Source organism: Opitutia bacterium ISCC 52, assembly GCA_014529675.2.
Classification (GTDB): Bacteria; Verrucomicrobiota; Verrucomicrobiia; order Opitutales; family UBA2995; genus UBA2995.
In genome coordinates this window covers 4,367,501-4,815,747 of sequence record CP076040.1, presented here as the reverse complement: position 1 = coordinate 4,815,747, position 448,247 = coordinate 4,367,501, and the positions used below count along the sequence as shown (strand labels likewise).

The 448,247-nt window shown below is 48.3% G+C and carries 394 protein-coding genes, 4 tRNA genes and 2 pseudogenes (1 of these 400 cut by a window edge); 187 read left to right on the top strand and 213 right to left on the bottom strand.

Annotation, left to right across the window (positions count from 1 at the left end):
- The first annotated feature begins 199 nt into the window (after window positions 1-199).
- Window positions 200-553, top strand: coding sequence for a hypothetical protein (locus GA003_20820; protein QXD28406.1), 354 nt, complete (start codon window positions 200-202; stop codon window positions 551-553).
- Here GA003_20820 and hprK read toward each other — a convergent pair.
- The 6 genes from hprK to GA003_20790 are packed head-to-tail and all read right to left on the bottom strand — an operon-like array spanning window position 507 to window position 5,899.
- Window positions 507-1,475 (bottom strand): HPr(Ser) kinase/phosphatase, encoded by a 969-nt coding sequence (gene hprK / locus GA003_20815; protein QXD28405.1) that lies wholly within the window; start codon window positions 1,473-1,475, stop codon window positions 507-509. The two genes, GA003_20820 and hprK, sit on opposite strands and share 47 nt — an antisense overlap.
- Before the next feature lie 7 nt (window positions 1,476-1,482).
- On the bottom strand, window positions 1,483-2,214 hold the full coding sequence (gene lptB / locus GA003_20810; GenBank protein ID QXD28404.1) for an LPS export ABC transporter ATP-binding protein: 732 nt from the start codon (window positions 2,212-2,214) through the stop codon (window positions 1,483-1,485).
- A gap of 3 nt (window positions 2,215-2,217) precedes the next feature.
- Window positions 2,218-2,835 carry a hypothetical protein gene (locus GA003_20805; protein ID QXD28403.1) on the bottom strand — a complete coding sequence of 206 codons (618 nt, stop codon included), beginning with the start codon at window positions 2,833-2,835 and terminating at the stop codon, window positions 2,218-2,220.
- Complete coding sequence (gene lptC / locus GA003_20800) at window positions 2,832-3,293, bottom strand: LPS export ABC transporter periplasmic protein LptC (GenBank protein ID QXD28402.1); 462 nt, start codon at window positions 3,291-3,293, stop codon at window positions 2,832-2,834. The genes GA003_20805 and lptC overlap by 4 nt, the downstream gene beginning before the upstream one ends.
- Window positions 3,290-3,835, bottom strand: a complete 546-nt coding sequence (locus GA003_20795) for an HAD hydrolase family protein (protein ID QXD28401.1) — start codon at window positions 3,833-3,835, stop codon at window positions 3,290-3,292. The genes lptC and GA003_20795 overlap by 4 nt, the downstream gene beginning before the upstream one ends.
- Before the next feature lie 3 nt (window positions 3,836-3,838).
- Window positions 3,839-5,899: a transketolase gene (locus tag GA003_20790; GenBank protein QXD28400.1), complete on the bottom strand. Its 2,061-nt coding sequence runs from the start codon at window positions 5,897-5,899 to the stop codon at window positions 3,839-3,841.
- Window positions 5,900-6,086: 187 nt separating this feature from the next.
- Between GA003_20790 and GA003_20785 the strand changes: the two genes are divergently transcribed.
- Window positions 6,087-7,049 (top strand): ribokinase, encoded by a 963-nt coding sequence (locus GA003_20785; GenBank protein ID QXD28399.1) that lies wholly within the window; start codon window positions 6,087-6,089, stop codon window positions 7,047-7,049.
- 4 nt (window positions 7,050-7,053) lie between these two features.
- Here the strand turns inward: GA003_20785 and GA003_20780 are convergent, their stop codons facing one another.
- The 3 genes from GA003_20780 to deoC are packed head-to-tail and all read right to left on the bottom strand — an operon-like array spanning window position 7,054 to window position 10,399.
- Window positions 7,054-7,923: an aldehyde dehydrogenase family protein gene (locus tag GA003_20780; GenBank protein QXD28398.1), complete on the bottom strand. Its 870-nt coding sequence runs from the start codon at window positions 7,921-7,923 to the stop codon at window positions 7,054-7,056.
- Window positions 7,924-7,934: 11 nt separating this feature from the next.
- On the bottom strand, window positions 7,935-9,437 hold the full coding sequence (locus tag GA003_20775) for an aldehyde dehydrogenase family protein (GenBank protein QXD28397.1): 1,503 nt from the start codon (window positions 9,435-9,437) through the stop codon (window positions 7,935-7,937).
- 20 nt (window positions 9,438-9,457) lie between these two features.
- Window positions 9,458-10,399 (bottom strand): deoxyribose-phosphate aldolase, encoded by a 942-nt coding sequence (deoC, locus tag GA003_20770; GenBank protein QXD28396.1) that lies wholly within the window; start codon window positions 10,397-10,399, stop codon window positions 9,458-9,460.
- A gap of 189 nt (window positions 10,400-10,588) precedes the next feature.
- On the opposite strand from deoC, the gene htpG reads away from it, so the two are divergent.
- From htpG to GA003_20710, 12 genes are all read left to right on the top strand, one after another.
- Window positions 10,589-12,457, top strand: a complete 1,869-nt coding sequence (gene htpG, locus GA003_20765) for a molecular chaperone HtpG (protein ID QXD28395.1) — start codon at window positions 10,589-10,591, stop codon at window positions 12,455-12,457.
- A 139-nt stretch (window positions 12,458-12,596) separates the two neighbouring features.
- Window positions 12,597-14,687, top strand: a complete 2,091-nt coding sequence (ppk1, locus tag GA003_20760; GenBank protein ID QXD28394.1) for a polyphosphate kinase 1 — start codon at window positions 12,597-12,599, stop codon at window positions 14,685-14,687.
- Window positions 14,688-14,915: 228 nt separating this feature from the next.
- A complete protein-coding gene (locus GA003_20755) occupies window positions 14,916-15,773 on the top strand; it encodes a glycosyltransferase family 2 protein (GenBank protein QXD30494.1) in 858 nt (285 codons plus the stop codon).
- Window positions 15,774-15,797: 24 nt separating this feature from the next.
- Window positions 15,798-16,853 carry an NAD-dependent epimerase/dehydratase family protein gene (locus GA003_20750; GenBank protein ID QXD28393.1) on the top strand — a complete coding sequence of 352 codons (1,056 nt, stop codon included), beginning with the start codon at window positions 15,798-15,800 and terminating at the stop codon, window positions 16,851-16,853.
- Window positions 16,850-17,917, top strand: a complete 1,068-nt coding sequence (locus tag GA003_20745) for an NAD-dependent epimerase/dehydratase family protein (GenBank protein ID QXD28392.1) — start codon at window positions 16,850-16,852, stop codon at window positions 17,915-17,917. Before GA003_20750 ends, GA003_20745 begins: the two co-directional genes overlap by 4 nt.
- A 39-nt stretch (window positions 17,918-17,956) precedes the next feature.
- Window positions 17,957-18,100, top strand: a complete 144-nt coding sequence (locus GA003_20740) for a glycosyltransferase (GenBank protein QXD28391.1) — start codon at window positions 17,957-17,959, stop codon at window positions 18,098-18,100.
- Between the two features lie 114 nt (window positions 18,101-18,214).
- Complete coding sequence (locus tag GA003_20735; protein QXD28390.1) at window positions 18,215-19,141, top strand: glycosyltransferase; 927 nt, start codon at window positions 18,215-18,217, stop codon at window positions 19,139-19,141.
- Window positions 19,142-19,247: 106 nt separating this feature from the next.
- On the top strand, window positions 19,248-20,261 hold the full coding sequence (locus GA003_20730; GenBank protein ID QXD28389.1) for a PAS domain-containing protein: 1,014 nt from the start codon (window positions 19,248-19,250) through the stop codon (window positions 20,259-20,261).
- A 26-nt stretch (window positions 20,262-20,287) separates the two neighbouring features.
- Window positions 20,288-20,944, top strand: a complete 657-nt coding sequence (locus GA003_20725; GenBank protein ID QXD28388.1) for a response regulator transcription factor — start codon at window positions 20,288-20,290, stop codon at window positions 20,942-20,944.
- A gap of 338 nt (window positions 20,945-21,282) precedes the next feature.
- A complete protein-coding gene (locus tag GA003_20720) occupies window positions 21,283-21,897 on the top strand; it encodes a response regulator transcription factor (protein ID QXD28387.1) in 615 nt (204 codons plus the stop codon).
- Window positions 21,898-22,055: 158 nt separating this feature from the next.
- On the top strand, window positions 22,056-22,418 hold the full coding sequence (locus GA003_20715; GenBank protein QXD28386.1) for a response regulator: 363 nt from the start codon (window positions 22,056-22,058) through the stop codon (window positions 22,416-22,418).
- A gap of 114 nt (window positions 22,419-22,532) precedes the next feature.
- Window positions 22,533-24,227 carry an iron ABC transporter permease gene (locus GA003_20710; GenBank protein QXD28385.1) on the top strand — a complete coding sequence of 565 codons (1,695 nt, stop codon included), beginning with the start codon at window positions 22,533-22,535 and terminating at the stop codon, window positions 24,225-24,227.
- 2 nt (window positions 24,228-24,229) lie between these two features.
- On the opposite strand, the gene clpB is transcribed toward GA003_20710, so the two are convergent.
- Both clpB and GA003_20700 read right to left on the bottom strand, forming a co-directional pair.
- Complete coding sequence (gene clpB, locus GA003_20705) at window positions 24,230-26,833, bottom strand: ATP-dependent chaperone ClpB (protein QXD28384.1); 2,604 nt, start codon at window positions 26,831-26,833, stop codon at window positions 24,230-24,232.
- 227 nt (window positions 26,834-27,060) lie between these two features.
- Window positions 27,061-27,540 carry a hypothetical protein gene (locus tag GA003_20700; GenBank protein QXD28383.1) on the bottom strand — a complete coding sequence of 160 codons (480 nt, stop codon included), beginning with the start codon at window positions 27,538-27,540 and terminating at the stop codon, window positions 27,061-27,063.
- 327 nt (window positions 27,541-27,867) lie between these two features.
- Here GA003_20700 and GA003_20695 point away from each other — a divergent pair, with 327 nt between their 5' ends.
- Window positions 27,868-28,416 carry a thermonuclease family protein gene (locus GA003_20695; GenBank protein QXD28382.1) on the top strand — a complete coding sequence of 183 codons (549 nt, stop codon included), beginning with the start codon at window positions 27,868-27,870 and terminating at the stop codon, window positions 28,414-28,416.
- Between the two features lie 6 nt (window positions 28,417-28,422).
- On the opposite strand, the gene nth is transcribed toward GA003_20695, so the two are convergent.
- A complete protein-coding gene (gene nth / locus GA003_20690) occupies window positions 28,423-29,076 on the bottom strand; it encodes an endonuclease III (protein QXD28381.1) in 654 nt (217 codons plus the stop codon).
- A gap of 93 nt (window positions 29,077-29,169) precedes the next feature.
- On the opposite strand from nth, the gene gcvPB reads away from it, so the two are divergent.
- The 4 genes from gcvPB to GA003_20670 all read left to right on the top strand — a co-directional run bounded on the left by gcvPB (window position 29,170) and on the right by GA003_20670 (window position 35,343).
- Window positions 29,170-32,172, top strand: a complete 3,003-nt coding sequence (gcvPB, locus tag GA003_20685; GenBank protein QXD28380.1) for an aminomethyl-transferring glycine dehydrogenase subunit GcvPB — start codon at window positions 29,170-29,172, stop codon at window positions 32,170-32,172.
- Between the two features lie 21 nt (window positions 32,173-32,193).
- Window positions 32,194-33,351 (top strand): glycerate kinase, encoded by a 1,158-nt coding sequence (locus GA003_20680; protein ID QXD28379.1) that lies wholly within the window; start codon window positions 32,194-32,196, stop codon window positions 33,349-33,351.
- 157 nt (window positions 33,352-33,508) lie between these two features.
- On the top strand, window positions 33,509-34,033 hold the full coding sequence (locus GA003_20675; GenBank protein QXD28378.1) for a DUF2062 domain-containing protein: 525 nt from the start codon (window positions 33,509-33,511) through the stop codon (window positions 34,031-34,033).
- A 98-nt stretch (window positions 34,034-34,131) separates the two neighbouring features.
- The gene (locus tag GA003_20670) at window positions 34,132-35,343 is read left to right on the top strand and encodes a DUF1343 domain-containing protein (GenBank protein QXD28377.1); all 1,212 of its coding nucleotides are present in this window, start codon (window positions 34,132-34,134) and stop codon (window positions 35,341-35,343) included.
- A gap of 50 nt (window positions 35,344-35,393) precedes the next feature.
- Here GA003_20670 and GA003_20665 read toward each other — a convergent pair whose 3' ends face one another.
- A complete protein-coding gene (locus tag GA003_20665; GenBank protein QXD28376.1) occupies window positions 35,394-36,188 on the bottom strand; it encodes an Fpg/Nei family DNA glycosylase in 795 nt (264 codons plus the stop codon).
- Between the two features lie 3 nt (window positions 36,189-36,191).
- Window positions 36,192-36,857 (bottom strand): hypothetical protein, encoded by a 666-nt coding sequence (locus GA003_20660; GenBank protein ID QXD28375.1) that lies wholly within the window; start codon window positions 36,855-36,857, stop codon window positions 36,192-36,194.
- A 172-nt stretch (window positions 36,858-37,029) separates the two neighbouring features.
- Here GA003_20660 and GA003_20655 point away from each other — a divergent pair, with 172 nt between their 5' ends.
- The 3 genes from GA003_20655 (at window position 37,030) to GA003_20645 (ending at window position 40,395) form a co-directional block, all read left to right on the top strand.
- Entirely contained in the window at window positions 37,030-38,073 is a 1,044-nt protein-coding gene (locus tag GA003_20655) for a sugar phosphate isomerase/epimerase (GenBank protein ID QXD28374.1), read from the top strand.
- Between the two features lie 32 nt (window positions 38,074-38,105).
- Window positions 38,106-39,185 carry a Gfo/Idh/MocA family oxidoreductase gene (locus tag GA003_20650; protein ID QXD28373.1) on the top strand — a complete coding sequence of 360 codons (1,080 nt, stop codon included), beginning with the start codon at window positions 38,106-38,108 and terminating at the stop codon, window positions 39,183-39,185.
- A 67-nt stretch (window positions 39,186-39,252) separates the two neighbouring features.
- On the top strand, window positions 39,253-40,395 hold the full coding sequence (locus GA003_20645; protein QXD30493.1) for a Gfo/Idh/MocA family oxidoreductase: 1,143 nt from the start codon (window positions 39,253-39,255) through the stop codon (window positions 40,393-40,395).
- 110 nt (window positions 40,396-40,505) lie between these two features.
- Here GA003_20645 and xseA read toward each other — a convergent pair whose 3' ends face one another.
- The 7 genes from xseA to GA003_20610 all read right to left on the bottom strand — a co-directional run bounded on the left by xseA (window position 40,506) and on the right by GA003_20610 (window position 49,624).
- Window positions 40,506-41,858 carry an exodeoxyribonuclease VII large subunit gene (xseA, locus tag GA003_20640; GenBank protein QXD28372.1) on the bottom strand — a complete coding sequence of 451 codons (1,353 nt, stop codon included), beginning with the start codon at window positions 41,856-41,858 and terminating at the stop codon, window positions 40,506-40,508.
- Window positions 41,815-42,501 carry a VTT domain-containing protein gene (locus tag GA003_20635; GenBank protein QXD28371.1) on the bottom strand — a complete coding sequence of 229 codons (687 nt, stop codon included), beginning with the start codon at window positions 42,499-42,501 and terminating at the stop codon, window positions 41,815-41,817. Before GA003_20635 ends, xseA begins: the two co-directional genes overlap by 44 nt.
- A 55-nt stretch (window positions 42,502-42,556) precedes the next feature.
- The gene (locus GA003_20630; GenBank protein ID QXD28370.1) at window positions 42,557-44,401 is read right to left on the bottom strand and encodes a hypothetical protein; all 1,845 of its coding nucleotides are present in this window, start codon (window positions 44,399-44,401) and stop codon (window positions 42,557-42,559) included.
- 83 nt (window positions 44,402-44,484) lie between these two features.
- Window positions 44,485-45,930 (bottom strand): glycosyltransferase, encoded by a 1,446-nt coding sequence (locus GA003_20625; protein QXD28369.1) that lies wholly within the window; start codon window positions 45,928-45,930, stop codon window positions 44,485-44,487.
- 118 nt (window positions 45,931-46,048) lie between these two features.
- Window positions 46,049-46,786 (bottom strand): SDR family oxidoreductase, encoded by a 738-nt coding sequence (locus GA003_20620; GenBank protein QXD28368.1) that lies wholly within the window; start codon window positions 46,784-46,786, stop codon window positions 46,049-46,051.
- A 5-nt stretch (window positions 46,787-46,791) separates the two neighbouring features.
- Entirely contained in the window at window positions 46,792-48,102 is a 1,311-nt protein-coding gene (locus GA003_20615; GenBank protein ID QXD28367.1) for an FAD-binding oxidoreductase, read from the bottom strand.
- A gap of 88 nt (window positions 48,103-48,190) precedes the next feature.
- Entirely contained in the window at window positions 48,191-49,624 is a 1,434-nt protein-coding gene (locus GA003_20610) for a UbiA family prenyltransferase (protein QXD28366.1), read from the bottom strand.
- A gap of 222 nt (window positions 49,625-49,846) precedes the next feature.
- Between GA003_20610 and GA003_20605 the strand changes: the two genes are divergently transcribed.
- On the top strand, window positions 49,847-50,935 hold the full coding sequence (locus GA003_20605; protein QXD28365.1) for a hypothetical protein: 1,089 nt from the start codon (window positions 49,847-49,849) through the stop codon (window positions 50,933-50,935).
- On the opposite strand, the gene GA003_20600 is transcribed toward GA003_20605, so the two are convergent.
- Entirely contained in the window at window positions 50,872-51,417 is a 546-nt protein-coding gene (locus tag GA003_20600; GenBank protein ID QXD28364.1) for a hypothetical protein, read from the bottom strand. The genes GA003_20605 and GA003_20600 overlap by 64 nt on opposite strands.
- A 131-nt stretch (window positions 51,418-51,548) precedes the next feature.
- On the opposite strand from GA003_20600, the gene GA003_20595 reads away from it, so the two are divergent.
- The 4 genes from GA003_20595 (at window position 51,549) to GA003_20580 (ending at window position 57,146) form a co-directional block, all read left to right on the top strand.
- Window positions 51,549-52,427 carry a prephenate dehydrogenase/arogenate dehydrogenase family protein gene (locus GA003_20595; GenBank protein QXD28363.1) on the top strand — a complete coding sequence of 293 codons (879 nt, stop codon included), beginning with the start codon at window positions 51,549-51,551 and terminating at the stop codon, window positions 52,425-52,427.
- 9 nt (window positions 52,428-52,436) lie between these two features.
- Complete coding sequence (aroA, locus tag GA003_20590) at window positions 52,437-53,774, top strand: 3-phosphoshikimate 1-carboxyvinyltransferase (protein QXD28362.1); 1,338 nt, start codon at window positions 52,437-52,439, stop codon at window positions 53,772-53,774.
- Complete coding sequence (gene cmk / locus GA003_20585; GenBank protein ID QXD28361.1) at window positions 53,774-54,460, top strand: (d)CMP kinase; 687 nt, start codon at window positions 53,774-53,776, stop codon at window positions 54,458-54,460. Before aroA ends, cmk begins: the two co-directional genes overlap by 1 nt.
- A 190-nt stretch (window positions 54,461-54,650) precedes the next feature.
- The gene (locus GA003_20580; GenBank protein ID QXD28360.1) at window positions 54,651-57,146 is read left to right on the top strand and encodes a TonB-dependent receptor; all 2,496 of its coding nucleotides are present in this window, start codon (window positions 54,651-54,653) and stop codon (window positions 57,144-57,146) included.
- A gap of 424 nt (window positions 57,147-57,570) precedes the next feature.
- Here the strand turns inward: GA003_20580 and GA003_20575 are convergent, their stop codons facing one another.
- Entirely contained in the window at window positions 57,571-57,807 is a 237-nt protein-coding gene (locus GA003_20575; protein QXD28359.1) for a ferredoxin, read from the bottom strand.
- 170 nt (window positions 57,808-57,977) lie between these two features.
- Between GA003_20575 and GA003_20570 the strand changes: the two genes are divergently transcribed.
- On the top strand, window positions 57,978-58,886 hold the full coding sequence (locus GA003_20570; GenBank protein QXD28358.1) for a rhomboid family intramembrane serine protease: 909 nt from the start codon (window positions 57,978-57,980) through the stop codon (window positions 58,884-58,886).
- Between the two features lie 317 nt (window positions 58,887-59,203).
- Window positions 59,204-61,390, top strand: coding sequence for a carboxy terminal-processing peptidase (locus tag GA003_20565; GenBank protein ID QXD28357.1), 2,187 nt, complete (start codon window positions 59,204-59,206; stop codon window positions 61,388-61,390).
- Here GA003_20565 and prmC read toward each other — a convergent pair.
- The gene (gene prmC / locus GA003_20560) at window positions 61,344-62,186 is read right to left on the bottom strand and encodes a peptide chain release factor N(5)-glutamine methyltransferase (protein QXD28356.1); all 843 of its coding nucleotides are present in this window, start codon (window positions 62,184-62,186) and stop codon (window positions 61,344-61,346) included. The two genes, GA003_20565 and prmC, sit on opposite strands and share 47 nt — an antisense overlap.
- 22 nt (window positions 62,187-62,208) lie before the next feature.
- Window positions 62,209-63,300: a peptide chain release factor 1 gene (gene prfA / locus GA003_20555; GenBank protein QXD28355.1), complete on the bottom strand. Its 1,092-nt coding sequence runs from the start codon at window positions 63,298-63,300 to the stop codon at window positions 62,209-62,211.
- Window positions 63,301-63,376: 76 nt separating this feature from the next.
- Between prfA and GA003_20550 the strand changes: the two genes are divergently transcribed.
- The 5 genes from GA003_20550 to GA003_20530 all read left to right on the top strand — a co-directional run bounded on the left by GA003_20550 (window position 63,377) and on the right by GA003_20530 (window position 69,332).
- The gene (locus GA003_20550; GenBank protein ID QXD28354.1) at window positions 63,377-64,411 is read left to right on the top strand and encodes a haloacid dehalogenase-like hydrolase; all 1,035 of its coding nucleotides are present in this window, start codon (window positions 63,377-63,379) and stop codon (window positions 64,409-64,411) included.
- 95 nt (window positions 64,412-64,506) lie between these two features.
- Window positions 64,507-65,424 carry an ATP-binding cassette domain-containing protein gene (locus GA003_20545; GenBank protein QXD28353.1) on the top strand — a complete coding sequence of 306 codons (918 nt, stop codon included), beginning with the start codon at window positions 64,507-64,509 and terminating at the stop codon, window positions 65,422-65,424.
- 35 nt (window positions 65,425-65,459) lie between these two features.
- A complete protein-coding gene (locus tag GA003_20540) occupies window positions 65,460-66,179 on the top strand; it encodes an ABC transporter permease (GenBank protein QXD28352.1) in 720 nt (239 codons plus the stop codon).
- Between the two features lie 17 nt (window positions 66,180-66,196).
- The gene (locus GA003_20535) at window positions 66,197-68,065 is read left to right on the top strand and encodes a Gldg family protein (GenBank protein ID QXD28351.1); all 1,869 of its coding nucleotides are present in this window, start codon (window positions 66,197-66,199) and stop codon (window positions 68,063-68,065) included.
- Between the two features lie 13 nt (window positions 68,066-68,078).
- Window positions 68,079-69,332 (top strand): DUF4340 domain-containing protein, encoded by a 1,254-nt coding sequence (locus tag GA003_20530; GenBank protein QXD28350.1) that lies wholly within the window; start codon window positions 68,079-68,081, stop codon window positions 69,330-69,332.
- Window positions 69,333-69,347: 15 nt separating this feature from the next.
- Here the strand turns inward: GA003_20530 and recJ are convergent, their stop codons facing one another.
- From recJ to gcvT, 5 genes are all read right to left on the bottom strand, one after another.
- The gene (gene recJ, locus GA003_20525) at window positions 69,348-71,060 is read right to left on the bottom strand and encodes a single-stranded-DNA-specific exonuclease RecJ (GenBank protein ID QXD28349.1); all 1,713 of its coding nucleotides are present in this window, start codon (window positions 71,058-71,060) and stop codon (window positions 69,348-69,350) included.
- A gap of 5 nt (window positions 71,061-71,065) precedes the next feature.
- Window positions 71,066-73,621: a protein translocase subunit SecD gene (secD, locus tag GA003_20520; protein ID QXD28348.1), complete on the bottom strand. Its 2,556-nt coding sequence runs from the start codon at window positions 73,619-73,621 to the stop codon at window positions 71,066-71,068.
- 31 nt (window positions 73,622-73,652) lie between these two features.
- Window positions 73,653-73,979, bottom strand: coding sequence for a preprotein translocase subunit YajC (yajC, locus tag GA003_20515; protein QXD28347.1), 327 nt, complete (start codon window positions 73,977-73,979; stop codon window positions 73,653-73,655).
- Window positions 73,980-74,277: 298 nt separating this feature from the next.
- A complete protein-coding gene (gene gcvH, locus GA003_20510) occupies window positions 74,278-74,664 on the bottom strand; it encodes a glycine cleavage system protein GcvH (GenBank protein ID QXD28346.1) in 387 nt (128 codons plus the stop codon).
- A 20-nt stretch (window positions 74,665-74,684) separates the two neighbouring features.
- On the bottom strand, window positions 74,685-75,785 hold the full coding sequence (gene gcvT, locus GA003_20505) for a glycine cleavage system aminomethyltransferase GcvT (GenBank protein ID QXD28345.1): 1,101 nt from the start codon (window positions 75,783-75,785) through the stop codon (window positions 74,685-74,687).
- Window positions 75,786-76,157: 372 nt separating this feature from the next.
- On the opposite strand from gcvT, the gene GA003_20500 reads away from it, so the two are divergent.
- Together GA003_20500 and lgt are read left to right on the top strand one after the other, a co-directional pair.
- Entirely contained in the window at window positions 76,158-77,243 is a 1,086-nt protein-coding gene (locus GA003_20500) for a hemolysin family protein (GenBank protein QXD28344.1), read from the top strand.
- 9 nt (window positions 77,244-77,252) lie between these two features.
- Entirely contained in the window at window positions 77,253-78,080 is an 828-nt protein-coding gene (lgt, locus tag GA003_20495) for a prolipoprotein diacylglyceryl transferase (protein QXD28343.1), read from the top strand.
- On the opposite strand, the gene GA003_20490 is transcribed toward lgt, so the two are convergent.
- Genes GA003_20490 through GA003_20475 form a run of 4 tightly spaced genes read right to left on the bottom strand, consistent with a single transcriptional unit; the run spans window position 78,081 to window position 80,210 of the window.
- Window positions 78,081-78,287 carry a universal stress protein gene (locus tag GA003_20490; GenBank protein ID QXD28342.1) on the bottom strand — a complete coding sequence of 69 codons (207 nt, stop codon included), beginning with the start codon at window positions 78,285-78,287 and terminating at the stop codon, window positions 78,081-78,083.
- A gap of 3 nt (window positions 78,288-78,290) precedes the next feature.
- Window positions 78,291-78,728 (bottom strand): universal stress protein, encoded by a 438-nt coding sequence (locus GA003_20485; GenBank protein ID QXD28341.1) that lies wholly within the window; start codon window positions 78,726-78,728, stop codon window positions 78,291-78,293.
- Window positions 78,729-78,733: 5 nt separating this feature from the next.
- Window positions 78,734-78,928 carry a hypothetical protein gene (locus tag GA003_20480; GenBank protein QXD28340.1) on the bottom strand — a complete coding sequence of 65 codons (195 nt, stop codon included), beginning with the start codon at window positions 78,926-78,928 and terminating at the stop codon, window positions 78,734-78,736.
- A 1-nt stretch (window position 78,929) separates the two neighbouring features.
- Window positions 78,930-80,210 (bottom strand): glucose-1-phosphate adenylyltransferase, encoded by a 1,281-nt coding sequence (locus tag GA003_20475; GenBank protein ID QXD28339.1) that lies wholly within the window; start codon window positions 80,208-80,210, stop codon window positions 78,930-78,932.
- A 72-nt stretch (window positions 80,211-80,282) separates the two neighbouring features.
- Between GA003_20475 and glmS the strand changes: the two genes are divergently transcribed.
- The gene (glmS, locus tag GA003_20470; GenBank protein ID QXD28338.1) at window positions 80,283-82,133 is read left to right on the top strand and encodes a glutamine--fructose-6-phosphate transaminase (isomerizing); all 1,851 of its coding nucleotides are present in this window, start codon (window positions 80,283-80,285) and stop codon (window positions 82,131-82,133) included.
- Window positions 82,134-82,162: 29 nt separating this feature from the next.
- A complete protein-coding gene (locus GA003_20465) occupies window positions 82,163-83,212 on the top strand; it encodes an RNA polymerase sigma factor RpoD/SigA (protein QXD28337.1) in 1,050 nt (349 codons plus the stop codon).
- A gap of 83 nt (window positions 83,213-83,295) precedes the next feature.
- Here GA003_20465 and rpsA read toward each other — a convergent pair whose 3' ends face one another.
- The 5 genes from rpsA to GA003_20440 form a co-directional block, all read right to left on the bottom strand.
- Entirely contained in the window at window positions 83,296-84,960 is a 1,665-nt protein-coding gene (rpsA, locus tag GA003_20460; protein ID QXD30492.1) for a 30S ribosomal protein S1, read from the bottom strand.
- A gap of 225 nt (window positions 84,961-85,185) precedes the next feature.
- Window positions 85,186-87,153 (bottom strand): hypothetical protein, encoded by a 1,968-nt coding sequence (locus GA003_20455; protein ID QXD28336.1) that lies wholly within the window; start codon window positions 87,151-87,153, stop codon window positions 85,186-85,188.
- The gene (locus tag GA003_20450; GenBank protein QXD28335.1) at window positions 87,154-88,206 is read right to left on the bottom strand and encodes an agmatine deiminase family protein; all 1,053 of its coding nucleotides are present in this window, start codon (window positions 88,204-88,206) and stop codon (window positions 87,154-87,156) included.
- Window positions 88,207-88,309: 103 nt separating this feature from the next.
- On the bottom strand, window positions 88,310-89,170 hold the full coding sequence (locus GA003_20445) for an ATP phosphoribosyltransferase (protein QXD30491.1): 861 nt from the start codon (window positions 89,168-89,170) through the stop codon (window positions 88,310-88,312).
- 490 nt (window positions 89,171-89,660) lie between these two features.
- Window positions 89,661-90,110 (bottom strand): AAA family ATPase, encoded by a 450-nt coding sequence (locus GA003_20440; protein ID QXD28334.1) that lies wholly within the window; start codon window positions 90,108-90,110, stop codon window positions 89,661-89,663.
- 261 nt (window positions 90,111-90,371) lie between these two features.
- Between GA003_20440 and GA003_20435 the strand changes: the two genes are divergently transcribed.
- The 3 genes from GA003_20435 to GA003_20425 are packed head-to-tail and all read left to right on the top strand — an operon-like array spanning window position 90,372 to window position 94,082.
- Window positions 90,372-90,686 carry a septum formation initiator family protein gene (locus GA003_20435; protein QXD28333.1) on the top strand — a complete coding sequence of 105 codons (315 nt, stop codon included), beginning with the start codon at window positions 90,372-90,374 and terminating at the stop codon, window positions 90,684-90,686.
- Complete coding sequence (locus GA003_20430) at window positions 90,683-92,107, top strand: UDPGP type 1 family protein (GenBank protein ID QXD28332.1); 1,425 nt, start codon at window positions 90,683-90,685, stop codon at window positions 92,105-92,107. The genes GA003_20435 and GA003_20430 overlap by 4 nt, the downstream gene beginning before the upstream one ends.
- Window positions 92,108-92,117: 10 nt before the next feature.
- Window positions 92,118-94,082 (top strand): phospho-sugar mutase, encoded by a 1,965-nt coding sequence (locus GA003_20425; GenBank protein QXD28331.1) that lies wholly within the window; start codon window positions 92,118-92,120, stop codon window positions 94,080-94,082.
- A 195-nt stretch (window positions 94,083-94,277) separates the two neighbouring features.
- Here the strand turns inward: GA003_20425 and GA003_20420 are convergent, their stop codons facing one another.
- From GA003_20420 to GA003_20405, 4 genes are all read right to left on the bottom strand, one after another.
- Entirely contained in the window at window positions 94,278-95,570 is a 1,293-nt protein-coding gene (locus GA003_20420) for a 2-oxo acid dehydrogenase subunit E2 (GenBank protein QXD28330.1), read from the bottom strand.
- 82 nt (window positions 95,571-95,652) lie between these two features.
- Window positions 95,653-96,630, bottom strand: coding sequence for an alpha-ketoacid dehydrogenase subunit beta (locus GA003_20415; protein QXD28329.1), 978 nt, complete (start codon window positions 96,628-96,630; stop codon window positions 95,653-95,655).
- Window positions 96,631-96,708: 78 nt separating this feature from the next.
- The gene (gene pdhA / locus GA003_20410; protein QXD30490.1) at window positions 96,709-97,824 is read right to left on the bottom strand and encodes a pyruvate dehydrogenase (acetyl-transferring) E1 component subunit alpha; all 1,116 of its coding nucleotides are present in this window, start codon (window positions 97,822-97,824) and stop codon (window positions 96,709-96,711) included.
- Window positions 97,825-97,985: 161 nt separating this feature from the next.
- A complete protein-coding gene (locus GA003_20405; protein QXD28328.1) occupies window positions 97,986-98,483 on the bottom strand; it encodes an NUDIX hydrolase in 498 nt (165 codons plus the stop codon).
- Window positions 98,484-98,654: 171 nt separating this feature from the next.
- Here GA003_20405 and GA003_20400 point away from each other — a divergent pair, with 171 nt between their 5' ends.
- The gene (locus tag GA003_20400) at window positions 98,655-98,945 is read left to right on the top strand and encodes a hypothetical protein (GenBank protein ID QXD28327.1); all 291 of its coding nucleotides are present in this window, start codon (window positions 98,655-98,657) and stop codon (window positions 98,943-98,945) included.
- 31 nt (window positions 98,946-98,976) lie between these two features.
- Window positions 98,977-100,206, top strand: coding sequence for an O-antigen ligase family protein (locus GA003_20395; protein QXD28326.1), 1,230 nt, complete (start codon window positions 98,977-98,979; stop codon window positions 100,204-100,206).
- Window positions 100,207-100,412: 206 nt separating this feature from the next.
- Here GA003_20395 and rfbA read toward each other — a convergent pair whose 3' ends face one another.
- The 3 genes from rfbA to GA003_20380 all read right to left on the bottom strand — a co-directional run bounded on the left by rfbA (window position 100,413) and on the right by GA003_20380 (window position 102,032).
- Window positions 100,413-101,285, bottom strand: a complete 873-nt coding sequence (gene rfbA, locus GA003_20390) for a glucose-1-phosphate thymidylyltransferase RfbA (protein ID QXD28325.1) — start codon at window positions 101,283-101,285, stop codon at window positions 100,413-100,415.
- Between the two features lie 85 nt (window positions 101,286-101,370).
- Window positions 101,371-101,787, bottom strand: a complete 417-nt coding sequence (locus tag GA003_20385) for a PIN domain-containing protein (protein QXD28324.1) — start codon at window positions 101,785-101,787, stop codon at window positions 101,371-101,373.
- Window positions 101,784-102,032, bottom strand: coding sequence for a ribbon-helix-helix domain-containing protein (locus tag GA003_20380; GenBank protein ID QXD28323.1), 249 nt, complete (start codon window positions 102,030-102,032; stop codon window positions 101,784-101,786). The genes GA003_20385 and GA003_20380 overlap by 4 nt, the downstream gene beginning before the upstream one ends.
- A 410-nt stretch (window positions 102,033-102,442) precedes the next feature.
- Between GA003_20380 and GA003_20375 the strand changes: the two genes are divergently transcribed.
- On the top strand, window positions 102,443-103,297 hold the full coding sequence (locus GA003_20375; protein ID QXD28322.1) for a UTP--glucose-1-phosphate uridylyltransferase: 855 nt from the start codon (window positions 102,443-102,445) through the stop codon (window positions 103,295-103,297).
- 11 nt (window positions 103,298-103,308) lie between these two features.
- On the top strand, window positions 103,309-106,635 hold the full coding sequence (locus GA003_20370) for a UTP--glucose-1-phosphate uridylyltransferase (GenBank protein QXD28321.1): 3,327 nt from the start codon (window positions 103,309-103,311) through the stop codon (window positions 106,633-106,635).
- Between the two features lie 4 nt (window positions 106,636-106,639).
- Here GA003_20370 and polX read toward each other — a convergent pair whose 3' ends face one another.
- From polX to menC, 3 genes are read right to left on the bottom strand one after another with little or no spacing between them, the layout of a single operon-like run.
- Window positions 106,640-108,367, bottom strand: a complete 1,728-nt coding sequence (gene polX, locus GA003_20365; GenBank protein ID QXD28320.1) for a DNA polymerase/3'-5' exonuclease PolX — start codon at window positions 108,365-108,367, stop codon at window positions 106,640-106,642.
- 54 nt (window positions 108,368-108,421) lie between these two features.
- Entirely contained in the window at window positions 108,422-109,717 is a 1,296-nt protein-coding gene (locus tag GA003_20360; protein ID QXD28319.1) for an AMP-binding protein, read from the bottom strand.
- Window positions 109,701-110,672 (bottom strand): o-succinylbenzoate synthase, encoded by a 972-nt coding sequence (menC, locus tag GA003_20355; protein ID QXD28318.1) that lies wholly within the window; start codon window positions 110,670-110,672, stop codon window positions 109,701-109,703. The genes GA003_20360 and menC overlap by 17 nt, the downstream gene beginning before the upstream one ends.
- 73 nt (window positions 110,673-110,745) lie before the next feature.
- Here menC and GA003_20350 point away from each other — a divergent pair, with 73 nt between their 5' ends.
- Both GA003_20350 and GA003_20345 read left to right on the top strand, forming a co-directional pair.
- On the top strand, window positions 110,746-112,314 hold the full coding sequence (locus GA003_20350) for an IMP dehydrogenase (protein ID QXD28317.1): 1,569 nt from the start codon (window positions 110,746-110,748) through the stop codon (window positions 112,312-112,314).
- A 462-nt stretch (window positions 112,315-112,776) separates the two neighbouring features.
- The gene (locus GA003_20345) at window positions 112,777-114,339 is read left to right on the top strand and encodes an adenylosuccinate synthetase (GenBank protein QXD28316.1); all 1,563 of its coding nucleotides are present in this window, start codon (window positions 112,777-112,779) and stop codon (window positions 114,337-114,339) included.
- On the opposite strand, the gene GA003_20340 is transcribed toward GA003_20345, so the two are convergent.
- The 7 genes from GA003_20340 to GA003_20310 all read right to left on the bottom strand — a co-directional run bounded on the left by GA003_20340 (window position 114,336) and on the right by GA003_20310 (window position 120,641).
- The gene (locus GA003_20340; GenBank protein ID QXD30489.1) at window positions 114,336-115,556 is read right to left on the bottom strand and encodes a bifunctional folylpolyglutamate synthase/dihydrofolate synthase; all 1,221 of its coding nucleotides are present in this window, start codon (window positions 115,554-115,556) and stop codon (window positions 114,336-114,338) included. The genes GA003_20345 and GA003_20340 overlap by 4 nt on opposite strands.
- A 112-nt stretch (window positions 115,557-115,668) precedes the next feature.
- Window positions 115,669-116,523, bottom strand: coding sequence for an acetyl-CoA carboxylase, carboxyltransferase subunit beta (gene accD / locus GA003_20335; GenBank protein QXD28315.1), 855 nt, complete (start codon window positions 116,521-116,523; stop codon window positions 115,669-115,671).
- 9 nt (window positions 116,524-116,532) lie between these two features.
- Complete coding sequence (locus GA003_20330) at window positions 116,533-117,264, bottom strand: ComF family protein (GenBank protein ID QXD28314.1); 732 nt, start codon at window positions 117,262-117,264, stop codon at window positions 116,533-116,535.
- 6 nt (window positions 117,265-117,270) lie between these two features.
- A complete protein-coding gene (locus GA003_20325) occupies window positions 117,271-118,260 on the bottom strand; it encodes a CPBP family intramembrane metalloprotease (protein ID QXD28313.1) in 990 nt (329 codons plus the stop codon).
- A 100-nt stretch (window positions 118,261-118,360) separates the two neighbouring features.
- Complete coding sequence (gene truA / locus GA003_20320) at window positions 118,361-119,098, bottom strand: tRNA pseudouridine(38-40) synthase TruA (GenBank protein ID QXD28312.1); 738 nt, start codon at window positions 119,096-119,098, stop codon at window positions 118,361-118,363.
- On the bottom strand, window positions 119,098-119,541 hold the full coding sequence (gene ruvX / locus GA003_20315) for a Holliday junction resolvase RuvX (protein QXD28311.1): 444 nt from the start codon (window positions 119,539-119,541) through the stop codon (window positions 119,098-119,100). Before ruvX ends, truA begins: the two co-directional genes overlap by 1 nt.
- Window positions 119,542-119,552: 11 nt before the next feature.
- On the bottom strand, window positions 119,553-120,641 hold the full coding sequence (locus GA003_20310; GenBank protein ID QXD28310.1) for an NTP transferase domain-containing protein: 1,089 nt from the start codon (window positions 120,639-120,641) through the stop codon (window positions 119,553-119,555).
- A gap of 130 nt (window positions 120,642-120,771) precedes the next feature.
- Here GA003_20310 and GA003_20305 point away from each other — a divergent pair, with 130 nt between their 5' ends.
- The 3 genes from GA003_20305 to GA003_20295 all read left to right on the top strand — a co-directional run bounded on the left by GA003_20305 (window position 120,772) and on the right by GA003_20295 (window position 123,954).
- A complete protein-coding gene (locus GA003_20305) occupies window positions 120,772-121,101 on the top strand; it encodes a hypothetical protein (protein ID QXD30488.1) in 330 nt (109 codons plus the stop codon).
- Between the two features lie 105 nt (window positions 121,102-121,206).
- Window positions 121,207-122,112 carry an IPT/TIG domain-containing protein gene (locus GA003_20300; protein QXD28309.1) on the top strand — a complete coding sequence of 302 codons (906 nt, stop codon included), beginning with the start codon at window positions 121,207-121,209 and terminating at the stop codon, window positions 122,110-122,112.
- An 81-nt stretch (window positions 122,113-122,193) separates the two neighbouring features.
- Entirely contained in the window at window positions 122,194-123,954 is a 1,761-nt protein-coding gene (locus tag GA003_20295) for an ABC transporter ATP-binding protein/permease (GenBank protein QXD28308.1), read from the top strand.
- Window positions 123,955-124,023: 69 nt separating this feature from the next.
- Here the strand turns inward: GA003_20295 and GA003_20290 are convergent, their stop codons facing one another.
- A complete protein-coding gene (locus GA003_20290) occupies window positions 124,024-124,434 on the bottom strand; it encodes a transposase family protein (GenBank protein ID QXD28307.1) in 411 nt (136 codons plus the stop codon).
- Between the two features lie 480 nt (window positions 124,435-124,914).
- On the opposite strand from GA003_20290, the gene GA003_20285 reads away from it, so the two are divergent.
- Window positions 124,915-126,216 (top strand): hypothetical protein, encoded by a 1,302-nt coding sequence (locus tag GA003_20285; protein QXD28306.1) that lies wholly within the window; start codon window positions 124,915-124,917, stop codon window positions 126,214-126,216.
- A gap of 272 nt (window positions 126,217-126,488) precedes the next feature.
- Here the strand turns inward: GA003_20285 and GA003_20280 are convergent, their stop codons facing one another.
- From GA003_20280 to GA003_20265, 4 genes are all read right to left on the bottom strand, one after another.
- Window positions 126,489-126,788, bottom strand: coding sequence for a hypothetical protein (locus GA003_20280; protein ID QXD28305.1), 300 nt, complete (start codon window positions 126,786-126,788; stop codon window positions 126,489-126,491).
- A 155-nt stretch (window positions 126,789-126,943) separates the two neighbouring features.
- Entirely contained in the window at window positions 126,944-129,277 is a 2,334-nt protein-coding gene (locus tag GA003_20275) for an NAD(P)-binding domain-containing protein (GenBank protein ID QXD28304.1), read from the bottom strand.
- 78 nt (window positions 129,278-129,355) lie between these two features.
- Complete coding sequence (locus GA003_20270; protein QXD28303.1) at window positions 129,356-129,898, bottom strand: cytochrome C; 543 nt, start codon at window positions 129,896-129,898, stop codon at window positions 129,356-129,358.
- 59 nt (window positions 129,899-129,957) lie between these two features.
- Window positions 129,958-132,429: a DEAD/DEAH box helicase gene (locus GA003_20265; GenBank protein QXD28302.1), complete on the bottom strand. Its 2,472-nt coding sequence runs from the start codon at window positions 132,427-132,429 to the stop codon at window positions 129,958-129,960.
- A 169-nt stretch (window positions 132,430-132,598) separates the two neighbouring features.
- Between GA003_20265 and GA003_20260 the strand changes: the two genes are divergently transcribed.
- Window positions 132,599-132,889: an HPr family phosphocarrier protein gene (locus tag GA003_20260; protein ID QXD28301.1), complete on the top strand. Its 291-nt coding sequence runs from the start codon at window positions 132,599-132,601 to the stop codon at window positions 132,887-132,889.
- Between the two features lie 5 nt (window positions 132,890-132,894).
- On the opposite strand, the gene GA003_20255 is transcribed toward GA003_20260, so the two are convergent.
- The gene (locus tag GA003_20255; GenBank protein ID QXD28300.1) at window positions 132,895-133,710 is read right to left on the bottom strand and encodes a TatD family hydrolase; all 816 of its coding nucleotides are present in this window, start codon (window positions 133,708-133,710) and stop codon (window positions 132,895-132,897) included.
- Window positions 133,711-133,909: 199 nt separating this feature from the next.
- On the opposite strand from GA003_20255, the gene trxB reads away from it, so the two are divergent.
- From trxB to GA003_20215, 8 genes are all read left to right on the top strand, one after another.
- Window positions 133,910-134,839 carry a thioredoxin-disulfide reductase gene (gene trxB / locus GA003_20250; GenBank protein ID QXD28299.1) on the top strand — a complete coding sequence of 310 codons (930 nt, stop codon included), beginning with the start codon at window positions 133,910-133,912 and terminating at the stop codon, window positions 134,837-134,839.
- A gap of 115 nt (window positions 134,840-134,954) precedes the next feature.
- Complete coding sequence (locus tag GA003_20245) at window positions 134,955-135,398, top strand: transcriptional repressor (GenBank protein ID QXD28298.1); 444 nt, start codon at window positions 134,955-134,957, stop codon at window positions 135,396-135,398.
- Window positions 135,399-135,423: 25 nt separating this feature from the next.
- Window positions 135,424-136,176 carry a Fe-S cluster assembly ATPase SufC gene (gene sufC / locus GA003_20240; GenBank protein ID QXD28297.1) on the top strand — a complete coding sequence of 251 codons (753 nt, stop codon included), beginning with the start codon at window positions 135,424-135,426 and terminating at the stop codon, window positions 136,174-136,176.
- 22 nt (window positions 136,177-136,198) lie between these two features.
- Entirely contained in the window at window positions 136,199-137,605 is a 1,407-nt protein-coding gene (gene sufB / locus GA003_20235) for a Fe-S cluster assembly protein SufB (GenBank protein QXD28296.1), read from the top strand.
- Between the two features lie 33 nt (window positions 137,606-137,638).
- On the top strand, window positions 137,639-138,964 hold the full coding sequence (gene sufD / locus GA003_20230; GenBank protein QXD28295.1) for a Fe-S cluster assembly protein SufD: 1,326 nt from the start codon (window positions 137,639-137,641) through the stop codon (window positions 138,962-138,964).
- Between the two features lie 6 nt (window positions 138,965-138,970).
- Window positions 138,971-139,519 (top strand): putative Fe-S cluster assembly protein SufT, encoded by a 549-nt coding sequence (gene sufT / locus GA003_20225; protein ID QXD28294.1) that lies wholly within the window; start codon window positions 138,971-138,973, stop codon window positions 139,517-139,519.
- 104 nt (window positions 139,520-139,623) lie between these two features.
- Window positions 139,624-139,998, top strand: a complete 375-nt coding sequence (locus GA003_20220) for a hypothetical protein (GenBank protein QXD28293.1) — start codon at window positions 139,624-139,626, stop codon at window positions 139,996-139,998.
- 130 nt (window positions 139,999-140,128) lie between these two features.
- Complete coding sequence (locus GA003_20215) at window positions 140,129-140,707, top strand: ATP-dependent Clp protease proteolytic subunit (GenBank protein QXD28292.1); 579 nt, start codon at window positions 140,129-140,131, stop codon at window positions 140,705-140,707.
- 10 nt (window positions 140,708-140,717) lie between these two features.
- Here the strand turns inward: GA003_20215 and GA003_20210 are convergent, their stop codons facing one another.
- The 12 genes from GA003_20210 to ribB all read right to left on the bottom strand — a co-directional run bounded on the left by GA003_20210 (window position 140,718) and on the right by ribB (window position 150,729).
- On the bottom strand, window positions 140,718-142,319 hold the full coding sequence (locus tag GA003_20210) for a TIGR03790 family protein (protein ID QXD28291.1): 1,602 nt from the start codon (window positions 142,317-142,319) through the stop codon (window positions 140,718-140,720).
- A complete protein-coding gene (gene crcB / locus GA003_20205) occupies window positions 142,316-142,696 on the bottom strand; it encodes a fluoride efflux transporter CrcB (GenBank protein ID QXD28290.1) in 381 nt (126 codons plus the stop codon). The genes GA003_20210 and crcB overlap by 4 nt, the downstream gene beginning before the upstream one ends.
- A 2-nt stretch (window positions 142,697-142,698) precedes the next feature.
- Window positions 142,699-143,733 (bottom strand): N-acetylmuramoyl-L-alanine amidase, encoded by a 1,035-nt coding sequence (locus GA003_20200; protein QXD28289.1) that lies wholly within the window; start codon window positions 143,731-143,733, stop codon window positions 142,699-142,701.
- 22 nt (window positions 143,734-143,755) lie between these two features.
- Entirely contained in the window at window positions 143,756-144,367 is a 612-nt protein-coding gene (infC, locus tag GA003_20195) for a translation initiation factor IF-3 (protein ID QXD28288.1), read from the bottom strand.
- Window positions 144,368-144,583: 216 nt separating this feature from the next.
- Window positions 144,584-144,949, bottom strand: a complete 366-nt coding sequence (locus GA003_20190) for an iron-sulfur cluster assembly accessory protein (GenBank protein ID QXD28287.1) — start codon at window positions 144,947-144,949, stop codon at window positions 144,584-144,586.
- A gap of 44 nt (window positions 144,950-144,993) precedes the next feature.
- Window positions 144,994-145,953: a 4-hydroxythreonine-4-phosphate dehydrogenase PdxA gene (locus GA003_20185; protein ID QXD28286.1), complete on the bottom strand. Its 960-nt coding sequence runs from the start codon at window positions 145,951-145,953 to the stop codon at window positions 144,994-144,996.
- Window positions 145,954-145,963: 10 nt separating this feature from the next.
- A complete protein-coding gene (locus tag GA003_20180) occupies window positions 145,964-146,578 on the bottom strand; it encodes a hypothetical protein (protein ID QXD28285.1) in 615 nt (204 codons plus the stop codon).
- A 74-nt stretch (window positions 146,579-146,652) separates the two neighbouring features.
- The gene (aroB, locus tag GA003_20175) at window positions 146,653-147,753 is read right to left on the bottom strand and encodes a 3-dehydroquinate synthase (protein ID QXD28284.1); all 1,101 of its coding nucleotides are present in this window, start codon (window positions 147,751-147,753) and stop codon (window positions 146,653-146,655) included.
- On the bottom strand, window positions 147,750-148,682 hold the full coding sequence (gene ftsY, locus GA003_20170) for a signal recognition particle-docking protein FtsY (GenBank protein QXD28283.1): 933 nt from the start codon (window positions 148,680-148,682) through the stop codon (window positions 147,750-147,752). Before ftsY ends, aroB begins: the two co-directional genes overlap by 4 nt.
- Window positions 148,683-148,696: 14 nt before the next feature.
- Window positions 148,697-149,140: a transcription antitermination factor NusB gene (gene nusB / locus GA003_20165; protein QXD28282.1), complete on the bottom strand. Its 444-nt coding sequence runs from the start codon at window positions 149,138-149,140 to the stop codon at window positions 148,697-148,699.
- Complete coding sequence (gene ribH, locus GA003_20160; GenBank protein ID QXD28281.1) at window positions 149,124-149,615, bottom strand: 6,7-dimethyl-8-ribityllumazine synthase; 492 nt, start codon at window positions 149,613-149,615, stop codon at window positions 149,124-149,126. The genes nusB and ribH overlap by 17 nt, the downstream gene beginning before the upstream one ends.
- Window positions 149,616-149,637: 22 nt before the next feature.
- Complete coding sequence (gene ribB, locus GA003_20155; protein ID QXD28280.1) at window positions 149,638-150,729, bottom strand: 3,4-dihydroxy-2-butanone-4-phosphate synthase; 1,092 nt, start codon at window positions 150,727-150,729, stop codon at window positions 149,638-149,640.
- Between the two features lie 106 nt (window positions 150,730-150,835).
- On the opposite strand from ribB, the gene GA003_20150 reads away from it, so the two are divergent.
- Window positions 150,836-151,825: a metallophosphoesterase gene (locus tag GA003_20150; protein QXD28279.1), complete on the top strand. Its 990-nt coding sequence runs from the start codon at window positions 150,836-150,838 to the stop codon at window positions 151,823-151,825.
- Here GA003_20150 and GA003_20145 read toward each other — a convergent pair.
- The 6 genes from GA003_20145 to mutL all read right to left on the bottom strand — a co-directional run bounded on the left by GA003_20145 (window position 151,822) and on the right by mutL (window position 159,158).
- Entirely contained in the window at window positions 151,822-152,700 is an 879-nt protein-coding gene (locus tag GA003_20145; GenBank protein QXD28278.1) for a response regulator, read from the bottom strand. The two genes, GA003_20150 and GA003_20145, sit on opposite strands and share 4 nt — an antisense overlap.
- Window positions 152,701-152,766: 66 nt before the next feature.
- Complete coding sequence (locus tag GA003_20140; protein ID QXD28277.1) at window positions 152,767-153,048, bottom strand: hypothetical protein; 282 nt, start codon at window positions 153,046-153,048, stop codon at window positions 152,767-152,769.
- Window positions 153,049-153,072: 24 nt separating this feature from the next.
- Entirely contained in the window at window positions 153,073-153,567 is a 495-nt protein-coding gene (locus tag GA003_20135; GenBank protein QXD28276.1) for a hypothetical protein, read from the bottom strand.
- A 289-nt stretch (window positions 153,568-153,856) separates the two neighbouring features.
- The gene (locus tag GA003_20130) at window positions 153,857-154,666 is read right to left on the bottom strand and encodes a DUF3108 domain-containing protein (GenBank protein ID QXD28275.1); all 810 of its coding nucleotides are present in this window, start codon (window positions 154,664-154,666) and stop codon (window positions 153,857-153,859) included.
- A gap of 46 nt (window positions 154,667-154,712) precedes the next feature.
- Entirely contained in the window at window positions 154,713-157,211 is a 2,499-nt protein-coding gene (locus GA003_20125; GenBank protein QXD28274.1) for a glycogen/starch/alpha-glucan phosphorylase, read from the bottom strand.
- 174 nt (window positions 157,212-157,385) lie between these two features.
- The gene (gene mutL, locus GA003_20120; GenBank protein QXD28273.1) at window positions 157,386-159,158 is read right to left on the bottom strand and encodes a DNA mismatch repair endonuclease MutL; all 1,773 of its coding nucleotides are present in this window, start codon (window positions 159,156-159,158) and stop codon (window positions 157,386-157,388) included.
- A 199-nt stretch (window positions 159,159-159,357) separates the two neighbouring features.
- Between mutL and GA003_20115 the strand changes: the two genes are divergently transcribed.
- Window positions 159,358-159,732: a hypothetical protein gene (locus GA003_20115; protein ID QXD28272.1), complete on the top strand. Its 375-nt coding sequence runs from the start codon at window positions 159,358-159,360 to the stop codon at window positions 159,730-159,732.
- A gap of 64 nt (window positions 159,733-159,796) precedes the next feature.
- Window positions 159,797-161,803, top strand: a complete 2,007-nt coding sequence (locus GA003_20110; protein QXD28271.1) for a thioredoxin domain-containing protein — start codon at window positions 159,797-159,799, stop codon at window positions 161,801-161,803.
- On the opposite strand, the gene GA003_20105 is transcribed toward GA003_20110, so the two are convergent.
- The 18 genes and pseudogenes from GA003_20105 to GA003_20020 form a co-directional block, all read right to left on the bottom strand.
- Window positions 161,800-162,762 (bottom strand): hypothetical protein, encoded by a 963-nt coding sequence (locus tag GA003_20105; protein ID QXD28270.1) that lies wholly within the window; start codon window positions 162,760-162,762, stop codon window positions 161,800-161,802. The two genes, GA003_20110 and GA003_20105, sit on opposite strands and share 4 nt — an antisense overlap.
- A gap of 106 nt (window positions 162,763-162,868) precedes the next feature.
- Window positions 162,869-166,342, bottom strand: coding sequence for a hypothetical protein (locus GA003_20100; protein ID QXD28269.1), 3,474 nt, complete (start codon window positions 166,340-166,342; stop codon window positions 162,869-162,871).
- Window positions 166,343-166,501: 159 nt separating this feature from the next.
- Window positions 166,502-167,905 carry an argininosuccinate lyase gene (gene argH, locus GA003_20095; protein QXD28268.1) on the bottom strand — a complete coding sequence of 468 codons (1,404 nt, stop codon included), beginning with the start codon at window positions 167,903-167,905 and terminating at the stop codon, window positions 166,502-166,504.
- 53 nt (window positions 167,906-167,958) lie between these two features.
- Entirely contained in the window at window positions 167,959-168,402 is a 444-nt protein-coding gene (locus GA003_20090; GenBank protein ID QXD28267.1) for a biopolymer transporter ExbD, read from the bottom strand.
- Window position 168,403: 1 nt separating this feature from the next.
- Entirely contained in the window at window positions 168,404-168,823 is a 420-nt protein-coding gene (locus tag GA003_20085; GenBank protein ID QXD28266.1) for a biopolymer transporter ExbD, read from the bottom strand.
- A gap of 70 nt (window positions 168,824-168,893) precedes the next feature.
- On the bottom strand, window positions 168,894-169,475 hold the full coding sequence (locus GA003_20080) for a hypothetical protein (GenBank protein ID QXD28265.1): 582 nt from the start codon (window positions 169,473-169,475) through the stop codon (window positions 168,894-168,896).
- Window positions 169,465-169,983 (bottom strand): annotated as a pseudogene (locus GA003_20075) (sigma-70 family RNA polymerase sigma factor). Before GA003_20075 ends, GA003_20080 begins: the two are co-directional and overlap by 11 nt.
- Window positions 169,984-170,482: 499 nt before the next feature.
- Window positions 170,483-172,216 carry a redoxin domain-containing protein gene (locus GA003_20070; protein QXD28264.1) on the bottom strand — a complete coding sequence of 578 codons (1,734 nt, stop codon included), beginning with the start codon at window positions 172,214-172,216 and terminating at the stop codon, window positions 170,483-170,485.
- A gap of 50 nt (window positions 172,217-172,266) precedes the next feature.
- Window positions 172,267-173,280: a DUF4159 domain-containing protein gene (locus GA003_20065; protein ID QXD28263.1), complete on the bottom strand. Its 1,014-nt coding sequence runs from the start codon at window positions 173,278-173,280 to the stop codon at window positions 172,267-172,269.
- On the bottom strand, window positions 173,280-174,788 hold the full coding sequence (locus tag GA003_20060; GenBank protein QXD28262.1) for a HEAT repeat domain-containing protein: 1,509 nt from the start codon (window positions 174,786-174,788) through the stop codon (window positions 173,280-173,282). The genes GA003_20065 and GA003_20060 overlap by 1 nt, the downstream gene beginning before the upstream one ends.
- Window positions 174,785-176,959 (bottom strand): VWA domain-containing protein, encoded by a 2,175-nt coding sequence (locus tag GA003_20055; protein ID QXD28261.1) that lies wholly within the window; start codon window positions 176,957-176,959, stop codon window positions 174,785-174,787. The genes GA003_20060 and GA003_20055 overlap by 4 nt, the downstream gene beginning before the upstream one ends.
- A 5-nt stretch (window positions 176,960-176,964) precedes the next feature.
- Window positions 176,965-180,093, bottom strand: a complete 3,129-nt coding sequence (locus tag GA003_20050) for a hypothetical protein (protein QXD28260.1) — start codon at window positions 180,091-180,093, stop codon at window positions 176,965-176,967.
- Between the two features lies 1 nt (window position 180,094).
- Window positions 180,095-182,062, bottom strand: a complete 1,968-nt coding sequence (locus GA003_20045) for a BatA and WFA domain-containing protein (protein QXD28259.1) — start codon at window positions 182,060-182,062, stop codon at window positions 180,095-180,097.
- On the bottom strand, window positions 182,063-182,965 hold the full coding sequence (locus tag GA003_20040; protein ID QXD28258.1) for a DUF58 domain-containing protein: 903 nt from the start codon (window positions 182,963-182,965) through the stop codon (window positions 182,063-182,065).
- A gap of 9 nt (window positions 182,966-182,974) precedes the next feature.
- On the bottom strand, window positions 182,975-183,967 hold the full coding sequence (locus tag GA003_20035; GenBank protein QXD28257.1) for a MoxR family ATPase: 993 nt from the start codon (window positions 183,965-183,967) through the stop codon (window positions 182,975-182,977).
- A gap of 196 nt (window positions 183,968-184,163) precedes the next feature.
- Window positions 184,164-184,988 (bottom strand): class I SAM-dependent methyltransferase, encoded by an 825-nt coding sequence (locus tag GA003_20030; protein QXD28256.1) that lies wholly within the window; start codon window positions 184,986-184,988, stop codon window positions 184,164-184,166.
- Between the two features lie 13 nt (window positions 184,989-185,001).
- Window positions 185,002-185,529: a molybdopterin adenylyltransferase gene (gene mog, locus GA003_20025; protein ID QXD28255.1), complete on the bottom strand. Its 528-nt coding sequence runs from the start codon at window positions 185,527-185,529 to the stop codon at window positions 185,002-185,004.
- A 115-nt stretch (window positions 185,530-185,644) separates the two neighbouring features.
- Entirely contained in the window at window positions 185,645-186,169 is a 525-nt protein-coding gene (locus GA003_20020; GenBank protein ID QXD28254.1) for a DUF5069 domain-containing protein, read from the bottom strand.
- A gap of 137 nt (window positions 186,170-186,306) precedes the next feature.
- Between GA003_20020 and GA003_20015 the strand changes: the two genes are divergently transcribed.
- Entirely contained in the window at window positions 186,307-187,812 is a 1,506-nt protein-coding gene (locus GA003_20015) for an alkaline phosphatase family protein (protein ID QXD28253.1), read from the top strand.
- A 7-nt stretch (window positions 187,813-187,819) separates the two neighbouring features.
- Here the strand turns inward: GA003_20015 and GA003_20010 are convergent, their stop codons facing one another.
- From GA003_20010 to GA003_19965, 10 genes are all read right to left on the bottom strand, one after another.
- Window positions 187,820-188,692, bottom strand: a complete 873-nt coding sequence (locus GA003_20010; protein ID QXD28252.1) for an SMP-30/gluconolactonase/LRE family protein — start codon at window positions 188,690-188,692, stop codon at window positions 187,820-187,822.
- A gap of 6 nt (window positions 188,693-188,698) precedes the next feature.
- Window positions 188,699-189,838, bottom strand: a complete 1,140-nt coding sequence (locus GA003_20005) for a hybrid sensor histidine kinase/response regulator (GenBank protein QXD28251.1) — start codon at window positions 189,836-189,838, stop codon at window positions 188,699-188,701.
- 181 nt (window positions 189,839-190,019) lie between these two features.
- Window positions 190,020-190,781 (bottom strand): succinate dehydrogenase/fumarate reductase iron-sulfur subunit, encoded by a 762-nt coding sequence (locus GA003_20000; protein QXD28250.1) that lies wholly within the window; start codon window positions 190,779-190,781, stop codon window positions 190,020-190,022.
- Window positions 190,782-190,795: 14 nt separating this feature from the next.
- The gene (locus GA003_19995; protein QXD28249.1) at window positions 190,796-192,730 is read right to left on the bottom strand and encodes a fumarate reductase/succinate dehydrogenase flavoprotein subunit; all 1,935 of its coding nucleotides are present in this window, start codon (window positions 192,728-192,730) and stop codon (window positions 190,796-190,798) included.
- Between the two features lie 27 nt (window positions 192,731-192,757).
- Window positions 192,758-193,516 (bottom strand): succinate dehydrogenase cytochrome b subunit, encoded by a 759-nt coding sequence (locus GA003_19990; protein QXD28248.1) that lies wholly within the window; start codon window positions 193,514-193,516, stop codon window positions 192,758-192,760.
- Between the two features lie 158 nt (window positions 193,517-193,674).
- On the bottom strand, window positions 193,675-194,703 hold the full coding sequence (locus tag GA003_19985) for a hypothetical protein (GenBank protein ID QXD28247.1): 1,029 nt from the start codon (window positions 194,701-194,703) through the stop codon (window positions 193,675-193,677).
- A 109-nt stretch (window positions 194,704-194,812) separates the two neighbouring features.
- Entirely contained in the window at window positions 194,813-195,361 is a 549-nt protein-coding gene (locus tag GA003_19980) for an NUDIX hydrolase (protein QXD28246.1), read from the bottom strand.
- Window positions 195,362-195,377: 16 nt separating this feature from the next.
- A complete protein-coding gene (locus tag GA003_19975) occupies window positions 195,378-195,974 on the bottom strand; it encodes a LysM peptidoglycan-binding domain-containing protein (GenBank protein ID QXD28245.1) in 597 nt (198 codons plus the stop codon).
- Between the two features lie 176 nt (window positions 195,975-196,150).
- Window positions 196,151-196,228: transfer RNA gene (locus GA003_19970), tRNA-Pro, on the bottom strand.
- Window positions 196,229-196,319: 91 nt separating this feature from the next.
- A complete protein-coding gene (locus tag GA003_19965) occupies window positions 196,320-196,880 on the bottom strand; it encodes a pyridoxamine 5'-phosphate oxidase family protein (protein QXD28244.1) in 561 nt (186 codons plus the stop codon).
- A 134-nt stretch (window positions 196,881-197,014) separates the two neighbouring features.
- Here GA003_19965 and GA003_19960 point away from each other — a divergent pair, with 134 nt between their 5' ends.
- The 3 genes from GA003_19960 to GA003_19950 all read left to right on the top strand — a co-directional run bounded on the left by GA003_19960 (window position 197,015) and on the right by GA003_19950 (window position 199,337).
- Window positions 197,015-197,344: a hypothetical protein gene (locus GA003_19960; protein ID QXD28243.1), complete on the top strand. Its 330-nt coding sequence runs from the start codon at window positions 197,015-197,017 to the stop codon at window positions 197,342-197,344.
- A gap of 141 nt (window positions 197,345-197,485) precedes the next feature.
- Window positions 197,486-198,892 (top strand): tetratricopeptide repeat protein, encoded by a 1,407-nt coding sequence (locus tag GA003_19955; protein QXD28242.1) that lies wholly within the window; start codon window positions 197,486-197,488, stop codon window positions 198,890-198,892.
- Window positions 198,837-199,337 carry a MotA/TolQ/ExbB proton channel family protein gene (locus GA003_19950; GenBank protein QXD30487.1) on the top strand — a complete coding sequence of 167 codons (501 nt, stop codon included), beginning with the start codon at window positions 198,837-198,839 and terminating at the stop codon, window positions 199,335-199,337. The genes GA003_19955 and GA003_19950 overlap by 56 nt, the downstream gene beginning before the upstream one ends.
- On the opposite strand, the gene GA003_19945 is transcribed toward GA003_19950, so the two are convergent.
- The 5 genes from GA003_19945 to GA003_19925 all read right to left on the bottom strand — a co-directional run bounded on the left by GA003_19945 (window position 199,334) and on the right by GA003_19925 (window position 206,731).
- Window positions 199,334-200,059, bottom strand: a complete 726-nt coding sequence (locus tag GA003_19945; GenBank protein QXD28241.1) for a tetratricopeptide repeat protein — start codon at window positions 200,057-200,059, stop codon at window positions 199,334-199,336. The genes GA003_19950 and GA003_19945 overlap by 4 nt on opposite strands.
- An 81-nt stretch (window positions 200,060-200,140) precedes the next feature.
- Window positions 200,141-201,004: a formyltetrahydrofolate deformylase gene (purU, locus tag GA003_19940; GenBank protein QXD28240.1), complete on the bottom strand. Its 864-nt coding sequence runs from the start codon at window positions 201,002-201,004 to the stop codon at window positions 200,141-200,143.
- Window positions 201,005-201,011: 7 nt separating this feature from the next.
- Window positions 201,012-204,245, bottom strand: coding sequence for a carbamoyl-phosphate synthase large subunit (carB, locus tag GA003_19935; GenBank protein QXD28239.1), 3,234 nt, complete (start codon window positions 204,243-204,245; stop codon window positions 201,012-201,014).
- A 120-nt stretch (window positions 204,246-204,365) separates the two neighbouring features.
- Window positions 204,366-205,490, bottom strand: coding sequence for a response regulator (locus tag GA003_19930; GenBank protein QXD28238.1), 1,125 nt, complete (start codon window positions 205,488-205,490; stop codon window positions 204,366-204,368).
- A gap of 71 nt (window positions 205,491-205,561) precedes the next feature.
- Window positions 205,562-206,731 carry a type II secretion system F family protein gene (locus tag GA003_19925; protein QXD28237.1) on the bottom strand — a complete coding sequence of 390 codons (1,170 nt, stop codon included), beginning with the start codon at window positions 206,729-206,731 and terminating at the stop codon, window positions 205,562-205,564.
- Between the two features lie 148 nt (window positions 206,732-206,879).
- On the opposite strand from GA003_19925, the gene GA003_19920 reads away from it, so the two are divergent.
- The 4 genes from GA003_19920 (at window position 206,880) to GA003_19905 (ending at window position 209,353) form a co-directional block, all read left to right on the top strand.
- A tRNA-Gly gene (locus GA003_19920) sits at window positions 206,880-206,953 on the top strand.
- Between the two features lie 149 nt (window positions 206,954-207,102).
- Window positions 207,103-207,372, top strand: a complete 270-nt coding sequence (locus GA003_19915) for a metal-sensitive transcriptional regulator (GenBank protein ID QXD28236.1) — start codon at window positions 207,103-207,105, stop codon at window positions 207,370-207,372.
- A 7-nt stretch (window positions 207,373-207,379) separates the two neighbouring features.
- Window positions 207,380-208,627, top strand: coding sequence for an SO_0444 family Cu/Zn efflux transporter (locus GA003_19910; protein QXD28235.1), 1,248 nt, complete (start codon window positions 207,380-207,382; stop codon window positions 208,625-208,627).
- Window positions 208,628-208,639: 12 nt separating this feature from the next.
- On the top strand, window positions 208,640-209,353 hold the full coding sequence (locus tag GA003_19905) for an RNA methyltransferase (protein ID QXD28234.1): 714 nt from the start codon (window positions 208,640-208,642) through the stop codon (window positions 209,351-209,353).
- Here GA003_19905 and GA003_19900 read toward each other — a convergent pair.
- A complete protein-coding gene (locus GA003_19900) occupies window positions 209,350-209,910 on the bottom strand; it encodes an RsmD family RNA methyltransferase (GenBank protein QXD28233.1) in 561 nt (186 codons plus the stop codon). The two genes, GA003_19905 and GA003_19900, sit on opposite strands and share 4 nt — an antisense overlap.
- A 296-nt stretch (window positions 209,911-210,206) precedes the next feature.
- Between GA003_19900 and GA003_19895 the strand changes: the two genes are divergently transcribed.
- Window positions 210,207-210,932 (top strand): 16S rRNA (uracil(1498)-N(3))-methyltransferase, encoded by a 726-nt coding sequence (locus GA003_19895; GenBank protein ID QXD28232.1) that lies wholly within the window; start codon window positions 210,207-210,209, stop codon window positions 210,930-210,932.
- Here GA003_19895 and GA003_19890 read toward each other — a convergent pair.
- From GA003_19890 to GA003_19870, 5 genes are all read right to left on the bottom strand, one after another.
- Window positions 210,929-211,324 (bottom strand): hypothetical protein, encoded by a 396-nt coding sequence (locus GA003_19890; GenBank protein ID QXD28231.1) that lies wholly within the window; start codon window positions 211,322-211,324, stop codon window positions 210,929-210,931. The genes GA003_19895 and GA003_19890 overlap by 4 nt on opposite strands.
- Window positions 211,325-211,393: 69 nt before the next feature.
- On the bottom strand, window positions 211,394-211,993 hold the full coding sequence (locus GA003_19885) for a hypothetical protein (protein ID QXD28230.1): 600 nt from the start codon (window positions 211,991-211,993) through the stop codon (window positions 211,394-211,396).
- 116 nt (window positions 211,994-212,109) lie between these two features.
- Window positions 212,110-213,687, bottom strand: a complete 1,578-nt coding sequence (locus GA003_19880) for a beta-ketoacyl-ACP synthase 3 (GenBank protein QXD28229.1) — start codon at window positions 213,685-213,687, stop codon at window positions 212,110-212,112.
- Between the two features lie 22 nt (window positions 213,688-213,709).
- Window positions 213,710-214,516, bottom strand: a complete 807-nt coding sequence (kdsA, locus tag GA003_19875) for a 3-deoxy-8-phosphooctulonate synthase (protein ID QXD28228.1) — start codon at window positions 214,514-214,516, stop codon at window positions 213,710-213,712.
- Window positions 214,517-216,118, bottom strand: coding sequence for a CTP synthase (locus tag GA003_19870; protein QXD28227.1), 1,602 nt, complete (start codon window positions 216,116-216,118; stop codon window positions 214,517-214,519).
- Window positions 216,119-216,389: 271 nt separating this feature from the next.
- Between GA003_19870 and GA003_19865 the strand changes: the two genes are divergently transcribed.
- A complete protein-coding gene (locus GA003_19865; GenBank protein ID QXD28226.1) occupies window positions 216,390-217,388 on the top strand; it encodes an adenosine kinase in 999 nt (332 codons plus the stop codon).
- On the opposite strand, the gene GA003_19860 is transcribed toward GA003_19865, so the two are convergent.
- The 4 genes from GA003_19860 to GA003_19845 all read right to left on the bottom strand — a co-directional run bounded on the left by GA003_19860 (window position 217,375) and on the right by GA003_19845 (window position 220,948).
- Window positions 217,375-218,040, bottom strand: a complete 666-nt coding sequence (locus GA003_19860; GenBank protein QXD28225.1) for a hypothetical protein — start codon at window positions 218,038-218,040, stop codon at window positions 217,375-217,377. The genes GA003_19865 and GA003_19860 overlap by 14 nt on opposite strands.
- Entirely contained in the window at window positions 218,033-219,541 is a 1,509-nt protein-coding gene (locus GA003_19855) for a DUF2142 domain-containing protein (GenBank protein ID QXD28224.1), read from the bottom strand. Before GA003_19855 ends, GA003_19860 begins: the two co-directional genes overlap by 8 nt.
- Before the next feature lie 388 nt (window positions 219,542-219,929).
- Window positions 219,930-220,322 (bottom strand): prepilin-type N-terminal cleavage/methylation domain-containing protein, encoded by a 393-nt coding sequence (locus tag GA003_19850; GenBank protein QXD28223.1) that lies wholly within the window; start codon window positions 220,320-220,322, stop codon window positions 219,930-219,932.
- 155 nt (window positions 220,323-220,477) lie between these two features.
- Entirely contained in the window at window positions 220,478-220,948 is a 471-nt protein-coding gene (locus tag GA003_19845) for a type II secretion system GspH family protein (protein QXD28222.1), read from the bottom strand.
- Window positions 220,949-221,069: 121 nt separating this feature from the next.
- On the opposite strand from GA003_19845, the gene GA003_19840 reads away from it, so the two are divergent.
- From GA003_19840 to GA003_19820, 5 genes are all read left to right on the top strand, one after another.
- Window positions 221,070-221,537 (top strand): YhcH/YjgK/YiaL family protein, encoded by a 468-nt coding sequence (locus GA003_19840; protein QXD28221.1) that lies wholly within the window; start codon window positions 221,070-221,072, stop codon window positions 221,535-221,537.
- Between the two features lie 134 nt (window positions 221,538-221,671).
- Window positions 221,672-222,916, top strand: a complete 1,245-nt coding sequence (locus GA003_19835) for a glycosyltransferase (GenBank protein ID QXD28220.1) — start codon at window positions 221,672-221,674, stop codon at window positions 222,914-222,916.
- A complete protein-coding gene (locus GA003_19830) occupies window positions 222,882-223,562 on the top strand; it encodes a GNAT family acetyltransferase (GenBank protein QXD28219.1) in 681 nt (226 codons plus the stop codon). The genes GA003_19835 and GA003_19830 overlap by 35 nt, the downstream gene beginning before the upstream one ends.
- Window positions 223,559-224,332, top strand: a complete 774-nt coding sequence (locus GA003_19825; GenBank protein ID QXD28218.1) for a polysaccharide deacetylase family protein — start codon at window positions 223,559-223,561, stop codon at window positions 224,330-224,332. Before GA003_19830 ends, GA003_19825 begins: the two co-directional genes overlap by 4 nt.
- Window positions 224,333-224,338: 6 nt before the next feature.
- Window positions 224,339-225,439, top strand: a complete 1,101-nt coding sequence (locus tag GA003_19820) for a flippase-like domain-containing protein (protein QXD28217.1) — start codon at window positions 224,339-224,341, stop codon at window positions 225,437-225,439.
- Here GA003_19820 and GA003_19815 read toward each other — a convergent pair.
- Window positions 225,436-226,995, bottom strand: a complete 1,560-nt coding sequence (locus GA003_19815; GenBank protein ID QXD28216.1) for a SulP family inorganic anion transporter — start codon at window positions 226,993-226,995, stop codon at window positions 225,436-225,438. The two genes, GA003_19820 and GA003_19815, sit on opposite strands and share 4 nt — an antisense overlap.
- Window positions 226,996-227,204: 209 nt before the next feature.
- Here GA003_19815 and nadC point away from each other — a divergent pair, with 209 nt between their 5' ends.
- From nadC to amaP, 11 genes are all read left to right on the top strand, one after another.
- Window positions 227,205-228,128, top strand: coding sequence for a carboxylating nicotinate-nucleotide diphosphorylase (gene nadC / locus GA003_19810; GenBank protein ID QXD28215.1), 924 nt, complete (start codon window positions 227,205-227,207; stop codon window positions 228,126-228,128).
- A 9-nt stretch (window positions 228,129-228,137) separates the two neighbouring features.
- Window positions 228,138-229,133 (top strand): biotin--[acetyl-CoA-carboxylase] ligase, encoded by a 996-nt coding sequence (locus tag GA003_19805; GenBank protein QXD28214.1) that lies wholly within the window; start codon window positions 228,138-228,140, stop codon window positions 229,131-229,133.
- Between the two features lie 73 nt (window positions 229,134-229,206).
- Window positions 229,207-230,295 carry an ABC transporter ATP-binding protein gene (locus tag GA003_19800; GenBank protein ID QXD28213.1) on the top strand — a complete coding sequence of 363 codons (1,089 nt, stop codon included), beginning with the start codon at window positions 229,207-229,209 and terminating at the stop codon, window positions 230,293-230,295.
- Between the two features lie 3 nt (window positions 230,296-230,298).
- Window positions 230,299-231,054: an ABC transporter permease gene (locus GA003_19795; protein QXD28212.1), complete on the top strand. Its 756-nt coding sequence runs from the start codon at window positions 230,299-230,301 to the stop codon at window positions 231,052-231,054.
- A 6-nt stretch (window positions 231,055-231,060) separates the two neighbouring features.
- Complete coding sequence (locus GA003_19790; GenBank protein ID QXD28211.1) at window positions 231,061-232,545, top strand: GldG family protein; 1,485 nt, start codon at window positions 231,061-231,063, stop codon at window positions 232,543-232,545.
- Window positions 232,546-232,562: 17 nt separating this feature from the next.
- Window positions 232,563-234,467, top strand: coding sequence for a DUF4340 domain-containing protein (locus GA003_19785; GenBank protein QXD28210.1), 1,905 nt, complete (start codon window positions 232,563-232,565; stop codon window positions 234,465-234,467).
- A gap of 122 nt (window positions 234,468-234,589) precedes the next feature.
- Window positions 234,590-237,280 carry an AsmA-like C-terminal region-containing protein gene (locus GA003_19780; GenBank protein ID QXD28209.1) on the top strand — a complete coding sequence of 897 codons (2,691 nt, stop codon included), beginning with the start codon at window positions 234,590-234,592 and terminating at the stop codon, window positions 237,278-237,280.
- Window positions 237,281-237,476: 196 nt separating this feature from the next.
- Window positions 237,477-237,944 carry an acetyl-CoA carboxylase biotin carboxyl carrier protein gene (gene accB, locus GA003_19775; protein QXD28208.1) on the top strand — a complete coding sequence of 156 codons (468 nt, stop codon included), beginning with the start codon at window positions 237,477-237,479 and terminating at the stop codon, window positions 237,942-237,944.
- A gap of 12 nt (window positions 237,945-237,956) precedes the next feature.
- The gene (accC, locus tag GA003_19770) at window positions 237,957-239,342 is read left to right on the top strand and encodes an acetyl-CoA carboxylase biotin carboxylase subunit (GenBank protein ID QXD28207.1); all 1,386 of its coding nucleotides are present in this window, start codon (window positions 237,957-237,959) and stop codon (window positions 239,340-239,342) included.
- Window positions 239,343-239,344: 2 nt separating this feature from the next.
- Window positions 239,345-239,779 carry an Asp23/Gls24 family envelope stress response protein gene (locus tag GA003_19765; GenBank protein ID QXD28206.1) on the top strand — a complete coding sequence of 145 codons (435 nt, stop codon included), beginning with the start codon at window positions 239,345-239,347 and terminating at the stop codon, window positions 239,777-239,779.
- Between the two features lie 104 nt (window positions 239,780-239,883).
- Window positions 239,884-240,315 (top strand): alkaline shock response membrane anchor protein AmaP, encoded by a 432-nt coding sequence (gene amaP / locus GA003_19760; GenBank protein QXD28205.1) that lies wholly within the window; start codon window positions 239,884-239,886, stop codon window positions 240,313-240,315.
- A gap of 1 nt (window position 240,316) precedes the next feature.
- Here amaP and GA003_19755 read toward each other — a convergent pair whose 3' ends face one another.
- The 4 genes from GA003_19755 to GA003_19740 form a co-directional block, all read right to left on the bottom strand.
- On the bottom strand, window positions 240,317-241,219 hold the full coding sequence (locus GA003_19755) for a 50S ribosomal protein L11 methyltransferase (protein ID QXD28204.1): 903 nt from the start codon (window positions 241,217-241,219) through the stop codon (window positions 240,317-240,319).
- A gap of 31 nt (window positions 241,220-241,250) precedes the next feature.
- Window positions 241,251-242,411 (bottom strand): molecular chaperone DnaJ, encoded by a 1,161-nt coding sequence (gene dnaJ, locus GA003_19750; GenBank protein QXD30486.1) that lies wholly within the window; start codon window positions 242,409-242,411, stop codon window positions 241,251-241,253.
- Complete coding sequence (grpE, locus tag GA003_19745) at window positions 242,411-243,076, bottom strand: nucleotide exchange factor GrpE (GenBank protein ID QXD28203.1); 666 nt, start codon at window positions 243,074-243,076, stop codon at window positions 242,411-242,413. Before grpE ends, dnaJ begins: the two co-directional genes overlap by 1 nt.
- A gap of 107 nt (window positions 243,077-243,183) precedes the next feature.
- Window positions 243,184-244,137 carry a class I mannose-6-phosphate isomerase gene (locus tag GA003_19740; protein ID QXD28202.1) on the bottom strand — a complete coding sequence of 318 codons (954 nt, stop codon included), beginning with the start codon at window positions 244,135-244,137 and terminating at the stop codon, window positions 243,184-243,186.
- 292 nt (window positions 244,138-244,429) lie between these two features.
- Between GA003_19740 and GA003_19735 the strand changes: the two genes are divergently transcribed.
- Window positions 244,430-246,994, top strand: a complete 2,565-nt coding sequence (locus tag GA003_19735) for a DNA translocase FtsK (GenBank protein QXD28201.1) — start codon at window positions 244,430-244,432, stop codon at window positions 246,992-246,994.
- 135 nt (window positions 246,995-247,129) lie between these two features.
- Entirely contained in the window at window positions 247,130-247,966 is an 837-nt protein-coding gene (locus GA003_19730; GenBank protein QXD28200.1) for a helix-turn-helix domain-containing protein, read from the top strand.
- Between the two features lie 6 nt (window positions 247,967-247,972).
- Here the strand turns inward: GA003_19730 and GA003_19725 are convergent, their stop codons facing one another.
- The 4 genes from GA003_19725 to GA003_19710 are packed head-to-tail and all read right to left on the bottom strand — an operon-like array spanning window position 247,973 to window position 251,630.
- Window positions 247,973-248,563 carry a hypothetical protein gene (locus GA003_19725; GenBank protein ID QXD28199.1) on the bottom strand — a complete coding sequence of 197 codons (591 nt, stop codon included), beginning with the start codon at window positions 248,561-248,563 and terminating at the stop codon, window positions 247,973-247,975.
- A gap of 15 nt (window positions 248,564-248,578) precedes the next feature.
- Window positions 248,579-249,616: a flotillin-like protein FloA gene (gene floA, locus GA003_19720; protein ID QXD28198.1), complete on the bottom strand. Its 1,038-nt coding sequence runs from the start codon at window positions 249,614-249,616 to the stop codon at window positions 248,579-248,581.
- On the bottom strand, window positions 249,613-250,077 hold the full coding sequence (locus tag GA003_19715) for a hypothetical protein (GenBank protein QXD28197.1): 465 nt from the start codon (window positions 250,075-250,077) through the stop codon (window positions 249,613-249,615). Before GA003_19715 ends, floA begins: the two co-directional genes overlap by 4 nt.
- Before the next feature lie 5 nt (window positions 250,078-250,082).
- Window positions 250,083-251,630: a hypothetical protein gene (locus GA003_19710; GenBank protein QXD28196.1), complete on the bottom strand. Its 1,548-nt coding sequence runs from the start codon at window positions 251,628-251,630 to the stop codon at window positions 250,083-250,085.
- A gap of 102 nt (window positions 251,631-251,732) precedes the next feature.
- Here GA003_19710 and GA003_19705 point away from each other — a divergent pair, with 102 nt between their 5' ends.
- Entirely contained in the window at window positions 251,733-252,659 is a 927-nt protein-coding gene (locus GA003_19705; GenBank protein ID QXD28195.1) for an aldose epimerase, read from the top strand.
- Window positions 252,660-252,896: 237 nt separating this feature from the next.
- On the opposite strand, the gene GA003_19700 is transcribed toward GA003_19705, so the two are convergent.
- Window positions 252,897-255,497 carry an ABC transporter permease gene (locus GA003_19700; GenBank protein ID QXD28194.1) on the bottom strand — a complete coding sequence of 867 codons (2,601 nt, stop codon included), beginning with the start codon at window positions 255,495-255,497 and terminating at the stop codon, window positions 252,897-252,899.
- Window positions 255,494-256,171 (bottom strand): ABC transporter ATP-binding protein, encoded by a 678-nt coding sequence (locus GA003_19695; GenBank protein QXD28193.1) that lies wholly within the window; start codon window positions 256,169-256,171, stop codon window positions 255,494-255,496. The genes GA003_19700 and GA003_19695 overlap by 4 nt, the downstream gene beginning before the upstream one ends.
- Before the next feature lie 174 nt (window positions 256,172-256,345).
- On the opposite strand from GA003_19695, the gene GA003_19690 reads away from it, so the two are divergent.
- Both GA003_19690 and GA003_19685 read left to right on the top strand, forming a co-directional pair.
- On the top strand, window positions 256,346-256,882 hold the full coding sequence (locus GA003_19690; GenBank protein ID QXD28192.1) for an arylesterase: 537 nt from the start codon (window positions 256,346-256,348) through the stop codon (window positions 256,880-256,882).
- Between the two features lie 177 nt (window positions 256,883-257,059).
- A complete protein-coding gene (locus GA003_19685; protein ID QXD28191.1) occupies window positions 257,060-257,785 on the top strand; it encodes a hypothetical protein in 726 nt (241 codons plus the stop codon).
- A 15-nt stretch (window positions 257,786-257,800) separates the two neighbouring features.
- Here the strand turns inward: GA003_19685 and GA003_19680 are convergent, their stop codons facing one another.
- The gene (locus GA003_19680) at window positions 257,801-258,208 is read right to left on the bottom strand and encodes an OsmC family protein (protein ID QXD28190.1); all 408 of its coding nucleotides are present in this window, start codon (window positions 258,206-258,208) and stop codon (window positions 257,801-257,803) included.
- A 146-nt stretch (window positions 258,209-258,354) separates the two neighbouring features.
- Window positions 258,355-259,083: a helix-turn-helix domain-containing protein gene (locus GA003_19675; GenBank protein ID QXD28189.1), complete on the bottom strand. Its 729-nt coding sequence runs from the start codon at window positions 259,081-259,083 to the stop codon at window positions 258,355-258,357.
- Between the two features lie 497 nt (window positions 259,084-259,580).
- Here GA003_19675 and GA003_19670 point away from each other — a divergent pair, with 497 nt between their 5' ends.
- From GA003_19670 to GA003_19660, 3 genes are all read left to right on the top strand, one after another.
- Window positions 259,581-261,716, top strand: coding sequence for an anthranilate synthase component I (locus GA003_19670; protein ID QXD28188.1), 2,136 nt, complete (start codon window positions 259,581-259,583; stop codon window positions 261,714-261,716).
- 5 nt (window positions 261,717-261,721) lie between these two features.
- The gene (locus GA003_19665) at window positions 261,722-262,261 is read left to right on the top strand and encodes a DUF420 domain-containing protein (GenBank protein ID QXD28187.1); all 540 of its coding nucleotides are present in this window, start codon (window positions 261,722-261,724) and stop codon (window positions 262,259-262,261) included.
- Between the two features lie 247 nt (window positions 262,262-262,508).
- Window positions 262,509-262,916 (top strand): response regulator, encoded by a 408-nt coding sequence (locus GA003_19660; protein ID QXD28186.1) that lies wholly within the window; start codon window positions 262,509-262,511, stop codon window positions 262,914-262,916.
- 45 nt (window positions 262,917-262,961) lie between these two features.
- Here the strand turns inward: GA003_19660 and GA003_19655 are convergent.
- The 3 genes and pseudogenes from GA003_19655 to GA003_19645 form a co-directional block, all read right to left on the bottom strand.
- A pseudogene (locus tag GA003_19655) lies at window positions 262,962-263,736 on the bottom strand (TIGR00266 family protein).
- 70 nt (window positions 263,737-263,806) lie between these two features.
- Window positions 263,807-264,607: a septum formation inhibitor Maf gene (locus GA003_19650; protein ID QXD28185.1), complete on the bottom strand. Its 801-nt coding sequence runs from the start codon at window positions 264,605-264,607 to the stop codon at window positions 263,807-263,809.
- Window positions 264,608-264,820: 213 nt separating this feature from the next.
- Entirely contained in the window at window positions 264,821-265,237 is a 417-nt protein-coding gene (locus GA003_19645; protein ID QXD28184.1) for a response regulator, read from the bottom strand.
- A gap of 688 nt (window positions 265,238-265,925) precedes the next feature.
- Between GA003_19645 and GA003_19640 the strand changes: the two genes are divergently transcribed.
- From GA003_19640 to GA003_19625, 4 genes are all read left to right on the top strand, one after another.
- A complete protein-coding gene (locus GA003_19640; GenBank protein ID QXD28183.1) occupies window positions 265,926-266,276 on the top strand; it encodes a cytotoxic translational repressor of toxin-antitoxin stability system in 351 nt (116 codons plus the stop codon).
- Between the two features lie 8 nt (window positions 266,277-266,284).
- Window positions 266,285-267,130 (top strand): CDP-diacylglycerol--serine O-phosphatidyltransferase, encoded by an 846-nt coding sequence (gene pssA, locus GA003_19635; GenBank protein QXD28182.1) that lies wholly within the window; start codon window positions 266,285-266,287, stop codon window positions 267,128-267,130.
- Window positions 267,131-267,363: 233 nt separating this feature from the next.
- Entirely contained in the window at window positions 267,364-268,491 is a 1,128-nt protein-coding gene (gene dnaN / locus GA003_19630) for a DNA polymerase III subunit beta (GenBank protein ID QXD28181.1), read from the top strand.
- 78 nt (window positions 268,492-268,569) lie between these two features.
- Window positions 268,570-269,469, top strand: coding sequence for a hypothetical protein (locus GA003_19625; protein ID QXD28180.1), 900 nt, complete (start codon window positions 268,570-268,572; stop codon window positions 269,467-269,469).
- Here the strand turns inward: GA003_19625 and moaA are convergent.
- Window positions 269,466-270,482, bottom strand: coding sequence for a GTP 3',8-cyclase MoaA (moaA, locus tag GA003_19620; GenBank protein QXD28179.1), 1,017 nt, complete (start codon window positions 270,480-270,482; stop codon window positions 269,466-269,468). The genes GA003_19625 and moaA overlap by 4 nt on opposite strands.
- 130 nt (window positions 270,483-270,612) lie before the next feature.
- Between moaA and GA003_19615 the strand changes: the two genes are divergently transcribed.
- From GA003_19615 to GA003_19605, 3 genes are read left to right on the top strand one after another with little or no spacing between them, the layout of a single operon-like run.
- Window positions 270,613-271,815 (top strand): molybdopterin molybdotransferase MoeA, encoded by a 1,203-nt coding sequence (locus tag GA003_19615; protein ID QXD28178.1) that lies wholly within the window; start codon window positions 270,613-270,615, stop codon window positions 271,813-271,815.
- A 5-nt stretch (window positions 271,816-271,820) separates the two neighbouring features.
- A complete protein-coding gene (gene moaC / locus GA003_19610) occupies window positions 271,821-272,300 on the top strand; it encodes a cyclic pyranopterin monophosphate synthase MoaC (protein QXD28177.1) in 480 nt (159 codons plus the stop codon).
- Window positions 272,297-272,539 carry a MoaD/ThiS family protein gene (locus tag GA003_19605; protein QXD30485.1) on the top strand — a complete coding sequence of 81 codons (243 nt, stop codon included), beginning with the start codon at window positions 272,297-272,299 and terminating at the stop codon, window positions 272,537-272,539. Before moaC ends, GA003_19605 begins: the two co-directional genes overlap by 4 nt.
- On the opposite strand, the gene argJ is transcribed toward GA003_19605, so the two are convergent.
- From argJ to GA003_19585, 4 genes are read right to left on the bottom strand one after another with little or no spacing between them, the layout of a single operon-like run.
- Window positions 272,540-273,688, bottom strand: a complete 1,149-nt coding sequence (gene argJ / locus GA003_19600) for a bifunctional glutamate N-acetyltransferase/amino-acid acetyltransferase ArgJ (GenBank protein QXD28176.1) — start codon at window positions 273,686-273,688, stop codon at window positions 272,540-272,542.
- 6 nt (window positions 273,689-273,694) lie between these two features.
- Window positions 273,695-274,636, bottom strand: a complete 942-nt coding sequence (locus tag GA003_19595; GenBank protein ID QXD28175.1) for a UbiA family prenyltransferase — start codon at window positions 274,634-274,636, stop codon at window positions 273,695-273,697.
- Window positions 274,623-275,513 carry a class I SAM-dependent methyltransferase gene (locus GA003_19590; GenBank protein ID QXD28174.1) on the bottom strand — a complete coding sequence of 297 codons (891 nt, stop codon included), beginning with the start codon at window positions 275,511-275,513 and terminating at the stop codon, window positions 274,623-274,625. The genes GA003_19595 and GA003_19590 overlap by 14 nt, the downstream gene beginning before the upstream one ends.
- 11 nt (window positions 275,514-275,524) lie before the next feature.
- Complete coding sequence (locus GA003_19585; protein ID QXD28173.1) at window positions 275,525-277,510, bottom strand: hypothetical protein; 1,986 nt, start codon at window positions 277,508-277,510, stop codon at window positions 275,525-275,527.
- A gap of 111 nt (window positions 277,511-277,621) precedes the next feature.
- Between GA003_19585 and GA003_19580 the strand changes: the two genes are divergently transcribed.
- On the top strand, window positions 277,622-278,056 hold the full coding sequence (locus tag GA003_19580; GenBank protein QXD28172.1) for a molybdenum cofactor biosynthesis protein MoaE: 435 nt from the start codon (window positions 277,622-277,624) through the stop codon (window positions 278,054-278,056).
- Window positions 278,057-278,181: 125 nt separating this feature from the next.
- Complete coding sequence (gndA, locus tag GA003_19575) at window positions 278,182-279,684, top strand: NADP-dependent phosphogluconate dehydrogenase (GenBank protein ID QXD28171.1); 1,503 nt, start codon at window positions 278,182-278,184, stop codon at window positions 279,682-279,684.
- A 615-nt stretch (window positions 279,685-280,299) separates the two neighbouring features.
- Here the strand turns inward: gndA and GA003_19570 are convergent.
- Window positions 280,300-284,844: a choice-of-anchor I family protein gene (locus GA003_19570; GenBank protein ID QXD28170.1), complete on the bottom strand. Its 4,545-nt coding sequence runs from the start codon at window positions 284,842-284,844 to the stop codon at window positions 280,300-280,302.
- A gap of 310 nt (window positions 284,845-285,154) precedes the next feature.
- On the opposite strand from GA003_19570, the gene GA003_19565 reads away from it, so the two are divergent.
- Both GA003_19565 and GA003_19560 read left to right on the top strand, forming a co-directional pair.
- Window positions 285,155-285,997, top strand: a complete 843-nt coding sequence (locus GA003_19565) for a methylated-DNA--[protein]-cysteine S-methyltransferase (protein QXD30484.1) — start codon at window positions 285,155-285,157, stop codon at window positions 285,995-285,997.
- A 100-nt stretch (window positions 285,998-286,097) separates the two neighbouring features.
- On the top strand, window positions 286,098-287,177 hold the full coding sequence (locus GA003_19560) for a DUF1080 domain-containing protein (protein ID QXD28169.1): 1,080 nt from the start codon (window positions 286,098-286,100) through the stop codon (window positions 287,175-287,177).
- 125 nt (window positions 287,178-287,302) lie between these two features.
- On the opposite strand, the gene GA003_19555 is transcribed toward GA003_19560, so the two are convergent.
- Together GA003_19555 and GA003_19550 are read right to left on the bottom strand one after the other, a co-directional pair.
- Entirely contained in the window at window positions 287,303-288,745 is a 1,443-nt protein-coding gene (locus GA003_19555; GenBank protein QXD28168.1) for a sulfatase, read from the bottom strand.
- A gap of 82 nt (window positions 288,746-288,827) precedes the next feature.
- On the bottom strand, window positions 288,828-290,351 hold the full coding sequence (locus GA003_19550) for an ADP-ribosylglycohydrolase family protein (GenBank protein QXD28167.1): 1,524 nt from the start codon (window positions 290,349-290,351) through the stop codon (window positions 288,828-288,830).
- Between the two features lie 371 nt (window positions 290,352-290,722).
- Here GA003_19550 and GA003_19545 point away from each other — a divergent pair, with 371 nt between their 5' ends.
- The 5 genes from GA003_19545 to GA003_19525 all read left to right on the top strand — a co-directional run bounded on the left by GA003_19545 (window position 290,723) and on the right by GA003_19525 (window position 295,922).
- Window positions 290,723-291,268, top strand: coding sequence for an XRE family transcriptional regulator (locus GA003_19545; GenBank protein ID QXD28166.1), 546 nt, complete (start codon window positions 290,723-290,725; stop codon window positions 291,266-291,268).
- Window positions 291,269-291,552: 284 nt separating this feature from the next.
- On the top strand, window positions 291,553-292,926 hold the full coding sequence (locus GA003_19540) for a glycoside hydrolase family 88 protein (GenBank protein QXD28165.1): 1,374 nt from the start codon (window positions 291,553-291,555) through the stop codon (window positions 292,924-292,926).
- Complete coding sequence (locus GA003_19535) at window positions 292,917-293,741, top strand: sugar phosphate isomerase/epimerase (protein QXD28164.1); 825 nt, start codon at window positions 292,917-292,919, stop codon at window positions 293,739-293,741. The genes GA003_19540 and GA003_19535 overlap by 10 nt, the downstream gene beginning before the upstream one ends.
- A 240-nt stretch (window positions 293,742-293,981) precedes the next feature.
- On the top strand, window positions 293,982-295,139 hold the full coding sequence (locus tag GA003_19530; protein QXD28163.1) for a Gfo/Idh/MocA family oxidoreductase: 1,158 nt from the start codon (window positions 293,982-293,984) through the stop codon (window positions 295,137-295,139).
- Between the two features lie 12 nt (window positions 295,140-295,151).
- A complete protein-coding gene (locus tag GA003_19525; GenBank protein QXD28162.1) occupies window positions 295,152-295,922 on the top strand; it encodes a 3-ketoacyl-ACP reductase in 771 nt (256 codons plus the stop codon).
- Between the two features lie 157 nt (window positions 295,923-296,079).
- On the opposite strand, the gene GA003_19520 is transcribed toward GA003_19525, so the two are convergent.
- The gene (locus GA003_19520) at window positions 296,080-297,639 is read right to left on the bottom strand and encodes a sulfatase (protein ID QXD28161.1); all 1,560 of its coding nucleotides are present in this window, start codon (window positions 297,637-297,639) and stop codon (window positions 296,080-296,082) included.
- 114 nt (window positions 297,640-297,753) lie between these two features.
- On the opposite strand from GA003_19520, the gene GA003_19515 reads away from it, so the two are divergent.
- Both GA003_19515 and GA003_19510 read left to right on the top strand, forming a co-directional pair.
- Window positions 297,754-298,851, top strand: coding sequence for an IS110 family transposase (locus tag GA003_19515; protein QXD28160.1), 1,098 nt, complete (start codon window positions 297,754-297,756; stop codon window positions 298,849-298,851).
- 431 nt (window positions 298,852-299,282) lie between these two features.
- Window positions 299,283-301,046, top strand: coding sequence for a sulfatase-like hydrolase/transferase (locus GA003_19510; GenBank protein ID QXD28159.1), 1,764 nt, complete (start codon window positions 299,283-299,285; stop codon window positions 301,044-301,046).
- Here the strand turns inward: GA003_19510 and GA003_19505 are convergent.
- Window positions 301,041-302,033: a 6-bladed beta-propeller gene (locus tag GA003_19505; protein ID QXD28158.1), complete on the bottom strand. Its 993-nt coding sequence runs from the start codon at window positions 302,031-302,033 to the stop codon at window positions 301,041-301,043. The two genes, GA003_19510 and GA003_19505, sit on opposite strands and share 6 nt — an antisense overlap.
- A gap of 106 nt (window positions 302,034-302,139) precedes the next feature.
- On the opposite strand from GA003_19505, the gene GA003_19500 reads away from it, so the two are divergent.
- Window positions 302,140-303,735, top strand: coding sequence for an arylsulfatase (locus tag GA003_19500; protein QXD28157.1), 1,596 nt, complete (start codon window positions 302,140-302,142; stop codon window positions 303,733-303,735).
- 11 nt (window positions 303,736-303,746) lie between these two features.
- Here GA003_19500 and GA003_19495 read toward each other — a convergent pair whose 3' ends face one another.
- A complete protein-coding gene (locus tag GA003_19495) occupies window positions 303,747-304,301 on the bottom strand; it encodes an anion permease (protein QXD28156.1) in 555 nt (184 codons plus the stop codon).
- 99 nt (window positions 304,302-304,400) lie between these two features.
- Window positions 304,401-305,618 (bottom strand): SLC13 family permease, encoded by a 1,218-nt coding sequence (locus GA003_19490; GenBank protein ID QXD28155.1) that lies wholly within the window; start codon window positions 305,616-305,618, stop codon window positions 304,401-304,403.
- A 113-nt stretch (window positions 305,619-305,731) separates the two neighbouring features.
- Between GA003_19490 and GA003_19485 the strand changes: the two genes are divergently transcribed.
- Window positions 305,732-305,808, top strand: a tRNA-Ile gene (locus GA003_19485).
- A 29-nt stretch (window positions 305,809-305,837) separates the two neighbouring features.
- Here the strand turns inward: GA003_19485 and GA003_19480 are convergent.
- Window positions 305,838-306,836, bottom strand: coding sequence for a glycosyltransferase family 47 protein (locus GA003_19480; protein QXD28154.1), 999 nt, complete (start codon window positions 306,834-306,836; stop codon window positions 305,838-305,840).
- A gap of 276 nt (window positions 306,837-307,112) precedes the next feature.
- Between GA003_19480 and GA003_19475 the strand changes: the two genes are divergently transcribed.
- Entirely contained in the window at window positions 307,113-308,069 is a 957-nt protein-coding gene (locus tag GA003_19475) for a GTP cyclohydrolase I FolE2 (GenBank protein ID QXD28153.1), read from the top strand.
- 61 nt (window positions 308,070-308,130) lie between these two features.
- Here GA003_19475 and atpC read toward each other — a convergent pair whose 3' ends face one another.
- From atpC to GA003_19435, 8 genes are all read right to left on the bottom strand, one after another.
- Complete coding sequence (gene atpC / locus GA003_19470) at window positions 308,131-308,544, bottom strand: ATP synthase F1 subunit epsilon (GenBank protein QXD28152.1); 414 nt, start codon at window positions 308,542-308,544, stop codon at window positions 308,131-308,133.
- Window positions 308,545-308,546: 2 nt separating this feature from the next.
- Complete coding sequence (atpD, locus tag GA003_19465; GenBank protein QXD28151.1) at window positions 308,547-309,971, bottom strand: F0F1 ATP synthase subunit beta; 1,425 nt, start codon at window positions 309,969-309,971, stop codon at window positions 308,547-308,549.
- 21 nt (window positions 309,972-309,992) lie between these two features.
- On the bottom strand, window positions 309,993-310,856 hold the full coding sequence (gene atpG, locus GA003_19460; GenBank protein ID QXD28150.1) for an ATP synthase F1 subunit gamma: 864 nt from the start codon (window positions 310,854-310,856) through the stop codon (window positions 309,993-309,995).
- Window positions 310,857-310,864: 8 nt separating this feature from the next.
- A complete protein-coding gene (gene atpA, locus GA003_19455; GenBank protein QXD28149.1) occupies window positions 310,865-312,409 on the bottom strand; it encodes a F0F1 ATP synthase subunit alpha in 1,545 nt (514 codons plus the stop codon).
- A gap of 15 nt (window positions 312,410-312,424) precedes the next feature.
- Complete coding sequence (locus GA003_19450; protein QXD28148.1) at window positions 312,425-312,820, bottom strand: F0F1 ATP synthase subunit delta; 396 nt, start codon at window positions 312,818-312,820, stop codon at window positions 312,425-312,427.
- 1 nt (window position 312,821) lies between these two features.
- Window positions 312,822-313,391, bottom strand: a complete 570-nt coding sequence (gene atpF, locus GA003_19445; protein ID QXD28147.1) for a F0F1 ATP synthase subunit B — start codon at window positions 313,389-313,391, stop codon at window positions 312,822-312,824.
- 48 nt (window positions 313,392-313,439) lie between these two features.
- Entirely contained in the window at window positions 313,440-313,643 is a 204-nt protein-coding gene (atpE, locus tag GA003_19440; protein ID QXD28146.1) for an ATP synthase F0 subunit C, read from the bottom strand.
- A gap of 89 nt (window positions 313,644-313,732) precedes the next feature.
- A complete protein-coding gene (locus tag GA003_19435; GenBank protein QXD30483.1) occupies window positions 313,733-314,452 on the bottom strand; it encodes a F0F1 ATP synthase subunit A in 720 nt (239 codons plus the stop codon).
- A 327-nt stretch (window positions 314,453-314,779) separates the two neighbouring features.
- Here GA003_19435 and GA003_19430 point away from each other — a divergent pair, with 327 nt between their 5' ends.
- A complete protein-coding gene (locus GA003_19430; protein ID QXD28145.1) occupies window positions 314,780-315,001 on the top strand; it encodes a hypothetical protein in 222 nt (73 codons plus the stop codon).
- Here GA003_19430 and GA003_19425 read toward each other — a convergent pair.
- The 6 genes from GA003_19425 to recA all read right to left on the bottom strand — a co-directional run bounded on the left by GA003_19425 (window position 314,984) and on the right by recA (window position 321,977).
- Complete coding sequence (locus tag GA003_19425; GenBank protein QXD28144.1) at window positions 314,984-315,625, bottom strand: methyltransferase domain-containing protein; 642 nt, start codon at window positions 315,623-315,625, stop codon at window positions 314,984-314,986. The two genes, GA003_19430 and GA003_19425, sit on opposite strands and share 18 nt — an antisense overlap.
- Window positions 315,622-316,896: a hypothetical protein gene (locus tag GA003_19420; protein QXD28143.1), complete on the bottom strand. Its 1,275-nt coding sequence runs from the start codon at window positions 316,894-316,896 to the stop codon at window positions 315,622-315,624. Before GA003_19420 ends, GA003_19425 begins: the two co-directional genes overlap by 4 nt.
- A 9-nt stretch (window positions 316,897-316,905) precedes the next feature.
- The gene (locus GA003_19415) at window positions 316,906-317,604 is read right to left on the bottom strand and encodes a response regulator transcription factor (GenBank protein QXD28142.1); all 699 of its coding nucleotides are present in this window, start codon (window positions 317,602-317,604) and stop codon (window positions 316,906-316,908) included.
- A 69-nt stretch (window positions 317,605-317,673) separates the two neighbouring features.
- Entirely contained in the window at window positions 317,674-319,539 is a 1,866-nt protein-coding gene (mnmG, locus tag GA003_19410) for a tRNA uridine-5-carboxymethylaminomethyl(34) synthesis enzyme MnmG (GenBank protein ID QXD28141.1), read from the bottom strand.
- Window positions 319,540-320,895 carry a tRNA uridine-5-carboxymethylaminomethyl(34) synthesis GTPase MnmE gene (mnmE, locus tag GA003_19405; protein ID QXD28140.1) on the bottom strand — a complete coding sequence of 452 codons (1,356 nt, stop codon included), beginning with the start codon at window positions 320,893-320,895 and terminating at the stop codon, window positions 319,540-319,542.
- Window positions 320,896-320,909: 14 nt separating this feature from the next.
- Window positions 320,910-321,977: a recombinase RecA gene (recA, locus tag GA003_19400; GenBank protein ID QXD28139.1), complete on the bottom strand. Its 1,068-nt coding sequence runs from the start codon at window positions 321,975-321,977 to the stop codon at window positions 320,910-320,912.
- A gap of 145 nt (window positions 321,978-322,122) precedes the next feature.
- Here recA and GA003_19395 point away from each other — a divergent pair, with 145 nt between their 5' ends.
- On the top strand, window positions 322,123-322,497 hold the full coding sequence (locus tag GA003_19395) for a nucleotide pyrophosphohydrolase (GenBank protein QXD28138.1): 375 nt from the start codon (window positions 322,123-322,125) through the stop codon (window positions 322,495-322,497).
- A gap of 235 nt (window positions 322,498-322,732) precedes the next feature.
- Here GA003_19395 and GA003_19390 read toward each other — a convergent pair whose 3' ends face one another.
- Window positions 322,733-324,541 carry a SulP family inorganic anion transporter gene (locus tag GA003_19390; protein QXD28137.1) on the bottom strand — a complete coding sequence of 603 codons (1,809 nt, stop codon included), beginning with the start codon at window positions 324,539-324,541 and terminating at the stop codon, window positions 322,733-322,735.
- A gap of 126 nt (window positions 324,542-324,667) precedes the next feature.
- Entirely contained in the window at window positions 324,668-326,167 is a 1,500-nt protein-coding gene (locus tag GA003_19385; GenBank protein QXD28136.1) for an excinuclease ABC subunit UvrC, read from the bottom strand.
- Between the two features lie 64 nt (window positions 326,168-326,231).
- On the opposite strand from GA003_19385, the gene GA003_19380 reads away from it, so the two are divergent.
- The 7 genes from GA003_19380 to GA003_19350 all read left to right on the top strand — a co-directional run bounded on the left by GA003_19380 (window position 326,232) and on the right by GA003_19350 (window position 336,195).
- Complete coding sequence (locus GA003_19380; GenBank protein QXD28135.1) at window positions 326,232-327,488, top strand: competence/damage-inducible protein A; 1,257 nt, start codon at window positions 326,232-326,234, stop codon at window positions 327,486-327,488.
- A 25-nt stretch (window positions 327,489-327,513) separates the two neighbouring features.
- Entirely contained in the window at window positions 327,514-328,623 is a 1,110-nt protein-coding gene (locus GA003_19375; protein ID QXD28134.1) for a DNA polymerase III subunit delta, read from the top strand.
- A 160-nt stretch (window positions 328,624-328,783) separates the two neighbouring features.
- The gene (locus tag GA003_19370) at window positions 328,784-331,597 is read left to right on the top strand and encodes a TonB-dependent receptor (protein ID QXD28133.1); all 2,814 of its coding nucleotides are present in this window, start codon (window positions 328,784-328,786) and stop codon (window positions 331,595-331,597) included.
- Window positions 331,598-331,688: 91 nt separating this feature from the next.
- Window positions 331,689-332,735 carry a hypothetical protein gene (locus tag GA003_19365; GenBank protein QXD28132.1) on the top strand — a complete coding sequence of 349 codons (1,047 nt, stop codon included), beginning with the start codon at window positions 331,689-331,691 and terminating at the stop codon, window positions 332,733-332,735.
- 71 nt (window positions 332,736-332,806) lie between these two features.
- Window positions 332,807-333,313, top strand: coding sequence for a ferritin (locus GA003_19360; GenBank protein QXD28131.1), 507 nt, complete (start codon window positions 332,807-332,809; stop codon window positions 333,311-333,313).
- 92 nt (window positions 333,314-333,405) lie between these two features.
- Complete coding sequence (locus tag GA003_19355) at window positions 333,406-334,824, top strand: adenylosuccinate lyase (protein ID QXD28130.1); 1,419 nt, start codon at window positions 333,406-333,408, stop codon at window positions 334,822-334,824.
- Between the two features lie 111 nt (window positions 334,825-334,935).
- A complete protein-coding gene (locus GA003_19350; GenBank protein ID QXD28129.1) occupies window positions 334,936-336,195 on the top strand; it encodes a 6-phosphofructokinase in 1,260 nt (419 codons plus the stop codon).
- Window positions 336,196-336,259: 64 nt separating this feature from the next.
- On the opposite strand, the gene GA003_19345 is transcribed toward GA003_19350, so the two are convergent.
- From GA003_19345 to GA003_19335, 3 genes are read right to left on the bottom strand one after another with little or no spacing between them, the layout of a single operon-like run.
- Window positions 336,260-336,964 carry an SDR family NAD(P)-dependent oxidoreductase gene (locus GA003_19345; GenBank protein QXD28128.1) on the bottom strand — a complete coding sequence of 235 codons (705 nt, stop codon included), beginning with the start codon at window positions 336,962-336,964 and terminating at the stop codon, window positions 336,260-336,262.
- A gap of 11 nt (window positions 336,965-336,975) precedes the next feature.
- Complete coding sequence (locus GA003_19340) at window positions 336,976-338,358, bottom strand: Gfo/Idh/MocA family oxidoreductase (GenBank protein ID QXD28127.1); 1,383 nt, start codon at window positions 338,356-338,358, stop codon at window positions 336,976-336,978.
- 39 nt (window positions 338,359-338,397) lie between these two features.
- On the bottom strand, window positions 338,398-339,762 hold the full coding sequence (locus GA003_19335; protein QXD28126.1) for a DUF1080 domain-containing protein: 1,365 nt from the start codon (window positions 339,760-339,762) through the stop codon (window positions 338,398-338,400).
- 342 nt (window positions 339,763-340,104) lie between these two features.
- Here GA003_19335 and GA003_19330 point away from each other — a divergent pair, with 342 nt between their 5' ends.
- Window positions 340,105-340,911: a hypothetical protein gene (locus tag GA003_19330; protein ID QXD28125.1), complete on the top strand. Its 807-nt coding sequence runs from the start codon at window positions 340,105-340,107 to the stop codon at window positions 340,909-340,911.
- 7 nt (window positions 340,912-340,918) lie between these two features.
- Here GA003_19330 and GA003_19325 read toward each other — a convergent pair whose 3' ends face one another.
- Both GA003_19325 and GA003_19320 read right to left on the bottom strand, forming a co-directional pair.
- Window positions 340,919-342,115, bottom strand: coding sequence for a diadenylate cyclase (locus GA003_19325; GenBank protein ID QXD28124.1), 1,197 nt, complete (start codon window positions 342,113-342,115; stop codon window positions 340,919-340,921).
- A 39-nt stretch (window positions 342,116-342,154) separates the two neighbouring features.
- Entirely contained in the window at window positions 342,155-343,147 is a 993-nt protein-coding gene (locus GA003_19320) for a DHH family phosphoesterase (protein QXD28123.1), read from the bottom strand.
- A gap of 228 nt (window positions 343,148-343,375) precedes the next feature.
- Between GA003_19320 and GA003_19315 the strand changes: the two genes are divergently transcribed.
- Both GA003_19315 and corA read left to right on the top strand, forming a co-directional pair.
- Entirely contained in the window at window positions 343,376-344,308 is a 933-nt protein-coding gene (locus tag GA003_19315; GenBank protein QXD28122.1) for a mechanosensitive ion channel, read from the top strand.
- A gap of 16 nt (window positions 344,309-344,324) precedes the next feature.
- Window positions 344,325-345,413, top strand: a complete 1,089-nt coding sequence (corA, locus tag GA003_19310) for a magnesium/cobalt transporter CorA (GenBank protein ID QXD28121.1) — start codon at window positions 344,325-344,327, stop codon at window positions 345,411-345,413.
- A 13-nt stretch (window positions 345,414-345,426) separates the two neighbouring features.
- Here the strand turns inward: corA and GA003_19305 are convergent, their stop codons facing one another.
- Complete coding sequence (locus GA003_19305; GenBank protein ID QXD28120.1) at window positions 345,427-346,566, bottom strand: ATP-binding protein; 1,140 nt, start codon at window positions 346,564-346,566, stop codon at window positions 345,427-345,429.
- A 267-nt stretch (window positions 346,567-346,833) separates the two neighbouring features.
- Here GA003_19305 and GA003_19300 point away from each other — a divergent pair, with 267 nt between their 5' ends.
- The 11 genes from GA003_19300 to GA003_19250 all read left to right on the top strand — a co-directional run bounded on the left by GA003_19300 (window position 346,834) and on the right by GA003_19250 (window position 358,670).
- Window positions 346,834-348,108, top strand: a complete 1,275-nt coding sequence (locus GA003_19300; protein ID QXD28119.1) for a Gfo/Idh/MocA family oxidoreductase — start codon at window positions 346,834-346,836, stop codon at window positions 348,106-348,108.
- Window positions 348,109-348,130: 22 nt separating this feature from the next.
- Window positions 348,131-349,591 carry a HEAT repeat domain-containing protein gene (locus GA003_19295; GenBank protein ID QXD28118.1) on the top strand — a complete coding sequence of 487 codons (1,461 nt, stop codon included), beginning with the start codon at window positions 348,131-348,133 and terminating at the stop codon, window positions 349,589-349,591.
- 52 nt (window positions 349,592-349,643) lie between these two features.
- On the top strand, window positions 349,644-350,441 hold the full coding sequence (locus GA003_19290) for a sterol desaturase family protein (GenBank protein ID QXD28117.1): 798 nt from the start codon (window positions 349,644-349,646) through the stop codon (window positions 350,439-350,441).
- Window positions 350,442-350,543: 102 nt separating this feature from the next.
- Window positions 350,544-350,903 carry a hypothetical protein gene (locus GA003_19285; protein QXD28116.1) on the top strand — a complete coding sequence of 120 codons (360 nt, stop codon included), beginning with the start codon at window positions 350,544-350,546 and terminating at the stop codon, window positions 350,901-350,903.
- Between the two features lie 3 nt (window positions 350,904-350,906).
- Window positions 350,907-351,530, top strand: a complete 624-nt coding sequence (locus tag GA003_19280; GenBank protein QXD30482.1) for a fatty acid desaturase — start codon at window positions 350,907-350,909, stop codon at window positions 351,528-351,530.
- Between the two features lie 62 nt (window positions 351,531-351,592).
- Window positions 351,593-352,546, top strand: a complete 954-nt coding sequence (locus GA003_19275) for a sugar phosphate isomerase/epimerase (protein ID QXD28115.1) — start codon at window positions 351,593-351,595, stop codon at window positions 352,544-352,546.
- Window positions 352,547-352,872: 326 nt separating this feature from the next.
- The gene (locus GA003_19270) at window positions 352,873-355,437 is read left to right on the top strand and encodes a cytochrome c (protein QXD28114.1); all 2,565 of its coding nucleotides are present in this window, start codon (window positions 352,873-352,875) and stop codon (window positions 355,435-355,437) included.
- Between the two features lie 9 nt (window positions 355,438-355,446).
- Window positions 355,447-356,388, top strand: a complete 942-nt coding sequence (locus GA003_19265; protein ID QXD28113.1) for a PmoA family protein — start codon at window positions 355,447-355,449, stop codon at window positions 356,386-356,388.
- A 2-nt stretch (window positions 356,389-356,390) separates the two neighbouring features.
- Complete coding sequence (locus tag GA003_19260) at window positions 356,391-357,569, top strand: beta-lactamase family protein (protein ID QXD28112.1); 1,179 nt, start codon at window positions 356,391-356,393, stop codon at window positions 357,567-357,569.
- Window positions 357,570-357,653: 84 nt separating this feature from the next.
- Window positions 357,654-357,926, top strand: a complete 273-nt coding sequence (locus tag GA003_19255; protein ID QXD28111.1) for a hypothetical protein — start codon at window positions 357,654-357,656, stop codon at window positions 357,924-357,926.
- A 27-nt stretch (window positions 357,927-357,953) separates the two neighbouring features.
- Entirely contained in the window at window positions 357,954-358,670 is a 717-nt protein-coding gene (locus GA003_19250; GenBank protein ID QXD28110.1) for a transporter, read from the top strand.
- Here GA003_19250 and GA003_19245 read toward each other — a convergent pair.
- From GA003_19245 to GA003_19185, 13 genes are all read right to left on the bottom strand, one after another.
- Window positions 358,667-360,496, bottom strand: coding sequence for a sulfatase (locus tag GA003_19245; GenBank protein QXD28109.1), 1,830 nt, complete (start codon window positions 360,494-360,496; stop codon window positions 358,667-358,669). The genes GA003_19250 and GA003_19245 overlap by 4 nt on opposite strands.
- Before the next feature lie 25 nt (window positions 360,497-360,521).
- The gene (locus GA003_19240; protein ID QXD28108.1) at window positions 360,522-361,541 is read right to left on the bottom strand and encodes an aldo/keto reductase; all 1,020 of its coding nucleotides are present in this window, start codon (window positions 361,539-361,541) and stop codon (window positions 360,522-360,524) included.
- A gap of 109 nt (window positions 361,542-361,650) precedes the next feature.
- A complete protein-coding gene (locus tag GA003_19235; protein ID QXD28107.1) occupies window positions 361,651-364,422 on the bottom strand; it encodes a valine--tRNA ligase in 2,772 nt (923 codons plus the stop codon).
- A gap of 70 nt (window positions 364,423-364,492) precedes the next feature.
- Window positions 364,493-365,602 carry an FAD-binding protein gene (locus GA003_19230; GenBank protein QXD28106.1) on the bottom strand — a complete coding sequence of 370 codons (1,110 nt, stop codon included), beginning with the start codon at window positions 365,600-365,602 and terminating at the stop codon, window positions 364,493-364,495.
- A complete protein-coding gene (locus tag GA003_19225) occupies window positions 365,587-366,138 on the bottom strand; it encodes a HAMP domain-containing histidine kinase (GenBank protein ID QXD28105.1) in 552 nt (183 codons plus the stop codon). The genes GA003_19230 and GA003_19225 overlap by 16 nt, the downstream gene beginning before the upstream one ends.
- An 18-nt stretch (window positions 366,139-366,156) precedes the next feature.
- Window positions 366,157-366,741 carry a response regulator gene (locus tag GA003_19220; protein QXD28104.1) on the bottom strand — a complete coding sequence of 195 codons (585 nt, stop codon included), beginning with the start codon at window positions 366,739-366,741 and terminating at the stop codon, window positions 366,157-366,159.
- 596 nt (window positions 366,742-367,337) lie between these two features.
- Window positions 367,338-367,826: a phosphohistidine phosphatase SixA gene (gene sixA / locus GA003_19215; GenBank protein QXD28103.1), complete on the bottom strand. Its 489-nt coding sequence runs from the start codon at window positions 367,824-367,826 to the stop codon at window positions 367,338-367,340.
- A 48-nt stretch (window positions 367,827-367,874) separates the two neighbouring features.
- The gene (locus GA003_19210; protein ID QXD28102.1) at window positions 367,875-369,374 is read right to left on the bottom strand and encodes a TolC family protein; all 1,500 of its coding nucleotides are present in this window, start codon (window positions 369,372-369,374) and stop codon (window positions 367,875-367,877) included.
- Between the two features lie 113 nt (window positions 369,375-369,487).
- On the bottom strand, window positions 369,488-372,199 hold the full coding sequence (locus GA003_19205) for a response regulator (protein QXD28101.1): 2,712 nt from the start codon (window positions 372,197-372,199) through the stop codon (window positions 369,488-369,490).
- A gap of 212 nt (window positions 372,200-372,411) precedes the next feature.
- Window positions 372,412-374,115 carry a beta-N-acetylhexosaminidase gene (locus GA003_19200; protein QXD28100.1) on the bottom strand — a complete coding sequence of 568 codons (1,704 nt, stop codon included), beginning with the start codon at window positions 374,113-374,115 and terminating at the stop codon, window positions 372,412-372,414.
- Window positions 374,116-374,147: 32 nt separating this feature from the next.
- Entirely contained in the window at window positions 374,148-374,804 is a 657-nt protein-coding gene (locus tag GA003_19195) for a metal-dependent transcriptional regulator (protein ID QXD28099.1), read from the bottom strand.
- A 33-nt stretch (window positions 374,805-374,837) separates the two neighbouring features.
- Complete coding sequence (locus GA003_19190; GenBank protein ID QXD28098.1) at window positions 374,838-375,344, bottom strand: peroxiredoxin; 507 nt, start codon at window positions 375,342-375,344, stop codon at window positions 374,838-374,840.
- Window positions 375,345-376,518: 1,174 nt separating this feature from the next.
- Window positions 376,519-377,343, bottom strand: a complete 825-nt coding sequence (locus GA003_19185; protein ID QXD28097.1) for a tRNA glutamyl-Q synthetase — start codon at window positions 377,341-377,343, stop codon at window positions 376,519-376,521.
- A gap of 136 nt (window positions 377,344-377,479) precedes the next feature.
- On the opposite strand from GA003_19185, the gene GA003_19180 reads away from it, so the two are divergent.
- The 3 genes from GA003_19180 (at window position 377,480) to GA003_19170 (ending at window position 379,783) form a co-directional block, all read left to right on the top strand.
- On the top strand, window positions 377,480-377,929 hold the full coding sequence (locus GA003_19180) for a hypothetical protein (protein QXD28096.1): 450 nt from the start codon (window positions 377,480-377,482) through the stop codon (window positions 377,927-377,929).
- 94 nt (window positions 377,930-378,023) lie between these two features.
- Window positions 378,024-378,899 (top strand): DUF72 domain-containing protein, encoded by an 876-nt coding sequence (locus GA003_19175; GenBank protein ID QXD28095.1) that lies wholly within the window; start codon window positions 378,024-378,026, stop codon window positions 378,897-378,899.
- Window positions 378,896-379,783, top strand: a complete 888-nt coding sequence (locus tag GA003_19170) for a hypothetical protein (protein ID QXD28094.1) — start codon at window positions 378,896-378,898, stop codon at window positions 379,781-379,783. The genes GA003_19175 and GA003_19170 overlap by 4 nt, the downstream gene beginning before the upstream one ends.
- On the opposite strand, the gene GA003_19165 is transcribed toward GA003_19170, so the two are convergent.
- The gene (locus tag GA003_19165; protein QXD28093.1) at window positions 379,780-380,007 is read right to left on the bottom strand and encodes a GNAT family N-acetyltransferase; all 228 of its coding nucleotides are present in this window, start codon (window positions 380,005-380,007) and stop codon (window positions 379,780-379,782) included. The genes GA003_19170 and GA003_19165 overlap by 4 nt on opposite strands.
- A gap of 62 nt (window positions 380,008-380,069) precedes the next feature.
- Here GA003_19165 and GA003_19160 point away from each other — a divergent pair, with 62 nt between their 5' ends.
- Window positions 380,070-380,588 (top strand): hypothetical protein, encoded by a 519-nt coding sequence (locus GA003_19160; GenBank protein QXD28092.1) that lies wholly within the window; start codon window positions 380,070-380,072, stop codon window positions 380,586-380,588.
- Window positions 380,589-380,638: 50 nt separating this feature from the next.
- A complete protein-coding gene (locus tag GA003_19155) occupies window positions 380,639-381,436 on the top strand; it encodes an FKBP-type peptidyl-prolyl cis-trans isomerase (protein ID QXD28091.1) in 798 nt (265 codons plus the stop codon).
- 204 nt (window positions 381,437-381,640) lie between these two features.
- On the opposite strand, the gene GA003_19150 is transcribed toward GA003_19155, so the two are convergent.
- The gene (locus tag GA003_19150; GenBank protein ID QXD28090.1) at window positions 381,641-382,903 is read right to left on the bottom strand and encodes a hypothetical protein; all 1,263 of its coding nucleotides are present in this window, start codon (window positions 382,901-382,903) and stop codon (window positions 381,641-381,643) included.
- Between the two features lie 249 nt (window positions 382,904-383,152).
- Between GA003_19150 and rarD the strand changes: the two genes are divergently transcribed.
- From rarD to GA003_19125, 5 genes are all read left to right on the top strand, one after another.
- The gene (gene rarD / locus GA003_19145; GenBank protein ID QXD28089.1) at window positions 383,153-384,061 is read left to right on the top strand and encodes an EamA family transporter RarD; all 909 of its coding nucleotides are present in this window, start codon (window positions 383,153-383,155) and stop codon (window positions 384,059-384,061) included.
- A 126-nt stretch (window positions 384,062-384,187) separates the two neighbouring features.
- Window positions 384,188-386,626, top strand: coding sequence for a YdbH domain-containing protein (locus GA003_19140; GenBank protein ID QXD28088.1), 2,439 nt, complete (start codon window positions 384,188-384,190; stop codon window positions 386,624-386,626).
- Between the two features lie 181 nt (window positions 386,627-386,807).
- Window positions 386,808-387,230, top strand: coding sequence for an Hsp20/alpha crystallin family protein (locus tag GA003_19135; protein ID QXD28087.1), 423 nt, complete (start codon window positions 386,808-386,810; stop codon window positions 387,228-387,230).
- A 21-nt stretch (window positions 387,231-387,251) separates the two neighbouring features.
- On the top strand, window positions 387,252-387,632 hold the full coding sequence (locus GA003_19130; GenBank protein ID QXD28086.1) for an Hsp20/alpha crystallin family protein: 381 nt from the start codon (window positions 387,252-387,254) through the stop codon (window positions 387,630-387,632).
- Window positions 387,633-387,784: 152 nt separating this feature from the next.
- Window positions 387,785-389,953 carry a thioredoxin family protein gene (locus GA003_19125; protein ID QXD28085.1) on the top strand — a complete coding sequence of 723 codons (2,169 nt, stop codon included), beginning with the start codon at window positions 387,785-387,787 and terminating at the stop codon, window positions 389,951-389,953.
- A 31-nt stretch (window positions 389,954-389,984) separates the two neighbouring features.
- Here GA003_19125 and GA003_19120 read toward each other — a convergent pair whose 3' ends face one another.
- Together GA003_19120 and GA003_19115 are read right to left on the bottom strand one after the other, a co-directional pair.
- Window positions 389,985-390,722: a CBM9 family sugar-binding protein gene (locus tag GA003_19120; protein QXD28084.1), complete on the bottom strand. Its 738-nt coding sequence runs from the start codon at window positions 390,720-390,722 to the stop codon at window positions 389,985-389,987.
- 259 nt (window positions 390,723-390,981) lie between these two features.
- Window positions 390,982-392,391 (bottom strand): sulfatase-like hydrolase/transferase, encoded by a 1,410-nt coding sequence (locus tag GA003_19115; GenBank protein ID QXD28083.1) that lies wholly within the window; start codon window positions 392,389-392,391, stop codon window positions 390,982-390,984.
- Between the two features lie 114 nt (window positions 392,392-392,505).
- Here GA003_19115 and GA003_19110 point away from each other — a divergent pair, with 114 nt between their 5' ends.
- Complete coding sequence (locus tag GA003_19110; GenBank protein QXD28082.1) at window positions 392,506-392,997, top strand: hypothetical protein; 492 nt, start codon at window positions 392,506-392,508, stop codon at window positions 392,995-392,997.
- Window positions 392,998-393,029: 32 nt separating this feature from the next.
- Here GA003_19110 and hrpB read toward each other — a convergent pair whose 3' ends face one another.
- Window positions 393,030-395,555, bottom strand: a complete 2,526-nt coding sequence (hrpB, locus tag GA003_19105; GenBank protein ID QXD28081.1) for an ATP-dependent helicase HrpB — start codon at window positions 395,553-395,555, stop codon at window positions 393,030-393,032.
- On the bottom strand, window positions 395,552-395,734 hold the full coding sequence (locus tag GA003_19100) for a cupin domain-containing protein (GenBank protein QXD28080.1): 183 nt from the start codon (window positions 395,732-395,734) through the stop codon (window positions 395,552-395,554). The genes hrpB and GA003_19100 overlap by 4 nt, the downstream gene beginning before the upstream one ends.
- 133 nt (window positions 395,735-395,867) lie before the next feature.
- On the opposite strand from GA003_19100, the gene GA003_19095 reads away from it, so the two are divergent.
- The 9 genes from GA003_19095 to GA003_19055 all read left to right on the top strand — a co-directional run bounded on the left by GA003_19095 (window position 395,868) and on the right by GA003_19055 (window position 408,919).
- The gene (locus tag GA003_19095; protein QXD28079.1) at window positions 395,868-396,362 is read left to right on the top strand and encodes a dihydrofolate reductase; all 495 of its coding nucleotides are present in this window, start codon (window positions 395,868-395,870) and stop codon (window positions 396,360-396,362) included.
- 339 nt (window positions 396,363-396,701) lie between these two features.
- Complete coding sequence (locus GA003_19090) at window positions 396,702-397,250, top strand: DUF4252 domain-containing protein (protein QXD28078.1); 549 nt, start codon at window positions 396,702-396,704, stop codon at window positions 397,248-397,250.
- 9 nt (window positions 397,251-397,259) lie between these two features.
- Window positions 397,260-397,748: a hypothetical protein gene (locus GA003_19085; GenBank protein ID QXD28077.1), complete on the top strand. Its 489-nt coding sequence runs from the start codon at window positions 397,260-397,262 to the stop codon at window positions 397,746-397,748.
- Window positions 397,749-398,041: 293 nt separating this feature from the next.
- Window positions 398,042-399,298, top strand: a complete 1,257-nt coding sequence (locus tag GA003_19080; GenBank protein ID QXD28076.1) for a DUF1552 domain-containing protein — start codon at window positions 398,042-398,044, stop codon at window positions 399,296-399,298.
- A 276-nt stretch (window positions 399,299-399,574) separates the two neighbouring features.
- On the top strand, window positions 399,575-402,226 hold the full coding sequence (locus tag GA003_19075) for a DUF1592 domain-containing protein (GenBank protein QXD28075.1): 2,652 nt from the start codon (window positions 399,575-399,577) through the stop codon (window positions 402,224-402,226).
- 266 nt (window positions 402,227-402,492) lie between these two features.
- Complete coding sequence (locus GA003_19070) at window positions 402,493-405,759, top strand: hypothetical protein (GenBank protein ID QXD28074.1); 3,267 nt, start codon at window positions 402,493-402,495, stop codon at window positions 405,757-405,759.
- Between the two features lie 196 nt (window positions 405,760-405,955).
- The gene (locus GA003_19065; GenBank protein ID QXD28073.1) at window positions 405,956-406,810 is read left to right on the top strand and encodes a hypothetical protein; all 855 of its coding nucleotides are present in this window, start codon (window positions 405,956-405,958) and stop codon (window positions 406,808-406,810) included.
- A 163-nt stretch (window positions 406,811-406,973) separates the two neighbouring features.
- A complete protein-coding gene (locus tag GA003_19060) occupies window positions 406,974-407,834 on the top strand; it encodes a hypothetical protein (GenBank protein ID QXD28072.1) in 861 nt (286 codons plus the stop codon).
- A gap of 239 nt (window positions 407,835-408,073) precedes the next feature.
- Window positions 408,074-408,919, top strand: coding sequence for a hypothetical protein (locus tag GA003_19055; protein ID QXD28071.1), 846 nt, complete (start codon window positions 408,074-408,076; stop codon window positions 408,917-408,919).
- 19 nt (window positions 408,920-408,938) lie between these two features.
- Here the strand turns inward: GA003_19055 and GA003_19050 are convergent, their stop codons facing one another.
- Window positions 408,939-409,169: a hypothetical protein gene (locus tag GA003_19050; protein QXD28070.1), complete on the bottom strand. Its 231-nt coding sequence runs from the start codon at window positions 409,167-409,169 to the stop codon at window positions 408,939-408,941.
- 87 nt (window positions 409,170-409,256) lie between these two features.
- Complete coding sequence (locus tag GA003_19045; GenBank protein ID QXD28069.1) at window positions 409,257-409,472, bottom strand: DUF2892 domain-containing protein; 216 nt, start codon at window positions 409,470-409,472, stop codon at window positions 409,257-409,259.
- A 135-nt stretch (window positions 409,473-409,607) separates the two neighbouring features.
- On the opposite strand from GA003_19045, the gene GA003_19040 reads away from it, so the two are divergent.
- On the top strand, window positions 409,608-409,886 hold the full coding sequence (locus GA003_19040; protein QXD30481.1) for a metalloregulator ArsR/SmtB family transcription factor: 279 nt from the start codon (window positions 409,608-409,610) through the stop codon (window positions 409,884-409,886).
- On the opposite strand, the gene GA003_19035 is transcribed toward GA003_19040, so the two are convergent.
- Window positions 409,883-411,319, bottom strand: coding sequence for a sulfatase (locus tag GA003_19035; GenBank protein QXD28068.1), 1,437 nt, complete (start codon window positions 411,317-411,319; stop codon window positions 409,883-409,885). The genes GA003_19040 and GA003_19035 overlap by 4 nt on opposite strands.
- A 182-nt stretch (window positions 411,320-411,501) precedes the next feature.
- Here GA003_19035 and GA003_19030 point away from each other — a divergent pair, with 182 nt between their 5' ends.
- From GA003_19030 to larC, 4 genes are read left to right on the top strand one after another with little or no spacing between them, the layout of a single operon-like run.
- Window positions 411,502-411,693 (top strand): hypothetical protein, encoded by a 192-nt coding sequence (locus GA003_19030; protein ID QXD28067.1) that lies wholly within the window; start codon window positions 411,502-411,504, stop codon window positions 411,691-411,693.
- 6 nt (window positions 411,694-411,699) lie between these two features.
- Window positions 411,700-412,512: an ATP-dependent sacrificial sulfur transferase LarE gene (gene larE, locus GA003_19025; GenBank protein ID QXD28066.1), complete on the top strand. Its 813-nt coding sequence runs from the start codon at window positions 411,700-411,702 to the stop codon at window positions 412,510-412,512.
- The gene (larB, locus tag GA003_19020) at window positions 412,505-413,164 is read left to right on the top strand and encodes a nickel pincer cofactor biosynthesis protein LarB (protein QXD28065.1); all 660 of its coding nucleotides are present in this window, start codon (window positions 412,505-412,507) and stop codon (window positions 413,162-413,164) included. The genes larE and larB overlap by 8 nt, the downstream gene beginning before the upstream one ends.
- Window positions 413,161-414,363, top strand: a complete 1,203-nt coding sequence (larC, locus tag GA003_19015; protein QXD28064.1) for a nickel pincer cofactor biosynthesis protein LarC — start codon at window positions 413,161-413,163, stop codon at window positions 414,361-414,363. The genes larB and larC overlap by 4 nt, the downstream gene beginning before the upstream one ends.
- A 69-nt stretch (window positions 414,364-414,432) precedes the next feature.
- Here the strand turns inward: larC and GA003_19010 are convergent, their stop codons facing one another.
- Window positions 414,433-417,027, bottom strand: a complete 2,595-nt coding sequence (locus tag GA003_19010; protein ID QXD28063.1) for a DUF1592 domain-containing protein — start codon at window positions 417,025-417,027, stop codon at window positions 414,433-414,435.
- Window positions 417,028-417,037: 10 nt separating this feature from the next.
- Window positions 417,038-418,333, bottom strand: coding sequence for a DUF1552 domain-containing protein (locus tag GA003_19005; GenBank protein QXD28062.1), 1,296 nt, complete (start codon window positions 418,331-418,333; stop codon window positions 417,038-417,040).
- Window positions 418,334-418,447: 114 nt separating this feature from the next.
- On the opposite strand from GA003_19005, the gene GA003_19000 reads away from it, so the two are divergent.
- Together GA003_19000 and GA003_18995 are read left to right on the top strand one after the other, a co-directional pair.
- A complete protein-coding gene (locus GA003_19000; GenBank protein ID QXD28061.1) occupies window positions 418,448-419,821 on the top strand; it encodes a sulfatase-like hydrolase/transferase in 1,374 nt (457 codons plus the stop codon).
- A 64-nt stretch (window positions 419,822-419,885) separates the two neighbouring features.
- A complete protein-coding gene (locus GA003_18995) occupies window positions 419,886-420,341 on the top strand; it encodes a transposase (protein ID QXD28060.1) in 456 nt (151 codons plus the stop codon).
- A 222-nt stretch (window positions 420,342-420,563) separates the two neighbouring features.
- Here the strand turns inward: GA003_18995 and GA003_18990 are convergent.
- A tRNA-Glu gene (locus tag GA003_18990) sits at window positions 420,564-420,641 on the bottom strand.
- 145 nt (window positions 420,642-420,786) lie between these two features.
- On the opposite strand from GA003_18990, the gene rpmH reads away from it, so the two are divergent.
- From rpmH to GA003_18960, 6 genes are read left to right on the top strand one after another with little or no spacing between them, the layout of a single operon-like run.
- Complete coding sequence (gene rpmH, locus GA003_18985) at window positions 420,787-420,921, top strand: 50S ribosomal protein L34 (protein ID QXD28059.1); 135 nt, start codon at window positions 420,787-420,789, stop codon at window positions 420,919-420,921.
- A 21-nt stretch (window positions 420,922-420,942) separates the two neighbouring features.
- Entirely contained in the window at window positions 420,943-421,305 is a 363-nt protein-coding gene (rnpA, locus tag GA003_18980) for a ribonuclease P protein component (GenBank protein ID QXD28058.1), read from the top strand.
- A gap of 7 nt (window positions 421,306-421,312) precedes the next feature.
- Window positions 421,313-421,642 (top strand): membrane protein insertion efficiency factor YidD, encoded by a 330-nt coding sequence (gene yidD / locus GA003_18975; GenBank protein ID QXD28057.1) that lies wholly within the window; start codon window positions 421,313-421,315, stop codon window positions 421,640-421,642.
- A gap of 8 nt (window positions 421,643-421,650) precedes the next feature.
- Window positions 421,651-423,489 carry a membrane protein insertase YidC gene (yidC, locus tag GA003_18970; protein ID QXD28056.1) on the top strand — a complete coding sequence of 613 codons (1,839 nt, stop codon included), beginning with the start codon at window positions 421,651-421,653 and terminating at the stop codon, window positions 423,487-423,489.
- Window positions 423,490-423,497: 8 nt separating this feature from the next.
- On the top strand, window positions 423,498-424,250 hold the full coding sequence (locus GA003_18965) for a YebC/PmpR family DNA-binding transcriptional regulator (GenBank protein QXD28055.1): 753 nt from the start codon (window positions 423,498-423,500) through the stop codon (window positions 424,248-424,250).
- 41 nt (window positions 424,251-424,291) lie between these two features.
- Window positions 424,292-424,891 carry a hypothetical protein gene (locus GA003_18960; protein QXD28054.1) on the top strand — a complete coding sequence of 200 codons (600 nt, stop codon included), beginning with the start codon at window positions 424,292-424,294 and terminating at the stop codon, window positions 424,889-424,891.
- A gap of 6 nt (window positions 424,892-424,897) precedes the next feature.
- On the opposite strand, the gene GA003_18955 is transcribed toward GA003_18960, so the two are convergent.
- From GA003_18955 to GA003_18935, 5 genes are all read right to left on the bottom strand, one after another.
- Window positions 424,898-425,728, bottom strand: a complete 831-nt coding sequence (locus GA003_18955; GenBank protein QXD28053.1) for a hypothetical protein — start codon at window positions 425,726-425,728, stop codon at window positions 424,898-424,900.
- Window positions 425,729-425,891: 163 nt separating this feature from the next.
- On the bottom strand, window positions 425,892-426,191 hold the full coding sequence (locus GA003_18950) for a hypothetical protein (GenBank protein QXD28052.1): 300 nt from the start codon (window positions 426,189-426,191) through the stop codon (window positions 425,892-425,894).
- Between the two features lie 198 nt (window positions 426,192-426,389).
- Window positions 426,390-427,082 (bottom strand): SOS response-associated peptidase, encoded by a 693-nt coding sequence (locus GA003_18945; protein QXD28051.1) that lies wholly within the window; start codon window positions 427,080-427,082, stop codon window positions 426,390-426,392.
- Between the two features lie 93 nt (window positions 427,083-427,175).
- The gene (locus GA003_18940) at window positions 427,176-428,027 is read right to left on the bottom strand and encodes an FKBP-type peptidyl-prolyl cis-trans isomerase (protein ID QXD28050.1); all 852 of its coding nucleotides are present in this window, start codon (window positions 428,025-428,027) and stop codon (window positions 427,176-427,178) included.
- Between the two features lie 112 nt (window positions 428,028-428,139).
- Window positions 428,140-428,676: an NUDIX hydrolase gene (locus GA003_18935; GenBank protein QXD30480.1), complete on the bottom strand. Its 537-nt coding sequence runs from the start codon at window positions 428,674-428,676 to the stop codon at window positions 428,140-428,142.
- A 107-nt stretch (window positions 428,677-428,783) separates the two neighbouring features.
- Between GA003_18935 and GA003_18930 the strand changes: the two genes are divergently transcribed.
- Both GA003_18930 and GA003_18925 read left to right on the top strand, forming a co-directional pair.
- Window positions 428,784-429,089, top strand: a complete 306-nt coding sequence (locus tag GA003_18930) for a DUF4212 domain-containing protein (GenBank protein QXD28049.1) — start codon at window positions 428,784-428,786, stop codon at window positions 429,087-429,089.
- Window positions 429,090-429,101: 12 nt separating this feature from the next.
- Window positions 429,102-430,817 (top strand): cation acetate symporter, encoded by a 1,716-nt coding sequence (locus GA003_18925; GenBank protein ID QXD28048.1) that lies wholly within the window; start codon window positions 429,102-429,104, stop codon window positions 430,815-430,817.
- Window positions 430,818-430,908: 91 nt separating this feature from the next.
- Here the strand turns inward: GA003_18925 and GA003_18920 are convergent, their stop codons facing one another.
- Window positions 430,909-433,164 (bottom strand): hypothetical protein, encoded by a 2,256-nt coding sequence (locus tag GA003_18920; protein QXD28047.1) that lies wholly within the window; start codon window positions 433,162-433,164, stop codon window positions 430,909-430,911.
- An 89-nt stretch (window positions 433,165-433,253) separates the two neighbouring features.
- Here GA003_18920 and GA003_18915 point away from each other — a divergent pair, with 89 nt between their 5' ends.
- Window positions 433,254-433,826 (top strand): PEGA domain-containing protein, encoded by a 573-nt coding sequence (locus GA003_18915; GenBank protein ID QXD28046.1) that lies wholly within the window; start codon window positions 433,254-433,256, stop codon window positions 433,824-433,826.
- A gap of 44 nt (window positions 433,827-433,870) precedes the next feature.
- Here the strand turns inward: GA003_18915 and pdxH are convergent, their stop codons facing one another.
- Together pdxH and GA003_18905 are read right to left on the bottom strand one after the other, a co-directional pair.
- Window positions 433,871-434,509 carry a pyridoxamine 5'-phosphate oxidase gene (gene pdxH / locus GA003_18910; GenBank protein QXD28045.1) on the bottom strand — a complete coding sequence of 213 codons (639 nt, stop codon included), beginning with the start codon at window positions 434,507-434,509 and terminating at the stop codon, window positions 433,871-433,873.
- Entirely contained in the window at window positions 434,496-435,005 is a 510-nt protein-coding gene (locus GA003_18905; GenBank protein ID QXD28044.1) for a cupin domain-containing protein, read from the bottom strand. Before GA003_18905 ends, pdxH begins: the two co-directional genes overlap by 14 nt.
- Before the next feature lie 630 nt (window positions 435,006-435,635).
- On the opposite strand from GA003_18905, the gene GA003_18900 reads away from it, so the two are divergent.
- The 3 genes from GA003_18900 (at window position 435,636) to GA003_18890 (ending at window position 438,941) form a co-directional block, all read left to right on the top strand.
- Window positions 435,636-436,463, top strand: coding sequence for a hypothetical protein (locus GA003_18900; protein QXD28043.1), 828 nt, complete (start codon window positions 435,636-435,638; stop codon window positions 436,461-436,463).
- A 103-nt stretch (window positions 436,464-436,566) separates the two neighbouring features.
- Window positions 436,567-437,577: a DNA photolyase gene (locus GA003_18895; GenBank protein ID QXD28042.1), complete on the top strand. Its 1,011-nt coding sequence runs from the start codon at window positions 436,567-436,569 to the stop codon at window positions 437,575-437,577.
- A complete protein-coding gene (locus GA003_18890) occupies window positions 437,568-438,941 on the top strand; it encodes an SDR family NAD(P)-dependent oxidoreductase (GenBank protein ID QXD28041.1) in 1,374 nt (457 codons plus the stop codon). Before GA003_18895 ends, GA003_18890 begins: the two co-directional genes overlap by 10 nt.
- Window positions 438,942-438,947: 6 nt before the next feature.
- Here the strand turns inward: GA003_18890 and GA003_18885 are convergent, their stop codons facing one another.
- Entirely contained in the window at window positions 438,948-439,370 is a 423-nt protein-coding gene (locus GA003_18885) for a gamma-glutamylcyclotransferase (GenBank protein QXD28040.1), read from the bottom strand.
- A 159-nt stretch (window positions 439,371-439,529) separates the two neighbouring features.
- Between GA003_18885 and miaB the strand changes: the two genes are divergently transcribed.
- From miaB to gmk, 3 genes are read left to right on the top strand one after another with little or no spacing between them, the layout of a single operon-like run.
- Window positions 439,530-440,921: a tRNA (N6-isopentenyl adenosine(37)-C2)-methylthiotransferase MiaB gene (miaB, locus tag GA003_18880; protein QXD28039.1), complete on the top strand. Its 1,392-nt coding sequence runs from the start codon at window positions 439,530-439,532 to the stop codon at window positions 440,919-440,921.
- Complete coding sequence (locus GA003_18875) at window positions 440,921-441,466, top strand: hypothetical protein (GenBank protein QXD28038.1); 546 nt, start codon at window positions 440,921-440,923, stop codon at window positions 441,464-441,466. The genes miaB and GA003_18875 overlap by 1 nt, the downstream gene beginning before the upstream one ends.
- Window positions 441,467-441,486: 20 nt before the next feature.
- A complete protein-coding gene (gmk, locus tag GA003_18870) occupies window positions 441,487-442,110 on the top strand; it encodes a guanylate kinase (GenBank protein QXD28037.1) in 624 nt (207 codons plus the stop codon).
- Window positions 442,111-442,120: 10 nt separating this feature from the next.
- Here the strand turns inward: gmk and GA003_18865 are convergent, their stop codons facing one another.
- The gene (locus tag GA003_18865) at window positions 442,121-442,906 is read right to left on the bottom strand and encodes an SAM-dependent chlorinase/fluorinase (protein ID QXD28036.1); all 786 of its coding nucleotides are present in this window, start codon (window positions 442,904-442,906) and stop codon (window positions 442,121-442,123) included.
- 171 nt (window positions 442,907-443,077) lie between these two features.
- Here GA003_18865 and GA003_18860 point away from each other — a divergent pair, with 171 nt between their 5' ends.
- The 3 genes from GA003_18860 (at window position 443,078) to GA003_18850 (ending at window position 445,079) form a co-directional block, all read left to right on the top strand.
- Window positions 443,078-443,584: a hypothetical protein gene (locus GA003_18860; protein QXD28035.1), complete on the top strand. Its 507-nt coding sequence runs from the start codon at window positions 443,078-443,080 to the stop codon at window positions 443,582-443,584.
- Window positions 443,585-443,655: 71 nt separating this feature from the next.
- Window positions 443,656-444,234, top strand: coding sequence for an RNA polymerase sigma factor (locus GA003_18855; protein QXD28034.1), 579 nt, complete (start codon window positions 443,656-443,658; stop codon window positions 444,232-444,234).
- Window positions 444,231-445,079, top strand: coding sequence for a hypothetical protein (locus GA003_18850; protein ID QXD28033.1), 849 nt, complete (start codon window positions 444,231-444,233; stop codon window positions 445,077-445,079). The genes GA003_18855 and GA003_18850 overlap by 4 nt, the downstream gene beginning before the upstream one ends.
- Window positions 445,080-445,088: 9 nt before the next feature.
- Here GA003_18850 and GA003_18845 read toward each other — a convergent pair whose 3' ends face one another.
- Window positions 445,089-445,649, bottom strand: coding sequence for a rhomboid family intramembrane serine protease (locus tag GA003_18845; GenBank protein QXD28032.1), 561 nt, complete (start codon window positions 445,647-445,649; stop codon window positions 445,089-445,091).
- A gap of 56 nt (window positions 445,650-445,705) precedes the next feature.
- Here GA003_18845 and GA003_18840 point away from each other — a divergent pair, with 56 nt between their 5' ends.
- Window positions 445,706-446,311: a sigma-70 family RNA polymerase sigma factor gene (locus GA003_18840; GenBank protein QXD28031.1), complete on the top strand. Its 606-nt coding sequence runs from the start codon at window positions 445,706-445,708 to the stop codon at window positions 446,309-446,311.
- Here GA003_18840 and GA003_18835 read toward each other — a convergent pair.
- The 3 genes from GA003_18835 to gmd all read right to left on the bottom strand — a co-directional run.
- A complete protein-coding gene (locus tag GA003_18835) occupies window positions 446,308-446,613 on the bottom strand; it encodes a hypothetical protein (protein QXD28030.1) in 306 nt (101 codons plus the stop codon). The genes GA003_18840 and GA003_18835 overlap by 4 nt on opposite strands.
- 171 nt (window positions 446,614-446,784) lie before the next feature.
- Window positions 446,785-447,732: a GDP-L-fucose synthase gene (locus GA003_18830; protein QXD28029.1), complete on the bottom strand. Its 948-nt coding sequence runs from the start codon at window positions 447,730-447,732 to the stop codon at window positions 446,785-446,787.
- Between the two features lie 14 nt (window positions 447,733-447,746).
- A protein-coding gene (gene gmd, locus GA003_18825; GenBank protein ID QXD28028.1) for a GDP-mannose 4,6-dehydratase crosses the window boundary here: on the bottom strand, window positions 447,747-448,247 show its 3' portion. It continues 516 nt past the right edge of the window; only the last 501 of its 1,017 coding nucleotides appear in the window; its start codon lies beyond the right edge, outside the window; the stop codon is at window positions 447,747-447,749.

Below are 448,247 nucleotides of genomic sequence, written 5' to 3'. Positions count from 1 at the left end.
TTACTCCGAGGACCTATGATTTATTCACAAGAGTAATTCCCACTGCTGCAGCGGGCGTGATAAATAAGGTCTGTTGAAGTAAGTTATCGAGCATTTGAGTCATAGTTGTAGTCGAGAAAAGCGGTGAAAGAAATAGAAAGTGGGGCTAAATTAATTAAATAGCTAACAACCAACTATTTACAAAACCAAGCCTCTCAAAATGAGAAGAAAAGAAAGGGGCAACGATTCAGTCGTTGTGCAACCGAATCATTTGCCACCCGCAATAGAGAATAAGAATCGCGCTTTTTTTCCTATTTTCAAGATGAACTTTCACACAAGTTATTCACAGCGGAGTGCTGATAACTTTTTAAAAGAAAGTATTGAAATTGTTACCTTCATTCAACAACGCCAGAAGCTTATCTGTACAAGCCATTTAGGAAAGACACTTCGTGCGCCAGAGGAAGCAATCATCCTGTTAAAGAGGTCAAAAAGAACATGGGAAAAAGAAAAACTTTTGGTGAAAAAAATTATTCCTTGTTTCCTTTTGCCATGTGAGCAATCAGACGATCGTTAAAATCCTTCGCAGAGTCATGTCCCATGATCTTCGCCGCGCGAACCATCGCCGCTACTTCCACTAAGCGCGCAAGGTCTCTACCGGGTCGAATATAAATCTCAATTTGCGGAACATCGATACCGAGAATGTTGAAGAAGCTTTCTTCTAATCCCGTTCGATCTTCGTCGTGTTCAGCAGACCATTCATCAAACGTAACGACCAAATCAATCCGCTTTTCCAAACGCACATTTCGAATACCGAAGAGATCGCCAACATTGATAATACCAATACCACGACACTCCATATAACCTCGGTTTAATTCAGAGCTATGCGCCAAGAGTTCCTGCTCATTAATTAATCGAATGTAAGTAAGATCATCGGCAACCAAACTATGGCCTCGCTCGATTAAGGCTAAGGCACATTCGCTTTTTCCAATGCCGCTTTTTCCCCTTAGGAAGGTACCAATACCCTTAATATCCAGCATCGTTCCATGCTCGGTAACCATAGGGGCAAATTCATGCTCCAACAATACGGTCGCCGTTGTCACGATATCCTTAGAACTCATCGGCGTACGAAACAGAGCGATGTCATAACGGTTGGCTACTTCTATCATGATTCGGGTGGGTTCCAAGTCACGGGATACGACGATACAAGGGATTTCTCTCTCAGCAAACTTGAGGAGAATATCTTCCTGAGCTGCATGGGAGAGGGTCTTCATATAAGCCATCTCGCCCGCCCCAAATAGTTGTATTCGACGCGCAGCAAAGGACTCCAGGAATCCGGACAACGCAATACCGGGGCGATTGATACTCTTCTCCTTGATTACCTTCTTTAGCCCCTCGTCTCCGGCAACCAGTGAAAGCTTCAAATTGTCCTTAAACTTATCATAGAAGAGGTTTACTTCAATGCTCTCGACAATCTTGGGTTTGGCTCGGAGATCCATAGTTCGACTACATATTAAAATTTTCGCCGAGGTAAAATTCCCGGCTTACTTCATCATTGATCAAAAAGTCACTGGTACCTTCGCGAAGGACCTCACCGTTGTGAAGCAGGTAGGCTCGATCCACGATACCTAAGGTTTCACGCACACTGTGATCCGTTATAAGTATACCAATACCCTTTTCGCTCAGCTCCAGAACAATCTTCTGTACTTCTGCTACATTAATTGGATCCACACCACTAAAGGGTTCATCCATGAGCAGAAACTTTGGTTCTGTAACCAAAGCACGAGAAATTTCGAGTCGACGACGTTCGCCTCCACTTAAGGTATATGCCTTTTGTTTAGCTATCTGTGTAAGATGGAGTTCTTCGAGATGCTTTTCCACCCTCTCTTTCCTCGCCTTTCTGGGAATAGGCAATGTCTCCACAATGGCTTTTATATTGTCTATAACTGAAAGGTTGCGAAAGACAGAGGGCTCCTGTGGCAAATACCCGATTCCCAAGCGTGAGCGTTTATGCATTGAGAAATGTGTGATGTCCGAATCGCCAACCAGGACTCGCCCACCCGATGCGGGAATCAAGCCCACAATCATATAGAAGGTGGTGGTCTTTCCTGCTCCGTTGGGCCCAAGAAGGCCAACCACTTCGCCTGCCGTCACGTTGACATTTACTTTATTGACGACCCGTTTGCTTGAGTAACTCTTTTCGAGCTCATGAGTGGAAACTGTAACCGGAGATGCCATAAGCTATTGTGGATTTGTGGCGGATGCTTCTTCGGGAGCAACTTCCTCTTCGAGTGATGCTTCTGCTTCACTGCCTTCTTCATCCGGTGCATTGGGATCAAATCCAGTATCTGGAAGGGTGCCCAAAGTGACCTTCACGCGATGCTGGTCTCCACCTTCAACTTGAGCTCGGCGATCACCATGCGACCAGGTAATTCGTTCCCCCGATACGGTTCGACCGTCATCAGTCACGACAGGATCGATTGTTAAAACAACCGTCTTCTCCTCGGGCATAAACTCAGCATGACCCGCTTCAGCGGTTCTGCCCTCCGTGATAATCTTCACGTTCCCAGTTGCAGTGAACTTTGTGATTTTTCCCATCTCCGTAACAGTCGCGTCGGCATCCCCTTTTTTCAAGGCGACGATGTAAAGCTCATCACTGGTCAGCTCCAGATTTGTGGCGATTACATTCACATTTCCCGTCAGGTTAAACTCCGAAATCTCATCACCACTTTTCATCTCCAGGTAATCGCCATAGAGAATGGTATTTTTAAGATCGAGCGTTTCATCGCCCTCTTCCTGAGCGAAGGAAACTAGTACTCCCAACAATAGTAGAAGAGCTGTAAATATTTGATGCTTCATTTCAGGAATGCCTCCAATTCATAATCGATAACCACCTTCACATTGGAAGTCACTTGGACAATTCTTTCGTCCTGCGAGTATTTCCAATTGTCGCCTTCAATATCGTAAAAGTCTCCGTCGACAAACACACCACCTTCACCGGCAACGGTTTGATTTTCGGATTCATACAGCGCTTGCGCACCCACGATGTGCATATCTATTTCCTTTTCTTCCTGCCCTTGATAAATCTCAAGGTCCATCTCCTTAACCTCAACTCCTCCAGCTTCATTATAGGCAACGGAACTCCCTTGGAGATTCCAAAGCTTGTAACCTTCGTCACTAAATATAGTTACCGTGACACCTTCGATAGGAGCATCGGGAAGAATCTGAGAGTTTACGGGGAGGCCGAAGACAAAGGCCAACAGAGCCAAGGGGATACATCCACGGCGAAAAATTCGCTTTAAAAGCTGAGTGGTCATGACGATGTAGACAGATTAAGCACACTCTCGTTCCTACTTTCAAGGATTCGGTCACATACTTCTCTTACAGCACCTAACCCACCGGTTATTTTTGTAACGTAGTCCGCGGATTCCAAAGCCATAGGAACGCCATTGGGAGGAGACACGCCAATCCCTGCATACTCGATCGCTGGGACATCAATAACATCGTCGCCCATATAACAAATGGCCTGGCTATCCACACCTAATTGTTCAGCCAACTCTTCCAGAGCAGAACGCTTATCCTTTCGACCTTGGATGATATGATCGAAACTGAGTTCGTTCATGCGTGAAGTGGTAGCCGGTGATAAGCGACCGGAAATAACTGCAAGGCTCACACCTACTTTTCTGACGCAGATCAGACCCATGCCATCCAACACACAGAATTGCTTCAGTTCGTAGCCATCGGGCCCAACAAAAACAGTTCCATCCGTTAAAACACCGTCAACGTCGAGAACTAGTAGCTTAATCTTTTCCCAATCCAAAGAATGAGATGAAGTAGTTTCTTGGCTATCGTTGAACATACTCTAGCTAATTTTATCTAACCAGTTTATGATGTCCCGGATAATCGACTCTTTGGTGGGCATGTATTGTCGCTCTAAGGTAGCGGCAAATGGAACCGGTGCATCTAGCGATCCAATTCTCAGAGGCGAGGCTTCCATGTCGAAGAATAATTCTTCGCAAATCTGGCTTACCACCTCGGCCCCAAACCCAGTGTTTCGTCGTGCTTCGTGGACGACTATTAAACGTCCTGTCTTCCGGACCGACTCACGGATGGGATCCAGGTCAACAGGTTTCAAAGCGCGCAGATCAATCAGTTCAAAATCGTATTCGTACTCATCGGCCAAGTAGTCACAGACCTTCTCACAGAGACCGACCATAAAACCATAGCTTACAATCGTAGCGACATTGCCTTCTCTCACCATTCTTGGTTTCCAAACATGATGATAATCATTACTGATAGTCACGTTATCACGAAGGCCACGATAGAGCCCTTTATGCTCGAAAAGCAGCACTGGATCATTTGAATCGTAGGCCGCTAACATACAATCGAACGCATCTTGCACCGAGCTCGGATAGAGCACCTTGAGCCCAGGGAACTGAGTATACATGGCCTCCAGTTCTTGAGAGTGAAAGGAACCAAAGGTCAACCCGCCACCACCCGGGAAACGCATTACCATCGGGATAGATGCTCCGCAGCGGTAATAAAAGGTACCTGCATTGAGACAGATCTGAGTCGTTGCATCGGTAGCGAAGTCGGCAAACTGAAATTCGATGATTGGGCGATGACCATTGAAAGCCAGACCGATTCCATAACCCACCGTAGCCGATTCAGCGAGTGGCGTATTGATTACCTTCGACCGACCAAATAGCTCATAGAGTTCATCCGTTACTTTAAAAGCGCCACCGTAAGTTGCGATATCCTGCCCCATAACCAGCGCTTCATCAGACTCCTCAAGAATCATTTTGTGGGCATGGTTTAAAGCTTGGGCAAAGGTTAGGTTCTTTAACTCCTTGCCGGCTTGCTTCCATTGAAAGCCATGGACGGAGTTAGAGAATTGTTCGCCTTCCAAATCTTGTTCTTCGATCTGAGGCTGAGCGAGAGAGACTTTGATACACTCTTCTAGATAGGCATCGATAATGGCTTCGGAGTCCTTGATTGGTGACTCCCCATGAGCGTCAATCAGCTTCTGACGCAGGAGAGGATTGGCATCACGTTTTTTCCATCCTTCAATGATATCGTCCGTCAAATAGTGACATGTGTCATAGGCAGCATGTCCTTGTAGGCGTAACGTTTTAACCTCAACGACGATCGGAATCCCGGAATCGCGCGTTTGTTGGAATACACGATTCAGCTCACTCACGATGTCGGCAGTCTTTGAGATATCGAGAGTCACATACTCCATGCCATAGGCCGTCGCACGACTTCCTAACGAATCAATAATATACTGTTCGTTGGTAGGTGTTGAATAGGCGTACTCATTATTCTCGATGACGAAGATCATCGGTATCTTCAGTACCGCAGCAAAATTCATCGTCTCATGAATATCACCTGTACTCGAAGCACCGTCTCCAAAAAACCCAATACCGATCGCATCGCGCCCCATCCGCCTTTGAGAATCAATGCCACCCATGACACTAGATAGAATGGGACCAAGGTGGCTAATAATTGGCAGACTACGATTAAGAGGATCTCCGTGGTGCACGTTTCCCTCGCGACCCAGCGTTGGACTTCCCGAATTAGCCATATACTGGCAGAGATGATCACAGAGATGATCGCTCCAAATGAGATGGGAAGCCAAATTCCGGTGAGAAAAGCTGACCACGTCCTTTTCCCGATCAAGAAGGAGACCGATCGGAGCAGCCATGCCCTCGTTTCCCTGACCTCCAGCCAGTGTTCCATAGACCAAACCTTGGCGAAACAAATCCCTTAATCGATCATCTGTTCTTCGCGACAGATACATCCAGTTATAGACCTCAGGCAATACTGATTCCACGTCGTCCAGGTTCTGGCCAAGTAAACTTCGTTTCTGAAGTATTTCCGGGGTTTCAGGATAAGGAATATCAGGACGGTAGTTCGGATGCATATCTTAACTAATTTGGGAAAGCTGAGGACGTATTCTCCTCGAAGCAAAACATTTGTAAGAATGGTCCATGGGCCAAGTCAAAAACTCACTTGGTTGAAGAGAATCCCAATTTCGTTAAATTGACTGGCAAAAAAGCCTCTCCGCCAAAACGCTTCTGACTGACCACCCTACCTAATAAGAGAAAATCATGGCCTCATCTATCGTCGTTACCGGCAGCTACGTTCAAGACCTGACATTTAAACTTCCAGAGTTCCCTACCGCAGGGCAGACCCTAATCGGAGAATTCAATACAGGTCCAGGAGGCAAAGGATCCAACCAGGCAGTAGCAGCAGCCAGAACAGGCGTGCCTACAGCCTTTATTGGGGCGACGGGAAAAGACGCTTTTGCCCAGGTTGCAAAGGACTTCCACGAGGGAGAGGGCATCGACTCTCGGCTCGCAATCCAGACCGAGCAGGCAACAGGCACCGCAGCAATTCTTGTTAACGATCGAGGGGAGAACGAGATCGTAGTCGCTCTTGGAGCCAACAACTTCCTGAGCCCCGCAGACATTCCTGAAGCTTTAGTATCAGAAGCTCAGATATTAGTCTCACAGTTAGAGTTTAACTTAGAGGCTGCAGAACATGCGCTACGCTTGGCACGGGAAAACCAAGTAACCACCTTACTGAACCCAGCTCCCATGAGAGATGACTTTCCTCCAAGCATGCTGGATTATGTAGATATCCTGGTACCCAATGAAACAGAATTTGCTCATCTGATCCGGGCGCGATTTCCGGAAGAACACGCATCCTTTAACGAAGCCAGCATTCAATCGCTGTCCTCAGACCAATTGCATCATCTTTGCAGAGACTTTGGAGTTTCGACTTTCATCATCACCCTTGGCGGAAACGGTTGTTTTATATCAACGGAAGATCGCTACTATAAGATACCCTGTATCCAAGGAATAGAAGTGGTAGATACAACCGGTGCCGGGGATGCATTTGTGGGAGGGTTCTCATCCGGGCTCGTTCAATTCGATGGCGATATCGAAAAAGCAGTCAGTTATGCGTCCGTCGTTGCAGGACTTTCAGTCACCAAATTTGGCACCGCACCGGCAATGCCTACCAAAACTGAAATTGAGGCTGAGATCGAAAAACAAGGAATCAGCTTATAATAGATCAGACCCCTATGGGGTGCCAGGTCGTCTTGAATTCCAGGAAGCTGCGGATGGCGTAGACCGACTGGGCTTTCTCGGAGCTCCAATAACGGGTGTTTTCCTGCTCACGAATCTTCAGGCGCTTGATGCTTTCTGCGGCTAGGATCTCAGCTTCCTTTCTACCGTCAGCATCCAAAGACAAATCCAGCCCACGAATATGTTCGTGGCTGGCGAAAGTCTCCAGTAACTCATCCCGAAATCCGGTCAGAATGTTTAATACACCTCCAGGCAGATCTGAGGTGGCTAACATCTCGCCAAGCAGAACCGCAGGATAAGGATTCGTGGTCGAGGCCAAAGCCACGACTGAATTTCCAGAAGTAATGATGGGAAGGACTTGTGAAATCAATCCCAGCAAACTCGGTGAGTCAGAAGCGAATACACCAATGACTCCCACTGGCTCAGTAACTGAAAAGTTGAAGAAAGGTCCAGCTACCGGGTTCGTATTTCCGAGCACCTGTTCGTATTTATCCGTCCAGCCTGAGTAGTAGACAATGCGGTCGATCGTACTAGCCACTTCTCTTCTTGCAGCTGCCAGGGAGACCGTCCCTGTAATGGCGACCGCTTGCGCCAACTCTTCAGCACGTGCCTCCATCATCTCACCCAAACGATACAGGATCTGTCCACGATTGTAGGCAGTACGGGAAGCCCAGACTCCACCAGCTTTTCCAGCTACTTCAACAGCGTTGCGTGTATCTTTGCGTGTGCATTGCGGAATATTGCAAAGAAACTGCCCACGCTTGTTGTTGAGAGGAAAGACACGCCCACTCTCAGAGCGGATAAATTTTCCGCCGACATAAGCTTTAGGAGTTTTAGTTACGGGTATACGCGACATAAAATAAAAAATTAGGATTCAACTTTGAGGTAATCACAAATGCCTTGTTTGCCGCCCTCGCGACCAAAGCCACTTTCCTTGTATCCACCAAATGGGGACGTAGGATCGAATTTATTATAAGTGTTGGCCCAGACGACACCTGCCTTTAATGCTGTGCTCATCTTGAGGATCTTGGATCCTTTGTCTGTCCAAACTCCTGCCGACAAGCCGTAAGCGGTGTTGTTCGCTTTTTCAATAGCCTCACTCACAGTGCGGAAGGTAAGAATACTCAACACCGGGCCGAAAATTTCTTCACGAGCAATTCGATGACTTTGGGTTACCCCTTCAAACAACGAAGGCCGGAAGAACCATCCTTGCCTTGGCAGTGAGCAATTGCTTTGGAACAGTTCAGCTCCTTCTTTGACTCCACTGCTGACCATCTCGCTGATTTTATCCAACTGCTCCTTCGAATTGATGGCACCGATATCAGTATTCTTATCGAGTGGATTGCCCACTCGCAGAGAAGCGATGCGAGTCTTGAGTTTTTGCACAAAGGTCTTGGCGATCGATTCCTGGATCAGCAAGCGGCTGCCTGCACAACAAACATGACCCTGGTTAAAAAAGATACCGCTTATGACTCCTTCAACTGCCTGGTCGATAGGAGCATCCTCGAACACGATGTTGGCCGCCTTTCCACCTAGCTCCAGGGTTAGGCCTTTTCCAGTTCCAGCTGTGGCGCGCATGATGGCCTTTCCAACATCCGTCGAGCCTGTGAAAGCAATTTTCTTAGCGGCGGGATGATTAACGATAAGCTGGCCCGTCGCTCCCGCACCGGAAACAATGTTGACCACTCCAGGTGGTAGCTCCGCCTCCTGAAGAATCTCAGCAAACTTCAGCGCGGTAATGGAGGTCGTCTCGGCCGGCTTGATGACTACACAATTGCCAGTCGCTAAAGCCGGCGCTATCTTCCATGCCAGCATGAGCAAAGGGAAGTTCCATGGAATGATTTGCCCTACGACTCCATAGGGCTGGTAGGAGCCTCCAGGGAGTGCATATTCCAATTTATCGGCCCAGCCGGCGTAGTAAAAGAAGTGTGCCGCAGCCATCGGGATATCGAAGTCGCGCGATTCTTTTATCGGTTTTCCACCGTCCAAAGATTCGGCAACCGCAAACTCTCGAGCCCGGTCCTGTAGCAGCCGCGCAATACGATAAAGGTATTTGCCCCGATCTTTGCCCGATAATTTGGACCAGTATTTGTTTAATCCATTGGTGGCGGCGGAGAAGGCATTATTGACGTCCGCTTTCCCGGCGGCAGGAATTCTTGCGAGCGCTTTTTCCGTTCCCGGGTTTATCGATTCAAAATACTTACGGCTCTTGGGTGCCGATTGCTGCCCATCTATATATAGAGAGTAACTTTCTTTCAGCTTGGGGTCGGCTGATTCAGGGGCGGGATCGAATTCCCATAAATCTCCAAAAAGAAGCTCAGGGGTTTTACGTCGTCGGGTGTTGCGAGAATTTTTGCGCTGTGTGGGCATAGGTATTATAAAATGGGATATTAGTAACCGGAACTGGCATCACTGAATTTCCAAGGCGCTTGATAGACTCCTTGATCCTGCTTGCGAAGTTGCATCAACAAATCGTTCAGCAATGAGCTGGCGCCAAATCGGTAGCGTCGATTATTGAGCCACTCATCTCCAAGTGTTTCTTTTACCGCGACCAAATAATGAAGTGCTTTTTTGGCGGTTTTAATTCCTCCGGCAGGTTTCATGGCAATCGGAGTTCCGCTCTCTAAATAGAAGTCTCGGATAGCTTCGAGCATCACTTGGTTATTTGCCAATGTGGCATTGCCTGATGTCTTGCCCGTACTGGTCTTGATAAAATCGTTGGGACGTAAAACATTCATAGCCAAGAAGGATGCGGCACGAATGTTATCGTATGTCTCCAATTCGCTGACTTCGAGGATGACCTTCAGCGTGGCTTCTCCGCAGGCTTCCGCGACTGCGGCAATTTCATCCTGAACAGTTTGAACCTGTCCCGAGAGAAAAGCACCACGGTGGATAACCATATCTATTTCATCGCTCCCGTCCCGAACTGCCTGTTTGACCTCCTGTAATCGCGTACGCAACGGATATTGACCGGATGGAAACCCAGTTGCCACAGACGCAATCCTCACAGGCGATTCACCCAGAAATTTGCGCGCATGCTTCACCATGGCAGGATACACACAAACTGCAGCAACTTGAGGCGTATCGATTTCCGGGTCAGGAGCCTGAGCTTTTTGGCAGAGAGATTGAACCTTTCCGGGGGAGTCCTTTCCTTCGAGGGTGGTTAAATCGACCATGGAAACACCCAAATTTAGTCCCTGAATTTTACTCCCTTTCTTAATGCTTCGGGCGGTAAACTTAGCAACGCGCTCTTCAATGGTGATTTGATCTACGGGACCTACTTCGTCGATAAGACGTTTTAAAGGAGACTTGTTCACGACAATGGATGGCATAAGGTTTCATTTAGGTTTAGCTCCCTAGCGAAAACAACTCTATTCCTCTTTGGCCGGACTAGCATTTGCGCTTTAAGATCAGAAAAGGAATAGACCTGCTACAGTTCTTGATTTTTACAGAAAGACCCCTATAAATCCTCCGATTTCAATTTCTAAGATACAAATATACACTAATATTCACTTTTAAATATGAGCGCATCCGCCCCCGAAAAACATGAATTCCAAGCAGAAGTTAAGCAGCTGCTGGATATCGTCATTCACTCCCTTTATACAAACAAGGAAATCTTTGTTCGCGAACTGGTTTCCAATGCATCCGATGCCCTTGAAAAACTCAGGCATCTACAAATCACCGAGGACAAAATATTCGATGACGAGCAAGAGCTCGAAATCAATATAACAACCGATGAGGAAGCACAAACCCTGACCATCCAGGACTTTGGCATCGGGATGGCCCATGATGAGCTGGTTAAAAACCTCGGAACCATCGCCCACTCAGGATCAAAACAGTTCCTGAAGGCACTCAAGGAAGGCGGAGACCAAAATTCAAATCTCATTGGGCAATTTGGCGTTGGGTTCTACAGCGCATTCATGGTGGCCAAGGACGTAAAGGTCTACTCGCACAGTTGGCAAGAATCTGAAGAAGGTCATGTGTGGACGAGCGATGGCTCAGGTGCATATACCGTTGAGGAAGTTAAAGACCAAAACCGTGGGACCAAAATCGTCATTTCTCTGGAAGATGACCACAAGAGCTTCAGTAGTGAGGACGAGATCAAGCGCATCATCAAGGAATACAGCTCCTTCGTCCAATTTCCCATTAATGTAAATGGAGAACGCATCAACACGCAGGACGCCATCTGGTTGAAGAACAAGTCGGAGATCAAAGAAGAAGATTACACCGAATTCTACAAATTTGCGTGCAAGGCCTTTGATGAGCCCATGCTGCGCTTGCATTTCAACGCCGATGCTCCCCTGGCGATCAATGCCTTGCTGTTTACTCCGGCTACCAATGTTGAAGCCATGGGCTTCTCCAGATCCGAATCGGAAGTGGCTCTATATTGCCGAAAAGTACTGATCGATGCAGAGCCCAAAGGACTGTTTCCGGATTGGTTGCGCTTCCTAAAGGGAGTGGTGGATAGCGCCGACTTGCCGCTGAATATTTCTAGAGAGACGATGCAAGATAGCGCATTGGTCCAAAAGCTAAACTCAGTTCTGACGAAGCGATACTTGAAGCTTCTTCAAGAGGAAGCCAAAAAGCGCCCGGAGAACTATGAGAAGTTCTGGCAAACATTTGGCATCTATTTGAAGGAAGGGGTGACCAGTGATTTCACTCACAAAGACTCACTGACAAAGCTCCTAAGATTCGAATCATCGCTTACCGAAAATGGGAAACTCACCAGCCTCTCTGATTACGTTTCCCGAATGAAGGAGGATCAGAAAGAGATTTACTACCTCCAAGGCTCGTCACGCGAATCGATCGAAAACGGCCCTTACCTCGAAGCTTTCAAGGCAAGAAATATAGAAGTTCTGTACCTATTCCTGCCAATCGATGAATTTGTGATGAATCACGTTCGCGAGTTTGAAGAAAAGAACCTCGTCTCAGCAGATCAGGACGAAATCGAACTCGAAAACATCACTCCGGAAGATGCAGGCGAGCCACTCATGAAAGACGAAGCCGAAAAGCTAAGCACTTGGTTGAAAGAAACCATCGGAGAGAGCGTTGAGGAAGTAAAAATCAGCGACCGCCTGGTAGACAGCCCGGCCATGTCATCAAACAGCGACAAGTTCATGACAGCCTCGATGCGTCGAATGATGCAACAGATGAATCCGGATGCACCTGAAATAGAGGCCAAAGTGGTTCTACACATTAATCCAAGACATGGGTTGATTAAGAACCTAGCTTCTTTACGACATAGCAATCCGGACTTGGCCAAGAATATCGCTGACCAAATCTTTGATAATACCCTCGTCGAAGCAGGTATTCTGGAAGATCCGAAGAAGATGTTGGGCCGAGTTTACGAGTTGATGGAGAAGCTAGCCGGCAAATCCAAAGAAGACTAAGCACATCCTTCTGGGATTTATTCTAATTCATGTGAGGTGAAATAAAGAGCACTATTTCCGGCTTTATACCCTTCAACGAACATTCAACTCCAATAGAGCTTTATTCTGCATAGAAAATACCACATAGTATTGGGTTTGCATGAGTGAAGAAACCAAGCCAGTCAAAAAACGGGTCCCCTACTTTAATCGCGAGATAAGCTGGCTGGCATTTAATCGCCGAGTCTTAGAACAGGCGATGAGTGAAAAATACCCTATCCTGGAGAGGGTAAAGTTTCTCTCATTCGTCAGTAGCAATCTAGATGAGTTTTTTGAAATTCGGGTTGCGGGCCTTATGCAGCAGGCCGATTCGCATGTAAGCGAACTGAGTGCGGATGGTCTCAGCCCACGCCAACAACTGACAAGAGTCCAAGAACTTGTCCGCAAGCTGGTCGATGATCAATACCGTTGCTGGCATAAGCATCTAATCTCTGCAATGAAAGAGGAAGGGATCTTATTTCGCACTCCAGATACCTTGTCGAAAAAGGATATGGAGTGGGTCAGGCAGTATTTTGACAGCGAAGTGTATCCAGTCCTCACTCCGCTGGCGATTGATCCTACTCATCCCTTTCCCCAAATCGGAAATAAAACTCTCAATCTCATTGTCTGGGTTCATGGCAAAGGCAGTAATCCGGATTCAATCCACATGGCGATTATCCCGGTGCCGCGTATTTTAAGCCGCGTCGTTCAGATTGAGTCGGGTAACAACCTAAAATACATATTCCTGAGCGACATCCTTAAGATTTTCGCCCACACACTCTTTCCAGGATACAAAGTACGTGCGGTTTACGCCTTCCGGATTTCTCGCAACAGCGATCTGTATTTCGACGAAGAAGAAGTAGAGAACCTGGTAACAAAAATTGAAGAAGAGCTTTGGAATCTAAGAAAGAACGCGGCAGTCCGATTGGAAGTTGAGCATCGAATTGAAGACGAGCTTCTCGAAGAGTTACTCAAACAAATTAACCTCAAAGAAGAGCACGTCTATAGGATCAACGGACCACTCAACATGATGCGTCTCCGCGACTTTGAGGATATGGTCCCGCGACCTGACTTGAAATTTAAGAATTTCATCCCCTATGTGCGACCGCCGCTGAACAAACCGGACTCGATCTTCAAAATCCTCTCCAAGGAGGACGTCCTCTTGCACCACCCATATGATTCATTTACACCAGTGGTGGAATTTATCGAACAAGCGGCTCGCGACCCTCAAGTATTTGCAATCAAGCAAACCTTGTATCGGACAAGCGGAGATAGTCCGATCATCAAAGCGCTGAAGGAAGCTTCACTGAATGGAAAACAAGTTACGGCCCTCGTCGAGCTAAAGGCACGATTTGACGAAGCAAACAATATTCAATGGGCAAGAGAGCTGGAGGAGGCAGATGTCCATGTAGTTTATGGCCTTACGCATTTAAAAACACATTGCAAATGTTGCCTGGTAGTTAGGCGTGAGCCGGATGGATTAAAACGCTACTGCCACCTCGGGACAGGAAACTATAATCCTAAAACTGCGAAGCTCTATACAGATCTTAGCTTAATGACCTCCCATGAAGAAATGACCAAGGAGGTCGCAGATCTGTTCAACACTCTGACAGGCTTTGCACGATCCCCCAATTTCCAAATTCTAAAGGTCGCCCCATTCAATCTCCACAAAGAGATGAATAAACTGATAAGCCGAGAAGCGCAAAATGCACGCGATGGAAAGCCGGCTAAAATCATAGCAAAAGTGAACAGTTTGATTGATCAGGAAACCATCGACAATTTGTACACCGCATCCATCGCTGGCGTTGAAATCATTCTAATTATTCGCGGGATTTGTGGACTCGTTCCAGGCGTAGAGGAATTAAGCGAAAATATCCGCGTGATCAGCATACTGGGCAGATACCTGGAACATAGCCGGGTATATTATTTTGAAAACGGAGATAAGCCGCCTCTGGTATTCACTGGCAGCGCGGATTGGATGCCACGCAATTTCTTTCGTAGAATTGAATGCGTATTTCCAGTGAGTAATCCTTCGCTGAAAGCCCGTTTGATAGATGAGTTATTGAATCTCTATTTAAAAGACACCAAGTACGCCAAAAAGTTAGAATCAACTGGCGATTATGTCTCCATTGAAGCCACTACGGAAAAAAGCGAATTCTCGATTCAAGAGTATTTCATAGACCAGACAGAAAAGCTCAGAAAGAGTTTGCTGTAGGTATACCTCTCATTCAATTTTCAATTACCCTTGCATAGTGGTTCCCCTGACGCAAAATTGCTGAATTCCTTCAGGGAACAATTGCGGACAGACCCGATTGTATTTGGATACATATTCTGCTAAATTTTATAACATAAGACCGGAACAGCTCTAAATGGGCTGGTCAATTTAACTATCTAATCTCATGCTTAAAAACAGGCAACTCGGCTAAACAAATTTGGAGATGCGATTAAGGTCGTTTCCCAAAAAAACCAAGGCCCTGGGGCGGCTAGAAACAATGGACTCAAGCTCGCAAAAGGTAAGTACATTCAGTTCATGGATAATGACGATTTGGCGTCCAAAAACAAGATATCAAGCCAGATGGAATGCCTCCATCGCAACAAAGCGGACGCCGTTTACTCTCCTTGGGGAAAGTTCCAAATCCAGGAATCCACAATCACATTGGACGGTCTGGTTCTCCAATCTCAAGAGATCCCTTCCTCCGCTATGATCCCGGCATTGTTGGAAGGCTGGTCGACAGTACTCCAAACATATCTGTTTAAACGTGAATTTTTGGACAAAATAGGCCCTTTTAAAACAGATGTAAGTTATTTGGAGGATATAGACTATTTAGCGCGAATCGTTTTAAATAACGCGGTAATGGCCTTTGAAGATGCACCCATAGTCATTTACCGTAACAACTCAACGGACAAACTCTCGGCTACGGGCGCAGATTCCATTAAAAAGAGCAAAGCGGAAGCCGAGTTCTTTAACTCCCTGATCGCTCACCTACAACGCCACGTGCCACCCAAGTTCAAACATCTAAGAAACCGTCTCGTTTTTAAAACGGCTGATACTTTTTACACCATAAAGGAGCATCCCGATCTATTGGATTCTCTAGACCATATGATGTCTCTCAAACAAAGCTTTCCTAAGCCTTGGAGAGTCAGAGCTATAAAGAAAGTGCACCAATACAAAAATGGGTTAAAACACCGCATCTACGGCTCTAGATATAATAGACTATTTTACCCTCGACAACTTAGCGAATACTACCGGCAACTCATCTTAGAACTCGGCTTTACAGATATCATCTCAAACGAGATCTAATTCATCCTATCAATTAGCGACCATATGCAAAAGCTACTAGTAACTGGTTCTTCGGGCCTTATTGGCTCAGAAGTATGTACATTCTTCCATAGACAAGGATTTGAAGTTCATGGCGTGGACAACAACCAACGTGCAGTCTTTTTTGGACCTCAGGGCGACACTCGTTGGAATCAAGAACGACTGACTACTGATCTGACGAATTTCAAACACCACGAGGTCGATATTCGTGACAGAGATGGAATACTTAAATTGGTCGATGATGTCCGTCCGGACGTTGTTATCCATACTGCCGCACAACCGAGTCACGATAGAGCAGCAGCTATTCCCTTTGATGACTTTGATACGAACGCAGTGGGAACTCTCAATTTGCTGGAGGCAAATCGAAGAGTAAATACAGACGTTCCATTTATCCATATGTCTACCAATAAAGTCTATGGAGATGCTCCCAATAACATCAAACTCAAGGAGCTCGACACACGGTGGGATTATGATGACGAAAGCTATGCTGAAGGAATTCCTGAAACCTTTTCCATTGATCAATGTAAACATTCTTTGTTTGGCGCATCAAAAGTAGCGGCTGACATTATGGTCCAAGAGTACGGTCGATATTTCGATATGCCCTCTTGCTGCCTAAGAGGTGGATGTCTTACCGGCCCCAATCATACAGGCGTAGAATTGCATGGATTTTTATCGTACCTCGTTAAATGCAATCTCGAAGGCAGAGAGTATAAGATTTTCGGGTACAAAGGAAAGCAAGTGCGAGACAATATCCATTCGGAGGATGTCGTTCGATTCATGTATGAATTTTTCAAAGATCCTCGCTGCGGAGAAGTCTACAACATTGGAGGTGGAAAGAACAACTCATGTTCCATCCTCGAGGCCTTCGATATTGCTGCCACCTTCTCCGGGAAAAAGCAGGAGTACACCTATTTGGATGACAATCGGATTGGTGACCATATTTGTTACTACAGCGATTTAAGTAAGATGAGGGAGCACTATCCAAATTGGGATATTACCATCTCCCTCGAAGAAACTATCGGACAAATTGTAGATGCCTGGAAGGCTCGTGAAGCTCAATGAAAATCCTGATCACAGGTATTGCCGGATTTGTCGGAAGCACTATTGCGAAAGAGTTGCTGGCTCATAAGCCGGACATTTCGATTTACGGTCTCGACAATTTCATACGACCGGGCAGCGAAAATAATCGCCTAGAGCTAAAAGCTATGGGCGTTACGGTATTTCATGGAGACATACGCAACCGAAGCGATCTTGAAACACTCCCCAAAGTGGATTGGGTAATTGATGCTGCGGCTAACCCCAGTGTTCTGGCTGGAGTAGATGGTAAAACCAGCAGCCTTCAACTGATTGAGCATAACCTGGGTGGAACGGTCCAGCTACTGGAGTATTGCAAGAGCTGCAAAGCAGGATTCGTCCTACTTAGTACCAGTCGAGTTTACTCTATTCCAGGAATCAGCTCCATTGAAGTTGAGTCTGTGGACAACGCATTCCGGCCCATTGATGACCAAAAGTTTCCAGAAGGAATTTCCACTTATGGAGTTGGAGAAACATATAGTACTTTAGCTCCAGTTTCTCTATATGGAGCTTCAAAGGTTGCTTCCGAAGTCTTGGCGCTAGAATACGGCAGTACCTTCGATTTTCCAGTCTGGGTAAACCGCTGCGGAGTTCTTGCAGGCAAGGGACAATTTGGTCGCCCAGACCAAGGGATCTTTTCGTTCTGGATAAACGCTTACCTGAGAAAACAACCCATCAAGTATATTGGCTTTGGAGGAAAAGGCGACCAAGTCCGGGATTGCCTCCATCCCAAAGATCTTGTGCCTCTTCTCTTCAAGCAGTTTTCAGCAGATGCTAGCACAAGCGATCAAATCTGCAATTTTAGTGGGGGCGTTGAAAACAGCATGTCTCTGGCACAATTGTCGGATTGGTGTACAGAAAAATGCGACGACCACGAAGTAGGAGCTGAGCCCGCCATGCGGCCCTTTGATATCCCATGGATGGTCCTTGATAATCGGAAAGCGCGCTCAACTTGGGATTGGCAACCAAACACTCCAATCAACGATATATTGGAAGAGATTTTGGCTCATGCCAGAGAGAACCCTGACTGGCTGGAAATCTCTAAACCCTGACCTACCTATTGAAGGGCTTATAAGGCTTTAATCATTAGCATGAAAATTCTCTATTTCAACAACTCAGCATTTGGTGGACTTGCGCAATACGCGCATTTTCAGGCCAATGCTTTGGTCGATGCCGGTTGTGAAGTAGATTTTTTGTGCCCTCCTAATTTCCCCGACTACGACGATCGGCGTTAAAACGCCATCAAGGTTCTTTCCGCAAAAGCAAAAAGAACGGGCGCTTCTAAATTGGCTCGACTGTTTGGGTTCTTTAGAGAGATCACCTCAGATATAAAAAGCCTCGTTAACTTCTTGGAAAACAATTCCTGTCAACACGTCCTTTTCGGTTCGTACCTCGAGTATTTTTCACCCTTCTGGATTGGTTCACTCAAACGAGTAAAAAAGAGCGGCATCGTATTCGGCACCGTACTACACGATCCCATCAGAGATACTGCACTGGGGCCATCTTGGTGGCACAATTACTCGGTCGAGAAAGCTTATGACTTCGTAGACCTTATATTTATTCATCAAATCCTGAAAGATCCTTCGGCGAATGTGCCGACCGCCCTACCCCAATACGTAGTTCCCCATGGACCCTACCCAGTGGATGCTCGACCACTAAGTAGAGAAGACGCCTGCGCAAAATTAAAGCTACCTGAAGATCGCATGCTCCTTCTCTCTTTTGGGCATATCCGAGATAACAAGAATCTCGATCTCGCAATTAAAAGTTTAGCCGTACACCCGGAGATTCATCTTGTGGTAGCCGGTCAGAGTCTGAATGAAACTCAGAAACAGCCAGAAGATTACAAACTCCTGGCCAAGGAACATAATGTTGAAGATCAGATAAGCTTTTACACAGATTACATTCCTGACGAAGAGGTAAATGACTACTTCTGCGCCGCGGATGGAATTCTCCTTACCTACAGCAAGGGATTCCGCTCAGCGAGTGGCGTACTCAACCTGGCGGCTGCATTTGACAAGCCATGTATAGCAAGCTCAGGCCCTAGTCCCTTGGAAGACCTGGTAAAAGAATACTCCCTTGGAATCTGGGTAAACCCAGATGATGCAGAATCGTTAGTCGCGGGTATGAGCGAATTTAAAAAGCAAAGACTTCAGCCCGATTGGGAAGGTTATCGAAAAGATAACTCTTGGGAAAGAAATGCCCAGATCACCAAGGATGCTTTTCTGAAATTGGGAGGGGCAGCACTAAAAATGCGAGATTCCCCTCCAATTCTATAGGGAATTTCCATATGGACATTCGGGATTTTTGCTGCAATTTATATTCGGATTCTTTCCCTTTCTTCACGGAAAAACCCTACACATAAGTCATTTTACGAACTAAGCCATGCCCATCCAGGAAATTCCCTTGGAATTAGATCACCTCCTTAAAAAGGGAGGTATGGCTTATTGGCAGGCAAGTAACCATCGTAAGTCGATCACTTCACTATCCCCATGGGCCGCAGAAGTACTAGGTAAAAAGACTGGATCTATTAGCAAACAGGATGACTGGTTTAAATCCATTCACCCAAATGATCTTGAAGATACTAAAGAGACCATTCTCGCCAATCAGGGGAAGAATATCTATCAAGTTGATTACCGCTGGGCTGATTCAAACGACTCCTATATTTGGCTAAGGGAGATCGGGCATAGAAAAGCCCCAGAATCTCCAGAATACGAAGGTTTGATCTTTGCTATTAAGGAACAGAAAGAGCTGGAGCACAAAGCTCTCCACATTTCAGAGCGTGAGAAACGGAAGCTAGGACGCGAATTACACGATGATCTTTGCCAACAATTGGCTGGAATGCTGTTTTTCACAAACAATCTGGTGTACCAGATTAAGACGGGCAAAGAGACTGAAGTGCTTGTGGAAGCTACCAATGAGATCAAAAAGCAGCTCCAACTCAGTATTGAAAAAACTCGGTGCCTATCCCATGGCCTAAATCCTGTAAGTTTGGAAAGAAAAACGTTCCAGGAATGCCTCATAGAACTCATCCAGCAATCCCAGACCCTATACTCAGTCAATTGCCAGTTTCAAATGAGCTCTGATCTCACTATTGAGGATCAGGATATTGCCACTCACCTATTTAGGATAACCCAGGAGTCCATCAACAACTCCATCCGTCACGGAAACGCAGACACCATAAGTATTACTTTACAAAAGGAAGGCGACTTTGGTATTTTGACAATCCTCGACAATGGAGCGGGCTTTAAATCTGACCCTCTTAGTACAGATGGCATGGGCTTACATAATCTCAGAAGCAGAGCACGAATGATCAATGCTGTCATTGACATCGGAAACAACAAACAGGGAGGCGCCTCGGTTCACTGTAAATTCAGAATCCGCCCTACTCAACCATAACGGAGCCCAAACAATCCAAAGGTCGTATGATTAACATTTTTCTTGTCGATGATCACCCATTAATCCGCAAAGGGTTGTCCCAAATATTGGGGCAAGAGGATGATATGCAAATTTGCGGAGAGGCCGAAGACGTTCCTTCAGCCCTCAAAGGCTTACCACAAACAGGCCCCGACCTGGTTATTGCTGATATTTCTCTACGCGGTAATAATGGACTAGAGCTTATTAAGAATATCAAAGCACTGTATCCTCACCTGAGGGTGCTAGTTTTCTCCATGCACGATGAAGTTGTTTACGCACAACGTGCCCTTCGTGCTGGTGCTCGAGCTTATGTGATGAAGCAAGAGGATGCTGATAAGATCAAAGCTGCAATTCGCAGAATCATGGAAGGTGATATCTACGTAAGCCAGAAAGTATCGGACCAGCTGCTGCACCAAATAGTTAACGGAACAGCATCAAGCAGCCAATCTCCAGTCGATAGATTGAGTGACCGTGAACTGGAAGTCGTTCAGTCCATCGGAAATGGCCTTTCCACTCGAGAAATTGCAAGTTCGCTTAACGTCTCAGTGAAAACCATTGAATCTCACCGCGCACATATTAAGGAAAAGCTGCACTTGAAAAACGCTACCGAGTTAGTGCAGTTCTCCGTTCAATGGGTTGAGCACGAAAACAGCAAAATGCATTAAAGAGGGTAGATATTGGCTCAAGTTATTTGATACAGAAATCCTTCCAGTTTTCCTTAAATATTCTTAGCGAATCAATACACACACGCTGTGTCAGGGTTTACCCCTAGAGAGCTTGGGGACTTTCCATCAAAACCTGAACGGGGATGAGCCTGATTGTAAGGTGGGTAGGAAATATTATACAGTAGATGCAAGTTGAGAGAAGTCCTACTCACTCAACTTACTCCGAATCCATCCATTTTGAACATGAGCCCACTTAAGGTCTCCGTTCTCCGCTTGTGTGTTACGTGAATAACGAAGGTCCAAAAAAAATACTAATTGTAGAAGACCATCCGATACTGGTGTACGGTCTTCAATTAATGATTGAAAAGGAAGAAGGTTTCAACGTGTCCGGTGTGGTGAACACCAAAGATGAGGCTTTTGACCTCCTTGGCACGATGGGCCCAGACCTTGTTGTCATTGATATCTCACTTCAATATCAGGATGGCTTAACCCTGATAAAACAGGTCAAAGAATCTGAATATAATGTCCCCATCTTGTGCCTTTCGATGCACGAGGAGCTCTACTACGCAGAACAATGCCTGCGTGCAGGGGCCAACGGCTTCATTACTAAATCTGAGCCTTGCGAGGTCATCATCAGTGGAATTGAGAAAATTTTGAGTGGTAAGATTTACTTAAGTGAATCTATCCGCCGCCAAATGTTGAAACAAATTGGGCACGGGCCTTCCCCCTGGCTGAACGAAGCTGAAAGCATTCTCAGCAATAAGGAGATTCTCGTCTTTAAGTGCATCGGCCAAGGACTCAATAATAGAGCGATCGCCAAAAAACTGACTCTGAGCATTAAAACCGTGGAAGCACACCGCTACCGGATTAAGAAGAAACTCAATTTGAAGAACTCTATTGAGCTTATTCGATTTGCCATACGGACTACAAGCGGAGAAGCGGCTATACTTTAAGGTAAAAACTGCTCGGGTGCACAATCCCGAACGATCAAGTCATTTTGGTCACCTAGCCCTCCTTCAAGAATATCTTGATATTTCTGTAAATATTGCCGATTTAGGTATTTACACCTGAATCAATGCACGGTCACTATTAGCACTCGTCTAATTTACAAATGGCAAAGATACTTTTAGTCGAAGACCTATCCGCAAGCCGGGAGCTATACGCCACCATGTTAAGCAACCTCAATTATGAAGTTGTTGAAGCTGCCAGCGGGGAGGAAGGGCTCGAAATCGCTAAAAAAGAGGGATCTTCTTTCAATGTTTTAGTTACAGACTTGGTCCTACCAGGTATCGGAGGATTGGAACTCGCATCCGAAGTCTACAATCTTTGTCCGGACATCAAGATTCTGATTATTTCAGGCTACACGGAAGACATGGTTATTCTAGAGGATCATCTCAAAACGAATACTGTTTTCCTCGCAAAGCCATTTGAAGTCGAATCTTTGAATCTAAAGATTCAGGAACTTCTAGCTTAATAGCAAACAGCCATCAGGGCAGATGTGCTATGGTTTTCCAGTCATACTGTGAAAACCGTGATTTCCCCATTTCCATTTTGACCTGAATCACCCGATAGTCAGGGTAAGAGCCCGATGTCTCGGAATACTGCCTACTTCATCTTTGGCCTTACGCTTACCTTCTTCCTCGCCTTTTTTCTCTGGCCGATCTTCCAAATCCTGAAAGGCGGATTCAGGAATGCAAACGGCAGCTTCACCCTGATATACTTTTTTGAGGTATTCGCTAATCCAATTTATCTGGAAGGTTTTCGGAATGCATTCCTGATCGCATTTCTGACAACCTCATTTTCCTTTCTGATATCCGTACCCCTGGCCTTTGCCGCTGACCGGTATCAATTCCGGGGAAAAGGGATTCTTCAAAGCCTTTTGCTCATCCCGATCATTCTCCCCCCTTTTGTAGGAGCAATTGGCGTAAAACAAATTTTTGGGCAATACGGAGCCATCAACTCATTCCTTCAATCACTGGGAATCCTCTCAGAAAACCATACCATTGACTGGATAGGGATGAATCCATTCTGGGGAGTCGTCATCCTGAACACCCTCCACCTCTACCCCATAATATATCTTAACGCCGTTGCCGCACTCGCAAATATCGACCCGAATATGGAAGAGGCGGCCGAAAATTTGGGCTGCACTGGTTTCGAAAAATTCAGGAAAATCACATTACCTCTCATTCGGCCAGGTTTGTTCGCTGGAGGAACCATCGTGTTCATCTGGGCATTCACTGAGTTGGGGGTCCCACTCATCTTTGATTACTCCCGCGTCACATCAGTTCAGATTTATTATGGGATAAAAGATATTGGTGGTAGCCCATTTCCCTATGCCTTGGTTGCAGCGATGCTCTTGGGCTCGGTTCTGATTTACGCCGTAGGAAAAGGAATCTTCGGAAGAAGTAGCTACGCCATGATGGCGAAGGCGACACACGCCAGTAGTACTCGCAGTCTAGGTATCCAAGGAACGATACTTTGTTGGTTGGCATTTCTACTGGTGATCGGCCTGGCTACATTACCCCACCTGGGAGTTGTTATTCTGTCTTTCGCTCCTGATTGGTATGCTACCATCCTACCCTCTGAATGGACCCTTTCTAATTATCAATTGGCCCTCGGTCATGACCTCACTGTATCGTCCATAGCCAACAGCTTAAAGTACGCATCCGTTGCTACCGTCCTGGACATCATACTTGGGATCTGCATCGCATATGTTCTCGTTCGCACAAAAATTCCCGGAAGAGGAATCTTGGATGCGCTTGCCATGCTCCCCCTTGCTGTTCCGGGTCTTGTACTTGCATTTGGCTATCTTGCAATGAGTCAGGATGGTAAACTCTTCGCCTTCCTCAATCCAATCGAGAACCCGACTCTGCTACTCATCATAGCCTATGGCATCAGACGTCTGCCCTACATTGTGCGCAGTGCGGTCGCTGGCTTCGAACAGTCCAGTGAAACCTACGAGGAAGCAGCCCAAAACCTGGGATGCCATCCAGCGAAATCGATCATCAAGATCACGCTACCACTGATTATGGCGAACCTGTTAGCTGGAGCGCTCTTGAGTTTCTCGTTCGCCATGCTCGAAGTTTCCGACTCCTTGATCCTCGCACAAAAGCAGGCCTTTTACCCCATTACCAAAGCGATCTATGAACTCTTCCAGCTCCTGGGGGATGGTCGCTTTGTAGCATCGGCTCTGGGAGTTTGGGCTATGGTCTTTCTGGCAGTCTGCATAATGGGTGCCAGCCTCATCCTAGGGAGGAAGCTGGGCACCATTTTCAGAGTCTGACCTCAGGCAGCTTGGCTGTGAGTGCTCACCGCCAATCCGTCATCAGCCAATTCTACTTCTACCACCACGCCTTTAGAAATTTCTCCGGATATCAACTGCCGTGCAATTGCCGTTTCAAGGTGCTTCTGAATAAACCGCTTCAAAGGTCGAGCTCCATAAACAGGATCGAATCCTTTTTCGGCAATCCACTCAATCACTGAAGCCGGCACAATAAGCTCAATCTCACGGGCTTTCAATCGCTCAATCAGCTCCTTCAGCAGCAATCCGACAATCTTCTCAATTTCCTCAAGCTGCAAAGGTTTGAAAACAAGAGAGTCATCGATCCGATTAAGAAACTCGGGACGAAATGCTTTTCGAAGATCGGCCAGAATGGATTCTCTAACAGATTCAGAAATTTCACCGCTTTCCATGGAATCCATCAATCGATGACTCCCCAAATTTGAAGTCATAATGATAATAGTATTCTTAAAGTCGACGGTTCGACCATGCGAATCGGTAATCCTTCCGTCATCCAGTATCTGTAGCAACACATTGAATACATCCGGATGGGCTTTCTCTATCTCATCAAACAATACCACTGAATAAGGCTTACGCCTTACCGCTTCGGTCAATTGTCCGCCATCGTCAAAGCCTACATAACCAGGAGGTGCTCCAATCATTCTTGAGACCGAGTGCTTCACCATGTATTCGGACATATCCAAGCGAACGATGTTGTCTTCGCTGTCAAACAGAGATTCAGCGAGTGTTTTAGCGAGCTCCGTCTTTCCAACTCCTGTGGGGCCTAGAAATAGGAACGAGCCAATCGGACGTTTTGGATCTTTAATCCCTGAGCGAGCTCTCAAGATCGATTCACCAACTGCGGTCACAGCCTCATCTTGGCCAATCACACGTTCATGCAATACACGATCCAATTGCAGGAGCTTTTCCTTCTCCCCTTCCAATAACCGAGTCACCGGAATGCCCGTCCAGCGGGCTACTATGTCCGCAATCTCCTCAGAGGAAACTTCTTCCTTGAGCAACTTGGCCTCATCAACCGAGGCAGCCTCTAATCGCTCAAGCTCCTCCTCGAGTTCAGGAATCTTTCCATGTTTCAAGATCGCAACTTCATTCAATTCGTAGGAGCGCTCAGCACGCTCCATTGCTTGCTTCGCTTCTTCAAGCTCTTCCCTGATCTTTTGGACCTTAGTCAGCTCTTCCTTTTCTTTCTCCCATTGCCGACGTAGCGTTTCAGTCTGCTCCTTTAGATCCACAAGCTCCTTCCCGAGCTCGTCAAGCCTACGTTTACTCGCATCGTCCTTCTCCTGACGAAGAGCAGCATCTTCGATCTCAAGCTGCATGACTTTCCGCTGCAAGGTATCAAGCTCTGCTGGCAAACTATCGATATCAGTTCGAATGGTGGCACACGCCTCATCCATCAAATCGATCGCTTTATCAGGTAAAAATCGGTCAGAAATATACCGGTGGGACAACACTGCAGCATTGACCAGAGCGTTGTCTTGAATCCTCACACCATGGTGAAGCTCGAATCGTTCTTTCAATCCACGAAGAATCGAAATCGATTCTTCAACAGTCGGCTGATCCACTTGAACGGTTTGAAAACGTCGTTCCAATGCAGCATCCTTTTCGATGTGCTTTCGGTACTCATCCAAGGTCGTCGCACCAATACAGTGGAGCTCTCCGCGAGCGAGCATAGGCTTCAGCAAATTTCCTGCATCCATGGCACCATCTACTTTACCCGCACCAACCACCGTGTGTAGTTCATCAATGAATAGAAGGATCTTTCCTTCACTTTCCTTGATTTCTTTTAGTACCGCCTTCAAGCGTTCTTCGAATTCACCACGATACTTGGCACCAGCAATCAGAGCACCCATATCCAAGGAAAAGAGTGTGCGATCCTTTAGACCTTCTGGAACATCACCACGTACGATCCGCTGAGCGAGGCCTTCCACAATGGCAGTCTTTCCTACTCCGGGTTCTCCAATGAGCACTGGATTATTTTTGGTCTTTCTTGAAAGAATGTGGATGACTCTCCTTATCTCTTCATCGCGGCCAATAACCGGGTCAATTTTGTTTGAGCGAGCAAGTTCAACTAGATCCACTCCATACTTTTCTAAGACATTGTATGTATTCTCAGGATTGGGATTCGTTACCCGCTGGCTTCCACGAATTCCACTCAATGCTTCGAGCACGGCTTTTTTCTCAATCGCAAAGCTCCTGAAAAGAGAAGCCATGCCATCCGGTTGATTCACTTCAATCAAACCAAGGAACAAATGCTCTACACTGACAAACTCATCCTTTAAGTGATCAGCCGCCTTTTCCGCTTCTGCAAACACCTGATTCAAGGCCTGGGTCATATAAACTTTACTTGTATCAACACTTCCAGATGTTTTCGGAAGCTTCTCAAGCTCCCGATCCAGGGCCAAAGAAAGGGCCGAAGCAGACAGACTCATTTTGCTAAGCAGCTCAGGCACAATTCCATGCTCCTGCTCGACCAGGGCTTTTAAAAGATGATACGCATCCACTTCAGGATTCCCAGCTTGCAGGGCATATTGCTGAGCGTCCTGAATGGCACGTAAGGACATTTCGGTAAACTTTTGAGTATTCATAACTACTCAAATTGCATGAATCATACCGAATAGGCTGAAGAGCTTATTCCTTTTCCATTAGGCCCCTAGCCATTATTCCACAACGCCTTACGAGATTAATATTCCACGATGAGTGGATCCAACATTGAGTCAGAATCCGGGATAGGCATCACAATAGCGCCACTATGACCCTTCTTTTGGGAGGATATTTATCCTCGCCAAACAAGGGCCTTTATGTCCCTTTTTAATTAATTCGCCTCGATTTTGATGATCTCAATCGGATTTCCCCACATTTGAATTCCGAGGATTTGCTCCTGTGGCTTCGCCTGAACTCGGACGCCAAGACCATCTTGTTTGAAGCCCTGCTCCAAATACTCGGGAAAGTACTTGGTTCCATCTTCGGTCATAATTCCAAAAAATCCGCCTTCAAGCTCCACGTATTTTATGAAGCCTAGAATCGTAATCGTGTCTGGCTCGGAAACCTCTGGCTCGGGCGGAGCCACTATGACGGGAGTTTCCACAACGGGGGACGCTGGTTCGGGAGCAACCACTTCCTCAACTTCTGGCTCCGGCTCAGGAACTACCTCTGGTGTAGATTCCGGACCAGCAACCATCAGAGGAGCTGGATCTGGCTCGTTGGCTACCTGCTGCGAACTCGTAGAAGAGCAACCGGAATAGAGCAGAACTACGAAGGTATAAAGCAGACAATAGAATTTCGTTGGAGTCATGGAGTTGTTAAGAAGCGGTCTGGGTCTCGACGGTCACTTTTCCTTCGTAGACCCAGTGGTAGCAAAGTTCACTTTCTGAATTTTTGAACGCTTGTTTGCTAAATTTCAAGTCCTGCGTCACATGACTATTTGCAATGGGTATCACATAGCTGTCATCTGGCCATAAATCAGGAATTGGCAACTTGCTTGAAGCTTCCGAAATTTGTTTTAACGAAGGAATAAATGGGGTGCCCATAGTTAGTTGGAGATCTCTTTCATTAAAAAAGTTCCTTTACTGAAAACACAACACTTGAAATGAATCACACCCTTCGAATTCCAAATTAATATATGAAAGAACGCGTACTCATTTTTGCCGTCGGTTTTGCTATCAGCTGCTTAGGCATCATGTTCTTTCTTCATTTCCGAAGTGTAAAGTCCGGAGGAGAGGGCATCATCAAGCGATTGATAAACACAGCGGGTGAGCTTGGGACCGTTGAGGAATGGATCGAAGCCGACCAGTTTGTCGTTAAGCTTTCAGGAGAGACCGTAACGGTTCAGCTCAATGCGATCGACTCGCCTTCCCAAAATCTCCCAGGTGGTCGTGAGGCATTGGCTCATGTCCAAGAACTTATCAAGGACCAGCCCGTACGCCTTCTAGAATTTCGACGGAATGACGCAGGCCTCGTAATTGGTGAGGTTTATACGAAAGACAACCTCAGCGTGAATGAACAGTTGATGAAAGCTGGATGGGCTTGGTTTTACGAACCTGATTCAAATCACAATCCTTATTACAGGGAACTCAACGAATCAGCGATCGAAGAAAAGCGCGGCCTATGGTCACTTGAAACACCGACTCCACCCTGGGAAACAGTAGCTCGTAACACAGCACCCAACTAACAACTGTCAGGCCTTCTGAGCAACCACTGCGGACTTACGATTTGGGAATAGCTCTTTGCAGAGAGGGCAATCTCTCCCATCACAACCACGCGCGGAACAATACTCGCGACCATAAAAAATAATTTGTAGATGCAACTTGTTCCAAAGCTCCTTAGGAAACAGTCGCTTCAAATCCTTTTCTGTCTGCACCACATTCTTGCCTGAAGTAAGTTTCCACCTCTGGGCAAGCCGGTGGATGTGTGTGTCGACGGGAAAAGCCGCGACACCAAAGGCCTGCGACATCACCACGGAAGCCGTTTTGTGACCGACTCCTGGTAATGCTTCAAGAGCCTCCATATCTGCAGGCACCTCACTTCCATGTTCTCGATTAAGAATCTTGGACAACTCGGAGATAGCGGCGGACTTTCGAGGCGATAAGCCACAGGGCTTGATGATATTCCTGATCGTCTCCACCCGCTTCTTCGCCATGTCGACGGGATTGTCAGCCAACTTGAACAAGGCCGGTGTCACTTGATTGACGCGAACGTCCGTGCATTGGGCCGAGAGCAAGACGGCTACCAGCAACGTGTAAGCATCCTTGTGATCCAAAGGCACTGGGGTCTCAGGATAAAGATTCTCGAGGTATTGGACTACGTACTCTGAGCGTTCTTTTTTAGTCATAAGCGGTACAAAACCACATCATTCACAACCTTAACCTTAAACAAGGTTATTTCTATTTTGCATTTTCACCAAAGGTTCTTTCCCTTCACAACAATGGCACCTCAATCCGATTCCCGCCCTTCCTTGGGCTACAACCCTGAAGCCCTACCAAGAGAACTGAAGGAATATTACGTCTCAGCCTCTACAGAAGATCTTGAGGCCATGCTTAGGACCATCGGCGCTGAGTCGGTCGGAGATCTGTTCTCCCATATTGCTGACGACGTTAAATTCTCCAATCCTCTCGATCTTCCCGGACCTCAATCCTACGAGGAATTGCAAAACACCCTGTTTGATTGGTCTTGCGAGAATAAACTTCGCACCTCCTTCCTCGGTGATGGCCTACCTCAATTTGAAGTGCCGGATATCGTTCCCTACGTTTGCAACATCCGCAACCTGACCACCTCATATACTCCCTACCAGCCTGAGAGAAGCCAAGGAACACTCCTAACCCACTGGATTTACCAGTGCTGTATGACAGAGCTGACCGGGTTCGAAGCCGTAAACTCATCTCTATACGACCGGTCGACTGCTATATTTGAAGCTACCTGCGCTGCTCTTCGCATGGCTCGTAAATCCGATACCGTGATTATTTCAGATGGTATTTATCCTGGAGATCGAGAAGTCATAGAAACGCTCATTCAAGATACCGACATTCAGATCGAGTGGATACCCCTCGATAGTGAGACGGGCCTCACTTCACCGAATGTGATCTCTGAAAAAACAGAAGAGCTAGGATCACGGCTAGCCGGCGTGATTTTCCCACATGTAAATCACCATGGACTTATCGAAGATGTAGATACGCTTACAAACTGCATCAGGGAAATCGGTGTTAAAAGTATCGCAGTCATAGATCCAATGTTACTCGCCTATGGAGGCCTGAAACGACCGGTCGATTTTGGAGACAACGGTGTAGACATGATTGTTGGCGAAGGACAACACCTCGGCCTGGGAGCAAACTTCGGCGGACCTGGGTTAGGTCTGTTCGGTGTGCGATTAAACGACTCGGCCAAGAACGATATTCGCCAATCACCGGGACGCTATGTTGGGAAAGCGGTCGACATCAATGGTCAGGAATGCCGAGTGATGGTCTTGTCCACACGCGAGCAACATATCAGAAAAGAGAAAGCTACTTCAAACATCTGCTCCAACCAGGCCTATATTGCCACGATCGTTGGAGCCGCTGTTCTTCAGCGTGGTGACGCCGGAATGACTCAAGCCTGTTCCAAAGCACGATCCAATGCCGTCCAAGCTTTCCAGAAGCTAACCAGAATCAATGCCCTGTCATTTCCCTTCTCAAACCAAGCATTCTTCAACGAGTTCGTAGTGGAAATACCGGTACCGGTATCCGAATTGATTACCAAAGGCATCGCGTCAGACCTACATATCGGCGTAGATGTTTCCAACCGTGTGGGAGAAGAAAAACATCTCCTGAAACTATCCTTCAATGACCGGCAATCCACAGAAGATATCGAACAATTGGTTACGTTCTTCGAAGAACAATTTCCGGGTGAATCCGCAGAAGCAATTTCAGCCCCAGAACTTGCCCACGATCAAACACGATCAAGCCACCTCACTCTGCCGAAGGTTTCACTCGAAGAGTTAAAAGCTTATTACGACAAACTAGGTGAGTTGAATGTGAGCCCAGACGATACTTGCTACCCTCTTGGGTCTTGCACGATGAAGTACAACCCATACATCAATGATTGGGCAGCAGGACTACCCGGATTCGCAGACTCGCATCCGCAAGCACCATCCGAAGATGTCCAGGGCAACCTGCGGCTGCTTTTCGAAACACAGGAATGGTTCAAAGCAATCACCGGGCTTGCCGGAGTTACAACGCAGCCCGTTGCGGGGGCACAAGGAGAGCTGGTAGGCATCAAACTGTTTCAAGCTTACCATACAGACCGAGGAGATTCGGAGCGCGATGCGGTTATTATTCCGCGCAGTGCCCACGGCACCAACTTTGCCACGGCTACTACGGCTGGCTATCAGAACAAAGTCGTCAATGGACGGAAGACCGGTATCGTTTATCTGGAAGCGGATCCCACCGGTCAAATCGACATGGAAAGCTTGAAGGAGATTCTGGCGACTCAAGGCAAGCACGTTGCTGGAATCATGGTCACCAATCCTAACACAGGCGGCATCTTTGAGAGTAGATTCAAGGAGATGGCCGATCTCATTCACGAAGCCGGCGGCCTTGTTTATATGGACGGCGCCAACATGAATGCGATAGCCGGTTGGGTCGACCTAAATGCTCTGGGTGTAGACGCGGTTCACAACAACTTACACAAAACCTGGACCATTCCACATGGTGGAGGCGGCCCGGGAGATGCCATCGTAGCCGTTAGCGACAAGCTCGTAGACTTCCTGCCTGGGTTCCAAATTGAAAAACAGAGCGAACAATACCTGCCAGTTAAAGCAACCAAATCGATCGGTTCATTCCATCGCCATTGGGGTAACTTTGCCCACAAGATTCGATGCTTCACTTACCTGCTTCGGTTGGGTGGAACTGGGATCAAGCAAATGTCTGCCGTAGCGGTGTTGTCGTCCCAGTACTTATTCAAAACTCTGGGTGAGCACTTCCCTGCCCTGCCAAAAGACGCCCAAGATATTCCGCGCATGCATGAATTTATCCTGACCCTCGATGACGCAGATTTCGAGGCGTTGGAAGAAGCTGGCATTTCCAAAGCAGTTGCCATACCACGCATTGGGAAACTTTTCCTGGACTTTGGTTTCCATGCGCCAACGGTGGCCTTCCCTGAAGTATACGGTCTCATGTTCGAGCCCACAGAGAGTTATAGTAAAGCTGAGCTGGATCGTTTCACGGAAGCGGTGCTAGCTATTCGGAAAATCATTCGAGAGACACCTCAATTGTTAGCCAAGGTTCCCATCTTTACGCCCATCAATCGAGTCGATGAAGTAACTGCAAATCGACAACTCCAGCTCAACGAATCACTACAAGAGCTCCCTGAGCCGCCACAAAACCGTATCGCCGCCAAAGAACTTCAAGCAAGCACGGTGGATGAGATTTATCAAAAGCTCGTCGCTCACGCCTAATCTCAACTAGACTCTTACTCCATGAACGTCCTGATCTGCTTCGATAAATTTAAGGACTCCATGGAAGCTCATGAGGCCGGGCAAATCGTTGAATCTGCACTGTCGAAAACACATCCCAATTGGATCATTGATACAGTGGCCCTTGCAGATGGCGGTGAAGGGTTTTGTGAAATCCTGACTAACTCACTCAAGGGGGCACTAGAAAATCACACCGTACCAGGTTCGATCCTAAACCCTATCGAAGCTAATTTGGGTTGGGTAGCAGGAGAACAATTGAGCCAAGAGACCCGAACCGATTGGAAGCTCAACGACCAAAGTAAAGTCGCCATCATTGAAATGGCACAAGCAACTGGACTACAAGAGTTGCCAATCGATAAACGAGATTGTTGGAAAACAAGCTCCTTCGGAACCGGTCAACTCATCAAACTAGCAGTAGAGGCAGGCGCAGAAACGATCCTCCTTGGTGTTGGAGGCAGTTCAACCAACGACCTTGGGCTCGGAGTCCTCGAATCTCTCGGACTCGAATTCTATGACCTCAATGGCGAACGCCTGATCTCGGCTCGCCCCGAGCTCTGGCATAAAATCGATCATCTCGGTGGCTCACTGCCAAAAAACCTGCCCCCCTTCAAAATCGCCTGTGACGTGGAGAACCCAGTATTCGGTCCTAATGGAGCAGCAGCCATCTTCGGGCCACAAAAAGGGCTGAAGCAAGAGGATCACTCTCGCATCGAAGCCGAAGGACAACGCATCGCCCGGCTCCTTTGTGATTACTTAGACAAACCCTGGAGCCTCACCGAAGTACCCGGTAGCGGAGCTGCCGGCGGCATCACCTTCGGCCTCAGCACAGCTTGTGAAGTGGAACTTCTCCCAGGTTTCGACCTCGTAGCCCAATGGCTCAACCTACCAGATAAAATCTCAGCCTGCGACTGGCTTATTACCGGCGAGGGCAAATTCGATGCAAGCTCTCTCCAAGGCAAAGGGCCAGGGACACTTGCCCAAACTGCACTTACTGAAGGCAAACGAGTCACCATCATGGCCGGCCGTATTGAAGTAGATAAAAGCTTCTTTTCCAATCCCATCGATCTGATTGAAATTTCTCCTCGAAAGCTTCCGTTAGAGGAGGCCTTAATTATGGGACCCAAAAACCTTTCCCGCACAGTTAAAAATCTGGAGACATAATTTCTCAAGCTGAGAATTTTCCATTCATAGGAAATCCACAGGTAAAAGCTGAATTTTTTGATAACGAATTGTCAAAATACCTGGGCCGTTTGCGTAATGCGGAAGGGAAGTTCCATTCTAGAGGCAGATGATGGGCACCCCTCGGGAAACAGTTCAGATGGCACGTGAAAACAGACGCCTTCGCATACGAAAATTGCTACGTCTTCGTTGGTTGCTGCGCTGGATGCCGAGTAAGCGTTCCCTGGGGAAAATGCCTGTGTTGAAGCAGTTTGGAGCACACTTGCAAAGACGAAAGTACCTCTGGTCATTCAAGGAAAACCGAGTTGCTCCTGCCATTTTTCTGGGTTCGGTCATCGCCTTTCTTCCGATCTTTGGGGTGCAACTTCTAACCGTGGTCGCATTGGCCGTTTTGTTGAAGGTAAACCTTCCGGTCATCGCAGGCCTTCAATTTGTATCCAACCCATTGACCTTAGTTCCCATTTACTTGGCGAATTACAAAGTCGGATCCTGGATCCTACAGGGAATCGGGTTTGCTGAAAAGGGGGCTGAAAACCTTGTCCACGGTGTCAATTCTACCATGGTAGGCGGTGTCGTCCTGGGGACGGTTTTCGGCCTAGTGATGTATGGGTTCTATCTGATCAGGATCAAACGGGGTTTTCGCACTTCTGAGGTTGCCCTCTAAGCGCCCTTTGTTGCATATCTGGGGTTACCATCCCAACTATGCCCACTCATCCTAGATTCTCAGTACTTTCATCTCTTCTACTCCTTGTCAGCCTGACAATGACCGTCAGTTCCGTAGGAGCGGCGTCCAAGATCCTGATGGGAATCGATGTCCTGGAGAAGAATCGGTTTTCCATTCTACAAGGAAAGCGGGTGGGCCTGTTGACGCACAAGGCAGGAGTGAATCGGAATGGCGTGAGTAGCATCGATGTGCTCCACAAAGCTCCTCAAGTTCACCTACGCTCGCTCTATGGTCCCGAGCATGGAATCGATGGCGTCGCGGAGGCTGAGGTGAAAATCAAGAATGGCATTCATCGCCGAACGGGACTCCCGGTCTACTCACTTTATGGCGAATACCGGAAGCCCGCTCCGTCCATGCTTCAGGGGATCGATGTGATGGTGGTGGACCTACAGGATGTAGGGGTTCGTTCCTACACCTATGTTGCGTGCATGAAACTGACTATGGAAGCTTGTTTCGAAAATGGGAAAGAAGTCATAGTCCTCGATCGGCCCAACCCACTTGGCGGGATTAAGGTGGACGGACCCATGCTCGAAAAAGTGTGGGAAAGCTACGTCGGCCCCTTCCCTACTCCATATGTCCATGGCCTAACCATAGGCGAAATTGCACGAATGGCCAAAGCCACTCCTGGCTGGCTGGATTTAGTCGATTCCGTTCGTCAACGAGGACGACTAACGGTGATTCCCATGCAGGGATGGAAACGAAATATGCTATGGCCAAGCACCGGGCTCAAATGGATAGCCACTTCGCCAAACATCCCTGACTTGTCGGCGGTGCTGGGTTACCCCATGACGGGGCTCGGAGCTCAAGTTGGAGGCTTCCGTCACGGGATCGGTTCCAAGTATCCTTTTAGGATGCTCACCTTCCCAGGGGTTTCCCCCCAACGACTTCAACAGCGCCTTACTCAGATGCGAATTCCCGGACTACGGTTCCAGCAAAAGGAATTTATCAAATCCAATGGTCAACGAGAAGTGGGTGTCTATACCACCGTCACCGAGTTTGATAGCCTGCGCCCGACCGAACTCAGCTTCTATATGATGAAACTGACCGCCGAGTTTAATGGTTCGAATCCTTTTCAGAATGTCACTTTCTCCACCGAGCGCTTGTTCAACAAACATGTGGGTTCAACGGCTTGGTGGAAGGCCATCTCAACAGAAGGCTCTCGAGTCAATGTGGCGGGTTGGGTCGCCCTCTGGGAAAAGCAGGCTTTGGCCTATCGGGAAACAACCAGGCGGTATTGGTTGTATAAGTAGGTTTGGGTCGATGCCGGCGTCCTCAAAGCAATCGAGGCGTAAAGCCTCTCCTACAGCTGAAGAGCGGGTGACCAGCAGGTGGTACGACCGCCAATCGTATCGCGGCTTAGCGGCTGCTTACTCTTGGGACAGGTGCCGCCAGCCTTCCAGCGATGATTAAACAACCAGGAGTCGGGGAAATCTCCCCAATCATCGCCTAAGATCCGGAGCGAATGTTTGGCCACATAACGAACTCCCTTGAATAAGATGCGACGCTCGCTTTCGTTTAGACTTTTGACCCGACGGTTCGGGGCTAATCGTGCACGCCAAAGGATTTCGTCCGCCATCCAATTTCCGATCCCTGGAAAAAGATCCTGCATGAGCAGCAGCGGTTTTAGCTGACTGCCCTTTCTCCTTTCGAGCAAAGCGCTAAAATAGGCAAAGGTGAATTGATGGTCTAGAACCTGGGATGGCAAATCAGCCCACCAATCGGGTGGATCGATTCCCAATGCAAACCTAACTCGACCAAATTGCCTGGGGTCGTTGAAGACCAAAGCTCCCTCTTCCGTTTGCAACACCAGATGCGCATACCGATCATCAATAGGAGTCTCATGAGTGAACAACAGCTCTCCTGTCATGCCCAAATGGATACCTAGCCACCCATGGTTGTCTGTTCGGAATAGCATTTGCTTACCGTGTGTTTCGGATGATACAAAGCTTGCACCGGCCAATCCCTTAACTAACTCCAACGGCGACTCCCCACGATACAAGCGAGTCCATGGATGCGTAATGACCTGAACAACCTTTTGCCCCAGGCCAGGGTTCCACTGTTTTCGAAAGTAATCTACTTCGGCAAGTTCCGGCATTTACTATTCCTCAATCACAAGGCCCGATTCTTTACTGTAGAGGTTCTTGTTGCTCGCATTGAATTCCAACTTCAAGTTGCACTCGAGTCCGTAGAGGCCGAGTAGCTTGAATCCAGTAAGTGAATACAGACCATCCTCCACCTCTTCGGTCGAAAATGCGAGCAACAGATGGTAGGCGTCATGGGTGACCTTAAAGTCCTGAGATGGAGAAATATAAAAGGTGCGCTGACTGCTCTTCACGGTCTTCGGTGAGTAGGTCTTAATCTCGATATAGTAATAGTCATCGCCCGATTGTGCATAAATGTCCGGGTAGCCTGCAGTTTTTTTACGGCCCGATGGAGGCGTAGGCCGCCCGGAAGCGAGCCCTGCTTTTTCGAGTTCCGCCAACACATAGAGCTCAACAGCATTCCCGACTTCGTTGATGCGCTCCGTTTGGATCGGGTTCCGTCGTACTTCAGCGACCACGGATTCACCAATTCCCATCAAGGTCGGAGCTAGATCTTCATCCCAATCATAGACTTCGTGCCCAGTGATCAGGGAAATTAAATCGGGTAGACCAATTTTACTTTCTTGTAGAGTGCCCCAGTCCTTCAATGTCTCAGCTCTTGCGTAGCCGATGACCATTAGGCCGAGCAGGCAAAGCGGCAGAATACGGAGCTTTCTATTCATAGCTCAAAGTTATACATTCAATTAGCTGCGGACAACAATTCGTTTATTGAGGGAGTCTTCGATTTTTTGAATTGCCAACACGGCGGGCAAAACGGCTTACTTTTAACCTTTCACCTCAGCCCGAGCGATGCTTGGAGTTGTCCACTCAATTCAGAATTTTACCTATAGAATTATGCCTAGAACATGCACCCTATTCACTGGCCAATGGGCGGACCTGCCCTTGGAAGAGCTAGCACCCAAAGCGAAGGCGATGGGTTACGATGGTCTCGAACTCGCCTGCTGGGGAGATCACTTCGACATCCGTCAAGCCAACCGCAGTAAAAAGTACCTGAAAGAGAAATGGGAGCTACTCTCCGACAACGGTCTTACCTGCTACGCAATATCCAACCACCTCACGGGTCAGGCCATTTGTGATTTGGTTGATGAACGCCATCAGGCGATCCTCACCGAACAAGTCTGGGGCGACGGAAAACCAGAGGGTGTTCGCAAACGTGCTGCTCGCGATATGATTGCAGCCGGTAAAGCCTGCCGAAAATTTATGGACCTGAAACCAGGCCGCAAAAAGAAGGATGACTTCCCGGCCGTTGTGAATGGATTTACAGGATCCAGTATCTGGCACATGCTCTACGCATTTCCACCAACCACACAGGAAATGTATGAAAAGGGTTTCCAGGACTTTGCGAAACGCTTCACACCCATCCTGGATGCATTCGATGCTGTGAACGTAAACTTTGCACTCGAAGTTCACCCAACGGAAATTGCCTTCGACATTGCCTCTGCAGCACGTGCCATCGATGCAGTTAAAGGACACAAACGTTTTGGATTTAACTACGATCCATCTCACCTGGGTTATCAGGGAGTTGATTACGTGAAGTTTATCCGAGAATTCCCGGACAGAATTTACCACGCCCACATGAAGGATGTTTGGTGGAGTCATGGTGACGGAAGCGTAGGCGTGTTTGGCGGTCACACTGACTTTACTGATCCTCGCCGTTTCTGGGACTTCCGTTCACTCGGACATGGTGACATCAATTTCGAAGAAATCATTGTTGCACTAAACGACATAGGTTACGCAGGACCTCTTTCGGTTGAATGGGAAGACGGTCGCATGGATCGATTCCATGGCGCAGAGGAAGCAGCCGCTTTCGTAAAGTCGGTCGATTTCAAGCCCAACGAAATGGCGTTTGATGCGGCTTTCGACAAGTCGAACCAATAGATCTAGAACCCATTACAAACGAGCATTTTAATATGAGCACAAAAGTAGGAGTCATTGGAGCCGGAGGTATGGCTCAATATCATATTGCCGGTTTCCGCCAAGCGGGAGCAGAAGTCGTCGCTATTGCCGACATGCATGAACCAGCCGCACAAGCAGCAGCTGAAAAATACGGGATCCCCACAGCACTAGGAAGTGTTGAAGCGATCTTGGCGATGGAGGAGCTGGATGCTATTTCCGTAATTGTACCCAATAAGTTTCACGCACCCCTGGTGATCCAGGTGTTGGAATCCGGAAAGCACGCGTTCTGCGAAAAGCCACCAGCCATCAATGCAGATCAAGTAGCGGACATGAAAGCCGCTGCCGAGAAAGCAGGTAAAACGGTGATGTTTAACTTCAACAACCGGGCCCGCCCAGAATCCTACGCCATGAAGCAGTACATCGCAGATGGCGCGGTGGGTAAAATCAACTCGGCCCAAGCGAAGTGGATTCGCCGCACCGGCATTCCCGGTTTAGGAGGATGGTTTACCACAAAAGCACTCGCTGGTGGAGGCCCATTGATCGATCTACTTCACATGGTCGACCTGGCCATGTTCTTAATGGATTACCCAGAACCGGCATACGTTCTCGGAGCAACATTCGACGATTTCATCACAGACAAGAACTTCAAAGGCCCCTGGGGCATTCCTGACAACGCCGATGGAACCACAGATGTTGAAAGCGCCGCTCACGGATTTGTAAGTTTCAAGACCGGTCAAGTTTTGTCCATGCAAGTCTCCTGGGCAGAAATGGTGAAACGCGAGGAAGTATCGGTCGTATTCCAAGGCACTGGAGCCGGTGGAAAGATCGAGCGCCTCTTCGGTTCAGACGGCCTCGACGAAACTTGCATCGATAGCTGTGAGCTCTACGTGCAAGAAGGCGGAAACTCTGTAAATCGCGAAGTGATTGTGGAAGCCTGTGAAGACATGGGGCGTTCCCGTTCGGCTGCTAACTTTGTCGCTACTATTGAAGGCAAGGAAGAGCCACTCAACACCGTGGACCAGGCACACTCTTTGATGAAGGTCATCGATGCTCTTTACGAATCAGCAAACACCGGCAAGCCGGTTGAGTGCTAACCTCAAAGTTTCAACCTTTGGAGTAAACCCCTGAATACCTACTTAAAGCATGAATAGAAAATTAAGAATGGGAATGGTTGGCGGAGGCCGTGGAGCCTTCATCGGTGCTGTTCATCGCATGGCAGCAAACCTGGATGGTAAGATTGAACTCGTCGCAGGGTGCTTCTCATCTAAAGCCAGAACTTCAAAATTGTCCGGCAAGGATTTCTTTCTCGATCCGAAGCGCGTGTATACCTCCTACGAGGACATGGCGAAAAAGGAAGCAGCTCTACCAGCTGACCAAAGGATCGACTTCGTGAGTATTGTTGTTCGCAACAACCTTCATGTGCCTGTTGCCAAAGCGTTTCTGAATGCGGGGATCAATGTGATCTGCGACAAGCCACTCGGTATTAATCTGAAGGAAGCCAAGGCACTCAAGAAAGTCGTTGAGAAAACCGGGAAGGTATTTGCGCTCACGCATAACTACACCGGATATCCGATGGTGAAGGAAGCCAAGGAGTTTGTTAAGAAGGGTAAATTAGGCCGCATCCTCAAAGTCGTCGTCGAATACCCACAGGGTTATGCGGTTGGCGATGTGGATCGAAAGGGCCCAACCAAAATAAATTCTTGGCGAACCGACCCAAATGTATCGGGTGCATCCAATTGCATGGGAGACATCGGAACTCATGCAGAGAATTTGGTCCACTACATCACCGGCCTGGAAATTGACGAACTCTGTGCTGAGCTCACAGCCTTTATCCCTGGCCGTGAACTGGATGATGATGGCAATGTGCTCATCCGCTACAAGGGAGGTGCCAAGGGAATCCTTTATGCTTCTCAAATCTCCAATGGAGACGAAAACGCACTCACGATCCGCGCCTACGGTACTAAATCATCTCTTGAGTGGCATCAGGAAGATCCCAATGAGCTTATCATTAAGTATGCAGATAAACCGCGTCAGATTCTTCGCCGCGGAAACGACTACTTAGGAAAAGCCGCGCAAAACAATTCACGAACTCCCTTTGCTCACCCAGAAGGATTCATTGAAGCGTTTGCGAATGTGTATCTGGGAGCAGCCGAAGCCATTTGGGATGAAGTAAATGGAAAGAAGCCCAAGAAGTCCTATGACTTTCCAACCATTGATGATGGTATCTACGGAATGGCCTTTATTGAGTCCGTTGTGAAGTCCAGCAAATCTAAGACTAAGTGGACGAAGTTTCCTAAACTGTAGGACTCATTAAAACCAATTCTTTCAAAGTCCCGCAGAGTGCAACTCGCGGGACTTTTTTTCGGCACAATCGGGATGCAGTAACCCTACCTTTTCAACGCCTTTAATAATATCTATTCCCCAAGCAAGTTCGCTTCACCGTCTTTGAATTCTGCGGTGACTTTATCTCCGGATTGAATGGATTTCCTAGACGTAATTGGACGACCTACATCGTCGCGAATAATGGCAAAGCCCCGGTTTAAAATAGATTCCGGACTCAGAGAACGCAGCAACGATTCCGCCCGATAGAGGCGGCTTCTCTTTTCCATAAATTCCGAGCTCATAGCTGCGAGCAATCGATGCCCATCCGATTGAGCCTGCAGTCGGTATCGCTTGATCCTGGAACTGGGATCGGCAGTCTGGATGGTCAGCTTGGCCTCCGATAATCGGTTCCGATATTCCAAAAATGAGGAGCTCAAAACTGACGCAAGCCGACTGGAAAGATCGTCGACCCTTAACTGGGATTGCTCAATCCGGCTAACCGGGGACAGTAACTGCAGCCGACGTTGAAGCTGCTCGATCGAGTCCTTTCTCGTTTGCAGGCCATCGCTCGTCCAATAGGCCAAATTGTCGGCAGCCGTATCAAAGCGATCGATTAATTCCAGATAGTGACTGCTTATCACTTCTGCAGCCGCTGAAGGGGTTTCAGCCCTCATATCGGATGCGAAGTCTGATAGTGTAAAATCAATCTCATGACCCACAGCCGAAATGACAGGCAGGTCCGATCGATGAATAGCTCTAACAACGGCTTCCTCGTTGAACGCCCACAGGTCTTCCAAGCTTCCACCTCCACGCCCAACCACCAAGAGTTCCAAACCAGAGAGCTTTTGCGCAAAGTCGATCATGCTGGCGATCTCCTCGGCCGAACCTTCCCCCTGCACTTTTGCCGGTAGCACGAGGATGTGTCCAACCCACTCCCGACGTTTTAGGATCCGAATAAAATCCTGAACGGCGGCTCCTGTTGGAGAAGTGATGATTCCAACCGCTCTTGGAAAAGTCGGAATTGGCTTTTTTATGTCTTCGTCGAAAAGTCCTTCTTCAAGGAGCTGCGCTTTCAATCGTTCAAATTCACGTTGCAGCTTACCCAACCCATCTTGCACTACCAGGCGAACGATCAGTTGATAATTACCCCGAGGTTCGTAGACACTGATTTGCCCAAAGACGACCACTTGCATACCATCCTCCAAATCAACGCTTTGCTTGTAAGCATCATTGCGAAATAAAACAGAAGATACCTGACTCCCCTCATCTTTAAGCGAGAAGTAAACGTGGCCACTTGCTTGGCGCCTGAGGTTTGAAACCTCACCCCGTATCCAAGCACCACCGATTTCAGTTTCGAGCAGGTACTTTACCTTCTTGGTAAACTCAGTAACGGACTCAATTTCATCCGCCGGAGGTATCAACAGATCCTGATTTCGGTTGGGCATAGCGTTTCTTCAAAAAAGAAACAGCTACCAAGGCAATGACAAGCACTGCGAGGCCCAAAAGCGCTTTTCCCACATTTCCGGTCAGGAAAGATTCTCCAAAAATGATGATTCCAATCACCACCGGGGCCTGTGCCGCCAAGGATACCCACAGATATGGCCAAAATGGAACGTAGGATAATCCAAGAATATAGTTTTGAACCGCCAAAGGAGCTCCGCAGAGGCGAATTACCAAGACCCATTTTTTGGCATTCTCGTGTCCCACCTTGGGAATGTCGTAATCCCACTTTATGGCGATTTTTTGAATAGTGGAGTGGAGAAGTTTAGTGCTAATCCAATGTGCCAACGCCAGATTGACTGCTAATGCAGCCAGTGAAAACGGAATCGCCCAGGCTGCACCGAATCGAATCCCTGCAATTATGAACAATGGAGAAATGGGAAAACCAATTAAAGGTAACAAAGCTACCATCAAAAAGAAAAGTATGGCTGGCCAAGTTTGAATCTCATCCGTCCAGTACTGAATCCAATTCTTGATATCCGCGATTTCTAGATCGGTAAAATACAAAGCCAAAAAAACAATGCCGCCACCGCAAAGTGTGGCCGTGAGCAGAAGCTTAATTTTTTTTGCTGAAGATCCGTCGGACATAAAGAGAAACCTGGATTAGAGGGACATCTTCCTCCGGCGCAAGAACAAGCCGCAGTTATTCTTCGTCTTTAAAGGGTTCAAAAGCGCACAAGTAAAACCGGGATAGGTCTCGAATCGTCTCGGCCGTGTAAGGATCACTGCCCGGGGTTTCCTTAAAACCAATCTCTTTGTTCTTAATCGCTTTAGCTCTCAGTCGCGATGATTCAGGCAGTTGATCCAGCTCTTGATCGCCCAGCTCACAGTTCCAAATCAAGGCAAAGGCCGAATCCGCATCTCCAAAAGTGGCAGCTGCATGTTTCCAGAATCGGCAAGCCTCTTCGGCTCGACCAAGCTTCCACAGATACACTCCCCGAATGTAAGTTATCTCTTCGGTGTCTTTATTAAATTCTTCAATTTCACTGAGGTAATCTTCAGCCCAAGCAGTTATGACCCAGTTTTTCCCATATCCATACCAGGTATTGAAGAGGGAAATGATCTCAATTTCCTTCATATCCCTTCTTGCGGGGTCAATCTCCAGAGCAAGTTGTGACCAGTCGACAGCGTCATCATCAAAACCTCTGCGGTGAGCGGCGTTCGCCATCAATGCGTAATCTCCCAGATAGGTGTCTTTAGCGGCTATGCCGAAAAAAGGGATGAAGGTAATGGTGGCGACAACCCCGCCCACATAAATCATAATGACCTTCTGACGCTTTGAAACGCGATCGGAGCGAAAATATATTTTTGGAAGCCCCGCAGCCAGAATTGCTAGAATCGGTATCAGCGGAACACGATATCGGTTAGCTGTAAATGTGGACAGAACCATGATCGCGTAGAGGCCAAAGATTAACAATAGTCCCCAGAAAGTACTCTTTCGGTCTGAATACAAAATACAGGCTCCAGTTGCAGCAGCTAGAAATAATAATCCCCAACCGATCGGATTGAATCTCAGAAAGGGAGAATCGGACTTTTGCAGTGAGTAGGTCTTATTGTCGTACTGCTCATAATTGTGCACCAGACTGTGAGTCTTTCGAAACATCAATCCAATCCATTGCACTGGATCGTCTAGTATCTCATCAATGGCTTCCTTCATGAAAAAGTCATTCATCGCATCAATGTCATACGGAGGTTCCTCCCGCGTTTCATCGACGTAGTAGTAAATGGATTCTAAAATGCTGGGATTCTGATACTCTCCATCTTCAAAATCGACATCCACGGTCTGCTCATAATAACGACCGTTATTTAGCTCTCCGTTTCCAGCCCATAACAAGTAAGCACCTCCCCAGGGCATCATGCGGAATTCCCCCGCAGCAACTTTATTGCCCAATCCAACACCTATGAAGGAAGAGGCAGGACCAATGATGCCGATCGCAAAAGCCAATCCGATGTAAATAGGTTTCCGCGTACTCTTGTTTCGCAAGGCTACAAGACCGTGAATTACGGGCCACAATAAACCTATAAGTATAAGATGAGAGCGCAGCGCCATACCAGCTCCGATAGCCAAGCTGCCTATCAGGTATAGTCCCCACCGAAATCTTCTGGACCGATAACTTCGGTAAGCAGACCAACAAGCAATCATAAAACAGGATGTCGCAATCGTTATGTCCAACGGGTCCCCTGCAAAAAATAATATGACCGGATTACAGCCAACCGCTATACCGGCAAACCAAACTGCATACCTTCTCTTCCAAACGAGCCAAGCTAGTTGACAGGTGAAGAAGGTAGTCACTAATACAAAAAAGCTGTTCATCCCACGGGCAACCAATGCAACCGGCAAGTCCAGTACATTAATATGCCGTGCTAGAGAAATAAGATACGGATAGAGAGGCGCTCGGTGAAAGGGTTGGTCAAAGGACTCTCCCTCATACATCTTTTCCGCAATCAGAATGTTCTGCTTGCCGTCCAGAACTGGATCAAGACCCATAGGCTGGGCACTGTACCATAGTTGGTAAATAAACAAATATCCCGCAGTGACGAGGAGGACCCCACGAAGGGCAGATGTGAATTTTACTTCAGATTTCTCGGCTCTTTTCGATAGAATGAAGGGAAGAACTTAATTTTTCTTAATCCAAAGAAAGTCATTTTCAACAAAATCCAGCCATGTCTGAAACGAGAAATATTCGTATCTCCATATGCACGATCCTTGTAACGTACGAGCACATCGCGAATCTTCAGGTCTAACATGGCACTCCCGAACAACAAATTGAAATCCCCAAAGGGGTCAAAGTCACCCAATACCTCGATTCTTTTGAGCAGACGCTCGTAATCGCTTCGCAACATCATTTTTGTGCCACAGAGGCTGTCTTTAATGTCATGTCCCAAAACAAAACTTAAGGCGGTAGCAAAGAACTTGTTCCCAAGCAGGTTCAAGAACCGCATTGCTTCTGACTCCATGGGATAAACGAGTCGACAGCCATTGGCGAATTCTGCACGGCCTTCTTCGACAGCTTCAAAAAACTTAGGGAGGTCTTCCGGGGGAGCGGTTAAATCTGCATCCTGAATTACGAGAATGTCACCCTTAGCCACGGAAAATCCAGCAAACACAGCGTCCCACTTACCCTTTCCAGGTTGTTGAAGGATCTGTATATTGTGGGGCCCTTCATAGGCTTCCGTTTCTCTTTGGATGACTTCCCAAGTGTCGTCGGTACTGTGGCCTTCTACAAATATGATTTCCGTCTGTTTGCCCATAACGGGGATCCGTTCGAGCGCACCCAGGACATTACCAGATTCATTGCGGGCCGGGACTACCACCGAACAGGAGATATCTCCATCAAGAGGGGGTTTCGCAATTGGCCGCGCCACGATAAAGTTGGACATCCCAAAGTGGCGGAAAAATGGGAGCCTGACTAGAAAGCGATTGAAGAAACCACTCACCAAAGGGATCTGAAAAGGAAAGATTTGCTCGGTGGTTCGAGTGAGGACTTCAAATCCATTGAGCTCCAAAATATTGCAAAGGTCGGTTTTGCTAAGCCAATTGCTCTCTGGTTGCTTCACGACCTTTCCAAACAACTTCCCGATTGCTAGCAGGGGCTGCCAACCATGATTCAAAGACAATACATAGAGGCGCGTCCGTGCGTGGCAGGATTGCCTCACGTTGGATATGGCAGCGTGTATGTCCTGGAGGTGGCCAGGTAGGTAATCGAGCACCACGGCATCGAATTCCTCATCTACGCTTTCTTTCATCAAATCACCTTGTCGGAATTCGAGATTGGAACCTGAACGCTCAGACTTTGCCCGCTCCACCATTTTAGGACTTAGATCAACACCCAAGCCTCGAGAAGGATTTAAAGCTTCTAGCAGTTCTCCGGGACCTGTTCCCCATTCGAGAACTTTGGAGGCCTCTGGAATATGATAACGCAGTAAGCCTTGGATTTGCTGATGGTAGGATTGCTGAGCTTTGCGAGGGCCGGCGTCATTTTCAGCCACCCAGTCAAAGTGTTCTTGGAAGCTCATAAGATAGGATGTGATAGGATGAGTTGGTGAGAGAATATCGAGGCAGCTTAATGTCATACAAGGAGATTAAAGTGCACACCCTGGCGGGCTATACTTGGGCTCTCCTCGAATGAAGCGTTTAGAAATTCGTTTTCTTAAATATAAATTCAGGGATGGATCGGATGATAAACATGATGAGTCGCCAGTATCCTGGGAGGTAGACGGTGTGTTTCTTCTTTGAGATAGCTGAGACAATACCGGTGGCTATTGCTTTGGGTTGAGCAAATAAAGCCCCCTTCTCCAGGTGAGCTGTCATGGGCGTATCCACCGTTCCCGGTTTGATGTTTACAACATGGACTCCGAAAACGGCCATGCGGCCGCGAAGTCCGTCGATGAAAGTTGAAGCACCCGCCTTGGCAGCCCCATAGATGTAATTACTTTTTCGGCCTCTGTCCGCTGCAACGGAAGAAATGGCCGCTATGGTTCCGCGCTTCTGATTTTCAAAGCAGTTAGCCAAGACCGTCAGTATGGATGCATAGGTAAGAAAATTGGTGTAAATAACTTCTTCAATAGCGCTGAAGTCGGACTCAATCGCGCTTTGATCGGGTAACGTCCCATGGGCTACCAATGCCAGGTCGATGTTTCCGGCTTTCTGAATAGATTTCTCCAGCAGAGGAGCGTGATCGGCACAATGATTTAAATCGATTTCAAACCAGTGAACATCGTCCGCTCCCAATACCTTTAAGTTTTGTTGAACACTCTTCAGTCGATCTTCGCTACGCCCCCAAAGTATGAGACGATTTCCTTGAGCGGCATATACTTTCGCCGTTTCTTCGGCGATTGAGGCATAAGCCCCCACAATTAGGATCGTTTTCATAGTGTTTAGGCCTGAACGGTAACACGCCGCCAGAAAGAAGAGGAAAATTGGGGATCAATAAATTTAGAAAATGCTTCCCACTGTGGATACGCCTTCTGAAAGAAATCAGGACTCATCCGAGCATCTTTTGCAGGATACACCGAGCCTCCCGCCGAATCTACTATCTGGTCTAAATCATTAAATAATTGAGTAGTCGACTCCCCGCGATTTGGAAAATCAAGAGCCAGTGTTATCCCAGGTTTCGGGAAAGAGAGCATACCCGGTGATTTTTTATCTCCAAAGGCTTTAATAACCGCTAGGAATGATCCTTGTTTGGAGACAGTAATTTTCTCCAGGATCTTCTCCATGGTTTCAGAGCCTCCTTCAAAAGGGACGACAAACTGGTATTGAAAGAATCCTCGACGACCGTAGATGCGATTCCAGTCATTTACGGCATCCAATGGATAGAAGAAGGGATCGTAGTGAGTCCGAGATCTTACTTTCTTCGCGCGCTGCTTGCCATAATAGACGGTATTGAAAGCTTTGATACTAAGAGAATTTAGCATCATATTTGGGCAATTGAAAGGAGTGGTGAGCTTAGGTTCAGCATGCACTTTTCGAGACATGACAATCGCTGGGGCATGATTGCCTCGCATAAATATTCCTCGGGCAAATGCTTTCCCGCGAGCAACGCAGTCGATCCAAGAAACGGTATACTCCCAATCTTGGTCTGACTCCCTGGATAACTTCATAAACTCACCAATGCCTTCAAACTTGATCGATTCCATTTCGATCCAGGCATTATTGATTTTCTTCAGCCGGAACTCCGCCCAGGTAATTAGACCGGTGAGCCCCAAACCTCCAATCGTTGCTTTAAATAGCTCGGAGTTCGTTCTTGGAGTGCATCGCGTTCGCGATCCATCAGACCGCAATAGCTCAAATGCTTTTACATGACATCCGAAGGTTCCGGCGACATGATGGTTTTTCCCATGAATGTCATTGGCAATGGCTCCGCCGACGGTAATGAATTTGGTTCCTGGAGTAGTTGGAAGAAACCAGCCTTTAGGAACAATAAGTTTTAGAATCTCATCCAGTGATACGCCGGCTTCACAACAAAGGGTGCCTGCTTTTTCATCGAAGGCTATAAATCGGTTCAACCCGGACGTTTCGACAAGTGATTGCCCGTTATTCAAGCAACTATCGCCATAACTCCGTCCTAATCCGAACGGGAGTACGGATTTTTCGCCAGTATCAGGAAGCATACCATCTTTCCAGCGCATGGCATATATATCCTGTTCAGCTTTGGGGAAACGACCCCAGCTTTGGAAACGGTTCATAATTCTAGGGTGAGAAAGTACGAACACTAGGCCGCCTCTTTCCAAAGTTAAGCAGATAAGGAAGCCTTTTCCTTTTCTTGACGAATTTTTAAATGGGAGAAGCCAGGAAGGCCACAAACCCCATCAAGAGCACCGTTCCGTAGCTGAATCGATCCTTGATTGCGAATGAGATAGGATCCTCATCCATTTTGCCTCTATAGGTAACCAGCCAAAGCCGCGTAACCCAGGTCAACATGATGGGACAAATTAACCAGATCCACTCCGGTTGTCGATATAAGCCCGAAACCCGCTCGCTGCTTACATAAAGTGCCAGTGCCAGTACCAGTACAGATAAATAAGCACTGCTGGATCCTAGCATCGCCATGAGGTTGAGATCCGAAGCGAGATATCCACGCCTCATTGCTTTGTCGCGATTTTCTTCTTTGATGTTGAATAATTCGGAAAACCGTTTGGCCAGGGCGAGACTGAGGAAAAAGAACAGGGAAAAGGCGAGGAGCCATTCCGAAATCTCGACTTCGATAACCGCTCCACCCTGGATCAGCCGCAGGCTATACAAACCCGCCAGAAAGATGATGTCGACACCCGCCACTTGTTTGAGCCAAAACGAATATAAACACGTCGCCAAAAAGTAGATACCAAGCACCGGAAGACCCGATGTATAATTGGCAAATATCATGATCAGCAGGCTGAACATCAGTAAAAATGGCGACCCAATCAGTCCGTAGTATAGTGGTAAAACTCCCGATGCAAAAGGACGGTTTCGCTTTGAGCTGTGCAAGCGATCCGAAACCAAATCGGTTAAATCGTTGATCAGATATACGGCAGAGGCACAGAAAGAAAAAGAGACAAAAGCTAGAAGCGCAGAGATCCAGGCTGACGTTTCGTAATAAACATGAGCGGTCACCAAGGGGATAAAAATCAACAGATTCTTCATCCATTGATGAGGTCGAATGGCCTTTAGAAAAGCTCTAGGAACAGAGACTCGATCTTCTTCGATAATGACTCGATTCTGCTCTGGCACCTTCGCCGTCAATCTTGGCAAAGGGTGCACAAGAATAGCAGTCTGGCTATGTGCCCAAATTGCGAGGTCGGAAAAGTCATTCCCTGCATAATCGAAGCCTTTTTCGCCAAACCGATCGACCAAATACTTGGCTTTGTTCTTTCCCCTGAGATTTACACCTTCGCTGCTTCCTATGGCTTCATTAAAAAATCCAAACTTATCTGCAACGGAGGAGACCAAAGCCTGATCACTGGCAGAAACCAAATAGATCTTTCGATCCAGATTTACCTGGGAGGCCAACCAGTTAAGAAAACGAGGATTCTCAGGTAAGGTCTCTACATCCAGCTCCACTTTAGAAGCTAAACGACTCTTCAAGAACGCTTTCCCTTTCAATAACCAAAAGAGTACAAGAAATAATATAAGCGGATTTTGTTTAAGCCTCAGGACGAAGCTTTCCCACAAACAATCGGTGGCTAGAAGCGTGCCGTCCAAGTCGACACAAAGTGGCAGGGAAGGATTCATGTATTGATGACACGTTTCTTGAGAACGATCCCTCGGATTGCAAGTATCCATAGAGAATGGATCGGATTGTGTGTTGGATACTTTCATTTATCACCGGCCTCCAAGGTTGATGCTTATGAAAGATATGTTAAATCCGCACCATTTCAGAAAATAGACCTATCATCCCTGCTAAGCTAGGGCTTTCTTGGAGATGAAGTCCTCAACTTCTATCTCATACCTGAAATGACAACCAAAGTGCTTTTGTCCCGGCATGTACTGCTGGGTGTATTGATATTGCTGCTCGGAATAGCGTACGGAACCCAGAGCGGAGGCGAAACGATCTTCGACGATGATCACCAGATCATCCACGTATCGTCCTTTACCTCATTTGCTGACACTTTTTCGGTTGATTTCCTAGGCTTTTTTAGACCGGTAAAAAACCTTATTTTCTACACCTGGAGCAGCGTATTGCCTGACCAATACCAAGCATGGCGACTTAGCGCAGTAGTCCTCTTCCTCGGACTCATTCCGATCGTCTACCGTTTCTTTGGACTTTTCTGGAAAGACCAGCCTTACCTGCAACTGTTCAGCACTGCATTGTGGGCCTGTGCCCCAGCCCTCACCACGGTCGTCAGCTGGATTAGCAGCACCAACATCCTGATCGGAGGCTATGGCTTCTTCTTATACTTTCTTTTCTATGAAAAGAGCTACGCGCTCGATCAGTCAGGCGCACAGAACAAAGCTTACATTTGGAAGTTTTCTGCTCTCCTGATGTTTGCCATGGCTTGCTTTTCGTATGAGGCATCCATCACAGCTCCGGTGCTTCTTGGTCTCAAAGAGTTCGTCCTCAACCAGGAACGCTTAAAGGACAAACGCAATTGGGTCTTTTATGCCCTTTCAGTATTGGTGCTCGGACTCTATCTAATGCTTCGAAAAATCCATGGCGGGGTTGCAACATTCGATATCGCTACGACCATCCCATCGGACTCCGATTTCTGGGTGAGCCTTTGTTCTGGATGGATGTATCTCTACCATGCCATTCGCTGGCTTTGGCCATTCGGACAACAGGGTATTCTGATCATGTTCAACCCCGATAATCATAAGCTATTGGTAATCGCAGCCGCTGCACTGGTAGCAAGTATTGGAGTATTAAGTCTGGTGAATTATAAGAAGGCACCCAAACAGTTTTTAGGCATTACCTGGTTTGCTTTGGCACTCTTTCCCATGGCCAATGTCATCCCGCTCCGCAATGGGCCCATAGCAGATTATTATTTATTTCTACCCAGTGTTGGACTAGCAATATTTATGGGTTGGTTGTTTATCCATTGCTGATACTCCAAAGACTCTTCTAGTAAAGGCATGGCGGAAATCGCATCTCCTCGAGCCACTAGGTCTGCAGCCTGGTCCCCATTTCTTTTTATAATAGCATGGAGAGTATTCCCTTTTGTGTCCTCAAACAACTGAAGAAGCATTGCTAACCGAGTTACTGACCCAAAAGTATCCCCCAAATCCAAGGCTTTAAGTTTTCGCTGATACCCAATTGCTGACTCCAGGTTATCATACACCTGCGGATGATCGGGAGTTACGGCATAGTCTCGCCTGAATGCCTCCTCAGCCTCAGCACTTTTCGTCATCCATTCTATAACCAAGGCTTCATCCACCTCCCACGATTTCGCTCTGGAGATTTCACCCGGTCCTGAAAACGATACATAAACCAGCAATACTAAAAAACACCCTGCGATCAGAAATACCACACTCGCCAACCAAACAAGTCCCTGGGGCGAGGATGAATACCTGGAATTGCCAAATGCCATACCCTGTTTCTGCCTGATAATCCCATTGCGGAAAAGCAAAACCTTGCTTCCCGATTTCCCTCTTTTTTATTTGATCCGAGGCAAACGACCTTCCACCTTAATCCCCCTTTTTAATCCTACTCATAGGATCTATGGATTTTGAATCGGATAATGAGCCTTACCAGCCTTTCGAAAAGCTGTGCGTTCTTGCGCCCGGGTTGCTTGGAGCATCTGTCGCTATGGCATGCCGTCAAAACCGTACCGCTAAACACATCCATATTTGGTCCCGCCGAGCAAACTCGAGAGCCAAACTAGTTGGGCAATCTTGGTGCGATCAAGTGTGTGAGACTCCGGAAGCAGCAGCAGCAGGAGCCGACATGGTAGTAATATGCTCACCGGTTGATTTTATCGTCCCTCTCTATAATGACATACAGGGTGCGCTTTCTGAAGGTGCGATCGTCACCGATGTCGGGAGCACCAAAAGTCTTATTTGTCGTCAGGCAAATGCTTTAGAAAACAGAACATCCCATTTTGTAGGTTCCCACCCCATGGCAGGTTCCGAGAAATCAGGAATGGACTTCGCTGATGCCGATTTATTCGTCAATCGACCCTGTGTGGTTACTCCAACTGAGAAAGTAGGGGACCCACCTGTCCACAGGACGATCCAGTTCTGGAAATCGTTAGGAGCAGTTACCTTTGTAGAAACACCTGAAGCGCATGACGAGATCGTTGCTCATATAAGCCATCTGCCGCACCTGATCGCAGCAGCTCTGTGCAACTTTGTGGGTGATAAGCATAAGAACTGGGAACAATTGGCAGGTAGCGGCTTTAGAGATACTACTCGGATCGCCGCAGGAGACCCCAGTCTATGGAAAGCGATTATTGAGTCCAACCGAGAAGAGATTAATCGAGCACTTTCCGATTACCAGGAGGAACTCCACCGTATCCAATCAGCTCTGACAAACAACAATATGGTCCAAATTGTATCGCTTCTAGAACAGGGGAAGCAATTCCGCGACCGGCTTAGCTGATTAAAGAAGATGCCAGAAGCGTATTCAGATCCTTTGGCCGTTAAGCCGTACACACGACCTGTGTCGGGCGCGGTCGAAGTGCCTGGTTCAAAAAGTATCACCAATCGTATGCTTATTCTAGCGTGCATGGCTGACCATCCGGTTACTTTGACGGGAGCCTTATTTAGCGATGATTCGCACCATATGGTGGACTGTTTGAAAAAGCTGGGATTCGAGGTGCAAGCAGATGAAGACGCACGGAGTATCCGAGTTGAAGGTACAACGGGAGTCATTCCAGCAGAGCAGGCATCTCTATTTGTAGGAGTTGCAGGAACCGCAGCCAGATTTCTAACCGCATTCTGTGCTACTCGTAAGGGAGGCGAATTTACACTCGATGGCACTGAGCAGATGCGTAAACGGCCTATGAAGGGGTTGCTGGACGCACTCGAGAAACAGGGCACACAGATCGTATCCAATAACAGCTTCTTCCCAGCCACTCTTTCCCCTATCGGCCTGCAAGGTGGCAACGTTCAACTAGAAGCTTTAGCCAGTACCCAGTTATTATCAGCTCTTCTCATGGTGGCACCCCTCGCTAACGAAGACATGTCAATTGAAGTTTCAGGGGGAGCAGAAAAGAAGCCTTTCGTTCGACTGACTCAGGAGCTCATGTATCGATTCGGACAACCGAAACAAGAAGTCGAAGACCTAGGAGCCGGACGTGCATTATTAAAAGTGAAAGCAGGTATCCCCTACTCCATTCCTGAGACGGTCGCTATCGAACCTGATGCATCAGCTGCTTCCTACTTCTTGAGCCTTCCACTCGTCGTGGGAGGCACTGTCACCGTAAAAGGATTACACTCTAACTCTCTGCAAGGTGACTATACTTACACGGAAGTGCTGAAAGATCTCGGTGCAACGATTGAGGAAACGGCAGATGGAACAAGCTCTTCAATGTCTGTCAAAAATTTGCCTGGGAGTGGAATACATGACAATTTTTGGCCCATATCAGACACCTTCCTCACCCTCGCAGCGATAGCGCCTCTCTTAAAAGGACCCACGCGCATAGATGGGATAGGTCACACGCGGCATCAGGAAAGTGACCGGATAGCCGCCATGGCAAGCGAGCTAATCAAACTCGGACAGTGGGTTGAAGACGGAAAGGACCATCTCGAAATCCAGCCTAGCCTGATCGTTCCCTCTGAAGTGCTCACCTATGAGGACCATCGGGTAGCCATGAGCTTTGGCATTCTTGGCTGTTTCAATCTTTATGGTGATGGCTCACCCTGGCTCACGATTCGCGACCCAGGTTGCTGCGCCAAAACATTTCCTGATTTCTTTCATACACTCGAACAATTGAGAAACGCATAATGGGAAAATCATTTATTCTAGTCACCGTTGACGGAGGTGCAGCCTCCGGGAAGTCGTCCACTTCCAAAATACTGAGCGAGCGATTGAAGCTATTGTATGTAAATACGGGCTCACATTACCGCTCGCTAACGTGGGCCGTCTTGCAAGCTGGAATCCAGCCAGAAGATGACGCTTCGGTAAGTGCCTACCTCGAAACTATACCTATAGGTGCTATAATAGAGGGGAGAGAGGCCCGAATCACCCTAGAATCAAAGGTGCTCGGAGACGAAATTCGTTCAGAAGCAGTCAATAATGCGGTCTCAATTGTTGCGGCAATCCCTGAGGTTCGCCAATTTCTGCTTCGGCACCAACGCGGCTATGCCGACCTCGCGAAGGAAAGTGGCTTCGACGGGCTGATAATGGAGGGCCGCGACATTGGTTCCATCATCTTTCCCGATGCAGATTTTCGCTTTTTCATGTTTGCCGATGAAGCTGAGCGGGCACGTCGAAGGGCATTAGAGGGGCAAGTTGACAGTATTCAAAAGCGCGACCAGCTGGATAAACAGCGTAAAACCGCGCCTCTCACCTGCCCTGAAGGAGCCATTAAAATAGACACAACTCACCTGACTTTGGAGAAAGTAGCCCAAAAAATGCAGGATATAGTTCAAATTGGGAATAACATGACGAACGAGCCGCATAAAAGTTGAAGTAAAACCCCTAAATATCTTGCCAAGATCGCAATACTCTTTCCTCATCCCGCGATTTAGTTTTTCAAGAGAGTGGTTGCTGCAAAAAAGATTTTTTAATAAATCTGCAATTAACCAACGTCTCTGGCACGCATAATGCTTGGAAATACGAATCAATTAGAACTACTGGAAACTAGTATACACACATATTATGAATATAGAATCCTACTGGAAAAAATGCCTCGCCGTCTTCCTTGGCATGATCGTGCCCCTGGGGACGATCTTCGCTCAAGAAAACAACGATGAAAACTTAGATACCTACGATCTCGCAGAATTATCAATCAACGAGATTCCTATTGAAGAGAACATCATGCCGACTTCGCGGCCGTTCAATTCAGTATATGGAACCGATCGCAGCATTCTCGATACGCCTCGGAATGTTACGATTATTTCACGCGAGCAACTCGATGCGATCGCCATTAAAGATGTGCGCGACTTCTCAAAGTTGACCTCTAGTTCCTACACAAAGAGTAACTTCGGAGCTCCAACCACACCCAATCTTCGCGGACAAGAAGCAGATATGTTCGTTAACGGCATGCGTCGCGGTGGATCAGTAAATGGTAATGGTCTGCCAGTTAACTTTAATGCGGTTGAGTCGGTTAACATCGTTAAAGGTCCAGCTGGAGTTGTTTATGGAACAACAAACTACCTGGGTGGTTATGCTGACTTAATTACCAAGAAGCCTTATTTCGATGGCGCACACGGAGAGGTGCAATTCAGCATTGGTGACTACAACCAGTATACCTGGAGTGTTGATTACGGAGCACCCTTTAATGACGGCAAGACTGCCTGGCGCATGTCTTATGAAGGTAAAGATTGGGATGGATACTGGCAGTTCTGGAAACAAAATACCCACGCGATCTATTTTGCTCTCACACATAGACCAAACGACACTTACCGAATCGAAGCCAATATTGAATTCTTCTTTGCTGATTACACAGAAAACTGGGGTATCAATCGTGTTTCCCAGGATTTGGTCGATAACGGTCGGTATGTCCCAAATCGTCAAACAGATGAAGAATACGCCAATTACGTTTCCTTACTAGGAAATGGAGATAATGTGTTCGGCGGTGGTCTCCCTGGCATTGAATACGCCAGCCGCTTCGGTGGTGCTGGTTTCTCTACCATCGTCCCAGTAGCAAATAACACCATTCCAGTTAATCGCCGTTGGAAGCTTGCTGCACCAGGAGATGACTCTAGAGGTGTTTCGATCTTCGGTGGAGTCGACCAAATCTGGGAACTCGCCAACGACGTGGTTGTAGTGAACAAAAGCTCGTTCGGTTATAAAGACCGCGATACCTTCAGTTCTTACCACTACTCTGAATATTTGAAGGACAACACCTTGTTTGAAAACCGCACAGAAGTTCGCTTCGGCATGGACGTAGCAGAAGGAGGTCGGATTGACTTCAATATGGGTGCCCGCTTCCGCTATGATGACATTTGGTCAGCGAATCACTACTTCAATGAGCCAGTGAACTTCTGGGACATGACTCGTGATCCTAATACTCGTCGTGTTCCCGACCAGGGATTTGTTAATGACGGAAGCGCCTGGGTTCCAGGCAAAGAACCTCATGGTATTTTGAGCAGATGGTGGATCGGTGGTAACCCAAATTCTCCCACCGGTGGAGACTCGGAAATGTTCAACTTTGGCCCTTACGTTCAAGCGGATATTAAATTTGACGAAAAGTTCAGCGTGCTCGTTGGATACACCCGAGACATGCTTGACGCTGAAGTGGCTCACCCAGTGCTCGGCAAACGCGGCACTTTTGATTTCGATGGTGACGGAACTGATGAGAGAGGATTCTTTCTCTCAGATAATCTAGATCTCGATAACTACAATGTGAGCCCTGTTTATAAAGTGAACGAAGACACCACTCTATACGTCACTTATAACTACAGTGAAACGTACCCAGCTGATACCGGAGGACGCCCCGACGTCGGCGGCTTCGGAGAAGGGCAAGACAGCAAGCTTCTTGAATATGGAGCCAAGTTCTCATTCCTGGATGACACCTTCTTCATGGGGATGGCCTACGTGGATCGCGAATTCACCGAGCGTAATCAGGACATGTCAACCGACGATGTCTACATCAAGGCATTTGAAATCGAGTTCAACTACCAGCCAAACCGAAACTTCTTTATGACCTTCGGTTACAGCAACCTCGACGCGACCAGAACCGGTGGGTTCTATGCGAGCCCCTACACGATTGACCGTGCTTGGGCTGAAACTGGAGGATTATATATATCTCCAACTTTCCAAGGAGCTCCTGGGATCGTAGAATCACCTGGCGTCCCAGAACACTTGGTGAATGCCTTGGTTCAATATAAGTGGGAGAATGGGTTTGGTATTCACGCCGGATTCATGGGATACGGTGAAATGAACTCCGGTTATGCTGGATACCCAATCACCATTCCAAATCTGTATGGTGGAGACGACTATGAGTTGATTTCAAATACAGCTCGCCTGCCTTTCCAACATGAAATAGATGTAAGTCTCTTCTACGAAAGGGACGATTGGATGTATAAGCTCGCTCTCTTTAACGTCACAGACGAAGACAACTGGGACGTAAACAATTCTGGATATGGAAACGGCTCTCTTGTTACAAGAATGCCATTCCGTATGGAAGCCACAGTTCGCAAGCGCTTCTAAGAAAAAGTTAATTTCTAAACAAAAGGACGGTCCTTAACGGGACCGCCCTTTTTCTTTTTAAATTTGAAATGCAGTCGAATCAGTCTTCCGGGAACTCAGAAGCTGGAGCCTTCGCCACTTGATCCTTACGGAACTGGAAAAGTGCTTCTTACGCGCCAGCTTCTTCACATTCTTTGAGCCACCCCTCGAGCTCCTTCGGAGTTCGGTGCGCACTCATGACACTCTCTATCGTACGAAACACCCAGATCATCGAACACTTGGGCGGAGCATTCAAATACGGGCCAATCTGAAATACTGCTCATTACAATTCCAACTTGGGGAGCGTTTGATGGAGATATAAAATTTAAAAGCCCTATGAAGCTAGGTAAGAAAAAAGCCCTCTCTAACGAAAGGGCTTTTGAGAAAATTCTATAGATCGAGTAACTTACTCGTCGCCGTCATCGCCAATGGCTTCAACCGGACAGCCTTCCAAGGCTTCCATACACTGATCGATTCCTTCTTGCTCCGAAGGTTGTGCGTGGACGTAGGAGTAACCTCCATCTTCGTCGCGTGTGAAGAAATCCGGTGCTGTCTCGCGACAGAGGTCGCAGTCGATGCACTGGTCATCCACGTAAAATTTACCTGATGCGTTTTCGGGCCACTTTGCGTCTATGTCTGCCATAATGGGGAAAACACTTAATAATCTATTTACCCTGTCAAGATTAAGTGTGGCAGGATTCCATGCAAAAAATAGTCGAAAGGGTTGCACTTTCTTGAGGAGAAGGGAAAGGTGCTCTTTCTACCCAAGGGATGGGGAATCCTTCCTTCAAATACACCACTTTCAATAAATAGATGTCCCTTTATGACCGCCAATACATGCGAGAGCAACCAAACCAGCCCTCCGCACTAAAACCACTCTACTGGCTGCTGGGAAGTATCGTAGGTGTTTTTATTGTACAAATTTTGGTCAAAAATTTGGCAGGCCTAGAGGCCTATCATTCATTTCTCGCTCTATTTTCTTTGTCCTCTTATGGCGTCGAACATGGCTACATTTGGAACTTCCTAACCTATAGCTTTCTTCATTCTACCGATGGGGCCTTTTTCCTGCTTCATATATTGTTCAACGGGGTGATGATTTTCTGGCTGGGGCGGGTCCTTATTCAACTGCTTGGAAACACTCGTTTTTTTACCCTCTACGGACTTGCGGTACTCTTGGGCGGAATTGCCTGGTTTCTCATTATTTCGTGGAAAGTCCCTGGCGCGAACATGGTAGGTGCATCAGGGGGGGTGATGGGCTTGTTCCTGGTTTTCGCCAAACACCTGCCTAATCAGCCCATCCGAGTACTCCTCTTTTTAGTAATCCCGTTTAATACCACGCCAAGAGACCTCCTTAGGATAATCCTGATTTTCGAGCTCGTAGGATTTGTCATCAACGACTTGGCAATCTTCGGCAGCCCATTCCTGCCAATCGCCCACTCAGCTCACTTGGGTGGCATGCTCGGAGGGTGGGTATTCGTAAAATATATTCTCAACAAAGACTTTTCCTTTAGTGGACCCGACATTAAGCCGCCCAAATGGTTTACCAGTAAAAAGACGAGCAAGGCCCAGTCCGGGCGTTTCCGGATAAACTTTACTAATCGAGGCGAGCTTCAAAAAGAGGTCGACCGCATCCTGGACAAAATAAATAAAGAAGGGTTCGGTTCCTTGACAGAGAAGGAACGCGAAACACTGGACAAAGCAAAGGAGCTCTTGAACAAGTAACTAACTTCCCCTTTTCGCTTCGCCCGCCGAAACAAATGGCCTCTAAAGGGGTCCTTTACAAGGGCAGCTCAGATGCGAATACCAAGTAAATATAACATCGGAACTTTGCCTTCCCATTCTTAATACCCCAACACTATTAGAAACATATTTGGAACTAGATTCAATCGGTTCGGAAAATTGATGAGTGACAGACACGCACCTCAATCTCTACATTACAAATAATGCTAAAGCACATTGCCCGTTCTACCCTTGGAATCCTCCTGTTAATTGGAGGTTCTTCTTTCTTAGAGGCCCGTGATTTTGAATACACTCAGGCCATGAAAAAAGAGACCCAGACCGTGGTCTTTCTTATGGAGAATTTCCATTACTCGCAAAAGTTTATCAATCAATCCCAGGCAGAGGAACTTTTGGAAGGCTTCATGGAAGATCTCGACTACAATCACGTATTTCTGCTCAAGAGTGACCGGGATGAAATGATAGAAAAGCATGCCTCTCGTCTTGAAAGAAGTTTGAGACGCGGGGACCTCGATGCAGCTTATGATATTTACCAACGCTATGAAGAAAGAGTCCTCGCCCGCATTGATTGGGTGTTGGAGCGACTGCCACTGGAATTCGATTTTACCACGGACGCAGAGTATGTAGTAGATCGCGAAGAATTTCCTTGGATTGAAGGTATAGAAGCATCGGACCAACTTTGGGAAAACCGACTCAAATACGAACTTCTCTTCGATCTATTAAATGACGAAGAAGCAGAAAACGCAGTCGATACAGTTACAAAACGTTACGAACGACTTCAGAAAAACCTGAACGATCTCGAAGCGGCAGATGTGCAGGAAATATTCCTCACAACGATGACTCAAATGTTTGATCCTCACTCCACCTTCCTATCATCAGATACTCTGGAAGATTTCTCCATATCCATGAGCCTGTCCCTCGTGGGCATTGGAGCCATACTGGTTCAGGAGGAAGGCTATTGCACTATCCGCGAGTTGATTCCCGGTGGACCTGCAGAACTGGATGGACGCATGCGTGCCGGCGATAAGATTGTCTTTGTAGCCCAAGAAGGCGGTGAGCCCGTAGACGTTATCGACATGAAGCTGCGCAAGATTGTGAAGATGATCCGCGGTGAAAAATCAACCACCGTATATTTGACGGTGATTCCTTCCGATGCAGCAGACCCTTCCGTAAGGGAGGTCATAGACATTGTTCGTGACGAAGTAAAAATTACAGCCAGCCGCGCGAGTGCCAGCCTTGTTGAAGTACCACTCATGCCCGACACCACGCTTCCGGTGGGTGTGATCCAACTCCCCTCGTTCTATGGGGACTTGAGTATCAACGAAAATGATACGCCTACCAGTACAACTAAAGACGTAGAGGAGCTGGTTGAAAAACTACAAGCTGAGGGCATACATGGACTCATCCTTGACCTGCGCTACAACGGCGGTGGACTTCTCACAGAGGCGATTGATCTTACGGGCCTTTTTATTAAGACCGGCCCTGTCGTGCAGGTTAGAAACAACCGAGGTTTTATTAGAAGAGATTGGGACCGTAATGATAAAATCTCTTACAAAGGCCCGCTCATAGTTTTGGTTAACCGAAACAGTGCTTCCGCATCAGAGATCGTAGCGGGTGCACTTCAGTACTATGACCGAGCATTAATTGTCGGCGACAAATCCACTCACGGAAAAGGGACTGTTCAAGCCGTGTTCGAGATCGACCGGTTAGCCTCCCCTTCTTTCTTCAACGATCAACCCACTGGCGCAGCCAAGTTGACCATTCAGAAGTTTTACCTGCCTAACGGCCAATCCACACAGAACAGAGGCGTGATCTCGGATATTGCCCTGCCCTCCGTCAATGAGTTCTTACCCATCGGAGAAGCAGATCTTGATCACGCGATGCCTTGGGATGAAATTAAAGCCGTCAATTGGAACCAGAAAGGCAATGCCAGCAAATTGTTATTTGATCCGATCGATGAACCTTTGAAGCAACATCTCACCTCCTTAAGTGAAGCCCGCCAAAGCTCTTTGGAGGAGTTTTCATTCCTCAACGAGAGCATCGATTTCTTTAAAGAGAAACAGGAAATCAAATCCTACTCGTTGAATCTGGAAAAAAGAAAACAACAGAAGGAAGAAGATAAGGCTTTTAGGGATGAGCTGGAAGCCCGACAGGAAGAATTGGAAAAGCTGACCTTCGAAAGCCGTGAAATTACTTTAAACGTCGTGGAAGAAGGAACTCCCATGGAAGACCTCATGACCAACAACGAGGTCGAAGCCAGCCCAGACAATCCTAATGCTGAAAATGAAGACGTGGCAGATGATGATGAATCCAGACTCGACATTCATCTGCAGGAGAGTCTTCGAATATTGACCGACTGGATCATTACAAAGGACGCAAGTATCGCGGATACCGCCAGTGTGCAAACCACTCCTTCCGGATTCAGAAAGCTCACCGACCCCGCTATCGCAGGCCGATCAAATAGCGCGGCAACCGAGCCAAATCCTTAATCGATTCCATCGAAGTAAAACCTTGGCCCTTAGCTTGAGTAATCAAGTTATCGTGTTGAGCGATTCCGGTCTCTAAGGCCAATACACCGCCATCAACGAGGTAGCCCAAGCTTTCGTCAACAATCTGGCTTAAGTCGTTCAGCCCATCTTTTCCGGCATGGAGTGCTTGAGTTGGCTCATACTGAGAAACTTCCGGCTCTGCACTCTGCATTTCTTCATCCGTTAAATAAGGTGGGTTAGAAATGATCACCTCAAATTCTCCAGTCACATTTTCGAACCAATCTGACTGGCTCAAGCTCAGCCGATCAGACACTCCTACCGCTTCCGCATTTTCCGAAGCGAGCCGCAGCGCCTCTTCTGAACGATCAACCGCGACGGCCTCGGCATCTGGGAAGGTGTGCAGCATAGCAATTGCGATCGCTCCTGTTCCAGTACCCAGGTCAAGAATACGTGAGGGTTCTCGATTGAGATACTTTGTGTGGAGGAGCTCTATTAAATACTCTGTTTCCGGTCGCGGTATTAAAGCTCTGGCATCCGTTTTCAGGGTAACTCCATAAAATTCTACATTCCCCAAAATATACTGCAAAGGCTCCCGTTTTGACCTGCGGCGAATGCCTTCCCGAATGCCTCCGAGCTCCTCTTCTTTCAAGGGTCGCTCAAACTGAAGATACAGGTCTAATCGCTTAAGACCGAGTGACTCAGCCATAATCCACTCTGCGCTAAGCCGCGCATCTTGGACACCTTTCTGCTCAAGAAAATCCGTACTCTTTTCCAGGACTTCCAGCAGGGTAATCATTTAAAATCCAATTGTTTGAAAATCAACTAAGGTTACCCTCAAGGAGTGCATCCAATTTGTCTTTATACTCAGCTCGTTGCAATGCATCTACCACTGGCTCAAGCTCGCCTTCCATGGCCTGCGGCAAAGTATGGAGCGTAAGACCGATCCGGTGATCCGTTATACGGCCTTGCGGAAAATTGTATGTGCGGATCCGTTCACTACGATCACCCGTGCCCACTTGGCTTTTGCGCTGCGCGGCATACTTAGCCTGCTCCTCACGTTGTTTCTTCTCCAGCAAACGAGAATAGAGCACTTTCAATGCCTTATCCCGATTTTTGAGCTGCGAGCGTTCATCGGCACAATAGACCATTTCACCGGTAGGCACATGGACAATTCGCACAGCAGAATCGGTTGTATTCACATGCTGACCACCCGCACCAGAAGCACGCATGGTTGTAATTTCCAGGTCTTGCTGATCAATATCCAGATCAACGTCCTCAGCTTCAGGCATCATAGCGACTGTAACCGTCGACGTATGGATACGACCTCCGGATTCAGTGACCGGGATGCGTTGGACGCGGTGCACGCCGGATTCATAGCGGAGCTTTCGATAAACTTCCTCACCGGTTACGAGAAAGATGTTTTCCTTATAACCGCCCACTTCAGAGGGGCTGCTGCTCATCGGTTCAATCTTCCAGGAGTTTAATTCCGCAAAACGCTGGTACAAGCGACTCAAGTCACCGGCAAATAGACTTGCTTCATCTCCACCAGCACCCGCTCGAATTTCCACAATCGTGTTCCGAGAATCGGTCGGATCCGGTGGGATCATTGAAATTAGAATTTGTTGTTTCAGTGTTTGAAATTTCTCTTCCAACTCAGGAAGTTCAACTTCGGCTAATTCCTTAAGCTCCTCATCGATATCCTCACCACTCACTAATTCACGGGTATCGGTAATTTCTCCATCCAGACGAACCAGCTCGTCATATTGCTCAATCAATATACCTAACTTCTGATGTTCGCGGGACAAGGTAGCCGCTCGGCGTTGATCCTGGAAGAAGTCCGGATCCGAGATTTCGCCATCCAGCTCTTTATGCCGGGCGATGTATGGCTCGATATGTGGTATTCCTTCCATGAAGTCGGGTTATTTTCGTGCTGATTAAATAAGTGGAGTTTTGTTAGGCAACCCGTATAAATGGGTGCTCTTTTAAATGGAAACAAGCCTATACACTCAAAACGTTGTCGCATGCATCTGGGATTTCGACAAAACCCTTATCCCCGGCTACATGCAGCAGCCCCTCTTCAAAAAATTTGGCATTAACGAAAAACGCTTTTGGGAAGAGGTTAATGAACTTCCGAACGCCTATAAAAAGCGTGGGCTCACCGTTTCTCCCGACACCATTTATCTCAATCATCTGCTATCCTATGTGCGAAGTGGTGTTATTAAGGGCTTAACCAATAAAGTGCTGGAAGAGCTTGGGAAGGAGCTCGTATTTAACCCCGGCCTCCCTCAGTTCTTCAAATCGCTGCAAAACCTGGTCACCCTCAAGGAAGAGTATAAGAAGCACGACATACGTTTAGAGCATTACATAATCAGCACAGGCCTCGCATCCATGATTCGTGGAAGCATTATAGCTCCTTTTGTGGAAAACATTTACGGTTGTGAGTTTATCGAGGAGCCTTTCCTTCCGCACTACTTGGATCAACAGGACCTGAGCCTCCATCACGACCCCGATATTTCTCAAATCGGTGTGGTCATCGACAACACCATCAAAACGCGTTACATATTTGAGATCAACAAAGGCTGTAACAAAAACCCCGAAATCAACGTCAATTCTAACATTAAACACTCAGATCGGCGGGTACCATTCCGTAATATGATATATGTGGCTGATGGCCCAAGCGACATCCCTGTCTTTTCCGTGGTGAAAAACAATGGTGGCAAGGCCTTCGCCGTCTACGATCAAGGTTCACAGGAGGAATTCGCCCAAAATGATCGTCTGCTTCAGAACAACCGGATCCATGCCTATGGTCCTACCAATTTCGAAGAAACCAGTAATACAGGCATGTGGATGAAGATGCACGTATGTGCCATATGTGATCAAATCGTCGAAGATCGCGAGCATGCTCTGACTAAGAAAGTAGGAAAGCCTCCACGGCACATTCACAAAGACGAAGTCCCACATCCTGAGCCACAATTGGAACAGGATACCATGTTTGAAGAAAAGAACGAGAAGAGTCATTAATTCCTTCGCAGATAACTAAAATTTTTGCTTTTCTTCGCGGAAAATTTTTCTAGAACCTAATTTCTTAACTACCCTTGAGAAGCCCTTAGACAACTATGATTGAAGTTCAATCCCTTCACAAAAGTTACGGATCCATCAACGCAGTTAATGGCGTCAATTTTGACGTCAACCGAGGTGAAATACTCGGGTTTCTAGGTCCCAACGGGGCTGGAAAGTCCACCACGATGAAGATGATCACCGGCTTTGTCCGGCCGACTTCAGGCATTGTGCTTGTTAATGGGCTCAATGTGCAGGATCACCCAGTAGCAGTCAAAGAACGGATTGGCTACATGCCTGAGAATGGTCCGGTCTACGGTGAAATGACAGTTGAGGAGTTTCTTATATTTATTGCTGAAATTCGCGGCTACGATGACCCCACTATTCGGGAAGACAAAATAGACCATGCCTGCGACCTCTGCCGCCTGAACAAAGTAAGGCACCAATCCATTGAAACCTTGAGTAAGGGTTTCAAGCAGCGCGTCGGTTTTGCTCAGGCCATCCTTCACGATCCCCCAGTACTCATTCTGGATGAGCCGACAGACGGACTGGACCCGAATCAGAAAAAGGAAGTCCGCAAAATTATTCGGACCATGGCCAAAGATAAGGCCATCATCCTATCCACTCACATTCTAGAAGAAGTTCACGCCCTTTGCTCACGTGTAATCATTATTGCCAAAGGCGAAGTCATAGCAGATGAGACACCTGAGTCCCTTCTTAAGCGCAATCCAAAGTACAATGCGCTCAAGTTGGAAGTCGAAGATATCGATCTGGAAGTCGTTCGTGAAACCCTCAAAGAGCTGCCCGAAGTTTCCAGTGCGGAAATCAATGAAGGCGCCGTTGAAATTTATCCCAAAAGCAAACAGTCCATCGAATCACTTGTGCTGAAAGTCTGCCGGGACAAGGAATGGAACATCTCCCGTTTTGAGAAAACACCGGTTGGCCTGGACGAAGTCTTCTGGGAACTAACCAAATAGATTCTCCACAACTTTTTTAGTTCATAGAGCTGGATATGAAACAAATTCTACCTGTCTTCAAACGCGAGTTTTACGGCTACTTCCGATCTCCGGTGGCTTATGTATTTCTCATAGTCTTCCTGTTCGTCTCGTCAGGGCTTACCTTCTATCTGGGCCGCTTTTTCGATTCGCGCGTGGCATCGCTCGACGTCTTCTTCAGCATGCAACCCTGGATCTACACCTTCTTTATTTCAGCAGTAGGTATGCGCCTATGGGCAGAGGAAAAACGCTCCGGCACCTGGGAGCTTCTCTTTACACTCCCGGTTCTCATCCAGGAGGGCGTCATTGGCAAATACCTCGCAGGATGGGCATTTATTTCGGTTGGCATTTTTCTGACCTTCCCTCTGATGTTCACGGTAGGCTATCTGGGAGATCCCGATTGGGGGCCTATCTTTACAGGTTATCTGGGTTGCTTCCTCATGGCGGGTAGTTTTCTCGCGGTCTGCTCCTTCACTTCAGCTCTCACAAAGAACCAGGTCATAAGCTTCGTCATCAGTGTCGTTATCAACCTTTGCCTGGTATTTCTAGGATGGTCGGTCTTCACCAACTTCCTTTCGTTCCTACCTCTCTCGTGGGTGGATGCATTGAGTAATTTCAGCTACACTACTCACTTCAACGGTTTCACCCGTGGACTGATTGTCTTCAAGGACCTGGTTTTCTTTCTTTCACTTTCCTTCATCTCTCTACTCATGACCGTCGTGGTCTTGGAACGTTAATACTAAGCGATACACACATGAATACATCACAGAAGTTTATCGCTGGATTCCTCCTCATAATCATCCTCATTTTCACCAACATGTTTGCTGGATTGTTTAGCTGGAAGCTGGACTTTACTGACGGCAAACTTTTCACCCTTTCCAAAGGGAGCCAGGTGCTGGTTGAAAAGTTGGAAGAGCGGGTCGATTTCGATTTCTACTTCAGTCGCTCGGTAGACGGACTTCCAATATCCTTTAAGAATTACGGGACTCGAGTGGAAGAAATGCTGCGGCAGTTCGAGGCGGCATCCAATGGCATGATTCGCTTGAACATCATAAACCCTGAGCCCGATACCGAAGAAGAGGAGGCAGCCACCACAGCTGGCATTACTCCCAATCCAGTGGGCAATGGTCAGAATCTCTTTTTCGGTTTAGTTCTGACCCAAGCGGATAACCAGGAAACCGTACCGTTCTTCGCCTACCAAAAAGAAAACTCACTCGAGTACGACATCGCCAAAGCACTATACACCGTCCAGCAATGGGATAAACCAACAGTCGGCATCATTTCAGGACTACCTGTTGTGGGAACCCCTCAAATGTTTCCCGGGCAGCCGCCTGGAGGACAAGACTGGGTATTTGTGCAACAACTACGCCAGAATTTTGAGATCACCCAGATTAATACTCCAGCAGATTGGCCCTCGATCGTGGATGTGCTAATGGTCGTGCATCCACAAAATCTGGATGAGCAAATGCTGTTTGCCATCGACCAACATGTCCTGGCAGGGAAGCCCACCTTCATAGCGCTGGATCCATCCAGCTACTTCATGAAGGCTCAGCAAAACCAGCAGCAAATGATGATGGGGCAACCTCCACAAGGAGTGACCAGCAACCTTCGACAACTTTTCACAGCCTACGGCATCGATTTCAACGACATGGAAATTCTGGTCGACGCTGACAATGGGGCCCAAGTCAGTACACAAGCCGGTCCCATGCAAATGCCAACCTGGTTGAATCTAGACGAAGCTGCCTTGAACTCCAATGAGTTTATCCTCTCCCAGCTGGACTCCTTGCTCATGGTTGAGCCCGGTTCATTTGGAATAGCAGAAGGCGCTGATCTCGAAATCATCCCGCTTGTTCAATCCTCTGACCAGGCAGGAAAGCTTTTCGCCATGCTGGCCAACCAGATTCGCAATCCGGTTCAGCTCACTCAAAACATGACCGCGTCAGAAGGTCGGGAAACCATTGCAGGATTTGTTCGTGGTAATCTTAAATCTGCCTTTCCCGAAGGAAAACCTACTCCACCAACGCCAGAAGGTGCTGAGGCAGCACCCGCACCAGAAGCCAATTCAAACCACCTCACAGAATCCGTAGCTCCAAGTAGCCTCTTTGTCATAGCCGATTCGGATTGGTTGCAGGAGCAATTTTCAGTTCAGCGGATTTTCGGTTCCTTATTTCAACCGTTAAATGACAACCTCAACCTGCTCACCAACACCATTGAGTTCATGTCTGGAAGTCAGGACCTGATTTCCATCCGCCCTCGGGGAAATACCATTCGCCCGTTCAAGGTGGTTGAAGAAATTGAGCAAGAAGCACAGGTCGAGTACCAGCAAAAGCTCGATGAGCTCAACAATGAGGTCCAGGTATTCGAGAATCGGATCCGAGAGCTGCAGACCCAACAGGGAGGAGGCAATTCCTTGATTTTAACGCCCGAGCTACGCGCCGAAATTCAGGAGCTACAAGGCAACGCCGCTTCCAAGCGTGCAGAGCGAAGAGAGGTGCGAAAGAAACTACGCGAGAAAGTAGAGAGCCTGGGATTCAATTTAGCCTTAGCCAATTTAACTGTGATTCCGGGCATCGTCTTTGCCGCCGGCATCCTCTTCTTTATCCGTCGTCATAACCGAAAGTAAATTTGATTCACCTATGAAACTAAGAACATTAGTTATCGTTGCCGCCAGTCTGGCAGTTGCCACATCGGTGGGTTATTATATTCGTAATGCATCCCTCGTTACTCCTGAAGATGATCCACTCATAGGGACTAAAGTCTTCGATCAGGATATTCTCAAAGACGTCAACCGCGTAGAAATCGCCAAAGGCGGGGAACAAGTGGTAGTCGAGCTCGAGGGCTCAGGCAACTGGGTGGTCCGCACGCTTTACGATCTGCCCGCTGATTTTGCGAAGCTCAATACTTTGATTCGCGATCTTGTTGAATCAGACATTAGTAGAAAGATCACCGCTCGTGAAGACCGACTGGAACGGCTGGATCTAACCCAGGGAACGCTCAAGCTAATGTCGGGACCTGATGACAGCCTTTTTGAAATCACTTATGGAAAATCCATCAACAATGGAAAAGCGTTTGTTTTTCGTAATGAAAAGACGGCCTATCTTTCATCTGAGAGCCCTTATATCGATGCGAGCTCCTCCAATTGGGCCACCAAAACTCTCTATGAATTCCAAGCTGACGAGGTAGCAGGTATTCAATTCTCTTTAGAAGATGGAGACTGGGGCGTGCGTCGCGACGACAAGGATAAAGACTTTGTGAGTACCCTCCCGGTAGACGTGAGGGTTCCTAAGCAATCCGAGATCACTTCATTGATCGGACGCTTTACTAATCTGAGGTTTACAGAAGTTGCTGAACGAGCGGTTGAAGAAGAAACGCAAACTTGGAAGGATGCTCAAATGAATACCCGCTCTTTGAAGTTCACACTCTTTTCCGGGGAAACCATCACGGTAGAAATGAGTCAACCGCTCCCACCAGAACCTGCTGAAGGGGAAGAAGCACCCGCCAGTACTCCACCTTCAGTCACTTATCTCAATCTTTCCAGCAGCCAGGCAGATCATGCAATCAATGGCATGATGAGCCGACTGGCTTTTCAGGCTTCGTCCTACACATTCACAGGGATCCCTGTGGAAATTTCCGAAGTGGCTGATCTTCCAGCGGAGGAGGTTACAGCGGAAGCGGACAAGGCCGCACAGATAGCACCAGCTCCTGGAAACATTGATACGCAATCCATTGAAGAGGCCATCGAAACAGCCGTGGAAGCTGAAGCAAAGGATCCGAATCAACCCGAGATCAAACAGCACATCGATGGCAACTCAGTCATCTTTGAAGTGATACCTCCGAAGAAGGAAGGTGAAGAGGAGGAAGCGACTCCAAAGTCACCAGAAGAGAATTAAGCGAGTTCAATTCTGCTAACTATTAGGTTTCCAATCGAGCAGCTCCATTTGCAGAGAGCGGCGACCATTGTAGACATTCCAGCCTACCTTGATAGCCAGGTCCAGATGTCGATCCGAGGGAGGGAGATTGTCGGCCTTTTTCCAAGCCACACCGGATAGGTATGATCCTTGGCTTGATCGTAGACAAAATCGGTAATGCCCCGTACCAAATGGTTCAGGACATTGAGCAAGCTGAACTCTTCGCAAACCAAATACGGGCTCGGGGTTGCCTTCGCCAAAAGGGTGCATCATGGACAAGTTATCCATAAAATCGCGGCATATATCATCGGGCGAAATGAAGGCGGCAATTTCAATTTCAGGTTCAAAATAGTCCCCTTCCAATGCACGCTTAACTCCAGCATCGAACGCTGCTTGAAATGCCTCTACGTTTTCGAGGGGTAGCGAGACTCCAGTCGCCATCGGGTGCCCCCCCCAACTTTCCAGGAGCTCTGAACATTCACCAAGTACCTCGACAAGATTCACTCCAGGAACGCTTCTACCTGATCCTTTCGCAAGCGCCCCTTCTTTTCCCAGCACGATGGTAGGAACACTGTGGATACGTGAGATGCGACCTGCAACAATCCCCACAACACCTGGATGCCAATTTGGATTATGAAGCACAAAGCCATGCGCCCCTTGCAGGTGAGTTTCAATATACTTATCTGCCTCCTCAACGATAGCTCTCTCAATCCCTTGGCGCTCCTTGTTCATGCCGTCCAGTTGCTTGGCCATATCCAGACACTGGGGCAAATTTTGACTGAGCAGCATTTTGACCGTCATCTCGGCATTCGCCAATCGACCACTTGCGTTGATACGAGGGCCTAGCTTGAAGGAGATATCGGCAGACATGATCGTGCGCCCGATCTCCATTCCTGAAACATGAAACAACGCATGCAGTCCTTCTCGCCGTGTGGACTCCAACGCTTTTAGTCCTCGGCTAGCCAGTATCCGATTCTCTCCAACGAGAGGAACCAGATCGGCGATGGTTCCCATGGCCACCAGGTCGAGATATTCTTTGAGTTGGATTTTAAATGCCGTGGGATCTCCATCCTGGCGCAGGGATTTCACTATACCATGAACCAATTTAAAAACCAGCCCGACAGAACATAAGTTCTTCCAAGGCTCGTCGGCACCATCATTCACATGTGGGTTTACAAGAATAGCCGGATTAGGCTCTTCAGCGGTGCTGCGATGATGGTCGATAATGATCACATCCGCTCCTTGGGCTTTAGCATGGCGAACCTCTTCGATTGAATTCGTGCCGCAATCCACTGCGATCAGCAACCCAGCCGGTTTACCACCCAAAGCTCGATCGATAACGGCGCGGGAAAGCCCATACCCTTCCTCCTGTCGTTGAGGAACCGTATACTCGGGGAATACTCCAAAGCGATTAAGTGAATGTACGAGCAATGCTGTGCTAGTCACTCCGTCGACATCGTAATCACCAACGATAACGATCCGCTCGTTGGCAGCCATGGCTTTGCGCACTCGATCCACAGCCGCTTCTAAATGCGACAGCCTAAAAGGATCATCCAAGTGCTTTAGTCGTGGATGCAGAAAGGCATGTGCGTCCTCAGCCTCTTCGATATCCAACCGCGCCAGAAGCTGGGCGATTAACTTGGGTACACCGAGTGATTTAGCGAAATGGGCTACCTTCCGTTCTGGAACGGATGCATTTCGCCACTCCACTTTCCTTAACTCTTTTCCTTACTACCGGCCTCCCACTCATACTTGGGCAGGACGTCAAAATGAGATTCAACGTGACGACGGTCACCCTTGTGCCACCAATAGAAGACGGGGCTTGCAATGAAGATAGATGAAAAAGTTCCGGTCAAGATACCCACCACAAAAGTGAAGGCAAAATCACGGATAACTCCTGTTCCGAATACCAACAGAGACACCGTCACCAATAAGGTGGTCAAAGACGTAAGCACCGTTCGAGACAAGGTGCGATTGATCGCAAGATTTACGACCTGATTCAGTTTAAGGCCTGGATTCAGATCCAGCTCCTCACGAATACGGTCAAATACTACAATCGTATCATTCAAGGAGTAACCGACGATCATCAGCAGAGCAGCGACCATCGGTGCTGAGAACTGATTGTCGAACAGTACGAAAATACCAATCGTCATGAACAAGTCGTGCACCGTAGCGACCACAGCGCCCACGCCAAAACCAACTTCGAATCGGAGACCTACGTATAAAAGGATACACACGAGTGCGATTCCAATGGAGAGGAAGGCATTGAACTGAATCTCCTTACCCACGGTGGGACCGATTTGGTTGGTTCCCAAAAGATCCAGGCCACGGTCAGAAAATTTCGATTCAAGCGCCTTCCATAGGATATCACCCTGATCAAATGCAGTAGCGATTTTCAAGACCGGGTCCGTATTGGCACCCAGGGGTGTTTGGATAGTTACACCTACTTCAGTGATATCCAACTCGGCGGCTACCGTATTTACCTCAGCGACCGTTAGCTCTTGTTTAAAGTGCATGGAGATCTCGTCTCCTCCTGTGAAGTCGATACCATAGATATCGTTACCCTTATAAACAGCCATACCGATTCCAATCGCTACAATCAGCCAGGAACTAACAAACGCATACTTACGGTAATTAAGGAATGGGATCGTTGTCTTCTCTTTAAATAAGGAGACAGTGAGCATCCGCTTCACGATCTCGGTGTTGATCAGCAGATCCAGTAATACGCGACTGATGATCAGCGCGCCAAACATGGTTGCACCGATACCGACAGCGAGAGTAACACCAAATCCTTTTACCGGTCCGGTTCCAAACTGAATCAGGATGAAGGCCGTAATCAAGGTCGTGACGTTGGCATCCACAATGGTGGAGAAGGCTTTTTCAAATCCACCCAACAATGAGTTTTTCAGCGTCTTGCCGGCTCTAAGCTCCTCGCGTATCCGTTCGTAAATCAGGATATTGGCATCCACAGCCATACCGACGGTGAGGACCAAGGCCGCGACCCCTGGCAGGGTGACGGTCGCCCCCAGGCTCGAAAGAGTTCCCAGAACAATGATCAGGTTAAAGAGTACAGAAAGCAGAGCCGCAATACCTGCGACCATGTAGTATACCAACATGAAGAGCACCACGACGGCAGCACCGATGATGAAAGCCTGTTTACCTGACTTCACAGAATCTTCGGCCATAGTGGGCCCCACCTCATACATCTCTGCAATCCGTAGTTCCACATCGAGTGGATTATTCAATCCGTTAGCAATCTGCTCTGCTTCACGTTGAGTAAATTGACCTGTGATGCGTGCAGATCCTCCAGGAATGGCAGCTCGTACACTCGGTGCGGTAAGTAGCTCTCCATCAAGCGTGATGGCTAAAAGGCCTAAGGTGTTTGTCTGCTGGTTATCGTTGGCAATTTCACGAGTAAGTTGCTCAAACTGATTTCCCCCTTCGGACGTAAAGTCCATGAGAATTTCAAAACCACCGAATTCAGCAATCGCGGCACGAGCCGAATCTATGGCCTCTCCTTTGATATCGGGAATTCGTTTAACATAGAGGTAACTCGTTGTAATGGCACCCGTCGCATTGTCCTCTCGATCGAGGGCCTTCACTTCGTAACCAACGGGAGCATTCCGATCATTCGGACCGCTGGGAGTCTGAGAACGATGAACTTGGCGAAACTCGAGTCGAGCTGGCTTACTGATGAAGTCTGTAATCTCAGGATTCTCAGTGGTAGATACACCCGGCAGCTGGATTTCGATGCGATTATTACCTGTCGTACGGATGACAGGCTCAGTCATTCCCAAGGAGTTGATACGTTTGCTTAGGATATCAATCGCTTTCGAGATGTCACCCTCTTGCTGATATTGAGAAGCCTCGGGATCGATACTCAGCTCGTAGACAAATACCACCCCACCTTTCAAATCAAGGCCCGGTTGCAGTCTTGCCTTAGAGCGCTTGAGCAATTCATCAAGCAGAACCTGGTTGCGACGTTCCGTATTGCGCAAGCTGGTCTCCAAAATCAAATTGGGGAAATACTGCGACAGATCGATGTCCCGCTCCAGACCGATATTTTTCAGTCCTGCGTAAATGCTGTATGCCTCGTCGTTCTCGTAGGCTGTTTCAGATTCATTCACCAGATCGATGAACGCCTGGTCCTGGTTACATTCCTCAAGAATGTAATCCTTAAAAGGCGTGTCTTCATAAGGAATAAGATAAAGAACCGCAACGAATACTACGAGTGCGGAGAGAACAAGTTTCCAAAGGGTACTACCATTCATAGTTACCGAAAAAAAGTTTGGTTAAATAGGGCTACTTAGAAGTTTCAGAGTCGATTTTGCCCTGAATAAAACTTTTTTGGATCTCAACTTTGGTGCTTTCAGCGATCCGCACGACAAAACGATCATCCTTCACATTGGTGATAGTGCCGTAGATGCCAGAAGCAGTCACGATCTCATCTCCAGTCGTCAGTTCTTCGATCAATTTCGCATGTTGTTTCTGTTTTTTCCTCTGAGGAGCTACTAGGAAAAACCACATCGCCCCCAGAATGAGAAACCACATGAAAATCATTTCCATTCCTGGCCCACCCGATGCCTGGGCAAAATGTGTGAAGTAAAGATTGTTAAGCGCTGTATCCATAATTGATTCCGTAAAATTTAACGGGCTACTCAAGAAAAGTGTTTTTAGAAAGGCAAGTCATTAACCCGTTGATTTGACAACACCTACAAAACCCAAAATTGACCGCCTGGAGCGCAAAAAAGGCCTGAAAATGGTATGGTTTCGATCGTTCGGGAAACTGTAGCTTCTCAATTGAAGACATGTGCGGTGATTGGGTATCGCCAAAAACCTCAATTATCCGACCTATCTGGAGCTTGTGCAGATCCTCAACCCAAGGAATCAGGGACAAACAAGCCCTCTTCGGCCAGTAACACTTTCCCTACTCTGCCGTCAGCGGAGTGTAATCTTCAGCACTCAATAGCTCCGCCAGGCCCGACGCATCGGTCACCTTGAACTTTGCCAACCAGCCATCACCATATGGATCCTGGTTGATCAGCTCAGGAGAGTCCTCCAATGGAGAATTCACTTCCAGCACTTCGCCGTCCACGGGGAGGTAAATGTCAGAAGCGGCTTTTACCGACTCAACTACACTGAAACTTTCGCCTTTGGAAAAGCTGTCTCCCTCCTCGGGAAGTTCAACAAAGGTCACATCACCCAGGCTGGTTTGGGCATAGTCGGTGATGCCCACTAGAATTGCGTCATCGTCGAGAAGTTTTACCCATTCATGATCTTTGGAGTATTTCAGGTCAGCAGGGATATTGCTCATGGAGTGTGAAGGCGGATGTTTTAGATGTTTTTGTGGATAGGAGTTTTCACAGCAGTTAAGCCATAACGTGTTCCTCTTAAATCGACTTCCAAATTCTCTGACGAGACAAAATCGGATTTAATTAAGGCAGAACCAATTGGTTGATCGATAACGGGCGATTTGGTTCCTGAAACAACTTCACCCACCCATTCGTCTCCAGCATATACTTGGGCCCCAGCTCGAGCGATGCGCCGATCGTTCAATACAAAGAAAATGGTACGACGGGGAATGCCATCAGCATTCTGTTTTGCCAGTGCATCCTTACCGATAAAGTCAGAAGATTTCTTCAATTTTACAGTCCATCCAATTCCCCCTTCATACGGAGTGGCGGTGTCACTGATCTCGTGACCATAGAGAGGAAATCCAGCTTCTAACCTTAGACTATCCCTGGCACCCAATCCGACAGGCACCAGCCCCATAGACTCACCTGCATCGAGTATTGCTTGAGCAATAACTGAACCGTGATCCCACGCCGCATAGACTTCGAATCCAGCTTCACCGGTGTAACCGGTGCGGCTCAAAATAGCTGGCCCGCCACAAATAGACCCTTCTTCAAAATGGTAGTATTTGATTTCAGAGAGGTCCGTCTCAACCAGCGTCTGCAAAACAGCTTCAGCCTTAGGACCCTGGATAGCTAACTGGCAAAAGTCGGCAGAAACGTTCTTCACCTCACAATCGAAAGGTGCCGATTGTTCCAACATCCATGCGATGTCCTTCTCTGTATTTCCCGCGTTGATGCAGAGTAGGAAGTCTGTGTCTGACTTACAATAGATGAGGAGATCATCAACCACCGTGCCAGACTCATAGCACATGGGTGTATAGAGAACACGTCCCGGAGTCATCTTGCTAACATCGTTCGTGACCAAGTGATCCAGGTAGTCTCGAGCTTGAGGACCGTTGACCGTCGCTTCACCCATGTGACTGACATCAAAGAGTCCCGCTTCATTGCGCACCGCAAGGTGCTCGGCAAGAATACCACTGTATTGAACGGGCATGTCCCAGCCACCGAAGGGAACCATGCGAGCTCCTTGATCTACATGGAACGCGTGAAGGGAGGTCTTTTGTAAGGCTTCGTCGGTCATAAAAGGCGCACCTTAAGCAGCAAAACCAAAAGTCAAAAGGACGAAGTTGGCATGAGCTCAATAAATTTCGTACGAGCTCAACCATCCGACGCAAAGCTACTCTTGAAAATCACGATCACTTCCCTACTGTGGTTTAACTAATGAGAAAAGTTTTTGCCTACAACTGGCCAATCCTTCGCCTGATCACATCCAGAATCGGGAAATGAAACAAATGGACATTCCCGAAGCGAAGACCCTTCACATAGAATCTGATTCCGACGACCCTTTCCCGGGAAGCCTCCTCGGTAATAGGATCGAGCCACACAGAATGCATTCCCCAATGCGAGTTCCCAACTCAATTCCGACAAGCTCGAAGAATGGGTCTCCTCTGACATGACAGCTTTAGTTGTAGCAGTATTACTAACCATCGGGATCTCTGCATTCTGCTCTGTTCTCGAAGCCATGGTCCTCTGCACCACCTCGGCCGAGGTCGAGGCCATGCAGAAGAAGTCCAGTAAGAGAGGTAAGATTTTCAGGGCAATCATAGGGGAAATCGACGATACCCTTTCGGCTATCTTAACGCTGAACACCATCGCGAACACGGCAGGCGCATCCATGGTCGGAACGCTAGCTGCAGAGGTCCTTCAATCTATTTCCGCAGGAGCCGTTGCAGGAGTGATGACCTTCCTGATTCTGATATTCTCGGAAATCATTCCCAAGAATGTGGGTATGGCCTACCGGGTCTATATTCAGCCGGCTGCAGTTTACCCATTGTGGTTGATCCGCTGGACGATGAAACCGGTTACCTATTTTACCCGCGGCTTTGTCCGCCTGCTGGTTAAAGAACAGGAAACTTCCAGCGAAGAAGCTGAGGAAGAAATCAAATTACTGGCGGAGAAAGGAGCCAAGGAAGGTAAGCTGCGGAGTACTGAGGCGAGTTTTATCGCCAATGCGCTCACTTTAGATGACGTGGCCATCGACGATATCATGACCCCAAGGACTGTGGTCTTTGCACTCGAAGACAACCAAACCATTGGTGAGGTATTCAAAGAGACGAACAACATCCCCTTTGCTCGAATCCCCGTTTATAATGAGACTATCGATAACGTCGTGGGCTTTGTTCGGCGTCGAGATCTCCTCAAGATAATGGCCGATGACGGTCACGATACCAAGCTAACGGAGATCCTGGAAACCGCACTCTTTGTTCCGGAGACAGCGAACGGTGCCGACACACTTCAGAGCTTCCTCGCCAAACAACAACAGATGGCCATTGTGGTGGATGAATTTGGATCTGTGACCGGTGTTGTAACGATGGAGGACATCATCGAACACATACTCGGTCGGGAGATTTTTGAAAAAGACGATGTAGCGGTGGACATGCGTGAGCTCGCCAGAGCCAAGGAAGCTCAAAAGCGGATGAATGATCAAAACTGTTTAAAGACTAAACCTTCCTCCGACTCTACGGAGACGACCTCCTGATTATCCCGCATGACTGTTAGTTACGAAGGTAAGGATTATTGGCTTCACGATCTGAGCCCATTTATCATCCAGTTTTCAGAAAACACGGGTATCCGTTGGTACGGCTTCGCCTATGTTCTGGGGTTTGTGACAGCAGCATGGCTGCTGTCGATCTACTTCAAGAAACAGAAGTCCCCTTTCAATAAAGACCAACAGCAGAACGTTCTTTTGATCCTCATCTTAGGTGTTATGGCAGGTGGGCGATTGGGCTACATGCTTCTTTACGATCTCGAAACCTTGCTCCGTTCCCCCATCCAATTTTTCTACGTCTGGAAGGGAGGCATGGCCAGCCACGGAGGCATTGTTGGCCTGACAGCCGCGGTTGCTTACCTAGCATTTCATTACAAGCAGGCCTTTTGGAAGGTAGCAGACATCATCGTCACCTTAGGGCCAGCTGGAGTTTTATTTGGACGAATCGCGAACTTCATAAACGGCGAGCTCTGGGGAACTGAATCGCTCGTAAAGTGGGCAGTGGTTTTTCCGGAGGCAGTTCCTTACGGTATCCCTCGTCACCCAAGCCAATTATATGAAGCCCTATTGGAAGGGCTGGTTGTACTGGTTTTTCTTCAGTGGAGATTTTGGAAATCAAAAGTCACGACGCTTGCACCTGGGCAGCTTAGCGGTGAATTCTTTACTCTCTACGCCATCTTACGCATCTTCGGAGAGCAATTCCGTGAACCAGACGCAGATCTCATCCTCGGATTAAGTAGAGGCGTGTTTTACTCTGTGGTGATGCTGTTGGTTGGGATTGTATTTATCGTGCTCGCACGCAAACGTGCGGCAACCCACACGCCCTAATCACCGGAACAGCATCAAAGGAATGTGACACCTACGGTTCATTTCAGTAGTCGTACTACCAATGAGCAACTGCCTGATTCGGCTGTGTCCATAAGCTCCCATGAGTATCATAGAGATGTCACTCTCCACGACATAGCTGGAAATAGCGTCTTCGGTTAATCCGGGTAGCATCTGGCAAACCGGCTTTATCCCGACTTCCAAAAGCATATCCTAAGCTTCCCTTAAGTGCTTGAGGGCAAAATCTTCCCCTTTTTCATCGGGGACAGTAATGATGTGGACCTCCAAGTTCTTAGATAATCCAGAGCTCTTCACGTACTCTAGCGCCCTTGAGCAGCTCTCCCCTCCATCATAGGCCAGGGCTACTTTGGAGACGGGATGAAACTCCCGAGAAGTGACCAAACAAGGCTTGTGACTAGCTCGAACAACTCGCTCAACAGTCGAGCCGATGTGCTCCGGTGCGTACTCTGAATTGAGACCGCGCTTTCCAAGCAAGATTAAATCGTAGGGTCTCTCAAACTCGCGCAGGCTATCCACGAGCAAACCCGTTGTATGGTGAGTCTTAACTCGATCCTCTTGGCCAGCCTCAGTGAAGATCGTCATTGCCGCTCCAAGCAGGGCATTCGCTTTGGTCTCCTCGATTTCTTCCAATTGGGTTATGAGGCCTGATAAGGCTGCACACCCAAGCTTCCGCCCAAGTCCGCCATCAATGGAACTTCGTACTGCCTAAGGTCACTCACGTAGAGGATGTCGAGCTCAGCGTCCTCCAATTGGGTCGAAATCCATGATCCATATTGGCAGCAAATTTGACTGTGAGCTGAGCCATCGGAACAAAGAAGAATTTTTGTCATACTACACTATAGTCCCATCTGGAATAATTGCACCTTTTAGAACCGTTATTACTCCATCTCGCACATAATAACCATTTCCTGCTGTCTCATCCGCCTTCCCTTCAGGAGACAGAGACACATTGTTTCCAATGCGTGCGCTTTTATCAATAATGGCATTTTTGATAGTGCAATTGGAACCCACTCCAAGTGGAGGAATCCCTTTAGCTTTGTTTTCCTCTATCTCCTCTGGAGTTTCGAAATAGTCACCACCCATCATAACGACATTTTCCATTTCAGTTCCTTCAAGGATAATAGAACGCACCCCAATGGAGCAGTTTTTCAATTCTGCGTCATGGATGATACAACCGTCTGCAACAATGGCATGATCGATCGTGCAACGATTGACCTTGGACGCCGGTAAGTAACGAGCATGTGTGTAAACTGGGAAGTTAGCCTCAAAGAAATTGAAAGGAGGAAGGTCACTCGCCAACGATAGGTTTGATTCAAAGAACGCTCCCACAGTTCCGATATCTTCCCAGTATCCGTCAAAGATGTAACTCCTGAGTTTAGATTTCCCCAAAAGACCGGGGATGATCTCTTTGCCAAAATCATCCATATCGTTGTCGAGAGACTTATACAGCAGCTCGCGACTAAATAGGTAGATCCCCATGGATGCCAAACAGTGCTTTTCATCACCAGCACCGTCCACTTTGGACTGCAGGGATTCACTGATTGCCAATCCATCAATAACCTCAGGATCCGTTGGTTTTTCGACAAACTCCGTGATGGTTTGATCGTTCTCAACTCGCATCAGACCTAATCCCTCGACCTGGCTCGTAGGCATTGCTTTCGCAGCGATGGTCACTTCCGAACCCGATTCAATGTGCTCAGCGATTAATTTTTCAAACTCCATGCGGTAAAGTTGGTCACCGGAAAGAATTAAGAGGTAATCGAAATCAAAGTCGTCAAAGTGGACCAAGTTCTGGCGCACTGCATCCGCCGTACCCTGATACCAGTCATTGCCTGATTCGGTTTGTTGAGCAGCAAGAATATCCACAAAACCTCCACCAAAAGGATCGAATTTGTAAGACTCAGAAATATGACGATGCAAGGAAGCCGTATTAAACTGGGTCAAGACGTAGATCCTATTGAGACCGGAATTGAGGCAATTGCTGATTGGGATATCCACCAAGCGATATTTTCCAGCTAAGGGAACAGCCGGTTTACACCGTTCTTTTGTAAGTGGATAGAGTCGCGTTCCGCGTCCGCCACCCATGATTACTGCGAGTACTTTTGGGGTCATAATTTGGTTTGTTAAAGGCTAGTCCTTCTGACTCACTATCTTCCTCAGAGTCAAAATCAGGACAATTAAAAAATGTGCGGGATTGTGGGATATTTAGGTAATCAAAACGCAGCCGGCATCCTCCTCGAAGGATTAAAACGTCTCGAATACCGAGGCTATGACTCCTCAGGTCTAGCCGTTTTACAAGACGGTAACCTCGCTGTCACAAAACGCGTGGGTAGAGTGAAAGAGCTGATCGGTGCGATTAACCAATCACCGGTCGAATCCCCCCTGGGCATTTGCCATACTCGCTGGGCAACTCACGGCGAGGTGACAGAAGAAAATGCTCACCCCCACCTAAGCTCCGATGGCAAAATCACGCTCGTTCACAACGGGGTGATTGAGAACTACAATACCTTGAAGAATTTTCTCAGTTCGAAAGGGTTTAGTTTTTCATCCGAAACGGACACGGAGGTACTCTGTAACCTTATAGCTTACCACTACGCAAAAGAGGCCGAAACAGAAGAAGGAAGTCGTTTTGCCACGAGTGTCCGAAAAGCTCTGCTTCACGTAGAAGGTACTTATGGACTCGCCGCTCTTTGCGCCGACTGCCCCAATGAGATGGTTGGAGCACGTCATGGTTCACCACTCATTCTAGGAGTTGGTCGAGAAGAGATTCTACTCGCCAGTGACGTGGCTGCCCTCGTCAGTCGGACTCCCGATGTAGTATATATGAACGACGGAGAAATGGTGCACATCGAAGGTAACAAGTTTTCTATTACCACCCTGGATTCTGAAGATATTAAGCCCGTCATCAACACCGTCGATTGGGATGTATCGGAGGGTGACCTCGGAGATTTTGAGCACTACATGCTCAAGGAAATTTTTGAACAACCGACTGCGCTGGAGAATGCGATGCGTGGACGATTCTCTCAGGATGGTAGCACCGCCAAATTTGGTGGTTTGAACATCACGCCGCAAGATCTCCGACAAATCGACCGCATACTACTCTGTGCATGCGGAACGGCTTGGCATGCCTGCTTGACCCTCGAGTTCCTCATCGAAAAATACGCACGCATCCCCGTAGAGGTAGAATACGCTTCCGAGTTTCGTTATCGAAACGCACCTCTCGATAAAAATACCTTGGTCATGGTGGTCAGCCAGTCTGGTGAAACGATCGACACCCTGGCCGCTTTGCGTGAATCCAAGCGAAAGGGATATACCACCTTGGCAATCACCAACGGCGTTGGCTCTACTATCGCACGCGAGTCAGATGGAGGCATCTACCAACACGCCGGGCCAGAAGTAGGGGTCGCATCCACCAAAGCATTTACATCACAGTTGATGATCGGTTCCATGCTCGCCCTTTACCTCGGCCGACTACGCGACATGAGCTTCAACGACGGCGTCGAAATGGTCGAAGGATTGAAGCAAATCCCAAGCCTGGTAGAAAAGATTGTTCAGCTGAGCGAAGACATACATGACATTGCCAAAAAATATGTGCATAAACAGGATTTCCTCTTCCTCGGTCGCCTAAGCATGTTTCCCATCGCTCTGGAAGGAGCTCTTAAACTCAAGGAGATTTCTTACATCCACGCTGAAGGTTATCCAGCAGCCGAGATGAAGCATGGGCCCATCGCGCTGATCAGTGAAGATTGCCCCTCTTTGTTTATCGCAACTGAACCCGATACCCTGTCCAAAGTCATTTCCAACATGCAGGAGGTGAAAGCACGTAAGGGCCAGCTCATCGTCGTTCGTTCTGAGAGTTGCACCATGCCTGAAGGTCTGGCGGATGACGAAATGGTGATTCCCGATTGCCACCCTGTTGCGGCACCCATTTTAGCATCCATCCCTGTCCAATTATTGAGCTATCATATTGCCGTCGAACGTGGATGCGATGTGGACAAACCCAGGAATCTTGCAAAATCTGTAACGGTGGAATAACATCCTACTCATTATTTCTCCATCCACCTATGCCCCAGAATAAAGACAACGAAGAAGATTCTTTTGAAAATACACCCGCCCCGAACATTCAGGCGGTGAGTCCCACTAGAGAAGTGCCCGATTCTACTTCTAACACCGTTGAACCGACGACCGAAGAAAGATCCGGGATAAAGCTTTATCTACAGGAGATTGGTCAAATCGACCTGCTCACGCCAGAGCAGGAAGTGAAGTTGGCCAAACGTATCGCCAAAGGTGATAAGCAGGCGAGAGATATGATGATCCGGGCAAACCTTCGTCTGGTTGTGAAGATCGCCAATGATTATTCCAACTACGGGCTGCCTATTAACGATCTGATTAGCGAAGGAAATATCGGCCTGATAAAAGCGGTTGAACGCTTTGATCCAGATCGAGGCGCCAAACTAAGCACCTACGCTGCTTGGTGGATTAAGCAGTCAATCAAACGAGCACTCGCCAACCAGAGTAAGGCGATTCGCCTACCCGTTCATCTTGTAGACAAAATTGCCAAGATGCGGCGCGTAATTTCTCAATTGACCGATGAGCTTGAGCGCGAGCCAACCGACGAAGAGGTCAGCATTGTGCTGGGGATCCCCGTTAACAAAGTCGCACATTTGAAAAGCGTGAGTGTTCGCCCTGCATCACTAGATGCTCCCGTCGGTGAAGCTGATGGAACCTCGTTTGTTGATCTTATTGGTGATGAGAAGGCACTAAGCCCATTTGAAAATCTGAAAGAGAAATCATACACCAGTGACATTTCAGACATGCTCCATCAATTGGAGGAGCGTGAGGAGAAGATTATCCGCCTACGGTTTGGTCTCGATGGAGATGCACCCAAAACGTTGGAGGAAGTCGGCAGTATTTTCGATATTACCCGCGAGCGTGTGCGCCAGCTCCAGAATATGGCCATCAAGAAGATGAGGAATCTGATGACCGACAAAGAAACACAGCGAACTGCTGAAGAGGTGCGTGAAGAGAATCGGCAACGAACGCGCATGCGTATCCTGAAAGACTTTTTTGATGAGAAACGTAAAGAGCAGGAAGAGGCGCAATTGAACGCATAAGACTCTGCCTCAATACAAAACTTTAAAAACAAGAAAGGCACTCCGTTAATGGAGTGCCTTTCTTGGAAATAAAAAGCGGACGTTTAGTCGTCCTTGGTTGCTTCGTCGAGAATGTCGCCGAGTGACATAAGATCGCCTCCTTCTTTGAGGGACTCGTATGCCGCAGCTTCGGCTGCAAGATCTTCCGCATTGTAGTTGGCCGCCTTGATGCTGAGGCCGATACGGCGCTCATCACGGTCAATCTTGATAACACGGGCAGAAACTTCTTCGCCGGTTTGGATAACATCCTTGATCTTTTCAACGCGGTCTTCGCTGATCTGGCTGATGTGAACCAGGCCATCGATTCCGTCCTGCAGTTCCACAAAGGCACCGTAGGAAGTGATCTTGGTAACGTTGCCCTTAACCACATCACCGATGCGGTATAGAGTCTGAATACTTTCCCAAGGATCGGTAGCGAGTTGCTTCAGACCGAGAGAGATACGCTGTTGATCTGGATCTACATCCAGAACTTGCGCGTCGATCTCGTCACCCTTCTTAATCATCTCAGATGGGTGGTTGATCTTGCGAGTCCAAGACATGTCAGACACGTGAACCATACCGTCGATTCCTTCTTCAAGTTCGATGAAGGCACCGTAAGTGGTAATGTTGCGAACCTTACCGCGAACACGTGCACCAATTGGGTAGTTGTGACGAACCATATCCCATGGGTTGGTATCCAACTGACGAACACCCAGAGAAATCTTCTGGTCATCCTTTTGGATTCCAAGAACCACGGCGGCGATATTGTCACCTACGCGCAATACTTCGCTTGGTTTAGAAATGCGTTTGGTCCAAGAGAGTTCGGTAACGTGAACGAGACCTTCAACACCTTCTTCGAGTTCGATGAAGGCACCGTAAGGTACGAGGTTAACAACCTTACCTTCGATACGGCCACCAACTGGGTAGCGTTTCTCGATGTCATCCCAAGGATTAGATGTAGTTTGTTTGAGACCGAGAGATACGCGCTCTTTGTCGCGATCCACTTCGATGATCATCACGTCGATTTCCTCACTGATCTTCACCATTTCACTTGGGTGAGAAATACGACCCCAGCTCATGTCGGTGATGTGGAGGAGACCGTCGAGGCCATCCAGGTCGATAAACGCACCATAGTCGGTGATGTTCTTGACGGTTCCGCGGCGAACGTCGCCTGGCTTCACTTCAGCCAAGAGCTTCTGACGTTTTAAGTGGCGCTGCTCCTCAATCAGCTCGCGGCGAGAAACAACGATGTTCTTCCGATCGAGGTTGATCTTGAGCACTTTAAAGTCATAAGTCTGGCCCACATATTGGTCCAGATTCTTAGGAGGCTGCACATCGATCTGAGAAGCGGGCAGGAATGCATCGACGCCCATGGCAACGATGAGTCCACCTTTGACCTTAGCCTTAACGCGGCCAGAAACAACGGTGCCTTCTTCACAACGAGAAAGAATTTTCTCCCAGTTCTTCTTTTGCTCTGCTTTGTCAAAAGAGATGACTGGGTTGCCTTCTTTGTCCTCAATTTTTTCTAGAAAGACTTCAATCGCCTGACCGATTTCCAGATCTCCTAGATCTACAAATTCGTGGCCAACGATGTTGCCTTCGGATTTAGCGCCAATGTCTACAACGACTTCATTTTGGCGGATTTCAATGATAGTTCCTTCTATGATGGAACCCTCTTTTAGATTCTCGAAGCTAGCATCTTCGAGAAGTTCTTCCATTACGGAGCTCATAATAAGCGATCCTTGGGTCGTTTCCGAAAACTCAGGAAACGACATACTTGGTTGATTGTTAACGATTTATGGTTCAAGCCCAACGCACGCGAGAGGGCGGTTTGGGACGAAAAGAGCACCAGAATGGCACTCAAATCCTTGAATTCAAGGATTTTATTGGGATTTCTGGAGGGTGTAAAAACCACTCATTCGGCGCCTGATTCAAGTCTCTGGAGCTTTGACCTTTCAATGAATATTCGACCAGGAAACAGGTGTGAGAGTGATGGAAGCGTTTCCTTTGAAATAACGGCTTTCTCCAGACTCAGATTCAACTGTCAGACTCGTGATATGCGGAGGTCGCGCACCCGAACGAATCTTCCACAAGTGATCGGCACTCTTTAGGGAAGGAGCAAAAAGAAAATCACGCTTTACGGTCACTGGGTTGATCCTGTGCTGGAAGGAGCTTCCGTCACTCAATTCTGTCTTCAGGTGTAATATGGGTGGCTTATAGAAAAACGCACGCAGCCTACCGAGGATATTTAACGATATATCAAACCTGGCCAATTGAATGGGTGAAGCATTCGTCGAAAGCTGAAGGGATTTCCCAAGCTCCAGAGACACGACTTCCGAACTCCCAAATGTTACGGGCTCTGGGGAATCCCGCTTTGAAAGTAACACATAGATACCACTCGTCTCTTGGTGTTGATAATGAGATAACAGGTGAAGGAGTGTTTGGCTATCGGACTGTGTGGGCATAGTTCCGTCAATTCCTCCGAGGCTTTGGATGACTTGATCCGGAGTATTTCCAGCTTCCCAATAGCGCGCATTTAAATCCTGAAGGTAGGCATTGTTGGCCACATAGTTTTGAAAGACGGGTCGAGGCAGATATCGAAGTCCTGTTAGGATAGCCAAGCCCTGATAATCTCCCACCACATCCACAGATTGATCGTTGATTCTATTTAGCAAGCTATACTGGTTTCTTAGAGCGACCCCCTTCTGCTCCAAACCTTCCTTCAGCTCATTCATGGAACCGCTCGGATTGAGAAACCCCTTTAGCCCACTGGCCGTATGGGTCCACGCCCGTCCTGGAACTTCAAAAAGAAACCCGGGATAAAAAGCCGTCATCGCGGTAAGCATAAGAAGAAACTGAACGACCAACAACGCACCAAACATCACTTGAGAACTTTGCTTTTTTACCACAGGGAATAAAAACCAGGCAGCCAATGGGACATAACAGATAAATTGCCAGATATGTCCATCCGACCGAACGACCCCCTGCTTCCATACCATAAAAATGAATCCCCCATATAAAAGAACCAGAGGTGCCCAAGCCTGCTTGAAGCGGTTATGCTTTCTTTTCCCACGTAAGTGTTCTTTTAGTACAACGGCAACGATTGCAGCGGAACTGAGAAGAAGAAGTAAAAAGTACTTCAAAGCACCTTCTTCCATGGGGACCTGCATACTCATGGCATACCCTTTTGCTACTTGATAGGAACCATAGAGGTAAGCCAGGATATCTCCAAACCGTTGCCCCAGTAGCGACCACAAGGCCAGAATACCAAGCCCATAGCCGCCCAAGGCTCCGATGGCTTCCACCCGTCTGGCTTGAGCCCATAAGTAAGCAAACACTAGCGCGAGGCAAAATATACCCGCAACCAGCAAGGTAAATTTGATCAAAGAAGCAATGACCAGGTAGGCCACCCCCACCGATAATAAAGCTAATGGCTTCCGGTTCTTTCGGGGTCGCTCCAACATAAGCGCCGCAGCCCAGGAAAGCATCCCGAAAAAGAAATAGGTCTCATACACATCCGGCAGAAACTGAAGAATGAAGAGGTATAGGAATAGACATCCCAGTTTCACATACGGCCTCAAGTTAAACAAAAACCGGTATAGAAAAACGACCACGGCAAATCGCATGAAGATTTCGAATGCGAACTTACCCGCATGGTTGTACCCGGAGTATGAAAACGAAGACAGGTTTCCCAGAGGCCCGTAGGTAAAAATAATATCGGCCCCAAAATGGAGGCCTTGCTGTTGAGCGTATGTCAGAACGGCCTGCCAACTCCCGTCTAAGCCTTGGTCCACAGGTACAAAAGGCCAAGCCAGGAGGTTAAAAAAGAGACCCACAAGCAATCCAATCAACCCGATTTCAAATCCATACCTCCACCGATCATTCAAGGATGGTTTGGATTTTTTACTGCTGGCTCGAGACATCTATTGTTGAGTCTGAGGGACTTGCTGGGTCAGGCAATGCAAAGCTCCACCATCCTGAATGACTTCCTGGCAATCAATCGAGACGCCCTCCCGGTCAGGAAATGCATCCGACACAATATTATGTGCGTGGGCATCCGAAGCTACCTGCCCATAGGACGGCATGATCACCACTTGGTTTGCCACAAAGAAGTTTACGTAGCTCATCGGTAATCGGCGCTCACCCTGGAAACGTGATTCGGGGAGAGGAACCAGCCTTACTTCTACAGGATCTCCATTGGAAAACGTTAGCTCACGGCATTGTTGCTCCAATCTGACCAATGCGTCAAAATTGGGGTCGTCCCGACTAGAACCCGAAGCAACCAGCACCCCAATTGGCTTGAAGAATCTAACCAGATTATCGATGTGCCCATCTGTATCGTCACCTTCAATACATCCATCGAGCCAGTGAACTTTATCTACTCCCAGCCCAGACTTGAGCTGCGTTTCAATCTCATCGCGCGAACAGTCAGGATTCCGATTGGGATTCAGAAGGCAGTTGGTTGTGACGAGCAAGTCGCCCTGCCCGTTGGTTTCTATCGAGCCGCCTTCAAGAATCAGGCTCTGTTCAAAGCAGGGCAGATCCGTCTGTCTTGCGACTAATGCTGGAACCTGATTATCAAGCTCGAACGGATATTTCTCACCCCAACCATTGAAATTCCAATTCGTGAGTGCAACGGCTCCATCCTCTTCCCCTCTTAAATAGATAGGTCCGTAATCACGCACCCACACATGATTCACCGGATGATCAAAAAACTGAATGTCTCCTCTCGCCAAACCCAGGTCCGCCCCAACCTTTCCCAAAATGCTTTCAGCCTCACTCTGAAGTTCAGATACCAGGTTGATATAAACACTTTGGGACCTGGAAAGCACCAAGGCGATTTCTGCGAACTTAGGGTGAATCGCATCCCAGCAATGAGGCCAGCTCGCAGGATTAGAGGGCCAAGACAACCAAACGGCTTCCTGAGGCTCCAATTCAGCTGGTAGTCGATAGCCCAAGTTTTGCGAGGATTTCATTTAATCTCTCACTCGCTGAGGACCACATGGCAGTCGATACGACGGTTGCGAATGAATGGCCGGTTCTGCACTAGCACATCCGTCACCTTCATCTCCGAAACGCTTAGTAAACGACTTTGTTGAGTGGGTATTCGATGATGCCTTCCGCTCCCAGATCTTTCAAGGCGGGGATAATTTCGCGAACCACCGATTCTTCGATGATCGTTTCAACAGCGACCCAACGCTCGTCACCCAAATTGGATATAGTTGGATTACGCAAAGAAGGGAGCTTCTCCAAAATCTCATCAAGATTCGTCCGACGAATATTCAACTTCAGTCCCACTTTGTCATCTGCTTCAAGAGCGGCCTGGAGCAAGAGGCTGATCTGCTCGATCTTTTTGCGCTTCTCAGGGTTTTCCCAGCTGGCTTTGTTCGCGATAAGCTTGGTGTTAGTTTCCAGGAGGGTATCAACGATGCGTAGTTTATTAGCACGAAGAGAACTACCCGTTTCTGTCAGGTCGACAATGGCGTCTACCAGATCTGGCACTTTCACCTCAGTTGCACCCCAGGAAAACTCGACATTGGCTTTCACACCCTTTTCAGCGAAATACTTTTCGACAATGTTGACCACTTCCGTTGCGACATACTTGCCTTCCAGATCATCTGCCTTTTGCACTGGCGAATCTTCAGGAACTGCTAAGACCCAGCGAGACTTCTTGCGGGACGCTCGACTGTAAACCAGATCGCATACCTCCACCACATCCGCATTGTTTTCCACCACCCAGTCGTAACCGGTGAGCCCACAGTCAAAATAACCATGCTCGACATAGCGGCTGATCTCCTGAGCGCGGACGAAGCGACCGTCTAGCTCGTCGTCGTTGATCGCAGGACGATACGAACGAGAACTCTTGGTGATTTTAAATCCAGCTTTAGCAAACAGCTTCATGGTGGATTCTTCTAGGCTGCCCTTAGGCAAGCCGAGCATAAGCAATGGCGTTTTCATAAATCGATTCCCAGCACATTGGATTCCCCCTTCCCGGTCTCAACAAAAAAACGTCAATCCGGCCAGTAAGAGCCTCATCTCAGAGCTAAAAATAACTAAATACGGCTAAGAATGGGCGTAAAATCGAAGTAAAATCGAAGTAAAATCGTTTCATTTTAAACTGAAACTTACATTTACAATTGTAAAAAGGCCCCTTATTGACCCAGATTACCACAATCCTTATTATCTCAACTTGGTTCTCAAACTCGATTTTATCGATGCGAGGGCACTCAACTAAATCCTTTCAACTAATCCTATTATGGCTGACCGAAAACCACTGATTTTGGTCGTTGAAGACCAAAAAGACCTCGCTTCTCTCACAAGCACTCAACTGGAAACTGCTGGCATGGTTTGTCAGGTGGCTTACACCGCAGACGCTGCATTTCGCTTCTTGAAGCGTAATCATGTCAACCTGATGTTACTAGACATCAACCTACCCGACCGCTCCGGCACCGACTTGCTCGAGCACTTCAAAAGACAAATTCTGAGATTCATCGATGATCATCACAAAGTCTTTACCCGCTTGATGGCGTCGGAGAGTCAGGTCGTAAATGGCATCAATCAGCTCATTCTTACCACGAGGTGGATTTTCCACACCGAGTTCCGTGAGAATTGACCGGAGCAATTGGGTCTCGGTCACACGAGGGTTAAGAATCAGAGCCGTTTCATAATGCTCGGAGTCCAGCTCATTGAGCAGACGTCGGCACAAGGTCGTTTTCCCGCAACCTACTTCGCCAGTCAGCACGATGAAGCCCTTTTTCTCCTCGATGCCGTACTTGAGGTGTTGGAGGGCTTCGTTGTGGAACTGACTCAGATACAAAAATTTTGGGTCAGGGGTGATGTTAAAAGGCATTTCGTGAAAGCCAAAGTAGTCCTGATACATGAGTCGCTTTGTTGGGTTCTATATGACGATCCTCAGAGTTGAGTTAGTAAGGATGAATGAAAGTCACGCTCCCAGTGAGCCAGAGAACAGGTTGGCCCAGCACGGAAGAAAGGCGATTTAACCGCTTTTGACAGAAATTTGAACGCGTATCAGTAAAATCACCTAGAATCGGGAAATTGGCTAATTAGGTGAAAAGATCTCTCATATTCGACTTGAGTGGATTTCTAGACCCTCCCTAGTGTAGCCCATCCTTTTAATTGAATGAAACAGTTCGTTTTAACAACGCTACTGACCTGCCTATTAGTAATGTGCTCTCTGGTGCTGGTTATTATGGCTATTGAGCTGTACAAAACCCGCAATCAGCTGGCCTACCTAAAGACCAGAGACTCGGAGTACGCGGTTAAAATAAAGCAGATCGAACAGGATTTGACGGCCAAGGAGGAATACCTCGACAAATTGCTGACAGATCCGGTCTTTCTCGAACGTGTTGTTCGCGAACGCCTCGGCTACACCAGGCCGGAAGAATGGATTTACCGTTTCCCCAATGATCCGGAGGAAAACACACCTACACCATGAGACAATCTCCTCTCATCGAACAATTTACGAATGCTGGCCAAGGCCACGTATTTCAGTTTTTAGACACACTCTCTACGGAGGAGCAGGAATCGCTCCTAGCCGAAGCGGCAGAAATTGATCTACAGGAACTCGCGACCCTGCACCGCACACTGGTCGCTGGCGCGGCGGCCGAACACCAGGATTTCTCTGGATTGAAACCTGCGCCCTATATTGCACATCCCTCACAAGGGGGAGACGCATCGAGCTGGGATGAAGCACGCCAAGCCGGCGAAGCAGCCCTCCGCAAGGGATCCGTAGCCGCCTTTGTGGTGGCTGGAGGCCAGGGAACCCGATTGGGCTACGACAAACCGAAAGGGCTCTACCCCGTCACCCCGATCCATCAAAAGAGCCTGTTTCAGGTTTTTGCCGAAAAAATTCGTGGGGCCGAAAATACCTACGAAACCACCATTCCCTGGTTCATCATGACCAGCCACGTCAATCATCAGGATACCGTGGATTTCTTTGAATCGAATCAGCATTTCGGGCTGAAGGCTGAGCAGGTGCATTTTTTCCGCCAGGGTCGCATGCCGGCCATTGATACCAGTGGTAAGATTCTTCTTTCCAGTAAAAGCTCGATCGCCATGAGTCCAGATGGCCACGGCGGATCTCTACGGGCACTCGTGCGAAGTGGCGCGACCAAGGTGATGGAGGAAAACAACATCGAGGTGTTGAGCTACTTCCAAGTGGACAATCCCCTTGTCAAAGTCATTGACCCCGCCTTCATCGGATTCCATCTGCAACATCAGGCAGGCATGTCCAGTAAGATGATTCCCAAAGCCTATGCAGAGGAAAAAGTGGGCGTATTCTGCACCCAGGGCGACAAGACCTTGGTCATCGAATACTCAGACCTTCCGGAAGACCTGATGCACGCTACGGATGAATCCGGGCAATTGAAGTTCCTTTCGGGCAGCATCGCTATTCACGTGCTCTCCCGCGACTTCATCATTCAAATGAGTGGAGGTGACGCATCCGCACCGAGCCTCCCCTGCCACCGGGCCAATAAAAAGATTCCAACGATTGACTCTGATGCAAATACGGTGAGCCCGACCGAACCAAACGGTATCAAATTTGAAATGTTCGTATTTGATGCCCTCCCCTTTTCCGACCATACGGTTACCATCGAGACCCAGCGCGAGTCTGATTTCAGTCCCGTTAAAAATGCCGAGGGCCTCGACTCACCCAAGACCTGTCGCGATGACCAGATGAAAGAATTTGCATCTTGGTTGAAAAACGCAGGGGCAACCGTCGCAACCGATGATATGGGAGTTCCACTCAACCCCATCGAGGTGAGCCCACTTTTTGGATACGATGAAAACTCATTTGCAAACAGTTGGAGCCAATTGGCAAACAAACCAGATCTTACAGGATCAATAGACCTATAAACTTTACACCATGAGCCTTACAGAATCCATCCAAGCTGCAGCAGACGCTGGCAACGTCCTGCAATCGACCGCCGACAACGTCACCCTTTGGGTAGAAGGAAACTTCCTTCCCGATTGGGCACTTCAGAGCATTGAGGAATTGATCTCGAAAGAAGCGTGGGAAGAACTGAACGACCGTTTTTATAAAAACATAGAGTTCGGCACCGGTGGAATACGAGGTCGTACGATTGGCAAGGTGACAGCTGCTGGTGAAACGGGAACGCTTTCTTCGCAAGGGACACCCGAACACCCAGCCATTGGCTCAAATGTATTGAATGACTTCAACGTCATCCGGGCGACCATTGGCCTCTACAACTACAACAAGCATTACCTGGATAGTAATGAGATTTTCGATACCCCAAAATTGGTGATCGCTCACGACGTTCGACACTTTTCCCGATACTTCTGTGAGCTGGCTGCCTCTACCTGGACTCGCCTGGGCGGAATCGCCATGATTTTCGACGGTCCACGTTCAACACCACACCTTAGCTTCAGCGTTCGTAAACTGGGCGCTACTGCAGGCATCGTGATTACTGCCAGCCACAACCCACCGCATGACAATGGCTTCAAGGCCTACTTTACAGACGGTGCACAAGTCGTAGAGCCACACGCATCTGGAATCGTGGAGCAAGTCGGTCTGGTCAATCTGCCAGAAACCGCGCAGCACTTGGAGCTCGATATGGAAAAGGTAATCACCCTACCCGCTTCCATTGATGAGGCTTACTACGACTCCGTTATGGATGTAGCCCTCGACAAAGAGTTATTTGAAAAGAGCGACGTTAAGGTGGTATTCAGCCCTATTCATGGAACAGGAGGTATCGCTTCGATTCCTGTCCTGCAGCGACTCGGTATCGCAGTCGACGTTGTGGAAGCGCAAAACGACTTTGATCCTAATTTTGCCTCTGTTAAATCCCCCAATCCAGAAAACGCGGAGGCGCTTGCCATGTCTATTGAAAGGGCGGAAGCAACCGGGGCCGATGTAGTCATCGCCACCGATCCCGACTGTGACCGCATGGGCGTTGCCGTTCGTGATAGTGAAGGCAAAATGCAGCTACTCACGGGGAACCAGATAGGCTCCGTCATGGCGGAGTATCGCATAGTCCAAATGAAAGAACGCGGCATTCTTCCCCCGGGCGGAACAGACAGAGCGGCACTCGTTAAGACCTTTGTGACCACGCCCCTTCAGGATACCATCGGAGAAGCTCATGGGCTCAAGGTCATCAACACCTTAACCGGATTTAAATGGATCGGTGAAAAAATCGCCGACTACGAACAACAGCTTCAATCCCAACTCAAGGAGAAGCACGGTTACCAAATCGACTACGACAATACCGACTATCTGACGCGCGCCGACCTCCTTCAGCAACATTCGACCTTCTACGTGTTTGGCGGAGAAGAAAGCTATGGCTACCTGGGAAGTGACGCCGTTCGCGATAAGGATGGCAACGCCGCCGTGGTCATGTTTGTTGAGATTGCTTCTTACCTGAAAAGCGAAGGCAAGACGTTCCTCGAATACCTCAACACCCTGTATTCTAAGTATGGGTACTTCTTCGAAACACTGGGGAACGTCTACTATGAAGGCGCGGCCGGAGCTCAGAAGATCAAGAACATTCTCGAATCCTACCGCTCCGATACTCCCAAAGAAATTGGAGGTATTGCCGTCACCGAGATGAAGGACTTTGGAGTCGATGTGTTCACCGATGCGGATGGGAAAACCATCCCGAAGCAGGACTTCTACTTTCTTACCTTAGCGAATGGCTATAAATACGCCGTCCGTGGTTCAGGCACAGAACCAAAGATCAAGTTCTACCTCTTCGGTCACGAAGAAGTTACCGATCCTGCCGAACTCGAAGATAAGAAGGCCCTAACCATATCCACCATCGAATCGATGAAGGAAGCCATCCTTGCCGACGCAGCGGTGAGGGCGGAGGCGTAGTAGCAAAGAGCATAGAGCCTGGAGCGGAGAGAAATTCGCTCCTGCATCCTCCTATCGTCCCTGTATGGATGTAGCCCCGGTCGAGAGGCCGTGGAAAGAAGCCCGTAGATTGCGAACATCGACGGTGTAACCACCGTCGCTACATCTTTAAATAGCTACTCTAAGCTCTCTGCTCTTGGCTATCCTGCTTTGGAATCAAAGCAGAATCAAAGCGGGCGTCTCGAGGATTTCCTTGAGCGCTTTGAGGAACATCGCTCCTACAGCTCCGTCCACAACACGGTGATCAAAACTCGCTCCTATGGTCATGCGATGGCCGACCACAATGTTGTCATTGGCATCGACAACCGGCTGCTTCACTGCGGTACCCACGGATAGGATACCGGCGTTTGGCTGGTTGATGATTCCGAAGAAACCATTGATAGGGAACATCCCCAAAGAGGAGACCGTGAAGGTGCTTCCGCTCATTTCATTGGGAGAGAGTTTCTTCGACTTGGCTTTACCGGCCAGCTCTTTCAACTCAGCACTGATTTGGCGCACCCCTTTGGCATGAGAGTCTTTGATAACCGGAACAACCAGACCGTCATCAACGGCTACGGCTACGCCCATATGAACGGCACCATGTTGCTGAATATGGTCGCCTCCCCATGAAGCATTCACTTGTGGAACACGATGAAGTGCTTCGGAAGTCGCTTTCAGAATAAAGTCGGTTACGGTCAGTTTGATGCCTCCTTGCTCAGGTGGCAATTGACCCAGGTGCTCGTTCAAATCTTTCCGCAGCTGCATGAGTGGAGCGACATCGACCTCAGTCTCCAAATAGAAATGAGGCACCTGTGTTTTTGACTCCAGCAAGCGCTGAGCAATAATCGTACGGATGTTGTTGAGTGGAAGTTTTGCGTCTTCCGCAATGGCAGACCCCGTGCTAGAGACTGGGATGCTGATCGGTGCAATACTTGAAGTGGTTCCAGAAGAAGCAGTGGATGATCCAGTAGCGGACTCCACATCGGCTTTAACAATACGACCTCCGGGGCCAGTTCCTTGAATGGAGCCAAGATCGATGCCCATCTTCTCGGCTAATTTGCGAGCCAAGGGAGAGGCTTTGACACGGCCATTGCTAGAAATGGATGCCTTTACTTCTGGAGCAGCCTTCGCCTCAGGTTTGCTTTCAGCTGGCGCTGCCACTTCTTCGGCAGGAGCTTCTTCAACAGGAGCGGCCGCTCCGACACCCAGGGCATCCAAATCGACCGTTTCATCCTTCTCGCCAATCACGGCAACAGCACCCCCGATGGGAATCTGGTCACCGGCAGCGGCTACTTGCTTCAACAAGATACCTTCGTCAAACGCCTCCAATTCCATGGTGGCCTTGTCGGTTTCTACCTCGGCGATGAGATCTCCAGGTTCAATGAGATCTCCTTCATTTTTGAGCCAGTTCACGAGTGTTCCCACACTCATGGTGTCGCTCAACTTGGGCATATCAATTACGGTGGCCATAGGTATAAAATCTAAAGTTCTATTTCTGTTTAAAATGGTTAGCTGAAGTTCTCACAAAGTCGAGGTGTCGAGCTTCAGGTGGCTATTTTAATGCGTCGAGGGCAGCAGTCACAACGATCTCAGGATAAGGCAATTGTAGTTTTTCCAGCGGCGGCGAATAGATCGCAGGTGCATCGACAGCCGAGAGTCGCTTGATGGGACCGTCCAGATAATCAAAGGCCTTTTCCTGAATCATGTGGGAGATCTGAGCATCCACGCCACAGAAGGGCTTATTTTCTTCTACCAGCAACACGCGATTGGTCTTTCGAACGGATTCGAGGATCGTTTCCTCATCGAGCGGGCGTATGGAACGCAAGTCGACCACTTCAGCATGGATGTTGTGTTTCTCTTCCAAGATCTCGGCAGCCTTGAGACTTGTAATAACAGCGCGTCCGTGAGCGACGATCGTCAGGTCGGTGCCTTCATGCTTTACGTCGGCGGATCCAAGGGGGATCAGATACTCTTCTTCAGGCACTTCACCCTTATCATTGTAGAGGATAGTGTTTTCCATGAAGAACACCGGATCATTATCGCGAATAGCAGATTTCAGCAATCCCTTGGCGTCATAGGCGGTCGCTGGGCAAGCGACTTTGAGGCCAGGAGTGTTGGCTGCAAAATTTTCGGGCGTATGGGAGTGAGTGGCCCCCACATTAGTACCTCCATTGGCAGGGCCGCGAATAACGAGCGGAACATTGGCCAGGCCACCGGACATATAACGCACATTCGGCGCGTTATTAAACATCTGGTCGAACGCTACATAGGAAAAGCTCCAGAACATCAGCTCACAAATAGGACGCAGTCCCATCATAGCTGCGCCGATCGCCAAACCGGTAAATCCGGCTTCACTGATTGGAGTGTCGATGACTCGTTTCTCACCAAATTGTTCGAGGAGACCTTCTGTTACCTTATAGGAACCTTTGAACTGGGCTACTTCTTCACCCATGATCATGACCTTTTCGTCCCGTTCCATTTCCTCCGCCATAGCCTCCATGAGGGCTTTTCTGTATGTAATTTCAGGCATGTCTAAATTTGAAAATGTTTACCGCACTCGCGCGGTATATATATTATATGTGCTTCAGCGTTATGTTTTCGAAGGCCTTTAGCCTTCATCCGTGTGCGGGTCCTCAAAGAAGATCCGCCCTTGTGACACTTTGTGCTCAGGGTTGTCTACTTCCCAATACACGTCGCAGGTGATTTCCTCGACGGGCGGGTATGGGCTCTGGTCGGCGAATTTAGCGGCTTCTTCAGCCTCGGCTCGCGCAGCCTTATCAATCTCTTTGGCTTCCTCTTCAGAAAGAACACCTTCTTTGATTAATTGAGATTTGTAGAGGTTGATGGGGTCTTTCGTGCGCTGATACTCAGCGATCTCCTCTTTGGTCCGGTAGGTCTTGTCCGGATCAGCGACCGAGTGTCCACGGTAACGGTAGGTGTCGATCTCAAGAATGGTCGGTTTGCATTCATCATGCGCACGGGCGATTGCCTGCGCGGTCTTCTGACGAACTTCCTCCAGGTTGTGACCGTCGCAGATATCCCAGGCGATGTGGTAGCCCTCAGCCCGTTTGGCCAATAGCTCACCGGCTGAAGAGCGTTCCTGGCTGGTGCCCATAGAATAACCATTGTTTTCAATGATATACACCACCGGCAGATCCCAAAGGCCCGCAAGATTAAGGGCTTCGTGATAAGCGCCCTGGTTCACCGCACCATCTCCCATAAAGCAGAGGCAGGAACCCTTGAGGCCTTGGTATTTAAGTGCGTAGGCAATCCCTGCGCCGAGGGGGGTTTGGCCAGCCACAATTCCGTGGCCTCCCCAGAAATTCTTGTCAGGTGCGAAAAAGTGCATCGAGCCACCTTTTCCTTTGGAGCAACCGGTGTATCTACCTTGAAGCTCAGCAAAGCACTCGTTCATCCCCATTCCTACCGCGAGGGCGTGACCGTGGTCACGATAGGCAGTGATGACATGGTCATGTTCGCCCATCACAGATACGGTACCTACAGCAACCGCTTCCTGCCCAATGTAGAGGTGGAGGAAACCTCCGATTTTACCCTGCTGATAGGCTCGCAACGAGCGCTCTTCAAAGCGGCGGATACGAATCATCGTTTGTAGAAACTCGATTCTTTGCTCGTTGGTCAGCCCCTCATTCACGTCCACAGCTTTCGCCTTGGACGCCTTTTTAGCAGGCTTCTTTTTGGTGGTTTTCTTGGTTGTACTCACAATAGACCGTAATTAAAGGAGCGGGCACTCTAGGAACTACTTAGGAAAGTTCAACACATACCGCACAGAAAAAGTACTAGCCCTAAAACCCGCCGAAAAGCTTGAAGAACTGGCCATTCTGGCATCAAAACGCCCCGGCCTGTCCGCGATCCAGGCCTCTTTAACTAAACTTCCGCATCTCCCTGCTCAACCACCACGTCTTGGGGAACCCCATCAAAACAGTTGGCCCTTAGAGCGGTGAATCCGGAACGCCCCTGTTTATAGATATCCCAGAGGAGTTTCCGGTCCGTTTCTGGGATCGGGAGGTCATCAATCGCCGATTCCTTGAAAAAAGAGAACCGACCTTCATCAATGGCCGACGGAAGATCGTGGATAGGCTTGAGGCAGTCGAAGAGGAACATCAGCCAGTGAGTTTTTCCTTCATAACCCTTTTCAGAAATCATGCAAAAGAGGTGCAAATCGTGTTCAGTGAGTTGCAGTCCTATCTCTTCATCGGTCTCGCGGATCGCACATTCATAAGGCGATTCTCCTAACTGCATCTCCAGTTTCCCTCCAATAGGGCTCCAACAACCCTTATTCGGTTCCTTAGTTCGCTCGATGAGCAAGATTTCTCCAGCCTCATTTCGCACAAAGACAAGGACACTGATTTTAAATGGAAGCATGGAGGTGGGTTATTGGTTAATGAGGTGTAGTTAATTGGATACGACCGTTGTTTACCTATAAGAGAAAGGCTTGCGGGTTTCATCTAGGATATCAATGATAGACCCATAAAATGACTCTGTCTTTTCCTAAGCATTGCGCACAAACGTTGCAGCTTCTTCTCGTCTTAACTCTTGGCTCTCAGCTCTTTGCTCTTTGCTCAAAGCTCCGACATCCTGCGGGTGAACAATGTGCGCTTTTCCCAAGAACGCTCTCCCTATGGTGGAGATGCCTGGCTCGAAATGGAGATAGAAGTCGACTTACGTGGCAACCCGAGCCCATCGGCCCCCAATCGAGAATTCCTGGACGACCTGACCGTCGAAGTGGCCCTGGCTCTTGGGTGGTCAGTGGCTCCCTTTCCAGCTAGCGGCTATATCGATCGCAATTACGGCCTTTGTTTGCTCGCTGCAAAATGGAATATCTAGGGTAAAAGCTCCTTTGGTGCTCTTGGCCTGCTTGTCAGGATACGTCCTCATTCAATTGTTAAACCCTGCCTTCACTCAACAATGGCAAACTGGATTACGAGTATGGTCCCTCGTCCAGGAAGACTATATCCATTGGCTCCCCTCTTCCATTTCATCAGGATTCAGTGACGCTTCTCCTCTTAGGTTTCTTATCCATGTTCTTACCGCGGCTGCGATCGCGCTAGTCCTGATCAATTCAAATGACAGAAAGACCCAAACCACCACCCTCATCCTTGTTGCGATTAGCGGAACCCTCATTGCACTTATAGGAACCGTTCAAAGTAGTCTCGATAGTCAAACGATCCTTGGAATCTTTGATGCCAAAGGTCAGGGGCTTGGGTTATTCTTCGGCACACTCCTGTATAAGAACCAAGCCGCAGCATTCTTTAACCTTGCGATGGCAGTGAGCTTGGCCTGCTTCATTTACTTTGCCGGAGCCCCAAAGAAGCAGCGTTCCAATCCCAGTTTATTATTCATTCTATGTGCCATCGTTCTGTTAATCGGGGTAGTTACTTCCAGATCGCGATTCGGCTTTGTATGTAGTTTTCCCATACTATTGCCCTTCGGAGTGATGGTCATCAAACGGATGGCACAGTGGAGACTTTCAAGGAAATGGGTGCTGACGGCAGGAGTCACACTAACCACCATCATCATTGCCGGAGGTGTCTTCTTGTTTCGATCCCCGGCGGCTAAGCATCTGAAGACTCTCAACTCCGAGATCACCGAGGACTTCTCCTTCAAGCAAAGGAAATTCGCCTACCAAAGTGGATTTGACATGTTTGCCTCTAAACCCGCATACGGTTGGGGTGCGGGAAATTTTCGGCAAGGATTTCGCCAATTTCAAAATATGCAGGCAGAAAGCGCAGAAGTAAGAAACCCCTTCATGGAACGCCACGAGCTCAACTTCTTCTGGCAGCACATGCACAACGACTACCTCGAATGGCTAATTGAATTGGGTGTAGTGGGGACACTGATACTCTTTTCTATTCCAGGTTATTTTTTCTGGCGGATATTTAAGTCGAGTCGTTGGAAAGAGCCCGTTCCGTTGATGCTCTTAGCCGGACTGGCCAGTACGATGATGCATGCGTTGGTGGACTTCCCATTTCAGAACCCAGCCGTTCTTGTCACCTGGTTCGCTCTCCTGGCAATCACGGTGAACTATTGTGAGCGAGCGAAGAGCAAGGAGCATCTAGGAAAATCTGGCATTGCGAGGACGCAATAGCCCTACCCGCCTTGCCGTGGCAAAGCTCCTCGGAACCTACGTCGATTGCTTTAGAAAAGATCGCAGGTAGTCTCCATAACTGGATTTCCCCAGTTGTTCAACGACCTTGGCCAATTGTTGCTGGTCGATCCAGCCCTTTTCAAAAGCAATTGGTCCGATCTGCTTCGCAGTCGGTCATGTCGGCCAAAGGCCTCGGAACCACGAGATCACACAATCAATGTTTTTAGATAATCGCCGTAGGAGGACTTTCCAAGATTAGTTATGACTTTCTCAAGTTCTTCGCGATCTATCCACCCATTATTGAAACTGATCTCTTCAGGACAGGCAATTTTGTGGCCTTGGCGCTTTTCGATAATGGAAACAAAGTTTCCGGCATCGAGGAGAGAGTCCATCGTCCCAGTATCCAACCAAGCAGTACCACGTCCCAATCGTTCAACAAAGAGTTTGTCCTGTTCCAAATAGAGCCGATTGAGGTCAGTGATTTCGAGCTCGCCACGGGCTGAAGGCTTCAGGTCGCGCGCAAGATCGCACACATCCGCCGGATAGAAATAGATGCCAGGAACCGCGTAGGAGGATTTCGGATGCTCTGGCTTTTCTTCCAAAGAAATGGCCCTACCTACCGCATCAAACTCCACCACCCCATAGGCTGTAGGATTGGCAACATGGTAACCAAAAATGGTAGCCGCCTCCAGTCGATCTGTCGCCTGCTCCATCGTTTGCGCAAAATCATGCCCGTAAAACAGATTATCTCCCAAGACCAATGCTGCCGGCGCGCCATCCAAAAACTCTTCTCCAATATGAAAGGCTTGGGCCAAGCCATCCGGCGAAGGCTGTTCGGCATAGGAAAAAGAAAGCCCCCATTGGGAACCATCGCCAAGTAGTCTCTCAAAATTCGGCAGATCGTGCGGAGTAGAGATGATCAGAATTTCTCGGATCCCAGCGAACATAAGCACCGACAGTGGATAGTAGATCATCGGTTTATCGTATACCGGCATGAGCTGCTTGCTGACTGCAATTGTGAGGGGATATAGCCGCGTTCCACTTCCTCCAGCTAAAATAATACCTTTGCGTTGGGACATGGGTGAGATGCTTGCAGCTTCTTATTTCCAGAGGCAAGGAAGAAGAGGAACGGGGCGAGGGACGAGTGGCAAGGGGCGCGGAATCTTACCCTGGGTGGATTAGCGGGATCCTTGCTCGACCATTCCTTCGGTAGACTAGGAAATCAGAGTCCATCGTCCAAACAGAGCAATCGGACCGCAGCTCACTCATTCTCACTAGGCAAGCATCAGCAAAATCCATGGGTATATCCGCATACTTGGTCATCAGCTTTTTGATAGATGAGGCTTGTTCCTGAACTGAAAAATCTGAGCTCAAAATCTTTCGCTCCAAAAGTCCTGTCAGGAAGGATACCGACCTGGAATCGGAACGTAGCAAGAACATCGCTTCAGTCATTACAGCATCACAGGTATAGAGTGGTGGTCTAAGTGCCTTAAATACTTCAACAGCCCAACCATGATGATTATCTTGCGAATTAAAGAGAGCAACAAGCGGACCTGTATCAACCAGAACAGAAACGCTCATTCTCCAAAGCCTTTTAAATGATCCTTGTTCGTTGAAAGATCCGCTGGCAGTTCACTCGTTCCATAAGGGATAAGGTCCTCCGCTAACTCGAAACAGGATTCACGCTGAACGACATCGGGATCACTGAGAATCATCTCCAACGCCTCACGCATCAAATCCGATGGCGTTTTATTTCGAGCAGTCGCCGCTCGCTTTAGTCGAAGCTTCTCATTCTCCGTCACCTTTATGGATAAGGTGGTTTTCATAGCTTGACGGTAGACCATTTTTGCCAACTGTCAACTACCAAGCTACCGCAGGGTCCACGGTGTTTCCACCGTGGCTACATGAAAGACCATCGACCACCCCCTTCGTCGCTCCAGGAACGGGTCGAGTGACATGGGACGCGGGGCGATCCTTCGCCTGGTGGACTACGGCGTGATGTATGAGACACAACTGCTCTACACCCAAGCATTACGAAACCAGCACCCAGCATCTCCGGAATTCCCCTAAACTCTTGCTAACTTATAGACGAATCAAAGGGAAGGCCCTCGTCTCCCGACCTTCGCCCCTCGCCCTGTATCCGCTCGTAAACTCGCTGTTAAAGTTTTCAGTTTGAAATGAAATTTCAAAAAGAGGGATTGCTTCAACCACCAGCAGGGCACAAAAATTTGGCCCTATGAAGATCCAGAAAGCCGTGATTACCGCGGCGGGTAGAAATCAACGACACCTACCACTCCAGACCTTGGTCGACCGTGAAGGATTTCCCCGCTCAGCCCTCAACCTGCTTATTGAAGAGATTACCTCCGCCGGTATTCAGGACATTGGGATTGTCATTGCCCCCGGAGACCGTGATCTCTTTCAAGAGTGTGTGGATGTCAGCAATGCCAATTTGACGTTTATCGTGCAAGAAGAGCCCCGTGGCTATGGTCATGCGATTCACTGCGCCAAGGACTTTCTGGATGGCAGCGCCTTCCTCTTAATGGTCAGTGATCATCTCTATGTGAGCGACGCATCCGCAAGCTGCGCAAGTCAATTGGTTGAAACAGCAGAAAACCTCGATTGCAGCATTTCCGCGGTCCAACCAACACACGAAGGAAAACTGACAGACTTTGGAGCGGTTGGCGGCACGCTCTCCAATGAAGGCAAAAGCCTCTACGCGATCGAAAAGATCCTGGAGAAGCCGACACCGACCCAAGCGGAACAGGATCTTCACGTCCCTGGTCTACGCACCGGACACTATTTATGCTTTTTCGGCATGCATATTCTCACACCTCGCATCCTCAGTATTCTGGAAAAGTTGCTAGAGAATAAGAGGGCAACGCCTTCACTATCCGACGCCCTGCAGGAGCTGACCAACCAAGAGCAATACCTGGCATCCGTCATTCGCGGCCGTCGATACGACCTGGAACACCGCTACGGTATGTTGACTGCCCAGATGGCCTTGGCCCTGGATGGACGTCACCGCGAAGAAGTGCTGACCCAGTTGGTTGAGCTTCTGGCTGAATCTCGCCACGGTCAACAAGAAGGCTAAGCACAACAAGTATGAGCAGCCTGGTAAAACTGATAACCTCGACGGATAAAACCGAACGGGACACTCCACTCGAGGAGGCCATCCATGGTCTGTCTTTCCATGAGCTTGAGCTCGAATGCGCGGCTTTGGACGAGTTGCGCCGCCAAAGCGAAAACCTCTATGAGAAGGTTCGAGCGCTTTTCTTTCTATATGCCATTCATCGCTTTCACCTGCCAAAGCACTACACTCCCAAACAAACAGGTCTCCTTTCTTTTGATGCCAATGAGCTCATCCTCAATCGCCGATTTGAGGAGGGCATAGACCTTCTTCTGGAAGAGCAGGCATCCAATGATTTAAATGACACACTCTCGAGCGCGCTGGCCTATGCCTACTATCATTTGGCGCTACAATACTTGGCCAACCAGGTACGCCGCAGTGTTCGTTCGGTGAAAGGCAATCAATGGATGTTTCGCATGGGGCATCCGAGTAGCCACCCTCTGCGTGTGCGCAAAGAGTTACTGAATCGCGACGGCGAATCGGATCCCTACCCCATCATCCATGAGACCACCCCGGTAAGGATGGACCTGACCCACAGTGGTTGGAGCGATATCTTCTTTCTGGGAATGGATCTGCCGGAAGCAGCCCGGGTTCTAAATATTTCCGTTAACCTGGCCGTTTGGGGCCGAGACAAAGCCCCACTCCCACCGGTCGAGTGCTTTTTCCGCGTGATCGACAAACCGGTCATCAGTTTGATCAGCCTGGATCTCAAGACCTCAGCAGAAGTCACCAGCCTGGAGGATCTATTCAATTTCGGGATGGACTATTTGGGCCTGGTAAAAGCGGCGATCATTGCGGCTGGACTCGTTCCACCAGGGATTGAGGGTTCAGGGCAATCACTTGAGAGTGTGCTCGAATCACTCCTTGGACCTGGAAAAGGATTCGAGCTCGTAAGCCACGTGCGCGATATTCCCAAGGGATCGCGCTTGGCGGTCTCCACCAACTTGCTCGCCTGCCTGATCTCGGCCTGCATGCGTGCTACCGGACAAACCACCTCTATGGAAGGCTCACTGGAAGAGACCGAGCGACGTATCGTTGCAGCTCGGGCAATCCTAGGAGAATGGCTGGGCGGCTCGGGCGGAGGATGGCAAGACTCAGGCGGAGTATGGCCAGGTATTAAAACCATTTTCGGCGAACTGGCTTCGGAAGTTGATCCAGAGCATGGCATCAGCCGGGGGTGCCTACTACCACGTCACCATTTGTTGAATACAAAGATTAGTGACGATACTATTCAGAAGTTGCAGGACAGTTTGATTCTGGTCCATGGAGGCATGGCTCAGAACGTGGGGCCCATTCTGGAAATGGTAACAGAGAAGTACTTGCTTCGCTCCAATGACGAATGGGAAGGGCGCAAGCTCGCCATCGAACTCTTCGACAAAATCGTCGACTGCCTGAAGTCCGGAGACATCCAAGAGCTGGCTAAACTGACCACTCAAAATTTCTTTGAGCCCATCCAAACTATCATTCCCTGGGCAACGACCTTTTACACGGAGCAATTGATCCAGAAGATCAAAGCTGAGTTGGGCGACCAATTCTGGGGATTCGTAATGCTCGGTGGCATGTCTGGAGGCGGTATGGGTTTCTTCGTCGATCCGTCAGCCAAGCAAGAAGCACTTTCCAAGATCCACGAGATTATGCTCTCCACCAAAGGCGAGCTGGATAAGTCGCTCCCCTTTGCCATGGATCCCGTGGTTTATGAATTTACGATCAATCCCAACGGCACCTTTGGCGAAGTCCTGGAAGGAAAAAGCGCCCTTCTCCCTCCTGTCTATTACAAGCAGGTCATTCCAAACCTGGTAAAGGAAGACATTAAAGATATGGCGTCTGATCGTCTAGCCGAGTTGCAAGCCTTTACTCGCTATTGTGACGACAACCAGCAATTCCAGGAAGCCATTCCACAATTCTTCAAACAGTTGCTCCCCGACTCCGAATCGAAGGACGAAAACAAAGGCAACTTGGATCAATTGCTTAAGGAAAATGGTTTCGACACCATTCAACACGAAACCGTTCGACAACACTTACAGACGGGCAGGATAGGCCTGGCTCAAAATCGTTTTCCCACCACCACTACCATTGAGGATGTGGAACCGGAGGATCTTTACGATGGCACCGGTGCTGTTGATGGAGCGACCTACTACACAGGTGAGACTGCCATTCGAAATGGTGAGGTCGCCGTGGTTTCTCTGGCCGCTGGTGTCGGCAGTCGTTGGACAGAGGGCGCGGGAGTCGTAAAAGGCTTACACCCATTTTGTAAGTTTGACGGACAACACCGCTCCTTCATTGAAACGCACTTGGCAAAAAGCAGAAAGATCGGACAAGAATTTGGCGAATATCCTCTGCATGTCATCACGAGTAGTTACCTGACCCACCAACCCATTCAGAGCTATTTGGAAGGCGTAAACAACTATGACTACGAGGGTAATCTCTATGTATCCAAAGGTAAGTACATCGGCCTTCGCATGATTCCTATGGAGCGAGACCTGCGTTTTGCATGGGAGGAAGTGACGGAACAAGTGTTAGACGAACGCGCCCAGAAAATGAAAGAAAGCGTCCGCGATGCATTAGCCGGCTGGGCACGCTCATCGGGTGAAGGAAATGATTACCGCGACAACTTGCTGCTTCAATGTTTGCACCCCGTTGGTCATTGGTACGAAATTCCCACGCTTTTAAGAAACGGCACCCTCAGCGCCATGCTGAAAGAGCGCCCGCAGCTTAAATACCTCATGCTGCACAACATCGATACGTTGGGCGCTAATGTAGACCCGGCTTTCCTCGGCATCCATATTCAGTCAGGCAAAGACTTTTCGTTCGAAGTGATCACTCGTCGTTACGAAGACCGTGGTGGCGGCTTGGCGAGAATCAATGGAAAACCCCAACTCGTTGAAGGACTGAGTCTGCCATCGGAAGAGGAAGAGTATAAACTTTCCTACTACAACAGTATGACTACTTGGATCTCCATTCCACGACTGCTGGAGCTCTTCGATCTCAATCAGGAAGATCTGGACAACGAGGAAGTGGTCGCCGAAAAAATCCGCCGTGTGGCCAACCGCATGCCCACTTACATCACCATCAAGGAAGTGAAGAAACGGTGGGGCCATGCTAAGGAAGATATTTTCCCAGTGAGTCAGTTCGAAAAACTTTGGGGCGATATGACTGCCTTTCAAGGAGCCGAGTGTGGATTTATTTCCGTACCGCGAAATCGTGGACAGCAAATGAAAGCGCAGGCTCAACTCGACGGGTGGCTCCGTGATGGTTCAGCCAAATATCTGGAATCGATCTGTTCGTGGTCGGAAGCTAAATAAGCGATTACTTTTTCGACAAGTAGCCCTCTACCTTCTCCAAAGACCAGGTATTGAAAACCGACTCGGCGGTTAACCATCCCTTTCGACAGGCATTGATACCTGCTGCCACGTATTTAAACCCATCCATGTTGTGAGCATCGGGATTGACGCTGGTGAGTAAGCCCTTGTCCGCAGCTCTTCGCCAATGACGCCAGTCCATATCCAAACGCATGGGGTGAGCATTCATTTCAATAATCACCTCATTCGCAATGGCCGCATCGATCACCTTCTCGAAGTTTACTTCATAGGGTTCACGTCGCAGAAGCAGACGACCTGTCAGGTGACCCAGCATGGATGTGCAGGAATGTTCGATCGCACGAATGATCCGCTGAGTCATCTCATCCTCACTCAAGGTGAAACTTGAGTGAACCGAAACAACGACATAATCGAGTTTCTCCAAAGTGCTATCGGCCAAGTCGAGAGAACCGTCTTTCAGGATGTCGCACTCAATCCCCGTAAACACCTTGCAGCTAAATTGCCCGGACGTGTTCACCGCAAGAATTTTTTCAATCTGATTTTCTACCCGCTCCTCGTTGAGTCCGTTAGCTTGGAAGCTCGCTTTTGAGTGATCCGCCAATCCAAGGTAATCCCACCCACGGTCTTGAGCAGCTTGGGTCATTTCCTCAATCGAGTGTTCACCATCGGAGGCATGCGTGTGATTGTGAAATATGCCGCGAAGATCTTCCACTTCAACCAACTTGGGTAGCTCGCCGTCTTCGGCCGCTTCAATCTCTCCCAGCCCTTCCCGCAGTTCAGGAGTAATGTAGTTTAAATCGAGCAGCTTGAAGAGTTCGGATTCGTCTTCGATCGTAGACACTGCGATCTCCTCCTTATCATCGGTTCGGAGGCCCCATTCACTTAAGCTATAACCTTTCGAAAGCGCCCGACTCCGCATAGCGACATTGTGGTCTTTCGATCCTGTAAAATGGTGGAGGGCAAAAACAAACTGCTCTGGTGGCACCACTCGCAAATCGGCCTGCATACCACTTTCAAAGCGCAAGCTGGATTTGGTGCTTCCATGGCCAGTCACCTCTGCAACGTCTGGCAATGCAACGAACCAATCCATGATAGGCCCGGGATCATTGGAGGCTGCGATAAAATCCAGGTCGCCCACAGTCTCCATTTTTCGACGAAGGCTACCTGCCGATTCAGCACGCTCAACTTGAGGTAGTCCGCGAAGCCCTTCCAGGATGGGCCCAGCGGTCTCATTGGCCTTCCACCACAAGTGACGACGGGAATACGCTTCCCGGTTTTTGATACCCGACAAAATTTTCTCCACCGACTTGGCACCAAAGCCAGCCAGTTTGGCGACTTCGCCCGATTCACAAACCTTGGTCAGTCCTTCAATCGAATCCACGCCCAGCTCACTATGCAGCTTCTTGATTTTCTTGGCGCCCATTCCTGGGATATCGAGCATCTCGATCAACCCCGGTTCCACCGAAGCCTTCAGATCATCGTAGAACGGTAATGGCTCGTCCCGGTAAAGCGTGGCAATCTTTTCAGTGAGGGCCTTGCCAAATCCTTTGATATCTCCGAGGCGGTCCTCTTCAACTAAAGTCCCTAGATCCTCTTCCAAGGTATCTAATGCCCGCTGACCAGACTGGTAAGCCCGTATCTTAAACGGGTTTTCTCCCTTCAATTCCAGCAGAGTCGCGATCTCGCCCAACACATCCGATATTTCTCCCTTATCCATTACGAAACTATGTCACGGCGTTGCCGAAAAACGCACGGAAAAAGAGAGTCAGCGTTACAACAAAAACTGACGTAGCCTGCGACGATTCACCTTACCCATCCCTGAGCGTGGAATGGAAACACCGGTAATGACTTGCTTGGGCACCTTGTAAGAAGCCAGCTTACGCGACAGCTGGTTAATTAACTCCCTTACTTCTGCTTGGTTCAGGTCTTCTTCAACCACCGCGACCACGGCTTCACCCCATTCCATATCTGGCAATCCGGCTACTGCTGAGGCTCCAGTAATCAGGGAAGCCAGGACCGATTCCACTTCTTCCGGATTCACCTTTTTTCCGCCGGTATTGATGATAAAGTCTTTACGTCCCATAACCTCCAGCAAGCCTTCGGATACCCAGCGACCTACGTCCCCCGTATAATAATCTTCATGCGCTTGATCCTCGGGATAATAACCACGAAACAGGGATCCGGATCGAATAATAAGCTCTTCCTTATCGGAAAAACAAACGCTTACAGCAGGAAGCGCCTGGCCCCAGGTGGCCCCCGATTCATCGGTATCCCCGCGCGTTCCATAAAGGACCATGGCCGCCGTCTCCGTGGCTCCATATACAAATTCGACCGGCAACTTCTCTCCGCGAATGAACTGCACCCAACGGCGAGGAGTTTTAGCTCCGCCTATATAGATCTTGTCGAGACCGTGCAGGAATGAAAGCCCTGCGTCCGACCTGGCGAGCCGAGCCAGCTGAGTTGGTACCAGGGAAATCGAGCATGGAGAAGCGATAGGGACTGGAAATTGTCCGCCTTCCAATGCCTTCCAATCAACGAAACGGACCACACCTCCGGTCAGGAGAGCCCTCCAAACGGGCATTAAGCCACTGACATGATACACAGGCAAGGAAATGAAACCGTTCAAAGATCTCTGCAACTCATGCTTATAAAGGGATTCTACTGCAGCTTCAAGCGTATCCAAAGAATGGACACAAAACCGAATCACTCCTGACGATCCTCCGGAGGGTATCATGATGCGGGCATCCTCAAATGGTTTGGCCGATGCAGGATCGGCAGTCACCAGTGCTTTACCAAATACTTTGTGAAAACCGGCCTGATCCGTTACCCGCTGCCATTCATGCTGCCGCCAGGCTGGATTTCCCAGGAACACTCCTCCCCCTTTGAGCAGAGTGGCAAAAACCACGGCCACCGCATCTGTGGAGTCGACTTCCGCACATAAGACCGACTCTCCAGAATCAATCTCTTCGAAGCGCTTTTGGACCAGTGAGCTAAACCGCTCCCAATCAGGGCTCGTAAGAAAGGGCCGAGTCAACAATGCGTCCAATGATTCAGGAAAGGGTCTCATACTTGTCCTCCCAGAGTGATTGCAATTGAGCATTTATTACTGTGCCAGCCTTGAGAATCGGGCCGGATTCATGAATCGACCAATCGTCCGCTTCCAACAAAACATTGGTATCGAACCCAATCGCCGTATTCGTAATCTGGCGACGGGCCAAGAATTGTAGTGCCGCTTCAAATCCGAAGGCAGTTTCAAATACAGACGACCCTACCAGGTCAGGTAGAGCCTCATCCCCTATCCAGCCTAAAAGGCTGGGTTTGACGACCAAGATCCCGGGCCAGTCTTTCCAGTGAAGCAGTGAATCAAGTCCAGCAATCGATTCATCCAAGGCAATCGTGGTGGAAAACGGCTCCGCAATTTCCAGCATGCGATTTTCGAGCCCTATTCCCAGCGGCTGTTCCAAATACTCTATCGGTTGGCCTTCCAGATATTCCAGCCAGGCTTTGAAGTCACGCTCGGAAAGACCCCCATTCGCATCCAACCGTAATTGCTGCCCCTCTTCCAGCTCGGCAATCGCTGCTCCCACGCTTTTCAGATCCGTTTGCAGATCGCTGGCACCAATCTTAAGCTTAAAGGTTTGAAACCCTTGGGCCTGCTTTCCTGAAATAGAATCGGAGTCAGAAGCCAGGGCCGCGACGGGGAAAGAAGCTTGCCCAGGCTCGGATTGCAAGGCATCGACCGCAGAATGGATAGCCCAATTGAAACAGGGCATCTTTTCTCCGATCACATCCCTAGGGTCCTGGATGTGACGTTTCCCAATTTCGTCACACCACATCAAAGCGGTTTCATAGGTTTCAGAACCAAACCAGGGAACAGGCGCAACTTCGCCAAAGCCAAAGGCGCCATCATCCCTTTCAAGTCGAAGTACAATACCCTCGCGATGCTGCCACACTCCATGCGCAGTCGCCAAAGGTCGGCAGAAATTACGCCGGTATGGAAGGTATTGGAAATGGTAATTCATTCAGGATTTTCGGGCACTATAGGCATAAAAACGAAAAGTTTGACACACGGAATTTAAGTCTAAAGAAACGACCATGGAAAACATGAAACATCCGCTGGATGCGGAGTACTACCTTCCCGCAGAAAAGTTTTTCCAGCAAAACGCGCCCACCGGGCTGACCTACGACGATATTTCTCTGGCGACCCGGTACTCGGAAGTGCTGCCCAGCGAGGCAAACCTGGAAACTCGACTCTCAGATAATCTGACCCTTCAGATTCCCATCTTGTCGGCCGACATGGATACCGTGACCGAATCCGAAATGGCCGTCGCCATGTCACTCAACGGCGGGATTGGCATCGTCCATTACAACATGGAAAACAAGCGGCAAGTAAAGCAAGTCGCTCGGGTAAAGCACCACATTCATGGCCTGATTCAAGAACCCGTCACGATATCGCCCGATAAATATATCGGAGACGTGTTGGATATTATTGAGCGCAAGAACTTCAACTTCCGCACCTTCCCTGTCGTCGACGAAAGCGGTCGGCTCATGGGCCTGTTGTCAGGTTCGGTTGTTCGCGAACGCTATCGGAGTATTGAAGTCATGAAGGCGATGACACCCAGGAAAAATCTTTTTACCTTGAATGAGAAAAATATCGATGGGGATCCCATTGCCGCTGCTGATCGATTTTTCAATGAGTACATCGGTATACACAAGATCCTGGTTATTAACGACGATGACCAACTCAAGGGATTGTTCACCCTGAGTGACGTTGAGCAAATCACAGCAGAAAAAAGCTCTATTCTTAAACCCAGCCGTGACTCTAATTTCCGCCTCAGGTGTGGAGCCGCGGTCACTGGTATTCGCGATAAGGATGGAAAAATCAATCGCGACGCTACTTTGGAACACATCCAAAACCTGGTTGATGAGAACGTCGACGTCGTCGCTGTCTCCTCCGCTCACGCGCATACCTTGGGTATGGGACAGTTGGTCAAACTCATCCGCGGTGCCTTTCCGGATCTCACGATCATAGCCGGCAATGTAACCAGTGCTGCGGGTGTCGAATTTCTGGCTGGCTGCGGAGCCAACGCGATCAAAGTAGGGCAAGGCCCTGGATCCATTTGCACGACTCGGGTGGTCGCTGGAGTCGGTATCCCCCAATTAACTGCTATTCATGTCGCCAGCCGCGAGGCAGCCAAGCTTGGGGTCACCATCATCGCCGATGGCGGTATCACCAAATCAGGTGACATGGTAAAAGCACTCACCTTGGCCAATGCAGTTATGCTAGGTAGCCTACTTGCAGGTTGCCGAGAGAGCCCTGGCGAAATTATCGAGATCAACGGACAACTTTATAAGCAATATCGAGGCATGGGAAGTCATGCAGCGATGAAGGCAGGATCCGCCGCTCGCTACGGTCATAACAAGAAGCAAGTCGATCGCAAGGTGGCGGCTGAAGGGATCGAGGCCTTGAAAGAGCTATCGGGGCCATTAGATAAGGTGCTTTCTGAATATATCGGAGGCATCCAGTCCGGGATGGGTTACCTGGGAGCGCCCACCTTGCCCGACTTAAGAAATCGTGCCCGCTATATTCGTGTGTCGCCGGCCGGCCAAAGAGAGTCGACCACGCATGATGTCATAGAGATCAAGACCCCTAAAGAAAACTAAATCTGAAGGTCTGGGCGGAAGAGGCTAATTTGAATTGTTTATTCAATTTTAGATGGGACCTCTCTGAACAATTTCTAACTGGAGGCAAATGGAATTAGCCTCTTCCTCAGTGCCGACATGCCGAGTGTTCCTCTTTCTGTATTCGGTCACGCACGCAAGTGCGCTCTCTCATCCATCAATCGTCAAGCTCGACAGCCCGACACTGCCAGACCTTCAGATACCGTCGGAAGTCATGGATAGTTGTTCGAAATGAGAAGCTGGGAACACCAAGCACCCGTTTGGCAATGGATCTAAGCCTTATCGCACAGCCCGTTTTCCAAACGAGATGGACCTAGACCCGCCAAGCCAAACGTTAGGTCAAACCCCTATATTGATAGTAGTTCGGAGAATATTGTTTACTAGGGGGTAGTGGAAGGATATCCCAGATCGTTTTGTTTCATACGACCGAAGTATATACAGCCCATGGCAACGCCCCCATTTTCCTCTAGAATTATCGCCGACACCGGGATTAGTTACGGTGACGAAGGTAAGGGCAGACTCATTTACGAAGCGATTTCGGAACTACAGGAAACGACTGGACAAGACGATCCAGTGGCCGTCGTTCTGAAGGTTAACGGAGGTGCCAACTCGGGTCATACAGCAGGGGGATTAAAACTGAACCTGCTACCGGCCGGTGTGATCGCCAAGACCGTACCGCATCTGGCTGTAGGTGCAGGTGTTGTTGCTGATCCACGCAAATTTATCTGGGAAGCCAAGCCATTGGAAGCTCGTGGGTATGATGTGATAAACCGTCTCGCCATCGATGAGCGCAGCATGGTGTCAGATCTTACGCACCGCTTATTGGATCTAGCGATTGAGTATTACCGGGAAAACATTCTGGAGGAAACTCCTCGAGGTTCAACCGGCCGTGGCATTTCGCCTTCGTTCTCAGATGAGACCAGTCAGTGGCAGACCTACTACGCTTCCTTCCGAGACACCAAAGAAGCATTTCAGAAGAAGCTGGCTCAAAAATGTGATCGCGCTGTGCGAATCATCCAGCACGTTTGCCAACTTCCAGAAGATAAGTGGGACGATCTATTCGACACCCTGACAAAAGCAGAGGTACGAGCCAATCAAGAGAGCATTGAAAGCGGGGATTTCACGGAAGACGAATTTGATTTTGACCAGTTCAAGGGGGATGCTCCTTTCAGTATCAATGTTGAGCGTCTTACCGACGTTTATTGGGAAGCAGGCCAAGCACTGGTGGCCCAAGTAACCGACGTTCGCGAAGTGATCTTGCAGGCACTCGAGAACGAAAAATATATCATTGGCGAATTTGGACAGTCTTACTGGTTGGATAAGCGCCAGGGATTCTCTCCCAATGTGACCGCGTCCCACAGCTTCACTCCAGAGATCTTTAACTCGGCCGGCATCCCCGTTCAGCCGGTGCACACGATTGGAGTAGCCAAAGCCTACGATACTAAAGTGGGCACACATCTGTTCATCACCCAGTTCGAGGAGAACGACCATCTTGGCAACTTCTTGAAAAAGCTGGAGTTTGGAACTTCAACGGGTCGCCAGCGTATGGTCGGCTGGTATGATGCAGTAGAGAAAGGCGATGCCCTTCGTTACGGTGGCTTTCAGGACCTGATGATCAATAAGCTCGATGCGTTGAGTCATAACAATGAGTGGTCAGGATCTTTGAAAATCTGCGTAGCCTACGAGAATTCCAACGGGAAACGGGTGAATCACGTTCCTCGTGACGACAGCTACCGCACGGAATTGAAACCGATTTACGAAACCTACGAGGGTTGGCCAGAAGACATATCTGGTGTTCGCAACTTCGATGACTTACCTGCCAACGCGCAGCTGTATGTAGCAGGTATGGTAAAAGCGACCTGTGATGTTGCCTACGAGAATTCATCGACAGACGAGTTTGTTAATCTTCGCTATATCGGAGTTGGCCCAGACCCAGAGCAAATCATTCGCGATGTTCCGGAGACCAAAGAATTGCTGAAGCTGCTAAACCAATCTGCCGGCGTTTAAGGCAGATCTTGTAAGGCGGCACCCGATTCAGCTTCTTGACCGGTCAAGCGTTCAAGCACTTCTCCTAGCAGGTAAATAGAGCCGGTCACCACTATCGTGTCCCCGGGCTTCCCGATCGCACAGGATTGCTGGTCAGGAAACAGAGTTTCCTTGTCCGTATTCTTAACCGGAAAATCAGAGTGTTCAGGCACCCATTTTCTTAAATCGTCGAAGGTGGCTGTACGGGGCTGCTGAGTCTCCAAGAGATACAGACCTCGTGCATGGCGAGCAGCCACTGGCATGAGAAACTGTGCTCTAAACTCTCCAAGGGTACCAGCAACAATCCAGGGTTTTCGACCCAGCTCTTTTTCCAACGCTCCAAGGTTTTCATCCAGAAAGAAAGAACCTTCGGGATTGTGAGTCGCATCGAGGATTAGATTCCGGCCACAAGGAAGTCCCAGACGCTGCCAGCGGCCAGGCCAATCCACCGATTGTAGTGCAGTCTCTGATACATCTTCAATCCCCGGAAACTGTGTGTCCAAAAGTCTGCAACAGGTAATCGCTGTTGCGGCATTCCATCGCTGGAAAGTTCCAAATAAATTGCTCTCGGGATACGCCTCTAGTGCATCCCCGTAAGTTTCCTGAACAGAGATAACCGGAGAATCGTTTTCTTTTGCCACCTGAAGTATCACATCGGCTCCTTGATCAGGAACACGACCCATGACGACCGGTTTACGCGGCTTGATGATGCCGGCTTTTTCACCAGCGATTTGTTCGACGGTATCTCCCAGGATGTTGGTGTGATCCAAGCCAATCGATGTAATAATAGAGACCTCAGGATCGACGACATTGGTGGCATCAAGGCGGCCACCAAGGCCTGTTTCGAAAATGGCAATATCGACTTGTTCTCGTTTGAAGTGCACCATGCCCATGGCTGCCATGAACTCAAAAAAGGTGGGATGATTTTCCGGATTACTTCGAGCCACTGCTTTGGCGTGCACATCGAGTTCACCAATAAGCTCAGTGATCAACTCTGGGGTCAAAGGCTCGCGATTGACCTGTATACGCTCCCCTAGAAATACCAAGTGGGGGGAGGTAAACAATCCTGTCTTATAGCCGGCCGCTCGAAAGATTCGCTCAAGCATGGCCGCCGTAGATCCCTTCCCATTGGTCCCAGCGATATGGATGATAGGGTAAGCTTGATCTGGCCTGCCAAGCGCTTCAATAAAGTCGGCCATTCGGTCAATGCCGTAGGTCGAGCCTTTGTTGCGAAGACTAAATAGATACTCCCTGGTTTGCTCAAAATTCACGGGACGAAACTGAATCGAAGCAATCGATGCTCGGCGAGCTTTAAGCAGAGCGTTCCGCCGACCACATCGCTGAGAGAAATGACTTCAAGCGATCCTTCATTTCGTGGCGATGAACAATCTGATCAATCAAACCATGCTCCAACAGAAACTCTGCCGTTTGGAATCCTTTGGGTAATTCCTCTTTGGTCGTTTCTTTAATAACCCTGGCCCCCGCAAATCCAATGAGTGCTGCGGGCTCTGCGATGATAAGATCACCTAAAGATGCAAAGCTTGCCATGACCCCTGCGAAGGTTGGATTCGTCAAAATGGACACATAAGGCAACCGGGCTTTAGCTTGGCGGGCGAGGGCTGAGCTGGTCTTTGCCATTTGCATCAAACTGAGTATACCTTCTTGCATGCGTGCACCCCCTGAGGCACAGACGGTGATACAAGGAACTCCGCGCTCGGTGGCGCGCTCGATGCTTCGTGTGATCTTTTCGCCCACTACCGATCCCATACTCGCTCCGATAAATCGAAAATCCATAACCGACACCTCCACTGGGATATCGTGTAGCTTTCCTGAACCACTCACTACCGCGTCAGTCAGCTTGGTTTTCTTACGATAGGTTTCCAGACGATCCATGTAAGGCTTACTGTCGGTAAAGGAAAGCGGATCGACGGACGTCAGGTCAGCATCCCATTCTTCGAAGGTGCCTTCATCGAGTAGAGATTTCATCCGCGTCGGAGCATCCATCGGAAAATGATATCCACTTTTCGGAGCGACGAGTAGGTTTTGCTCGAGCTCTTTATTGTAGATCAAGTCGCCAGTAATTGGGTCTTTGGTCCACAAACCACGAGGAATATCTCTCTTTTTGACGGTTACCGTTGAGTACTTCGGCTTACTAAAAAGTGGCATAGTGGGGAATTATCCATGTCCCAATGTCAGAATGTCAATACGCTGAATGCCTCCCTTTCTGAGCGCTCGGGTGCATGCATTGACGGTTGAACCAGTCGTAACCACATCATCTACAATGAGATACCGTTTCGAGGCTTCAAAATTAGAATGAGGAGCGAGACGGAAGGCATTTTTCAGATTGCGCATTCTCTCCTTTCTGCTGAACAGAGTCTGACTGGGAGTATCGATGGTCCTTTCCAGTATTTTTGCCATCTTTGCGGAAGGTTGAAGAAGAATCAGGGCCTGGCAAAGAGCCTCACTCTGATTGAACCCTCGCTCACGGAATTTTCGTGGGTGGAGGGGTACCGGAACCAAATGAGCATCATCAAGATAGTGGTCCAACCCAACACAGTTTTCGAAAAATGAGAAAAAGTCCTGAATCAGAAACGTGGCTTCTTCGTATTTGAACTTGTGAATCAACTCCCGCCCAATGCCTTCCACGAGGATGGTGGTTTTGCCTTCGCCATAAAGCGGCTTTAGCTCCTTGCATTTTGGACAGGCCCGGTCGCTGGCCATTACAGCACCAAAGTATGGATAACCACAGGTACGACAATGGGTCGCCTGAACATGAAATAGTTTTTGCCCAACCGACTTAGAAATAGAGCGATAAGGACTATCCTCTTCTACCAGGTCTCCGGTGATCACACAGTTTCTCGGAAAAACCACGTCGAGAAACGAATCTGTGACATCCTTGAATTTCACCGCCAATCAAAGGATAAAACCACGTGGTTTTTTAGTCTTATAAAACTTGGAGAAATAAACCGCGATGAGCAGCAGACAGATAGTCGTAAAGTATCCATCAGCCAAACGGAAGGTTCCCCACCACAGGGAGTGTTTGTCTACATCGCGAACAGCTATGTCCATGAATAGAGAAATCGGAGTTACCCAACCGGCATGTAATCCCACCACCGCCCAAAGAGAACGGGTTTTCATAAAGACGACCGTCAATGTGTAGCCCACAAGAGTGAGATTGAGAAAGAGTACCAGATCGAAGTTCACTACGATTCCAAACAACACCCAGAAACCTGCGGTGAACCCATCCCACCAAGAGACATCAGTGGGTAGAGTATCATAGTCCCACAACCCCCTCGGCTGCTTAAAGTGCATGTAAGCAAAAAACATGGAAGAGAGGACTACACTGACCATGGGAGTAAGGGCCGTATAGAACATTCGGAAAAACAAGCTGCGAAAAATGAGCTCCTCTAAAAATCCAATGAGAAGTGCAGCCAGAAAAGCGGAGATGAGTCCCCATAGTAAGGTTCCAAACCCAAGAGAGCTCTTAATGGCCAAGGCATCGACTGAGATGAGGACACCGAGCACCACCACCGCCCATATTAATCCGACCATGTAAAACCACCCGAAATAAAAGTTCCAGGGACGATCAGCAGAAATGCCTAGCTTCCTCGCGGAGAGGAGTCGGGTTTGGAAGAACATCCAAGGAATCGATAGAACCAAGAGCAGTAGCCGCGCTCTATCGAAGTACTCGGGAAACGGTTTCCCAATCAGGTAGGTGTTCAGGTCGTTAGGGAAATGAGAATACCACCACAAGATGGACTTGTAGGCTGCGGGTGCTAGCACTGCGGCGATCAGGTGCAAAACCACGAACGCCAAAAACAGGATTTTTAGTCCTCGAAAACTGTACCGGTATTCATCGAGGTTGAATAGCACATGATGGCTGTCTCTCTGAAATCCTGACATGTTCGTGGGTCGGTATGGTAGTTAGGCAATCGGCCTAAGAGTGGGAAATTCCATTCCGCAACAAGGAAAGCCAATATTCAAGCCCCAAGCATGAAAGGTTCTAGTAATAGACTTTTTCAAGAAAGAGTCCCTGCGGGGCTGCGGTAACTACATCCTTAGTGCGAACCCGGGAATCCAAGATCTCTTTAAAGTCATTCGGGGTCAATACGCCACGGCCAACCCGTATCAATGCCCCCGAGAGAGATCGGACCATTTTATACATAAAGCCACTGGCTTCGAAAATGAATCTTATCTCCTGGCCCTCTTTAACCACCTCGAAAAGACGAAGGTCTTTCACCGGGTTCTCTCCATCATCGGAACCATTGTCGGCTGCAAAGGCGGTAAAGTCATGCTCTCCCAAGAGCGATTGCCCGGCCAAACGAATAGCCTCGAGGTCGAGCTCGCAAAACAGCGATGTCATATACCGTGCATCGAATGGATTCGCCTGACCCAGGTGTATCCGATAATGGTAGCGCTTACCGGTTGCAGAATAACGAGCGTGAAAGTCGTCATCCACTTCCTCCACTGACTCGATCCGGATGGTTTCAGGAACTCGAGAATGAATGGCGGCCTGCAGCTTCTCGACGGAGTGACGCCAAGTTGCATCAAAATGAAATACCTGACCCAGGGCATGGACCCCTGCATCCGTACGGCCACTCCCTTGAATACGGATCGTTTCTTTCAGAATATTTTTTAAGCCTTTCTCAAGTGTATCTTGAACCGCATCTTGAGTGGGCTGGGTTTGCCAGCCGGTGAAGCCAGTTCCATCATAGGAGCAGATACACTTCCATCGACTCATCAGAGCTCTTCGGGGTCGGGGATGTCTAGATTCAACCCCAAATCACGATCGAGGTAATCCTGGAGGATGAGCGTTGCGGCTCGAGAATCGATCTCACCTGAGCGCCGATCAAGCTTTCGCCCCTGTTTTTTGAGCTCCTCTTCCACTTGATGAGAAGTAAGCCGCTCGTCGATCGACTCTACTGGAAGGAAAAATTGTTTTTCGAGCTGACCCATAAATGCTTCGACCTCCTTCGCTTTGAAACCAGAGGATCCATCCATGTTGTAGGGCATGCCCACGACCAGCTTTTTTATCCTTCGATCCCGGATGACGGAGCCGATATGTTCGAAACGCTTTTCCACACTGGGCTCGACGGCAGCGGCAATTGGAACGGCAAGACCCAAAGAGTCGCCGAAGCTCAACCCAATGCGCTTCTCGCCGTAATCAATACCCAGAACATTCACGCAGACGGATCCTATACAAGGTGTTTGAAGTCGTCGCTTTTGCCAAGCTGGTTGACCACCGCTTTGATTTCCTGAGCTTTGTCTTTGTGACAAACCAAGGTGGCATCTTTGGTGTGAACGATGATGAAGTCTTCGGCTCCGATAACAGCCGTCAAATGACCTCCTTCGGAAACCACGATGTTGTTCGAGGCTTCGGAAAAGATGGTAGTCCCCTTACCTACGTTGCCGTCGGCGTCTTTCGGATAATGTCGCTCGATGGCAGGCCAGGCCCCTACATCGTCCCAATCAAAGGCTGATTCGACCATGGCCACGTTCGTCGCATTTTCCATGACAGCAAAGTCGATGGAGATCTTTTTCAAAGTAGGGTAAACCTCTTCCATCACTGACTCAGCGGACTGACCGGAGGCGAGTCCCAAGGCAATTTTCTGTAATCCTTCGCAAAGCTCTGGTGTTTGCTTCTTCAACTCGGCATCGATTGCGGAGGCTCTCCAGATGAACATACCCGCGTTCCAAAAATATTCTTTAGAATCGAGGTAATCCTGGGCTGTCGGAAGATCAGGTTTTTCCACAAATTGCTGAACTTTATATACCGGAGCTCCGTTGGCTTCTGCCAGGACTTCGCCAAAATGGATGTATCCATAGCCCGTTGCTGGTTCAGTTGGCTTGATGCCGATGGTGACAAGCGCCCCCGTATCCTCAGCCGCAACGAATGCCCGCTCGAGAACCATCCGGTAGGATTCACCATCGTGGATCACATGATCCGCAGGCAAAATCGCGTAAGAAGCATCGGGATCTTTGGCTTGTACTAAAACAGTGGCTAGACCCACGGCGGCGGCCGTATCGCGACCTACCGGCTCTCCAATCACTTGATCCGGGGACAGCTGCGGCAAATCTTCGAGAATGATGTCACGCTGCTCAGCGTTAGTGATAATGATCAAATTCTCCGCTGGGACGAGTTCGGAAACTCGTTCGACCGTTTGAGCCAACATCGTGGTTTCTCCTACGATGGGTTGAAGGTGTTTCGGGCGGGCTAGCCGACTTTTGGGCCAGAACCGCTCTCCGCGACCTCCGGCCATGATGATGATGTATCGATTGCTCATGTTTGGGTGGCATTGATGGAAACAAATGCAACGGGGGCAAAGCTTTTTGGGGTCAGGTTTAAGAAAGATTACACGCTTTTATCAGGCGATACGGGTTGCAAAGCCCATTCTGCTTTCGAAGCATGCAGAGATGGAAGAATCGACCTATCCCATAGAAGTTGATGTCGTAACTGCGGCGGAGGATTTGAAAAAGACCGGAAAGTTGCTCGACGTTCGAGAGCCGATGGAACTTGAGTTTTGCAGTATTCGTGGAGCGATCACCATACCTATGGGGCAGGTTCCACACCAATTGGAAGCACTTCCGAGGGATTGTCCCCTGTATATCCTGTGTCATCACGGCATGCGAAGCGGGCAAGTAACGGCTTTTCTGAGACAGCGCGGATTTGAGAACGCCATCAACATTGCCGGTGGAATAGATGCCTGGTCAACCCAGGTGGATTCTGAAATCCGAAGATACTAAAGATTTATAGAAGAAATAAGGAACCAAAGATTTCTTTCCTTATCCATGTAAGTTCTTGTAGTGTAGGGAAAATCACACTATCAGAACCAACCTTTAATTATGAAAATGAAATTTAACGCTTCCGTGTTGGCCGTATTGGCGGCCCTGCTGATTCTGTCTGGTTGTAGCAAATCGGTTAAAAATTTAACACCATCTGAATTTCCAGAAAACCCTTCAAACATCTACATCCTGAGTGTTGAGATCCGTGAGAAGAAGAATATTGGGGCAGTAAAAGATTCGATGAGACCCAAGGTCGTGATCGACGGAGAATCCCGTTTGATGAGCCGAAGTCCCATTGGAGACAATATTTGGGAGTATGAATATAAGATGCCATCCGGTCGCCGGAACGGTGTTTACTATTTCGACATCGAATACGAAGTCTACACGGCAAAATCCACCAAGGTGAAATCGATCACTCATCCTCGTGACGGATTGGCCAAGTTTACTCTGGTTAACCGCTATGTGGTTACGCTCGAATCCAACCGCGGGCCAGTAGGCTCAAAAATTGGATTGGTAGGACGTGGCTTCTCACCCTCCGATCAGGTGATCGTAGGCGGACAGCTGGCCAATTCTGAATACCACTCTCCAAACGCCCTTAGCTTTTTCGTTCCAAGTTTGCCAGCAGGCAGCGCGTATAACGTATCCGTTCGGGAAGAATCAGGCGAAATGATGGTGGGTTCATTCCGTGTGGATGCAGCCCAGATGCAAGTTCTTCCAAAATCTGTGAGCATAGCTTCCGGAGGCCGAGCAACTTTGATCTTCACCATTCCTAATGCAGCACCTGCTGGAGGACTACCGGTAGAAATCACGACTAACATCCCTGACAGTGTGATTCTGCCTGAAGTCATTATTCCTGCGGGAAACCGATCCATCAATGTCCCTCTTGAAGGAGGCACACCTGGAATTGGCGTTCTCTACGTTGAGACTCCTGGATACTCTTCACTCGAAGTACCCGTTCAGGTAAGCAACTAGAAGCGAATTCATTTTATTTCAGAAGCCGCCTTGTAAAAGGGCGGCTTTTGTTTTTCCTAAACTCCACGCACTTTCCAACGCATGGCAGAAAAAAGCAGCATTCTCCGCATAGCGGGTTACTTTACCCGTTACCGGTTCCTGTTCATTGTGAACATGCTGCTCGCCCTTGGCAGCACCGCATTTCTACTCTCCATCCCTTATCTGGTGGGCTATGTGATTGATGACGTAATCATTCCTAAAAAGGCTAATCTCATTTGGATAGGACTAGGAGCTATTACCGGAGCCTACCTGTTTCGAGATGTGCTCAACTATTTGCGTATTCGCCTCAACAATGTCATTGAGCAAAAAGTCCTGATCGACATTCGTGCTGCCTTGCACGTGAAACTCATGGAATTACCAGTGAGTTTCTTTGACAAAAGAAAGGCGGGAGAGATCTCATCGCGCGTCACAGAGGATGTAGTAAATGTAGAACGGGCCATTCTGGATGGAACGGAAGGAGGCCTAACAGCCTTGTTTACGCTGATCGGCATAACGACCTACCTTTTCATTTCGAATCCCTTCCTTGCTAGTTTCGTCGTTCTACCAATCCCATTACTTGTTCTCCTCGCAATGAATCACTTCAAGGTGAACCGGGAAAATTGGAAACGAGTTAGATCCAGCGCAGGAGTCATGAATGGTATTTTAGTTGAGGACATTGCAGGTCATCGATTGATCAGCTCCTTTGCCTTGCAAGGTAAGGAGCAAGAACGCTTCAACAACCAAGCGGAAGATCTTCGTACAAAAAGCCTAAAAGCCATGTACCGGTGGGCTTACTACAGCTCGAGCACTCGATTTGTGAGCAGTCTGAGCATGATAGCCGTTCTGGGGATTGGTGGCTCCCAATACATCAACGAAACGCTAAGCATCGGTGAGCTCACGACTTTCATTCTTTATAGTGGTTTGCTACTAGAACCTATTCAGCGACTAAATGGCCTGAACAATTTGCTCAGTGCAGCAAAGGCATCAGGAGATCGCGTATTCGAGATTCTGGATCACGAAGTGCCAATAACCAGTCCAGCAAACGCCAAAAAATTTCCAGGAGGTCCCGCATGTATTTCCTATCAGGAGGTTTCATTTTCATACGAATCGCGATCCAGTATAATTGATGATTTAAACTTGGAGCTACCCACAGGTAAAGTAACTGCGCTGGTAGGACATACAGGGGCAGGAAAGTCGACCATCGCGAACTTGCTTCTGCGCTACTACGATGTAACAGGAGGATCAGTAGCCATCAATGGCGTAGATGCAAGGGAGCTGGATCTTAACTCTCTTCGAGAATCCATCGGTATCGTGGCACAAGATCCATTTCTCTTTGATGGCACGATTCGAGAGAACCTGTTACTCGCAAAAGAAGACGCATCGGAAGAAGATCTATGGAAGGCCCTAGGCGGCGCTCATATCGAGGAGTTCGTTAAGCAATTGCCAGAGCAGATGGAAACCATGATCGGGGAACGGGGCATCCGGTTGAGCATGGGAGAGAAACAACGAATAACGATAGCTCGCGTCCTTTTAAAAAATCCACGTGTTGTCATTCTCGATGAAGCAACATCCAGCGTAGATACTGCCACTGAAAGAAAGATTCAGGAGGCATTGGATAATGTGATGCATAACCGTACGGTCCTGGTCATAGCGCACCGTTTATCGACCGTGCGAAAAGCAGACCAAATCGTAGTATTGAAAAAAGGGCAGATTGTCGAAAAAGGCACTCACGGTTCGCTCATACAAAGTGGAGGACAATACCACCACTTCTGGCGCATGCAGTATGACGTGGTGGATGAACAGCCTCCTCCCGCAGAAGGCTAAAGCCATTTACTGAAGACAAAAAAAGAGGCCGATCGATTCGGCCCCTTGTGTCATACGTTAAAGTGTATTTTATTTCTTCGCCCGCTTTCTGGCGGTCTTCTTTTTAGTAGTTTTCTTGGTCACTTTTTTCTGCCCACGTTTTTTCACGAGCCCAAGTTCATTCTTAATATTCTGTATCGACGGTATGGATATACCGAACTGGCGAGCTATCTCGGCCCCTTTAGTGCCAGCTTTAACTGCTTTTCCAACTTCAGCTTTGATGGCATCCGTGATCCGTGTTCGCTTTGCCCTTCCCTTGGTTACTTTGCGAGGCGCCTTTTTAAGGCCCTTTAAAGCAGCAATTAGAGCTTCCGTAGATTCCAGATCCACCTCTTTATGAAGATTCGCTAGTTTCTTGGTTTGTTCTGCTGCTATCTCTTTTTCCAAAGCGGCTATTTTTGCTTTATAAGCAGCAAGTTCCTTTAATTTTTTACTAGGCATAATTATATTTTAGTTAGCTAGATTTCAGAAGCAGGTTCAGTACGAGTATTAACCGTGCTTCTCAAATAATTTTACAAGTAATGCTGCGAAGAGAAGAAAGCGATTTCCTGATGGCAACTCCTTAATAATGAGCCTCAACCCCTGACCATCCGCGTGTTCCATACATCTTTTGGAACTAATATAGGTTTGAGAATAGATTACAGTAGAAGTGAATAACTAACATTTCAGTCTACAGATATAGTATCACATTCAAGTCACATACAGAGAGTTAGAGTAATTATCTCATATAAATGCAGTTTCGATCTCCCCCAATTAGGGAGTTCTTTTAATTATTTGTGAAAATCGAATGCCGGACCCTCAAGTCATGTCCAAAAATCCCATATATCGATTATTTTACATCAGTATTTCCCCGTTTTCTGTGTCTTATCCAATCCACTCTTCCATATTTCCATTTGTTGTCTGAACAAAGATATCCTCAAAATGTCTACGAAGCGAAGTAGCAAATCATACCGCATGTTTCCCTCCGGGATCGTGAAATGGTGTACCGTGGGATTGATACTGCTGGGCTCACTAACCTCAGAGGCAAACGCCCAAGCAATCGAGGCGTATGCTAAGCCTAAGGAGGACTACAACTATATCTATACTTTGGATCACGAGTATGAAACGACCCTGTTTCGATCTGAGAAATTTGAACCCATTGTAGAAACAGAAGAAGGTTTTGTAATTATGCTCCAATTGGGTGGAAAACCAAAACTGGTGCTACTTCCTTTTGATAGTGGAGACCGTAAGGTCGCTGAAACAAAGTATCGCGGAGTAGGAGTCACCTACACTGCCTATTTAAACTTTACAGAAGGTCACCTTCCATTCTTCGCCGATAAATACTATGAGGTAGTGAAGAGGGAGAAGGATCGTCTCTATATCGATTATCAATTCAAGGGATTTCGGAAAACCATCGAAGTTCCGGAATCTCAATTCATCGTACGGACAGCCTTTGAATATCATTTGGAAGAATCTCTGAAAGACGTTCGATCGAACTACCGTTCGTTTGGGGTTACTCAAGTTCCCCCAAGCAGCTGGAAAAAGGTAAAGGCAACAGCTGGTCCAGGGACGATGACTGAAAGCCCTACTCACATTGGCATTGTTCAAAATCGAATTCTTGCCGGAAACTACCAGTCTATCCGAACGGTTACCGCAAAGGATCTGGAAGGAGTACTAACTGACATTTGGGTCGATCAACATCGTCTAGTCGTGGTTCCGATCCTTTATACTCATGAGACTTCCGAAAATGTATTTTACTTTGTTAAAATCCGCGGCTACGAACGCCCAGTCTTGGTAAAAGAATTTCGGGCTCCTGAAGAATCAGACGGATATAGTAAAGTTGTTCGTGTATCCTCCAATACCGGGGAAGACAAACGTTTCCTTGAGATTACGGAAACCATGAATGTCGAATTCTATCCACAATTCCACTTCTTAGTTCCAGGACAATTGGCAGCTGTTAGAGAAGGCTTTGCTGGTCACTATTTAACCGCCGCTGACGGTGAATTTGAAATCGCTGGAGCAGACATGAAACTTGTCTACCCTCGTACCTTTATGCAATCTTGGGGCAATGCCACCAACTCAGGGCTCAATGATGTGGGCAAACGCACGTGGAATAAGGAGATAAAGCCAAAAGCGGAAGATACTGCAAAGCAGGATGACGAACCCAAGAAGTCAGTTCTGCAGAAGAAGACGACCGGAGGTCGCAAAGAACGAGCGAACAAGCTCAGTCTCCCGAATTCCTAATAGCCAATTGAATCAAGAGGCTACTTCTAGGAGCGGAGTAGCTCTATAGAAAGAACATCGAGCAGTACCAACTCTCCTCTAGGAAAAGGCATCCCCGTAAGGCCTTGGTATTAGCTATTCGTGCTCATTCATATTAGAATGATCCCCGAGTCATCTTCTACACGGTTATCCATCGTATAGGTAACCAATGGCACTCGATTCACCTCCAAGTGGACAAGCGCTAACATCTTGGACTGTGCCAAGCTAACTCTAAGGAGTTAATTCGAGGGACACTATTTAGGAGTATCTACCTCCCTAAGAAGGGCGTCCTTCTTGGGAAGGAAACCGGCCACAGCTTCTACAGATGGTGTCATGAAATCGGGTTCGTTGCGATTATGCACCCAGTAGAGAAACACCCCAATCCCCAACAATCCAAGAACGAAAAAGACCATCGATGTATGGAAGGACTTCAGTATTCTATATACCATGACCACCAAAATGATTCCCACTATGATAATTGCAAAAGTGGTGATGTTGTCGGACGTACCGTGTTTCATAAACCAGTACTGTATGGACTCTAGAGCTGACTTCATAGGTGTGAGGGTTAGACGGTAATCTAGCCTTTGTTATAAGCAGAGAAAGCAGCAGTCAAGAGAAGGCTCCTCTTTTAAGGTAAATTTCCAGGATTGGGCATAAAAGAATTCAAAATCCAAAGTCCCAATGCTCTTTCATACATCTTCACGATTTGCTAAACTCCGGGGTCCAAGCGCTTTATATCTTTGAGAAAGCCATTTAATGAGTTCTGCTCCTGAATCTGGACTTGAGAGGCCGCCACTGTATCAAAGACTACTTCTCCGCCCTGGGCAAAACGACCGAAATTTAGCACACCCGTTGGGCAACTCTGCACGCAGGCGGAACAACGCACGCACTCGGGATCTTCCATCGGAAGACCTTTGTTCGCAAAGTTCATGACATCGATCCCTTGGTGACACACTGACGTGCAAACGTTGCAGGAGATACATTTCTTCTTATCCGAGAAGATTCGAAATTGGGTAAACCTAGCGTAGATGTGCATGAGCGCCGCAAGGGGGCAGGCAAACCGACACCAGATTCGACCAGAAAAATGAAAATAGAAAGTGACTCCCAAAATCCCTGCGAACCACAAATCGACGATGTATTTGTAGTTAACAACCGGATACTTTGAAAGGAATCCCTCATACAAGGCTCCTGCAAAACTTCCTGGAAATATCCACCCAATGACTCTCAGAAAAAAGAGAATAAAGACCAAAGCCAGAACCACCTGCCCCACCATATTTAGCCGGTTCCAAAAAGGCCCATGAGGCATTTTGTGACGATGGGTATCTCCAAGAGTTTCGGCCAAAGCGCCGCAACTGCATACCCATCCGCAATACGCACCCTTTCCCCAACGGCGCACTATCCAAGGGATGATTACAAAGGTTTGTATCAATGAAAGTATCAGCCACCCCCATACAGGTTGATCCGTAAATACATTCCATATAAATAAAGGCCATGCCAGGATAAGTCCAAAGGCTCGCCAATAGCTTTCATCAGGGAAGAATGAGTCGCCAATCCACTGTCCAAATCCGACATCGAATATACCATTATGCCCCATCCATGGGAGAAAGATATAAGGCAGCAGAAACAACGGAATGACTTGGAAAGACATCAGAGAAAGCGTCTGCCGAGTCACGTAGGGGGTCTTCCTTCGCCGAATACGTTGAGCACCAAAGACAACAATACAGGTGGTATATACCAAAGAATAATAGAATCCCGGATCCCGAGAGGCGTTCATAATCGAACCGATCAACGACTTTGGATCTCCGCTAGGAAGGAAAAAAGGAAACCATCCCTTTCCAGAAAATAGACCACTCAACCAACCACCGCTTTTCCAATGATATACAAACAGACAAAAGGCGAAGAAACTGATGAAACCTATCCAGGTCTTTCGCCGCCATTCACCAAGGATAGGGAGTCCTGAACGTCTGAAAAAATCTAAAGGAGCCTCGCGGCCCGTCATAACAAAAACGGCGTCATTCTCAACGTGCTCTGACTGGCCGGAAGCGGTTTCCAATTCGACCTGCGCCTCGCTGATCGCTTTCACCTGGCTACCCATAAATAGACGAAGAGATCCCAAGTCATTCTCTCCTCGCATTTCCGAATTGGCGGCGGTTGTTACTCGCTCTGAAGTAGGAGTCTTTATGGCTGTCGGATGTGCGGCATCTTTTTCCAAAGCCTGCAGCTTTTCAACATTGTCTGGCTTGGGTCGGGAGAACTCTGATTTCCGATAACTCAAAGTTACATGAGAGCCGCAGCACACCAGTGCGATTGCAGTTTCCAAAGCGGAGTCCCCTCCCCCAACCACCAAGGCCTGCTTGTTAGCGAACTCTTTGGGGTCATGTAAACGATTACTCACCTTGCCAAGTTCTTCTCCTGGCACATTGAGCTTCCGAAAGTTTCCACTTTGCCCAATCGCTACAATAACCCGTAATGCAGGTATAGGGTCTTTATCGTTCGCATGTAACAAAAGTCGCCCATCTTTGCGTTCAATTCTCTCTACTCTGAGAAGTTGAGATTCAACGCCATGCTCTTTGCGTTGAGCTTCTAACTCAGCAAGAAGTCCCTCCTTAACATCCGCCTTAAACTGCAATACTCCGGCAGGGGTCATATCGGTCGGGTAAGTATATATGGGTTTCTTCTTGGGAAAATTCGCAACGGTCGAAAAGTCCTGGACTGCTTCATACAACCGGAAATTGAGTCCGGACTTTTTGGCTTCAATGGCTGCCGCGTATCCACTCACTCCACCCCCTATGATGGCTAAGTCCAGAACCCCTTCCTCTCCTCGTTGGCTGGGAAAGTCTGCTTCAGCCAATATGCCTTGAACAGCCTTTGCTCCCGAATCCGATGAAAACTTTAGGAGAGGGATACCTGTCAGGTCACCAACGATCCTCACCCCAGGCACAGCCGTTTTACCGTTCTCATCCGTCTCAGGTAGTTTCTCGACCAACCCGGAGGGCCATTTAGTGTGCAACCAATTTGTATATCGCTGAATCAAAGAAACCATAAGCTCGCTGTTCTGAGTTGGACTTTAAACAGCTACACAAATTCCCGCGGTGACGTCGACAAGAAGTTCCGAAATCTCTTACTCAAATTCGTAAAGCGTCTCATCCTTTCGAGGCGGTCCCCGAAAAGCTCCAAGGGTTCCCTCGTCCGATGCAGTGCCTTCGAGGTCACCCATACCTCCCATTGGATCACCCTCTTCATCATCCCCCAGTAAATCTCCAAACTGTTCTTCCAATCCCTCTGGATCAGCTCCTTCTTCAAGCTTCCGAACCATCTCTTCCAATTCGCCGGCGAGTGACTCACCTGTCATTTCGGCCATTTGCCGCATCAGCTTTCCCATCTGCCGGGGATCCGGATTGTCTTCATCCATCCCTGATACCGAGCGTTCCATTTCAGCCATTGCTGCCATCATTTTCGGATCATCGAGATCTGGACCCTCCTCGCCTCCCTCTGCGGACGATTTTTTCTCAGTCCCTGCGATGGCAAAACCAGAGATCTTTCTCACCATCCGAAAGTCGGGATTATCTGGGCAGGTAGGAATCGTATCCGCATAGGAAGAAGTGCGAGCAAAAAACTGATACACCTTGTGATTATCCGGACAATAGAACTCGTAAATAGGCATGGGAAAAATGTTCACTATTGGTTCAAGAAATCCCACTCATCAAGTCAACATTAGAGGCACTATTTCATGAGCCGAAGCCGATGTTCCATTTTCATTCGCTGAGCAGGCGTAAGAGGTGGCACTTCGACCAGGCTCTGTTTGGCTTCACGACTGAATAATAATTTTTGTGCTTCGGACTGAAGCTCACGCCATCGATCCCATGCATAATCAGGAGCCATGGTAATGTGCCGCAGTAAGCTTATCCACTCGAGTCGCACGCGCTCCACATCTCCCAGCGGAGCACCCTCCTTAGCCGACCACTCGCCATTCTGAGCTTCGTATTGAACCAAAACTTCAGCCGCCCCTTCTCCATAGTCCGATGGCATGCCTTTATCCAGATAGCCTTCAAACGTAGCGTTGCCATAGGTAGCGCGACAGATGCTCCCCAGGCGCGAACTGAAACTCTCAAAATCTCCAAAACGATGCCCGGCCCTGAGATTTGCCAAATCAAATACTAATTCCGATACTTCGTAGGCCATCTCTTCAAGCGCTGAAGCGATCGCAAGGCCTTCACCATAATTGAAAAAGCTGAAGATCCGGCCACGACGCGTCGGTTTCCCTTCCCAATTAATTAGGCCTAAGCGAAACCAGGCCTGAGTTGGGGAAAGGCCACCCATGTTGCCCGATTCTTGCTCTTGCACATGAGCCGCAAAGGAACCGATATCTTCGACTACTCGTTCCCGCTTGGGGGTTCCGAGTAAAAAGTTATCCTGTGCATCCTTGGTCACATAGACCAACGCTTCTGAGTAGTCGATGCGCCCATACAGGGTGCCATTGCGATCTGAAACCTCGACCAGTTTTCCGCCACCGGTCATTTCTGGAATACGAGCCAGGACAATGCGTTCAAATGGATCGTAATACCAAAAGCGTGAAACAGGTCGCTTTCTTCCCGCAGCCTTATCCAACTTGCGCATGCGCTTGAGTAACCACTTTGTCAGAACAACGTCCTTATTATCTTCGTCCTTCACCCAGGTCGCCAGTGGGATTTCTCGGCCGTAGATCTTGTCAGGATCTTTCTTGAGAACACACACTTGCCCCTCCCCTGGAACTCGAAGGGTTTTATCCACGGATAATGCAGCAATCCATTTACCCTCTTGATATAGCAAAGCCTTTCCTAACGGAGCTTTTACAGCTGCTTTCTTACGCTCCCATACACCTTCCACATTACGGAATTCTTCTACGGTTCGTTGTTTTCGCGAATCGTTTAGATGAGGTTGGAGCTGCCGGTTTTTTTCTTTGCGAGCGATGAAACGTTCCAGACCCAATGACACCATTTGTTCACTAAATAAGCGCTCGGTCAGTTTCCGGGCGGCAGCCAAGGGCTCCTTCCCCTGATCACAGGCCGCAGCCATAACCCCAACCAAGCTAGGCCAATCAACTTGATTTACCCTTCGCAGTTTCAGGGCACTTGCCATGTGGACGCGAGGCTTCTCAGGCACAACCAGCGTATAGCCCCGTGAATCACGCCCTCTCCGTCCTGCCCGACCAAACATCTGCAACAATTCGTCGGGTCGCACCCGATGAATGTGGTGACCAACCCGATATTCCGTATCCGCTACAGCCACCGAGCGCATCGAAAAGTTGATACCAGCGGCTAGCCCCATAGTAGCCACCACTACTCTTAATTGCCCCGCTTTCGCCAAAGGCTCAATGACACCAGCGCGCTGAAGATAACTCAGGCCACTATGATGATAAGCAACTCGGTTTTTAAGCAAACGGGCAAGCGATCGACCCGCAATCCGCTGCTGCTCTGGGCTCAATAATAAATATTCATCGACCGGAAGTTCGCGCGATAAAAGCTTAGCGAGGGCTTCCGCAGCACTTCGATGCGGTGCAAAAATGAGGAGTGGGCCCAAATTAGCCGCCAGCGCCTTCGTCACAATACGAGGCCAGTAGCCACGAATACGAGCAGGCACCTTGATCTTTAAATGCTCAATAAATACTTCTTCCTGAGGCACTGAGCGTTTTGTATGCTTCAGCAATACAGCATCCCTTCCAAGTCGCTGCATCCAGCTAACCAGATCCTGTGGATTCGCTACACTCCCACTCATTATCAGTATCTGTGTTCCTGCCGGAGCCATCGCCAACGCCAGCTCGTAGTTTACCCCACGAACCGGATCCGCCAGCATCTGATATTCGTCGATAACCAATAAACCCGGTCCCTTTCCGCGGAGAAATAATCCTTTCTGGGTTTCCAGGGTTGCTACTAAAACTCGTGAATCCGGATTCTCTACGACATCCCCCGTGCAAATTCCTACATCCCAGCCCCTCTCCCGCCACTCCATCAATTTGTCGTTGGCAAGCGCTCGCGTGGGTACGGTAAAGATCGCTTGTTTCCGCATTCCCTGAGAAACAAACATTTCGAAAATGTGAGTCTTCCCTGCGCCCGTAGGAGCGTGAACGACGACATCTTTTCCATCCACCATGTGGCGAACCGCCTCTTGTTGCCAGAGGTCGGGGATAAGAATGTCAGCTCGTAAGGGTGAATCCATAATGGTGTGTAAACGTTCCCATTCAAGGGAGAACCTACGAATTAGGGGTGCATCTTTCCCGGGCGAATTTGAAATCTCAAGATTATCCCTTGACCCATTAACCTTTCGATCTTTACTCAATTCGCTTTATAACCGGACTATAAATTTAGTTCGCTCACATCTCTTCCTCATGGAACAAACTACCGAAAACGAAGGCCAGGAACGCATGGTCGAAGTCATCAACAAGATGGGTATTCACGCCCGTCCTGCGGCCATGATTGTAAGGGTAGCCAACAAATACGACGCTGAGGTCTATGTTGAAAGAGACGGCGAATTGGTTAACGGCAAAAGTATTATGGGCCTCATGATGCTGGCTGCTGGACAAGGCTCCAAGCTGAAGTTCATTGCCAACGGTTCAGGTGCCGAGCAATTGCTCGACGAAATGGATGCGCTCTTCAAGAGCCAGTTTAACGAAGGCTAAGGCCGCTAAACTAATCCGAAAAATTCCTCCGTATTGCTACGAGAGCAATCGGCAATCTCTATTTCGCTAACCCCGAACATGTCCGCACAGTACTTTGCTGTGAACGCGGTGTAGGCAGGATAACAGGGTTTGCCTCGATGAGGCACGGGTGCCAGGTAAGGAGCATCTGTTTCCACCATGAGCCTATCCAGTCCTTGGGCTAACGCTGCTGCTCTCACGTCATCGGCATTTTTAAAAGTAATAATACCAGTGAAAGACCCTCGGCCTCCGCGCTCGTTCAACGTAGCCATTGCCTCGGCATTTTCAACGAAGCAATGGAATACCACTTTGCTCCAATTTATTGCAGCTGCATCCAACTCTTGGATACAATCTTCAAAAGCACCACGGGAATGAATAACCACCGGGCAATCGAATTCGCGCACCAACTCGAGTTGGAAACGTAAAGCCGAGACCTGCCACGCCTTCAATTGCTCCGCCTTCTCTTGGTCTTTCTTCGGTAAGTGAAAGTAATCCAATCCAATCTCTCCGAGAGCCACGGGGCGGTAGCTGTCTTTTTCAAAATAGGGACGTAGTTGCTCTACTTGCTTTTCCCAATCCTCTTCCACATGGCAGGGATGAAGACCCACAGTATAGTCGATTAAGCCACGGTGTTCTTGATTCAACTGGGCATACAAAGGCCAGTCTTCATCTGAGGTCCCAACCGTTATCATACGATTCACGCCAGCTTCCTGAGCCTGGTCGATAACTGCCGGAAGCTTCCCTTTATGGTAAAACCGGTCCAGGTGACAATGACTGTCGATGATTGAAAATTCCTTAGACATGAAGGCGAGGACGCTGGTCAAACGAACTGGAAAGATCAATGACGAAGCGAAGTGAAAGGCAAAGAAACGATGAACGACTAAGGGTCCACAATCACATTTCATAGCGCTCAACAAAGAAGCTTGAAAAAGGGTTGGCAAAATTCTTTGACCTCCCAGAACAAAGCCCTCTTATTAGCGCCTTTCGCTTTTTATCACCACTATGGAAAACGTCATCATTGTTGGAACCGGCTGCGCCGGATTAACCGCGGCTATTTACACTGGCAGAGCAAACCTGAACCCTTTGGTAATCGAAGGTAACCAGCCAGGTGGACAGCTTACCACAACCTCGGAAGTGGAAAACTTCCCCGGCTGGCCGGAAGGAATCGATGGTTACTCACTGATGGATAACCTAAGGAAACAAGCCACCCGTTTTGGAACCCGCTTCGAAAACAACCTGATCGATTCAGTCGATTTTTCCGGTGATGTTAAAATCCTGAAGGCAGGCGATAAAACCTATGAAGCGAAGACCGTGATCATTTCAACGGGTGCTTCCCCGCGTTTGCTAGGCCTCGATTCGGAAAAGAAACTTTTCGGAACGGGCGGAGTATCCACATGCGCCACCTGCGATGGAGCCTTCTACCGGGATATGGATGTAGTAGTAGTAGGTGGAGGAGACTCAGCCTGCGAAGAAGCTCTTTTCCTCACACGCTTTGCATCGAAAGTGACCTTAATTCATCGCAGAGACGAGTTAAGGGCCTCCAAGATAATGGCAGACCGAACTCTCGCCAACGAGAAGATCGAGATGTGCTGGGACTCTGGAGTAACTAAGATTGAAGGGGCTGATGACGGAGCTGTTTCCGGTGTTTCAGTAAAAAACCTTAAGACAGGTGAGGAAAAGACCATTCCTTGCAAAGGAGCATTTATCGCAATCGGACACATCCCTAACACTCAGGCATTTGCGGATGCCTTGAAGACGGATGAGAATGGCTACTTCTTAGCTGAACCAGGGAGCCAGATCCGAACCAACGTACCAGGTGTGTATGTGGCAGGGGATTGCGTTGACCATGTATTCCGACAGGCGATCACAGCCGCGGGCATGGGATGTCAGGCCGCGATTGAGGCAGAACGCTGGATGGCTGAACAGGGGTAGTTTCCTGCATGAATAATCCTTGAATAAGGATATTTTCTTTTTTGAGACTTTTTCTCAATTAGGGGTTGCTTTTTAGAATAATTCCAATTCGCTTTTGCTACTTAGTCTCATTATCATGCAAATACCTGAAGAAAATCAACAGACTTTAATCCAAGCATTGGACAAACTAGGCCTCCGCTCTACCCGGCAGCGAGAGGTCGTCTATTCTGTGGTAGGAACGGCAAAAGATCACCCCACGGCGGATGAAATTTTCGCCCGTAGTCGGCAGCAAATGCCCACTATTTCACTCGCTACGGTATATAATTGCCTGGAAACCCTTCTAGAGTGTGAATTGATCCGGCAGGTTAATTTCGAGCGAGAATCAACCCGCTATGAGCCTAACCTAAAGCCACACGCTCACTTTTACTGCGATAAGACGGGAAAAGTAATGGACGTGTATCTTCCAGACGAGTTTTTCAACCGACTCACTGAGCTACTCCCAGAATCCACCTCTGTATCCAGTGTTGAACTAAATTTCCGTGGAAAACTTCCGCAAACAACAGAAGCCCACCAAAACTAAGAGTTTACTATCCATTTTTTGAAACATGAGCGCATTAGAAATTGAAAACCTGAACGTTAGCATCCACGAGAAGCAGATCCTCAATGGATTAAGCCTCTCACTCCCTAAAGGCGAAGTACACGCCATTATGGGTCCTAACGGCACTGGAAAATCAACGCTCGCCAAGGCATTGGCCGGTCATAAGGACTACGAAATCACCGGAGGTTCAGCTACCATGAATGGTGAAGACATCCTGGAACTCGAGATTGACGAAGTGGCTCGTGCGGGGCTTTTCCTAGCCTTCCAATATCCTGTGGAAATTCCCGGTGTGTCTATCGCCAACTTTATTCGCGCTGCTTTAAACTCACGCCAGGAAGAAGATATTGATGCGGTTGCGTATTATAAATCCCTCTACGCGGAAATGGAAAACCTCGGAATTGATCGCAAGTTTACCAGCCGCTCGGTCAACGAAGGCTTCTCGGGTGGAGAAAAGAAGCGTTGCGAAATCTTGCAAATGGCGATGCTGAAGCCGGAGTTCTGTATTCTCGACGAAACCGATTCGGGTCTAGACGTGGATGCACTCAAAGTGGTTGCCGAGGGAGTTAACCAAATGCGAGGTGAAGACCGTGGCATTCTGGTAATCACTCACTACCAGCGCTTACTCAACTACATCGTACCCGACAAGGTCCACATCATGATGGACGGCCGCATCGTTAAGAGCGGCGATAAATCACTCGCACTCGAAGTGGAGGAACGCGGTTACGACTGGATCAAAGAAGAAATCGCAGCAGGCGTATAACACCCAATTAAGATATTTTACCATGAGCACAGAAGCAGCCATCGATATCGATAGAGAAAAAGGCAATTTCAGCTACGATACCAAATACGATTACGACGCGGGCATCGGCCTGACGGAGGATACCGTGAACTACATTACCGACGTCAAAGGGGAAGACGATTGGGTTCGCGCATTCCGGCTGAGGGCATTGGAAGCTTTTAAATCAAAGCCGCTGCCAACTCACTGGGCGACCAAAGACCTCGAGAACATCGACTTCGACAAATTCCGTTACTACCTTTCAAAAGGACAGCAACCGAGTCGCACTTGGGACGATGTGCCCGACGATGTAAAAGAAACCTTCGAACGCCTCGGAATTCCTGAGCAAGAACGCGCATTTCTCGCGGGTGTTGAAGCTCAGTTCGACAGTGAAGCCGCCTATTCACGGATGAAGGATGACCTCGCGAAAGAAGGTGTAATCTTTGTCGGATCCACAGAAGGACTGAAGGAGCACCCAGAGATTTTCCGGAAATTCTTCGGAAAAGTGATCCCCACCGGAGACAATAAATTCAGTGCGCTAAACAGTGCGGTGTTCTCAGGAGGTAGTTTCATCTACGTGCCACCAGGTGTTAAGGTAAAGCAACCTCTGCAGGCATACTTCCGCATCAACGCCGAAAACTTTGGCCAGTTCGAGCGCACACTGATTATTGCCGACGAAGGTGCTGAAGTGACTTACATGGAAGGCTGTACGGCCCCCAAGTTTGAAACCACCACCCTACACTCTGCGGTTGTGGAACTCGTAGCTCTCAAAGGTGCGAAGATCCAATACATCACGGTACAAAACTGGAGTGCTAATGTTTTCAACTTGGTAACCAAGCGCGGTCTGGCTGAAGAAGATGCCGAGATCAAATGGATCGATTGTAATATCGGTTCACGCCTGACCATGAAGTACCCTGGAGTGATCCTTAAAGGCCGAGGTGCACGGGGCGAGGTGCTATCAATCGCTTTAGCTGGCGACGGTCAGCACCAGGACACGGGAGCCAAAATGATCCATATGGCTGATGATACCACCAGTAACATTATCGCCAAAAGTATTTCGATTGGAGAAGGACAATCTACCTATCGTGGGCAGGTTCACATTCCCAAGCACCTCAAAGGCTGCCGCAACAATACGGAATGTGATGCGCTCCTGATCAACACCAACAGCCGAACGGATACCTATCCTGCGATTACTGTGCGAGGCGACGACAACTCCGTTCAACACGAAGCCAGTGTCTCGAAAGTGAATGCGGAGCAGATTTTTTATCTCATGCAACGTGGCCTGAACGAAGGTGAAGCTATGAGTTTAGCGGTCAATGGATTCGTCAACGACTTGGTGAAACAATTCCCCATGGAGTATAGCGTCGAACTCAAGCGGCTTATCGATATGGAGATGGAAGGATCCGTCGGGTAACCACCCCATTGAAACATAGAGACGATGCAATCCATGATCACAGCACAAAGTGACTCTGAATTTTTATCAGAAGCGGTATTTGACCATTTCCTGAATCGCCATTCTGAACTGCCCCAGTGGCTGGTTAAGCAAAAGCAAAATAGCTGGGCCGATTACCTGGCCTTGCCTGCTCCCAATCGAAAAATGGAGACATGGCGTTTTGCCAATGTGAAAGGACTCGGCGTTGAAGGCTTTCGCCTGGCACCGAGCTTGAGCGAAGAAGAGTGGCAATCGCTCATTGAGAACTCACAGAACGTAAAGGAAACTTCAGGTAAATTGATTTTCGGAAACGATGACCTGGTAGCGGAGGAAGCGTTATCGGAGGAACTCAGCGCCAAAGGTGTAATTTTTGAACCGCTGGAACGGGCGTTTTCCAAACACCCTGAGATTCTGGAAGAATTTTTCATGGCTCAGGAATCAGCCTTGGGATCCGAAAAGTTTGCCGCGCTTCACACTGCGTTAAACCGAAATGGAACCCTTCTGTTTGTGCCAGCCAACGTGGAAATCGAGCTCCCATTAGTCAGCTACCATTGGGCCCATGGCGGAGAATCAGCGGTATTCCCACACACACTCGTGATCGCTAAGGACAACAGTAAGGTCACTTTCGTTGATATCTACGGATCCAGTGATAAGGAATCTGCACAGCTGGCCTGCGGTGTAAGCACCCTTTACGCCGGTCCAGGAGCCAATGTGGAATATCACTACGTGCAAAATTGGGATGAAGCATCTCTTTCTTTCAACCGGCTTACCACGGTGGCGGAACGCGATTCCAACATCACTGCCTATGGGCTGAATCTGGGAAGTAAACATGCACGGAATGAAGGGCACACTGTAATCGAAGGAGCGGGAAGCAACGCCGAAATCCTTTCACTGACGGTAGCACACCAAGAGCAGGAGATCGATCAACGAACCCTCCAATCGCACAACGCACCCAACTCCCGTTCGAATCTGCTTTTCAAAAACGCACTGCAGGATACTTCGAAAACCATTTTCTCAGGACTCATCAAAGTGGCCGAAGAAGCCCAGTTAACGGATGCTTATCAAACCAATCGCAACTTGCTGCTAAGCCCAACTGCAGAAGCCAACTCGCTTCCAGGTTTGGAAATCTTGGCCAACGATGTGAAGTGCAGCCATGGAGCCACCACTGGCCAAATCGACGAGAATGAACTCTTCTATCTGCTAGCACGCGGCATCGATAAGCCTACTGCCCAAAAGCTCCTGGTATTCGGATTTTTTGAAGAAATCTTAGAAAAGATAACCAATGAAGAGCTGGCCAATTACCATCGCGAATTGGTTCACCAAAAGTTTGTAACTGCTTGATTCACCATGCCAGAACAAATCGTACTCAATCGCGACGTCGAAGCCCGAGTTATTCCAGAGGGTAACTTACTGACGCTTCCATCAGGAACGTCAGTGACCATCACGCAGCAACTGGGAGGCACCTTTACGGTAGTTTCTCAGTTTGGCATGAGTCGAATTGCCGGAGCCGATGCAGATTCGCTAGGATTGGAAGTTCCCGAAGAAGCACAGGAAAAGATAAAGGAAGCAGCCGAAGCAGGACCTCTGGAAGAAGATTCCATCTGGGAACAATTGAAAACGGTCTTTGATCCGGAAATCCCGGTGAACATTGTAGATCTTGGCCTCGTTTATTCCTGTGATTCAGATGAACAGGCCGATGGCACACATATGGTAGATGTGAAAATGACCCTCACCGCACCTGGCTGCGGGATGGGACCGGTCATTGCAGATGATGCACGCAGCAAGATTATGTCTCTGCCTGGTGTCTCTGAAGCCACTGTTGATATCGTGTGGGACCCGCCCTGGAATCAGGATATGATTTCCGAAGAGGGTAAGATGGTCCTCGGCCTGGTCTAAGAGAATCACATATTTGAAAACCGCGTCTGTCGATTGACTTTCTTATTACAGCTATTTCTGTTTATACAGAAATAGCTGTAATCCATAAGAAAAAGGAAATCAAAATGAATACAACAGCCATAATAACCTACATTCTGTATATTCTTATTAGCGTGGGCCTCACCTACTGGGTTGGTAAAACGCTGCACACCAATGGGAGGGTCTTCATAGTTGAATCTTTCAAAGGAAACGAACAAATGGCCGATTCAGTGAATCATCTGCTCTTGGTAGGGTTTTATTTGATCAACTTTGGATTTGTGAGCCTTTTCCTGCGGTTCGGGGCAAAACCCACAGGCACGGTGGACGGCATAGAATACGTAGCTACAAAAGTGGGAGTCGTTCTACTGGTTCTTGGAGCCATGCACTTCTTCAACATGTTTAATATCGCAAAGATGCGAAAAAAGGCGAAAAACAAGGTACCTCCTCCGGTGCCAGCGTGATTCTTAGCCATATTTACCTCGATTGAGTCGGCAATAGTCGAGTCCATCGTCATTTTATAGAAATAGGTGCATGAAATAAAACTGGAGATTCCACTGGAAGTTTCGCAAATAGCGGTTTTCATTCCTACCTATGTCTGAAGAACAGGATTCAAAAAACCCAGCTCCACTATCTGAAGCGGTACAGAAGAAATTTTTAGAAGAACGCAAAGTCTTCCTCTGGACGGACGTGAATGAGAAGTCCGCACGGGAAGTCACAGAAAAGCTGCTTTACCTCGAATGGAGCGATCCAGGAAAGGAAATCACTTTCTATATTAATACACCGGGTGGAAGCATCACAGCTGGCATGGCGATCTATGACACCATGAAGCTCATTACTTCACCCATTACCGTCGTGGTAACAGCATTGGCGGCAAGTATGGGTTCAATTCTTTTGAGCGGTGCTCCTAAGGGTAAACGTCTGCTTTACCCACATGCGCGGGTATTGATCCACCAACCCTTGATCCAAGGTCGCTTCCAGGGTCCAGCAGTAGATATCAATATCCAAGCCCAGGAAATGGAGCGCACCCGTGAGGAGTTGAACAAAATTCTCGCTGAGGCATCTGGCCAAAGCTTGGAGAAGATCACCGAAGACACGGATCGCGATTTCTACATGAATGCGCAGGAAGCCATCGAGTATGGCCTGGCTGACGCAATTGTAGAAAACGTCTAGTTCTAAGTTCTTATTTTTTTTCTGAAGGCATTAGTGCTTCCAGCTGAGATCGCCACAAGGCTGCCTGGTCTGGAAGCTCATACTCACTTGCAAATTCCAAAGCGCGATTGAGGAGAAGCTTCTGTGCCTCGGAAGATACCTTCATATGGCTGAGTAGTTCTTCGAGGATCGAAATCGCTTCTTCATCCTTACCCAACCGAAGATAGGCCTCGGCCATGGAAACTAGAACACCCCACTGTGAAGGAGCATCAGCTGGGGGATGCATGGATGAAGCAAGGGACTGATAGGCTTTCTCCTCATTCCCTTGTTCAAGAAAGTGATCACATAGCCACAATCCTGTTGAAAAGTGGTGGGTACGCTCATGTTCAGATACCACTGCTTTGTATGCGGTGGCATTTCCCGCAATTTGGGCAATCTGACTCATCCGAATAACATCGTACTCGTTCTTGGACGACGATATCGTTAATTCAATCGGAGGCTGATAAAGCGGATCACCCACATATAAACTTACCCAACTGAGTCCAGGATGGGAGTATAGTGAGGCTTGTCCTAAGGATAGTCCCTTGAACAACGCTTCCATGATCAAGTGAGGATGGTGTGAAAAATATAGATACGGTTCGGAGGTATTCCCAAACGTACCCGTTACTCCTCGAGTGATCAATGGAGCCACCCAGCCTTTCCGTCCATCACGCAACGAGGCAGCGGAATAACTATGGATGTGTAATGCGATTGCTCCGTTCGGGAAGGAGAATTGGTAGTTAGTGAAAGGGCCATCCACACTTCCGGAGTACCAACCAAAGTAAAGTAGAGGCTCATCAAAACGATCTATGCGGTTGAAGCGTCCATTCTCGCGATGGCTTTCCACATCAAAGCCATTTTTCTCCAGCGAAGCTACCAACTTCTCAAACCAATCGTTCCCCATCTTATGAGGCCCAGTGAGATCTAAATACGCTCGTCCAGCAATCCCTTCTGATTCTGCCTTGAGAGCACGGTCGACCAAAGATCTGGCTAATTCGTAGTTAGGCCCATCGAGGCGTCCAACAACCAGGGGGTTTACATCGAAAAGATTGCGAGACTCCGTTCGTCGAAACATGGGGTTGGGGTAAAAAGCATCGATATTGGCTTTGGGTAGTGAGAGCAACGCCAACTCGGAATCTACAGAGGCTCGATTTGTGTAGAAAGGTTTTCGATCCTCCGAATAAGTGTCTTCAGGAGGCATTTTGGTCGGATCGAAATCAATCTTTAGAGGCACCCCTTTGCAGATCACCAATGCATCTACACTGTGGCTATTAACAATCGTTACATTTCTGCCCAGTTCATCTTTTCTATCAGAGGTAAAACCCTCGAACCAGCCCACCTCAATTAACCAGGAGATCATTGGATTATACAAGCGGGTTAAATAATCATCCCAACTGATATTTTCTTCAGCAGGCAGTGGCAGATGAATAATGTTTTCGATAGGGACTTCTCTCTTCAGCGCATAATAATAGCCCAAGTCTATCGATTCGTCATCCGACTCGTTTACTAAAATGATGACATTGGAGGGATTGATCGCCCCCTCTAAAGAACCAGCCAGCCAAAAGGCCACCAGAACCCATGCCAGTTTCTTCATCCCCCTTGAAATACTAATTTTGCGGCCCTAATTCCAACCCATACGGCTAATAGGCACACGACGATTGAAAGGAGAATATTGATAAAGGCTCCCGCCAGGTTTCCTGACTCCAGCTGCGTAATCGTCTGAAGTCCAAAAGTAGAAAACGTAGTGAAGCCTCCACAAAACCCAATGACTACAAATCCACGAGTATGGTGAGCCCAATCAACCGTCGCAGATTCATGACCGATCACAATGCCGATGAGGAGACAGCCTGCCGCGTTGGCAACAAAAGTAGCCCATGGAAAATCGGAGGTGATGCTATAAGACAAAACCGCGCGCATTATAGAACCAAGTGCACCGCCTAAACCGATCCAGAATAAGGCTAGTAAACTCATGATTAAGCGTCCGGGTTCGAGATTAGTTGAAGCGTCTTATGGTAGGTCCCGATTCCGTCCGCAATAGCTTCTGCTAAACGAATCCGGTGATTAATGGTTTTAATTTTCCTGGCTTCTTCGTAATGACTGAAGAAACCGCCTTCAACTAGAAATCCCGGACACTGCAAATCGAGCATCATCGAAAAGCGTGCCTTTTTGATCCCTCGATCTACTCCCCCCATGGTTTTGATGAGCTGCCGCTGAACATAAAATGAAGAAAGCGTACTCCACGGGTCATAACGATTGGTGGGAAATGCTTTGCGATCTTCATCCACCAAACGACTGCGAGCCGTCGAGGGCTGATTTTGTGGCGTAAAGGTATAGGTCTCGATTCCTTTTACCGAGCGTGAGCCTACGGAATTAAAATGCAGACAAACAAATAGATCTGCTTTGTAGCGATTGGCGATCATGGGCCTGTTCCCATTCTCGACTGTCTGGTCCTTATTTCGCGTAAGAAAAACCCTGTAACCACGGGATTCGAGAACCGACTTCAAGCGCTGTGCCAGGTCAAGAGTCAGTTCCTTTTCGATCATACCCAGGTTCTTATTGATCGCACCCGGGTTTTTACCGCCATGCCCCGGATCGATGACAATCGTTTTTAACCTAGGTACGCTCGTAAAGACTTGTGGGGTCAGCAAAGGCTTGAGGGCTTTGTCGAAATCGTGGGCAGACAAGTATAGTCTGCCGCGATGATAGGCCACCGCATATCCCAGGTAGACCTTATAGTTGTTGAGCAGCATCAACCGGCTATCCTTCTTGAAACGGACACGTGTCCACCGGCTCGAGAGTACTCCTTCTTCCACGTTTTTCGAAACATTGAGTTTCATACCCAGCTGCCCAGCAATTTTACCCAGATCGATATAGGCAGTCCCAACTAGCGTAACATCTGCACGCGTCGGAGGAGGGTCAGCAAATGTAGTCGGAGCGAGCCAAACAAAAAAACAAGCAACGGATATAAAGGCCGTTAATCCGCATGACTTCCGATTGGCTGCGTTCATGGGGGGACTTTTTAGACAGAAATCAGCTGACTTCTTCCGGTTCCGATTCTTGGTCGTGCGGCTGATTAAACTTATACACGCGATCCTTTTCGGGCAAAGGAGATAACATAGTACTGATAATCCGGCCAGAAAGGCGGGGTTCCGAGTCACGGTGTCCGATGTGCTCAAGTTCCTTAACCGCGCGATTAACGGTCTCAAAGCCTAAATCCTTATGCTCCATCTCACGACCACGGAACATAAGCGTAAGCTTCACCTTGTTTCCCTTACCCAGGAATTCCTCGGCATGCTTGACCTTGAACATGAAATCGTGGTTTTCGATGCGAACACGAAATTTAACTTCTTTCACCTTTCCGGAAGAGCTTTTCTTTTGTTTGTTCTCCTTTTCCTTCTTGGATTGCTCGTACTGGTACTTTCCGAAATCCAGGATACGACAAACAGGTGGGCGTGCCTTCGGTGAAATTTCCACCAAATCGAGGCCAACTCTCTTTGCGATGGCAAGTGCATCAGCAGGGCTCATGACACCAATTTGTTTGGCATCGGGACCGATAACCCGAATCTCACGAGCACGGATTTTTTCGTTCTTACGAATTCTAGGAACAAAGTTCCTTCTAGGTCGGGGGCCTCTTCTTGGCATTAACAGTAAGCCTTGGTTAAATTAAGCAAGTAGTTGGAAACAACCTCTGAATCTCGAACGCAAACAGACATATTAAACGCCACAGCCATCAGCTGTTTCGGGCGGTTTTGTTTACGACTATTGTTACCATCTTGATTTTAGCTTAATCAATTAGTGATTAAGGTCGCGGATTCAAGCACGTATAAAACAGGCTTTGCAAGCGCATTCAGAAAGAGTCTAGACGCTGAAACTTTCACCACAAGAACAGCTTGAAGTGGCATTAGGGTTTTCAAATTTGAATCCACCGGCCACCAAAGCGTGGGAATAGTCCAGGGAGGTTCCTCTCAAGTAAAGGGCACTTTTTGAATCTACAACTACCTGAGCCCCAAAAGACTCAACCACGATGTCACCTCGCTTGAATGCAGATACAAATTTCAATTTGTAACTGAGCCCATTGCAGCCTCCGCCTGATATCTTCACGCGAAGTATCGTGCTTTCCGACTCATTGGACAGAAGTGCATTGATTTTCTCAGCAGACGATTCGGTAAGCTGGATCAAGCGATCATTACCAAGCCGCACACCTTCTGGAAGCGTATCAATCATTGTGATAGCAGCATTGTAAGCAATTTTCCGGATAATCAAGTGGATTAGGACACTTTCACATCCGAAGCACGGAACTTTACAAGTTTCTGAGCGACTTGCACGGCATGAGCAAAACTCGACGAACTTGCGATACCTTTTCCGGCAATACCATAGCCAGTCCCGTGATCAGGGCTCGTCCTCACGTAAGGCAACCCAAGCGTTAGGTTCACCGCCTGGTCAAATTCCAGGGTCTTTACCGGAATCAAACCCTGGTCGTGATAGAGCGCTACGACCACATCGAAATCCCCTTGCCGAGCTCGCCAGAACACGGTGTCAGCAGGTTGTGCATTTGATACTCCTGGGAATTTATCGCGCAAATCTTCGAGCATGGGGTCAATCCACTCCGCTTCTTCATTACCCAACAATCCATTTTCACCCGCATGCGGGTTAAGGCCACAAACGCCTATTCTGGGAGACTCCACGCCATAGGCTCTAGCGAGATAGTCGGCCTGAGTAACTGCACGAATCAGGTTCACAGGACTTAGCTCATGAAACATATCGTGAAGAGAGACGTGCCAGGTAGCTAACACTACTTTAAGTTCTTTCCCAACAAAGGACATCGATGGGAAACCTCCCCACTGCTCCGAGAAATATTCGGTCTGCCCTGGATGTTCAAATCCGGTAGCTTGCAAATGTTCCTTGCTCACTGGACCGGTAACAGCCCCAGAAAACTTTCCCTGTACTGCACCCAGAGCCGCATTCATTAGCGCATCGCGCGCAATCATACTCCCGCCCTTGTCAGGCTGGCCCGGTGTTGATTCAAAATCAGCGAACCCAAGACCACGACCGGTGTATCCAAGGTCTCGCAATTCGACTATCCAGGATTCAGGTCCAAAAAAGAAAAATTCATCCCGAGCTCCTTCGTAAGTACTTGCCCAATCCAAGATCACCTCGGGACCTACTCCCGCAGGGTCACCACTGGTAATGGCAAGCGGGAGCAACGGATGAGAGCTTTGTTCAGTCATTAGAAAGTCCTTACTTAAACAATTCCAGCTGGGGGTTACCTAGCAGTTCGTAATTTTTTAATATCCGAAGGGTCTGCAAGATGTCCGATTTCTGGTAATTTCGGTTCACTTCCACTTTGGCTAGAATATCCAACAGCATGGAACGAAACGAAATGATCCCATCAACGCCCTTTTCTTGAAGCAGTTGGATACTCTGTTCTCGATAGGGGTTCTCCGTGGGAAGGCCAGGCAACACCAATATTTTCATCATATCGTCTTCGATTTCCTGATCTTGTTTGTTCTTTTTAGATTTATCGATGAATAGATCACTCACCTTCTTAACGACGGTCTTTTCGAGAAATCGAAAGATCTCCGGGCTACTCTTGAGCATCGCAGGCGTAAATTTCAGCGTGTGCCAACCCTTCACCACCACTACGGCCTTGTGAATATATTTAAGTTCGCTGGAAAAAAGCATAAAGTCTGCCTTTCGCGTATTCGGAATGTAGGAGGGGTTGAACACCAATAGATCCACTTCTTCATCTGTAGTCTTTTTTCGAGACTGAACCTGATACTTGCGCAGTTGACGAACCAGAAAGCCATTCTGTTCGAAATACTCGCGGACGATACTCTCATCTACAGAGGACATGAAAAGCAGGGTAATTGGGGATTCACAAAGTTGGCCAACACAAAAACAGGGACTTCTGCGTAGGGAAAATTCCCCTACTCGACCGCTCCATACTTAAGGAGGATCTCGCTGACCATATCCGGGGCTACTTCAGGAATCGTGTATGCTTGACCAATAGATTTCATCCCCACGAAGCGCAAGGTGCCTCGATGCACTTTCTTATCTCGTCGCATGGCATCCATTAAAGCAGCTACTGACATGGGCTCCACGCACCGGGTAGGCAATGAATAGCGCCCCACCAAGGCCGTTACGCGCTTCACATCGCCTTCAGAAATATTTCCAAGCCGCAGAGACAACTCCGCTGCCATGACCAAGCCGAGGCCAATCGCTTCACCATGCATGTATTCACCATAGCCAGCGACATTCTCAACCGCATGGCCAAATGTATGCCCAAGATTGAGCAAAGCACGACCTCCTGAGGAAGCTTGCTCCTTCTCGTCAGCATTTACCACAGCTGCCTTGATCTCGCAGTTACGTCTTATAATACCTGGGAGTTCCGCATGCTCTGCGTGCAATACATCCAGGCTCTCTAGTTGTTCAAACAGTGCGCGATCATTGAGCATGCCATGCTTGATCACTTCAGCCATACCTGAATTGAAATCCCGTTCAGGAAGCGTAGTTAAAAATCCAGTACTCGAAAAGACGCCCTGAGGTTGCCAAAAAGCTCCCACTAAATTCTTGCCCGCGGAAATATTGATACCCGTCTTTCCGCCCACTGAGCTATCGACCATCGAGAGCAAGGTCGTTGGTACCTGATAAAAATCTATTCCTCGAAGATAACTGGCTGCCCCGAATCCACCTAGATCTCCGATGACTCCGCCTCCTACAGCAAAGATACAGCTGCTCCGGTCAAAGGTATTGGCAGCCAAAAAATCAAAGATGGTGCCCAATTCTTGGAGGCTCTTGGTTGTTTCGCCTGCAGGGAGTTTCAGCACAGGACCTAAGGCTTCCAATTTAGAAACGAAACCAGCCTGTTGAGTGGCGAATCCAGCATCCAGGATAAAGGCACATTTGCGATTTTCGCTGATAAGCTTGGAAGCAGTCTCAAGCACACCTGCTTCAACCTCACGCCCTATCCATATTGGATAGCTTCGTTCCCCTAAGTCTACCTCTACTGATGTTTCGTACCAACTCATGCAGGTGTTTCTTCTTCTAAACCAAAAACGGCAGAGACATAATTATCAATGGTGAATGGCTGTAGATCATCCGGTTGTTCACCCAGTCCCACAAAGTAGATAGGGATCTTCAATTCACGGTAAATGCCTACCAGGGCACCTCCACGACTCGTTCCATCGAGCTTGGTGATGATGAGTCCTGTCAAATTAATCGCTTTGTGAAAGGTGCGAGCTTGTTCAATAGAATTGGATCCCAAGCTTCCATCCACCACCAGCCAACGGTGGTGCGGCGCGGCTTCATCATTCTTTTGCAGAACACGAATGATCTTCTCAAGCTCACCCATGAGGTGACTCTTGTTGTGCAGGCGACCCGCGGTATCAATTATTACCAGATTATGGTTCCGGCTCTTGGCGGCTTGATAGGCATCAAATGCAACGGCCGCAGCATCAGCTCCATGCTTACTGGCGATCAAATCAATATCCAGCCGATCCGACCAGGTTTTGATCTGCTCATTGGCAGCAGCGCGAAACGTGTCACAGGCAGCGAGTAAAACCGAGCGCCCGTCGTTCTTATACAAATTACCGAGCTTCGCGGTGGTGGTCGTTTTACCAGATCCATTGACTCCGAGCAGCATTACCACTTCCGGGTTCGGAGCATCTTCTGGATATTGTCCTTCAGCACCCTTTAGCACTCGTCGTAGAACATTGGCGCCGATCTCGGCAGCATCCAATCCACGAAGTTCTTTTTCGGCTTTGAAAGAGGCTTGGATTTCCTCAATGATCTCCTCAGTCGTCTCGACTCCAAAGTCGGCACCGTAAAGGGCTTCCTCCAGGGCTTCGATCGATTCGGCAGATAAATTGCGGCCGCCGAAAATCCCTCCGACTGCTCCGAATAACGATTGAGTCGTGCGGGCAAAACCCGATTTGAATTTCTTAAACAGTCCAAACATGAAAACGAATGTTTCTACAGTTCTGTAGCTTCACGCAGCGGGCGTTGAATCTGCCCTTTCATCTTATCTAAAATACCGTTGATGAACCGCTTGGAATCGGGTCCTGAAAATTGTTTACTCAAATCGATAGCTTCGTTGATAGAAACGATGGGGGGGATATCCAATCGTTTTAACAGCTCGAATATGGCCAAACGAAGAATGGACAGATCCATTTTGGCAATCCGTTCAAAGTCCCAGTTCTCAGCATAATTGCGGATCTCAGAGTCCACATCATCCAAATTTTCCAGCACGCCATGGATCAACTCCTCAGCAAATGCAAAATACTCACGATCCTTGTCCTTCCCGCTAAAGAACAGGTTGAGTTGTCCTGGTAAATCGTCGGGTGGATTTAAGCTGCAGGCATAAAGAAACTGCAGAGCAGCCACCCGGTTTTGTCGTCGTCTAGGTGTCTTGCTCATCGAATGTCAGGCATGCACGTTTTAATTTCGCCATCTGGAGGGCGGCTTCCCCAAATTCCAAACCACGATTAATCTCTCCCTGGGTACGTTCAAGAGCCTGTTCCTCTGTATCCGCAACTACGATACCATTGATAACAGGAATCATCTCGTTGAGCGATGTCATCTGCAGGGCGTCGGAAGCACTTTGTGCGACCACTTCAAAATGAACGGTTCCTCCACGCAGTAATACGCCCAGTCCAATACAACAATCGAACTCACCGCTCCCTGCCAGAATTTGCACACCCCATGGAACTTCATTGGATCCAGGAACCCGCATGACCTTCAAATTCTCTTCTTTAACACCCGAGTCGCGAAGCACTTTGAGGGTGTTCTCGAGCAGGGCTTCCACCGCTTCAGGATTGAAGCGAGAACAGACGATTCCAAAGGAAAACGGGCTGCCATCGAACGGCTCATATTCAGGTTTATAAGTACTCATGCTTAAGTTAGGGGAATAAAGTCTAGTTCAAGGGAACTTGCTCGACAATTTCAAGGTTGTAACCCTCCAGGCCAACCACTTTGCGGCGAGTGCTTGATAACAAACGAATCTCTTTCAGTCCGAGAGCCACCAAGATTTGGGCACCGATACCATAATCACGGAAGTCCATGTCCGAAGACTCAACGTTTCCTTCTTTGAGCTCAAGTCCACCGTTCGGTCGTTCCATGTACAAAATGACTCCATTTTCTTCCTCGGCCAGGCGCTTGAAAGACGCAGCGAGATTCTCGAATCCGTCACCTTCGGATGAGCGAAAAACATCTTCGAGCAAGTTTTCACTCTGCACGCGGACCAAGGTCGGCTCAGCTGAAACTTCGCCCTTAACAAATGCCATATGATTGCGGCCATCCACCCGGCTCTTATAGACGATCAGCTCAAACTCACCAAACTCTGATTTGAAAGGTCTTTGAGCGATCCTTTCAACCAGTTGATCTCGTTTGTGCCGATACTCAATGAGGGAGGCAATGGAGATGAGCGGCATGTTGAACCGCTTTTTGAATTCTAGCAGATCTGGAAGACGGGCCATAGTGCCATCCTCGTTGACTACTTCGCAAAGGACTCCAGCCGGGAAAAGACCAGCCAACTGAGCCAAATCTACGGCGGCTTCCGTATGACCGCTTCGCTCAAGCACCCCGCCCGGACGAGACCGTAACGGGAACAAATGGCCAGGCTGTACAAAGCTATCAGGAGTACTCTCGCTACATCCCAATAAACGAATCGTCTCGGCCCGATCGAATGCACTGATACCTGTGGTAATGCCTTCTGCCGCATCTACAGATACGGTATAGTCAGTTCTATAAGATTCGCGATTATATGGCACCATTGGATTGATCCCCAATCGCCGTAACTGAGGCTCTGTGCAAGGTACACAGACAACACCGCTGCAGTAGCGGATCATCATGTTGACCAACTCCGGCGTAGCTTTCTCAGCAGCAAATATCAAATCCCCTTCGTTTTCGCGATTCTCATCATCGGTCACAATGACGATCTGTCCCGCCGCAATGGCAGCAATGGCGTCCTCTACTGGGTCGAAGGCATCCTGTAATGTATCAGACATACGTTAAAAAATGAGGACCAGACTCTTCACTAAAAATCACACATGGCCAGTATAAACATTTAGAAGTTGTTATCCCGAAAAAGCCCTCTCATAACAGAAATCTGCTATGCAGAGAGCAGATGCGACGCAGCCTGAATCGAGAATCCCTCAAGAGCTCCCCGATGAGCTGGTTCGCCGTATTGGAAAAGAAGCTCTAAGCCTCAGGTTAGAGAAGCAAGCACTCCAAGAGAGTAAACAGGTATTCCAAAGTAAGAATCCGTTCAATCCTGACCGCATCCCCTTCTTTTTCGAGTCGGTTCGCTTTATATGCCAAGCTCTCGGGATCTATCAGCGCGGCTATCGTAAATTCATGGACGTCCAGCTGGTCACAAATGAGATATCTTTTTCATCTCTTCCTCCTGAGCTGGATGGGTTAAGAATACTGCAGATCTCTGACCTACATCTCGATCTGGATCCGGCCCTTACCTCTGTCATTGCAAGCATCATTCAAGATTTGGATTACGACCTCGCTTTAATTACGGGTGATTACCGGGACGATACGAAAGGCTGCATAAGCGATTGCCTCGAATACATGCACCGGGTGTGTGGAGCATTAAAGGAACCTGTTTACGGCATATTGGGGAACCATGATCCCATCGAGCTGGTTCCACCACTTGAAAGTTTGGGACTGCCCATCTTGTTAAACGAAACCGTTACTTATGAAAAAAACGGGAAGCAGATATACATCTACGGAATTGATGATCCTCATTTCTACGAAGGAGATGACTTCGACAAATTAAGGGGCACGGTTCCTGAGGATGCATTTAGCATACTACTCTCCCACGCACCAGAAACACATCAACAAGCTCTGCAATTGGGATACGACCTGGTTCTAGCCGGCCATACTCATGGTGGACAAATTTGTTTACCTGGCGGAATTGTGGTGATGCATAATGGCGATTGCCCTAGCTACATGCTGGCTGGTAATTGGAAATACGGCGACCTCAAGGGCTACACCTCGAGGGGAACGGGTGGTTGCAGGCTACCGCTTCGGTTTTTCTGTCCGCCTGAAATTACAGTGCACGTCCTGAGACACGGGGATTCCGATGCCCACTAAACACGAATAGGCTCTTGAAGCCATGTCTCAAGCACACCTGAAAGCTCAGACCTTCGAACGGGCTTGGCCAGAAAATCGTCCATTCCAGACTCTTTGCATAGAATTCGATCAGAATCTTTAGCGTTGGCGGTAAGCGCCACAATGGCGGTGTGAGATAAGCCGTGCTGTTTTTCATAGGCACGAATCTTCCGTGTGGCTGAGACGCCATCGAGTACAGGCATCTGGCAATCCATAAAAATGAGGTCCCAATTATTCTGAACAGCGTAGTCAAAGCCAATCTGCCCATTCTCAGCGATTTGAACTTCTAGTCCTAGCCGCTCAAGAAGCAGACGGATCACACGTTGGTTAACCGCATCGTCTTCTACCAATAAGACCCTACCATGAAAATGGTCTTGGCCTCGCAGCTCATCTGCTCGAGCTATTTTGCGCTCAATTTCGAATGCACCTGGTTCACCCAATACAATGTTGAAAGAGAATTTTGAGCCACCCTGCAACTCACTCGATACATCAATGCCACCTCCCATCAATTCGATCAATTCTTTGGAGATTCCAAGGCCCAGAACTGTTCCACCGTACTTTCGGGTCATAGACAAGTCCGCCTGAGTAAACGGCTCAAAAAGTGTATCCATAGCCTCCGGATCGATTCCAATACCCGTGTCCATTATCTCAAAATGGTAGCGGATAAGTTCGTCTTCCCTAACCAGGTGGGTCAGAGCAACGGAGACCTCGCCCTCCTCAGTGAATTTCACGGCATTGCCAAGTAAATTTCCAATGATCTGGCGAAAGCGTATTGGATCTCCTGATACCCAATCAGGTGCAGTGTCATCCCAAGAGAATGAAAATTTTAATCCCTTCTTCTTGGCACGACCTGCCATAAGAGAAGCGATTTCCTCCACAGTCTCTTTAAATAGAAAAGCGGTCCTCTCAAGTTTCAGGCCTCCTTAGTTGCTTTTTGAAAAATCCAACAAATCGTTGAGTAGACGAAGTAAGGTTTCAGCAGAGCGATTTGCTGTATCCAGGTAATCCCTCTGCATTTTGTCTAGCTCAGAATCCGTCACCAAATCGAGCATCCCTAGAATACCATTCATGGATGTCCGAATCTCACGGCTCACAATAGCGAGAAAATCCGACTTCGCCTTACTGGCAGCTTCAACTTCTCCAAGTGCAACCTTAAGCTCTTGTTCTGTTTCTTCATGCTTCTCCATTTCTTTAACCAGTTCCACGTTTAGCTCTTCCGCTTTGGTATTCTACTTTTGCAAGGTTTCAGCCAGCTCGAAGTTGGTCAGCTCGAGAGAAATGGATTGAGTCACGTTGGCCCGTAGTCGGTGCGATAAGGCGGTTCCGAAACCAATGAAAGCCATAACGGTGGTTCCAAGAAATATATTTTCCATTCCACCCTTGGAATAAAAAAACCAGGAAAGTGGCAGCAAAATGATGGTAATGAAAATGGGATACGTCTTCGGGACGTATGCCAGGGAAGAAATGGCCACACAGGCAATGCCCGCTGTTACAAATGCATAAACGATAAAGAAAGATTCATTGACCGGATTGTAGAAAAACAAAAGTGCCGAAGACCAAGTCAGTGCACTGAATGAACCCAGTAACCAGAATTGTTTTACATGTGAAACACAATCCCCGCGTTGCTCATCTGACAGCTTCAGGAAGCTGCGAATATGGAAAACCCGGATAAGCTGAAGACCGCAGACTGCAACCACCCATACGCTAGGCCAAAAGTAGGGCACCGAACGAGTAAGTATCCACCAGAATCCTCCCCAATTACCATCATGGCATAGAGCGAGATCTCACTATTTAGAAACAGCAACTCAACCAACCTGCGTTCAGCTTTATCCACAATGCTACCTTGCCTGGACTGAGGATTGTCCTGATTGATTGCGAGGGACATGGTTGGAGTCGTGATGAAGAGTGGTTAGGGAAAAGCCTCCCTCACCAACTCAGAACATAGCCACGATGGCTCGGAAACTCCGAAAAAGTCATTAAGTAGAAGAGGGAGAAAGAGATAAGATAAAATTTCTAGCCTGAATCCCCTAAAACGTAGTCTCTCAACTCAACCTTAAAGCTTCCAACGCTCACCGAACTCGACATTTTAACGATCAATTTATGATTATCGTCGGAAAACCATAGGTCCATACTCGAATCCTTACTCTTACTGAACACACCACCCAAGTCCTTAATATCGGGCCTAACACGCACGCAATCGAAGCGACCAGCCTTCACTTTTACCTTTTCACGCTCCATGACCCTAATATCCGAGACAACGGTTTTCTTACCATCGGTTACAGGTATTTTGATATGTTCTCCAAGAACGAATTCCTTCAACCGGTAGGCGAAAAGTACTGAGAAAGGATCATGACTGAGTTCGTCGATCGCTACGGGAGGTAGCTTTTCACCATAATTGGAATATTGGGCTTCATTCTTATCCCAATCAAAGGTCACCTCAATCTCCCGTTTCCTTCCACCTTCCAGCTGATTTTTGGAGTAATGGAGAGACTTGGTGACGGTCGCATCGGTGGTACTCTCGATACGGTTCCTGACTCGATAAAACGTATCTGCCCATGAGGTTGTCCTGATGAGTAGAATAAATTTAAGATCACTGGACTCGTCGTCACCCACCGCTTCTACAAGCATCTCGGCTTCACCTACTTTAAGAAAGCCCCACTTGATGTCGTAGTTAAAATGATCGCCGACATTGAACGGACGATCCGTTTCCTCTTCAGCGAGAATCCACCCTGGTAGAAGCATCAACACCGTCAGCACCAACGGCAGCATACGAACTTTATCGTATCTGTAACGAAGTACTAATCGAGTGTTGTTATAAGGCATACGTAGCTTCGACTCTACTTTGCGAGTTGAGTTCCGTAGGGAATCCTCAATCCACTTTTACGGGGTTAAGATTCCAAACTTCTTTGGAATACTGATGAATAGTTCTATCTGAAGAAAATTTTCCTACGCGAGCAGTATTCATAATTGCCATACGAGCCCAGTTTTCCTGATTTCTATATGCAGCATCCACTTCTTCTTGCTTAGCTACATAGGACTTGTAGTCGGCCATCACCATAAAGGGATCTCCTCCGTCCAACAAGCTGTGTCTCAAAGAAGCCAATACACCCGGTTCATTGGGGGTGAAAGAATCACTGCCGAGCCAGTCAACGACGTTACGCAGTTCCTCGTTCCTATAGTAATAGTCGTAAGGATTGTAGCCAGTGGCACGCAGTGCTTCGACTTGTTCCACCGTCAGTCCAAAGATGAAGATGTTATCCTCGCCAACTTCTTCGAGAATCTCAACATTAGCTCCGTCGAGCGTCCCGATGGTCAAAGAGCCATTAAGAGCCAGTTTCATATTGCCGGTACCGGATGCTTCCTTACCTGCTGTTGAAATCTGTTCAGACAAATCAGCAGCAGGAATAATTTTCTCACTTAAAGAAACACCATAATTGGGGAGGAATACTACCTTGATCCGATCTCGAACCCGAGGGTCGTTATTGATGACCTCTCCTACTGAGTTGATGGCCTTAATGATGGTCTTTGCCAGATAGTACCCGGGTGCCGCTTTTGCTCCAAAGATAAACACTCGAGGTACCATATCATAATCAGGATCATGCAGGATACGGTAGTAAAGCGTGAGGATGTGCAGCAAATTCAGATGCTGTCGCTTGTATTCATGTAAGCGCTTGATTTGCACATCAAAAATGGCATCCGGATTCACAGTGATGTGGCAGAGGCGTCGAATAATCGCGGCTAACTCCACTTTATTCTCCCGTTTTATCTCCATGAAACGCTGCTGAAACTCAGTATCGTCAGCAAAGGGTCGCAACTTTTGCAACTTGTCGAGATCCAGCGGCCAATCATCGCCCACTTTCTCAGCGATCAAGCTGGAAAGCTTTGGATTACAAGCCAGTAACCAACGTCGTGGTGTAATCCCATTGGTCTTATTGTTGAATCGGTCGGGATACAGCTCGAAGAAATTTTTCAGTATGTTTTTCTTGAGAAGATCAGTATGCAAGGCAGCCACACCATTGGTACTATGGCTTCCAACAACGGAGAGGTGAGCCATGCGAATCATCTGCACATCTCCCTCTTCAACGATAGACAGGGCAGCCTTCATCTTATCGTCGTTGGGCCATTTGGCATCTACCTGAGTATCCAGAAACCACTGATTTATTTCGTAGATCAGTTGGAGGTGGCGAGGCAGCACTTTTTGCAGGAGAGGTACACTCCACTTTTCAAGGGCCTCAGGCAACAAGGTGTGATTGGTATAGCCGAATGTTTTTACAATGATATGGAGCGCCTTGTCCCACTCCAGTTTCTCTTCATCCAAAAGGATGCGCAGAAGCTCTACGATGGCGAGAGCCGGGTGAGTATCATTCAATTGAATTGCAGCTTTGTCACTGAATTCATCCCAGCCAGAATGGCTTAGTTTATACCGGCGAATAATATCCTGGAGAGAGCAGCAAACAAAGAAATACTGCTGAACAAGACGTAGCTCTTTTCCACTTTCAGAGGAGTCGTTTGGATAAAGAACCTTGGATATGGTTTCGCTGACTGCCTTATCCTGAACCGCTTCGACATAACCACCCTGATTAAAGGTATCCAAATCGAATTCTTCTGAAGACTTGGATGCCCACAATCTGAGAAAGTTTACTGTTCCAGCACCATAGCCACAGATAGGAATGTCATAGGGCACACCGATCATCACTTGAGGGTTGATCCATTCCTGATGTGGGTTCCCAAAAGAATCGAATTGTGTTTCTACCTGCCCGTAAAGACGCACTTCCATTGAGTACTCAGGCCGGACGACCTCCCATGGATTGGCAAACTGCAACCAGTTGTCCGGATGCTCCACTTGGTGGCCATTAACAAACTCCTGCCGGAATAGGCCATACTCATAGTGTATCCCGTAACCGATTGCTGGATAATCAAGGCTGGCTAGTGAATCGAGGAAACAAGCGGCCAGTCGGCCGAGGCCACCATTGCCAAGACCCATGTCAGGTTCTTCTTCGCGGATCTCGTCCAGGTTATAGCCAAGGTCACTCAGAGCCTTGCGTGCCTCATCTTCGAGACCGGTGTTGAATAGATTGTTATTCAGCAATCTCCCCATCAAGTACTCCAGAGAAAGGTAATACACGCGGCGCGCGTCTTCCTCATAGTGCTTTTCCTGCGTCGCAATCATGCGCTCCAGGATGCGGTCCCGAACGGCCATACAGGTCGACACCCAATAGTCTCGAGCACCTGCACTTCCCAGATCTCGGGCAAGCGTGAATTTAAGATGGTTCAGGATGGAGGTTTTCATTCCCTCCACTGAATCCTCAGTATTAAAGTGGAATCCGTTGGTGCCCTTTGTGGCCTTTTTAGAGGAGCTAACACTCATAGTCGTAGTTGCTGGTTAGTCTTTTCGATTCTCATTAGTTGTGAGATTCGGGGCTCAATCTCCTTTTGTAGAGAGGGTTTTAATAAGGAGGCGGATCACGATGACGAGCACCAAAACACAAAAATTCATGCAAATTTTTCATACTTTTTATGATCAAAAGCCTCAAAACGGGCATTATTTCATGAAACGGCGGTCCAGCTCATTTCTCCCCATCTCAAAATAGGTAGGCTTTCCCAAGGGGCTGATGAGAGGGTTTTTGCACTGAAATAGCTGAGAAACCAAGGATACCATTTCTCTCTCGCTGACAGAATCATCGAGCCGGACCGCCTTAGCACAGGCGAGTCGGGCAATTTGATCAAATGCCTCCACCGGCTTATCCTTCCTCATTTTGCCGTCTTTCATAAGCCCCACCAAATCAAGGATTAGGCTTTCCTCTTCTTCGGGCGTGGTCCAAACCGGGACAGCTTCAATGCGAAAGAAATTACGCCCAAATTCTGAAAGTCGAAACCCACTGCTATTTAGAAATTCGAGATGATCCAACAAATGACTGGATCCAAGTGCATCCAACTCAACTGGCACGGGAAGTAGCAGCTGTTGGGCAGGCACTTTCTGATTCAAATATTGCTGCTCCAATTTCTCATATAAAATTCGTTGGTGGGCAGAGCGGCGATCCAGCACCACAATTCCTTGTTTCGAGTCGAAAACAGCAAGTCCCCGTTGCACATGGCCGACAAACTTCCATCCCGTATCCCAATTTGGCTCACTCTCATCTGCTTGAGGTGTTGCACGAGTCGCAGGGCTAGGACGAGCCAGTGCTTTCCCAGAACTTACGGCCACCTTGGGAGTCGGGCTTACTGATACCGGTGCGGCAGATACAACAGGGCGAGCTTGGGGTTTGGAGCTTGGTAGATTCTCCTCCGGTTGGCTCCCCTTCACTTCATCCGGCTTGCTGGCCGCTGTTTCCTCACGCAAATGCTCAAGCAAACACCTGATAATAAACCCTCGGACCCGAGCTGCTTCGCGAAAACGAATCTCACGCTTTGCCGGGTGCACATTTACATCTATGGCCCCGGGATCCAAATCCAGAAAAAGAAAGGCAATCGGGTAGCGACCTCGGGGTAGATAAGCATGGTAGGCTTCCACCAATGACTGGTTGAGCGTCGGACTGGTAACCGGGCGTTGGTTAACAATCGTGATCATTTCATGACGCGTCGAACGTCCCCTTCCCGGAACACTGATCAGTCCGTGGGCTTTATAATCAGGCTCCTCCATTTCCACCGGAATAAGCCCATCTGAAATGTTGCTTCCGAATATTTCGCGTACCCGTTCTTTCAAGGAGGGGCAAGCGGGCGAATTAAATAACAGACGTCCGTTTTCCAATAGAGTGAAGCCCGTGTTGGGATTAGCGATCGCGTATACGCGTACCAATTGAATGATATGAGCTGCCTCAGTGGCATCAGCCTTCAAAAATTTCCGCCGCGCAGGAACAGAGTTAAATAAGTGCGATACTTCCATGCGGCTTCCCACTGGCATTCCGCAGTCCTTCACGTGAATCAATTTGCCTCCATTGATCATCACTTCCGTTCCCACTTCATTCTCTTCGGTACGCGACCTGAGCTGAAAGCGCGACACGCTGGCAATCGATGGCAAAGCCTCACCGCGAAACCCATACGATGCTATCTGCATTAAATCATCGGCTTGCCGAATCTTACTCGTCGCATGTCGCTCAATGGAAAGGATAGCTTGGTCATGCGTCATGCCGCAGCCATTATCCTCAATGCGAATGTAAGATCGCCCCCCATTTTTGAACTCTACTTCGACACGAGTAGCCCCGGCATCTAGACTATTTTCCAACAACTCTTTAACCACTGCAGCAGGGCGCTCAATCACTTCGCCAGCGGCGATCTGATTGGCAACTTTGTCAGGCAGTACTCGAATTTCGGACATAAAAAATCAGTGTGCGTGATGCGCAGTGGAAGCGAAAGCATTTTCCTAGGGTATGAATTGATTTTAAAGGATCACCCTAGATTTCACATCAGGTAAAAAACTAGGTTTAGGAAAGAGAGTGGACAATTGACAGAAAAGTTTTTGAGTAGGCCGTATTGTTTCTGGCTAATCCCTTAAAAGCCATCTAAGCAGTTCCCCCATGCACGAAGATGTTTCACACTCTCTCCCCGACCAACTACCCGGTATACAGGTAGCTTTTGCTCTCAAACAATGTTTGGGAAAGAAGGACCTTTTAATCACGCTCCTAAATAAATTTTGGGAAGACTATAAAGACAGCTCGACTCAACTTGAACACGATAGCCACGATTCGGATACAGCTGAAAAGCTGCTGCACGATTTACAAGGTGCTGCAACCAACCTTGGGCTCAGCGATTTAGGCTGTTCCTTTCAGCTACTGCGCGATAGCTTGAAAAGCGTAGGTAATCTGTCTGACGAAGAGCGAAACCAATTCCATATGGAGCTTGAAAAAGTAGGTAGCTCCATAAAGACATTGGACAGCACTATTCAAAGCTGACTGTATAGACAGTCCACGTTTTGCTTACATTTAAGATGCCGTAGGCATCATAGTCTGGTTCATTATGCCCAATCATCTGGTCAACGAAAAGAGTCTCTATCTACTGCAACATGCCAACAATCCAGTAGACTGGTATCCTTGGGGAGAAGAGGCATTCGCCAAAGCCAAGGCAGAGGATAAACCCTTGCTCATCAGCATCGGATATTCCTCCTGTCACTGGTGTCATGTCATGGAACATGAGTCCTTCGAAGACGAGTACATCGCTGGTCTGATGAATGAGCATTTTGTCTGCATCAAAGTAGACCGGGAAGAGCGACCCGACGTAGATCAGATCTATATGGAAGCGGTCCAGATGATCGCCCAACATGGCGGCTGGCCGTTGAATGTGTTTTGCCTGTCCGATGGGCGTCCCTTTTTTGGCGGAACTTACTTTCCCCCCGAAGACCGAGGAAACGGCATGGTTCCCTGGCCTCAGGTTTTGATCCGTGTCATCGATTTCTATAAAAAGAATCGGGAACAGCTGGAAGAAAACGCAGATAGCATCATTAAAAATCTGATGGCCTCCAACGCACCGGCTGAACCGACCAATGCGACCATCGACCGGACGACCTTGGAGCAGGCAGCTCAGGAGTTCGCCAAACGTCATGACGACCAGCTTGGTGGGTTCGGCCAGGCCCCAAAATTTCCACCCTCCATGGCCCTCAACTTTTTGCTTCAGGCACGGAACAGCCTGCAAGAGTCAGCCAAGAAAGCACCGGACCAACAGGAAGTGGTTCAACGCATCGATGAGGTCATCGACACCACGCTAACCGCAATGGCGCACGGTGGCTTGTATGACCAAATCGGAGGCGGCTTTTCTCGCTACAGTGTGGACCGTTATTGGCTTATCCCGCACTTCGAAAAGATGCTCTACGACAATGGACTCTTGCTGGACATCTACGCCAAGGCTTACACAACCTACCGCAAACCGCTTTTTAAAGCGATTGTAGAAGAAACCGCACGCTGGGCGCAGAGGGAAATGCGCAATCCTGATGGAGCGTTTTACTCGGCATTCGATGCAGATAGCGAAGGCGAAGAAGGAAAATTTTACGTGTGGAAACCCGACGAGATCAAAGCAGCGCTTGGGGAAGAGGCCGCAACTGAATTCTGTAACGTCTACAATATCACGGACGCAGGCAATTTTGAGCATGGGTTTTCCAATCCAGCACTCACCGAGAATGACATCGCAATTCGCGAGTCTCTAAGTGAAGCGCGCGAGAAACTCTACGAGCACCGCAGTAATCGCATTTGGCCCGGCCTGGATAAAAAGCAACTCACATCTTGGAACAGCTTGATGATTCGTGGTCTCGCTGAGGCGGGTTTTGCATTGGACCGCAAAGACCTTTTCGACACCGCAAAAGAAATCGCAGACTTTATTTGGGACCAGGTGAGGACAGAAGATAATCGCCTAAAATCTGTCTACTACAGCGAAGCCCAGCTAAATGGGTACCTGGATGACTATGCCTACTATGCAGAAGCACTCATCAGCATCATTGCGTATGTAGACTTCCACTACTCAGGTGAATCAAAGGTTTACCTCGAGCGCTGCGAAACCATAGCCAAAAGCGTTATGGAACACTTCTCGGACGGCAGTTCTGTGGGTTACTATTTCACATCAAATGACCATGAATCTCTGATTGCTCGAAAAAAGGAATGGTGGGACAACGCCACCCCATCCGGCAATGCATCTATGTTGCAGGTGCTTACCACTCTCTACTTCATCACCGTGGATTCCACTTACGAGGAAGCCATGAGGGAACTCCGACAAGGCTACACCGGGCTCATTGCTCGCAACCCGCATGGAGTGCCTCACGCATTGAGCGCACTCATGGCCGAACAAAATGGCATTGAAGTGATTAAAGCCAAGGACGTCGACAACCTCGACAAACTGCCCGATGAATTGCGTAAACTACCCTGGAGTCGCCGCATAACCATGATCACCGATGCCGAAAACCAGCCGTCCGGTTACCAACGCTGTATTGGTTCCATGTGCCTACAATCGGTAAGCGATCCGGCGAAGCTTTATAACTAGTTTCGATCAGCCTCGATTATCTTCGAGGACTCCGCATCAGGATCTGCGTATGAGCCCGTGAATACTTCACCGGTACTTATCGTTTCCGGATCCATGGCTTCTTGAGGAATTCGTGCAATGGTTTCCAGAACAATGGGAATGGCCTGGGCAGCAATTCGCTGCACGCTCGATTGCATTTCTTCGAAGCTGAACGGGCGAACGCCAACCGCGGGATTCGCAATGGAGCAAATGGATGCCCAACGAATTCCAAGCTGCCGCGCATACTCGGTACAAGTACCCGTATGAAGACTGGTAATTTCTCCTCCAAGAATGCGCATGGCCCGTATTTCAGCAGCCGTTTCAAAGCGCCCAGGATTGTTTTGAAAGAATACCCCATGCTCCCATAACTTGCCCGTGTAGCCAGGCTGAGCTTTGCGCGCTTCATCGATAAGCAGTCCCCGCAAAGAAGGGCTAAACGGGTGAGCAAAACTGGCAAATACGCCTGGGCGCTCAATTCCCGCAAAGTCTAAAATATTCTGAGGTCGCTGATTTTCCATGATCATAAAGTCATCAATTATAACCAGATCATCGTAGTCCCAATCGGTCCGAATCGCTCCCGAGCTTGCTCCGCCTAACGCATGAGTTACGCCAGCTTTGTAGAGCGAATACCAGGTTCGCACATGCACATTGCCGTCGTTCTCTCCTGGAACTTTGGTTTCAAAACCATACATCCGGACATAATAGAAAGGCACACCCTTGTATCGCATCTTATAGAGCTTCGGCCCTAAGCCCACCGGTGTCTCGACCTGGATATAGCCTTCCTCTTCGACCAAACCATTACCAAATTTTTCAGGGGCGCCAAAGGAAGTGCCTCCTACTACAGCAATAAAGATCTTTTCTTCTTCGGCTGAGTTCAAAGTAGGTAAACAAACACCTAGGAGAAACAGGAAGCATGATAAACGGATTGGATAAATAGTCATGATAGCTGGGGAGCTTATTATGGACACCCAGGCGTGGGAATATTAATCGAACGCCTGGACCTCCTTTGTAACAAAGGGGTGGCTCTCGACTAAAGTTTGAATCGCACTAGGACCTCGTCACCGAAGGGTCAGTTCCAAGAGTGCCCTTGAATAATACAAGTGATCGTTGCTCCTTTATCCGTTCAAGAGAGGCTTGGGCATCAGCAAGCCGCTGAGCCATATTCAGACGCTCACACTCTTCCTGATAACCAGGCTTTGAGAGAAATCCTTGGATGCTGGATACATAGCGCTTGGCCAATTTCACACTGACCTCGTGTCGAGTAATCAATCGTTCCTGGTACCAGTCACTTTCGTAGCAATTTTCTGCGGAGAAGAGCTCTCGAATTTCAGGATCGGCCAAGGTCTTTCCTTCATAGCTTCCCTCTGCCATGATATGGAGGAGCGCCTTCAATGGTGGGCAGGCATCCTCGATTGAACCATCTTCAAAATACAATTTTGCGACCCGTTTTTGGGTTTCGACGATATTGTTGATACCATCCACATAGACATCCATACCTTGCAGCTCTGGCTTGAGCATGTCTTCAGTAAACAAGGTAGAAGGATTACTTAGAATTCGTCCGCAGAATGTATGAACAAACTTCTTGGTGATGCGATATCCAAGCCGACTACCTGGAATCTGAGTCCCCTCGTGCTCGAAGTCTTCCACCTTTTCAAGAAAACGATTTTCAATGAGGAAATTCACGTCTTGCTCTTCGGGAGTCATTCGACACCAGATCTCGGGAACCAAAAGGCTTATGTCATGATCCACACGATACTTTGGCCCGATCCAGCCAGCAGCTGAAGAAAAGCAACCGTACCCAGATATTAAGTACGACACTAGAGAATTGTTTAAATCAACAATGGGAGGAAGTGCGTTGAACGGGCCCTTGGTCAAGGCACCTTCAGATCCAGCACCCGTAGTCGATGGTGATTTCCCCGTCAAACTGGCGATAAAATCCATAAACAACTCAGGCAATTCCTGGTAATGAAGAGGATTGAACACACAAAGTGGGCGAATGCCTGCTTCAGGGTCGGGAGGATTGTTACGTCGACCCGTGAGAACCGCATTCACTGGGAAAGGTACTTTCTTCTCAAGCGAAATACGTCTGAAGAATCGGGCGCCAATATGAGCCAGGTACATATTATGTGGATTCTCTAAATTTGGGCGTGTTTGAAGGTACCGTGGATTCTTGGTTGGCTTTCCATCGACTATGCGAGGATTCGCAGTGCAAACCAGATAATCAGGTCCGTCCTCATCTTCCACAAATTGGCGAATCAGATCCTTCATCGGCTCAGTAAACTGATCGAAGCGAATGGCATCGCGCATAATTTCCTTACCCTGCTCACGAGTTAATGGCTCATAGTTGGAAAAGAAATTAGTCGATCCTGAGAAGTCCAACTCCGACTGTTTATCGTAACCTCGGACAATGGCGTCATCCGGTCGTTGGAAAAAGCGATACTCGCAGTTCCTGGTGAACTTAACGCCCGTGTGCTTAAATCGTGGATTCGTAGGAACCTCTCCCGAATTCGGAAGCGTGATGGATGCTGTGATATCATCTTCGCGTTGAATTTTCCGGGACGGATTGAAGTCTTTACGGAGCGAGAATGTGCGCCAGGCACCACTAGGCATAAATCCTACTCTCAAGTAGTGGGTAACCAGCTTTGTATCCCTGTATTTCAGCTCGTTGCCCGACATACCATTGATAATGTCTACACCGAAACGGGAACGCCAGTTGTCACCCCAATCAGGCTTCCACAAACGTTTTACGACAAAAACCAAATCACGGATATACCGGGGAATGGATTCGATGTATTTATTGTGTTCGTCTGTATAAGTTGAAGAAGGTGTAAACAATTTTACGACCGATCCGAGCGAACGTTCCGTGCTCAGGATGGGGCGACCTTTCTCCTTGTTACGGGAGCTATCTTTAAATCGCTGACCGTAGTCACGATCCATAATTTCTTCTACTTGATCGAAATCGCGTTCGAAGTTCGCCACGAAAACGGGTCCCGAAACCATAGCATCAGAGATAGGTTTTGAAATCTCCGATTTTCCTCCACCGGAAACGGTGCAAGGCTTATGGCAAAATGTACCTTCTGCAGTCGTACCAAAGAGACGCCAGCGACGGTCAGCAGCAGGGCGACCCATCTGAACTTTGTAGCCAGAGGGCAACACGTAGGTCGAGTTGGGGACTAGATGAATTTGCTGCGGCTTTCCGCCTTTCTCCCACTTGATGGTCTGATCGTGTAGCTCAATGTGCACATCTTCCGGTACGTATACAATATTTGAATACTTCTTATCGATTGCGTAGCCTTCGGGCTGCACATCCATAATATCGCCAAATTTATTAACCACATCCTCAAAGCTATGATCCACCTCCGGCATGTAATTACTGAGGTGAAACTCTTCACCCAGGTCGTAGCTGGGAAACGCCGTTGCACCGCCAGCATGCTCTTCCTCTACTTGACCATACAGGTTGGCTGCGTAGCTGATCTGCGTCTTCACTTCCTTTTTGCAGTAGCCGAAGTAGTTATCTGCGATAAGCGTAACCATCACACCTCGATGGTCTCGGCAGGTAACCTTGAAAGCACCACCGTCGTTGTAGAGTTCGTCTTCAGACTCCCAGCACATGCTGTCGCGCTTCTGTCTATCGGTTGCATCAGAAATGTTCGGAAGGCCAAGCTCCTTCTTGGTAACGCCCACTAAATGGGGTGCCAATATAACTGACCCCGTGTGGCCAGACCAATGTTCGATATCTAGCTGGGCATCATTATCAGGTAGATAAGGATCGCCTGCGTTTCCAAATATGGATTCCACGAAGTCTAAATTACTTACCAGATTACCCGGCGCAAAAAAGCGGGTTTCCATAGTGAGTTCTGGAACCGCTCCATCGACCTCTGGGCAAACGACAGGACGCAGCAGCAATGACACAAAGACTTCGGCCTGCTCATCCTGAGTGGAAGTAAATGGCAAGCGCATCAATTCCTTGGGCGGATTGAGAGCATGATTGAGGAGTCGCGCAAAAGCCTGAACAGGGACGGCTTTTTTATCCGCAGGAATAGGCAAACCTCCCTCAGCCACATGAAATACTCCCTGAGTAGTCCGACGATCTTTTGCCGGATTGTGTAACACACCGTTAATAGTCCGATAGGACGAGATGATGTCAGACTTAAAGACGTCGGAGTCCGGCGGCAGAGATAGAACCCGCGCAAGCCCATGGCGCTCAACCACCAAACTGTTGCTCGGAACAAAAGTGGTCTCATCTATATCTCCAGCGTGAGATCCCATATAGGATGCCAGAAAATCATGAATGCGTTGGTCGACCGGACACAGGTGGTCTTTCAGTAAACGGTTTTTCTCAACGAAGCTAGCTAGCAGAGATTCGCCAAGCCGGAGAAAGGGATAATCGGAAGTATCTCCGAAAGTCGGGAATCCACGAGCGGCGAGCTTGAGATTTACAAACTCAACCAAGTTAATGTCTTCATCTTCACGAGGCGATGTTTCTGGATCGAATCCAATGGCGTGTTTTAAAGAGTTCATTCAATACAAATCGATATAGACTGGAATGCCCCGCCAGATGAGTGGTGAGGCAATTAAGCAATTATACTTCTAACAGCATGTGGGCCTATGCAATGAGAAAACTAAAAGTCATCTGGCCTGACCAGAAGGTGCCGTATTTATAAATCCCTTTAATAACCCCTAAGCCAGCTTCCCACGTAGGCGGACAATCTGGGATTTTACCTCATTGGGCCCCGGCATTCCAACCTTCTCACGAGCTTCCAGGGCTTTAACCACATCAAAACAATCCACCCAATCAGCCTCAAAGTGTTCATCCACCCCTTGGACATCCTGGAGAGACAACTCGTTGAGCGGCAAAGATTTCTCTTCTGCCAAAGCGACCAAGGCCCCAATAATATGGTGAGCATTTCGGAACGGAACTCCCTTTTGGACTAGATAATCAACCACGTCGGTAGCCAGCAGAGCAGGGTCAGCCACTGCTTCAGCACACTTATCATGAATCATTTCCATACCGGAAACGACTCCTTCAACGACTTGAAGAGAAATGAGTGATTGCTCAAGTGCATCAAACACAGGCGGCTTGTCCTCTTGAAGATCCCGATTGTAGGTAAGCGGCAAGCCCTTGACCATGGTAAGCAAGGTTTGGAGGTCTCCCACGACACGGCCCGATTTGCCCCGGACTAATTCCATGGCATCCGGATTCTTCTTCTGCGGCATAAGAGAAGACCCAGTGCAAAAGTTCTGCGGCAAGTCGACAAAGCCAAATTCAGAGCTGCACCAGAGGATGAGATCCTCGGCCAATCTGGATAAATGGATCCCAACAACCGAGCAGGCGTATGTGAAATCCAGGTGCACATCCCGGTCGCTTACGGCATCCATGCTGTTCTGTGTGACCCGGACGTGTCCGTCTTGGTCCACAAATCCTAGTTTCTGGGCTGAACTTTCCCGATCGATCGGCAAGGTTGTCCCTGCAATGGCACCGGAGCCTAGAGGGCACCAATTGGCCTGGTCTTGAACGGCTGCAACCCGGATAAGATCGCGACTGATCATTTCTGCGTAGGCCAACAAATGGTGAGCGACACTCACAGGTTGGGCGCGCTGGAGGTGGGTATATCCAGGTATGTAAATCTGCTGATTCTTTTCAGCCTGATCCAACAAGGCGGAGAGTACAGCTTCCAAGGCGGATTGCAGTTCGCTACAAGCTGCTTTGAAAAAGAGCCGCATGTCGGTGGCAACCTGGTCATTCCTAGACCGTGCAGTATGTAATTTCGCCGCCTCGGGTACCCGCTCAGTGAGCACTTGCTCAATGTTCATGTGCACGTCTTCCAGAGACATGTCCCAGGCAAATTCTCCTGATTCAATCTCGCTACGGAGTGTAGCCAATCCGGTATGGATGGCTTCCTTCTCGGAAGCGCTCAAAATTCCGACTTCCTCAAGCATAGCAGAGTGAGCTTCGCTGCATTGAAGGTCGAACAAAGCAAGCCGCTGGTCGAACGACACGGACTCACTGAAACGCAACATGAGCTCAGCCGGTCCCTTAGAAAACCGGCCACCCCAGGTTGCCTGCTTGGATGACTTACTCATAATCGACGAAGACAAAACGAATACAGCCCCGAATTACAATGGTTAATATGGATCTAATAGTCTTCTGAAATAGCGAAATTAACGCCTGTTATCCCTGCGACGGAGCAGGCATCCATAACTTTGATGATCATTTGATGGGTGGTGCTATCGCTGGGAGCTATGATTACCAGGGCTTCTAACTTGTTGGCATCGCTGGCCTCCTTGAAGCGAGTGAGCATACCAACCAGCTCTAGAAAACGTGACGAAGTGGGTGCATCGTAGGCAAACTCGTTCACGATCACCTGGCCATCATCCCCAATCTCAATGATTTGCTCATCGGGCATGTCCACAGGTTCTGATTGCTCGACTACGCCAGGCAGTTGAAAAGAAATATCAGCTTCCTGCTTATCCAGAGTCGAAGTAACGAGGTAGTACATGAGCAACAGGAAAACCACGTCGATCATTGGGGCGATCGGGATTGATGACTTGGGTTCCGGCTTTTTCTTCAAACGCGCCATGTTATTCCGAAGCTTGAAAGGTTGCGTAGATGACTTCGTAGGCTCCCATCTCAGCACAGGCCTCCAGGATTTTCTTGATTTCAGCAAAGGGGGTCGCCTTGTCGGCGCGAACGAAGATCTGGAGGTTTGGGTTGTCTTTGATCTTTCCACCGATCCGCGTTTTCAGATCCTCCATCGTGATACTCGATGGCCCTAGATAGAGTGATCCATCTGTCTTAACGGAAATGATACCACGGTCCGACACATCATCAGGCACTTCGCTGGCATGCGACTCGGGTAGCTCTTTAACTGCATCCGGTTTCTCTGCCTGGGAGAGTGAGCTGACGCACATGAAAAACACCAACAACAGGAAAACCATATCGATCATGGGAGCCATTTGGAACTCCTCTTCCGGTTGCTGACGTTTCCTGCGTTTAATCATAGAGAACCCAATACAGAACCTAAAGCTGAGGGTGTAAGCCATTCTTGTCAAAACGGATGCATCTCAAATATTAAAGTGGCCCATTCCCCAATTTATCCCGTAAGCCTGTTAGATCTTTAATACGATTTCGTTTCGTATTCAGTTGTACGCGCAGAGCGATGTATGCAAATGCCCAAAACAAAACCATAAGAGGCCAAATCCAAATGGGTTTGCTATCGTGGTGAAGTGCAAAGGTAACCACACCGATAACTATCATAAACAACCAGTAGAGCAAGTTTGCCCTTTTGACCCATCGGACGTAGGACTCAAGACGGTAAATAGATAAGTCGACCGTTCCAACAAGTGAGCGGTCAAAGTCTAATGCTTGTTTTTTGCTGCGCTGCCTATGGATTAACAAATAGGCTGATAATAGCAAAAGCCCAGCCCCCATCGGCAGCTGATGATAATCATGAGGCTCCAAGATCGGTTCGGAAATGATCATGATTCCCAAGATCGCAACCATGATGATATAGAACCATTCCTCATACGCAAAAAAGCGACTCATCTCACGGTCTGACGCTTCAAGTCGTTCCCGTAGCACATCAGCGTCGATCGTAAATACCGGCTTTTCCTCCTGTGATTTCCAGATTACTTGCAAGTCTTCAAATTTCATGATGCTCGTCTTCCATTTGATTTATTCTATCCGTAAGTGATTTCTTGATACGGCTTATTTTGACCCCCACATTGCTCTCCGTAATACCGAGAATACTCGCCATCTCCTTATAGCTATATCCATCTAAGAGAAGGAGGGTCAGAGAACGGTCGATCGAGCTTAGCTGGTTGATTTGCTCGTACAACCAAGTTAGGCGTGAGTTTTCCTTTTCCGGATTGAGAGACAGAAACGTCTGCTCATTCTTATAGGCCCCCTTCCCTTTCCGTCGGCGGGATTCTTTTTTCGTCCAGGACATAGAACAAAACAACGCCACCCGGCAGATCCAGGTTGTCTCGGAAGACTTCCCTTTAAACTTGGGTATCGAGAACCAGAGCTGAGCCGCTATCTACTGAAACAGATCTTCCTGGTCCGTTGCATTGGAGGCGTAGGCGCGTACCACTTTGTAGATGAGCCCTTTATGGTCGTTCATCCATGCAGCAAATACGCGTTCTTGTTCCTGTCGCTTCATTCGTTTCAATCCTGTTTACCCTATTAGTAAGCTGGACAGAACGATTTCTTACACGACCGGCGATTTTTTTGTATTTCAGGCCAACCGCAGGCTTAATCGGAATCGCGTCTTTCCTTCATCGCTCGAAACCAGATTCAGCGACTCGACTTCGGGTATAGTGACGACATCCAGGCCTTCGTAAACGGTCAGCTTGTCTACGCAGGTACCAACGCTTTTCGAACACGCGACTACCGCTACCTGGGAACCATCGGGGTTTTCGACTCCCTTTACCTCAACCTCAAAGAAGGCGACAACGAAGTCCTGTTCACCCTAAAGGAAGGTTTCGGTGGCTGGGGAATGAAAGCGAAAGTAGACGACCAGAGTGGGCTCCATCTCAAGTAAGTAAGCTTTAGATCTAAGAAGTCATGGGGAGGGGGTAGATATTCCGATCCCTTCTGAGAAAATCGAGAGAACGGAAAAGAAACCTTCTGCCCTCATCTTTAATCAATCCGTTTAATGCTTACTTTAACGCCACTTCCGGGTCCGGATCGTCCGCGGCTTCAAAGAAGCCAATAAACATTTCATCCCAGGATTGCTCGCCAAAGACCACGCGTTGGGTTGGGTCAGGATTGTTGGGGTTGCCAACCGAATTATCAAATGAACCCGTTACCACCAGCCAAGAACCTGCCGGTACGCGAAGCGGTTCTTTCAAATAGTATGATAGCTGCCACTGGAAATCGTACCGCGGTACGTGGAGCAAGGTCTTGCGTTTTCCATCAGGGGTTAGGAGCTCATACCGCATCCATTTACCGCGGAAATGCATATGAGGGAACAATCCGTAGATCGTCGATGGCTTCTTAAATGCATAGGTAGCCATGTGGCGGGCATCGGACTCGCCCGGAGGAATATCCAGGTCAGTATCGATGGCCTGCCGTGTTTCACCATTCCGCTCCTGTGGACCATCAGCCAGGTAGAAAGCCATCTCGGTCATGTCCGACTCTGGCTCCCCGGTGGTAGTATAATGGATTTCCAGAGTCAGCGTCGAATTAGCCGGTAGACGCTTGGCAACGCCCTCCGGGTATTTCAGAGAATCGGCACCCGGTGCCCACCCGTAGAAGAACTGCCCCAGCCTGCCGCCGTCTCTCGGTGCACCTGGCCAATTCACGTAAAGAATGACGTGATGGACCACCGTCAGATTCCCGGGTTTCACATCCATACCGTTGAGCCACACATCTTCGTTGAATGGATTCTTCACCTCAATGTAGCGGTAGGGCTCAATCCCGGTTGCTTTAACCTGTTGGACTTCTGGAAGCTTAATAACTGCATCCGGTTTCCCAAGACGCCAATAGGGCGTTTCAGGTAGCGGATCGGTCAACGGATCGTGCCCTTCACTCTTGGGGCTACCGGCCTTGATCCAGCTGAGCAGGGTATGCTCCTCTTCACGGGTCAGGTTCTGTTCACCGATAAAATTTCCGTACTTGGGATGAGGATCCCAAGGAGGCATGCGCCGGGTCAACAGCACCTCCTCCATCATGGCGGAGTAATTGGATACCCGACTATGACTGGTCATACTCCAGGGCCCAATCGCGCCAGGCTGATGACACTCCACGCAATTCTTCTTCAATATCGGCGCAACCTGAGCCGCGTAGTCGGGTGCGTCATCCGATGTGCTGACTTTCGGATAGGAAATAATACACCCGACCGACCGCGTTCGTGGAGTTGTGATCTCGTCACCAGCCAGCAGTTGATCCATTGCATCCTTCAAATAGTGTTTGGTCGCCTTGGGTTTTTCGGCTCCTTCACTGAGCTGATCATTGATAGCACCGCGGTAAACAGGCTCCCAAGAAAAGGTATCAATCAAAATCACCTCAGCGGTGCGATTGACCCCGTAGGCATAAGCCACCGTCTGTTTAGTATCGAGCAGGTAGGTCATATCCCGAAGTCCCAATCGTCCGATCTCACGACGAATGTCTCGCGCCGATTCATCGGCATAGGAATTAACGATCCAGAATTCAATTCCCTGGGCAGCGTATTCTCGCTCGAGTTTCGTAAAGGTCTGAACGCTCTTCCGAGCAATCGGGCAACCCGTGCCAGTAAAGAACAGCGCCACTGCCTTTCCACGTGCACCATAGAGCTCAACGTTATTTTCCCGCGTATCGAGCAGGTTGAAGTTGGGCAACTCACGCGCTGTCAGGGACAGTCCGGATATAAACAGCAAAGCGCCTAGGGCGAATTTCTTAGATCTTGTATTCATAAAATAATCGAAGGGGCTAGAAACATAGTAACGCTGACCTAGGCCTTTGGTTACTGACTAAATATATAAACAAACAGATTCACACCCAAGCGGGTATAGAAAGCATGAGCATAGTCGCTGATCTCCTGACTATGGTAGTACCGAAAAACACGCCAATCCCCATTTGGCTCTTCGACCCAGGCAGGCATACCGGGTGTTTCACAATAAATCACATCACTGCGGCCATCTTCGCGCGTGGTGTCATAGCTCTCACCTCCGTAAGCAGCTTCACTCAGACGGTCCGATAATCCCTCCGCACCTTCACGCACTCGAAACCCAATGCGGGTGGTCCATTGACCAAACTCAGATTTCCCCCAACCCATGGCCATGATGGGCATTGCCATGACGGCGACCCGGTCATCCTCGCGCATGACCATTGTGGAATACGTTCCCTGCGGCCATTTCTCATTGATGATGAATTCGCGAATTGCTTCAGGTAATGGGGTGGCATCCGGCAAGCCGGCATAGTAGGACTTGAAAAACACATCGCTACGGGACAAGGGCTCGAACCGGCGTTCAGGATAAATTTGTTTGAAAGCAGCTTCCACCTCTGGACTGACTTCCCAGTCGGCGAAACTATGCATCTGACCGTGTCGCACATTGCCTCGGAGAAAAGACGCGTTGATGCCGGCATCCAGAAACAGAAAACCTCCACGCTCAATGAAGAGCCGTAAATTCTTCACTTCGCCTGAAGTCAATGTCCAGTCGGCTCGATCAGCAAAGTTTACGTAGATCACCGGGTGTTTAAAAATGACCTCATCCTCGAAAGATTCGATGTAGATGGGAAACGGGTCCACGTTCAGGGTAGTCCGTTCCCGAACCTCGGCGAGCAGGCTGGGCAATGCATCGGCATACTGACGCCGCATCATATCTCCCTGAACCAACTGCACAACCTTGAGATATGGCACATCCTTATTGGGAAGGGACGGTTCTGCTTTTTCGCCTTCCGCTTCCACGACCGCGTGCATCGTTGGCAGAAGCATATGGCCAAGGGCCAGAATAAGAATGTATTTAAATGTTTGCATCACAGTTGGACACCCAATCGCTTAAGCATCTGATCTTTTATGTAGAGGGCAAGCGGATGTTGTGGATCTTTGTCCACGACCGATTTCAAGAAATTGAGTTCCTCAGGATCGTTCATACCGATAAGATGCATGACCGCACGACGTTGGATCAACCAATCGCTATCCTCCATGGATAAGTGTAGGGTTTCTTTTACATCTGGCATACCACGTCGCACGAGTTCGTCCAAAGTCATCATTCGGATACGCGAATCTTCATCGATTAGAAAGTCAAACAACATGGGCTCAGCTTCCTTATCGTCATATCGACGCGTCAAACCAAGTGCAGTTTCCCGGACCTTGGAGTCACGAGCGAAGGCTAATTCTTCTATTATTTTTTCAGGCACCTTTTCACGACTGGATCGTAGAAAGTTTAGAACCTGAATACGCACCCGCTCCGATTTGTCCTGAGCCAACTCAAGGATGCGGCTGCTATCCGCTTTTATATCAGCATACCCTAGGTAAATTCGCAGGGCTTCCAAACGGTAGGTCGGATTGTCCGATTTCAGCAATTGATCCACCAGGCTTCGTACATCCGTCCCTAATACCGTGAGGTTCTTAATGAAGGTCGTTCCCTGCTCCTGGTTATAGCTCCCTGCCAAGACAGCTTGGGTGATCTTTTGAGCCATAGGGAAACCAGGATTCAATCGAAATATCGACAACTGAGCCTCGTTCACGACTTCCGCATTGTCATCTTCCAACAAGATTTCCAACCAAGGCATGGCGGAACCCGTAAGGTCAGTAGCCAACATGTTGGCAAAGAGCAGACGAATACTCTGGACTGAATCAATGACCAAACTCTCGGCCTGTTGGAGCACGGTGGTATGGCGATTGATGCGGGCAGAAAGGCGCAAGGCTTCGAGGCGCACCATATCATCCGTATCTCCCAATAGAGACGCGAGCACTGTCTCAGGAAGTTGAATACCCAAGTAGAAATAGTAATTCAACATGTTCCGTCGAACCACTACATCCTCATCGAGAAAAGCATTGATGAATCGTTGTCGAACCTGAAGAGGCAACGTTGGGCGAATTGGAATCAACTGGCTTCCTCGATTATACGAATTCCACAAGTTGATCAGCATAGCTAAACTCGAAGACACCATGCGACGAATCTCTGCATCCTCATCATTAAGTAACAGCATCATCGGTTCTACTGCATGGGGTGGCATGGAAGCCTGAATTTCAACTAGAGAAACCAACGCTGCCCGCCTCACTCGCACATGAGCATCGGATAAGCCTTTTACCACACCATTCAATGCACTGGGATCTTCATACTTACCCAGAAGCATGATGGATCCCACACGGGCATCTACATTGGCTGATTGCAAGTCAGTTAACGCACGGCTGATGGTTTCCTCATGCGTGAGCTGCGCATCCTCAGTGGCGGCTTCTTGTGCGTTCAGTGAAAAGGAAGCGAATAAACAGAAACTGCCCAGTAGATAAAAAATGATTCTAAACTTCGATGCCTTCATTTGAGTCCCAGGATCCGCCTGCGATACCATTCACTCAGAAGAAACAAAGCCAACACAATGAAATAGGGCCAACTGTGTGCCCAATAAATTCGCTGCTGAACCACCGGGATATGATCGGCGACAGGAATGTCTTTAATCGACTTCCAATCCCGGTATGAGATGTATTCACCACCACTCAGACGAGCGGCGTCTCTTAATAGAGATTCTTTAAAGGACGTGTCGGACAATTCCGGTCCTGTAGGTGATACGGCAAAAAAAGCATCCTGCTCCAGGAGCTCACCATCCTCATACTCCACTGAGTAGCGGACATGGAATTCTCCTGAATCAGCAGGCAGAAAATCGCCCTCATATTGACCCGGCAAAGTCAGAGATGGATTGAGCAACACATCCGCAGTCTCTCCGTTGGGTTTTTCAATAAAGGCAGATACACGAGCATTTGACTCGGCTCCAAAATCCTGTGCTCGGACCTTTAGATCAAGGTCGACCGAACTATCGAGAGACTGAACCGTCCCTTGCAATGGCATGTCCATACGTTCCTTACCACCACTGGCCAACCAAAACAGAAGCTGGCGCCAAAACAGTCCATGCTGCTCTACTCCCTTGTCCGACTCCATCCGCCAGCGCCAGGTATTCTCGGTGCCTAAATATGCAGTGCTCCCGGCCCCAAATGCTTGAACCACCAGAACGGGGGTGTTGCGACCCTTCGTTGCAGCAGAGGTTCGTCCTCCACGACTGACAGAGCTTCCTAAATAAACCGGCGTGTTCTCAGGCAGGAAGGGCCCAGGGCTTTGAAAAAGGGAACCTCCCTTATTTCCTGCAAATACAGGATCCATCTCCAATTCGAGATACCGTTTGTCCTTATACAAAACCACGTCGGCTTCTTTCACTGGCAACATGGAGGTTAGGACTTTCGGTGATTGGTCCATAGGTCCCAGCGCAAGCAGACCAGCTCCTCGCTTGGTTACCACGTTGCGCAAAGAATTCAGGACAGCCTCGCTGAGCAAATGTGTTAACCGCGTATCAATAATCAGTGCATCGTACTCAAAGTAAAATGACGGTTCTTGGGGAAGCTCGGTTAAAGGTACGGATTCCTCCTCGGCCGCTTTATTTTGCAGGTATGACTTCGGTCCGGTACGGATAAAGCTATCGAGTGAAAAGCCGGGATCATCTTTCAACGCTTGTTTAAGAAAGCGAAATTCCCAGTGCAGTTGAGATCCGAGGTAAAGCAAGCGGTACTCGTCTGGCTTTTTGATCTCCATGGTAGCAAAATCCACATCGGAAGCGGGATTGGTATCCTCCACCAATGGCTCCACCCGTAAGCGATAGGTACGCACCCCGGCGTATTCTGCACGGTCTTCGAAGTTTACGTCGCGCGTTTCTCCAGATTCGAGCTTAATGGTTTTTTCCTGCAGCAACTCACCCCCACGGAATAGCTGAACGGTTACCGGTTTATCCGTATTGAAATCATTCGTAACCTTGCCACTGACTTTAACGACCTCCCCAACTTCGGCTTCCAGTTGCGAATCGGTAAAGTGCACACTGATATCTCCGGGAGGAGCATTCTCTCCTATCCCGATGACTGAGATAGGGATACCGGCGTCACGATATTGCCGGGCGGCTTCGACTAAAAGGGTGCCTGCATTCTCATGTCCGTCGGAGATCAATAAAACTCCTCCCAAGGATCTGCCACGATCCTGGCTTTGTTTTAGCACCTGCATTAAAGCATCTCCGGGAGCACTTTGCCCCGCAGGTGTGAAAGCACCACCCAGGCGCCAAGGAAGAATCGATTCCTGAAATAAGTATGGATTAAGTGGGTACGTAGCGAGCGGACCATTAAAAAGATTTTCCGGGTTTTCAAATTCGATCATCTCTCGCAACACCGCCTCACGATTAAGAGCCCCTTCTGTATCCGGAGTGTCCATACTCCCAGACGTATCGGCGAGGACCACAAGCTCGAAGGCTTCCGGATCCGGATTTTCTCGGACAAAATAAGGATTCGCTAAGGCTAAGAATAAGGCCAGCAAAGCAGCACCCCTCAAACAAGCCAAAGCGATCCGGTAGCGGCTGGGAATCCAAGCCTGCAAACGCAATACACTCCACACCAAGGCTCCGGCAGCCAATAGAACCACCAGAAGAACTGCCCAGATCGGAAATGGAAAATCAAAATACATGAGTACTACGAGTTATTCGCTCCTTCCTCTGCCAATTGCTCGAAATATCGTTCCACTTGCGAACGATACTGCTCGGGCGGATCACTGGATTGTCTCAACATATCCAGTTGAAGCTCACGGATAGCCGACCGCAGTCGCTCCAGCAACACTTGACTTGCCTTACCTAGCAACTCGTCCGTTGCACGCACTTGACCAGACCAGTTTTCCGATTCTTCTTCGGTCTTTAATTCACCCGCAAATTCTCGTAACTCAGGGTCATCCAATTGGCTGGCGATATCAGAAAGGGTATTTCCTAACTGCCCTTGTAAGGCTCTTAGCCCTTGCTGCCCTTCTGGAGATTCACCCTCGGCCTGCATTTCCTGCAAAGACTCACGGGCCTCCTGTAGCTCTGCCAGGGCACGACGCATTGCGGCATCAGCCAGTTGCGGCATTTCTGAGGCGGTCTCTTCGATACTTTCTGAAAGATTGTCCATAGCTTGAGCCAACTCATCCTGAATAGGAAAGGCTCGGCCATAACGCCGGTAATGTATTGCGTTTTCAGCCCGGGACATCTGCCCTTCGAGATTTTCCTCATCGGCCTGCTCAGCGAGTTCCTCTAACCCAGAGGCGGCTTCAGGAAATTGCTCCCGTAGCTGATTGGCTACTTCACCGAGTCGTTCCTGCCATTCTTCAAAGGATTCAGAGATGCCTTCCTGCTGTTCCTTAAGGCCCGCTTGTTCTTCCTGGTTCAGTTCACCTTCGTCTGCCTGGCGGCTTTGGCTCGCCGCTTGACGTTGCTGAGCGGCTAATTGCTGCCCTTCACTTGCCAATCCTTCCATCATGGCTGCAGCAACCTGGTTAATGCCCTGTTCAAGTAAAGTTGCAGCGCTCATCAAACCTTGTTGAGCACGCTGACCATTTCCTTGAGCCATGGAAGGTTCTCCTTCCTGCAATTGACCGGCTCCTTGATTCATTTGCTCGGCTGCTTGATCCACTAGAGGAGCCGCTGGGGTTCCGGGCATCAAACGTTCAAGGCGGTCACGCATTTCCACAGCCTCACGAGAAAGTTCGGACTGCGCTTCTGCAAGTTCGGCCAACTCCTCGTCGGTCGGATTGCGGCGAGAGGCACGATCCATTTCCTCATTCAAATTATTTTGCTGATCAATGATCGAATTCAGGTCGTCCAATGCCTCCGGTAGTTCGGCAAATTGTGGAGCCTCACTCTGATTTTGATTTTGTGGATCTTGTGGTTGCCCTTGCGATTCGCTTTCTGACTCGGACTCGCTTTGGCTTTCGGAATTGCTTTGATTGCGGCTGAGTTCTGCTTCGAAAGAAACTAGTTCTGCAAGCGCCTGCTCCTCTGGCGCAATAGCGAGATCAGTCGCGTTACTGTTAATCATTGTCTCCGCCTTTTCCATAGCTTCTCGAGACCGAATAAGAAATTCCATCAAGTGTTCCTGCCCCTGTTGTGTAAGGATGGGGGCCGCCTGCACCATGACATTTTCTATAACGCCCCGCAATTCTGCCAGATCTGTTCCAATCTCCTGATTGGCAAACTGGTTTTCGTCGGGAGGTAATCCAAGCGCAGCGTAGGTATCGCGAATGATTCGTTTGAGCTCGATGACCAAGGCACGAACATCCACTTCCTCCGTTTCGCCTTCTCCATCCATGCCTTCGAGTTCGATCGGTTCTTTGTCGACTCTTATCTCAATAAAGAAGACTTCCGAACGAATGATGTTCGGCTCAGGCTCCTTATTATCCATGACGGTGGCCGAATAAGAAATCACATCCCCATCAAGCACTTCGAGTTCGAATAGATCCAAAGATTCAAACAGGTTGAGTTCAATCGGACCGGGTTCGCGATCAAGGTCACCCTGGTGTAATGCCAGAGATTGTTGGCGAGTTCCCGATATAGAAAGATTAAGGATCAAGGCATTCACCCCGAAGTCGTCCGCCACGAACAATTCAAGAGGTATCAAATCTTCTGGTTTAGCCGTCGTGTCTTTTCCTGGCTGGATCCATTCGACCACCGGCTTCTCGTCGGGTAGCACTTTAAGCTCTACCGTTTCTGTCTGAGCTCGGTGTCCGGTATTGTTGGACATGACAAAGCGAAGAGAAGATGATTCGTCAGGACGAATATCGAACCCGAAGGTACCCGAGTCATTTTTCATCAACGGCAATGCATCTTCACCAAATTCAACTGACAGTTCCTCGATCGATTCACCCGTCAGTTCGAATGAAAGCAACGTGCCTTCCAGCAACTCCAGGTCTTTGAGTGCGTCGTAAGACTCGGACTCGTAACCACTGTAGGCAGGTGGTTCGACGGAGAGCTGGAAGAGATCAATCACGGGAGGATCGTAGGCGAGCACCATGTACCAGGGAGAAGTCAACGATTGCGTCTCAACTCGAAATTGAAAGTCTTCCGAGACATCATAAAACACAAAATCCGATCGACCATCGCCGGCGGCATTCATCGGGAAACGCACCGTCTCCCCGTTTTCTTTAAACTCAATGATGCATTGCTGATCCCAGCGGGTAGGAACAGCTTCCGCCCGAAGGTCTTCATTGCGCGCAACTTCTAAAGGTTCTGGAGTTACTAAAAACCCAGTAGACTGTCCACGCACCCAATCGCCAAGCTGATACCGAAATTTCTGTGAGACATCAAAAAAGTGAGCAAATCCGAGTAACAAGACAGCCAACACGAAGATACCAGATAGTGGGAAAAAGCTGTAGCTGCGTGGAATCAATAACTTGTCCAAGTTATAATCGGCAGTCTGCTTATTCACCGATTGAACGAGCAGATTTTCCAAGGTAGATCGCTCTGCCTGCGGGACATGCGAAATTTCTACCGCAGCGTTGAGACTGTCCATTAATTCCGGATGTGCCTGTTCAACCTGTTTCGCCAAGTCGGCTAGCTGGACCTGATTACGTATAATTCGGATCAAGCCTATTGCCGTCACCGTCGCAGAAACCGAAATCGCAGCGAGGCTAAAGAAAAAAGCCGTGCTTTCTTTGAAAACAAACAGGTACTCCAATAACTGGAGCAAACAAAAGAGTAGCCCCATTCCTGCCAGGCAGGCACCCACCCAGGCTGCAATGCGAAGCAACAACAGCCGGTAAGCAATGGGCTTTAACTGTAGGACAGCGTTAGTCATTTCAGGCAGGATCGGCCTTCCCCAGGGCAGAGGGTTGAAGGGAGTCTTTCATTCCGGTAACAACAGACTCCAGGAAAAGACAAAGAAGGGCAATCATTAGCAGCCATGGCCACAATGGAGTTTCCACACCACCGGCCCCAGGCAAAGGCGCCGATGAAGAGGAAGCCTTAGCGTAAAGAGGCTTCTGGGATAGCAACGCCGGTAACCACTGCTCGGTATCCACACGGGCAGAGACCGATTCACTCGGGTTGACATTCACTTCTACAAACTTGCCTTCCAGCTCGAGGGCGCCAGGAGCCTCCACAGAATCACTCAGCCCAAATGCCTCTTCCATAAACAATTTGCTCCTCAGTCGATCCGTATCGAATCCTTCCTGAACCAGTTCACGTACCAGAGGCAAAAATGAGTTTCTCAAGGGTAGATCCGTCCAGCTTGGATCGAAGGCAAAGGTGGAAGCGTACGCGGTCCCCTGCCCGACTGCCAAACTGAGCAAAGCGGGTTCCCCATTCTCAAAGGCCATCAAAACCGTATCTTCCGAAGAAGCCTGTAATCGAACGTAACGGTATACGTTAACCAGGAACAGATCTTTACCAGCCCCGTCGCCAAATGTCTGAGCGAGACGACTTGAGGGGTTTATGTAATTTAAATGGTACGGTTGCTGACGCTCATTGGTATTCCCGGCAAGTCCCAGAAAGCGAGATTGCATAATATCATTGTTTTCGAGTGCCCGGAAGTGTTTGGGGAATCCTTCTCCAGGCAGTAACAATGCCGTTCGTCCTAGATTGAGGTAGGCCTTTAAATCCTCCCATTGCTCATCTCTCAAATAGGAGCCCGCAGCTGGAACAATAACCACATCGGCCTCTTCCAACAGACTGGCTTCAAAGAATCCTCGATCCAGAGCGGTCACTTCAAAGCGCACCCAATCGGTTTCCGACTCCACCTCCAATGCTGTCTGCAAAAAATAGAATGCATTGACCGCCTGCGGTTCATCGAGATTCGGGAGGAAGGCGTAGACCCTTACCACCGGTGGCGGAGCAACCCAAAAGTGCCAGACGTTATCACGATTATAGCTATCGGCTGGAATATTTGCGCTTAGAGCGATTGCCTCTTCCACATCAAGTAGAAAGGTGAGGTTGCCAGACTGGCCAGCAGGCAGGTTGATGGATTTCTCCTCAGAAATGCCTTCTCCGTTTAGGGTAACGTTTAGGGTTTCACCGTCCTCAGAAAAGTTCCGAAGTGATACTAATACTCGCGCCTGATTCTTCCCAACTGGCACCGTATTCACGTTTACAATACCTATGTTGGGACCCCTGCTGGCTGAAGGTGTGAGAAAGGCCATCTCGACATCCTCGGGCACTCCTGGCAGATCGCGTTGCCAATCAGTCTCCTGGAAATCGGAGACCAGGACAAGACGCTGCTTCGTCTCAGGTCGAAAAAGTCGAACCGCGGTATCAAGAGCAGTTCCCGGATTACCGGCGGTATATTCGGGTGTAATGCCTTGAAGAGTAGTCTCGAGGGAATCCCCATCGGTAGTTGGCGGAATCTGGGCAAGTACCCGATCTGCAAATACGACAAGACCTCGCTCCTGAGCATCGTCCTCAGTCATGTCACGTTGAACCGCATTGACAGCATCGGCCCATACCGATCCTCGGCTCATACTGGAGGAGGCGTCGACTACATAGATCGTTTGTTGGGAGGATCCACCGGCGGCAACCTCAGGTAAGGGCTCAACCCAAACCGGTTTGGCAAATGCCAGCACTATGCCCGCGTAGAGGCATAGTCGAAGGAGCAGGAGTAGCAAGTCACGGAGCTTACGCTTTTCTTTGCGAGGAAGCTGGGAGCGATGAATAAAACGAATAGAAGGAAACTTCAAATTCACTGCCAATTCCCGGTTGATAAGGTGCAACAGAATCGGCACTGCCAAGCCGGCGAGAGCGAAAAGAAAGAGACTGTTCGTAAAATTAAGCATCTACACAATCGACTCCCTATGGTGCAAATATTGGCTCAAAGCGCGGCCGAGATGGTCGGTGGTAAGCAAGGGCTTGTAATCGACCTGTGCCCGCCGAAAGCCTCCTTTAAGGTCACCCATAAATTGATCCATGGCTTGTTGATAATCTCCTCGCACAGCATCAGCAAAGGTCGTCACCTCCTGATTAGTTTCGGCATCGATGTATCGAATGGGATAACCATGTGGCAAATCCAGTTCGTCCGGATCGAGGATCTGCAAGGCCAAGCAATCGCAATGCTGGAAGCTTAAGTTTTGCAGCATGCGTGGAAGAGTGTCCTCTGCTTCCAACATGTCGGACAAGTAAACCACCAGTCCGCGACTCCGCATATGGTGGGTTATTGATTTGAGAAGCTTTTCGTGATTGGCACCTCCAGTAGGCTGCAAACGTGTCAGGGCCTGCAAAAAGCGATGCAGCTGCCCATTACGGTGTCCCGGTTCGAGTGCTTCAACAATGGAATCCTGGTAAGCGAAGAGCGAGATGTTATCTCCTTGCCGGGTTGCCAGGTAAGCCAGGCTGGCTGCGATCATACAAGCATAGCGAAGCTTGGAACAAGCCGCCCGATCTCCCTGGTAGTGATGCGAAGCACTGGCATCGATAACAAAGTAACAGTTCATGGAGGTCTCCTCCTGGAACACTTTCGTCACCAGTTCGTCTCGCTTGGCGTACACCTTCCAGTCCAGGTATTTGAGATCTTCTCCTGGCACGTAGTTGCGGTACTGAAGAAACTCCGTTCCAAAGCCGTGAAATACGGAGCGGTGCATGCCGGATAAAAAACCTTCGACGGCCGCTTTGGCCATCAGGAAATAATTTTCGATCCGGGTTAAATGAGCCGGATCCAATAAATCTTTGTAGGCAACGGCCATGCGTGCTTGTTACTCAGAAATGGTCTCGAGTAGCCGCTTGATCACAGAATCGGCGGTGATGCCTTCTGCTTCGGCGTGGAAATTGGGAATGATACGGTGACGAAGCACCGGAATGGCCAAGGCTTGCACATCTTCAACGGCAACCGTGTAGCGACCGTTGAGAAGCGCCCTTGCCTTACCTGCAAGTATGAGGGCTTGCGAGGCACGTGAGCCGGCCCCCCATTTGATCTGGTCCTTAACAAAGTCAGGAGCGTCATCCGAAACCGGGCGAGTCGCAGAAACGAGCCGTACCGCATAACCCACTACGTGCTCAGATACAGGAACCTGGCGCACCCAATTTTGGATCTCCAGAATTTCCTCGGGGGTAAATACTTTTTCAGGCTTTTCCTTTTGCACGGCCGTCGTCTCCGTTACCATGCGTATTTCGTCCTCTTGCGGTAAGTAGTCCATAACCACATTGAGGAGGAATCGGTCGAGCTGCGCTTCCGGAAGAGGATAGGTGCCCTCCAGCTCAATCGGGTTTTGCGTCGCTAACACAAAGAAGGGCGGTTCCAGGGGAAAGGTTTGACCAGCTGCCGTCACTTGGCGCTCTTCCATGGCTTCTAAAAGAGCCGCCTGGGTCTTGGGTGGTGTTCGATTGATTTCGTCGGCCAAAACGATGTTGGCAAATATGGGGCCATGCACGAAGCGGAATAGTCGCTTTCCAGTGGTTTTGTCCTCCTCGACCACTTCCGTGCCGAGGATATCCGCCGGCATCAGGTCAGGCGTGAACTGAATCCGCTTGAATGAAAGCGAAAAGGTCTCGGCAATTGATTTTACCAACAAGGTTTTCCCTAAACCTGGGACCCCGGTTAGGAGCGCATGGCCTCGTGCCATGAGGCCGATGATCATTTGCTCGATGATCGTCTCCTGGCCGATAATGACCTTGCTCAGCTCGGCTGATATCCGCTCTCGGGCGTTTTGTATGTTGCTGAGAATCTCCGATTCGTTCGCGTCGCTCATAAAAATAATCTAATTGTGAATGCTTGGGGATAAGAAGGCTACTCCTGGTTAATAAATCCAGTGGACCTAAGGTTTGAGCATTCGTTTCCTGAATGCGATCGAAACTTACAAATAATTTTGACAAGAGTAGTACAAATAACGATCAGGCCAGCTTGGGGTTACATAATCTGCCAACGCACTCGTTAAGTATGGGATGCTAGCAACTCCGTCGCATTTTGTCTGAATCCGAAATGGGCTTTGCAGAAGGTAAGAGTGGAAAAGTCTTTTTTCGCCGAGTCAGGAGTCGATTGACCCATGACTTGAAGCTTTCGATCCAACTCTTATTCACGCGAATCGCCATAAAGATTCCATTGGGACAATCAGCCGGAAAACTGTTTACGTAGCCTTTTATCTTCCAGGACAACTTCTTCCTTTTGGCAATTAACTGAATAAACTGCTCCAGGTTCGATTTCTCAAAAACATGAAAGTGCATGTTAAACTCTTTCTTGTGCTCTAAGTCATAAACGAGCTGATCACGAAATGCCGCTCGATCGCTATCAAGGTCCTCCGGTACAACATCCGGTCGGTACATGGGCCAATCGATCTTATCCACAAAGTCATAGATATGGGTTCCATCATATTGATCTACCTGATTCTCGTAATCCGCCCACATATGCTCCGGGTCGGTGAGCCCACGAGGATGGTCAAAGGTGAATGGCCTATCAGGAATAACCATGTAGATGACACCCCCGTGGGCTAGAACACGATGCCACTCCAATAAGGCAGCAACAGGATTGGCCACATGTTCCAAAACGTGGGAGGAAGCCACATAATCGAGCGAATTGGAACGAAAGGGCAAATGGCAGGCATCCCCCCAATAAACAGCCAAGCAGGGTTGACCGGCATATTCCGCAAATCGGTCTACATAGAATGGTTTTAATCCAGGAATCGGCGTTGTGAGGGCACCGATTTCGACACCTACGCCGTTGGGCTTTAACCACTGACTGATGGCTTTTTCATGAGTCTCGATCGCAGGGGGCATGGAGCAGACTACTTTACTTAGCCTTGGGACGAAACGCTTTCATCACAATAGGATCGGTTTCTAAATGAGGACCACCCACTAAATCGATGCAGTAGGGAATAGCTGGGAAAATGACTTGGAGGCACTCTTCGATGGCTTTGGGCTTGCCAGGTAAGTTGATGATGAGACAACTGCCGCGCGTCCCAGCAGTTTGCCGGGAAAGGATGGCCGTGGGGACTATCTTCAAAGACTCCGCTCGCATCGCCTCTCCGAATCCAGGTAGCAGCTTTTCGCAAACGGCTTCCGTTGCTTCCGGAGTAATATCGCGGAGTGCTGGCCCCGTCCCTCCAGTGGTGATGGCCAGGCAACAACCTGCTTCATCAGCCATATATTTTAGGGCATCCTCAATCTGATCCTGCTCGTCTGGAATGACCTTGTAGACCGGTTCAAATTCAGTGGTGAGATATTTGCGGAGCAAGCGAACCGCTTCCTTGCCCGGGATATCTTCATAAACACCCTGACTCGCACGGTCAGACACATTAATGACGCCAATTTTTACCATGCGGCGAACCTTAGGAATGAGTGACCTTAGGGCAACTGCGGAATGACCCCATCTACTTATGATATAAGTACTGCCTGCTATCAGTTAGCCCTAGATCGGATCAAGGGATATACCCTTACCCATTCACTCGCTTGGCGACCCAATCGATAATGGCTTGGTCGTTGTCTTCGTTTTCCCAAACGACTCGAAGAAACTCAGCGGCGTGAATGTCATTGGTTTTAAGAAAGTGACGATCCCCTCCACAGCTATACATAACATCAGGATGGAGCTCACCGCGGAGCTTGGCTTTTGCTTTAGGAATAATCCGTGGCAACCAACGAATACCCTCTGCTTCCGAGTCCTTAGGGGGCAAAGAGTTTGGATCCAGCATAGCGGAAGAAGCAGTGCCGTTTTGCTGTTCGCGGAGATAAGCTCGACGCACATCATGGATCATAGCGACGGTCGTGAAATCTGGCTCTCCCCCATCGACAAAGTCTTCCGCAAAATCAAAGATCTCCTGAGCGTTGGCACCGATGGATGTTAAAAATTCCAGCTCTACTTCATCGAAATAGGTGGCACTGTCACGGTTGCCAGTTTGGTAGAGATCAACGGCCTTCCGCCAGACAAGTTCGAGCGTTTTCTGATAATCGTAATGTTTCATGGCGATACTATTTTTTTTACTCTTTAGTTGAGTGATGGCCTGGAACCTTACAGCTTGATCGTATGGAACGGTCACAAGGAGCAACATTAGCGCTGTCAAATATATCTAAGTGGAAAATCCTTTTCTGTTTGAGCTGCATGGCATGGCTTACAACTGCACAAGCCGATAATACCTACCAGAAGCTACAGTCTGGGCCCATGATTGGACATGCATCTATGGCTGAAGTGCTTATCTGGGTACAGACAACAGGTCCTTCAGAAGTGATTATTAAATATTGGGCTGAAGGCGACCGATCCCACGTAATGGAATCAGCACCCATCCAAACTGAAAAGCAAACCGCGTTTGTAGCCAAATGCCTGGCTGATGAGGTGCGCTCCGATAGTAGTTATGTTTACGAGGTCTGGATCGATGGAGAAAAAGTGACTCCTCGTTTCCGTGAGGAATTTCGCAATGGGGAAGCTATTCCATTAACCTTCTCCACTCCGAAAAATTGGCGCTTTCGAAAAGAGGGGCATCGAGTTTTCGATTTTACTATTGGTTTTGGGAGCTGTGCTTACATCAACCAAGAAGGCGGTTATGATCGTTTGAGTAATGAGGATCCATACGGAGCAGGCTATGAGATCTTTGAAAGTATTTACGATAAAGACCCGGATATTTTTGTATGGCTGGGAGACAATGTTTACCTGCGCGAAGCAGATTGGACCTCTTGGACAGGAATCTTGCAGCGCTGGACCCACGACCGTTCGCTTCCGCACTTGAGGGGCCTTTTGGCCAATCGGCCCAACTACGCGACTTGGGACGATCACGACTATGGGCCCAATGATTCAGGTTGGGACTTTTGGAACAAAGACCAGACCACGAAAGCCTTTAACCTATTCTATGGCAATCCATCTGCAGGTCTCCCTACCCTACCCGGAATCTTTACCTTCTTTAATCAAGGTGATGTGAATGTCTACCTTCTGGATAATCGTTTCTACCGAGACGGCCCCGAACACTTGAAAGCGTTTGATCGAGAAAAAGCTTTATTGGGCAAGAAGCAGGTGGATTGGTTGATCAGTTCTCTGAAGTACCGTCAGGGCCAATCAACCGGTGGTTACCTTCCCAGCTATCCTTCCAATTTTAATATTATATGCATCGGAAACACGGTTCTGGGAGAAACGGGTTCAGTTGATACCTACCAGTTATTCGATGAGGAGTATCAATATCTCATCGACCGTATCATGGAAGAAGGCATCGACGGAGTTGTTTTTATGAGTGGTGATGTACACTTCGGCGAAGTCAATTTGGTCGAGCTTAAGGGCGGAGGGCAAGCAGGTGTACCCGGCAAGGCAGGACTCAAGGGCAAAACCTATCGCTTCATGGAGGTGACCACCAGCCCACTCACAGCCGGTTCATGGGATGGCCCTGATGATAATATCCATCGCTATGATATTTTTCCGGGAGAAAAAGACACTGTAGGGGTTCGAAATTTTTCCACGCTCTCATTCGAAGGGCCTTTGGATGATCGACGAATGAGCATCCGGTATTACGACACGGATGGAAATTTGCTGAACCAAAAAGAAGGCGCCGATGAAGGGGTCGTCACAGACGCCTCGGTGATTTCTGCAAATTGGTTAAAGGCGCCGGAGAGAAGGAAAGACTAAGCTGCCGTTAACCGCCGAACGGGACAGCTGGAATACCTTTTGCACCTGGACGACAACGAAAGAGTGCTCCTGCGTGGGGTTGATCTTTTAGTTGGTCTTCCGTTTCATCGACTGAAGCACAGGTGATGTAAAGATCGCCCAGGTCATCCCCTCCAAACCAGCAAGCGGTAACTTTACGAACTGGGACTTCGATTGTTTCCAGGATTTTACCTGAGTTCGGATCGATACACTGGACGCAACTACCGAACCATCTGGCTACCCAGAGTCGCCCTTCGGTATCAATGGTCATGCCATCGAAAATGGGATGTTCATTCTCTTTGGGTTCCTCTCGAACAATTCGGAGATTGTCGATATTACCGCTATCAGGATCAAAATCGTAGGCCTCGATCCGGTTTTTAAAACTATCGATGTAATAGAAGGTTGAATGATCGTGGCTCCAGGTCAGGCCATTGGAGCAGCCGATCCCATCCTGAATTATCTCGCATTGAAAGTCATGGTTCAAGCGATAGAGGCTGCCTGCAGGCTCTCCGTCCTGGCTTGCCATAGTGCCCACCCAAAGCCGTCCTTGCGGATCACACTTACCGTCATTGAAACGTCCAGCCAACGTCTCAGCAGGAGGGTTGGGGAGAGGAGTAAATTTTTCGGTTCTCGGATCAAACAAAGCCACGCCGTAGGCACCCGCAACGATCAATCCTCCAGAAGTCCGAGGGACGACAGTGCCTCCCTTACCTGGCAAGGTGAAACTCCGCTTCGTATCGGCCTTGGGTTCGTAGATGTGAAGCCTCCCTTGTTCTATGTCTATCCAATGTAGACGATCATTATACCAAATGGGACCTTCGCCGAGCGTCGCGCCGGCATTCCAAACAACTTCTAATTCCATATGGAACTAGCTAACGGCAGAATTTTGTAGTTGGACAGAAAATTGAGCTCCTTTTTCCGGCAAATTCTCAGCATAGATGTCACCGCCATGGGCCTTCATCACTTTTTTGCAGATATTCAGACCTAAACCAGTACTGGTTTCTCCACCAGTTGGCTGGGCAGAAGTCTTTGAGAAACTCTCGAACAGCTTATCGAACTCATCCTCAGGAACACCTGGTCCTTCATCGGCCACGCGGAAGAAGACCCAATTGTTGTCACTCTCGATGATTACTCGAATCGTAGTACCTGCTTCAGAAAACTTGATGGCATTGCTAAGCAAGTTGTCCATCACCCGACGTACTTGTCGCTTGTCGCATCGAACGATATCGGGAATATCATTATCAACAAACTCAATTTGAATCTCCTTCTTTTCCGCTGTAATTCGATAGAGATTCACAGAAGTCTTCACCAGTTTGTATAAATCGACTTCATCAATTTCAACTTTGAGCTGACCCGTTTCAATAAGAGCCACGTCAAATAGATCATTCACAAGAGCCAGCATGGCTTCGGAGGCTTCATATATACTGGAAACCATTTCGGCCTGAGTGGAACTCATGTTGCCAAACTTTCCAGAGGCGAGGAAGTGAGCCAATCCGTTGATGGAAACCAAAGGGTTTTTAAGATCGTGAGAAGCTATACCCAAGAATTTTGATTTCTCAGTATTCGCCTGAGTTAGAGCCTTAATAAATTCAGTATGTTGCTCGAGCAGGGCACGGACCTTCAAGTGGGTCTCGATACGAGCCATCGCTTCTTTGATTCGGTAAGGCTTGGTAATGTAGTCAGATGCCCCTTCCGAAAAAGCCTGCAGAATGGTATCCGAATCGGTCTTACCAGTCATGAAGATGATGGCCACATTCTTACACTCGGGCATCCCTTTCAGATGTTGGCATATCTCAAGTCCATCCATACCTTCCATCATAATATCCAAAAGAATCAGGTCGGGCAAGACCTCCTGAATCATGGAAATACCTTCTTCTCCACTAGCAGCAGAAAACACCTGGAAACTTTTTCGTTCCAGGACTTTTGATATCAGTTTCCGGTCTAGGGAACTGTCGTCGATGACGAGAATTACCTTATTCGAAATATCAATGGATTTGTCCGAGATCATTATTGAGGAGTATTCTATAAATCAAAGAAATAGGAAATGAGTTTGATACCCGTCTATTTCTTGAAGAAATACGTCTCAATTCGCCTTCAAAAGCCATCGAGGCATGACTTTTACACTGATTATACGATCTTACCCTACCATATGGCCGGATTCTTATAGAACCCCTAGAAAATTAGGCTAATCAACCAACGTTGCCAAAGAGCTTCTTTACGGAGGCCACGGCGTAGTCACGGTTCATTTGGGCGATAAAATCGAGAGTAATTCCCTTAGGGCAAACTGCCTGGCACTCCCCATAATTGGTGCAATTTCCGAAACCAGCTTCGTCCATGGCTGCAACCATACCGAGCACGCGGCGATCTTTCTCAGGCTTCCCTTGAGGAAGGGAATTCAATTGGGATGACTTCGCCGCTGTGAACAACATTGCCGAGGCATTCTTACAGGCTGCCACACAAGCTCCACAGCCAATACAAGCTGCTGCATCCATGGCATAATCGGCCACCTCCTTTGAGATCGGAATAGCATTCCCATCGGGAGGACTTCCAGTACGAACGGATATAAATCCACCTGCTTGCTGAATCTTGTCGAACTGTGTGCGATCAACAATGAGGTCGCGAATCACCGGAAAGGGTTTAGCACGCCAAGGTTCGATGGTGATTGTCTCACCATCATTGAAATGTCGCATGTGCAATTGGCAGACGGTGGTCATGCGCTCCGGACCATGCGGAACCCCATTGATGGTCAATGAACACATGCCGCATATGCCTTCACGACAATCGTGGTCGAAGGCAACCGGGTCATCGCCACTATCAATCAAATCTTCATTGAGCAGATCGAGCATCTCTAGAAATGACGAGTCGGGGGACACGTCATCCATTGTATAATCTACCAATCCTCCTGAGGCATCCGCCCCTTCCTGTCTCCAAATACGTAAAGTCAGTTTCATGAAATTGTCTCCGGTTACTTGTAACTCCGGGTGGCCATTTTTACGGATTCGTAGACCAAATCCTCTTTGTGCTTAATCGGGGCGTTGTTTTCCCCTTGGTTTTCCCAAACCGATACATGGGAGAAGTTTTCATCATCCCGCATTGCTTCTCCTTCATCTGTCTGGTGCTCTTCCCGGAAGTGCCCTCCACAGGACTCGTCGCGGTTAAGAGCATCATGACACATCAGCTCCGCAAACTCGAGGTGATCTGCAACCCGACCGGCCCGTTCGAGCTCTACATTGAGTTGTTGACCATGACCAGGCACACGAACGTCGTTCCAGAATTGTTCCCGTAGTTCGGGAATAAGCTTCAACGCTTTCCGCAAACCTTCATCCGTGCGAGCCATCCCACAGTATTCCCACATGATTCGGCCAAGTTCGATATGAATGGATCGCGCAGAGCGCTTACCTTGCACATCAAGCATGCGTTGGGTGCGATCTACAACTGATGCCTTCGCTTCCTTGAAAGCTGGACCCTCAGGATCCGGGGCACCGAATCCTGCCTGTGCCAGGTAGTTTCCAATGGTGTAGGGTGCGACGAAGTAACCATCGGCTAGTCCCTGCATAAGAGCACTCGCTCCCAGACGGTTCGCCCCATGATCAGAGAAATTAGCCTCTCCAAGCACGAAGAGCCCTTCGATATTACTCATCAAATTGTAATCAACCCAGAGTCCGCCCATCGTATAGTGCGGTGCAGGATAAATCATCATCGGGGTTTCGTAACCACTATCACCGGAGATCCGCTCATACATCTCAAACAGGTTGCCGTAACGCTCTTGAATCGCTGGCTGTCCGAGACGACCAATAGCGTCCTCGAAATCCAGATAGACACCAAATCCAGTGCGAGAAATACCGCGGCCTTCATCGCAGGCTTCTTTGGCCGACCGGCTTGAGATATCACGAGGAGCAAGGTTGCCGAAGCTAGGATACTTGCGCTCCAAAAAGTAGTCGCGATCAGATTCGGCTACGTCACGCGGACGAATTTCCTTATTACGCAGCTTCTCAGATACGGCCGCATCCTTGGGAACCCAGACACGACCATCATTGCGGAGTGACTCCGACATCAAGGTCAACTTTGACTGGTGGTCTCCCTCCTGGGGAATACAGGTTGGGTGAATTTGGGTGTAACAAGGGTTAGCGAAACCGGCACCTTTTTTGTAGGCACGGAAAGCAGCGCTGACATTGACTCCGGCTGCACAAGTAGAAAGGAAGAATACGGTGCTATAGCCACCGGTTGCCAGAACTACCGCATCGGCACTCCAGGATTCGATCTCACCATTCACCAGGTTTCTGGTAATGATGCCCTTGGCATGACCGTCTACCAAGACCGGCTCCAACATCTCGTGCCGGTTATACATCTCAACCTGGCCACTGGCAATCTGAGCGTTTAAGGCAGAGTATGCTCCCAAGAGGAGTTGCTGACCTGTTTGCCCTCGAGCGTAAAATGTGCGGGATACCTGGGCGCCACCGAACGAGCGATTGGCAAGTAAGCCGCCATACTCCCGGGCGAATGGCACACCTTGCGCCACACACTGGTCGATGATGTTGCCGCTGACTTCAGCAAGGCGATAAACATTGGCTTCACGAGATCGGAAGTCACCCCCCTTGATCGTGTCATAAAAAAGCCGATACACGCTATCCCCATCGTTCTGATAATTCTTGGAGGCATTGATACCGCCTTGAGCGGCGATGGAGTGAGCCCGCCGTGGACTGTCCTGATAACAGAAACACTTTACGTTGTAACCCATTTCACCGAGCGAAGCGGATAATGATCCTCCGGCTAACCCGGACCCGACCACGATGATGTTATACTTCCGCTTATTGGCAGGGTTGACCAGCTTACTGCTGAACTTGTGGTTCTGCCACTTATCTTCGAGGGGACCCTCTGGAATTTTTGCGTCTAAATTCATGACCTAAAAATCTTTCTCGTTTGCTGGTTAGGAGGATGCTTGAACAAGCCCTAACCAGATGCTCAGGGGGATGGATGCGTAACCAATGAAAGTAATCCAACCGTAGACTTTGGCCAGTGCGTCGAGGCGATATCGCCAACTTTCATTTCGCAGGCCCAACGATTGGAACATACTACTCACTCCATGGGAGAGGTGCATGCACAAGAGGTAAGTACCTATGATATAAAATAGAGACAGCAGCGGGTAAGAAAACCCGGCGATCATCATACCATGCACGTTGTGAACAATTAACGGTTTCCCATAAGCGTCGACCTTGGTCCTGCCATTATGCACGAGAGGAACTTCAGCTGGATACTCTGTTCCGTCGCTCGCAACAATCGAATAGTTATATTCATGTCCTGGAACAGATCGCACGGTGTAATGCAACAGGTGGAAAATCAGGAAACAAAGGATGATCAAGCCAGACATGATCATAGTCCTGGAAGCCAATGAAGCCTGGACAGTCGCCTTGGTGTGGTAGTCTTCCGGCCTCGCTTTTTTGTTCTCCATATTGAGCGTTATGGCAGCCCAGATGTGCGCTACTACACAGAGCAGCAGAAAAAGACGTATGACCCATAAAAGCCCGTACGGCAGGTGTTGCAGTTTGTAACCGTAAGCATTGATCAAGTAAGGGTCTCCAAATACTTGGAGATTACCTACCATGTGGCCAAGAACGAACAGCGAAAGCACCAGCCCGGACAAAGCCATGATGTATTTCTTACCTAATGAAGAAGCGAGAAGACTCATAGACTAGAAACAGTAAAATTAATCAGCATGCTGCTAAATCGTTGAAGCTAGAAGGACCACTTTGAAAAGTAAAGTCCAGTACTATTAGAAAGGTTAATAGACTATAGTTATTAGATAGTCTGAAGAGTCCTATTACTTTTAAAAGTCTTAAACTTCGTCTAACCTTGTTCAGGCAGCAGTGGATCCCAAATATCAGGAGATGGATCGCGCCCGGTCTCCTGCTTGAGGAAATTTTTGAAGAACTCTTCTTCCGATTGCTCTCGCTCATGTAGAGTCGTCAGCATGTTTTCCTCCTGCCTGGGGAGCAATTGCAGCAAATTCATTTTCCAGATCCCTTGGTCCCGCGTAAACTCAAGTCGCTCGTCCGGAATGATGCTCTTTACAATGATATCAGCCAAAGCCTCATTCCCACCGGGCATCAAGTCAATGTAGTCAATTCGCACATCAGGCTTGTCTCCTACATAGAACCAACCTTGGAGTACCGCCTGTTCGAAAAGACGTTTCTCATTCATCCCCACCAACTCTTGGGCTCCCTTGAGGTGCCTGAGGGCGAGAATCTGAAAACGATTGATGGGTTTAAGTTTTTCAAGAACCGCTCGGTCTGCGGTGAGCGCGAGCTCTCTGAGCTCGGTGAAATAATCCCAGGTTTTCTGATCGGACAAGGTAAGGACGGTATCGTAATCGTACTTTTTGATCGCCCGGAGGATCGTATAAAAGGTCTGTTCCACTTGTTGTTCAGGGCCTTGTGGCTCTAATTCTTGCTCAACGGTGGAAGGTGCGGTACCCGGCGCTAGCTCAGGGGCTTTCTCGGATTGAGCGACACGCTTACTTGGCGCACGGGGCAACGCCCGTAGAGGCTCAGCCTCCACGTACTCATAGAGAAACGCCATCTCATGCCGGAAGGATCGCGGCGCATTTTTAATCGGAGAATACCAGAAGGCGGTAACAAAAATAGCAGATAGACAAAATGCGACAGTGGTTACCAAGGGTTTGCGCTCGAGCTGAATCCAAACCACCCAAGCGATCACCCAAGCAAAAAGAAAGTCGATGAGGATGCGGGTAAAAAAGGCTTTGGCATAGGGCCAGCCCGCTTCGTCAAGATACGCCAATGCCAACCATGCCTTGGGAATGGCTAAGACGGTAAAAATCAAACCGCCAATGATGATGGGTATTACGAGAAGTTTCATAAAAGGGAAAACGAGGATGGTTTAAGGTAAGACTGATTTCCAGAGGAATCATTCAATATTTTTCCCCCACCCACCAACAAGGAGGCCAATTCCCTGATCCAAAGAAGGGCTACTTCATACAATAGTAGCTCCAAGCACAGATACTTAAGGAGTGCCGAAACTCACCCGTTTGAATCCTTTGCGACATATCGCCTAGAGGGATAAGCTGAGTCTGAAGCTCCTCATGCTCATCCCATTCAGTCGAAGCAACCTGACGGGCATTATTTACGCCAATGACAAAACAACGATTGTTCTGAATCGCTGGATTCGGATAAACCCAGCCAAGCAACTCGGCATCTTCCCCCTCGAAACCGGTTTCCTCTCGTAATTCTCGAAGTCCGGTTGCCAGAGGATCCTCTCCAGATTCCATTAAGCCCGCAGGTACTTCCAAAGATAGATCTTCGATACCGAATCGAAATTGCCGAACAGTTACCAGCTCCTGATTCTCTGTTATGGCCACCACCGTTATCCAATCAGCAGCGTCTATGGCGAAGAAATCGCCTTCGGTTTGACTTACCGGATGGCGAAAGCGGTTTTTAAATAGTTTAAAAATCCGACAATCCGCAACGAGCTCCGACTCCTTTTTTTCCCAGCAGGAGGGATCGGACTGGGTGGACATTCTCTAAACCGACAGCCTATTCAGGAATCACAATGGTCTGCCCTACCTTGAGGTAGCGAGGCTGCACACCGGGATTAGCACTTAAGAGCTTATCTAGAGTAACTCCAAAATTAGCCGCGACTTTTCCCAAAGTATCACCGGATTGGATGGTGTACTCGGCCCCACCTGCAGGGCCCGAAGACGCTGCAGCTGCAGAGGAATCAGAGGTAGCCGATGGAGACGATGAACTCGAACTGGAGGAACTGGGAGTTGATCTACGAACAACCCCACCACTTTGAAGCTTGGTCTCTAACTCGGCGACTTTGATCGTATTCGCGCGGACATCCGTGCGAGTCTTGGAGATCGTATCAGTGATTTGATTAAATCCGTCCTGTGTTGAATTCGCAAATTCCTTCAATTGCGTGAGCGTTACATACTTCTTTGAAATGCCATCCATCTCCGTTTGTAAACCAGCTACGCTCTCACTGATGGTCGCGTTAGCATCCTTAATTTCTGTCACCGCATCGATCTCTGAAGACTTCTGAAAGGCTACAATTCCAAGGATTAAGCCAACCAAACCGCACACGAAGGCTGCGATCGCAATAATAGGCGTTGCTTTTGCCAAATTTTCCATGGCGCCACTAAAGAGGGATTTGTTTAGCAATTCAAGTCGGGAAAGAAGGGATTATGAGGAAAGAGGGCAGATTGTTTTTTTCGCCGAATTGACCACCGCAATCCGTGAGGACATCGCCCCACCCACACCTCCGTTGGAAAGGTACAAAAGAAAACCACTTGGTCGGTGGTTGAAAATGGTCGGGGTGGACGGATTCGAACCGCCGACTTCCTGCTCCCAAAGCAGGCGCTCTAGCCAGGCTGAACTACACCCCGATATTAAGGAGGGCGTAATCACAAGGCTTTCATCGACTTTGTCAATCGGTTATTTACAACGGTTTGAGGGCGTGTTTCTCACCTGGAACAGTCACTCTTTACGACGAAGGCGCTCGTAAGCGGGAAGGCCATCAATGCTGGTGCTATTCTTCATTGCCCGGTATTCCTTAAGCTTTTCCTCGCCTTGCACATGAGCCCACTTGTCCAATGCATCCCGATGCCCGGCAAATTCAAATAGAGGGACTGAATATCCGCAGGAAACGGAGGCTCGGTTGATAGTTACCTTGATGAACGAACGAAGGCCTAGATTTTGCGGAAATTGCTTTTTAAATGTATCAAAGTCTTGGTGACCCGGCAAAATCACTTGGCCTTGCCCATGCAAGCGCATGACACTGGGCGGTCCTTCGAATGAACAAAACATTATTAGGATGCGCCCATTTTCATTCACATGCGCAATCGTTTCATTGGCACTACCCGTGAAATCGGAATAAATGAAGGTCCCGTTATCAGGAAACTGATAGCACCCGCTGGCTTTCGGTGAACAATTTATATGACCGGATTCGCTAAGGGGCGCAGTAGAAACAAAAAAGATCTTCTGCTTCATTGACCAGGCAATGTGATCTTCTGTCAGTGATTCAAGAACATCTCCCATAAGCCAACGAACTCTAGCGATTGTCAGAGTAAAGAAAAGCACAACAAGAAGTTGCCAAAACCAGTGCCGACTTTAACAATCCGGGTTCTTCTCTCATGACAGGCATTCGGGCTCAAAATCCAATCTTCACAGGTATGTGTTTACTAATTGGATGGCTAATATGGCTACCCAACACATACGGACAAACAGAGCTTGAAGGCCTTACGTTCAAAGACGCTCTTCAAGCATGTATAGAAGCTGCAGGTTCTGGAGACCTTCAAACTGCAGCGAGTTTGTTTCAATCGCTGGAGCTTACATTTGGAGCAGAAGACGAGTATTTGGAGGGGGAAGTCCAGAGGCGTATTCTACCCTTGAAAGGATTGGCGGAGCTCGGGGCAGGTCAATTTGAACAAGCAGCCGATACACTCGACTCATTGGAAGCATCCTACCCACAAGCGCTTGAGCAGAATGCCGCCCTACTCTAAGGCTGGGCTCACGCGCACAAAGGAGCCGGTAATAACAGCAAAGCTCGCGTAGCTCTCGACCGGTATATCAAACATGTAGCCGGAACGCTCGAAGCCTTCCTGGCAAATTTAGAGAAGGCAGACCTTTTCTTCGCAGATGACATGCTGGAAGAAGGTCTGGCTGAACTCGACGCCTTTTCTAATTCATCAGCACCCGATTCCTTAAAAATGCAAGGACAGCTGAAAGCGATTCAAGCTCACTTGAACGCGGGCCAGATGGACCAAGCTACAGCACGGATGCTTAACAACACCTGGTCGATTACTACGATGCCAGAATTGGCCCAATTGGCTTTTTCGGCCTTGCGCTGTGGAGAGTATTCGATGGCAACAGGTCGCTACCAGGCGGCTTTGAAGTTATTTCAACTGGTCCCTCCAAAATCCCAACTTGTTCGTCTGAAAAAGGAGAAACTGGACGATCTCAAACTTCGTATCTTGAGCGGTAGGCGCCGCGCAATCCTGGCCACCAATCGTCACCAGCAACAGTACCTGGGCCGACTTGAACAACAGCTCACTCAGCAACTGGAAGCCCTTGAAACTTCGGAGGATTACACACCCACCTTCTATTTGCACTACGGGCAATGCCTGCTGTTCGATGGGCAATTGTATAAGGTGTGGTTGATGTTTGAATACATCTCCCTCAAGGAAGCATATGAAACATCTATTCGAGAGGAGGCGCATTATCGTTGGGTGATATGCGCACATCAATTGCAGGACTGGGAGGAAGCACTGACTATAGCGCGAAACTTTGTGGAACGTTATCCCGACTCCAAGCTGGCACCCCAAGCGCTCTACTTAATCGCCAAAGCTCATCTGGAACAACGCCGCTTTTCCGAGAGCATCGACGTTCTCAACGACCTGATTCAATCGTTCCCCGACCACCCATTGCACGGACGGTGGGTATTCACTCGTGGATTCAATCAGGTAGTGTTGGAAGACTATGAAGCGGCAAGAACAGATTTCGCGCGCTATGCAACTGAGCATCCACAAGGACAGCTTGCTATAAATTCCAGGCTCTGGAACGCCCTCACATATTTCTTCGAAAGAAATTATGCCGCCTGTATCGATCAACTCTCAGAGCTTCGCAGCTTGGATTCCCGTCACCCATTATATCCAGAAATTCTCTACCGGCTCGCCTCAGCTCATTACTCTGCCAGAGACTATGAGCCCGCGCTTGAAACCATCGACGACTATCTGAAAAACTTTGCACGGCATCAGCGCGTGAATGAAGCGCATGTGCTTCGAGGTGACATTTTAATGGGCCAAGGTTTGCTGGAGGAAGCCACAGCATCATTCGATTCCGTATCCTGGGAGTCACCGGATATGTATCTGTATAGCCTGTTTCAACGCGGCAAGATATACCGCGCACAGGAAGACTATCCTGGTATGGTGCAGCTGTTTGAATCATTTCTTGAAGAGGACGAAAGCCCGAAGATTCGAGTGACCGAAGCTCTGTATTGGCTGGGCCTATCAGCAAGATGGAAAAACGGATCAAGCTTACCCGGTTTTTGAGGAAGCTTTGATCACATACGGGAACGACACGCAAGCAGCTGAGACTCAGTCTATCCTTCAGGCGTTGGAAAAAATCAAACGCGATCCCGATGGTTTTCAAACCTGGTTGGCGGAGGAAACCAATCGGGCCGAGAAGGAAGGATTGCTAACCTACCTAAATGTAATTGCAGCGGTCGCACCCATGATTGGTCTGCTCGGAACGGTAAGCGGAATGATTGGCGCCTTTCAAACTATGGCCACCAGCGGAATGGGGCGCCCCGAGCTATTTGCTGGTAATATAGGCGAAGCACTCATTACGACAGCCACGGGCTTGGTAATCGGAATTCCATCCATGATTTGCTTCTTTATGATGCGCAACCGTGTGAACAACGGGATGCTGGCAACGATCCAAGCTGCCAATGTATTGATGGACACCCTCGATGAGGGAAAGGAGGAAGAGACTTAGTTTTCGAGAGCGGTCTCTCCTCCAGCAGCACTCGCTTCAACCAACTCCTTTAATTCAGGAATGGAGCTCTGCAATTGGAGCGCTTTACCCTGCCAGTTTCCTGCATTGACCAGCCCGTCGATCCGATCCTGGTGGGCTAGCATGGAGACGAAATCTCCGTTCTGCCAATCGATGACAGACAATTGGTAAAGCGCTTCACCTCGAGCCGCATCAGGGTATTCTGAGTTGTCGGCAATAGACTGCAGGTCCTTGCTGGCATTGCCTTCTTCTCCTGCTTGCAAACGAGACATTGCCAGGCCGAGATGAGCGCGTTGCTTGAACTCAATCATCTCGAATGCTTTGAATGCTTTCTCATAGAGGGAGACGGCTGAAGAATATTCACCTTCGGAGTAGGCGCTGTCGGCCAGTTCGAGATAGGCAATTCCGCCAAGATCTGAACCAGAATTGTCATCAGCAAATGCCTGTTTCTGTGCATCGTCGCTTGCCTCCGCATAGGCTTGCCCACGATCAGAAATCGCTTTGGCACTCCACCACTTGGAAATTTGAAAACCAATAATCAGAACAACGACTACACTTATGCCTAGTACGATCTGGTTCTTATGGCGGTTCCAATAAACGAGCAATTGCTCCTCCACACTGGATTCTGCATACGCTTCATCCAATTTCTCGAAGGTATCTTGATTGTCGCCAGAATTGGACGTGTCTTTAGATTTTGAGGCCATGAAAATTTGAAACCGTCTGACATTTAGGCAAAAGTGGGTTTAGTCAACCTCATAACGGAAGCCCCATGGCAGCAGGGAAAGTTAGTCAAACACGACTGTCTTTCGACCATAGACGAGCACTCGGTTTTCCAAATGCCACCGAACTGCCTGAGCCAACACATGCCTTTCAAGCATTCTACCTCGAACCACCAAATCTTTGACAGTGTGGCGATGAGAAACGCGGTCCACATCTTGTTGAATTATCGGACCATCATCTAATACCGGGGTTGCATAGTGGGCTGTTGCGCCAATCAGTTTTACACCTCGATTGTGGGCCTGATGATAAGGACGTCCTCCGGCAAAAGCGGGGAGGAATGAATGATGGATATTAATTACTGGATTTCCGAATCCGCTTAAAAAACCATCACTGAGAATTTGCATGTATCGAGCCATGACTACGAGATCGACGTCATATTCCCTGAGTAGCTCCAACTGCTTTTGCTCTGCCTGTGGTTTATTGGCCTTGCTGACTGGAACGTGGACGAACGGAACCCCATAGGCCTTTGTAGCCTCCGCAAGATCTTCGTGGTTCGAGATCACACAGACTATTTCGCAGTTCAGTTCACCAGACCTCTGCCCTAAGAATAGTTCGTGAAAACAATGGTCATACTTCGAAACAAACACAGCTACTCTGCTTCGCTCAGAAGACAACTTGCATTCCACGTTCATGCTAAGGCTCGCAGCATAGTCCCTAAATGCCTCGATCTCCGAAGCAGGGTCTAGTCCATCAGGAGCGGGTGTCCATTCGATCCGTTGGAAAAATACTTCCGCTTCCATATCCCGGTGCTGATCCGCATGAATGATGTTGCCGTCCCGGTCAAAAATCCATCCTGAAACTTTTGCCACCAAGCCGGATTGATCCGGACCAGAAAGCAAGGCAGTAATGGTGTCCTGGGAAGCAGTCACAAAGCGGTCAATTTTGCTCCAGGTAGTAATCCTGCAACGATTTTACTTCAACCGTCTGAGAAGTCATCGCCTCAATCGCTTCAACAGACGCATGTGCGGCGGTAATGGTTGTAACTATACAAACACTCATCAGAACCGCTTCAGTCCGGATGGTGTTTTCGTCACGCTGCGGGATCATTCCAATAGAAGGTGTATTAATGATGAGGTGCATATCTCCATTCTTGATCATATCGATCACATTGGGTCTGCCTTCATCGATCTTGAACAACTTGTTCACCGGGACTTCGTTGTCAGCCAAAACGCGTGCAGTACCCGAAGTCGAGTAGATCGCAAAACCAAGCTTAACCAATCGCCGAGCAAGATCGATCACCTTGTCTTTATCTGAATCTTTAACGCTGATAAAAACGTTCCCAGAGGCGGGTAAGGGTGGCTGAGCGGCCATCTGGGTTTTTGCGAATGCAATCCCATAGTTGTAATCAAGTCCCATGACCTCACCGGTGCTCCGCATTTCTGGAGTAAGAACAACCTTTGCTCCCGGAAATTTCTTAAAAGGGAAAACAGACTCTTTGATGCACCAATGCTTGGGAGTTATCTCCTCGGTAAAATCAAGGTCCTTGAGCTTGGCCCCAGACATCACTTTTGCGGCGAGCTTAGCTAGTGGAACTCCAATTGCCTTGGAGACAAATGGTACTGTTCGGGAAGCCCGAGGGTTTACCTCAATAATAAATAGTTCATCATTCTTAATGACATATTGAACATTCATCAGACCGATGACTTTCAGCTCCTTGGCCAAGGAATAGGACGCTTCCTTGATTTGATGGATCATGTCATCGGAAAGCGTGTGTGGAGGCATGACCATCCCAGCATCACCACTATGAACTCCAGCATACTCAATATGCTCAAGTAGGCCTCCCACTAAAATAGTCTCACCATCGGATATACAATCTACGTCCACCTCGATGGCGTCCTGTAAGAATTGGTCAATAAGCACGGGTTTGTCAGGTACGACCTGGAAGGTATCAGAAACCACTTCTTCCATTTCCTTGATCGAGGAAACCACAAACATGCCGCGTCCTCCTAAAACGAAGGAAGGGCGAAGCAAAATCGGAAACCCAACCTCTTCCGCCATGGCGTATGCTTCTTCAGCATTCATGGCGATGCGATTAGCCGGCTGCTTTAAGTTCAGTCGAGTAAGAATGTCGGTAAATAATTGTCGGTCTTCAGCCGCTTCAATGCTCTCGGGGCTAGTACCAATGATGTTTACCCCATTGGCTTTCAGATCTACTGCCAAATTAAGTGGCGTCTGCCCTCCAAATTGAACAATCGCTCCCTGGCATTGCTCCTGATGATAGATTTCTAAAACGTCCTCTAGAGTCAGTGGCTCAAAGTAAAGGCGATCCGATGTATCATAGTCCGTAGACACCGTCTCAGGGTTGGAGTTGACCATGACGGTTTCAAAACCTTCCTCCTGCAATGCGTAGGAGGCGTGCACACAACAATAGTCAAACTCGATTCCTTGACCAATTCGATTCGGTCCACCACCTAGGATCATGATCTTAGGGTTATCCGATTTTATTACTTCATTCTCATCTCCATAGGATGAATAGTAGTACGGAGTAAATGCTTCAAACTCTGCTGCACAGGTATCGACTAGGCGGAACTTAGTAGCCAGGCCTAAGGATTCTCGTTTGGATTTGATTTCCTCGCGAGCAGCTTCCAGCAAATGGCTTAGTTGGGCATCGGAGAAGCCAGCTTCTTTCGCTCGTTTGAGTTGGTCTGCACTCACGGACTCTAGTGATTCCGCTTCCAGCTCCTGTTCCAAGCTCACAATTCCAGCAATTTGGCTAACGAACCAAGGATCAATCGCTGTTAAGTCAAAAATGTCCTGTTCCGTCATCCCCGATAACAGCCCATATCGGATATAGAACATACGCTCAGCATTGGGGATGGATAGGCGGCTCCGAATAACACTTTCTTCAATCTCGGGACGGCCTCCTAATTTTCCTCCACCTCCAAGGCCTCGGGCACCTATTTCAAGTGAACGAAGTGCCTTTTGCAAAGACTCCTTAAAGGTACGACCAATGGCCATGGCCTCACCCACACTTTTCATTGCGGAGGTTAGAGTCGTATCCGTGCCTTCAAACTTTTCAAAGGTGAAGCGAGGAATCTTCGTCACAACATAATCGATAGTCGGCTCAAAGCTGGCCGGTGTTACACGCGTGATATCGTTTTGAATTTCATCGAGTGTATACCCTACCGCAAGCTTCGCGGCAAATTTAGCAATAGGAAATCCAGTTGCTTTGGAAGCCAAAGCCGAGCTTCGGGAAACACGTGGATTCATTTCAATGACTACGAGTCGCCCATCTTGAGGATTTACGGCGAACTGGATGTTACTTCCACCCGTTTCAACTCCAATTTCACGAATACAGGCAAAGGAAGCGTCGCGCATCAGTTGATACTCCTTGTCGGTTAGAGTCATTGAAGGAGCGATGGTAATGGAATCGCCGGTGTGCACGCCCATCGGATCGAGATTCTCAATCGAGCAAACGATCACGCATTGATCCTTGTGATCACGCATGACTTCCATCTCGTATTCCTTCCAACCTAACAAGCATTCCTCAATCAAAACTTCCGTTACAGGAGATAGTTCGAGACCGTTGGCGACGATATGGTCAAACTCGTCTTTATTGTAGGCGATTCCCCCTCCTGATCCACCTAAAGTGAAGCCAGGGCGTATGATTAATGGGAATGGGCCAATCTCCTTGGCTGCGTCACGGGCTTCTTCCAAAGTGTAGACTACCCGGGATTTGGCGACATCCAGACCAATTTTTATCATGGCCTTCTTGAACAACAATCTGTCTTCACCCTTCTTAATGGCCGCGGGCTTTGCGCCAATCATTTCAACGCCAAATTTTTCAAGAACTCCGGCAGCATCAAGATCCAAGGCCAAATTCAAAGCGGTTTGCCCTCCCAGAGTTGGAAGTAGGGCGTCTGGCCGCTCCTTCTCAATAATCTTACCAACCATATCGACGTTGAGAGGCTCGATGTAGGTAACATCGGCGAACTCCGGATCGGTCATGATCGTAGCAGGATTGCTGTTAACCAAAATGACTCGGTATCCTTCTTCTCGCAGGGCTTTGCAGGCTTGAGTCCCACTGTAGTCAAATTCACAGGCTTGCCCAATAACAATTGGGCCGGATCCAATGATAAGGATAGTTTCTAAATCGGTACGTTTAGGCATATAAGAACGAGCTCGTGCGGTACACAGGTAGTTGCGAATGCAAAATTCGCACTAACTTGGAGAATACCTCTCAGCTTGAAAAGTAAAAAGCGGAGGTTTTCCTAAACACCTAAACCCAGTTTAAGCCTGCAGCACTTCAGGAGTGATGACTCGGTCTTCCGTATTGGAAACAGCGTTGGTTACTTTCTGCACCAATTGCTCCAAATTGAAGCTCCATGACTGGTTTGCCAGAAAGCTGTTTGCTTCATCAGACAACTCAATTTTCCGACTATCAAATTTGAAGTTTGAAGAGTTATCAATAATGGTTCGCACAATGTCTTCCAGATCCTCTTTTCGATCTTCCAATCCTGGAAGATGAATGACTGACAAGGCGATCCGGTAAAAGAGTTCGTGCGAGAATTCACCGGCATCCATCTTTTCTTCCAAATCAGCCTCAGAAGAACAAATAAGCCTAAACTCATGCTCCACAGCCCTAAGTAATTTGGAAAACGTAGCTTGAAGGCCAAGATCTAAGTCTTCCACAGATTGTAAATACAGAGAGCCACCGGTAGCACGTTCGAGGAGAGGTCCACCTAATCCATCGTGACCGACCAATTGCTCTTTAAGAACACTTTGGTCTGCGATTGAACAATCAACAGCCACCAATTCGCCTTCGTTGAAGCTACTGGAGTGATGAATGGTCAAGGCGACCATTTTCTTACCTGTTCCACTAGGTCCTTGAACCAATACGGGGGTGCTGACTTTGATCAATCGGTCAACTTGTTGTTGTGCCTTAACGATCTGCTTATTCTTTCCGATCAGGGCGTAGCAATTTTCGGAGGCTTGGAAGGGAGGAATCGTTCTTTGAGAAGTTTGCGCAATCGGACGGGAAATCAGACCCCGAGACTTTGCATCTAAACCCTTCTTAATAGCAGCCACAAATTCCTTAATTTTCAAAGGCTTTTGGATGTAATCGAAAGCTCCGCTCTTCAACGCACTTACGGCAGTTTCCATGCTTCCATAGCCCGTCATGAGAATGACAATGGCATTGGGGTCGATGTCCTTAATCTCATTCAGGAGAGTGATACCATCCATGGGAGTCATAGAGATATCAGAAAGAACGATATCAAATGAGTTGTTTTTGAAAAGATCGAGGGCCTCCTGACCATCAAAGGCAAACTTCGCATCACAGCCAAGAGGCTGGACAACTACTTTCAGGATATCGTGAAGTTCCTTTTGGTCATCAACTATTAGGACCGACGACATGATTTAATGGATATGGTTAGGATTGGGATGAACTAAAACGCTACGTCCTATAAATTTAAGACTTCCGGATATTAGCCTCCCACGACATTGGCCATATTGAAGATTGGTAAGAACATAGCTATTACAATTCCACCGATGACAACACCGAGGAAGCAGATGAGGATAGGTTCCATCAAAGAAGTAAGTCCAGCAACCGTGGATTCAATTTCTGAATCATAAAAGTCAGATATCTTATCGAACATATCGTCCATTTTACCGGTTTGCTCACCAGCCTTGGCCATGTGCTTTACCATGGGAGGGAAATAAGGTCTTTCAGCTAGGATCTCTGAGATCTGCCCCCCTTGGTTAATCACCCTACTGATATCTTTACAGGCACTTTCAATAAATGTGTTACCACTAGCTCGGGATACAATGTCCAACGCTTTCAAAATCGGAACACCCGACCGTAACAGAATAGCGAATGTGCGGCAGAATCGAGAAACTGATACTTTCTGACTCAATCCACCTACAATCGGTAGTCTAAAACATACCCGGTCCTTGATGACCCGTCCACGTGGTGTCGCCAAGAATTTACCCATAACCTTCCATAAAATAACGGCACCTATAAGTACAAATATGATATTCCCTTTCAACCAGTCAGAGAGGTCGATCAACATCTGAGTCGGCATTGGAAGCTCGGCTCCCATATCAGTGAACATTTCTTTGAAAGTCGGAATTACGAAAATCAATAATACGTTCACCAAACCAACCGCCAGCAGAATAACCGCTATCGGATACATCAAAGCGCTCTTAACTTTCTTGGTTAGCTTTACCGAATCCTCAAAGTAACAAGACACCTTCATGAGAATCTCAGAAAGTTGACCACTCGCTTCACCAGCTTCAACCATAGAGGTGAAGAGGTTATTGAAAGCTCTGGGGTATTTCTTAACCGCATCAGAAAAGGAAGTTCCGCTTGAGATGTCATTCTTAACATCGCGGATAATAATGCGAAATACATTGTCCTCTGTCTGTTCCTGCAAGGCATCCAGTGAGGATACCAGAGGTAGACCAGCTTCCAACATGGAGCCCAGCTGCTGGGTAAACACTGTTAAATCAGCAAGCTTAACTTTGTGCTTGGGAGCACGCTTTTCGGCTGACCGTATTTTGGCCAAACGCTGTGACTCAGCAAAACCGGCCTTCTTCTTAGAATTTCTAGAAGACCCTTTTGAACCGAGATTAGCAGACGAAGATATGATAGGCATGGTATTTATAACCATGTGAACTGTAGGGCTTTAGGCAATGCTGAACATGGTTAATAAAGTGTAAATTTTCACCCCGAATTCAGGCCTAAAAAAGTTAAAAAAGTGCTTGATCAATAAGTCTTTCTAGCACGGAATAGCCGACTTTTCCGCGGGTGTAGTTCAGTGGTAGAACTCCAGCCTTCCAAGCTGGCTACGTCGGTTCGATTCCGTCCACCCGCACCATCTACTTCACAACCTCCGCTTACAGCAACGGGGGTTTTTTGTGTACAGGTGTAGTTTATGGGGCCAACAAACAAGGACTTCTATAAATACAACAGGATAAACTCTAGGCCCCCTTGACTTAATACCCCCCTGGGGTATTGTGCCCTTTCATGCTTTTATCTGAACATAAACGAAAAGCGCTACGTCGCCTTAAAATCATACAGGGCCAAGTCGGCGGAATAACAAAACTGGTGGAGGAAGAACGCTATTGCCTGGAGATACTGACACAAATTGCAGCCATCCAAGAAGCGCTTCGAGGTGTATCCAAAGAAATTGTACGTAATCATCTGGAAACCTGCGTAACCGATTCGATTCAAAAAGGTGACGGTAACGAGCATTACCAGGAGCTGACAGACATCATGTTTAAACTAAACCGCTAATCTTTCGATGAAGGATTGGATACTCAACTGGCTGCTGGAGACATGGGACATTATATTGGAAATGTCCCCTTACCTTTTATTGGGTTTCATTCTAGCGGGTTTACTTTCCATTGTTGTTCGACAAGAACTGATTGAACGGTGGCTTGGAAAGCGTTCCTTTGGCTCAGTTGTCAAAGCTTCCCTATTGGGAGTTCCCCTACCCTTGTGCTCATGTGGCGTTATCCCAGTCACTTCATCTCTCTACCAGCGAGGAGCAAGCAAGGGAGCCACAACTTCCTTCCTGACTTCGACTCCCCAAACGGGGGTGGATTCCATTTTGGCAACCGCTGGGCTCATTGGCCCCTTCTTTGCCTCGTTCCGAGTAGCAGTAGCGTTGGTTTCGGGTATCATCGCAGGACTGGTTGTCGACTTATTAGACAAAGAAGCTCCCAAAATAAAGTGCATCGAGTCGCAAGCTGTTGTTGCCGATACTAGACGCGCAGGAGAAAAGTTCATAGCGATATTCACTTATGGGTTTTATACACTTCCTCAGGACATAGGAAAGACCTTGGTATTAGGCATTGTTTTAGCAGGGCTATTGGGAGCAGTTCTTCCGGAGAACTGGGGTGAAAATTATTTAAGCAACCCATGGTTAACCTACCTGGCAGTAACTATGATAGCCATCCCTCTTTATGTGTGCTCAACCGGTTCGATACCAATCGCTTTCGCGCTACTGGCATCTGGAGTCAGCCCCGGAGCCGCCTTGGTCTTCCTGATTGCAGGCCCAGCCACCAACGTAGCTACCATCACCACCCTATACAAGATGCTTGGGCGCAAAACCATTTCCATTTATCTACTATCTATTATTGGCATATCCTGGCTGAGTGGTTGGCTACTAGACATCTACGGGGGAATCCTAATAAGGGAAGGGATGGCACATCACGATATGTCGGGAGAATTTTCGTGGATCAAATTTATTTCAGCTATCAGCCTACTGAGCATGATCACTTGGACCTATTTGCATCCAAAGTTAGCACAGAAGAAAAATCAAACAACCATGACGGACTCAGATACGATTACATTGAAAATCGATGGGATGACTTGTAGCCATTGCGCGAATCACGTGAAACAGGCACTCGAGGGAATTTCGGGCATCCACTCAGCCAAGGCAGATGCGAATCAAAACCTGGCTTGGGTTGAAGGACAGGACATCAATCTTTCACAAGTTTCTCAGGCGGTTGAAGAAGCCGGGTATGAGTTCAAGGGAATCAATTAATCAACGTATTTCGTGAACCTGATTCTGTTTAAACAAGAAGAGCTTGAGGTTCCCCTAGTAAGATCAGATCCACGCGCGGTTCATATCCTAGAAGTACTAAGGATGGACTCAGGGCAGACGTTTGATGTGGGCTTAATAAATGGTCCCCGTGGAAAGGCTAGTTGGAAAAGTGCAGACAAGGGACCATTGCAACTTAGTTTTGAGTGGGAGACAGAGGTCCCTTCCCTGCTCTCAATAGATTTGTGGGTCAGCTTCTGCAGACCTCAAACTTGTCGAAGAATTTTGCAGGAATGTGCATCACTGGGAGTTAATAGTATCAATTTTTTTGATACTGAAAAATGTGAGCCTAGTTACAGAAAGAGTAAGCTTTGGACAACAGGCGAAGCTGAAAGGCTATTGATTCGTGGTGCCGAACAAGCATTTTGTACTCAGATTCCACAACTGAGGTTTGGAGACGAACTTGCAGATACCATTGAAGATAATAAACCAGCCGGGACGTGTTTGGCCTTGGACAATTACGAAAGTAAAAAACCGCTGGGCGCCATCGAGTTATTGAATGAACCTATAACTCTAGCCGTGGGTGGCGAACGAGGTTGGAGCAAGCTGGAGAGGGATCTTCTCAGAAAAAATGGATTTACACTGGTAGACTTGGGTTCACGAGTTCTACGAACCGAAACAGCTTGTATCTCAGGAATCGCAATTATTAGCAGCCAAGCTAAGCTCTAAGATCTTCTCCAGATACTAACCGACGGTCCACGACCACGCTTCTTTCCCAAGCGTTTTATTTCCACCCAGTTTTCGGAAGTAAGAATTAGATTCGCAGGGTGCTCCAAAATTAATAAACCAGCTGAGACCAGCAATCGCTCAGCCAAATAAAAGAGCTTTGATTCGATGGACGGGATATCGGCATAGGGAGGATCAGCGATCAGAATATCCCAATCTTGTGTGTTCAGCGAACGAAGCTTGAAAACATCACCTTGAAAAATCTCTGTTTCTGCAGACTCAAGATCTGAACTCTTTCTCACGCGTTGCAGGTTTTCTTTAATTGAGGCCACTGCCTTTCTGTCTGATTCCACAAATTGTATCCTGGAGGCTCCTCGGCTCAATGCTTCGAGCCCATAAGCACCCGTTCCAGCAAACAAATCCAACACCCGGCTTCCAGGCACCATTTCGGAAATGGAAGAATAAAGCGCTTCTCGAATGGCGTCGGCAGCGGGCCTTGTAACTGAACCCTTAGGGGATTTGAGAGTAATTCCCTTAGCTCTTCCTCCTGTTATTCTCATATTGGTGGGAACTCAAAAAATTTTATTTAGGTAATTGCCTCTTGTTCAATCATTTAGAGATCTGTGGAAGTTTATTTCAGAAAAACGGAGAAAACTTTGAACGAATTTGGATAAGCCTGCGTCTTACTTAACGAAGCTAAAGAGCATTATTAGAGTAAAGTTCATAGTTTCAGTCTAGTTTGTAGTTTGTAAGCAAGGGAAGCTCCGTGAAAGCGGAGCTTCTTTGCGTACGGGCTTGTTGAATTTAGGTTTCACAATCTGGACAAGGCCTAAAAAAGGTGTGCAAGATTGGTCCGATGTCAGACTTCCGCAACTATTCCCCAGATTTAGGGCTCGAAAAAAGCACAATCACATTGTCGCCCTTCGAGTCACATCACTTGGTGGGAACCAATCGAGCAAAGCTGGGAGATGAGGTAATTCTATTCAACGGCGCTGGATTAGAGTGGAAGGCTCGGCTGGAACAGGCCGACAAGCGACGAAGTGTTCTGATTAAGGAAGAAGCTATTCATAATAATAGACCCACCCAAGATATTACCTTGGCGATCGCGCTAATTAAGGGCAAAATGTTTGATTCAATCCTGAGGCAAGCAACCGAACTTGGGGTAACTCGGATTCAACCACTGATAACCCAATGGACTCAGGTCCAAATTAAAAATGCCGAATCGAAATGCAAGAAGTGGCAGCTGCAGTTAGTTGAAGCCTGCAAACAAAGCGGAAACCCTTGGCTACCCACTTTGAGTGCTCCAAAAAAATTGGACCTGTTCCTAGCTGAAAATCCAATAGAGACAGCAGTGGTTGCCAGCCTGGAATCAACGGCAAAAATTTGGAGTGATTTACAGCTTTCCAAAGCAGTAACTTTATTCATTGGCCCTGAAGGCGACTTTACCCCTGATGAATATCAATTGTTGATTGAAGGTGGAGCTCAACCGGTATCATTAGGCTCCCACGTGCTAAGATCAGAAACAGCCGCTGTATCCGCATTATCGGTACTTTCCGAATTTATGAAACAGATTGAGGACTAGAGCTCTTCTTCAGCCTCAACTTTTGCTACGAAGTACGTACTTGCCGGAAACTTAAAGCTGGTAATCACTCGACTCAAAACAGATTTCTGAGAGCTACGCTGCTTAAATGATCCATTTAGCTCAACGGTGTAAGAACCACGCTTCGCTCCATGAGTAAGAATAAGAACTTGATCACCCCTTTGGTTTACAAATTGCACACGAGCCCACTGCTTTTTGTCCATAGTTACAATTTCCTGTCGAGCTACTTCGTACCCAGAATACTGTGACAGTACGCGATTTACTTCATCCCGTAAATAGGCCTTATTATTCGAAATGGCATCATTGGAGTAGCAGTGGATGAAAGTATGATCATCAATTCGCAGGGCGACTGAACCTTTTTCCTTTTTTACCATCCAACCTTTAGGAACAAAGAGCAGAAACGGAATGGGCTCACCTCGGACCATCAAGTCGGATAGATATGGCTAAGAAAATCCCGGAATAGAATCCACATCAGCTGAATTATTCGGTGGAACGGCTGCAATTTCTTCAGGCTCATCTGGGGCAACATCATTGCCCTCCGCGGAGGCATTTGTTGTGTCACTTTCAGCAGAATCCGAAACCACTTCAGATAGACCAAAAAGCACGTTAGCATCTACGTACACCTTTTCTTCGTCCACATTGCGGTGGTAACCTTTTTCTCCTTCAGCGAAATATAGAATGCCGTCCCCATCTTCATAAATTGGCATTTCTTCTACCAACCCAGCTAAGTCTCCTGAACCGGGTTGATCCCAAATTGCTCCTACTACCCAGATCATCGCGATAAAGGAAACGCCCTTACCGATAATTACGATCAGTGCACCATCGGGTACCATATCCACGCGGGCCATTTTCCACATAAAAAAGAGGACCACAGCAAAGGAAAGATAGAGCCCGACAAAGGGAACCTGACTTACACAAGCACCTGCCAACGCAGCAACCACCAATGTTTTGGCGTGCAACTGTGCTTTCATGATGGACTTACCTATCCATAGGAAGGCCATCAGAAGAAGAGTTTCAATGAGGATGTTGAGCAAGACTGACATAGCAGAAGCTAGGATCCGATAGAAGCTACTGGTACAAGGTAACCTATCCAGAATCCATCAGAATGGGATCAGATTTTTAAATGCTTTTAATAAAAACCCGCGTTTTTAAGGGCCTACTACCACTCGAGAAGCCCACCCGCGTAGGTCAATCCTGCGCCTACCGAACAAAAAATGATTTTGTTTCCGGGCTCGAAGATCCCTTCTTCTGCGGCCCACCCCAGCGCCATAGACACGGAAGCGGCTGAGGTATTCGCATACTTTCCGATGGTCACAACAAAACGCTCGTAGGGTATGCCTACTCGCTTACTTACAGCTTTTAAAATTCGTTCATTGGCCTGGTGTGGAACCACCCAATCAACATCCTCCACGGAAAGATTCTCACGCTTTAACGTTTCTTCTATGATATCCGCAAAAGCGACTACGGCGTATTTAAATACAGCCGCTCCATTCATCGTAAGGTAAAAGTCGGACAAATCACAGCCGGGTTTGGCTATCGGGTTCTTAGCTCCTCCTCCAGCACGCTGGATGGCTTCGTACTGAGTTGCGTCACCGGTAAGTTCCAAACGATGAAGTTGATGGCCTTCTTCTGAATCCGTTAATACAGCAGCACCGGCACCATCTCCGAATAGGAAAGCCGTGCTGTAATCTTCGTAGTTAGTTATTCGAGAAAGTAATTCCCCCGTTACCACTAATAGGTTTCGGGCAGTCCCGGAACGAATAAAAGCACGCCCGGTTTCCAAGGCATATAACCAGCCCGAACAAGCCGCATTCAAGTCGAAGGCCAAAGCTCCTGGAATTCCTAGCAGTTGAGCCAAGGCACTGGCTGAACTCGGAACGGGTTGATCTGGAATGATGGTAGCCATGATGATACCATCCACATCGGAAACCTCTATTCCAGACATCGACAGGGCATTTTCACAGGCCAACAAAGCGTATTTAGTGACTCCTTCCCCCTCTCCGGCAATGTGCCGTTGAGAGATACCAGTTGTCTTGACTATTTCGTCTTCTGTTTTTCCAGGAAACTTCTCCAAGAGTTCCTTATTCGTTTTTACCGTTTTGGGAACCGCAAAGCCAATTCCAGCAATACATACGGTTTCCCGATCTGATCCTGACGAAGGCTTCTGCTCCACAGCTGGTGTGGGAGCTGGTTGTGTAGCTAAATATGCCTGAACATCATATCCTGAAACACGACCGCCGGGTCCCGTTGCTGGAATATCCGTGATTGTCGCGGGATCAAACCCAGCATCACGAATGATTCGCAAAGCTTTGGGTGTCCATTTTACCGACCCTCCTGGTTGAGAACTTTGCAGGGCAGGCCTCACAACTAGGGAAACTGAAGGAGCACTTTCGACCGCAGGCTGTGGTTTGGAAACTGGCTCTTTAGGTGAAGGTGCATCCACGCCATTTGCAGCTTCGTCTGAAACTTCAAGGTGCTTTTGAGAGCTATCGGCTGTTTCAATCCAGATAAAAGGGGAATTCGCTTCCACGATATCGCCCGCTCTTACCAGGATTTTTTTGATCGTACCCGAACAAGGGGCTTCAAAATCGAAGGCAGATTTATCGCTCTCAAATTCGGCGCATTTCTGTCCCTTTTGGACAGACTCGCCATCTTCAACCTCAACATCGATGAGAGTTAATTCGTGGACGGTAGCCCCCATAGAGGGGACTGGGATTTGAGCAACAAACATATCCATTGTGCTTATATAAAAATGGTTTTCAGCTGGGAGCCAAGGATTTCATGACCTTCCAGATTTTCAATAATTGGGTCACTAAATCAGATAATTCGGAAAGGGGAACCATATTAGGCCCATCCGAGATTGCTTTTTCTGGGCCAGGGTGGGTTTCCAAAAATATTCCCTGAGCGCCAGCGGCGAGGGCTGCTCGGGCCAATGGTGGCACGAATTCTCGCTGTCCATCACTCTTCCCGTCCCCACCACTGGGGAGCTGCACGCTATGGGTAGCGTCAAAAATGACAGGATATCCTGTTTCTTTCATTTGCTCAAAACCACGCATATCCACCACAAGATTCTGGTAGCCAAAAGTAGACCCTCGTTCGGTAAGCCAGATTTCAGAAGCTCCACCTTCCTGCAATTTAACAGCCACATGGGCCATATCCTGCGGCGCAAGGAACTGCCCCTTTTTGACGTTTACCACTTTCCCTGTTTTAGCAGCTGCCAGCAAAAGATCGGTCTGACGGCATAAAAAGGCCGGAATTTGGATAACATCCACCACCTCGGCGAGTTTGGCTAATTGATTGGATTCATGCACGTCGGTCATTACCGGCAATCCAAACTCAGTTTTAATGCTACTGAGAATTTCCAAGCCTGACTCCAGACCTGTACCGCGCGATCCACTAATAGAAGTCCGGTTGGCCTTATCGAAAGACCCTTTGAAAACGATATTTAATTCCGGATTTTGCTCCTGAAGCTCGATCAGGCGCTGGGCAACAGGCCTGCATGTCTCCAAAGACTCCAAGGAGCAGGGCCCCGCAAGGAGCAATAATTTATCGGAATCAAAAAACATTCAACGGTCAGCCTTTTTCTTGAGAGCTGCTTTAATAAACGAGCCAAATAAGGGATGTGCCTTGAAGGGCTTGGACTTAAACTCTGGATGGAACTGGACTCCGACAAACCAGGGATGATCCTCGATTTCGACAATTTCCACCAAATCGCGCTTTTTGTTAACACCAGCCACCTTCAACCCATTTTTGGCCAGGTCTTCAAGATAGGCATTGTTAAATTCATAGCGATGGCGATGGCGCTCATCTACAGCATCTTTTCCATAGGCTTCCCTGGAAGTAGTCCCTTCAACCAAATCACATTTGTAAGCACCCAATCGCATGGAGGCTCCTTTTTGAGTCACCTCCTTTTGATCTTCCATCAGGTGAACTACGGGGTGTGGCGTATTTTCATCAAATTCCGGACTGTTTGCCTCTGATAAATTCAATACGTTACGGGCAAATTCAATAACCGCGATTTGCATACCCAGACAGAGCCCAAAGTATGGGAGTTTATTTTCCCGAGCATAACGAGCTGCCCAGATCTTGCCTTCGGTCCCACGATCACCAAATCCACCCGGTACCAAGATGCCGTCTAGGTCACTTAGATGCTTACGCCCTTCCTCAGTCACGAGCTCTTCAGCATCAATTCGCTCAATGACCACCTTGGTGTCATTTGCGATTCCACCATGGGTCAGAGATTCATAGACCGATTTGTATGCATCCTGGAGTTCGATATACTTCCCAACAACTCCAATGGTCACTTTATTGGCGGGGAACTTGAGCCTTCTCACGACATCGTTCCATTCATCCATGGGTCGCTCCGGAGCATCCAATTCCAAATACTCTACGACAAGATCATCGACGTTCTCCCGCTGCAGCATCAAAGGCAGCTCATAAATGGAGGTTTCAACATCTTGCTCCTCAATAACGGCCTCCACTGGCACATTGCAAAACATAGCCAATTTCTCGCGGACATCCGGGCCAAGCTCCTCTTCAGTCCGACATACTAGAATATCAGGCTGGATTCCAATTTCACGGAGTTTAGCCACGCTCTGCTGGCTGGGCTTCGTTTTCAACTCACCGGCAGCAGCGAGGAAAGGAATCAATGTGACGTGAATAAAAAGAACATCTCCTCGCTTCTGTTGAGTACTGAACTGTCGTAATCCTTCAACAAATGGTAGGCCTTCGATATCGCCGATAGTCCCTCCAATCTCAGTGATAAGAACATCAACCCCTTCTCCGGCTTCGTAGATCCGGTCCTTGATTTCGTTGGTGACATGCGGAATCACTTGCACCGTTTTCCCCAAATAATCACCACGCCGTTCCTTCATGATCACGGACTCGTAGATTTGTCCTGAGGTCAGGTTGTTCAGCTTGGACAAGGCTCCGGAAGTGAAGCGCTCGTAGTGGCCCAGATCGAGGTCGGTCTCCGCACCATCATCCAATACATACACCTCTCCGTGCTGAAAAGGACTCATGGTCCCAGGATCCACATTCAAGTAGGGATCAAATTTTTGAATTCGAACGGTGAGCCCGCGATGTTCCAGTAATGCTCCAATAGCAGCGGCGGTGAGTCCCTTCCCCAACGAGGAAACAACACCACCAGTTATAAAAATATACTTCATAGGATAAGTATGGGTTTCAACATGAGTGCGGAAATTAATTCCAAAGCACAAACCAAAATCTGAACTTCATGAAAATTGTTTAGAATTGGTCAGGTAGAACTGGAACTTTTTGTCCCCTAACTCCTGAAATATTGGAGTAAAAGCCTCTCACAATCCAGTTGACCTGCAGTATTTCTCCCTCTTTTTCTTCACCAGACTTAGCAAGTTGCTCGTCCAAGAGTCCCACTATATTTGAACAGCTTGTTTAATAACGATCAATCCTAAGACCCAAATGGAAACCAATCGCCCACATACAAAAATCATCGGAGTCGGAAATCCCGTTGTCGATTACCTGGCCAACGTCAGCGAAGAATTTGTCGCCTCAGTCGCTGGAGAAAAAGGCGGAATGGTCCTCGTCGATACAGCGGCTATGGACCTCATGTTGAAAGAATTGCCCGTAGAGCCCACCCGCGCTCCTGGCGGATCAGCAGGGAATACCATTCTCGGATTGGCTGAGTTGGGCAACCCAGTAGCGATGTTGGGTAAAATCGGAAACTGTGAAACAGGAACCTATTATCGTGAAGGCCTTTTGGCTCGGGGAGGAGATGGTTCACGCTTCAAAACGGGAATCATTCCCAATGGACGTTGTTTGTCATTGGTGACTGCGGACTCGGAACGCACCATGCGCACAGATCTAGGTGCAGCCATGACACTATCGCCTGATGAGATTTCAGCCAAAGACTTTGAAGGGTACGACCATGCTCATGTGGAAGGCTATATTTTGTTCAATCGTGACTTGATGTACCAGGTCCTGGAATCAGCGAAGGAAGCAAAATGCACCATAAGCTTGGACCTGGCCTCCTTCGAAGTGGTCAATGCGACTAAGGATATCATGGCCGACATAATCCGAGATTACGTCGACTACCTCTTTGCAAATGAAGAAGAGGCAGCAGCATTCACTGAACTCGGTGATGATTACCCGGGGATGCTGGATCAACTAACCGATCTGGCGGAAGTGGCGGTTGTAAAACTCGGCAAAGAAGGCTCTCTTATTGGACGCGGGGATGAGCGTATGAAGGTAGACCCATGCATGGTAGACAGTCCTCTCGACACGACAGGTGCCGGAGATCTTTGGGCAACAGGATTTTTGTATGGGTTGCTCAACGGCCAAAGCCTAAAAACATCGGGTGAATTCGGGTCGCTGCTAGGGGCTGAAGCTGTCCAAATAATGGGTGCCTCGTTACCAGAAGAACGCTGGAGAGAAATTCGCCAGAAAGTCAGTCTTGGTTGATTGAGTTATTCGAGCCCTCAGGCCGAGCCCCTCGCCAGGCAAGCCCAACAAATCCCATGAAGGATAAGAGCCACATACCTTTAATCATAAAATTGGGAAATGTGAGGCTAAGTTTTTCATTTCCTGATACGACTTTGAACCAGTCGATGGCAGCATTGGCATTTTTTTGAATACCTGGCCCTGACAACAACTTCTCATTCCCGTCAGTGAGATAAAGTAAGCCAGGTGGGTTGTCCCCGTTTTGTGATATGCCCTTGACCTCTAATGTGGCTGGGCCAGCTGAAAACCCCGAAAAGGGGAAACGGTACCCCTCGAAAGGCGCTGGAAAGAGCCCAGGGGAAGTTAGCTCCTGCCGATGGTCGCCCTGCTGAAGATTTACAGTTGCTGCTCCGGAGCAATCGGCCTCAGGGCATCCAAAGAACAAGGCTATCAAAAAGTCCTCCGATTCCAAATTGTGGGGAATAGACAGAATTTGAGTATATTGGACGCCATTCAACAAGGGCTGGCTCACAACCTCATTGCTTCGAAAGCTGTTGTGCAACGGCTGCACGGAATCTTCCCGCAAGATTACGCTGGTAACAACGCCAACGACTAAGATTCCCGCAACACAGCTAATCTTTGAGGAGAATAGTATTCGGAAAAACTTAGTCATACACGTAAAAGAAAGGAATGGCCTCATGAAGCCAGACATACAATTCGACGGATGAGTAGAGAATGGAAAATCCCAATACAAGATGTGCAGCAATGGGAAAGGACCTCACTCCCTTTCCAAAAAATCCAACCACAAAAAATCCAACAAGAAAGATATAATACCGCCCGAACGAACCTTGAATTAAGCCACTTGGCAGGCTGTAGGAATAAATTTTATAGAAATGGACGATCATAAAAAACAGGCAGACAAAGACCGCACCCATATCAGCCAAACAGACAGCATCCACTTTGCGAGTCCGCACACCATTGATCACTTCTCCAATTCGCCAACCCACAATCGCGACAGCGAGAAAAAACAGGGGAAGATAGAACCAGTGCTCCATTTTCCACCAACCTGAAGAAACAAAGGAGAGAACTGCCACAACTGAACCAACTACACAGTAGCTCATCCAGGCTCCACCCCTGACCCGTTCTTTAACCAAGTACCATAAAGTTAGCGCCAGAAGCATAATCACCGGCCAAGTGAAGACCTGCTGATAAAGAGTATATACCTGTAGCCATCTGACTTTTAGCGTACCGTCACCCAACCAACCAAGGAGCCCCCAATAGCTCCGGGTGATGATGGACAAAATGGGAAACGATTGACCGAACTCAAGAACCCCGATCTCCAATGGCTGCTCAGAATGAAAGCCGGAAGTATCCAAGGGAAGCAGCTCACCCAATAGTATAACATTTCGCAACATCCACAAAGAGATAGGCCCCATCACCAACCCCAGAAATAGTGCGATCGATTTGGGCGAACACTTTTTGCTACGCCATAGTACGAACCCAGCCCATCCCAGGGCCGGAGGAATAATGACTAAAAAAGTGTATTTGACCAACCCGCCAGAGCCGAGCACCAGCCCGAGAAAAAGCAAATCGGAGCTCAAACCTCGCTTGGTGTAACGGATCAAAAAGAATAATGCTAAGCTCCCACACAAGAAGACCAAGGCATCATGATTTACAGAACCGGCCAAAAAGGTATGGTTTGGTATGCAAGCGAGCATGATGCCCAGTCCAAGAGATACCGGTGCCGATAATTCCGCCTCACGAAACGCTTTTACTAACACCAAAATTCCCAGCCCAAAAATACAGGCAGTCAGAAGCCGGATGAAGTAAAACGCTCCCCAGAAGGATTCCCCAAATAGTGAGCCTATCCAATAGGCTGGAGCCATTAACAAATGATAGCCCGGTGGATGCTGGGCAATCCAGTTACTATCAGGAGCCGTTTCAGCCTTCCGAGCAAAGTCCCTCCAGAGCTCTTGATTGACCAGCGTTTCGTGTAATACTGGAATGCCTTTCCCCGTTGCGATGTCCTGAATATAAGAAAAATGCCCAACTTCGTCGGGTACGTCCCAGGGACGTACCACCCAGATTCCAGTTATCGCCGCTTTGGTGACAAAAAATACAAGCAACAGATAAGGGGCAATGGTAGGATAAGCAAAAGGTCTCGGAAGACGCATGAATCAGAGCTTCAGAACCTACCTGACTTGCCACAACAGAAATTTATCCATCCGAGTGAATTCTGAAATGACGCAACAAGAATGGGAGCAATGGCTATTTATCGGAACGTCTATGAATTTGGTAAGCAGAACTTCTTCGAACTTCCTGTAGTAGAAGAAGAAACCCTGGCCATAAAGACCGGGGTCACATACTGCGGCGACTAGTTAATACATCGAAGTTTGTTACCAGAACTTACCTCTCAGCATAAAAAAAGTCCCGGCCATCTCTTACCGGGACACATTTGGTAGACAGATAAAAATATTAACCCTCAATAATGTAGAGCAGTCCGCCTGAACGACTTCGGAAAAATCCAGAGTTTAGATTGCCATCGTCGATAATCTTGTCGATTTAGAGTAGAACCGAATTGTCAACAGAAGGGTTTTGAAGAGATACGCCAGCGGTAATCCCGAAAACGCCTTCATCCCAATCGTATCTTCCTCCAGTGGGAGTTACAGAGGTAAAAACACTCGTTTTTATATATTCCTCCATTCCAGACGCAACGGTACCTGGACCCACATCGGCTGGATACGCTCCGTTCTCTAGGGTATAGGTTTGGAAAGCGTCTGCAAAAACACGGAGATCGTTCGCAACTCGGGTAGCAATAGAGCGGTCGCGGGTGTGCTTGAAAGCAACTCCAGCCATGGCGGCAAGAATACCTATGATGACCACGACGATCATGATTTCCACCAGCGTAAAGCCGTGTTTTGCTTTTGGGGCTAAAGTTATGTTACTTGTTTTCATTGGACTATTTCAGGTTAATTGAACAACGCCAAGATAGCTCTATTAAGAGTAGAGCAACAATATTACTAGAACCATTTACGTTCTTCTTACAACATTCCAGAATCTAGGAAAACGTCCCCATTCCAATGGACTTAAAGTCTCACTATAGAGTGCAGCTATTCGATGATATATAGAACAGTGCCACCATTTTTCTGAATAACCCCCGTTCCGAGGTTTCCATCATCCATTAGCTCGTCCAGCTTGCTGACTGGGTCATCGCCTGAGGTATAGCTAGTAATAGATACCGCAGCCGCTACTCCACCTGACCCAACTCCATTATAGACCCAATCGTAGCTACCGCCAATAGGAGATGGTTCCGACCAGTTAGCTGATTTGATGTAATCTTCCATACCAGCTGGAATCGCTCCAGGCGACGCATCGGCTGGGTATACCCCGTTGTCGAGTGTGTATGCTTCGAACAATCCGGAGAAAACGCGAAAGTCATTTGCAAGCCGAAATGCCAGTGAATGAGTCTTCACTTTTATGAATGCGGGATACGCCATGGTCGCCAGTAATCCAATTATGACTACGACGAACATTATTTCCACGAGGGTATAGCCTCTGGTATTTTGCTTTGATCTCTTCACGACTTGCGCTGATTAATAACGGTCAAAACTTGGAATTGAAGTTGGTTAGGTCAAAAACTCTGCAGTTGCAGCCTCTACTTTACACACGATTTACAAAAACCCTATACATCGGAAAAAGAGCATGATCACAGATACCATTGCCAACGCTAGTAGCTATTCTTTGGGCCCAGCTTGGGATAAGGCTTTCGCATTTCTAGATACGATCAATGCAGATACCGCTGATGGCGACTACCCGATCGACGGAAAATCCATATTTGCCATTGTCATGAGCTATGAAACCAAAGAGCCAGACCAGGCCAGATTTGAAGCGCACAAGAAGTACGCCGATATCCAAAGCACACTCGCAGGAGCTGAAGGTATTGCAGTGGTACAAACAGAGGGACTTACCTCCACTACCGATTACGAAGAGGATAGAGATGTAACGTTCTACCATACTCCCGAAATCATTCCTACCCTGGTTGACGTTTATCCTGGCTCATTTGCCTATTTGTTGCCTCAGGATTGCCATATGCCCCAGCTCGCTGTGGGAGCTCCACAAATGATTAAGAAAGTGGTAGTCAAGATCGCCCTTTCAGAATTAGGCCTGTAGCAGCAAAGGTTTGGCTGGATTCAGGTATCCATTTCACTGGGCCAAACTTCAACAAATGGTTCTTTTCAGGCGCTGAAAAATCAGTTGCCAGTGAAGACCCGCCTCTGAACAATATTTGGTCTTCTATCCTATCAATGGAATCTCAAGCCCTTAAAATTTGTGATGTCGTACAATTTTACAGCACCTTGAGTGGTGGCGTAAGACGCTATGTTCATGAAAAAATAGCGTACCTGTTAGAACATACCCCTCACTCACATTGCTTGGTAATTCCATCACATCGAAATGCAATCACCCACGAAGGACGCACTTCAATCTACGAAATTAAAAGTCCAAAGCTGATTGGATCGAACAGCTACCGCATGCTGGTCGGCAAAAAGAAGATTTTGCAGGCAATCGCTGAAGAGCAACCTGATGTCATTGAAGTGGGTGATCCGTATCGAGCCGCTTGGATAGGTCTAGAGGCGGCAAAAAGAAATCAAATACCTATCGTTGCATTTTATCATTCCGACTACCCTCGAGCTCTGGATCGGACGCTTCGTAAATACACTGGACCTTATATTGAAAGCCTGGTCTCTCCACTGATCCAACGTTATCTGATCAAACTCTACAAACGAATGTCCGCTACGGTAGTCTCGAGTAAACGATGCTACAAAGCTCTCGATGAAATCGGGATTCAGAATCTGCGGCAGATTGCCTTGGGCACTAACCTGAAAACTTTCACCCCACGTGATAGTAGAGCCCGTATCTGCAAAGAAATAGGAATATCAACGGACACCAAGCTATTGCTATTCGTGGGTCGCCTCGCCCGCGAAAAGAACATTCGGAGTTTATTTGATATGATGGAAGAGTTGAAGAAGCGGCCCGAACCACATCATTTGGCTTTGCTGGGGGATGGCGAATGGCGGGACGAAGTGCGGCAAAAGTCCCGCGAGGAGAAAAATATAAGCTGGATGCATTTCAGCGATTCTCCTGAGCGCCTAGCAGATTTTTACTCCGCTGCAGATCTCTTTGTTCACGCAGGTGATTGTGAGACGTTTGGCCTGGTATCACTCGAAGCTCAGGCATGCGGGACAAGGGTGCTGGCCATACGGGGAGGTGGCTTGGATGAAGGTCTAAAAAATGAATCTCCTCTGATCATGGCGAAAGATACGTCAGGAAAAGCATTGGCAGAGGCGGTAGGTGAAATTTGGGAGCTCGAAGAAACAGAGATTGAACGTGGCCTCCGACGCCAGAATATGGAGAAAACTTTCTCCTGGAATGCTACCTTTTCAAAAATGACCGCCCTCTACTCCGAACTCGCCCAAAAGCATACCTTACGCGAAAACGCTGCTAAGATTGGAAAGCATGAGCCTGAAGATTCGGCCCTATTCACCCAGTGATCGCCAAGCGGTCCGTGACATTTGTTGCGACACGGGCTTTATGGGAAAGCCCATTGACCCCGTATACATCGATCGCGATGCGTTTGCGGATTTCTTCACTCGTTACTACACAGACATAGAACCCGAAAATGCTCTGGTGGCTGAAGATGAAGGTCGAGTCGTGGGCTACTTACTCGGCTGTCTAGATTGCAATTCAGTGAACCGCAAACAGCTCTGGTTAATCATCACTCGAACTGTACCCAAAATATTGGGACGTATGATCACGCTCCAATACAACATGGCCTCCATTAAGTTTTTGAGCTGGTTTCTATTCAAGGCAGCAGGGGAAACTCCAAAAAGTGTTCCAGAGGCCGCTCACTTTCATATCAACATGTATACGGAATATCGTACGGGGTTTGCGGGACGAAGGTTAATTTTCCCATTCGTTAATCGGGTTGCTGAGTTAGGCATCAAAGGAGTGTATGGGCAAATGCAGGTCTATGAAGATCGACGATCTGAGAAAGTCTTCGAGCGCTACGGCTTCAAATTCATAGATAGAAAAGAGGTCACCAAATTCAAAGACTACTACGACGAACGCGTGTGGGTAGCTACGATTTACAACGAGTTCGAAAAGAAGGACGATCCTCCTTTGCCAACCGTAAAATGAATACTGAGCAGAAACAGTTGATTATCTCATTCCACGATTTGCATCCCGGCTCCTGGGAAGCTTGCAAAGGCTTTATTGAACGTTGCCAAGCATTGGGGGCCAACAAGATGTCTTTACTCGTCATCCCGCAGTATCACGGAGCACCTCCTTTTACAGAGAACCCAGAATTTGTCTCCTGGCTACAGTCCCTGCCATCTGACCAATTCGATCTTTGTCTACACGGTTACTACCATCAAGCAGAGCGAGTTCGTGGTGGATGGTTTCAACAAATGAAGGGCAATGTTTACACGAAGGGCGAAGGCGAGTTTTATCAATTATCGAGCGAACAAGCACAGGAAAAGCTCGAGGCTGGAATGCGTTTATTTCATCCTCATGACCTCACGGTTCATGGCTTTACTGCACCCGCTTGGTTGTGCAGTGAGGAAGCAAAACAAACTATTCGTGATACAGGATTCCTCTATAATACGCTTTGGGATGGTGTGGAACTCACCTCATCAAACATTTTTATAAAAGCCCCCACCCTCGTTTACAGTTCGCGTAGTGCCTGGCGCAGAATCGTATCCAAGCTCTGGATTAACTTTTTTCATGCCTACAACCGCAATGCACATGTGCTGCGCTTTGCCGTTCACCCCATTGATTTTTCCTACCCCGATATTGAAGCCCATCTATACAGAGTTTTAGAAAAGGCCCTAAGCACTAAGACGTGTGCTAACTATCGTGATCTGATTCCAATAGATCAACAAACACCTGTGACCCTGGCAGCTGGCTAGACAGGAATGGCCGATATACAAAATAGCTCATCTCCAAAACTTGGAAAATATCTGCGCTATGGCCTGCAGGGTGTTACACTATGCGTTTTAGCCACGGTTGTTATTTTATTCTTCACGGTTGAGAGCGAAACCTGGAACCACATCGCCCAATTCAATTGGGTCTTTACTCCCATAATCCTCGTCTGTATTTTCATCGCCTGGCTTTGTAATGGCGGCCGCATATGGATCAATTCCAAGGCGTTGGGTCACCAGCTGACCTATAAGCAAGCAATCTCTGTTTCCATGTCCACAGAGTTTGGAATAGCGGCCTCTCCTGCAGGCATGGGTGGTACGGCCCTACGCCTATACTTGCTAAAGAAGGCCCACGTCCCTCTCACAACCAGCGCCTCTATGTTGGCAGCTGATGTAGTCGTAGACTTAACATTCTTTGGCTTGCTTACACCCATTGCCATTTTCTTTATCGTCCGCGATCAAAACTGGACGTCCATGTTCACAGAACTTCCAGGATGGCAGATGGCCTTGGCCGGCGGATTGGTTCTAGCAGCATTGATTGGAATGGTGGTCTTTTTTCAAACCGGGCTCTGGTCCAAAGTCATTCACGCAATTTCCATAGCTACTCCTACCGGGAGAAGACGACGCTGGCCTGGCAAATTTCGCCACTTCCGCTGGGAGCTAAAACGAAGCATGCGACGCACTTGGCTCATTACCCGTTTTCTTTTTCGCAAACGTCGCAGCGCATTAGTCATCAATTTTTGTTTGGCCTCCGTCCAGTGGCTTTGCCGTTACGGGGCGCTCCCACTCATCTTACTCGCATTTGGTAGCCTGAAAAATCCATTCCCGCTCCTGTTTATCCAAGGCTTCCTGTTTTTATTCGCCATGCTTGTGTTCCTGCCTGGCGGTGGAGGTGGCGTAGAAGTAGCAACCTATTTCATTCTCAGCCATTTTGTCCCTGAGAGCATGGTTGGGCTGGTACTACTTCTCTGGCGATTTTCCACCTACCACCTCTACTTGATCGGAGGCGGTGCAGTATTCTTTTATGTCAGCGGTCATATGAACCGCATTTTTCCTAGAAAGGAAAATCCAACTGGCACGAAAGAAACAGACTAAATCCGAGCGACTGTGTAGTGCGGATCGTCCTCAGCTATCTCAACTTCCACCAAAGGAGCGGATCTCTTGAGAAGCTGTTGGCAATCCGGACTGAGGTGACGCAGACGTACCCGTTTCCCAGACTTTTTGTACCGCTCGGTGAGCGCATTTAATGCCTCCAAGCTGGAGTAGTCACACACGCGGGCTTCCAGAAAATCGATAATTATTTCGTCGGGATCATCTCTGGGAGACAAACGTTCCGTGAACTCACGGACAGACCCAAAGAATAGTAATCCCTGAAGTCCATACAGACGCACACCATCTTCACGATCCTGAGGATTCAACCGCACGTGCTTCGCACTTTCCCATGCAAAGACCAGGGCCGATAAAATCACACCTGCAATGACAGCAAGCGCCAGATTGTGGAGGAAAACAGTGATCAAGGTCACAGCTAAGATGACAAAGATTTCAGAGAATGGGACACGCCCGAATGTCTTGAAGGTAGACCACTCAAAAGTGCCGATGACCACCATGAACATAACTCCAACTAAAGCTGCAATGGGTATTTGTCCGATAACCGGTCCGCCAACCATAATGAAAATGGCCAACGCGACGGCGGCAACGACACCCGAAGTTCGTCCTCGGCCTCCAGATTTAATATTGATCAAACTTTGGCCGATCATGGCGCAACCGCCCATGCCGCCAAATAGTCCGGACATGAAGTTAGCACCCCCTTGGGCAATACACTCCAGATTCCCGTGTCCACGAGTCTCGGTCAAATCATCAATCAATTGCAGAGTCATTAAGGATTCGATGAGACCCACCATGGCCACCGTGAGGGCTGTGCCTCCAATGACCTTGATGCTTTCCCAATTCCAATCGATGAAGCCGGTAGGAATGGAGGGTAGCGGAAATGCGCCACTGAGTACTCCACTACCAGTACCTTCATAGAGCATATCTGAAACAGTTTTCGAATCTGCCCAGAAATAACTGAGCAACCCAACACTGACAATGGCCATCAAAGTAGAGGGGACAGCCTTGGTCAGTTTTGGGAAGAATTGGATGATCAACATCGTCGCCACAATGAGCGCACCAATGACCATAAGCTGATCTTGAGGCAACCAAGAGCCGTCCGGCGATTTGAAGGATGTGAACTGGGCCATAAAAATCACGATCGCGAGGCCGTTTACAAAACCCATCATCACGGGATGAGGCACCAGTCTGATAAACCGACCCAATCGAAGTAGGCCAAAGGTGATCTGAATCACACCGGCCAGCATAATCACCGTAAACAAATATTGTAGTCCTAGTCCTTCACCCTGGGTTTCTCCATATTGCACGGCCTTTCCAACCACCACAGCGATCGCTCCTGTGGCGCCAGAAATCATTCCCGGGCGACCACCGATAGAAGCCGTAATGAAGCCCATGAAAACGGCTGCCCAAAGGCCAACGAGTGGATCCACTCCAGCAGCAAAAGAGAAAGCAATCGCCTCGGGAACGAGCGCTAGAGCGACGGTGAGGCCTGAGAGAATGTCATCCTTCCAATTACCCCGCTTCTTGGTCAGCAAATCAAACATGTGAAAAGTAGGCTTTTACGGGCCGAGAACTAGAAGGCGTTTCAACCCTGTTACGCAAAAGGTCGGGGGTATTGACGCTCAAACAGCTACTTGGCAATTCATTTCCATATTGCCACTTGGAACCCGCTCGATAATCTCAGCCCGTTTTGCGGCAAACCAGCAGGCTTAAAGCTTGTGAGCTTCCAAGGTATCAGCTTTAAGGTACTCCCGTGAATAATGAGGAGAGAATTCAAAGATTTTTGCACCGGGTTGCTGCAGAAGATTTATCCCCGACGTATTTGAAGGGGTTGGTCGCATTAGCGAAAGACGAGGACCTCAAGGGTGCAGGTTTGCGCCATTCAAACGCATGTCCCCAAGACGTTACCTCATCCGTGCTCAATCAGACAGGCACCGGCAACGCTGTGCTCCATGCCCGCGAAGATCTTGTCCTCTGTGGGTTGCCATTGGTGACTTTGGTGCTCGAGGCTTACGATCCAGAATTGGCCTTTACACCCCATACCGAAGATGGAGCCAGCTTGGCGGCTGGCGGATCCATTGGTGAGATAACAGGCCCCATATCGACACTGCTCATGGCTGAGCGTGTACTGCTCAACTTTTTACAGTTTCTCTCAGGGGTAGCTTCCGAGACCTATAAATATGTCGATGCGTTGGGCGCATCGTCTACTAAACTCCTCGATACGCGCAAAACCACCCCGGGATACCGCATGCTGCAAAAATATGCCGTGGCTTGCGGAGGTGGCTGGAATCACCGACTCGGATTGTTCGACCGAGTCATGCTGAAAGACAATCACCTGGCGGCAGACCAAGCTCAAACGGGACAGTCTTTGACTGATCTGGTGCATCGCGCACAGGATCTAAATCCTGATCTGCTCATTGAAGTAGAGGTTGATCATCTTAACCAAATTTCGGCGGTGTTGGCTGCTGAGCCAGACAAGCTGATGTTGGACAATTTCCACCTTTCGGACTTGCAAGCCGCTGTGGACATTATCGGCGATCGAGCCTGTACAGAAGCAACAGGGAACATTACTCTGACAAACTTGCACGAAATTGCGGAGATACGCGTGGATTTCGTGTCCACTGGTGCCTTGGTCCATAAGTCTGTATGGAAAGACATCGGCTTGGACTGGAAGTAATTTAGACACATGCCTCACTCAGAAGATCACTCCCTCATCATATTGAAGGCACTCCTGGAAGCTCAGGATGGCTTTGTCTCCGGCAATGCTCTTGCGGAGCAATTGGGTGTGAGTCGGGTCAGCGTGTGGGGACGCATGAAACAACTGAGGAGCCAAGGCTTTGAATTCGAAGCGATTCGCCGCAAGGGATACCGAATCAGCAAGAAGCCAGACTCTCTGAATGCTCTATTAACGCGAGCTTACTTGAAGGAGTCGGAAGATTGCCCCGAACTGTTATTCCTAACCACCATCGACAGCACCAACGATCATGCGAGTCGGCTATTGGCCAATGATTACGAGGCGCCCTTCCTGGTAATATCCAATCAACAAACCCTTGGCCGGGGGCGAATGGGACGAGCCTGGCACAGCCCACCCTCGAGTAATCTCTATATGAGTTTTGGCAGCCGGCCCTATGTGCAACCAAATCGAATGCAGCTATTTACCTTGTGGATGGGCGTCTATGTTGCACGGCACCTGAGGCAGCAACTTGGTAAGGTGGTCGGAGTCAAATGGCCCAATGATCTGTTCTTCAACGGCAAGAAACTGGGAGGCATGCTAACAGAAGCTCGTGTAGATGCTGATTCATTGAGAGAACTTGTCTTTGGAATCGGGCTCAATGTAAACCAGACCAAACAGGATTGGCCCAAGGAATTGAAGGAGTCCGCGACCAGTTTGAGGGAACTCTGCGGAGAGGAACAGGACCTAAATAAAACCGCGGCTCTCTTGATTGAGGCCATTTACACAGGCTATCAGGCCTTCCTGGCTGGCAACATCCGCAGCACTTTTGAAGACATGTGGCCCGAATTTGATATTTTGAAAGGACAGCTCATCGAAGCCGAAACCCGCAATGGCAACATTCAGGGCGTAGCCAATGGGCTAGATAACCGAGGATCATTAATCCTGAAAACCGGGGAGGGCAAAATAACCACCCTTAACTCAGGCGAAGTGCACATCAAGCGCAGGTAAAAGTTCTGCTACCCTATAAAATCGCCATTGCAAAACGCAAGATGCCAGCCTTCTCTTAGCTTTTCTTATCCTGATGGAAGACTCCGTCGAATACAGCATAGAGGTTAACAACCTTACCAAACAATACGGCCGCATAACGGCCATTCAGGATATCTCCTTCTCATTGAAGAAAGGGGAAATTGTTGGTTTCCTGGGTCCCAACGGTGCTGGTAAAAGCACGACGATGAAAATCCTTTCAGGTCTGATTACTGCAAATAGTGGAAGGGCCTACATCTGTGGAATCCCAGTCGCCACACACCCAGAAGAAATTAAGGGCAAGATCGGTTACATGCCTGAAAACAATCCTCTACCAGGGGACATGCGGGTGACTGAGTACTTAAAATTTCGAGGGAAGTTGAAAGGTGTATCGGGACGTAAGCTTCGCAAACGCATTGAATACGTGCTTGAACTCTGCGACCTTGCACGCGCTCGCCGCCGCGTTATCGGGGGTCTCTCGAAAGGTTATCGCCAGCGTATCGGCATTGCAGAGGCTATCCTATCTGAGCCAGAAGTGATTATCATGGACGAGCCGACCATCGGTCTCGATCCACACCAGATCATTAAAATTCGGGAGCTCATAGGTACTCTAAAAGGCCGCATGAGTGTTATTATTTCCAGCCACATCCTTCCTGAGATCGAGCTGACCTGCGATAGAGTGATCATTATTAATCGCGGCTATGTAGTCGCTTCCGGCACCCCGGAGGAATTGAGAAAAGAATTTCTCCCGGAAAGCACCTATCACTTGGAGATCGCCGGATCATCGGAATCGCTGGAACCAGAGATTAAGTATGTGAGCTCCAAGTTGGCTATTCTTTCGAATGAGTCCTTTTCCGGCTCTGAACTGAACCGAGTTACTCTAGCTGGACCTTCGGACCCCAAAGTCGGAGAAAAATTGATCAAGCATTTGTCGAGTCTACCCAATTTCAAGTTGCGTTCCCTGCATTGCCAGGAAGCCACCTTGGAAGACATATTCCTAGCGGCAACGAAACGCTCCTGGGAGGTGAATGAGGAAGATCCAGATCGATTGACAGCCACGCCCTTCAGGAAACCATACGAGGTAATCGAAGATGAGGAAGAGGAAGTCTCTCCTGAAAACGAACCAGAAACAAAGGAGGAAGCTTAAGCTGTGAGACATTTCTTTATCCTTTTAAGGCATGAACTCAGGGGCGTTCTCTTGAGTCCGTCCACCTACCTGGCTTCGTTCTTTTTTCTGCTGGTGATGGGCTTTTTATATCAATGGGTGCTCGAAGATTATAATCGAGCTCCCCATGAGATGCTTCCTTCGAACCTGTTCCTGAATATGTTCTTTTTTCCAGCGTTGTTCATCGTGCCTCTGTTTACGATGCGCAGTATTGCTGAAGAGCGGCGCTTGGGGTTGATGGACAGCCTGCTGACAACACCCATCAATTCAATTGAACTGGTGGCTAGTAAATTTGCGGCGGCATACTTTTTCTACACCACACTCTACCTCCTCACATTGGCTTACCCAGCCATCACCTATTACTATTTCCCTGACGGTCGGATCATAGACCAGGCGAGCCTGATTGGAGGTTACTTTTTTATCTGTATCAGTGGCCTACTGTTTGTCTCTGTGGGTATCTTTGCCAGCTCGATGACACGGAGCCAATTGGTCGCAGGTATATTTACCTTCACACTATTGTTTGGATTTATTTTCGGTACTAACACGCTCAATAACGCCGCTGCTGAACGTCTCAATGAATTCGATACGCTTCGAGTCATCATCGAATACCTTCACATGTTTGATCATGTAAGAGACTTTAGCAGAGGAGTGGTTGATACTCGTCCAATCGTTTTTTACGGCAGCGGAACATTGCTCATGCTTAGCTTGGCGGTGTTGGCCGTTGACCACAAAAGGCAATAACGAACCATGTCAAAATTCGAAGATTTCAAAGTCAGTCGCTGGATTAATACCAGCCATTCGATCTTTCAGTTTTTGCTGGTATGTAGTTTCTTTATCGGACTCAACACCCTCTCATTGACCCACTTTAAGCGTTTCGATCTGACAGAGAATCGGATGTTCTCTCTCTCACCGGAAACGATTTCTTATGTTGAGGAGCTGAATGAACCTATTCGTATTATCGTTACTCGAAGCACCAGCGAGAACAGCTCTGATCTGGATTCCTATTACCAGGATGTAGAAAATCTGGTTAAAGAGTACGCTTACGAAGCCCAAAGAGCAGGGAAAGGGCCGATTGAAGCCGAATTTGTTAATGTGTTTCAGCAGACCCTGCTAGCCCAACAATTGGCAGATGAGTTTGGCATCAATCAGCCCAACTTAATCATTTTCGCCTCCGAAAATAAACACCGCATCATTACCCCTGACGAAATCTACAAAATGGAGGAGATGGAAAAGACGGCCTTCCGCGGAGAGCAGGTCTTTACCTCGGCCCTGTTGGATGTGAGTAGCCCGCAGAATACTTCCATCTACTTTGTGAAAGGGCACGGTGAACTGGATATCGCGAACGTGGACCCCATCTCTGGATTGTCCCAATTGACCGAAGAGTTGCGCCAGCGGAATTTCACAATAGACACCCTGGACCTGACACCAGCCAACTCGAGTATTCCTGAAGATGCAGACTTGCTCGTTTTAGCCGGCCCACAACAACCTCTTCTAGCTAGAGAAGTAACCATTCTAAAAGATTACCTGGCAGAAAATGCAGGCCGCTTAGTCATACTGATCGATCCGGGAATCAACAATAACCTGGGCGATCTGTTCTACCAATGGGGTGTTCTGGCTGAGGACATGGTAGTTCTGGACAGTGGGCCAGATTTCATGATGAACGGCGGGGACTTACTCCTTCGACGTTTTGATTCTGAGCATCCGATTACAGAATCCATGGCGAAAAACAGCCAGTCTGTAGTGGTTGGTTTTTCCAGACCCGTTCGAGCAGACATTGGCGCACCCATGGATGACCGACTGTCTGTTCTGCCGATAGTCGGCGGCTCAGAAACGAGTTGGGGGGAACGCTTCTATCGGGACGAAAATGAAATTGGGTATAATGAAGAAGTAGACCTGAAAGGCCCAGTCAGTATCGCTGTGGTCTCTGAACGTTCGATCTCCTCAGATCTAGGAATCGACATCCCGGGCGGACGGATGGTGGTGTTTGGCACTTCCAACCTTATTACAAATAGCCGCCTCAACGTATTGGGAAATTTTACCCTCATTTTGAATACCTTTAACTGGGCACTGGATAGGAATAACTTATTGTCGATCGCACCCAGGCCCATCGACCGGCTACACATCACTCTTAGCCAACAAGAAATGAAAAAGCTACGATTGGCCCTCTGGTTTTTACTGCCCGGTTGCAGTGCCATATTTGGAACCTTTATCTACTGGCTCCGCAGAAGTTAATTTTACCCTCACGAATCATGAGAAAACAGCTCACCGTTATCCTCATCCTGCTTAACCTGGTCGTGTTTGCGGTATTTTACTTGTTTGAAAAAGGAGGCCGTGCGCCCGACGAACTGGAGGGCCGCAAAATATTTGGCGCGGAAGCAGTCGATATCGACTATATCCGGATCTCAGGTGAAAATTTGGGCCCAGATCGAGTGCTTCGCAAAGTGGAAAACAGCTGGAACCTCATATCACCGTATGAATGGCCGGCCAACTTCTTTGCCGTCAGTCGCATTCTCCACCAAATTACTTTCCTGGAAAAGGAAACCAGTTTTGAGGTCAAAGAAATCGAAGCCGCGGGTCGCGACTTGTCCAGTTACGGACTGGATAAGCCTCAAATGAAACTGGAATTCGGCAAGGATATCAAACGAACCTCCATCGAGATAGGCTCTACCACTGAAATAGGGAATCGCGTCTATATTTTATCTCCAGATCGGGAGGAAATCATGGTCATCAAACGCGATCTCTTCGACAGCTTGTTGGTCAATTTGAGTAACCTACGTAGCCAATCGGTCTTCGATATTCCTCTTTTCGAGGTTCAGACGCTCAGTCTGAACAAGTCCTTCCCTACTCCGTTACGCATCCGTATTTCTCGCAGCGCAGAAGATTGGCGCTTTGAAATTCCATTCCAAACAAGGGCCGATCGTGCAGAGGTGGAAACGGTGATTAATGGACTCAACAGCCTTAACGTACAAGAATTTATCACTGACGCAGGTCCAGATCTCGGTGAGTACGGGTTGGAAAATCCGCAAACGCGTTTGACCCTCGAGGCCGAAGATAAACGCCAAACCATCGAAATTGGTAATGAACTAATTACTCCGGAAGGTGACCGTTTATACTACGCCAAAGGCAGTGAAAGCGACACGGTATTTACCATTCCTGGGCTCCTGTTTGATCAACGCCTCAACAACGCACAAGAAGCTCTTAGAGATCGGCGATTTGTGGAGTTTGAACCGAATTCTCTCAGTACAATAGAAATTACCCAGTCCAACCGTTCGGTCTCCTTACAAAAATTAGAGACCGGTGCCTGGCAGGTCTTGAGTCGCGATGACGACGGTAATATCGCAGCCAGTCCGGCTGATACAAAGATCTTGGCTGAATTAGTCGGCAGCCTGTTTCTTCTAAGAGCACAAAACTTTGTCTCCGATGCTCCTTCGAATGCAGATCTGGAAAACTACGGATTTACCGATCCTCAACGCATCGTGCAGCTGAAAGGGGATACTCCTCTAACGCTCATCATTGGCGATCTGGTAGAAGGAAATGCGCGGCATGCCTATGCTAAATTAGAGAAAGATCCATTTATTTATGAAGTAGATACTTCAATACTAGCCGACTTTCATACACGTCCATTTAACTACCGCCTCAGACTCCTGCACGAGGAACCCGAAAACGCGAAACTAGTCGGCATCACCATTTCCGATACAGAGACGGATAGTATCGTTTACAACGCTGTTCTGAATGAAGTAACTCCCACTTGGGAAGCCATTGCAGAAGCCGATGAATTAGACGATGAGGGTAAGGAAAGCCTGCTTTCGCTCGTGGAACAATCCAGCCAGATTGAAGCTCGTGAATTTATCGAGGAGGGATTCGGGAATGTACCTTGGAAGTTCCGGCTTGATCTTCTCTTCGAGTCGACCGACAGCACGGAAACGCGCGCCTGGACAACGCCGCTCTGGGTAACCGAACGACTCACGGGCACCAATGCCATCGCCGGGATGGAGGCAGGAGGGCATGTGTTTTATACCACCCAGAGATTTATCGATGCCTTCTTCAAACTGAGTTTTACAAGATTCGATCCCGGTCCAGAGCCTGAACCCACAGCGCCGTTAGAAAGAACACCTCAACAGGATGAAGTGAGTCCGGTCGAACCTTCGCCCTGATTCTCTTCTCTACGAGAATTCAATATCAGAAAAACACCTTAGCTTAGCTTCCAATGTCTTACCTTGCCAAGAAGCAGCGCTCCTTCCTGATGAGGTGTTACCTTCATTGCCAGAATTTGGTAATGATCTCCCTGATATTTAGCCTGATGCTTTTGCTAACAGCGCTTGGGTTAAGTATATACTATGAGGAGCTACCTGTACCTGATAAACTGATACGAAAGCTCCAAGCGGAATTCGAGAAGCAAGGCCTGAACCTAGATTTCGAAACGATAGCCCTGGATTTCAGGGGTAATGTTTTCATTAAAAGTGCTCGTGTAGCATTTACCGATCTTGAGGGTCCTGCTTTGGACGTTGGATCACTGTACCTGGATATCAACTACGCTGCGCTTATTATTGGCAAACCGCCCTTCGCCCTGCTTCGACTTGGCAGCACCAGTTTCTATAGCCCTCCTGTTGTCTCACGATCCGGAGCAACTGAAACCCTTGTTAGCGACTTAAATCTTGAGCTTACACGAAAATGGAGCACCTGGAACCTTAACTACCTGACCGGACGTTTCAAAACCCTTAACCTATCCGCACATGGCGATCTAAGCGCACTCGTGGCAAAGCTGAGCCAGCCGCGAGGAAAGAAGGAAGATCGCCCGGAACTGTATATTCAATATTTGCAACTATCGCGGTTTCTTTCGGACTATTCAAAAAACCTCCAGGGAGCACTTTCTCCACGCGCGAACTTTCGGTTGAGCAGCGAGGGAAGGGAAACCTTCGTCGTTGAAGCTACTCTGATGGCGGATGCATTTAGCTACGAGGGTCTGCCCACGATCACGGAAGCCAGTCAACAATCACTGATTCAAGTATTTCCAGAAATTCAGATGCGTGGGCCCATTCAGATAAAGGCCACATCTCTAGAGGACACCATCAACCAGCTAAGCGCATCAGATTTAACCCTTTCGGTCTGGAAAGATACACCGATCTTCAACCTGGATACCCTGTTTCCCTTCGAGGCAGACATAACAACTGGCCCCATTGAAATCCAAGGCACCGCGGTAGATCACCTGATATTCAAAGGCCAACTACTAAGTCAAAATTCAGCGGAAGGCCGTTTGGTTACTTCGCTTTATGGCGGGAGCCTCGAAGCAGACCTCACAGGAGACTGGAAAGAAAAGACGGCTGCGGGAACCTTAACAGGATCCCTGAATCTGGAAGAGGTTTTTGCGCGTCCTGAATTTGATCACCTCTGGAAACTTCGATGGTCCAAACAATACAAACCACTCTACGTGGATCTCAATTTCAAATACCCTGGCAATCTGGATGAAGCCACCGCTCAATTCCGCGTTGAAACTCGTGATATAGACATTATCAAGACGCCGTTTAAGTGGGCGCAGGCTCGAGGTACATTGGAAGGCACCAAAGCAGATGTTTATAGACTGGAAGGCGGAGGTTATGGAAACGACCTGCTGTGCAGCTTTCGCCAAGATCTTAGAAGCCCATTTTATCACTTCTCAATGGTCGGTCGCTTTCGCCCTCACGACATCGATGTCTGGTGGCGAGATTGGTGGAAAAAGACCTTCGACTACCTGGATATCAAAGGCGAACTACCCTGGATGGATCTTTCTCTCCGCAATGCCTTCAAATTTAAAAAGCAGCTCACGTTGTTTGGATATGCAGAAGCAGAGAACATCAATTTGAAAGGCATGCATTTCGACCGGGCTTCCTCTAAAATGTTTATTCGCCCCAACTATATCGATGCGCTTGATCTCGAGCTCGAAAGGCCGGAAGGCAATGCCAAGGGAGGTTTTCAAAGGCAGCTGGTGTTCAGTAAGCTGAAAAACGTGATCGTGGATGTGGAGTCCAACATCGAGTTAGAGCCCAGCTTCAGCTTATTTGGCGAAAGTGGATTAAGAATCCTCGAACCCTATACCTGGGATGGAAATCCCAACATTTCAGTTAAGGGAGAGTTCAACTTTGAGAATGATACCCATTGGCAGGACATAGACTTCTCCATCCAAACAGATCAGGGAATGACTCTCTATGATTTTCCATTCGACAGCTTGGATGTCCAAGGCCGTTACCAACGAGGCGACACCTTGTTGGATGATGTCCAATTTGGCTTTGCTGGTGGAAATGGCTGGGGCGAAGCATCCTTTTTGAGACAGGAAGAACAGTCTTTTCTTATTTTTGATTTTGATATCGAAAACGCAGATCTGGATGAGTCGCTCCAACGCATCGCTTCGGTTAAGGAAATTGAAGAAGAGGAAGAAACAGCCCCCAGTAATGAGAAGGACCAAGAGCCACTTGAAGGAAAGCTTCAGATCCATGTGAACGGGATATCACCAGCTGGGTATGGCTTGGATCGAGTCATGGCCAAAGGAGAAATTGAAATCACTGAAGGGAATCTCGCACAGATTCCACTCTTTGGCCCTCTCTCCGACTTATTACCCTTCACCAAACTACAATTGAATGAAGCCAAGTCCTATTTTGCCTGGGACGATGGCAAAATGACTTTTCCAGACCTAGTTCTAACCGGTAAAACTGGACGTTTGGAAGGAATCGGTGACTACCACACCAGTAGTTCCCTCTTAGACTTCCAGGTTCAAATGTATCTCCTACGAGAGACCGATATCCCCTTGATTTCAGATATCATTATGCCCCTTTTCGATCCAGTCAGCCACATGGCTTCGGTTAATCTAAAGGGAACCCTGAAAAAACCAGAGTGGCGGTTCGCCATCAGCCCACTCAATCTGTTCGACTCAAAGCCCGAGGAAATCAAAGAAGAGCCCAAGGAAGAGCTGCAAGACTTCGAATTCCGGAAATAAGACTGAGTCTGGACCCAAATTTTTGAAAAACGCCCAAAAATCTGATACCTGATTTTTGTGGATATTTGCAGCAAATCTACTAAAGCTGGCTGATAACTTATACAGAATACCTATTCTCGCTAATAAATAACCAACCTACTGACCAGGATAAGAACCTAGCACTGACTGGGTAATTCAACCTAAACCACGCAAAAATTTGGACTTAAAACAAATAAAACAGATCATCGACATCATGAAAAAGTCCTCGCTCACTGAGTTTGAGATTGAGGAAAAAGACTTGAAGCTACGAATCTGTCGAAGTGATGAAAACCAGGGCAACAGCGCAGCGGGCATGCCGGCTTATGCAGCGCCCGTTCCTGCCTATACACCTCCACCGGCAGCTGCTGCAGCAGCTGAGGCTGCAGCAGGCGAAGTAGAGGAGAAGGGTGTCGTTATTATCAAGTCACCGATGGTTGGCACCTTTTATTCAGCTTCTTCTCCGGAGAGCCCAGCCTTTGTAAGTATAGGAGATTCAGTAAACAAGGACACCACGGTTTGTATCATCGAAGCCATGAAGGTCATGAATGAAATCCCGGCTGAACTCTCTGGATCGATCAAAGAAATCCTTGTAGAAAACGGAGAGGCCGTGGAGTACGGCCAGCCACTGTTTAAGGTTAAGTCCTAAGGGATTACATCTATGATCAGTAAAATTCTCATCGCCAATCGTGGCGAAATTGCTCTTCGCATCGTTCGCGCCTGTCGGGAGCTAGGTATTAAGACGCTAGCCGTTTATTCGGAGGCGGACGAGCAGTCATTGCACGTCCAATTGGCCGACGAAGCTATCTGCATCGGACCGGCTTCACCCAGTGAAAGCTATCTAAAAGCGGATCGCATCATCAGTGCAGCTGAGATTTCAGATGTAGATGCTATCCATCCTGGCTATGGATTTCTTTCGGAGAAGGCTGAATTCGTAGAACAATGCGAAAGCTGCAAAATTAAATTTATCGGCCCAAGCTCGGAAATAATCCGCAATATGGGCGACAAAGCCCTGGCAATCGAAACGGCCCGGAAAGCAGGGGTGCCAACTGTCCCCGGAAGTGACGGAGTCATCCCAACAGCGGAAGAAGCAGTCAAAGTAGCCGAATCCATTGGATACCCAGTACTTATCAAAGCGGTTTCAGGTGGCGGTGGAAAAGGAATGCGCGTAGCCCACAATAGCGCAGCCTTCCACAAAGAATTTGAGATGGCCAAAGCAGAGGCCGAAAAAGCCTTTGGAGATGGCGACGTCTACTTAGAAAAATTTATCAACAATCCTCGTCATATTGAGTTCCAGATCCTTGCCGACAACCATGGCAATGTGGTTCACCTTGGAGAACGGGATTGCTCGGTTCAACGCCGGCACCAAAAACTCATCGAAGAAGCACCTTCACCCTTCCTGACAGACGGATTGCGGGAGAAAATGGGGAATGCAGCCATCAAAGCGGCTAAGTCAGTAGGATATACCAATGCCGGTACGATTGAGTTTCTAGTCGATGAAGATGGAAATTTCTACTTCATCGAGATGAATACCCGGATACAGGTGGAACACCCGGTAACTGAAGAGATTACGGATACTGATTTGATCAAGGAGCAAATCCGCATCACGGATGGGCAAAAACTGCGCTTCACTCAGGATGAGATCGTTATCAATCGCCATGCGATTGAGTGCCGCATCAATGCGGAAGATCCAATGAGAAACTTCGCACCCTGCCCAGGAACGATCGATCTTTATTATCCGCCCGGGGGACACGGTGTACGTGTGGATTCGCATGTCTACGGTGGATACACGATTCCTCCCTATTATGATAGCATGATCGGGAAGCTCATTACCTATGGCAGAAACCGGGAAATCGCCATGGACCGCATGTACCGGGCCTTGGGAGAATTTATTATTAGCGGGATCAAAACGACGATTCCGTTTTCTAAAGCAATTATGCAGGATCCAGTGTTTAGAAATGGTAAAGCGACGACCAAGTTTATCGAAGAATTTGTAGAACGCGCTAACATGGATACCTTACTGCAGTCTAATCACAACATCGAATAATCATGGACAGCGACAAATCGGATACCCAACAAATTCCCTCCCTTTCAACGGAAGACTCCAACTCTTTAGGGGACATCAAAATTAATCACTCGGTGGTAGCGAGCATCGTTCGCTTGGCCGCACTCGAAAACGGTGGCGTTTACGCCGTAGCTGGCAGCTTTGTTGAAGGCATCGCCGATATGTTTTCCAAGAAGGAAGAAAAAGGAGTGCGTGTTACAGAGAGCGAGCAGAGCAACTACGTCATCGAAATTCGCCTCATCCTCAACTACGGGGTCGAACTGGCAAAATGTGCCTATGACGTGCAGATTGCCGCAAAAGACCGAGTCGAAAACATGACTGGTAAATTGGTTGAGCGTGTTGATGTCGTTATCGATGGCGTCAAATCACCTGATGGTAGAGATGAGGATGGAACCTCCAATCTACAGGAAGTAGAGTAAATTTACTGATAACTTTGCTAAACGCGGTCCTACGGGTCCGCGTTTTTTTTCGACAGCCCCACCAGATACACCCACGCTAGCCGCATTCTCAATTATCAACTTATATGGAAAGCACCCTAGACAAATTTGGCACTGAGCCCTTGCAGCTCACCCTCATGGTCCTCATTCCCCTAGCCGTCATTTTCGTGGTTTTGGTGGTTCTATTTCTAAAATTGGGAGAGAAGAATCTTCTGGTTTTCAACAATCAGGACGGGAAAGTAGAGATTTCTCGCAATGCCATTCAGGAAATTGTTCAACGTACCTGCGAGCAGTTCGTGGAAGTTGGAAAAGCGCGTAGTGATATTCGCAAGATTAAGGGCCAGATTCACATCAAGGTACGATTGAAACTTCGCGTTAAAACACGACTACAGGACATTTCGAATGAGCTTCAGCGACAAATCACGCATGCCATTCGACACGACCTGGGAATCGAAAACCTGGGTGAGGTAAATGTAATCGTGGAAGGCTTTCTTGCTGAACCAAGGCCCAAGGCCTAGTTCATATCAGGTCGATAACAACGTCCGACCATTCGCCTAGCTCATGCAGGTGAATACTGCCCGTTTGGCCCATCTCCTCCATTTGCTTGCGGAAAACATATTCAACTTGTTGCAATTCGACTTTCAAAATCCCACTTAGAATGAGCCTGCCACCAGGCTTTACTGAATTCAGTAGCTGTTCGGGAAATTCCATAAGCACCACTCCAAGGATGTTGGCAAACACAAGGTCATGGGATTGGTTTTGAAAGCCGCTGTCTATATCTCCTTTGATAAAATCAATCTCACCGACCAATTGATTCAGCTCTGTATTCTCATGGCTGATACGGACAGCATCCGGATCGTTATCGAAACCGAATACAGACCCCAGGCCTAGCTTTTTAGCCGAGATAGCTAGGATTCCGGAACCACAACCCGCATCACAACAGGTCAATTCTTCCAGAGGAGTTTTCTCGAGTCCTGGTTGTTTAAGAAAATCAATGAGAGCCTCTATGCACAAACGGGTGGTCTCATGGTTGCCAGTCCCGAAGGCCATTCCCGGATCTAAGAAGACCACCGCATCGCCCGGCGGGACCTCATAGTTTTCCCGTTCCCATACAGGTACCCAATGCAACCCCTCGAAACTCCATGGCTTAAAGTGGTCTTTGTAACTGTCCTTCCAATCTTTATCAGGCAGCTCTTCGAAACGAGGCTCAAGTGAACCTAACACTTCTTCAAAAAAGGGCGCAATGACCTGCCAAGTAGTCCGTGCATCTTTCTCACTCTCGTATACTCCAGAAGCTGTGCCTATCTGTGTGTCCTGATCAAGGAAGATATTCCAATGCCCGTCATCTACTTCGAAAAGCAATTCCTCCAGTGATTCAACCTGCTCACCGGTGATGGGAATGGTCACTTGAAACAGCGGCATGGCTCGTGGTGAGAAACTCCGATACTTCTAACTACTTGTCGTCGAAGAAACGTTTTGCTTTATCAAAAAACGACTTTCCAACTGGATTCTGGTCGTCCCCCGATTCTTTGGCAAACTCTTCCAAAAGCGACTTCTGTTTTCCTGTCAGTGATTTGGGAACTTCCACGTGCACCGTGATGTACTGATCGCCATTTCCATAACCACGCAACGAAGTCATTCCTTTTTTCCGCATACGGAACGTCGTTCCCGATTGAGTCCCTGCAGGGATTTTGAGTGAGGCCCTTCCGCTTAAAGTAGGCACATCGATAGCGCCACCCAATGAAGCCAAAGTAAACTTGATGGGGATTTGGCAATAAAGGTCATCTCCATCGCGATCGAAGATATCGTGATCCTTGACATGGATAACTATAATCAAGTCTCCGGTTGGTCCACCACCGGTACCTGCTTCTCCCATTCCGGAAAGACGTAAACGAGAACCCGTGTCGACTCCGGCAGGTACTTTAACCTGAGAAGTGCTGGTTTTCATTACGCGGCCTTCCCCTGAACACTGAGAGCAAGGTTTCTCAATAATTGACCCCGTTCCGTGACAGGTTGGGCAGGCCTGCTTTACTCGGAAAAACCCACGGGATGAGGTTACTTGACCAGCACCACCACAGGTATTACAGGTTTTCTTACTGGTACCAGGTTCGGCACCACTACCGTTACACTGTTCGCAACCAACCGCGCGGCGAAAAGTAATTTCCTTTTCAACGCCTTTAGCGGCTTCTTCCAGGCTGATTTGCAAGTCGTACTGGAGGTTCGCTCCCGCACGGGCTCCACCGGGGCCGCTGCTCCGACCGCCGCCAAATAGCTCATCGAAAATACCACCAAATCCACCGCCGCTGCCGCCTTGACCTTCGAAGACGTCGCGAAACATATCAAAGGGGTCATGAAACCCACCTCCGCCACCGGCTCCCATTCCACCTCCTTGGAAGGCTTGAGGTCCATAACGGTCATACGCCGCTCGCTTTTCCGAATCTTTGAGAACTTCGTAAGCATGCGATACTTTCTTAAATTGCTCTTCCGCTTCCTTATCATCCGGATTGCGGTCTGGGTGGTACTTAAGCGCTTGTTTCCGATAGGCTTTTTTCAGCTCATCGCCTGAAACTTCTCTGCTTACACCCAATAGCTCATAATAATCATCCGCCATAATTAGCTTTCTCCTTCTTCTTCACTAGCGGGACCACTGGAAACAATCACATTCGCAGCGCGAAGAATACGACCATTCAAGCTATACCCTTTGCGAAGCACTTGAATTACCTTTTGATCCTCAACTTCGTCGCTGGGCTGAAAACCCACGCTCTCGTGAAAGTTTGGATCAAAATCTTCACCTTCAGGATTAACGCACTCCACTCCATTGTTTTGGAGAATGCTAGTGATCTGCTGGGCTACCATTCGAAATCCATCGGATACCGCCTTCGCTTCCGGATGATTGTCGGCTGCTGCCAGTCCAAGTTCTAAATTATCCAATGCAGGTAGCAGATCTTCGATTAATCCAGATACTGCATACTTACGAAGCTCCTCTTTTTCCCGGAGACTACGTTTACGAAAATTCTCAAAGTCAGCGGCTGCCCGGAGTACCTTTTGATAAAGGTCCTCTTTTTCTTTATGGCTTTGCTGAAGAAGCTCGTCGACGGTGAGCTCCTTCTCCTCATCAGTCGCCACTTCGTCAGTTGAAGCCTCTTCCTCGGTTGCTTCGGCTACATCCTTTTGAGGAGCTTCGGCTTCAGCTGTATTTTCAGTCGCCTCTTGGGCTTCTTCAACTACCGGCTCTTCAATTTCGTTTTCAGATGTTTGATTTTTTTCCTCTGCTTTCATGATTGGAACCAGCTAAGGAAAGCGGTTCTTCCAACAAGTTCAAGCAATACTAACGGTCTTATTTCAGACCCAATTTTCAGGAAAAGCAGGCCACCTGCGACTGGAAATCACGCAAAGTGATCCGTGATCAACAAATCTGCATCGCCAACTCCGCTCACCACAAAATCTCCGGTGTAAGGTAATAATACCGTGTCTCCTTTTTTAAATCGGGTGCGATCTTGGCCCTGGATATCAATTTCTCCGGAAACAACATTGAGGAGTACTGGTTGGCTGGTTTCGGGGAAACTCAGCGTTTTATCGACGCCCACCTTTTCCTTCCGAATACGAAACTCGTTACAGTCTGCGATGGTATCTCCGGGCTGCGTATCCCTCATCGGCTCCGGCTCGTAGTCATCGAAAGCTATCGATTCCATCGATTCATCGATATGCAGATCTCTAGGTTTTCCATCCAATCCTACTCGACCCCAATCATACACTCTATACGTGGTGTCTGAGTTTTGTTGGATTTCCAAAATGAAGTTTCCTCCACCAATCGCATGAATGCGTCCGCTCCAAACAAAAATAGAGTCACCGGGTGAAACGGTCGCCTTGTTAACCAGGGGTTCAAGCGCATTGTTTTTGAGAGCCTCTTCAAAAGCTTCGCAAGTCACCCCATCTTTGAGGCCAACCATAAGCTCGGCACCTTCATCCACATCCGTAATATACCAATTTTCCGTTTTAGGTTCGCCTCCCAGTTTTTCAGCAACCTTATACGGTGGGTGCACTTGCAAGCTAAGTTTCTCCTGACAATCCAACCACTTCACAAGGATGGGGAAGGGTTTGGAAGAATCATAAGTGGGGCCCATTACGGTGCCAGAAGATGATTCCAACAACTCACGAATAGTCTGTCCTTCAAATGCACCGGTAGCCACTACAGACTGCGCTTCAGGGCGATCGACTATCTCCCAACTCTCGCCAATGACTTTGTCTGACGGCAGAGATCGTCCTAGCTTGTCCTCGAGGCCTCGGCCTCCCCAGACGCGTTCCATATACAGGGGTTTAAAGTAAATTGGAGAAGACATGGGTTAAAAAGTACAAGAATAGAAACTTTTCATTCACTGGAAAGATACTATGATGACATTTTTTTAGGAGCCAAAAACAATTTTATTTGGCCCCTATTTATTATCTTTCATCCATCAACTCATCCAATTCTTTCCGGTGACTGACCACAACCGACTTTCGGGATCCCGCGACTGCTCTCTTATCGTTGCTTTGCAACGACTTAGCGGGCTTGATTTTTTTGTTAATCAAGCGTCAAAGTAGATTCATGTCGTTGTCACTCCACCTGCCACCCCTAGGCTGCATTTAAATACTATGGCGAACACCAAGAAAAAGGCTACTAAAGCGACTCAAAAGAAGACGCTTGGTTCCTATACCGGTAAATCACGTCCGGTCATCGGCTTCATCTTCCTGGTTATCGGGATTTTGTTTTTAATTTCGCTGTTTGCATTCGATTTGGACCACAGCTCATACAAGCGGGTCGATTTCGTTCCCACCAATTCCGTAGTGGATGGTGGGCAGGAATTTGCTGTTGGGGTTGTTGGAGAAAAAATCGCATTCTGGACACTGGTCATTTTTGGCTTTTCCGCGTGGATCGTGACGCTTTGCTGGTTCTGGATCAGCTACATTTGCTTCTTTAAGCGGTCTCACTTGTTCAAATGGCCACAGGTCGTTGCTATGGCGGCCTATATTTTCTCGATTTCGGTGCTCGGCTCGATGATCCAAGAAGTTTTCTTCGAACAACGCACTGAGCAGATTCATAACGATTGGAGCTACGCAGAGGGTCTTGGCGGAGTCGTCGGAACCACCCTTTACACCAATTTCCTTCGCACAGCGCTTGGGCCCCTTGGAACTTCCATCGTGATAGGGGCAATGGTGGTGGTAAGCCTGATGGTTCTACTTACCTCCGATCTCTCCAACATGATGGAGCGAGCCCAAACCTGGTGGGCGGAAAGTAAGTTAGCTCGTGCAGAGAGACGTAAAAAACGGAAAGAAGAGAAAGAGCGCAAGAAGGCAGCCGAACTTGAAGCGAAGGAGCTAAAGGATTTGGGGCAACCCGACGCAGGTTCCAAAAAGCCAAAAGGCAAAATCAGCCTTCGTGAGGATGAAGAAGAGGAAACGCAGCTCGAGCCTATCGAACTCGACGACGTTGAAGATGAAATAGTTCCTCTCGTCACCAATAAACATACGCCGGTAGAGCAAAAGCCCAGTGTGGGTCTCAAGTCACCCATAGAAGGATTCTCCAAAAAGGATGAACCCGAAGCAGAATTTAAGATTGTTGCGAGCAAGGCGACCCGTAAGGCCTCGAAGAAACAAATTCCAAAGAAACGAGGAAGCTACATTTTCCCAAATCTAGGGCTATTGCAGGAACCACCCCAAAAGGATGATTCTTTGGATGAGTCAGAACACCAGGAAACAGCCACCGCTTTGGTACAGACTTTGGCCAGCTTCAATGTAAAGGTCAAGATGGGCGAAGTTCACACGGGTCCGGTTATTACACGCTATGAAGTATTACCGGCACCTGGCGTAAAGGTTGGTAAGATCCTGAGTTTGGAAAACGACATAGCACTTGGCCTCAAAGCCATGGCTGTTCGGATACAGGCACCGGTTCCAGGAAAAGGAACGGTGGGTATCGAAGTGCCCAACAAAATCAGTGAGTCTGTTTACCTTCGTGATATAATTGAGTCGGAAGATTGGGCCAATTCAAAGGCAGAGATTCCTATTGCATTGGGTAAGGAGGTTAGTGGTCGCCCACTCATAGCCGACCTTACCAAAATGCCTCACCTCTTAGTCGCGGGTGCGACCGGCGCAGGTAAAACCGTTTGTATCAATACGATCATTGCATCTTTGCTCTACCACTCCAGTCCGGAGGACGTGCGTTTTATCATGGTCGATCCGAAGATCGTGGAAATGCAGGTTTACAACGACCTGCCCCACATGCTGATTCCCGTTGTAACCGAACCTAAGAAGGTTCCGGGAGCTCTTAAGTGGCTCATCAGCGAAATGGAACGCCGCTACCAGGTGTTCGCCAAAATGGGCGTTCGCAATATTAATGGCTTTAACGATAAACAGAAAAAGAAGCGACAGGAAGAAGCTGATCGCAATGCCCAGGATGCCATGGATGATATGGCAACCGACGACATTCTCGGTCTGGACAACATCCCAGAGGCAGAAGCTCCGGAAATCGAAGTTCCTAGAGACGCTGAGATCGATATACCTGATAAATATCCATACATCGTATGTATTATCGATGAGCTAGCTGACTTGATGATGGTAGCTGCGCAGGATGTCGAAGCAGGCATCGTTCGCCTGGCTCAGTTAGCACGAGCTGCAGGTATCCACTTGATCATCGCTACTCAGCGACCCTCTGTGAATGTAATCACAGGACTGATTAAGGCCAATTTACCTTGTCGAATTGCATTCCGAGTGAGTTCGAAGGTAGACAGCCGCACCATTCTTGATGCCAACGGCGCCGATCAGCTGATCGGTCGAGGAGACATGCTTTTCAATTTGCCTGATGGATCGGGTAAACTCATTCGTTCCCAAGGTTGCTTTGTTTCGGATGACGAAATCAATAATATCGTGGACTTCCTAAAACAGAATGGGGAACCCAGTTTCGTAGAAGAAGTACAGCAGCATCTGGAGGCGGATGACGAGGATGTAGGCGAACTTCAAGACGAAGAGGACGATCTCTTTCCAGAGGCGATCAATGTATTGAGAACTACCGGGCGAGCTTCGACTTCGATGCTACAACGTCGACTCAAGATTGGCTACAATCGAGCAGCCCGTATCATGGATCTCATGGAGGCTCGCGGCATTGTTGGCCCCGACAACGGATCCAAGCCTAGAGATATCATTGGCGACCTGGATAGCTTGTAGAGCTTAGCGCTTTACCAGTTGAGAGAAGGAAAGTTCCTAACCAAAGTCGGTAAAGCCAAACTATTTTCATCGTTTGAACAGAGTGATAATCATTTTCTTTGCTTTTTCCGGACGGTCTCCCTAAACCAAACAATTATGCAATCCATTGGGGAAAGATTAGAAGAAGCCCGGAAAAAAAAGGGTATTTCCATACGCGAGGCAGCTGACGCTACCAAAATACGCGGTGACTTCCTTGATTGCTTCGAAAAAGACAAATTCGATATCGGTATTCCGGACATCTATACGCGCGGATTTTTGAGTAATTACTCAAAATTTCTACATATTGATCCAGCTAAGATTGTTACCGATTATAACTCTTTTAAGCTCGGCAGGAGCAAAATCTCGAAGCGAGATCGCGGTGAATTGCTAGGCCGACTGGATATGCCAGATCAAGCTCCGGATAAAGAAGAGCCAGCTTCAATGGAAGCCCAACAATCCGAAAACCTCGCTCCTCTTGGTTCTTTCTCTCAGGGCGGACCAGAAACAGGAACTTCTGGCTTGGTCAGCAATGATGCAGACCCTGAGGTTGATTATTCACTCTATTGGAAACTCGGTTTTGCCGTAGCCGCGGTATTCGCGGTATTTATACTTTTGGTCTACGTGGTGTGGAACGTCATTAATAAGGAAAGCCCCGAAATTAATCCTGAATTAGTAGAAGCACCCGTTATCAACTCATCTGGTGCTCAAATTTTGGAGTCAGCTGAAGAGGTAATTAAGCTGATCGCATCAGGTGACGTGAACGTACTGGTTATCGAAAAAGCGAGTAACAATCGTCTTTTCAGTGATCCCATGGCAGCAGGTGAAGAGATAGAGATCCGCAAGAATGGTCCCGTCACAATAGCATTCAGCGAAGGTCGCAATTTAAGCTACACCAAAGGTGGGCAAACCTACAGCCCTGGAACTGACGGGCTTGGCCGAATCACTATACCCTGATTTCTGCTACACGTTAGCTTTCCAACCTGCCGGTCCTTTTATTCCAATTGGAGGTCCTAGAATTTCACCCACGAGTATGGCTTTCTTCTGTCCTACAGGGTGAGCAAGATCGGCATACAATTGAGACCGTAACTCACCCCGTGCGACCTTTAGGCTCGGTTTGACTTGAGAGTAAGCGGATAAAGTATCGACCTTGGTGACGGTCTGTTCTTCCAGCTCTTTAATCTGACGCAATTTGGCCTGAAGTTCATCCTGGTAAGAACGCGTTGGTTGAACCGGGACAGGTGCAGGTGGAGGCGTGGGAGTGCGTGAAGGTGTTGGAAACTTTTGAGTTTGCGGCGCAGGCTTACTGGTTTGCGGTACTCGAGCTGGAGCCGGAACCGGCGGGGGAACCCGACCGGTTCGCTCGGCAATTTTGCGACGGATCTCTTCCTGAATCTCTCGAACGCGTCTTGCTTCATCTGGATCCGCCTCGGAAGGCTGTTCCACAGGAGCATTCTTCCCATCCTTCTTCTGTTTGGCACTACCTAGGCCATACAGAACCATGATGATGATGGGAATGATTACATTCTCCAGATTGTTTAGAACCCAATCCATTGGAAAAACTAATGATTAACTGGTTGGAGGTGTGGGTCCGTCGGAGTCAGTATCAGAAATCGACTTTCTCATGGAAGTATCGGACTGAATGTTCTCAAGGCGGTAGTAATCCATGATTCCAAGATTGCCAGCGCGGAATGCTTCGGCGATGGCCATGGGCACTTGAGACTGAGCTTCTACCAGTTTCGCATTCATTTCTTCAACCTTGGCCTTCATCTCTTGCTCCTGCGCAACCGCAGCAGCACGCCGGATTTCAGCCTGCGCTTGGGCGATTTTCTTATTCGCTTCAGCTTGGGCCTCTTGCAGATGGGCACCTATGTTCTCACCAATGTCGATATCGGCGATATCGATTGAAATAATTTCGAAAGCCGTTCCAACGTCGAGACCACGATTCAATACGTTTTTAGAAATGGAATCCGGATTCTCCAAAACGTATTTGTACGATTCAGCTGAACCAATGGTAGTTACAATACCCTCCCCTACACGAGCTATAATCGTTTCTTCCTGAGCACTACCCACGTAACGTTCAAGGTTACTGCGAACGGTTACTCGAGCGCGTGCCTTTACTTGGATACCGTCTTTGGCAACCCCATCAATGGTGACTTTCCCTGAATTAGAAGCCGGGCAATCGATAACAATCGGATTGATGGAGGTTCTAACAGCCGCGACCACAGACTTCTCAGTTCCTTTGGTGGCTAAGTCAATCACGGTCGCCTGATCCCAATCAAGAGGCAGGCCGGCCTTTTGGGCATTAATCAAGGCCAAGGTGGTTTGCATGATATCACCACCAGCCATGTAGTGGGTCTCCAGGTGTTCAATTGGGAGGTCGATACCTGCCTTTACGGCAGTAATTCGTGCCTCCACTATCAAGCTATACGGCAGCTTTCTAAAAAAGCGCATAGTGATGAGATTCATCATGCTTACAGGCGCTCCAGAAGAGTACGCCTTCATCCATACGCTGAAAAACGAAAGGATGATGAAAAAGATTCCGAGTACTACGATGATCGCGACGATCGATAGTACTGTCGTGGTGGCTCCAATTACAGGTATCATATTTCTCTAACGATTAATTTTAAGTGTTCCGACCTTACCACTTCAACCGTGGCATTTTTATCAATTAAACCACTATTCGAAGCGGCTTCAAATGTTTCGTTGGCAATCTTTACTCTTCCCGAAGGCGCCATTGTGGTCAATGCGATACCGGTTTTGCCTATTAGATTATTTCGCCCAACAGGGGATGTCTGTGCTCGTTGTTGGTCCTTGTGCTGGATGGTCCTTCCGAACCTGGACTTCGCGAGCAACTTGATCTGTATAAAAAATAGCGCAATAGCCGCCAAAGTTCCGCCTACTAAAATGGAGATAGACCCGAAGAGACCCATCGTATCGTAGGCCAAAACGGCAGCCGCAATAAGAGCACAGGCGCCAAAAAAACCTAATACACCTCCAGGTGCGAAGACCTCCATAAAGAATAAAATGAAGGATACGATGATTAAAGTTACTATAATTGTGGTCATCTTGCTTAGGCTTTCCTGTCTACGAGCAGTGAGTAGCTCTTATACCCCACAACGATAATTTTCTCCCCTCTGGCTAAATCTCCAACCGAGGTAGTCGCTTCGTAACGGTTTCCATCAACCTCGACCATGCCAAGTGGATGAAGATTTGTGACAACAACTCCTTCTGAACCGATATCCGGCAATGACTTTTCCTCAACATAACGACCTCCACCGGATACAATCGTACTGGGATCTCCGGATTGGCCCTGGTGAACTAAGCTTTTATAGAAGGGCGATTTGGGAAGGAAGCGCCAAACGGCCCATACTCCAGCAACTGCAATAAGCATTCCAATCGCTACATCGCCTACCCCCTTGGATAAAGAATCTGTATTCAGCTTCCAATCGATAGGGCTTTCTCCGGGCTGAGGAACAACCGGCCACACATCGGCCATAGACCAAACCATGGCTCCGAGAATACACAGTACTCCTGAGATTCCAAAAATGAAGGTACCCGGCAGGACAAAGACTTCTATGGCCAGTAGCACAACACCACCAACCAATAAAAGAATGGCTTCGAAGCCAGCGAGTCCGGCCACGGTGTGTCCAAAGACAGCTATCACGATCAATCCAATGCCTAACAAACCGAGCAGGCCAAAAGCTGGCGTCTTTAATTCCACAACCAGCATAACGATGCCGAGTCCGTAGAGAACGGGGGTTAGAAAATCGATCACGGAAGCAAACTCTTCTGACCACGAAGGCTCATACCTGGTGATATCTACTTCTTCAGTGCCGAATCCGTATTGAAAAATCTCATCAATGGATTCAGCGATTCCATCTGCAACTAATGGTTGAGGTGGATCTCCAAACTTCACTACCGCTTTGGATGCGGTTAATCCCAAGAGCTCCCCTTTGGGGCTGATCAGCACATTATCTTCAACGAATTCAAATTCTTTATCCATCATCGCTTTGATGACGTTGTTCCTGAGCTTTTTATCCTGAGCGTAAGACTCGATGCGTGCATCCAGGTAGCTCTTGATTTTGGCCTGCATAGTATCAGGAATTTCCTGACCGGAAGAAGAAACGGCGGCGGCGGCACCCATAATCCCAAGAGGGGCGAAATATATATAATCGGTTACCGAAGAGATAATGGCTCCGGCCGAGATCGCTTCATCGTTGATGTAGGTCACCGTGATTCCCGGAAACTCGTTGAGCACTTCCATAATCTCCAGAGTAATATCCAGACGGCCGCCGGGCGTATCCATATCGAGCACCACAACATCCGCTTCAGCAGTCATGGCATCCTTGATAGATCGTCGCAATATATAGAGGACGGGATTGCCAATATCGGTTTTGACAGGAATGACAGCCACTTTGAGCGGCCCCTCTTCGGGTAACTCGATGCCTTCCAATGCAGGAATCAGTTCCTCTTTCGAAAGCCCGGACATATTGATCCCGGAGAATTCTACATATTCTGATTTCGACTCAGAATTGGAATCCCCTTCTTGGGCAAATGCTGACGTAGAAAGCATTGCCGTAGTGAGGCAGAAAATGATGAGGTAAATGAATCGGCTCATAGCCAAAAAATAATCATGGAAGGGAAGACGGCAAAAGCAAGTAAGCTTCGACGATTAATCGAAAGTGCTGGCAGTTTTGTAAACCGTGCTAAGTTTTGAATCATGTTAACTAGAGAAAACCTCCAAGATCAGGAAATATTCAAATGGAGTTTAGGGCCCTCCACCTTTCGGATGCTGCCCCAGCGTGGAGCCCGGTTAATGGATTGGGAACTTAAGCTATCTGGAAATCAAACGAGGTCGGTCATCCATTGGCCTGAAGGGGTAGATTTTCAAAACCTGGCGTCCATTCGCGGAGGGAATCCTATTTTATTTCCATTTTCAGCCCGCACCTTCCACAAAGGTAAAATTGAAAACTGGAAATCTCCCAGCGGCGAAGTACTTCCCATGCCCAAGCATGGGTTTGCCAGGGATGGTCACTTCGAGATTCAAGCGCAGGACGACTCATCCATCACTTTGAAGCTTGTACCCGTTGAGGAAGATGCCCTGGCCTACCCTTTCGACTATGAGTTCTTGGTTAGGTACCAGTTTTCTATGCTCTCGGTGGAGGTTGAGTTTCTCTTGAGCAATCTAGGGAGTGAGAAAATCCCCTGGAGCGCCGGCCACCACTTTTACTTCACCATTCCCTGGCAAGAAGGCTATAGCCGCAAGCACTACCGAACCCTCATGCCCGGTTGCAAATCGGTCTATCACGCCGCAGATGGTGCGCTCGTTTCTGCCGATTTCAAAGGAGGCGAAGTTTCCATGGACGATCCGGAGCTAGTGGACCGCATTCATTTTCGCCTCAAAAACAATAAGGTAAAGTTTGGTCTGAAAAACGGAGAGGAAGATGTCACCGTCATCGTCTCCGATGCTGTTCGTCCGCTTCCAGGAGCCACTGTGGTTACCTGGACTGAGTTCGACGACAGCCCCTTCTATTGTGTCGAGCCCTGGATGGGCCCACCCAACAGCCCAGAACACAAGAAAGGCCTCCATTGGGTGGAGCCGGGGGAGACCGACAGTTTTAAAGTGAAGGTGACGTTGGAGGAGTAGCGAGAGTGTAGAAGTAATCGGTGGTCAGTTATCATTAGGCGCAGTGAAGGAAACTTCCTCTTGTTCCGGTTCTGCTGCGCAGCCCGGTCTTGTCGTCGCTTTGCTCCTCTGAACTCTACCTCTTAAAACCGCATTCGCAACGGCGAGGTCGCCCTACCTTTTCTCGGCGGATTTAATGTATTTGTGGAGGGCTCGATCGCCGAGCGAGCGGTGCGTCTGAACGGTAACCAATGAAAACTAGGACGACTCGTCCCTCAATATCTCAAGCGGCGGCTGTTTCGTAATTCCACGGCTATTCAATAAACCGGTCACCGTGGTCAGAACCATCATTGTCACCATTCCAATTCCCACGGCATCCCAAGCAACTACTAAGGGAAGCTTGAAAAGAAACTTCATCAAGGACCAGGTCGCAACAATGGAAACAAAACCTCCCACCAAGGAGGCAAGAAATCCAACGGCAGCAAATTCGATAAAAAGAATGCCTTTAATGGTTTTTGATCCGGCACCCAGTGTCCGAAGCAGCACACTTTCACGTATCCGTTGGTAACGACTGGTTATGATAGTTCCGGCCATGACCATCAGTCCGGCCAAAATCGTAAACAAGGCCATGAATTGAACGACCCAGGTAATCTTTCCCAGAATGTCATCGATTGTCGAAAGGATGGACCTCAGGTCTATGGAAGAAACATTCGGATGAATATCCATGAGTTCAGCTTGGACTTTTCCCGTTGTCACAGCATCCGGCGTTCGCGTGGCCACCATAAAAATACCAGGAGCATCGTCCAATACACCTTTTGGAAAAACGAAAAAGAAGTTTGCCCTGACCTGGTTCCAATCGACTTTGCGAATACTGGCTATTTCCACTTCCAAAGCCAGACCCTGAATATCGAATACCAGGCGATCCCCCAGACTCACGCCCAAATCTTCGGTAAGACCTTCTTCAATGGAGACCGGGATCGGTTCATCTTCGATGGAGGCTTCCGCAATAAACGTTCCTTCGATCAATGTCTCGGTCTCGGTAAGGTGATCTCGATAGGTTGAGCGATACTCTCTTCGCAAGGCCCAACCTCCAGGTCCCTCATCTTCACCCCGCCGCTCTCGGTCACGTCCCCCTCCTTCACGACCAGGCCCTCGACGCATAAATTCGCGAACGGGTCTGCCGTTGAGTTCAGAAATCCGCATGTTTATCAAGGGAGCCGCCTCGACAATAGGCAGATTATTCTCCTCCAGTACCGTCTCAACATCGGCAAGCTGATGCGGCTGAATATCGAATAGGATCATATTGGAACTATTGCCTCCACGATCGACAATGATCTGCTTGAGTATCGCTTCCTTGGTCAGAAAGAGGGAAAGGACAATGATGAATCCAAGACCCAGCGCCACCAGCATGAGAACTGAGCGATTGTTGGGCCGGTAAAGATTGGCGATGCCATAACGCCAAGCAAATGGAAGGCCTTTGGACACAAGTTTCTTAATTGCTTTAAGAAACAACCAGGCAATCAGACTCAGCAGACCCAATACCACGAGCAGTCCCCCTGAAAACCCGAGATTCACTTTCAGGCTATCCGTTTGGGCGAAGCCAAATCCGAACAGCGCGAGAGCCAGGGTAGCAACAATGAGATAAACCCACGGGTCCTTTTTCATCGCACCAGGGTTTTCCACCCCGGTTCGCAGGACTCGCAAAGGTGATATCTTTCTCAAAGGAACCAGAGGCAGGAGGGTAAACAGGAAGCAAACCAGCCAGCCGAAAAACAGCCCGATCCCGAAATCGAGAATTGAGAACCGCGCCTCTAGTTCGAACGGCAGGTAATCAGCAACAAAGACAGGTATAACAAATTGAATAGCCGTGCCGAATAAGGATCCGATAAAGGATGCGATCAGTCCCAAGCCCGAGACCTGTACCAGAAAAATGGATATTCCGAGTGAGGACTTGGTCCCCAGACAACGAAGAATGGCGATGGTGTCCATTTTGCCACTCAGGTAAACATGAACGGCACTGGTCACTCCGACACCACCCAGAATGAGCGCCATAAACCCTATCAGATTGAGCAGGTCGGTAACCTGTTGAAATGAATTGATTAACTCCCGTTGCTCTTCCTCCACCGTATCCACCCCGACCCGATTTTCACGAAAGAAACGGCGTTGGGTTTCCAGCTCTTCATCGATGGTGTCACTGTTTTCCAGCTTGAGGTAAGAGCGATAGGACACCCGACTGCCAAACTGCATCAGACCCGTGCTCTCCAAATGGTTTTTAGAAATATAAACTCGAGGGGCTACCCAGCCGGTCAGTTTGGACTCACCTGGAATCCGATCCATGATTCCCAACACCTCGAAATGGATTTGGCCAAGCTTTACTTGATCACCAACCGACACTTCAAATTGATGATAGAGGCTTTCCTCCAACAGCACATAACGCTCGGCATGAAATTGCTCCATCGATACTTCCGGCCTGGTTTCGGGAATACCATAATAGGGAAAGCTATCCTCAAATGCCCGCATGGAAACCAAACGCGAACCGCCGTTCGATTCAAAGAGCCCCATGGTGGCCAGACGCATCTCATCGGTCCTTTCACCACCCAGTCCGTCGATGAAATTTTCAATTTCCTCCGAGAACGGACTGCGGGAGTTGAACTCCACATCCGCTCCAAGCAGCTCCTTCGACTGGCTCTGGATGGCATCTTCCACATTGGTCCGGAATCCGCGAATAGCAACCAAGGCCGCCAATCCAAACACAATAGAAAGCACGAAGAGAACCAGCTTCACTCGACTTCGCCGGCTGTCCCGCCAAGCCATTAGAGTCACCCACTTCCAACCGGGACCTGCATCGGATCGGCTCATACGTTTTCTAGAACCTCCACAGCTCCTTGATGAATCCGGTAGATCTGATCAGTCTTTCTCGCCAGATCCAGGTTGTGCGTCACCAGAACCAGGGTCGTCCCTGCTTCTTTATTCAAATCAAACAAAAGTTCCTCAACCATCCCACTGGTATCTCCGTCGAGATTGCCTGTTGGCTCATCTGCAAAAAGAATGGAGGGCTGATGAATAAAGGCTCGTGCCAAGGCCACCCGTTGTTGCTCCCCGCCAGATAACTGGACTGGGAAATGATCAAACCGATCGCCCAGGCCCACTCGTGATAGGAGCTCTTTCGCTCGAGCTTGCTTGCTGGATTCACCCCGAAGCTCCAGCGGGACCAAAACATTTTCCAAGGCAGATAAGGAAGGGATCAGTTGAAAGTTCTGGAAAACAAAGCCCACCTCCAGGTTACGAATCTGGGCCAAGTCATCTTCGCTCGATTCATGCAAGGCATGTTCGTTGAGATAGATACTTCCACTCGTTGGACGGTCTAATCCAGCACACAATCCCAGGAGAGTTGTTTTCCCACTTCCCGATGGCCCAAGGATGGAGCATTTGCTCTCTGCTTCAATGCTCAGGTTTACATCCTGCAAGACGGGCACCTCATGACTTTCCGTGGTGAACGTTTTAAATACATTTTGGACCTGAAGGATGCTCATATGGGCTACGTTGAGTTTATTAACTGGAAAGACGATAAAAAGTGAACCTATGTTTGATGACTCTGTCCCGAAACAAAAGTGAAAGGTTTCAAATTTAGTCTAACGCACATCGTTTTCATTACGTTACTACTTTGTAGTTCCGCTCTAACAGCTACTTCAAAAACGATTCTGTTTATGGGAGATAGTATCACGGCTGGTTATGGAATCGGCGATGATCGCGCTTTTCCCGCTTTGATTCAGGAGAAGCTCGATGAGGAAGGCTTCGACTACGCGGTCATGAATGCCGGGGTGAGTGGCGATACGTCTGCAGGCGGGCTTGCCCGGACCAATTGGCTGCTTAATCGACCCGTGGATATTTTTGTATTGGAACTGGGTGCCAACGACGGACTACGCGGCCACCCGGTGGAATCAACTCGCAAGAACCTCACCGCCATTTTGGAGAAGGTAAAAAGCAAGTATCCTGAGGCTAAGTTGGTTTTGGCCGGCATGCAGGTCCCTCCCAATTTGGGTCCTGATTATTCGGAAGCCTTTCGCAGCGCCTTCGAAAAAGTTGCCCAAGCTACGGGAGCTCATCTGATCCCATTCATCTTGGAAGGCGTGGGTGGCATTGAAGATCTTAATCAGGCCGATGGGATCCATCCCACCGTCGAAGGCCATGCGATCATTGCCGACTTGGTGTGGGAGCATCTAGATCCGCTGTTAGAGAAGTAGCGTCGCCTACCAAGAATTCGGTACAAGCAGATAGGGAAGTTTCCCACATTTCGCAGTTGTGTAGGTTCTTCGTTCCCTTCGTTTGCTTCTGTTGAAAAAAGATTTCTGAACAGAAGAAAACAAAGGAGTATTACAAAAACCTTGCACGTTAAGAGGCGATTGAAACTTTGATATGGTATGGACGAAATCTATGAGCTCACCCACCGCGTCGGGTATTTCCAGGTCGATCGGAATCATCGCATTCAACTGGGTTCGCTTTTCAAACTGCTCCAGGAAGCGGCTATTCACCACGCCAACCAAGCGAAAATTGGAACCCAGATCATGGAGGATAAAGGTGAGTCCTGGATTCTCAACCGGGTAGCAATGAAGCTGGAGCGCTATCCAAAGTTCGACGAAGTCTTACTCATCAAAACATGGGCAAGCGGAATGAAACATTTCAAAGGCTTTCGGGACTTTCGTTTGTATGTGGGCGATGAACTAATCGGACAGGTTTCTACCCTGTGGCTCTGTATCAACATGGAGAGCAAGTCACTTACTCGCCTTCCACAGGAAATCGAAGACAACTTCCTCACGCGACCCGATGAGGTCTATTTCGATAAACTTGACAAACTCCGGTTACCCAAACCGGGGGCTGACGCACAGGAGACACGCATCAGCCTCCGCTATGGTGACATCGACGGCAACCAACACGTCAATAACACCGCCTACATGGAATACCTACAAACCGCACTACATCACCAAAATTTGGATACGAGGCCCGAGAAGCTGGAAATTCAGTTCGCGAGGGAGATTTCGCCGGCTGCCCAATTCGTTTCGGTGCAGCTCAGTAACGAGAAGAAGGCAAAAGTTTTCGGAATTAGTTCAAGCGGTACGATAGCCTCATTTGGTTACCTTCACGAATAAACCTTCCAGTAACCCTTAAACCCACTCCAACTTCAGATTCACCTGAATATCCGGATTCAAACTCTGGTTAACCGGACAGGTATCGGCTATGTGACGCATCTCTTGTTTATCGTCTTCGGAAAATTGATTAGGGATTTCGATGTCGACATTGAGCTGCGAGATTCGACGAGGGAGATCGTCGGACATGATTTTCTGAACCTTGGCCGTAGCTCCTTTTAGGTCCCAGCCTTTGTTTTGTCCTTTAATACTAATAGTGGTCAGTATGCAGGAGGCGAGTGCAGCCCCGCAGAGATCTGTTGGGGAGAAGGACTCACCTTTCCCCATGTTGTCCGTGGGAGCATCGGTTTGGATAACCGTGCCGGAGGGACCGTGAGTGGCAAGTGCTCGCAAGTCGCCCGTGTATTCCAAATTCATTTCAACCATAGGCCAGAGATTGAAGGAGAAATGGGATGTGTGGCAAGGGACGAAGGACGAGGGATATTTGACCTTGTGACATCGCTCGCCTCGACAATGCGATGCGACCTCAATCAAATACTGACCACAGTTACCTGCTTACTGAATACTCTGGATTACGGTGCTACCGGAAAGATCTCTTCTAATGCTTGGTCAATGCAGGCTTTGAGCTCCGGAATCCTTGACTCATCGAATGAACCGGCGACGGCAACACTAGTGTATAAGCTATTTGGGCACATAGCTGCGAGTGAGACTTCGGCGGTCTCTGAATGGGTTTCCACAAAGGCGTAACCTAATTTGCGTATGCGGTGAAGATCCTCGATCACCATTTCTACCCCTCCCATATAAGAAGGAATATCATCTACACCCTCATAAAGCTCTCGCACTTCATCATCGGTTTTCTTGGACAAGATCATCATGCCGATTCCCGATTGGGTCGCTGGTTGCAAACGCATTCGCCCAACCGCTTCTTCCGCCGACATACCAGGCATGAGGTGATAAAGATAATAGCAATTTCGCTCCCAGAGCATACCGAAAGCGGTAATGAGACCCACCTTCCGATGAAGTTCACGCAGTGGCTTGGTCGAATTTCCAATCAGACCCGAAGCATACAAGCTCTGTGCTGCTAGCACGTGCATCGCAGGTCCTGGCATGTATTTCGCGTGTCGATTCTGGCGCGCCATACCCATGTGAGCGAGGGTCTTGAGCAGTCGATGAGCCCGCGTAGTTTCCATATCCAGGCGCCTGGCGAGTTCGCGAGCCCCGATCGGGCCTGGGATGGTCGACAAAATTTGGAGGCAACGAATGCCGTCCATTAAACTACGATTAGGTTGCGCAGGTAGCATATATTAGGGTTAAGCTGTTTCTTTAAGCCAAATTGTTGCTATAAAATCAACGCAAATGTACAAATGGCAAACAGGTGGCAGGAGTATAAGGCCTTGTAATCGAACTAATTGGAAAACCTTCAGGGACGCAGCGAGCTTAATTGCCTAATGAATAAACAGGCAAGATGCCGGTTCACCTCTACTCAATGCAGGTCCCAGCCAGAAGCTCCGTGCTTGACAATTGGGTACCAGAGACGGAGAACGGAAACCATGAAACATCAACAGATTCATTCCAGCAAAGCACCCAAAGCGATTTTCGCATTGGTTGTTTCCTGCTTCGCAATGAGCAAAAGTTGGTGGTGGTCTTTTAATTAGGACCGTTCATTACACTTATTCTTTGCGCGGTTCCTTTGTCACGGACCGCGTTTTTTATTTCCCAAGCCGTGGTTTCAAGTCCGCGGCTTTTTTTATTTTCCAATTTCAAATTTCACCCATAACCATACAGCCCTTTAATTCTAATGTCTAAGATCGAATACCAAACCCCAGGAGGAGCGACCGTCATTTGCGAGGTCGAATCCACTCCCTATTCTGAGGCGTTGAACGATGCGTTTGATGCTATTGACCACAACCAGGGAGCGCTGTTTTGCAGCGGCTACGAATACCCGGGTCGGTATAGCCGTTGGGATATTGGATTTATCCGACCTCCTCTTGAGATTATCGGTCGACACCGGAAGTTTGAGATCAATGCACTCAACGAACGGGGCAAACGTATTCTCCCCATGATTCAGAAGGCCATCGAAGGCCAGGATTACATTGAATCTATGAATGTCGGTCCTGAATCTATTACCGGTGAACTGGTACCTATGCCGGATTATTTTCCGGAGGAAGAGCGAAGCAAACAACCGGGGCTTTTCTCCATGCTGCGTTCGATCCGAAGTTTCTTCGGGTCTGATCAAGATCCATACATTGGTTTTTTTGGTTCGTTTGGTTACGACCTGGTTTTCCAGTTTGAACCGATTGAGCTCAAACACGAGCGGCCGTACAACTATGCGGACGCTCACCTGTTTTTGCCCGACCAGCTGTTTATAGTAGACCACCGCAAGGAAAATGCTGAGGTGAGAAACTATGACTTCCACATGGGCACTCACAATACCCAGGGATTGGATCGGGCAGGAAAGCATTTTCCTCTGCCAGAAAGACAGTCTAAGGAAATCGAAAGCGATAACCATCCAGGCGAATATGCTGAGAAGGTAGATAAGATCATCGAAGGAACCAAAAAAGGTGACTTCTTTGAGGTCGTACTGAGTCAGGTGTTTACGTCCGGTTGTTTGGACACTCCTCGAGAGTTGTTCGACAAGATTCGCAAGGTGAATCCGAGCCCCTATGAGTTTCTAATCAACCTGGGCGATGAGCAACTGGTGGGTGCGTCTCCAGAGATGTTTGTTCGAGTACGTGGTAGTCGGGTAGAAACCTGCCCGATCTCAGGCACGGCTCCTCGAGGTAATGATGCCATCGAAGATGCGGAACGCATTCTTGAGCTGATGACCTCCAAGAAGGACGAAGCCGAACTTACGATGTGCACCGATGTAGATCGCAACGACAAATCCCGCGTTTGCAAACCTGGCTCTGTTCAGGTTGTCGGGCGCCGGCTGATTGAAGCTTATTCACGCTTGTTTCATACAGTGGATCATGTTGATGGGGAGCTGTTGGACGATTATGATGCGTTCGATGCCCTCCTCTCTCACATGTGGGCCTGCACTTTGACCGGGGCTCCGAAGCCAGCGGCCATGCAGATGATTGAAGATCTGGAAAACTCGCCGCGTGAATGGTACGGAGGTGCGGTTGGATTCATCGGCTTCAATGGCGATATGAATACCGGCATCACCATCAGGACCATTCATTTGAAAGAAGGACTGGCAAAGTTTCGCGTCGGGGCGACCCTGCTTTGTGACTCGGATCCTGAAGCAGAAGATCGTGAATGCCGAACTAAGGCATCAGCCTTTCTAGATGTACTCGCAGGCAAAACACGAACCAAAGACCTGGGATTCCAAGTGCCTCATCGCGATGGCTTCCAACCAAGGGTGTTCTTTGTCGATAACCAGGATTCCTTTGTGCATACCCTGGCGAATTATTTTCGTCAGGCTCAGGCCGAAGTGATTACCATCCGGGCAGGCTTCCCATTAGAGAAGATTGACGAATTCAATCCTGACCTTGTTTTCATTTCACCAGGACCGGGAACACCAGAGGAGTTCAATGTACCAACCGTGGTGAAGTACTGCGTAGACAAAGGTATTCCCTGCTTTGGAGTCTGCCTGGGGTTGCAAGGTATGGTGCAGGCATTTGGTGGTGAGTTGAAACTGCTGGACTATCCCATGCATGGAAAGCCATCCGATGTGACCAATCGCCAGAGCGGAGTGTTCGATGGTTTTCCAGAGTCCTTCCGAGCAGGTCGCTATCACTCCATTTATGCAGACAGGGATGCACTTCCTGATTGCCTGGGAGTTACGGCTGAAACAGAAGACGGAACCATCATGGCGATTCAACACAAGGAGCTGCCCTACGCTGCGGTCCAATTCCATCCGGAGTCGATTCTTACCTTAAGGGGCCACCTGGGGTTGAAGCTCATCCATAATGTGCTTAGTTCTCTGAAATAGAAATTATGGCAAACGAAACCCAGTCCAACAAAGCAATTGCTCCAGCCATTGGAATAAGCGCGGCCATCCTCGCTTTCCTCTTCTGGCTGATTTATTTCAAGACCCCCGGTAAGGCTGAAGGAGATTGGTTTCTGAAGTTACCGACCATCTTTGCAGGACTAAATGCGGTTTCCGCATGTTGCCTGGGAGTCGGGATTGTTGCGATCAAGCGGGGGCTGAAACGCATTCACATCGGTATGATGATTTCTGCCACCGTGTCTTCGGCTCTGTTTCTGGTCTGCTATATCATCTACCATCACTATCATGGGGATACGAAGTTTCTCGCTGAGGGGTTCATTCGGCCCATCTACTTCTTCATCTTAATTTCCCATATTTTGCTTTCGGTAGTCGTAGTGCCCTTGATTCTCCTGACCCTGTGGTTCGCGATCAATAAGTTCTATGAAAAGCACAAACGGATGGCCAAATGGACCTTCCCAATCTGGATGTATGTTTCAGTGACCGGGATTTTGGTCTACGTGATTCTACAGAACTTTAATACCGTCTAAAAAAAATGGCGTTTGGTGCATAGCACCCATTTCGGGCACATTTTTTGAAACAAATCCAATCTCATGGGTTTGTTATAAGGCATACACCTTATTAATACTATAGGTGAATCACTTAAATTAGTATAGTATAACCTTTGTGCTTTATTTATGAGAAACTTGTGGCTTAGTGAGAAGTGTAAGAACGCTCATTTCGGGAAATACGAACTAAAGCGCGTTTCAAGATTATCACTAAATAGGAATTAGAGTCATGAACCCTTTCACATCTAACGATATCGTAGGACTACGCGTACTACTGGTCGACGACGAGATTTTCATCCGTGAAATGGGTTCCGATGTATTATCTATGCTAGGCTGTATCCCGTCAGTCGCCTCTGATGGACGCGAAGCCTGGGACATGATCCGAACCGATCCTTCAGCGTTTGATGTAATCATAAGCGATTACAATATGCCTGAGATGACGGGCATCGATTTGGCATCCAACGTATTTAAAGACAGGCCCAACATGCCATTTATCATCAGCACGGGCTTTGCCAGCGGCTTTACCGAGAAGCAGGCTGAAGATCTGGGAATCTCCTGCATCCTGCAGAAACCCTACGTTATCCAACAATTGAAAGACGCAATCGTTGAGGCAGTGACGAGCAAGACCACTGCATAGCCTACACCATTTGCTGGGTGTTTCTATTTGGGTTTACAAAGAAACCTAAAACTTTTTGTCTCCGCTGATCAGTCCTCCGAGGATGTCGCCTCCAAGACCGGCAGCTCCTTTGCTTTCGCCACGGTTACCCGATCTTGCTGCAGCCATTATTCGATCAGCCAGTCGGGAGAAGGGAAGGCTTTGAAGATAAACCATTCCGGGCCCAGTCAATTCGGCTAAGAATAGTCCTTCTCCACCAAACAGGGCATTTTTAAATCCGCCGATAAACTTGATATCGAAATCCACCCCAGGCTGCATACCTACCAGACAGCCTGTATCCACATGGAAACGTTCGCCTGGAGCTAAATGTTTTTCGATCACGGTTCCACCGGCATGCACAAATGCCAGCCCATCCCCCGTAAGTCGCTGCAAAATAAATCCTTCTCCACCGAATAACCCAGCTCCGAGCTTTTTCGTGAAGGCGATATCAATATCAATACCTTGGGCAGCACAGAGGAAGGCATCTTTCTGACAAAGAAATTCACCACCCAATTCATTCAAAGGTAACGGAATAATCTTACCGGGATAAGGAGCGCCAAAAGCAACGTGGCCCTTGCCCTGTCCATTCTGGAGAAAGGTGGAGATAAAAAAGCTATCTCCAGTGAGCATGCGCTTGAAGCCTTTAAAAAAGTCCACCCCCGGTATTGGGCTGCATTTCGATGTCATTTTCCATATACATCATAGCTCCAACCTCGGCTCTACATCCTTCACCGGGATCGAGCTCAATTTCGACCAACTGCATTTCGTCTCCAAAAATTTTGTGATCAATAATGTCTGCCATAATTATATCTGAATGGTTATAGGTTTAAGGGAATACACAGGCGACTTGGAAAAAGTTTCAAATTCACCTGCTATTTTAGACCCAGTTTTTTTCTCAACTTGAGAAAGGAGGGTTGGTTTTGCTCCCAATAATAGGAACGAAGATGGTGGGTGCGTTTGGCTTCTGTCGTGAGTATCTTGTCGCCACGATCCGGATACGATTCCTGCCAACTATTGATCTCATAGGGAGCCTCTTTCTCAAAGCTGATAATGAGCGTACGCTTGAGATCTGGGTAATGCAGTTCGTAGGAATCCTTAGATAACTTAGCTTCCACTGTATAGGCCTGGATCGCCTTATGCTTTAATAGAAGGAATGCACTGGAGGGAATCATTTTGAGAGTTCCTTGAGGAAGTGACTCGGGGTCGATTCGAATACGATTCCATATGCCGTCCTCGTGCGGGACTAAATCAAAGGACTCATCTTTATCGCCCTCGGATTGGAAGTATGAACGCAGCTCACTTTCCCAAAGCTGTTCTCGCTGGTTCCACTGATTAAATACCTGACCACACCAATCCTGGACAGAGGTTGTCACTTTATAGCTAGGAAACTCTTTTTTGGATTTAACGGACGAGAACACTGAACTCATAATAGAGTAGTCATACACGCCGGTATTAAATCGCTTGAAAGCATTGAGTTTCAAAACGCGCTCACCGTTTGGCTCGCTTCCAGAGTCATCCTTCACCTGGTCAACTGGTGAAAAAGGTTCGGTCACAAAAAGTAGTATAGCCTCACCTTTATGCAGGGAACCATAGCGAGCTTGTTTAAGTTCATAACGGGAAATTTCTGCCAATCCGCTATCCCAATACTCAGAATCGGCAAATCCGAGGTTCATCCAGAACAAGAAAATTCCTATTCTGATAAGCTTAGCATAGCAAACGCGAGAAGGATGTAAGGTCTTCATACTGATTAATCGAATTGTTCTGTAAAGTAGCTGACTGTTATAGCCAAAATTTGCGGACAGGCAAAACAAACAACCAGATTACCTATCTATTCCCTGAATGCTCACCATTCGCATTGAGCAAAAGCATTTTGGGGAAAGAACGATCTAGGCAGGTAGTTCAGTACCACACTGATCTTCAAGTATCCGCTTCAGTTCAAGCAACTGGTATGGCTTGGCCAAAACAGCACTGAATCCATGGGTCTCATAATCGGCCATTGTATTATCATCAGAATAAGCACTGGATACGATACCAATAGCTCCCGGATGAGCTTGGCGAATAAGACGAAACGAATCTAGTCCACCCAATCCATCATTCACCAGCAGATCCATAATAACAGCATCAACGGGCTTATCGCTTTCCATGGCTGCCTTATACAATTCGTAGGCCTCCATTCCCTCGGATGCCACGGTGACATGATAGCCACAGGTTTGGAGAAATTTATTAAGCAAACCACGGACCGATGGCTCATCGTCCATCACAAGAATGTGGTATGGGTTGGGATCGTCAGTGTCAGGTGTCACGGTTTAGGAACTCGTTGGGAATATGAAAAGAGTAATTGTCGCAATTAGGCGAACAAGAAAGCCGGCTTTGGCACTCTTTTATAGCAATTTTTTTATCTGTATTCAGCGCACCATTTTCTGAAAGCAATTCGAGTAAGAGAAAGTCCATGCCTAAATGGAGCGGTAATAAGCCAGGACAATCGTAAGAGAGCCTTCAAAAGCAGCTTCGGGATTCATCACAACTAGACCAAAAGCGCCTAAAACCTATAGTTTTGCTAAGCAATTCGTGTATGAATAGCCCAAAACTAAGGGTAAATGTAAAAAGATTGGTAAAGGAGGCATAATTCTTTTCGGCGTTTGTAGGGGCCAATCAAATCACGTTTTGTTTGGGCATGATTTCAAAGAGTCTAAGCAAACGGCAGGAAACGAATCGGAAGCGATTTGGATCTCCGAGCGCGAAAGACTCTTCTTCGGTATCTGCAATATCATCCTTTATAACTTCAGCCTGAAAAGGCGAGACTCGTCACACTCCTTCTTCGGTGAAGAAAACACTTTTGAGGAGCTCAGAGTTGATAGGATGAGATAAGAGCCGGTGGCCCGAAAGGTGCTGCCGGCTTCTTTATGTACCGTTTTTCGAACCATTCGGAGCTTGGACAATTATCTTGCGAACCAAAACAGGTCTGAAATGCTCGGGCCTTCGTTAGTCACTATGTACCAAGTCACATTCAGCGATCAGAGCATGTCCGAGCTCAACAAGCTGGATACGTTGAGCCAAATGGATCTTATGGAGAGCATCACTCAACTCACTCCAGCCGATCTGCACGACCTTGATGATCGGTTGGGACGGTTTTCCCGAAAAGGAAAAACCTTCTACCGACTTAGGGCTGGGGAGTACCGTATCTATTTTGAAGTAGTGGATGATATTTTATTCAGCCATGTCATTCTCGACAAAAATTCCATGGCGGATTTCATCTTCCGCACCAAACTTCCGTTCAAAGAAGAACAAGCAATCGAGCAACACCAGTCATTCTGGCAATATCTCGAGAGCTTGATGAAATAATTTTCCCTATGAGTGAGATGCCTATGGATCCAAAATACACGGATCCGGATCAAGCCAGTAAAATCTATTTTCTGCCGAACTCGATGACCGCGTGCAACTTGTTCTGCGGTTTCCTCTCGGTCATTCGATGTATCCAAGCTCGATTCACTGCGGAAGAATTAGGAAAATCTCCAGAAGAACTTTACTCGCAAGCCGTATGGTTGATTTTGGCTGCCGTGTTGTTTGATGCATTGGATGGTCGCCTTGCCCGACTCGGAGGTAGAGAGTCCTTGTTCGGCAAAGAGTTTGATTCCATTGCGGACGTCGTTTCCTTCGGCATGGCTCCGGCACTCATGGTATATTTTCTCATTCTTTCGCCTGAGCATGAGGCCTACTTCCGCAAGATCGGCTGGTTAATCGGATTCATCTACTTGTTGTGTGTGAGTGTTCGCTTATCTCGATTCAACGTGGTGACACACCCTTTGATGGAAGAAAGCCAGTTTACCTCGACGAAGGATTTTATAGGACTTCCAGCTCCAGCCGCCGCAGGTATGATCTCCTCCCTGGTGCTTTTGATGAACGAATTCGATGTGAGAGGCTTGGCCATTTTTCTGCCCGTCCTGATGATACTCATCGCGTTTCTTATGGTAAGCTCTATCCGCTACCCCAGTTTCAAGCACATCGATTGGACCACCCGACTCAAATTCCAATCATTCGTTCTGATTATCGTAGTGGTGGCCGGGATTGTCATGATCCGTGAGGTGGGCATCGCACTCATTTTCCTCGGTTACATATTCTATGGCATTTTCATAGATCTCAGATTTCGAATTAAAAACCGGAAATCAGATTCCGAGAATAACCATGTGAATAGTTGAGGAAATACTCAGAATAAAATTCAACAACTTGCCAAGATTGTGAATTACCGTAACAACTTTTGTCTAATTAACAGTCTTATTGGCCCTAGTAGGGATCACTCAAATCATCCAATATCAACCGTTTAGATAGTTGTTTCATTTATTCACAGGACATAATAATAAGAATACGGATTTAATTTTCTTTATTTATTATAGCTTCCAATTAATAACCCAAGAAAAGTTCGATCGCTTTCATGAATTTCAAAATCAACCGAGACCATTTCTCGAGTGGCCTACAGCAGGTCCTCAACGTCGTAGGAACGCGGGCAACCATGCCCATTTTAAGCAATGTCCTTATCGAAGCTAACGAAGGTTATATTTCGTTAACGACGACCAATCTGGATATGGGTATCCAGTGTCGGATTGAAGCCCAGGTTGAAACGGCCGGTGGAATTACTCTGCCCGTCCGCAAGCTGGCCACTATCATCCGCGAGCTTCCAAACCTGGATGTCGAGGTGGAATCCACTTCGAGTCACCGCGCTGAAATATCTTCCGGTGGATCCGTATTCCGCATCAACGGAATTGGACCTGAAGAGTTTCCTCCTCTGCCCTCTTTCAGCGATGATCGTCAGTTTATCCTGTCACAGGAGACGTTGGCCTCCATGCTCAAGTCGGTTGCCTACGGGCAATCTACTGATGAAAACCGTTACATCCTGAACGGTGTTTACTTTAATTTCTCTGATGGGAAGTTGTCCCTGGTTGCAACTGATGGACGTCGGCTGGCAATGATCAGCGAAGAAGTTGACGTCACCGAAGCCAATGAAGGTAAGCTGATTCTTCCCGCCAAAACAGTAGCCGAGCTGCTCCGTCTGTTAGGTCAAGCTGAAGAGATTAAGATCTCGTTTAACGATCGTCAGGTTGCTTTTGAGATTAGCACCGATGAGGAAAAAGAAGGTCTCAAGGATCACATCTATCTGGTTTCTAAAATCGTGGAGGGTAACTACCCGAATTATCAGCAGGTCATTCCTAAGGAAACGCATCACCGCATCAAGGTGGGCCGCGAAGATCTATTGCACTGTATTCATCGGGCAGCATTGGTGACCACGGACAAAAACAATTCTGTGACTATCAAGATCCACAACGACAAGCTTGAGATCTCTGCTTCCAGTCCTGAATTGGGTGAGTCACATGAATCTCTTGGAGGTATTCCTTTTGAAGGATCTGAAGTGAAGATTGCTTTTAATCCTCAATTTCTGATGGATCCGCTCAAGAGTCTGACCAAGGACGAGATTTTCTTCGAATTTAAAGACGAGCTAAGTCCCGGAGTTTTTCGCACCTTGGAAAGTTTCCTCTGTGTGATTATGCCTCTGAGGCTAAACTAGGTTGTCTGCTCTCAGATTGTTCAAGCGGTTTAACCGTGGTTGAGTGAACCGTTTGGCTTAATAAAAGTCCCAGGTATCATGGAATTTATACCGGAAGATGCACATTGGTACGATATCGTACTGCCCTTTATGTTGGCTGGTACTTTGATCCTGACCTATGTAAACGGGCGGTGCGCATCTATATTGGTATCCATCGTAAACCGTTGGCTTAGATGGGTTACCTTTGCGACAGCGGCGGCTTATCTTAGTTTTGCGGCCGAGTTATTCGCAAAACCGTTCTGGGTCTTGTTTGTCGTGTTTTTTCTGCTCTGGTTCTTAGTTGAAACCATTTATCATTGGCTGGCGATTAAGGCGCTTAGCAACAGCACGGTTCCCCTATTTCCTGATTTTAAAGAAAATCCTCAAGGGGAAGAATGGCCGGCGCAAAAACGGTTTTTAACCATGCGGAAGTGGTTGAAGAAAAAGTCCTACCGATCGATTGCATCCCTGCGTGCAGAGCTGATGCCGGGAATTAATCTGCGGATGCATATTTTCCAGAGTGAAAGCAATAAGACCCGAATTCAGATATTATTTATCCCTCAACGACACGGGGCAGTATCGATGTGCTATACCATTTTGTCTCAAACGGTAGACGGATCGCGATACGTGACTGACAATACCTTCCTGCCTTTCGGAGGCTTTTATCCTGAAAACTGGTTCTTGGAGCGAAGACCTTTGACGTGGAATTTTTCCAGGCTATCCAAGTCTCACAAAAAGCGCATCGAAAACACCAAGGAGGTCTTTGTCGACTGGGATGAAGAGGTCGTCGATGATGTAAACCAGCAACAAAAAATGCTGGAAAGGGTGAATACCGACATGGGATTTCTCTTCCCTATTCATCAGCGAGAAGAGTACGGAAAAATTACTTGGGAAGGTCGTTACCGTGTCTGGAAAGAGATCTGGATGCTCAACTATTTCGGCAAGGCTTTCACCTACTAGCCGCCGATGTAGGACATTTCGACTTTGGGATCTCCTGGGTCATTGGGATTCGCTCGACTACGTAATTCAGAATAACGATCATCTCTAGCTCGCCAGAGTGTAGCCAAATCTTCCACCAGTTCTTCTTGAGAAATACCCTCTCGGAGCCGCTGTTTGAAATCAATCCCGCCGGATGCGAAAAGGCATTTGTAGATCTTCCCGTCGGCCGAGAGTCTGGCCCGATGACAGTCTGAGCAAAAGGGTTGAGAGATAGAACTGATGATGCCGATCTCTCCTTGTCCATCGAGGTAGCGATAGCGTTTGGCCACCTCTCCGACGTAATTCGGATCTGCCGGTTCAAGAGGATAAACCTCGTTGATTGTGTCTATGATTTTCTTGGCGGAAACGACTTTGTTTTCTTTCCATTGATGGAAATTTCCAGCGTCCATGTACTCGATGAAACGCAAGGTGATTCCGCGATCACGAAAGTAGGTGGTCATAGGAAGAATATCGGCTTCATTGATATCCTTCTCCACCACCATATTTACCTTCACCGGTAGGTGAGCCTTCAACGCCGCGTCCAAACCCTTCAAGACCCCCTTAACGGACTTCTTGCGACTGTTCATCAATCGGAAGGTGTCTTCGTTGAGAGAATCCAAGCTGAGGTTGATGCGATTGAGTCCGGCTTCCTGGAGAGGTGCCGCAAATTTTGGCAACAACCATCCATTCGTGGTCAGTGCGATATCTTCGATTGTTTTCAGGTCGGCGATACCTTTAACGATTGAAACGACTTCTTTCCGCAGGAGGGGTTCCCCGCCCGTAATACGAATTTTATTAACTCCTAATGAGGATGCTGCCTCAACCATACGCAGAATTTCCTCCTGCGAGAGCAGTTCATCTTTTTTCAAAAAGGCATAATCGGCTCCAAATACTTCGGCCGGCATACAGTAGCTGCAACGAAAGTTGCACTGATCCATCACTGAAATGCGAAGATCTCTCAGGGTCCGACCAAGTTTGTCTCTGGTATCTTTCATTAAGAGGAATCGTCGACTTAGACAGATAATGGAAGGCAGGTAAAAAGATTAATTTCTCAATTCTTCCCTGGAATCTTTTCCTATTTTTCTTTGCGCGGCTTGTGGAATCGCTCAGCCTAGGGCTGATACTATGGATGCTATTTCACCCCAGGACGCTGATAAAATTGTAGAAAGCAAACTACGCGCTTTGCCAGCTGAGCGAGTTCCTTTTAACGAAGCTTACGGAAGAATTTTACGTGAACCGGTTTTGGCGGACCGTGACTTTCCGCCTTTTGACAGGATCATGATGGATGGAATCGCGATTGACTTTGCTTCCGTTCAAGCTCGGAAATTCCAATCTGAAGGAGTTCAACGCGCTGGTATCGCTGCTAAGACTCTTGATCACCCAAACGGGTGTTTTGAAGTCATGACAGGTGCCGTGCTTCCGCAGGGTTGCGATACGGTAATTCCAGTCGAAGAAATTTCAGAAAGCGAAGGAGCGTTTATTTTAAATGATGGCTACCAACCTGAACAGGGGCAGTTCATTCATCGCAAAGGTTCTGATAATGTGGAAGGCGATCTCTTGTTGCCACCAGGTCAGCTTCTTTCCGGGAAGGAAATCGCGGTGATAGCTACTTGTGGTTATTCGGAAGTAGAGGTGAGCCCGATTCCAAAAATTACCATCGTCTCCACGGGTGATGAGCTGGTGGAGGTAAACGAAACCCCAAGTCCGTTTCAAATTAGGAAATCGAATGTGTATGCCCTGGAGGCGGCATGTCTGGATTTGCCAACTCCCGTTGAAGTTGAACTAGATCACCTTCCTGATGACCGCGAAGTGATAGCTGAGCGGGTGCAGCAGCTATTGCAGGATACCGATGTCCTTCTCTTTTCTGGAGGTATCTCCAAGGGGAAGTATGACTTTCTTCAGGATGTGCTCGCGGAAACCGGGGTGAAAAAACATTTTCAATGGGTCAAACAACGGCCCGGAAAACCACTCTGGTTTGGAACGTCCAAAGATGACATTACCGTCTTTGCACTTCCAGGAAATCCCAATTCAACGCTGACCTGCTTTGTTCGTTACGTTGCTTCTTCCATTTCAATACTGGCTGGAATTGGTAAGATTCTGCCCGATACCGCCATATTGACAGGTTCCCATACCTTTCCTCCACCACTCGCCCACTTCTTGCCGGTTATGGCCACTCATTCTGAATCAGGGGCCTTGGAGGTTGAGCCATTGCCGACTCAAAATTCCGGGGATCTATCGAGATTGGCTTTGAGTAGTGGCTTTATTGAATTGCCTGCCGATCAAAAGGAATTTCCAGTGGGGTTCACTGCTCCTTTTTATCCCTGGTAGAACTCATGTCCGAATTTTCACATATAAATGCCTCCAACCAGCCTGCCATGGTGGATATTTCCGGTAAGGCGACGAATCATCGAACTGCCACGGCTGAATCGATTGTCCAGCTCGATGAATCGATTATGGCCCTGTTGGATAACGGTGACATCCAAAGCAAAAAAGGCCCTGTTTTTCAGACTGCGATTTTGGCGGGTGTTATGGCTGCCAAGAAAACAAGTGACCTCATTCCTCTTTGTCATCCATTGCCTCTTAACAATTGCAAAATCGATATTGAGCCCATCGAAGCCAGCCAGGTTAAAGTCACCTGTTCGGTATCAACCGATCATAAAACTGGGGTTGAAATGGAAGCGCTGACGGGAGCAAGCGTGGCCTCGCTCACTCTTTACGACATGTGCAAGGCGTTGTCCCACAAAATAGAAATTCTCCGTACGCGTCTGATTTCCAAATCGGGTGGAAAGAGAGATTATCAAGCCGAATCCTGATGACTATTCAGCTTCATTATTTTGCGTTGCTTCAAGATCAGCGTGGATTGGCTCAAGAAACATTGAGTACTGACGCCAAAACGATAGCGGACCTTTACGCTGAACTGAAGGATCGTCACGGCTTCACATTGGAGCAAACCGCGCTCCGAGTATCCGTAAATGAGCAATTTTCTGAATGGAATGCCTCGCTCAACGAAGGCGATGAAGTGGTTTTTATTCCTCCTGTTTCAGGAGGCTGACTACGTCCTGTAGAGCGCGTTGATTTTTATGTAGTCCTCAGTCAGGTCGCAGCCCCACACCGCAGACTCTGCTGACCCGAGTCCTAATTTGATCGAAATGGTTACCTCGTCAGCAGCTTTCATGTAGTTTTCTACCGGTTCATCTTCGATACCTGTTGGAGCCCCTTCTTCGTAAACCGTGTGCTCGCCAAAGGAAATCTTTACCGTCTCCGGATTCAAGCGTGGATCAAAGGTCTTCCCCAATGCCATAGCTACACGGCCCCAATTGGCATCGGCTCCATAGACCGCCGTTTTCACTAAGGGTGAGTTGACCACCGATTTTGCCATGACTTTGGCCTGTTTTTCGTCAATCGCTTCAGACACCACTACCTCGATCAGTTTTGTGGCCCCTTCCCCATCGGCAACAATCTGTTTGGCCATATCGATGGCGCCTTCCGTCAGGGCTTCTTCAAAGGCTACTAGATCAACCGGACCTGCCAAACCGTTGGCCATGATGGCTACGGTGTCACTTGTGCTGGTGTCGGTGTCGATGCTGAGTCGGTTGAAAGATTTATCCACCACTCGCTTCAACATCGATTGCAGTTCGTTGGACGGAATCTCTGCATCCGTTACCCAAAACGAAAGCATAGTGGCCATGTTGGGTTCAATCATGCCGGCGCCCTTTGCCATGCCAATAATGGTAGCATCACCGATTTGTTTCTTCACCAATTTGGCATGGGTATCGGTGGTCATTATGGCTTCAGCGGTCGCTTCCCAATTGTCCGTATTCAGCTCATCCTTACAGCCTGGAATGGCTTGAAGAATTTTATCCATAGGCAATTGGACCCCAATAACTCCCGTCGCGTTCGGTAGCACTAATTCTGGGTCGATACCCAGTTCTTGGCCCATGGCCTCCATCTCCTTACGCGCATTGTCGATGCCTTCCTGGCCCGTAGCTACATTGGATATTCCGCTGGTTATAAAAAAGGCCTGTGCTCGGCCCTTTTTGATAAGTTCCTTCCCCAAAATTACTGGGGCCCCGCAGAAGGTGCTTCGTGTAAACACCGCAGCAGCATTTGCTTCTACATCTGATGTGATCAATGCGAAGTCCTTATTGTCATCTTTGATGCCGATGAACTTTCCTAAACAACTGAATCCTTTGGGTGTCATGATAAACTAAGGAGTTATCAGGATATGAAGCTGTGGGATGTCAATAAAGGAACAGACAGTGAACATGGCTATTAGTACCAGGACTATCACCCAGAGTGCTTTCTCTCGGATAAGTTTTTCTGGAGCCTGGGCTCGAGACGCGGGTTTTAATGCAATCCGCAAATAGCTCGCGAACAAGGCCGATAAAATCGGAAACAACAACAGGTATTCGATGCGATACTTGGTCAGAAAAACGGCCATCATGAAGGCCGAGAGTAACGCATAGAAAAAGGAAGATACCAACAGGCGGTCGCTCGTATAGGTTTTGAACACTTTTCGATAAGCTGAGAGCGCTTCATCTCCTTCCATGCTTTTTACGGTCTGGTATTCAGCAAACCGCTTGATGCCCATCAAAAAGGCTCCACCCGACCAATAGGCAATCAGTATACTGCTGGGAGGTACGATGGTGTCGGTCACTATAAACCAGCCGATCAGAAAACGGATAGGATTGTTTAAGGACTCAGTTAGCACATCGACAAAAGGAATGTCCTTAGTGCGAATTGGCTTTATGTTATACGTCCATCCGCTGATTAACAAAATCAGCTGGGCCCAAAGAACTGAAGAATTGATCGTGCTACCCAGAAAAAGCCCCATTCCCGCTAACCCTATGTATACACACAATAAGAGCCCAAGTTGAGGCTTTCTTTGAACAAAAGGACGGTTCGATTTTAGAGGGTGATGCTTATCATAGGAGGCATCTAGCCATTCGTTCAGCAAGTAATTCGCGGAAGCTATTAAACTGGTTGCGAGTAGACCTACCAGTAGAGGAATTATTAGACCACCCAGTGGTTCTGCGACTTGTTGAGTGAGCACCCATGCCAGGATGGCTCCTGGCAAAACAAAGAGTTGCTTTACCCAATGGTCCAAGCGTGCCACTTGGAAATAATCAGATGGTTTAGCCTTCTCCATGTGGATGGGATACTTCCGCCTTAACGATCACCATGAGTGAGTCTCCAAGGTTAATGCTTACTGTCTTTCGTTTTATCCAGTTCATGGGTTTGCAGCGTAACCACTGCGGAAAATACTGCATGACCCTGACCCACAGATAATCCATGGTAAAGAACCAACCGGGGCGATTGTTTGATATCACATCCAATCCCGATTCTGCGCAGGCAGCTTTTAGCGTAGACAGATTGAAATAACCAATGTGGGCAACCCGGTAATGCCACCATTTTCGCCTCAGCATCCTAGCAAAAAAGGAATGGCAATCAGGCGTTACAATCATCGCGTACCCATCGGGTTTCAGCCGTGCCTTTATTTCTTTCAGCAAAGTGATTGGGTCTACCACATGCTCGATCACATCAATCAGAGTAATCACATCGTATTGCTCAGTCTCAGAAACATCACTCAGAATCCCCTTCTTAATAGGCAGTCCGCGTTCGATTGCTTGTTCCTGCAACCAGATTGATGGTTCAAGTCCTTCCGCTTCATAGCCTGCCTCCACGGCTGCTTCCACCAGTATGCCCGATCCGGCTCCCACATCCAGGAGCTTCCCTTGCGGTTGGAGGTCCTTTAATTCTTCCAGCAAAGCTATCGATTGAAGATACCTTTCCTTGCGGCCGTTCTCGTACTCTTGATCTTCCAAGTCTTCATAAAACCTCAAGACGTCCTGCAAGTCATTGCATTGTCGAAAACCACATTCCTTGCATTGGTAAATAGCGCTGGTCTGCCCGTAATGAGCGTCGGTAATGGCGAAAGAATCGCTACTGATGGTGTTTTCCAAATTGGATGGCCACTTTAACTCAGTATCCGACTTACAAATACGACATTGATGAGAATCTTCCATGGTCGAGGGTACTACCAACGTAGCTGCTTCTCTTTGAAGCCAGTCAAACCTTCTTGTAATATTAAGCCGAATAAAACCGGTAAGAAAACGACTGCAGGAAACACGTATCTTAGATCAAGCCTGAATGAGGAGATATCCATCAAAGTGGTAATCAAAATGCGTACGCCAATGACGAGGAGAATGAACAGGATCCATCGGTAATAATGACGAGCCTTGGCATGAGGTTTACAAGCGATGTATCGGGCGATCAATACGAGAAGAGCAAGGCTTCCTAATCCGATGTGAATCTTTCCATGGGTTAACCACAGCCAAGCTTGAATGGCATCCTGGGTAGCAAAATCATCCTTACCCGTCTTGATCTCATCCACGGTTACTCGGAGTAAGGTCCCTGAGCTGTCATTGTCCTGTTCTTGACCGTGTTTCAGTAGGCGGCTCGCTTGAACCGTAGCTGTTTCACCACTTGCGGTGTGAAATACTACTTTCGCCGGCCAGTTAGGATAATCTGCCTTGGGCAGTGATATTTCAAATCCCGACTTCAAGGGCGCTTGTTTTGCTTCGTAGGCGGCTTTTACGTCGGGCCTATCATAGATATTGCTGGTTGAATCGAGAACGACATTGTCGTGATCCAACATGTCCACGCGTATGATCTCTTTGCCTTCGAGGAAAGCCCATCCGCGTATGCGTTGCACTTTTCGATAAGCGAGCTCATGCCTCCTGTTGGTAATTTGATCATAGGCATCCAAGGTTGGAAACACATCGTAGCGAGGATAATAGATCCGAATATCGTTGTCCTTAAGGGGTCTAAATCCAAATCCGATAATGTGGAGTAGGCCTTTGGGAAAGCGCGGGAGAAAATCCGAAAACTCGGGATCAAGGTAGCTGCTTAACACTAAACGTTTTTCGAGTTTGCCTGACTTAAATGCGGCTTCCAGTTCAGTGTTAATATTGCGGTAGAAATTATGTGCAGTTACTGCGTCGGCATAATGACCCGCTTCAGCCGCCGACTCAATCAGTGCAAAATAGAAAGCGCTTCCAGCAATCTCCTTTTCGTTCTTCGTCATGCCTAGGGTAGCTTTGGCCCAGGCCGGACCAAATTTGTTAGTCAATGGTTCTCGAATGGAAGCCAAAGTAGGGCTCACAGTGAATGCCTTCTCCAGGCTTTCCTGTTCTACGGAGACCCAGGGCTCTGGATTCTCCGGCTTAATTTGCATCAACCGCTTCAGAGTAACTTGCCAGGAAATACCCGCGTATTCGTGCGGGATAAACAATCCATGTCTGGCGTAGTTCGCCGTCCGAATGGCCAGGCTGCTTATAATGATCGGACCGGCGAGGCCTAAGAATATCCATCCTAGTTGTCGCCTGAGGATTTTGAATTTAGGCAATTCTTGCTTAAGGATCCAAAATATGAATACGAAGCCTACGAGCATCGATGCGATGATTGCAGATTCTTCCCGGGTCTGCCATAAAAGAGCTGATGTGATGCCAGCCGGCAACAATTGCCGCCAACGAACATCCAGCAGTCTCCGGGTCGCCAGAGGAATAAGTTGGGCTACCAGAACAAAGAGTAATGATACATAGAAACATTCTCTAAGGGTTCGATTGGCGAGTAGAAGAAAGCCCGGGTGGAGAATTATAATCGTAAAACACACCCCTCCCACCAATGGATTTAATCCATTCTTGGTGAAACGATTGATCATGAAATAGGTGGCCCAACACAGGAATAGCTCTTGAAAGATTCTCAGAGGGATTTCCGATACGTTAATAATCCCAAGAACTAGTGGCCATACAGGAGGTCTGTGAAATGACCAATGGCTGTATTCAGCCCACCAATACCAGGATTTTCCAAGCAGGACGAAGTTAAGGTCATCAAGGGGACGATAGAAAGGTTCAATTTCATCACCGAGTACTAGCCAGTATTTAAATAGAAAACCGACTGCAGCGATAAAATAGAAAGTGCGTTTTGATTTAAGGAACTGCCAGGGTGAGTTACGTGACATGAAAGCAGAAGCTGGGATGGTCGGATCATGGAGACACAAATTTTCCTATTTTCCAATACTTTCCAATTAGGCTTGCTGCAAAGTGAGCTAGCTTTGAGATAAAAGGCAGCAATGTTCAATATCACCGACGAATCTATCGACGTACATACGCTGTCAGCTGAATTGATCCACCCAGCTGGTGGAGCATTCGTGGAGTTCGAGGGTCGGGTGCGAAATAACAATGAAGGGGAGTCGGTTAGTGCTCTCGATTACCAGGCTTACAAGCCTTTAGCCGAGGCTGAAGGGAACAAGATCATAGAGGAGGCTGTAGAACGGTTCGGTCTACTTGCTTGTCGTTGTGTCCACCGGACCGGTCATCTCGAAATTGGAGGTATCGCCGTGTGGGTCGGAGTTATTTCGGGACATAGAGCTGAGGCATTTGAAGGCTGCCGATACGTAATCGATGAAGTGAAGAAACGCGTTCCTATCTGGAAGAAAGAGCAGCTTGAATCCGGTGAAAGTCATTGGGTTGCTTGCCATGATGAGGGTGCTGCTGGTCAGACCTGATTGGGCTGAATAGCTACTATGGGTCTCAATTTTGGGTGTTTTTCCTTTGGTTTTGAGGCTTCGTTCTTGCTTTGTGAAATTCGCTTTGCTTGTTTCCTCGCTCAATTTCAAACACCTGTTAGAAAATGTCTGAAGAATCATCTGATATCGGTTTAATCGGGCTGGCCGTCATGGGTCAGAACCTGGCACTTAACATCGCCGACCACGGTTTCAAAATTTCGGTCTACAATCGTACGACCTCTAAAATGGAGGATTTTGTGGCCGCAAACCCTGACACTCCAGGGGGACTTGTAGGTCAAGCAGCCTTGGAGGATTTTGTGAATTCTCTCAAGGGACCTCGCAAAATAATCATCATGGTCCAGGCCGGTGGCCCGACTGATGCGGTCATTGCCGGATTAATTCCCCTGCTCGACCAAGGTGATATTATCATCGACGGTGGAAACGCCAAGTGGACGGACACCATCCGCCGCGAAAAAGAACTCAGTGAAAAAGGACTTCGGTTTGTGGGGTCTGGAGTTTCCGGTGGAGAAGAAGGCGCCCGTTTTGGTCCTTCGATGATGCCTGGTGGCGACCCTGAATCCTGGGAGCATTTGGCACCCATCTGGCAAGCAATCGCTGCGAAAGTGGATCCTGAAACAGGTAAGCCACTTGAAGGAGCCGAGCCAGGTAAGCCTGTTGAAGGTGGATTTCCATGCTCAGCTTACATAGGCCCTAACGGTGCCGGTCATTATGTGAAAATGGTTCACAATGGCATCGAGTATGGTGATATGCAGATGATTTGTGAGGCTTACTTCCTCATGAAAAATCTCTTGGGAATGGAAGCTGCCGAAATCGGAAAAGTCTTTGCCGAATGGAATGAAGGATTACTCGATTCCTTCCTGATTGAGATCACGGCCGATATCCTTCAAGAAAACGACCCAGTCACCGGGCAAGCCTTTGTCGACATCGTGCTCGATACTGCAGGTCAAAAGGGAACTGGTAAGTGGACTTCGGTTAATGCACTCGATATGGGCGTTCCTGCGCCCACCGTGGCTGAGGCTGTTTTCGCCCGCTGTTTGAGTGCAGTGAAAGAAGAACGGGTTGCTGCTTCCGCAATTTTGACGGGACCTGAAGCCTCATTTGATGGCGACAAAGATGAATTTATCAAAGCCATCCACGATGCGCTTTATTGCTCTAAGATTTGTTCTTATGCCCAAGGCTTCCAGCTCATGCGTGAAGCGCAAAACGAATACAACTGGACGCTCAACTTTGGTGAAATCGCTCAGATCTGGCGTGGAGGTTGTATCATTCGTGCCCGGTTCCTACAGAAGATAACTGAGGCCTATGCTCGAGATGCTGATCTGGCTAACCTCCTCCTCGATCCCTACTTCTTGGGTGAGATCAATTCATCTCAGTCCAATTGGCGCAAGGTAGTTGCTGCAGCCAGTGTGAATGGAATTCCTATTCCCACCTTCGCTTCTGCACTCTCCTATTACGATGGCTATCGCCTGGCGCGCCTCCCTGCAAATCTACTTCAGTCGCAGCGTGATTTCTTTGGTGCGCACACCTACGAGCGGACAGACCAACCTCGTGGTAAGTTCTACCATCTGGACTGGCCGAAAGATCCACGTCCTCAATACGAAATTTAAGTGAACTAGACTAGAACGGCTCGGCTAGACATCCCTCGTTTTCTAACCTTTCAAATTTGGCCCTGGCTTCTCAACGAGTCGGGGCCTTTTTTGTACTCGCGTTGTTAGTGTTCGAGAATCTGAAACAGGCCCATGTCCCGCTGGACCCTCTTTATTAATAAGGCATCGCTGATCGGAATCCTTAGGTTACCCGAATTGTCATCGATCTTATCGAATCGGTGGAACTTACAAATGACCACAACGACATCCGGTTCATGAAAATTAAAAGCCGTGGCCAGGATTTCAACATCCTACTCTTTGCAGAACTTGAAAACGCGGTTCCCCGTGCGCGCTTGGATAAGCAGCAGATAGATTCTCAGCTGCGGGACTAATGTTTTGCGGACTTTCGTCATCGCATTATGGCAAAGGTTTCCACGATCACACACAACGCCAATCCGTAATAGCGAGGTTCAGGAACCACGTTGGTGACGACGGCATCCCAGCTTTGTAGAACTGACCGAGGCTATTGGTTTTGAGACAGAGGTGAAAATTCCGTACAAAAGAAAGCCCCGGCTCACCGAAGCCGGGGCCTTAATATGGGCACTATTTTGCTACCTGATTGCTCCAAAACCGATCTTAGTCTTCGAATTTGTATATTTCGACTGTGGCGAGTCCGGTGCCACTGTCAGCTCCTTCGACTATGACTGTATAAATTCCAGGATCGAGACTGACGACGATACCTGCTTCCGCCTCATTGGCGGGAGGGATACCGGTAGCTTCAATGTCGGCAACATTGGTTGCATCCCTCCAGTTGTCGTTTGACGCGATCTCAGTCCCATCGGCATCCCTGATGGATACCTTCGGGTCTTGTAAGAGGTTCGCACCGGGGATGTCCAGTGACGGTCCTGTTGAACGAACGTAGATCTTCTGCGCATCGGATCCGTTCACTACGAAACCTCCGATCATGCGGCTGGCATCGGTCCCAACTTCCCCGCGGGTGGAAATGTTGATCAGCTGACTCGCCTGATCGATCACGCCATTATTTACCTCGTAAACTTCTACCACCGCGATTCCTTGATCGATGTCCAATTTCGGAGAAATGATGGCTGTATAAGCGCCGGGCTCCAGAACAACCATCATCGCTGGATCGTAGAAACCGGCCGGGGCGACTCCGGTGGCTTCAATCAGGTCCGCGTTGGCTTCGTCGACCCAGTCGTCAGACGATCCGATCATCTCATCGCCGCGATAGAGATCCAAAATGCCGTCGAGCAGAAAGTTCTCAAATCCCTGGTTCCGCAGGTCCCAGCCCTTTGCCGTGATCAAAATGGTCTTGGGTGCGTCTCCATCGATTACGAAACCGGCGATGGCGCGATTAGCGTCGATCCCCGTGAACAGGCGTGTAGAGATGTTGATCAGACGATCTTCGGAAAACTCGATTGGAGTATCATCCGGATTCAGGAAGTTGAATGATCCTTCCTCTCCGTCCTGCTTGGCATAGGTTCCGGTGAAGAAATTGGTTTCTTCATTGAAGGATCCTGTCAGCACAGTGCCGAGGTTGGTGGTGATATCGATATTCCCGTTTTCGTCTATCGTTCCAATGCCACTTTCCGTGGTTCCACCGTCATACATGATCAGTGCGTAGGCTTCTCCGGTCGGAGCGTTGAGCCCTATGTGAAGTCCGGTGCTGCTGGATGATCCGATGAGGCCTTCAAAGTAACCGATCTGGCTCATGTCCAGGTTGGTTTCTCCTTGTGAGGCAAAGGTGGTTCCGGTGGCTTCGCTGCCATTAACAGCAATGCTGAGGTAAGGATCGTCGCCGAGGTGACCGTCCCGAACCGCACCTTTAGCATCTACTGGTTCTGCGTTTCCGTAACCGATAGTCCCAGTGATGATGTCCCCCGATTCTGTTTCCACCGAGAATGTTCCGTTGTCAGCGACAGGCACTTCTTCAACGGAGAATACGCTGTCACTACCGTAGAGGTGAACGACCACGGTAGCGGTCTGATCATCCGTCAACCAGGCTCCGAATGATCCCGCCTCAGCATCAAGCAGTCCGAAATAGAAACCGGTGAAATCTTGTGTTGAGATTTCAATCTCTTCACCGATGGCAGAATACAAACCGCCTTTATTCAGGAAGAAGCGGTAGGTGTAGTTGGAATCTGGAGACAAACCAGCATCTGATCCGGTGGGATCAACCGAAGTCAATTCAGCCACCTGAGTCCAGTTTCCGTTCTCATCCTGACGTTCCACAATCACCGTCTCGCCTTCATGAATTTCTTCACCCCAGGCGAAACTGATGGCGTCTGATGTAGCTCCATCGAACTCGTAGTCGTCGGCCGCTGGAATCAACATGGTGCCAAGGTCATAGATGGTAGTTGTGCCACTCACTTCGTTTCCGACCAACAGCCATGGAGTGCGAGTCGAGGTACCTTCAGCGGGTAGGAATTTGAGGCCTTCAGGGCCGAGATCTCCGGCGGTGAACTCTTCGGCCACACCGTCGAAGTCGCGGTTATTGATGAAAAACATGAATGCTGGGTGTTGTGGATGAGTGATGTCGTAAACTACGATTCCGCCCACGCGCTCCAGGCCAAGGAAGAGATAAGTGTTTCCACCGAAACTTCCAATGGCCAGGCCTTCAGGCTCCGGTCCCTTGTCATCACTTCGATTATCAAAGGAATCATTCTCGTCGTTGGTGCTGTTGAAGTTCTCAGGATCATAGAGCGCAGTGATTTGCTCCAGGTCATCTCCGGAGTCGAACACCAGATTTCCATATTGATCCCAGATGGAGAATGAGCGGGCTCCGTAAGTGAAGATACGGTCAAAGTCACCATCGCCATCGATGTCACCGTTGGCCGAAGTTGTCTTGATGCGTCCCAAGTTTTCATCTGCTTGCAGCCATTCCGCATTCGGGAAGACGGTTTCATCCAGTGTCAGATCTGCAACGCGTTCTTCTTCTGAGTAACCGTCGTAGTCGCGGCTGTCTCCTTCGTTGGCGGTCACGATGTAGGTGATGCCGTCGTAGTCATAGGCTACGATTGTATCCGGCATATACATACCGAGGGTTGGCCAATTGGTGATGTTAATGGCATCGTCCCGGTTACTGGCATCCATGGCATTGTTATCAGAAAACTGGATGATACCGAGGGTCAGGTCCGGGAAACCAGCCTGAGTGAAGTCGTTGTCGTTGGACACCGCGAGTGAACCATCTTCCAGCAATGCGATTCCTTCCGGCTTGTCGGACGGCAGGTAACCAATGGTAGGGAGGTTGAGAACCTTTTCCTTCCATACCGGCACCACTTCTTGGGCAGCTAGATCATCCGCAGAGTGTTGCTCCCAGGTCAATCCTTCTACCGGAGTGGGCACTCCTTCACCTTGGAGGTTGGTCGCGTAGGTGATGTCGATTTCGAAGATGTATTTGTGGCCGATTTTTGGCTGACTTGGATTGGACGAGTCGCGCTCCAGCACGTAGAATTTTCCACCGCCGGCATAGACCGCGTCTCCGATTTTGTCGGTGCGGGCGAAGCCAAATCCTGAATCTGCATTACGCTCCAGGAGGTAGATGTATTCTTCTACGGGAACCCCAGTGTCCGCATCTACTCCTAGGATCCGGATGACATCCGACGCGTTCCGTGTGGAGTTGTCAGGATTGTACATCGGTGTTTGGATGAATGCGTAGACCACGTTCTTGTCCGGGTCCAGGGCGACCGCTTCGAAACCACGGTTGGCGCGACGATTGGCGTACTCCGCCGGCAAGGTTTCCATCCCATAGTAGCCTTCCGGTTGTGCTGTGTCTCCGAGCAAAGAAGTTCCTTCCGGCACATAGCGTGCGTTCAGTGTTCCGTCTGCGAAGAAATGGTAGATCGCGGGTCGGTACTCGTCCACGGTGTAGAAGGTGCCGTTCGGGTGCTTCACGATGCCTTCCATGTCTCCGCCATACGGATCATAGGCGATGTCGTTGCTTTTGCCGTCGATCGGCTTCTCATCGAAACCGGGAATGTTTGGAATTCCGGTAATCGGCACCGTGGTTTCTCCATCCTCGCGAGTAAGAAGAATTTGTTCGTCGACGGTTAGCTCGCCGGTGGCGACGTCGAGGTATATCCTCACGATCTGAGCCTGATAATCAGGAAGCAGGAACTGGCGATTGGTAACACCGTCGACGCTGAAGGCATCTCCGTTGGGTCCTCGGTCAGGCACCGTGTAGAAGACCTTGGTCTCATCGTCCGACTCATCGGCGGCATACCAGAGGCCGGAGAACCCACCGAGCAAGATCGGTGTGAAGTCGTCAGCTGTGGATGTTCCGAGAACCGGTAAGTTCGGAACGGTGAAGGTGTATTGGTCCAAGTGTGGTTGGCCACTACTGTGGTCTTTGTATCCAAGAGGCAGGATGTCGATTGCTTCTCCTGCCGCACAGTCTATGACCGCGATGGCGTTGTTTTCCTGAAGAGATACAAACGCGTAGGCACTGTCCGCCGACATAGCGATATACTCAGGCTCCAGATCCTGGGCCACCGTGGCTCCGGGACCGAAGATGCGAACACCTTTATTGAGCAAAGAATACAATTTGTCGTTAAAACCTTCGAAGGTAACCTGAGTGACGTTGTCATTGTTCAGAGCGCTCACAGAAGCAATGGAACCGTCGCCGAGATCGACGATGGTTACAGATCCTTCTGGGTCTACCGTGTAATCATCATTCGGTTGACCTTCATTGGCCGTCAGGACTTTCAATCCATCCGGGCTAAATACGATGTTGTCGGGCAGCACTCCGGCTGTGACCGTTGAAAGTACGTTTCCGTCGGTGTCGTGGAAGACGATCGAACCGGGCAGTGTCACGTCCTCGTTTTCAACTGCCGTGGCTACAATGCCATTCTTTACCGCAACTGAGTTGACCGACCCCGGTTGTTCGACTGCGGCTATCTTGGTCGGGTTGGTTGGATCGGATGCATCCAAAACGTCGATTACGCCCGCATCAGCGTTAACAACAAATATTCGCTGTGTAACAGGATCATAGTCGACGATTTCAGAGGCCCCCTCATCAAAGATGCCGGTTTCGTAAGTTCCGACGGGGGTCAGTGTGATGGGGTCATCGGCATATGTGATGCCTTTGATTGCCCAAACGGACAGAATTAATAAGGAGGTAAGCTGACTTAGAATACGCTTTTTCACAGTTGTTTTTAGTAACATGGACTTCGATTAACTTTGTTTTAGGAGGAAAAAAAATGGACGTGGAAATTTCGGCGATAAGGCTGAATTTCCAAGTCCAAGCGGAGGATAATTTAACAGAAGCAGACCTCAGCTTGACGGCAAACTAGTGACAAAGGTGTTACAAATCCTGTGAATCTAAAAATTCGCAGAATACGCTAAGTGGAAATACCCGAGGTTGGTTGCAAACGAGTTACGAGAACGTATCACGAGCCGTTACATGGTCCGCTTACTGAGGTTTCAGTAGTGAGAATCGCAAGAATCGGGTGGAATCATTGGATTAGCCTCTGTTATTCTGTGGATTGTGAATCGTAATGACCAAATAGAAAGGATAATTCAGCGCCTGGGAGAGAGTTTTCAGGACCAGCCGTCGCTTGATGAGTTGGCTGGGGAGGTAGGCCTCAGCCCTGATCATTTTCAACGGGTGTTCAAACGGTGGGTTGGAATTTCGCCCAAGCAGTTTCGTGGGTACCTGACTTTTGAATACGCGAAATCCTGCTTGGGGAAAAACCAGTCGGTATTGGATGCGGCCCTGGACAGTGGTTTGTCTGGACCGGGGCGGTTGCATGACTTGTTTGTATCAATGGAGTCGATAACCTCCGGTGAGTATAAAGCAGGAGGTGCGGGTATACAGATCCATTACGGAATTCATCCTTCACCTTTTGGGTATGCCGTACTTGCTATGAGCGAGCGGGGTTTGTGTGGATGCTTCTTTTTGCCGAACGCTGATGACGAACTAGCAAAAGAAGCGGTGGTAGAATATTGGCCACATGCAATCGTCGAACGTAGTGAATCCAAAACATCAGGTGTTGCTGACCAGCTTTTCCATTCAAGTGGCATTAAAGAAAAACTGTTATCATTGTTTGTTAGGGGGACGCCCTTTCAGGTCCAAGTGTGGCGAGCCTTGCTGCAGGTCCCTCCCGGTGCGTTGTGCACTTACTCGGATTTGGCCGCATCAATTGGACGACCTTCAGCTACCCGGGCAGTTGCGAGTGCGGTGGGAGACAATCCGATCTCCTGGTTGATACCCTGTCATCGGGTGATTCGCAAAGGTGGAAATCTCGGAGGGTATCGATGGGGGCTACCTCGGAAGAAAGTGATGCTTGCATGGGAGGCACACAAATTGTCGGGTTAGGAAAGCGCTAGGCCCTGATCCTTTTTAAAAACCTCTCAAAAGGGCTTGGTTTTGATGGAGCTCAGCGCTAGCTTCGCTTCTATTCGAAAATATCCATGTTATGATCAGAAAATCGATTCCTTCTCTAATTGGACTATGGCTCTTGCTGGCCTCGTTAAATACTATCACCGCCAATCCTGATTGGACCGACATCGCCGAAGCCGATCTCAAGCTTATGGGCAATTATGTCGGTGAATGGTACGACGCTCCCGAAAAGTCCTACCAGGACATCAATCCCACCCTCTCCGCTCAGGTCATCAATGTGGATGTAGGTGTTTACGATGTGAAGTTCGTGCAGAACCTCGATCGCCGTGCAGATCCTTATCATCTGGCTAAAGGTGCCTCTCTTTACGAAGGATCCATTAATTACGGTCAGAATGGCTGGTCCCTCAAAGTAGATGAAAATGGACTCACTGGCTATGGCGACGTTTATGGCAAAGTTGCTAAATTTAAACTGAAACGGGTTGAGCTCAAGTCCCCTACCCTGGGCAAGAAAGCGCCCCAGGGAGCCAAGGTTCTCTTTGATGGTTCCAACTTCGACGCCTGGGTCCACACCGATGGCCGCCCACTTACCTGGACGCTCACGGAAGAGGGCTACATGGAAATAAACCCAAGCAAATACCACAGGGGTGCCATGCCCCCAGTCGGTGGTCCCATTATCACCAAAGATACCTTTAAGGACGTACGCTACCACATGGAGTTTCGTTATCCTGTGGAACCAGGGCTTACAGGCCAGGGCCGTGGTAACAGCGGGCTCTTTTTCCAGGGTAGTGATGTCGCGATCGCCTTCGAAGTTCAGATCCTGAACAGCTATGGACTCGGCGGATACTGGAATGAGTGTGGTGGTCTCTATCGCCTGGTGGCCCCCAAAGTGAATGCCGCTCGCCCACCCTTGCAGTGGCAAACTTACGATGTGGAATACAAAGCTGCCCGCTTTAAAGATGGAAAATTGGTCAAACGCCCGCGCATCACGGTACGCCACAACGGTGTCCTAATTCACAACGACCAGGAACTCTTCCATGCCACGCAGCACTACGAAGCCAACCGATCCAATCTGCCTCCCCAAGAGCCAGGGCCGATCATGCTTCAGGATCACAGCAACCGAATCCAGTTCCGCAACATCTGGGTGGAAGAGTTGTAATCCAGGAGTTAATCAAAGGCACTTATTCAAAGCCCTACCATGACCGAGCCACAGGAACTAGACTCGGTTTCGAGTGAGGATGAAGCGGATGTGTCCATCATTGAATGGCCCCTTCCAACTCCCCTTCAGCCGCCACCCGGCCCCCGGTCTAAGCGCTCGTAGGATCGGGGATCAGAATTTGGAATGGCGCGCCAGATGGGATAGTGATCAAAAACATCACCGTCGCTTTCTATCCGTGGATCGTTCGTTCGCTTTAAATACCGCTCCAATCGGGCGGACAATGCTTGCTGGTGATTCCTGTATTCAGCCTGGCCAGCGACGTTCACTATTTGGGCCGGGTCCTTCATGAGATCATAGAGTTCCTCGCCAGGCCGTTTGCCAAATGCGAGATCGTAAAGTTGTGGCATCTCGGCTCTGTGCTCGAGCATGTAGGTTCTTGTCGGGCTCGGATCGACATCTTTGAATTGCCTTCCCACCGGCCATCGATCCGGAGCGAAGTTGCGAATGTATAGAAAGTCTTTGGTCCGAATCGCCCGGGAAGGATAGGTCCGCCTGTTGTCACTGATACGGGCATGGACAGAATGCGCCTCGCGGCCGTAGTAGGTGGCATCGCGCTCGGGATCAACCCAGCCGTGTTTGCCCGACGTCAGCAAAGGGAGGAGGCTCTTGCCTGTCATGTCAGGAGGGGGCTTCAGGCCCGCGGCCTCAAGAAAGGTGGGCGCCAGATCAATGAGGTTCGCAAAGTCATGAACCACTCGGCCTCCAGGCACGCCTTTTGGCCAGCTGATCGCAAGCGGCATTCGCGTGCCGTAGTCATAGATATCAGCCTTTCCACGCGGAAACGGCAGTCCGTTGTCACTGGTCACCACGACGATCGTATTCTCAGCCCGGCCAGTTTCCTCAAGCAGTCTTAGGTGGGTCTCGACCAATCGGTCGAAGCGTTGCACTTCGAAATAATAATCCAGAATATCCTCCCGGACTATCGGTATATCCGGGAAAAAAGGAGGGACTTCCACGTCCTCCGCCTTCATGCCCGATTGGCTACCTGATCCCGCTGCAAAGGGTCGATGAGCATCACGCGAACCCTGCCAGAAACAAAACGGTTTATCCTCCGGCAACGATTTGAGAAAATTCTGGAAATGGTCCGCCGCCGGTCCGGCCGGATTGTGTGACCAGCCGCCCGCTCTTATGCTCCCCGGAGACCACACTTTGGAGTGACTGCCTACCTGGTACCCTACCTCTTCCAGGATGAACGGATACACCTTGAACCTATCCTTGTGGAGCGTACCCCGCAGATTGGCCGCTTCCCCCAGTCGCCAGAAGTCCTGGCCAGTAAGGATCGAGGCACGCGAAGGGCTGCAGGACGGAACTGAGCAGAAGGCATTTGTAAAAAGCACACCCTCTTCGGCAACCTGATCAAACGCGGGTGTTTTGACAACCTTATCCCCATAGGCGCTTGCATGAGCCCAAGAGATATCGTCTGAAATAATGAAAAGGATGTTGGGCCGGGCGTCTACTTCAGCGACCACGATTTGCGGGCAGAAAATGGATGTTCCGAGTAGTGCCATGGAACCGGCCGCAAAGTATTTTATGAAAGGTTTCGTCACTGTTATAGTGGAGTTTTTTTGATGTCGGGTAAAGTGTGGCCGCTTATTGTGGCCGCCAACTTTGAGGCCCTTGTAAACGGGGTAATGCCACAAACTCGATGCCCATCTCGTTTGCACTTTTTCGCAGCGTGGTAGCGGCGGCAATGCCACGACCTTCGGCCGCAAGTAGAATAGAGCCCAAGCGAGGAAACTGTTGGAAATCTTGCACCGCCTGCTTCCAGGCATCCGGATACTTTTCCCGGAACTCCTTGGCAGTCCCTGCGGCCAAGGCAAAATAGACTGCACGGGCTTTATCTTCCTTGCTGCCGGGACTCGTCAAGAGTCGGTCTATTTCAAAATCCAACGGTATCCGCATCCAATCCCGTTGGTGATCCATCGGGTATACGGGAAGTATGTTTACCGGTGACTGTTGCTTAAAGGTGTAGCTAGTACCTTCGGGACCGCTTTGCACAACGGCCTTGCCTTCCTCTACCAGTGTTTTCACCGCGAGATGTGTCAGGCGATCGGCAAAGCTAGAAAGGGTCTCGTTCAGGGGCATATTGAGTCGGGTCATGTTGTAGTAGATGTCCTTTACCTTCCAACCTTGATCTTCCATCCACTGATAGCCTTTGATAGTTCCCAGGATCGTCCCGACGGATGCGGCTGAGTTGTCGGCATCCCACCCGAAATTGAACGACAAGCGTAGGGATTCGGCGAAGTCCCCTTTCCCGTAGAGCAGGGCGGCCACAGTAGCGGCTCCGTTTAGCTCGTAGCCATTTCTATCGCGAAGTTCCCCATTGTGTTTAGAGTAGCGTTCCTTCAGGAGGCGACGCATCCGCCGCCAATCGGTCGGGTTTTCTGCCACCATCTGCCTTGTAGTCTGAATCACCTCATAAAAGCTTGAGCTCGGGTCGATCGATGCGAGTCCCGCATCTAACAAACGATCGAGGTTCGTTTCAAAAAACGCCAGGGCGTAAATGGCAGTAAAGAATTGGGTCATTTGAGCAGGTTCACCATCAATACACACGGTTGTATAATGTAATCCGATACGGCCTGCGGTTTCGGGAAGCCCGGGAGCGATCATTCCAAAACTCTCTGACAGAAAATGACCTGCGATGTTAAAGTCGGCAAAGGGATTCAGTACCCGATTTCCTGAAAGCGGCGGCTTGATTCCGATCTCCATGAGCCGCTTGGAATAGCCGGTCGCAAAGAATGAGCGGTCTACGATATGCTCTTTCCAGAGCTTCATGATATGTTCGGGGCTCAGGAACAGGCGGTCAGATTCCTGCATGGCGTAAACGTAAATCCATTCGATGTCGGTATCGTCGTTGGTCCATGCCCCATTTGACAGATCCGGAGTATAAGTTTCAACTGAACCTGGCTCATCAATGTAGGTCATCTCATGCACGAGCCCATTGAGGTTGCCGAATAGTTGTCCGACCAGCCCGCCCTTCATCTGGTCTGCCAGTTGGTCGTGCGAGATGCTCAGCGAATGTTGCCCTTCACTGGCTTTGGGAATTAATCCGGTGAAGATAACCGCCAAGCCGAAGACAAAGACTTCTTTCAAATTGTATCTGGTTTTATTCATTGTACATTTCATAACGGGTTTTGAGCGAATAGCGGCGAGCGGCCTTTGCGAGTGATGTTATTATTTCTGGTCACATCGCTTCCGAAAAGTCAATTTTTCGGGTACCTGATTGCCCATTCTGTCTCATACTAACCTGATGTTTCGTGAGGTATCTTGTTGCCTTATTGACGTCTATATCGCCCAAAATGGCTGTCAAGTTGGCCTCGTATGTACCCTTATTGCAGTCTAATGTTTCATGGTCTGTATCCCTGTAGCTGCGCCGGATAGAACCCATTTTCCCTTAAAGTGGCTCTCGGGAAATATTTTCTTTTATAATAAAAATAAAGCTTTTTTTAGTTGCAAAAGAAAATATTGTCCTTTTGCTCAGTTCCATGAGTTCGGACGTTTTAAGCATGCCCATGTTTGATTTCAGTGTTCTCCGGGAGATCCGGAAGCGCTCGGGTATGACATTGAATGACTTGTCCGAGAAGAGCGGTGTCTCCTTGGGAGTGATCTCCAAGCTAGAGCGCAATCAGACTCAGGCTGAGGTGAGCACGCTTTATAAGATTGGCCGTGTGTTTGGGATGCGTGCGACCGATATTTTGACCCTGGCCGAGGCGCCTATCTCTAACAAGAAACAGGCCCAGTCTTACGAATCCGAAGGATTTGAATTTCAATCCATCCAGTACGGCAAAGCGAAGTGTATAGTCGCCAGTGCCAAAGAAGGTGCCAAGATCTCCAAGCCGGAAGTGCACCACGACGACCACGAAATTTGCTGGGTGCTCAAGGGATCCATTCGTCTCACGCTTCCTCAGGAAGCGCATGTGCTCAATTCCGGGGAATCCATTCAATTTGATGCCATTCAGGAACACGCCTATGAGGCACTGGCCGATAGCCAGATCATGATTGTTCACATACTGAAAGACAAACGCTTCTGAACTTGATCATTCGCCAGATTGAACGAAATGGATTTTATACAGATAAGTACGATGAAGCTCCAAGAAGTTGGGAAACTTTTTTGGTGTTCGAGTTTCGTTCAATCTTCTCGCTCACAAGCGCGATTAGCTATGTTGAATCCTTGGAAATCTATCAGTCACGCCCAGACGTGCGCTCCCTCTCGATTTCAGTCTTCGCCTTGCTACTCATCACTTCTGAGCTTCACGAATAACCAAGTTAGAGTCTCGGGCGCTTCAACATTTAAAATTCACCGAATTATTGTAACATGAAAATCAATACTACCCTTTCACCCGCTGATCTCAGCTCAGACTTGTCGCGGTTCTGGGATCTATCTGGTCAGAAGATTAAGTCTATCGAAGACAACTATGACTTCGATTCCGGCGCCCCTGTTTTTACCCGCGATGGAAAATATACCGCGATGGGTTGGACCGAATGGACGGAGGGATTTGTCTATGGATCATCTTTCCTCCAATACGATGCGACCGGAGATGAGTCGTTTCTAGAGATTGGCAAAAAGCACACCGTTGGTCGTATGGCCAGTCACGTGAGTCACGTCGGGGTGCATGATCATGGCTTCAACAATCTGAGCTGCTACGGCAACTGGTTACGCCTGATCCGTGAGGGTAAGATCGAGGGAACCAAAGGGGACATCGATTTTTGTGAATTGGCGTTGAAAGTGAGTGGTGCTGTTCAAGCAGCTCGTTGGTCTACTACCCATGAAGGAGGTGGATATATTTACTCCTTTAACGGACCGCACAGTTTATTTGTGGATACGATCCGCAGTTGTCGGATTCTCATGGTCGCTCATGCCTTGGGTCATACCCTCATGGGTGAGAACGATGCTCCCAACAGTTTGTTGGAGCGTGCGGTTCAGCACATTTCCGCAACCGCCAACTATAATGTTTTCTATGGTGAAGGTCGTGACAGTTATGACGAATGGGGTCGCACCGCTCACGAAGCAGTCTTCAATACCAATGACGGTCGTTTCCGTTGCCCGAATGCCCAACAGGGATTCAGTGGATTCACCACCTGGACGCGTGGATTGAGCTGGGCGATGGTGGGCTTTGCAGAAGAGCTGGAGTTTATCGATACACTCGACGATGCAGCGTTTGTCGATTTCGGAGGCAAAGAAGCCTTTAAAGCGACCTGTCTCAAAGGAGCCAAGGCGACCTGCGATTGGTTTATCGATAACACGGCTACCGATGGCATCACCTACTGGGATGGCGGAGCACCTAACTTGCACCGTCTCGGAGACTGGAGAAATGAAGTCTCCAACCCCTACAATGACTGGGAGCCGATCGATAGCACAGCTGCTGCCATTGGTGCCCAAGGTTTGTTGCGTCTAGGTCGTTATCTGGGTCTCGAGAGCGAAGACGGAAAACGTTACTGGCAAGCTGGCCTGACTTCAATGAAGTCAATGTTGTCGGCCCCTTATCTCAGTGAAGATGAAAACCACCAAGGTCTCCTCCTCCACTCTATTTATCACCAGCCAAACGGGTGGGACAATGTGCCGGAAGGTCAGAAGGTTGCCTGCAACGAATCCAGCCAATGGGGCGATTACCACATTCGTGAAGCAGCTCTCTACCTGCAACGGATCATCAACGACGAAACCTATTACACTTTCTTCGGATGTCTGTAAGCCTCGACAATCTTTGTGTTCACACAATCACGACCAAGCCTTGGAGCTTGGAAACTGCGGCTAAGAAGTACTCCGCTGCCGGGGTAAAAGGAATCTCCATCTGGTTAGATTCAGCTCGGGCACATGCCGATGGGCTGGCTGCAGCAGGACAAATGGTCCGCGACGAGGGTCTGGATATAGTTTCCTATGTGCGTGGTGGATTCTTTCCAGCGCTGGACCTCTCGGATCGCCAGAAGGCCATAGATGAGAATAAACAGATCATCGACGAAGCCGCCGAATTGGGAGCGCCACTCATCGTGTTGGTGGTTGGTGCGACGCCTGGGCAATCGCTGTTTGATTCCCGCCAACAAATCACCGATGGCATTGCTGCTGTATTGCCATACGCAGAAGCAGCGGGTGTGAAACTTGGCATTGAGCCACTCCACCCGATGTATGCGGACAGCCGTAGTGCGGTAAACACCATGGCTCAATCCAATGAAATCTGCGATGCGCTGGATCACCCTTTCCTTGGAATCGCGCTCGATGTGTTTCATGTATGGTGGGACGATCAGCTGGAAGAGCAGACGAGAATTGCCGGTGAAAAGGAACGGCTCTTTGCCTTCCACATCTGCGACTGGAAGGACCAGCCGGAGGATATGTTGAATGACCGCGGTTTGATGGGCGAAGGCGTCATCGATATTCCTCTGATCCGTTCCTGGGTCAATGCGTCAGGATTTTCCGGATACGAAGAAGTAGAAATATTTTCAAATAAATACTGGGCCATGGACCAGGACCAATACCTCGAACTAATCAAAGAAGCATATCTGAAATCATAACCGGATGTGCATGAATGAATTTAGGATTTTGATGAAAATAGAAGAAGATAGATTTCATTTGAGTCTCTTGGATAGTCGTATTCACACACATCCTCGGGCTGACATGCCGAATGTTCCTCCTTCACGTGTCGGTTACGCACAGCAGTGCGCGCCCTCCCCTTTCAGTTGTCAATATCGACATCTCAACTCCGTTCTAATTTCAGAATAAATCATTAACCATTTAATAAAGGAATCAAAGTTATGAAGACACACACAGTAGGCATTATCATGAACGGCGTCACAGGACGCATGGGTAAGAATCAACACTTGCTACGTTCAATTTGTGAAATCATTAAGCAAGGGGGAGTTGAAGTAAGCCCTACCGAAAGAATTATGCCTGACCCTATTTTGGTCGGTCGTAACGAAATCAAACTGAAGGAGCTGGCTGAGCTGTCCGGTATTGAGAAATGGACTACAGACTTGGATAGTGTGATGAGTGATCCGGCTTACCCGGTTTACTTTGACGCGCAAACAACCTTGCGGCGTGCCGATGCGGTTAAAGCTGCAGCAACTGCTGGCAAACATGTGTATTGTGAAAAACCAACCGCGGTAGATACCAAGACCGCCGTTGAGCTTCACAACTTCTGTGTCGAAAAAGGAGTGAAGAGTGGTGTCGTTCAGGACAAACTTTGGTTGCCTGGGCTGGTTAAATTCCAACGCGCCGTGGAGAATGGTTTTTTGGGTCGCATCTTTGCCGTGACTGGAGATTTTGGCTACTGGGTTTACGAAGGTGACACTATTCCAGCTCAACGACCTTCCTGGAATTACCGGAAGGAAGATGGTGGAGGTATGATGATCGATATGCTCTGCCACTGGCGTTACGTTTTGGACAATCTTTTTGGTCCTGTAAAATCGGTCATGAGTCGCGGAGCTATCCACATTCCAGAACGGGTTGATGAGTATGGGGAAAGATATAAGGCCACCGCAGACGATGCAGCCTACTCCATGTTTGAAATCGATGGTCCTGATGGTGAGATCATGGTTAACTTTAATTCTTCCTGGGTTACCCGGGTGCGCAGGGATGACCTTCTAACACTTCATGTGGATGGCACCAAGGGTTCCGCTCTGGTTACCTTGCGTGACTGCTACATCCAACACTACAGCAACACACCGAAACCTATTTGGAATCCTGATATCGATCAACCTATCGACTTCTATGATGATTGGTCCAAGGTGCCCGATCAGGAAATCTACGACAATGCATTCAAGGTGCAGTGGGAACTATACCTTAGACACATTGTGCTAGATGAGCCTTTCCGCTGGACTCTGCTTGAGGGAGCAAAGGGTGTGCAATTAGCTGAGCTCGGTTTACAGAGCTGGGAAGATCGCAAGTGGTTGGATGTAGAGGACTTAGTTTAATTTCATAAAAAAATGAAAACTGCGATTGTAACAGGAGGTTCAAGAGGAATCGGGTTTGGCATAGCGTCCAAATTGGCTGACGAAGGTTGGAATGTGGTCATAAACGGCATGCGCCCTGAAGAGGGTGTATCGGAAGCCATGGATGCCTTGAAGGCCAAGGGCGTGGAAGTTGCCTATGCCCGTGGAGATGTAGGTTCAGCTGAAGGCCGGGCACACATCGTGGATGTGGGACGCAAGCTGGCGGGAGGATCTGTAAACCTTCTCGTTAACAATGCAGGTATTGGTTCGCCGGGCCGCCTGGACTTATTCGAGGCCAAAGAGGAGAACTTTGACTTGGTTCTGGGAACGAATCTTCGAGGACCTTTCTTCCTGAGTCAGGCGGTAGCCAACGACATGGTGAAAGCCAAGGAAGCTGACGACTCTTTCCAAGGTGCCATCGTCAACATCACCTCGATTTCATCTACGGTGGTTTCCACTAACCGTTTGGATTACTGCATCGCTAAAGCAGGTCTAAGTATGATGACTCAGGGTTTTGCCGCTCGCTTGGGTGAGTATGACATTCCAGTTTACGAAGTTCGCCCGGGTGTCATCAAAACCGACATGACCGCTGGCGTAACCGACAAGTACGACAAGTTGATAGAGGATGGTCTCTGCGTTACCAAACGCTGGGGTTACCCGGAAGACATTGGTAAAGCGGTAGCCGCTCTTTCACGAGGTGACTTCCCCTACTCGACCGGTCAAGTGATCATGGTCGATGGGGCGTTGACCATGCCGCGGTTGTAAGATCTAAGCCGGTTGTTTTGATAGGACGTATATCGGCAGCAAGCTACCTCCTACAGTTGAGTTTCGTTTCGCCCTCTGTAGGAGGTAGCTTGCTGCCGAATGGGTCAGAGTTAAAGGAGTTGTTACTCAAGATCTTTTGGAGATCACATAGCCGCGATTACCGGGCAACGCCTGTCTCTTCCCACCATCCGTTTGGAGGTGACCAATCCGGTTCGAGTACTTCTGCGTGTTGTTTCTCGAGAGTAGGTTTGTCTACCAGGCGCGTTTGTCGCCGTTCAGCTTCAAAAAGTTGACTGCTGAAATTGGGATTGGGAGCAGGAAACTTCGCATCTACTTCCTCGGTCCAGGCGAGTAGCTTGTCCAGAAGTTCTTTTTCCAAGTCGGGGTAGTTGCCTGCCAAATCAACATGTTCACCTGGATCATTCTCCAGGTGGTAGAGTTCGATGCGGCGATCTTCGTGGTAGAAAATCAACTTCCAGAATCCTTCCCGAATGATGGTGGAAGGATCTCCTCGCTGATTGCTGTAGTGGGGGTAGTGCCAAAACAATGGACGTTCTTCGATTCCTTCTCCATTTAAAAGCGGCATAAGGCTTACTCCATCCATGTGCTGTTCCGGCATGAGTGGGATACCCGCCAAATCCAGTAGTGTAGGGAAAAAGTCGGTACCGGTAACCGGTGTGTCGATGGTCAAACCATTGACCGGGCTTCCGGGCCACTTGATGAAATAGGGCTCACGAATGCCACCTTCCCACTGGCGGCCCTTGCCGCCTCTATAAGGCAGGTTGGAAGTTGCCTTTCCGTCGCCAGCAGAAACGCCACCGTTATCGGAGGTAAATACGACGATCGTATTCTCGGCCAATCCCAGTTCGTCGAGTGTGTCGAGCACCTGCCCGACGGCTGAGTCCATCGCTTCGACCATGCCGCCGTATATGGGATGATCCTGGACCTGGCGAACCGGTGAAGTGCGATCGATCAGGAAGCGCTCCGTAGGTTTCGGTTGGGTTAAGGCTTTCACACGATATTTTTCCCAGAGCTCCTTAGTGGTTTGAAGAGGTCCATGCACCATGTAAAAGGAGAGATAGGCCAGAAAGGGTTCGTCCTTGTGTTCGCGGATGAACTGTTCGGTTTCATCTGCTAATCGAAAGGGCAGATATTCACCGACGGGACCGCTTTCCATGCGTGGGTTTGTGTAGGGCGAAAAGAATCCACCGGGAGGTGAGCCCCGATGATGACCACCGATATTTATATCGAATCCATGATCATCTGGATGGGATCCCTCTTTGCCTAAGTGCCATTTGCCAGCAAAGAAGGTGGTGTAACCGGCAGCTTTAAATGCCTCTGCCAATGTTGTGTCATTGTGGTCCAGGTTGTGGTTATAGATGGCTGGGAGCATGGGGGTGTTCCGTTTCCACTCCTCACCCATGGCGGCACCAATCCATTCGGTGATGTCGATGCGTGCCGGGTATTTACCGGTCATGATGCTGGCGCGTGACGGGCTGCACACTTGGCAGGTGGCGTAGCCGTTGGTGAACCGCACACCTTCGTTGGCAATGCGATCAATATTGGGACTCTCGTAAAAGGTGCTACCCTCAACGCTGAGGTCTCGTTTGCCCAAATCGTCGGCGAGAATGAAGAGAACGTTCGGTTGATCCTTATTTTGGCCGAATGAGAATGCCCCGAGGGAAATGAATAGAAAGAAGAAGCTTAGTAGTTTCATAGAGTAATAGGGGGATGAGTGAATTCGTAAATGAACGGACTATCAAGAGGGATTTATTTGTAGATGACATGGGAGCGTTGTCAGGGGCCGTTGATTGGCGATCCTGATAAGTGTATGAAAACTATAACAACAACTCCCACATCATCTGACAATAACGCTAGCTTCCTTGGCGAAGTAATCAAGCTCGGTATCGACGTGCACAAAGACAAGTATGTGGTCGTTCAGAAGATCGACAGTTCTGTGCCTGAACGCTCGCGCAGTTTTAAACCTGATCAGTTTCTCATTTGGTTAGAAGCTTTGAAAGCACGTTGCCAGAGTCTCTACAGTTGCTACGAAGCTGGAGCGTTTGGCTATGTGCTGCACCGCAAACTCGAAGCGCTCGGAGTGATCAATCATGTGATCTGCCCGATCAATTGGGATGAACACCACAAAGGAGTAAAGACCGATGGCCGCGATGCCACTCAGATGGCCTTAGCGCTGGACGGTTATCTGCGTGGCAATGACCGCAGCTTCAGCGTGGTAAGAGTTCCTAGCGAACAGGAAGAACAACTACGCAGTATAACGCGTCAGCGCCAATGCCTGATCAAGGAGCGCAGTCGCAACACCAACCGTGGACGCAGCCATGCTCTTTACTACGGAGTCTCACTAAAAGGGATCTGGTGGGCACCGAAGAAGTGGGAGGGGTTAACACACACTCTGAGCACTCATCTGGTAAAACTCCTCCAGCCCATACGTGCCATTATCCTGGTGATCAACGAACAGATCCAGCAGGTGGCACAGCAACTCCAGGAAATGGAAACAACCGCTCTTCCCCAAGGCATGGGAACGGTACTGTTCCAGCAAACCGAACGCGAAGTGGGCGACTGGAGACGCTTTGATACGCGCAAGCAAGTCGGTGGCTACACGGGACTGTGCCCGAGTGAAAGCACCAGTGCCAACCGACGTATGCAAGGATCCATTACCAAACACGGCAACCCGCGGCTACGCCACATGCTTATCGAATGCACCTGGCTGCTGATCCGTTGGAACGGTGACTACCGAGGGGTGCAAAAGTGGCGAGAGCAACTACTTAACGCCAAACTGACCCGGTCCAGTAAAAAGAAAATCGTCGTGGCCATCGCCCGGCAGTTTGCCGTGGACTGGTGGCGAGTCAGAACCGGTCGGGTAAAACCCGAGGATATCGGACTAAGCATGAAACTCCTCCAATCCTAAGAACACCTATGTGAAGCTTTAGAACTAACAGAAGATTATTTGCGCAGTGTGCCCGCTAACCTCCTTGTCCCAATCAAGAGACGCTTTTTGTAGATGGGGCAGCTTCACTTCTTCAGCAAAAGATGACGCTAGTATAAGTCATAGTGTGATCCCTAAACAGGACACGGATAGCAGGTTTTACCGGTCATCAACTCATGACCAGGACCGCTGAGAAGACGCAAACAATTAAATACCAACCCATTAAACACAAACCATTGAATGTAACAAACAATACAGTCATCTCGTCCTTGACAATTTATCCCATAGCAGGAGGTAGCTTGCTGCCGGTCTCAGACACCAAATAAGTTCGATTCGGCAGCAAGCTACCTCCTACTGAGACAGAGCGAATGTCCTCTTGCCACCCTTTCACTCCTTTCTATCCTTCCATTCCTATGCTCAGAAAAGTTCTTACTCTAAGTCTTCTTTCACTGATTCCTTTTGCCGCTTTTGCTGCCGATTCGCCTCCCAACATCGTCATCATTATGACCGACGACCAAGGTTGGGGTGACCTCAGTGTGCATGGGAATACCAACCTCAGTACGCCCAATATTGACCGTCTTTCCGAGGCCGGTGCGTCCTTTGATCGATTTTATGTGTGTCCGGTGTGTTCGCCAACCCGAGCGGAGTTTTTGACTGGGCGCTACAGCCCTCGCAGTGGTGTCTTCTCCACCAGTTCTGGTGGGGAACGGATGGATCTGGATGAAGAGACAATCGCTGAAGTTTTTAAGGCTGGTGGTTACGCGACGGGCATGTTCGGAAAATGGCACAATGGCATGCAGCATCCTTACCACCCCAATAGTCGCGGATTTGAGGAGTTCTACGGATTTTGTTCTGGGCACTGGGGTCACTACTTTGATTTTCCACTGGAGCACAACGGGGAGATTGTCCGTGGTGATGGATTCGTCATCGATGACCTGACGACCCGCGCCATGGATTACATGGAGGAGCAGGTGAAGGCCGAGAAGCCATTTTTTACTTACCTGGCTTACAACACCCCGCATTCACCGATGCAGGTACCGGAAAAGTTCTGGGAGAAGTTCGATGGCTACGATTACCCGATGAAAAACCGGGAACCAAATAAGGAGGATCCTCAGCACATCCGTGCGGCGCTCGCTATGTGTGAGAATATCGATTGGAATGTAGGTCGTCTGGTAGATAAGCTCGAAGAGCTGGATGCGACTGATAACACCATTTTCATTTATTTCTGTGACAACGGCCCGAATGGCGTTCGCTGGAACGGCGGCATGAAAGGCCGCAAAGGTTCCACGGATGAAGGCGGAGTGCGCTCTCCCCTGTTCTTTAAATGGCCTGCGAAGATTGAGGCAGGTAAGCAGGTTAAATCGATCAGCTCTGTCACTGATCTGTTGCCCACTCTCGCCAGCATGGCGGGCATCGACTATACACCGGCTAAGCCGCTGGACGGCTTGGACATTTCCTCTGCTTTGCTTGGCGATTACGCGCCCGCACCTGACCGCATGATCTTTACCCACTGGCGCGACAAGATCTCCGTGCGCACCCAACGATTTCGTTTAGATAATCTCGGAGAGTTATATGATATCGTTGCGGATCCGGAGCAACGGACACCTGTAACAGAGCAGTATTCTAATATTACAAAGCGACTGCGTGAGGCCGCTGCCGAGTGGAAGGACGATGTGGTTTCGCAAATTGGCGAAGAAGAACGGCCGTTTGTGATTTGTCATCCGGATGCTCCGATGACGCAGCTGCCGGCGCGTGATGGCATAGAGCACGGCACTATTATTCGCTCCAACCGGTATCCGAATAGCTCCTATTTCCTTAACTGGACGGATGAAGGAGACTCGATTACGTGGGATGTGGAGGTATTGACGGCTGGCACCTACGAAGTGGAGCTTTACTACACCTGCCCGGAAAAAGATGTGGGATCGACCATCGAGCTTCGCATGGGTGACTCGGTCTTAAAGGCAAAAATCACCGAAGGCTGGGATCCACCGATTATCGGGGCCGCTGAAGATAAAGTCGTTCGCCAAGAGTCTTACGAAAAAGATTTTAAACCGGTTGTGATCGGAAAAATTGACCTGCCGAAGGGCGACGGTGTGATCAGTCTGACCGCCCCGGAGATACCTGGGGAGCAGGCGCTGGAGTTCAGGCTGCTGACCTTGCGGCCAGTCGACTCATAGGCGCTTTAAAAACGAGACGCGGCCGGTCTGGTTCCAGTCCTGAACGTAGAGATTGCCGTCCTTGTCGTAGGTGAGACCGTGTGGTGCGGTAAAGATACCTTCTGCAATGTCTGGTAGCGGTGTTCTAAATGCCGCCCATTGTGCTTCGTCGGGATTATCGCCTAAAAAGGCAACGGGCACGCCTTCTTTGTTTACAATAGTCACGCGGCCTTGGAGCTCAGCAACGGCAACGTAATCGCCATAAATGTCGATTGAACATGGACGGCGCAGGAACTGAGCGTGAATTCCAATGAGATTTCCATCGAGATCGTAGTGTTTGAGGCGACGGTTTTCACGATCAGCAACTAAAAGGCGTGGCGTTTCGTAGCGATAATCAACCGTCACACCATGGGAGGTCTTGGTGTCTTCAAGGCCTTCGCCTTTGCTGCCAAAGGTTTTAAGAAGTTTACCCTTGGGGCTGAAAATGTGGATGAGATTGGATCCGTAGCCTACTACCGCATAAATGCGGCCGTCAGGACCTACAGTCACTCCCGTTAAGCCTTTTAAGGTTTCGGGGATGGGTTGTTTGTCCGTGCTTCCGATTTCCATCACCAGTTTTCCTTGGAGGTCTAGCTTGATGATACGTTCCATCGCCTTGTGCGCGGCATAGAGGTATTCCACGCCATATTCCTCGTGGATTTCCAACGAGTGGGAACCGGAGTATTCTTCACCCAGGCTTCTCAGGAATTTGCCTCCGGATGAAAATACGGCAATGCCTCGCTCCTTGTCCGTCGTGACATAGACGTTTCCGTTTTTGTCGACTGCAACTCCTCCATGGGTAGAGCCCATTTCATTTCCGTCAGAAAAAGACTGCCAGTGCGTGTTGATTTCGAAACGATGCTGGCCATTGCCGGTGACGACTTTGTGTCCTTTGGCAAACGACAACGTGGTGACACCGAGGAGACCGATTGACAGAAATAGTTTTGAGACGAAGAGGCATTTATTCATGAGAAAAGGTGATTAGGTTTAGGGGGCATGAAAAAGAACTCACGGAATATTTCAACAGACAATCATCCCTCTTGATGAAATTGCATTCCTCTTGTTTTTTATAGCTATGCTCAAAAGGTGCCTGCTTCCCCTATCGGTAATTCTTACTCTCCTCTCCTTTAACCTAAATGGTGAAACACGGCCGAATATAGTTCTGGTGCTTGCGGACGATATGGGTTTTTCGGATGCAGGCTGTTATGGAGGAGAGATTCAAACGCCAACGCTGGATAGCTTGGCGGAGAATGGGTTACGATTTTCGCAAATGTATTCCACCGGGCGTTGCTGGCCATCCCGTGCGGTTTTGATGACAGGCTATTATGCCCAACAAGTGGGTATGGATCCGAGGAGAGGTAAGGAATGGCCGAGTTGGAGCCGGTTGCTTCCGTTACGCTTAAAGGAAGCGGGTTATCGCAACTATCATTCTGGCAAGTGGCATCTCAAGGGCATGCCGGCAGATCCAGCCGTGAGCGGTTTTGACCGATCCTATTATCTGGGAGACCAGGATCGGTTTTTTAGTCCAAAAAGGGTCTGGGTGGACGACGAGCAGCAGCCAGCAATTGAACGTGATACGGGCTTCTACTCCACCGTGGCCAAAGCTGATTACGCGATTGAATTTCTGAAAGACCATGCTGCTGACACCGCTGATCAGCCCTTTTTTCTCTACCTGGCATTCTTCGCGCCCCACTTTCCGCTTCACGCGCTTCTGGAGGATATCGAGAAATATAAGGATGCTTATTTAACAGGCTGGGATGTGGTCAGGAAGGAGCGGTGGTCTCGGTTGACCTCTATGGGTTTGGTTGATTCCGGATTGGCTGAGCGAAGGGAGGACATTTTTCCACCTTGGAACCTTTCTGAAGAGGACCTGGTTTCTCAAATCCATCCGGGTGAAGTCGCCTACGCCCTTCCCTGGGAGGATTTGACCGATGAGCAACAACGTTTCCAGGCGACCAAGATGGCGATCCATGCCGCCATGATTGATCGCATGGATCAGGAGATTGGACGAGTGATGGCCCAGGTGAAACACATGGGAGAATCGGACAACACGGTATTTATCTTTTTATCCGACAATGGCGCCAGTGGAGAAATGATGAACCGCGGTGACAGGCACGATCCAGCTGCTCCATTGGGATCGGCAGGTTCCTATCTTGGACTTGGTCCTGGTTGGTCAACAGCTGCGAACACCCCTTTTTCCTTCCACAAACACTGGAATCATGAAGGTGGCATTTCATCACCCATGGTTGTCAGTTGGCCTAAGGGCATCCAGGCACGTGGAGAGCTCCGCCACACACCAGCGCATTTCATCGATCTTTATCCCACTATTTTGGACCTCGCAGGAGCTCAGGCTCCTACTCCAGTAAAGGGACCTTTCCTACCTGGACGAAGTTTGGTGCCTATTTTTCAAGAGCAGGCTGAATGGTCTGATCGATTTATATTTTGGGCTCATTCCGGAAACCGGGCCGTTCGTCAGGGGAATTGGAAGGCGGTAACACGACGAGACAATGAGGAACGGTGGGAGCTCTATAACATGGCCAATGATCGGGCTGAGTTACATGATTTGGCTACTAAGCAGCAAGGGAAGCTACATGAATTGTCTTCAGTATGGAAAAGTCTGAGTGATCAGTTTGCCAGTGACTTTGAGACAGGTAGTCACATGAAGGACTAAGCACTCCCTATTTAGCTTGGGCTTCCAAAAGGAAACAACCATGGGATAGCCAAGGTGGCAACCATCCAAAGAATCACGTTCAGCAATAGGCCCACCTTCGGGAAGTCACTGAATTTGTAGCCTCCAGCGCCGTAGACGTAAGTGTTCGTTTGATAACCGATTGGCGTAGCAAAACAGGCACTTGCTCCAAACATGACGGCAACAACCAAAGGCTTGGCATCCAAGTCCATTTGATTTGCCATCTGCACAACCAATGGAGTTAGCAGGACGGCGGTGGCGTTGTTGGATATTAACTCTGTGATAATTACCGTCATTAGATAAATTATGGATATTATGACCATTGGATGTAAGTCCCCTACTACATTGAGGACACCTTCAGCAATCAGCTTCGCGCCGCCCGTCTCCTCAACGGCAAACCCAATAGCTAACATCCCAAATATAAGAAACAGAATTTTCCAATCGATTGCTTGGTAAGCATCTTCAGGTGATAGGCATCCGCACATTATTACTAAGACGGCGGCAAGTAATGCCAGTGCTGCAATTGGCATTACTTTGAATGCTGCCATTACTACAACCAACACAAGAACAGCAATGGCAATGGGGGCACGTCTCTGGCGAAACTTCCTCTGTTTCGATTCGGTCAAACTGACGAAATCCTTTTCTTCCTACAGGCGATTAATTCCCTCCGCTGGCCCTTCAACTAAAAGGGTGTCACCAAACGCGAGTTTGAGCTTTTGAAAATTGGCCTGCAGGTTTTCTCCTTGGCGATGAACGGCAAGTATGATGGCGCCGTACTTTTGGCGGAAATTCATTTGAGAGATTGATTTTCCAATCATGGAGGAGTGAGGTCCAATAATCCCTTCTAGTATCCGAGCTTCGCGGAGTTCGAGGTTCACCAATCCAAGGTCGGCCTCATCATTCGCTGGAAATTCAATCCCTTTGAGCTCTTTCAAATTTTGCACGTGGGAAGAATGAACTTTTAGAAGCAGCCGATCCCCTTTCGCTAGATCTAATTTGTCCAGACCTTCCATGAGACGTTCCCCTTTTCGTTGAATCTCAATGATGCGGACTTCCTTCATCTTGGCCAGTGAGGTATCAGGGACCATTTTGCCAATGAGGACTGAATCTTCGCCAATTACCGCTGCCAATAAGTACTCCCGGGATTCGCTCAAATCCAGAATGGACGCCAATGTTTCGCGTTTTGGAAGCAGGTGTCTTCCCACCAGGAGCAAGTATAACAAACCCGCGAAGGCATAAAGAATGCCTAGTTTGCTGAATTCGAACAAGCCGAATGGGGCCATTCCAAATTGCTGAGTCATACCGTCTATTAGCAAATTCGTAGAAGAGCCAATCAACGTGCAGGTTCCTCCAAGTATACCTGCGAATGACAATGGAATGAGGAGACGAGAGGCTTTGAGGTCCGTGGTTCTAGCGAGTCCGATAATGAGGGGCAGGAAAATAACCACCACGGGGGTGTTGTTTACGAATGCTGACAGACCCGCTGCCATGATCATTAAAACAATAAGGGCTCGAATCTCGTTCTGACCGGCTAACTTGATAAACACCTGGCCTAGCTGATCGATTACTCCGGTTTTCTCCAGAGCGCTACTCAGAACAAACATCGCTCCTATGGTCAGAGGAGCCGGATTACTGAATACCTTCAGCATGTCAGTTGGACCCAATATGCCCGTCACAACTACAGCGAATAAACCGGACATCGCTATAATATCGGGAGTCGCCCAATCCTTCATAAAGGCGATAAAAACGCCCAATAAAACCAGCCCTACAATGAGCAGCTCTATAGCCTCTTTATTCAAAGTCTCCATACGCTGTATCGCTTCCTTCCACCATTCATCAGGCTTTAAGGAGTGATCCTCGAACAACCCCAATATTGATAAATTTCACTGAGTACCACCAGAGTTTTCTTATACCCAAATATTAGACAGCGTAGGATTGACTAGCGATACTGCATTCGTTCCAATGCTCGCTCTTTTTTGGGCCTTTAGCTCAGTTGGTTAGAGCAAACGACTCATAATCGTTTGGTCCTCGGTTCAAGTCCGAGAGGGCCCACCATTCTATGAGATGAAAGAATACAATCGGTTTTAGATCCTGTTGATCCGATTGTAGAGAACCGCTTTGTAGAAGGCCGTTTTAAAGGATACCAGCCTATTTAGCCTGGTAATGAGTATGATAAGTGGAGACACATTCGGCGGCGTGGTCAGTGACAAGGTCATTTGGTCCAACGCACTTCTTAAAGTCTTTGGAAGACACTCATCGGCGAAATAGTTTTCGTAAATGGTTCGAGCGTTTCGGCCCATTTCCAAACTGTCTTCTTTATGCTCCTCCAATATATGGTGAAGTTCAGATAGACGCTTCTCTTTAATGCGTAAGGAGCAAGAGTCCCAGTCCACGAAAGAAGGTTTGACCCACTCATCGGAAATGATGACTGGAGCTACTCCAAAACGCATCGAATCAAACAATCGCATAGATGAAGGACCACGTCCCCTGGGGCAGATGCTAAAGTGACTCTTTCGAATCATGTTCACATATCGCTTTTGGGCGGTTTCGGAATCCAGATCGTCGTTCTCTTCAAAGTGATGATAGTCCTTTGTAACTGTAATATCCATATTGGGATAACTCCCGAACAATTTTACAAGGCGAAGACGGATGATGTGAGATGGGTATCCCAGAAACGTGGCAAGAAAGTCTTTCTGGGAAATGGCTTCATCATTGGAGATTTGAATCTGTTGATTGGGAAATCGTCGATTTAACCAAGGATAATGCCAACCATCAATAAAACGGCCGATTCTGCATGAACTAAGCCCACTTGAATAGAGGCCAGGCAAAATCTCGATGGGTTGGTCACATTCGGTGACGATGATAGACTTTTCGGGATATTCAGATACCACTTTTAGTTTATGAACTAGGCCAAATTGATAGGGCTCCGAAAAGTCTGTAATCAAAATCCAGTCTGCTTCTTCTGGATCGTCGCAAGCAACTAGGTACTCTGATTGAGAGCCAACCGATTGGATATAGTAATCCTTTTCATCCTCAATATTTGGGTCGACGTTAATAAAATGGAGTTTTAGAGGCTTGGGCACCCTTTGATTACCCATCATTTATTGCATTGTGCTCTCGTTTGTCGAATAGAGAATGCGGTCCCTCTTCAATTAATAAAATTTTCTTACTTTATATATACTCATCTAATGAACCTAGAGTTTCGTCCTCGATTATTAAGACTTGGATGATTGAAACGAAGATCTTGTGGCAACGATTTGATGATATTGGGATTGAAGTAAATCCATTGACCTAACTGGTTTTAACTCGCAAGGTTTCCGGCTAATTTTCGACCAAGCCCAGTAAAGCCTAAGACATTTATGAGTAATCCTTTTCCAGATTCCCACTCGAAACCAAGTCGTGACTATGACGAAACGTTTCAGTCGAGTGAGGAGTACCGGGAATCTTTGCCGGATATACAGAATGCCCACTCTGATTATATCTCGGGTGCAAAGGTGGCGATCAACCAGGTTGGTATATCCAACTTTAAATTGCCGCTGAATTTTAGAACCAAGGATGGCGGAGTGATAAATTTGGAAACGAGTGTCACGGGCACCGTTTCTTTGGCTAAGGACAATAAGGGTATTAATATGTCCCGTATTCTCCGAGTCTTTTATGAGTTCAAAGACGACGTGTTCAGTTGGAATGAAATTGAGAAGATCCTTCGTACCTATCTGGATCGTCTGAGCAGCCAGGATGCTCGGTTAAAACTGTTTTTCAACTACCCCATCTCTCAAACCAGTTTACGAAGTGAGCTGGCTGGATTTCAGTATTACCAGGTAATGATGGAAGGAGTGATGAGTGCTGACGGTCACTTTCATCGAAACCTACAAGTAGACTTCGTTTATTCCTCCGCTTGTCCCTGTTCAGATATGCTTTCAGAGCATGCTCGTGAAGAGCGAGGCACTTACGGAATTCCTCATTCCCAAAGAAGCAAGGCTCGCATATTGGCTGAGCTTGCTGAGGGTGTGGATCTCCCTATCGAAGATTTGGTTTCGCATTGTGCAAATGCCCTGAAGACCGAGACGCAAGTTATGGTGCGTCGAGAAGATGAGCAGGCTTTTGCAGAGCTCAACGGTGCCTACATAAAATTTGTAGAAGATGCCGCACGACTCGTCTATGAAGGACTCGATACGGTGGAAGAGATTGTCGATTTTCAGGTATCGATTGCACACCTTGAATCCCTGCATTCACACGATGCAGTCGCCGTAATAACCAAGGGAATTCCCAATGGGTTCCGCGGCGATTTCGAAGACTTTCGGAATCTTATCTGCTAGAAATAATTCTTTGGAAAAGGATATGATCCTTTTCTCACAAGATAACAAAGGGTAGTTAGTTCTACTTGCCTTTGTTTTTAGCTAGCTGCTGAACCAGTGCGAAACGCACCTTCGCTTCCAGAGCAAGGATCTCGTCTGGATCCAAATCCTGTCCCTCAGCTTCTTTAAGAGCCTCTTCTGCGCGGCGTTTTGCTTCTTCGACAGATGCAAGGTCGATGTCCTCGATATCTACTGCTGCTTCCGTTAGAACAGAGACCGTGTCTCCGATGACTTCGGCAAAACCATTATCCACAGCGAGCAAGTCTAAAGCACCTTCTTTGGTGACTGCCAATTCACCTGCCAGGATTTCAGTAATCAGCGGGATGTGACCCGGAAGAATACCTACTTCACCTGAGGATGTGGGCAACACCACAGAGTCTACAGTCTCACTGTAGACTTTTTCTACGGGTGTTACGATCTCGAGTTTGATGGACATGATTATTCTCCGCCTTCAGAAGCTGCAATTACTTCCTCAATAGAACCCTTCATGTAGAAGTCGTTCTCAGCAATGTGATCGAGCTCTCCGTCGAGGATCATTTTGAATCCTTTAACGGTTTCTTCAGTAGAAACATATTTACCGGCGAATCCTGTGAAGACTTCCGCCACGTGGAATGGCTGCGACAGGAATTTCTGGATCTTACGTGCACGGAATACGGTTTGCTTATCTTCCGGGCTCAATTCGTCCAGGCCTAGAATCGCGATGATATCCTGCAGGTCTTTGTAGCGTTGAAGCACGTCTTGTACTCCCCGTGCAACCTGGTAGTGATCTTCACCAACGACGGCTGGGTCCAACGCAGTGGAACTTGAATCAAGTGGCTCAACCGCTGGGTAAATACCTAGCTCTGCAATTCGGCGTTCAAGAACGATGGTAGAGTCCAGGTGAGCGAAGGTGTTCGCTGGAGCAGGGTCAGTCAAATCATCGGCAGGAACATATACGGCCTGGAATGAGGTGATGGAACCATTCTTGGTAGACGTAATACGTTCCTGAAGAATACCCATTTCCTGAGCCAAGGTTGGCTGGTAACCTACAGCAGATGGTGAGCGTCCAAGAAGTGCGGATACTTCAGAACCTGCTTGGGAGAATCGGAAAATGTTATCAACGAAGAGCAATACATCCAGGTTCTTCTCGTCGCGAAAATACTCAGCCATGGAAAGTCCAGACAGAGCTACACGCATGCGAGCACCGGGTGGTTCGTTCATCTGACCGTAACAAAGCGCTACTTTGGAATTCGCGAGGTTTTCCTGATCGATCACTTTCGCGTCTGACATTTCGTGGTAGAGGTCATTCCCTTCACGTGAACGCTCCCCTACTCCGCAAAAGATGGAGTATCCACCATAAGCTTTCGCAATGTTATTGATGAGCTCCATGATGATCACGGTCTTACCAACACCTGCACCACCGAAGGCTCCCACTTTACCACCCTTAATAAAGGGACAGATCAAATCGATAACCTTGATACCGGTTTCTAAAATTTCAGCTTCGGTGCTTTGATCGACCAGTGCTGGAGCCTGACGGTGAATCGGGTAATGCTTGTCAGCCTTCACCTCACCTTTGCCATCAACCGCAGTACCGGTAACGTCGAAGATACGACCGAGAACGCCTTCACCCACAGGAACTGAGATAGGAGCCCCTGTATCGATGACTTCCATACCTCTTACAAGACCTTCAGTCGAGGACATGGCCACCGCTCTTACTACGGCATCACCCAAGTGTTGCTGAATCTCAACGATCAAGCTGGAGCTCTCTCCACCTACGTTGAAATTGATCTCAAGAGCCTGATAAATTTCAGGGACCTTGCCCGGCTCAAATTGCACATCGACGACGGCGCCAATGACTTGAACGATTTTTCCTGTGTTACTCATGGATGTCTTGTTTTAAATGTTTTATCCGTTGGATGCGGTTGCGGCTGCGATTTCTAGAATTTCCTGGGTGATAGCTGCTTGACGTGCCTTGTTGTAATCAAGTGTTAAGCTATCCACCAAATTGTTGGCGTTATCGGTGGCAGATTTCATCGCCACCATACGGGCACTATGTTCAGAGGCTTTCGCTCCCCGAACCATGTTGAAGAACTCCCGGCGTACAAACAGAGGTAGTAAGGCGGTAAGAATCTTTTCTACGCCGGGTTCGAAATTCAGTTCCCGATCGTCCTGGGTCTCTTCTTCTATTCCCAAGGACTTTAATGCGTCCTCGATGCTTGTGAGTGGTAATAGTGGTACCAGACGTGGGTCTTGTTTGAGCGTATTGACGAAACCGGAGTATAGTACTTCCAGTGTATCAATGGTGTCATCCATGAAGGATGATATCGCAAATTCAATGACCGATTTAACTTCTGGGAAGGTGGTATTGTCAGATACGGAGAAGTCGGCGATCAACTCACGTCCGGATCGGCTAATAAATTGTGCAGCTTTACGTCCTACGGTGATATACTTAATCGACTCAGACTTTTCTGGGATTTCGCGGAAGAGATTGGCGTTCAGACCACCACAGAGGCCTTTGTCTGTGCTGACGAGTATTATCCCGCGACTTTTCACTTCACGTTCTTCAAGAAATGGATGCGTGAATCCCAATACGCCATTTGCGACTGGCCCCATGATTCTGGCAAGAAGCTGTGCGTAGGGACGACCTGCTAAGGCAGCGTCTTGAGCGCGCTTCATTTTTGAAGCCGCCACCAGCTGCATCGCCCGAGTAATCTGGGAGGTGTTTTTGACCGATTTTATTCGGCGTCTGATGTCGCGTAAATTAGCCATTTGGAAGCTTAGCTAGCGTATCCAGCTTGCCAGGACTCGATTGCTGATTTCAGTTCAGCGGTCAATTCGTCTGAGAGTTTCTTTTCACGGCGGATGCTTGCGAGCAGATCTGCCTTTGCTGATGTAAGGTTTTCTTCCAGATCATCCATAGCTGTTTGAACGTTAGCTACTTCGATTGTGTCTACGTAACCGTTTTGCACGGCCCACATGAGAGCTACTTGGACTTCTGCTGTTTTCGGAGAGAAGGCAGGTTGCTTGAAGAGTTCCACAATGCGAGAACCGCGATCGAGCTGTGCTTTGGTCTTGGCGTCGAGATCAGATCCAAACTGGGCGAAGGCCTGGAGTTCGCGGAACTGTGCTAGCTCAAGTTTCACGGAGCCCGCTACTTGCTTAATCGCTTTAATCTGGGCTGCTGATCCTACTCGGGAAACGGATAGTCCTACCGAAATCGCAGGACGGATACCTTGGTTGAATAAATCGGTTTCCAGGAAGATCTGTCCGTCGGTGATAGAAATCACGTTGGTCGGAATGTAGGCAGATACGTCACCGGCCTGGGTCTCAATAATGGGCAATGCTGTAAGTGATCCTCCTCCGTTCTCTTTGTTCAAACGAGCAGAACGCTCGAGCAAACGTGAGTGAAGGTAGAAAACATCACCGGGATATGCTTCACGACCAGAAGGACGTTTTAGAACCAAGGAGATTTGGCGGTATGCAACGGCTTGTTTGGAAAGATCATCATATATGATCAACGCATCCATGCCGTTTTGCATGAACCACTCGCCCATAGCGGTTCCACCGTAAGGAGCCAGGTATTGGTTGGCGGGATTATCGGCTGCAGGTGCTGTTACCAGGATGGTATACTCCATCGCGCCTGCTTTTTCCAAGACACCGATGGTCCGCGCGATATTTGAATTCTTCTGACCAACCGCAACATAGATGCTATAAACGGGGCGGAAGTCTTCTGGGAAGGTGCCGTCCTCATTCTTGTGCTGGTTGTTGATCTTCGACTGATTGATAATGGTATCAATAGCGATCGTTGTCTTACCCGTTTGGCGGTCACCAATGATAAGCTCACGTTGACCACGGCCGATAGGAATCATCGCATCGATAGGCATGATTCCTGTTTGAAGCGGTTGGTCTACCGATTGACGTGGTAGAATACCGGGAGCAATTTTTTCGAGAGGATTAAATTCAGTCGCTTCGATGGGGCCTTTGCCGTCCACGGGCTCACCCAGTGCGTCAACGACACGTCCGAGTAATCCTTTACCGACTGGCACCGAGAGTAGTCGTCCGGTAGTGTTTACCTCGTCTCCCTCTTTCAAGTGACTGGTGTCTCCGAGAACCACGCAACCGACTTCCTCTTCTTCGAGGTTAAGCGCGATTCCGGTCAGGCCACCGGGAAACTCAATCATCTCGTTGTACATGACCTCGGAAAGGCCATCTACTTTTGCAACACCGTCCCCTACCATGACGATATTTCCGGTGTTCTTTTTAATGGTCGCCGTTTCGAGTTTGGCGATCTCCTGTTCGATTTGTTCTATTATCGAGCTCATGGGTCTTCTAAAATGTTATCGTACTGATTGTGCGAGGTTGTCGAGGCGACCAGCCACAGAGGCATCGAAGATATCGTCTCCGATGGAAATTCGGAAACCTGCGATGAGGTCTGCGTTTTCTACTGTGCTAGTAGTGATGGTGCGATTATAATTCTGGGAAAGGTGCTGTTGGATGGATGCAATGCCTGCCTCGTTGATTTGTCCTGCATACTCAATAACCGCATTACTACGGTTTGCGGCCTGCTTTATATAAAAGAGGTAGTGCTTGAGAACTGTTTTTGGTTTGCGTGGTGGTTTGTTTCGCAGCGCTTCGAGTACTGCGGCCACCTTCTCAGATGAAACGAGACCGTTGTCTTGAGACAACTCTGCAAGCTTCTTGGCAAACTGTTTGAGTGATGCGTCTTTATCCACTTTATGAACCTACGCTTGTGAGCTCTTCAGTTGCTGATTTGCTGAAACGCGATTTTTCATCCTCTGAAAGTTCCTTACTGAGGATTTTTGAAGTTGTATCCACTACCAGGCGGGTGACTTCTTCGCGAACCTCGGTGAGCATTTTCTTGCGCTCGAGGTCGATGGCCTGCTTGGCCTTGTTGATCATCTCCTCAGTACGAGCTGATGTTTCTTCAGCCTGCTTGTCGGTTAGCGCCTTTGCATTGTTGCGAGCTTCAGCGAGGATCGCCTGGGCTTCTTGCTGAGCTTTTTGTAGTGTTGCTGCGTGTTGCTGCTCGGAGTCTGCCAGTTTCGCTTTGGCTTCTTCGGAAAATTCTAGCCCGTCTGCGATGGTCTTCTGACGCTCCTCGATGGTCGCCAAGACAGGCTTGAAGGCAAATTTATAAAGGATCGCTGCAACGATGACGAAGTTGATGATCTGGGCGATGAGGAACCTGGCGTCGAGCCCGAATTTGTCGAACAGTACGACGATGCCCGATTCGCCTCCGGTGGAGGCCTCTGTTGCAGCTATATATAAAAGGTTGTCCAACATTTTCAGGATAAGGTGTGGCTCAGAGGAGCCACACCTCTAAAGAGTTTATTATAGGAAGATAGCGTAGAAGGCTACCGCTTCTGCGAGAGCCATACCGATAATGGCCTGAACCAGAATTTTACCGGATGCGCCAGGATTGCGCCCAACGCTCTCAGCTGCTTTTGCACCTACGAGGCCTACCCCGATTGCTGCACCTAGGCATCCCAGGGCTCCTTGAATACTTCCTGTTATTTCAGCGATTACTTCGATCATATTTCTTTGGATTTGTTTTTAACTGTGTTCGTGGCTCCCAACATCGGCGTCTTGCGACTGGCTGGTAAGACCAAGAAAGGGTTTAGAATTTAATGAGCGTGTTCCTCCGAATCATGGTTGCAGATCAATCCAATATAGACGGACACGAGTAGTGTGAAAACGAGTGCCTGGACAAAACCGATCAGGAGCTCCAGGAAATAGAAAGGTACGGGAACGACCCAGCCAACCAGTCCGGTCATGCTGTGCAGCAAGTTTTCTCCCCCAAATACATTTCCGAACAAACGGAAGGGAAGAGACACGTTTCTGAATACAATGGAGATGACTTCGATCACTCCGACCATCAGGAACACGAGTGTCAGAAAGTAGAATAAGATGGTGGGTGTCTCCTTGCGTTCAGCCTTGTTGCCGAACAAGTCGAAGATTAGCACCTTCGGGCCGGCATAGCGCATGACAAAATAGATCCAGGCGGCAAAGTGAACCAGGGCGAGTGCCAGGGTCATATTGAGATCCGCGTTCGCGGGTCGAATGAAATAGTTGAAGTGGCCGTCGTCTGCTACCGTGCCGATCGTACCGACTCCCGGAAGTAACCCACTCCAGTTGTGCAGCAGAATAAATGTGAAAAAACCCACGAGCAGTGGAAAGGTAGGTTTTACGAGGTGTTTGCCGACGATGGGTTCAATGAGCCCTTGTACTCCTTCCACTAAGGTCTCTACCACATACTGTCCTTTCGTGGGAATCAGTTGAGGCTTTTTCACCATAGCTCGGATAACGAGAATAAACAGCACGGATAAAACCCAGCTGGTAATCATCGCGTTGGTGATCGGGAGTCCAAACAAACTGGTGATCTCAGTTGCCTTTGGGCTCACTGCGGCCTGAACGTTGGTCGTGGCCAGTGAAAAGGCTCCTAGGATGGCTCCAGTTTGAAGGAGTCTTTGGGTGGTAAGGTGCGGATAAAGTCTCATAAGTGTCATATCAGACAGCTTAAAAAGTCACCTGAATTGAAGAATCTCTGAATCGGCGTCAACCCCCATTTCCAAAAAATGAGAATCTGCATTTAAAAATCAGAGAATCTTGACTGCATCGAAGCATTCTGACGATTAATCCTATTGTAAATATTAGTATTTCTTAACCCATGCATGCCCCAACCACGTGATCTGACCGGCTCGATTTACAAGAGCAAGAAGCTGAAATCGACTGCCTCTGTCCAAAAGGCAGAGTCCAAAAGAGGTACTTTGTTTAAAGCGGAGCCAGGTTCCAGAGGACTTCGCTTCAGCACTTTTTCCTTCTCGGTGGGGTTGCTCATCGCGATCGCGATCCTGGGGCAGTTTGCCCTGATGACCTTATTTCGCTGGGTTTAATACAGCTGCAAGCGAGTAGTGCTTGTTTTTTGTGAGCTCCTGAAAAACGGTTACGGCTACTTCGGGCCAATTAAAATTTTCCTCCAGCTGCCAACGTTTGGATTCCCCGATCAACTCTTGAGTCCACTCAAGATAGGGCTGGTAGTCAGATCGTAGAAATAGTTGGCAGGCTTTCGCGGCTTTGTCGGCGAGTTGGTTCAGGAAGTCTGTTTGGACGATGCGATTCTTGAAGTGCCTTTTTTTTGGCCAAGGATCCGGGTACAAGATCCAGGTTTTAGCGATTCGCACATGTTCTGGCAAAAGCGCTAGAAATTCCATGCTGTCGCAGTCATAAAACGCTACATTTTCCAGCATCGCGCGATCAGCCTTTCTTAGAGCTTTGTAGATTCTGCCCTTGTTTACATCGATCCCGATACAAGTTTCATTGTGAAAAGCTTCTCCGTAAGCGCTCAGGAAATGTCCGTGCCCGCACCCGATCTCCAGAGTAATTGTATCTGTGTTTGCCAGCTTCTCGTCTAAGGTCTTCTTCAGGGCTTCACGCTTCTCCAGAATCTTTTGGTAGACCTCTGGTTTCATTCGCTTGGCCAGCTCAGGATCGGTGGAGTGTATAAATAGTTTTGTCATTCATCATTGATCGGCAGGCTGATCTGAATTCGCAGTCCCCCACCCTTCACGTTTTCAGCCTCAACCGTTCCACGGTAAAGAGCGGCGATTCGTTTTACAATACTAAGCCCAAGGCCTGTTCCGCCTTGGTTCCGGGATCTTCCCTTTTCAACTCGGTAGAATCGTTCAAATATTCTGGGCAGGTCTTCTTCTGGTACGCCATTCCCATCGTCTTCGACCCAAATGAGTGCTGTGTTGTTATCAAGTTGAGTTCCGATTTTCAGGGCGGTGCCATGGGGCGTGTATTTGGTCGCATTGTTTAGAAGATTTTCCAGCACTTGTTCCAATTTGCTAGGATCAGCTTGCACTTCAATCTCTTCTTCAGGCAGTTCGAGCGCCACTTGCATCCCGTGGTTCTGGAATCGGTCGCTGTATATGGATAAAACATGGTTGATCAGAGCATTAAGACCTACTGGCTCTTTTACAGCACCAGCTTCTGCCGATTCAATCTTGGCTAGCGATAGTAAATCTTCCAATAGATCGTTCATGCGATCGGCATTTTTCTGAAGTTTGCCCAAGAACCTCATCCTAAGCTCTGCGGGCATCGTTTCGCTATCCTTATTAAGGGTATCAGCATATCCCTTTATGATCGTTACAGGTGTTCGAAGCTCGTGAGAAACGTTGGCTACAAATTCTCGTCGGATAGTGTCTTGCTCTTTGCCTTGTGTGATCTCGTAGAAAACCAGCAAGATTAGGTCTTCAGCGTCCGGCCTATCAGCTTTGGCCTTGGCCCCTGATACTCGCACCCAGCGTTTTTCGTTGGATTGAATAAATTCAATTTCGGCAGGTTCGATTGACCCGTTTGCCTTTATTTGGTCAATGATTGTTAGAAGACCTGAGTTGGAGAACAATACCTCGAGTCGCTGACCTGTAATTTCTTGAGAACCAATCCAGCTATTAAAGGAGGTTCTTAAGGCCTTGTTAGCCATTAGGATGCGATTACTACCGTCAAGAATGACTACTCCCTCTCCCATGTTTTCAAGAGTAGCTTCAAGTTGTTCACTGTGACTGGTTCTGGCCCTATTGAGATTTGAATTCTCTAAGATCAGCTTGTTCAGTCTCTTTGTGAGGCGCCGCATGTATTTGGATTTGCGAGTCTCGTTTTCGCCTTCATGCAAGTAACTTTGACGGGCCTTCAGAGAGGCCTCAAGGTGCTTTACGTAATTTCTGTAGAGCAGGTATTGTCTAAGAAAATAGATGAGCGCTGCAGACAAGGCTAGGATGACAAACACATCCATTGTTTAAACTTCAGCGACCTTGTAGCCTATCCCACGAATTGTTTCTATTATATCTGCTTGGTTACCAAGCTTTTCCCGCAATCTTCGAATATGGGTATCCACTGTTCGGGTTTCGGTGTCACTTTCGTAATTCCAAACACTCGTAAGGAGATTCTCTCGGGTTTGAACCTTACCCTTCCTATCAATTAAAATTTTGAGTAGCTTAAATTCCGTAGCTGTGAGTTCTACTGGCTTACCGTCAACGGTCAGTAGGAATTGCTCTTCATCCAGGGATACTCCACGAATATTGAAAGTTTTGGTGGAAGGAGCAGGATCTTTCCTTTGGGTCCGTTTGAGGATGGCTTTTACTCGTAGAACTAACTCCTTAATGTTAAAGGGTTTGCATATGTAATCATCCGCTCCTGTCTCCCAGCCGACAATTTTATCTTCATCCTCGGATTTTGCAGTCAAGAACACAACTGGTACGTCCTTTAGCTTACTATCTGCTCGAATCATACGGCAGATCTGAATCCCGTCTATGCCTGGCATCATTATATCGAGGATAAACAGATCAGGGCGAAAGTCTCTTCCAATCCCAATTATTAATGTGGGGTCGTTGATAGTTTGGACTGTAAGCCCTTCAGCACCAAGGTGATAACTTATCAACTCGGTCACATCCTCCTCATCGTCAACCACTAAAATTCTACTATTACTGTAGTTCATGACTTAACTCCCTATTTTTACCCATAGGCTAAAAATCAGGAAAGCGCGCGAGGCAATAACATTTGGTGATTACTTCAGTTTGCCCGCTTCCAGTAAAACCATAAGGATGCTAATGTCTGACGGATTTACTCCACTGATCCGTTTTGCCTGGCCCATTGTAACCGGTTGAATCGAATTTAGCTTTGTCGCGCTTTCGTTCCTCAGCCCTCGGACCTTAACATAATCATATGGGGTTGGCAGTTTGATTTTATCTACCGAAGCCATGCGTTCAACCAATCGAAGTTCTCTTTCGAGATAGCCCTTGTACCGGAGCCTGTAGAGTACTTCAGATTGAATCTCCGGTGTCTCACTTAAAAACTCTTTTGGAAATTCAATCTCGGCCTCGTTTCTGCGTATTGCTTCTGCAAAAGTACCACCCTTGGTCTTTTGAGCTTCGAGTTTATGTGACCAATCATCAATTGATGAGATTTTATAATTGATTTTGGCCCAACGTGTTGCAGGTATAAGATTTGAGTCTTTTGCTTTCTTTGACAATCGAATCTCAGCGCTGCCGTGGTTTAACAGGAGCCTGTGTTCTGCACGACTTGTAAACATCCGATAGGGCTCGGAAGTGCCCTTGGTGACCAGGTCATCTATCAATACTCCTATATAGGATTCATGGCGTTCGAGTATAAGAGCCTCTTCTCCCCTACTCTTTTTTACTGCATTTACCCCAGCCAATAATCCTTGGCCAGCAGCCTCTTCATATCCGGAGGTTCCGTTAATTTGCCCAGCGAAAAACAAATTTTCTACCTGTTTAGATTCTAATGACGGATAAAGTTGAGTTGGAGGAGCAAAATCATATTCTACGGCATATGCAGGCCTTAGTAGTTGGGCGTTTTCTAATCCCGGAATGGTTTCAAGCATTTCCTCCTGAATCGTAAACGGCAAACTGGTAGAAAGGCCATTTATATAGAATTCGTTGGTGTTTCTGCCTTCAGGCTCAAGAAACAGTCTATGGCGATCCCGATCACAAAATCTAACAATTTTGTCCTCAATGCTTGGGCAATACCTTGGGCCCGTGCCCTCAATTGCGCCTGAATACATGGCTGATTGATGCAAGTTATCGCGTATTAGGTCATGTGTTTTCTCCGATGTATAGGTGATCCAGCACGATATTTGATCTTTGCCGGGTGCCCATCCGAGTTTTGTTTCACCTGGATGTTCCACGTGGAACATATCAGTTTCGTCACGAGTATCATAAAATCCAAACAAAGTGGGTACGGGATCACCAGGTTGTTCGTCCAATACTGAAAAATCAATGGATCTGCCAAGTATTCTAGGCGGAGTTCCCGTTTTTAAGCGCTCTAGCTCAATACCTGCTTGAATAAAGCTATCTGAAAGCGATTCCGCGCTAAAGTCGCCCATACGGCCGCCTTTGTTGGTTTTTTTGCCAACATGCATGAGTCCACGAAGGAAAGTTCCGGTTGTGACCACCACACTGTGAGCGAAAAACTCTATTCCTAGATTGGTATTACAACCAACCACGCGATCACCTTTAAATATGAGACCGGTAACGGTGGCCTGAAATAAAGTTAGGTTTTGCTGGTGTTCTAGGGTGTGCTTTAACCTGAATTGGTAAGCTTTCTTATCTGATTGGACTCTTGGCGCTTGAACAGAAACGCCTTTAGATGCGTTGAGTAATCGAAATTGAATTCCAGTTGTGTCTGCATTCACGCCCATCTCACCACCCAAGGCATCGATTTCCCTGACAATGTGTCCTTTAGCCTGGCCACCAATAGCTGGGTTACAACTCATGGCACCAATGGTATCGATATTACCACTAAGGAGTAGGGTAGAGGCACCCATTCTTGCCGCAGCCAGGCCAGCTTCAACGCCTGCATGGCCAGCACCGCACACTATGACATCAAAAGGTTTCTTATTGCTGATGACCATCTACTTACCAATACAAAAGCTGGCAAAAAGTTTATCCAACATGCGTTCATTGTCGATCCGGCCAACAATAGCTTCAAGATTTGTCATCGCTTCCCGCAGATGATTGGCCACCAGTTCAGCTGGTTCCTCTAGCTGGAGTAAATTGGAGGCAGTTTTTAATTCGCTTTTTGCTATTTCAAGTGCTGCGTTGTGACGAGCGCTCACCGCAACTACATCTCCCTGGTTTGATATTTTTGGCTCACCTAACAGATCTGCAATAGCATTACGGAGATTTTCGGTACCAGTTTGTTCAGTGGCTGATACACTCACGTTTCTGAAGGATTCAAATTGATCGTCCTGACAGGTGTGTTCTGGCAAATCGGATTTGTTCTTAATGACTATTGTTTTTCCAGGTATCAAAAGGTTGAATACATCCAAGTCGAAAGAGGGTGGGGGAGCCGATGAATCGATAGTTAGTAGAATGATGTCGCTTAAAGCTATCTGCTCCAGGGTTTTATGAATGCCTTCTTGTTCGATGCTGTCTTCTGTCTCATGGATACCTGCCGTATCAATAATGTTAATACGATAGGGTTTTACGAAAAACGAAGCTTCAATATAATCACGAGTTGTTCCTGGCCGATCACTAACAATGGCTCTTGATTCATTCAATAAACAATTCATCAAGCTGCTCTTACCTGCATTGGGTTCTCCAATGATAATTGCCTTAACACCCTCTCTTAAATAAATCCCGGTTTGGGCTGTTTCAGATAGAGATGTAATTTGATCGATCAAACTTTCAATTTTTTGCTTAGGTGCATTTTCTCCTTCGGCCGGTAGGTCTTCTTCGGGAAAATCAATATAAGCTTCGATTTCGGCTACAATTTGAAGGAGATCTTCGACTAAATTGTTTATTCGTCTGCTTAAGCTTCCTTGTAGCTGATTGGATGCGGCTTTAAAGGACAACTCCGTTCTAGCCTTTATAAGGTCAATGACTGCCTCAGCTTGGCTGAGGTCCAGTTTGCCATTCATAAATGCGGTTTGGGTAAATTCTCCCGGAAGCGCATGTCTGCATCCTCGTGTAACTAGATCTTTTAGGACATGTTGCAGGATAAATGGATTACCGTGGCATGATATTTCAAGCATGGGATCACCCGTGTATGAAGCATCCTTTTCAAAATAGGAATAAACAACCTGATCGAGAAAGTTTCCCTCTAAATCAGTGTAATTTGCGTAGTAGGCATGTCTAGGGGTGGGGGACTCTTTACCAAATATGGAATGAATCAGATCCGTACATAAGGAACCGCTGCAGCGAATTACCCCTAAAGCGGATTCACCGTGTGGTGTTGATAAGGCTGTAAAAGTGTCCTGTGGCTCCATTGAATGAAGGAAAACTATCCTTCATCCCCATCCTCTTCCGCGGACGCAATCACTTTTCCTACACTTGGATTAACTTTCTCCATTATCGCAGCCTTTATTTCAACCTGCTGATCAACGTTTTCCATGAGGTGCTGCTTGGCGGCTTCACGGCCTTGGCCAATAAGGTCTCCCTTATAGGAAATCCATGCACCCTTCTTTTCAAGGATACCATGCTCCACTCCAAGATCGATTAAAGACCCTGTTTTGGAGATTCCTTCGTTATACATGATGTCGAACTCACATTCTGTGAATGGGGCGGCGACTTTGTTTTTAACAACTTTGAGTCGGGTTCTATTTCCCATGACCGTCCCTGAAGGATCTTTGATTTGCCCAATCCGACGAATATCCATGCGTATTGAAGCAAAAAACTTTAGCGCACGACCACCGGGTGTGGTTTCTGGGCTACCAAACATGACACCGATTTTTTCACGGATCTGGTTGGTAAAGAGGCAGATGCATTTACTTTTGTTGATTGCACCGGTGAGGCGGCGCATGGCCTGACTCATCATACGTGCTTGCAGGCCAACCGTGGCATCACCCATTTGTCCGTCTAATTCTGTGCGTGAAACCAAGGCAGCGACAGAGTCGAGGACTACCACGTCCACAGCACCTGACCGAATCAGAGTTTCCGTAATATTCAGGGCATCTTCACCACTTTCTGGTTGGGAAATCATCAATTCACTCAAATCTACGCCAAGTACACGGGCATATTTGGGATCAAGAGCGTGTTCAACGTCAATGAATGCAGCGGTTCCGCCGTTTTTCTGTGCTTCAGCTATGAGACTGAGACACATGGTGGTTTTACCAGATGACTCCGGACCGTAAATTTCGCAAATGCGTCCGCGGGGAAGACCGCCAATACCGAGTGCAAGGTCAATTGCCACGGAGCCCGTTGAAATACTTGCAACATTCAGCCTGGGTGACTCACCTAGGCGCATGATGGCGTTTTCGCCGAATTGCTTGTTGATGGCTGAGATAGCCAGATCGAGGTTCTTTTTCCGGTCGTCGCCGAAATTAGTTTTTGGTTTTGCTGCTTTTGCCATAATGTTTGACGAGAAAAAGGGTTGTCTTAAAAGGAATTTCCACCGTCATTCCATGGAGATTCTTTGATTTCTGAGGAATTTTATGATTAGTGAACATAGTTTCACTGGATGTCCACAATTATTTTTATCTCCTCCAGAATTAACCATGAGTGACCGACAAGATCAGGAAATAACCCTACAAAAAGTAAAGGATGCAATTCAGTCCTTTGCCTCTGAGCGCGATTGGGAGCAATTCCACACGCCGAAGAATCTCTCGATGGCTATTGCTGCTGAAGCTGCGGAATTGATGGAGCATTTTCTTTGGCATGATGGCCAACAATCCTTTGATGCGCTTGATAATCCGAAAAAACACCAGGCAATAGCGGAAGAGCTTGCTGATATCATCATCTACGCCCTCGAATTTGCGAACATCACCAAGTTGGATGTTGCTACCATCATTCAGGCAAAAATGAAGGCCAATGCTGAAAAATACCCGGTTGAGAAAGCCAAGGGTAGGGCAGACAAGTATACTGAGCTCTAGATGAGAAATTTCCGCGGATGGATGCTTGGGGCGAGTAGTATGGTCAGAAGTTCAGCTTTTTCATGTGTATTATACTCTTGGATTGATGATTGCATCCATCCTCCGACTGACAGGCCGAGTGTTCCGTCGTCTATCATTCAGTCACGCACCCACATGCGCTTCATCATTCTGTCCTCGTCAAGCTCGACATCTAAACTCTGTGAAATTCCTGATTTAGTCTGAGGTGAAATTACATTTATGGTTCGTTTTTAGGATCCACGTAAATTCTTACTTTTGCAGACTTCTTGCCAAGAATCTCCTGTGCACGCTTGAGCGCTTTAGCGGTTGAGAGGTTCGGGTTTGAGGGCGTATCCATGAAGAAATTTCGACGCCCAACTGCGGCCAGGATGCCTGAGCCTTTAAAGACTTTATAGACGTCCCTTCTTGCTCCGCTTACGATCAATCGCCGACCCCGTTCACGGATATATAGAATTAACTCCTCCAAAGCCATCATGGTGGTGGCGTCCAAATGGTGTGCATTTCGCATCTTCAGAATGATCACCTTCAAGTTTGGCTCTTCACTCACGATGCGAATTTGGTCACGAAACAGTTCTGCCGCACCAAAGAATAATTCGCCTTCCACGTGAACAATCGATATATGTTCATCTGTCCGGTCCTGCTTTTTCTTCAGCTCGGTCAGGTCACCTTGCTCATTGAAGGTGTATTCGATTAACTCAGGGGTGCTCGCCTTCCTAAGAAACAGCACAATCGAAGTCCCTGTCCCTAGGTAGATCGCGAAGTCCAATTTGAAAAGCAGCCCAGCAATGAGGGTGAGGTAGAATACTATAGCGTCCGTGGTTGTTGATTTGGAAACAATACGGATCTGATGCCGATTGATGAGCGAGATACCCACTCCGATAACAACTACCGCCAATGCGGCCCGAGGAATGTATCCAATAAAGGGGCCAAGTGTAAGCACTCCGGTCAAACACAACAACCCGGCAAAGAGATGCGACATCGCAGTCCGGCTTCCGCTGGTGAAATTAAGCACAGACCTCGTGAGAGATCCCGACGCTGGCATTCCCGATACGAAAGCACTCGCCAAGTTGGCTGCCCCCATACCAAGCATTTCCTGATTGCTGTTGATGCGTGCACCTGTTCGAGCGGCCAGAGATTTTCCAATAGACGAGCCTTCAAGAATCGCCAGGAATGCAATGGCCAGAGCTCCCGGAGCCAATTGATTGATCAGTCCAAAATCCGGGATCGGCAAACTTGCTGGCAACATACCCAATGGTACTTCATCCAACATCACTAGCTCGTAACCATTGCGGTTGAAGAAAATTCCAACCACAGACATTACGACCAGAGTCAGCGCCACATTGGGTAACATCGGCAGTTTTTTGATCAGTCCAAAATAGACCACCAAGGTCATGACTCCCAGGCCAAGCGAAGGCCAGTGCACTTGATCGAGAGAGGAGAACGTTCGTTCCAGTACGGCGATAAACGTGCTGGCCCCCTGAATCTCAAATCCCATGACACTGTCCAATTGATTGGCAATGATCAGGATGGCCGCAGCGGAGATATAGCCTGTCACCACGCTTCGCGAAATGTATTGGATCAGATTCGCAACTCCGAGAATAGCCCCCAGGATCAAAAACAGCGCTACCAACAAGAGTAGAGTAGGCATCGCAGCGAGCTTCTCCGACACCAGGACCATGCCACCGATGGTACTCATCAGCATAACGGAGGTCGCATTAGTAGGACCGAGTGCGATAAAGCGACTTCCTGAAAACAAAGGCCCGAAAATACTGGCTAACGCTGCACAATAGATACCGTATTGTACCGGCAGACCACCAATCAAAGCGTAGGCCATGCCTTGCGGAAAGGCGAGTAGGGCTGCATTAAAACCTGCTCTCAGATCTGCCAAGCCAGTTCCGGCAGTGTACCCCTTTAGCTCTTTGCGAATGGGAAACAGATCCAGGGCATTGCGCTTAAAACTGTCCTTAACGGCGTTGCTGGCGACCCATGCCCTTCTGGCTAATTTTGTTCGTTTGTGGCTTTGCATCCAATAATAAGAATTCAACCTCTTCGGCTGAACTCGATGGCAGCATGTTATTCAAAAGCTGCACTGTGAGCCTCTAATTCTTGGAGAGCAATCTTCTAGGATTATAAATTCAGCTACCGTAAAGTGCTACTCTCCCTCACCGCCTTTTCTGTGTTCAAACGACCGTTGCAAGAATTCCCAAAGCCGTTGCGAAAGCTTGGGGCCAAACCCATCGACTCCTTGAATATCCTCCACCGAGGCCTTACGCAATCGGTCCAAGGAACGAAAGTGTTTCATCAGATCAGCTCGCCTGACTTTTCCGAGTCCTGGAAATTCATCCAGGATGGATTCCTTAATTTTTTTCGAGCGAAGGTTGGCATTGAAAGTATTGGCAAAACGGTGAGCTTCATCACGAATGCGCTGCAGGAGTTTGAGGGCCGGGGATTGGGGCATCAGGTTCATTGGCTTCCGCTCGTCCGGAAATATGATCGTTTCCTTTCGTTTGGCCAGACCTATGAGCGGTGGAGGTTCGATCCCCAGAATCATGAATGCCTTGATGGCTGCTCCTACCTGGCCGGCTCCTCCATCGATTACGACCAAGTCGGGAAACGGTTTTTTCTTTTCGTGCAATCGGCGGTAGCGTCGACCCACCACTTCTTCCATGGCCCGAAAGTCATCATTCCCCACAAAGCTCTTTATTTTGAATCTCCGATATTGGTTGTTCGCCGGCTTGCCATCGACGAAGTGTACCATGGATGCCACAACGAACGTCCCGGAGATATGTGAAATATCGAAGGACTCCATGCGACGGGGCAGGGTAGGGAGTTCTAGCGCTTTCTTCAATTGCTTCATCCCGTACCCACTATCGGATACGATTACAGGGGCTCGTTTAAACCGCCGGTCTTTGGTGATTGTTTTTTCCAAAGCAGCTACCACGTCCCTCAGCTCTGCCGCCTTTTCGTATTGCTGATTCTCGGCCGCCTTCTGCATGGCCTCTTTCAGTTCACCCAACCATTCCTTTGCCTTCCCTTCGAGGAATTGGCAGGCTTCCTCCACCCGCTCCGCATAACTCTCCGTTGTTACGAAGTTTGAGTGTCCGTAAATTTCACCCCGCACATCGTCATAGAGGCGATAGCTTCCATCCTCCTGCAGCTGCGGCGTGGTATCATTGAGGAGTATCCCGAATTTCAACCTCATTTCCGCCAGCGTCTTTCGTAGAAGACCCGAGTAAGCGAAAGGACCAAAATAGCGAGCCGTGTCATCGCGTTGATTTCGTACCAACTGGAATTTTGGAAACTTCGCCTTTCCATCCAGCCGTATAAGCAGGAAGCGTTTATCGTCGATGAAGTCCGTGTTGTATTTAGGGCGCCACTGCTTGATCAGCTTTCCTTCCAACAAGAGCGCTTCGGTCTCCGATTTCACTTGGAGCACTTCAAAATCGTGGATCACTTTGACCAGACTGCGAATCTTGGGGTGTGTAATCCGTTTCCGAGATGCTTGGAAATAAGTCGATACCCGTTTCTTCAGGTCCTTGGCTTTCCCCACATAAATGATGGTGCCCAAACGGTCTTTCATCATGTACACACCCGGCTTGTGCGGAAGTTGCCGCACCATCTCCTTTAACTTTGACTGGTCCGGCGTGGCCATAGAGGAATAGAGCTTCTCATCAATGTCCGCGACGTTCCTATAATTTACAAGACCAGACCATACTTTGAAAACGGCACCTACTATTGATCTTATAACCATCGGAGACGAGCTACTCCTGGGGCTCACTCGAAATGGCCATCTTACCTACTTAGGTGAACAGCTTGCTTTTCGTGGAGCTCCACCCAATCGCAACATCGTCTGCCGCGACGAAGCGGGCGAGATCCGAGCAAACTTCGAGCTGGCTTGGAACGAATCCGACATCGTCGTCACCACGGGTGGTTTAGGCCCGACCTCGGACGACCGCACTCGCGACATTATTGCCGAAGTGTTGGGGCTCGAGCTTCTTTACAGCCAGGCTGTGGAAGATGCGATTCGCGAGCGCTTCCGCTCCTTCAACAGCACTATGGGGGTAAACAACAAGAAGCAGGCCTATTATCCTGAAGGAGCTGACATTATCATGAATGCCCAGGGAACAGCTCCTGGCCTCTGGCTGGAAAAAGATGGGAAGCTTCTGATCATGTTGCCTGGTCCGCCGCGAGAGCTGAATCCTATGTTTGAAAACCAAATCCTTCCGCGCTTGAGTGAAGAAGGTCGGTTGGCCGATGCCGCACAGATCATCAGCTTCCAAACTTCAGGAATAGGGGAGTCCTCCCTCGAACTTGAATTAGATCCGATTTTCAACCCGCATGAAGATATCAATGTGGCCTTTTGCGCTCATTACGGAACGGTTGATGTGCGACTCTCATCCATCTCGGGTAACACGCCATTGGAAGTTGTTCAGGAGCTCGCACAGACCTGCATTCAGAAACTAGGCACCCATTTTTTAACCCATGGTATCCGCGGCATTACGCCGGTGATTCTTGATTTGCTGCGTGATCGCAACGAAACCATTTCGGTGGCCGAGTCTTGCACAGGCGGATTGCTCGGAGCGGCCCTTACTTCCGTCGCTGGATCCTCCGACGTCTTTCAAGGCGGCATATTAACTTATACCAATCAGGCAAAACACGAAATCCTTGGCGTGTCTCAATCTGATCTTGATGAATACGGAGCTGTCAGTGAACAGGTTGCCCGGGCCATGGCTGAAGGCGTTCGCGAAAAACTCCACAGCACCTGGGCACTTTCCACCACGGGCATCGCTGGGCCGGGAGGTGGAACTCCCGAAAAACCCGTTGGCATGGTTTTCGTCGGTATGGCTGGTCCGGATGGATCTTTTGCCAAGCAGTTGGACTTACGTGGCAACCGTGGCATCGTTCGTGAACGAACCGTGAGCGTTGCTCAGGATATTTTGCGTAGACGGTTATTGAAAAGGGTGGGCAACTAATCCCTAGTTAGTACTTCGTATCACTATGGCAGATTTCAACTTCACCTTCATTTGCGGCGCCGATGACTTTTGGGTCACTCGGGAGGCAAAGGCTGTGTTCGAAGATGCCTCTAAAGATGTGGCCGATCCGGAGTTCGGATTGGAAATCGTCAATGGGGCTGCTGGCAATGTCTCTGAAGTTGAGGATGCGGTGAATCGCTTTGCCTCTGCGGTGCAGACCTTATCCTTATTCGGTGACAAAAAAGTAGTATGGTTTAAAGACATCACCTTTCTGGCTGACTCGGTGACAGGAAGAGCCGAAGGCACCATCACCCAGGTCGAGCGCTTAAAGGATTTGCTCAGCACATTGGACCCAAGTGCTGTTACCGTCATCATGTCTGCCTCACCCATTGATCGTCGTCGGGCGTTTCAAAAGTGGTGTGAGAAAAACTCTAATTATACCTTGGCTGACTCGGGCAAACCAGCTGAGCAGGAAGCCCACCTCCGAGAGCTCGTACAGAAAGAGGCCCAGGCCATGGGCATCGAAATTCCATTCAATCTGGTCACCATCTTATTGGGTAAACTCAACGGCAACGCACGCCTGGCCATGATAGAGGTTCGCAAGATTGCCACGTATATTGGTGAAACTGAGAAAAACGTTACCGAGGAGCTGCTCAACGAGCTCGTGCCGAATTTTGGTGAAGGTGATTTCTTCGAACCCGTGGAAGCCTTCTACTCAATGAACCTGGAGTGGACACTCGATTCGCTGCGTCGCTATTTCTTTATCGCGAAAGATTCGCGCCCATTGCTCACCAGTCTGCAAAATCGAAATCGCCTGATGATTCAGATGAAGGCCCTGCTTATGTCAGGTCAACTTCGTCAGGGACCTCGTGGCATCGATAAAGGCAGCTTGGAGCGAGCGGCTGCCATGCATACCCAAGCCTTCGCTGGTGAGAACGGTAAATCCGCTTTCAATGTCTTTACTCAAAATCCTTGGTATCTAGGACGTCTCGCTGCGCCACTAGGCAAACTGTCCCTCAAGAATCTAGTCGATTTCCAAAAGGAATTTCTCCGCGGATTCCGCGATATCCTGGCGAGACCGACAGAGCAGCAGGAAGTGATGCGTGAGATGATGGTGCGCTGCCTGAGTCGGTAAGTTTTGGATGTGAGTTTCCCCTAAATGGGATGTCATTGAGGTGACGACGTGTCGACTCCGTGACGGGCGTGTGATAATGCTGTGACAGGCCGTTTGGCTAGTTGACTTGGGGTGTGACGGACGCGTTTAAGGGTCACTTTGAAACTTACTCATTGGATCTATGAAACCTAACGTGAACAAACTACTTCGTCCTGCCTTGTTGATGGGACTCTTACTCATGCCTGTGGGCCTATTCGCTCAACAAACAGGTACTATCTCAGGAACGGTCAGCGACAGTTCCGCAAATCTGAATTTGGAAGGCGTGATCGTCTCTGTCTCTGGTACATCCATTGATGATGTTACAGATGGTTCGGGACGGTATACACTGCGCAATGTTCCAGTGGGAAACCAAACAGTAGATTTTAGTTATGTCGGTCTGGATTCAATTTCGCGCACAGTAAATGTAAGCTCGAGTGACCGTACCTTCCTGAATCTGGATATGGCCCAGGAGGTGGTTGATTTATCCGAGATGCAGATATACGGCAGCCTCATTGGCCAATCCCGTGCGATCAATTTACAAAAGACATCCGCCACCTTGAAAAATGTAGTCGCATCCGATGCCTTCGGAAGGTTTCCCGATCAGAATGCTGCGGAGATTCTCGGGCGCCTTCCGGGCGTGTCGGTGGAACTGGACCAGGGTGAGGGACGCTACGTCATTATTCGCGGTATCGACCCAGATTTGAACAACATCTCAATCAACGGAGTTTCCCTCCCGTCTCCAGAGAGTAACACACGCCGAGTAGCTATGGACGTTGTGCCATCTGACATTCTGGATACCCTTGAGGTAACCAAGTCAGTAACGCCTGATATGGATGGCGATACGATCGGTGGAAATGTGAACATTAAAACCAAAAGTGCCTTCGACTACGGTGACCAAGTGCTACAAGGAACCGTGCAAGGCCAATACAGTGACCTGATCGACGAGTACTCCTATAAGGTGAATGCGACTTACGGTGACGTATTTTCAGATGGCACGGTTGGTTGGATCACCTCGATCAGTTATCAGGAGCGTGAGTTTGGTTCTGATAATAGAGAAGTCGATGGACCTTGGAGCCTGGAGGACGGACCTAATGGAGAGTTTTTCTTCGCTCCTGAAATTGAGTTTCGCGAATACCTGGTGACTCGTGAGCGTTTGGGAATCTCTTCCGCTCTGGAGTTTCAGCCTTCAGAAGATCAGTTCTTTTACATCCGCGGAATCTTCAATGAGTTTAGTGACCAGGAGTATCGTTACCGCTCAGAGGTAAAATTCGAAGATGGCGACATTGTTGCGCTGGGTGACCGGACGGCCTCAGTTGAAGGCACCGCCGAAACCGATCGCGACATCAAAGATCGTTACGAAGAGCAAACTATTTACTCTCTCTCTGCTGGAGGTGAAGTAGAGTCCGGTGATTGGACACACGATTTCCAGATTGCCTATTCATTTGCTGAAGAGGCAGAGCCTAATCGCCTCGACACCGACTTCCGCAGCAACGAGGACCTCGGCCAAAATTACTCCTACGACCTGCGGGATCCATACAACCCGATCGTGACTTACGATGGAGGTGATGCCGGAGCAGATCCGTTTGAGGCGACCTCCTTTTTGTTCGATGGATTGGCAGTAGAGGACAACATCACAGACGAGACGGAGTTTGCCCTGCAGTACAACGCCCGGAAGGAAATGGATTTCGGCGGAAACCCCGGTTTCTTCAAGTTCGGTGCGAAGTACCGCGAAAAGTCCAAAGAAAGCGATTTAACACTCTTCGAAAACGACAGCGAGCCGTCTGATTTTACCTTGTTCGATTTTGTCGACTTCAGTCGCTATCCTTATTTCAACGGAAATCAGGGAGGTTATTTGCGGGGCGACGGACCTGGATTCCGCCGTTTCTTTGAGTCTAACCGCAGTGGCTTTGAGATGGAGTTGAATGATGAAGATTCAGACATCGAGGACTATCAGTCTGACGAAGATATTCTTGCTGGATACTTCATGGCGGGTGTGACCCAAGGCAATTGGGACTGGACCGCTGGTGTTCGGGTTGAGCGCACTGAATTTTCCTCCACGGGCCTGGAAGCGGTTTTCGACGATGAAGGTGACTACGATTCAGGAGCCTCTCAGACTATCACTGCTTCCAAAGACTACACCGACATTCTTCCTGGTATTCATGGTAAGTTTCAGCCGGATGATGAGCGTATGATTCGCTTGTCACTTAACAAAAGTCTCGCGCGTCCAAAGTTTTCAGATTCTGCGAACCGCCGGATCGTCGACTTGACCGACGGTGAAGAAATCGTGCAGGGCAATCCTGATCTGGATCCCTACCAGGCGTGGAACCTGGATCTAAGTTATGAGCATTACCTGCCGAACCTGGGAATCTTCTCAGTATCCGGATTCGCCAAGAAAATTGATGACTTTGTCTACGTCTCCAAGTCCGAGATAGCCAATCCGGATGATCCGAGTTCGGAAGTGGATTTTATTAATTTCCGCAATGGTGAAACGGCCGATGTACTGGGTGTCGAGTTCTCTTACATTCAGCCTATCCAAGCCATCGATGGGGTGAGCGTTTATACCAACCTGACCTTCGTAGACAGCGAAGCTGATTTCGGGTCCGATGCGGATCGCGACGGTTCGCTCACCATTCCGTTTCCAGGCACCTCCGATACCCTGGGCACGCTTGCGCTGACCTATGAAAAGAGCGGATTCTTTATCCGGGTGGCGGGAACCTACCGCGACGATTACCTGCAGGCTATCGGTGGCGATACGACCGAAGATGAGTTTATCCGGGATCACTTTCAGTGGGATCTATCTACCTCCTACACCTTCAACGACAATTGGACTCTTTTCCTCGAAGTTGTGAATTTCAATGATGAGCCATTTCAAGCCTACTACGGAAGCGATTCACGGATGCGCCAGATGGAAGAGTACTCCTGGTTCGCAAATTTCGGCGTAAAGTGGAATTTATAGTGTAACGTTTAGTTGGAGTTCGGGTAATCAACGGTAGCAATAGTTAGGGAGGCCGCTCATAGTTTAGCGGTCTCCTTTTTTAAATTTTGATATGAAAAGCAAAGTAGCATCCGCACTGATATTCATCGCAGCCTTTTCAGGATGTGTTCACGTGGCTCCTCCAGGAACGGTCACTCTAAAGGAAGCCTTCTTTACGGAGCGGGATGAAGCTAACAATGTGGATTCTCTGGCATCATGGCATGGCCCGAATGGTGAGCATTGGCTGATCGTTACGGCGAAGGAAGGGCATGCCCTGCTTATTTATGACGCCTTCGATGGAAGCTTTATCAAGCGGGTAGGGGAATTGGGGCCTGAGCTGGGTCAGTTCAATCGACCGAACGGAATCAGCGTGGTGGGTGACAAAGTCTTCGTGGTCGAGCGAGACAACCAGCGTGTTCAGGTACTCACCTTACCCGATTTCTTTCAACTGGGTTCATTTGGCATGGACCAACTACTGCATCCTTACGGATTGTTCGTCTGGCCGAAAAACGAACACGAGATGACGGTGTATGCGACCGACAACTACGAAACAGAACGGGAAGAAAAACCCCCGCTTAGTGAACTGAATCGTCGAGTGCACGTCTACGATGTAACCACGATCGAAGTGGACAGCGTGGAAGCCGAGTGGCTGAATGCGTTTGGTGATACGTCGGGCCCGGGGATCCTGAATATCGTAGAGAGTATTTTCGGTGATCCGGCATTCAACCACTTGATGGTGGGTGACGAAGAGATCTCCTCAGAAGGCCAAGCCATCAAAGTCTATTCGCCTGATGGAGGTTTTACCGGGCAGATCCTGGGTCGCGGGACTTTTATAAACCAGCCTGAAGGTATTGCCTTGTGGAAGACAGGACCTAAATCGGGTTACTGGTTCTTCACTGACCAGGGTAAGCGCCTGAACCTGTATCATGTCTTTGATCGCGCCTCGCTGGAACACGTGGGGACTTTTCAGGGCGAGGTAACCATGAATACGGATGGTGTGTGGCTGGATCCGACTCCCAGTGAGCGATTCCCTGGCGGGATGTTCTACGCCATCCATGATGATGGCAATGCTTCGGCCTTCTCTCTCGAGGATGTTGCGGAGGCTTTGAACCTCCCTTGACTAAGCTAAGCTCAAGAAAATATCCAAGGACGGCCTAGACAATTACAAGGGCTTGGGTATTAAGTGTTACCATGTCCATTTCTGAATCCTTAGAAACTGCACTAAACGATCAAATCGGTATCGAGTTTGAGTCGTTCTATAATTACCTGTCCATGGCAGCCTATTTTGAGGCGAATTCCTGGGACGGCTTTGCCAGCTGGATGCATACGCAGAGCGATGAGGAACGCGAGCACGCCATGAAGTTTTACAACTACCTGCTCGACCGGGGCCGGGATGTATCCCTTCCGGCGATCAAGGCGCCCACGGTTGAGTTTGATTCGGTTTTATCCGTTTTCGAAGCGAGCCTAAATCAGGAGCAGCATGTGACCTCGACGATCAATCGGCTCTACAAACTAGCGCTGGAATCCGACGATTACGCAACGGTTTCGTTTCTGAAGTGGTTCATCGATGAGCAGGTGGAAGAAGAGAAAACGGTGTCCGACATGATCGATAAATTGAAGCGGGCAGGGGACAAGCCGGAGACCTTGCTTCTACTGGATCAAGTTGCGGCTTCCAGAAAGCCGGACAGCGGGAATTAAACCCGAGCAAGAGGAGATTCTCTCCAAGCATCATTTCTGGCATTGCCATTTGGAAATGAAGGGGCTGCAATGCGCCGTTTTTTGAAACTGCCATGATCGCCAATGTTTTAGCTGAACGGTACGCTTCTGCGGCCATAAAAGATATTTGGTCCGGAGAGGGCCGCATCGTCCTCGAACGCGAGCTGTGGATTGCCGTGATGAAGGCACAGGCCGATCTTGGTCTGGATATTCCGGCCGACGCGATCGCCGACTACGAGAAGGTCAAGGATCAGGTCGACCTGAAGTCGATTGACGAGCGTGAGCGTAAATTGCTTCACGACGTGAAGAGCCGCATTGAGGAATTCAATGACCTGGCTGGGCACGAGCACATCCACAAGGGCATGACTAGCCGTGACCTGACTGAGAATGTTGAACAGCTTCAGGCCTTTCGTTCCCTTCAAATCTTACAGACCAAGGTGGCGTCAGGTGTTATCCGGCTGACTGGTAAAGCGGTTGAATACAAGGACATTTTGATTTCCGGTCGCACTCACAATGTAGCTGCTCAGCCTACAACTTTCGGCAAACGTCTGGCCATGTATGCTGAGGAGCTCACCCTGGGTTTGGAGCGACTCGAATCCTTGGCTGCCAATTATCCAGTGCGTGGCTTGAAGGGTGCGGTTGGCACCCAACTTGATAGCCTGACCCTCTTCGAAGGTGATCAGGACAAAGTTGCCCAGCTGGAGCAAAAGGTGGTGAAGCACTTGGGTATCAGCAAAGTGTTCACCAACGTAGGGCAGGTGTATCCACGCAGCTTGGACTTTGAAACGGTTTCGACCTTCTTCCAGATCAGCTCCGGAATGAGCGACTTCGCCAAACAGATCCGTTTAATGGCTGGTCACGAACTGGCCGGTGAAGGATTTGCCAAAGGGCAGGTGGGTAGCTCCGCCATGCCGCACAAGATGAATAGTCGCAGCTGCGAGCGTATCAACGGTTTCCATACCATTCTCAATGGCTACTTGAACATGACCGCCGGTTTGGCCGGCGATCAGTGGAACGAAGGCGATGTATCCTGCTCTGTGGTGCGCCGTGTGGCGTTGCCCGATGCGGTTTACTGCCTCGATGGACAATTGGAAACCTTCCTCACCGTCCTCGGTAACATGGAACCGTATCCGGAGGTCATCCGCCTTGAAAACGAAAAGTATTTCCCCTTCCTTGGTACGACCACCATTATGATGGAAGCAGTCAAAGCCGGCGCTGGACGTGAGTCGGCTCACGAAGCAATCAAGGAGCACGCGGTAGCGACTATCCGTGACATTCGTTCCGGTGCCATCCAGACTAACGACCTGGTTACCCGTTTAGCCAACGATGATCGTATCTCCTTAAATCAAGAGCAGCTCGACGCGATCTTTGAAGACGAGGCACGTCTCTCTGGCATGGCCAAGCACCAGGTCATGGCTTTATCTGAACGGGCAGAGCAGTTAGCTTCTGTTTATCCAGAGGCCTTACAATATCAACCCGGTCAGATTCTCTAATTTGGGGCCTATTTAGTGCCTTAAGCGTTTATTTTCCAGTAGCGCGTCTAAAAGATTGCCAAGGGTGAAGCGGGAAATCTACTTTCCCCGGTTTAATCTTTGAAATAGCCAATGTCTGAATTAACTGGAAATTGTCTGGTGGCCCAATCGGGAGGCCCCACAGCAGTGATCAATGCGAGTGTTGCAGGAGTTGTAAATGAAGCTCTCAACCACGAATGTATCGAGGAGATCTATGGGGGTCTGAACGGGATTTTGGGGATTCTCAATGAGGATTTGATAGATCTAGCCGGAGAATCGCAGCAAGCCATCCGTGGTTTGCAACATACTCCGGGAGCAGCATTGGGGACTTGTCGCTACAAGCTGAAAAAAGATTCAGATTATGAGCGCGTGCTTCAAGTATTTGAGGCGCATAACATTCGCTACTTCTTTTACGCGGGTGGAAATGATTCCCAGGATACAGCGAACAAGATTTCCAAATTGGCCAAGGAAAAAGGCTACGAGCTTCGTGTGATTGGTATTCCCAAGACCATCGACAATGACCTCGTTGCGACGGATCACTGCCCAGGTTACGGCAGCGTGATTAAGCATATTTCTACTACGGTTCGCGAAATGGCCTGCGATCATGAAGCGATGGGGCAAGGCGATCTCGTCTCCATCCTTGAGGTTATGGGTCGCAATGCAGGCTGGATAGCCGCAGGCGCTGCCTTGGCAAAACGCCGGGACAAGCCCAATGACCCGCCCCATTTGATCTACCTTCCAGAGGTGCCATTCAGTGCGGAGAAATTTCTAAGCGATGTGCGACGCACTCTTTCCAAAGAGCGTTACTGCATGATCGTTGTGGGTGAAGGTCTGGTGGATGCCGCCGGCAACTACGTCCACGCAAGCTCATCCGCTACTGATGCGTTTGGCCATAGCCAGCTCGGTGGAGCAGGGGATTATTTGCGCGATTTGGTTGAATCCAATTTGGGAATTAAAGCTCGTACTGCGAAATTCGGTATAAGCCAACGCACAGCTGCCACTCACGCTTCTAAAACAGATAGTGATGAAGCGTTTCTCGCTGGAGAAGCCGCTGTAAAAGCAGCTATCGATGGAGTGACCGACAAAATGGTCACTTTGATCCGTGGTGAAGCTGATCAGTATGTTTGTGAAACGGGACTTACCGATCTAAGTGAAGTGGCTAATGGCGTGAAGACGTTGCCAGCTGATTGGATCAACGAAGATGGCACGAGCATGAGCTTCCAATTCGTGAAGTATGCGCTGCCGCTCATACAAGGTGAAATCGATGTGCCGTTCGAAAATGGTCTGCCTAAATTTGCTGCCCTTGGAAAGACTCGGATCTTCCGTTTGCTGGATCCGTATCAGCCTGAGTAAGCAGACAGATCATTCATTTTTCCAAAAAGACCGAGGTGAAAGTCTCGGGGTTTTTATGCCATAGCTATTCGTTCAGGTCTTTATCCAGGTTCCAGGGAATTAGCGCACCGCTGCGATCAAGAAACTGACCGGATTGTTCCATGGTCGCATTTGCCAACACATCTCGCATCAGGCGGACTGAATCCTCGATTTCATAAGGAGCATCTGCGCCACCCATGTCCGTTTTCGTATGACCAGGGCGCAAGCAGACATAAGGAATTTTCCTTTCCTTCAGATCTGTCGCCAGAATGACGGCTGCTGCGTGGGCGGCTGCCTTCGTTGTGCGATACAAATAGTAGCCGCCTCCTTCATAGGTTTCCAGGCAGCCTTGTTGGCTCCCGATGACCGATGCGACGGGACTTTTTGAGGCAGCCAGGTTTTCGATCAAAGCAATAGTCAAAAGAACCGGTGCCATCACATTCACTTTAAACGCATCCAGCCATCGATTTTCTTCAATCCCAGAAAAGCCTTCTGACTTTGAAACATCGTTGACCCCGGCATTATTTATAAGCAGGTCCACCGGTTCTTGGTGGATGGATCTGGCGAATGCTTCAATGGCTCCTGAGTCAACTAGGTCCAAGGAGCATACCGATACCCCAAGCTTTTGCAGTTCTTCAGCCGCATCCGGATTTCTGCAGCCTGCAAAGACTTTCCATCCTTCAGCTTGGTATTGCCTGGCAAATTCCAACCCGAGTCCTCGGTTGGCTCCGGTAATGACTACGGTAGGCATATGAAGCTGGCCTATACTTTATAGTACTGTTCCCAACCTTTTCTTACAGGTGGGCCCTTCAATAGCTGGTTGCCTATTTTGTTGTTTTTGAACCGCTTTTTCTTCGTGTCGAATTCCAAGCTTCCACCTAGGTGCTGTGCGATTACGCCCAAGAGAAATACCTGTGTCAGTGGTGCAGATATGTGGAAAGGCGAACGGGACTTTTCTTTTCCCATACAGGCTAAGGCAAAATTCTTAAAGTGATCGGAATTCTTCAATGGGAACTTGGGTAAGCTCGGAGCCATCTCACGATACTTGTCTTCGGGAATGATACGCAGCACATCGCTGTGGGTTCCTCCAAGGAAGGTGAGGTCCTTACTATAAATGTATTTTCCATTCCTGGCGACCTTTGGATTAGGTCCCATTTCCTTGGGCGCATCCGGGATGTTTTCAACCCCATCGTACCACCAGACTTTAACCGGAGGCATTTTCTCGCGCTTCGCAAAATCAAAACGAATGGTCGATGCTTGAGGGAAGATGTAGTCGTTGGGACCATCCCTTTTTTCGGCTTCGATTGTATGTGGAAGGCCAAGTTTCAGAAAGCGATGGCAAGTATCCAGAATATGGGGACCCCAATCACCGAAGGCTCCATTCCCGTAATTAAACCAGCTGCGCCAGTTTCCTGGGTGTAATTTTTCATTAAAGGGTTTTTCCGGGCGAGTCATGTTCCAGAGATCCCAGTCGATGGTGTCGGGAGCATCCTGCTTTTCGTAACCCTTGATATCCCAGCCATGCCAGCGGCGAGGGCTGTTCATATAGGCAACGACGCGATCCACATCCTTTATGATTCCTGCTTCATACCAGGCTTTGAACTGGAAGTAATTGCCGCCGGAGTGACCTTGGTTGCCCATTTGGGTCACGAGGTCCGTCTTCTTTTCCATAGCCATCAGCAATTCGCACTCTTCAAAGGTGTGAGCGAGAGGCTTTTCTACGTAGACATGCTTCCCATGTGCCATGGCATGCATGGTGATGGGGAAGTGTGCGTGGTCAGGTACTACGACCGCCACTGCATCGAAGTTATCGCCTTCTTTGTCGAAGAGTTCACGGTAGTCCTGGTATGCCGCTGGGTGAGGAAACTTCTGACGCATTTCTGCCGTCCAGTCTGAACCAATATCGATGTCGCAAATGGCGACGATATTTACAACACCCGTGGCATCTAAGGAATCCATCACGTTGCGACCGCGACCACCGATTCCAATTACGGCCATATTCAACTTTTCACTCGGGGCGACGGCTACATTCTTCGAACCTTTCGATTGGGCGACTGTCAGGTTGGGCAGGAACATCATGGAGGATGCTGCTGCTGAGGATGCGATGAATGAACGGCGGTTTAACTGATTGTAGATTTTAGACATGGGTAATGGGTGGTAAAATAATCCTGAGTGAAGTGGTTCTTAAAGTTCGCGAATCTTAATGCTGCGGTAGCTGACCTTGTCATTGTGGTCTTGCAGGGAGATGCCTCCTGATTCGTGGAGGCCAAAGCCTTCCTTTTCGGCGTACTTACTGCGGGCGACCAAGGCATGGAAAATGTTACTTCCGCGTTCGTAGGAAACGACTTTGAACCCATTGAGCCAGTGTTCCACTTGGCCGTTGGGGCGAACGATTATTCGTCCATGGTTCCAGTTACCGATGTTTACCGGGACTTTGCGTGTGGATACCTCTCTATAGGCAGGAATCAGATCATAAAGAGAAGCACAGGTGCGGTTTCCGGCAGCACCCATCTTCGCATCGGGGTGTACTTTGTCGTCGAGCACCTGGTACTCTAGGCCGAGTGCTGCTTTGCCAGGTTCTGTCACAAAATACTTCACACCGCTATTGGCTCCCTTGGTCATGAGGAACTCAAAATCCATTTCAAAGGCTCCATACTTTTTTGAGGTTACGATGTCACCGCCCAGCTTCTCTTCTCCTTTGGGCGTTGGAAGAACGGTGAGGACTCCGTCTTTGATTTCCCAGCCTTTTTCAGGGGCTTTGTCGGAGGCTACATTGCGCCAGCCATTTAGATTCTTGGCATTCCAAAGGAGCTCCCAGCCTTGTCGCCTTTCATCTCGAGACATGTTGTTGGGAATTATATTACGAATGTATAAGCCCTGGTTTTCGGTAGGGCTCTTGACGTCTTCATTTATTCTTATGTTACGCCACGCAACTTCCTTTCCGATAATGTCTTCATTTTTTCCAACGCCATGAACTTGGAGAGCGATAAAGCCCTCTGGAGTAAGGTCGTCAATCAAGTGAGATACGGGGCTTCCATTTAACCATGTGCGAATAGAATTCCCAATACATTCAATTCGTACCTCATTCCAATCGTTCTGTTTATAAAGTAATTTAGCCTCTGGATTGAGATCAACGGGGTAGAGCCAGCCTCGGCGAGCCTCATCATAGATTCCGCCTGTCCAGCGTCTTTCAGCGGTATCTAATTCATATTGATATCCATGCACACGACCTTCCCTGTATTCAGGAAAGCTTTGGCTGCGGAACTGAATCCCTGAGTTCAACCCATTGTCTACTTTTACTTCCAGGATTAATAGAAAATCCCCGTAACTCTTATCCGTTGTGAGAAAGGTGTTGGGTGACTTCGGCACGGATTTACCGACAATCGCTTCATCTGCGATGCGGTATTCGGCATAGCCGTTCTTCTTGGTCCAGCCATCCAGTGACTTTCCGTCAAAGAGGCTGACCCACTCTGACCTAGCGGTTATCGCACTCAGGCTGAGTAGTAAAAGGGTGATGATGGAAGTGGGGTTTATATATTTTAGTTTCATGGTCCTATAAATGTGGAGTCGCAGTGTTTGGCAGTTGTTCCTCGCCTTTAATTTCTAACACGTGTGTGAAATGCATAACCAGTTTCGGTCCTGGGAATCAAATTTTAAAGGGTAAAACATCACCAAAAAGGGTGTTTGAACGGATTGAGATGGAGATCACAGACTAAGCGTATGAGTGATGGCAATATAGAAACAGTCTGGATTGTTGTTCAAAAAATGACATCTGGGAGGCCTGATAATCGAATTTCCGTAAGCTAAATGCGAAATCTTCATTTTGAAAGATTGTAGGTTTCGGGTTTTCTGGTCCAATCTACTTTCTCAGAAGTTCTTATCTTTTGATTGATGCCACCAACTTCTCATTCTCCGTTAAAGGCAAGCTCCATGCAAACAGCCATGTTGGTTGCAGGTATTCGTGAAACGCCGTTGCCCTTGTATGTACAGCAACTGACGTGGAGTTTTAATGAGCCCTTGGACGTGGGTTTGTTCAAGAAAGCCTGGGGGGCGGTGTTCAACAGACACGATATCTTTCGCCATCAATTTAACGCTTCTGCGAGCGGGCAGATGGAAGCTTCAAGTGGGAAGCAGCTGCGAGTGCACATTCGACATCTGGATTTAAGCGCCAAGGCAGGAACGGAGCGCTCCACCTTCTTGCAAACGTTCAAGCGAGAGGACTTTCGTCGAGGATTTGCAGGCTTGAAGTATCTTTGTCGTTTAACGCTGCTTCAATTAGGCCCCTCTAAATTCCAATTGGTTTGGACTTCGCACCACAGTCTTTTCGACGGGCGGGCGCGTTTGATTCTGATTCAGGAATTCCAAGAGTGCTACCGTGCTTTGAGAGAAGGAGTGCGACCCAACTTAGCACAGGCAGGACGGTATGCAGATTATCTCCGCTGGCTTGAGAAAAAGTCGTTTGCTCAATGGGAGCGCCCTTCCATCACGACGTATGGAGAGGAAATTTACTCGGCTCGAAGTGCTCGGTATCGATATATCCGGTACCCAGACGGATCGGAAGAGCTTTACGACCACGACAACGATCCACATGAGTGGGATAATCTGGCAGATGATCCGGAGTTAGAATCCGTCAAGACCCGTTTGCTCGATTGGAAGCCTTCCTCATTCGCTGAGAATAACGGCGGCCGCGATGGCTGATATCGGATTACTCCTCTGGGGTCTCGGCAATTTCCTTCACCTTTATTTCAATAAGGTTAGGTTCTATGGTTTCTAAAACCAAATTTTTTGGGAACGCCATTTGGCTGGGACCCAATCGAAAACGTTGTGTGCCTGATTCAAGCCTGAGCGGCAAGTTGAGCTCGATATCGTTCTTTTTGACGAAGTAAAAAGACCGGCGGACGCCCCGGAAAGTAACTGAAACTTCTTCAGGGGTAATTTCTTCTACCGCCCAAGTCTCAGGTAGATCTCCATAGGTAACGGGGATCGATAAAGTGCGATAGGCAGTTTTAGATCCATTCACCAACACGAACCAAAGAGCTCCCGCCAGTGCCAGGGCTACCAATTTGTCGCGCCAATTTTTCTTGATGTGGTCATCCAAGGTCCTGGTCTGGCTTTGCGGATTTACGGTGTGGTAAAAACTCCTGAGAAGCCGAGTCAGGTGGTCGGCATCGCGCACAATCCTTAATTCGCCGTTACTGGCTACTGACATAGTGCCTCGTTCTTCTGATACGACTAGGCAGAGCGCATCACAGCGTTCGGAAAGTCCCAGGGCCGCTGCATGTCGCGTTCCTCCTTCTCCTAACTTCTTTAGGTTTTTAGAAAGTGGTAGGTGTACTGAAAATTGGGAGACCAAATGCCCTTCAATGACCACAGCGCCATCATGCCCCATGGAATGGGTGTCAAAAATACTATGAAGTAAGCTTTCGCTCAGCCGGCCATTGCACTCCTGACCACCTTGCAAGTGGCGGACGATGAGATCTCGACCCCGAATCACCACCAATGCTCCTACTTTTTCTCTGGCGAGATCATGCAGTGTTCGAGCCAGAGTTTCGACTTCCTCGCGGTCCAACCGGGAATCTTCTTTTCTAAGAAAGGTTCTGCTAAAGCTCCAGGTGGCCACTCGCTCGAAAAAGTAACGAAGGTCTTCTTGGAAGATAACCACCAAGGCTATGAGGATGATGGCAAAGAACTTCTCAAAGATAGCCGCAGTCAGACTGAGATTGAATTGCCGGGCTAACAGGTAAACGCCCGCAACGATCAAAATACCTGTAAGAACGGAGGCTGCCTTTGTGCGTTTCGACCATACAATCAAGGTATAGATAAGCACGGCCATGAAGAGTATATCCAGGAGTCCGGATAATCCAATGGTCTGAAGTGGTGAGATGAAACTTTGGATCGTCATGAAAAGGGTGATCTACAGTAGAAAGGCATTATTAAGAAATTACGATTTCGAAACAACTTGTCTAAAGGGATAATAGGCATCGCCGGTCGTTCGTATACGAAAACGTTTTAAAATTCTTTTTGTTACAGTTTCTTCAGCATTTTTCCACTCCTCTTCAGAGGCATCCTCACCGACTTTAAAACTTCCCCCAGCGATCACTCCGTGGCCACCCGCTTCGCCGCGATTGGTGAATATATCGCGCAGAATATTCCCTGCATTCACGGTTGGTTTTTCCAACCTCAACGAAACGTGTAGCCGACCGTTGAACCGTCCGGTGCAAAACGATTTTTTCGAGGTTTTATACGTGAGGAGAAAATCGGCTACCAGAGAAACCAGGTCAGGGTTTTCAACTTCGCCTAAGTGAGCGGTGATGAGTCCTGAACGAGCAACCGCTTCTTCGATTCCTTTTCCTAAGGTGGCAAAGAACCTACGTGACCGAGGAGGATTTTGAATCTCCGCCAGGGCCTTCATATCGGCGTTGGGAATGATCTGCAGGTAGGTTTGGATGACATCGGGACGGCTCGCGCGATATAAATTCATCGTATCAGAGATGATTCCGTAGGCCAGGGCCGTTGCCAGTCGTGTCGGTATCTCTATCTTTTTCAACAACAGGGCTTGAGCTACGATGACTGCCGTCGCACCGCACTCGGTATCAACAATGGCGCATTCTGCTAAAGGCGGCACCTCAGAATGGTGCTGATCGATAACCAGAGTTGCTTTCCGTCTTTTCGGGAAGGGGTTATTCTCAAAGGTGGGCTGAGTATCCACCAATGCCACGTACTTGTATTTGGGTAAATCCTCAGGCTTCAGTTTATAAACGGGTAGCTTGAGGATGTTGACCATGGTTCTATTTTCCATGCGACCTATTACCCCCTGGTAGGCAATCCTGGAGGACATATGAAAACCCTTTTGCAAGAGTGTCTTTAGACCGTAGGCGCTCCCCAAAGCATCTGGGTCTGGATAGTCATGGGTAAGGATGAGCAGAGGGGACATTTTTCCCTGTCGGGATTCTAAAAATTCGAGGAGTTCTTGTGCACTACGCATCACCATACCCGATCCAATGGTATGCGGATCTAGATTTCAAACTTTGAAACATGGGTTTCTGAAAAGAAACAACCCAACAGCCATCCATGTGTTGGTTTTATCCTCATCCTTCCTTGATCGAGTTACTCAGGGTATTTTCGTATAGCCAAAATTTTGGTGATGGGTTAGCCCGTTACTATGTTTTCTAAAGATACCCAGGAGCTCTTTGACAAGATCTGGGAAGTTGTCACCACCGTCTGGCACTTCGAACTATTTAAAAGTGGTGATAGCACTATCTATTTTAACCAGGTAGTGATCGCCCTTTTGGTGGTCCTGATTGGATTCATTGTTAGCAAATGGATATCCAGTAGCATCGGTCGACGCTTGTCGAATATGGGCCGGCTCAACGAAAATACGACCCATGCACTGCAGCGTCTTTTCCACCTGGTGTTCGTAGTTGTCATCGTACTCGTTGCCTTGCCTATTGCCGGAATTCCGATTACGATCTTCACGGTCCTGGGAGGCGCAGTGGCCATTGGAATCGGGTTCGGCATGCAGAACCTCTTCAACAATCTGATTTCCGGGTTGATCCTGATGATTGAAAAACCCATTCGGATCGGCGACGTTGTTTTTATAAGCGGCGAAGAAGGTCGGGTAGAGGAGATTGGAAATCGATGCACCCGTATCCGGCGCGGTAACGGAGTGGATGTCCTCATTCCCAACAGTCATTTTTTAGAACAGGAAGTCATCAATTGGACTTTGTCCGATAATGACATCCGCGGAGAAGTCTTGGTCGGTGTGGCCTACGGATCCGATGTCGAGAGAACACATGACTTAATGCTCGAAGCGGCTCAGACGAATGTAAAGATTCACGATGACCCGGCTCCTTTTGCATTGTTTGAAGATTTCGGAGACAATGCGCTTGGCTTTCGTCTTTACTACTGGGCACGCGTGAATGCCCCACTAGATATTGATAGGATCAATTCCGAGATTCGCTTCCATATCGATGCTAGCTTTAAGGAAGCTGATATCTGTATCGCTTTCCCACAGCGGGATGTGCATCTGGATACCTTATCTCCCCTTGAAGTGAATGTAGTCAGCAAAGGATCCCCACCTGCCAGCGAAGGCTAATCCCACTATGGAGTTTTTGAAATCATCTCTCGATTCCATCCTTAGGCTGGGTAAGGAAAACCTGGGTACATCCCCAGGACTGGAAGGGTTAACCGATTTGGAAACACCTCCCGAGTTAGGGGTGCTTTCTGTCAAGACTCTTGATTTTTCTGAAGAGGGTATCGACCACCAAACGTTTGAGTCCGTGGATGATTTCCTCGAATCTGAAAAGCCCGATTGGGCTGCCTGTCGTTGGATAGACATCCAGGGGGTTCATCCCTATGCCATTAACGGGCTAAAGCAAAAATTTAATTTTCATACCCTGGCCGCTGAAGATGCCTTGAACATTCCTCAACGACAAAAAATGGAGGAGTACGAGGACATGCTCTTCATTATCTTGCGAATGTTGCGGATCGAAGAGGATCAGCTCGTGAATGAGCAGGTTTCGTTTTTCTTTCTTGGTCATACCCTGATTACGCTGCAGGAGAAGGAGGGAGACATTTGGGATCCGGTTCGCGAGCGAATTAAGCGTGAAGGTTCTCGCCTTCGCGAGCATGGAACTCCCTACCTGCTCTACGCTTTGATTGATGCCATCATCGACAATGTATTCCCCATCCTCGACACCTACTTCGATATCATTGACCAAATGGAGCAGGAAATTCTGGTGCAGCCCAAGAAAGATGCTCAGATGCGTATTCATCGGATCAAGCGTGAGCTGGCCTACTTGCGCCAGACTCTCTGGCCTATGCGCGATATCTCGGCTTCGCTCTATAAGAATGACTTTGAGCTGCTACCTAAGAAAGTCGTCCCATACTTTCGCGATGTGCATGATCACTGCATCCAGGCCATAGACGCGGTGGAAATGTATTTGGACAATTCGAATGGATTGCAGGACCTCTTAATGAATGCCAATGCCAACCGAATGAATGAGGTGATGAAGGCCCTGACCATCATGGCCAGCTTGTTCATGCCCATTACTTTTTTCGCTGGTCTCTATGGTATGAATTTCGAGCACATCCCTGAACTCGGGTGGAAATACTCGTATCCGGTATTCCTTGGGGTTTGCTCTCTTACTACCGTTTCGCTGCTGATCTATTTCAAACGCAAGGGTTGGATCGGGAAGTAGCCTTCTTCTCGATTCAGGTGACCACGACTGCACCTGAGAATTTTTGCTTCAGCCAGATCGCAAAGAACGGATTTGCAAAGCTGTATTCCTTGCCGATGTGATTGATATGCCAGAGATCTTCAAGCCTTCCGAGAGCTTTGGTAATGGAGCTGTTAGTTGTGATACCTGATACCTGTTTAAACTCTTTCGAGTATACGGCTTTTCCTCCAACGCTTGCCAATGCCAGGAGACATTTCAATTGAGAGGGTGCTATGGTCGACACGGTATCTCCATACTTGGAGCTTTCTATTTCGAAGATGATCTCCACGCCTTCCGTCAAAGAAACTTCGGTGAGCTCGTCTCCTGATTCACTGGATTGCCAGAGCGCCCAACACATTTGTTGAACGTCTCCGGTTACATGTATCCCAAGCTCTGTTATCGCTTCCCACAGTTCATTGCTGATCTTTCTATCACTTTCAGCGAATTTCTCTGAGAGGAAACTCTTAAATGCGTCACTGCTTAGTGAGCCTACCTGTACGGAAATGGCCGATTTATAAAACGGGCTTTCGGGGTCTGAGAAGATGTGCTCCATCTTGCTGCGAGAACTTCCTGAAAATACATATGGAAGGTCTCCCTGAAACTGAATCTTGCTGCGCATTCGAGCCAGCGCTTCCTGGCTGTTTTCAATTTTGAGGATTTCCTGGAACTCATCGAATACAACGACCAAGGGTTTCTCCTTATGTAGGTCAGCCAATCGTTCCAGTACGTCTTCAATGACCCGAATGACATCTTGTTGGATGCTGTTTCTGTTTAAACTCAGCGACGGTGTGCCCGTTTGTGGATCCATGCTGATCACAGGGCTAAGTGATGAGAGAAGCTTCAGCACCTGGGCTATAAAATTGCCTTTGTGGGAGAGTTTGAGTGCCGCCCGGGCAATGCGTTCCGCAACATCGACTGCTGTGTTCACCGCCATGAAGTCCACATAGAGGAGACGGCTTTGCTTCATCTTACCCGCTGCGTGAACGACCAATGAGGTTTTCCCAACGCGGCGTTCTCCGTGCAGGACCATATTCTGCCCAGACTCCAGCATGCTGTGAATGAGCTTTTCCAGCTTTGGACGAGGGCAGAACTCCTGTCCTTCGACCACACGGCCATATGCAAAGGGATTTTTCATGATATAAGCTGTTAGTACCCTTTTTAGCGTTCCACCTTTTGGGAGATAGTCAAGGGTAAATTATACGCCAAAAGGTGGAACGCCTAATAGGGTACCAAGGATGAGCCTTGAGCCATAAAGCAAAAGGAAAGGTTTAGGATCCTCTGCTTGGGTGCTTTACAAAGTGAGCAAAATTTGCGCTTATGGAGGGCTCAAATTCGCCTTGCGGCGAGTCTATCTCAGTAATCTATCGAATCAGACAACCCCCTTTCCAAACTCCGTCCTATTATGAAGAAAATATCCCGTCGGACCGCCCTTAAAACATCCTTAGCCGGAGCGGCTGCTATATCGGCCCCCATGATACTCCCTTCCTCCGTGTTGGGATTGAATGGTCAAACCGCTCCCAGCAATCGCATCAACGTAGGTCTTATCGGAAATGGTAAGATTATGAAAGGTCACCGGGCTTACCACTCTGGCGCTGACGATGTCCAAGTGGTTGCATTGAGCGATGTAAAGACTTGGATGCTTGAAGAAGCGAATGGAGAAGTAGAAAAACTCCAGGGCGACAAGGTAGACACCTACGAAATGTATGAAGATCTTCTCGCAAGAGATGATATTGATGCGGTCGTAGTAGGAACCCCCGATCATTGGCACGCGAAAATATCCATCGATGCCTTCAAGGCTGGAAAAGATGTCTATGTGGAAAAGCCAATGACCCTGACGATTGAAGAAGGTAAAATCATGCGCGACACCTGCGCACGTTATGGACGTATCCTTCAGGTGGGAAGTCAGCAGCGTTCCGAATGGGCGTTCCGCAAGGCAGCCGAGCTAGTGCGCAATGGCTACATCGGAAAAGTGAAGACCATCGCTGCGCGCTTAGGAAATTTTCCTCCACCAACTCAATTTCCCGCAACACCCATTCCTCCCGGTCTGAACTACGATCGTTGGCTGGGGCCTGCACCTATGGAACCTTACAATGAGCTTCGTATCAAAGGTGACTATGGAGGAGGTTGGCGCCGATTCTGGGATTATGGTTCCAGAAAGAACGGCGATTGGGGAGCACACCATTACGACATCATTCAGTGGGCCCTCGGCAAGGACGATTCCGGCCCGACTCACTTTGTCCCCAAGGGTTATAAAGGAGAGCCGTATCAGTATTACACTTACAAGGATGGCACCAAGGTTATTCGCGGATACGAAGGCATGGGGCATATGATACGCTTCATGGGTGAGGAAGGTGAAGTGCGTGTGAGCCGCGGAGGAAGAATTGATACGGTTCCAGGTACGCTTAAGAATCTCGTTTTGAAATCTACCGATCAAAGACTCTATGTATCCAATGATCACCGCCGTGATTGGCTGAATGGTATTCGAAGCCGACAGCAGACGCTCTGTCATGTTGGGGTAGGGCACCGGACCGCCACGATCTGTCATCTGTGTGGCATTTCAGAGCGTCTTGGCAGACCTATCGATTGGGACCCGAAGGAAGAACATATTGTCGGCGATGATCGAGCGGCTATGTGGGAATCTCGTCCACGTCGTGCTCCTTACGATCAACTCGTTTAACTTTCAGCTCCTGTTTTCTATCATGAAACGTACGAATTGCTTTTTTCTATTTCTATTATTAGCCATTGGATTGCAGACACCCGTGTGGTCCATGCACCACCACTACCGATTGTCAGACATTATTGATCGATTTGAAGATTCTGATCCGGCAGTGCAGTATGAAGCTCGCCGCGAGTTGGCCGCTTATGTTGCGAGCGCCACAGCACCCACCGAAAAAGGAGGCGCAGAGAAGGTAACCAAAGAACTTCTCAGGTATTTGACGGATCGTGAAGTTCCTCAAGAGGCCAAGAAGTATATCCTTCGTGACCTTGCCAGAGTCGGGACCGAAGCAGCAGCGGAGCGCATGTATCGCCTGGTGATGTCCCGGGATGAAGATATGGCAGAACTGGCACGCCAAGCGCTGAGCCAAATTCCAGGCCAAAAGGCAACGGACTATATAAAGCGAGCAGTTGATCGCACTCGAGACGACGCTAAACGCCAACTCAATATTCGTGCTCTGGCTAATCGTAACGATCCGGGAATGCTGAATTACTTTGTTGAAGGACTTTCTTCCAGTGATGGCATCATGGCAAAAGAATCAGTCTACGCGTTGGAACGCCAAGGCACTTCCCGGGCGGGTCACGCCTTGCAAGATGCCTATAATCGCAACCCATCCAAAGCGATCTTACTTGATTTAGAACGAGCCGTGGTAGCTCAGGTTGTGACGGACGATAGTACGCTCCTCAAAATTGCAACTGGAGGAGTGAGTTCCGCTAACAAACAAGCTGCGTTGACACGCCTAGTGGAATCGGGTCATGGAAACTCGAATACGTTGCTCGAATCAGCGATTACCGGAGCGGATGCCCGGCTACGTTCAACGGCCATTCGTCTGGCTCTCGAAAATGGAAAACCGGCGCTCGTGGAAAGTCAGGGAAAGAACTTCACCGTAAACGACTGGCTGATCGTTTTGGCGGAATTAGACGCCTTTGATCCAGCCGTGGCAGAGAACCTGGCTCAGCAAGCAATGAAGCACAGCGACATTTCTGTTCGTGCAACGGGTCTTCGTGCCTTAGGAACTTTTGGCTCCGCCAAAACAGCGAACATGGTCCTCAATTACATAAACCATAAAGACAAAGAACTCCAAGTGGCGGCAGCATATGCCATCGCCAGAGCATCGGATTCATACATGACAGGTCGGGTAAACCGTCTACTCAACTCTGAATTGGAGGAAGAAATCCTCCTTGGGCTTCAGGTGTTGTTTCATCGTCATCAAGACAATGCCAAATCCAAGCTATTCAAGTTTATCAATGGTGAAGACCCAGTTCTAATGCGCGAAGCCTTGAAAGTCATTTCCACGGTAGCGGACGAAGAGGATCTCTACAAACTCTACATTGCCATACGCCGTGGTAGCCCCGAAAAACAAAAGATGGTTACCGGCCTCCTGAAGAAAGTAGTCCCTGAAGTCGGCTCACTGGAATTCCAGGCAAAGGTGAAAGCGCTTTAGTTTAAACCTTGGATTGGCACTATGATGGAGCCAACTGGTTCTTATTAGTTTCATGCCTATCTACTTAGAGTACTATTTCTGGTTGATCGCAGCTTCACTGCTGTGCCTGTTAGTAGAAAGGGTACGGCCGTGGCGGAAGGAGCAACGCGTCTTGCGTAAGGGGATCTGGCAGGACTTGTTTTGGTTGGCGTTTAATGGGCACTTCTTGGGCCTGATGATGGCAGTGATCACTGGCAAATTGGTATTTTGGATGAATGGAGCGCTGTATAACCTGGGGTGGCCAGTGCCACAGGATATTCGCCTGCTCGCCAGTGCTCCTTTGTGGGTGCAGTTTGTCGTATTCTTGGTGCTGAAGGATTTTGTGGAGTGGAACATCCATCGCTTACTACACAATGTTCCCTGGCTGTGGGAGTTTCATAAATTGCACCATAGTATTGAGGAACTGGATTGGGTGGGAAATTTTCGTTTTCATTGGGGCGAAATCATCATCTACAAAACCTTGGCTTATCTTCCATTAGTGATTCTGGGAATCGATGGCACGGTGTTGCTGATCATTGCAGTGCTCTGGACAGTGATGCTCGATCTGAACCACTCGAACGTTCGATTCAGTTGGGGCCCTTTACGGTATATTTTCAATTCTTCGGCGATGCATGTGTGGCATCACGATTATGAGCTGCATGGTAAAGGCGGACAGAATTTCGGGCAGGTTTTGAGCGTATGGGATTGGTTGTTCAAAACGGCCTACTGGCCGAAAGATGAGGAGCAACCCAAACGGCTGGGATTTACAGGCATTAAGAAATATCCCAAAGGAGTTCTCAAACGGCTGATCTATCCTTTTTGGAAACGATGACCTCGGGCCTTTTGTCACTGGCTTGACTCATGGAGAACCGCGCCGCAGAAAAGAGTCGGTAATTTAACCATCCTATCACGATTCCCTATTGGAGGTACAACTGTGAGCGAAACTACTTATACCATTCCCGGATTGCCTGCCGAATTTAAAGCAGGTGAGCCATTGCCGAATCCTATGAGGGGAGGACGGGAAGCTTTAACGGATGAAGGTAAACGAGAGCTGAAACGCCTGTCCGGTCCACGGCCTGGTCGATTTTTTTTTGAACTCGCACTGAATTGGTTGATCATCATGGGGACGATCTGGGCGGCATCCTATGTCGACCAAGTATGGTGCTATGTCCTGGCCATTTTCTTTATCGGCACGCGTCAGAATGTGCTTGGGCTGCTCATCCACGATCAGACCCACTACATGTGCTCGAGAAAGTCTTGGGGTGACGCCCTGACCAACCTGTTTGCTGCCTAGCCGATCGTCGTTGTATCCGTAGAAGGGTATGCGAAAATCCATCTTGCGCACCACAGCTACTTCTTCACAGAGAACGATCCGGACTTCATCCGTAAGAAGGGCAAGGAATGGACTTTTCCCATGAAGGTGAAGTTTTTGTTATGGCTGTTTTTTAAAGATGCACTCGGTGGAACCTTCCTCGCCCTGGTGCTGGGAAACAAGGAGCCGACCGATGAGTTGATTAGTCGACCAGCTGTGTTGCCGGGGTGGGTGCAACTTCTTTATTACGCAGTCATTGTGTGTCTGTCGATCTGGCTCGGGTTTTGGAAACTGTTACTGCTTCTATGGCTCTTGCCTTTGTTGTTTGTAATGCCCGTCATTGTTCGCTTCAGCGCCATCTGTGAGCACAAGTATAATGTAATGACAGACAAGATGGAGGAATCGACCGCCACCATTATTTTGTCGTGGTGGGAACGCATGTTACTTCCGCGGTTGAACTTCAACTACCATATATACCATCACTATTTTCCCAGCGTTTCCTTTGCCAACCTGCCCAAGGTGCATGCACTTTTTAAAAAAGAGGGCTTGGTAGATGAGAGTAATCTATTTTATGGATACCTTTCATATTCTCAGCATTTGCTGAAATAGGCCCGATTTTCCTTCATTTACAGGGAACTGTTGGGTTCTATAAAGTGCTCCACCTTTACCCTATGGATAGAAGAAATTTTGCAAAACTGGCGGCCTTGTCGTCGCTAAGCTTCGGCTCGAAAAAACTACCAGCAGCCAATAAAAGTCCTACCTGGACGCGTCCACTCTCGGTTCATCTGTTTTCCAAGCACCTCCAGTTTCTTGACTATAAGAATATGGCCAAGGTGGCTGCTGATTTGGGATTCGACGGTCTAGATCTTACTGTTCGTCCAGGTGGCCATGTAGAGCCAGAGAACGTGGAAAGCGATTTGCCCCGGGCAGTCGAAGCGATGGCCAATGCTGGCTTGCTTTCCATCATGATGACGACGGCAGTCAACAATGCTTCGGATGAAGTCAACCGACGTGTGCTAAATACAGCGGCGGATCAAGGGATGCAGTTTTACCGAATGGGGTATTATAAATTCGATGATACGAAGGGTTGGAAACAAAACTTGGATGATCACCGGGAGGACATGCAGGCCCTTGCGGATTTGAATAAAGAGCATGGGCTCCATGGTGCTTATCAAAACCACGCTGGGAAATACGTAGGAGCCTACATTCCTGACATCATTTATTTGTTGGAGGGATTAGATTCTAAATGGGCTGGCTGCCAGTTTGACATCCGGCACGCGACAGTTGAAGGCGGGAAAGCATGGCCTCAAGGTGTTGAGTGGTTGAAAGATTATTTGTCTACCATTGTCATCAAAGATTTTACCTGGGCCAAGCACCCCAAAACCGGCAAATGGGGCGCTATGAATACTCCACTGGGAGAAGGAATGGTCGATTTTGTAGGCTATTTTAAATTACTTCGAAAATTGAACCTCCATCCTGTCGCAACGATGCATGCCGAATATGAATTAGGGGGTGCCAATCACGGTAAGCGAGAGCTCAAGATTTCGAAGAGGCAGGTCTATAAAGCGCTTCGGAAAGATCTGCAGGTGCTCAAGGATCTTTGGCAGAAAAGCGCTGAATCCTAAGATCAGCACTTTGACCGAATGTGTGAAATAAGAACGTAAATGTATTCCGACTATCAAATTGATGGAATTGGCCGAACTCCAGGGTTTGCCTATTCCACACATACTCGGGCTGATCTGCCGAATGTGTTCCGGTCAGCAGAGCAGCCGGTCTTGTCGCCACTTCGTTCCTCGGAACCTCCTCTTGAACTTGGTCACGCACGCATGTGCGCTCCCGCGTCCAATCGTCGTCAATGTCGACACTGGTCCGGTTCTGGTTCCCAGCCCGGTCTTGTCCTCACTTCGTTTGTCGGAACAACTCCGTCAAAGCACTGATTTCTTTATAGGCGATGCGCACCTTATTACTGATTTGTTTTCTTCCTCTGGGTCTTTTGGCCCAGACAACCTACCACCTTCGTGATGACAGTCCTCTCTACACGGAATTTCTGGATAAGAATTTTCCTTTTCAGGAAGCGACGGTGGATTTACGTGGGATTGCTCCTGAAGGAACTTCCGATAATTTAAGTCCTCGCGCGGTGGTTCTGCCATTGGAAGACGACCTCTTTGTGTGCTTTGATACGGAGCTGCTGAGGGTGGCTGGAATTTGGAAAGGCGACTTCCTGACTCACGATGGATTGGCGATACGTTCCTATCCAGTGCCATTGAAAAAAATGGGGTCAGGACAAAAGCAGCTGCCCAAGCCGGAAGGCAAAGTGATTGCTTCCACTGGACTCTATCCCGGTTGGTTTAAGACTGGAGAGGAACGCTATGAAGACCCCCGGCCACGATGGCAGGATGAAAATGAGTTGGGGCGTGGACCACTTCCTCCGGAATACGGAGAATGGGTAGGGATAGAAGATTTAGGTGACTCCGCCGTCTTACACTACTCCTTGTTTGGTGGAACCGTGAGAGAGCACTTTAGGGTGGAGCAGGTTGCGGGGGAGCCTGTCATTCTTCGAACCGTCCTATTGGAAGGTGTAAAACAACAGGTGAGTATGGTTGTCTCTGAAGGATCGGCCGGTCCTCATTTGGTACAATCGTCTCCAGGTAATGATGCCCTACAGTTGTTAATGTCTGCTTATCCTACTGAGCAGATAGTCGATGAGTACCCCGTTTTTTCACCTTTTTTGTTCAATCAGACAAAATCGGATCCTCGCTGGCCTGAACCGGCAACTACCGAATTTGATCTCGGAGATGCACAAGGGGCTTACGCGGTAGATCATTTGCCTATTCCTTATCCAAACCCCTGGGAACGTCGTATACGGCCCTACGGAATTGATTTTTATCCGAATGGGGATGCGGTCGCTGTTACTTATGACGGTGATGTGTATCGGATATCCGGTATGGGGTCGTCTGATGATGAGGTCATCTGGAAGAAAATTGCAGCAGGATTCCACGAGCCGTGTAGCGTACGAATAAAGGGAGAGGAAATCTACATCTATAGTCGTTTGGGAATCACAGTCTTGGAAGACAACGATGGTGATGGGGAGACGGATTTTTACCGGATGTTCTGCAATCGTTTCCTACAAAGTGCTGAAACGCGGGACTACGCCCATAGCTTGGCTCCTTTGGATGACGGTGGGTGGGTCATCAGTAAAGGTGGTCAGCAGTCTCAGTATCCTTCGCCGCACAGTGGTCGTGTCTTACGAATCTCTGCCAATGGCAAGAAGGTCGATTATTTTGCCTATGGGTTTCGGAATGGTTTTGTAAATTCGATCCCAGGCCGAAACTTGATCGTGGCTAGCGACCAGCAAGGCAATTATGTTCCGACGACCCCGTTTCATGTAGTCAATGAAGGGAGTTTCTTAGGTTACCAGCCAGGAGCTCCTTTTGACGATACCCCTCCAGAAGAGGCTGCCTTGTGGATTCCTCATCGTGTGGCCCAATCCGGCATCGATCCCCTTTGGATGGGAGACGAACGGATGGGTGCATTGGCAAATTCTATACTCTATATAGAGTACAAGAAACCGAGTGTTTTTAAGATTTTCATCCCGGAGTCTGGAGACGTAGTTCAAACAGCAGGCGTGCCTTTGGATCTTGAATTTGAAGTACCTCTCCTCAAAGGAGCAATAAACCCGGCCGATGGTATGGTCTATATGGTTGGGTTTCAAATCTGGGATAGTTTCGCAGCTCGTCTTGAAGGCTTGTGCCGATTACGGGTTATAGAGAAAAGCGATGAGTTGCCCGTGAATGCCGAATTGTTTAAGGAAGGCGTCTTGTTGTCGTTCTCGGAGGAGTTGGATCCACAGGTCGCTCAAGATCCCGCCAATTATAATGTGAGCTCTTGGGAGTATCAGCGGGCAAAAAGTTACGGTTCAGCTCAATATAAGGCAGATGGCACCCCGGGTGCAGACTCGCGCTATGTGCATTCGATTCTTTTATCAGAAGACAGAAAATCCGTGTTTATAGCTATAGACGCTATGACCAAGACCATGCAGCTGGAAGTTCAGCACACCTTATTTGGAGATTGGGCCTCGGTTTACTTTACTGCGAATGAACTTCCTCAGGTTTCTCTAAGAGACCATAGCTTTAAACCGGTAGCATTCAGTCAACTGTTTGCGAGCGAGCCGACACCGAGGGATCTCACGACGCAGAAGGCCATTGTTTCTGAGGCTCGCGGCGTAGAGCTAGCGACTTTGTATGGTTGTATCGGATGTCACTCATTGGACGGGAGTACCGAAGGTAAAAGCGGCCCTACTTGGAAGGGACTTTATCGAAGTAACCGCAAACTGATCGATGGAACGAAAGTCAGAGCCATGGAGGAATATCTCCGGGAATCCATTTTAGATCCCACAGCAAAAATGCTTGAAGGATTCGATGGCACCGAAGCAGGCATGCCTCCGTACAAAGGTATTTTATCCGACGAGGATGTTGAATCCTTGGTGCTATTTATTCGGTCACTAGATCGCCTCTAAAATTGTCCCATGAAAAAAGTAAGCTTACTCATTCTTCTTTGTTTCCCCTGTTTTCTTCTCGCTGAACTAAGTATTGAGGAAACGGATACCCATATTGAAATCACCAATGATGGGGGAACAGTATTGGTATACCATAAAGCGCATATGCCTCCTCCTGACGGGCAGCCCAAGTACTTTGAACGCAATGGTTTTATCCATCCCATAAATGCTCCTTCGGGTGGAGCGGTCACTGGAATTCATCCAGCTGATCACATCCACCATATGGGTCTTTGGCATGCCTGGGTAGAAACCTACCATAATGGACGCAATCTAGACTTCTGGAATTTGAAGGAAGAGACCGCCACGATTCGCTACGTCAAAACGTTGAAGATCCTCAACAATGATAAACGCGCAGGTTTTACGGTTCGTCAGCACCACGTCGCATTGGCAAAAGATGGTCATCCTGAAGAAGTCATCCTGGAGGAAGACTTCAGTATCCTGGTTAGGGCGACACCGCGCTTATATAGCATCGATCACAAAACAGTACAAACCAATGTTAGTGACCACGCCCTTGAATTGCCTGCTTACCGTTATGGTGGACCGCTTGCTTACCGTGCTCCCTATCATTGGGATAAAACCAATAGTAATTATCTGACCTCTGAAGGCAAAGATCGTAACAACGGCCACGAAACCCGGGCTCGCTGGTGTGCCATGTATGGTCCTGTAGATTCCGGAGATGCCACCATTGTTATCATGGGGCATCCCGACAATCTTGACGCGCCGCAACGCCAACGTATTTGGCCCGAGACGAGCAACGATGGCAGAATCTTTTATAATTGGGTACCCGTTCAGGAACACGCCTGGAGCCTTGAACCCGGGGTTCCTTCAGAGATGAAATTTAGAATCTTCGTTCACGATGGAAAACCGGTGAAGGAGCGAATCGAAAAAGCCTGGAGCAACTATTCCAAATAATCATGCGTACATTATCATTCATTTTAGTCTTTATTGCATCTGGCCTGATCTCCAAAGGAGACATGGTTTCGTCTGCCATCAAGCAGGCGGTGGAACCGTTCATCGAGTCTGGAGAAATTTCCGGAGCAGTCACTTTGGTTGCCAGGGAAGGGGAGGTCATCAGTTTTGAAGCGATGGGTGCGGATCTGGCATCGGGTAGGTCGATGGATACCGGAGATATGTTCTGGATCGCATCCATGACCAAGCCGATGGCTGGCGCAGCGCTGATGTTGTTGGTTGAGGAAGGTAAGTTGAACTTAGATGATTTGGTGGAGACGAATCTACCGGAGTTTAAAGACCTTTGGATGATTGATGAGAAATCTAAGGATGCGATGACTCTAAAAAGACCTGCTAGACAGATTACCTTATTGGATATTCTGACTCATACTGCGGGAGTGCCGAATGTAGATGAGCCAAGAAGCCGGAGTTCACTGGCTGAGTTGGTGGCTCAGATTTCGCAACGACCGCTGGAGTTTGAACCAGGTAGTCGTTGGAAGTATAGTACGGCTGGAACGAATGTGGTAGGTCGGGTTGTTGAAGTGGTATCAGGCCAGCGGTTTGAGGACTTTTTGCAGGAGCGGTTTTTTAATCCACTGGGCATGGCCAACTCTACTTTTTTTCCTTCAGAGCACCAGGTGAAGCAGCTGGCCAAGTCCTACCTGAAAAATGATGAGGTTCCAAAACTGACCGAGGTCCAGGTGCACTTCGTGAAAGGGGATCTGTCGGATACCCAGCGAACGGTGAAACCAGGGGGTGGATTGTTTTCCACAGCGGATGATCTCCTGCGGTTTTATCAAATGATGCTGAATGGAGGCATCTATGAAGGACGTCGGATTTTATCTGAAGAATCGGTAGCGGAACTGACCCGTACTCAGACCGGTGACATCAAGACTGGCTTTACGGAAGGGATGAGTTGGGGGCTAGCTTTTCAGGTGGTTAAGGAGCCGCAGGGAGTCACTGCTATGTTGTCGCCTGGCACCTTTGGTCACGGGGGTGCTTACGGTACACAGAGCTGGGCTGATCCCGTAAACCAAACGATATACATCCTGATGATCCAGAGGCGTGGATTCAATAATGGAGATAACTCACCCGTGCGCAAAGCCTTTCAGAAAGCGGCTTTCAGAGCTTTGGAAGATCGGTAGCCTTCTTAAGCGGCGTTGTAAAAAGACTCTGAATTCTCCCAATCGAGTTCAGCTACAGTCATAGGACTCTAAGAGTTCGAAGCTGTGATACCTCGATTTACATCACTTGGCGTTTGGGGAAAGAAGAGACTCGCTTGGAAGCAAGTTTCGTCCATCTATTTGTTTTTTGCCGGAATGTTGCTTGTTTCAAGCTGCCTGGTTGGTAGGGACAAAGTGGAGGCCTACGAATTACCGGCGTTGTATCACACCTATGAAGAGGAAAAGGCGACACGCTTTTTCACGACCCTGTTTGACAGTGAGCTCCCTATTACGGCGAAACCCAATCGCTGGTCATTTCGCTATAACATCAAAGCGTGAGACTTGCTGGATGAGTCCTACATGAGGATGCCTTTAGAAGCCCGTTACGGACTGACCCCAACCACAGAAGTCTCCCTATCGAGTACCACTTTCCTGCCCAACCCCTTTGAGTCGCCTTCGGAAAGCAGTCTGGGATTCCTCGGACTTGGATTTAAGCAACGGTTGAATTCTTTTATCGATGATCAATGGGCCTTTGCGTTTGGGGCGAAAGCAAAAGTATCTCTCGAGGAAATTCCTACCGATGATTTGCGTGACCAGTATCTGAGAGTCGAACCTTTCCTCGTAACGGTTTACTCACCGCCATCCCTACCTCGCTGGCAATTTATCAATCAGATCAAGTATGATTGGATTGCTGAAAATCCCATTCACGACGCGGATGTGGCTCCCGAACCGCTCTCAACGTTTTCTTTCAGTCCGGCGTTTGTTTATACGCCCAGAGGTGAGTGGCGTTACTCCTTGGAGTTTGAATATCAGACAGACCGCTTTGACGGAGGGATCAGTGATGCCTTTCTCATTTCACCGGGTATCGGTTGGTTTCCCCGGAAGAACAATTTTCTAAGAAACATCCCAGGGGATTTTGATTTCGGTTTGTTGTTCGCTCATGGCATCGAGCGCTTACCGATTGACTCTGATAAAGATGACTTGGAAGTAAAACTCCGGGTGCGATGGATCTACTACGGGAAGAAAAACTTGGCTAACACCTGGAAGGCGCTCACCGGAAACTGGCGAGACAGTGATTTCTAGAAACGCTCAATAATCTGCGGACGGTAGTAGTCAAAAATCCGTGGAATATCCGGATGCTTCTGTGTGAGCTCAGCAGCTTCTTTAGGAAGTTCTACTCCCTGGTTTCTTAAGTGCTCCAAGGCATTTAGAGCGTGCACAGTCAGGAAGAGCTCATTGCCGGGAAATTGGGCATACTGCATCAAAGTGCTAACAGCTGATTCTTGGTGTGCTTTTCTTGTAGCATGGGTTCCCAAACATTCAGCAGCTGCAACGGCTACGATAGGTTCCGGGTCCTTCAAAGCGTTCACCACCAAGTGTTCGTTATAAGCATAAACGGGCTGATCGCTTGTCCCCAACATTTGCATGAGAGCCCAATACCTGACTGGTGAATAGGGATGTTTGAGCTTTGCGGCAAAATCTTGGCTGAGGTTGATCTCTTTTAGAATGGACACTCCAAAGCCGGGTGCATTCTTCAGCATCTCTCTTCCGGATGAAACGGGTGAGACGCCCTCGCCACCCTTGGCTTGTGCTTGAATAAACGGTTCGGGAATGAATCCAAGATCTGCAGTTCGAGTCAGGTGATCATCCAATGCTTTGTTTAGGCGATTCTTTATGGACTGGTGCTTCTTGGAATCTGCGAGATTGTTGATGCCGTGGTAGTCATTTTCCAGGTCGAACAATTCTTCTCGGGGATGCGGTTTCCAGAACTGGGATTGAATTTCGTTTAACTGCCCATCCTTAAACATCTGGTTCCACACGGCCGTAGTGGGCGTGCGTTGTTGGTAGAGGACATACTGTCCGTGAGGTATATGGGTGTAGTGGTTACGAATCAGATAGTAGCGTCCGTCGGTGATCATCCGACTGGAGTCAGGGCGCTCATCCATCCTGCCTCTAAATCCATAAGAGTATCTTGGGTTGGCTGTTTGTTGATCACCGGCAAATGCATGGCCGTGATAATAATCGGGAATCGTTACCCCAGCCAATGATAGCAGGGTGGCTGGAAAATCGATGAATCCGACCAAGCGATCTGTGTCTCCACCTTTAGCATAACCTTTGGGGGCGAGGTGTTTCCATTTTTCAGGGAAATAGACGATGAGCGGGACATGCAGTCCGCTCCAGCCCGCATAGCGTTTGCTGCGCGGCATTCCGGAGCCATGGTCAGCCCAGTACCAGACAATGGTGTCCTCGGCCAAGCCGGCCTCTTCCAATTCCTTCATTCGCATGGCGAAGAAGTTGTCCGCTTCGGTCAGGCGATCGTAGTACTGAGCCCAATCCTTCCGGACTTCGATTCGATCGGGATGATAGGGTGGTAGCGGAGCTTTGGCTGGATCGTGGTGCGGATTCGCGTTGTCGTTACGAATCTGGCTCTCGTGTGTTTTCGTGTAGTTGAAAATGGAGAAAAACGGTTTCCCCTCTGGAGCATTTTTCCAATGTGCCTTGTTCGAGGATTCATCCCATCCCTTGTCGTCGGTGACTAGGTTGTAGTCTTCCTTCGAATTGTTGCTCGTGTAGTAGCCCGCTTCTTGAAGGTAAACAGGGTAAAATGTTAACCATTCTGGAGCTGGCACTCTGGATCGCATGTGGTGACTGCCAGTGGATGGCGGGTACATGCCAGAGATAATGGTCGTGCGGGCCGGCGCGCATACAGGGACATTTGAGCTGGCCTTGTTGTAACGGTAAGCTTTCTTGGCAAAGGCATCCAGATTGAGGGTAGTTGCATACTCATCGCCGTAGGCGCCGAGGTGTGGACCATGGTCCTCTGCTGATATCCAGAGAATATTGGGTTTGTCTGCGCCCATCGCTAATGCGCAGAAGCAGAGACAAAAAAGAAGTGAAAGAGCTTTCATAATTTTTGGGTAGTGCGATGAAAAATCAGCCCATTGGGTAGGGATATTTGTGTGAGATCTCGTCGATTGCTTTGAGAGCGTCATCGGATAGGACCATCTCAGCAGTCTTCAGGTTCTCTTCTAATTGTTCGAGGTTATTGACACCAAATATAGTCGATGGAACAAAATCGTGTTGTTTAGACCAGGTTAAGGCGAGTTGCGGAAGGGTGATGCCTTCCTTCTGTGCTACGTGCACAAGTTCAGCTGTGGTGGCTAGACTGCGGTCATTTACAAACCGTGCAGCCATAACTTTCTGCCGTTCATCTCCTTCCGTCAGATAGAAAGTGAACCTGCGCCCTTCCGGACGAGCTCCATCCTGGTATTTACCACTCAGCACACCGCCTGCGAGTGGGGAGTAAGGTAAGAGACCGATCTTTTCCCGTGTGCAGATATCTGCCAGCGCATCTTCGAAACGGCGATTGTTGATGCTAAAATTGTTTTGGATGGTTTGGTAGCGATTGAACCCTTTAGACTTTGCAACTTCGAGAGCCTTCATGGTTCCCCACTCGTTTTCGTTGCTACTACCAATGGTTCGGACTTTTCCTTCCCTGATCAGCTCAGTGAGTACTTCGAGCGTTTCCTCATAGCCAGCGTCGTGGTCGGGCCAATGGGTTTGATAGAGATCTATGTAGTCAGTTTGTAAGCGCTTAAGACTACCTTCTATCGCTGTGCGGATATGGCGCCGGTCGAGGGCGGTCATCCCGTTGCGCACGGGAGGGCGAAACCAGGCATGCCCTGCTCCTGTTACCTTACTGGCGATAATCAGAGAGTCTCTGGGTTTTCCTTTGAGCCAGCGCCCAATAATTTCCTCGGTGCGATAGACCCATTCCTTCTTCGGTGGGACAGGGTACATCTCGGCGGTATCGAAGAAGTCGATACCGGCATCCACACTTCGATCCATAATCTTATGAGCGGTTGCCTCGTCGCAACTGCCTCCAAAGGTCATGGTGCCGAGGCAGAGTTCAGACACCACAATAGGACTACTTCCAAGACGGTTTCTATTCATATACAAGATGCTAGATCAAAGAAGCTTGAAGGGTAAAGCCGCGCCTCCGGATTTTTTAGCAAGCGAGATTCCCAGTAATCTTTACCAAGGGTGCGGAATGTCCGACCGATTATCCAAGGCGGGCCAAGAGCTTTTCCAGTTCTTCTTTCTTGGCAACAGATTCAGCGAGTTGTGCTTTGGCACCTTCCACAATATTGGGCGGAGCATTGCTGATGAACTTTTCGTTCTTCAGCTTGCCTTCACCTGCAGCGATGGCCTTTTGCAGCTTTTGCAACTCCTTGTTTAAACGATCTTTTTCGGCATCCGCATCGATACTGCTACTCAAGTCGATATAGACGGTTCCAAGCTCGGAGACGCTGGCCGGGAGGTCTTTGTCCTCGGCAGTGGCTTCCATTTTTTCAGCCCCGATCTGCTTCAATAGAGAGTCCATGTGCCCTTCAATCAGAGCAGCTGCTGATTCACTTGCTTTGTAGAAGAACGAAACATCCCTTTTGCTAGCCAAGTTGTATTCAGCTTTTAAGGCACGAGTCTTGGAAATGATTTCTGCCAGGCGATCGACCTTGCCTGCTGCTTCCTTGTCTAGAGAAACAGACTGGTCCTTAAGAAGACCTTCCAATTGATCAGTCGATTCAATCTGATTGTGCTGAAGGAGCGCGCTTTCCTTGCTGTAGCCGAGTTGCCCCCACAGCTCTTCGGCGATATGCGGAGTGAGTGGCTGCAGCATTAGAAGTAGCTGGCGAATAACCAGGTCCTGGATGGCCAGAACATTGTTTTTCAACCCGTCCTGAATGAGCTTCGACTTGGAGACTTCCACATAGGTGTCGCAGAAATCACTCCAGAAGAATTCGTAGAGCAGGTGAGTAACCTGGTTGCACTCGAAGGCGTCAAAAGAATCGGCCAAGCGCTGATTGGTTTCCAGAAGTCGATGGAGAATCCAGTGATCGTAGTCATCAAACAGACTGCCATCGATTCGTTGGAGAATCGCCTCGATGGAGGAGTTGTCGAAACTCTCACCACTCATTTGGCGGAAGCGGCAGGCGTTCCACAACTTATTACAGAAATTACGACCAATCTCAATGCGTTGCTCGCTAAAGAGAATGTCTTGGCCACTCGGTGCGATATTTACGATACCGAAGCGAACGCCATCGGCGCCATACTTGGCAATGAGATCCAGTGGGTCCGGCGAATTGCCAAGAGACTTGGACATTTTCCGACCTTTCTCATCCCGAATCAGTCCGGTGATGTAGACGTCCTTGAAAGGGATACGCTCACGCAACTGTTCATCCGTGAGTGTCTTCTCTTCATCACCTATAAACTCGAGGCCCGCCATGATCATGCGTGCGACCCAGAGGAAGATGATATCAAAGCCCGTGCAAAGCACACTGGTCGGATAGAAGAATTCGAGATCCTTTTGCAGATCTTCTGAAGTATTGGGCCAACCGAGAGTGGCAAAAGGCCAGAGCCAGGAAGAGGCCCAGGTATCGAGAACGTCTTCTTCCTGTTCCCAGTTTTCCGGATCCTCTGGACCTTCGACTGAAACGTGAATGTGGTCGGGATTACTGAGGTCGATTTCTTTGCGATCGATGCCTTTCTTATACCATACAGGAATACGGTGACCCCACCAGAGTTGGCGACTTAGACACCAGTCGATATTGTTGTCCTGACCATGGTTCAGCCAGTGAAGGTAAACATTCTCCCAGCGTTTGGGGTGGAACTTTATAATACCTGCTTCAACGACTCGCTTGGCTTCGTCGACTTTTGGATAGCGTAACCACCATTGTTCAGTCAGGCGCGGTTCGATGGGAACATCGGCTCGTTCTGAAAAGCCTACGTTGTTTTCGTAGTCTTCTGTCGCTACCAAGAGTCCCTGCTCCTCGAGCAATTGGATGGCGACTTTTCGTGCCTTAAATCGATCCATGCCGACGAACGGTTCTCCGGCCAGCTCGTTTAAAGTAGCATCGGGATTAAATACATCGATGACTGGCAGGTCGTGTCGTTTACCAATCTCAAAGTCGACGGCGTCGTGCGCTGGCGTCACCTTCAGGCAACCTGTGCCAAACTCTCTCTCAACTGCTTCGTCTCCAACAATGGGAATGGGCTCCTTCGGAAACGGCCGGTAGATCATCTTGCCGACGAGGTGTTTGTAACGGTCGTCTTCCGGGTGAACGGCGACGGCTGAGTCCCCCATGATTGTTTCTGGACGGGTGGTCGAAATGTCTAGGTGCGTGAGTGGGCTGCCGTCGGCTGAAGTGGCTGGTTCCACCAGTTCATAGCGCATTTTCCAGAGCTTACTCTTCTGAGGCTTCATGATGACCTCTTCATTGCTCAGTGCAGTCTGACTGGCAGGACACCAGTTACTCATTCTCAGCCCTCTATATATATAACCTCTTTGGTAGAGCTTTACAAAAGCGGTGAGGACAGCTTTTTGGTAACCTTCATCGAGGGTAAAAGCAGTTCTATCCCAATCGCAGGAAGCACCGAGTTTGCGTAGCTGGTTGAGGATAATGCCACCGTGTTTGTCCTTCCACTCCCAGACCTTTTCTACGAATTTCTCGCGGCCCAGGTCGCGACGATGGAGTCCGTCTTTGCGAATCTCTTTTTCGACCTTGGTTTGGGTGGCGATTCCGGCGTGGTCCATGCCTGGTTGCCAGAGGGCTGCTTTCCCTTCCAGCCGAGCTCGACGGATGAGCATATCCTGCAAGGTATTGTTCAGGATATGCCCCATGTGCAGCATGCCGGTTACATTGGGTGGAGGAATCATGATCGCGTAAGGATCGCGTGATTCGTCGCGTTGCCCTTTGAAGGCTCCTTGCGTTTCCCAACGCTCGTACCACTTGGATTCGACGGAGGAAGGATCGTAAGCTTTGGAAATTTCTGCCATGATTTGAAAAACCTGCCTAGCGAAAGGGGTTCCGACGGTGAGTCAAAGAAAAATAGGCGGGCAAGGCTCTCTAGGAGGGTTCGCGGATGAGGATCTGGAGGTCGTAGCCGTTTTTGCTTTTACGTATTTTAACGAGACCGCGGTGTTTTTTAATGGTCTGGCAAGCTTTGAAGAACTTGAGGCTGATCGCTTCCGGCTGGGATTTGGTTTTTGAATTGGGAAAGGTCTTCTCTTCTTCGATGCCACCACCCCGTACGGTGATTTGGGTGCCTTTGGTCTGCTTTCCTTCTACGAGGATAACTAAACTCCCGTCCTCCTTGAGCGATTCATACATGTGAAGAATCATGTCCTTGAGTCCCTCTTCCAGCTTGATGGCATCACCCTGGAAAGGGTTTACGTTTTTGCCAAACTTGACGGTGACGATGTTGTGGTCGAGATCCTGGACGATACGATTGATGATCATCCGTATGTCGGTGGACTCGATGGTTTGCTTCCCCATGTCGTTGAGGCCAAAGAGATCGTCGGCAACACCTTCTAGGCGTTCCACTTCCGTTTGGATGGTGGAAACAAAGTCGGCTGGTAGAGGAGCATCCTTGTCTTTGACTCCAAGGAGTTGAGCAAAGGTCTTTAACGAAACGAGCGGATTGCGAAGCTCGTGGGAGAGAATCAGTCCGAGGGTATTAAAAATAGTGTCCAGCTCATCGACTCGTTCCTGATAGTCTGACTTTAGACGATCCGTAACGTTTTCATAGCCGCCGATGATCCTGGTATCGCTTCCTGCACCCGTCACATTGTAAGTGAATTCTGGATGGTGTTCTTCCAGGTAATTGTAGAGTTCGATCTGGGAAACACCCGGTTTTATATAGATCTTTCCGGATTCGGGATCGCAGGGCCCTATCTTTTTCCACTTTTCCAGGCTAACGATGACGCAATCGTTTTCCACGGGTAAGTGAGCACCATAGCCCCAGTTCTTCCCTAAGCTGACAGGGTAGATGCGGATCTTTCGTTCCCTGGCGATGGAGACCACCTCAATCAAGCTCTCACGAGTAGCCGGTTTCAGAAGGCACGGGACTTCACGAGTCGTCCTACTCATGGCCGGCTCGATGTGGTCTCCTGGGATTACTTCTAAATCATCAACTTTATCCCAAACGTGGAGCTGACTCATTAATTGGGTGTCCATGTCTTCAAGGAAAAGGTAATCGTAGTTCCCGTTCCTTCCTCCGAATTAACTGATATGGTTCCGTCGTGGGCTTCTACTATACGTCTGCAAATGATAAATCCTAATCCTGTGCCTTTGTCGCCCTTCGTAGTAAAGTTGCCTTGTTGCATTTGTTGGCAGACTTCCTGGCTCATTCCGCAGCCGTTGTCGGTAACTGAAACAATGGCCTCGCCATCTGCGGCTTCTATTTTCACATGAACCGATACTTCTTCCACATAGTCCTCATTCTTCGCTTCCAGCCCATTACGGATAAGGTTTTGAAAGAGTCGGGGTAGTTCGGTGATGCTTCCAGAGACGGAGAGAGAGCTGTCTCCTTCAACGATGATGTTCTCGTCGTCAAAAAAGATATCTGCTTTTACTTTCTGAACTGCGTCTAAAACCGAGAACACCTCCGTGGAGTTGTTTCCCTTACAGACCTCTTTCCATGATTGAGCCAGTTCTCTGCAATAGTTGGCATTTCGTTCCAGGGTCTCTGCATAAGCGAGTGCATTGTCCATGGAGACATCGGCCGAGCCTTATGCGTTTTGCACTTCATGTAAAAGAAGAGAGCTGTAACCAAGTATGGCAGTGAGTGGGGAGGAGAGGTCATGAACAAGCCTTGCAGATGCCTTACCCCACGAAGCCATGGATTCACGTTCCTCCAACTGGCCTTTCAGGATGTCGTTCATCTTTTGGACTTCCTTCAGCATGAAGCCGCGCTTGCGGCGTAGGTCCGACTCCTTGGCATGTTTCTTCACCGTCTCCAGCATCCGGTGAATATCGAAAGGTTTGGTAACGTACTCGTTTGCGCCCAGCTTTATAGCTTCTTGGGCTGTTTCAAGATTACCATAGCCGGTAAGCATGATGATGGAGACCTCTTGGTCGATCTCGCGTACTTTGGCCAAGCCTTCGATGCCATTCATCGATGGCAGTCGAATGTCCATGATGATGGTATCGTATTTAGTTTGGCTAATTTTCTCCAAGCCACCTTCTACGCGGTCACTCACATCAACTTTGAATTCTTCGCCTAGGAGGTAACGGAGACTCTCCCTTGGGCCAAGTTCATCTTCAATGACGAGTACACGCGGAAGGTCTTTCGATTGAACTTCAGAAAGATTCATCTTAGCAGGTTAAAGGACTATTAGGATTTTAAAGCAGGATACGCACCAAGTTTGTGAATAAGTAAACCGATAATACCTCAGGTCGACGAAATAGAGGGATTTTCCCCAAAAAAATTGCGATTTTCTACTAAGTGTAAGCGGAATTAGGGTAAATACCTTATATAGCGCATTCTTTGAAGGCTTTCAGAAACATTGCGCAGCGAACCAGGCTCCCAAATTCTCTTACTGCTGATCATCTCCCTGCTGTCTTCTCAATCATCTCCAACGCCTTCCTCGACAGCGGTTCAACAGCAATGCTAGGATCTAATCATTAACTGATCTACCTGGTTCGCTTTTTTAATTAGCGCAATAGTTTCAACGAACTATGCTCAACGGGCCTTTGTGTCTCCTGAAAAGTCCCGTTAAGCTATAGGATTAACCCTAGCTAGATTCTTCGAATTGGAAACTCCTTTTACCTATATAAGTTATTAAATTAAAGGAGCTTAAGTAATTCATTAAGGCCTTTAATCAGAGGTCGAATGGGTCATGAACCACACAAAGTTGGAAGAATCGGTTTTTCCCTCATGTGATCTTAAATAACCGGCCGTGCATACTTACTAAAGCATGCGAGGGCGAATCTGCCAGCTCAGCTGCCATGCCAAGCCCGAGGCTCCATGTTCTTCCTCAGAAGTGTTGGCTTGTAAGCAGGCCATTCCGCCCGGTTTTAAGTCCAAAATTGCCAAATCGGATTCGCGTGTAAGGAGGTAAGAGCCTAAGTGAGCAAGCTGAGCCTGGTGCCCGACCAAAAGAAGCGTTTCGTTGGATGATTCAATGAAATCAGCCAAGATTCGAAAATCTGCGGTAGGTTCAAGCAAGGGGGTCTCACGTGTCTTTGCTTTTATACCCGTGAGTTTCTTGAATCGTTTGGCTGTTTGCGTTGTGCGAACATAAGGGCTGTGCCGAATTTCTTGGATGTCCCCTAGCTCTTTCTTTTTGAGAAAATCTACTAAGACCGCCAGAGATTCGATGCCATTACTCGTCAGTTTACGACGTGTATCCTTTTTGCTCTGATTTGCTTCAGCACTGCGTAGCAGGAATATCCTCATGTTCCGGAGTTTTGGAATTCATCAGGATTTGGCAATGATCCAAACGAGCTATTCTTCTGTGGGCTCCTCCGGATAAATCAGGCTGCTGGTGGAATCCCAGGACAGGCCGTAGCGCTGAGGTAGCGAAGCATCCAACTCCTTGCTGATAATCTGAGCCTTAATCGCCTCAAGAATAAAGCTGAGGTATCTTAGGTTGGCATCGTCTTGGTCTTCCCGGGCTTCCAGTAATTCTCGAAATGTAGACAAGCCGCTTTCGTATTTCGATTGCTCGCGATCGAATTGCTCGATGGAGAGTTCGAGCGATAATTTTGCGGCCCTGACCCGTTCGAGACCTAAAACCCATCTTCTCCAAAGGAAGCGATTGGTTTCCTTCGCTTCCTGTTCCTGATCTTCCAGTCTGAGCTCTTCCTGTCGTAGCAGGCTAAGGGAACGTTGGTATTGGGCCTTATCTTCTCTTTGTCCCCAGGGTATACTGAATTCTATGCCGGCCGTCCAATCGTATCCATCCCGTTCTAGGGTGTTCCCGTAGCTGTCGACCAATGAATCATCCAAACCTGAAAATCCCATACCGGCAACCAGGTCAACGGTAGGTAGCATCAAGTTTCGTCCGGCTCTCACAAAATTCTCGAACCAAGTAACCTTGATTTCCTGAGCCCGATATCTCGGATTGTTGGCTAGAATTGCAGGTAATGAAGTAGGCGACCCAACGTCTTCGGTCGAAATATCAGGTAGTTGGCATACGGATACAAGGCCTTCAGGGTATTCGTTGGAACCCATTTGCCGATAGAGTTGATCCTGGCTGTCTTCTATCAGAGCGCTTGCGGTAATGACTGCTTCTTGGCTGGTCGCCACGAATACTTGGGATTGGATGACGTCAATGTTGGTGGCCAGGCCCACCCCTTCGCGAGCTTCGTTCTCTTCAAGCAGTTTTTTAGCCACCTCTAAACTGGCTTCTCTGACCTTCTTCACTTCGTGTGCATAAGCGAGATCCCAATAAGCAACTTCAGTGTCACTCATGAGCACCAATGCTTGGTCCTGCAAATTGAGTTCGGTTTGCGCGGCAAGCAACTCGGCGTTTTGCAACATCAGGAGATTCATCTCAGTTCCTCCTTCTCTCAAGAGAGGTTGCCTCAATGACATAGATAGGTCGGACGTATGAGAGGGATTTAGGATCTGAGTGGAACCACTGCTACTTTTGCGCGTGTAGTTGGAACTGACCTGTAAATCTGCACCGGTATTCAGTCGCTTGGCGATACCGGCCCGAGCTAGAGTACTGTGCCCGCTGTCACCTTCAAAACCTCCATAACCGGGCGATCGGCTCCCTCGCTGCGTTCCTGATGCAAAAAACCGGGTGTCGAAGGTAGCTTCCTCGATGATAACATTTTGGCGGGTAAGGATGACTTCTTCTCCTTGAATACGGAGGGAGAGATTTTGTCCCAAGGCCCGGACCACGGCTTCGTTAACATCCAAAAACTCAGGAGTCTGAGCATTCGATGCTGTGCAAATAGCGCTTAGGCAGAGTAGGATAGTGCAAAAAGAGCGTCTCATAATAGGTACTATGGAGGTAGCAGCCGTGGGAGAAGAGAACGCAAGGTTTCCCTTCTATCAACCCAAACTGTCTATTTAGTTACCCCAACTAGACCGGTGAGGTTGCACTATATTTAGCTATTTTTGCGAATATGGCTACGAATGGGGACTTTTGAGAGTGCCTCAGTCAGCCTTTCAGTGCGAACGGGTTTCGTAATGAAGTCGTTCATACCTGTTTTCAAGGCCCGTTCCTTATCTCCACCCATCGCAGCTGCAGTGAGAGCAATAATCCAGGGGCGTTCAGCATCCGAGTATTTTGCGCAAATTCTGCGTGTTGCTTCCAGTCCGTCCATAACGGGCATTTGGATATCCATAAGGATGGCGTCGTAACGGTCTTCTTCTAGCCTATCCAGAGCCTCCTGGCCATTGCAGGCCACCGTGATTGGGTCTGTGAATCCAAGCTTTTTCAATAAGAGGAGCACGACCTTCTGGTTTACTGGATTATCCTCGGTAATCAGAATTTTAATCGGATGATCACTGGCAAAAGACTTGGGTGTCTTGGGGTTTGGCTCAGGAACCACTTGCCGTGGTCGATGATCAACTACTGAAAGTAGGGAATTGTGTAGGGAGGCCGGTTTGATGGGCTTGGAAAGTACCTCCGTAAAATAGCGCGTTATGGACTCGTCGAGAATGCCACCGATTGAGCTCAGCAGAACGAGAGGAAGTTCTTTCTCTGTTCGGAATTCGCGCAGCTTCATTGCCAGCTCTTTTCCATCCATGACCGGCATCTTGTAATCGAGGAGGGCAAGATCATAGACTTGTCCTTTAATGATTTCTGCAAGGGCGTCTGGTCCAGATTCAAATACGTCCGGAACCATTCCCCAGGCCTTCGTCTGAGCCAGAAGCAATTTTCGGTTTATGTCGTTGTCGTCAACGATCAGAACACGTTTCCCGGTAAGGTTTGGATCCTTTTCCCGAAGATACATACGATTCTGTGTCGGGAATGGTTTGCCAATAATGGAGAATCGGAAGGTGGAACCTTTATCCACCTTACTGCTAACGGTCATTTTCCCACCCATGATTTCAGCCAATCGCTTTGAAATGGCTAGTCCGAGTCCAGTGTCACCATACTGACGGGTGGTAGAATTGTCTGCTTGGGTGAATGACTTGAAAAGTTTGTACAGTCGATGTTCTGGAATTCCAATGCCGGTATCAGATACAGCGAATAGAATTTCATACTGGTTGTGTTCACGCTTGATTGCTCGAACCGTGATTTGGACTTCGCCTTCGTGTGTAAATTTCAGAGCGTTACTAAGAAGATTTACTAAAATCTGTCTCAAACGTGAGATGTCACCCAGAATGGTATCTGGAACTGATTCATCTACCAGGTAGCCAAGTTCGAGATCTTTCTCATGAGCTTTTCCGGCCACTTGTTCGAATGCCTCTTCAAGACATTGGCCTATTTCAAAGGGGCGCTGCTCTAGGTCGAGCTTTCCCGCTTCAATTTTGGAGTAATCAAGAATATCGTTGATTAGAGTGAGCAGTGAATCACTGCTGCTACGCATGGTTTCTGCATAGTCACGCTGCTCCGCGGAGAGGTCGCTTTCCAGAAGCATATTCGTCATCCCAATAACCGCATTCATGGGTGTCCGAATTTCATGACTCATGGTTGCCAGAAAGGTACTCTTGGCCTCACTCGCGGACGCCGCTTCTCGAGCATTAATTTCCGCCCGCTTCCGTGCTTGTTTGAGTTCGTTATTCTTATTCTCAAGATCGAGTGTTTTTATCTCCACAGCATCTTCCACTCTTTTCCTGAAGATGTTATAAAGAATAAGTAGTAGGATTCCGGATATAATGAATCCTCCCATGGAATAAAATAACATCCGCTGGAAATTCTGGTTTGACCTGGCAACTTCCTGAGTAATGTCTCTCCAGGTGCTGTAAATAAATTGAGAGTCTTTAGTCCCATTGGTTTCGACCATGAATGTGGAAAGAGAGAACCAGTGGTTTCGAGAGCTAACTGCTTGCCAGCCCTGGCCCTCGTAATCGTTGATTTGGTCAAAGTTTTTCAGGATAAATCGAATGGTGGGAGCCGTGGAATCACTGAGTTGCAATAATGATTGATGACCCGGGACGCGGATAAGCTGATCGATTTCCTCAGCTGTATGCCCCATCGATCCATCGGCTTTGACCATGAGTGCAGATTCACCACTTTCGGGAGTTCCCGATACACTTGCTAGAATTTGCGAAGTCGAAGAAGCAATTCTAAGGAATCCGACCAAGAATGTTTGATTATTTTCTGGGTGTTGAGCGTAAAGAGGTTCAACGATAGAAATGGTAATGCCAGATACTGTATGCTCCAGCCCTTTGCCTAGCATATCAGTTTCGAAAGCTTGATTTAGGATTGCTGGGTCCGGAGCCTCGGTCTTGGAGTGACTCCAACCTTCCCGAAGTTCTATCAGCGGATCCACCTGTCCTGGGAAGTGGATACTCAGTTCAGGCTGAATCTCATTCGCAGCCATTTTTTGCCAATAGGGCAGCAGTTGCTTTCGCAGGGGTTCAATAGAAGGCGATTGTCCTGATAGTGACTCGACGTAGATTTTAGCTAGTTCCGCTGCCACACTTGGCTCTTTCCCAAGTATCTGGGCTCGTGTTTGGTTCTTCTGAAACTCTGAATCGAGAGCTATCTGAAATGACTGATAGTTTAACTCGTTTTGAGTTTTTATTTTCAGTGCAAACTGCTCCTGCTCCCACGAGTGGAGAAGGTATAGTAAGGAAACGATGACAATGCCCGTCAAAAATGCGGACATGATCAATAAATTGCGTGTCGATACTCGTTTGAGCATGAAGAGTTGGTAAGAAGAGTTTGAAAGGTAGCAGATAGCTATCTTTCAGAGCATTTACAGAGAACTTCCTCCGAACATCTAATCCCTGATTCCTATGGGATTTTATAGTTTTTATACAAAGAATTTTAACGCTTTTACCACCAAAGGAATCTACGTATTTAATCGCGTTAAGAATCCCACCATTCAGACCACGGCTGCCAGTGGGCAGATTCCTATGATTCGATCATAGAATCAAAGGATTTTCTGGATAGCACATACTCTCCTGGCCTATTGCGAATGTGCCACAGTTCTTTGTGTTGTGTGCGCAGTTCAAGTGCCTCTTTGTGCAGATTATCTAGAGTATCTCCTAGAAGAATCGCCTGACCACGGTGGCAGGCATGTATCAACATTTTCAGTACCCAACCAACTTCTTCCATGATTGTCCGTTCAATTGGGTGGTCCTTCTTAAGAGCTTTAAATGCTTGTTGCAGATGGATGGCCTTCGTTAATGAAACTTGAAGAGACTCGAGATTCAGGTTCTCGATTTTTCTGATGAACGATTCATCCTCATTTAGAATTTGGAAGAGAACGGATTGGTTATGAATATAGATATCAAACGCTTGGTCCAGATTACCAATGTCTAGAAGTAGTTGGCCCCATCCTTCGTTTTGGAAAACGTGTAAGTCGAGTGTGGTAGAAAGATCTATCTCTTTGTCCTGATTCCATGCACAAGCAGAACCAAATGCGAAACCAGGAAAGCTAGCGACTAATGGCTGAAGGTGGCCATTGTCTCCCCAATCTGTTGTCAAAAGGCCGACAGCATCATTTCGTTTTCCCATTGAAGCTGCCTTGCGAATATTTCCGAGCATGTTTTCTGTCCGTCCGCCAATGCTGTTCCATGAGGATGTTCCGGGACAGACATAGTATTGTAAATCCGACGAGCCTAGGTGAGCGGTCTCTTCTTCAAACGGGTGGATGGCTTCATAGCCCCAGTTGAGAGCCAGGCTGTCTGATGGGACCTCTCCCATCAGCTCAGGATACTTGAGCAATATGTCGGCCCAAAACTGCATCCGGTAGCCATGATTTTCACAAAGGCTATGTACTTTTTGTAGATAGTCTAAATAAACTTGTCCTCGCCCGTTCTCCTTAACGGCTTGTTTGCTTCTTCCAAAACCGAGATCTATGGTTTCATCGCAGCCTACATTGACTTGCTTGCTTTCAAAGCAGGCAGTGATTTGCTCGATAAGATCCTGTGCCAGCTTAATTGACCCTGGATCAATGGGACAGAGACCTTGTGGTTCGGGTCTATAGCCAAAATCAGTTTCTCCTCCTTCCGGTTGTTCGGCCAGCTGGTTATATGGCTCATGAATGAGCCAACGGCTCATGTGTCCAAAGCAATTTAGATTTGGGACGAGCTCGATGAATCGCTCCTGGCAATAGGCATCTAAATGCTTAATATCATCCTGCGTGAGTGGAGATGCATTTCGCCATACAGCCTCATGCCCTTCAAAGGTGAAGGCGTGTTCGATGTATAGCTGCAATTCGTTTATCTTCCAGGACGAGAAAAGGTCTATCAGGTAGAACAGTGTTTCTAGCTTAGGAACTTTATTTCTGGATACATCGAGCATGATGCCCCGTCGCGAAAAATCTGGATGATCTTCTACCGTTATTACCGGTAGGTAGTCTTCGGATGCCAAGGCGATTTGATTTAGCGTCAGAAGGCCGTAATGCCAACCCAGCTGTCCAGCAGCCTGAATCTTGATACTCAATGATGAGATTTCTAAGCTGTATGCCTGATCTGACTGAAAGTCCTCCTGTGTAATCAAAGATACCGACTGTGGTAGATGGTTTAATTGCCCGCGAGTAGGAGTCAGCTTCCTAAACACATCTACTCCAAGTTGGGAACTCGTACCCGATTCCGTTATGGATTTGGGCATGGGAAGAAAAGGGATCCCCCGCTTCGGACGGGTCATTGTACTTCAATCTTTACTGCTGCTTGTTTCCCCAGTGTTAGGCTGGTTCCAAGGGATGTTTCTACTTCGATGGCATTGGCGATTTCGTCGTGCTGTATCACTTTTACAGCTTTGCCTGGCACCAATCCGTTTTTTTCTGCGAATTGTAGAAACTCTGGTTCTTGATCAAGGACTCTAGCGACAATGGTTTCCTGACCCGCACTGCAGTTAACCAGATTTTGTAAGTTTCGTTCGTGAAGCTTTCCTGAGTGCGATGGAATAGGATCCCCGTGGGGGTCATACTGAGGGTGACCGAGAAGGTCGTCGATTTTTTCAAGAACACGATCGGATATGACGTGCTCCAGTTGTTCTGCCTCATCGTGTATTTCCGACCAATCCATTTTGAGTATCTCGACTAGAAAGAGCTCAACCAGGCGGTGCCTTCTCAGCACATGAAGAGCGAGTACTTCTCCTTGTTCGGTCAGCTTGGTTCCTACTCGGGGCTCATATTCAACCAAGCCAGCTGCATGGAGCGATTTGACCATCGTGGTGGCCGTGCCAGGTACGACACTCAAGGACTGGGCTAGCTTCCCTATTGCCAACATGTCTTCGCTCGTTTTCCTGCATTCCAGGTAAATAGCTTTGATGTAATTTTCTACCGTACTTGTTGCCATGAGAATTCTTATAGATGTATGGCTAGAGGAGAATCATGACTCTTTGAGAAACTCCAGAACATCTTCCGCTTGTTTTGAAGTGGACGCTGCCAGGTCTCTCCAAACGAGAACTCCATTTTTGAAAAGAAACGCCTGTCTACTCGCAAAACCCACCTTCTTTGGAACTCTAAATGCGTTAATGACTTCAGAGTCTCTGTCAGCCACTAACGAAAATGGAATGTTGTATTTCTCTTTGAAGGAACGTTGTGATTTGATGCTGTCTTTGCTCACTCCAAAGATCGTTACTTTTTCCTCTAGGAGAACTTCGTATGCGTCCCGAAGACTACAGGCCTGTTTAGTGCATCCTGGGGTATTGGCTTTGGGGTAGAAATAAATGAGTGCGTAGCCTGTGGATGCAGAATCCGCAAGGTCCACAATTTCGCCTGAATCTAGTGTGGCTTGAGTCGCTGGAACCTTATCACCGATATCTAGAGGTGCTGCATTAGCTTGTTGGCTGAATAACATAATACTGACTGATAGGAATAGGAGTCTTAATTTCATACGGTTGTTATATAGAGTTACTAGGTAAGGCTGGGTAGGAATGCCATCGTATTCTCTGGGTCTAGTCTTTGGACAGCCATTCTGAGGAAAGGTTTTGTCGAAATTGTCCTCTAAAAAATAGAAGAAATGTAGAATTATTTTTCACTTTTTTCTGTCTGTAGAGTTGTTAACGGTGGGTATTCACATTGCCGAACCGCGGTTATTCACATTCAGAAGTAAAATGGAGACCGAAAAATCGATGAATCTAAGCTGTTGCTATTTTTGAGACGCACTTATTAACAAGATATTCACATAGTATTGCCAATCAACGATTTACGTACCATTTTAGTTGACGGATGCTATTCCGTCTCTACGATGGTTGTCAGTTCTTTGATAGAACAGAGGTGAGGAAACAAACCTCTGGGATAAAAAACGAAGATTACTTCGAAAAAGGTAAGGTTAACCTGACGGGCCTTGCCCCTTGAGGAAACGCAAGTGGAATTAAGGCATATATCACCAGCTCCGGCAGAAGGGTTCGCACCCAACTGTAAATGCGAATCGGAGTTAGGCGGGAGTCTGAAGCATAGAAACAGAAGACGACCGAGTTAGAAGGAGAGGGGCGTTTTGACCCAATCCGGAAAGTGGTGTCCTGAGAAAGGACACGATGACTACCATTAGTCAGGATGTGAAAAGAAGTCGAGCGAAGCTCCAGCCGATTATAAAGTAGAGGCTGAAAAACGGAAAATCACCTAAGGGATTGAATGACATGGCAAGTCGCTAAATCCAAAGCGTCGGCAGTAAAAATGCGGACGACTGCGAATAAAAAAGTGATCTGAGAGTTAAAAGGCCAGACCCGTACCCTAGGGCAAACGCTCCATCAAAAGTGGAGGCCGACCTGAGGGAGAAGGAGAGGAATGAAACCGTCGCGGATAAATTCCTAACCGTGTCTGAATGGCGGAATCGGCAGATTCCAAAATTTAGGCTGAGAGGCCTTGCTCAATAACTTAGTTGAGAAATCAATTAAGCGGTCCTGCTACGAGATCGATAGCTTCCCTGCCAGGAAGAATAGCGTCGGGGAACTGACAACCTACGAAAGTTGAGTGCAAAATGTCAGTGAAGGACGAGAGTGTTGCGAGCTCCTCCCGATCTTTTAGGCCCTCCGGAGAAATCCGGAGGGTCTCTTCGTGTACGGATCCTACGAACGAGCCATCCACATCCTTTTTATGGAATCTCTGGAATGTCCGTCGGCAAATAAAGTTCTGAGCGCCAAAGAGTCTTTTCGCTTAGCAAGTCGCTCTCCTGATTTGTCGGTCACTAGGTCCTCGTGGTAGAATTTAGGCGGCGTAGCTTCAAGAGCTTCATATATAAGAAGCTGTCTGGCAGTAGATGCCAGTAAGTCTGCACCGCGGACTACCTCCGTAATACGCATTTCAATATCATCGACCACTACGGCGAGTTCATAAGAAGGCATGCCTTCCTTTCGCCAGAGAAGGAAATCACCAAAATCGGCTTGGCAGTTGTAAGATTTGATTCCCTGGCATCCATCTGTGAAAGAAACACAGAGGTGATCGGGTACTTTGAATCGCCAGTTTGTCTTCAGGTTGAGTGGAAAGCTAGCAGATGGGAGCTGCGGACGAAGTGCTTTTGGAAAGATGGACTCACTTTCTGGTGATAGAATAGTTTCGGGATGTTCTCTGATGTCCTTCCGAGAAGACTCGCACGGATAAGCCAGACCTAGTGAAACTAGTTTTTCCAAAGCCTCTATATAGATAGCAGATCTTTGTGACTGTTTAATTGGGCCTTCGTCCCAAATTAATCCCAAGTGCTTCAGATCCTCTATCGCGGCTTGTGAAAAGTTTTCCTTACAGCGATGAAAATCAATGTCCTCGTCTCTGTAGATAAGAAAACCATGGGCGTTTTGGCATCGTTCGAAAGCCGTCCAGAATGTTTTCGCGTGTCCAAGGTGCAGGTAACCTGTAGGAGAGGGGGCGATCCGACCGCGATATGGTTGCTCTGACATTTTGAATCCAAGTTATGGTTACGAGCTGCAGTGTTGGGGAAAGCGACCAGCACTGTAAAACCTAGTTTTCTCATACTTTCCGATGCTTTCATTTTTGGATTTGGAATGTGTCTCAAAACAACCAAGGGTCTTAAGTATGGTGACGCCGCTTTCGCATATATTTTTCCGGGCATTCTTCAGCTTTGTATTTGGGCTTCTCACATTTTACTTCTTAACGTGGGCGATCCTTGCTTCCACGGTTCCGGTCGTAGAAGGCATCATTCGATTTGGAGCATCGACTGTTCTTAGTGGTTTAGGGGCTGTCTATTTCGTGATGGTTTATAAAAAGACGGATGCTTATCTACCTAGAAACCAATCCATGTTGTTCTATTCTTGTATGGCGATACTTTCAGTGGCTACTGGCCTCGTGCTATATTTTCATCTAGAAAATTATCATTGGATACCCGACCGTATGCGTTGGCCTACAGAGATTCTTACGGCTTTGGTCTACCTCGTATTTTTCATTTTTTGTTTGGTCCGCATCTCTGAAGCGGGCTTTCTTCCCACACTTTCAAAAAGCCGGGTTTCGGACGAATTAGTAAAATAGATAAACGCAGTGATTCCTTCAAATTTAGTCAGCGGAAAATGACCTCTGATCCTCTAAAGCTTACGAACTCATGGTTGCCGACTTAAAACCGTGTTTGCCAGAAAATCTCCGAATGGGTTGCCCGGTATGGGCTCATGCTCCTTGGATAGGTAATTTCTTTACTTCTGATGCGCGGCGAATCGATTTCCTTTCCCAATACGGAAGCGTTTTCAATACGGTTGAAGGAAATTCCTCCTTCTATGGGTTACCTTCGATTGCGACTATTCAGCGCTGGAAGGACGAAGTGCCGGATGGGTTTGAGTTTTGTTTCAAATTTCCGCGGATCGTTAGTCACGATCTGCTTTTAAAACATGCCGAACGAGAGACGGTTGAATTTATTGGGCGCTTATCTCCTCTGGGCAAAAACTTGGGACAGTTTTTTTTGCAATTACCTTCTCATTTCGAGCCAAGGCACCTTGAAAATTTAAGTATCTTCTTAGATAGCTTACCTAAGGAATATCATTACTCCGTCGAAGTTCGTAATCCAAGATTCTTTGAAGCGGGGCAGGAGGAAATTGATTTCAACCATCTGCTTTCAGAAAAGGGTGTAGATCGTGTTATTTTTGATACACGAGCTCTATTTAAGGGCAATGCTTCCGATGAGGACACTGAGAATGCTCAACGCCGTAAACCCAACCTACCTGTAAAGTTTATCGCCACTGGATCTCGACCTTTTATCAGGTTTGTGGGCCATCCGAATGAGAAAATAACCCAGGCACATTTATTGGACTGGGTGAAACCGGTTATGGATTGGATGGAACAGGGCCTCACGCCACACTTCTTTTGTCACATGCCAGATGACCTGCTCGCCCCTCAACTTGCTCGTCGTTTTCAATCGCTACTCATTGAGGCGGGTGCTCCTTTTGAGGCTCCTTATTGGCCCCATGAACTGGAGGCTCCAAAACCTGAACAAATGGATTTATTCTCATGAACATTGGTTTCCGACTAAGTAGATTCAGCGGAGTAGGATTAAGGTTCCTACTCTTCTCCTTGGCAGGCTTGGCTTGTCTGGGGCTCTGCGTATTACTTGTATTTTTCATTATACTCTCGCCTAAAAACCTTCCCAAGCTGGAAATTTATCGAGGCGTCTTTCTTACGGTTGAAGAGATTTCCGAGGCGTTCGGTAAAGGAAAAGTAATGATCGCTGAGATCCATTGGGACGAGCCAGGAGTAGAGTTGTACTTCAGCCCGTTTCGTCAGGACGATATAGAAGGACGACACTTTACCCTCTTACCAGCCGACTACCTGCGTTGGGCGGCAGACTTGGATATCATGATCAATACTACCCGGTACTACCCGGAGGAATGGTGGAAAAGTTGGCCATTGAGATCAGTGACCTCGTTGGAAACCTTGGTTTGCGATGGCACCGTCAGTCACATCCACCCGCTTTCCTATATGTTTGGTTGGGATGAGGCCGAAAACTTTATATACCAGAATTCTAAGCCGCCTTCACCGGAGTTTTTAGCTCAACTGAAATGGGGAATCGGTGTGCAGAGCGTAAGTATCCACAATGGGCAGATCAATGTGGCCGCCTTGGATAGAAATATTGTCTACGATTCTCGTACTTTCCTCGGTGTAGATCCGGTGGAAAAAGTGCTCTGGCTCATCGTAGGAGAAACTATTTCTGAAATAGGGATGAACACGATCGCTACCAGACAAGGCGTGATCGTAGGTGGGCAGCTTGATACCCAGGATGCTTCCAACATGATCATTGGGAGTGGTGCTAGTGGAGTAAGGGCACTGACCGGAATTAGAGGCCGCCGAATGCTGGCAGGTACTATGGGAGTTCGCGCTGAGAGATTACCTGAGGATTAATCCAGGCTCATTTTAAATACTTCGCAGGGGAATCCGTCGTCATCAGACGCAAAGGAGGCCTTTATTGTGAATCCTTCGCTCTCGTAGAGTTTTCTAGCTCTTTTATTTTCAGCGAAGGTAACGGTCCAGGCATGGGGACCCGCATATTTCAGGGACTCCTTGAGCAATTGCCTTCCAATACCTTTGCCGAGAGCTGCATCAATGGAGCGATACTGGCAGCACAAAATAGAATGAGTACTCGGAAAGAAGTCATTGTAAGATCTTTAATTGCTATTTGGAGAGCTTGATGGATTCTTGGTTTTCATGCATCCGGAAGCAATCTCTGAAAAAAATTCAGCGGGCTCTAGCCTTATCACGTATCAATGGATGGAGTATTGTTAGCTTCGCAGCACTTTGCAGCATTGTAGTTTTGTTGATGGGCGACCTGTTTGGCTTTGTGGTCGGTGTGGCGGTATCCAGTTCCGGTGTCATGGAACTTCGAGGAAATCGACTGCTAACCAATAAAGACGCGGAGGCCTTCTTGTGGTTGGGTGTGAGCCAAATCTACTTAATAGCCGTTCTTTGGGCTTATGCTACTTACCAATTACTGCGCTTTGACTCAGAAGATCCCTGGGCCATGTTTTCATCGGAATTTAAGGACCTGATATTATCTATCAATCCAGACGTTTACTTGGTGGAGGCCATGATTCGTATTACTTATCCCGTTACTTATTTCACGTTGATATTGGTCGTATTGATTTATCAGGGAGGACTTTGCCTCTATTACATCTCGAGGAAGAAATACCTTTACGCTGAGCTGGACTAGGTCTTTCCTGCATCCCTTTGTTTAAGCATCAATATCTAAACCCGTCTTTCATGTTTACTAGAAATGTAGCCAGATTACTGGCATCCATGGCCATCTGCGGAACCCTTCTTTGGTCTGTAGCTTGTAGCCCTAAATCCGAAACTGAGCCGTCCTCGGCGCAGGCAGCCACCACCGAAACCGAGTCCTCTACCACTGAGGCAACCACCAACGAACCGACCATGTCCGAAGAACTCACAGAAACGCAAAAGATTCACCAAACATTGGGATATTCCATTGGAACTGACTTAATGTTGGATTCTTACTCCGCTGACGAACTGGCCCAAATCTTGGCTGGCTTGGAGCTGAGCGCCAATGGAGATAAACCAGAATTTGTCGATGGACTGCAAGAGCAAGCCTTCCGCATTCACAGCGAGAAGAGAAATCGTATGGCTCAAGAGCAAAGCGCAGGCGCCGTCTCAGCCAATAAGGCCGCAGGAGAAGCTTTCTTGGCTAAGATCGATGTGAAAGAAGGTGTTGTGAAAACCGATTCTGGATTACGCTATGAAATTCTCACCGAAGGCTCCGACAAATTTGCTACCGCCAGCGATAGTGTAAATGTGCACTACCACGGCACACTCGTAGACGGTACGGTGTTCGATAGTTCAGTTGATCGAGGCGAACCTGTGACTTTTCCTTTGAACGGAGTCATCAAAGGATTCAGCGAAGGGCTTACTCTCGTTGGCGAAGGTGGAAAAATCCGCCTCTACATGCCCGCAGACATTGCCTATGGTGATCGTGATTCTGGAGGTCCTATTGGTCCCGGATCTACGCTCGTATTTGAAGTGGAATTGTTGAAAATCAATCCCTAGTTTCAAAGCCTGATAGGCTAGACAACTTTAGAAAAAGCACCACCTGCAGAGGTGGTGCTTTTTTTGTTATAGGCCGAAAGAATGCAGGGGAGTTGTAAAACTAGATTTTACATATGGAGAATTGGCCCCCCGCTCATAAAAAAATTTAGCAAGTCACTGTAAAATTGCAATTACAAAGGCCTCTCAAAATTTGCCCACTATGACTTAGAAGAAGGGTTGTGGGAGCTTGGCGTTCTCAAAAGTTAGTAATGCGCCTGTCTCGCCACTACTTAGAAGAAAATCCACTGCGTTGTCCTGGTCGTTTGCATTCCAGATCTCAACTTCGATTAAGGCATTGCTCCCTGCATTGGAGAAAGAGTTCCATGCAAGGTCGAAGTCTTGATTGGGATCGATGGTCTGAGCCGCATCCCAGTTTGTGATGTAAGGGATTACTGGGAGCGTTCCTCCTCCCATGGGGAATGGACCGAGTACAATCTCTTGGCCATTCTCAACGACGCGCACGGAGTAGTTGCCTTCCGGATACGCGGAATTTCGTGCTGCTTCTGAAACAAAGTCCGCTTCCAAATCGAATTCCCCAAAACCGTCTGCAGGCACGGGCTCCTCGGACGTGTCGGGCTTAATGGCCGTTACCGATGAAAATTCAACTCCGTTGGCCTCAACGAGAAATCCGTAGTTACTTGGCGTGGGTGCCGCCGCACTGGTTTGATTGGTCGAAATGCCACGGGAAACCAGAACACTTGGATCTTCAAAATTCTGAGGAGTGGTATCCAATTCAAAATAGGTGGAAGAGAAATAGCCAACTTTTGTGTCTACGTTTTGCAGTTCAGAGGTTTCATTGATAAAAGTCAGGCCAATCTCGTAGCTCTTGTTTGGAGACAGACTGTCCTCTGGAATGAGAAAGGAGGTTGCCGAGGTATCCACGAATGCAAAGAACGCCTCATCATCGCTTACATTATCCCAGATTTGCACGAAGGCTTCATCGGAAGCGTCGGCTCCCGTGAACGGAGCCCACAATAGTGTAAAATCCTGGCCGAGATCATGGGAATGAAGAGCCATTGGATTTAATAAGTGAGGGGCGGTTGGATATGCGTCTCCGGTTATGGTAAAAGGATAGCTTTCACTTTCTACTCCATCGGTAATGTTCAGGCTGAAATTTCCGTTCGGGTAGTCGGTATCCAAGAATGATTGAGCTGTGTAATCCTGGACATCGATTTCAAAATTTCCCTCTCCATCGCTAAGGTTCACCGGACTTGAAGGACCGGAATGCGTCAGCGTAGCGGCCGATATTTGGTCATCGCCAGCTACACCTGCTCCGAAGACCCATCCACTTGGAACGGTAGGAGCTACGTTGCCAACTTGCCGGTATTCCTCTTCCTTGAGGATATACAGGAACTCAATTTCGGCATATGCAAAATTTTGTAGGCCGAACACAGCCAACAAGGTACACAGGATTAGGGATTTTTTCATTACAGTTGGGTTGGTATTGCTCGTAAGGATACGCGAGCAGCAAAAGATTTTGGTTTCTAAGGTGAATCACCTGATTTTGAGATTTGCAATGGCTTTCTCAGCCTCAGGGATTGCTTCCTCACTTGTATAAGAGTTGTTGATACAGGATGGGGGTTGCGATTACAAAAACGATGAATCGCCAGGATTAGTGGCAAACTATTTCCATTGCCTTGTGGGTTGGTTTGCCCAAATTCCCCCTGCTCGATACCAATGGACAACAAATCTGGAGATTCTCTAAGGGGTGGAATAGCTGCCGCGGCCTCCTTTATTATATGGGGACTGATTCCCATGTACTGGAAGTTGTTGGAATCGGTGAATGCATACGAGTTGGTCCTTCACCGAATCGCCTGGTCGTTTTTCTTTTTGCTTCTTATCCTAAGTTATAGAGGAAAACTGAAAGCGTATTTTCTGGTATTCCGAGATAAACGCCTGGCTTTGATTTATGCTTTTGGCGGCGTTATGCTAGCGATCAACTGGTTGGCCTTTATATACGCAGTGACAAATGGGCAGATCCTTCAAGCAAGTTTGGCCTATTTTATTGTGCCTTTGGTGAATCTTGGCTTTGGCTTTATTGTGTTAAAAGAAGGCCTCACTCGGCTTCGTGGATTAGCGGTCTTGCTCGCCTGTGTCGGTGTTTTAAACGAAGTATTCGGTGTCGATGAAATTCCATGTTTAGCCCTGGCCATTGCAGGTTCTTTCGGAGTGTACGGACTGTTAAAGAAGAAGTCCTCCTTGGGAACGGTCACAGGATTGGCTCTCGAAAACACGGTTATTTTCCCGATCGCTTTGGTCGGGTTGGTATGGCTGTTCTCGCAAAACCAAGGGGCTTTGTTTCATGCACCCTGGTCTCTCCAGGCCCTCATTCTTCTTACCGGCATTGTGACATCGATTCCCTTACTTCTATTTTCTTATGGTGCTAGAAGGATTCAGCTCAACACGCTTGGGATCCTTCAATTTATTGCCCCTTGTATGAAATTTGGCTTGGCCGTGTGGTTGTACGACGAGCCAGTTTCTTCGGGTAGAATGATCACCTTCGCCTTTATTTGGGCGGGGATCGCATTTTATTTATTCGATGCATTTCGCTCTTCTCGAATAAAAGATGTACCTCCTGATTTGTGATGTATTGACCCGAATCTGAAACTCCTACTTACTTAAAGAGTCAAAGTCGGAAACTCTTTAAAGATAGTATAAGTGGCCCTAAGAAAAAGGATTTGGATTCCCCTCGCGAGCCTAGTGCTCCTCGCCGTGTTATTCGGTGTAGCCTGGTTTTATGTTCCAGAGTACGCAGAACAACAATTCAAAGAACGCATGCAGCAGGTTGGAATCGAGACAGATTCCATTGAATTTCGAATTGAGGGCATGTCTCGGCCAGTGGTGCGCGATCTGAGCCTTCGAATTTCCGGGGTCAATCTTGTCGCTGAATCAATTGAGTTTGGATCGTTTTTTGATGGATATGGTGAAGACCGACCCTTGAAGATAGCGGTGAATGGTCTTTGGGCTGGAGTGAATGCGCAGGTACCTGAGGGCTTGTTATCAGTAAACAACGCTATTCTGGCGCTTCCGGAGAAAACTCCATTTCAATCCCCGCTGCCGTTGGAAATTCATTTCAAAGACGGAATTGTTCACTATGAAAATCGTGGTCGAGCCATTGAGGGGCTGGTGGATGGTCATTTATCGGTCGTTCAAACGCGAGTGGATTGGAGCTTGGACATCGATGTGGAAGAACATCCGGTCGTCGGTCGTGGATTTTTTGATTGGAATAGTGGACTGATGGACCTTTCAGGAGAAATGGATCTAAGCCACGACCTTAGTCAGGGTATATGGGATATCCTCAATGAAGAGCCCATGTTTGATTGGAATGAAGGCCGCTTTCAGACCGCATTTCATTTCGAGGGAGATAATTTTAATTTCCAAAATGGGCAGGTCCATACGGTTTTGAGCAATGTCGGTGTTGGATTTGAAGGAGTTGATGTTTCTTCATCGGACCATGTTGCTTCTATGCTTTGGACGCCTGGGCGTATGACGGTCGAGTTTACCGGTAACGGTCAGCTTTCCAGATTACTCGAGGCTCCGTTCAATTGGAGCGGTACTTTATCAGTCGAAGAAGGACCCAATCTCCATTTCGAGCTCATGGAAGCTTCCATCTCACCCGATTGGGACTTTGGAGCGGTTCAGGTGGTTCATACCTTAAGTAACGAGATCCCGCTAGAGGTGTCTGTATTAGGATCCGAGGAAGGTTTCGATTTTCAGGTACTCGGTTTGGATCTGCTCCTCAGCAGCGAAATGCAGGATCAGCTGAGTAGTGGCACACTGGATATCATGTTTAACGGGCATTTGCATGAGCAGTTGCTGTCGAATGCTTCGGTCGATCTGTGGTTTCGCGATGGGATATTTATGGCTCCTATGTTCCAGTCTGAGGTGGGCGAGGGGCTTTTGAATTTTGAGTTGGAGACAACGACTCTCGATAGTGATTTATTCGCCGAATTGGTCATGAATCCCGGTGATTTTGTTCATTATGCAAATATGAGCGACGTGACTCTCTTCCGCTACTCCGACTTAATTGGAGAAGGGATAAACGTTAATTGGACCCCGGGAGCCGAAACTTCTGTCGAGGTCTCAGGAGGTTTTGATGGAATTGGTGCGGCCACCTTGGCGTTTCAGCCTCAAGGAGAATCCAGTCTCCGCCAATCAAAGGGAACGCTTATGATGAGCCCTGGGAATTTTGAATTGGAGTACGACATGACTTTTGATCCTACTTCTGGCTTGGAAGCCTTGGTCGCCTTGGAGGATTATGCGATTGAGGAGTACCCCTACCTGGAGCGATGGATCACGGGGGAGTTTGACGTTACTGGGCTGCTTTCAGCTGATTTTGAATTGAAGGTTACTCCGGACTCGGTTGCCCCGAGTATTTCTTATCAATTGGATAACCTACTTTATGCAGGGGGAAATCTTGTTTTAGACAACGTTTCCTATGCTGGAAAGATTCATAGCTTGGAGCCCTTCCATATGACATCGGAAAAGCCTTTCACGGTTTCCACCGTTCAGGTCAATGGCTGGACCGCTTCCGATTTCACCACCAGCTTTGAAATTGGAAACCGGATCAATATCTCAGGCACATCGCTTAGTGCATTTGGGGGTTCGATTGAATTGGCCAATGTTTCAATGAATCCGGAGGAAATGTATATCGATTCCGAAATCGGGGTAAACAACCTCCAGACTGAGGAGATTCTTGATTGGATCCCCAAGGTGATAGGTGCCGCCGAGGGAAGCATAGATGGAATCATTCCTTTCCAGTGGGATATGAAGAACAGCATATTTTCCTTGGGGCATGGGCATCTGCATACGCCAGAAGGGCAACTCGGTTCCATGAATCTGCGGATTTTTAGACCAGAAGATGAAGCCGAAAATCTAAATAGAGATGATCGCTACAGTATGGTGGACGATGCGCTCTCCAATTTACAGGATTCTTCTCTAGATATAGACATTCTCCCTCCGAGTGGGGACGCGGAAGATACGCGAGTCAGATTGAACATCAAAGGATTCGTGGACTCCCGTGTGGTTAAGGCACCCGTAGATGTAGTGAGGTACTACAATTTGCCATTGGATAGCTTCAACTTGACCATGGAACAAGTCCGGCAAGATCTGCCCGGAATTAGAAGCTCAAGCGCTGAGCAGGCCAACTAGAGTCAGTGTGACTCAATTTATCACTGAACTATTCTTCGCGGCCATAGTGTGACACTGTGGCGCATTATAGAATATAGTGGGTTTTTGTAAGTCCTTGTAGAACAACTGATAGAGGCCAGATATAGCTCTGGCATGATTTAGGCATTAACGGTGGCAACAATAACCATTAACCAAAATCATTATGAAATACTTAACTCGTCGTTATTCTAACAATAATCGCGATCTTTGGAGGGACTTTGAGAATTTCTTCAACAGTACACCCTTTTATAATTCAAGCTATCCGCAGTATAAATCGAATGGCACCTTCCGACCTGCAGTTGACCTCTTCGAAGACGAATCCAATTACTTCGTCAGAGCAGAGATTCCCGGCTTCAAGAAAAAGGAGTTGGAAGTAAACTTGGAGAGAGATCGATTAATGCTCAAAGGGGAGCGGAAGAATAAAGGAGAAGGTGAAAAAAGTACCCTTTCATTCCATCGGTCTGTAAATTTACCCAGCACGATTGAATCCAAGAGAATCGAGGCTCATTACGAGAATGGCATGCTTACGGTGACCATTCCTAAGGCGGAATCAGCCAAGCCCCGCAAAATTGAAATCAACAGCTAACCTATTGCTACCAATATCATTATGAATTCATCACTAACTAATTGTACATCCTCATCTACAGATCAAAAGCAGTCCACTCAGTTTGTAACTCCGCACTATGAAATATCGCACACGGACGATGTGAGTTTTGTGCGAGTTGAACTACCTGGAATTGGAAAGGGTGACCTTCAAATTTCTTTAGAAGACAATGAATTACGGCTTGAAGCTGCAATCAGTGAGCAAAAGCCGGATTCATGGAAGCCACTCTACCGCGAGACGAATGACGGATCTTATCAATTGCGCCTGAGTCTGGGGAAGGAGGTCAACCAGTCAGCCATTTCAGCTGATCTTGTTGACGGAGTTCTAAAGCTTGCCTTTCCCAAGGCGGAGGAAACCAAGCCAAGAGCCATTAAAGTGAAGTAAGGAGACAAGCTAAGAGATATAATTCAGGCCGAAGCTAATGTAGCTTCGGCCTGATTGTTTATGGATATTGCCTGGGAAAATTTAAAATTTGTATGATTCAAAGATAATTGGTGGAAATAAATGCTATAGGGAGTCAGTCCCATTCATATACTATGAAACGAATACCCATTTCGATCTTGGCATTATGTGCCCTTTTTAGCCTAGGCCCCAGCTTATCGGGCCGGGAAGTGGTCACTGAGCGTGTAGCGCTTGAGTTGGTTGCAGAAAACAATGCTCTGATTCCCGGACAGAAGAGCACGGTGGCGGTTCGTATGACAATGGAAGATCACTGGCATACATATTGGGCAAACCCTGGAGATTCTGGATTGCCCACCGAGATTGTATGGACACTTCCCGAGGGAATTACAGCAGGTCCCATTCAATGGCCAGCACCTCAGTGGATCGACTATTTTGAAATGGTTTCCTATGCATACGAAGGTGAGATCCTTTTGTTGGTTGATTTAGAGGTGCCCGATGGTTTTGAGGCGACTGGCCAGGTTGATTTGGCTGCCAGGGTTGATTTTCTCGTTTGCAAAGAGGCCTGTATCCCTGGTGGGGCTGATCTAACGTTGAGTTTGGATGTTTCTTCAAATCCTGGTCCCGGCTCGCATCATGCTCAAATTCAGACCACGAGAAAACAATTACCTGCGGAACTACCCGATTGGGAAATGAGGGTGGTAGGCAATGGTGAGTCCTTCGCTTTGAGCGTGCTAGCACCAGAAGGACAGGATTTTAATGGAAGAGAGGTCACTTACTTCTCCCTCGATGGTTGGATTGCTCCTTCTAAGCCACGAACTTCTTTAGCAGAAGGAAGGGTGCTTACGATCGTAATGCCAAAGACGGAGTATGCTCCCGAAGAAGGCAAAGATCAGTTTCGGGGAGTACTTGTTTCTGACAAGCCGTGGGATGCTGCTGGAGATTACCTGGCATTGGCAGTCAATTTAACCTATTCTGTGAATGAAGAAGTCGTAAGCTGGCTTGCTTCAGTGGGAGGAGTAGACGCTGGAATCTCCATGGGCAGTGGCAGCGTAGCCAGTTCAGAGGGGGCGTCTAAGGGTTTTATCACACTTCTCCTGTTCGCAGTAACCGGAGGGTTGCTTTTGAATCTCATGCCCTGCGTTTTTCCGGTTCTGTCTATTAAGGTCTTGGGATTTGTTCAGCAGGCTGGGGAAGATAAGTCCAAGGTCAAAATCCACGGTATGATATTCACTCTTGGGGTCATTGTATCCTTTTGGTTGCTTGCCGGAGTCTTCTTAGCGTTACGGTCAGCCGGTCAGGAAATTGGCTGGGGGTTCCATTTGCAGGCACCTGGGTTTGTCGCGGTGCTTGCGAGTATCATGTTTCTCTTTGGATTGAACCTCTCTGGAGTTTTTGAAATTGGAGAATCTCTCACAGGTGCCGGAAGTGAACTTCAAGGGAAGTCTGGTTATTCCGGATCCTTTTTCTCGGGTGTTTTAGCGACCTTGGTAGCTACACCTTGCACAGCTCCCTTTATGGGAACGGCTGTTGGAGTGATCGCCACTTTATCGGCTGTTCAGTCCATGGCGATTTTTACGGCCCTAGCGATTGGGGTGGCTTTGCCTTACCTGATCCTTTCGTTTTTTCCGGCTTTTCTAAATGCCATGCCTCGGCCCGGAGCGTGGATGGAAACCTTTAAGAAAGCCTTGGCCTTTCTCCTATACGGCACCGTGGTTTGGTTGGCTTGGGTCTTTGGCAATCAAGTCGGCGTAAACGGCATGGGAGCATTGCTCATGGGCTTAGTCATCATGGGAATTGCTGCCTGGGTCTGGGGGAATTGGGGCAGCCTCGCAAAACGTAAGTCAGTTCGTACGATTGCTTTTGTTGTCGCTTTACCTCTTTTGTGCACAGGCGGTTATCTCCAATACTGGGCCTCAGGCTTAGAGCCTCCACACATCTCGATGGGTTCTGAAAAAACCGATGCTATAAACTGGCAGGCTTATTCCCCGGAAACGGTCAGTGCCATGGTAGCAGACGGCAAAACGGTCTATGTAGACTTTACAGCCACCTGGTGTCTCACCTGCCAGGTAAATAAGAAGGTAGCCTTCGGAAGTGACGAAGTTATCCAGTACTTTAAAGAGAATGACATCGTCGCTTTAAAAGGAGATTGGACTCGAAGAGATCCTGTAATCACACGGGAGCTTCAGCGTTTCAAACGGAATGGTGTTCCGACGAATATCATATACCGCCCTGGCGGAGAAGATACATTGCTTCCAGAGGTGCTTACACCTGGAATTGTGCTGGACGCCCTTCGCGAAGGTTAAGCGGCCTTAAGTTGGACAAAGCCAGCCTTAATTATTCAGTAGCTTTGCGTCGCTTTACAACAATAACAGATGCGACGAAGCCTACTAATCCAAAAATCATCGCGTATGTAGATGGCTCAGGGATGGCTGCTGCCAACTGGATTTCTGACCATTCGGTTGCATCGTCCCAAGCGTTTGAATTAGATGTGTTCCAGAACAATTGTGTTTCACGTTCACTACCATCATCGTCATTGATAACTCCCATAAAGGCGAAAGAATTTCCTATTGTAGGAGTGGTAACATTTAGAGTAGACCAAGGATTGGAAACTTCCACCACATAGCTATTACCCACTGTATCCTGAGTTCCCCAAACGATACCTGTACTAGGTGTGTCTATCGGTGAAAATTCGATCTCCTGCAGCAATGCATTGGAATTTGGGTTAAACCTATATTGGAATCTATCTAAACCATCTAAGGTGTGGTTCGGTACCGCCGAACCTGGAAATGTACCTTCAAAATTAAGCTCTACCGAATCGTCATTGAATGAGTTCAGATTGGTACTAATCCCATCTGCGGAATTTTCTCCTCGAATATCATCCGTTATCTGAAAGAGGGCGTAGAGATTTATACTATCCCATTTCAATCTTACGGTGCCCGATAGATCGCTGCTATCAGTAGGAGCAGTAAATCCGCTCCCCAGTGTAGCAATGTTGATTGCTGCACTCGCATCATCCCATTCGCCTGCACCAATGGTTCCTGTGGCGGTTACGGTGTTTGTGGATTGAAACACAGAAACTTGTCCGGAGAGGGGGGGGCATTGCAACGATGAGTGGCAAAAGGAATAGGAAGATTTTTCTCATTTTCCGGTAGGTTGGTATAAAAGCTAAGGCCAGAATTAGGTGTTTCTACTGAGAGAGTCAATGATTTCTAATCTCATCGGTTACGGGATCAATCTCCCAGAAATGAGGGTAATTATCGTCAATCTTTACTAAATTTTTAGCTAGGTCCGAGCCTAACGATTCTCTGTTAGAAGGACTGTAAAGCCATGATTAAGAACCTTTTGAGGCGTTCCCTCGAAGGATGGCGCTCGCTTCCTTGTGATCCAACTTGGTGGTCGTGAAGGAATAGAATGGATCATCGTGCTCTTCCATCCACTCGTCCAGCTTCTCGCGCAATTCGGATTTGATGTCCGAATAGCTGTTATTGTCAGCCAAATTGGAAACCTCATTGGGGTCCTCCTCTAAATGGTAAAGCTCCTCTCCCCAATCGGTGTAGAGGTTGTATTTCCACTCATTCGTGCGAATTGTTCGGATCGGGTTCACCCAGGTTTGTTTTCCATAGTATTGGCCAATTACGAACTCTCTCTCTTTTTGATTTTTTTTGCCCTTGAGTAGCGGCACTGCCGAATGACCGTGGGTTTCAATAGCCTTAGCTCCTGCGAGATCCAATAGGGTAGGTACGGTGTCTACGTTGACCCACTGATGGTCTGTTTCTTTGGGCCCCTTTACGCCGGGTATGCGTATGCTTAAGGGAATACGCATCATGTGCTCGTACATGAACGGGCCTTTGAAAACGAGTCTGTGAAAGGTGTCCATGTCACCGTGATCCGAAGTGTTCACCACGATGGTGTTTTCCCAGAGTCCTTCATCCTTCAGTTTTTGGATCACGCGTCCAATGTGGTCATCGTAGAGTTTTACCTTTTGGCGGTAGAAGTCGCGGTAGCCTTTCCAAGTGTCTTCGTCTGCATCGACAATAAACTCTCCTTGATTGTGCTCCATAAACTCACGGTGTACTTTCGGCACCGAATCGAAATCCTTCTTCTTCCAGGATTCACCAAGTTCTACATCGTCAATCTTTACCTCACTCTTTCCAGGTTTGTAGTGATAGATGTCGTGGGGATCCAGATACATCAGAAACATCGCCCACGGACGGTCGCTATTCGTATGGCGTTCTAGAAAGTCGATTCCCTTTTCGGTGACTTTGGGGTCTGGGCCCTGTTTATAATCTTCATCCCAGCCTTTATTGGCAATCGGGTCAGCCCCGAGGTGCCATTTTCCAAAGAGCGCAGTTTTGTACCCCGCATTTTGCAGGAGGCTCCCAATTGTCGGTAAGGCGAGTTCCGTGCCTCCGGAGGCGTTGCTGTTGTTCATCATCTCCGTCTTGTGCGGGTAGAACCCGGTCAACATCGATGAACGACTAGGAGAACATTGTGGAGTCGTGCAAAAGGCGTTTTTGAAGACAGTGGACTCTTCGGCCAGTGCATCTTGGTGCGGCGTATCAAAGAAGGCATCTACAAACCCTTGAGCCTCCCAATGCTGCTGATCTGAGCAAAGGTAGAGAATGTTCATGGGTTTCTTTTTAGCATCGGAGTGTGAAGCCCCAGATAGTATTTTTGGCAGCGACATACTGCCGACCGCTGCTCCGGTGGATTGAAGAAATTGACGACGAGATTGTTTCATAGGGTATTTGAAAAAGAGCCTTTAGTATCTCGATCAAATAAAACGGGTCAATCCCTTGCATTCTATCATTCCAGGGTTGCGCTTTCCGTCAGGGTTGTTACGCAGTTGTGTAGCTTGTCTAAACTCATCCTCAGTTTATTTTTTCTACCGCTGCTCATTGGCTTTGTAGGATGCGAGTCTTCCAGCTCGGTAACTTCGAATTCGCCAGATACCAGCACTCCTGAAGATGCAAGTGAACCTGTGGAGATGGCTAAGGCCATCATAGAAGTTTCTGAAGATCAGGTTAAAGAGGCGGAAATGAAATATCGTTTGGCTTCACAATTACTGCAATTTGCAGGCCCCATCGATGATCTCAGTCCCGAAAGCAAAAATGTTCGATGGCTTGCCGCCGACCTGATCCAAACCGCCGTAGAGCTGAATCCGAACGAGTTTAAATATTATCGGGATTTATTCATGACCTACATGGTATTTCAGGAGCCCGTACGTGCTTTTGACGCCATTGAGCCTGCAACCACCGCGCCCGAGCTCGCCAATGAAGTCGCCGAGTTTCAGTCGTTGGTCTTCGGAGCGCTTGAATTTGCCTCCCTCATCGAAAACGATTCCTGAGGATTACGCTCGGTAAAATACGAGCCTAAGCATTACCTCCATTCATGTTTCGGGTATCGTCCTGCCAGTTCCTTTTTGATGGAAGGATAGGCTGAGGTCCAAAAGGTTTCTAAATTGTCGGTTATTTGAACGGGACGTTGATTGGGTGCTAGGATTTCCATTCTTAATGGAATTTTTCCATCTGCCAAACTAGGCGTTCCTTTAACCTCATAGAGATCCTGGATTTTGGCCGCGATTACTGGAGGATCGTTTTCAGAATAGCGTACCTTGCAGCGCCGCCACTCGGTCAGCTGGATACGCTCCGGGGCAAAGTAATCGAGAGCAGCAAGTTGTTCAGTGGAGAGCCATGCCTTGAGCGTCGGCCAGGGATCACGGTCCTTGATATCTTTGTAGCCATATCCTCCATGGCAGATATGTTCTAGAAGGTCGCTTCGGTCGTCCTCCGAAATCGTAGGTAGCTCCAAATCTGGCATTGCATCCGCAAGAAAGTTCAAACGAGTGATCCAGTTTTCTACCGAGGTATCCCACTTTTTTAGTTTTAAAGTTCCATCAGCCACCTTGCCAGCCAAGAGCCGGGCTGCCTTTTCGGCCGATGGCTCCGGCAAGGGTCCGGATGAAAGCGTAAGATCGCGAAAGCGCCTTTCTCGAACTGCCTCTACACGTCGTATCGATGGGTTAAATACAACCTGCTCCGTATCCGAGAGATCCTCAGGAAACAATTCTTCCAGCCACGATTCTTCTACCGCCGATACTTGGCCCAAAATCACGGAAACATCTTTGCCTTGGATTTCGTTGATTTCCAAAGGGACAATCAGTGAGTGGTCTGTAACGACTGAATTGCGGTTCAACTCACCCCGTCTTTGGTGAACCAGTTCGCACCGCTTCGTTCCTTTGTCCAGACGTTTAGCCAATTGATCGCTGAAGCCGGTGAGTATGGATTTTCGAAATCCGATCCCATCTTCGTCGATTTGCTCCATTCGGAGCCCTTGGCTTTTCGCTAGTTGTCTCAGTTGGATGTAAGACCTTCCAGCTTGACGAGCAGAACCCGCATGAATGGCCAAGGCTCTGCAAGCATCTACCTGAAATCGGTAGCCTTCGGCATAGTGGTAGGCTTGTATTTCAGCGAATAAGTCGGAGCTCGTTTCCTCGCCAAAAATGTTCTCCCGTTCCTTTTCTACTCGCTTATCTCGAATGGGAAGCAAAAGGCTTTTTTCCTGGCTAATGGCAACTGCCAAGCAAACAGAGGGCACCGCTCCATACTGATCTGCCTCAATCAGCATGCGGGCATGTCGGGGGTGGCACGGGAAGGCTGCCATGCGCGCGCCCATTTGAGTCAGTTCTCCCGACTTGGTATCCAGGGCACCAAGTTCCTTCAGCAGCCCAATGGCTCTCTCAAAACTATTTAGTTCAGGTGCTTCGACCCAGTTAAACGATTCCAGGTTCTCGATCCCGGCGGTCTTTAAAACGAGCAATGTTTCAGCTAAATCAATGCGATGGATTTCGGGTATGTCCTGATCAGTTCTGGCTTCATGGTCTGATTTTGACCATAAACGAAGACAAACTCCTGGGGCGGTGCGCCCGGCACGACCGGCTCTCTGATCTGCCGATGCTCTACTCGTTTTATTGATCAAGAGCGTGTTGATCCCACGATGAGGATCATAGTTGGCACTCCTGACCAGCCCACTGTCGATGACGGCTGTGATTCCATCGATGGTGATGGACGTTTCGGCAACATTGGTAGCCACGATCACTTTTCGGGAAGGGTACTTTTTTACCGCGGCGTCCTGCTGCTCGGGAGGAAGGTCGCCATAGAGAGGGAGCACCTGCCAGCCTTGGGTGCTGCGGTCGTGTTCCAGCTCCGCGATAGTTTTGCGAATTTCAAAGGCTCCGGGCATGAAGATCAATGCGTCCCCCTGGCTATGCTCTTGGCTCCATTTACGGAACGCATCTCGAGCAGCTTCCCAGACAGGTCTTTGATTTCCTGTTCCTAATGGTTGGTAAGAAATCTCAACAGGGAAGGTTCGATCTTCAGTGGTGATGACCTCGCTATCAAGCAGGTAATGTTGAAGGACATCTGTTTCGAGGGTCGCTGACATCACCACGATTAATAGATCGGGCCTGGACTCCTGTTGTAATTTCTTGGCCAGAGCCAAAGCGATGTCGCCCTCAATATGGCGTTCATGAAACTCGTCGAATACGATGGCGGATATTCCGTTGAGCTGCTTGTCACCCAGCAGTTGCCTTATCAGAATACCCTCAGTGACCAGTCGCAGACGAGTGGATTGGCTGGTCCGGTTTTCAAATCGGATTTGGTAGCCGACTTCTTCGCCGAGCGATACACCGCGTTCTTCCGCAATTCGTTTTGCGAGCAACCGTGTGGCCAACCGCCTGGGTTGTAATACAACTGCCTGACCATCTTTCAGCAACCCACTATCCAGCAGCATCTGGGGGACCTGAGTGGACTTACCCGATCCGGTAGGGGCTTGTAGAATGATCTGGTTTGTTCTGTGAGCGCTGGCAACTAACGCTTCTTCAATCGCGAATATAGGGAGGCTCATTCGAGGTAGACAGAATTGCCCTCAACCCAGGCCGGAACGCAGGTGGCGATGAATACAACATCCTCCTCGGTCTCGTTCCAGATCTTGTGATGGGTGTTCGCTTTTATAACGACACAATCTCCAGCGGTGATGGTGGTCTGTTCTTCGCCAAGTAGCATCTGTGCCGTTCCTGAAACCATGGTGTACGATTCTTCCGCCTCAGGGTGATAGTGTTTGGCGGCTATTATTCAAAATTAATCGTACTTTTGGAGGAATCTGCAATTTCTGACTTTTGGTCTTCATCTCCCTGGAACAGATCGATCTAGTTGGAGCGTGAAACCTATTTACATCATCGTGGCGTGCTCCGAAAACCGGATTATTGGCAAAGACGGGGGATTGCCGTGGTCGATTCCAGAAGATACCGATTACTTCAGAAATAAGGTTAAGGGCGGCATTGTTATTGAGGGGCGTTGCTGCTTTGAGGAAACCGGTGAAGCTTTTCCCGATTCCGATACGATTGTGCTGAGCCGTGATCCTTTGTTTTCCCCACGGGGAGTGCTGGCTGCGGTTTCCTTGCCACTCGCTCTGGAGTTAGCCCAAGGGCTAGAAGGAGACGGCCCGATCTGGATTTGTGGAGGGGAGTCCATTTATGAAGAGAGCCTGCCTTTGGCAGAAAAGTTATATCTGACTGTTGTGCATGCTGAAGTTGAAGGAGATACGTCCTTCCCAGAATGGAAGGATTATTTTTCGGCGGAGTTGGAATGCCGGAAAAGCTCAGACGAGAGCTTCAATTATACTTTTTTCGTTTTAGCAAAGGAAGCAAGGTAGGGGGCGAGGCTTGGGATCAGAGAAACAGTGATGTTTTTTCTAGAGCGGTAGGCATTCATTGGTAGGGCGACCTCGCCGACCGTGTCGGGTCGAAGCCTTGTGCGAAGCCTGAGGACGCCGAACGTCGTTGTACGCGGACAGTGCTGGTGTCGTCACTTCGTTCCTCGAAACGGCGATCTGTCCCTACCTTAAATGTGGCGCGGTAGGGCGGCGGCATCTGGTCGGGTAGACGGAGTCTTCGCCATTTTGTTAAGAGAAATTAATTTTTCTGCGACTTCCGAGGTGTCTCCCGGGTTACTTGTTTATCACAAGCACATAAACCTTTAATCCAACATGCACATGAAACAACTAATCGCCTTACTCGGCACATCTATCGTTTTGGTAACAGTTCCCTTAATGGCAGCTGATTCCTTCGAAACGAATCCCGGCTACATCAACTTTGAAAAGTATGTCGGAATGCACGCTGAAGAATCTAAAGTAGAAGTTCAGCTCAAAGGACCCTTGCTTCGCCTTGCTGCTTCGATCGTTGAAGCTCAAAACGAAGACGTCTCCAACCTCATCAGTAGTGTCGAGCTCGTTCTGGTTCACGTCTATGAAGTGACGGAAGACAACCGGGAGCAATTTGCAGAGAGCGTTGCCAACATAGCTGACAACCTCATCGATCAGAATTGGGAGCAGCTCGTTACTGTAAAAGACGGTGTTGAAAACGTCGCCGTATTTGCAAACATGCCATCTGATGAAGCCATCGTAGTCAGCGTCGCCTCGGGCGAAGAAGCCGTCTTCATCAACATTGTCGGAAACGTCGCCATCGAAGCCCTCGCTGACCTTGGAAAACAGCTCAACATACCGCAGCTCGACAAGATCGGCCAGATGCTGGAGGAAAGCTAAAATGAAACGATGTATTTATACCGTGGGGGCGGTTGTCGCCCTCACATTTCTCTTTGTAGGTTGTGGGCCGAGAACGCTCACTTACAAGACGTTCGCGAAGCCGTGTTCGATGGGCAGGAAAAGCTAAACAAGAACATCGAACTTAGCCTGGGATTTATTCCACTTAGAATGGCCAAAACGGTAACGGCTTTCATCGATGAACCAGAAGTGCAGGAAACCCGCCAGTATCTTGATCGTGTTAGCCGCGTCGATGTGGGCGTGTATGAAGTCCAGGGATCCCTTAATTCCAAACGAAGCGCTGCGGCTCAACGCGTACAAGCTAGTATGGAAGCTCACGGGTTTGAACCTGTCGTGATTGTTCGGGAAAAAAGGAAACCGTTGGCGTTTATGCGCCTACCAAGGAAGACAAATTTCCTAATGAGTTATTTGTTGTGGTCATGGCAGAGCGGGAAGTGGTGCTGGTTAGACTGCGCGGAGAACTCGAGGACATCATCCTGACAGCTGCAAAGAACCACGCTCACGAGCTGCCCAATTTTGAGAAAGTATTTAAAGAAGAGATCGTCCTATAAAATAGGCGAAAGTAGAAGTACTGAACTATAGAGAAACGGAATCCGGTAAGTCCTGCTTACTGGCACTATCCTCCACTGGTATCGCGTTGTTACCGGTGGGGGATTTTTTATAACTCGTTCGATGATCGAACCCCATGAAAACCTGCTTCACACTGCATTTTCACGATATCAGTTGATTTCGAGTCACGTTTGCCATTTTCTCCTCCACCGATGAAAACAGGGATGCATCGAAGACAGTTTCTTAAAGGGGTAGGTGTGAGTCTGGCGCTTCCTATGTTGGAATCGTTTAGAATGCCCGTCTTGCAGGCTGCGGTAGGATCTGGGCAGGTAAAACGATTGGTCTGTATAGGGACTTACCTGGGCTTTCATCGAGAGCATTTCTTCCCAAAGCAAGTAGGCAAATCATTCGAAATGCCTCATGTGCTTGAGCCTTTAAAACCGTTTCAGGACAAACTCTCGATATTCAGCGGTTTGGATCACCGGGGTCGCAATGGGCACGAAGGATGGAAGGCATGGATGACAGGTTCAGCAGCTGGCTCCGTTTCACTGGATCAGCTTGTAGCCGATCATGTGGGACACCAGACTCGCTACGCCTCCATGCAACTTACCTGCGGTGCGGAATTAGGCGGTGCTCAGATGAGTTTCACCAAGGAAGGGGTGGCTCTTCCAATGATCGGCAGGCCGAGTGTTTTCTACCAAACGCTTTTCCGGTCCGATAGTGACAAGTCGCGGATCGAGTATGTCCTGAAAGGCAACTCAAGTATCCTCGACGATGTCCTCGAAGAAGCGAAGTCGATTCAAAGGCAGGTCTCCCAGAGCGATCAAGAAAAGCTCGATGAGTATTTATCTTCTTTAAGAGACGTTGAGAAAAAGCTTCAGAAACAGGAAAAGTGGTTGGAAAACCCTTACCCAACGACCGATTATCCATTGCCCCCATTCGATCCCGTATCGCCGGAGCAGGCCCTGCATTGTGAAACGATCATGTATGATCTTATGGGATTAGCGCTGACGACCGATTCTACCCGTGTAATGTCTTTTATGATACCGGGAAGAACTCAGGTATTTGAGATTGAGGGTGAACGACTGAGTACCGGTTACCACGCTTTGTCCCATCATGGCAATCAGCCCCAGAAGATCGCCGAATATAGCAGGATTGGGCAGGAGCACGTGAAAAGCTTTGCCCGCTTTGTCAGAACGCTCGATACCCACCGCGATGCGGAGGGTAAATCGCTTCTCGATTCAACCGCGATTGTATATGGAAGTGGTATGGGAGATTCGAATACGCATGATAATACAAATCTTCCTACGCTGGTGGCTGGCGGCGGGTTGAACCATGGAAACCACTGGGCGCATGATCGCAATTCAAACAACCCACGCCTGCTTGGTGATTTGTACATTTCCGTGATGCAACAGCTCGGAATGGATGTCGACCAGTTCGCTGGAGCGAGCCGCAATCTGAACGAGTGTTTTTCATCCTAGTGCGAATCATAAAATGCATCTCATGACTTGCACGAGTAATGGTTTTCTTTATGGGAACGGCATGTTATTTTGGTGTCGTTGCACTCGAAACCTGCTTCGCTCGTTGAGGTGTCGTCAGCTTCGTTCCTCGGTAGCGGGGACCAGCCGTCGCCAAAAGACTGTGGCAAGGCACGCGCAATTGCCCTACCAATATTGGTTTTTCTATGATGGTAGGGCCAGAGCGTCTCGCTCTGCCGCTTCGAGTCACTTTTTTGGGCGAAATTCCATAAGTTTTTAATGAGGACTTTTATCTGCAGTTGTTGTTTTCTGATCTCGGGATTTGCCTTAGCGAGTGAGGAGTTACCCAGACTAGCCTTAGGATTTTTTAAGAACCATTGTTTTGAATGCCATGCGGGTGATGACGATTTTATCGAAGGCGATGTGAATCTTGAAATGACCTCTGTGGATTGGTCTGCGGAAGGAACGACTGATTTTTGGAGCCAGGTGTACGAAGTTGTCCATTCAAGTGACATGCCTCCTCGAGATGCGGAGTCATTCCCCAGTTCTCAGGAGCGTGAGGATTTTCTAGCCTGGCTTGGGCGCGATTTAACGAAGCATGCGCCCGTTGGGGGCACTTCACCGCGCCGGCTCAATCGCGTGGAGTATGAGAACACCATTCGGAGCCTGTTCAATTTACCCGACTTTGAAGTGTCAGCATCATTCCCAACGGATGACACGGCGCATGGCTTTGATAATGTCGCTTCAGGACTGATTCTGTCTCCTCCGTTGCTGGCTCAATATTTCGAAAACGCGGCGGCTGTCGTCGATGAAGTGTTACCGGCGCCAGTTGCACTTCCCGAAGCGGAGCCTCTCGAATACCCGCATGCTGTGAGCCCGAATTTGGGTGGTGACTCTGCGGAAGGCCGTGGTGTCTATCGGATCGTTTCGTCGAGGAACAGAGCCAATGATGCTGCTTGGACGGCTCCCTTTGAAGTATCGGTAAGTGGCATCTATCAGGTGCAGGTTGAGGCCCGACCTTTTCAGACCGGAGACATGTTTTACGCGCCGAGGGATAATCCCTTTCGGCTGGAAGTCTATGCCCGACAGAATGGCGAAGATATATACGGCCCCTTCGAAAACTTCAGGTATCTAGGGGCTTTCGATGTCCCTGTGCATGAAAAACAAGGAAGTACTTTCGATATGGAGGCGGAGCTCTTTGTGGGAGAGGTGGTTGGATTTCGATGGGCCGATGGCCCGATGAGGTCTCCCGCGGGTGCTCACGGAGGGTTAGATCGCACGTTTATCGATGAGCGATTATTGAGGAGCCGCAAATTCCACGCAGCCAATTTAAAATTTCAAGGCGGTCCAAGAGGAACAACGGGAGCCGAGTTTTACGAAACGATTCAAGACCTGATGAAGAGTGACGATCTCGACTTGGACGATCCGCGATTGGATTCGCTGCCTGAGCGTTACGGTGGAGGCTTCTCCAATGGCTTTTCCAACTGGGCTATCAAATATGCATCCGAGGAAATGCTTCGCTTCGGCCCAGCTTTGGATATTCTAGACGCTTCGATCAAGGGCCCTACACGGGTGGTTTCAGATCCGTTAACGCGCATGCGCTTGGCTCGCTCCGAGCGATTCCTGGGGGAGCGACCATCCGAGTTGTCCGATATGGAATTTGCCAGGCAGTTCCTGCAAAAATTCTTAACCCGGGTATTTCGAAGGCCGGTGTTGGCGGATCAGCTCGAGGACTACCTTGCTGTGGTTCGAAGCCATCGGCGTGAGTTTCCCGAAAAACGTGTGGAAGACGCCCTTCACCTGGCCATCCGGCGTGCCTTGGTTTCTCCTCATTTTCTTTATCGGGGTTTAAGGCCGGGAGCTTTGGATGACTGGGACCTGGCGAGTCGTTTGAGCTATTTCCTGACTAGTGGGCCACCCGACGCAGAGCTGCTAGACTTGGCAAGGCGAGGTGAACTATCGAACGCTGAAACCTTGGGAAAAGAAGTTCGGCGCTTGTTGGCTAAACCTGAGAGGCAGGAATTTATTCGCCACTTCACCGGACAATGGTTGGGCACGCGCATTCTCAAGGATATTATGCCCGATCCGCGCTTGCTCAAATTCATAAACCAGGACCGGGATGCCATGATCGCAGAGACTGAGATGTTCTTTGAAGAGATCCTGCTTGAGAACCACAGTTTAGATACCTTTATCGATCCGGGATTCAGTTATCGAAATGAGAGACTGAACAAGATTTACGGAGGCGATCTTAAAGATCGGGACATGGAGCGGGTCACATTTCCCAAAGGATATATTCAGGGCGGTCTGTTGGGCATGGCTTCCATCATGATGGCTACCGCCAACGGGGTGGATACGCATCCTGTTCATCGCGGCGTCTGGTTGCTTGAGAATGTACTGGGTCAGTCAACTCCGCCGCCACCGCCTGATGTTCCTGCGGTGGCTCCCGATACAACTGGAACAACGACCATGCGTGAGCAGATGGTGGCGCATCTGGCCGATCCGGCTTGTGCTCGCTGTCACCAAAAGATCGATCCGCTAGGGTTTGTCATGGAAAATTTTGATCCCGTAGGACGGTGGCGGGAATTTTACCCTGTCTACACCGTGGGAGCCTCTGTCGAGCTGGACGCGGAGTATTATGCCAATCAAGGGAAAGGAACTCGAAAAGGTCTGGAAATCGATTCGATGGCCGAACTTCCCGATGGTGCCCCGTTACGAGATGTTACTGACTTAAAACAGTACCTTTTGGACAATCCCGAATTGTTTGCGAGCTGCCTGACCGAAAAATTGCTCATCTATTCAACAGGACGAGAGCCGAATTTCGGTGATAAACGCCTTGCTGAAAGCCTCGGGGGCACATTTGCCAGGCATGGCCAAGGATTCCAGGATTTGATCGTCGAAATCGTCACAAGCGACTCTTTTAGAACTCGCTAAGAAACTGGGGGATTTTACCGCAACTGGTCTGTACAGGTGGGTGTTTTGCGCTTATATTATTATAAGATGCCGTCTAGCGACAGGTTGGCATTGACCAACCGGATTTAGTATGTGCAGAATGAATATTGATTGAAATGAAATTGATAACGTTTTCAGACCTGAAAATGCTAGAATTTCTCTTTCAGTTACATCTTTAGGGAAACCCACTACAAACTACTCAATCAGCAACTTGGTAAATTGCATTTCAAACCCATAGCTTAGACTCAATGAATAAACGACTCCAAATTCTGCTGTACGCATTGTTATCCGGTCTCATCGCTCCTTTGGCATTTGCCCAGGACACTTCGAATGAGGATAATGAAGTTTATGACCTTAATCCTTTCGAAGTAGATGAATCTTCTGACTTAGGTTACTCCGCCACGAACACCCTCTCGGGTACTCGTTTTAACTCCAGCTTGCGTGACACCTCGGCGTCCGTATCAGTCTGGACTCAAGAATTCATCGATGACACCGGTTTGACCGACATAGACGAACTCATCGATTACTCTCTAAATACTGTTCTGGATACCAATGATCAGGATGGAGCCGGAGGTAACTTCAACGTATTCACCAATGCGACCGCTGTTACCCAACGGATCCGGACACGTGGTATTGAGTCCAGTCGCGGTATCGACTACTTTAAAAGCATCATTCCTGACGACTCCTACAAAATTGGTCGTTACGACGATTCTCGTGGACCCAATGGGGTGCTTTTCGGTGTGAGCAACGCAGGTGGTTTGATTAACCAAACGTCCTTGGTTGCGAATACTTACCAGGACTCAGGTCGTGTTCGTTATAGCTTTGGTACTTCTAGCAGGAATCGTGCTGAATTCCGTTTCAACAAGGTCATTGTTGAAGATAAGTTGGCTGTTGTGGTTGCTGCCTTGAATCAGGAAAATGGGCACTGGCGCGATTGGATCAGTGATGACAAGGAACGGGCTTATGTTGCAATGACATGGAGACCTACAGAAAAGATTACCTTCCGTGCCAATTATGAAGACGGCATGCACCATAAGACTTCCATTCAGCAGAGCCCCATTACAGATAGAGGCCTTCCCTATTATGACCACTTAATTGCAAATGGATTGGATGGTCTAACTTTCAACCCTTACCGTGGTAATGGCCAAGGTGCTCGCGTTACTAATGCAACCCGAGCGGTGGGTGTAGGTGCCAGAGACGGAAATCCCAGAAGAAATGTGGACATACTTCGAAATAATGGGAGTATTCAAGGTGCCCAGAACCGATTTACTTTCATTGAAAATGATGGCACCTTTCACAACCTATCAGGTAGTTTTAATACCGTCGGTTACAATAACAGGGGCGTATTCCATCCGGATGGATCTCCTGGATATAACGATTTCGATACTTCACGAGTTAATCGTATCAACGACCAAAGCGTGCTTCCTTACCATTACAATCCTGGTGGCCCGGACTTTTATCGTGAAACAGACTTTGATATGTATTCTGCTTTCCTGGATGTCCAAATCACAGATAATTGGTTTTTCAATGTCCAGTTTGGTAAACAGGCAGCCGACATTGATGTGCCTCAAATTCAAGGATCGCGTCCAGAATTTCGTTTTGACCCAAATACCGTACAGGACACGGTGGACCCCAATGCTCCACCCAATCCATGGGTAGGCCAGCCCTATTTTGATGGGGACTATCGCAGGGATAAGAACATCTCACGATACGAAGAAATTCGTGCTTCTACTTCTTACAACTTAGATACCGGAAGTAACTGGTTGGGGCGGCACCGCATGGCTATAGCTGCATCCAAAGTGGATGAAACACAACGCCGAGGAAATACTTGGTTGGCTTTGGGTGGCAACCCTGCCCGTCGCGGAACTTTCTTGGATACGCAGGGTAATCGTTACGAAAATTCCAATTATCTCCACGCCGATAATCGTATCACGGTGCGAAACTATTTTGATTGGAATGATCGATCTACCTGGAAAGCGGGTAGCTGGAGAAACGTTCCTGCTACCGTAACCACAGATCGTTTTGGCCCGGATCAGTTTTCACCTGGTGTGATGACTACTTATCCAGTTGTCTGGGCTGAACAACAACCAGGAAACATCAACTATTTAATCAATCAGGTGACGGATTCCAGAATGGCTGTTATCCAGAGTCACTTCTGGGACGATCGATTGGTCATCACTTATGGTTATCGCGAAGATGAAGTAACCATCGATCGTGCAGGTCACTATCGGGATCCATTGATTGGTTGGATTCCTGATCTCTCTATCACTAAAGATACACCGTCGGATGAGAATACTATTCCTGGTGCTCCGCAGACCGATTTTGATGGAACCGTACGCACAGCAGGTGCCGTCTTCCACTTAACGGATAACATTTCTCTGGTGGCCAATACGGGTAGTAATATTGGCGTTCCTGACTTCCGCCGTACTGTATTCCCAGGTGGTGCGACTTCTCCTCCCCCCAATGGTGATGGCCAGGATTTTGGTATCGATTTCTCTATACTCGATAATCGAGTAAGTGGTCGTTTGGTCTATTATGAAACAGAATCCATTCAAGAAGTTGTTGGTGGAAGTCAGGCGTCCGCCCCAATGGAAAGAATATACCAGGCATATGAAGATACTCTTGGGGGAGCAGATTTGGAGTCTCTCTTAAACCGCCGCCAGGAATTAAGACCTGAAGTAAATGGACGCTTCCGCGACAATATCTCTAGTGGCTATGAAATGCGCATAACCGCTAATATCACCAACAACTGGCGGTTACAATTAAATGCTTCTAAGACCGACCGGATCGTATCCAATTCTTTTAGTAAGGCTATTGATTTCCTTGGGTTGACTAGGGGGGAAGATGGTCGCTTGGTTCAAGGTGTAACTGAAGTGGAGATCCCTGATCCTGATCCCGATGCCGAAGAAGGGGATACTATCGATACATTCGTGATTTCCAATCCGGGTGCTTATGAATCAGGTAAAGTCATTGCCGAATTCCTCGCCTTGGAGAGCCAACTTGGGGAAGGTCAGACTGTGGGTAATACGCCACAGGAGGGCTCCGGAAGTATCGCCGGTGAGATCTATGACTTGGTCGATAACGTGAACGATAATATCGAAACGGCTGAAAAACGCTGGGGCCTTCGTCCCTATCGTGTGAATCTCTTCTCAACCTACGACTTCAAGGAAGGTTTCCTCAAAGGCTGGTCCTTTATCAGTGGTTACCGTTGGCAGGATTCCAACATCATCGGTGAAGAAGATGGCGTGGAATTTTCCGGTGTGCCCATTGAGATTCTCGACCTCGGGTTGCGCTATCGCACAGCACGTGGAAAAGGATTTTTCGGTGGTGATGGTCGCTGGACCTTCCAGTTGAACGTGCAAAATGCACTGAACAACCGGACGATCATCCCAAGTCGTCTCGCCATTGATGGGAACATCGATTATCAAGTACCAGGTGGTCGTGGTCCCGCTTATGCGCGATTCGACCTACCGACACCTCGTGCGTATCGTTTCACCGTGACTTACGACTTTTAGGACTAAAGGCCACTTAGTGGTTTTTAAGTCTACCCAATTCAGCGCACCACCTCTTCCCAGGTGGTGCGCTTGTTTATGCAGCTCTGGAACAATTTGGTTAGGTAAGCCTCTAAATAGTCGATAACGATTATCGATTTGCACAATTGGCGTAACCGAGTTAGGTTACTTTTACGTTATATACCTAAAATCAGACATTATGAACTCATCAATCGGCCCAAACAAATTTACTTTTGCCACGTTGATGTGCATGACGTGTCTTGGACTCAATCTGGTCTCCGCAGGCGACCGGGTAGCCATCAAAGCCTTTGCTACAGACGAATATACGATCGAACGTGCACGCGATGAGTCCAAAAAAGTGCAAACCTACCACATCATGGAGGGTAAGTATTTTCCGGGAAATACGGACAGACCTAGTATGGAAGAGGTGGGTTTTATGGATATTGCCCAAGATTTGTCCCATAACTTGAAAAAGAATAAATTCTTTTCGGAAACCAACCAGGCCAAGGGCGATTTGCTCATTATGGTTCATTATGGAGTAACCGACCATCAGGCAGATTTCATGGAGATGTTCAGCATCGATTCGATTGATGATTTCGGTTTTCAAACTGAGAATGATGACGAGCTCTTTGAGGCCTCTTACCGGGAGGCATTCCAAGCAGATGTATTTAACATGCAAACGGTCAATGAAAGTAATGCGCAGCAGCTCGGTCACACCGCTCGATTACTGGGTATGGAAGAGATTTTTTCTTCCGGAGCCACGGATATGCAGGTTCACGAAATGCGCGCAATGCTGGAGCAGGAACGGTTTTTTATAGTACTTCAGGCGTTTGACCTGCCTCTCTACCGAAAAGGAGAAAAGAAGGTGGTATGGTCTACGCGCTACAGTATGAGTGCGAAAGGTAAGGACTTTGGGCAATCCATTGCTGAGATGAATTTTGTCGCTGGTGAATATTTTGGCCAGAACCGCAAGGGCATCAACCTGAAGCGCTCAACAGACGACTCTGACGTGAAGATTGGTGAGGTTGAAGTTATCGATGTCCCCACCAACTAGCATTGAGTAAGCTTATGCTCCTTAATTAACTCTTCCATCGAGGGCCTTTGGGCGATCGCTTTAAAAAACAGTCAACATAACCCCTATCAAATTTACCACCTTGTGGTAACCCCCCTGTCTAGAATTTCGTTATCCCCATACGAATAACCTCCTTAAGAATACTATGAACGCTCGATTTAAGAGACCACTCACTATTTTTATCTGCTTGTTGCTAACTGGAGCAACGATGCTTTTGGCCAAGGAAAACCGTGTGGCGGTAAAATCTAAAGCATCGCCGGAATTCTCGATACAACGAGCTGAGGGAGGGAAAAAAATCCAAACCTACCATGTCGCGGAAGGTAAATATTTTGGCGGAAATACGGATGATAAATCTATGGAAGGAATCACCTTTATGGATATCGCTAACAACCTCGCTGCCAACTTGCAGCGGCAAGGATTCTACTCGGCCCAGAGCGATGACGAAGGAGATCTTCTCATCGTAATTAATTATGGAGCCACTGATTACGATGCAGATTACCAAGAGCTAATGGGGATCGATTCATTGGACGACTTGGGCTTTGGAGCAGGTGCCGAAGAGAATGAAGAGCTGGATGAGTTTGAAGCGCAGGATGCCTTTATCTCGGATTTTAACAACATGCAGGCTATGAACGATGCGGGCAACATGGACAAGATCTTTAAAGCCAAATTGCTTGGTTTAGAGGAGCTCTTTAATGACAGCGCATCGGTTCAAGACGTCTACGAATTTGAGGATATGGTGAATGAGGAACGTTACTTCATTTTCCTGGTAGCTTTTGATCTACCTTCCTATCGCCAAGGCGAAAAGAAAGTGATGTGGAGCACCCGTTATAGTATGCGTGCCATTGGCCAACCCTTTGATGAAGCGATTGCTCAACTGAACACGGTCGCAAGCCACTACTTCGGACTCAACATGAAGGGAATGCAAAACCGTCGTGCGTCCGATAATTTCGAAGTCCAGATCGGTGAAATCGAGGTTATCGAAAGCGAAAATACGCAAACTAATTAGCGTTCTGTTTTTCTTTTGAAGGTATATCTGTTCCGGCTCTATACTCGGCGAAGAAATCTAATAGAGTAGCCGTCAATGCTCAAGCGAACCCGGAGTAGCTGCGGGCAAGGGCGATGGGAACTAAGCTGGGGTTTTAGCCCTAAAAAATCCCGTTTGACCCGATTCGGATTCTAGTTCATCGTCTCGACTGCATTGGTTCTCATGAAAGTACCCTTTAAAACGTTCAACCCCGTCCCGTCATGAAACACCCAAACTTTTCGCGTACCTTATCAATCCTCATGCTCATTGGGTTGTCCGCTGCCATGGCCCAGGCCAAGTCCAACCGTGTTGCGGTCAGAGCTGAGGCAACGAAAGAATACACTCTGTTACGTGAGAGAGACAATTCTGCCAAAGTCCAGACCTACCATCTTGCGAAAGGATTATTTCTTGGAGGTAATGTTGCAGATGAAAGCCTTGACGAAAGCTCCTTTGACGAGATTGCCGATGAGCTTGGGCATAACTTGAGGCGACAGAACTATTTCTCCGAAAGCGACCCCAACAGTGGAGATTTGCTTATTATGGTTCACTATGGAGCTTCGAACTTCATTGGCGATGATGAGGATGCTGAAATATTTGATATCAATGACTACCTCCCGAAAAAACGAAAAGCGAATGGAGAAGTGTATGAATATTCGCTGACAAAGAATGCTATTCCCAAGGTTCGGGGTCTTACATTGCCCAGCAATCGAAAATCTTTCGAAGAACGATATTTTCGTTCACGGCTTTTAGGTATGGACGACATTTATAGTATGAAAGTGACCGACTATGAAGCTTATGTTCAGGGCCAGTTAGCGGCTGAGGGGCGTTACTTTATTGTCTTAACCGCCTTCGATCTGCCGCTTCTTCGTAGCCAGGGAGAGAAGAAAGTGTTGTGGAGCACGCGCTATAGTATTCGGACGATTGGTCAGCCATTTGGTGAAGCGTTAAGAGAACTCAATTTCGTTGCAGGGCATTACTTTGGGAAAAACATGAAGGGTCTCATCTCCAAACGTGCCGACGACAAATCATTGGTCGAGTTGGGTGAGATTGAAGTGATTGGGAATTAGGCCCTTATGTCGCTTCGTTCTAAAAGCTGTATTTGCCGGACAGGTACACGTTTGAGTTCTTTTCGAACTGACCGAAAAATGTCGAGATCGCTTCACCCTCAAATAGGTTCGCTCCACCGCTGACCGACCATTGGTCATCAATCTGGTAGTCAACAGATGGGCGAAGGTAGAAGTCTTCATCACTGGGTGACCAAAAGGCAAAAAGAGATAATCTCAGGTTTTGCATCATTGCTAATTTCGTCAGCCGCATAGTCAGTAAATGACGAGTTTTGTCTGGCACTGATTACTACTACTAGGCGCGGACGATATAGTCCCGCTTCAGCAACCCAGATCATAGCTATTCTCCTTTGTCCCCAAAGGCGCACCCGCCGGTAAGACCCATGGCGCGAAATGCAGCTGCGGCAGGACAGAATCCCGTAAATGAAGACTGGATCATATTAAATCCGGCAAATGCCGTAAGAAAATGCCAGTAAGGGTGGACCCAATGACCCAAGGCTAAACTCACAAGGACTGCAAGCCCGGCCCATAATAAAACTGCGCGATCAATATTCATAATATTTTATTGTTGATTTCTTCAGACTCTTTAAGTCATTACTAATTAAGTAAACACTAAATAAGTAGTAGCTAATACAATATGCCTAAATCCTCCACTGTTAAATCAACCGCTTCGATCCCGAATCCCGAGGATATGGGGAAAGCCTTGCAGACGCTTACTGCGCTTGCGAATGAGCAACGCCTCCAGATCCTGTGTCTGCTTGCACAGGATTGGGAGATGACCGTTGGGCAGCTAAACGAGCAATTGGATCTGAGTCAGTCCGCCCTTTCTCAGCACTTGAAGAAATTGAAAGACGAGGGATATGTGCAAAGCCGGAAAGAGGGACTCAATGTATATTACCGCATCGGCAAGGACGATGTGTTGCGGGTTTTAGACCTGCTTCACGAACTCTATTGTAAGACTGAAAGTTAACCCTCCAGGATCGGTCCTGAATGGTTGATTTTATCTGCGCCGGTCGCTTCACCTGGAAGTTCTCCGCGGACGTCCTGGCCTCTTCTAGGCCCTTTTGGGCGGTCCGGTGTAGGGTTGTCGGGAATGTTGTCTCCTGTTTCATGAGCCCATTGATCTAGCACGGCTTCGAGTTTTCGCTGAATGGCTTTATGTTCGGGTTGTCCGGCTAGATTGGTCATCTGATGAGGATCAGCGCTTACGTGAAATAGTTCAATTCTTGGACGAGGGAGTTGGGGGATATCTTCCTGCCAGGCATGGGTTCTTCCTGTTCGGTACATGTCCCACAATTCCATGGCAGCTGGGTAATGCCAGTCATCACTTTCGGTAGCGAGGGCGCGTTTATGATTAAAGCTGTTTCGGATTAACATCCAATCTCCGTGGCGCACCATGCGCTCGTGAGCGGCGTAGACATGCCAATTGTGTTCCGAGAAAGTGAAGTCCCGAACCTTGATTTTAGGATTCTTCAGGACAGGTGCCAAGCTCACTCCTTGAAAGGTGGGTCCTTTCTCTATGCCCGCCAGTTCCAGGAAGGTGGGTGCGTAATCAATTACACTGACGAGTGATTGAGACCGACCCGGATTTATAGTGCCAGGTCTCCAGACGATGAGGGGAGTTTTGATGCCGCTGTCATACAGCCTGGATTTGCTGCGTGGAAACGGTCGTCCGTTATCTGCAGTGTATACAAAGTAAGTATTTTCGGCGATGCCCTGTCTCTCGAGTTCGGCTATCAGTTTTCCGGTGTAATGGTCGGTGCGACTGACCTCACTGAAATATTCCGCCAGATCCTGACGAGTACGGGGTCCGTCGTACATGAACGGTGGTACTACCATATCATCGGGGTCGTAGGCAGGCGAGTGTTCATCCATCTGCCAGTCACGGTGGGCATCGAAGGAGCCAAACCAGGCGAAAAAGGGTTTGTCCTTGGGTCGATCCTTCAATTGCTGGACCCAGTCTTCACTGCCTGAAGGCCTTCCGCCGTCGCTTCCCGTAATAAAACCAATTTTGTCAGGATCGTTCATGTGATTTTTCCCGGAAATCACAGTGTAGTAACTGGCATCCTTCAATTTCTGCACAAAAGTTACCTGGTCCTCCGGCAAAGGGAGATGAAGCTCAGGAGCTCCTGTATTGTGCGGATAACGACCGGTAATGATGCTGCATCGACTTGGGCTACAGCTGCTGGTCGTCAAATAGGCTTTGTCGAAAACCAAACCTTCCGCAGCAATGCGATCCAGATGGGGTGTTTTGGCCACTGTGCTCCCATAGGCCCCCAGATCATCTGCCGAAATGTCGTCGGTAATGAAAAAGACGAAATTGGGACGGTCAGCTTCCGAAATGGATGCGGCGAATAGGATGAATGCCAGAAGGGAAGGATACAGTCTTTGAATGATTTTCATTGGGAAGATGGAGAAAAGATACCCAGAAATTACACACGAGCCTCCCAATGGGACAAACTTTCTTATGCTTAAAACGGTATTTGCCTTGTTGGGGAGGGATGTTTGAATTTCCTCATAATCAATTTCTTGCTTCAATTGGCTGGAAATTTGCTAAATCCCCTGAATAGTATATATTTTTAGTCATGAAAAAAGCATACAGCATCTGTGTTCTCTCTCTTCTTCCAATGGTCCAGTCCGCAATGGCTCATTCTACTGAAGTGATCCATATTCACCCCCACGGTGAAAACACATTTATGACCACTTGGTTGGTCGCGGCATCCTTTGGCCTATTGTTGGGCGGACGCTATTTGGTTCAGCGAGTTCGCCAAAAGTAGATCCATATGCCCCAAGTCGAGGAACTACTGGGCAGGCTTCAAGCCTGGTTTAACCCAGTTGCAGGAAGCATTACCGCCTTTTCTGGAGGCGTGGACTCGGCATTGGTGTTATTTCTTTCCCACAAATTTTTGGGAGAAAAGGGAATCGGGGTGATTGCCGATTCACCGAGTTTGAAACGCCGGGATTTGGCCCAGGCTCAAACGTTTTGTGAAGCCTATGGGATTTTTCTGAAGATCACTAAGACCGGTGAACTCGAAAACCCCAATTATGCCAGCAATCCTGATAATCGCTGTTTTTTCTGTAAAGACACGCTTTATCGGAACATGGATGGGATCCATGAGGAGTATCCTGGCTATTATTTGCTAAACGGCACCAACAAGGACGATCACGGGGATTATCGCCCGGGCCTCCAGGCGGCTAGCAATCATGGGATCTACTCTCCGCTTTCCGATTGTGGAATCAGCAAAGCCGAAGTGCGCTTGCTCGCAAAACACTTCAATTTACCTGTATGGGATAAACCGGCTAGCCCTTGTTTGAGCTCTCGTATTCCTTACGGGCAAGAAGTGAGTGCAGCCAAGCTTGAGCAAATCGAAGCCGCAGAGACTTACTTGAATGAGCTCGGCTTCGACGAGGTAAGAGTGCGCCACTTTGGAGCGGAGGCACGCATTGAAGTCCCAGCTACTTCTTTGGACACCTTGATGCCCTTAAAAGAACAAATTAAAAATCGCTTTCTAGAGATCGGATTCGAAACGGCCATCATCGATACTGAGGGATTGGTCAGTGGAAAATTGAATCGCGCAATCGTACCTCATGGATGAATACAATTTAGATATGGACCGGGAGAATCGCCTTGGCTTCCCGGAAGTGGTCTACGGAGAAACCAAGTCGGCTGGACTTTTGAAGTCTATTCTTGGTGAGTATCAAGAGCAGGGGAAGAATGCTCTGGCCTCCCGATTGCAGCCCGAGAAGGGGAAGGAGCTACTAGCAGTATTTCCGGATGCATTTTTTGATGAGTTGTCCGGCTCCTTCTTGCTCCAGAAAAATGAGTTGGACGAATCAGCCGCCCAGATTGGGATCATTTGCGCTGGCAGTTCGGACCTGTTTGCAGTCAACGAAGCACTCTACACGCTCAACCTGCTCAATGAGCCTGCTGTCTGTATCAACGATGTAGGTGTGGCTGGTATCCATCGGTTATTAAATCGCTTGGATGAGATTAAAAAATTTAAGGTCCTGATCGTGGTGGCTGGATTTGAAGGGGCTCTACCAAGTGTGGTGGGAGGATTACTCAAACAACCGATCATTGCGGTGCCTACCAGTATTGGTTACGGAGTGGCCGAAGGTGGGCAATCAGCTCTACATGCGATGCTTTCCAGCTGTGCAAACGGGCTTACAGTTACCAACATTGATAACGGTTATGGAGCCGCGATGGCTGCCTATCGTATAATTCAGCTTCTTAAGGGTCAGTCATGAGTATCCTCTATGTGGAACCCTTTTCCGGTCTCGCCGGGGATATGTTGCTGGGTGCCTTGTGCGGGCTAACCGATGGCTACGATGAGATTAAAGCGCTTCCCGATCAACTGCATCTGCACGATGGCAAGATTGAAATCAGCGAGCTCGAGAAAAACGGCATCGTTTGTAAACATGTCAAAGTGATTGATCTCAATCCGGATCAAGAGCACCACCATTCGCACGACCACGACCACGGTCACTCACACAATCACGGTCATGGTCGCCACTTGAGTGACATCATCCACCTGATTGATCACGGTCACATTTCTGATGGCGCCAAAGCCATTGCGAAAGGAATCTTTCAGGAAATTGGAGAAGCCGAATCGAGTGTGCACGATATTCCCATCGAAAAGATTCACTTCCACGAGATCAGTGGTGTGGATTCGATCATCGATATTGTGGGCTGTGCAGTTCTCTTGGACAAATTGGGCATTGAAAAGACTTACTCGGATTCTGTTTGTACCGGATTCGGAATGGTTAAAACGCAACACGGCCTGCTACCGGTCCCAGCCCCCGCGACGGCTCTGTTGTTAAAAGGCCTACCCAGTTTTAAAGGAGATGAAGAAGGTGAGCGAGTCACTCCGACGGGTGCTGCGATTCTTCGCTTTCTGAAGCCTGAGTTTACCACCCCGGCTTTGTCCGTGAGCAAAGTAGCTTATGGTCCCGGACAAAAAGACTTTATTGGCCCCAATGTAGTTCGCTTATCTCTGGTGTCGGAAGTAGATGCACCCAAAGAAACTCTCTATGTCATAGAAACCAACCTCGACGACTGTTCTCCTGAATTACTGGGTGAGAGTTTTCAGGAATGTCTATTGGGCGCCGGTGCTGTAGATTTTACGATGACTCCGGTTACGATGAAGAAAGGTCGCCCCGGATTGAAGCTTTCGGTGCTATGCAAAGCAGAGAAACTGGATGTCGTTTGTGACTACATTCTGGAGAATACGACGACGATCGGCGTTCGATATTACGCTGCAGAACGCAAGGAGCTGAGTCGCGAAGCGGTGTCACTGGAGACGCAATACGGAGCTGTTCAGGCTAAACGGGTGACTACGCCATCGGGAAAGACCCGCTTGAAAGCTGAACATGAGGATCTTCAAAGACTGGCTGCGGAAAAAGGCATTTCGGTTCTGCAGTTGATGCAGGAGATTTCCGGCGGGTAGTAGGCCAGATTCTAATCACCTGGCTTGGGGAACGGGTATTGCGTCCCGATTTCGGTATCGGACTGAAACTTACTTCGTCCGGAAGCTGTCCGAATTTACCAAGGCAATGAGCAGGTCCTGGAACCCACCACCGATCTGCTGATTAGTAGCTACCAGATTCTTTATGAGCTTGCGATCGCTGTAGTTCATTTCCCTGCCGGTGGCATAGGTGAGGAGCTTTTCAGAAATACATTCAGCAAAGGAAGTGATGTCCTGCCTCAGGTAGGTCTTCAGGTCAGTGATGTCTTTAAGCTCAGTTCCGTCGGTCAAATGGCCATCTGTTTCGACCGGCAGTCCCACTTGCTTTTTCTTGGATGTGCGTGGAGCCGGGTATTCAGTTCTCCAACGACCTACGGGATCGAATGATTCCAATACAAAGCCGACAGGATCGATTTTCTTGTGACAACCGGCACATGACTCATCAGCCATATGGGATGCTAGTATTTCGCGTGGAGATACCTCGTTGCCCGTGCCTGGTGTAAGAGCTGGAACAGCGTCAGGAGGTGATGGAGGCGGGTCGCCCAGGATGTTTTCCAAGACCCATACCCCTCGAAGCACGGGCTGAGTGTCTACTCCGTTGGCGGTTGCAGTCATCACCCCAGCCATTGCAAGTAGGCCACCAAAGCGCCCACCATGCTCGAGTGTCGCACGTTCCATTTTCTTGTTATCGTTCTTCTTGCGGTTTTTGAACTCTGGCAGGTCATAAATGTAGCGACCCACTGCTCCCGTAGTATAAGTGAAATCCGGATCGATAAAATCCTCTAGAGGCCGGTTCTTATCCAGGATCTCCCGGAACACCATATGAGCTTCTTGAATGTAGGCCTCTTTTTCAGCGTCGGTGTATTTAAACTCCCTGGGGCTTTCAAACAGATTGGCGTCGGGAACCAGGTTTTCTAATTCGTTCAGGTCCAACCACTGGCCGAGGAAACTCTCGACGAAGGTATTTGATTTGTTGGATGCAATCAGACGTTGGGTTTGTTTTTCCAACTCCTCTCTGCCTAACAAGGAACCATTGGCGGCCGCTTTCTTTAACTGCCTGTCCGGTGGGCGTGATGTGAGAAAGTAGGACAGGCGCGAAGCGAGATCGAAGCTTTCCAACGTTCCGTCATTGAACCCTCGATAGAGAAAGTAAGGCGAGGTCAACGCGGTCCGAACCGCTAGATGATAGCCATCCTCAAGGCGGCCACTCGCTTTCTTTTCTGCCAGAATAATTTCTCTGTATTCTTTGAGCGTAGAGGACTCAACCGGCCGACGGAAGGCTGGCGTTAACAGGTTGTTTAGAAACGCATTTATCCGGACGGTGATGTTAGTACCCCTGGGTTTTCCCAGCAGTTTCTCAGACCGTTCTTTCCAATACTGATCTTCCGCGCTGTCTTCCAAGGTGAGTGGCCCTTTGACAGCGACGTGCAGAATCTCGAGTGCGGGACCTTCTTCAAAAAGTTTATACGACAGCGTTTCCGCGATGGAACGCTTATCGCTACTCATAGTGGTCACGAGCTCATCCAACTCTTCACCAACCGGAGGTGGGGGTAACTCATCCGCTTGAATTAACAAGTAGACATGATCCAAACCCACACGTCCACGCGCCACTTTGCCTCCAGCTTGCTTGAATGCCGATGCCAGCTTGGGATCCCCTTCAAGCATAGGATAAATAAAATTAGCCAAGTGCTTAGGATCTTCACTGATGACACCGTTTGCATAGTGGAACGCCAGGGTCTCACCTTTTTCCAGCAACACCTCAGTCAGGAATCGTTCCCCTTGAACCGCTTCCACAGTAAAACTTCCAAGCAGTCTCAGTTCATGTACGTCTCTTTGAGATGCATCTTCAGCAGCCACGGCATAGACGTTGGCAATTGCCTGGGTGCCTTCGGGAGGATTTAGAGCTGAAAGATAAATGGTTAATTGGTAAGTCCCGGTCGCTTTGGCCACAAAATGTGTCGGCCAGGAAGCGCTGTGAGCGAGTTGGTGCGTGTTGCTGACCAATCGCATCTTGCCCTCCCTCAACAAGCCCGATGAATAAGCGTAGGTAAAATCCTTTGCCGGGATTTCAGTCGTTTCGGCTTCCAGTACTTGGCGTGGAGGTGGAAACAGCTTTTCCGCGAGATCCGTCGCTACTTGGGAGTAGGACTCCATTAAAGCACCCGATAGCGTTAGTGCTTCCGCCTGATTATCAAATCCATGAGCTTCATTATCCTGGGGGAATCCGTTGGGAAGCTCATAGTTGATGTTGAACAGGTCGTTTAGGGAGTGGAGGTATTCTCTTCGATTCAGTCTGCGAATGGTCGTCCCGCCGATTGGGCTATGTTTGGATAGCATCTTATCCAGCCAGCCGGCTAGCTCATCGCGCTCAGCTTGAGTGGGCTGTTTCTTTTTCTTGGGCGGCATCTCACCGCGCTCGACCATTTTGATGACTCGCTCCCAGAGGTGGATTTGATCAGAGTCCCTCCAGTCAATTGCTAGCGTATCCAGATTGATTTCTCCCTTAAACTCGACGTCGTCATGGCAACTCAGACAGTAGTTGTCTAATACTTGAAACGATTGATCGGGAATGGGTGTCTCCGCTGAAAGTGAGAATGCTGTGGCAAGTAAGCAAACCACTATGCTATCGAGTATCCAGTTTCTCATTACTGGTAGCCTAAACCAAGTACTGGTTCATATTGCGGTTCGCATTGGAGAAGGTATCGGTCTCCAAGCCTAATTGCTGCAACATGGTGATGTAAAGGTCACCCAGCAAAGGAGCGTTGGGGTCCTCTCTATCAAAGGAATGGTGGCTTCCGTGCTTGAGGCCACCGCCAGCCAAGAGGATGGGGAGGTTGGCGTTTGAGTGACGACTCGCATCACCCATACCTGCACCCCACATAACCAAAGTGGAATCGATGAGAGGATTCCCTTCCCTATCTGTCTTGGTCTTCAGTTGCTCTATAAAACCAGCTAGCAGTTTCATATGCTCACCTTCAATCTTGATCAGATCGATGATCATTTGGGAGTTATTTCTGTGATGAGAAAGTGCGTGGTACCCAGCGGACAACATTTCTCCATTGATGGTAAAGACCTGTCCCAAACCAGGCAGCATCATGGTGATGACACGTGTTGAATCCGTCTCAAGTGCGAGCGCCATCAGATCATACATCAGCGCCTGGTTCTCGAGCATCTGGGTGGGGGCGATCGGGTCGAAAGTGGGGAGTTGATAATTTACCTCAGGTCTCGGTTTGTGTAATCCCTTAAGCTGACGCTCCATTCGTTTTTCAAGATCGCGAATAGAAGAGAAGTACTCCTCCAGCTTATGCTTGTCCTCGGTACTTACGCGATTCTGCAGTTGCTTTGCTTCGCTGGTCACTTTGTCGAGTGAGCTATTTCCACTCTTTAAAAGGTATTCAGTTCGATCGGCATCTGCCGGAAGCCCAAAGAGCGTTTGGTAAACCACACTGGGTCGTTCAATCTTGGGTAAGGGGATACCTTCCTGATTGAAGACCATTTTTTGCTGATTACTACCTCTTCCCGCGCTAATCTGCAGGGATTCAAAGCGGGTGCTGCTCCCAATCTTCTTGGCGGCAATCTGATCCAGTGTGACGTCACCTGCATTTCGCCCACTCAAATAATTGTCCCAGTTTTTGTGTCCATTAGGTGCCCGGTGATCCAGGCCTGAAAATACGGAAAGCTTATCCTTATGACGGATGAGGTCCTTTAATAGTGGAGTGGGGGAATACTCGGTGCCCGTTTCTTTGGGAAATAACGAAGTAGCGTGCAGACCTAGATTGGCGCCAATGCAGACCAATCGTTTGGCCTTGGCTGCTTCCTTTGCCGGACCGGTTGCACCCGATAGTTTTGAAAGGGATGCTAGGGAAGGAAGGGCGAGCGAAACGCCTACTGTATGCAGAAATTGTCGACGATTTATAGAATTTACTAGCATGGGGTATTCTTGGGTAGGCATATAGTTCTATGAATTTCTGACTATAACGAAAGCTAAAAGGTGTCCCATCCTGTGGTCGTGATAACAGGATTATTCGCGTGATTTGGCTCCTGTTGTGTATAAAGTGTGAGCTCAATGAAATTTCCCCGCATTTTCCTGCTTCTCTGTTTCTGGATGATCTCGGTCTCCGCGTCCCAGCCTGACTTCTTCATCTTCACTGACGATGACCTAAGTCAGTTTGACATCACTCCCTACGGATCGACTGATGTGAAAACGCCCCATTTCCAGAAGCTGGCCGATGAAGGCATGCGCTTCAAGCGGGCTTTTATTGCGTCTCCTGCTTGTGCTCCTAGTCGGGCCGCCATGCTGACCGGATTGATGCCGGCAAGGAATGGGGCCATGGCTAATCATACCTACAAGAACGAGGGGATCGCCTCACTCCCGCCTCTGTTAAGTGAGTTGGGTTACGAGATCGCCGCCTTCGGAAAAGTATCTCACGGGAGAGGCTCAGACATTGAAACCCATGGCTTTGATCATTGGGATCGTAAGTTGGACCGTGAGACAATCGAGGCTTGGCTAAAACAACGTGACCCAAGTAAACCGTTGTGCCTTTTCGTTGGTACCCATTCTCCACACGTTCCCTGGCCGGATAACGATGGCTATGATCCGGAAAGTCTATGGCTACCCCCGAATCACATCGATACGGCGATGACTCGTCAGTTCCGTGCACGCTATTACACGGATATCACGATTTCGGATACAGAATATGGTTACTGCCGAGAATTGGCTTCTATATACATGAATAAGGATCTGCTTACCATCATGTCATCCGATCACGGATCTCAGTGGCCCTTTGCAAAGTGGAACCTCTACGATGCAGGCATTAGGGTGCCTTTTCTGGTATCCTGGCCGGGGCATATTGAGCCAGGTTCTCAATCCAATGCGATGATAAGCTGGATCGATATTTTGCCTACCTTAATTGATATCGCGGGAGGCCATGCAGGTGAAGAGATCGACGGGCGTTCATTTGCTCAGATTCTGACCAAGCCTGAAGCCGAGCATCGCGACCGTATCTTCACCATCCATGACAACGACGGTTCGGCGAATGTATATCCCATCCGCTCCGTTCGAACTTCAAAGTGGAAGTACATTCTAAACCTCGAGCCCACCTGGATCCATTCCACACACTCTTACCGCTTCCGAAAGGATAATGCTGGAGCGTATTGGTGGAGTTGGGATCGAGCGGCGGAGAACGATCCTGAAGCCGGAGGCATCGTAACGAAGTACCACATCCGTCCCGCTGAAGAACTTTACGATTTGGAGAATGATCCTTTCGAGATGAACAACTTGGCGGCATTGCCGCAACTGGCCGATAAGCTTCTCCAGCTTCGAGCTGAACTAGATGACTGGCTTCTAGCGCAGCATGATCCGATGACCATCAAGACTGAACCTTGGCAACTGGGGGATGATGGATTCCTGGATCCTGATACTCGAGGAGAAGACTGGTAGTCGATCTTTCGAAGATTACGTTACCTCCTAATTAGGAGTAATTTGCGTGTATGGCCCTGATTCCATGAGGCAGTTGATTTTTTACATTCACCCTAACTTGAAGAGCTTGTTCAAAAAGATTGCTCCCCAGATCACTCACCACCGGGGACTGTTAGCAGCGCTTCGTAAGCGTCCTGAAAAACTGAGCTCCTATCAAAAGCAAAGGCTGTCTGAATTGTTCGAAAAACACCCAGCACTAAAGCCACTCTACGACAAGCAGCTCGAACTCAGAGCTCTGCTCAACATCAAGAGCCGTACTCGAAAGAGTTGCCGTAAGCAGTTGCCCAAACTGCTCAGGCTCATCGAGCAACTCAGCGGTAGCGGTATGGATCCATTGCTCACACTCGCCCAGACGCTACAGCGGTGGCTGGAACCCATCGTGTGCATGTGGCGATTCGCCAGAAGCAATGGTATCACCGGAAGGCTTCCATCGAAAAATGAAACTCATTCAACGCCGCGCTTACGGCTTCAAAAACTTTAACAACTACCGCTTGCGCGTCATCGCACAATGTGGATAACAATAACCGTACATAAAAAAGCCCTTACTTTTTGGTGGAGACCCGCTTTGCTTAGGACTTCGCCCCAGCCTTTGGCTGCCCATCTCCAGTCGCTGGCTCCTTCCGTCAAACCCCTAGGCTTCTCATTCCCTACGGGGCGCTAGTACATTTAAAAACCACCGATTTTCATCGATGGTTTTTAAAAGTGGCGTCCCGTAGGGGATTCGAACCCCTGTTGCAGGGATGAAAACCCTGTGTCCTAGACCTGGCTAGACGAACGGGACGTCTAAAGAAATGGGAAAACTGTTGGTTTTATAGGCTGTTTCAAGCATTTTTTTGAAAAAAGTAATCTTGGGCCAAATGAGGGCGTATGGATACTTGACAAGGGAAAGACAGGACATAGCTTATGACTCCTTTTTTTACGTCACAATGCAACCGACATATAGACCATCCAAACTTCGTAGAGCCCGCAAATTCGGGTTCCGCAAACGCATGTCCACCAAAGGTGGCCGCAAGGTAATTACCGCACGTCGTCGCAAAGGCCGGCAACGTTTGACTGCTTAAGAGCTAATTTTCCCGTGCTGAATGCGTTTTCGATTCACGGCCCGGCAGCACCTGCGTCGTGCCCGAGAATTTGAAGCAGTACGCAAATTCGGGCGGGCTTTTCAAAGTGCGCCCTTTGTTTTCACTTTATATATTCCAGAGCTTGACGAAGAGGCCACGCCGGTTCGGCGATTTGGCGTCATCGCTTCCAGGAGGGTGGGAAATGCCGTTGTTCGGAATCTCTGCAAACGCAGGTCCAGAGAATTCTTCCGACGGCACCAGCATGCGTTGCCAGAGCATTGCGACTGTGTGCTCCTTGTTCGACGCAAGTTCCCCGAACTTTCCTTTGCCGACTTGGAGGAAACCTTTGTCAAAGCCTACCGGTACGTAACCCGGACGAAATGAATTTTCGATGAGCTCCGCGGTTTACAGATCTATCAAACAGGTACCACGATATTTGGCTGTGGCTCTCGTACTTTTTTACCAACGGATTTTGAGTCCGATGAAGAGTGCTTTATTGGGTCCTGGTGGATGCTGTCGCTTCTACCCAACTTGTTCTGAGTATGCTATTCAGAGTATCAAGGTACATGGCGCTTTTAAAGGCATCCTATTGGCTGCTTTACGCTTGGGTAAATGTCAGCCCTTTCATCGAGGCGGGTATGACCCGGTTCGACCTGTTACTTCTCAATTTCAAACTCTGCCGAAACCAGAATCCCTTTTGGATCTGTCCGGCAAATCTTAGTTTTCTAAATGGATAAAAAAAACACTTTTATAGGAATGCTATTCTTGGTGGCGGCCTTCGCCATGATTCCGCTGATGAACAAGCGGCGAGAAGATGCTACACCAACTGCTGCCCAAGAGCAGCCTCCAGCCCAAGCCGAGCAGGCAATTAATAATGCTGCGCCGCTTGATGAACCGCCCGTTGCCACAGAAACAATCGAGCAAGCAACCACCGCTGCCCAGGAAGTCATTGAGGCTGTTGAAGAAACAGCGAGTGTCCTGGAGGAGTTGAGTTACCTGAAGAATGATTTGATCGAGGTAATCTTTACCAATCAGGGTGGAGGAATCAAGAAGGTGGCGATGACTGAATATGAGGCCGCCAAAGATTCAGAAGATCCCTTCCTGTTTAATCATTATGGGTATGCTCCTATGTTGGGGATCTCGATTAATGATGGTTCCTATGACGAAAGTTATACTAAGACCTTCCAGTCTGATACAGAGATTCACTTTGAGCGGCAGAGCTCAGATGGCCTCTTGGTGAGAAAAAAGTTTAGGATCAATCCAAGCCATTCGGAAGATGAGGAATACTCCATCCATCATAGTATCGAGTTTGTAAATACCGGCTCAAACAGCCTCCTGGTTAACGACTATGCGCTGCACCTGGGAACCATGGAACCTGCTCTGCTAGGTGGTGGCACTTTAATGGGTGGGTATTTGAATTTGGGCTATTATGAAGACGACGATGAGGATTTCATTGGTTCCAATAAGTTCATTCCCTCGAATGGTTTTCTTGGAATTGGATCGAATAAGAACCCTCCCCCTTACTTAGAAGAGGTTTCTCAATTTGACTGGGTAAGCCTCAAGAACCAGTTTTTCGTTAACCTCCTCACTCCTGAAGTTCCGGGAACCGGTGTTGTTGTTCGCCCTCAACCGCTTTCTTTAATCAACGATAAAGGAGATCAGGTCATTGCTTTGAGTGGAGATGCCAAGTTCGAATTGGCAGGCTTGCAAGCGAATGAAAAAGTAATTTCTGAGATGGATTTTTATGTCGGACCGAAAGAAATCTTTCGTATGCAGGCTATGGATAAGAACCAGGAAGCTGTTATGCAGTTTGGCTGGTTTGGTGCCGTGAGTAAAATACTACTCTTGGGAATGAAACAGATCTACTCCTTCATCCCGAACTGGGGTGTAGCGATTGTGCTCATCACAATTATCCTTAAAATTGTTTTCTGGCCCCTTACTCAGATCTCGGCCCGTTCTGCCAAAAAGATGCAGAAGATCCAAGGACCGATGAAGGAGCTCACGGAGAAATATAAGGATGATCCTCAGCGCAAGAACCAGGAGATGATGAAGCTCTACCGTACCCATAAGGTGAATCCTTTGGGCGGCTGCTTGCCGATGTTGGTACAGATTCCGATCTTTATCGGATTCTTCTATATGCTTCGGACGTCTTCGGAGTTGCGATTTGCAGAGTTCCTATGGATTGCCGACCTGTCGCAGCCGGAAAAGCTATTCTCTTGGGGCTTTTCAATTCCGTTTCTGGGGCAGTACTTCAATTTGCTGCCGATACTCATGGCCACCACCATGTACTTCCAAATGAAGATGACGCCGACTGCTGGTTCACCAGAACAGCAAGCGATCTTTAAATTCATGCCGGTCATGATGCTGGTGATGCTTTATAACTTTGGATCTGGCCTGTGTTTATATTGGACCGTTCAAAATTTAATGACCATTCTTCAGCAAACCATTACCAATAAACGGAAGGACAAAGAGGAAATTGCTGCTGAAGAGGAGGCCCTAAACCCGACTCAACCAGTAGAGAATCCTCTCATCCGTAAGAAACCGAAACGTAAACCTAAAAATCAGTAATCCTTCTCATGTCAGGTCATAGTAAGTGGGCTACCACCAAAAGGCACAAAGCTGCTGTCGACGCAAAGCGTGGAAAAATTTTCAGCGTTATCAGTAAAGAGTTAATCATTGCCGTCCGGGCAGGTGGAGGAGATCCGGACATGAATCCCCGGTTAAGGACTGTTTTGCAAAAGGCCAAGGCAGCCAACATGCCCAATGATAACGTTCAGCGTGCGATAAAGAAGGGTACTGGTGAACTTCCAGGCATGGTTATCGAGGAGGTTGTCTACGAAGGCTATGCTCCAGGAGGTGTGGCGCTCATCATTGAAGTCGCGACTGATAACACCAATCGCAGTGTGGGAGAAGTTAGGAGCACGCTGACTAAGAATGGGGGAAATTTAGGAAGTCCAGGTGCTGTTGCTTACAATTTTAGTCGGATGGGACAGTTCATGATTGCTGCCGAGAAAACGGACGAAGAAACCCTGATGGACATCGTCTTGGAGGCTGGTGCGGAAGACATTCTTACCGAGGACGACCATTTTGAGGTTCGTAGTCCCGTATCCGAATATGAGAAAGTGAGTCGCGCTTTGGAAGATGCAGGGATTGAACCCGATTCTTCAGAGTTAGCATATATTCCGCAAAACCTGGTCCCTGTGACGGATGCCGATGATGCTAAAAAAGTGCTTCGAGTGATTGATATTTTAGAAGAGCTTGAGGATGTTCAGAACGTTTATGCCAATTTTGATATGGACGAATCGCTGTTTGAAACAGCCGAAGCTTAGTCCTTTTCAATCTTCCAAGATTCGCCTACGGTTTTAGCTCTGTGATTAGCTTTCTTCACAATCTAGGTTTACTTTTGTTGCGTTTCGTAACGGGTGCACTCGTCTTCTTCTTTGCAGCTCGCGAGATGGCGAATCGGTCAACCATTCTCCTCGAAACCCTGGAGTTCTTTGCCATAGGGGCACCCGATATAGTTAAAGTATTTGTGGGATGTATTATCATGCTCCTCGGAGGAATGCTGGTAATAGGATTTTGGACCCGTTTTGTGTCTCTCGTATTGTTGGTGCTTTTGGCTATTGGAGGCTATTGTTGGCTGCCACAGGAAAGTCAGATCCATTTTCAAATTGAATCTCTTTATGGGATCCTATTTTTCTACCTTTTCCTTGTGGGTGGTGGACAATGGGCGGTGTCTCGCCGGCGTTCACCACAAGCCCAGTCAGTTTTGGACAGCGAACAATCCATTCTCGCTGGCACTGCCCGGCCCTCTATCTTTGATGAGGAAGAAAGTGGAGAATCTGTTTTAGCGCCACCGGCACCCGAGCCTGTGGAAGAGAAGGAGACACCCGAAGAAGAGCTGAAGGAGGAGGGGATTGATGAAGAAGAAAGCGACGAGGAACCAGAGGATAAGAAACCGAATTCTTAGTCTCTGTTAGTCCTCCTTTGAAACCTGTTTGAGTAGCTTCTCTTTATTCTCCTGAAGATTTTCGTTGGTGACCGATTCGAGAATCATCGGAACCACGTCCTTATTTCCAAGCATCAGGTGGACGTTTGCTTGGTGAAGGCGCACAAGTTGTTTGTCCGTGTCATCAGAGGTCATTTTTTCTATGCGGTCCCATTCTTTCAGGGCTTCGCTCATGTCAGCGTCGGGAATATCGTAATAACTCTCAGCAAAACGATATTTGTAGGCCATATTCTCCGGTGAGAAATCGGCCGCTTTTTTAAAGGCATCGAACATCTGTTTGTACAAGTGTGCTTCTGTGAAAAATTCATCCGCCACAAACTCGTCCTTAAAATAGTAGAGTAGGTTGCCGAGCTGATAATAATAAAGGGATTCATCTGGAGAGAGGGCGATCGCATCCAAGTAATAGGGTAGTGCCATCGCATAACTCGCTTCTTCTGTCATGAAATTCCCGAGTTGGTTTTTGACTTGAGGGTGTTCCGGCTCCAGAGAATCTGCTTTCAGCAAAAGCTTCAAAGCATCTTCACGCTGATCGATCTCTGCCAGAAAGAGTCCGAAGGTTATTAGAACTGGAACATTTTCGGCATTTTTTGAGAGAAGAGACTCGTACTCATTCCTCAGACTGAAGATCCGAAATTCAATCGATTCCTGATCCACAGGATTCGTCTCGTTCCGGTGTGCTTCGAATAATCGCTTTTGGCGGCTTTGGATGTCTTCGAGTTCGATCTGAGTCAGCGTTTTAGATTGTCCAAAGGCAATCAGGGGCAGCAGTAGCAAGCTGATTGGGCAAAGGAGTCTCATGAATGTGTTTCTCATTTTCGGCACTGTGATCTGCATATGGAGCCGGTCCAAGAGGAAATGTTCCTTCAAAGATAGTTTTGTACATCAAAAAGGGCGGGAAGCTATGCTTCCCGCCCAGGTTCATTGTCTTTTTCAGTAGAAAAGAACGTCTGTGGTCATCCGCTTATTTGGTAGCAGCGACCTGTGGGACGTCCAGGATTGCTTCCATATAAGAAGCAAACATGATTTCGAGTTGGTCTCGGCGATTTTGTTCGACGATCTTGTCCACATCTTTGCGGACTAGTTTGTCGAAATCGACCGAGGCCAGTTTCTGGTCATTCAGTAGTTTCACCTCATCCGGGTAGACCACAAATGGCTGGAGCGTATGAGTCGGACCTTTTGGGTCTTTCTCCTGCTCACCATAAACGGCGTTTCCCATGAGGAATGCCACACTGAAGCCTAATGCCAGTAGTTTTGTTTTCATTATTCGTATTTTGGAAAATTGGATTTTCGGGTAACGAATCGAAGAAGAAGGCGTTCTAACTGGAGCTTATTTTAAAGAACAAGTGTTACTATAAAAGCAACAATATGTGATGCAAGCCTTAAGCGCACTTTTCCAAATACGGGATTTATTTCGCAAATTTTATACAAATTCAGAAAATCTGCTGAATGTACTACGATTTTAGAAGAGTTCGCCTTGACTGAGTATATCCTGCTTTTCCAGGCATTCCGGGCCGTTATTCCGGGGACTATTGACGATTGAAGACACGGGGTATGCGGCCATGTCATCCCCAGGAAAAGGCACCGTCATCTTTTTCAACCGATCAATCGGTGTGGATATGTCCAGCCACTCCTCTCTCTCTGATTCTGGGACAATTACGGGCATTCGATCGTGAAGAGGTTCCATCACTGTATTGGGTCTGGTGGTAAGAATGGTGCATGTTTCGACTACCTCGCCTTCAGAGTCTTTCCAGCTTTCCCAGAGACCTGCCATCGCAAAGGGTTCACGATCTCTCAGATGAATGTGATAGGGTATGCGGGTTTTGCCCTCTCGTTTCCATTCGTAAAACCCATCAGCAGGGATGAGACATCGCCGGCTTTTAAATGCTGATTTGAATGAAGGCTTCTCCGCGACCGTCTCCGAACGTGCGTTGATCATTTGGTTGCCAACTTTTGGGTCTTTTGCCCAAGAAGGAACCAGCCCCCATCTTAGTCGGGCAAGTTCTGGATTACTGGATTTGATACCGTTTCTGACGGCCCAAATATCTACCCCGGGAGGGATATTATAATCCGGCTGCATTGCAGGCATCGTCTTAAGTAGATAGACTTTAGAGAAGAATCGTTCTGGAACCACCAGGCTAAATCGGCCGCACATAAACAACTATGCTCAAGATTTGCCGACGAGTAGCAAACAACAAAAAGGCCGCCCAGATGGACGGCCTTGAAAGTCTATGAAGTAAATTACCTCTTATGGCGCCTCTACAGGTTCTGCTTCTCCAATTTCGTGGAGTGTGAATTCGAAGAGGAGGGCGGAATCCGCAGGTATGCCTGGCTTTTCTTCACTACCAAATCCGAGTGAAGCTGGAACCCAGAGCTTTATGATTCCACCTTCGCGGACATTTTGAAGGCCTTCCCTTACTCCTGGAACCATGTTTGCCAATACGATGGGAATGGGACCTCCGCGTCCTTCGGTGGTCTCGAATACACTGCCATCTACCAATTTAGCCTCAAATTCAACGGATACGGCAGAATCTTCAGATGGAAATTTTCCGGTTCCTTCACTTACGATTTCGTAGAAGAGGCCCGTTGCCGATTTCTTCACATTCTCCTGTTTTGCCAATCCAGCAAAGAGTTCAACCGTCTGAGCTTTGCGCTCGCGTTGAAGTCGCTCATAAACAGGAGCCCAACGTTGATCCATCAATGCGGTGACGGAAGGCATGTGTTCCTGCCAGCCAGGAATCTCCTTTTGGGCCAAAGCGGTATTAACACCGCTGAGAAATGCCAGGCGTTCTTCTTTTGATACATCGATCATATCGACTTGGTTTCGGTGGACCAAAAACCAACCGTAAATCGCAAATAAGATCTCTTCTTCAGAGTATTGGGCTGCGCCTGTTGCTGCTGGCTGTGCTGGATCGGTTGCGGCCGCAGGTTGTGTGGCCGGCTGTGTAGCTGGCGCCGTTTCGGCTGGCTTTTCCTCATCATCAGCAAAGGAAATTGAAATTTTGGGTGCAGCTTCATCCTGGGCGAAGGCCAAGGGCGATAAGCTGCAAGCGAGTGCCAGCATTAGACTTGTAAGAATAAAAGTAGGTTTTTTAACCATGAATCTACTAGGTTGATTGAAATTGAACCTTCCGGAATAAGGGACTGCCTGATCTTAGCCAGCTTTTTCTGACTCCGAGTTGCAATTGAGGTTGCCTAGGAAATTAGGAAATTTAGTGGCCGATTGATTTTTCTGCCAGGCGTAGCACGGATTTGTCCTGAACTACATCGGCGAGATTATGGAGCTCAACCCAGGCGATGTCATTTGATTCCTCGCTTAGATGAAGGCTCTGCTCACTGTCTGCGTGAATCAGAAACCGCACATCGTAGTGGAGATGTTCTGGTACCTCTCTCCAAGCCGGGATGCGGTGGATGTCCAAGTCATAGATCCGATCTTTATATATTCTGAATTCTTTAAGTCCTGTTTCTTCGCTAGTTTCCCTCTCTGCGACTCGTGCAACGTCCGCATCTCCGTCACAATGACCCCCGGGCTGTAACCAGAGCCCGAGCTTCTTGTGGTGAATGAGTAGTGCCTTCTTACTAGCCGGATCTATGATCCAAGCTGAGCCTGTTACATGGCCTATTTCCATGCTACGCTCGAAGCAGTCAGCATATTCATCTACAAATTCAATGAATTTTTGGGTGACCGATCTTTCGAGGGTGGTCGTTTCATAGTCTGCCAAGAGTTGTTTAAATGGTTGCCGATGCATCGTTGGGGTAAAGCAACAAAGGGTCGCATGTTGGCCAATCTTTTTTCGTTGTTGAAAGTAGCAGGGTCCGGCATAAGGAAAAGTTATCATCTCTAACTACCCTTTTTATGGCTGATTCTTCCGATCCAAACAGTGACAACAGTCACGCAGCTTACTGGCGAGCGAACATAAAGATACTCCTTATTCTTGTAGGGGTATGGTTCTTTGCATCTTTTGGCATGGGCATCATCGCGGTTGATTTTCTCGACCAGTATACTTTTTTGGGCTTCCCGTTTGGGTTTTGGATGGCTCAGCAGGGAGCGATTGTCGTCTTTCTCATCATCATCGCAATCTATGCCATCGTTATGAACCGCATGGATAAAAAGCATGGGGTGGAAGAAGAGGATGTAGAAAGTCAGGATTTCGAAATTTAGGAGTCAGTTATTATGGGAATACTCGGTTGGACTTATCTTTTTGTTTTTATTACTTTCAGTATTTATATCGGAATCGCCATCTGGTCACGCGTGGTCAGTACGAAAGGGTTTTATGTAGCTGGTGGATCGGTTCATCCGATTGCTAATGGGGCTGCGACGGCTGCAGACTGGATGTCGGCGGCTTCATTTATCTCTATGGCCGGGCTCATTTCTTTTATGGGTCGGGATGGATCAGTTTACTTAATGGGCTGGACAGGGGGCTATGTTCTGCTGGCTTTGTTACTCGCACCCTATTTGAGAAAGTTTGGTCAGTTTACGGTGCCTGACTTTGTGGGTGCTCGTTACTACTCCAATGTCGCCCGACTGGTAGCGGTGGTTTGCGCGATTTTCGTATCGTTTACTTATGTAACTGGTCAAATGCGTGGAGTCGGGGTTGTCTTTTCACGGTTTTTGGAGATCCCCATTTTCTGGGGTGTATTCATTGGAATGGTCATCGTCTTCACCTACGCCGTTCTAGGTGGAATGAAGGGCATTACCTATACTCAAGTAGCTCAGTACTGCGTTTTGATTTTTGCTTACTTGCTTCCGGCCATTTTCATTTCCATGACACTGACCGGTCATGTGATCCCTCAGATCGGATTTGGATCTGAAGTTACCGGCAGCGATGGGGTCTTTCTCTTGGATAAGCTAAATGGCCTCAATACAGAGTTAGGATTCGCCGCCTATACCAGTGGGCAGAAAAGCACTATCGATGTATTTTTCATTGCAGCGGCTTTGATGGTTGGAACGGCAGGGTTACCCCATGTCATCATTCGTTTCTTTACCGTGCCAAAAGTATCAGATGCCCGCGTATCCGCTTTCTGGGCACTCCTGTTCATTTCAATACTCTACCTGACTGCTCCGGCAATTGCAGCCTTTGCCCGCACCAACTTTCTACAAACGGTTTCCAACACCTCCTATGAACAGGCTCCTGACTGGTTTAAAAACTGGGAATCAACAGGGTTGATAAAATTTGACGATAAAAACGGCGATGGGATCATGCAGTACTACAATGACACGAATCCAGATTATGCTGCTGTAGCCGCGGCCAATGGATGGAAGGGCAATGAGGTCATTGTTGACCGTGATATCATGGTTTTGGCGAATCCCGAAATTGCCCAGTTACCAAATTGGGTAATCGCCCTGGTTGCGGCCGGTGGATTAGCGGCGGCACTTTCAACGGCAGCAGGATTGTTGTTAGTCATTTCTTCGGCGGTGTCTCATGACCTTCTCAAGCAAATCCTATTGCCCAAAATAACGGAGAAGCAGGAACTTACAGCGGCTCGGTTTGCAGCGGGAGCTGCTGTGCTAATCGCCGGCTATTTTGGAGTGAACCCACCCGACTACGTCGCGAGTGTTGTTGCATTTGCCTTTGGTTTGGCCGCTTCATCTTTCTTTCCTGTGCTCGTGTTGGGAATTTTCTCAAAACGGATGAATAAGGAGGGTGCGATTGCCGGCATGATTGTCGGAATTGTCTTCACCGCGGCTTACATCATCTACTTCAAATTTATCAACCCTTCATCTAACACTCCCGACAATTGGTGGTTCGGTATTTCTCCTGAAGGGATTGGGACTTTGGGTATGGTCATAAACTTCGCCGTGTCTGTTGTTTTGTGCCGGTTCTTCCCAGCTCCTCCTGACAAAGTCCAGAGGATGGTGGATGATATTCGAATTCCCAAAGCAGAGTAGGGGAGCAACAGAAAAAGGCCGCCCTTGCGGACGGCCCCTTGCTGTGTGTGTTTCTTCGGTGTGTCTACAAATAGACAGAAAAATGGCGTGATTACTCGGATCCTTGTTGTTTTCCGAATAATTTCCGGGTGTCGTCCAGTAGCTGTTTGCGCTCTTTTTTAAGTCGGGTCTTTTCTTCTAGGAGGAGCTTACGTTCTTCCTCAAGATGTCCTTGATCGTCTTGCAGAATCTTGCGTTCCCGTTCGAGTTGTTCTCGGTCCATTTCGACAGCCCGTTTGATCGCTTCAAATTTCTCAACATCGTCTTTGGCTTGCCCTGCCATATTCACGAGCTGTTCTACTTCCTTGCGTTGGGCATCAATCTCAGTCCGCTCTTTAAGCAGTTTCTGGCTTTCTTCCTCTTGGCGAGAATGTGATTCTGCAACTTCACGTCGGAATTTTAGCCGCTCTTCTGAGAACTCATCTTTTTCTTCAGCCAGAGATTTAACTTTCTCAAGGTATGAGAGTTGCCTTTGGCGCATGTCCTCCAGCTGTTTCTTCTCGGTTTCGATTAAATCTTTTGTTCGTTCGCACTCTTCAGTCTGACGCTGGATGTCTTCGCTCAATTGATTCAGCTCTAATTCTTTAGCTTCGATCAATTCGCTCTTGGCAAATACTTCTTCTTTTGTAGCTTGCAGGGATGAGGCTTCTTGCTGAACCGCTTCGATCTGAGACAGGGATTCTTGTAGTTCAAGCTCTACCGCATTCTGGCGTTCTTTTTGCGCCTGCATTTCTTTCTCGATGAACGCCTCGTGTTCGGCTTTTGCCTTTTCGAGCTCTTTGTGGAATTCTGCAGTCGCTGCGTCCATTTCTGCCCACGCTGCGTCAATTTCTGCGCGTTCGGACATGAATTTTTCTTGTCTGCCCTGGAGTTCAGTTTCTTGAGCAGCGATCTTTTGTCGATCGTTATTCAACTGCTGCTCAATTTTCGCTCGTTCCGCTTCCAGAGTTTCATGCAAACGGTTGGCTTCGGCATCAAGGTCGGTCCAACCCTGATCAAGTTCTGCTCTGCCTGTTTCCAGGCTTTGTTGGTCTTCTTTAAATTTTCCGCGGTCAAACTCGAAAGCTTCGCGGCGTGCCTTAATTTCGGCTAGGCCTATTTGGACTTCCTCTTCTTTCGCCTCAAGCTGTTTGAGTCCTTCTTCTTTTTGTTCTGCGATTATTCTCTGTGCTTCTAGCTCAGCTTGAAGTGATTTTAAAGACTCGGACTCCTTCTCAACCTGTTGGGAATGCAGGAATCTGGCTTCTTCAAGTTGTGAGTGCACTTGCTCGACTTCCAAATCGAGATCGGCTCGAGTCTTTTCGATATACTCACGGTCAGCAGCTATTGATTTTTGTGCCGTCTCAAGCTGCTCGAGCTCTTCCCGGAACTCTTGCATATCCTCTGCAAATGCTGCTTCCCGTGCTTTAAGCTCTTTCTCCTTCGTCTCGACTTCGGCAGCTCTGAGTCGCTCTTGGTCCAACTTTGCCTGCTGCTCGGCCATTTCATCGGCCTTCTTGTTCCCATGCTCGTCGGCTTCGCGATGCTTCGATTCCAACTCTTCTTTCTGTGTACGGAGCTCTTCTTCTCGTTCTTCAAGTCCCGCCAGTTCTATTGCTCGTTCATCGAACTCAGCGTTACGAGTTTGTAAGTCTGATTCTTTTTCTGCGATGAGCCGTTCGCGCTCAGACAGTTGCTGCTCAGATTCTTCCTGAAGCTCTTGGAACACGCTTCGGTCGCTTTCTAGTGATGCTCTTAGCTCGGATGCTTCGGTATCCCAAGATTGTCGATTCTCTTCGAGTTCAGCCAATTGAACCTTCAACTCTTCGGAATCTGACTCTAGTTGATTTCGCTGTTCTTCGAGCTTTTCTTGGAGAATGGCTGAGTTTTCTTCGAGCTTAAGAACTCGATCTTTTAGAGCGTTTTTAGTTTCCAGCCATTTCGCCTCTTCTGAAGAAAGTGTTTTTTCTTTATCTTCAATTTGGCGCTTTAGGTCTTCTACTACCTTCGCCAGATGACTGTCGTCGGATCCTGCGGATTCAGATTCATTGTCGACCTTGGGTCCCTTCATCCTGTCGGGCGGAGAAACTTTAGTAGTGGTGCCTCCCTTGTTTATGGGTGGTCTGCCGTTGCCATTTTCATCAAGACTGAAAGATCCCATAAGAAGGGATGACACGTCGTACATGTCCTGGTCTGAGTATTTAGGCTTTTCCACTTCCTCTTCTGGGCAGAGCATCTTAATTACTGCGTCCAGAAACTCGCTCGTTTCAAAGGGAGGAATGAATAGATCCTTAACCTTAAGGCGCAATGCCTCGATGACTTGATCCATTTCCAACTCCTGCACGAGAGGAAAGTTATTCCTTAGATGAACAGGAAGCCCAGGCCGAAACTCCCTCGTCCCCCATTTCTTCGCAAGAAGTGAAGTCAATTCCTGAGCATTTATTGAACGATATTGAAGACTACGAAGGTGAGTTTGAAGATTTTGACGATTATGGGGGAGGCCGGACTCAATTTTGGATAAAAACGGCTGTGTTTTGCTTCAGTATAATCCTTGTCGCTCTCATGGTAATGATCGTCTTTTTCCCTAGAGCGACGGAACAATACCTCGGATTTCGTCCTCCGCATCTCAAAGCAAATGAGCCAGATCCAGATCCTTATACAGGGGATGTGGAGGTGAGTAATAGTTCTGCCTTCGTTTCGCCCGTTGATGTAACAGAAACTACTGTGGCCTCGGGAATTCAAGATTTAAGAGAGGAACGAGAGCAGGTGTCGTTTGGAGGGCTTTATCTTCCTACGAACCCTAATGGCGCAACCGTAGTGGTAGGTGATATGGAGCCAGGGTTGAGCCCGATCAAGCTACCCAATATAGAACCGGGGACTTATGATGTAGCGATCAGTAAGGATGGTTACGAAACGCATACTTTAACCATAACGATTGAGCCTAAAGAAGTGAAACGAGTTGATACCGTGGTACTTCGCCGATTGCCCTGATTTCGGACCGGACGATCAGGTTGGCTTAGCAAAAACTATTTCTCTTAGGGAGACTTACGCCCAAGTGTCCAAGTGTTGTCTTCATTAAGCTCGTAGGTGATTCGATCGTGCAAGCGATTGGAGCGTCCTTGCCAGAATTCTATATAGGTTGGCACAATGCGATAGCCACCCCAGAAATCAGGTAGAGGAATCTCACCCGTTGCGAATTTTTCTTTCAGCTTTGCGAGAGTAGATTCCAATACACTTCTCGACGAAATATGACCACTTTGGGTAGAAACCCATGCTCCGAGCTGACTGCCACGCGGACGTGACGCAAAGTACTTAAGTGACAGGCTCGTTGGGACCTTATGTGCAGAACCCCGAATGATGACCTGCCTTTCAAGTGCGAGCCAGGGAAAGAGAGATGCTACCTTGGGATTCTCAGAAATATCCTGTGCCTTGCTGCTGCCATAGTTGGTATAAAATATAAAGCCATCCTCGTCATAGCCCTTGAGAAGGACCGTCCTCGATGAAGGGGATCCTTCTTTGGACACCGTGGTTAGGCTCATTGCATTGGGCTCAACGATTTTCGCTTCAAAGGCTTGGTTGAACCAAATCTCAAATTGTTTGAATGGGTTCGGGTCCAGCGAATCTTTTGTGATTCCTGTCGTTGAGTATTCTTGTCTTAGGCTACTGATGTCCATCCTCAGGTCTTGTTAAGGATTCAATAATGGTTCGATGTTCTGGAAAGCCATGAATGAGCGCATCCCGTTTCCCCAGCTTAAATTCATCCCACGCGAACCCAGGTGCCATGGTAGTTCCCAGAAGTGCCCATTGGCCACCGGAGACCAATCGAGAACCATGCCAACGCTTTCCTCGAACAGGGTATTGGACCTGTTGTCCATTCATGATGTTATGTCCCAGCACGGTTTGTTTAAGCCCTGTTTTAGAGTCTAGTTCATATAACTCAACCGGGTCTCCAATGTAGAAGTGGTACAGCTCATCGTCCTCTAACCAATGCAATGCGGAGAATGCATCTGGAGTAAGTAGAAAGTAGATCGCTGTCCCGAGGTGTTGCTCATAACCCTCTCTCAAATTTACGGTTTCAACCGATTGGTAAGTTCTTCGAAAGAATCCCCCTTCTTGATCGAGTGGCTCTAATTGCAGTTTCTCAATGACTTCGGTGTAAGAAATATGCATCAGTTGAGAATCCTGATGCCCTTGGTTGCAAAGGGTCAACCCATCAAATGCCATTGCAGCTTCAGCCTTTCCTAAGTTCCTCTCTCGGTGACAGAACTTGGAATCCTCAATTCAATAGCTAGTGCTATTGTATCCTCGTTTTTTGGACCCGATGAATATGCTTCCTTCTCCGTAAAACAGTGATTACAAGGAAGCCAGCTCCCAGGAAACCATAGATTGCGGATTTCGGAAGTTCTGCAAAATTCAATCCTGAGCCGGTCGTTCCTGACAGACTGCTAGAGAGTTGCGAGTTTGTGAACAGCTGTGAGCTCTCGGCGCCGGCGCTTGCAAATGCCGCTCCTAGGATGAACGTAAAAAATAATAGTTTGAGGGTACGCATAGAAAGTAGCTCGTCCAGTATTCTATCAGGTAAGGTCTAAACTTGATATCAGGGGGTGGCACTATGCGCCTACTCCAGTTTCCCCCATAAAAGTTTCACGTAAAAATGAAATGTGCATGAGTCTGAATTCTCCGAGAGCTTTTCGATTCATAGAATAATTAGATCCTGAGGTTTGTTTTACCTATCAAACTTGCCTCATTGCCTGAGCATGTGTTGTAATACGACGTTATTGACCCTGTTTTATTCTCACTTTGAAGATCATTGTTACAGCTCTTCGCCAAGAAGCTCGTCCCCTTATCGATGCCCTTGGCCTTAAGCAGGATTCGTCTTCCCGGCGCATCCCCGTTTATACTTCGGCCGATACCTTACTAGTTATAAGCGGTATTGGAAAACTGTATGCGGGTATTGCTACGACTCACGCCATTCATTTGGCGGGAGAAAGTAAGGACAAACATTTGATCAATGTCGGCATGTGTGGAGCTGTAGTGGACCAGATTGCCCTCGGAGAAGCTGTTACCGTGAACAAGATTTGGGATCATTCGAGTGGGAGAGAGTTTTTCCCAGATATGTTGATCAACCACTCTTTGCAGGAAGCCTCCTTAGGTACCTTTGATCAACCGGTTACAACAGCCAACCTACCGATTTTAGCCTGTGATATTGTTGATATGGAAGCGTCAGGTATTTTTCAGGCGGCCCATCTTTTTATGGCTCCCCACCAAATGCTCTTTCTTAAAGTAGCAACTGACTACTTGGAATTTTCTTCTGATGATTATTCTCAGATGCAGCGTTACTACGAGCAATCCTTGGATGATTGGTTGCCAACACTGATGAATTGCGAGCATTTGGACTCCACTGATCCAATCCTATCTCCTGAACAGGAAACCTTATTGAGCTCAGTTGCAGAAAGCATGCGCTTAACTCAAACGCAAACTCACCAACTTCGAGATGCGGTCACTCGGTTCCTTGTTCGAGGAGGGGCAAACTTAGAGATTCTAAAGCCGAATTTGGCCACCCAGCCGAAACACAAAACTCTGAGGAATCAATTGTTTGAGTCGATGATCCAATCATTGAACAAATAGCTGACGTTCCGAGTTGCTTTTCCTGCCTCACTCCCAAGCTTCCCTTTCGTAGATGGCAACTGAACCACCTCTAGTAACGCATTCACCCTAAGTCCTTTATTCCATGTGGCATAAACGATTTTCACACCTGTACCTAGAGGAAGGGGTAGAAAAATACCCAATGACCCGAGTTATTCTGGATCGATTGTCGAACTCCAAACTGGTGACAGTGAAGAATTACAAGGACGTCTTTGCTCGCTCAGGCCAAAATTTCCAACTACAAAAGCGAAGCCCGAAGCTCATCCTGGCCCGCAAGAAGGATCACCTTATCTATGAAGGCTCCATGGCTAGTCAGGATTTCGGTTACCGGAATTTCTACTACAATTCTCTGCTGCTAAATTGCGTCTACAATTGTGACTATTGCTACCTTCAGGGTATGTATCCCAGCGGTAACATGGTGGTCTTTGTGAATGAGGACGACTTTTACCGCACGACTGCTCAGGCGATAGAGTATCGACCTTTTCCGCAGGAGCCGCTCTATCTTTGTATTTCTTACGACACAGACCTCCTAGCCTACGAAGCGATTGTTCCCTACACTTCGCGCTTTATCGAATTCACTCGAGAGCACGAAGACCTGGTTATTGAAATTCGAACCAAGAGTGCAAATTGGCGTGTATTGGAAGACGTAGTACCCTGTGATCGGGCCATTCTTGCGTGGACATTGTCGCCTCCTGAAGTGGCTTCCGCCTATGAGCAACTAACCCCTTCTCCAGAGCAACGTATTCAAGCCATCAAACAATGCCTGGATCGTGGTTGGCCTGTTCGCCTCTGTTTTGACCCTGTCCTCCGAATCGACAATTGGGAGAAGATCTACGTCTCTTTTTTCAAGGAGGTGTTTAAGCACTTGCCAGCTGAGAAAATTCGTGATGTGAGTCTCGGCGTTTTTCGGATGAATCCCGACTATTTTAAGCGCATTAAGAAACAGCGCACTGATTCCGATATCCTTTATTATCCTTTTGAACGCAGCCCATCTTTTGTGTCTTACCCAACGGAAGAACGATCGCTGATGATCGAAACGTTGAAGGACGCACTCTCAAAGTATGTGCCTGCAGAAACCATAGAAACATGGATATAGCAATTGTCACGGGTGCAAACACTCGTATTGGCCTAGCCATTTCCCAGAAGCTTATTGATACGGGCTGCCGGGTTTACGGTCTGGGCTCAGATTTTGAAAATTTCCCACTCGAACATACCGACTTTGTACCGGTCAGTTGTGATCTCACCAATACCGAGCATCTTTGCCAGGTAGTACAGGAGATCCTCGACAAAGAAAAAGACATATACGTGTTGGTAAACCATGCTCGCCACTTGAGTCTGGATCCTCATGAGAAGCTGGGTTTAAACGATTTGGAGTCATTGGTGCATACCAATCTCCTGGCTCCGCTAATACTGACCCGATTGGTGTTACCGTCGTTAATTCGTTTGCGGGGATATGTTCTGAACATCGGATTTCCAGACCTGCCCGGCAGCCATCGTTTGGGCAGCGCCTTTTTATCTACAGAAGTAGCGCTTCAAGAATTTTCGAATCGTCTCTACGAGGAAGTACGACAGGACAAAGTGAAAGTTTGCTCCCTGATACTCGATTCGGCCAATGCCGAACACATGTTCAGGGAGGGATTCACAGAACGTGATAATCACGACTTGATTGTGTGCTCAAATGCCATAGCCCAAGCTGTAGATTATGTCGTCAGCCAAAAAAGAGAGTCTGTGGTCTCGACGTTGGTGGTGCGGCCTCAAAAGAGAGAACCCGATCAGAAAGATTTAGCCAGTGCCAGAAAGTTGGCTGCGCCTAAACCTTATGCTTCCAAGAGTACGCCCAAGAAGGTCGTCATAGGGCGTCTTAAGAAAAAGGATGAGCCTCTGTCTGAAGATAAAGGACCAGCTACCTATATGGATATGGCCCGCGAGATTGTGGCAGAAGAAGCCAAAAATCCAAGTCAGGGGCGGGACGATGCTGCCGATGAAAAGTTAGGAGCAACAGATGGTCCTCCGGTCGAAAAACGACGACGTCGCAGACGGAGGGGGCGTGGAAGAGGACCGAGGGATAATAGAAGGTCTGAAGACCCTGCGAAGAAATCTCAGGACGAAAAGGAGGTAAAGCCGAAGCCTCAGAAGAGAAACAACGAGCGGAGAGCGCCTAAGACTAAATCCACTCCTCCAAAGCCTGAATCCTCCCAAAAGGATGCTAAAGTCTCGAAGCAGCCGCCTGAAGAAAAGCAGCCGCGAGTAAAAAAGGCTCCAGCTAAGAAAGTTTCCAAAAAGAAAGTAGCCGCCAAAAAGCAGGCGAAGAAGGAAGCTCCCGTCAAAAAGGCAGTCGCCAAGCGACCAACGACTAAAAAGGCTCCGGCTAAAAAAATCGTAGCAAAGAAAACGGCGAAGAAAGCAGCAAAAAAAGTGGCTAAAAAACGAATCCAGCCTCGAGTCCAGCCCAAGGATTGATCCAGCTTAATGGGACCAATAGCCAGATCGGAGAAGGACTCCGTTCAATTGTGCTACTTTCTTCTGTTCCATGAAGTAGCACCAGGCATTCCTGCAAATCACCTGCTTGTCTTGGTCAAAAACAGCCACTTGTTTTCGATAATACTCATTCTGTTCAGGTGGCCTGTTCCGATCGTATCCCTCCAGTACATCCAGTTTTCCAAGCACCTCTGATTCCTTGTGATGAAAGGTGAGGAGAACGCCCTTTATGCTGTTTGCCTTACTCTCTGTCGCCCCGGGATAGCCTAAAGAGGGGAAGTCGTATAGATTTCCGTGCACTTGACCCGCCTCAGCATCAAATCGAAACCCTCCACAGTACGTCTCGTGGTAGAATCCACCCGGTTTGAGAGTTCCGTATACAAACACCAGCGTTTGAACTGTAGATTCCATAGAATATTTTCGAGCTTAATGGGTCTAGTGAAATCATGGTCCGGAAAAAGCGAGTCGAATCACATTTCACCACACAGATTCAGTCTCGCTTAGGCCGTTATGTAAGGGCTTTTTACTCATTGACCTGCCTATCTTCCCTTCTATGTTTTCCCACCTCTTATGAATCGGGTGTATATTAAAACCTACGGGTGCCAAATGAATGAGCGCGACTCCGAAGCAGTCGGTGCCATGCTGCGTGGCCGTGGTTACTCCTTGGTTGATAATGAGCACGATGCGGATGTGGTATTGCTAAACACCTGTTCGGTGCGTGATCAAGCAGAGCAAAAGGCAATCGGCAAAACGGGCTACCTGGCCAAGCGCAAGAAAACTGAGCCGGACTTTGTTCTGGGAATCATGGGTTGCATGGCTCAGAACCGTGGGACCGAGTTGGTTGACAAATTACCAGATCTCGATCTCCTGGTGGGGACTCAGAAATTTCATGCGATCCCGGATCATCTGGATAATATAATCCAGACTCAAAAAGGGTTAGGTCCTCATCCAACCACGATTGTTGACCTGGAAGAAGAAGAAGGCTCACAGAATTCCATTCGCGAGCACTTGAGTGACGATCGGCAAATAAGTGCGTTTGTCTCCATCATGCAGGGTTGCAACATGAATTGTGCCTTTTGCATTGTCCCCAAAACTCGAGGGAGTGAACGTTGCCGCCCGATTGAAGAAATTGTCGACGAGGTAGAAGAGCTGGCCGCGACAGGCACGAAGGAAGTTACGCTCTTGGGGCAGATCGTAAATAGCTATGGTCGTCGGGAAATTCCTATTCGGAATAAGAAGTCCCCCTTTGTTCAACTCCTCGAAAAGGTTCAAGATGTGAAGGGCATTGAGAGAATTCGCTTCACTTCACCTCACCCACGTGGATTTAAGCAGGATTTAGTAGAGGCCTATCGCGACCTTTCCAAACTCTGTGAGTATGTGCATTTACCTGCGCAATCAGGGTCCAACCGCATGCTCAAACTCATGAATCGGCCCTACAGCCGTGAGCGCTATCTCGAAATCGTGGATAGCCTGAGAAACGCCGTGCCCGACATGTATTTTTCGACCGACATCATTGTCGGGTTTCCTGGAGAGACAGATGAGGAGTTTGAGGACACCTGCAGCCTGTTCGAAGAGGTGGCCTATGACATGGCTTTTATTTTCAAATATAGCATTCGCACGGGAACCCCAGCTGCCAGTATGGGAGATCAAATCCCCCAGGAAGTGAAGGAAGCGCGGAACCACCGCTTGTTGGATCTCTTGGCCAAGTCCTCGTTTGCTCGTAATGAGTCTTTGGTCGGTACCACGCAGGAAGTATTGATTGAGGGGAAGGCCAAACGAGGAGAACTATTTCAAGGTAAAACCCGCGGCTATAGAAATTGCCTTCTCCCAGCTAGCGATCGTCTGGTCGGTGAGATCGTGCAGATGAAAGTTAACCGTGCGACCCAGAGTAGCCTCTATGGCGATCTTATCCTATCTGGTATTGAAGAAGCAGATACAGTAACTCTTTCCAACAGCCATTAATGACGCTTTCCCTTTTTACTATAACGATTTTAAGTGCCGCACTATTACTGCTCCTGGGAGGCATTCTATTCTGGAATGACAAAACTGTTGCGAGTGTAGCCAAGGGCCTTCCTCGATCGAGGCGGTTTACCATCCTGGCGTTTGGGCTGGGTGCACTCTGGTTTATTTATCGCGTGTCTCAACTTGGAGAGGCTGATTTTGGCAATTGGCGCAATCAGTTGATGATGCTTTTTGGCGCTATCGCTGTTTTATCCTATTTCTTTGTGCCCGACTTCCTGGCGATTCGAGGAGTGTGTATCTGCTTTTTGCTTGGAGCTGCAGAAATGCTGGATTCAGCTTTCGCCTTTTATGAGATTCCGGCCCGTTTATTTTTAGTGACCTTTGCCTACCTGTTGATTGTGCTATCCATCTACCTCGCGGTGGCTCCCTACAGAGCTCGGGATTTCTTTGAATGGTTATTCCAAACACACGGTCGACCTAAATTTATTGGTGGAGTGATGATTGGCTACGGTCTGGTGTTGAGCATCGCGGCGTTTACCTACTAAGGTGGCTGTCTCTTGAATTGATGAGCTCTCCTGAAAAAAACCTGGCACTTTTGATTATACTCGCCGGTCCGACTGGTACTGGTAAAAGCACATTGTGCAATGGGATGACCCAAAAATATAGTGGTATTCAGCGAGTGATTACATCCACTACTCGAGCTCCTCGTGACGGGGAGATAAATGGCGAGGACTATTACTTCTTTTCCCAGGAAGAGTTTGATCAGAAAATTGCGGAAGACGCATTCTATGAACACGCAGAAGTCCATCAGGCTCAGCATCGTTACGGAACCTTGAAATCGGAGATCCAAGGAAAACTAGCTGCCGATCAAGACCTCATCATGAACATCGATGTTCAGGGGGTGGCTTCATTCCAGCGTGCGGCAGAAAATGATCCGTTGCTCCAACAGCGACTGGTCACCGTCTTTTTGATGCCTCCAAGTTTGGAAGAGATCGAGCGTCGTCTTGTTGAACGAGGAAAAGAAGATCGCGCGGCCATTGATCAAAGGTTGGCTACAGCTAGTAAAGAAATGCCGCTGTGGAATACCTACGACTTTTGTTTGGTGAGTGGAACTCGCGAAGAAGACTTCTCCAAGGTCGAGAGCATATGGAGGGCTGAAAAGCTACGCGTGTCTCGGCTGGATTCGTAAGCCTTTTAATTTAGTCCTCGAAAATCGGATAGATAGAAGCACCGGTTTGCAGCTGGTATTCTTTTTTTGCATCTCCGTTTCTAACGGCGACTTCCAGAAATCCACTCGATCCCCAATAACTGACAGGATCCCTTTCGTCGACTTCTCCAAAGGTTTTCGCAACTGGGAAGAGAGTGTCGGCAGCTCTCAAGCCCACTAAGGTTGCTTCCTGGAAGTGCTCCGGTTTGAAGTTTGTCAGGCCATTTCCAAATCGGTCGAAGTAGATAATTTCTCCTCGTACGTAGCCATCTTCAGCGACCGGTTCTGGAAATTGAAAAGGAACTAAAGTCTCAAGCTTACGCCCTGCTTCTTCAAGGAGGGTTCCGGAAGTAATCTGACCAGCCGAGGGTGCGAATAGGTCCCTCCCGTGAAAAGTGGAACTACTTTTTCGCCCCTTCCAAGTAGGATTCTCGATCACATAGGCGTCCCAAGTATCCGACTGGCTGATTGTCGGGTAGAGAACACCATTGTTGGGCCCGACAAAATAATAGTCTCCAGCCCGGACGACTATGGCGTCGCGCTGGGTCCCCACTCCAGGATCAACCACAACGACAAAGGTAGTTCCGGCTGGGAAGTCGTTGAAACAACGGTTGAGAACAAATGCTCCTTCCGAGATAGACCCTTGTTCAATCCCATGGGTGATATCGATCAACTGGGCAGTTGGATTTGCGACTAGGGCAGCTGCTTTCGTGCTAGCGACATACCAATCGCTGGTTCCAAAATCTGTGAGGAGGGCTATAATTCCGTTGACCTTCATGGAATTAGAGCTGAATCGACCCTGTCCGTGATTTCAATGACCTTCTCCACAATAGTGTCCGAAACCAGCTTCCAGACTCGTTTTGACCTTTTCTAAAAAAGTGCCCTTAATTGAATCCGAATCGACTACTAGAGCGTAAGAGTAGTCAAACCCTGAAAACCATTTTTACCTATGCGTCCTTTCCTAACATTTTTCATGTCGATTCTTCTGATGGGGTCTTTGATTCCATTGGCCGCCCAGGACGACTCCTCCTCAGAAGATGCTGACAAACCGACGATGCTGGTTGTCGTCTCCGACAGTTTGGTGAGCAACCGAGCCTACCATAATGATCTGGATATGTATCTCCGGATAAAAGCCAATTTCACCAAAGTCTTTGAGAAGGAAGACTGGCCTGTGAAACTTGAGTTCCAACGTTGGAGTGCAAGTGTCCCCGATGGTGGACTCCAATTACGAATTTGGTTCAAGAGCCTGGAAACAGAGATTATCAACGATCTCGTGTTCCGGGCCTGGGTGAATGTCTATGAAGATGGAGAGAAAACTGAAGATTTTGGAATTATCAAAGTTCGAACATACCCACGTCCTGGTCGTAATCCCTACGATGTAATGGATGATATAGTTTCCTTGGCTGCAGAGGAGGTAGCCAAGGAGCTCAACAAACACAAGTTCGACAAATCCTGACTGAATCCGGGGCTGGTGTAGGAACCAGCCAGCCCCACCTTCGGGAGGATTATTTTACCCACGCAATCACCATGTCATCAACAGAACAACAGGAAGCAGCGATTGAAGAAGCCTTTTTGCTGGCTCAGGTTGGAAATGGTGACAACGAGGCGTTTAGGAAAATCTATGATCGTTACTCGACTCCTTTGTACTCATTGGGGATGCGTATGCTGAGGCAGCCGAGTGAGGCAGAAGAAGCCTTGCAGGATACGTTTCTCAAAATTTGGAACAACGCATCTAAGTTTGATGCCAGGAAATCACGGCCATTTACTTGGGCGGTCACCATCATGCGGCGAACCTGTATTGACCGTATTAGAAAACTAAAACGTATTCCTGAGTCTGTAACGTTCGAACCAACGGATGACCAGGATTGGTCTACACCTGAGAAGCTTAGGGAAACCGCTGTGCGTCATGAAATGCGAGAGCAGGTCCAGACTGCCTTGCAAAACATTCCGGACAAACAACAACGAGCCTTAGAGTTGGCCCTTTTCTCCGGCATGACTCATTCTGAAATTGCAAATGCACTCGAACAACCTCTTGGAACTGTGAAGTCCTGGTTGAAGCGAGGTCTATTCCAATTGCGAACTACCTTAACAAAACCGGCGGTATGAATACTAAGTTAGAAGAACTTGCCAGTCTCTATGTGCTGGATGAATTGAATTACCAAGAGCGTGTAGCCTTTGAGCAACAATTGGAGACTGACACTGAATTGTTGATGTTGGTGAGGGAGTTGGAACTGACTTTGGAGGATCAGATTCGAAATCTTCCTCAATCTGCTGCCCCTGGGAGGGTATTTGAGTCGATTCAACAAAAAATCGGACCGGTCGCCCAAGGCACTTCCTCCAAGCCGGTCATTACCATTTCATGGTCCACCTTCGCTGGATGGGGGATGGCCGCTGCGCTCCTGTTGGGTGTCGGCCTTACCTTGCTTTTGACCAATAGAGGATCTGAGCCTTTCGCTGCTCCTAAACAACCGGTCGTTTTACTCGTGGGGATGGACTCCAAGTCTGCTTTTGTGGAAGCGATACCATCTCAGATGCCAGTTGATGAGCTGGAGAATTTTGTCCAATTGGCTGAGATGGCTGAGACCTTCTGGAAACATCCAGAGCGGCTTCCTGCAAAAGTACAATCGTCCTTGGCTAATACTAAGAGTAGTGGCTATGCCGTATATGATCCCCAGGGAAGACATGGGTTTATTGCTATTCAGAAACTACCTGTTCAAGAGGAAGGAAAGAATTACACGCTCTGGTTGAAGGACCTGGGGTCCAATGTGTTGGAATGCGCTGGTATCATTCCTATGCAAGACAAAGACCAAGGGCTTTATTTCTTCGAATTGGATGAAGGATCAACTTTATCCACTAATCAGGTGGCCTTTTTTATCACCGAAGAGGAAACCACTGAAACCGAGCTGCAGCAACCTCGGGGGGAATTAGTTCTTGGTAGTGATCATATCTAATCCTGACGGCTACTTAGCGCGAAAAAAGCCAAATACACTTCCGCAAATTCCGCCCAAGATGTGAGCGAACTGCGAGACACTGTCTTCTTCAAATGACAGGGCGAACTCGTTCCCGAGAAAGATAATGCAAACAAGGATAAATGTAAGGGGAATTGTCCTCCGCTTTACGTTCACCAGAGAGCTCAGCACTATAAACATAAATACGATCCCACTTGCACCCAGTAGCATGCCTTGAAAAAAGAGCATGTGTAGCAGCCCGGTTACCGCTGCTGTGATTACAGCCATAACAGTCAAATCGGGGGTGCCATACTTTTCCTCGAGAATGGGTCCGATTAATAAGATGATAGTAAGGTTGCCGAGCAGATGCGAAAAACTGGCATGCCCGAGTGCATGTCCAATCAACCGGGGGTAGACGAGTGGATTTGCAAAGCTATCGCTACCGTGCACACTGAATATGTGGATCGTGCTTTTTCCGCCAGTAAGTCCCGAGGCTAATAAAGCCACCAGGCAAATTAAAGAAAAGGTGAGGACAAAGGGAGCGTTGTAGGTTAGTTTAATAGGAGGGTTCATGGGCTGGTTCTTGACAATTGTTGCCTCTCGGCTGCAAATCAACTCCACTTTTCATTGTGGAAGCTTCGCCTGTAGATTCTCCAAATCCTCCTGATCCATCAACTTGGATCGAATCCTATGGAGATTACTTGTATCGCTATGCACTTATGAGGGTCAGCAATGCTTCATTGGCTGAAGATTTGGTCCAGGAAACTTTTCTTGCTGGAATAAAATCACTGAAGAATTTCGGTGGTCGATCTACGCTTAAGACATGGCTCACCGGAATCCTCAAATTCAAGATCATGGACTACTATCGTAAAAGTAGCCGAGAGAAGACATTTACCCAGCTGAGCTCCTTTTACGAAGATGAAGAGCATGAACACTTTGGCGAAAATGGACATTGGTTGAGCGGTGATTATTCTCCTGCGGGCTGGTCGGCGGAGCAGTGGGAGAATGTGGATCGGCAGGAGTTTATGACCCAGTTTCTCCAATGCGCCGAGAAATTGCCTCCGAAGATCAAACAGGTCTACCTGATGCGCGAGGTCGACGGCATTGATAGTAAGGAAATTGTGGAGAAGCTCGAGATAACTCCGCAAAACCTCTGGACAATTCTTCATCGGGCGCGAATGGCTTTGAGGAAATGTCTTCAGGATAATTGGTCGTCTCCTGATAAGCGGCTTTAGCCTTCTTTTCCGTCCTTTTCAGCCGTCTCTTCCAGCAATGCTCGCATCCGGGCTTTGCAATCTTCCGATAGGCGATCGCCTTTTAACTCGGCCAGGGATTCTCCTTCGTCTTTGACGGTATGATTTACTTTTTGAACCTGATCAGAGTAGTCGATACACCAACTGCAAATCCAGCCGTGCATACACATGCGAATACGCTCCCCAAGTGTGAGTTTTCGGTCGAGCGACTCTGAGCATAGACGAGACATGTCCTTACAACTCGGTGTCAGTCCACTCATCATTTTTGTGAACAGGCCTTTCATAATTCAGCAATAGAAACCACCGTTTTTGTATATTGCGCAAACGGTAGGTTCAAAAGTTGGTCGGAGGAGGACTAAAACCCTTTCTTAATTTTTCAAACTCTTTCGGGCGCATGGCCCTCATTGAGGAAATTAGAGTTCCGGGAGACGACCGATGATATGAATCAAGATCGCTTAGGACCTCAAAGAGTCATTTGCCATTTCTGCGAGAAATGACTCGTAGGTCCGTTTGATCCCTGAATCCAGATCAATCTCCCTTGTCCAGCCCAAGCTATTGAGCAAAGAGTTGTCCATTAACTTTCGGGGCGTCCCGTCTGGTTTGTCCAGGTCCTGAACTATAGTTCCTTCGTACCCTACGGCATTTTTTACAGATTCTGCGAGTTGTCTTATAGAAACTTCGTCGCCGCTGCCGACGTTTACCCAATCGGGTGGGTTATTCAAGCCCATGAGGAAGAGCGAGGCATCTGCCAAATCGTCCACATGCAGGAATTCGCGTAATGGAGTTCCCGTTCCCCACATAACGACTTCTGGATCGCCATTTTCTTTCGCCTCATGGAATTTTCGAATCAGCGCAGGGAGCACATGAGAATTTTCAAGATGATAATTGTCGCCTGGACCATACAAGTTTGTGGGCATGAGTGAGTGAAACATCACCCCATATTGCTTGCGGTAGTACTGGCACATTTTAAGACCTGCAATTTTAGCAATGGCATAGGGCTCGTTGCTGGGCTCCAGCTCACTTGTCAGTAAACAATCCTCCGGCATGGGTTGCGGAGCCTGTTTCGGATAAATACAAGAGCTCCCCAGAAAGAGAAGGCGCTTCACTCCAAACTCGTACGCAGCGTGAATCTGGTTGGTGGCAATGGCCAGATTCTCGTAGATGAAACCAGCCGGATAAGTGCTGTTGGCTCCGATGCCGCCTACTTTGGCTGCCGCTATGACAACAGCATCTGGTCTTTCCAGCTCATAAAAACGTCTAACCGCTGTTTGATCGGTCAGATCAAGTTCGGCTCTCGTTGAGGTTTCGATTTCCTCGTAACCAAGAGAATCGAGTTTGCGTACTATAGCCGATCCGACCATGCCGCGATGACCAGATACGTAGACTTTCCATGAGGGATCCATATCGTTGAAAAAAATTAGTTTGCTGATGCTTGTTTAACAGCGAGTTCCTTTTTAGCCAGCTGAAGGTCAGCCTCAACCATAAGTTTTACCAGCCCCTTGAAATCTGTCTTGGGTTCCCAATCGAGTTGTTTCTTGGCTTTAGCAGGATCGCCAATAAGTAAATCTACCTCTGCAGGGCGTTCGTAGCGTTTGTCGTAGTCAACAAATTCTTCAAAATCCATGTCGAGACAAGCGAACGATTCCTGGCAAAACTCCTTAACAGAGTGAGTTTCATTTGTCGCCAACACGTAATCGTCAGGGTTGTCCTGCTGAAGCATTAAATACATACCCTCGCAATATTCTTTTGCGTAGCCCCAATCACGTTTTGCATCGAGATTACCCAGATAGAGTTTATCTTGTAGTCCCATCTTAATTCGTGTGGCTGCACGTGTAATTTTACGGGTCACAAAGGTTTCACCGCGACGAGGAGACTCATGGTTAAAGAGAATACCGTTGCTCGCATGCAAATTGTAAGA

Bases quoted from the DNA above. Each gene is read 5' to 3' on its own strand.
- GA003_20820 (QXD28406.1), top strand. From the start codon at position 200: ATGAGAAGAAAAGAAAGGGGCAACGATTCAGTCGTTGTGCAACCGAAT.
- hprK (QXD28405.1), bottom strand. From the start codon at position 1,475: ATGGATCTCCGAGCCAAACCCAAGATTGTCGAGAGCATTGAAGTAAAC.
- lptB (QXD28404.1), bottom strand. From the start codon at position 2,214: ATGGCATCTCCGGTTACAGTTTCCACTCATGAGCTCGAAAAGAGTTAC.
- GA003_20805 (QXD28403.1), bottom strand. From the start codon at position 2,835: ATGAAGCATCAAATATTTACAGCTCTTCTACTATTGTTGGGAGTACTA.
- lptC (QXD28402.1), bottom strand. From the start codon at position 3,293: ATGACCACTCAGCTTTTAAAGCGAATTTTTCGCCGTGGATGTATCCCC.
- GA003_20795 (QXD28401.1), bottom strand. From the start codon at position 3,835: ATGTTCAACGATAGCCAAGAAACTACTTCATCTCATTCTTTGGATTGG.
- GA003_20790 (QXD28400.1), bottom strand. From the start codon at position 5,899: ATGCATCCGAACTACCGTCCTGATATTCCTTATCCTGAAACCCCGGAA.
- GA003_20785 (QXD28399.1), top strand. From the start codon at position 6,087: ATGGCCTCATCTATCGTCGTTACCGGCAGCTACGTTCAAGACCTGACA.
- GA003_20780 (QXD28398.1), bottom strand. From the start codon at position 7,923: ATGTCGCGTATACCCGTAACTAAAACTCCTAAAGCTTATGTCGGCGGA.
- GA003_20775 (QXD28397.1), bottom strand. From the start codon at position 9,437: ATGCCCACACAGCGCAAAAATTCTCGCAACACCCGACGACGTAAAACC.
- deoC (QXD28396.1), bottom strand. From the start codon at position 10,399: ATGCCATCCATTGTCGTGAACAAGTCTCCTTTAAAACGTCTTATCGAC.
- htpG (QXD28395.1), top strand. From the start codon at position 10,589: ATGAGCGCATCCGCCCCCGAAAAACATGAATTCCAAGCAGAAGTTAAG.
- ppk1 (QXD28394.1), top strand. From the start codon at position 12,597: ATGAGTGAAGAAACCAAGCCAGTCAAAAAACGGGTCCCCTACTTTAAT.
- GA003_20750 (QXD28393.1), top strand. From the start codon at position 15,798: ATGCAAAAGCTACTAGTAACTGGTTCTTCGGGCCTTATTGGCTCAGAA.
- GA003_20745 (QXD28392.1), top strand. From the start codon at position 16,850: ATGAAAATCCTGATCACAGGTATTGCCGGATTTGTCGGAAGCACTATT.
- GA003_20740 (QXD28391.1), top strand. From the start codon at position 17,957: ATGAAAATTCTCTATTTCAACAACTCAGCATTTGGTGGACTTGCGCAA.
- GA003_20730 (QXD28389.1), top strand. From the start codon at position 19,248: ATGCCCATCCAGGAAATTCCCTTGGAATTAGATCACCTCCTTAAAAAG.
- GA003_20725 (QXD28388.1), top strand. From the start codon at position 20,288: ATGATTAACATTTTTCTTGTCGATGATCACCCATTAATCCGCAAAGGG.
- GA003_20715 (QXD28386.1), top strand. From the start codon at position 22,056: ATGGCAAAGATACTTTTAGTCGAAGACCTATCCGCAAGCCGGGAGCTA.
- GA003_20710 (QXD28385.1), top strand. From the start codon at position 22,533: ATGTCTCGGAATACTGCCTACTTCATCTTTGGCCTTACGCTTACCTTC.
- clpB (QXD28384.1), bottom strand. From the start codon at position 26,833: ATGAATACTCAAAAGTTTACCGAAATGTCCTTACGTGCCATTCAGGAC.
- GA003_20700 (QXD28383.1), bottom strand. From the start codon at position 27,540: ATGACTCCAACGAAATTCTATTGTCTGCTTTATACCTTCGTAGTTCTG.
- GA003_20695 (QXD28382.1), top strand. From the start codon at position 27,868: ATGAAAGAACGCGTACTCATTTTTGCCGTCGGTTTTGCTATCAGCTGC.
- nth (QXD28381.1), bottom strand. From the start codon at position 29,076: ATGACTAAAAAAGAACGCTCAGAGTACGTAGTCCAATACCTCGAGAAT.
- gcvPB (QXD28380.1), top strand. From the start codon at position 29,170: ATGGCACCTCAATCCGATTCCCGCCCTTCCTTGGGCTACAACCCTGAA.
- GA003_20680 (QXD28379.1), top strand. From the start codon at position 32,194: ATGAACGTCCTGATCTGCTTCGATAAATTTAAGGACTCCATGGAAGCT.
- GA003_20675 (QXD28378.1), top strand. From the start codon at position 33,509: ATGGCACGTGAAAACAGACGCCTTCGCATACGAAAATTGCTACGTCTT.
- GA003_20670 (QXD28377.1), top strand. From the start codon at position 34,132: ATGACCGTCAGTTCCGTAGGAGCGGCGTCCAAGATCCTGATGGGAATC.
- GA003_20665 (QXD28376.1), bottom strand. From the start codon at position 36,188: ATGCCGGAACTTGCCGAAGTAGATTACTTTCGAAAACAGTGGAACCCT.
- GA003_20660 (QXD28375.1), bottom strand. From the start codon at position 36,857: ATGAATAGAAAGCTCCGTATTCTGCCGCTTTGCCTGCTCGGCCTAATG.
- GA003_20655 (QXD28374.1), top strand. From the start codon at position 37,030: ATGCCTAGAACATGCACCCTATTCACTGGCCAATGGGCGGACCTGCCC.
- GA003_20650 (QXD28373.1), top strand. From the start codon at position 38,106: ATGAGCACAAAAGTAGGAGTCATTGGAGCCGGAGGTATGGCTCAATAT.
- GA003_20645 (QXD30493.1), top strand. From the start codon at position 39,253: ATGGGAATGGTTGGCGGAGGCCGTGGAGCCTTCATCGGTGCTGTTCAT.
- xseA (QXD28372.1), bottom strand. From the start codon at position 41,858: ATGCCCAACCGAAATCAGGATCTGTTGATACCTCCGGCGGATGAAATT.
- GA003_20635 (QXD28371.1), bottom strand. From the start codon at position 42,501: ATGTCCGACGGATCTTCAGCAAAAAAAATTAAGCTTCTGCTCACGGCC.
- GA003_20630 (QXD28370.1), bottom strand. From the start codon at position 44,401: ATGGGTCTTGATCCAGTTCTGGACGGCAAGCAGAACATTCTGATTGCG.
- GA003_20625 (QXD28369.1), bottom strand. From the start codon at position 45,930: ATGAGCTTCCAAGAACACTTTGACTGGGTGGCTGAAAATGACGCCGGC.
- GA003_20620 (QXD28368.1), bottom strand. From the start codon at position 46,786: ATGAAAACGATCCTAATTGTGGGGGCTTATGCCTCAATCGCCGAAGAA.
- GA003_20615 (QXD28367.1), bottom strand. From the start codon at position 48,102: ATGAACCGTTTCCAAAGCTGGGGTCGTTTCCCCAAAGCTGAACAGGAT.
- GA003_20610 (QXD28366.1), bottom strand. From the start codon at position 49,624: ATGAATCCTTCCCTGCCACTTTGTGTCGACTTGGACGGCACGCTTCTA.
- GA003_20605 (QXD28365.1), top strand. From the start codon at position 49,847: ATGACAACCAAAGTGCTTTTGTCCCGGCATGTACTGCTGGGTGTATTG.
- GA003_20600 (QXD28364.1), bottom strand. From the start codon at position 51,417: ATGGCATTTGGCAATTCCAGGTATTCATCCTCGCCCCAGGGACTTGTT.
- GA003_20595 (QXD28363.1), top strand. From the start codon at position 51,549: ATGGATTTTGAATCGGATAATGAGCCTTACCAGCCTTTCGAAAAGCTG.
- aroA (QXD28362.1), top strand. From the start codon at position 52,437: ATGCCAGAAGCGTATTCAGATCCTTTGGCCGTTAAGCCGTACACACGA.
- cmk (QXD28361.1), top strand. From the start codon at position 53,774: ATGGGAAAATCATTTATTCTAGTCACCGTTGACGGAGGTGCAGCCTCC.
- GA003_20580 (QXD28360.1), top strand. From the start codon at position 54,651: ATGAATATAGAATCCTACTGGAAAAAATGCCTCGCCGTCTTCCTTGGC.
- GA003_20575 (QXD28359.1), bottom strand. From the start codon at position 57,807: ATGGCAGACATAGACGCAAAGTGGCCCGAAAACGCATCAGGTAAATTT.
- GA003_20570 (QXD28358.1), top strand. From the start codon at position 57,978: ATGTCCCTTTATGACCGCCAATACATGCGAGAGCAACCAAACCAGCCC.
- GA003_20565 (QXD28357.1), top strand. From the start codon at position 59,204: ATGAAAAAAGAGACCCAGACCGTGGTCTTTCTTATGGAGAATTTCCAT.
- prmC (QXD28356.1), bottom strand. From the start codon at position 62,186: ATGATTACCCTGCTGGAAGTCCTGGAAAAGAGTACGGATTTTCTTGAG.
- prfA (QXD28355.1), bottom strand. From the start codon at position 63,300: ATGGAAGGAATACCACATATCGAGCCATACATCGCCCGGCATAAAGAG.
- GA003_20550 (QXD28354.1), top strand. From the start codon at position 63,377: ATGGAAACAAGCCTATACACTCAAAACGTTGTCGCATGCATCTGGGAT.
- GA003_20545 (QXD28353.1), top strand. From the start codon at position 64,507: ATGATTGAAGTTCAATCCCTTCACAAAAGTTACGGATCCATCAACGCA.
- GA003_20540 (QXD28352.1), top strand. From the start codon at position 65,460: ATGAAACAAATTCTACCTGTCTTCAAACGCGAGTTTTACGGCTACTTC.
- GA003_20535 (QXD28351.1), top strand. From the start codon at position 66,197: ATGAATACATCACAGAAGTTTATCGCTGGATTCCTCCTCATAATCATC.
- GA003_20530 (QXD28350.1), top strand. From the start codon at position 68,079: ATGAAACTAAGAACATTAGTTATCGTTGCCGCCAGTCTGGCAGTTGCC.
- secD (QXD28348.1), bottom strand. From the start codon at position 73,621: ATGAATGGTAGTACCCTTTGGAAACTTGTTCTCTCCGCACTCGTAGTA.
- yajC (QXD28347.1), bottom strand. From the start codon at position 73,979: ATGGATACAGCGCTTAACAATCTTTACTTCACACATTTTGCCCAGGCA.
- gcvH (QXD28346.1), bottom strand. From the start codon at position 74,664: ATGAGCAATATCCCTGCTGACCTGAAATACTCCAAAGATCATGAATGG.
- gcvT (QXD28345.1), bottom strand. From the start codon at position 75,785: ATGACCGACGAAGCCTTACAAAAGACCTCCCTTCACGCGTTCCATGTA.
- GA003_20500 (QXD28344.1), top strand. From the start codon at position 76,158: ATGACAGCTTTAGTTGTAGCAGTATTACTAACCATCGGGATCTCTGCA.
- lgt (QXD28343.1), top strand. From the start codon at position 77,253: ATGACTGTTAGTTACGAAGGTAAGGATTATTGGCTTCACGATCTGAGC.
- GA003_20490 (QXD28342.1), bottom strand. From the start codon at position 78,287: ATGCTTTTGGAAGTCGGGATAAAGCCGGTTTGCCAGATGCTACCCGGA.
- GA003_20480 (QXD28340.1), bottom strand. From the start codon at position 78,928: ATGACAAAAATTCTTCTTTGTTCCGATGGCTCAGCTCACAGTCAAATT.
- GA003_20475 (QXD28339.1), bottom strand. From the start codon at position 80,210: ATGACCCCAAAAGTACTCGCAGTAATCATGGGTGGCGGACGCGGAACG.
- glmS (QXD28338.1), top strand. From the start codon at position 80,283: ATGTGCGGGATTGTGGGATATTTAGGTAATCAAAACGCAGCCGGCATC.
- GA003_20465 (QXD28337.1), top strand. From the start codon at position 82,163: ATGCCCCAGAATAAAGACAACGAAGAAGATTCTTTTGAAAATACACCC.
- rpsA (QXD30492.1), bottom strand. From the start codon at position 84,960: ATGAGCTCCGTAATGGAAGAACTTCTCGAAGATGCTAGCTTCGAGAAT.
- GA003_20455 (QXD28336.1), bottom strand. From the start codon at position 87,153: ATGTCTCGAGCCAGCAGTAAAAAATCCAAACCATCCTTGAATGATCGG.
- GA003_20450 (QXD28335.1), bottom strand. From the start codon at position 88,206: ATGAAATCCTCGCAAAACTTGGGCTATCGACTACCAGCTGAATTGGAG.
- GA003_20445 (QXD30491.1), bottom strand. From the start codon at position 89,170: ATGCTCGGCTTGCCTAAGGGCAGCCTAGAAGAATCCACCATGAAGCTG.
- GA003_20440 (QXD28334.1), bottom strand. From the start codon at position 90,110: ATGTATCAGGACTACTTTGGCTTTCACGAAATGCCTTTTAACATCACC.
- GA003_20435 (QXD28333.1), top strand. From the start codon at position 90,372: ATGAAACAGTTCGTTTTAACAACGCTACTGACCTGCCTATTAGTAATG.
- GA003_20430 (QXD28332.1), top strand. From the start codon at position 90,683: ATGAGACAATCTCCTCTCATCGAACAATTTACGAATGCTGGCCAAGGC.
- GA003_20425 (QXD28331.1), top strand. From the start codon at position 92,118: ATGAGCCTTACAGAATCCATCCAAGCTGCAGCAGACGCTGGCAACGTC.
- GA003_20420 (QXD28330.1), bottom strand. From the start codon at position 95,570: ATGGCCACCGTAATTGATATGCCCAAGTTGAGCGACACCATGAGTGTG.
- GA003_20415 (QXD28329.1), bottom strand. From the start codon at position 96,630: ATGCCTGAAATTACATACAGAAAAGCCCTCATGGAGGCTATGGCGGAG.
- GA003_20405 (QXD28328.1), bottom strand. From the start codon at position 98,483: ATGCTTCCATTTAAAATCAGTGTCCTTGTCTTTGTGCGAAATGAGGCT.
- rfbA (QXD28325.1), bottom strand. From the start codon at position 101,285: ATGTCCCAACGCAAAGGTATTATTTTAGCTGGAGGAAGTGGAACGCGG.
- GA003_20385 (QXD28324.1), bottom strand. From the start codon at position 101,787: ATGAGCGTTTCTGTTCTGGTTGATACAGGTCCGCTTGTTGCTCTCTTT.
- GA003_20380 (QXD28323.1), bottom strand. From the start codon at position 102,032: ATGAAAACCACCTTATCCATAAAGGTGACGGAGAATGAGAAGCTTCGA.
- GA003_20375 (QXD28322.1), top strand. From the start codon at position 102,443: ATGAAGATCCAGAAAGCCGTGATTACCGCGGCGGGTAGAAATCAACGA.
- GA003_20370 (QXD28321.1), top strand. From the start codon at position 103,309: ATGAGCAGCCTGGTAAAACTGATAACCTCGACGGATAAAACCGAACGG.
- polX (QXD28320.1), bottom strand. From the start codon at position 108,367: ATGGATAAGGGAGAAATATCGGATGTGTTGGGCGAGATCGCGACTCTG.
- GA003_20360 (QXD28319.1), bottom strand. From the start codon at position 109,717: ATGAGACCCTTTCCTGAATCATTGGACGCATTGTTGACTCGGCCCTTT.
- menC (QXD28318.1), bottom strand. From the start codon at position 110,672: ATGAATTACCATTTCCAATACCTTCCATACCGGCGTAATTTCTGCCGA.
- GA003_20350 (QXD28317.1), top strand. From the start codon at position 110,746: ATGGAAAACATGAAACATCCGCTGGATGCGGAGTACTACCTTCCCGCA.
- GA003_20345 (QXD28316.1), top strand. From the start codon at position 112,777: ATGGCAACGCCCCCATTTTCCTCTAGAATTATCGCCGACACCGGGATT.
- GA003_20340 (QXD30489.1), bottom strand. From the start codon at position 115,556: ATGGCCGACTTTATTGAAGCGCTTGGCAGGCCAGATCAAGCTTACCCT.
- accD (QXD28315.1), bottom strand. From the start codon at position 116,523: ATGCCACTTTTTAGTAAGCCGAAGTACTCAACGGTAACCGTCAAAAAG.
- GA003_20325 (QXD28313.1), bottom strand. From the start codon at position 118,260: ATGTCAGGATTTCAGAGAGACAGCCATCATGTGCTATTCAACCTCGAT.
- truA (QXD28312.1), bottom strand. From the start codon at position 119,098: ATGAGTCGATGGAAGTGTATCTGCTCCTATGATGGAACTGGCTTCACC.
- GA003_20310 (QXD28310.1), bottom strand. From the start codon at position 120,641: ATGAGCAATCGATACATCATCATCATGGCCGGAGGTCGCGGAGAGCGG.
- GA003_20305 (QXD30488.1), top strand. From the start codon at position 120,772: ATGGAAGAATCGACCTATCCCATAGAAGTTGATGTCGTAACTGCGGCG.
- GA003_20300 (QXD28309.1), top strand. From the start codon at position 121,207: ATGAAATTTAACGCTTCCGTGTTGGCCGTATTGGCGGCCCTGCTGATT.
- GA003_20295 (QXD28308.1), top strand. From the start codon at position 122,194: ATGGCAGAAAAAAGCAGCATTCTCCGCATAGCGGGTTACTTTACCCGT.
- GA003_20290 (QXD28307.1), bottom strand. From the start codon at position 124,434: ATGCCTAGTAAAAAATTAAAGGAACTTGCTGCTTATAAAGCAAAAATA.
- GA003_20285 (QXD28306.1), top strand. From the start codon at position 124,915: ATGTCTACGAAGCGAAGTAGCAAATCATACCGCATGTTTCCCTCCGGG.
- GA003_20280 (QXD28305.1), bottom strand. From the start codon at position 126,788: ATGAAGTCAGCTCTAGAGTCCATACAGTACTGGTTTATGAAACACGGT.
- GA003_20275 (QXD28304.1), bottom strand. From the start codon at position 129,277: ATGGTTTCTTTGATTCAGCGATATACAAATTGGTTGCACACTAAATGG.
- GA003_20270 (QXD28303.1), bottom strand. From the start codon at position 129,898: ATGCCTATTTACGAGTTCTATTGTCCGGATAATCACAAGGTGTATCAG.
- GA003_20265 (QXD28302.1), bottom strand. From the start codon at position 132,429: ATGGATTCACCCTTACGAGCTGACATTCTTATCCCCGACCTCTGGCAA.
- GA003_20260 (QXD28301.1), top strand. From the start codon at position 132,599: ATGGAACAAACTACCGAAAACGAAGGCCAGGAACGCATGGTCGAAGTC.
- GA003_20255 (QXD28300.1), bottom strand. From the start codon at position 133,710: ATGTCTAAGGAATTTTCAATCATCGACAGTCATTGTCACCTGGACCGG.
- trxB (QXD28299.1), top strand. From the start codon at position 133,910: ATGGAAAACGTCATCATTGTTGGAACCGGCTGCGCCGGATTAACCGCG.
- GA003_20245 (QXD28298.1), top strand. From the start codon at position 134,955: ATGCAAATACCTGAAGAAAATCAACAGACTTTAATCCAAGCATTGGAC.
- sufC (QXD28297.1), top strand. From the start codon at position 135,424: ATGAGCGCATTAGAAATTGAAAACCTGAACGTTAGCATCCACGAGAAG.
- sufB (QXD28296.1), top strand. From the start codon at position 136,199: ATGAGCACAGAAGCAGCCATCGATATCGATAGAGAAAAAGGCAATTTC.
- sufD (QXD28295.1), top strand. From the start codon at position 137,639: ATGATCACAGCACAAAGTGACTCTGAATTTTTATCAGAAGCGGTATTT.
- sufT (QXD28294.1), top strand. From the start codon at position 138,971: ATGCCAGAACAAATCGTACTCAATCGCGACGTCGAAGCCCGAGTTATT.
- GA003_20220 (QXD28293.1), top strand. From the start codon at position 139,624: ATGAATACAACAGCCATAATAACCTACATTCTGTATATTCTTATTAGC.
- GA003_20215 (QXD28292.1), top strand. From the start codon at position 140,129: ATGTCTGAAGAACAGGATTCAAAAAACCCAGCTCCACTATCTGAAGCG.
- GA003_20210 (QXD28291.1), bottom strand. From the start codon at position 142,319: ATGAAGAAACTGGCATGGGTTCTGGTGGCCTTTTGGCTGGCTGGTTCT.
- crcB (QXD28290.1), bottom strand. From the start codon at position 142,696: ATGAGTTTACTAGCCTTATTCTGGATCGGTTTAGGCGGTGCACTTGGT.
- GA003_20200 (QXD28289.1), bottom strand. From the start codon at position 143,733: ATGAACGCAGCCAATCGGAAGTCATGCGGATTAACGGCCTTTATATCC.
- infC (QXD28288.1), bottom strand. From the start codon at position 144,367: ATGCCAAGAAGAGGCCCCCGACCTAGAAGGAACTTTGTTCCTAGAATT.
- GA003_20190 (QXD28287.1), bottom strand. From the start codon at position 144,949: ATGATTGATACGCTTCCAGAAGGTGTGCGGCTTGGTAATGATCGCTTG.
- GA003_20185 (QXD28286.1), bottom strand. From the start codon at position 145,953: ATGACTGAACAAAGCTCTCATCCGTTGCTCCCGCTTGCCATTACCAGT.
- GA003_20180 (QXD28285.1), bottom strand. From the start codon at position 146,578: ATGTCCTCTGTAGATGAGAGTATCGTCCGCGAGTATTTCGAACAGAAT.
- aroB (QXD28284.1), bottom strand. From the start codon at position 147,753: ATGAGTTGGTACGAAACATCAGTAGAGGTAGACTTAGGGGAACGAAGC.
- ftsY (QXD28283.1), bottom strand. From the start codon at position 148,682: ATGTTTGGACTGTTTAAGAAATTCAAATCGGGTTTTGCCCGCACGACT.
- nusB (QXD28282.1), bottom strand. From the start codon at position 149,140: ATGAGCAAGACACCTAGACGACGACAAAACCGGGTGGCTGCTCTGCAG.
- ribH (QXD28281.1), bottom strand. From the start codon at position 149,615: ATGAGTACTTATAAACCTGAATATGAGCCGTTCGATGGCAGCCCGTTT.
- ribB (QXD28280.1), bottom strand. From the start codon at position 150,729: ATGTCTGATACATTACAGGATGCCTTCGACCCAGTAGAGGACGCCATT.
- GA003_20150 (QXD28279.1), top strand. From the start codon at position 150,836: ATGCAGAGAGCAGATGCGACGCAGCCTGAATCGAGAATCCCTCAAGAG.
- GA003_20145 (QXD28278.1), bottom strand. From the start codon at position 152,700: ATGGCAGGTCGTGCCAAGAAGAAGGGATTAAAATTTTCATTCTCTTGG.
- GA003_20130 (QXD28275.1), bottom strand. From the start codon at position 154,666: ATGCCTTATAACAACACTCGATTAGTACTTCGTTACAGATACGATAAA.
- GA003_20125 (QXD28274.1), bottom strand. From the start codon at position 157,211: ATGAGTGTTAGCTCCTCTAAAAAGGCCACAAAGGGCACCAACGGATTC.
- mutL (QXD28273.1), bottom strand. From the start codon at position 159,158: ATGTCCGAAATTCGAGTACTGCCTGACAAAGTTGCCAATCAGATCGCC.
- GA003_20115 (QXD28272.1), top strand. From the start codon at position 159,358: ATGCACGAAGATGTTTCACACTCTCTCCCCGACCAACTACCCGGTATA.
- GA003_20110 (QXD28271.1), top strand. From the start codon at position 159,797: ATGCCCAATCATCTGGTCAACGAAAAGAGTCTCTATCTACTGCAACAT.
- GA003_20105 (QXD28270.1), bottom strand. From the start codon at position 162,762: ATGACTATTTATCCAATCCGTTTATCATGCTTCCTGTTTCTCCTAGGT.
- GA003_20100 (QXD28269.1), bottom strand. From the start codon at position 166,342: ATGAACTCTTTAAAACACGCCATTGGATTCGATCCAGAAACATCGCCT.
- argH (QXD28268.1), bottom strand. From the start codon at position 167,905: ATGAGTAAGTCATCCAAGCAGGCAACCTGGGGTGGCCGGTTTTCTAAG.
- GA003_20090 (QXD28267.1), bottom strand. From the start codon at position 168,402: ATGGCGCGTTTGAAGAAAAAGCCGGAACCCAAGTCATCAATCCCGATC.
- GA003_20085 (QXD28266.1), bottom strand. From the start codon at position 168,823: ATGATTAAACGCAGGAAACGTCAGCAACCGGAAGAGGAGTTCCAAATG.
- GA003_20080 (QXD28265.1), bottom strand. From the start codon at position 169,475: ATGAAATTTGAAGACTTGCAAGTAATCTGGAAATCACAGGAGGAAAAG.
- GA003_20070 (QXD28264.1), bottom strand. From the start codon at position 172,216: ATGAATACAAGATCTAAGAAATTCGCCCTAGGCGCTTTGCTGTTTATA.
- GA003_20065 (QXD28263.1), bottom strand. From the start codon at position 173,280: ATGCAAACATTTAAATACATTCTTATTCTGGCCCTTGGCCATATGCTT.
- GA003_20060 (QXD28262.1), bottom strand. From the start codon at position 174,788: ATGAAGGCATCGAAGTTTAGAATCATTTTTTATCTACTGGGCAGTTTC.
- GA003_20055 (QXD28261.1), bottom strand. From the start codon at position 176,959: ATGTATTTTGATTTTCCATTTCCGATCTGGGCAGTTCTTCTGGTGGTT.
- GA003_20050 (QXD28260.1), bottom strand. From the start codon at position 180,093: ATGACTAACGCTGTCCTACAGTTAAAGCCCATTGCTTACCGGCTGTTG.
- GA003_20045 (QXD28259.1), bottom strand. From the start codon at position 182,062: ATGCTTAATTTTACGAACAGTCTCTTTCTTTTCGCTCTCGCCGGCTTG.
- GA003_20040 (QXD28258.1), bottom strand. From the start codon at position 182,965: ATGGCCGTTGCCTACAAAGATTTATTGGATCCGGCTCATTTAACCCGG.
- GA003_20035 (QXD28257.1), bottom strand. From the start codon at position 183,967: ATGAGCGACGCGAACGAATCGGAGATTCTCAGCAACATACAAAACGCC.
- GA003_20030 (QXD28256.1), bottom strand. From the start codon at position 184,988: ATGCCCCCTGCGATCGAGACTCATGAAAAAGCCATCAGTCAGTGGTTA.
- mog (QXD28255.1), bottom strand. From the start codon at position 185,529: ATGGTAAAAATTGGCGTCATTAATGTGTCTGACCGTGCGAGTCAGGGT.
- GA003_20020 (QXD28254.1), bottom strand. From the start codon at position 186,169: ATGAAACATTACGATTATCAGAAAACGCTCGAACTTGTCTGGCGGAAG.
- GA003_20015 (QXD28253.1), top strand. From the start codon at position 186,307: ATGGCATGGCTTACAACTGCACAAGCCGATAATACCTACCAGAAGCTA.
- GA003_20010 (QXD28252.1), bottom strand. From the start codon at position 188,692: ATGGAATTAGAAGTTGTTTGGAATGCCGGCGCGACGCTCGGCGAAGGT.
- GA003_20005 (QXD28251.1), bottom strand. From the start codon at position 189,838: ATGATCTCGGACAAATCCATTGATATTTCGAATAAGGTAATTCTCGTC.
- GA003_20000 (QXD28250.1), bottom strand. From the start codon at position 190,781: ATGAAACTGACTTTACGTATTTGGAGACAGGAAGGGGCGGATGCCTCA.
- GA003_19995 (QXD28249.1), bottom strand. From the start codon at position 192,730: ATGAATTTAGACGCAAAAATTCCAGAGGGTCCCCTCGAAGATAAGTGG.
- GA003_19990 (QXD28248.1), bottom strand. From the start codon at position 193,516: ATGAGTCTTCTCGCTTCTTCATTAGGTAAGAAATACATCATGGCTTTG.
- GA003_19985 (QXD28247.1), bottom strand. From the start codon at position 194,703: ATGAAACTTCTCGTAATACCCATCATCATTGGCGGTTTGATTTTTACC.
- GA003_19980 (QXD28246.1), bottom strand. From the start codon at position 195,361: ATGTCCACCCAGTCCGATCCCTCCTGCTGGGAAAAAAAGGAGTCGGAG.
- GA003_19975 (QXD28245.1), bottom strand. From the start codon at position 195,974: ATGGAAAATTTGGCAAAAGCAACGCCTATTATTGCGATCGCAGCCTTC.
- GA003_19965 (QXD28244.1), bottom strand. From the start codon at position 196,880: ATGGGAGATGTTCTTGAATCACTGACAGAAGATCACATTGCCTGGTCA.
- GA003_19960 (QXD28243.1), top strand. From the start codon at position 197,015: ATGTGTTTACTAATTGGATGGCTAATATGGCTACCCAACACATACGGA.
- GA003_19955 (QXD28242.1), top strand. From the start codon at position 197,486: ATGCTGGAAGAAGGTCTGGCTGAACTCGACGCCTTTTCTAATTCATCA.
- GA003_19945 (QXD28241.1), bottom strand. From the start codon at position 200,059: ATGGCCTCAAAATCTAAAGACACGTCCAATTCTGGCGACAATCAAGAT.
- carB (QXD28239.1), bottom strand. From the start codon at position 204,245: ATGCCTAAACGTACCGATTTAGAAACTATCCTTATCATTGGATCCGGC.
- GA003_19930 (QXD28238.1), bottom strand. From the start codon at position 205,490: ATGTCGTCGGTCCTAATAGTTGATGACCAAAAGGAACTTCACGATATC.
- GA003_19925 (QXD28237.1), bottom strand. From the start codon at position 206,731: ATGCCTATCATATCTTCGTCTGCTAATCTCGGTTCAAAAGGGTCTTCT.
- GA003_19915 (QXD28236.1), top strand. From the start codon at position 207,103: ATGCTTTTATCTGAACATAAACGAAAAGCGCTACGTCGCCTTAAAATC.
- GA003_19910 (QXD28235.1), top strand. From the start codon at position 207,380: ATGAAGGATTGGATACTCAACTGGCTGCTGGAGACATGGGACATTATA.
- GA003_19900 (QXD28233.1), bottom strand. From the start codon at position 209,910: ATGAGAATAACAGGAGGAAGAGCTAAGGGAATTACTCTCAAATCCCCT.
- GA003_19895 (QXD28232.1), top strand. From the start codon at position 210,207: ATGTCAGACTTCCGCAACTATTCCCCAGATTTAGGGCTCGAAAAAAGC.
- GA003_19890 (QXD28231.1), bottom strand. From the start codon at position 211,324: ATGGTAAAAAAGGAAAAAGGTTCAGTCGCCCTGCGAATTGATGATCAT.
- GA003_19885 (QXD28230.1), bottom strand. From the start codon at position 211,993: ATGTCAGTCTTGCTCAACATCCTCATTGAAACTCTTCTTCTGATGGCC.
- GA003_19880 (QXD28229.1), bottom strand. From the start codon at position 213,687: ATGGATATGTTTGTTGCTCAAATCCCAGTCCCCTCTATGGGGGCTACC.
- kdsA (QXD28228.1), bottom strand. From the start codon at position 214,516: ATGTTTTTTGATTCCGATAAATTATTGCTCCTTGCGGGGCCCTGCTCC.
- GA003_19870 (QXD28227.1), bottom strand. From the start codon at position 216,118: ATGAAGTATATTTTTATAACTGGTGGTGTTGTTTCCTCGTTGGGGAAG.
- GA003_19865 (QXD28226.1), top strand. From the start codon at position 216,390: ATGGAAACCAATCGCCCACATACAAAAATCATCGGAGTCGGAAATCCC.
- GA003_19860 (QXD28225.1), bottom strand. From the start codon at position 218,040: ATGACTAAGTTTTTCCGAATACTATTCTCCTCAAAGATTAGCTGTGTT.
- GA003_19855 (QXD28224.1), bottom strand. From the start codon at position 219,541: ATGCGTCTTCCGAGACCTTTTGCTTATCCTACCATTGCCCCTTATCTG.
- GA003_19850 (QXD28223.1), bottom strand. From the start codon at position 220,322: ATGAAAACAAGTAACATAACTTTAGCCCCAAAAGCAAAACACGGCTTT.
- GA003_19840 (QXD28221.1), top strand. From the start codon at position 221,070: ATGATCACAGATACCATTGCCAACGCTAGTAGCTATTCTTTGGGCCCA.
- GA003_19835 (QXD28220.1), top strand. From the start codon at position 221,672: ATGGAATCTCAAGCCCTTAAAATTTGTGATGTCGTACAATTTTACAGC.
- GA003_19830 (QXD28219.1), top strand. From the start codon at position 222,882: ATGAGCCTGAAGATTCGGCCCTATTCACCCAGTGATCGCCAAGCGGTC.
- GA003_19825 (QXD28218.1), top strand. From the start codon at position 223,559: ATGAATACTGAGCAGAAACAGTTGATTATCTCATTCCACGATTTGCAT.
- GA003_19820 (QXD28217.1), top strand. From the start codon at position 224,339: ATGGCCGATATACAAAATAGCTCATCTCCAAAACTTGGAAAATATCTG.
- GA003_19815 (QXD28216.1), bottom strand. From the start codon at position 226,995: ATGTTTGATTTGCTGACCAAGAAGCGGGGTAATTGGAAGGATGACATT.
- GA003_19805 (QXD28214.1), top strand. From the start codon at position 228,138: ATGCCTCACTCAGAAGATCACTCCCTCATCATATTGAAGGCACTCCTG.
- GA003_19800 (QXD28213.1), top strand. From the start codon at position 229,207: ATGGAAGACTCCGTCGAATACAGCATAGAGGTTAACAACCTTACCAAA.
- GA003_19790 (QXD28211.1), top strand. From the start codon at position 231,061: ATGTCAAAATTCGAAGATTTCAAAGTCAGTCGCTGGATTAATACCAGC.
- GA003_19785 (QXD28210.1), top strand. From the start codon at position 232,563: ATGAGAAAACAGCTCACCGTTATCCTCATCCTGCTTAACCTGGTCGTG.
- GA003_19780 (QXD28209.1), top strand. From the start codon at position 234,590: ATGATCTCCCTGATATTTAGCCTGATGCTTTTGCTAACAGCGCTTGGG.
- accC (QXD28207.1), top strand. From the start codon at position 237,957: ATGATCAGTAAAATTCTCATCGCCAATCGTGGCGAAATTGCTCTTCGC.
- GA003_19765 (QXD28206.1), top strand. From the start codon at position 239,345: ATGGACAGCGACAAATCGGATACCCAACAAATTCCCTCCCTTTCAACG.
- amaP (QXD28205.1), top strand. From the start codon at position 239,884: ATGGAAAGCACCCTAGACAAATTTGGCACTGAGCCCTTGCAGCTCACC.
- GA003_19755 (QXD28204.1), bottom strand. From the start codon at position 241,219: ATGCCGCTGTTTCAAGTGACCATTCCCATCACCGGTGAGCAGGTTGAA.
- grpE (QXD28203.1), bottom strand. From the start codon at position 243,076: ATGAAAGCAGAGGAAAAAAATCAAACATCTGAAAACGAAATTGAAGAG.
- GA003_19740 (QXD28202.1), bottom strand. From the start codon at position 244,137: ATGTCTTCTCCAATTTACTTTAAACCCCTGTATATGGAACGCGTCTGG.
- GA003_19735 (QXD28201.1), top strand. From the start codon at position 244,430: ATGGCGAACACCAAGAAAAAGGCTACTAAAGCGACTCAAAAGAAGACG.
- GA003_19730 (QXD28200.1), top strand. From the start codon at position 247,130: ATGCAATCCATTGGGGAAAGATTAGAAGAAGCCCGGAAAAAAAAGGGT.
- GA003_19725 (QXD28199.1), bottom strand. From the start codon at position 248,563: ATGGATTGGGTTCTAAACAATCTGGAGAATGTAATCATTCCCATCATC.
- floA (QXD28198.1), bottom strand. From the start codon at position 249,616: ATGATACCTGTAATTGGAGCCACCACGACAGTACTATCGATCGTCGCG.
- GA003_19715 (QXD28197.1), bottom strand. From the start codon at position 250,077: ATGACCACAATTATAGTAACTTTAATCATCGTATCCTTCATTTTATTC.
- GA003_19710 (QXD28196.1), bottom strand. From the start codon at position 251,630: ATGAGCCGATTCATTTACCTCATCATTTTCTGCCTCACTACGGCAATG.
- GA003_19705 (QXD28195.1), top strand. From the start codon at position 251,733: ATGTTAACTAGAGAAAACCTCCAAGATCAGGAAATATTCAAATGGAGT.
- GA003_19700 (QXD28194.1), bottom strand. From the start codon at position 255,497: ATGAGCCGATCCGATGCAGGTCCCGGTTGGAAGTGGGTGACTCTAATG.
- GA003_19695 (QXD28193.1), bottom strand. From the start codon at position 256,171: ATGAGCATCCTTCAGGTCCAAAATGTATTTAAAACGTTCACCACGGAA.
- GA003_19690 (QXD28192.1), top strand. From the start codon at position 256,346: ATGGGAGATAGTATCACGGCTGGTTATGGAATCGGCGATGATCGCGCT.
- GA003_19685 (QXD28191.1), top strand. From the start codon at position 257,060: ATGGACGAAATCTATGAGCTCACCCACCGCGTCGGGTATTTCCAGGTC.
- GA003_19680 (QXD28190.1), bottom strand. From the start codon at position 258,208: ATGGTTGAAATGAATTTGGAATACACGGGCGACTTGCGAGCACTTGCC.
- GA003_19675 (QXD28189.1), bottom strand. From the start codon at position 259,083: ATGCTACCTGCGCAACCTAATCGTAGTTTAATGGACGGCATTCGTTGC.
- GA003_19670 (QXD28188.1), top strand. From the start codon at position 259,581: ATGTCTAAGATCGAATACCAAACCCCAGGAGGAGCGACCGTCATTTGC.
- GA003_19665 (QXD28187.1), top strand. From the start codon at position 261,722: ATGGCAAACGAAACCCAGTCCAACAAAGCAATTGCTCCAGCCATTGGA.
- GA003_19660 (QXD28186.1), top strand. From the start codon at position 262,509: ATGAACCCTTTCACATCTAACGATATCGTAGGACTACGCGTACTACTG.
- GA003_19650 (QXD28185.1), bottom strand. From the start codon at position 264,607: ATGAACCTCGGATTTGCCGATTCTGAGTATTGGGATAGCGGATTGGCA.
- GA003_19640 (QXD28183.1), top strand. From the start codon at position 265,926: ATGTACCAAGTCACATTCAGCGATCAGAGCATGTCCGAGCTCAACAAG.
- pssA (QXD28182.1), top strand. From the start codon at position 266,285: ATGAGTGAGATGCCTATGGATCCAAAATACACGGATCCGGATCAAGCC.
- dnaN (QXD28181.1), top strand. From the start codon at position 267,364: ATGAATTTCAAAATCAACCGAGACCATTTCTCGAGTGGCCTACAGCAG.
- GA003_19625 (QXD28180.1), top strand. From the start codon at position 268,570: ATGGAATTTATACCGGAAGATGCACATTGGTACGATATCGTACTGCCC.
- moaA (QXD28179.1), bottom strand. From the start codon at position 270,482: ATGAAAGATACCAGAGACAAACTTGGTCGGACCCTGAGAGATCTTCGC.
- GA003_19615 (QXD28178.1), top strand. From the start codon at position 270,613: ATGGATGCTATTTCACCCCAGGACGCTGATAAAATTGTAGAAAGCAAA.
- moaC (QXD28177.1), top strand. From the start codon at position 271,821: ATGTCCGAATTTTCACATATAAATGCCTCCAACCAGCCTGCCATGGTG.
- argJ (QXD28176.1), bottom strand. From the start codon at position 273,688: ATGACACCCAAAGGATTCAGTTGTTTAGGAAAGTTCATCGGCATCAAA.
- GA003_19595 (QXD28175.1), bottom strand. From the start codon at position 274,636: ATGGAGAAGGCTAAACCATCTGATTATTTCCAAGTGGCACGCTTGGAC.
- GA003_19590 (QXD28174.1), bottom strand. From the start codon at position 275,513: ATGGAAGATTCTCATCAATGTCGTATTTGTAAGTCGGATACTGAGTTA.
- GA003_19585 (QXD28173.1), bottom strand. From the start codon at position 277,510: ATGTCACGTAACTCACCCTGGCAGTTCCTTAAATCAAAACGCACTTTC.
- GA003_19580 (QXD28172.1), top strand. From the start codon at position 277,622: ATGTTCAATATCACCGACGAATCTATCGACGTACATACGCTGTCAGCT.
- gndA (QXD28171.1), top strand. From the start codon at position 278,182: ATGTCTGAAGAATCATCTGATATCGGTTTAATCGGGCTGGCCGTCATG.
- GA003_19570 (QXD28170.1), bottom strand. From the start codon at position 284,844: ATGTTACTAAAAACAACTGTGAAAAAGCGTATTCTAAGTCAGCTTACC.
- GA003_19560 (QXD28169.1), top strand. From the start codon at position 286,098: ATGATCAGAAAATCGATTCCTTCTCTAATTGGACTATGGCTCTTGCTG.
- GA003_19555 (QXD28168.1), bottom strand. From the start codon at position 288,745: ATGGCACTACTCGGAACATCCATTTTCTGCCCGCAAATCGTGGTCGCT.
- GA003_19550 (QXD28167.1), bottom strand. From the start codon at position 290,351: ATGAATAAAACCAGATACAATTTGAAAGAAGTCTTTGTCTTCGGCTTG.
- GA003_19545 (QXD28166.1), top strand. From the start codon at position 290,723: ATGAGTTCGGACGTTTTAAGCATGCCCATGTTTGATTTCAGTGTTCTC.
- GA003_19540 (QXD28165.1), top strand. From the start codon at position 291,553: ATGAAAATCAATACTACCCTTTCACCCGCTGATCTCAGCTCAGACTTG.
- GA003_19535 (QXD28164.1), top strand. From the start codon at position 292,917: ATGTCTGTAAGCCTCGACAATCTTTGTGTTCACACAATCACGACCAAG.
- GA003_19530 (QXD28163.1), top strand. From the start codon at position 293,982: ATGAAGACACACACAGTAGGCATTATCATGAACGGCGTCACAGGACGC.
- GA003_19525 (QXD28162.1), top strand. From the start codon at position 295,152: ATGAAAACTGCGATTGTAACAGGAGGTTCAAGAGGAATCGGGTTTGGC.
- GA003_19520 (QXD28161.1), bottom strand. From the start codon at position 297,639: ATGAAACTACTAAGCTTCTTCTTTCTATTCATTTCCCTCGGGGCATTC.
- GA003_19515 (QXD28160.1), top strand. From the start codon at position 297,754: ATGAAAACTATAACAACAACTCCCACATCATCTGACAATAACGCTAGC.
- GA003_19510 (QXD28159.1), top strand. From the start codon at position 299,283: ATGCTCAGAAAAGTTCTTACTCTAAGTCTTCTTTCACTGATTCCTTTT.
- GA003_19505 (QXD28158.1), bottom strand. From the start codon at position 302,033: ATGAATAAATGCCTCTTCGTCTCAAAACTATTTCTGTCAATCGGTCTC.
- GA003_19500 (QXD28157.1), top strand. From the start codon at position 302,140: ATGCTCAAAAGGTGCCTGCTTCCCCTATCGGTAATTCTTACTCTCCTC.
- GA003_19495 (QXD28156.1), bottom strand. From the start codon at position 304,301: ATGGCAGCATTCAAAGTAATGCCAATTGCAGCACTGGCATTACTTGCC.
- GA003_19475 (QXD28153.1), top strand. From the start codon at position 307,113: ATGAGTAATCCTTTTCCAGATTCCCACTCGAAACCAAGTCGTGACTAT.
- atpC (QXD28152.1), bottom strand. From the start codon at position 308,544: ATGTCCATCAAACTCGAGATCGTAACACCCGTAGAAAAAGTCTACAGT.
- atpD (QXD28151.1), bottom strand. From the start codon at position 309,971: ATGAGTAACACAGGAAAAATCGTTCAAGTCATTGGCGCCGTCGTCGAT.
- atpG (QXD28150.1), bottom strand. From the start codon at position 310,856: ATGGCTAATTTACGCGACATCAGACGCCGAATAAAATCGGTCAAAAAC.
- atpA (QXD28149.1), bottom strand. From the start codon at position 312,409: ATGAGCTCGATAATAGAACAAATCGAACAGGAGATCGCCAAACTCGAA.
- atpF (QXD28147.1), bottom strand. From the start codon at position 313,391: ATGTTGGACAACCTTTTATATATAGCTGCAACAGAGGCCTCCACCGGA.
- atpE (QXD28146.1), bottom strand. From the start codon at position 313,643: ATGATCGAAGTAATCGCTGAAATAACAGGAAGTATTCAAGGAGCCCTG.
- GA003_19435 (QXD30483.1), bottom strand. From the start codon at position 314,452: ATGATTACCAGCTGGGTTTTATCCGTGCTGTTTATTCTCGTTATCCGA.
- GA003_19430 (QXD28145.1), top strand. From the start codon at position 314,780: ATGCCCCAACCACGTGATCTGACCGGCTCGATTTACAAGAGCAAGAAG.
- GA003_19425 (QXD28144.1), bottom strand. From the start codon at position 315,625: ATGACAAAACTATTTATACACTCCACCGATCCTGAGCTGGCCAAGCGA.
- GA003_19415 (QXD28142.1), bottom strand. From the start codon at position 317,604: ATGAACTACAGTAATAGTAGAATTTTAGTGGTTGACGATGAGGAGGAT.
- mnmG (QXD28141.1), bottom strand. From the start codon at position 319,539: ATGGTCATCAGCAATAAGAAACCTTTTGATGTCATAGTGTGCGGTGCT.
- mnmE (QXD28140.1), bottom strand. From the start codon at position 320,895: ATGGAGCCACAGGACACTTTTACAGCCTTATCAACACCACACGGTGAA.
- recA (QXD28139.1), bottom strand. From the start codon at position 321,977: ATGGCAAAAGCAGCAAAACCAAAAACTAATTTCGGCGACGACCGGAAA.
- GA003_19395 (QXD28138.1), top strand. From the start codon at position 322,123: ATGAGTGACCGACAAGATCAGGAAATAACCCTACAAAAAGTAAAGGAT.
- GA003_19390 (QXD28137.1), bottom strand. From the start codon at position 324,541: ATGCAAAGCCACAAACGAACAAAATTAGCCAGAAGGGCATGGGTCGCC.
- GA003_19385 (QXD28136.1), bottom strand. From the start codon at position 326,167: ATGGCCACGCCGGACCAGTCAAAGTTAAAGGAGATGGTGCGGCAACTT.
- GA003_19375 (QXD28134.1), top strand. From the start codon at position 327,514: ATGGCAGATTTCAACTTCACCTTCATTTGCGGCGCCGATGACTTTTGG.
- GA003_19370 (QXD28133.1), top strand. From the start codon at position 328,784: ATGAAACCTAACGTGAACAAACTACTTCGTCCTGCCTTGTTGATGGGA.
- GA003_19365 (QXD28132.1), top strand. From the start codon at position 331,689: ATGAAAAGCAAAGTAGCATCCGCACTGATATTCATCGCAGCCTTTTCA.
- GA003_19360 (QXD28131.1), top strand. From the start codon at position 332,807: ATGTCCATTTCTGAATCCTTAGAAACTGCACTAAACGATCAAATCGGT.
- GA003_19355 (QXD28130.1), top strand. From the start codon at position 333,406: ATGATCGCCAATGTTTTAGCTGAACGGTACGCTTCTGCGGCCATAAAA.
- GA003_19350 (QXD28129.1), top strand. From the start codon at position 334,936: ATGTCTGAATTAACTGGAAATTGTCTGGTGGCCCAATCGGGAGGCCCC.
- GA003_19345 (QXD28128.1), bottom strand. From the start codon at position 336,964: ATGCCTACCGTAGTCATTACCGGAGCCAACCGAGGACTCGGGTTGGAA.
- GA003_19340 (QXD28127.1), bottom strand. From the start codon at position 338,358: ATGTCTAAAATCTACAATCAGTTAAACCGCCGTTCATTCATCGCATCC.
- GA003_19335 (QXD28126.1), bottom strand. From the start codon at position 339,762: ATGAAACTAAAATATATAAACCCCACTTCCATCATCACCCTTTTACTA.
- GA003_19330 (QXD28125.1), top strand. From the start codon at position 340,105: ATGCCACCAACTTCTCATTCTCCGTTAAAGGCAAGCTCCATGCAAACA.
- GA003_19325 (QXD28124.1), bottom strand. From the start codon at position 342,115: ATGACGATCCAAAGTTTCATCTCACCACTTCAGACCATTGGATTATCC.
- GA003_19320 (QXD28123.1), bottom strand. From the start codon at position 343,147: ATGTCCCCTCTGCTCATCCTTACCCATGACTATCCAGACCCAGATGCT.
- GA003_19315 (QXD28122.1), top strand. From the start codon at position 343,376: ATGTTTTCTAAAGATACCCAGGAGCTCTTTGACAAGATCTGGGAAGTT.
- GA003_19305 (QXD28120.1), bottom strand. From the start codon at position 346,566: ATGAAAAATCCCTTTGCATATGGCCGTGTGGTCGAAGGACAGGAGTTC.
- GA003_19300 (QXD28119.1), top strand. From the start codon at position 346,834: ATGAAGAAAATATCCCGTCGGACCGCCCTTAAAACATCCTTAGCCGGA.
- GA003_19295 (QXD28118.1), top strand. From the start codon at position 348,131: ATGAAACGTACGAATTGCTTTTTTCTATTTCTATTATTAGCCATTGGA.
- GA003_19290 (QXD28117.1), top strand. From the start codon at position 349,644: ATGCCTATCTACTTAGAGTACTATTTCTGGTTGATCGCAGCTTCACTG.
- GA003_19275 (QXD28115.1), top strand. From the start codon at position 351,593: ATGGATAGAAGAAATTTTGCAAAACTGGCGGCCTTGTCGTCGCTAAGC.
- GA003_19270 (QXD28114.1), top strand. From the start codon at position 352,873: ATGCGCACCTTATTACTGATTTGTTTTCTTCCTCTGGGTCTTTTGGCC.
- GA003_19265 (QXD28113.1), top strand. From the start codon at position 355,447: ATGAAAAAAGTAAGCTTACTCATTCTTCTTTGTTTCCCCTGTTTTCTT.
- GA003_19260 (QXD28112.1), top strand. From the start codon at position 356,391: ATGCGTACATTATCATTCATTTTAGTCTTTATTGCATCTGGCCTGATC.
- GA003_19250 (QXD28110.1), top strand. From the start codon at position 357,954: ATGCCTTTAGAAGCCCGTTACGGACTGACCCCAACCACAGAAGTCTCC.
- GA003_19245 (QXD28109.1), bottom strand. From the start codon at position 360,496: ATGAAAGCTCTTTCACTTCTTTTTTGTCTCTGCTTCTGCGCATTAGCG.
- GA003_19240 (QXD28108.1), bottom strand. From the start codon at position 361,541: ATGAATAGAAACCGTCTTGGAAGTAGTCCTATTGTGGTGTCTGAACTC.
- GA003_19235 (QXD28107.1), bottom strand. From the start codon at position 364,422: ATGGCAGAAATTTCCAAAGCTTACGATCCTTCCTCCGTCGAATCCAAG.
- GA003_19230 (QXD28106.1), bottom strand. From the start codon at position 365,602: ATGGACACCCAATTAATGAGTCAGCTCCACGTTTGGGATAAAGTTGAT.
- GA003_19225 (QXD28105.1), bottom strand. From the start codon at position 366,138: ATGGACAATGCACTCGCTTATGCAGAGACCCTGGAACGAAATGCCAAC.
- GA003_19220 (QXD28104.1), bottom strand. From the start codon at position 366,741: ATGAATCTTTCTGAAGTTCAATCGAAAGACCTTCCGCGTGTACTCGTC.
- sixA (QXD28103.1), bottom strand. From the start codon at position 367,826: ATGAGGATATTCCTGCTACGCAGTGCTGAAGCAAATCAGAGCAAAAAG.
- GA003_19210 (QXD28102.1), bottom strand. From the start codon at position 369,374: ATGAGACGCTCTTTTTGCACTATCCTACTCTGCCTAAGCGCTATTTGC.
- GA003_19205 (QXD28101.1), bottom strand. From the start codon at position 372,199: ATGCTCAAACGAGTATCGACACGCAATTTATTGATCATGTCCGCATTT.
- GA003_19200 (QXD28100.1), bottom strand. From the start codon at position 374,115: ATGCCCAAATCCATAACGGAATCGGGTACGAGTTCCCAACTTGGAGTA.
- GA003_19195 (QXD28099.1), bottom strand. From the start codon at position 374,804: ATGGCAACAAGTACGGTAGAAAATTACATCAAAGCTATTTACCTGGAA.
- GA003_19190 (QXD28098.1), bottom strand. From the start codon at position 375,344: ATGAAATTAAGACTCCTATTCCTATCAGTCAGTATTATGTTATTCAGC.
- GA003_19185 (QXD28097.1), bottom strand. From the start codon at position 377,343: ATGTCAGAGCAACCATATCGCGGTCGGATCGCCCCCTCTCCTACAGGT.
- GA003_19180 (QXD28096.1), top strand. From the start codon at position 377,480: ATGGTGACGCCGCTTTCGCATATATTTTTCCGGGCATTCTTCAGCTTT.
- GA003_19170 (QXD28094.1), top strand. From the start codon at position 378,896: ATGAACATTGGTTTCCGACTAAGTAGATTCAGCGGAGTAGGATTAAGG.
- GA003_19160 (QXD28092.1), top strand. From the start codon at position 380,070: ATGGATTCTTGGTTTTCATGCATCCGGAAGCAATCTCTGAAAAAAATT.
- GA003_19155 (QXD28091.1), top strand. From the start codon at position 380,639: ATGTTTACTAGAAATGTAGCCAGATTACTGGCATCCATGGCCATCTGC.
- GA003_19150 (QXD28090.1), bottom strand. From the start codon at position 382,903: ATGAAAAAATCCCTAATCCTGTGTACCTTGTTGGCTGTGTTCGGCCTA.
- rarD (QXD28089.1), top strand. From the start codon at position 383,153: ATGGACAACAAATCTGGAGATTCTCTAAGGGGTGGAATAGCTGCCGCG.
- GA003_19135 (QXD28087.1), top strand. From the start codon at position 386,808: ATGAAATACTTAACTCGTCGTTATTCTAACAATAATCGCGATCTTTGG.
- GA003_19130 (QXD28086.1), top strand. From the start codon at position 387,252: ATGAATTCATCACTAACTAATTGTACATCCTCATCTACAGATCAAAAG.
- GA003_19125 (QXD28085.1), top strand. From the start codon at position 387,785: ATGAAACGAATACCCATTTCGATCTTGGCATTATGTGCCCTTTTTAGC.
- GA003_19115 (QXD28083.1), bottom strand. From the start codon at position 392,391: ATGAAACAATCTCGTCGTCAATTTCTTCAATCCACCGGAGCAGCGGTC.
- hrpB (QXD28081.1), bottom strand. From the start codon at position 395,555: ATGAGCCTCCCTATATTCGCGATTGAAGAAGCGTTAGTTGCCAGCGCT.
- GA003_19100 (QXD28080.1), bottom strand. From the start codon at position 395,734: ATGGTTTCAGGAACGGCACAGATGCTACTTGGCGAAGAACAGACCACC.
- GA003_19090 (QXD28078.1), top strand. From the start codon at position 396,702: ATGAAACAACTAATCGCCTTACTCGGCACATCTATCGTTTTGGTAACA.
- GA003_19085 (QXD28077.1), top strand. From the start codon at position 397,260: ATGTATTTATACCGTGGGGGCGGTTGTCGCCCTCACATTTCTCTTTGT.
- GA003_19080 (QXD28076.1), top strand. From the start codon at position 398,042: ATGCATCGAAGACAGTTTCTTAAAGGGGTAGGTGTGAGTCTGGCGCTT.
- GA003_19075 (QXD28075.1), top strand. From the start codon at position 399,575: ATGAGGACTTTTATCTGCAGTTGTTGTTTTCTGATCTCGGGATTTGCC.
- GA003_19070 (QXD28074.1), top strand. From the start codon at position 402,493: ATGAATAAACGACTCCAAATTCTGCTGTACGCATTGTTATCCGGTCTC.
- GA003_19065 (QXD28073.1), top strand. From the start codon at position 405,956: ATGAACTCATCAATCGGCCCAAACAAATTTACTTTTGCCACGTTGATG.
- GA003_19060 (QXD28072.1), top strand. From the start codon at position 406,974: ATGAACGCTCGATTTAAGAGACCACTCACTATTTTTATCTGCTTGTTG.
- GA003_19055 (QXD28071.1), top strand. From the start codon at position 408,074: ATGAAACACCCAAACTTTTCGCGTACCTTATCAATCCTCATGCTCATT.
- GA003_19050 (QXD28070.1), bottom strand. From the start codon at position 409,169: ATGCGGCTGACGAAATTAGCAATGATGCAAAACCTGAGATTATCTCTT.
- GA003_19045 (QXD28069.1), bottom strand. From the start codon at position 409,472: ATGAATATTGATCGCGCAGTTTTATTATGGGCCGGGCTTGCAGTCCTT.
- GA003_19040 (QXD30481.1), top strand. From the start codon at position 409,608: ATGGGGAAAGCCTTGCAGACGCTTACTGCGCTTGCGAATGAGCAACGC.
- GA003_19035 (QXD28068.1), bottom strand. From the start codon at position 411,319: ATGAAAATCATTCAAAGACTGTATCCTTCCCTTCTGGCATTCATCCTA.
- GA003_19030 (QXD28067.1), top strand. From the start codon at position 411,502: ATGAAAAAAGCATACAGCATCTGTGTTCTCTCTCTTCTTCCAATGGTC.
- larE (QXD28066.1), top strand. From the start codon at position 411,700: ATGCCCCAAGTCGAGGAACTACTGGGCAGGCTTCAAGCCTGGTTTAAC.
- larB (QXD28065.1), top strand. From the start codon at position 412,505: ATGGATGAATACAATTTAGATATGGACCGGGAGAATCGCCTTGGCTTC.
- larC (QXD28064.1), top strand. From the start codon at position 413,161: ATGAGTATCCTCTATGTGGAACCCTTTTCCGGTCTCGCCGGGGATATG.
- GA003_19010 (QXD28063.1), bottom strand. From the start codon at position 417,027: ATGAGAAACTGGATACTCGATAGCATAGTGGTTTGCTTACTTGCCACA.
- GA003_19005 (QXD28062.1), bottom strand. From the start codon at position 418,333: ATGCCTACCCAAGAATACCCCATGCTAGTAAATTCTATAAATCGTCGA.
- GA003_19000 (QXD28061.1), top strand. From the start codon at position 418,448: ATGAAATTTCCCCGCATTTTCCTGCTTCTCTGTTTCTGGATGATCTCG.
- GA003_18995 (QXD28060.1), top strand. From the start codon at position 419,886: ATGAGGCAGTTGATTTTTTACATTCACCCTAACTTGAAGAGCTTGTTC.
- rpmH (QXD28059.1), top strand. From the start codon at position 420,787: ATGCAACCGACATATAGACCATCCAAACTTCGTAGAGCCCGCAAATTC.
- rnpA (QXD28058.1), top strand. From the start codon at position 420,943: ATGCGTTTTCGATTCACGGCCCGGCAGCACCTGCGTCGTGCCCGAGAA.
- yidD (QXD28057.1), top strand. From the start codon at position 421,313: ATGAGCTCCGCGGTTTACAGATCTATCAAACAGGTACCACGATATTTG.
- yidC (QXD28056.1), top strand. From the start codon at position 421,651: ATGGATAAAAAAAACACTTTTATAGGAATGCTATTCTTGGTGGCGGCC.
- GA003_18965 (QXD28055.1), top strand. From the start codon at position 423,498: ATGTCAGGTCATAGTAAGTGGGCTACCACCAAAAGGCACAAAGCTGCT.
- GA003_18955 (QXD28053.1), bottom strand. From the start codon at position 425,728: ATGAGACTCCTTTGCCCAATCAGCTTGCTACTGCTGCCCCTGATTGCC.
- GA003_18950 (QXD28052.1), bottom strand. From the start codon at position 426,191: ATGAAAACAAAACTACTGGCATTAGGCTTCAGTGTGGCATTCCTCATG.
- GA003_18945 (QXD28051.1), bottom strand. From the start codon at position 427,082: ATGTGCGGCCGATTTAGCCTGGTGGTTCCAGAACGATTCTTCTCTAAA.
- GA003_18940 (QXD28050.1), bottom strand. From the start codon at position 428,027: ATGGTTAAAAAACCTACTTTTATTCTTACAAGTCTAATGCTGGCACTC.
- GA003_18935 (QXD30480.1), bottom strand. From the start codon at position 428,676: ATGCATCGGCAACCATTTAAACAACTCTTGGCAGACTATGAAACGACC.
- GA003_18930 (QXD28049.1), top strand. From the start codon at position 428,784: ATGGCTGATTCTTCCGATCCAAACAGTGACAACAGTCACGCAGCTTAC.
- GA003_18925 (QXD28048.1), top strand. From the start codon at position 429,102: ATGGGAATACTCGGTTGGACTTATCTTTTTGTTTTTATTACTTTCAGT.
- GA003_18920 (QXD28047.1), bottom strand. From the start codon at position 433,164: ATGGATCAAGTCATCGAGGCATTGCGCCTTAAGGTTAAGGATCTATTC.
- pdxH (QXD28045.1), bottom strand. From the start codon at position 434,509: ATGGACATCAGTAGCCTAAGACAAGAATACTCAACGACAGGAATCACA.
- GA003_18905 (QXD28044.1), bottom strand. From the start codon at position 435,005: ATGCATATTTCTTACACCGAAGTCATTGAGAAACTGCAATTAGAGCCA.
- GA003_18895 (QXD28042.1), top strand. From the start codon at position 436,567: ATGTGGCATAAACGATTTTCACACCTGTACCTAGAGGAAGGGGTAGAA.
- GA003_18890 (QXD28041.1), top strand. From the start codon at position 437,568: ATGGATATAGCAATTGTCACGGGTGCAAACACTCGTATTGGCCTAGCC.
- GA003_18885 (QXD28040.1), bottom strand. From the start codon at position 439,370: ATGGAATCTACAGTTCAAACGCTGGTGTTTGTATACGGAACTCTCAAA.
- miaB (QXD28039.1), top strand. From the start codon at position 439,530: ATGAATCGGGTGTATATTAAAACCTACGGGTGCCAAATGAATGAGCGC.
- GA003_18875 (QXD28038.1), top strand. From the start codon at position 440,921: ATGACGCTTTCCCTTTTTACTATAACGATTTTAAGTGCCGCACTATTA.
- gmk (QXD28037.1), top strand. From the start codon at position 441,487: ATGAGCTCTCCTGAAAAAAACCTGGCACTTTTGATTATACTCGCCGGT.
- GA003_18865 (QXD28036.1), bottom strand. From the start codon at position 442,906: ATGAAGGTCAACGGAATTATAGCCCTCCTCACAGATTTTGGAACCAGC.
- GA003_18860 (QXD28035.1), top strand. From the start codon at position 443,078: ATGCGTCCTTTCCTAACATTTTTCATGTCGATTCTTCTGATGGGGTCT.
- GA003_18855 (QXD28034.1), top strand. From the start codon at position 443,656: ATGTCATCAACAGAACAACAGGAAGCAGCGATTGAAGAAGCCTTTTTG.
- GA003_18850 (QXD28033.1), top strand. From the start codon at position 444,231: ATGAATACTAAGTTAGAAGAACTTGCCAGTCTCTATGTGCTGGATGAA.
- GA003_18845 (QXD28032.1), bottom strand. From the start codon at position 445,649: ATGAACCCTCCTATTAAACTAACCTACAACGCTCCCTTTGTCCTCACC.
- GA003_18835 (QXD28030.1), bottom strand. From the start codon at position 446,613: ATGAAAGGCCTGTTCACAAAAATGATGAGTGGACTGACACCGAGTTGT.
- GA003_18830 (QXD28029.1), bottom strand. From the start codon at position 447,732: ATGGATCCCTCATGGAAAGTCTACGTATCTGGTCATCGCGGCATGGTC.